Annotated in this window: 386 protein-coding genes, 1 tRNA gene, 2 rRNA genes, 36 pseudogenes and 2 riboswitches (2 of these 427 cut by a window edge); of the genes and pseudogenes, 227 read left to right on the forward strand and 198 right to left on the reverse strand. The window is 58.5% G+C overall.

The features are described from left to right. Together QFW87_RS10890 and rrf are read left to right on the forward strand one after the other, a co-directional pair. A 23S ribosomal RNA gene (locus QFW87_RS10890) occupies positions 1-526 on the forward strand (it extends 2366 nt beyond the left edge of the window). 154 nt (positions 527-680) lie between these two features. Next, positions 681-796: ribosomal RNA gene (gene rrf, locus QFW87_RS10895) — 5S ribosomal RNA — on the forward strand. Positions 797-869: 73 nt separating this feature from the next. Here rrf and QFW87_RS10900 read toward each other — a convergent pair. Further along, positions 870-1263 (reverse strand): annotated as a pseudogene (locus tag QFW87_RS10900) (hypothetical protein). Between the two features lie 506 nt (positions 1264-1769). Here QFW87_RS10900 and QFW87_RS10905 point away from each other — a divergent pair. Further along, positions 1770-2703: pseudogene (locus QFW87_RS10905) on the forward strand (group II intron maturase-specific domain-containing protein); the annotation flags it as partial. Positions 2704-2721: 18 nt separating this feature from the next. Here the strand turns inward: QFW87_RS10905 and QFW87_RS10910 are convergent. From QFW87_RS10910 to QFW87_RS10920, 3 genes are all read right to left on the reverse strand, one after another. After that, entirely contained in the window at positions 2722-3135 is a 414-nt protein-coding gene (locus QFW87_RS10910) for a VOC family protein (protein ID WP_123367371.1), read from the reverse strand. A gap of 199 nt (positions 3136-3334) precedes the next feature. Beyond that, positions 3335-3937, reverse strand: coding sequence for a TetR/AcrR family transcriptional regulator (locus QFW87_RS10915; protein WP_283183891.1), 603 nt, complete (start codon positions 3935-3937; stop codon positions 3335-3337). After that, positions 3924-4775 carry a 3-hydroxybutyryl-CoA dehydrogenase gene (locus QFW87_RS10920; protein ID WP_283183892.1) on the reverse strand — a complete coding sequence of 284 codons (852 nt, stop codon included), beginning with the start codon at positions 4773-4775 and terminating at the stop codon, positions 3924-3926. The genes QFW87_RS10915 and QFW87_RS10920 overlap by 14 nt, the downstream gene beginning before the upstream one ends. Positions 4776-4940: 165 nt before the next feature. On the opposite strand from QFW87_RS10920, the gene QFW87_RS10925 reads away from it, so the two are divergent. The 5 genes and pseudogenes from QFW87_RS10925 (at position 4941) to QFW87_RS10945 (ending at position 10609) form a co-directional block, all read left to right on the forward strand. Further along, complete coding sequence (locus tag QFW87_RS10925) at positions 4941-5960, forward strand: AraC family transcriptional regulator (protein ID WP_283190474.1); 1020 nt, start codon at positions 4941-4943, stop codon at positions 5958-5960. Next, positions 5957-7771, forward strand: coding sequence for an ABC transporter ATP-binding protein (locus tag QFW87_RS10930; protein ID WP_283190475.1), 1815 nt, complete (start codon positions 5957-5959; stop codon positions 7769-7771). Before QFW87_RS10925 ends, QFW87_RS10930 begins: the two co-directional genes overlap by 4 nt. A gap of 255 nt (positions 7772-8026) precedes the next feature. Beyond that, positions 8027-9859 (forward strand): hypothetical protein, encoded by a 1833-nt coding sequence (locus QFW87_RS10935; RefSeq protein WP_283190476.1) that lies wholly within the window; start codon positions 8027-8029, stop codon positions 9857-9859. A gap of 56 nt (positions 9860-9915) precedes the next feature. After that, positions 9916-10035, forward strand: a pseudogene (locus tag QFW87_RS10940) (LysR family transcriptional regulator); the annotation flags it as partial. Beyond that, positions 10028-10609: an antibiotic biosynthesis monooxygenase gene (locus QFW87_RS10945; protein ID WP_283190477.1), complete on the forward strand. Its 582-nt coding sequence runs from the start codon at positions 10028-10030 to the stop codon at positions 10607-10609. The pseudogene QFW87_RS10940 and the gene QFW87_RS10945, both read left to right, overlap by 8 nt. 92 nt (positions 10610-10701) lie before the next feature. Here QFW87_RS10945 and QFW87_RS10950 read toward each other — a convergent pair whose 3' ends face one another. The 3 genes from QFW87_RS10950 to gspG all read right to left on the reverse strand — a co-directional run bounded on the left by QFW87_RS10950 (position 10702) and on the right by gspG (position 12985). Next, positions 10702-11199, reverse strand: coding sequence for a hypothetical protein (locus tag QFW87_RS10950; protein ID WP_283190478.1), 498 nt, complete (start codon positions 11197-11199; stop codon positions 10702-10704). Between the two features lie 149 nt (positions 11200-11348). After that, positions 11349-12536 (reverse strand): type II secretion system F family protein, encoded by a 1188-nt coding sequence (locus QFW87_RS10955; RefSeq protein ID WP_283183897.1) that lies wholly within the window; start codon positions 12534-12536, stop codon positions 11349-11351. A gap of 14 nt (positions 12537-12550) precedes the next feature. Next, positions 12551-12985, reverse strand: a complete 435-nt coding sequence (gene gspG, locus QFW87_RS10960; RefSeq protein WP_283190479.1) for a type II secretion system major pseudopilin GspG — start codon at positions 12983-12985, stop codon at positions 12551-12553. A 194-nt stretch (positions 12986-13179) separates the two neighbouring features. On the opposite strand from gspG, the gene QFW87_RS10965 reads away from it, so the two are divergent. The 20 genes from QFW87_RS10965 to QFW87_RS11060 all read left to right on the forward strand — a co-directional run bounded on the left by QFW87_RS10965 (position 13180) and on the right by QFW87_RS11060 (position 35660). Further along, positions 13180-13788: a lytic transglycosylase domain-containing protein gene (locus tag QFW87_RS10965; RefSeq protein ID WP_283190480.1), complete on the forward strand. Its 609-nt coding sequence runs from the start codon at positions 13180-13182 to the stop codon at positions 13786-13788. Between the two features lie 397 nt (positions 13789-14185). Then, entirely contained in the window at positions 14186-20008 is a 5823-nt protein-coding gene (gene mnxG / locus QFW87_RS10970) for a manganese-oxidizing multicopper oxidase MnxG (RefSeq protein ID WP_283190481.1), read from the forward strand. Between the two features lie 36 nt (positions 20009-20044). Then, on the forward strand, positions 20045-21997 hold the full coding sequence (locus QFW87_RS10975) for a cytochrome D1 domain-containing protein (RefSeq protein WP_283190482.1): 1953 nt from the start codon (positions 20045-20047) through the stop codon (positions 21995-21997). A 13-nt stretch (positions 21998-22010) separates the two neighbouring features. Further along, on the forward strand, positions 22011-22667 hold the full coding sequence (locus QFW87_RS10980; RefSeq protein WP_283183902.1) for an SCO family protein: 657 nt from the start codon (positions 22011-22013) through the stop codon (positions 22665-22667). Continuing rightward, on the forward strand, positions 22664-23302 hold the full coding sequence (locus QFW87_RS10985; RefSeq protein ID WP_283190483.1) for an SCO family protein: 639 nt from the start codon (positions 22664-22666) through the stop codon (positions 23300-23302). The genes QFW87_RS10980 and QFW87_RS10985 overlap by 4 nt, the downstream gene beginning before the upstream one ends. A gap of 9 nt (positions 23303-23311) precedes the next feature. After that, positions 23312-24856 (forward strand): ABC transporter substrate-binding protein, encoded by a 1545-nt coding sequence (locus QFW87_RS10990; RefSeq protein ID WP_283190484.1) that lies wholly within the window; start codon positions 23312-23314, stop codon positions 24854-24856. Between the two features lie 15 nt (positions 24857-24871). After that, a complete protein-coding gene (locus QFW87_RS10995; protein ID WP_283183905.1) occupies positions 24872-25825 on the forward strand; it encodes a peptidylprolyl isomerase in 954 nt (317 codons plus the stop codon). 222 nt (positions 25826-26047) lie between these two features. Beyond that, entirely contained in the window at positions 26048-26581 is a 534-nt protein-coding gene (locus QFW87_RS11000; RefSeq protein WP_283183906.1) for a response regulator, read from the forward strand. Between the two features lie 84 nt (positions 26582-26665). Then, positions 26666-28372, forward strand: coding sequence for a GspE/PulE family protein (locus QFW87_RS11005; RefSeq protein WP_283190485.1), 1707 nt, complete (start codon positions 26666-26668; stop codon positions 28370-28372). Beyond that, positions 28353-29156: a hypothetical protein gene (locus tag QFW87_RS11010; RefSeq protein WP_283190486.1), complete on the forward strand. Its 804-nt coding sequence runs from the start codon at positions 28353-28355 to the stop codon at positions 29154-29156. The genes QFW87_RS11005 and QFW87_RS11010 overlap by 20 nt, the downstream gene beginning before the upstream one ends. Before the next feature lies 1 nt (position 29157). After that, positions 29158-29703, forward strand: a complete 546-nt coding sequence (locus QFW87_RS11015) for a PilN domain-containing protein (protein ID WP_283190487.1) — start codon at positions 29158-29160, stop codon at positions 29701-29703. Further along, positions 29690-30238, forward strand: coding sequence for a GspMb/PilO family protein (locus QFW87_RS11020; RefSeq protein ID WP_283183910.1), 549 nt, complete (start codon positions 29690-29692; stop codon positions 30236-30238). The genes QFW87_RS11015 and QFW87_RS11020 overlap by 14 nt, the downstream gene beginning before the upstream one ends. Further along, entirely contained in the window at positions 30238-30756 is a 519-nt protein-coding gene (locus tag QFW87_RS11025) for a hypothetical protein (protein WP_283190488.1), read from the forward strand. The genes QFW87_RS11020 and QFW87_RS11025 overlap by 1 nt, the downstream gene beginning before the upstream one ends. After that, complete coding sequence (locus QFW87_RS11030; RefSeq protein ID WP_283190489.1) at positions 30753-32582, forward strand: secretin N-terminal domain-containing protein; 1830 nt, start codon at positions 30753-30755, stop codon at positions 32580-32582. The genes QFW87_RS11025 and QFW87_RS11030 overlap by 4 nt, the downstream gene beginning before the upstream one ends. A gap of 2 nt (positions 32583-32584) precedes the next feature. After that, positions 32585-33058 (forward strand): type II secretion system protein, encoded by a 474-nt coding sequence (locus tag QFW87_RS11035; RefSeq protein WP_283190490.1) that lies wholly within the window; start codon positions 32585-32587, stop codon positions 33056-33058. A gap of 4 nt (positions 33059-33062) precedes the next feature. Next, positions 33063-33437 carry a type II secretion system protein gene (locus QFW87_RS11040; RefSeq protein ID WP_056746582.1) on the forward strand — a complete coding sequence of 125 codons (375 nt, stop codon included), beginning with the start codon at positions 33063-33065 and terminating at the stop codon, positions 33435-33437. Beyond that, positions 33412-33957, forward strand: a complete 546-nt coding sequence (locus QFW87_RS11045; RefSeq protein WP_283190491.1) for a type II secretion system protein — start codon at positions 33412-33414, stop codon at positions 33955-33957. Before QFW87_RS11040 ends, QFW87_RS11045 begins: the two co-directional genes overlap by 26 nt. Then, positions 33954-34346, forward strand: coding sequence for a curli production assembly/transport protein CsgE (csgE, locus tag QFW87_RS11050; RefSeq protein WP_282381189.1), 393 nt, complete (start codon positions 33954-33956; stop codon positions 34344-34346). The genes QFW87_RS11045 and csgE overlap by 4 nt, the downstream gene beginning before the upstream one ends. Beyond that, positions 34343-34762: a curli assembly protein CsgF gene (locus QFW87_RS11055; RefSeq protein ID WP_283190492.1), complete on the forward strand. Its 420-nt coding sequence runs from the start codon at positions 34343-34345 to the stop codon at positions 34760-34762. Before csgE ends, QFW87_RS11055 begins: the two co-directional genes overlap by 4 nt. A 31-nt stretch (positions 34763-34793) precedes the next feature. Further along, positions 34794-35660, forward strand: coding sequence for a CsgG/HfaB family protein (locus QFW87_RS11060; protein WP_056746588.1), 867 nt, complete (start codon positions 34794-34796; stop codon positions 35658-35660). A gap of 243 nt (positions 35661-35903) precedes the next feature. Here the strand turns inward: QFW87_RS11060 and QFW87_RS11065 are convergent, their stop codons facing one another. From QFW87_RS11065 to QFW87_RS11075, 3 genes are read right to left on the reverse strand one after another with little or no spacing between them, the layout of a single operon-like run. After that, a complete protein-coding gene (locus QFW87_RS11065; protein ID WP_283190493.1) occupies positions 35904-36701 on the reverse strand; it encodes a hypothetical protein in 798 nt (265 codons plus the stop codon). 45 nt (positions 36702-36746) lie between these two features. Beyond that, the gene (locus QFW87_RS11070; protein ID WP_283190494.1) at positions 36747-37130 is read right to left on the reverse strand and encodes a hypothetical protein; all 384 of its coding nucleotides are present in this window, start codon (positions 37128-37130) and stop codon (positions 36747-36749) included. Then, positions 37130-38455 carry a hypothetical protein gene (locus tag QFW87_RS11075; RefSeq protein ID WP_283190495.1) on the reverse strand — a complete coding sequence of 442 codons (1326 nt, stop codon included), beginning with the start codon at positions 38453-38455 and terminating at the stop codon, positions 37130-37132. The genes QFW87_RS11070 and QFW87_RS11075 overlap by 1 nt, the downstream gene beginning before the upstream one ends. A gap of 573 nt (positions 38456-39028) precedes the next feature. Between QFW87_RS11075 and QFW87_RS11080 the strand changes: the two genes are divergently transcribed. Beyond that, positions 39029-39385 (forward strand): DUF6124 family protein, encoded by a 357-nt coding sequence (locus QFW87_RS11080; RefSeq protein ID WP_283190496.1) that lies wholly within the window; start codon positions 39029-39031, stop codon positions 39383-39385. Positions 39386-39487: 102 nt separating this feature from the next. On the opposite strand, the gene QFW87_RS11085 is transcribed toward QFW87_RS11080, so the two are convergent. Genes QFW87_RS11085 through QFW87_RS11100 form a run of 4 tightly spaced genes read right to left on the reverse strand, consistent with a single transcriptional unit; the run spans position 39488 to position 45045 of the window. After that, on the reverse strand, positions 39488-40867 hold the full coding sequence (locus tag QFW87_RS11085; protein ID WP_283190497.1) for a curlin: 1380 nt from the start codon (positions 40865-40867) through the stop codon (positions 39488-39490). 27 nt (positions 40868-40894) lie between these two features. After that, complete coding sequence (locus QFW87_RS11090) at positions 40895-41356, reverse strand: curlin (RefSeq protein ID WP_283183921.1); 462 nt, start codon at positions 41354-41356, stop codon at positions 40895-40897. A gap of 60 nt (positions 41357-41416) precedes the next feature. Then, positions 41417-43663 (reverse strand): Ig-like domain-containing protein, encoded by a 2247-nt coding sequence (locus QFW87_RS11095; protein ID WP_283190498.1) that lies wholly within the window; start codon positions 43661-43663, stop codon positions 41417-41419. 35 nt (positions 43664-43698) lie between these two features. After that, positions 43699-45045 carry a hypothetical protein gene (locus QFW87_RS11100; RefSeq protein WP_283190499.1) on the reverse strand — a complete coding sequence of 449 codons (1347 nt, stop codon included), beginning with the start codon at positions 45043-45045 and terminating at the stop codon, positions 43699-43701. 283 nt (positions 45046-45328) lie between these two features. Between QFW87_RS11100 and QFW87_RS11105 the strand changes: the two genes are divergently transcribed. From QFW87_RS11105 to QFW87_RS11125, 5 genes are all read left to right on the forward strand, one after another. Then, a complete protein-coding gene (locus QFW87_RS11105; protein ID WP_283190500.1) occupies positions 45329-46777 on the forward strand; it encodes a HAMP domain-containing sensor histidine kinase in 1449 nt (482 codons plus the stop codon). A gap of 189 nt (positions 46778-46966) precedes the next feature. Next, entirely contained in the window at positions 46967-49774 is a 2808-nt protein-coding gene (locus QFW87_RS11110) for a multicopper oxidase domain-containing protein (protein WP_283190501.1), read from the forward strand. A gap of 17 nt (positions 49775-49791) precedes the next feature. Next, on the forward strand, positions 49792-50802 hold the full coding sequence (locus tag QFW87_RS11115) for an SCO family protein (protein ID WP_283190502.1): 1011 nt from the start codon (positions 49792-49794) through the stop codon (positions 50800-50802). Positions 50803-50905: 103 nt separating this feature from the next. Then, positions 50906-52399 carry an ATP-binding protein gene (locus QFW87_RS11120; protein WP_283190503.1) on the forward strand — a complete coding sequence of 498 codons (1494 nt, stop codon included), beginning with the start codon at positions 50906-50908 and terminating at the stop codon, positions 52397-52399. Further along, the gene (locus tag QFW87_RS11125) at positions 52368-53798 is read left to right on the forward strand and encodes a sigma-54 dependent transcriptional regulator (RefSeq protein ID WP_283190504.1); all 1431 of its coding nucleotides are present in this window, start codon (positions 52368-52370) and stop codon (positions 53796-53798) included. The genes QFW87_RS11120 and QFW87_RS11125 overlap by 32 nt, the downstream gene beginning before the upstream one ends. Positions 53799-53801: 3 nt before the next feature. Here the strand turns inward: QFW87_RS11125 and QFW87_RS11130 are convergent, their stop codons facing one another. Continuing rightward, complete coding sequence (locus QFW87_RS11130) at positions 53802-54188, reverse strand: hypothetical protein (protein ID WP_283183929.1); 387 nt, start codon at positions 54186-54188, stop codon at positions 53802-53804. A 179-nt stretch (positions 54189-54367) separates the two neighbouring features. Here QFW87_RS11130 and QFW87_RS11135 point away from each other — a divergent pair, with 179 nt between their 5' ends. Beyond that, entirely contained in the window at positions 54368-55180 is an 813-nt protein-coding gene (locus tag QFW87_RS11135) for a class I SAM-dependent methyltransferase (RefSeq protein ID WP_283190505.1), read from the forward strand. 13 nt (positions 55181-55193) lie between these two features. On the opposite strand, the gene QFW87_RS11140 is transcribed toward QFW87_RS11135, so the two are convergent. Further along, complete coding sequence (locus QFW87_RS11140; RefSeq protein ID WP_008153842.1) at positions 55194-55502, reverse strand: addiction module antidote protein; 309 nt, start codon at positions 55500-55502, stop codon at positions 55194-55196. A gap of 2 nt (positions 55503-55504) precedes the next feature. Further along, a complete protein-coding gene (locus QFW87_RS11145; RefSeq protein ID WP_283190506.1) occupies positions 55505-55798 on the reverse strand; it encodes a type II toxin-antitoxin system RelE/ParE family toxin in 294 nt (97 codons plus the stop codon). Between the two features lie 164 nt (positions 55799-55962). On the opposite strand from QFW87_RS11145, the gene QFW87_RS11150 reads away from it, so the two are divergent. From QFW87_RS11150 to QFW87_RS11185, 8 genes and pseudogenes are all read left to right on the forward strand, one after another. Beyond that, complete coding sequence (locus QFW87_RS11150; protein ID WP_283190507.1) at positions 55963-56631, forward strand: ABC transporter ATP-binding protein; 669 nt, start codon at positions 55963-55965, stop codon at positions 56629-56631. Between the two features lies 1 nt (position 56632). Beyond that, positions 56633-59104: an FtsX-like permease family protein gene (locus QFW87_RS11155; protein WP_283190903.1), complete on the forward strand. Its 2472-nt coding sequence runs from the start codon at positions 56633-56635 to the stop codon at positions 59102-59104. Next, positions 59094-60158 carry a lipocalin-like domain-containing protein gene (locus tag QFW87_RS11160; RefSeq protein WP_283190508.1) on the forward strand — a complete coding sequence of 355 codons (1065 nt, stop codon included), beginning with the start codon at positions 59094-59096 and terminating at the stop codon, positions 60156-60158. The genes QFW87_RS11155 and QFW87_RS11160 overlap by 11 nt, the downstream gene beginning before the upstream one ends. 62 nt (positions 60159-60220) lie before the next feature. Then, complete coding sequence (locus QFW87_RS11165) at positions 60221-60463, forward strand: hypothetical protein (RefSeq protein ID WP_283190509.1); 243 nt, start codon at positions 60221-60223, stop codon at positions 60461-60463. Positions 60464-60474: 11 nt separating this feature from the next. Next, complete coding sequence (locus tag QFW87_RS11170; RefSeq protein ID WP_162842855.1) at positions 60475-60642, forward strand: hypothetical protein; 168 nt, start codon at positions 60475-60477, stop codon at positions 60640-60642. An 87-nt stretch (positions 60643-60729) separates the two neighbouring features. Further along, positions 60730-61308 carry a hypothetical protein gene (locus tag QFW87_RS11175; RefSeq protein ID WP_283190510.1) on the forward strand — a complete coding sequence of 193 codons (579 nt, stop codon included), beginning with the start codon at positions 60730-60732 and terminating at the stop codon, positions 61306-61308. A 282-nt stretch (positions 61309-61590) separates the two neighbouring features. Next, a pseudogene (locus QFW87_RS11180) lies at positions 61591-62280 on the forward strand (VanW family protein); the annotation flags it as partial. A gap of 480 nt (positions 62281-62760) precedes the next feature. Continuing rightward, positions 62761-64146: an IS4 family transposase gene (locus QFW87_RS11185; RefSeq protein WP_283181230.1), complete on the forward strand. Its 1386-nt coding sequence runs from the start codon at positions 62761-62763 to the stop codon at positions 64144-64146. 54 nt (positions 64147-64200) lie between these two features. Here QFW87_RS11185 and QFW87_RS11190 read toward each other — a convergent pair whose 3' ends face one another. After that, positions 64201-64998, reverse strand: coding sequence for a suppressor of fused domain protein (locus tag QFW87_RS11190; RefSeq protein WP_283190512.1), 798 nt, complete (start codon positions 64996-64998; stop codon positions 64201-64203). Positions 64999-65094: 96 nt separating this feature from the next. Further along, a complete protein-coding gene (locus tag QFW87_RS11195; RefSeq protein ID WP_283190513.1) occupies positions 65095-66576 on the reverse strand; it encodes a hypothetical protein in 1482 nt (493 codons plus the stop codon). Positions 66577-66736: 160 nt separating this feature from the next. Between QFW87_RS11195 and QFW87_RS11200 the strand changes: the two genes are divergently transcribed. Continuing rightward, entirely contained in the window at positions 66737-67159 is a 423-nt protein-coding gene (locus tag QFW87_RS11200) for a hypothetical protein (RefSeq protein WP_283190514.1), read from the forward strand. Positions 67160-67212: 53 nt separating this feature from the next. On the opposite strand, the gene QFW87_RS11205 is transcribed toward QFW87_RS11200, so the two are convergent. The 3 genes and pseudogenes from QFW87_RS11205 to QFW87_RS11215 all read right to left on the reverse strand — a co-directional run. Beyond that, entirely contained in the window at positions 67213-67506 is a 294-nt protein-coding gene (locus QFW87_RS11205) for a fructose-bisphosphate aldolase (protein ID WP_283190515.1), read from the reverse strand. A gap of 640 nt (positions 67507-68146) precedes the next feature. Beyond that, positions 68147-68569 (reverse strand): hypothetical protein, encoded by a 423-nt coding sequence (locus QFW87_RS11210; RefSeq protein WP_283190516.1) that lies wholly within the window; start codon positions 68567-68569, stop codon positions 68147-68149. Between the two features lie 153 nt (positions 68570-68722). Beyond that, positions 68723-68983, reverse strand: a pseudogene (locus tag QFW87_RS11215) (cytosine permease); the annotation flags it as partial. A gap of 147 nt (positions 68984-69130) precedes the next feature. Between QFW87_RS11215 and QFW87_RS11220 the strand changes: the two are divergent. Continuing rightward, a complete protein-coding gene (locus QFW87_RS11220; RefSeq protein WP_283190517.1) occupies positions 69131-69625 on the forward strand; it encodes a hypothetical protein in 495 nt (164 codons plus the stop codon). 129 nt (positions 69626-69754) lie between these two features. On the opposite strand, the gene QFW87_RS11225 is transcribed toward QFW87_RS11220, so the two are convergent. From QFW87_RS11225 to QFW87_RS11255, 7 genes are all read right to left on the reverse strand, one after another. Beyond that, positions 69755-69973, reverse strand: a complete 219-nt coding sequence (locus tag QFW87_RS11225; protein WP_283190518.1) for a PLD nuclease N-terminal domain-containing protein — start codon at positions 69971-69973, stop codon at positions 69755-69757. Positions 69974-70166: 193 nt separating this feature from the next. Then, a complete protein-coding gene (locus QFW87_RS11230) occupies positions 70167-71582 on the reverse strand; it encodes a cytosine permease (protein WP_283190519.1) in 1416 nt (471 codons plus the stop codon). A gap of 375 nt (positions 71583-71957) precedes the next feature. Continuing rightward, positions 71958-73106, reverse strand: coding sequence for an acetylornithine deacetylase (gene argE / locus QFW87_RS11235; protein ID WP_283190520.1), 1149 nt, complete (start codon positions 73104-73106; stop codon positions 71958-71960). Next, positions 73103-73780 carry a DUF1028 domain-containing protein gene (locus QFW87_RS11240; protein WP_046049304.1) on the reverse strand — a complete coding sequence of 226 codons (678 nt, stop codon included), beginning with the start codon at positions 73778-73780 and terminating at the stop codon, positions 73103-73105. Before QFW87_RS11240 ends, argE begins: the two co-directional genes overlap by 4 nt. Positions 73781-73928: 148 nt before the next feature. Next, positions 73929-74345, reverse strand: coding sequence for a RidA family protein (locus QFW87_RS11245; protein WP_008027166.1), 417 nt, complete (start codon positions 74343-74345; stop codon positions 73929-73931). A 24-nt stretch (positions 74346-74369) separates the two neighbouring features. Further along, on the reverse strand, positions 74370-75680 hold the full coding sequence (locus tag QFW87_RS11250; RefSeq protein WP_283190521.1) for an NAD(P)/FAD-dependent oxidoreductase: 1311 nt from the start codon (positions 75678-75680) through the stop codon (positions 74370-74372). Between the two features lie 160 nt (positions 75681-75840). Beyond that, positions 75841-77115: a flavohemoglobin expression-modulating QEGLA motif protein gene (locus QFW87_RS11255; RefSeq protein WP_283190522.1), complete on the reverse strand. Its 1275-nt coding sequence runs from the start codon at positions 77113-77115 to the stop codon at positions 75841-75843. Positions 77116-77298: 183 nt separating this feature from the next. Here QFW87_RS11255 and QFW87_RS11260 point away from each other — a divergent pair, with 183 nt between their 5' ends. The 3 genes from QFW87_RS11260 to sulP are packed head-to-tail and all read left to right on the forward strand — an operon-like array spanning position 77299 to position 80141. Beyond that, positions 77299-77442: a hypothetical protein gene (locus QFW87_RS11260; RefSeq protein ID WP_283190523.1), complete on the forward strand. Its 144-nt coding sequence runs from the start codon at positions 77299-77301 to the stop codon at positions 77440-77442. A 58-nt stretch (positions 77443-77500) separates the two neighbouring features. Beyond that, positions 77501-78322 (forward strand): polyphosphate kinase 2, encoded by an 822-nt coding sequence (gene ppk2 / locus QFW87_RS11265; RefSeq protein ID WP_283190524.1) that lies wholly within the window; start codon positions 77501-77503, stop codon positions 78320-78322. 49 nt (positions 78323-78371) lie between these two features. After that, entirely contained in the window at positions 78372-80141 is a 1770-nt protein-coding gene (gene sulP, locus QFW87_RS11270) for a sulfate permease (protein WP_283190525.1), read from the forward strand. 15 nt (positions 80142-80156) lie between these two features. Here sulP and QFW87_RS11275 read toward each other — a convergent pair whose 3' ends face one another. Beyond that, positions 80157-80525 (reverse strand): DUF5064 family protein, encoded by a 369-nt coding sequence (locus tag QFW87_RS11275; protein ID WP_283190526.1) that lies wholly within the window; start codon positions 80523-80525, stop codon positions 80157-80159. 350 nt (positions 80526-80875) lie between these two features. Then, positions 80876-81418 (reverse strand): DinB family protein, encoded by a 543-nt coding sequence (locus QFW87_RS11280; RefSeq protein ID WP_283190527.1) that lies wholly within the window; start codon positions 81416-81418, stop codon positions 80876-80878. 256 nt (positions 81419-81674) lie between these two features. Here QFW87_RS11280 and QFW87_RS11285 point away from each other — a divergent pair, with 256 nt between their 5' ends. Together QFW87_RS11285 and QFW87_RS11290 are read left to right on the forward strand one after the other, a co-directional pair. After that, positions 81675-82154, forward strand: a complete 480-nt coding sequence (locus tag QFW87_RS11285) for a VOC family protein (RefSeq protein WP_283180564.1) — start codon at positions 81675-81677, stop codon at positions 82152-82154. Between the two features lie 315 nt (positions 82155-82469). After that, complete coding sequence (locus QFW87_RS11290) at positions 82470-82943, forward strand: GNAT family N-acetyltransferase (protein ID WP_283190528.1); 474 nt, start codon at positions 82470-82472, stop codon at positions 82941-82943. A 4-nt stretch (positions 82944-82947) separates the two neighbouring features. Here the strand turns inward: QFW87_RS11290 and QFW87_RS11295 are convergent, their stop codons facing one another. Next, the gene (locus tag QFW87_RS11295; protein ID WP_283180562.1) at positions 82948-83373 is read right to left on the reverse strand and encodes a hypothetical protein; all 426 of its coding nucleotides are present in this window, start codon (positions 83371-83373) and stop codon (positions 82948-82950) included. A gap of 198 nt (positions 83374-83571) precedes the next feature. On the opposite strand from QFW87_RS11295, the gene QFW87_RS11300 reads away from it, so the two are divergent. Genes QFW87_RS11300 through QFW87_RS11310 form a run of 3 tightly spaced genes read left to right on the forward strand, consistent with a single transcriptional unit; the run spans position 83572 to position 85108 of the window. Further along, on the forward strand, positions 83572-83943 hold the full coding sequence (locus QFW87_RS11300; RefSeq protein WP_123367934.1) for a PH domain-containing protein: 372 nt from the start codon (positions 83572-83574) through the stop codon (positions 83941-83943). A 36-nt stretch (positions 83944-83979) separates the two neighbouring features. Continuing rightward, the gene (locus QFW87_RS11305) at positions 83980-84660 is read left to right on the forward strand and encodes a DUF2268 domain-containing putative Zn-dependent protease (protein ID WP_283180561.1); all 681 of its coding nucleotides are present in this window, start codon (positions 83980-83982) and stop codon (positions 84658-84660) included. 25 nt (positions 84661-84685) lie between these two features. Further along, positions 84686-85108 carry an HD domain-containing protein gene (locus QFW87_RS11310; protein WP_283190529.1) on the forward strand — a complete coding sequence of 141 codons (423 nt, stop codon included), beginning with the start codon at positions 84686-84688 and terminating at the stop codon, positions 85106-85108. Positions 85109-85235: 127 nt separating this feature from the next. Here QFW87_RS11310 and QFW87_RS11315 read toward each other — a convergent pair whose 3' ends face one another. The 3 genes from QFW87_RS11315 to QFW87_RS11325 all read right to left on the reverse strand — a co-directional run bounded on the left by QFW87_RS11315 (position 85236) and on the right by QFW87_RS11325 (position 90347). Then, positions 85236-86912, reverse strand: a complete 1677-nt coding sequence (locus QFW87_RS11315; protein WP_283180557.1) for an MFS transporter — start codon at positions 86910-86912, stop codon at positions 85236-85238. Between the two features lie 226 nt (positions 86913-87138). Further along, the gene (gene speF / locus QFW87_RS11320; protein WP_283190530.1) at positions 87139-89322 is read right to left on the reverse strand and encodes an ornithine decarboxylase SpeF; all 2184 of its coding nucleotides are present in this window, start codon (positions 89320-89322) and stop codon (positions 87139-87141) included. A gap of 137 nt (positions 89323-89459) precedes the next feature. Continuing rightward, positions 89460-90347 carry a serine hydrolase domain-containing protein gene (locus QFW87_RS11325; protein ID WP_283190904.1) on the reverse strand — a complete coding sequence of 296 codons (888 nt, stop codon included), beginning with the start codon at positions 90345-90347 and terminating at the stop codon, positions 89460-89462. Between the two features lie 297 nt (positions 90348-90644). Here QFW87_RS11325 and QFW87_RS11330 point away from each other — a divergent pair, with 297 nt between their 5' ends. Beyond that, on the forward strand, positions 90645-91433 hold the full coding sequence (locus QFW87_RS11330; protein WP_283190531.1) for a DeoR/GlpR family DNA-binding transcription regulator: 789 nt from the start codon (positions 90645-90647) through the stop codon (positions 91431-91433). A 46-nt stretch (positions 91434-91479) separates the two neighbouring features. Here QFW87_RS11330 and QFW87_RS11335 read toward each other — a convergent pair. Then, a pseudogene (locus tag QFW87_RS11335) lies at positions 91480-91563 on the reverse strand (MoaD/ThiS family protein); the annotation flags it as partial. On the opposite strand from QFW87_RS11335, the pseudogene QFW87_RS11340 reads away from it, so the two are divergent. Next, positions 91559-91636, forward strand: a pseudogene (locus tag QFW87_RS11340) (hypothetical protein); the annotation flags it as partial. The pseudogenes QFW87_RS11335 and QFW87_RS11340 sit on opposite strands and share 5 nt — an antisense overlap. Positions 91637-91760: 124 nt before the next feature. Here QFW87_RS11340 and QFW87_RS11345 read toward each other — a convergent pair. After that, the gene (locus tag QFW87_RS11345) at positions 91761-92612 is read right to left on the reverse strand and encodes a CAP domain-containing protein (protein WP_283180553.1); all 852 of its coding nucleotides are present in this window, start codon (positions 92610-92612) and stop codon (positions 91761-91763) included. 176 nt (positions 92613-92788) lie between these two features. Between QFW87_RS11345 and QFW87_RS11350 the strand changes: the two genes are divergently transcribed. From QFW87_RS11350 to QFW87_RS11365, 4 genes are all read left to right on the forward strand, one after another. Next, the gene (locus QFW87_RS11350) at positions 92789-93409 is read left to right on the forward strand and encodes a cell wall hydrolase (protein WP_283190905.1); all 621 of its coding nucleotides are present in this window, start codon (positions 92789-92791) and stop codon (positions 93407-93409) included. 177 nt (positions 93410-93586) lie between these two features. Continuing rightward, a complete protein-coding gene (locus tag QFW87_RS11355) occupies positions 93587-94486 on the forward strand; it encodes a universal stress protein (RefSeq protein WP_283180552.1) in 900 nt (299 codons plus the stop codon). Between the two features lie 454 nt (positions 94487-94940). Then, complete coding sequence (locus QFW87_RS11360) at positions 94941-95462, forward strand: Chromate resistance protein ChrB (protein ID WP_283180551.1); 522 nt, start codon at positions 94941-94943, stop codon at positions 95460-95462. 67 nt (positions 95463-95529) lie between these two features. Next, entirely contained in the window at positions 95530-96696 is a 1167-nt protein-coding gene (locus QFW87_RS11365) for an MFS transporter (RefSeq protein WP_283190906.1), read from the forward strand. Between the two features lie 359 nt (positions 96697-97055). Here QFW87_RS11365 and QFW87_RS11370 read toward each other — a convergent pair whose 3' ends face one another. The 4 genes and pseudogenes from QFW87_RS11370 to QFW87_RS11385 all read right to left on the reverse strand — a co-directional run bounded on the left by QFW87_RS11370 (position 97056) and on the right by QFW87_RS11385 (position 100344). Continuing rightward, a complete protein-coding gene (locus QFW87_RS11370; protein ID WP_283190532.1) occupies positions 97056-98480 on the reverse strand; it encodes a GGDEF domain-containing protein in 1425 nt (474 codons plus the stop codon). 198 nt (positions 98481-98678) lie between these two features. Then, positions 98679-98969 carry a hypothetical protein gene (locus QFW87_RS11375; RefSeq protein ID WP_283180549.1) on the reverse strand — a complete coding sequence of 97 codons (291 nt, stop codon included), beginning with the start codon at positions 98967-98969 and terminating at the stop codon, positions 98679-98681. 168 nt (positions 98970-99137) lie between these two features. After that, positions 99138-99844 (reverse strand): annotated as a pseudogene (locus tag QFW87_RS11380) (LysR substrate-binding domain-containing protein); the annotation flags it as partial. A 14-nt stretch (positions 99845-99858) separates the two neighbouring features. Next, the gene (locus tag QFW87_RS11385; RefSeq protein WP_283180548.1) at positions 99859-100344 is read right to left on the reverse strand and encodes an adenosine-specific kinase; all 486 of its coding nucleotides are present in this window, start codon (positions 100342-100344) and stop codon (positions 99859-99861) included. A 174-nt stretch (positions 100345-100518) separates the two neighbouring features. On the opposite strand from QFW87_RS11385, the gene QFW87_RS11390 reads away from it, so the two are divergent. Then, positions 100519-100719 (forward strand): CstA-like transporter-associated (seleno)protein, encoded by a 201-nt coding sequence (locus QFW87_RS11390; protein WP_283190533.1) that lies wholly within the window; start codon positions 100519-100521, stop codon positions 100717-100719. Here QFW87_RS11390 and QFW87_RS11395 read toward each other — a convergent pair. After that, positions 100716-100973: pseudogene (locus tag QFW87_RS11395) on the reverse strand (hypothetical protein); the annotation flags it as partial. The gene QFW87_RS11390 and the pseudogene QFW87_RS11395 sit on opposite strands and share 4 nt — an antisense overlap. Between QFW87_RS11395 and QFW87_RS11400 the strand changes: the two are divergent. Further along, positions 100963-101490 (forward strand): annotated as a pseudogene (locus QFW87_RS11400) (nitrilase-related carbon-nitrogen hydrolase); the annotation flags it as partial. The pseudogenes QFW87_RS11395 and QFW87_RS11400 overlap by 11 nt on opposite strands. 52 nt (positions 101491-101542) lie before the next feature. On the opposite strand, the gene QFW87_RS11405 reads toward QFW87_RS11400, so the two are convergent. From QFW87_RS11405 to QFW87_RS11415, 3 genes are all read right to left on the reverse strand, one after another. After that, positions 101543-102241, reverse strand: coding sequence for a dienelactone hydrolase family protein (locus QFW87_RS11405; protein WP_283180546.1), 699 nt, complete (start codon positions 102239-102241; stop codon positions 101543-101545). 93 nt (positions 102242-102334) lie between these two features. Beyond that, positions 102335-102850 (reverse strand): DoxX family protein, encoded by a 516-nt coding sequence (locus QFW87_RS11410; RefSeq protein ID WP_283190534.1) that lies wholly within the window; start codon positions 102848-102850, stop codon positions 102335-102337. A gap of 57 nt (positions 102851-102907) precedes the next feature. Next, positions 102908-103111 (reverse strand): hypothetical protein, encoded by a 204-nt coding sequence (locus QFW87_RS11415; RefSeq protein ID WP_283190535.1) that lies wholly within the window; start codon positions 103109-103111, stop codon positions 102908-102910. Between the two features lie 303 nt (positions 103112-103414). Between QFW87_RS11415 and glsB the strand changes: the two genes are divergently transcribed. The 3 genes from glsB (at position 103415) to QFW87_RS11430 (ending at position 106515) form a co-directional block, all read left to right on the forward strand. Then, positions 103415-104323, forward strand: coding sequence for a glutaminase B (gene glsB / locus QFW87_RS11420; protein WP_283190536.1), 909 nt, complete (start codon positions 103415-103417; stop codon positions 104321-104323). Positions 104324-104494: 171 nt separating this feature from the next. Then, positions 104495-105997 (forward strand): aldehyde dehydrogenase family protein, encoded by a 1503-nt coding sequence (locus QFW87_RS11425; protein WP_283190537.1) that lies wholly within the window; start codon positions 104495-104497, stop codon positions 105995-105997. Positions 105998-106164: 167 nt separating this feature from the next. Continuing rightward, a complete protein-coding gene (locus QFW87_RS11430) occupies positions 106165-106515 on the forward strand; it encodes a BON domain-containing protein (RefSeq protein WP_283180542.1) in 351 nt (116 codons plus the stop codon). An 80-nt stretch (positions 106516-106595) separates the two neighbouring features. Here QFW87_RS11430 and QFW87_RS11435 read toward each other — a convergent pair whose 3' ends face one another. Together QFW87_RS11435 and cynS are read right to left on the reverse strand one after the other, a co-directional pair. Continuing rightward, positions 106596-107258: a carbonic anhydrase gene (locus tag QFW87_RS11435; RefSeq protein ID WP_283190538.1), complete on the reverse strand. Its 663-nt coding sequence runs from the start codon at positions 107256-107258 to the stop codon at positions 106596-106598. Positions 107259-107462: 204 nt separating this feature from the next. After that, positions 107463-107930 carry a cyanase gene (cynS, locus tag QFW87_RS11440; RefSeq protein WP_008043963.1) on the reverse strand — a complete coding sequence of 156 codons (468 nt, stop codon included), beginning with the start codon at positions 107928-107930 and terminating at the stop codon, positions 107463-107465. Between the two features lie 124 nt (positions 107931-108054). Between cynS and cynR the strand changes: the two genes are divergently transcribed. Continuing rightward, positions 108055-108960 carry a transcriptional regulator CynR gene (cynR, locus tag QFW87_RS11445; protein WP_283190539.1) on the forward strand — a complete coding sequence of 302 codons (906 nt, stop codon included), beginning with the start codon at positions 108055-108057 and terminating at the stop codon, positions 108958-108960. Here the strand turns inward: cynR and QFW87_RS11450 are convergent. From QFW87_RS11450 to QFW87_RS11470, 5 genes are all read right to left on the reverse strand, one after another. Continuing rightward, entirely contained in the window at positions 108946-109248 is a 303-nt protein-coding gene (locus tag QFW87_RS11450; RefSeq protein ID WP_283190540.1) for a hypothetical protein, read from the reverse strand. The genes cynR and QFW87_RS11450 overlap by 15 nt on opposite strands. 124 nt (positions 109249-109372) lie before the next feature. Then, positions 109373-109702 carry a hypothetical protein gene (locus tag QFW87_RS11455; protein WP_283180538.1) on the reverse strand — a complete coding sequence of 110 codons (330 nt, stop codon included), beginning with the start codon at positions 109700-109702 and terminating at the stop codon, positions 109373-109375. 520 nt (positions 109703-110222) lie between these two features. Next, on the reverse strand, positions 110223-110726 hold the full coding sequence (locus tag QFW87_RS11460) for a GNAT family N-acetyltransferase (protein ID WP_283190541.1): 504 nt from the start codon (positions 110724-110726) through the stop codon (positions 110223-110225). A gap of 48 nt (positions 110727-110774) precedes the next feature. Then, positions 110775-111404, reverse strand: a complete 630-nt coding sequence (locus tag QFW87_RS11465; RefSeq protein WP_283190542.1) for a glutathione S-transferase — start codon at positions 111402-111404, stop codon at positions 110775-110777. 78 nt (positions 111405-111482) lie between these two features. Then, entirely contained in the window at positions 111483-113432 is a 1950-nt protein-coding gene (locus tag QFW87_RS11470; protein ID WP_283180535.1) for a DNA topoisomerase III, read from the reverse strand. A 326-nt stretch (positions 113433-113758) separates the two neighbouring features. Between QFW87_RS11470 and QFW87_RS11475 the strand changes: the two genes are divergently transcribed. Continuing rightward, positions 113759-114127, forward strand: a complete 369-nt coding sequence (locus tag QFW87_RS11475) for a DUF427 domain-containing protein (protein WP_283190543.1) — start codon at positions 113759-113761, stop codon at positions 114125-114127. A gap of 68 nt (positions 114128-114195) precedes the next feature. Here the strand turns inward: QFW87_RS11475 and lldD are convergent, their stop codons facing one another. From lldD to QFW87_RS11490, 3 genes are all read right to left on the reverse strand, one after another. Next, positions 114196-115338, reverse strand: coding sequence for an FMN-dependent L-lactate dehydrogenase LldD (lldD, locus tag QFW87_RS11480; protein ID WP_283190544.1), 1143 nt, complete (start codon positions 115336-115338; stop codon positions 114196-114198). Between the two features lie 824 nt (positions 115339-116162). Then, positions 116163-117785, reverse strand: a complete 1623-nt coding sequence (locus QFW87_RS11485; RefSeq protein ID WP_283190545.1) for an MFS transporter — start codon at positions 117783-117785, stop codon at positions 116163-116165. Between the two features lie 80 nt (positions 117786-117865). After that, entirely contained in the window at positions 117866-119515 is a 1650-nt protein-coding gene (locus tag QFW87_RS11490) for a GMC family oxidoreductase N-terminal domain-containing protein (protein ID WP_283190546.1), read from the reverse strand. Positions 119516-119632: 117 nt separating this feature from the next. On the opposite strand from QFW87_RS11490, the gene QFW87_RS11495 reads away from it, so the two are divergent. Continuing rightward, positions 119633-120517: a LysR family transcriptional regulator gene (locus QFW87_RS11495; RefSeq protein ID WP_150657463.1), complete on the forward strand. Its 885-nt coding sequence runs from the start codon at positions 119633-119635 to the stop codon at positions 120515-120517. Between the two features lie 87 nt (positions 120518-120604). On the opposite strand, the gene QFW87_RS11500 is transcribed toward QFW87_RS11495, so the two are convergent. Continuing rightward, positions 120605-121009, reverse strand: coding sequence for a carbohydrate-binding module family 20 domain-containing protein (locus tag QFW87_RS11500; protein ID WP_283180532.1), 405 nt, complete (start codon positions 121007-121009; stop codon positions 120605-120607). Positions 121010-121236: 227 nt separating this feature from the next. On the opposite strand from QFW87_RS11500, the gene QFW87_RS11505 reads away from it, so the two are divergent. Together QFW87_RS11505 and QFW87_RS11510 are read left to right on the forward strand one after the other, a co-directional pair. Continuing rightward, positions 121237-121452 (forward strand): DUF4287 domain-containing protein, encoded by a 216-nt coding sequence (locus tag QFW87_RS11505; RefSeq protein WP_283180531.1) that lies wholly within the window; start codon positions 121237-121239, stop codon positions 121450-121452. Between the two features lie 204 nt (positions 121453-121656). Then, positions 121657-121752 (forward strand): annotated as a pseudogene (locus tag QFW87_RS11510) (LysR family transcriptional regulator); the annotation flags it as partial. A gap of 106 nt (positions 121753-121858) precedes the next feature. Here the strand turns inward: QFW87_RS11510 and QFW87_RS11515 are convergent. Next, positions 121859-122956: a DNA alkylation repair protein gene (locus tag QFW87_RS11515; RefSeq protein ID WP_283190547.1), complete on the reverse strand. Its 1098-nt coding sequence runs from the start codon at positions 122954-122956 to the stop codon at positions 121859-121861. Between the two features lie 160 nt (positions 122957-123116). Further along, positions 123117-124925, reverse strand: a complete 1809-nt coding sequence (locus QFW87_RS11520; RefSeq protein WP_283190548.1) for a monovalent cation:proton antiporter-2 (CPA2) family protein — start codon at positions 124923-124925, stop codon at positions 123117-123119. Between the two features lie 158 nt (positions 124926-125083). Here QFW87_RS11520 and QFW87_RS11525 point away from each other — a divergent pair, with 158 nt between their 5' ends. After that, a complete protein-coding gene (locus tag QFW87_RS11525) occupies positions 125084-125392 on the forward strand; it encodes an RcnB family protein (RefSeq protein WP_283180528.1) in 309 nt (102 codons plus the stop codon). 60 nt (positions 125393-125452) lie between these two features. Here the strand turns inward: QFW87_RS11525 and QFW87_RS11530 are convergent, their stop codons facing one another. The 3 genes from QFW87_RS11530 to QFW87_RS11540 all read right to left on the reverse strand — a co-directional run bounded on the left by QFW87_RS11530 (position 125453) and on the right by QFW87_RS11540 (position 128014). Further along, a complete protein-coding gene (locus tag QFW87_RS11530; protein WP_283190549.1) occupies positions 125453-126526 on the reverse strand; it encodes a sensor domain-containing diguanylate cyclase in 1074 nt (357 codons plus the stop codon). A 103-nt stretch (positions 126527-126629) separates the two neighbouring features. Then, positions 126630-126953 carry a protealysin inhibitor emfourin gene (locus QFW87_RS11535; RefSeq protein WP_283190550.1) on the reverse strand — a complete coding sequence of 108 codons (324 nt, stop codon included), beginning with the start codon at positions 126951-126953 and terminating at the stop codon, positions 126630-126632. Continuing rightward, positions 126950-128014 (reverse strand): M4 family metallopeptidase, encoded by a 1065-nt coding sequence (locus tag QFW87_RS11540; RefSeq protein WP_283190551.1) that lies wholly within the window; start codon positions 128012-128014, stop codon positions 126950-126952. The genes QFW87_RS11535 and QFW87_RS11540 overlap by 4 nt, the downstream gene beginning before the upstream one ends. A 146-nt stretch (positions 128015-128160) precedes the next feature. Between QFW87_RS11540 and QFW87_RS11545 the strand changes: the two genes are divergently transcribed. Both QFW87_RS11545 and QFW87_RS11550 read left to right on the forward strand, forming a co-directional pair. After that, the gene (locus QFW87_RS11545) at positions 128161-128499 is read left to right on the forward strand and encodes an FKBP-type peptidyl-prolyl cis-trans isomerase (RefSeq protein WP_074875989.1); all 339 of its coding nucleotides are present in this window, start codon (positions 128161-128163) and stop codon (positions 128497-128499) included. A gap of 183 nt (positions 128500-128682) precedes the next feature. After that, positions 128683-129199: pseudogene (locus QFW87_RS11550) on the forward strand (IS66 family transposase); the annotation flags it as partial. A gap of 16 nt (positions 129200-129215) precedes the next feature. Here QFW87_RS11550 and QFW87_RS11555 read toward each other — a convergent pair. Further along, a complete protein-coding gene (locus QFW87_RS11555; RefSeq protein ID WP_283180524.1) occupies positions 129216-129830 on the reverse strand; it encodes an NAD(P)H-dependent oxidoreductase in 615 nt (204 codons plus the stop codon). Between the two features lie 139 nt (positions 129831-129969). On the opposite strand from QFW87_RS11555, the gene QFW87_RS11560 reads away from it, so the two are divergent. Then, positions 129970-130869: a LysR family transcriptional regulator gene (locus tag QFW87_RS11560; RefSeq protein ID WP_283180523.1), complete on the forward strand. Its 900-nt coding sequence runs from the start codon at positions 129970-129972 to the stop codon at positions 130867-130869. 205 nt (positions 130870-131074) lie between these two features. On the opposite strand, the pseudogene QFW87_RS11565 reads toward QFW87_RS11560, so the two are convergent. Beyond that, positions 131075-131847 (reverse strand): annotated as a pseudogene (locus tag QFW87_RS11565) (pyridoxal-phosphate dependent enzyme); the annotation flags it as partial. Positions 131848-131970: 123 nt separating this feature from the next. Between QFW87_RS11565 and QFW87_RS11570 the strand changes: the two are divergent. After that, the gene (locus QFW87_RS11570; RefSeq protein WP_283180522.1) at positions 131971-132447 is read left to right on the forward strand and encodes an MEKHLA domain-containing protein; all 477 of its coding nucleotides are present in this window, start codon (positions 131971-131973) and stop codon (positions 132445-132447) included. A 30-nt stretch (positions 132448-132477) separates the two neighbouring features. Here QFW87_RS11570 and QFW87_RS11575 read toward each other — a convergent pair whose 3' ends face one another. After that, positions 132478-133599 (reverse strand): cytochrome P450, encoded by a 1122-nt coding sequence (locus QFW87_RS11575; protein WP_283190552.1) that lies wholly within the window; start codon positions 133597-133599, stop codon positions 132478-132480. Positions 133600-133681: 82 nt separating this feature from the next. On the opposite strand from QFW87_RS11575, the gene QFW87_RS11580 reads away from it, so the two are divergent. Then, positions 133682-134446, forward strand: coding sequence for a winged helix-turn-helix domain-containing protein (locus tag QFW87_RS11580; protein ID WP_283190553.1), 765 nt, complete (start codon positions 133682-133684; stop codon positions 134444-134446). Here QFW87_RS11580 and QFW87_RS29840 read toward each other — a convergent pair. Beyond that, positions 134443-134610: pseudogene (locus QFW87_RS29840) on the reverse strand (LysE family translocator); the annotation flags it as partial. The gene QFW87_RS11580 and the pseudogene QFW87_RS29840 sit on opposite strands and share 4 nt — an antisense overlap. Here QFW87_RS29840 and QFW87_RS11585 point away from each other — a divergent pair. Beyond that, a pseudogene (locus QFW87_RS11585) lies at positions 134611-135222 on the forward strand (LysR substrate-binding domain-containing protein); the annotation flags it as partial. On the opposite strand, the gene QFW87_RS11590 reads toward QFW87_RS11585, so the two are convergent. The 6 genes from QFW87_RS11590 to QFW87_RS11615 all read right to left on the reverse strand — a co-directional run bounded on the left by QFW87_RS11590 (position 135212) and on the right by QFW87_RS11615 (position 141977). Beyond that, on the reverse strand, positions 135212-135553 hold the full coding sequence (locus tag QFW87_RS11590) for a hypothetical protein (RefSeq protein WP_283180519.1): 342 nt from the start codon (positions 135551-135553) through the stop codon (positions 135212-135214). The pseudogene QFW87_RS11585 and the gene QFW87_RS11590 overlap by 11 nt on opposite strands. A gap of 135 nt (positions 135554-135688) precedes the next feature. Continuing rightward, positions 135689-136708, reverse strand: a complete 1020-nt coding sequence (locus QFW87_RS11595) for a branched-chain amino acid aminotransferase (protein ID WP_283180518.1) — start codon at positions 136706-136708, stop codon at positions 135689-135691. 301 nt (positions 136709-137009) lie between these two features. Further along, positions 137010-138392, reverse strand: a complete 1383-nt coding sequence (lpdA, locus tag QFW87_RS11600) for a dihydrolipoyl dehydrogenase (protein WP_283190554.1) — start codon at positions 138390-138392, stop codon at positions 137010-137012. Positions 138393-138409: 17 nt separating this feature from the next. Next, positions 138410-139681 (reverse strand): dihydrolipoamide acetyltransferase family protein, encoded by a 1272-nt coding sequence (locus tag QFW87_RS11605; RefSeq protein ID WP_283190555.1) that lies wholly within the window; start codon positions 139679-139681, stop codon positions 138410-138412. Further along, entirely contained in the window at positions 139682-140740 is a 1059-nt protein-coding gene (locus QFW87_RS11610; RefSeq protein WP_033054499.1) for an alpha-ketoacid dehydrogenase subunit beta, read from the reverse strand. Position 140741: 1 nt separating this feature from the next. Continuing rightward, positions 140742-141977 carry a 3-methyl-2-oxobutanoate dehydrogenase (2-methylpropanoyl-transferring) subunit alpha gene (locus tag QFW87_RS11615; protein ID WP_283190556.1) on the reverse strand — a complete coding sequence of 412 codons (1236 nt, stop codon included), beginning with the start codon at positions 141975-141977 and terminating at the stop codon, positions 140742-140744. Between the two features lie 185 nt (positions 141978-142162). Here QFW87_RS11615 and bkdR point away from each other — a divergent pair, with 185 nt between their 5' ends. Next, positions 142163-142651: a Bkd operon transcriptional regulator BkdR gene (gene bkdR / locus QFW87_RS11620; protein WP_033054503.1), complete on the forward strand. Its 489-nt coding sequence runs from the start codon at positions 142163-142165 to the stop codon at positions 142649-142651. 140 nt (positions 142652-142791) lie between these two features. Here the strand turns inward: bkdR and QFW87_RS11625 are convergent, their stop codons facing one another. Next, on the reverse strand, positions 142792-143655 hold the full coding sequence (locus tag QFW87_RS11625) for an MBL fold metallo-hydrolase (protein ID WP_283180514.1): 864 nt from the start codon (positions 143653-143655) through the stop codon (positions 142792-142794). A 161-nt stretch (positions 143656-143816) separates the two neighbouring features. On the opposite strand from QFW87_RS11625, the gene QFW87_RS11630 reads away from it, so the two are divergent. From QFW87_RS11630 to nahK, 4 genes are all read left to right on the forward strand, one after another. Beyond that, positions 143817-144623, forward strand: a complete 807-nt coding sequence (locus QFW87_RS11630; RefSeq protein WP_283180513.1) for a sulfite exporter TauE/SafE family protein — start codon at positions 143817-143819, stop codon at positions 144621-144623. 208 nt (positions 144624-144831) lie between these two features. Then, on the forward strand, positions 144832-146016 hold the full coding sequence (locus tag QFW87_RS11635; protein ID WP_283180512.1) for a porin: 1185 nt from the start codon (positions 144832-144834) through the stop codon (positions 146014-146016). A gap of 155 nt (positions 146017-146171) precedes the next feature. Continuing rightward, on the forward strand, positions 146172-147338 hold the full coding sequence (gene nosP / locus QFW87_RS11640; protein ID WP_283190557.1) for a nitric oxide-sensing protein NosP: 1167 nt from the start codon (positions 146172-146174) through the stop codon (positions 147336-147338). Beyond that, a complete protein-coding gene (gene nahK / locus QFW87_RS11645) occupies positions 147307-149904 on the forward strand; it encodes a hybrid sensor histidine kinase/response regulator NahK/ErcS' (RefSeq protein ID WP_283190907.1) in 2598 nt (865 codons plus the stop codon). The genes nosP and nahK overlap by 32 nt, the downstream gene beginning before the upstream one ends. A 160-nt stretch (positions 149905-150064) precedes the next feature. Here nahK and QFW87_RS11650 read toward each other — a convergent pair whose 3' ends face one another. Both QFW87_RS11650 and QFW87_RS11655 read right to left on the reverse strand, forming a co-directional pair. Then, positions 150065-150727 (reverse strand): response regulator transcription factor, encoded by a 663-nt coding sequence (locus tag QFW87_RS11650; protein ID WP_283180510.1) that lies wholly within the window; start codon positions 150725-150727, stop codon positions 150065-150067. A 55-nt stretch (positions 150728-150782) separates the two neighbouring features. Further along, a complete protein-coding gene (locus tag QFW87_RS11655) occupies positions 150783-151340 on the reverse strand; it encodes a PQQ-dependent catabolism-associated CXXCW motif protein (protein WP_283180509.1) in 558 nt (185 codons plus the stop codon). Between the two features lie 313 nt (positions 151341-151653). Here QFW87_RS11655 and lexA point away from each other — a divergent pair, with 313 nt between their 5' ends. The 7 genes from lexA to QFW87_RS11690 all read left to right on the forward strand — a co-directional run bounded on the left by lexA (position 151654) and on the right by QFW87_RS11690 (position 159359). Beyond that, on the forward strand, positions 151654-152271 hold the full coding sequence (gene lexA / locus QFW87_RS11660; protein WP_282480381.1) for a transcriptional repressor LexA: 618 nt from the start codon (positions 151654-151656) through the stop codon (positions 152269-152271). Further along, positions 152271-152888 (forward strand): translesion DNA synthesis-associated protein ImuA, encoded by a 618-nt coding sequence (gene imuA / locus QFW87_RS11665; protein WP_283180507.1) that lies wholly within the window; start codon positions 152271-152273, stop codon positions 152886-152888. The genes lexA and imuA overlap by 1 nt, the downstream gene beginning before the upstream one ends. A gap of 7 nt (positions 152889-152895) precedes the next feature. Continuing rightward, positions 152896-154311: a DNA polymerase Y family protein gene (locus QFW87_RS11670; RefSeq protein ID WP_283180506.1), complete on the forward strand. Its 1416-nt coding sequence runs from the start codon at positions 152896-152898 to the stop codon at positions 154309-154311. Further along, a complete protein-coding gene (locus QFW87_RS11675; protein ID WP_283190558.1) occupies positions 154287-157385 on the forward strand; it encodes an error-prone DNA polymerase in 3099 nt (1032 codons plus the stop codon). The genes QFW87_RS11670 and QFW87_RS11675 overlap by 25 nt, the downstream gene beginning before the upstream one ends. A 238-nt stretch (positions 157386-157623) precedes the next feature. Beyond that, positions 157624-158298, forward strand: a complete 675-nt coding sequence (locus QFW87_RS11680; RefSeq protein ID WP_283184580.1) for a CsgG/HfaB family protein — start codon at positions 157624-157626, stop codon at positions 158296-158298. Positions 158299-158328: 30 nt separating this feature from the next. After that, positions 158329-158703, forward strand: coding sequence for a DUF4810 domain-containing protein (locus QFW87_RS11685; protein ID WP_283190559.1), 375 nt, complete (start codon positions 158329-158331; stop codon positions 158701-158703). Beyond that, entirely contained in the window at positions 158700-159359 is a 660-nt protein-coding gene (locus tag QFW87_RS11690; RefSeq protein WP_283180503.1) for a DUF799 domain-containing protein, read from the forward strand. The genes QFW87_RS11685 and QFW87_RS11690 overlap by 4 nt, the downstream gene beginning before the upstream one ends. 42 nt (positions 159360-159401) lie before the next feature. Here the strand turns inward: QFW87_RS11690 and QFW87_RS11695 are convergent, their stop codons facing one another. The 7 genes from QFW87_RS11695 to QFW87_RS11725 form a co-directional block, all read right to left on the reverse strand. After that, positions 159402-160064 (reverse strand): flavin reductase family protein, encoded by a 663-nt coding sequence (locus tag QFW87_RS11695; RefSeq protein ID WP_095129640.1) that lies wholly within the window; start codon positions 160062-160064, stop codon positions 159402-159404. 12 nt (positions 160065-160076) lie between these two features. Next, positions 160077-161564 (reverse strand): amidohydrolase family protein, encoded by a 1488-nt coding sequence (locus tag QFW87_RS11700; RefSeq protein WP_283190560.1) that lies wholly within the window; start codon positions 161562-161564, stop codon positions 160077-160079. After that, complete coding sequence (locus QFW87_RS11705) at positions 161561-162757, reverse strand: amidohydrolase family protein (protein ID WP_283190561.1); 1197 nt, start codon at positions 162755-162757, stop codon at positions 161561-161563. The genes QFW87_RS11700 and QFW87_RS11705 overlap by 4 nt, the downstream gene beginning before the upstream one ends. Positions 162758-163021: 264 nt before the next feature. After that, positions 163022-164089, reverse strand: a complete 1068-nt coding sequence (locus QFW87_RS11710) for an extracellular solute-binding protein (RefSeq protein ID WP_283190562.1) — start codon at positions 164087-164089, stop codon at positions 163022-163024. A 36-nt stretch (positions 164090-164125) separates the two neighbouring features. After that, positions 164126-164914: an ABC transporter permease gene (locus tag QFW87_RS11715; protein ID WP_283190563.1), complete on the reverse strand. Its 789-nt coding sequence runs from the start codon at positions 164912-164914 to the stop codon at positions 164126-164128. Then, positions 164911-165828 (reverse strand): ABC transporter permease, encoded by a 918-nt coding sequence (locus tag QFW87_RS11720; RefSeq protein WP_283190564.1) that lies wholly within the window; start codon positions 165826-165828, stop codon positions 164911-164913. Before QFW87_RS11720 ends, QFW87_RS11715 begins: the two co-directional genes overlap by 4 nt. A gap of 1 nt (position 165829) precedes the next feature. Then, positions 165830-166915 carry an ABC transporter ATP-binding protein gene (locus QFW87_RS11725; protein ID WP_283190565.1) on the reverse strand — a complete coding sequence of 362 codons (1086 nt, stop codon included), beginning with the start codon at positions 166913-166915 and terminating at the stop codon, positions 165830-165832. Between the two features lie 140 nt (positions 166916-167055). Here QFW87_RS11725 and QFW87_RS11730 point away from each other — a divergent pair, with 140 nt between their 5' ends. From QFW87_RS11730 to QFW87_RS11740, 3 genes are all read left to right on the forward strand, one after another. Beyond that, positions 167056-167745 carry a GntR family transcriptional regulator gene (locus QFW87_RS11730; protein ID WP_008154995.1) on the forward strand — a complete coding sequence of 230 codons (690 nt, stop codon included), beginning with the start codon at positions 167056-167058 and terminating at the stop codon, positions 167743-167745. A gap of 325 nt (positions 167746-168070) precedes the next feature. Then, positions 168071-170182, forward strand: coding sequence for an ATP-binding protein (locus QFW87_RS11735; RefSeq protein ID WP_283190566.1), 2112 nt, complete (start codon positions 168071-168073; stop codon positions 170180-170182). Between the two features lie 141 nt (positions 170183-170323). Beyond that, a complete protein-coding gene (locus tag QFW87_RS11740) occupies positions 170324-172960 on the forward strand; it encodes an excinuclease ABC subunit UvrA (RefSeq protein WP_283190567.1) in 2637 nt (878 codons plus the stop codon). A 195-nt stretch (positions 172961-173155) separates the two neighbouring features. Here the strand turns inward: QFW87_RS11740 and QFW87_RS11745 are convergent, their stop codons facing one another. Together QFW87_RS11745 and QFW87_RS11750 are read right to left on the reverse strand one after the other, a co-directional pair. Beyond that, positions 173156-174085, reverse strand: a complete 930-nt coding sequence (locus QFW87_RS11745; RefSeq protein ID WP_283189354.1) for a transposase — start codon at positions 174083-174085, stop codon at positions 173156-173158. 237 nt (positions 174086-174322) lie between these two features. Next, entirely contained in the window at positions 174323-176266 is a 1944-nt protein-coding gene (locus QFW87_RS11750) for a response regulator (RefSeq protein WP_283180496.1), read from the reverse strand. 173 nt (positions 176267-176439) lie between these two features. Here QFW87_RS11750 and QFW87_RS11755 point away from each other — a divergent pair, with 173 nt between their 5' ends. Continuing rightward, the gene (locus tag QFW87_RS11755) at positions 176440-176628 is read left to right on the forward strand and encodes a hypothetical protein (protein WP_283180495.1); all 189 of its coding nucleotides are present in this window, start codon (positions 176440-176442) and stop codon (positions 176626-176628) included. 51 nt (positions 176629-176679) lie between these two features. Here the strand turns inward: QFW87_RS11755 and QFW87_RS11760 are convergent, their stop codons facing one another. Further along, positions 176680-177201, reverse strand: coding sequence for a DUF4142 domain-containing protein (locus QFW87_RS11760; protein WP_283180494.1), 522 nt, complete (start codon positions 177199-177201; stop codon positions 176680-176682). Positions 177202-177419: 218 nt separating this feature from the next. On the opposite strand from QFW87_RS11760, the gene QFW87_RS11765 reads away from it, so the two are divergent. Both QFW87_RS11765 and QFW87_RS11770 read left to right on the forward strand, forming a co-directional pair. Continuing rightward, positions 177420-177662: a DUF465 domain-containing protein gene (locus tag QFW87_RS11765; protein ID WP_283180493.1), complete on the forward strand. Its 243-nt coding sequence runs from the start codon at positions 177420-177422 to the stop codon at positions 177660-177662. 110 nt (positions 177663-177772) lie between these two features. Continuing rightward, positions 177773-178012 carry a hypothetical protein gene (locus tag QFW87_RS11770; protein ID WP_283180492.1) on the forward strand — a complete coding sequence of 80 codons (240 nt, stop codon included), beginning with the start codon at positions 177773-177775 and terminating at the stop codon, positions 178010-178012. 11 nt (positions 178013-178023) lie between these two features. Here QFW87_RS11770 and QFW87_RS11775 read toward each other — a convergent pair whose 3' ends face one another. From QFW87_RS11775 to QFW87_RS11800, 6 genes are all read right to left on the reverse strand, one after another. Continuing rightward, positions 178024-179115, reverse strand: coding sequence for an SMP-30/gluconolactonase/LRE family protein (locus QFW87_RS11775; RefSeq protein WP_283180491.1), 1092 nt, complete (start codon positions 179113-179115; stop codon positions 178024-178026). Continuing rightward, positions 179112-180257, reverse strand: a complete 1146-nt coding sequence (locus QFW87_RS11780; RefSeq protein WP_283190568.1) for an SRPBCC family protein — start codon at positions 180255-180257, stop codon at positions 179112-179114. The genes QFW87_RS11775 and QFW87_RS11780 overlap by 4 nt, the downstream gene beginning before the upstream one ends. 107 nt (positions 180258-180364) lie before the next feature. Beyond that, on the reverse strand, positions 180365-181228 hold the full coding sequence (locus QFW87_RS11785; RefSeq protein WP_149629418.1) for a LysR family transcriptional regulator: 864 nt from the start codon (positions 181226-181228) through the stop codon (positions 180365-180367). 239 nt (positions 181229-181467) lie between these two features. Continuing rightward, complete coding sequence (locus QFW87_RS11790) at positions 181468-183315, reverse strand: amidohydrolase (protein ID WP_283184579.1); 1848 nt, start codon at positions 183313-183315, stop codon at positions 181468-181470. Positions 183316-183621: 306 nt separating this feature from the next. After that, a complete protein-coding gene (locus QFW87_RS11795) occupies positions 183622-183936 on the reverse strand; it encodes an SCP2 sterol-binding domain-containing protein (protein WP_008154977.1) in 315 nt (104 codons plus the stop codon). Between the two features lie 64 nt (positions 183937-184000). Further along, a complete protein-coding gene (locus QFW87_RS11800; RefSeq protein ID WP_283190569.1) occupies positions 184001-184711 on the reverse strand; it encodes a histidine phosphatase family protein in 711 nt (236 codons plus the stop codon). Positions 184712-184914: 203 nt separating this feature from the next. Between QFW87_RS11800 and sohB the strand changes: the two genes are divergently transcribed. Together sohB and QFW87_RS11810 are read left to right on the forward strand one after the other, a co-directional pair. Then, positions 184915-185940 (forward strand): protease SohB, encoded by a 1026-nt coding sequence (gene sohB / locus QFW87_RS11805; RefSeq protein WP_283180488.1) that lies wholly within the window; start codon positions 184915-184917, stop codon positions 185938-185940. Positions 185941-186139: 199 nt separating this feature from the next. Further along, positions 186140-189965: pseudogene (locus QFW87_RS11810) on the forward strand (DUF6543 domain-containing protein). 53 nt (positions 189966-190018) lie between these two features. Here the strand turns inward: QFW87_RS11810 and QFW87_RS11815 are convergent. Further along, positions 190019-190513, reverse strand: a complete 495-nt coding sequence (locus tag QFW87_RS11815; RefSeq protein ID WP_283180486.1) for a DUF934 domain-containing protein — start codon at positions 190511-190513, stop codon at positions 190019-190021. After that, positions 190497-192155 (reverse strand): nitrite/sulfite reductase, encoded by a 1659-nt coding sequence (locus QFW87_RS11820; protein WP_283190570.1) that lies wholly within the window; start codon positions 192153-192155, stop codon positions 190497-190499. The genes QFW87_RS11815 and QFW87_RS11820 overlap by 17 nt, the downstream gene beginning before the upstream one ends. A 522-nt stretch (positions 192156-192677) precedes the next feature. On the opposite strand from QFW87_RS11820, the gene QFW87_RS11825 reads away from it, so the two are divergent. Next, a complete protein-coding gene (locus QFW87_RS11825; protein ID WP_283190571.1) occupies positions 192678-193751 on the forward strand; it encodes an ABC transporter substrate-binding protein in 1074 nt (357 codons plus the stop codon). On the opposite strand, the gene QFW87_RS11830 is transcribed toward QFW87_RS11825, so the two are convergent. Further along, entirely contained in the window at positions 193748-193966 is a 219-nt protein-coding gene (locus tag QFW87_RS11830) for a DUF2970 domain-containing protein (RefSeq protein WP_283180484.1), read from the reverse strand. The genes QFW87_RS11825 and QFW87_RS11830 overlap by 4 nt on opposite strands. A gap of 152 nt (positions 193967-194118) precedes the next feature. Here QFW87_RS11830 and QFW87_RS11835 point away from each other — a divergent pair, with 152 nt between their 5' ends. Beyond that, positions 194119-201195: an NEL-type E3 ubiquitin ligase domain-containing protein gene (locus QFW87_RS11835; RefSeq protein WP_283190572.1), complete on the forward strand. Its 7077-nt coding sequence runs from the start codon at positions 194119-194121 to the stop codon at positions 201193-201195. 62 nt (positions 201196-201257) lie between these two features. Here QFW87_RS11835 and metH read toward each other — a convergent pair whose 3' ends face one another. Beyond that, entirely contained in the window at positions 201258-204968 is a 3711-nt protein-coding gene (metH, locus tag QFW87_RS11840; RefSeq protein ID WP_283190573.1) for a methionine synthase, read from the reverse strand. A gap of 154 nt (positions 204969-205122) precedes the next feature. Here metH and QFW87_RS11845 point away from each other — a divergent pair, with 154 nt between their 5' ends. Both QFW87_RS11845 and nfuA read left to right on the forward strand, forming a co-directional pair. Continuing rightward, a complete protein-coding gene (locus QFW87_RS11845; RefSeq protein ID WP_283190574.1) occupies positions 205123-207417 on the forward strand; it encodes a fatty acid cis/trans isomerase in 2295 nt (764 codons plus the stop codon). A 198-nt stretch (positions 207418-207615) separates the two neighbouring features. Further along, positions 207616-208200 carry a Fe-S biogenesis protein NfuA gene (nfuA, locus tag QFW87_RS11850; RefSeq protein ID WP_008150988.1) on the forward strand — a complete coding sequence of 195 codons (585 nt, stop codon included), beginning with the start codon at positions 207616-207618 and terminating at the stop codon, positions 208198-208200. 52 nt (positions 208201-208252) lie between these two features. Here nfuA and cobM read toward each other — a convergent pair whose 3' ends face one another. From cobM to QFW87_RS11870, 4 genes are all read right to left on the reverse strand, one after another. After that, a complete protein-coding gene (gene cobM / locus QFW87_RS11855; protein ID WP_283180480.1) occupies positions 208253-208999 on the reverse strand; it encodes a precorrin-4 C(11)-methyltransferase in 747 nt (248 codons plus the stop codon). A gap of 83 nt (positions 209000-209082) precedes the next feature. After that, positions 209083-209496 carry a cobalamin biosynthesis protein gene (locus QFW87_RS11860; RefSeq protein ID WP_283180479.1) on the reverse strand — a complete coding sequence of 138 codons (414 nt, stop codon included), beginning with the start codon at positions 209494-209496 and terminating at the stop codon, positions 209083-209085. Further along, the gene (locus tag QFW87_RS11865) at positions 209493-210200 is read right to left on the reverse strand and encodes a CbtA family protein (RefSeq protein ID WP_283190575.1); all 708 of its coding nucleotides are present in this window, start codon (positions 210198-210200) and stop codon (positions 209493-209495) included. The genes QFW87_RS11860 and QFW87_RS11865 overlap by 4 nt, the downstream gene beginning before the upstream one ends. Positions 210201-210211: 11 nt before the next feature. Next, entirely contained in the window at positions 210212-210415 is a 204-nt protein-coding gene (locus QFW87_RS11870; RefSeq protein WP_283190576.1) for a CbtB domain-containing protein, read from the reverse strand. 120 nt (positions 210416-210535) lie between these two features. Further along, positions 210536-210765: riboswitch (cobalamin riboswitch) on the reverse strand. A 97-nt stretch (positions 210766-210862) separates the two neighbouring features. After that, positions 210863-211078: riboswitch (cobalamin riboswitch) on the forward strand. A gap of 99 nt (positions 211079-211177) precedes the next feature. On the opposite strand from QFW87_RS11870, the gene cobW reads away from it, so the two are divergent. The 5 genes from cobW (at position 211178) to QFW87_RS11895 (ending at position 219419) form a co-directional block, all read left to right on the forward strand. Continuing rightward, complete coding sequence (cobW, locus tag QFW87_RS11875; RefSeq protein ID WP_283190577.1) at positions 211178-212239, forward strand: cobalamin biosynthesis protein CobW; 1062 nt, start codon at positions 211178-211180, stop codon at positions 212237-212239. Between the two features lie 3 nt (positions 212240-212242). After that, entirely contained in the window at positions 212243-216016 is a 3774-nt protein-coding gene (gene cobN, locus QFW87_RS11880; RefSeq protein WP_283190578.1) for a cobaltochelatase subunit CobN, read from the forward strand. Positions 216017-216089: 73 nt separating this feature from the next. After that, complete coding sequence (locus QFW87_RS11885) at positions 216090-217088, forward strand: AAA family ATPase (protein ID WP_283180475.1); 999 nt, start codon at positions 216090-216092, stop codon at positions 217086-217088. 2 nt (positions 217089-217090) lie between these two features. Further along, entirely contained in the window at positions 217091-217747 is a 657-nt protein-coding gene (locus QFW87_RS11890) for a VWA domain-containing protein (protein ID WP_283190908.1), read from the forward strand. Between the two features lie 25 nt (positions 217748-217772). Then, on the forward strand, positions 217773-219419 hold the full coding sequence (locus QFW87_RS11895) for a phospholipase D-like domain-containing protein (RefSeq protein ID WP_283190579.1): 1647 nt from the start codon (positions 217773-217775) through the stop codon (positions 219417-219419). 136 nt (positions 219420-219555) lie between these two features. Here QFW87_RS11895 and QFW87_RS11900 read toward each other — a convergent pair. Further along, a pseudogene (locus QFW87_RS11900) lies at positions 219556-220632 on the reverse strand (HisA/HisF-related TIM barrel protein). Here QFW87_RS11900 and QFW87_RS11905 point away from each other — a divergent pair. Then, positions 220582-220818 (forward strand): annotated as a pseudogene (locus QFW87_RS11905) (MerR family transcriptional regulator); the annotation flags it as partial. The pseudogenes QFW87_RS11900 and QFW87_RS11905 overlap by 51 nt on opposite strands. Before the next feature lie 5 nt (positions 220819-220823). Here QFW87_RS11905 and QFW87_RS11910 read toward each other — a convergent pair. Beyond that, positions 220824-222374: an MFS transporter gene (locus QFW87_RS11910; RefSeq protein ID WP_283190580.1), complete on the reverse strand. Its 1551-nt coding sequence runs from the start codon at positions 222372-222374 to the stop codon at positions 220824-220826. A 103-nt stretch (positions 222375-222477) separates the two neighbouring features. Between QFW87_RS11910 and QFW87_RS11915 the strand changes: the two genes are divergently transcribed. Further along, positions 222478-223344 (forward strand): LysR substrate-binding domain-containing protein, encoded by an 867-nt coding sequence (locus QFW87_RS11915; RefSeq protein WP_283180470.1) that lies wholly within the window; start codon positions 222478-222480, stop codon positions 223342-223344. Positions 223345-223362: 18 nt separating this feature from the next. Here the strand turns inward: QFW87_RS11915 and QFW87_RS11920 are convergent, their stop codons facing one another. Together QFW87_RS11920 and QFW87_RS11925 are read right to left on the reverse strand one after the other, a co-directional pair. Further along, a complete protein-coding gene (locus tag QFW87_RS11920) occupies positions 223363-223806 on the reverse strand; it encodes a thioredoxin family protein (RefSeq protein ID WP_283190581.1) in 444 nt (147 codons plus the stop codon). An 84-nt stretch (positions 223807-223890) separates the two neighbouring features. Further along, complete coding sequence (locus QFW87_RS11925) at positions 223891-224304, reverse strand: hypothetical protein (RefSeq protein ID WP_283180468.1); 414 nt, start codon at positions 224302-224304, stop codon at positions 223891-223893. Between the two features lie 448 nt (positions 224305-224752). On the opposite strand from QFW87_RS11925, the gene QFW87_RS11930 reads away from it, so the two are divergent. The 8 genes from QFW87_RS11930 to QFW87_RS11965 all read left to right on the forward strand — a co-directional run bounded on the left by QFW87_RS11930 (position 224753) and on the right by QFW87_RS11965 (position 231524). Further along, positions 224753-225601 carry a transporter substrate-binding domain-containing protein gene (locus QFW87_RS11930; protein WP_283190582.1) on the forward strand — a complete coding sequence of 283 codons (849 nt, stop codon included), beginning with the start codon at positions 224753-224755 and terminating at the stop codon, positions 225599-225601. Between the two features lie 51 nt (positions 225602-225652). After that, positions 225653-226315 carry an amino acid ABC transporter permease gene (locus QFW87_RS11935; RefSeq protein WP_283180466.1) on the forward strand — a complete coding sequence of 221 codons (663 nt, stop codon included), beginning with the start codon at positions 225653-225655 and terminating at the stop codon, positions 226313-226315. 9 nt (positions 226316-226324) lie between these two features. Continuing rightward, positions 226325-226987, forward strand: a complete 663-nt coding sequence (locus QFW87_RS11940) for an amino acid ABC transporter permease (RefSeq protein WP_283190583.1) — start codon at positions 226325-226327, stop codon at positions 226985-226987. Further along, positions 226984-227790, forward strand: coding sequence for an amino acid ABC transporter ATP-binding protein (locus tag QFW87_RS11945; protein WP_283190584.1), 807 nt, complete (start codon positions 226984-226986; stop codon positions 227788-227790). The genes QFW87_RS11940 and QFW87_RS11945 overlap by 4 nt, the downstream gene beginning before the upstream one ends. A 30-nt stretch (positions 227791-227820) precedes the next feature. Continuing rightward, positions 227821-228210, forward strand: a complete 390-nt coding sequence (locus QFW87_RS11950) for a RidA family protein (protein ID WP_038982964.1) — start codon at positions 227821-227823, stop codon at positions 228208-228210. Positions 228211-228436: 226 nt separating this feature from the next. Next, positions 228437-229201 carry an IclR family transcriptional regulator gene (locus QFW87_RS11955; protein WP_283180463.1) on the forward strand — a complete coding sequence of 255 codons (765 nt, stop codon included), beginning with the start codon at positions 228437-228439 and terminating at the stop codon, positions 229199-229201. 39 nt (positions 229202-229240) lie between these two features. After that, entirely contained in the window at positions 229241-230458 is a 1218-nt protein-coding gene (locus QFW87_RS11960) for an amino acid deaminase (RefSeq protein ID WP_283190585.1), read from the forward strand. 130 nt (positions 230459-230588) lie between these two features. Continuing rightward, on the forward strand, positions 230589-231524 hold the full coding sequence (locus tag QFW87_RS11965) for a sugar kinase (RefSeq protein WP_283190586.1): 936 nt from the start codon (positions 230589-230591) through the stop codon (positions 231522-231524). Positions 231525-231535: 11 nt separating this feature from the next. Here QFW87_RS11965 and QFW87_RS11970 read toward each other — a convergent pair whose 3' ends face one another. Together QFW87_RS11970 and QFW87_RS11975 are read right to left on the reverse strand one after the other, a co-directional pair. After that, positions 231536-231811: a peptidylprolyl isomerase gene (locus QFW87_RS11970; RefSeq protein WP_007898282.1), complete on the reverse strand. Its 276-nt coding sequence runs from the start codon at positions 231809-231811 to the stop codon at positions 231536-231538. 65 nt (positions 231812-231876) lie between these two features. Next, complete coding sequence (locus QFW87_RS11975) at positions 231877-234414, reverse strand: PAS domain S-box protein (protein WP_283190587.1); 2538 nt, start codon at positions 234412-234414, stop codon at positions 231877-231879. 120 nt (positions 234415-234534) lie between these two features. On the opposite strand from QFW87_RS11975, the gene QFW87_RS11980 reads away from it, so the two are divergent. Then, positions 234535-235644, forward strand: coding sequence for a PilT/PilU family type 4a pilus ATPase (locus QFW87_RS11980; RefSeq protein ID WP_283190588.1), 1110 nt, complete (start codon positions 234535-234537; stop codon positions 235642-235644). A gap of 116 nt (positions 235645-235760) precedes the next feature. Here the strand turns inward: QFW87_RS11980 and QFW87_RS11985 are convergent, their stop codons facing one another. The 4 genes from QFW87_RS11985 to QFW87_RS12000 all read right to left on the reverse strand — a co-directional run bounded on the left by QFW87_RS11985 (position 235761) and on the right by QFW87_RS12000 (position 241673). Continuing rightward, positions 235761-237716 (reverse strand): acetoacetate--CoA ligase, encoded by a 1956-nt coding sequence (locus QFW87_RS11985; protein WP_283190589.1) that lies wholly within the window; start codon positions 237714-237716, stop codon positions 235761-235763. Between the two features lie 81 nt (positions 237717-237797). Then, on the reverse strand, positions 237798-238571 hold the full coding sequence (gene hbdH / locus QFW87_RS11990; protein WP_283190590.1) for a 3-hydroxybutyrate dehydrogenase: 774 nt from the start codon (positions 238569-238571) through the stop codon (positions 237798-237800). A 7-nt stretch (positions 238572-238578) separates the two neighbouring features. After that, the gene (locus tag QFW87_RS11995; RefSeq protein WP_283180456.1) at positions 238579-239970 is read right to left on the reverse strand and encodes a GntP family permease; all 1392 of its coding nucleotides are present in this window, start codon (positions 239968-239970) and stop codon (positions 238579-238581) included. A gap of 287 nt (positions 239971-240257) precedes the next feature. Continuing rightward, entirely contained in the window at positions 240258-241673 is a 1416-nt protein-coding gene (locus QFW87_RS12000; RefSeq protein WP_283190591.1) for a sigma 54-interacting transcriptional regulator, read from the reverse strand. Positions 241674-241942: 269 nt separating this feature from the next. On the opposite strand from QFW87_RS12000, the gene QFW87_RS12005 reads away from it, so the two are divergent. The 4 genes from QFW87_RS12005 to QFW87_RS12020 all read left to right on the forward strand — a co-directional run bounded on the left by QFW87_RS12005 (position 241943) and on the right by QFW87_RS12020 (position 249626). Continuing rightward, on the forward strand, positions 241943-245920 hold the full coding sequence (locus QFW87_RS12005; RefSeq protein ID WP_283190592.1) for a hypothetical protein: 3978 nt from the start codon (positions 241943-241945) through the stop codon (positions 245918-245920). A gap of 73 nt (positions 245921-245993) precedes the next feature. After that, positions 245994-246935: a hypothetical protein gene (locus tag QFW87_RS12010; RefSeq protein WP_283190593.1), complete on the forward strand. Its 942-nt coding sequence runs from the start codon at positions 245994-245996 to the stop codon at positions 246933-246935. 33 nt (positions 246936-246968) lie between these two features. Next, on the forward strand, positions 246969-248249 hold the full coding sequence (locus QFW87_RS12015) for a hypothetical protein (RefSeq protein WP_283190594.1): 1281 nt from the start codon (positions 246969-246971) through the stop codon (positions 248247-248249). Positions 248250-248294: 45 nt separating this feature from the next. Then, positions 248295-249626, forward strand: coding sequence for a hypothetical protein (locus QFW87_RS12020; RefSeq protein WP_283190595.1), 1332 nt, complete (start codon positions 248295-248297; stop codon positions 249624-249626). 2 nt (positions 249627-249628) lie between these two features. On the opposite strand, the gene QFW87_RS12025 is transcribed toward QFW87_RS12020, so the two are convergent. The 8 genes from QFW87_RS12025 to QFW87_RS12060 all read right to left on the reverse strand — a co-directional run bounded on the left by QFW87_RS12025 (position 249629) and on the right by QFW87_RS12060 (position 258420). Beyond that, entirely contained in the window at positions 249629-251203 is a 1575-nt protein-coding gene (locus QFW87_RS12025) for an ABC transporter ATP-binding protein (RefSeq protein ID WP_283190596.1), read from the reverse strand. Positions 251204-251217: 14 nt separating this feature from the next. After that, positions 251218-252240 carry an ABC transporter permease gene (locus tag QFW87_RS12030; RefSeq protein ID WP_283180453.1) on the reverse strand — a complete coding sequence of 341 codons (1023 nt, stop codon included), beginning with the start codon at positions 252238-252240 and terminating at the stop codon, positions 251218-251220. Next, positions 252240-253301, reverse strand: a complete 1062-nt coding sequence (locus tag QFW87_RS12035) for a microcin C ABC transporter permease YejB (RefSeq protein ID WP_283190597.1) — start codon at positions 253299-253301, stop codon at positions 252240-252242. Before QFW87_RS12035 ends, QFW87_RS12030 begins: the two co-directional genes overlap by 1 nt. Then, positions 253301-255169 carry an extracellular solute-binding protein gene (locus QFW87_RS12040; RefSeq protein WP_283190598.1) on the reverse strand — a complete coding sequence of 623 codons (1869 nt, stop codon included), beginning with the start codon at positions 255167-255169 and terminating at the stop codon, positions 253301-253303. The genes QFW87_RS12035 and QFW87_RS12040 overlap by 1 nt, the downstream gene beginning before the upstream one ends. 135 nt (positions 255170-255304) lie before the next feature. Beyond that, a complete protein-coding gene (locus QFW87_RS12045; RefSeq protein ID WP_283190599.1) occupies positions 255305-255586 on the reverse strand; it encodes a peptidylprolyl isomerase in 282 nt (93 codons plus the stop codon). A 108-nt stretch (positions 255587-255694) separates the two neighbouring features. Then, on the reverse strand, positions 255695-256576 hold the full coding sequence (locus QFW87_RS12050; RefSeq protein ID WP_283190600.1) for a triacylglycerol lipase: 882 nt from the start codon (positions 256574-256576) through the stop codon (positions 255695-255697). A gap of 290 nt (positions 256577-256866) precedes the next feature. Further along, positions 256867-257955, reverse strand: coding sequence for a 3-deoxy-7-phosphoheptulonate synthase (locus tag QFW87_RS12055; RefSeq protein ID WP_283190601.1), 1089 nt, complete (start codon positions 257953-257955; stop codon positions 256867-256869). Positions 257956-258291: 336 nt separating this feature from the next. Continuing rightward, on the reverse strand, positions 258292-258420 hold the full coding sequence (locus QFW87_RS12060; RefSeq protein ID WP_283180448.1) for a hypothetical protein: 129 nt from the start codon (positions 258418-258420) through the stop codon (positions 258292-258294). Positions 258421-258580: 160 nt separating this feature from the next. Here QFW87_RS12060 and QFW87_RS12065 point away from each other — a divergent pair, with 160 nt between their 5' ends. From QFW87_RS12065 to QFW87_RS12100, 8 genes are all read left to right on the forward strand, one after another. Further along, positions 258581-259339, forward strand: a complete 759-nt coding sequence (locus tag QFW87_RS12065) for a carbon-nitrogen hydrolase family protein (RefSeq protein ID WP_283190602.1) — start codon at positions 258581-258583, stop codon at positions 259337-259339. Next, positions 259339-259782: a GNAT family N-acetyltransferase gene (locus QFW87_RS12070; RefSeq protein WP_283190603.1), complete on the forward strand. Its 444-nt coding sequence runs from the start codon at positions 259339-259341 to the stop codon at positions 259780-259782. Before QFW87_RS12065 ends, QFW87_RS12070 begins: the two co-directional genes overlap by 1 nt. A gap of 126 nt (positions 259783-259908) precedes the next feature. After that, positions 259909-260550: a UvrY/SirA/GacA family response regulator transcription factor gene (uvrY, locus tag QFW87_RS12075; protein WP_008015884.1), complete on the forward strand. Its 642-nt coding sequence runs from the start codon at positions 259909-259911 to the stop codon at positions 260548-260550. 2 nt (positions 260551-260552) lie between these two features. Further along, positions 260553-262376: an excinuclease ABC subunit UvrC gene (gene uvrC, locus QFW87_RS12080; RefSeq protein ID WP_283180445.1), complete on the forward strand. Its 1824-nt coding sequence runs from the start codon at positions 260553-260555 to the stop codon at positions 262374-262376. A gap of 32 nt (positions 262377-262408) precedes the next feature. Then, positions 262409-262969 (forward strand): CDP-diacylglycerol--glycerol-3-phosphate 3-phosphatidyltransferase, encoded by a 561-nt coding sequence (pgsA, locus tag QFW87_RS12085; RefSeq protein ID WP_008150904.1) that lies wholly within the window; start codon positions 262409-262411, stop codon positions 262967-262969. 62 nt (positions 262970-263031) lie between these two features. Continuing rightward, positions 263032-263107 (forward strand) — tRNA-Gly (locus QFW87_RS12090). Between the two features lie 224 nt (positions 263108-263331). Beyond that, complete coding sequence (locus tag QFW87_RS12095; protein ID WP_349294110.1) at positions 263332-263661, forward strand: Arm DNA-binding domain-containing protein; 330 nt, start codon at positions 263332-263334, stop codon at positions 263659-263661. Positions 263662-264118: 457 nt separating this feature from the next. Next, positions 264119-264826, forward strand: a complete 708-nt coding sequence (locus QFW87_RS12100) for a HAMP domain-containing sensor histidine kinase (RefSeq protein WP_283180444.1) — start codon at positions 264119-264121, stop codon at positions 264824-264826. On the opposite strand, the gene QFW87_RS12105 is transcribed toward QFW87_RS12100, so the two are convergent. Then, complete coding sequence (locus QFW87_RS12105; protein WP_283180443.1) at positions 264792-265919, reverse strand: sensor histidine kinase; 1128 nt, start codon at positions 265917-265919, stop codon at positions 264792-264794. The genes QFW87_RS12100 and QFW87_RS12105 overlap by 35 nt on opposite strands. Positions 265920-266266: 347 nt before the next feature. On the opposite strand from QFW87_RS12105, the gene QFW87_RS12110 reads away from it, so the two are divergent. Genes QFW87_RS12110 through QFW87_RS12120 form a run of 3 tightly spaced genes read left to right on the forward strand, consistent with a single transcriptional unit; the run spans position 266267 to position 268172 of the window. Beyond that, positions 266267-266920, forward strand: coding sequence for a hypothetical protein (locus QFW87_RS12110; protein WP_283180442.1), 654 nt, complete (start codon positions 266267-266269; stop codon positions 266918-266920). Continuing rightward, positions 266920-267351: a phage holin family protein gene (locus QFW87_RS12115; RefSeq protein WP_283190604.1), complete on the forward strand. Its 432-nt coding sequence runs from the start codon at positions 266920-266922 to the stop codon at positions 267349-267351. Before QFW87_RS12110 ends, QFW87_RS12115 begins: the two co-directional genes overlap by 1 nt. Then, complete coding sequence (locus tag QFW87_RS12120) at positions 267348-268172, forward strand: DUF3618 domain-containing protein (RefSeq protein WP_283190605.1); 825 nt, start codon at positions 267348-267350, stop codon at positions 268170-268172. The genes QFW87_RS12115 and QFW87_RS12120 overlap by 4 nt, the downstream gene beginning before the upstream one ends. 74 nt (positions 268173-268246) lie before the next feature. On the opposite strand, the gene QFW87_RS12125 is transcribed toward QFW87_RS12120, so the two are convergent. Further along, the gene (locus QFW87_RS12125; protein WP_283190606.1) at positions 268247-268486 is read right to left on the reverse strand and encodes a hypothetical protein; all 240 of its coding nucleotides are present in this window, start codon (positions 268484-268486) and stop codon (positions 268247-268249) included. Positions 268487-268794: 308 nt separating this feature from the next. Between QFW87_RS12125 and QFW87_RS12130 the strand changes: the two genes are divergently transcribed. Both QFW87_RS12130 and QFW87_RS12135 read left to right on the forward strand, forming a co-directional pair. Beyond that, entirely contained in the window at positions 268795-269043 is a 249-nt protein-coding gene (locus QFW87_RS12130; RefSeq protein WP_283180438.1) for a hypothetical protein, read from the forward strand. 76 nt (positions 269044-269119) lie between these two features. Continuing rightward, positions 269120-270259: a carboxylate-amine ligase gene (locus QFW87_RS12135; RefSeq protein ID WP_283180437.1), complete on the forward strand. Its 1140-nt coding sequence runs from the start codon at positions 269120-269122 to the stop codon at positions 270257-270259. A gap of 635 nt (positions 270260-270894) precedes the next feature. Here QFW87_RS12135 and nhaB read toward each other — a convergent pair. The 3 genes from nhaB to QFW87_RS12150 form a co-directional block, all read right to left on the reverse strand. Next, a complete protein-coding gene (gene nhaB / locus QFW87_RS12140; RefSeq protein WP_283190607.1) occupies positions 270895-272397 on the reverse strand; it encodes a sodium/proton antiporter NhaB in 1503 nt (500 codons plus the stop codon). A 78-nt stretch (positions 272398-272475) separates the two neighbouring features. Beyond that, positions 272476-273765, reverse strand: coding sequence for a hypothetical protein (locus QFW87_RS12145; RefSeq protein WP_283180434.1), 1290 nt, complete (start codon positions 273763-273765; stop codon positions 272476-272478). Positions 273766-274003: 238 nt separating this feature from the next. Beyond that, positions 274004-274273: a hypothetical protein gene (locus tag QFW87_RS12150; protein WP_283180433.1), complete on the reverse strand. Its 270-nt coding sequence runs from the start codon at positions 274271-274273 to the stop codon at positions 274004-274006. A gap of 342 nt (positions 274274-274615) precedes the next feature. On the opposite strand from QFW87_RS12150, the gene QFW87_RS12155 reads away from it, so the two are divergent. Further along, positions 274616-275941, forward strand: a complete 1326-nt coding sequence (locus QFW87_RS12155; RefSeq protein ID WP_283180432.1) for a sigma-54 dependent transcriptional regulator — start codon at positions 274616-274618, stop codon at positions 275939-275941. 68 nt (positions 275942-276009) lie between these two features. Here the strand turns inward: QFW87_RS12155 and QFW87_RS12160 are convergent, their stop codons facing one another. From QFW87_RS12160 to QFW87_RS12200, 9 genes are all read right to left on the reverse strand, one after another. Next, entirely contained in the window at positions 276010-277290 is a 1281-nt protein-coding gene (locus QFW87_RS12160) for a hypothetical protein (protein ID WP_283180431.1), read from the reverse strand. 46 nt (positions 277291-277336) lie between these two features. After that, the gene (locus tag QFW87_RS12165) at positions 277337-278077 is read right to left on the reverse strand and encodes a hypothetical protein (RefSeq protein WP_283180430.1); all 741 of its coding nucleotides are present in this window, start codon (positions 278075-278077) and stop codon (positions 277337-277339) included. 34 nt (positions 278078-278111) lie between these two features. Then, positions 278112-278792, reverse strand: a complete 681-nt coding sequence (locus QFW87_RS12170; RefSeq protein ID WP_283190608.1) for a C39 family peptidase — start codon at positions 278790-278792, stop codon at positions 278112-278114. Between the two features lie 63 nt (positions 278793-278855). Further along, entirely contained in the window at positions 278856-280328 is a 1473-nt protein-coding gene (locus QFW87_RS12175) for a heme utilization protein (protein ID WP_283180428.1), read from the reverse strand. A gap of 51 nt (positions 280329-280379) precedes the next feature. Continuing rightward, on the reverse strand, positions 280380-280952 hold the full coding sequence (locus QFW87_RS12180; protein ID WP_283180427.1) for an adhesin: 573 nt from the start codon (positions 280950-280952) through the stop codon (positions 280380-280382). A gap of 1 nt (position 280953) precedes the next feature. Continuing rightward, positions 280954-281391, reverse strand: coding sequence for a hypothetical protein (locus QFW87_RS12185; protein WP_283180426.1), 438 nt, complete (start codon positions 281389-281391; stop codon positions 280954-280956). 331 nt (positions 281392-281722) lie between these two features. Continuing rightward, positions 281723-282247: an AAA family ATPase gene (locus QFW87_RS12190; RefSeq protein WP_283190609.1), complete on the reverse strand. Its 525-nt coding sequence runs from the start codon at positions 282245-282247 to the stop codon at positions 281723-281725. Next, positions 282244-282807, reverse strand: a complete 564-nt coding sequence (pnuC, locus tag QFW87_RS12195; RefSeq protein ID WP_283180424.1) for a nicotinamide riboside transporter PnuC — start codon at positions 282805-282807, stop codon at positions 282244-282246. Before pnuC ends, QFW87_RS12190 begins: the two co-directional genes overlap by 4 nt. A 233-nt stretch (positions 282808-283040) precedes the next feature. After that, positions 283041-284675, reverse strand: coding sequence for a methyl-accepting chemotaxis protein (locus QFW87_RS12200; RefSeq protein WP_283190610.1), 1635 nt, complete (start codon positions 284673-284675; stop codon positions 283041-283043). Between the two features lie 294 nt (positions 284676-284969). On the opposite strand from QFW87_RS12200, the gene QFW87_RS12205 reads away from it, so the two are divergent. Both QFW87_RS12205 and QFW87_RS12210 read left to right on the forward strand, forming a co-directional pair. Further along, positions 284970-285800 carry an undecaprenyl-diphosphate phosphatase gene (locus QFW87_RS12205; RefSeq protein ID WP_283180422.1) on the forward strand — a complete coding sequence of 277 codons (831 nt, stop codon included), beginning with the start codon at positions 284970-284972 and terminating at the stop codon, positions 285798-285800. Next, positions 285797-286225 (forward strand): DUF1294 domain-containing protein, encoded by a 429-nt coding sequence (locus tag QFW87_RS12210; protein WP_283190611.1) that lies wholly within the window; start codon positions 285797-285799, stop codon positions 286223-286225. The genes QFW87_RS12205 and QFW87_RS12210 overlap by 4 nt, the downstream gene beginning before the upstream one ends. Here the strand turns inward: QFW87_RS12210 and QFW87_RS12215 are convergent. Both QFW87_RS12215 and QFW87_RS12220 read right to left on the reverse strand, forming a co-directional pair. After that, positions 286222-286581 carry an MmcQ/YjbR family DNA-binding protein gene (locus QFW87_RS12215; protein ID WP_008149946.1) on the reverse strand — a complete coding sequence of 120 codons (360 nt, stop codon included), beginning with the start codon at positions 286579-286581 and terminating at the stop codon, positions 286222-286224. The two genes, QFW87_RS12210 and QFW87_RS12215, sit on opposite strands and share 4 nt — an antisense overlap. Next, the gene (locus QFW87_RS12220; protein WP_283180420.1) at positions 286578-287486 is read right to left on the reverse strand and encodes a LysR substrate-binding domain-containing protein; all 909 of its coding nucleotides are present in this window, start codon (positions 287484-287486) and stop codon (positions 286578-286580) included. Before QFW87_RS12220 ends, QFW87_RS12215 begins: the two co-directional genes overlap by 4 nt. A gap of 128 nt (positions 287487-287614) precedes the next feature. Between QFW87_RS12220 and QFW87_RS12225 the strand changes: the two genes are divergently transcribed. Together QFW87_RS12225 and QFW87_RS12230 are read left to right on the forward strand one after the other, a co-directional pair. Continuing rightward, on the forward strand, positions 287615-288226 hold the full coding sequence (locus tag QFW87_RS12225; RefSeq protein WP_283190612.1) for an FMN-dependent NADH-azoreductase: 612 nt from the start codon (positions 287615-287617) through the stop codon (positions 288224-288226). A 179-nt stretch (positions 288227-288405) separates the two neighbouring features. After that, positions 288406-289443 carry a dienelactone hydrolase gene (locus tag QFW87_RS12230; RefSeq protein WP_283180418.1) on the forward strand — a complete coding sequence of 346 codons (1038 nt, stop codon included), beginning with the start codon at positions 288406-288408 and terminating at the stop codon, positions 289441-289443. Here the strand turns inward: QFW87_RS12230 and QFW87_RS12235 are convergent, their stop codons facing one another. Both QFW87_RS12235 and QFW87_RS12240 read right to left on the reverse strand, forming a co-directional pair. Further along, positions 289444-290634: an MFS transporter gene (locus QFW87_RS12235; protein WP_283180417.1), complete on the reverse strand. Its 1191-nt coding sequence runs from the start codon at positions 290632-290634 to the stop codon at positions 289444-289446. It abuts the gene before it with no gap. A 246-nt stretch (positions 290635-290880) separates the two neighbouring features. Further along, positions 290881-292470, reverse strand: coding sequence for an ABC-F family ATPase (locus QFW87_RS12240; RefSeq protein ID WP_008149954.1), 1590 nt, complete (start codon positions 292468-292470; stop codon positions 290881-290883). Positions 292471-292954: 484 nt separating this feature from the next. Here QFW87_RS12240 and lpxO point away from each other — a divergent pair, with 484 nt between their 5' ends. Then, the gene (lpxO, locus tag QFW87_RS12245) at positions 292955-293854 is read left to right on the forward strand and encodes a lipid A hydroxylase LpxO (RefSeq protein ID WP_283190613.1); all 900 of its coding nucleotides are present in this window, start codon (positions 292955-292957) and stop codon (positions 293852-293854) included. A 120-nt stretch (positions 293855-293974) separates the two neighbouring features. Here the strand turns inward: lpxO and QFW87_RS12250 are convergent, their stop codons facing one another. Further along, entirely contained in the window at positions 293975-294835 is an 861-nt protein-coding gene (locus QFW87_RS12250) for a Ku protein (protein ID WP_283190614.1), read from the reverse strand. Between the two features lie 203 nt (positions 294836-295038). Here QFW87_RS12250 and QFW87_RS12255 point away from each other — a divergent pair, with 203 nt between their 5' ends. After that, on the forward strand, positions 295039-295395 hold the full coding sequence (locus QFW87_RS12255) for a hypothetical protein (RefSeq protein ID WP_283180414.1): 357 nt from the start codon (positions 295039-295041) through the stop codon (positions 295393-295395). A 51-nt stretch (positions 295396-295446) separates the two neighbouring features. Continuing rightward, a complete protein-coding gene (locus QFW87_RS12260; RefSeq protein ID WP_283180413.1) occupies positions 295447-296598 on the forward strand; it encodes a PQQ-dependent sugar dehydrogenase in 1152 nt (383 codons plus the stop codon). A 154-nt stretch (positions 296599-296752) separates the two neighbouring features. Here QFW87_RS12260 and rimI read toward each other — a convergent pair whose 3' ends face one another. Beyond that, complete coding sequence (gene rimI, locus QFW87_RS12265; protein WP_283180412.1) at positions 296753-297850, reverse strand: ribosomal protein S18-alanine N-acetyltransferase; 1098 nt, start codon at positions 297848-297850, stop codon at positions 296753-296755. 92 nt (positions 297851-297942) lie between these two features. Between rimI and QFW87_RS12270 the strand changes: the two genes are divergently transcribed. Together QFW87_RS12270 and QFW87_RS12275 are read left to right on the forward strand one after the other, a co-directional pair. Further along, entirely contained in the window at positions 297943-299517 is a 1575-nt protein-coding gene (locus QFW87_RS12270; protein ID WP_283180411.1) for a RimK family protein, read from the forward strand. 7 nt (positions 299518-299524) lie between these two features. Beyond that, entirely contained in the window at positions 299525-300448 is a 924-nt protein-coding gene (locus tag QFW87_RS12275; RefSeq protein WP_283190615.1) for a magnesium transporter CorA family protein, read from the forward strand. Here QFW87_RS12275 and QFW87_RS12280 read toward each other — a convergent pair. After that, on the reverse strand, positions 300429-300761 hold the full coding sequence (locus QFW87_RS12280; RefSeq protein WP_283190616.1) for a DUF2834 domain-containing protein: 333 nt from the start codon (positions 300759-300761) through the stop codon (positions 300429-300431). The two genes, QFW87_RS12275 and QFW87_RS12280, sit on opposite strands and share 20 nt — an antisense overlap. Positions 300762-301009: 248 nt before the next feature. Between QFW87_RS12280 and ilvA the strand changes: the two genes are divergently transcribed. Then, a complete protein-coding gene (gene ilvA, locus QFW87_RS12285; protein ID WP_283190617.1) occupies positions 301010-302023 on the forward strand; it encodes a threonine ammonia-lyase, biosynthetic in 1014 nt (337 codons plus the stop codon). A 6-nt stretch (positions 302024-302029) separates the two neighbouring features. Here ilvA and QFW87_RS12290 read toward each other — a convergent pair whose 3' ends face one another. Both QFW87_RS12290 and eco read right to left on the reverse strand, forming a co-directional pair. After that, positions 302030-302335: an NIPSNAP family protein gene (locus QFW87_RS12290; protein ID WP_283190618.1), complete on the reverse strand. Its 306-nt coding sequence runs from the start codon at positions 302333-302335 to the stop codon at positions 302030-302032. Positions 302336-302364: 29 nt separating this feature from the next. Beyond that, positions 302365-302847 carry a serine protease inhibitor ecotin gene (gene eco, locus QFW87_RS12295; protein WP_283190619.1) on the reverse strand — a complete coding sequence of 161 codons (483 nt, stop codon included), beginning with the start codon at positions 302845-302847 and terminating at the stop codon, positions 302365-302367. Positions 302848-303152: 305 nt separating this feature from the next. Between eco and QFW87_RS12300 the strand changes: the two genes are divergently transcribed. After that, entirely contained in the window at positions 303153-303422 is a 270-nt protein-coding gene (locus tag QFW87_RS12300) for a DUF1652 domain-containing protein (protein WP_283190620.1), read from the forward strand. Here QFW87_RS12300 and QFW87_RS12305 read toward each other — a convergent pair. Next, positions 303419-303814, reverse strand: coding sequence for a hypothetical protein (locus tag QFW87_RS12305; RefSeq protein WP_283190621.1), 396 nt, complete (start codon positions 303812-303814; stop codon positions 303419-303421). The two genes, QFW87_RS12300 and QFW87_RS12305, sit on opposite strands and share 4 nt — an antisense overlap. A 91-nt stretch (positions 303815-303905) precedes the next feature. Continuing rightward, positions 303906-304175, reverse strand: coding sequence for a DUF2790 domain-containing protein (locus QFW87_RS12310; protein WP_283190622.1), 270 nt, complete (start codon positions 304173-304175; stop codon positions 303906-303908). A gap of 508 nt (positions 304176-304683) precedes the next feature. Between QFW87_RS12310 and QFW87_RS12315 the strand changes: the two genes are divergently transcribed. Continuing rightward, positions 304684-304980, forward strand: a complete 297-nt coding sequence (locus QFW87_RS12315) for a hypothetical protein (protein ID WP_129444306.1) — start codon at positions 304684-304686, stop codon at positions 304978-304980. A 74-nt stretch (positions 304981-305054) separates the two neighbouring features. On the opposite strand, the gene QFW87_RS12320 is transcribed toward QFW87_RS12315, so the two are convergent. The 18 genes from QFW87_RS12320 to QFW87_RS12405 all read right to left on the reverse strand — a co-directional run bounded on the left by QFW87_RS12320 (position 305055) and on the right by QFW87_RS12405 (position 327509). Then, entirely contained in the window at positions 305055-307286 is a 2232-nt protein-coding gene (locus QFW87_RS12320; RefSeq protein ID WP_283190623.1) for a lipase family protein, read from the reverse strand. A 14-nt stretch (positions 307287-307300) separates the two neighbouring features. Then, entirely contained in the window at positions 307301-308158 is an 858-nt protein-coding gene (locus QFW87_RS12325) for a hypothetical protein (RefSeq protein ID WP_283190624.1), read from the reverse strand. Further along, on the reverse strand, positions 308151-309011 hold the full coding sequence (locus tag QFW87_RS12330) for a hypothetical protein (protein WP_283190625.1): 861 nt from the start codon (positions 309009-309011) through the stop codon (positions 308151-308153). Before QFW87_RS12330 ends, QFW87_RS12325 begins: the two co-directional genes overlap by 8 nt. Further along, positions 309008-309850, reverse strand: a complete 843-nt coding sequence (locus tag QFW87_RS12335) for a DUF4123 domain-containing protein (protein ID WP_283190626.1) — start codon at positions 309848-309850, stop codon at positions 309008-309010. The genes QFW87_RS12330 and QFW87_RS12335 overlap by 4 nt, the downstream gene beginning before the upstream one ends. Beyond that, complete coding sequence (locus QFW87_RS12340) at positions 309847-311919, reverse strand: type VI secretion system tip protein VgrG (RefSeq protein ID WP_283190627.1); 2073 nt, start codon at positions 311917-311919, stop codon at positions 309847-309849. Before QFW87_RS12340 ends, QFW87_RS12335 begins: the two co-directional genes overlap by 4 nt. A 317-nt stretch (positions 311920-312236) precedes the next feature. After that, positions 312237-313181: a carbohydrate kinase gene (locus tag QFW87_RS12345; protein WP_283190628.1), complete on the reverse strand. Its 945-nt coding sequence runs from the start codon at positions 313179-313181 to the stop codon at positions 312237-312239. Positions 313182-313194: 13 nt separating this feature from the next. Beyond that, positions 313195-314691, reverse strand: a complete 1497-nt coding sequence (xylB, locus tag QFW87_RS12350; RefSeq protein ID WP_283190629.1) for a xylulokinase — start codon at positions 314689-314691, stop codon at positions 313195-313197. A 175-nt stretch (positions 314692-314866) separates the two neighbouring features. Beyond that, complete coding sequence (locus tag QFW87_RS12355; RefSeq protein WP_283190630.1) at positions 314867-316339, reverse strand: mannitol dehydrogenase family protein; 1473 nt, start codon at positions 316337-316339, stop codon at positions 314867-314869. Between the two features lie 16 nt (positions 316340-316355). Beyond that, positions 316356-317459 (reverse strand): sn-glycerol-3-phosphate ABC transporter ATP-binding protein UgpC, encoded by a 1104-nt coding sequence (gene ugpC / locus QFW87_RS12360; protein ID WP_140678725.1) that lies wholly within the window; start codon positions 317457-317459, stop codon positions 316356-316358. Positions 317460-317491: 32 nt separating this feature from the next. Beyond that, complete coding sequence (locus QFW87_RS12365) at positions 317492-318322, reverse strand: carbohydrate ABC transporter permease (protein WP_007936731.1); 831 nt, start codon at positions 318320-318322, stop codon at positions 317492-317494. 10 nt (positions 318323-318332) lie between these two features. Next, entirely contained in the window at positions 318333-319232 is a 900-nt protein-coding gene (locus tag QFW87_RS12370; RefSeq protein WP_223431080.1) for a sugar ABC transporter permease, read from the reverse strand. A gap of 172 nt (positions 319233-319404) precedes the next feature. After that, on the reverse strand, positions 319405-320715 hold the full coding sequence (locus QFW87_RS12375) for a sugar ABC transporter substrate-binding protein (RefSeq protein ID WP_283190631.1): 1311 nt from the start codon (positions 320713-320715) through the stop codon (positions 319405-319407). A gap of 228 nt (positions 320716-320943) precedes the next feature. Continuing rightward, the gene (locus tag QFW87_RS12380) at positions 320944-321849 is read right to left on the reverse strand and encodes an AraC family transcriptional regulator (RefSeq protein ID WP_283180387.1); all 906 of its coding nucleotides are present in this window, start codon (positions 321847-321849) and stop codon (positions 320944-320946) included. 79 nt (positions 321850-321928) lie between these two features. After that, positions 321929-322810 carry a phospholipase gene (locus QFW87_RS12385; protein WP_283190632.1) on the reverse strand — a complete coding sequence of 294 codons (882 nt, stop codon included), beginning with the start codon at positions 322808-322810 and terminating at the stop codon, positions 321929-321931. Between the two features lie 191 nt (positions 322811-323001). Continuing rightward, entirely contained in the window at positions 323002-323868 is an 867-nt protein-coding gene (locus QFW87_RS12390) for a phospholipase (RefSeq protein ID WP_283180385.1), read from the reverse strand. A gap of 149 nt (positions 323869-324017) precedes the next feature. After that, the gene (locus tag QFW87_RS12395; protein ID WP_283180384.1) at positions 324018-325313 is read right to left on the reverse strand and encodes a glycosyltransferase; all 1296 of its coding nucleotides are present in this window, start codon (positions 325311-325313) and stop codon (positions 324018-324020) included. 165 nt (positions 325314-325478) lie between these two features. Next, positions 325479-326984, reverse strand: a complete 1506-nt coding sequence (locus QFW87_RS12400) for a PhoPQ-activated protein PqaA family protein (RefSeq protein WP_283190633.1) — start codon at positions 326982-326984, stop codon at positions 325479-325481. A 165-nt stretch (positions 326985-327149) separates the two neighbouring features. After that, positions 327150-327509: a response regulator gene (locus tag QFW87_RS12405; RefSeq protein ID WP_283190634.1), complete on the reverse strand. Its 360-nt coding sequence runs from the start codon at positions 327507-327509 to the stop codon at positions 327150-327152. 262 nt (positions 327510-327771) lie between these two features. Here QFW87_RS12405 and QFW87_RS12410 point away from each other — a divergent pair, with 262 nt between their 5' ends. The 5 genes from QFW87_RS12410 to QFW87_RS12430 all read left to right on the forward strand — a co-directional run bounded on the left by QFW87_RS12410 (position 327772) and on the right by QFW87_RS12430 (position 334312). Continuing rightward, the gene (locus tag QFW87_RS12410; RefSeq protein ID WP_283180382.1) at positions 327772-331263 is read left to right on the forward strand and encodes a response regulator; all 3492 of its coding nucleotides are present in this window, start codon (positions 327772-327774) and stop codon (positions 331261-331263) included. A gap of 13 nt (positions 331264-331276) precedes the next feature. Continuing rightward, positions 331277-332092, forward strand: a complete 816-nt coding sequence (locus tag QFW87_RS12415) for a protein-glutamate O-methyltransferase CheR (protein WP_283190635.1) — start codon at positions 331277-331279, stop codon at positions 332090-332092. Continuing rightward, positions 332089-332682: a chemotaxis protein CheB gene (locus QFW87_RS12420; protein ID WP_283190636.1), complete on the forward strand. Its 594-nt coding sequence runs from the start codon at positions 332089-332091 to the stop codon at positions 332680-332682. The genes QFW87_RS12415 and QFW87_RS12420 overlap by 4 nt, the downstream gene beginning before the upstream one ends. Beyond that, on the forward strand, positions 332676-333857 hold the full coding sequence (locus QFW87_RS12425) for a hybrid sensor histidine kinase/response regulator (protein ID WP_283180380.1): 1182 nt from the start codon (positions 332676-332678) through the stop codon (positions 333855-333857). The genes QFW87_RS12420 and QFW87_RS12425 overlap by 7 nt, the downstream gene beginning before the upstream one ends. A gap of 77 nt (positions 333858-333934) precedes the next feature. Next, positions 333935-334312: a response regulator gene (locus tag QFW87_RS12430; protein WP_008146959.1), complete on the forward strand. Its 378-nt coding sequence runs from the start codon at positions 333935-333937 to the stop codon at positions 334310-334312. A gap of 6 nt (positions 334313-334318) precedes the next feature. On the opposite strand, the gene QFW87_RS12435 is transcribed toward QFW87_RS12430, so the two are convergent. From QFW87_RS12435 to QFW87_RS12465, 7 genes are all read right to left on the reverse strand, one after another. Next, a complete protein-coding gene (locus QFW87_RS12435; protein ID WP_283190637.1) occupies positions 334319-335989 on the reverse strand; it encodes a response regulator in 1671 nt (556 codons plus the stop codon). Then, on the reverse strand, positions 335986-337488 hold the full coding sequence (locus QFW87_RS12440) for an ATPase domain-containing protein (RefSeq protein ID WP_283180378.1): 1503 nt from the start codon (positions 337486-337488) through the stop codon (positions 335986-335988). Before QFW87_RS12440 ends, QFW87_RS12435 begins: the two co-directional genes overlap by 4 nt. A gap of 116 nt (positions 337489-337604) precedes the next feature. Continuing rightward, positions 337605-338660 (reverse strand): tetratricopeptide repeat protein, encoded by a 1056-nt coding sequence (locus QFW87_RS12445; protein ID WP_283190638.1) that lies wholly within the window; start codon positions 338658-338660, stop codon positions 337605-337607. 412 nt (positions 338661-339072) lie between these two features. Beyond that, positions 339073-340494 carry a TolC family protein gene (locus QFW87_RS12450; RefSeq protein ID WP_283190639.1) on the reverse strand — a complete coding sequence of 474 codons (1422 nt, stop codon included), beginning with the start codon at positions 340492-340494 and terminating at the stop codon, positions 339073-339075. Beyond that, complete coding sequence (locus QFW87_RS12455) at positions 340491-343673, reverse strand: efflux RND transporter permease subunit (RefSeq protein WP_283190640.1); 3183 nt, start codon at positions 343671-343673, stop codon at positions 340491-340493. The genes QFW87_RS12450 and QFW87_RS12455 overlap by 4 nt, the downstream gene beginning before the upstream one ends. Positions 343674-343685: 12 nt before the next feature. Further along, on the reverse strand, positions 343686-344939 hold the full coding sequence (gene mexE / locus QFW87_RS12460) for a multidrug efflux RND transporter periplasmic adaptor subunit MexE (protein WP_008156373.1): 1254 nt from the start codon (positions 344937-344939) through the stop codon (positions 343686-343688). Between the two features lie 320 nt (positions 344940-345259). After that, the gene (locus QFW87_RS12465; RefSeq protein ID WP_283180374.1) at positions 345260-346177 is read right to left on the reverse strand and encodes a LysR family transcriptional regulator; all 918 of its coding nucleotides are present in this window, start codon (positions 346175-346177) and stop codon (positions 345260-345262) included. A 268-nt stretch (positions 346178-346445) separates the two neighbouring features. On the opposite strand from QFW87_RS12465, the gene QFW87_RS12470 reads away from it, so the two are divergent. From QFW87_RS12470 to pgm, 4 genes are all read left to right on the forward strand, one after another. After that, complete coding sequence (locus tag QFW87_RS12470) at positions 346446-347468, forward strand: zinc-dependent alcohol dehydrogenase family protein (RefSeq protein ID WP_056743735.1); 1023 nt, start codon at positions 346446-346448, stop codon at positions 347466-347468. 577 nt (positions 347469-348045) lie between these two features. Then, positions 348046-349536, forward strand: a complete 1491-nt coding sequence (locus QFW87_RS12475) for a hypothetical protein (protein ID WP_283190641.1) — start codon at positions 348046-348048, stop codon at positions 349534-349536. Between the two features lie 67 nt (positions 349537-349603). Continuing rightward, a complete protein-coding gene (locus QFW87_RS12480; RefSeq protein WP_283180372.1) occupies positions 349604-351004 on the forward strand; it encodes a PLP-dependent aminotransferase family protein in 1401 nt (466 codons plus the stop codon). Positions 351005-351115: 111 nt separating this feature from the next. After that, the gene (pgm, locus tag QFW87_RS12485; RefSeq protein WP_283180371.1) at positions 351116-352762 is read left to right on the forward strand and encodes a phosphoglucomutase (alpha-D-glucose-1,6-bisphosphate-dependent); all 1647 of its coding nucleotides are present in this window, start codon (positions 351116-351118) and stop codon (positions 352760-352762) included. Between the two features lie 64 nt (positions 352763-352826). Here pgm and QFW87_RS12490 read toward each other — a convergent pair whose 3' ends face one another. After that, positions 352827-353522 (reverse strand): pirin family protein, encoded by a 696-nt coding sequence (locus QFW87_RS12490; RefSeq protein WP_283190642.1) that lies wholly within the window; start codon positions 353520-353522, stop codon positions 352827-352829. A 281-nt stretch (positions 353523-353803) separates the two neighbouring features. Here QFW87_RS12490 and QFW87_RS12495 point away from each other — a divergent pair, with 281 nt between their 5' ends. Beyond that, complete coding sequence (locus tag QFW87_RS12495; RefSeq protein WP_283190643.1) at positions 353804-356278, forward strand: UvrD-helicase domain-containing protein; 2475 nt, start codon at positions 353804-353806, stop codon at positions 356276-356278. Positions 356279-356346: 68 nt separating this feature from the next. Here the strand turns inward: QFW87_RS12495 and QFW87_RS12500 are convergent, their stop codons facing one another. Then, positions 356347-356619: a DUF1652 domain-containing protein gene (locus tag QFW87_RS12500; RefSeq protein ID WP_008156356.1), complete on the reverse strand. Its 273-nt coding sequence runs from the start codon at positions 356617-356619 to the stop codon at positions 356347-356349. Between the two features lie 264 nt (positions 356620-356883). Between QFW87_RS12500 and QFW87_RS12505 the strand changes: the two genes are divergently transcribed. The 14 genes from QFW87_RS12505 (at position 356884) to QFW87_RS12570 (ending at position 378364) form a co-directional block, all read left to right on the forward strand. Then, entirely contained in the window at positions 356884-357699 is an 816-nt protein-coding gene (locus tag QFW87_RS12505) for a helix-turn-helix domain-containing protein (RefSeq protein WP_283190644.1), read from the forward strand. A gap of 50 nt (positions 357700-357749) precedes the next feature. Continuing rightward, positions 357750-359153 (forward strand): FAD-dependent oxidoreductase, encoded by a 1404-nt coding sequence (locus QFW87_RS12510; protein ID WP_283190645.1) that lies wholly within the window; start codon positions 357750-357752, stop codon positions 359151-359153. A 43-nt stretch (positions 359154-359196) separates the two neighbouring features. After that, positions 359197-359538 (forward strand): cupin domain-containing protein, encoded by a 342-nt coding sequence (locus QFW87_RS12515; protein WP_283180367.1) that lies wholly within the window; start codon positions 359197-359199, stop codon positions 359536-359538. A 60-nt stretch (positions 359539-359598) separates the two neighbouring features. After that, entirely contained in the window at positions 359599-360684 is a 1086-nt protein-coding gene (locus QFW87_RS12520; protein ID WP_283190646.1) for a polyamine ABC transporter substrate-binding protein, read from the forward strand. A 42-nt stretch (positions 360685-360726) separates the two neighbouring features. Continuing rightward, positions 360727-361185, forward strand: coding sequence for a transposase (locus QFW87_RS12525; protein WP_283190647.1), 459 nt, complete (start codon positions 360727-360729; stop codon positions 361183-361185). Positions 361186-361663: 478 nt separating this feature from the next. Further along, positions 361664-363121: a serralysin family metalloprotease gene (locus QFW87_RS12530; protein ID WP_283180364.1), complete on the forward strand. Its 1458-nt coding sequence runs from the start codon at positions 361664-361666 to the stop codon at positions 363119-363121. A 67-nt stretch (positions 363122-363188) separates the two neighbouring features. Next, entirely contained in the window at positions 363189-363614 is a 426-nt protein-coding gene (locus QFW87_RS12535) for an AprI/Inh family metalloprotease inhibitor (protein WP_283180363.1), read from the forward strand. Between the two features lie 187 nt (positions 363615-363801). Next, on the forward strand, positions 363802-365577 hold the full coding sequence (locus QFW87_RS12540) for a type I secretion system permease/ATPase (protein WP_283190648.1): 1776 nt from the start codon (positions 363802-363804) through the stop codon (positions 365575-365577). Beyond that, complete coding sequence (locus QFW87_RS12545) at positions 365574-366908, forward strand: HlyD family type I secretion periplasmic adaptor subunit (protein WP_283190649.1); 1335 nt, start codon at positions 365574-365576, stop codon at positions 366906-366908. The genes QFW87_RS12540 and QFW87_RS12545 overlap by 4 nt, the downstream gene beginning before the upstream one ends. 2 nt (positions 366909-366910) lie before the next feature. Next, positions 366911-368272 carry a TolC family outer membrane protein gene (locus QFW87_RS12550; protein WP_283180360.1) on the forward strand — a complete coding sequence of 454 codons (1362 nt, stop codon included), beginning with the start codon at positions 366911-366913 and terminating at the stop codon, positions 368270-368272. A 205-nt stretch (positions 368273-368477) separates the two neighbouring features. Further along, positions 368478-371435 carry an autotransporter serine protease gene (locus QFW87_RS12555; protein WP_283190909.1) on the forward strand — a complete coding sequence of 986 codons (2958 nt, stop codon included), beginning with the start codon at positions 368478-368480 and terminating at the stop codon, positions 371433-371435. 220 nt (positions 371436-371655) lie between these two features. Continuing rightward, positions 371656-374703 (forward strand): autotransporter serine protease, encoded by a 3048-nt coding sequence (locus QFW87_RS12560; RefSeq protein WP_283190650.1) that lies wholly within the window; start codon positions 371656-371658, stop codon positions 374701-374703. A gap of 23 nt (positions 374704-374726) precedes the next feature. Beyond that, on the forward strand, positions 374727-376415 hold the full coding sequence (locus tag QFW87_RS12565; RefSeq protein ID WP_283190651.1) for a polyurethanase: 1689 nt from the start codon (positions 374727-374729) through the stop codon (positions 376413-376415). 95 nt (positions 376416-376510) lie between these two features. Next, on the forward strand, positions 376511-378364 hold the full coding sequence (locus QFW87_RS12570) for a polyurethanase (protein WP_283190652.1): 1854 nt from the start codon (positions 376511-376513) through the stop codon (positions 378362-378364). 133 nt (positions 378365-378497) lie between these two features. On the opposite strand, the gene QFW87_RS12575 is transcribed toward QFW87_RS12570, so the two are convergent. Beyond that, positions 378498-378722, reverse strand: a complete 225-nt coding sequence (locus QFW87_RS12575; RefSeq protein ID WP_283180356.1) for a YgdI/YgdR family lipoprotein — start codon at positions 378720-378722, stop codon at positions 378498-378500. Positions 378723-378929: 207 nt separating this feature from the next. Between QFW87_RS12575 and QFW87_RS12580 the strand changes: the two genes are divergently transcribed. The 3 genes from QFW87_RS12580 to QFW87_RS12590 all read left to right on the forward strand — a co-directional run bounded on the left by QFW87_RS12580 (position 378930) and on the right by QFW87_RS12590 (position 384913). Next, a complete protein-coding gene (locus QFW87_RS12580; protein WP_283180355.1) occupies positions 378930-380597 on the forward strand; it encodes a VRR-NUC domain-containing protein in 1668 nt (555 codons plus the stop codon). After that, positions 380594-382894: an ATP-dependent DNA helicase gene (locus tag QFW87_RS12585; protein WP_283190653.1), complete on the forward strand. Its 2301-nt coding sequence runs from the start codon at positions 380594-380596 to the stop codon at positions 382892-382894. The genes QFW87_RS12580 and QFW87_RS12585 overlap by 4 nt, the downstream gene beginning before the upstream one ends. A gap of 99 nt (positions 382895-382993) precedes the next feature. Beyond that, positions 382994-384913, forward strand: coding sequence for a PAS domain-containing sensor histidine kinase (locus QFW87_RS12590; protein WP_283180353.1), 1920 nt, complete (start codon positions 382994-382996; stop codon positions 384911-384913). A 9-nt stretch (positions 384914-384922) separates the two neighbouring features. Here the strand turns inward: QFW87_RS12590 and QFW87_RS12595 are convergent, their stop codons facing one another. Further along, the gene (locus tag QFW87_RS12595; protein WP_283180352.1) at positions 384923-385168 is read right to left on the reverse strand and encodes a hypothetical protein; all 246 of its coding nucleotides are present in this window, start codon (positions 385166-385168) and stop codon (positions 384923-384925) included. A 138-nt stretch (positions 385169-385306) separates the two neighbouring features. Between QFW87_RS12595 and QFW87_RS12600 the strand changes: the two are divergent. Then, positions 385307-385688: pseudogene (locus QFW87_RS12600) on the forward strand (hypothetical protein). 76 nt (positions 385689-385764) lie between these two features. Further along, positions 385765-386301 (forward strand): hypothetical protein, encoded by a 537-nt coding sequence (locus tag QFW87_RS12605; protein WP_283180351.1) that lies wholly within the window; start codon positions 385765-385767, stop codon positions 386299-386301. 56 nt (positions 386302-386357) lie between these two features. On the opposite strand, the gene QFW87_RS12610 is transcribed toward QFW87_RS12605, so the two are convergent. The 3 genes from QFW87_RS12610 to QFW87_RS12620 all read right to left on the reverse strand — a co-directional run bounded on the left by QFW87_RS12610 (position 386358) and on the right by QFW87_RS12620 (position 388917). After that, complete coding sequence (locus QFW87_RS12610) at positions 386358-386834, reverse strand: hemerythrin domain-containing protein (protein ID WP_046055244.1); 477 nt, start codon at positions 386832-386834, stop codon at positions 386358-386360. Positions 386835-387088: 254 nt separating this feature from the next. Continuing rightward, positions 387089-387385 (reverse strand): hypothetical protein, encoded by a 297-nt coding sequence (locus QFW87_RS12615; RefSeq protein WP_283190654.1) that lies wholly within the window; start codon positions 387383-387385, stop codon positions 387089-387091. A gap of 188 nt (positions 387386-387573) precedes the next feature. Then, a complete protein-coding gene (locus QFW87_RS12620) occupies positions 387574-388917 on the reverse strand; it encodes a sodium:proton antiporter (RefSeq protein WP_283190655.1) in 1344 nt (447 codons plus the stop codon). Between the two features lie 405 nt (positions 388918-389322). Between QFW87_RS12620 and QFW87_RS12625 the strand changes: the two are divergent. Further along, positions 389323-390284, forward strand: a pseudogene (locus QFW87_RS12625) (IS110 family transposase). A 78-nt stretch (positions 390285-390362) separates the two neighbouring features. Here the strand turns inward: QFW87_RS12625 and mapR are convergent. From mapR to QFW87_RS12640, 3 genes are all read right to left on the reverse strand, one after another. Beyond that, the gene (mapR, locus tag QFW87_RS12630; RefSeq protein WP_283190656.1) at positions 390363-391772 is read right to left on the reverse strand and encodes a GntR family transcriptional regulator MpaR; all 1410 of its coding nucleotides are present in this window, start codon (positions 391770-391772) and stop codon (positions 390363-390365) included. 128 nt (positions 391773-391900) lie between these two features. Continuing rightward, positions 391901-393331, reverse strand: a complete 1431-nt coding sequence (gene ccoG / locus QFW87_RS12635; protein ID WP_283190657.1) for a cytochrome c oxidase accessory protein CcoG — start codon at positions 393329-393331, stop codon at positions 391901-391903. 195 nt (positions 393332-393526) lie between these two features. After that, positions 393527-393760: a DUF3203 family protein gene (locus tag QFW87_RS12640; RefSeq protein ID WP_283184377.1), complete on the reverse strand. Its 234-nt coding sequence runs from the start codon at positions 393758-393760 to the stop codon at positions 393527-393529. Positions 393761-393897: 137 nt separating this feature from the next. Here QFW87_RS12640 and QFW87_RS12645 point away from each other — a divergent pair, with 137 nt between their 5' ends. The 4 genes from QFW87_RS12645 (at position 393898) to glgB (ending at position 402558) form a co-directional block, all read left to right on the forward strand. Beyond that, positions 393898-394404: an MgtC/SapB family protein gene (locus QFW87_RS12645; RefSeq protein WP_283184378.1), complete on the forward strand. Its 507-nt coding sequence runs from the start codon at positions 393898-393900 to the stop codon at positions 394402-394404. Between the two features lie 402 nt (positions 394405-394806). Next, positions 394807-396804, forward strand: a complete 1998-nt coding sequence (locus tag QFW87_RS12650; RefSeq protein ID WP_283190658.1) for an alpha-1,4-glucan--maltose-1-phosphate maltosyltransferase — start codon at positions 394807-394809, stop codon at positions 396802-396804. Positions 396805-396982: 178 nt separating this feature from the next. Beyond that, complete coding sequence (gene treS / locus QFW87_RS12655; RefSeq protein ID WP_283190659.1) at positions 396983-400324, forward strand: maltose alpha-D-glucosyltransferase; 3342 nt, start codon at positions 396983-396985, stop codon at positions 400322-400324. 2 nt (positions 400325-400326) lie between these two features. After that, positions 400327-402558, forward strand: coding sequence for a 1,4-alpha-glucan branching protein GlgB (glgB, locus tag QFW87_RS12660; protein ID WP_283190660.1), 2232 nt, complete (start codon positions 400327-400329; stop codon positions 402556-402558). Positions 402559-402691: 133 nt separating this feature from the next. Here glgB and QFW87_RS12665 read toward each other — a convergent pair whose 3' ends face one another. After that, positions 402692-403765: an autotransporter outer membrane beta-barrel domain-containing protein gene (locus QFW87_RS12665; protein WP_283190661.1), complete on the reverse strand. Its 1074-nt coding sequence runs from the start codon at positions 403763-403765 to the stop codon at positions 402692-402694. Positions 403766-404089: 324 nt separating this feature from the next. Then, positions 404090-405283: pseudogene (locus QFW87_RS12670) on the reverse strand (autotransporter outer membrane beta-barrel domain-containing protein); the annotation flags it as partial. 173 nt (positions 405284-405456) lie between these two features. Here QFW87_RS12670 and QFW87_RS12675 point away from each other — a divergent pair. After that, on the forward strand, positions 405457-405651 hold the full coding sequence (locus QFW87_RS12675; RefSeq protein ID WP_283190662.1) for a hypothetical protein: 195 nt from the start codon (positions 405457-405459) through the stop codon (positions 405649-405651). 77 nt (positions 405652-405728) lie between these two features. Here QFW87_RS12675 and QFW87_RS12680 read toward each other — a convergent pair whose 3' ends face one another. Then, a complete protein-coding gene (locus tag QFW87_RS12680) occupies positions 405729-406019 on the reverse strand; it encodes a DUF6124 family protein (RefSeq protein ID WP_283190663.1) in 291 nt (96 codons plus the stop codon). Between the two features lie 647 nt (positions 406020-406666). Here QFW87_RS12680 and QFW87_RS12685 point away from each other — a divergent pair. From QFW87_RS12685 to QFW87_RS12700, 4 genes and pseudogenes are all read left to right on the forward strand, one after another. Beyond that, positions 406667-406858, forward strand: a complete 192-nt coding sequence (locus QFW87_RS12685; RefSeq protein WP_283190664.1) for an antitoxin — start codon at positions 406667-406669, stop codon at positions 406856-406858. Continuing rightward, a pseudogene (locus tag QFW87_RS12690) lies at positions 406848-407073 on the forward strand (type II toxin-antitoxin system RelE/ParE family toxin). Before QFW87_RS12685 ends, QFW87_RS12690 begins: the two are co-directional and overlap by 11 nt. Before the next feature lie 236 nt (positions 407074-407309). Further along, positions 407310-407660, forward strand: coding sequence for a metalloregulator ArsR/SmtB family transcription factor (locus QFW87_RS12695; RefSeq protein WP_283184387.1), 351 nt, complete (start codon positions 407310-407312; stop codon positions 407658-407660). A 38-nt stretch (positions 407661-407698) separates the two neighbouring features. Then, a complete protein-coding gene (locus tag QFW87_RS12700; protein WP_283190665.1) occupies positions 407699-408769 on the forward strand; it encodes an NAD(P)/FAD-dependent oxidoreductase in 1071 nt (356 codons plus the stop codon). Positions 408770-408822: 53 nt separating this feature from the next. Here the strand turns inward: QFW87_RS12700 and QFW87_RS12705 are convergent, their stop codons facing one another. Further along, complete coding sequence (locus tag QFW87_RS12705) at positions 408823-410040, reverse strand: MFS transporter (RefSeq protein ID WP_283190666.1); 1218 nt, start codon at positions 410038-410040, stop codon at positions 408823-408825. A gap of 121 nt (positions 410041-410161) precedes the next feature. Between QFW87_RS12705 and QFW87_RS12710 the strand changes: the two genes are divergently transcribed. The 11 genes from QFW87_RS12710 (at position 410162) to arsJ (ending at position 418790) form a co-directional block, all read left to right on the forward strand. Continuing rightward, a complete protein-coding gene (locus QFW87_RS12710) occupies positions 410162-410659 on the forward strand; it encodes a MarR family transcriptional regulator (protein WP_283184390.1) in 498 nt (165 codons plus the stop codon). A gap of 63 nt (positions 410660-410722) precedes the next feature. Further along, complete coding sequence (locus QFW87_RS12715) at positions 410723-411226, forward strand: arsinothricin resistance N-acetyltransferase ArsN1 family A (protein WP_283190667.1); 504 nt, start codon at positions 410723-410725, stop codon at positions 411224-411226. Between the two features lie 11 nt (positions 411227-411237). Continuing rightward, on the forward strand, positions 411238-412593 hold the full coding sequence (locus QFW87_RS12720; RefSeq protein WP_283190668.1) for an NAD(P)-binding domain-containing protein: 1356 nt from the start codon (positions 411238-411240) through the stop codon (positions 412591-412593). A gap of 321 nt (positions 412594-412914) precedes the next feature. Continuing rightward, positions 412915-413328 (forward strand): arsenate reductase ArsC, encoded by a 414-nt coding sequence (locus QFW87_RS12725; RefSeq protein ID WP_283184393.1) that lies wholly within the window; start codon positions 412915-412917, stop codon positions 413326-413328. 9 nt (positions 413329-413337) lie between these two features. Continuing rightward, positions 413338-413709 carry a metalloregulator ArsR/SmtB family transcription factor gene (locus QFW87_RS12730; RefSeq protein WP_010455862.1) on the forward strand — a complete coding sequence of 124 codons (372 nt, stop codon included), beginning with the start codon at positions 413338-413340 and terminating at the stop codon, positions 413707-413709. A 27-nt stretch (positions 413710-413736) separates the two neighbouring features. After that, positions 413737-414207: an arsenate reductase ArsC gene (locus tag QFW87_RS12735; protein WP_283184394.1), complete on the forward strand. Its 471-nt coding sequence runs from the start codon at positions 413737-413739 to the stop codon at positions 414205-414207. 17 nt (positions 414208-414224) lie between these two features. After that, a complete protein-coding gene (arsB, locus tag QFW87_RS12740) occupies positions 414225-415298 on the forward strand; it encodes an ACR3 family arsenite efflux transporter (protein ID WP_283184395.1) in 1074 nt (357 codons plus the stop codon). Next, positions 415291-416007, forward strand: coding sequence for an arsenical resistance protein ArsH (gene arsH / locus QFW87_RS12745; protein ID WP_283184396.1), 717 nt, complete (start codon positions 415291-415293; stop codon positions 416005-416007). The genes arsB and arsH overlap by 8 nt, the downstream gene beginning before the upstream one ends. Before the next feature lie 12 nt (positions 416008-416019). Continuing rightward, positions 416020-416532 (forward strand): tyrosine-protein phosphatase, encoded by a 513-nt coding sequence (locus tag QFW87_RS12750; protein ID WP_283184397.1) that lies wholly within the window; start codon positions 416020-416022, stop codon positions 416530-416532. A gap of 23 nt (positions 416533-416555) precedes the next feature. Further along, positions 416556-417560 carry an ArsJ-associated glyceraldehyde-3-phosphate dehydrogenase gene (locus tag QFW87_RS12755; RefSeq protein ID WP_283184398.1) on the forward strand — a complete coding sequence of 335 codons (1005 nt, stop codon included), beginning with the start codon at positions 416556-416558 and terminating at the stop codon, positions 417558-417560. 9 nt (positions 417561-417569) lie between these two features. Next, positions 417570-418790 carry an organoarsenical effux MFS transporter ArsJ gene (gene arsJ / locus QFW87_RS12760; RefSeq protein WP_283184399.1) on the forward strand — a complete coding sequence of 407 codons (1221 nt, stop codon included), beginning with the start codon at positions 417570-417572 and terminating at the stop codon, positions 418788-418790. A 61-nt stretch (positions 418791-418851) separates the two neighbouring features. Here arsJ and QFW87_RS12765 read toward each other — a convergent pair. Beyond that, a pseudogene (locus QFW87_RS12765) lies at positions 418852-419055 on the reverse strand (hypothetical protein); the annotation flags it as partial. 105 nt (positions 419056-419160) lie between these two features. Here QFW87_RS12765 and QFW87_RS12770 point away from each other — a divergent pair. Continuing rightward, a pseudogene (locus QFW87_RS12770) lies at positions 419161-419329 on the forward strand (DUF2986 domain-containing protein). Positions 419330-419534: 205 nt separating this feature from the next. Here QFW87_RS12770 and QFW87_RS12775 read toward each other — a convergent pair. Together QFW87_RS12775 and QFW87_RS12780 are read right to left on the reverse strand one after the other, a co-directional pair. Further along, positions 419535-420155, reverse strand: coding sequence for a tyrosine-type recombinase/integrase (locus QFW87_RS12775; protein ID WP_283184400.1), 621 nt, complete (start codon positions 420153-420155; stop codon positions 419535-419537). Positions 420156-420370: 215 nt separating this feature from the next. Continuing rightward, positions 420371-420787 carry an SRPBCC domain-containing protein gene (locus QFW87_RS12780; protein WP_283190669.1) on the reverse strand — a complete coding sequence of 139 codons (417 nt, stop codon included), beginning with the start codon at positions 420785-420787 and terminating at the stop codon, positions 420371-420373. 352 nt (positions 420788-421139) lie between these two features. Here QFW87_RS12780 and QFW87_RS12785 point away from each other — a divergent pair, with 352 nt between their 5' ends. Continuing rightward, entirely contained in the window at positions 421140-421919 is a 780-nt protein-coding gene (locus QFW87_RS12785; RefSeq protein WP_283190670.1) for a tetratricopeptide repeat protein, read from the forward strand. A gap of 182 nt (positions 421920-422101) precedes the next feature. Here the strand turns inward: QFW87_RS12785 and QFW87_RS12790 are convergent. Beyond that, positions 422102-422293, reverse strand: a pseudogene (locus tag QFW87_RS12790) (transposase); the annotation flags it as partial. A gap of 222 nt (positions 422294-422515) precedes the next feature. Between QFW87_RS12790 and QFW87_RS12795 the strand changes: the two are divergent. From QFW87_RS12795 to QFW87_RS12810, 4 genes and pseudogenes are all read left to right on the forward strand, one after another. Continuing rightward, positions 422516-423067: a chalcone isomerase family protein gene (locus tag QFW87_RS12795; RefSeq protein WP_283184308.1), complete on the forward strand. Its 552-nt coding sequence runs from the start codon at positions 422516-422518 to the stop codon at positions 423065-423067. A 19-nt stretch (positions 423068-423086) separates the two neighbouring features. Further along, a pseudogene (locus tag QFW87_RS12800) lies at positions 423087-423422 on the forward strand (DUF3833 family protein); the annotation flags it as partial. Next, positions 423422-423607 (forward strand): annotated as a pseudogene (locus QFW87_RS12805) (histone-like nucleoid-structuring protein, MvaT/MvaU family); the annotation flags it as partial. The pseudogenes QFW87_RS12800 and QFW87_RS12805, both read left to right, overlap by 1 nt. 119 nt (positions 423608-423726) lie before the next feature. Then, a pseudogene (locus tag QFW87_RS12810) lies at positions 423727-425057 on the forward strand (IS4 family transposase). A 39-nt stretch (positions 425058-425096) separates the two neighbouring features. Here the strand turns inward: QFW87_RS12810 and QFW87_RS12815 are convergent. Further along, positions 425097-425975, reverse strand: a complete 879-nt coding sequence (locus tag QFW87_RS12815) for a LysR substrate-binding domain-containing protein (protein WP_283190671.1) — start codon at positions 425973-425975, stop codon at positions 425097-425099. A 101-nt stretch (positions 425976-426076) separates the two neighbouring features. On the opposite strand from QFW87_RS12815, the gene QFW87_RS12820 reads away from it, so the two are divergent. The 11 genes and pseudogenes from QFW87_RS12820 to QFW87_RS12870 all read left to right on the forward strand — a co-directional run bounded on the left by QFW87_RS12820 (position 426077) and on the right by QFW87_RS12870 (position 437402). Then, complete coding sequence (locus QFW87_RS12820) at positions 426077-427279, forward strand: pyridoxal phosphate-dependent aminotransferase (RefSeq protein ID WP_283190910.1); 1203 nt, start codon at positions 426077-426079, stop codon at positions 427277-427279. 118 nt (positions 427280-427397) lie between these two features. Next, complete coding sequence (locus QFW87_RS12825) at positions 427398-427823, forward strand: VOC family protein (RefSeq protein ID WP_123364336.1); 426 nt, start codon at positions 427398-427400, stop codon at positions 427821-427823. Positions 427824-427936: 113 nt separating this feature from the next. After that, entirely contained in the window at positions 427937-429196 is a 1260-nt protein-coding gene (locus QFW87_RS12830; RefSeq protein ID WP_283190672.1) for a cation:dicarboxylase symporter family transporter, read from the forward strand. A gap of 186 nt (positions 429197-429382) precedes the next feature. After that, positions 429383-431128 carry a gamma-glutamyltransferase gene (ggt, locus tag QFW87_RS12835; protein ID WP_283190673.1) on the forward strand — a complete coding sequence of 582 codons (1746 nt, stop codon included), beginning with the start codon at positions 429383-429385 and terminating at the stop codon, positions 431126-431128. A 157-nt stretch (positions 431129-431285) separates the two neighbouring features. Continuing rightward, on the forward strand, positions 431286-431867 hold the full coding sequence (locus QFW87_RS12840) for a TetR/AcrR family transcriptional regulator (RefSeq protein WP_283190674.1): 582 nt from the start codon (positions 431286-431288) through the stop codon (positions 431865-431867). 57 nt (positions 431868-431924) lie between these two features. Then, positions 431925-433028, forward strand: coding sequence for an alkene reductase (locus tag QFW87_RS12845; protein ID WP_283190675.1), 1104 nt, complete (start codon positions 431925-431927; stop codon positions 433026-433028). Positions 433029-433100: 72 nt separating this feature from the next. After that, complete coding sequence (locus tag QFW87_RS12850) at positions 433101-433844, forward strand: SDR family oxidoreductase (protein WP_283190676.1); 744 nt, start codon at positions 433101-433103, stop codon at positions 433842-433844. 72 nt (positions 433845-433916) lie between these two features. Then, entirely contained in the window at positions 433917-434297 is a 381-nt protein-coding gene (locus QFW87_RS12855) for a nuclear transport factor 2 family protein (protein WP_283190677.1), read from the forward strand. Positions 434298-434356: 59 nt separating this feature from the next. Further along, positions 434357-434743: a nuclear transport factor 2 family protein gene (locus QFW87_RS12860; RefSeq protein WP_283190678.1), complete on the forward strand. Its 387-nt coding sequence runs from the start codon at positions 434357-434359 to the stop codon at positions 434741-434743. 231 nt (positions 434744-434974) lie between these two features. Beyond that, positions 434975-435415, forward strand: coding sequence for an SRPBCC family protein (locus QFW87_RS12865; RefSeq protein WP_283190679.1), 441 nt, complete (start codon positions 434975-434977; stop codon positions 435413-435415). 530 nt (positions 435416-435945) lie between these two features. Continuing rightward, positions 435946-437402, forward strand: a pseudogene (locus QFW87_RS12870) (aldehyde dehydrogenase family protein). 173 nt (positions 437403-437575) lie between these two features. On the opposite strand, the pseudogene QFW87_RS12875 reads toward QFW87_RS12870, so the two are convergent. The 6 genes and pseudogenes from QFW87_RS12875 to QFW87_RS12900 all read right to left on the reverse strand — a co-directional run. After that, positions 437576-438097, reverse strand: a pseudogene (locus QFW87_RS12875) (IS5/IS1182 family transposase); the annotation flags it as partial. A 30-nt stretch (positions 438098-438127) separates the two neighbouring features. Further along, positions 438128-438251: pseudogene (locus QFW87_RS12880) on the reverse strand (flavin reductase); the annotation flags it as partial. Positions 438252-438337: 86 nt separating this feature from the next. Beyond that, positions 438338-438997, reverse strand: a complete 660-nt coding sequence (locus QFW87_RS12885) for an NAD-dependent dehydratase (protein WP_283190680.1) — start codon at positions 438995-438997, stop codon at positions 438338-438340. Further along, positions 438994-439653: an SDR family oxidoreductase gene (locus tag QFW87_RS12890; RefSeq protein WP_283190681.1), complete on the reverse strand. Its 660-nt coding sequence runs from the start codon at positions 439651-439653 to the stop codon at positions 438994-438996. Before QFW87_RS12890 ends, QFW87_RS12885 begins: the two co-directional genes overlap by 4 nt. Positions 439654-439779: 126 nt before the next feature. Further along, the gene (locus QFW87_RS12895) at positions 439780-440166 is read right to left on the reverse strand and encodes a nuclear transport factor 2 family protein (protein WP_283190682.1); all 387 of its coding nucleotides are present in this window, start codon (positions 440164-440166) and stop codon (positions 439780-439782) included. Between the two features lie 105 nt (positions 440167-440271). Then, positions 440272-440913 (reverse strand): TVP38/TMEM64 family protein, encoded by a 642-nt coding sequence (locus tag QFW87_RS12900; RefSeq protein WP_283190911.1) that lies wholly within the window; start codon positions 440911-440913, stop codon positions 440272-440274. 150 nt (positions 440914-441063) lie between these two features. Here QFW87_RS12900 and QFW87_RS12905 point away from each other — a divergent pair, with 150 nt between their 5' ends. Together QFW87_RS12905 and QFW87_RS12910 are read left to right on the forward strand one after the other, a co-directional pair. Then, positions 441064-441765 (forward strand): TetR/AcrR family transcriptional regulator, encoded by a 702-nt coding sequence (locus QFW87_RS12905; RefSeq protein WP_349294111.1) that lies wholly within the window; start codon positions 441064-441066, stop codon positions 441763-441765. A gap of 35 nt (positions 441766-441800) precedes the next feature. Further along, positions 441801-441923, forward strand: a pseudogene (locus tag QFW87_RS12910) (TetR/AcrR family transcriptional regulator); the annotation flags it as partial. On the opposite strand, the gene QFW87_RS12915 reads toward QFW87_RS12910, so the two are convergent. Beyond that, positions 441872-442072, reverse strand: a complete 201-nt coding sequence (locus QFW87_RS12915) for an SDR family oxidoreductase (protein WP_349294115.1) — start codon at positions 442070-442072, stop codon at positions 441872-441874. The pseudogene QFW87_RS12910 and the gene QFW87_RS12915 sit on opposite strands and share 52 nt — an antisense overlap. Positions 442073-442313: 241 nt before the next feature. Here QFW87_RS12915 and QFW87_RS12920 point away from each other — a divergent pair. Next, positions 442314-442385 (forward strand): annotated as a pseudogene (locus QFW87_RS12920) (hypothetical protein); the annotation flags it as partial. A 50-nt stretch (positions 442386-442435) separates the two neighbouring features. Here the strand turns inward: QFW87_RS12920 and QFW87_RS12925 are convergent. After that, positions 442436-442825, reverse strand: a complete 390-nt coding sequence (locus QFW87_RS12925) for a winged helix-turn-helix transcriptional regulator (protein WP_283190683.1) — start codon at positions 442823-442825, stop codon at positions 442436-442438. Between the two features lie 112 nt (positions 442826-442937). Between QFW87_RS12925 and namA the strand changes: the two genes are divergently transcribed. The 4 genes from namA (at position 442938) to QFW87_RS12945 (ending at position 446327) form a co-directional block, all read left to right on the forward strand. Continuing rightward, positions 442938-443978: an NADPH dehydrogenase NamA gene (namA, locus tag QFW87_RS12930; protein ID WP_283190684.1), complete on the forward strand. Its 1041-nt coding sequence runs from the start codon at positions 442938-442940 to the stop codon at positions 443976-443978. Positions 443979-444040: 62 nt separating this feature from the next. Further along, positions 444041-444424, forward strand: a complete 384-nt coding sequence (locus tag QFW87_RS12935) for a nuclear transport factor 2 family protein (RefSeq protein ID WP_283190685.1) — start codon at positions 444041-444043, stop codon at positions 444422-444424. Between the two features lie 210 nt (positions 444425-444634). Beyond that, positions 444635-445654, forward strand: coding sequence for an alpha/beta hydrolase (locus QFW87_RS12940; protein ID WP_283190686.1), 1020 nt, complete (start codon positions 444635-444637; stop codon positions 445652-445654). Positions 445655-445943: 289 nt separating this feature from the next. Then, entirely contained in the window at positions 445944-446327 is a 384-nt protein-coding gene (locus QFW87_RS12945; protein WP_283190914.1) for a nuclear transport factor 2 family protein, read from the forward strand. A gap of 132 nt (positions 446328-446459) precedes the next feature. Here QFW87_RS12945 and QFW87_RS12950 read toward each other — a convergent pair whose 3' ends face one another. Beyond that, positions 446460-447470: an NAD(P)-dependent alcohol dehydrogenase gene (locus QFW87_RS12950; protein ID WP_283190687.1), complete on the reverse strand. Its 1011-nt coding sequence runs from the start codon at positions 447468-447470 to the stop codon at positions 446460-446462. A gap of 184 nt (positions 447471-447654) precedes the next feature. Between QFW87_RS12950 and QFW87_RS12955 the strand changes: the two genes are divergently transcribed. Beyond that, positions 447655-448554 (forward strand): LysR family transcriptional regulator, encoded by a 900-nt coding sequence (locus QFW87_RS12955; protein WP_283190915.1) that lies wholly within the window; start codon positions 447655-447657, stop codon positions 448552-448554. Positions 448555-448801: 247 nt separating this feature from the next. On the opposite strand, the pseudogene QFW87_RS12960 reads toward QFW87_RS12955, so the two are convergent. Continuing rightward, positions 448802-450133 (reverse strand): annotated as a pseudogene (locus tag QFW87_RS12960) (IS4 family transposase). A 212-nt stretch (positions 450134-450345) separates the two neighbouring features. Between QFW87_RS12960 and QFW87_RS12965 the strand changes: the two are divergent. From QFW87_RS12965 to QFW87_RS12975, 3 genes and pseudogenes are all read left to right on the forward strand, one after another. After that, positions 450346-451122, forward strand: a complete 777-nt coding sequence (locus QFW87_RS12965) for an SDR family NAD(P)-dependent oxidoreductase (protein WP_283190916.1) — start codon at positions 450346-450348, stop codon at positions 451120-451122. Positions 451123-451318: 196 nt separating this feature from the next. Next, positions 451319-451534, forward strand: a complete 216-nt coding sequence (locus tag QFW87_RS12970) for a hypothetical protein (RefSeq protein ID WP_283190688.1) — start codon at positions 451319-451321, stop codon at positions 451532-451534. Continuing rightward, positions 451535-451693 (forward strand): annotated as a pseudogene (locus tag QFW87_RS12975) (LysE family translocator); the annotation flags it as partial. 46 nt (positions 451694-451739) lie between these two features. Here the strand turns inward: QFW87_RS12975 and QFW87_RS12980 are convergent. After that, positions 451740-452051: a hypothetical protein gene (locus tag QFW87_RS12980; RefSeq protein ID WP_283190689.1), complete on the reverse strand. Its 312-nt coding sequence runs from the start codon at positions 452049-452051 to the stop codon at positions 451740-451742. A gap of 317 nt (positions 452052-452368) precedes the next feature. Between QFW87_RS12980 and QFW87_RS12985 the strand changes: the two genes are divergently transcribed. Then, positions 452369-453406 carry a GGDEF domain-containing protein gene (locus QFW87_RS12985; protein ID WP_283190690.1) on the forward strand — a complete coding sequence of 346 codons (1038 nt, stop codon included), beginning with the start codon at positions 452369-452371 and terminating at the stop codon, positions 453404-453406. A gap of 112 nt (positions 453407-453518) precedes the next feature. Here QFW87_RS12985 and QFW87_RS12990 read toward each other — a convergent pair. Continuing rightward, a pseudogene (locus QFW87_RS12990) lies at positions 453519-455051 on the reverse strand (IS66 family transposase); the annotation flags it as partial. An 81-nt stretch (positions 455052-455132) separates the two neighbouring features. Next, positions 455133-455783 carry an IS66 family insertion sequence element accessory protein TnpB gene (gene tnpB / locus QFW87_RS12995; RefSeq protein WP_283190691.1) on the reverse strand — a complete coding sequence of 217 codons (651 nt, stop codon included), beginning with the start codon at positions 455781-455783 and terminating at the stop codon, positions 455133-455135. 1470 nt (positions 455784-457253) lie between these two features. On the opposite strand from tnpB, the gene QFW87_RS13000 reads away from it, so the two are divergent. Together QFW87_RS13000 and QFW87_RS13005 are read left to right on the forward strand one after the other, a co-directional pair. Then, positions 457254-460796, forward strand: a complete 3543-nt coding sequence (locus QFW87_RS13000; protein WP_283190692.1) for a hypothetical protein — start codon at positions 457254-457256, stop codon at positions 460794-460796. Between the two features lie 98 nt (positions 460797-460894). Next, on the forward strand, positions 460895-461373 hold the 5' portion of the coding sequence (locus QFW87_RS13005) for a hypothetical protein (RefSeq protein WP_283190693.1). Its footprint extends 340 nt past the window's final position; only the first 479 of its 819 coding nucleotides appear in the window; the start codon lies at positions 460895-460897; its stop codon lies off the right edge, out of view.

Consider the following 461373-nt stretch of genomic DNA (forward strand, 5'->3'; position numbering starts at 1 on the left):
GTAGGTCTTAGTGATCCGGTGGTTCTGTATGGAAGGGCCATCGCTCAACGGATAAAAGGTACTCCGGGGATAACAGGCTGATACCGCCCAAGAGTTCATATCGACGGCGGTGTTTGGCACCTCGATGTCGGCTCATCACATCCTGGGGCTGAAGCCGGTCCCAAGGGTATGGCTGTTCGCCATTTAAAGTGGTACGCGAGCTGGGTTTAGAACGTCGTGAGACAGTTCGGTCCCTATCTGCCGTGGACGTTTGAGATTTGAGAGGGGCTGCTCCTAGTACGAGAGGACCGGAGTGGACGAACCTCTGGTGTTCCGGTTGTCACGCCAGTGGCATTGCCGGGTAGCTATGTTCGGAATAGATAACCGCTGAAAGCATCTAAGCGGGAAACTAGCCTCAAGATGAGATCTCACTGGGACCTTGAGTCCCCTGAAGGGCCGTCGAAGACTACGACGTTGATAGGTTGGGTGTGTAAGCGCTGTGAGGCGTTGAGCTAACCAATACTAATTGCCCGTGAGGCTTGACCATATAACACCCAAGCAATTTGCTGACCTGAAGAGGCACCAGATTGCGGTGTGTGAAGACGACACAAGTCGAAAATTTGCAACGCAACACACAAATCTATCACCTGCCCATTCGCTGGAGCGTGATCCGCAAGGAGAACGACCTGGCTACTGAATTTCTTGACGACCATAGAGCATTGGAACCACCTGATCCCATCCCGAACTCAGCAGTGAAACGATGCATCGCCGATGGTAGTGTGGGGTTTCCCCATGTGAGAGTAGGTCATCGTCAAGATTGAATTCCGAAACCCCTATCTGCGTATGCAGGTAGGGGTTTTGTTTTGTCTGCAGGAAAGTGCGAACGGACATTACCGGTACTTGATCACAATCCCTTTGAGTTTCCGACCTTCGATGGTTTTTACGTCGCGAGCCAACAGTGGACCGGTGACATAGGCGCCCACCGGTTGGATATGGTCGTAGACCACCACCACGGCATCGCCGCCGAGCTTGGCGGACTCTTCGCGTAGTTTTTCTTCTACCTGAGTGATGGGAGCAGCAGGCTCGACGCTCGCGTCGATGACCACCTCACCCAATCGGACGTGAGGGCTAAGAGGCTCGGTGCAGGATGCTCCACGCCCACATAGGCGGTGGTCTGGGCGTCGACGGTGCGCACCCACTCAGCGCCAGCAGAGTGGCGGTGAGCCCTGCAGCCAGCAGTGACAGTTTGAAACGAGTGGACCAAGGCACGTCATGGGCAGGCATAGTGGGGTTCCTCCGAACAATCTGCTGCTGTACGAGATAGTGTGTTGACGGTCAGACCGTTCGGCAGTTGCCAGAAGCCCAACCTTTTCAGGTTGGGCTTTTTCATGGTGCGCCAGGCATGGCGCGTTGCGCGCAAGCGCAACCAGCTTGGCTGGGTGGCCACGCTGGTGACTTGGAGGTGCAAGTCCTCTACACACCCGGCAAGGGGAAGTGTTAGCCAAAGGCAAGGGTGTCGCGAGGCAAAATGCTGGCCTGACGAACAGGAAGCGGATGAGGCGGCGTAGCGGGGGTAAGACGGCCATAATCGTCAAAGCCCAATACTTGCACGGAACGCTACGACGTATATCCGACAGGCATAAGCAGGAAGGTCGCGCGAATTACCCTGGGAGATCTGCACGTTTGCCACTGTGCTACCGAGCGTCGAGAGGCGACGGGATGAGCGTGCAGAAGTCAGCCGAGGCCGTAGTAAGTGGCAAATAACCCTGCCACCAAGGGCCGAACAGGTTATGCCGCCAGTAGGCGTCAGAGTCTCGTCGAATGTCGAAAAGCAGAAATTTCTCCGAGGGAGAACTGTGACCCCTAGTTCCGGACAGAATTCGCGGATGACGGCTGGCAGTGCGCAGGCATCGGCGACGTCTGTGGCGTGGACGAACGCGGAGCCGGGCACGCTGATGGCGCGGGTGCTTGCACCGGCCAACCTCAAGCGTGCGTATCAGCGCGTGGTCAGCAACAAGGGTGCGCCGGGGGCCGATGGCATGACGGTCGACGAGTTGGCGGGCTACGTGGAACAGTATTGGCCAACCCTCAAGGCCAGGTTGCTGGCCGGCGAGTATCACCCGCAAGGTGTACGCGCCGTCGAAATCCCCAAACCCAAAGGCGGCACAAGACAGCTGGGTATCCCCAGCGTCGTGGATCGCCTGATCCAACAGGCATTGCTGCAACAGCTCACGCCGATCTTCGACCCGCTATTCTCGGACAATAGCTACGGCTTCCGACCGGGCATAAGCGCCCACCAAGCCATCGAGAAACCCCGCGCCCATGTGGTGGCGGGTCACTGCTGGTGCGTGGAACTCGATCTGGAGAAGTTCTTCGATCGGGTCAACACACGATGTATTGATGGCCCATGTGGCACGGCCTTGGGTCTGCGACTATCTGGGTTATGGGATGAGCTGGCATCAACAGCCAAGGCTGAGAGTAGCGACAATGAGTCTGGGTCGCTTACGCGACCGACTCAGAGACCTGCTGCACGGAGCAGGGGGCCACAAGATGGCGAACGTCATCGAGCGGATTAACCCTGTACTGCGCGGCTGGGCTGGCTACTTCAAACTCAGTCAGAGCAAGCGACCGATTGAGGAACTGGACGGGTGGGTGCGGCATAAACTTCGCTGCGTCATCTGGCGCCAATGGAAGCAGCCCTCGACGAGGGCACGCAACCTGATGCCTTGAGAAAGTTGAGTTTCATTGATCCTTTTCGCAATTCACCATCCACGAAACACCAAACCGATCAACCAACATGCCGAAGCGAGCCGCCCAGAACGTGGTTTCCAGTGGCATTTCAACCTTGCCGCCGTCCGACAACGCAGAAAACACCCGTTCAGCCTCCGCAATGCTGTCGACATTCAGTGAAACCGAACAGCCGCTCATTTCGTCAGTAGGGCGATCAGGTGTTGTGTCCGAGCCCATGATCGCCTGATCGCCCACCAGCAGGCGGGTGTGGATGATCAGGTTGTGGTAGTCCGCCGGAAAGTGCTCGCGCGCGGGGCTTTCGCCGAAGGTCATCATGACTTCGATCTGGCCTGGCAGGCTTTGGGCATAGAAGGTGAAGGCGGCTTTGCAATCGCCGTTGAAGATCAGGTAGGGATTGATTTTCATGCTTTGCTCCCGGTTACGAAGAGGCGAAGAGAGGCCGAATTCACCTCAGGCTCCGCAGTGATTGGGCTCCCTTTAGCAAAGCGTTAGATGTCGTGATTGGCGGGAATTGTTTAGATGTTTTTTCTATTGAAGCGGCGCGGCTTATGGCTTCCGGCGCCTAGGTGTCGATCCACGGTCACGGGGATATCGTCCTGGGTCCTCAAGCTGCTGCGCGTGGAACCGAGGGGCGCAGCAAACGTTCGATGGCTCCACTCACCAGACTCTCCAACAGCTCAACGCGCTCCCGCTCATCCAGCGAATGTTGCACCAACCAGCCGGGTGCGCTGTTGAGTAAGTTTGCGATTGCATGTCCGGCGGCCAGCAAACCCTGTTCACTGAAGCGGGATCGAGCCCCGAGCATCAGCAGCAATTTGCGCTCGTATTGCTCGCGCAGCTGCCTAACCCGTTCCTGTTGCTCTTCATTCAGGCAGCCGCTGTCACGCTCTGCCAGACGGAAATGCCAAGGCATTTCCTGATGCAGGTTCAAATGCGCTCGGATAAGGGCATGGAGTTTGTCACGTTTTGCCGACGCCTTTTGCTCGATCCGCCCCAAGGTTGCCAACAGCTCTTCGTAGAACTCTTCGATCAGGTCGAGCAGCAAGTGCTGTTTGCTGGGGTAATGGTGATACAACGAGCCGGGGGCGAGGCCCAGACAGGTCGCGAGCTCACGCATGCCGACCTGTCCGAAACCTTTGCAGGCGAACAGCTCCAGCACCTTGTCCCGGTACTCGGCAAAGCGCGAGCAGCGCTCAGGCATAGGCATGGAAGCCACGCCCCGTTTTGCGCCCCAGGTAACCGGCGGCGACCATTTCCTTGAGCAGTGGAGCAGGGCGGTATTTGCTGTCGTTGAAGCCGTCGTAGAAGGCTTCGAGAATGGCCAGCACGGTGTCCAAACCGATCAGGTCCGCCAACGCCAGCGGCCCGATCGGCTGATTGCAGCCCAGGCGCATGCCGGCGTCGATGTCTTCGGCGCTGGCCAGGCCTTCCTGAAACACCAGGATCGCTTCGTTGATCATCGGCACTAGAATCCGGTTGACCACGAAGCCCGGACGGTTGCCGGCGGTGATCGCGGTTTTGCCGAGAGTGGTCGCCATGTCCAGCGCCAGGGCGTGGGTGGCGTCGCTGGTTTGCAAACCGCGAATCACCTCGATCAGGCCCATCACCGGCACCGGGTTGAAGAAGTGCAGGCCGATGAAGCGCTCAGGCTGGCTCACGCTGGCAGCGAGTTGGGTGATGGACAGCGAAGACGTGTTGGAGGCAATCACGCAATCGTCGCTGACCTGCGCGGCGATCTGTTGCAGCACGCGCAGTTTCAGCTCGAGGTTTTCGGTCGCGGCTTCGATCACCAGTTGCACGTTCTGCAGGTTGCTGTAGTCGGTGCTGGTGCGGATCTTGTCGAGGGCGGCGAGCTTTTGCTCTTGCGTCAGCGTTTCCTTGGCAACCTGTCGATCGAGGTTTTTACTGACGGTTGCGAGGGCCTTTTGCAGAGCGCTCTCGGAGATGTCGAGCAAGGTCACGTTAAAACCGGCCAAGGCGCAGACTTGCGCAATGCCATTGCCCATGGTGCCTGCGCCGATCACGCCAATGTTTTGCAGATTCATGTTCTGTCCTTCCGATCAAATCCCGCGATACCTTGGCCGCCGTAGTGGCCGAAGGCGTACTATTGGCCGCGAGTCTAGAGCCGGCAGGGCGGTTGTCCTATGCCGAAACTGTTCAACGGCACTGGTGTTTTTTGCCATTCGGGTGATGGGGAGAGAAGCGTTCACATGCGGGAAAAGGACTCGGTTTCTGCCTACTTCGTGCAGGCAATGATCCATGGGCTGGGAAACAATCCGCAACGTCAGAGGGCTGCGCTTGAAGAGGCCGGCATCGATCCTGCGTTGATTGAGCAGCCTACTGCGCGTGTACCGGCGAGTGCGTTTGCCGCGTTGTGGTTGATTCAGATCCGCGAGCTCAACGATGAGTTCTTCGGACTCGATTCTCATGGCATGCCGCCGGGCGGTTTCGCCCTGATCTGCCGGGCATTGATTCAGGAACCTGACCTGCACAAAGCCATGCGCCAGTGCCTGGCCAATTTCGCGCTATTCCTCCACGACTTTCGCGGCACGCTGACGGTGCGCGGAAAACGTGCGGTGATCAGCCTGCAGAACCACTCGCCAAACAGCGACGTCAGTCGTTTGGGCGAGGAGACGTTTCTGGTGTTGATGATCAGTCTGCTCTGCTGGCTGGGTGGGCGGCGCATCCCTATCGACCGCGCAGATTTTCGCCACGAACGTGTGTCGCTCAGCGATGACCGTTTGCTCTGGGGACCGAACCTGACCTTTGGCGCGGAGCGCACCGAAATCGAATTCGCCAGCCACTATCTGCGTCTGCCGGTGGTTCAGGATCTGGCATCACTGAAAGTGTTTTTGCGCACCGCACCGCAATGGCTGGTGATCCGTTTTCGCAATCAACACGGCCTGGCGTCGCAGGTCCACCAGCGCCTGCGTAACAGCCATTACAGCCAATGGCCCACCTTGCAGGCCTTCGCCCTGGAACAGCACCTGAGCCCCAGCACTTTCCGCCGAAAGCTGGAGCGTGAAGGGTGTTCGTATCAGGAGATCAAGGACGAGGTGCGGCGTGGTGTTGCCTTCGAACAGCTGCGCCAGAGCCGAGCGAGCATCAGTGACATTGCCGAGCAGCTTGGCTTTCAGGAGCCGAGTGCGTTCCATCGGGCTTTCAAAAAGTGGACGGGAGAAAGTCCGGGGCGATATCGGGCGAGGTATCAGGGGGAGCTCACGGAGTGAACCCTGTTCTTGATCGTTTCACCTCGTTACTCGACCAGGCGAGACGCGCCTTGCTGCTGGTCTGGGCAACGTCTCGCGGACTGTTTCTGGGATTGGTGCTGGCTACCCTGATCGCCGGCGTACTTCCAGCACTGGCGGCGTGGTTAGGCCAACGCATCGTCGATGCGGTCGTCACCGCCATGCAGTTGCACGCGCAACAGGGCAGTGCGCCGTTGTGGCCGGTCGTGCGTTATGTGCTGTTTGAAGCGGGCGTGCTCGCATTGCTGTCCGGAGCTCAGCGGGCGCTGTCGGTCCAGCAATCGCTGCTGCGGGTGCAGTTGGGGCAGAAGGTCAATACGATGATTCTGGAGAAGGCCCAGACGTTATCGCTGGTGCAGTTCGAGAATTCGGAGTTCTACGACAAACTGGTTCGGGTGCGCCGCGAGGCTTCGACCCGGCCGTTGGCGCTGGTGATGAAGTCGTTGGGGTTGATCCAGAACCTGATCGTGTTGATCAGCTTCGGTGTGTTGCTGGTGCATTTTTCGCCTTGGGCGCTGGTGCTGCTGGTGGTCGGTGCACTACCGGTATTCTTCGCCGAAGCGCATTTTTCCGGTGATGCTTTCAGACTGTTCACTCGCCGCGCGCCGGAGAGTCGGCAACAGAGTTACATCGAAACGCTCCTCTCTCACGAGGGCTACATCAAAGAGGTCAAACTGTTCGGTTTCGCGCCGCTGCTGTTGAAGCGTTATCGCGAGACGTTCGCGCGGCTCTATGCCGAAGACCGGCGCCTGACGCTACGTCGAGATGGCTGGGGATTTGTCCTCGGTCTACTGGGCACCGGCGCGTTTTATCTGGCCTATGCCTGGGTGGTGGTCGATACCGTCCACGGCAACATCAGCCTCGGTCAGATGACCATGTACCTGGTGTTGTTCAAGCAAGGGCAGACGGCGGTGAGCAGCAGCCTGAGTGCCATCAGCGGTCTCTACGAAGATGGCCTGTACCTCTCCAGCCTTTATGAATACCTGGCCGAGCCTGTTGTCGCCGATACCGGCAGCCTTACCGTGGGTGCGGTCCCCGGCGATGGCCTGCGTTTCGAGAACGTCGGTTTCCGCTATCCGGGCGCCAGTCGCGCCGCGCTGGAAGGCATCGATCTTCACCTTGTGCCCGGCCACAGTGTGGCGCTGGTGGGGGAGAACGGTTCGGGCAAGACCACGCTGATCAAATTACTGACGCGGCTGTACCGTCCTGATCAGGGCCGTATCCTGCTGGACGGCAGTGATCTGCACGCGTGGGAAGAAGACGCGCTGCGGCGGCGCATCGGGGTGATTTTTCAGGATTACATCCGCTACCAATTCTCCGTCGGCGAGAACATCGGCGTCGGTGACACGCTGGCGTTCAACGATGAACAGCGCTGGCAGGAGGCTGCCGCCGAGGGCATGGCCGCCCCCTTTATCGAGGGGCTGGATCGAGGGTATGCCACGCAATTGGGACGGTGGTTCGCCGGGGGGCAGGAACTGTCCGGCGGGCAATGGCAGAAGATCGCGTTGTCGCGCGCCTACATGCGGCGCAACGCCGATATTCTGATTCTGGATGAGCCGACCTCGGCACTCGACCCTGCGGCGGAAGCTGCGGTGTTCGAGCACTTCAGTGAGCACACTGAAGGCCGGATGACGTTGCTGATCTCTCACCGGTTTTCCAGCGTGCGCAATGCGGACCACATCATCGTGCTGGACCAGGGCGCGATCCTTGAACGGGGTGATCACGACAGTCTGGTGGCCGCGGGCGGGCGCTATGCAAAGTTGTTTGATTTGCAGGCCCGCGGTTACCGATAGCGCTCAAGACTCCTGAGAAGCCCGCGTCACTTTCGTTTAGCAGCGATGTGTCGCGGCTTCACAACTTTAGGAGCTTCATAGGTTCAAGATCACCCCCGACCCATCAGAAACCGACGACATTCCCTCGACTCCAAAAAACTCCACGAAGCCGCCGACCGCGCCCTCGATCATTACCTGTAACTTCCTACCATTCGTCCGTTATAGCCGTTGACCTGTTATTTCTGACAGTAGCGCATGTTGCGAATCCGGAGTGTGATGAGCCTGCGTCCCAAGGGGGCAAGTTCAATCACGCTCAAGGAAAGAATGATGAACATCCCGTCTGCCGTAGAAAGTGTCATCGACCTGCTGCCACCGTCCATCAAGGAAAATCCCGACAACACCAACCTGAACCCGATTGCGGTCAAAGACACCCTTACAGTCATCGTGGATTACGTCATGGAACCCGATGACAGAATCAGCGTGACCTGGACAGGCGCGGCGGGCACCCCGGCCGAGGGTTCCTACACCACGGGTTTCGTCGAGGCTGGCAGTACCGGTCCCAGAGAAATACCGCTGCCCAATTCGATGGTGGCCTTCAACCTGGACAAAACCATGACGCTGACCTACACCGTCATCCGTGGGTCCTCGGCGCCTATGCCCTCGCTACCGCTGACGTTGAATGTGTTGCCGCTTGCGCAAGGCGCGCTGCCCAGGCCGTTTATTGCACAAGCGCCCGGCAATGGCACAGGTCAGGTGCTGGACGTGAGTAACCTGACTGAATTCACCCTGCGCATGAATGGATGGCCACTGATCGCTTTCGGTCAGTACGTATGGTTGCGCCTGAAAGGGACCAACGCCGACGGTAGCTTTTTAAACCTTACGTACTGGAAGGCGCCCACCAACAACGTCAGTCAGCCATGGATCATCTACGGCTTCCATGCGCAAAACTTTTCGGCCAACCCGTTGAAGAGGCTCAAGGATGGCAGCACGCTGGCCCTGGAGTTTAAAGCGGCACTGGACAGAAATCTGGATGAGGCTCGGGCGGTGAGGTTTGCGTTGCGGACCTACATCATCAGAACGCGTGCCGAGACAACGCCGGTGATTGAGTCGGTGAAAGACTCAAGCGATCAGGAGATTCCCAATGGGGGTAATACCGATCAAACCAATGTGACGGTAACCGGCACCGTGATGGCGGGTGAAGAAGTGGAAGTCTTTGACGGGGAAATTTCCCGAGGCATGGTCAGGGCCGATTCCGGTGATCGCTGGGAACTCCCGGTGACGGGGCTGGCCAATGGAAGCCACATGTTCACGGCCAAAGCCTTGTATGGCAGTGGTGAAGTGTCCAACAAATGGACGATCAACATAGCGTCGCTATTGCTGCAGCCGCCGTCCATCAAAGAGGCTCCCGACAACACCAACCTGAACCCGATTGCGGCCAGGGATCGCCTGACCGCCGTCGTGGATTACGCCATGGAACCCGAGGACAGCATCAGCGTGACCTGGACAGGCGCGCCGGGCACTCCGGATGGGGGGTCGCGAACCACGCCCCCCGTCGCGGCCGGTAGCACAAGGCCGAGGGAAATACCGCTGCCCATTTCACTGGTGCGTTTCAATCTGAAAAAACCGGTGACAGTGTCTTTCACCTACACCCGTGGGGCATCGACTCCGCAGACCTCACTACCGCGTCTCCTGAATGTGCTGACAATCCCGGCAGATGAGTTAATTGCGCCGGTGATTACCCAGGCGAACGGTACGTCGGTGCTGGACCTCAAAGACGTGTTCAATGGTGGGACCCTTCGACTTGGCAGCTGGCCGCATATTGCCGTCGCCCAGCGGATATGGCTGAACCTGGAAGGCCAAAATGCAGGGGGGAACGCTCATAATCTTACGATCTGGACGGGGGGGCGCAACGCGGTCACTCGAGGATGGGTCTCGACTGGCAGCTTCGACGCCCATGTTCTTTACGATTACCTGAAGGAACTCGGGGATGGCAGTAAATTGTCCATCCTCTTTCGGGTGAATATGGACGGGGTGGCGAATCTGGCGACGGCGGTGAGTTTTCCGGCGCGTATCTATACCGTCGTGGGAAAGAAGAACGGTCTCTTATGAAGCCGTTTTTTTTTGCCTGGAAGAAAGCTGATGGTCAGGGGAAGCTGCTTAACGTCAGCGTGGCCAAAGGGCTGTTCGGCTTGCTGCTGTTGATTCTGTTCAGCAGCCTCTTCATCGCCGGTCCGAAACGGCCGGCGCTTGATGTCCGTTTCACCGGAGCCTTGCGTGATGCCTGAATCCAATCGTTTAGAGGAAGTCGTGACCCTGATCGTCAAACACCGGGTCAAGGCCGGATTTGAAGTGCCTTACGAAGCCTGGCTTCGACACATCGTGGGTGTGGCGGGGCAGAGCGAAGGGCATCTGGGCGTGGACGTGATTCACGGCAAGAGCAGCGGCCTGGATATGTTCACCTGCGTGCTGCGTTTTTGCTCCACCGAGGCGATGCAGCGCTGGCTCGATTCGCCGCAACGGCAAGCACTGGTCGACGAAGCCACGCCGATGCTGGCGGACGGTGATCAGACTGAGGTCAACCCGGTTAATGAATTCTGGTTCGCCCCGCAGACCGAAGCGGGATCGCCACCGCCGCGCTGGAAGCAGGCTGTGGTGACGTTGTTGGTGATTCCGCCGCACACTTTGCTGGTGCCGCTGATCTGGGGACCGTTGTTGCAGCTCAACACTTTCCTCTCCAATTACATCATTGCCACCTTCCTGATCACCCTGACCATCGTGCTGTCGGTGGTGTACTTGTTCATGCCGATGGCGACGCGATTGTTCGCGCCTTGGCTGTCCCATTCCGGCCCGAGCCGCTGACGTTATCGGCGGTTAACACGATCCACTGTGGGAGCCGAGCTTGCTCCGGGCGGCTCCTACAGGGAGCTGTGTTGTTTGGGCATCAGCAGTTGTCAGGACCTTTTGTCATCGCCTGGCTCACCGCCGACATGCACACCGTGGTCATCGCCGACTTCACCCGAGCGATGCACACCGTGGTCATCACCGACTTCACCGGAGCGATGAACGCCGTGATCATCCCCAGGTTCGGCGTGAGTGCCGCTACGCCCGGAAGAGGACGAGGCCGAGTTGCCGGAATGGCCCGAGCCATGGTCGCTGCCACTGTGACCGCTGCCGCTATTGCCGCCACTACCGCTTCCCCCGTGACCGCCGCTATTGCCTCCGCTGCCGCTTCCACCGTGACCACCGCCAGAGCCCCCGCCACCCCCGGAGCCGCCACCCCCACCGCCAGAGCCTCCACCGCCCCCGCCACCAGAGCCGCCCCCTCCGCCACTTCCACCCTCCTTGGCCTGTGCGCTCGATACACCGGACAGGCTGTCCGGAATCAATACGGTAGACGCCGACAGAACTGCGCCAATCGCTACTGCCAGTAAAAGCTTGTTGATGTGCATGTCGTTCTCCGTCTTCTTAATTCGGGTTGGAACGTTGATGAACAATGCAACGTGCTGCTTGATTCAGTTGATAAACACTTCAACGCACCGATTTATTCATTTGTAAGTCGATAAACAATGCAACGTGCCGTTCGACCCTGTTCCAGGGCTCAGTGAATACTCGAGGCCAGCTCGAAAATCGGGATGTACATCAGGATCACGATCACCCCGATCAGCAGGCCGATGAAGGTCATGAGCAAGGGTTCGAACAGCCGCACGAACCATTCGATCCAGCGGCTGATTTCTTCGTCGTAGAAGTCGGCGCTGCGCTCCATCATTTGCCCGAGGTTGCCGGACTGCTCGCCGGCGCGCAGCAAGCGCAGGGACACTGGAGTCACGAGGTGATTGAGTTCCAGGGCGGTCGACAGCGACTGGCCCTCGCGCACCCGTTCGCAGGCCTGGTCCAGGCGCGCGCGGGAGGCGACGGTGAGCAGGCCGCGAACCATGCCCATGGCGGTGACGAGGGGAATGCCGCCTTGCAGCAGAATCCCCAGCGAGCGGTAGAAGCGCGCCAGTTCGTACATGAAAATGCGTTGATGGACCGCCGGGAGTTTTTCAACCACGCGGTCCAGGCCCCGACGAAAGGCCGGTTGGCGCTGGAGGAAGGTGAGGGCGACGATGATCGCCAGCAATGCGCCGAAGAATTCGCCCTGATGGGCGTGCAGGAACATCCCGCTGCTCATCAGGATCTGCGACAGCCACGGCAGGTTCGAGCCCAGCCCTTCGAACACCAGGCTGAAGCGCGGCACCACGTAGCCCATCAGAAACAACACCACGCCACCGCCCACCACCAGCAACAGCAGGGGGTAGATCGAAGCGCTGACGATTTTTTGCCGAACCTCGTCCATGCGCTGGCGATAGCTGACATAGCGGCCCAGGGCATCGCCCACGGCGCCGGTCTTCTCGCTGGACTGTACTAGCGCAACATAGAGAGGGGGAAAAACCGCTGACAACTGGCCAAGTGCCTGGGAGAACGATTTGCCTTCATAAAGCAGGCGCACCAGTTCGCTCAAGGTCTTGCGGGCCTGGGGCGCGTTCTCTTTTTCCGCGAGGCTTTCCAGCGCATCGATCAGCGGCAGGCCCGCATTGAGCAACGTGGTTAGTTCCTGGCTGAACAGCACCAGGTTGAAGGTCTCTCGCTGTCGTAAGCGCAGCGCACGCCAGTGACGCTCGGCGTACAGGCTGATCACCCGGTAGCCCTGGTCTTCAACGATACGCCGGGCTTCGCTGTGGCCGAGCGCCTCGACGGTCATCGAGACGACGCCGGCCTTGCCAACGGCTTTGAGATGAAATCGCATAGTCGCCACTCCCGTTATTGCCAGCTGGTGACTTCGGCGTTTTCGCCTTCGCCGCCGGGTTGTCCGTCCTTGCCCATGGACAACAAGTCGTATTCGCCGTTTTCGCCGGGGTGGCGATAGGTGTAGTTACGGCCCCACGGATCCTGCGGGAGTTTTTTCTGCAAGTAAGGGCCGGTCCAGCGGGTTTCATCGCTGGGCGCGGTGACCAGCGCCTGCAAACCCTGTTCGGTCGACGGGTAATGACCGACCTCCAGACGGTACAGGTCCAGTGCTTTGCCCAGACCTTCTATTTGCGCCTTGGCCACCTTCACTTCGGAGCGGCCCAGTTGGGCGAAATACTTCGGCGCGACGATGCCAGCCAACAGCCCCAGCACCACCAGCACCACCAACAGTTCGAGCAGGGTGAACCCGCGTTGAGTACGCGGGGCGGAACGCAAACGCTGATTCATGATGACCTCACACAGTCGGCAGAAGGGTCGCCGTGAAGGCTTATGCAATTGCCATGCACATGCCCGGGCATTCTTCTGCAACCCCTGAATTACGGGCCTTTTCGCATCCGGCGCAGTGCTTGCATATGGCTGGTTTACTACCGGCCATTGGGGCATTAGCCCCATTTTTCGGGGCCGGCAGGGGAGGCTGAAAAATGAAAACACTCACCACAGGACTGCTCGGTCTGCTGGTGCTGACCGGCGTCGTACAGGCCGATGTGTTCGTTTCCGTCGACGCCAAGGGCAGCTACGTTCTGTCCAATGTCCACCGTCCCGGCCGCACCTATGAACGGGTGATTCACGAACCAGAATCCGCCCGGGTCAGCATGGATCAGCAACCCCAGATGATTGCTCGGCAGCCCTATGCCGAGCTGGTGTCGGCGGCCGCCACGGCCAATGAATTACCGGCAGCGCTGTTGCATGCGGTGATCCAGGCCGAGTCCGCGTATGACTCCCGTGCGCGGTCACCCAAGGGCGCGGGCGGGTTGATGCAATTGATGCCTGACACCGCCCGGGAGTTGGGGGTGAAGAATGTCTACGACCCGAAAGCCAACATTCAGGGTGGCGCCAAGTACCTGAAGCACCTGATGACCCTGTTCGATAACGACATCAGCCTCGCCGTGGCGGCCTACAACGCCGGGCCGCAAGCGGTGCTCAGCCGTGGCGGGGTGATCCCGCCGTTCGCCGAAACCCAGCGTTACGTGCCCAGTGTCTTGCGCCAATACCGACGCTTGCAGGGCCTGGCCGTGGATGCGCCGCTGTGATCGGGGGTTTCCCCCCATTTGTGGGGCACCCGATCCGTACCGCCGACCGAAGACCGCAATCGTCCTGTAGCAGCTGTCGAGCTTGCGAGGCTGCGTTCGGCGGCGCAGCCGTCGTGAGATCCGGCAACGCGGTGTTTCAGGAAAACCTCACGTTCAGGTTTTACGACGGCTGCGTCCGAACGCAGCCTCGCAGGCTCGGCAGCTGCTACGGGATGTGCATTTGAGGGAAGTTTCTTCAGCCCGAAAAGTGGGGGGGATGGGTGGGGAATATCCCCCGAGTTGTTAAGTCGTTTATCTAACCGATTGAAAAATAACTAAATTATTTATGGCATGCGGATTGCTCAAGGGGATTTGTCGAGAATTGTTCCCTGGAGCATCCACAGCGAGGCCCGTGATCATGACCGGCATACCCTACGCTCCGTCCTTGTTTAATCTGCTGTTGGTGGCGTCGATGCTGAGCATCGAGCTGGCCGAAGCGGCCGTGCGTTGCGAGCGCAATCTGGTGGCCAACGTGGTGGCGCTGGATCAGCCGCTGATGTTCAACCGCCTCGGTGCACAGAACGTCAACGGCATGATGTTCGCCCTGCGCCGCGATGTGGTCGATGACCACGAGATGTCCCTGGCCCAGGGCGGTGCAGCGGTGCCGGGCAAAGTCTCGCTGCGGCCCGACAAGCGTCCGCGTCCACTGGTACTGCGCGTCGCTGCCGGTGACTGCCTGACCATCAACCTGCAGAACCTGCTCGCTTACCAGGCCAACCCCGGCAGCCACGAAAACGGGGAGGAGGGTGAGATTGAGGGCGAAGTCGCCATCGGCAACGAAGACGAATTCAAGGTCGATGAACAGGTCGCCGACCGCCACGTCGGCTTCCAGGTCAATGGCATGCAAGCGGTCAACAGCATCGACGACATTGCGTCCTATACCGGGCGCAACGCCAATACCTTGATTGCCCCCGGCGCCACCCGTTCCTACACCTTGTACGCCGAGCGCGAAGGAGCGTTTGCCGCCAGCAGCCGCGGCGCGACCTTCGGCGGTGAAGGGGATGCAGGCAACGTGGCCAACGGACTGTTCGGCCAAGTGGTCGTGGTGCCCAAGGGCGGCCGCACCTATCGCAACACCGTGACCGAAGAAGAAATGCGCCTGGCCAGCGTCGGCCGCACCCCGGCCGGTCAACCGATTGTCGATTACCAGGCGCGCTATCCGCAGCGTGAACCGTGGATACGTGAAGGCAAGGCCGGCACGCCGATCATCAACATGGTCGACGGCAATGAAATCATTTCCAGCGAGGCCGACGCGATCGTGATGGGCAGCAACGCCGACGGCAGCTTCCCGCCGTCGACCTATCCGCTGGAAGCCATCGGCAAACGCAACCCGGCGATCCCGAATCGTCTGGAGCCGTTCCGCGATTTCGCCTCGCAGTTCCAGGATGAAACCGCCGCGACTCAGGCGTTCCCCGCTTACTGGGCAGACCCGGTGATGGCTCACGTGCTGGAGCCGACGCGCGACTCGTTCATGATCAACTATGGCTCCGGCGGCATGGGCGCCGAAGTGGTTGCCAACCGTTTGGGCGTCGGGCCGATGCACGATTGCCTGTCCTGCGCCTATGAAGAATTCTTCCTCAGCTCGCACACCGTCGGCGATGTGGCGATGCTGGTGGACGTGCCGGCCAACGCAGGCCTGGAAAATATTCGTCCCGGTGAAACGCCGAGCGCCGATCAGATCGGGGTCAAGGCGACCATGGCGCTGTATCCGTCCGAGCCGTCCAACGTCAACCACAGCTACATCGGTGACTTCATCAAATTTCGCAACACCCACAACGGCCACGAGCAGCACATTTTCCACCTGCACGGGCACCAGTGGTTGTTCAACCCCAACGACGACAACTCCGACTATGTGGACGCCCAAGGCATCGGTCCGGGCGCCGGTTACACCTACGAAATCGCCAACGGGGGTTCGGGCAACCGCAACCGGGTCGCGGGCGATGCGATCTATCACTGCCACTTCTATCCGCACTTTGCCCAAGGCATGTGGAGCATGTGGCGGGTGCATGACGTATTCGAAGAGGGCACCAAACTCGAGGTTTCCCAGCAGGGCACCGACGGTTATCACAGCGAACCTTATGCGCTGCGCAGCGGTAAACCGGCTGCTGGCGCCCGGGCCTTGCCCGATGGCGAGATCGTCGCCGGTACGCCGATTCCAGCCGTCGTGCCGCTGCCAGGCAAAGCCATGGCGCCGATGCCGGGCAAAGTCGCGGTCGTGCCGAAAATCGGCGAAACCCTGGTGGCCGGTGGTGATGACGATGACGAAGAGGATGACGACGGCGAACGTGACGGCGGTAACGGCGGCGCTCAAGCCATCGGTTCGCTGGCCCTGGTGGATCGCAGTGAAGCCAACCGCAATGCCGACGGCAGCCTGAAAAACCCTGGCTATCCGTTCTGGATCGGCGGCATGGAAAGCTCGGTCGGTCAGCGCCCACCGACCCCACCGCTGGACATGCTCGACGCTGCCAAGGCGCAGTCCTTGAAAACCAGCGGCAACGCCTTGTGGGCCAACCTCGACCCGGCTCAGTCCGGTGGCTGGGACGGCGGTCTGGGGCGCCATACTCTGGACGGCTTCTCCTCCGGTGGCCAGGCGCAAACCATTACCACGTCCCTGGATTTCTCCAAGAAAGTGACCCGCGCCAAACCCATTTACATGCCGGAAGAGGGCACTGAAGTCGAACAGGCGGCCATGGCGTTCCACGCAAAAAAAGACCATCCGAGCTTCGCCGTGCTACCCGGCAATCAAGTCGTGGCGCGCAACTTTCGCACCAACGGTGCCTTGCCGATAGCGGGCGCACCGTATTACGAACCGTGCATGGATGATCGGCAAAAACGCCTGACCAGCAGCGCCGGCACCGGCGAGTTTGCCAGTGGCGAACGGATCGACGGCATGTCCTTCACCGGTACGTCGACGTTCACCGCCGACCGTCCACGCGTCTACAAAGCCGCAAACATCCAGTTCGATGCGGTCTACAACAAAGTTGGTTACCACTTCCCGCAAGCGCGCATTCTCGCGCTGTGGGAAGACGCCTGGCCGGTGATTACCAAGCAGCGTCCGCCAGAGCCTTTGGTGATGCGCATGAACACCTTCGACTGCGTGCAATACCAGCAAACCAACCTGGTGCCAGCCACCTATGAAATGGACGACTATCAGGTGCGCACGCCAACCGACGTGATCGGTCAGCACATTCACCTGCCGAAATGGGACCTGACGGCCGCCGATGGTTCGGCCAACGGCTGGAACTATGAAGACGGCGTCCTTTCCCCGGGGGCAGTGCAAGAACGCGTCCGCGCGATTCGCGAGTTTAACCAGTGCGAAGGCACCGACCCGCGTGACGGCACGCCGGCCTGTCCGAAAGCCAAAAATCACCCGTACTTCGGTCAATTTGGCCGTGCTGACTGGGTCGGCGCGCGCACGGCGATGCAGCGCTGGTTTGTCGATCCGGTGGTGAACGCCAAAGGTGTCGATCGTGGGCTGGGGACCATTTTTACCCACGACCACTTAGGCCCATCGACTCACCAACAGGTCGGTCTGTACGCCACTGTGCTGGCGGAACCGGCTGGTTCCACCTGGTTCCACGCCGAAACCGGCGAGCCGTTGTACAGCGGCGCGCGGCAGGATGGCGGGCCGACTTCATGGCAAGCGGTGATTTCCACCGGTGACATCGATGGTGATGGCAAGAACGACAGCTTCCGTGAGTTCTTCCTTGAGTACAGCGACTTCCAGCACGCCTATGAAGCGGGTGTGTATGTAGGCGCCGGCCCCAATGGCGTGCCCGATCCGCAAGCCTTCCCGGCCACCGCCGACAGCTTCCGCTACGCGATCAACCCACCGGTGCGCAATAACGCCAGCAACCTGCTGGAAGGGATCGTCGAAGTGCAAGGCGGGCAAGTGCCCGGTTGCCCAAGCCGGCCATGCCCACAAGCGATCTCGGTCGATGATCCAGGCATGTTCGTGGTCAATTACCGCAACGAACCGCTGGCCCTGCGGGTGTACGACCCGAACAAGGTCGGCCCGGACGGCAAGCGCGGCATGCAGGCCGACGGCCTCGGCGGCGACCTGGCGTACGCCATGCAAAGCCGCACCGACCGCGCCATCCCGGCGATGAACCTGGCGCCGAACCTGGTGACCGCGGCCACCGGTCCAACCGGCGGCACTACGCTGTTCCCGCCGCACATCAACCGTGGCGGCGCAGAACCGGGTGACCCGTTCACCCCGATGCTGCGTACCTATACCGGTGACAACGTGCGGCTGCGGGTGCATGCCGGCGGTCACGAAGAAGAGCACAACGTGACCCTGCATGGCGTGAAATGGCTGCAAAGCGGTTCCGGGTTCGGCAACAGCTCCAACTCGGGCTGGCGTTCGTCGCAGATGGTCGGGATCTCCGAGCAATTGGGCTTCAATGCACCGGTGTCGATGGTCTCCAGCTCGGCCGCGACCACGGGTGACTACCTGTACTCGATGGACGCCTCCCTGGAAGGATACTGGAGCGGGATCTGGGGCGTGATGCGCAACTACACGGCCCAACGCAGCGACCTGTTCGCGCTGCCGAACAACGCGAAACCGATGGGGATGCGCAACACTGTGGCGTTCGATGGCATCTGTCCACGGATCGGCGCCAACCCCAATGGCATCGGTACCCGACCGACCGTGCAACGCAACTATGAAGTGGTCGCGGCACTGGCCAACGACATCCTCGGCAACCCGTTGAACCTGTCCATCGGTGATCCGGCGGGGATGGGTCATCATGTCGGCGGGTCATTGAATCCGGCGGGCGGGACCCTGGTGTTCAACTCGCGCCCCGTGAGCATTGCGCAGGTCACCGTGACTGATCCCGAAGACGGTGAGACCTTCACCATCGGCGGGCAAAGCGGGCCGCTGCATGACCCGACGGCGATCCTTTATGTGCGCAAGGGCGATCTCGACCCAATCACCGGCAAGCTCAAACCCGGTGTGCCTGTCGAACCGCTGGTGCTGCGCGCGGCGGCCGGTGATTGCATCAAAATCACCCTGGAAAACCGTCTGCCCATGATCATGCCGGACCTGACCCAGACAGCGGTGATGCAGGGCATGGTCAAACGTGATCGCAACAGCGGCCTGGGGGCGACCACCTTCAGCAATAACCTGATGCGGCCGTCCAGCCATGTGGGCCTGCACGCGCAACTGCTGGCGTATGACATCACCAAATCCGATGGCACCAACGTCGGCGCCAACCCGATCCAGACCGTGCCGCCACGTGTTGGCACCGTCGGCGCGTACCCGACGCGTACCTATCAGTACTACGCCGGGCACCTGGAGCGTGAAGGCAAACCGGTCACGCAACTGGGCCGCAGTGTCGACAACATCAACGCCACGGCGGTGGAGTTCGGCGGGTTGAATTTCACCCCGGCGGACGTCATCAAACAGCCGCAGAAAGGCCTGGGCGGGGCGATGAGCATCCTGCCGATCGGGGCGACCTGGGTTGACGATGCGCGCAAAGTGACGGCGACTGTCACCGCTGCGGGGCAAACCACCTACCGCGACTTTGCGATGGTCTGGCAAAAAGCCCTGAACATCCGCTGGGCCAACGGCCGGCCGGTCGAAGGCATTGCCGCCGAAGGCCTGGGTGTGCCGACCGATCCGCAGGACAACTCGAGCATGGCCATCAACTACAGGGCCGAGCCGCTGTGGTTCCGCTTCGGGCTGGCACCGGATGCGCCGTTCGGCCGTGCCGACGGCCATGGTTATGGTGACGTACCCAATGCGCACATGGCTTACAGCAACGCGCTGGTGGGAGGCGATCCGCAAACACCGGTGCTGTATGTGAAGCCGGGGCAACCGTTCCGCACCCACATCATGATGCCCACCGGTGGCAGCCGCGGTACGACCTTCCAGCTTGACGGTCACGTCTGGTCGGTCAACCCGTTCCAGTCGGAGAAGAGCGATACCGGCGGTTATCCGACGAATACACCAGGGGTGGGTTCGGTGCGGTTCGGCTACAACCCGATGTCGATGTACATCGGTGCCCGCGAAAGCATCCTGCCTGCGGCGCACTTCAGCTTCATGCACCCGAGCGCCGGGGGCAGCAACGCGATACCGGGCGACTACCTGTTCCGTGACTACGGCGCGTACGGCAACACCGCCGGGCTTTGGGGATTGTTGCGGGTGACCAACGAACCTGAACCGGCTCCGGCACCTTGAGCCATAGCAGACACAGATCTGAAGGGGAGAAGCATTATGAACAGGACCATCAAAATCGCCGTATGTGCGCTGGTTGTAGGGTTGGCGCTGATCTGGCTGGGAGTGTGGCGCACGACGCCCCCGGCCATGCTGAGCGAGGTCGCGCTGCCGAACACCTGGGGCGGCCAGACGCTTGAGCGTGACGGGGTGTCGGTGGCGATCGAGGTACGGCCGCTGGCGCAGGACGGCGTGCTGCGCGAGGGCGAGTTCGCCGACGTGCGCTTTCGGGTCACTGACAGCGCTTCGGGCCAGCCACTGTCGGGTGTCGCACCCGGTGCCTGGCTCGATCCGGAAACCGTCGCCGCCGACCAGGCCCAGGGCCGCGAACACAGCTGCAAATCCCGGGTCGGGGTGTTTCTGAAATCGAGCATCGGCGCGCGGCCGATGCTCGATCTGAACAGCTACTTCCTGCTGGTGATGAACCGCGATGCCAGCGTCTCGGTGGTCGATCCGTCGGTGTCGGTCGGCGGGATCACCAGCACGATGGCGCGGATCGACATCAAGCAGCCGCCGATGGATTGGGTGACGCCCCGTGACAACAAGCGGGTGTTCGTCTCCATGCCGACCAGCGATGAAATTGCGGTGATCGACAGCGAGCAATTCAAGTTGATCGACTCGGTGGCTGCCGGCAGCAATCCGGTTCGGCTGGCATTACAACCGGATGAGCGTCTGCTGTGGGTCGGCAACAACGCGAAATCGGCCGAGGCGTCCGGGGTGACGGTGATCGACACGCGCAGCCTCAAGACGCTCAAATACCTGGCCACCGGTGCCGGGCATCACGAAATCGCCTTCAGCAAGGACAGTCGTTTTGCCTTCGTCACCAACCGCGATGACGGGACGGTGAGCCTCATCGACATCGCCAGCCTGACCATCAGCAAGCAACTCAAGACCGGCTCGCACCCGTTGTCCGTGGCGTACTCGTCGCTGTCCCAGGCGGTGTATGTCGCCGATGGCAAGGACGGCACGGTGACCGTGGTCGACACCGCCAGCCTCGCAGTCCGGCGGGTGATCAAGATGAAACAGGGCCTGGGCCCGATGGGTTTCAGCGCTGACGGTCGTTTCGGCATCGTGCTCAACACCCTGGAGAACCAGGCCTCGGTGATCGACGCGGCCACCGACTCGTTGATCCATGAACTGAACGTGTCCACCGAACCCTATCAAGTGGTGTTCACCAAGGCCTATGCCTACATTCGCGGACTGGCCTCGGCCAAGGTCACGATGATCAACCTGTCATCCCTCGGCGAGGGCCGCACGCCCATCAGCCAGGGTTTTGAAGCCGGGCCTCAGGCGCCACGGTTGGCGGGTGATTTGCCGTTGGCATCGAGTCTGGCGGTGTCGCGGGATGACAACGCGGTGTTTGTGGTCAACCCGGTGGACAACACCACCTACTTCTACGCCGAAGGCATGAACGCGCCGATGTCCGGCTACCCCAATCGCGGGCAGGTGGCGCGGGCGGCGATGGTCATCGACCGCAGCCTGCGCGAAGTCGAGCCAGGGCTGTACAGCGCCCGGATCAAACTGCCCGCCGCCGGACGCTTCGACGTGGCCTTCCTGCTGAACCAGCCGAACATCATCCATTGCTTCTCGGCTTTGGTTGAGCCGGATAAAACCCTCGCCCGGCACCCGGGTGTGCCGAAGGTGGAGTTCATGCGCGACACGTCCACGGCCGCCCTCGGCAGTCCTTACGTGGTGCGTTTTCGCATCGTTCAGGGCAAGCAGAAGGCACAGCGCAGCGGGATCAAGGACGTTCAGGTGCGCTACTTCCGGGCCCCGACGTCCCGGGTCCAGCAAGTCGCCGCGCTGGAAGTGGGCGACGGTGTTTATGAAGCCCCGGTGACCCTCGACCAGCACGGCGCCTGGTACCTGCACGTACGCGCGGCGTCGCTGGGCGCGAGTTTCGATGACAAGACTTTTGCCAGCGTTCGGGTCCTGCCCGGCGATGCCCACTAAAAGGAGTTTCGACATGAACCGATTCGCACACCGTGGACTGCTGACGTTCTGCCTGCTGGCCGCCGGTATCGGCCAGGCCTTGGCCCACTCGGCGGATGAACACGCCGGTCACGAAATGCCGGCCAAAAGCGCCCGTTCGGAAAGCGCTCAGGTCAAGTTCGCCGACGTGGCGCTGGTGGACCAGAACGGTAAAGCGGTGCGCCTGGAAAAAGACCTGGTGACCAACAAGATTGTGCTCATGAGCTTCATCTACACCAGTTGCACCACGGTTTGCCCGGTGGTGTCGTCGATCATGGGCAAGGTGCAAAAACAGCTGGGTGCCCGGGTCGGCGGCGAGGTGCAACTGGTGTCGATCAGCATCGACCCGCAGCGCGACGACGCCAAACGCCTGAACGACTACGCCCGCAACTTCCAGAACGGTCCCGGCTGGAGCTGGCTGACCGGCAGCTCGCAGTCGATCAACGAAACCCTCAAGGGACTGGGCACCTTTAGCGGGGACTTCAAAAGCCATCAGCCATTGATTCTGGTGGGGGATGGCAACAGCCGCCACTGGACCCGCTACTACGGCTTCACCGACCCGACGGTGCTGGCCCGTGAAGTGGAGAAACTCAGCGGTCAGCGCAACGTTCACGCCAAGCACACGGCCATCGCGATGGAGCAGAAGCCATGAGAGCCCTCGACTGGATCACCCTGACGGTTTGCTTTTGCTTGTTCAGTTCGCTGACGTCCGCCCACGAAGGGCACGAAGAGCCGGCACCGGCGGTGGCCGCCGTTGCCGCACCGCCCGGCTTGGTTACGGGCACTGGCACCCGCGATGCGAGAACCTGGTTCACCGACACACCGTTGCAGGACCAGAACGGCGAGACCCTGCGGTTCTACAGCGACGCGCTGCAGAACCGCGTGGTGCTGCTCAATGTGATTTTCACCCGCTGCAACGATGCCTGCCCGCTGATCACCCGCAAGCTCAAGGAAGTGCGTGAGTTGCTGGGCGACAAGGCGGACGGCATCACTTTTATCTCCCTTACCAGTGATCCGCTGCGGGACACGCCAGCGGTACTCAAGGCTTACACCTTGAAGCAGGGCGTCGATGGCCCCCACTGGCTTTTTCTTACCGGCGACAAGGCACAGATGGACCTTGTATTGGGGCGCATCGGCCAGATCGTGCCGACCCCCGAGCAGCATTCAACACAACTGATCGTGGGTGACGTGGCCAACAAACGCTGGAGCAAAATCCGTCCCGATGCCCCGGCCGCCGCCATTGCCCAGCGCTTGCAGTTGCTGACAATGCCCGTGGCCGGCCGTTGAGCCCGCGCCATGAGAACTTCACTCGCTCTCGGCCTGCTACTGCTTGGCGGCCTGCATCTCGCCGCTGATGCGTTGCCGCTGAACCCTAACGAAAGCGCCGGTAAACGGCTGTATCGCGAGGGTGTGTCCGGGAGTGGCGAGCCGATTATGGCGCGGGTCGGGGCGGCGGACATACTGTTGCCGGCCACCAGCCTGCCGTGCGCCAACTGCCACGGCGCCGATGGCCTCGGGCGGCCCGAAGGCGGGGTGCGACCGCCGGATCTCAGCTGGTCGCGGCTCACCAGCACCTACGGCCAGCAGCACATCAATGGCCGTGATTACCCGGCGTATACCGAAGGCACGTTGGCGCGTGCCATTCAGGAAGGGCGTGATCCGGGCAACAATCGGCTCGACCCGGCGATGCCGCGCTTCGTCCTGTCGATGAATGATCAGCGCAACCTCACGGCTTACCTCAAACGCGTGGCCGAGGACCGCGACCCCGGCCTGAGCCCCGACAGTCTGCACCTGGGCACCTTGTTGCCACGCCACGGACCGTTGAGCGAGGAGGGCGCCACGGTGGCGGCGGTGCTCCAGGGCAGCGTGGCGCGAATCAACGAAGCGGGCGGGATTCATGGCCGGCAGTTGCGCCTGACCATCGTCGATCCGGGGCCGGACCGCGCCAGTGCCGAGCAGGCGCTGGATCGATTGATCGAGCAGGAACAGGTGTTCACCCTGATCGCGCCGCTGGCACCGGCACTGGACCTGGCCGCGCGCCTGGAACGGGCCGGCATTCCGCTGATCGGACCGCTGTCGTTGTTGGGTACGGCGCAGGCCAGTCGACAGATTTTCGAACCACTGCCGGGGTTGCGCGAGCAACTGATCGCCCTGGCCGATTACGCCACCCGCAATTTGCGGGTGCTCGAGGGACCGACGCTGATCCTCTATCCGGACGAGCCCAGTCAACGGCTGGCGGCGCAGAGCCTCGGCCAGTACTTGCAGGATCACGCCTGGCAAAAGGTCAGTCTGAAAGTCTACGACTTGGCGCAAGACGAACTGCCACTGGGCTCGCGGTCGTTGTTTTACCTGGGCAGCGGCGGCGGTTTCAGTCGCCTCGCCGAGCGCTTGCAGGCGGCGGGGCAGGTGCCTTATCTGTTCGCTGCGTCGAACCAGGTGGCGGGTGATCTGTTGCAGGTGCCCAGTGATTTTTCCCGGCGGGTGTTTCTGGCTTATCCGTTCGTGCCCAGTGACTGGACGCTGGCCGGACGCCTGGCCCTGACCCAACTGCGCGAACGCCAGGGGCTCGGCGGTCAGCATGCGATGCTTCAAGTCGGCGCGTTCAGTTCGATGTTGCTACTCAGCGAAGGCATGAAACAGGCCGGGCGCGACGCCAGCCGCGAGAAACTCATCAGTGCGCTGGAAGGCCTGCATGACTTCGATACCGGGCTGACCCCGCTGATCAGCTTCGGTCCTCGCCGCCGCCTCGGCTTGCGTGGCGCGCATATCGTCACCGTGGACCTGCCCGATCAGCGCTTTTATCTGGTAGCGCCCTATAAACCCATTGCCGCTACGCCCTGACTGGAGGTCTCGATCATGCCGCTCAAGACTCTGTTGCTCCTGCTCACGCTGTGGGTTCCCGTGGCGTTCTGCAGCAATGGCCCGGCCGCCGCGCGGGTCAATGGTGAGGAAATTTCCGAATTTCGCCTGGAGCGCTATTTCGCCGAGTACCTGGAGGATCAGGGCCGGGCGCTGGGCAGCATTCGCAACCCCAAGGCCTACAAACAATTACGTCAGGCGGCACTGACAGCCTTGATTGACAAAGAATTGCTGTGGCAAGAAGCCGTCAAGCGCGGGGTGCTGGTCAGTGACGCGGTGGTGCAACGCCAGGTCGATCAGACCCGGCAGGCCATGGGCGGTGCCGACGTGTTCGCCCGGCGCCTGGAAGACGCCGGTTTCAACGAAGTCGGTTACACCGAGTACACCCGCCGTGAGCTCGCGGCCCAGCAAGTGTTTGCCGACCTCACGCAGGTCGCCGGGCCTGACGAAAAACAGGTCCGTGCGTTCTATGAAGAGCATCGCGCCGAAATGAGCCGGCCGGAACACATCCAGGCACGGCACATCCTGATCAAAGTGCCTGAAGGCGCGGATGCCGCCACAGTTGAAGCAGCCCGGCTACGCTTAGAGGAGATGCAGGTGAAAATCAGTCAGGGTGAGGATTTTGCCAGCGTGGCCCGGGCTGGTTCCGAAGACGTTTCCGCCAGCGAGGGCGGTGATCTGGGCTATTTTCCTCGTGGGCGGATGATGCCTGAATTCGAAGCGGCGGCTTTTGCCCTGGCACCGGGGGCTGTCAGTACACCGGTGCGTACACCGCTGGGCTGGCATTTGATCTACCTGCAGAACCACTTGGAGGCGACCGATGTCTCAGAGGTGCAAGGGCTTGAAATGGTCCGGGCTTACCTTGCCCGACAGCAACAAGCTCAGGCTCGTCTACAGGTTCTCGCGCAACTGCGATCAAGCAATCGAATCGAACGGGTTGACGATGATTGAAGGTTCCCCCCCCAATAGTGGGGAAATGCTTCAAGGTACATTCGAGTGCTTCCCCGCCATTGGGGGATGGAGTTTCTGGACGAAATGGTTTTTTCATGAAAATCAAAGACGTGCAACGGTAAAAAACCGACGCTCAGCCTGGCATGAAGTGTGCGTTAGCCTCAGTGAAGGCGCGTACTCCCAGGGCTGGAACATCGGACCTGCGGCTTCAAGGAGTCGACCTTGTTAAACAAAATACTGGTTGTCGAAGACGAACAGCTGCTTGCCGAAAACCTCAAGGATTACCTTCAGGCGCAAGCGCTGGACGTCCGGATAGCTCACGACGGTGCGATGGCAATCGGCGAGGCCGAGCGTTTTTCACCCGATGTGATGGTGTTCGATTACCGCTTGCCCGACATGGAAGGCTTTGAGGTGCTCGATGCCGTCCGCCAGAACAGGAAGTGCCATTTTGTGCTGATTACCGGGCACCCAACCGCTGAAGTCTGTGAGCGGGCCCGGCAACTGGGAGTCAGCCATATCCTGTTCAAACCGTTTCCATTGGCGGAATTGGCCCGAGCAGTCTGCGACCTTCTGGGGATGGAGCGCGAACCCAAAGCAGGCATGAGCAATTCGCAAGGTTTTGTCGAACGACGCCAGAGCAGGTCCGAGAGTTTCCCGCTGCAGTTGTACGACGGCAGTTGGGTGCTGGTAGATCGTCGACGAAACACATCGACCTCCAAGGCACCAGACGACGAACAATTGCTCACCGGGGAGTAGTGGCGCGACAAGACGTTCCGGCATCCGCCGCAATGGCCTGCCGCGTCGACAGGGCTCAAAGCCCCCGGCGTTGGAGAGCATGCCATGGACCGTCTATCCCTTGTCGTCGAACCGGCGCTGTCGGACTGTGTACCGTCTCGCTTTTCCAGTGAGCAACTGGCCCAGGCACGCTCCCTGGCCGCCAGTTCCGGCGAGCGGGTACTGGAATCCCTCGGGGGGTTGTGCGAACTGGCCCCCATGCCTTTCATCCAGTGCCTCGGCGCGACCCTGCATTATCCGGTGCTCGACACCGACAGCCTGTTCAAAGCCACTCCGGTGTTCGACCGGGTCACCCTGGCCCAATGCCTCAAACGTGAATTCATCCTGCTGCGTCACGACGATGCGGTTATCGGTGTGTTTGCCGACCCCTTCGATACCTCACGCCTGGCCTGGATCGACGACTGCCTGCACGGCGCGCCGCTGTACCTGGTGCATGCCGACGACCTGAAAGCCTACCTGGCACGCCACGAAGAGAGCTTCCACGCCGTGGAATCGCTCAACGCCCAGGCCGACGCCAATGTCGAAATCGATACCCTGCAAAGCCTGTCCCTGACCAGCATCAGCGAAGACGCCAGCGTCGTCGTCAAACTGGTCAACTCGACCCTCTACGACGCGCTGAAAATGCACGCCAGCGATATCCATCTGGGCACTACCGGCAGCGGCCTGGTGATCAAGTACCGGATCGATGGCGTGTTGAACAACATCAGCAAAATCCAGGGCAGCGAATTCGCCGAGCAAGTGATTTCCCGGGTCAAGGTCATGGCCGAACTGGACATCGGCGAAAAACGCGTGCCCCAGGACGGTCGCTTCAAGATCGGCATCAGCGGCCGGCAGATCGACTTTCGGGTGTCGATCATGCCGAGCATTTTCGGCGAAGACGCGGTGCTGCGGGTCCTCGACAAACAGGACCTGGCCGACAAGGTCTGCGGCGTGCAGTTGCAAGCCTTGGGCTTCGAAGAAGAAACCCTGCGTCATCTGCGTCGGCTGGCGGCCGAACCTTACGGCATGGTGCTGGTGACCGGCCCCACCGGTAGCGGCAAAACCACCACGCTGTACGCGATGATCACCGAGATCAACCACGGCGTGGAAAAGATCATCACCATTGAAGACCCGGTGGAATACCAACTGCCGGGCGTGCTGCAAATCCCGGTCAACGAAAAGAAAGGCCTGACCTTCGCCCGTGGTTTGCGCTCGATCCTGCGCCATGACCCGGACAAGATCATGGTCGGTGAAATCCGCGACCCCGACACCGCGCAGATCGCCGTGCAATCGGCGCTCACCGGGCACCTGGTGTTCACCACCATTCACGCCAACAACGTGTTCGACGTGATCGGACGGTTCACGCAGATGGAAATCGACCCTTACAGCCTCGTGTCGGCACTCAATGCCGTGCTGGCCCAGCGCTTGATCCGACTGGTCTGCGCCAGTTGCAGCGCGCCGGCCTACCCGACCGATGAAGAATTGCGCCTCTCGGGCCTCGATCCGCAACAAGTCGATCACTACCACTTCGTCCACGGCAAGGGCTGCGGTCATTGCCGGGGCACCGGTTACCGCGGGCGTACGGCGATTGCCGAACTGCTGCACCTGGACGACGAGCTGCGGCAGATGATCGTTGAGCGCCAACCCATTTCGAAAATCAAGGCCCTGGCGTGCAGCCGTGGCTTGCGCCTGTTGCGCGAGTCGGCACTGGAGCTGGTTGCAGAGGGGCGGACCACGCTCGAGGAGATCAATCGTGTCACTTTTATCTCGTGATCGTTTTGTCGCCGTGCTCGGCGCCAGTGGTGTCGGTCTGGGCCAGCGCCGTGGCAGTGAAACCTTGTGGCTGGGCAGCGTCGGCTTTATCGACGAAGGTTTCCATGCCTGGGCCGTGGCGTTGGAAACCCTCGACCGTCTGCTGGGCGAACACACCCGTCCCGGTGCCGAATTGAGTGTGGTGATCTCCGGGCACTTCAGCCGTTTCTGTCTGGTGCCCTGGAGCGAACAGATCAGCAGCCCTGCCGAATTGCTCGGGTTTGCCCAACTGTGTTTCGAAGACCTTTACGGTGTGCCGACGCAACCCTGGAGCATGGTGTTGTCGGCTGAACCGGCGGGTTATGACCGGGTCGCCACCGCGCTGCCGCAGGACTTGCTGACGCATCTGCGCACGCTGGTCACGGGTCGTGGCCTGCGCCTGCGTTCGGTGCAGCCGTACCTGATGGCGGCGTTCAATCACTTCGATAAAAGCTTCGACGCCGGCGACTTCCTGTTCGTCGTCGCCGAACCGGTGCGCAGTGTGTTGCTGCTGGCGCGGGAAGGGCGCTGGGCGGCGGTACGTTCGGTCGGCAGCAGCGACAGCGACGTCGCGCTGACCGCGTTGATCGGTCGTGAAAGCCAATTGCAGGCGTCCACCAGCGAGCGGCCGCTGAACGTTTACCTGCACGCGCCGGCACGCATTGACTCGCATCCCGAGGTGCCCGGCGTGCACCTGCGAACCCTCGAAGAACACCGCACATCCGTACGCGATGGCTTGTACGTCATGTCCCGGGCGGTGGCCTGACATGCGCGCCCTGATGCTCGATTTCCAGCCGCCTCGCCGCTCGGGCCCTTTGGGCTGGAGCCTGCTGGCCGGTGGCGTGGTGCTGACGCTGACCTGCTTGCTGGTTCAGCAACACCTCAGTGAACAGGCCGCGCAACAACAAGGCCATTTGCAAACCGCCCAGCGCGGACTCACCGGCGACACCGGCGGCAAAGTCAGCCTGACCCCGGCCGAAACCCGCGAACAGGCACACAACCTGGCCGAGATGCGCAAGGTGTCCCAGCAATTGCGCCGGCCATGGGAGCGTCTGTTCGCCATGCTCGAAGCCATGCCCCGGGACGACATTGCCTTGCTGACCCTGACCCCGGATGCCCGCAAAGGCCAGGTGCGAATCAGCGCCGAAGCGCGAGATCTGGAAGCCATGCTCGACTTCCACCGCAGCCTCGAAGCCAGCGACGAGCTGTCCGATGTGTCGCTGCTCAGCCACGAAATCGTCGCGAACGTGCCGGAACACCCGGTGCAATTCAACCTGTCGGCTAGCTGGGAGATTGGCGATGCAAATCCCTAGATTGATCGTCCACGAATACTTGCAAGACTTGGGCACTCCCGGCCTGGCAGGGCTGGCGATGTTGCTGCTGGCGCTTGGGTATGGCCTGGTCGGCCTGATGCCTGACTGGCAGTCGCTGCAAACGCTCAGCCAGCAGACGCGCGAAGCCGGCGAGTACCTGGCCAAAGTCGAAGACGGCAGTGTTGCCGCGCCGGTGGTGCCGCAACGTCAGCTCGACGATTTCCGCAGCAAGTTGCCGTCCCAGCCGCAGGCCACCGTGGCCATCGACAAGATTTACGCACTGGCGGCTCAGGAGCACATCACCCTGGCCCGTGGCGAATATTCCCTGGGCATCGACCCCAAGACTCACCTGGCCCGTTATCAGATTCTGCTGCCGGTGCGCGGCAGCTACCCGCAACTGCGGCGCTTCCTGCATGCCTTGCTCGGCCAGTTGCCGGCGGTGGTGGTGGAGGACGTGGAGTTCCAGCGTAAAAAAATCGCCGACACCGACCTGACCGGGCGGATCCGCATGACCCTTTACCTGTCGAGGTCATGATGAATACCAAACGCGCAGTGGGTTGGGCGGCGTTCTTCGGTGTGGCGGCGGCGCTGACCTGGTTGCCTGAATATTTCACGTCGTCAGAGGAGGGCGATGCGTCGGTTACCGTCGTGACCACCCCGACCAACAGCAAAACCCGTGGTGTGCTGCCCGCCGCATCCGCCGGCAAAACATCGGCAGCGGTCAAGGACCTGAGCCCGGCTGGCGACCTGTTCGCCGCCCGCAGCTGGAAGGCTGCGCCGCAGCTCGCCACCGTCACCGAACAACCCGTCAACCTGACCCCGGAGGTGCAAGTCCCCACGGCACCACCGATGCCTTTCCAGTTCATTGGCAAGCTGAATGACCGTTCCGACCTGCAAGTGTTTTTGCAGAGCGGCGAAAAAATATACGTCGTGCGCAAGGGGGATGTGATCGACGACACCTGGCGGATCGAGGGGATTTCCGATGTGGAACTCAGCTTTGTCTACCTGCCTCTGCATTTGTCTCAGACTTTGTCTGTGGGGAGCACGCAATGAACAGATCCCGTTTGCTGATGAACCTTTGCCTTTGTGCAGGACTGGCCGCGTGCAGTTCGGCGCAGGTTGCCAAGCAAGAGGCGACCGACCTGATGGAGTCGGGACAATATGAAGCCGGCCTGGCCCGCATCGAAGAAGGGCTGAAGGAAAACCCTCGCAACACCGAGCTGCACCTGGCCCTGAACAGCAGCCGTGCTCGTGCAGTGACGGCGCTGTTGACCCAGGGCGACATGGATCGCGCCCAGCGTGATTTCGCGTCTGCCCGCCAGGCTTACAGCCGGGTGTTGACCATCGAACCGAACAACCGCCGTGCCCAGGACTCGCTGCGCCAGCTCGATCACATGCGCAGCCTGGATGAAAAACTCGAACTGGCCCGTGGTGACCTGCGTCGTGGCGACATCTACGGCGCCGACCGCCAGGTGAAACAGATCCTCGAACTGGACCCGAAGAATGAAGGGGCGCTGGAGCTGCAAAGCAACGTCCGCCTGGTGCAAAGCCGTAACGTGATTGCGTATCCACAACTGCGGACCCGTCTCGACCGTCCGGTGACCCTGGAATTTCGCGACGCCAACTTGAAAACCATCTTCGAAGTGCTGTCGCAGGTCGCCGGTTTGAACTTCATCTTCGACAAAGACCTGCGCCCGGACATGAAAGCCACCATCTTCGTGCGTGACGTGCGCATCGAAGACGCGGTGGAACTGCTGCTGCAACAGAACCAGCTGCACCAGAAAGTGGTGAACGAAAACACCTTGCTGATCTACCCGGACTCACCACAGAAGCTCAAGGATTACCAAGAGTTGGTGATGCGTACTTTCTACCTGACCAGCATCGATGCCAACACCGCGCTGAACATGATCAAAACCATGCTCAAGACCCGCGACGTGTTCGTCGACGAACGCCTCAATACCCTGACCATGCGCGACTCTGAAGACGCTGTCCGCATGGCTGAAAAACTCCTGCAATCGCAGGACCAGTCCAACCCTGAAGTGGTGCTGGAAGTGGAGGTGATGGAAGTCGCCACTCAGCGGATTCTCGACCTTGGCCTGCAATGGCCGAACACCTTCGGCGTGGTCAACAGCGACGGCTCGGCCGTGACCCTGCTCGATCAACTCAAAGGCATCAACTCCAGCCGGATCTCCATCTCGCCGTCGCCGCAGGCCAAGATCAACGCCCAGGACAACGACATCAACACCCTGGCCAGCCCGGTGATTCGCGTCAGCAACCGCGAACAGGCGCGCATCCACATTGGTCAGCGCGTGCCAATCATCAGCGCCACCTCGGTGCCCTCGACTCAAGGCCCGGTGATCACTGAAAGCGTCACCTACCTGGACGTCGGTCTGAAACTCGAAGTGCAGCCCACCGTGCACCTGAACAACGAAGTGGCGATCAAAATCGCCCTGGAAGTGAGTAACGCCACGCCACTGGAGCCGACCCGCCAGGGCACGATTCCGGTTCAGGTCGATACCCGCAACGCCCAGACCACCCTACGTCTGCATGACGGCGAAACCCAGATCCTCGCCGGCCTGATGCGCAACGACCATGGCGCCACCGGCAACAAAATCCCCGGCCTTGGCGACATTCCAGGTCTTGGCCGCTTGTTCGGCAGCAACAAGGACACGGTCGGCAAGTCGGAGTTGGTGCTGTCGATCACGCCGCGGATCGTGCGCAACCTGCCGTACCAGAGCCCGTCGGACATGGAGTTCACCACCGGTACCGAAACCAGCATGCATATTCAGGCACCGGACCGTGGGATGGACTCGGCGATTCGCACAGAGGCCCTGAGCGCTCCGGTTGCTTCCACCCGCGTTGTCGTCGAGAAGCCTTGATCATGAACGCCTCGCAACGCGGTTTTACCCTGATCGAAGTCGTGGTGACGCTGGCCCTGATCGGCCTGTTGGCCGGCATGGCCGCGCCGCTGACCGAGACCGTGGTGCGCCGGGGCAAGGAGCAGGAGCTGCGCACGGCGCTGTATCAGATTCGTGATGCCATCGACGCCTACAAACGTGCGTTCGACGCCGGCTACATCGAGAAATCCCTGAACAGCAGCGGCTACCCGCCGAACCTGCAAGTGCTGGTGGACGGTGTGCGCGATGTGCGCAGCGCCAAGGGCGCCAAGTTCTTCTTTTTGCGGCGCGTGCCCCATGACCCGCTGGCGCCGGTCAAGCGTGACGACGAAGGCGGCTGGGGCGTGCGCTCCTACGACAGCACGGCTCAAAACCCGCGCGAAGGCGAGGACGTTTTTGACGTTTACTCCAAGGCGCGCGGCAAGGGTCTCAACGGCATCGCCTACCGGGAGTGGTGAGATTATGCGTCGGGAAAAGGGTTTTACCCTGCTGGAACTGATGGTGGTCATGGCAATCATCGCCACCTTGATGACCATCGCCTTGCCACGCTATTTCAACAGCCTCGAGGTCTCGAAAGAGACCACGCTGCGCCAGAGCCTGTCGGCCATGCGCGAAGCACTGGATCACTACTACGGCGACACCGGGCGTTATCCCGACTCCATCGAACAGCTGGTCGAGCAGCGTTACCTGCGCAACCCGCCGATGGACCCGATTGCCGAACGCAAAGATCTTTGGGTGCTGGTGGCGCCGCCTGACGGCGTCCCGGGCGGGGTCGCCGATATCAAAAGCGGGGCCACAGGGAGGGCGCGTGATGGCAGCCTGTATTCCGAGTGGTAAGCCCTCTAACGAGGCGGGTTTCACTTACCTGGGCGTGCTGTTTCTGATCATGTTGATGGGCCTGGGCCTGGCCAGCGCCGGTGAGTTGTGGTCCACCGCGTCGCGCCGTGATCGTGAACGCCAGTTGCTCTGGGTCGGCACTCAATACGCCCAGGCATTACGCAGTTATTACCGCAGTTCGCCTGGCCTGGCCCAGTACCCGAAAGAGTTGGCGGACCTGTTGCAGGACGAGCGTTTTCCGTCGCCCAAACACCACTTGCGCAACCTGTACCCGGACCCGATTGGTGGCGGCGAATGGACGTTGATGCGCGGGTTCGACGGGCGCATCACCGGCCTCAGCAGCCCCTCCACGGACACGCCGCTCAAGCAGGCGGATTTTCCCACTCAATGGTCGGACTTCACCGGCATGGCGAGCTACAAGGACTGGCAGTTCGTGGCCGAGAAAGCCTTCCTCGATGGCGCGTCCGCGCCCAAAGGCCAATCCAAAAACGACTCGGGTGTTGGGGCGGTGATGCCATGAACAGACACTGGCTACCGGCCCTGGTCCTGATGCTGATGACGTCCTTCGTGTCGGCTGCCGAAGAAGACGAAATGCTGGGTTTTATCGTCGACGACACGATCTCGCACATCGGCCACGACTTTTACTACTCGTTCAGTGAACGCCTGCGTGCCACCAGTCCGATGGACTTCAACCTGGTAGTGCGTGAACGACCTTCGGCACGCTGGGGCAGCCTGGTGACCGTGGAATATCAGCAACGATTGGTTTATCGGCGTTTCCTGCCGCCGAACACCGTGGAGTTGAAGGACGAGGCCTATGAGGCTGCCGATCTGGTCCGCGTGCAGATCGTCCAGCGCAAGCTGGAAGCCTTGTTGCAGGACACCACCGACCTTGAGAGGGACGAACTATGAACACTGGAACTTTCTCGCAACGCACGGGCATGTGGTTATTAGGGGTGGGCAGCTGCGGGCTGGTCCAGGCCACGGAGCTGGTCTACACGCCGATCAACCCGTCGTTTGGCGGCAACCCGTTGAACGGGACCTGGTTGCTCAACAACGCCCAGGCGCAGAACGATTACGACGACCCTGACTTGAAAAACCGTACGAGCGCGGCCGGCACGTCGGCCCTGGAGCGCTTCACCAGTCAGCTGCAATCACGGCTGCTAGGGCAGTTGATGGACAACATCTCCGCGGGCAATGCCGGGAGCCTGACCACTGACGCTTTTGTTGTGAACGTCATCGACGACTCCGGTGCACTGACTATTGAAGTGACCGACCGAGCGACCGGTGAAGTTTCCGAAATCCAGGTGAATGGCCTGGCCCCTTGACGGGGACTTGGATCGATGGGGAGTTAAGGACATGAAAAAAATAATAGCGCTAGGGCTGATGTTGGCGGCATTACAAGGGTGCAGTTTGCGCGAGCCGATGGGGGCCGAGCAGGACACCGAATCACCGACCCTGACACCTCGGGCGTCGACCTATTACGACTTGCTGAACATGCCACGACCCAAGGGCCGTTTGATGGCGGTGGTGTATGGCTTCCGGGATCAGACCGGGCAGTACAAACCGACCCCGGCCAGTTCCTTTTCCACCAGCGTGACCCAGGGCGCGGCGAGCATGTTGATGGATGCGTTGCAGGCCAGTGGCTGGTTTGTGGTGCTGGAACGTGAGGGGCTGCAGAACCTGTTGACCGAGCGCAAGATCATTCGCGCCTCGCAGAAAAAGCCGAATACGCCGGTGAATATCCAGGGTGAGTTGCCACCGTTGCAGGCGGCCAATTTGATGCTTGAGGGCGGGATTATTGCCTATGACACCAACGTGCGCAGTGGCGGGGAAGGGGCGCGGTATTTGGGGATCGATATTTCCCGGGAGTATCGTGTGGATCAGGTGTCGGTGAACCTTCGTGCTGTCGATGTGCGCAGTGGGCAGGTGTTGGCTAATGTGATGACCAGCAAGACGATTTACTCTGTCGGGCGCAGTGCCGGGGTGTTCAAGTTTATCGAGTTCAAGAAGTTGCTGGAGGCTGAGGTCGGGTACACCACGAACGAGCCGGCTCAGTTGTGTGTGTTGTCGGCGATCGAGGCGGCCGTTGGGCATTTGCTGGCGCAGGGGATTGAGCGGCGGTTGTGGCAGGTGGCCGGGGATAATTCTTCGCCTGACAACAATGCGACGCTCGACCGCTATTTGACTCAGAACAAGGTTGTTCCTGAAGGTGAGGAAGAGTGAGCCGAGGCGGCCTTCGGGCCGACCTGGCTTTTTCAGATGTACCCCGATCAACTGTAGGAGCCGAGCTTGCTCGCGAAGGCGGCCTGATAGCCGACCTATTTCTTTCAGGCGTACATATCCATTCCTGCGGCAACGGCCACTTAGGTTTTCACCCTTGCGGCTAGTCCTTTCAAGGACTTCGCGTTTTAGCGGCCTTTAGTATCTGGATGCAAAAATCTAGATCTGCGTCTAAGCGGTTGAGTGTTAGCCCAGTAATCCAGTGACCTTCCCCAGCCCCCAAAGCGCTACCAATCCGAAGAATGAACAGGCAGTAAATCTCTGCGAGATTTCGATCCATCGTCGAAGATGGCCAGGAAACGTCTTAATGGCTTTTATCACCTGCGCATCATTGCCAAAAACAAAATCGCTATCTGGCGCCAGCATCAAAGAAATGTGAGTCAAGCGGCGGAGGCGTCCGAGCACCCCGTCACCCAACACCCGGCGGTTGCGGCCGATGAAGTATGAACTCTCAAGATAGGATTCGAATTCCTCAAGCTTGAAAAAAGAGAGTCCGGCGCGCAATGACATAGCCATTAAAAAGACGATCACGGAAGCAACCCAAGCAGCAGTGAAGGCTAACGCCATTTCACCCATAGGATTGGAGATGGTCCAAATTAAGTTCAAATATCCGTCGCCTACCCACAAAAACAAGATGATTCCAAATGCGATCAATATTAAAGTTCTCGGGATGACGACCCATCGCTTCAGCTGCGTTGGCAAAAGTTCCGCCTCTCGAAAGGACTCATGATCAAACATGCAAAGATGATTGGGTGTGCCCATTAATTCACCAATTTCCCTAAGTCGCCTCATTCGATCAATCGGGCCATTTCGAACATTTGATCGGGCGCGCCTCCAATCATAAGAACTGAAGTGTTTTTCAATGTGATTGAGCTTGAAATAGGCGGCGTACAAAAGAATCCCTTGGCTGATAAAAATTAATAAAAACATACCCATACCCATACTCATACCTAAGATAAGAGAAATGTCTTTGGCTTCATTCATGAATGTAGGGACTCGTATTGGGTCGTAGAATTAGCTGCTGGTTCTTCATTTGAGTAGGCCGGTGTATTTCCCATAGAACCAAAGAACCACCACCGCCCCTGTAACGAAATAGGCAATATGAAATGGATACGCTGCCCAGCGCTTAAGCCTTTTAGGCAACCGTTTCACTTCTTCAACTGATAAGGGTTCCTGGCGCTGAATTTTTTTAGACGAGATTAAAGCGCTGATTGCGGCCAGACGAAAAATTCTTCCATGATGCCCTTTGCCCCACGTGAGGCGGTTGATGCATATGGAATCCAGTTGTTTGAAATGCTTTTCCAGCGCTTCGAGTTTTGTGTGAGCAGCATAAAAAATGATAGCTACGTCGAAAAGGCTCAGCAGGATAAGCGCTCCCCAAACCCAGGCGAGTGTTGTTCTAGTGAGTTCCATTATTCAGAATGCTCATAGAGTTCTTGCCCAATCAGTTCGCTGCCGTCGGTCATCAGCGTTCCGGTTCCGGTGGCGCCTACCGCGCCGGCAACGAGTACACAAACGAGTTTTCCGAGTCCTTTTACTTTTGCACACACAGCGGTGCCTATTTTCGAGCCTGCTGCACCCCCGGCGACAGCTCCGGCTGTACCGCCCACCATTTTTGCGCCCTCAACAAATTTCATTTGCTTGCATTCATCCTCGCGACCAGTAGTGCATACCTCATGAATTTTTAAACTGGATGCGCCTAGCTGCAGACCAATCCCGACATAACCACCGGCTTTCATATATTTTGCCGCTCGTGAGACACCCTCAATGTTCGTTGCGTACCCAGGCAACTGTGTTGGTGCCCCAGCCTTGTCCCAACGATGAATCGTTCTGCGAGTTGATAACCCCAAGGCTCGCTTGAGTTTCGGGTGATCCGCAATGCCGGTGCCTTTGCGTACGAGTGACCCAAGGCTCGCATCAAGCTTCGCCATAAGTCGTTTACGCTTGGAAAAAAACTCTGGCGAATGCAGATTGCGGTACTGGCGATATTGTTGCTGATGCAGCTCCTCCAGTTCTTTGAGGGCATTTTTCAAGCCCTCCAGATGCTGCCCAATCATGAACGACGCCACACCCAACGATCCCGCCGACACCTCCAGAAACGGCTCAATCACTTCATGGTGTTCAACCATAAACGAAGCCTCTTCATCACTCAGATCCTTGAGCGCCTCGTTGACCTTCTCGGCAGCAATCATCATCTGCGCCTCTTCACGCCGGCACATGTAGTGCCGTGAATCGCTGAAGATCACCATTTGCCCCGGTTTCACGTGTTCACCCAGATGGCGATTGAGCGAACGAAATTCGCGACGTAATGCATCGCTTGGCGAACTCTCGTATAGCGAGCGTTCCAGTGCCTCAAGGCTCATGGGCTTTCCAATTATGTGAAATCCGGACTCCGCCGGTTTGGGCTGCGTGAAGGCGTGATCTTCGACCAGGTGTTGCGCCGGTGGTGGTTCGGGTTTGGGCTTGAAACCATTCCATGAACCGCCACTGTTATCCAGATTGACGCGAGGCGTGACCATCACCCAATCGCCGTTGCTCACGGCCTGAATCAGTTTTTGCTGGTGGACGGTTTGCATGTAGTTGGAGCGGTTGGCGCCCACGGCATTCAGCAGGTCGTCGAAGCCTTGTAAGTCGTATGGGTAGTTCAGGGCCTGACGAAGAGCATCGGCAGCTTGATGGCTGTCGAGTACTTGGCCGCTCTGGCCGGCGAGTTGGTGTTGGGAGATGAGTTTGGTCACGCTTTGTGCCCGGTCCTTGGAAACGGGGCACTTTGGCGATAGGGCTCAATGGTGGATGCCGGGGGATTCGGTTTGGCTTGTAGGGGAAGTCCGAATTTTTCTCGGTGTTTGGGGGAGGGTGGTTTGTCAGTAGGTTATTGGCTTGCCTGCGATTGCGGCCTGACAGCCGACCAGTCTCTTGCAGATGTACCCATTCCCACAGGGAATATGTGCTGATTCGAGGGGCGTGTTTAATGGCGTTTAGCGTTACTTCCTGAAAGCTACAGATCCTTGCGCCGTTGCCTACGACTGCGCCAGAATCCGCCGGCTTGTGCGCTTTGTACCTGGTCTTTATCGTTTCCGGGCCGTTGAATTCAGCGGCCGGGTTTAGCGACCCGGGCTATCCAAAGTGCATCAGTGCTCCAGACTTTCTTGCAGACTTTTGATGTCTGCATTTACGTTATGGTGGCTGTATGCGGGAGATCTTCGGGTCTACCGGGTGCCTTTGACCGGTTCGCTAACCTGCATACAGTCGCCACCCTTACTTGTTTAGCGACAGGTTCTGGTGGCGCTATTTTCCAAAGGAGCTTCACCATGTTCAAAGCCACACCCAATCCCCCAGAAACCGACACCGTTTCCCCTTACGAGTCACCCGATTCAAAAAAACTCCACGAAGCCGCCGACCGCGCCTTCGACCATTACCTCAATTCCCAAAAAGACACGCCCGAACGCAAGGTCAGGACGATGTTCGTCATCGCCCCGGACATCGACACCGAAAGCCTGTTGGCCCACGCCTGTGAATCGCTGGCTTCCGCCAGTGTCATGGCCACTGATTTCGCGGTGTTTCTGGAGGGGCCGCAGCGCAGCATGTTATTGGGCATCCAGCAGGTCATCATGCTGGCCGACCTGGCGGTAAATCGGGCGCTGGATAATATCGATCCGCAGGCGTAAGCCGTACCATCGATCGTTCCCACGCAGAGCGTGAGAACGATTGACCGGGACAGACAAAAAAAACGCGACCCTCCACGGGTCGCGTTTTTTTATGCCGCGCGATTATTGCTGAAGCACGGTTGCCCGGTTGTCGCTGCCCAACTGCTGCACGGTCGCAGTCTGGGTCATGCCACTCTGAGTGACGCTGGCAATGTTTCCGTTGCCGCCCTGAGTGACGTAGGCCACGTTCATGGTGCCGGACTGGTCGAAGTTGGTGGTGTTGCCGATACCGGTGCTGCTGCCCTGGGCCAGGTTGGTGGTGCCGCGCTGGTCGGCGATGAGGATGTTGTCGCTGCCGTTCTGGTCGAAGTACAGCTCGTTGTAGTTTTCAGCCTGTTTAACGGTGGTTTTGTTGCCGGCACCGGTCTGGCTGGTGGTCATGAGGTGGCCGATGCCGTTCTGGGTGAAGTTGGCGGTGTTGTTGGTGCCGTTCTGGTTGACGGTTGCACGTTGGTTGCTGCCGAACTGGCCACCCTTTTCCGGGCCTTTCCAGTCGCTGGCGTAGACCTTGTTTTCAGTGCCCACGGAGGTGGCGTTCAGCACATGGCTATCGCCCTTCTGGTAGGTGAAGTGCACGTTGCCGGTACCTTGTTGGTACAGCGCCAGGGTCGAGCCGACGGATTCGAACTGGTCGGTGTAGATCGCGTTGAGGTCGCCGACTTGCAGCACCTGGGCGACGTTGTTTTCGCCGAAGCTCTGGTCGACCACAGTCTCGTTGGTTTTCCCGTACTGGTTGACGGTGGCCTCGCTGGCGGTTTGCCCGCCTTGCCAGACTTCGGCGCCGTTGAAGTCGCCGAACTGGTTGATGGTCACGGTGCCGCCGTTGCCATCGCGCTGGTCGCCATAGGCGTAGTTGCCTTCGCCCGCCTGGTTGAGATTGATCTGGCCGCCCATGTGGGCGATTTGTTCGGCGGTGGCGTAGTTGGCGGTGCCGTACTGGATGATCACTGCGTTGTTGGCAGTGCCCAGTTGGATCTGTTCGATATTGGCCTCGTTGCCGTCACCAAACTGGAAGGTTTGAGCTTGGGTGCCTTCCTGAGTGTCCTGATAAATGAACGAGAAGTTGCCGGTGCCTTGCTGTTGTTGCAGCGCTTCGTTGCCGCCCACGCCTATCGACTGGCTGGCGTGGCTGGTGTTGGAGCTGCCGACCTGTTGCTGGGTGATGGTGCTGCCGTTTTCGAACAGTTGCTCGGCGTAACCGGCGTTGTAGTCGCCGAGTTGATCCTGGGTGATGGTGCTGGTGGCGTTGTCTTGCACCGCTGCGGCATCGTTGCCCTCGCCGAGTTGTTGTTGGGTGGCGGTACTGAACGGGGCCGCGGTCTGTTTCACGTCGGCGATGTTGGCGGTACCAACCTGGTCCTGGGTGGAAACGCTGTCGTCGGCCATCGCCTGGGCACTGACTAGGACCAGGATGGCGGCGGTGAGGGGCGTCAGTTTGAACATGATGAAACCTCCAAGTGTTGCAGTGCTTTAGCGGTATTGTTTGACCGAAACGCTCATGCCGTTTCCCGACTGGGTCACGGCGCTTGAAAGCCCCGTGCCGGCCTGGTCGATGCTGGCGTCGTTGTTGTTGCCGTTCTGGGAAATCTGCGCGCGGTTGTGGCTGCCGTTTTGTGTGATTGAGGCGGCGTTGCCACTGCCTTGCTGAGTGATCATTGCCATCAGGTCGCTGCCTTGTTGCAGGATGTAGGCTTCCTGATGACTGCCCGACTGGACGATGCGACCGAGCAGCGACTGGCCGTTCTGTTGCAGCAGCGCCACGTTGGCCTGTCCGTTCTGATCGATCAGTGCTTGCTGGCCAATCGGTGGTGGTAACTCGCCGAGGTCGGCGCCGGGGGCCAGGTCGTCGTTCTCCATCAAATCGTCGGCGCGCGCGCCCGCACTGCTGCAAAGCAGAAGCAGGCAGAGCAGGGCGGCGGTCGAGGTTTTCATGGCTGCGTCCTTTGTGAAGAGGCCGGCCCCACCCACCGAATCGGCGGGTGGGGCGAGGGCTCAGTTGGAGATCACCGACACCGTGCGCACGGTGCCTTGGGACGAGGTGATGGTCGCAGTCGGGTTAGCCGACGGGATCACCGTGGTGCTGTTGCTCACCGTCAACCGCCAGCGACCGGTCACCGGCACCGTGGTGGTGCCCAGGGTTACGAGCCCTGTCGGGGTGCTGACCTGCACGGTGATGGTGTTGCCAGTAATCACCGATGAGGTGCCCGCAAAGTCCCAGGTGAAGCGGTTGTTGGAGCGAGCCGACACCGTAGCCGTGGTCACCGTGAAGGTTTCCGCAGCAGGCCGTGGCGAGACTTGCACCGTTACCGTGGCCGGTGTCGACAGGGCGCCGAAGCTGTCCCGGGCAATGTAGGTGAAGGTCGTGGTGAAGGCCGTCGTGACCGTGGCCGGTGGGGTGTAGGTGATCACCGTGCCGTTGCTGCTGACCGTGCCACGGCCGGCTGCAGGTTGGGTCAGGCTGGCGACAGCCAAAGGCACGTTGCCTTCCGGATCGGTGTCGTTGGCCAACACGTTGATCGGAACCGCCACGCCCAGGGTCGCGATGCTGTCGGCGACCGCCACCGGTGGCCGGTTAGGCGCAACGGTGATGGTCACGGTCGCCGCAGCGGTCGAGGCCAGGCCTTTGATGTCTTGAGCCTTGTAGGTGAAGGTCGTGGTCAACGGTGCATTGACCACGGCTGGCGGGGTGTACACCACCGCAGTCGTGCCACTCAACGCCACGGTGCCTTGGCCTGCGGCCGGTTGGGTCAGTGCGGTGATGCTCAGCGGCGTGTTGTCGTCCGGGTCACTGTCGTTGGCCAGTAGGTTGAGGGTGATCGGCACGCCGAAGCTGGTGCTGCCGGTGTCGGCAACGCTCAGCGGCGCCTGGTTCTCGCCGGTATCTGGCGCGGAGCCCACTACGACGACAAGCTCGGTGTCACTGCCGCCCGCGGCGGATTTGACCGTAACGGTTGCCGGCGGCTGAGTCAGGTCGGCGACGGTCAGGCGTTGCAAGGTGCCGGTTTTCGACAGACGTCCGTAACCCTGCGCGACCATGTCTGGCACCGCCACTTCGTCAGTGGACGTGGCCTCGATCAGCAGGCTGTGATTGCTCCAGTTGTAGCGAGCAGTCTGGATTTTCACCAGGTCAACGAGCTTGCTCGACACTGCCGTCGGCCGGGTGGTGGCACTCGGGTCGGTAGCGGTGACCACCACCACCGCAGGCACGGTGGCACCCGTCAGTCGATGGCCGAAGAACTGACCATTGTTGTCGCCAAGCATGTTGGTCAGGCATGGCGTCTGCGGTGGTCCGGGCACAAGGGCCACGGTTTCGCGGAAGCACACGCTCGAACCGTTGGCCGATTTGCCAAACACTTCTACCCGCGTACTGCTGTTGCCCGGGCCTGAAGAGGTGCGGCGGTAAGTGGCGCGGCCAATTTCCACCGGGGTTTGCGCACGGTTGTCGAGGACTTTGCCAGACACGGTAAAGAGGGTGGTCTGGAGGGTCCCGGCAGGCCCCTGCACACGCAGAAAGTTGTTATTGAACGGGCTGCCGGTGACCGCTTCGGTGAGGTTCGGATCGCCGACGTAAGTCTCGATGGAACCGGTGTCCGGGTTCACCTCGGTGTACGGCCCATTGACGCTGCGCAGGAATGGCCCGACCTGCCCGTTGAGGGCGCCGGAGAAGTTGCCCGGCGCGCCGATGCCGATGTCGCGGGTGATGTTGATCGCCCGACGGCCCGGAGTAGTGACGTTGACCGTTTCTTCGCCGTACGGGTGGGTGATGGTGTAGGTCCCGGCGACAGGCACGTTCACCCGCAGACGAATCCGCGCGAAGCTTGCCTGATCGCCGTCGACAGGGTTTTCCGCAGCGAAAGCTGCTTCGATCCCGGCCACGTAGGCATCCACGCCATAGCCTGCGACATCATTGATGCTGGTCTCGGCGAGGAACCAGAACGCTTCCGGTGGCCAGTTATCCGGAAACACCATCGGCTGGGTGTCGTCGAAAACCCCAGGTTCCGGATTCAGGATGCACATGTAGGAGGGCGCGCCAGGTGCGCCAGGCGACCGCGAGCTGGTAGCCCGCGACTGGCACAGTTCCAGCGACAGCAGAGTGTTGTCCTGATACCACATCGGGAATTTCCCGGTGGCAAAGGTGTAGGGGCCGGGGTCGACGGCAGCGAGTTGCGCGAAAGCACTGCCGGACAGCGATAGAGTCAGTCCCAGTGCGTTGAGTGCCAGGCGTGGCCAATTGTTCATGATGCCTCCTGATGAGGATCTGGGCATGTGAGCGTTCATTGCACGATGACCACTTCTTCGGTGTCGCTGCCGCCATTGGATGACGTCACGCGAACGTTGGCCGGTGGAATCGGCGAGATGCCGGTCGCCAGGGATTTCACTGCGCCATCGCCACTCAGGGCTCCTATGGCGATACCGGTGCCGGTGGTGGCGGTGAGTACCGGCGGCGAGGTTTCATCGCTGGTCGAAGCCACTACCGTGATTTGCGCGGTGCTCAAGCTGTATTGGGCGGTCTGGATCACCACCAGGTCTGTCAGTGGCATCGACAGCGTGGTCGGCGTGCTGCTGGGAATGGCCAGGTGGTTGTCGGCGGTCACCACCAGGTTGCTTGGCAACGTCGGGTTGGTTGCGGACTGGGCATACCAGTGGCCAGAGGTATCAGCCTCGGTCAGGTTCAGCACCGGGCTGTTGCTGTCCAGGGTCACGGTGGCCGGTGGCGGTGGGGCCATGACGAACACATCCTGCTGCGCCACCGGTGCGCTTTCACCGGCCTTACGCGAGTAAGTGCTGCGGTTGGTGATCATCGGGGTGGGACGGACCACGGTCGCCAACTTGCCGGAAATGGCCATTGCCGTCGTGCGCAAGTCCAGACCGTTAGGCCCTTCGATGCGGATGTAGTTGGTATTGAAAGGGCTGCCGGTGAAGGCTTCTTCCAGATTCGGATCGCCAACGAATTGCTCGGCCGAACCGGTGACCGGATTGGTTTCGGTATAGGGGCCGTTGACGCTGCGCAGGAACGGGCCGATGTCACTCTTGAGTGCGCCGTCATAGTTTTTCGGCGAGCCGATGCCGATGTCGCGGGTCATGTTGATGGCGCGGCGTCCACCTGCGGGAACGTCAAATATGTCGACGCCGTAGGGGTGGGTGATGGTGTAGACGCCGGCGGTGGGCACGTCCACCCGAATGCGGATGCGGCCAAAACTGACCTGGTCGCCTTCTACCGGTTCTTCAGCGGCGAAGGCTGCTTCCACGGCGCTGACATAGGTCAGGTCGATGCCCCGTGCGGCATCGACGATTGAGCCGTCGCCGGTGAACCAGAATGCCTCATCGGGAAAGTTGCTCGGGAAAACGACGGGCTGCGTGTCGTCGAAAACGCCGGGGGTCGGATTCAACAGGCACATGTAGGCCGGCGCACCGGGTGCACTGGCAACCCTGGAGCTGACAGCCTTGGACAGGCAAAGCTCAAGGGTCCGACCGTGAGTGTCCTGATACCAGGCAGCGAACGAGCCGTTGGCTGGCACGTAGGGGCCGGGGTCGACGGCAAACAGCGCCGCCTGGGCGACGCCTTGGGCCAGTGCGCTAACGACCAGGGCGGCCGCGGTTTTGGACAGTAAAGGGTGCATGAGTTAAGCCCTCTATATATCGGAATGCCTGCCCCATGGAGACGGGCCAGTTGAGAGGGGTTCGGCAACTTCCATACCAACCGGCGAAAACGGTCGGCAGAGGCCCGAGTCACGGGCGTGTCACTCACAAACGGCATCGGAGTGCGGTTTTTGGGCGCGGGCCACTGTCCCCATGATTGGGGGTAGATGGGCATAAGGAAGAAGTGGGGGGACGAGACCCAACGTCGGGCAATCGGCCATGAGTGGGCTATAACCCTATAGGGGAATCGTCGGGAACACGTTCATGGACATGCCTACTCAAACGCTCCAGGCCGAGGGGGGTGATATTCGCCTGAGCTCGCGCAAGCAGCCGTTCAATCTACTGCGCTGGTTTTCGCTCATCAGCATGGCGGTGATTGGCACGGTGGCGGTGGCGTTGGGGGCGGTGTCCACCCGGTTCGTGATTACCGAAAGCGTGCAACGCGATGCGTTGTTGACATCCCAGTTCATTCAGGCGATTGCCTTGGTCGAGGTGCGCCACGTATCGATTCCCAACGTGCGGACCATGGGCGAACTGCTCGATCCGCGTAACGACAAAGACTTCTCCGACGTCGACCCGCTGGCCCGCGCCATTGCCCGGGGCGAATTCCTCGACCATATCGGGCACTTGCCGGACGTGATTCTGGCCAACATCTATGCCCCCGACCGCATGGTGATCTGGTCGACCAACCCGGCCTTAATGGGCACCACGATCCACGCCGACGAAGACCTGGAGCAAGCCTTTACTTCCAGAATTCCTGTGTCGGCCAGCTATCACGATGTGGACAAGAGCCGCATGGAACAGAAGTTCGTGACGCCCCCGGAATACATCTTCATCGAGAACTACATTCCGCTGTTCGATGCCGACGGCGACAAAGTCACGGCGATGGTCGAGATCTACAAGGAACCCAAGGACCTGATCAGCCGCATGGAGCGCGGCCTGGTGCTGATCTGGCTGGCCACTGCGCTGGGCGGTGGGCTGATTTACCTGGGGCTGTACTGGATCGTGCGCCGGGCGGCGATTTTGCTGGCCGCGCAACAAAAGCAACTGATCACCAACGAAACCTTTGTCGTCCTGGGCGAGATGTCGTCGGCGGTCGCCCACAGTTTGCGTAATCCGCTGGCGACCATCCGTTCAAGCGCCGAACTGTCGCTGGAATTCGACAGCGGCCCGGCCCACAAGAACATCAATGACATCATCGGCCAAGTGGATCGCATGTCGAAGTGGGTGAGGGAGCTGCTGCAATCCTTGCGTCCGCTCAACGATGACGCCGAGCCTGTCAATCTGGTGGCGGCGCTGCATGACAGCCTGATGGCCTTCGAGCATCAAATCACCAAAGCCTCGGTCCACGTGGTGTTCGACCCGAAGCTGACGCCCATGGTCCTGAGCCAGCAGGTGCAGTTGACGCAGATCCTCAACAGTTTGCTGGCCAATGCACTGGAAGCCATGGACAAGAGCGGCACGTTAACCATCACGTTGGAGCCGACCGATTCCCGTGGCCTCAGCGTGGTGGTGAGCGACACCGGCAAAGGCATGAGCGAAGAACAGCGCAGCATGGCCTTCCGGCCGTTTTTCACCACCAAACAAGGTGGGCTGGGTGTCGGGCTGGTGCTGGTCAAGCGGATCATGGAACGGTTTGGCGGTGCGGTGACCCTGGAAAGCCGTGAAGGCGAGGGCACGAGTGTCCGTCTGTCGTTCAAATTAGTCCCCTGAAAACGGGTGTGAACTTTCCCCGTTAGCGGGTGTCATTCCCCAGTCATCCCCCAGAAATGGCGCATTGATGTTGATAAGCCATTGTTTTGATGGCTATTAATGCTTTCGTAAAAAACGGTTGCAGCTGGCGAGGTCCTTGCACAACCCCCATTACCCCCTTCATGACTCATGACTTCGAGGCGGCTGGTGATGGACAGAAAAGCGCGGTACTCCTTCAAATGGTTCGGCCTCCTGACGCCTCTGAGTGTTCTTCTGACAATGACGCTGGGCACAACGACTCTGCGCGCCAGCCCCATCGACGACGAGCGGCAGCCCGAACCTTCCGACCCCTCGGCTTACCACGATGAAGCGGCTGACAAAGCGGCGGCGTTGAACGCCATTTTGACCATGCCCCCGGCCAATAAAGATTCCTTCGATTTACCCGGTGGCGTGAAAGGCAGCAAAGACACCACGCGGGTGGAAAACATCCTGCCGCCAGCGCTGCAGACCAGTTTCAATTACCCTTCCAACGGAAAGCCCAGCCCACTGTACGGTGCACTGCCGTTCACTCAGCCACTGGCGCTGTTCGAAGAGTTCGGTCTGGAAAAACTCGACCCCACTACCCCGGCGGCGCAGTTGCCCTTTCCACCCGCCACCATCGGCCCGCTGCCGCAACAAGATCCCACCAGCGTCGCACGCAGCGCCCCGCCGAGTGCGGCGCTCGACGCGTTCTTGCGTCAACCGGGCTTGACGCCGTTCCCCAGCCATTATTCCAACGTGGTCGACCGCAACCCTTGGCAGAAGCAGATTGAATTTTTCCTCAACCGCCGTATCGGCTCGTCGGCTGAAGGCCGTCCGCCAGGAAAAGGCTGGTCGCACCAGCGCTGGAACGAGTTTTACCCGCAAGTCGCCTACAAGACCGTGCAAACCGGCGCACGGTTGAATACCGGCTTGCGTGACAGTCGCCAGATGCACCGCTATGCCGTGGGCGAGTTTGGCCCCAGTGGCCTCTATTACAATGTGGCTGGCGTGCCGGCGACCGCAGGTACCTCCAAAGGCTTTGAACCGCGGTTTCACCCGAAAATGCCGGTGCAGAAACATAACTCGGTGTGGACCTTCGACGGCACCTTTCCGCCCAAATTGCTCATGGTGCGTTACGGGCAACCCGTGTTGATGCGCCATTACAACGGCTTGCCGATCGACCCGTCGGCGAACATGGGTTTTGGTCTGCACACCATCACTACCCACGAACACAACGGTCACGTACCGGCGGAAAGCGACGGTTTTGCCAGCGCGTTTTTCTTCCCCGGGCAGTTTTACGACTATCGCTGGCCGATCCAGTTGGCCGGCTACGACAGCATCAACACCAAGGCTGAAGACCCGCGTGCGGCGTTTCCTTGCTCGCCGGGCGAAACCCTGTGGACCAACGACCTCACCCCCAGCCGCAAAACCTGCGACAACGGCATGATCAAGATCCGCGGCGACTGGCGCGAAACCATGAGCACTCACTGGTTCCACGACCACATGCTCGATTTCACCGCGCAGAACGTCTACAAGGGCAACGCGGCGATGATGAACTACTACAGTGCCCTCGACCGCGGCAATGAATCGGTGAATGACGGCGTCAACCTGCGCCTCCCCAGCGGCAGCGCCTTGCCCTGGGGTAACCGCGACTACGACGTCAACCTGATGTTTGCCGACAAGGCGTGGGATAAGAACGGTCAACTGTGGTTCAACCCCTTCAACACTAACGGCTTCCTCGGTGACCAGGTGTTGGTCAACTGGAAGTGGAAACCGACCCTGGACGTGCGCGCCCGCAGCTATCGCTTGCGCATGCTCAATGGCTCAGTGTCGCGCTACTTCAAAATGGCGCTGGTGCGCGAGATCAAGGGCACCAGCGGCGAGTTCCAAGGGCCTGCCGGGTCGGGTGTGTCGTATGCCCGGGTGCCGTTCCACATGATTGCCAACGACGGCAATATCATGGAACACAGCGTGCCGTTCGACGGCAGCATGGACCTGGATGCCGACGGTGATAAACAGAACCACAACGCGATTCTGCCAACCCTGGGCATCGCCGAGCGTCACGACATCATCGTTAACTTCTCGAAAAACGGGATCAAACCAGGCGACAAGCTGTTCTTCGTCAACCTGCTGGTGCACGAAGACGGCAAGGGTCCGGCAGAACCCGTCGCCCTGGCTGACGTGCTGTCCGAGAAATACCGGGCGATCCTCAAGCAAACCAGCAAGGGGCCAAAGTGGGAGGACGGTGATCCGGCGGTAGGCAAGGTGTTGCAACTCAACGTCAAGGCTTACACCGGTCAGGACCTGGCCATGGACCCGGCCGCTTATGAACCGGCCAAACCGGGCAAGGCTGAAGGCCTGTTTATGATCCCGCTGAAGATTCACTACGACAATGCTGCTGACAAGGCGCTGCTGGCCAAAGCCCGTCACCGCACCTACACCTTCGGCCGTTCCGACGGCACCGATGAAGCGCCCTGGACGATCAAGACCGACGGAGGCTACGGGTTTCGCATGGACCCGCGCCGGCTGAACACCGCGATCAAACTGGCCAGCGGTCCGACCGACGCCGGCGTCACGGGTTTCGGCACGCTGGAAGTGTGGCTCATCAAGGGCAATGACACGGGCTGGGGCCACCCGGTGCACGTGCACTTCGAGGAAGGGATCATCCTCAGTCGTGGCGGCAAGCCACCACCGGAATGGGAAAAATGGGCACGCAAGGACGTGTATCGCGTCGGTTCGGAAAAGGATGGTACGGACAATGTCGAGATTGCGATCCAGTTTCGCGAATTCGCCGGCACCTACATGGAGCACTGCCACAACACGCAACATGAGGACAACTCCATGTTGCTGCGGTGGGACCTTGAGAAACCGGGGCAAGTGAAGTTGATGCCGACTCCGTTGCCGAGCTGGGATGGCGTGCGCTACGTGAACTCCGCCGCGCTGCCAACCTTCCGCACTGGCGACGGCCACGGCACCAAAGCAGAGGTCACACCATGATCCGCAGGGGAGCCGACATGACATCACGTACGCCGCGCTCCCGCGCCCTGGGCATGCACCTGATTTTGCTGCTGGTCACCTGTGTGCTGGCCGCTTGGGTGCTGCTCGCTCATGAAAGTACACCGTCGCCGACGGAGTCGGCGACACCCTGGGGCGGCGATTACTTCCCCAACACCTTGCTGACCGATCAGGACGGTCGGCAGGTGCGTTTCTTCGATGATTTGATCAAGGACAAAGTGGTGGTGATCAATTTCATCTTCACTACGTGCAGCGACTCCTGCCCGCTGGAAACCGCGCGCCTGCGCCAGGTGCAACAGTTGCTGGGGGACCGGGTCGGCCACGACATCTTTTTCTACTCGATCAGCATCGACCCGTTGAGCGATACACCGCAAGTGCTCAAAGCCTATGCGCAGCGTTTCAAAGTCGGGCCGGGCTGGCAATTTCTCACCGGGGAATTTGAGGCCGTCACTGACCTGCGCAAAAAACTCGGGCTGTTCATCGAAGGCGTCGACAACGGCCGCAGCAAGGACCATAACCTGAGCCTGATCGTCGGCAACCAGACGACAGGCCGGTGGATGAAAGCTTCACCTTTCGAAAACCCGTGGATCCTGGCCGATCAGTTGGCCAACACGCTGCAGAACTGGAAGCAGCCCAGCGTTGAAGAAAACTACGCGAATGCGCCCGAGATTCGCCCGCCGAGCAACGGCGAAGAACTGTTTCGCACCCGTTGCGCGTCGTGCCACAGCCTGGGTCCGATGGACGGGCAGGGCATCGGCATGCGCAGCATCGGCCCGGACCTGATCGGCGTCACTCGCCTGCGTGATCCGGCCTGGCTGAGTCGCTGGATTCGCGAGCCGGACCGCATGCTGGCGGAAAAAGACCCGATCGCGCTGGAGCTGTTTGAGCGTTTCGACAAAATCCCCATGCCCAACCTGCGCCTGGATGAGAGCGCGGCGCAGTCCATCGTGGGTTTTTTGCAGGAAGAAACCGATCGTCAGCAACCGCTACAGGCGGCGCAAACGCAATAGCGGCTAAATACTATCAGTGGGGCCGTCAGTCTCGATCAATGCCACCTACACTGATCCGAAACGCGGCTGAAAAGGCTGGATGCAAGGCATCCGGGAAGGTCCTATGCAGATACCAGAACAACAAAAAATACCTGCGCCGGCTATGTCGGCAGCAGAAAGCAAGGGCTGGCGAGGACAGTTCAACTTGCTGCGCTGGTTTTCCCTGGGCAGCTTTTTCATCATCGCCGCCGTGGCGCTGGGGTTGGGCTACGTGTCCACGCGTTTCGTCGTCGATGAGAGCATCGAGCGTGATTCCATGCTGACTGCGCAGTTCATTCAGGCCATTGGTGATGCAGAAATTCGCCATGCCGGCATCACCCTGCAAAGAACCATGGGTGAAATGCTCGATCCGCGCGATGACATTGCCTATCCCGACGTAGATCCGGCGGCCCGTGCCGCTGCCCGCATAGAGTTTCTCGATCATGTCGCACACCTGCCGGACACGCTGTTGGCGGTGGTGTACGCCCTGGATCGCACCGTGGTCTGGTCGACCAATGCGCAAATGATTGGCATGCGCGTCGAAGGTGATGAGGAACTGGACGAGTCTTTCGAAATGAAGGAGCCCGTGTCCACCAGCTACCACGAAATCGATGAGGAACGTCCCGAGCAGCAACTGCTGCGCGAGCCTGAATATCTGTTCATCGAGAACTACATCCCGATGTTCAATGCCGACAAAAGCAAAGTGATCGCCATGGTGGAGATCTACAAGGAACCTGTGGACCTGGTGGAACGCATCCAGCGCGGCTTCAAGTCGATCTGGCTGGCAACCCTGCTCGGCGGCCTGGCCATCTACCTCGGACTGTTCTGGATTGTGCGGCATGCGGCCATGCTGCTGCAGAGCCAGCAGAAACAACTGATCAGCAACGAGACCTTCGTCGCGCTGGGGGAAATGTCCTCGGCAGTGGCCCACAGCTTGCGCAATCCGTTGGCCAACATTCGTTCCAGCGCCGAACTGGCTCAGGAAATCGCCAGCCAGAACGCGCAGAAGAACATCGGCGACATCATCAGTCAGGTCGACCGCATGTCGCGCTGGGTTCGGGAGTTGCTGGTGTCATTGCGACCCATGAACGACGACTACGAAACGGTAGACCTGGTGCTGGTCATCGACGACACGTTGAGTGCGTTTGACGCGCTGATTAAACGCTCCAGCATCGACGTGCGTTTCATCCCTCAGAGTTGTCCGCCGGTCGTCAGCCAACAGGTGTTGCTCACGCAAATTCTTAATAGCCTGTTTGCCAATGCCCTGGAAGCCATGCCCAAGGGCGGCGTGCTGAGTATCGATATCGAAACGCCGCAGCCCGGACTCGTGCGCATGACCCTGAGCGATACCGGCAAGGGCATGACCACACAGCAAGAACAAATGGCCTTCAAGCCGTTTTTCACCACCAAACAAGGAGGGTTGGGCGTGGGCCTGGCCCTGGTCAAAAGAATAATGGAGCGTTTCCAAGGCTCGGTCGAATTGACCAGCCGAGAGCAGGAAGGAACCCGCGTTTGTCTCAATTTTAAAGTGGCAACGGGAGGGGTATATGGAGCACAGCATTCTGCTGGTCGAGGATGATGAACTCCTCGCCGAGAATATTCAGACCTACCTGGAGCGCAAGGACTTCGAGGTGACGGTCTGCCACTCGGCTGAGGACGCGCTGGACCAATTGGGCACTTTCGTCCCGGACGTGGTGCTGACCGATAACTCGCTGCCGGGCATGAGTGGTCACGACCTGATCCAGAAGCTGCGCATCAGCGCGCCGGATCTGAAAGTGATCATGATGACCGGCTATGGCAACGTTGAAGACGCCGTGGTGGCGATGAAAGAGGGCGCTTTCCATTACGTCACCAAACCGGTGGCGCTGCCGGAGCTCAAGCTGCTGCTGGACAAGGCCCTGGCTACCGATCGAATGGAACGCACACTGTCGTTCTATCAGGAGCGCGAAGCGCAGAAGTCAGGGGTGCAGGCATTGATCGGCGTATCGGCACCGATGCAGTACTTGAAAAGCACCATTGGCCAGTTAATCGACGCCGAGCGGCGCATGGCCAATACCGATCTGCCACCGGTGTTGGTGGAAGGCGAGACCGGCACCGGCAAGGAACTGGTGGCCCGTGCGTTGCACTTCGACGGCCCGCGCAGCAAAGGTCCGTTCATTGAATTCAACTGTGCCTCGATTCCTTCCAACCTGGTGGAGTCAGAGCTGTTCGGTCACGAGAAGGGCGCCTTCACCGACGCCAAGGACCGCCGCGTCGGGCTGGTGGAAGCGGCCGACGGCGGGACGCTGTTTCTCGATGAGGTCGGCGAGATGGACCTGTTGCTGCAAGCCAAACTGCTGAAGCTGCTGGAGGACCGGACGATCCGCCGGGTCGGCTCGGTGAAGGAGCGCAAGGTCGATTTGCGGGTGATCAGCGCCACCAACTGCAACCTTGAACAAATGGTCCAGCAGGGCAAGTTCCGCCGCGACCTGTTCTTCCGTTTGCGGATTATCTCGATCAAGGTGCCGCGCCTGTATGCCCGTGGCGCAGACATCCTGCTGCTGGCTCGGCACTTCCTGGCGGTCCACGGCAAACGCTATGGCAAACCGAACCTGTATTTCAGCGATCAGGCCGAGGAACTGCTCCTCAGCTACAGCTGGCCGGGCAACGTGCGCGAGTTGCGAAACATGCTTGAGCAAACCGTGTTGTTGGCCCAGAGCGACACCATCGCCGCCCATCAATTGAACGTGTGCCTGAGCCTGGTGGATGAGCCGCTGTTGTTCCAGCACGAGCCGCAACACTGCGAGCCACGTCCGGTCTACAACGGCACCGAGTCCATGAACCTGCCGGAAGTGGAGCGCGACATGGTGCGCAAGATGCTCGACAAGACCGACTGGAACGTCACCAAATCCGCACGGCTGCTTGGCCTGAGCCGCGACATGCTGCGTTACCGGATCGAAAAACTCGGCCTCGCGCGCCCGGACAAACGCCAGTGGTAGGCCTTATTGCATCAATGGCCCCTGACGGCTGAGGCACGCGAGCAGGCACGTGGGGTCGAGGGCTTCTTCGTTCACGTAGACACCGCGTTGCTGATCGTAGGAGCGGATGAACACTCGAACCGTGGCATCCGCTACCGTCGGCAATCTTGAGTCGTAGAACTCATGCTGGCTCGAAATGGGGATGAAGTCCTGAGGCGCTGTCGGGATGTACGACCCTGGCGGCACCGTGCTCAGTGACGGTGGCACGGGGTGAGCGAAGGGTTGGTCGGCCCCGTAATAGTTGAACTCACTGCTGTAATCGCTAGTGGGTGTCAGGCTGTCGTCCGCGTGAGCACCGGTTGTGGTGATCAGGCAGAGGGCGAGCAGTAGCCTCAGATCGGTTGTTTTCATGGCAGCACCTGCGAAATCGGTTTTTCCCGCATTTCCCCAAGGTCATTAACTATAGCTCCCGTACGAGCGCGTGTTCGCGATGCCCGGATTACAAGATTTGAACAAAGACTGAATGGGGTTTTTCGAAACCCTGATCTAGACTCGTGCCGGTCAATCAAGACCCCCGTCTGGAGCGCGCAATGGAAATGCCGACAAAAGAAAAAGCCATCGCCAGCAACCGCGATGCCTGGAATGACTCCGCCCGACACCACAAAGACACCCCCGAATGGCAGGCCCGTTTGACGGCTGTTGGTAATAGGGATTTTTGCTGCATGGACGACACCCTCCGAGGTTTGCTGGAGCAGGTCGGTGTCGACGGCAAAGACGTGGTGCAACTGGGCTGCAACAACGGCCGCGAAAGCCTTTCGTTGTTTGCGCTGGGTGCCCGCAGCGTCGTAGGCGTCGATCAGTCCGAGGCTTTCCTCGATCAGGCGCGGGAACTGGCGTCACGCTCGCCCCATGCGCCTGAGTTCATCGAGGCAGACATCCATCACTTGCCGACTGAACTTCATGGCCGCTTCGACGTGGCCCTGATCACCATCGGCGTGTTGAACTGGATGCCGGACATCGCCGAATTCTTCCGCCATGTCGCACAAACCCTCAAGCCCGGTGGCAGCCTGGTGGTGTACGAAACCCATCCCTACCTGGAAATGTTCGACCCCGAGTCCGCCGATCCGTATCGGCCGGACAGCTCGTACTTTCGCAGCGAACCTTTCGTGCAGGACCAACCGATCGTCTACGAAGGCAAAGTCGACCAGCAGGCAGCTTCGTCCTACTGGTTCGTCCACACCCTGGGCGCCATCTTCACCGGCGCCATCGACGCCGGATTGCAGATCAGCCACTTCAAGGAGTACCCGCATTCCAACCGCGAGGAACTCTATGATCGGTATGAGCAGCAAACGGTGCAGCTGCCGTTGTGTTTTACGTGGGTGGCGGTGAAGCGAGCAGTCTAGTCAGAAGAGTCTCTCAGAGAGTCGAGTGATTGACCGAATGACCCGGCTGCGCGCAGAGATCAATGCCAAGGGCGTGAATGACCTTTAAAACCGTATCGAAACGTGGTTTTGCACCTGGTGCGAAGGCCTTGTACAGGCTTTCGCGGCCCATACCCGAATCCTTGGCTATCTGTGTCATTCCACGCGCTTTCACCACATAGCCGATAGCGCGAAGAAATTCTTCGTTGTCGCCGTCTGCGAGCACTTGCGAAAGATACTCGCTGATGGCTTCGTCACTGTCCAGCAGAGCCGCCATATCGAAAGTAGTCAAAGTCTGGCTCATGTTTACACCTCCTTCGCCAATTTTTTCGCCCGCCTGATGTCGGCGGTTTGCGAAGATTTGTCACCACCCGCCAACAGCACAATGACGACGCTATTTCGCATAGTGAAGTAGACCCGATAGCCTGCACCGACGTCCACGCGCATTTCGGAAACACCATCACCCACCGGTTTGATATCGCCCAGATTACCCGCAGAGGCACGATCAATGCGACGAGCGATGGCTAACTTCGCCCGCAAGTCACGAACTGAGGCATGCCATGTCGCGAAGATCATAGTTTGTTGAATAAGATAATTCATGGCTCAAATGTATCCATGTGGATACGAATGAGCAGTCAGGCAATTCCTTGGTTGTGTATGTTTTTTCCCTGAAGTGTGTGGGCTATGGGCTGTCTGAGCGGACCTATTCGCGGTGCCGCTGCCGTCCGCTATCCTTGCTCCACGTACATCGAACGGTTTCCCCCATGCTTTCGGTCCAAGGCGTCTTCAAAAGCTACGCCACTCCCCAGGGCCCACTGCCGGTTCTGCAAGGTGTCGACCTCATATTGAAACCCGGCAGCAGCCTGGCGTTGATGGGGGAGTCGGGCAGTGGCAAGAGCACTTTGCTGCACCTGATTGCCGGGCTGGACAAGGTCGATCGCGGCAGCATCCGCAGCGGTGAGCATCGGCTGGAGCAGATGAGCGAAGGGCAACTGGCAAACTGGCGGCGGACCGAAATCGGCCTGGTGTTTCAGCAGTTCAACCTGATCGGCAGTTTGCGCGTGGAGGACAATCTGGCATTCCAGGCGCGATTGGCGGGGCGCCACGATCCGCGCTGGCAGGCGCATCTGGTGCAACGTCTGGGCTTGGCTGATTTGCTGCAGCGTTATCCGGAACAGTTGTCCGGCGGCCAGCAGCAACGGGTCGCGTTGGGCCGTGCCCTGGCGTCGCAGCCGAAACTGCTGCTGGCCGACGAGCCCACCGGCAGCCTCGATGAAGCCGCCAGCGATGAGGTCTTGAAGTTGTTGCTGGAGTTGCTCGACGACAGTCCCACCACCTTGTTGATGGTCACCCACAGCCCGCGGGTTGCCGCGCGGTTGGCAGAGAAAGTGGTGCTCCACGGTGGTCGTCTGGCTGGCGCGGACGAGCGCTGAAGTGCGGGTCTTTCGCGAGACACTGCGGGCGCTGCTCAGTCATTGGCGGCAACATCCGGTGCAGTTTTTCAGTGTACTGACCGGGCTCTGGCTCGCCACCAGCCTGCTGACCGGCGTGCAGGCGCTGAATAGCCAGGCGCGTGAAAGCTATGCCCGGGCCAGTCAGTTGATTGGCGGCGAACCCCAGGCCAGCCTCAGTTCACCCAGTGGCGCAACCTTCTCCCAACACGTGTTTGTCGACCTGCGCCGTTTGGGTTGGCCGGTGTCGCCGGTCCTGCAAGGCCGGGTGACGCGCAAGGGCCATGAAGACCAGCGCTTGCAGCTGATGGGGATCGAGCCGGTGTCGCTGCCCGCCGGTTCCTCTGTGGCCGGGCAGGCGTTGGCGATTGAGCAGGTTGTCGAGTTTTTCAGCCCGCCGGGCAGTACCTGGATTTCGCCGCAGACGTTGCAGGCTCTGGGTCTGCACGAGGGCGAACGCCCGGTGACTTTGAGTGGTCAGGCATTGCCGCCGCTGCATGCCCAACCCGATATGGCCCCCGGTATGTTGTTGGTGGACATCGGCTTCGCCCAGCAGATTCTCGGCCTGCCGGATCAGCTCTCACGCCTGCTGCTGCCGAAGGATTTCACCGCGACCCTGCCTGAGCAATTCAAGGGGCAACTGCAGCTCAAAACCAGCGGTGAAGAGAACAATTTGTCGCGCCTGACCGAAAGCTTTCACCTGAACCTCGATGCGCTGGGTTTTCTGTCATTCGTGGTCGGCCTGTTCATCGTCCACGCCGCGATCGGCCTGGCGCTGGAACAACGCCGTGGCTTGCTCAGAACCCTGCGCGCCTGCGGTGTTAGTGCACGGATGTTGATTGCCTGTCTGGCGGTTGAGCTGGGCGGTCTGGCGTTGATCGGCGGACTGGTCGGCGTCGCCAGCGGCTACCTGCTGGCCAGCGTGCTGTTGCCCGACGTCGCCGCCAGCCTGCGCGGGTTGTACGGCGCCGAAGTGGCGGGGCAGTTGAGCCTTAGTCCGTGGTGGTGGCTCAGCGGCGTCGGCCTGAGTCTGTTGGGCGCGTTGTTGGCGGGGGCCAACAGTTTATTGCGGGCCGCGCGCCTGCCTTTGCTGGCTCTGGCCGACCCGCAAGCCTGGCATCAGGCTCACGCGCGCTGGTTGCGGCGCCAGGGTTGGGTCGCCGCGATCGCCGCGGTGATCGCACTGCTGGCGTTGATCTTTGGCGACAGCCTGAGCAGTGGCTTCGTGCTGATGGCGGCACTGTTGATCGGCGCTGCGCTGGCGTTGCCGGTGGTGCTCAACTGGGTGTTGAACCGGGTGCTGCATCGCAGTCGTTCGGTGCTCGGGCAATGGTTTCTCGCCGACTGCCGCCAGCAACTGCCGGCCCTGAGCCTGGCGTTGATGGCGCTGTTGTTGGCACTGGCGGCGAACATTGGAGCGGGCAGCATGACGGCCGGTTTTCGTCAGACCTTCAGCGATTGGCTCGAACAACGCCTGACCGCCGAGCTGTACGTTAATCCGCGAAATCCGGACCAGGCCAGAGAGCTGCAAACCTGGCTCAAGCAGCAACCCGGACTCACGGCGGTGCTGCCCAACTGGCAAGTGTCAATCCAGTTGCAAGGCTGGCCAGCGGACGTCTTCGGCGTGATCGATCACCCGACGTATCGCCAGCATTGGCCGCTGCTGGAAGCCTTGGGCGACGACCCTTGGGACCGACTGGCCAAGGACGACGCACTGATGCTCAGCGAACAACTGGCCCGTCGGCTGAAGGTGCGCCTTGGCGATCACTTGACGATTTCCACACCCAATGGCACATGGTCTCCACGGATAGTCGGCATCTACGCCGACTACGGCAATCCCAAGGGCCACATTCTGGTCAACGTCAACCATCTGCTGCGCGGCTGGCCGCAACTGACACCCAGCCGTTTCAACCTGCGCATCGACCCGACATTGATCCCTGCCTTCCAGACCGCGCTGCAAACCCGCTTCACGCTGGAGGACAGCCGCATCGTCGACCAGGCCCGGCTCAAGGGTTGGTCCACGCAAGTGTTCGAACGCACCTTTGCCGCGACCGCCGCGCTCAACAGCCTGACCCTCTGTGTGGCGGGCGTGGCGCTGTTCATCAGCCTGTTGACCCAAAGTCAGAGCCGCCTCGGGCAACTCGCACCGCTGTGGGCGCTCGGCGTGACTCGCCGGCAACTGATGCTGCTCAATCTCGGGCAGACCTGGTTGTTGGCGGTGCTGACCCTGGTGCTGGCGTTGCCGTTGGGGATCGCGCTGGCGTGGTGCCTGGACACGGTGATCAACGTTCAGGCCTTCGGCTGGCGCTTGCCGCTGCGGGTGTTTCCGCTGCAACTGTTGCAGTTGATGGGGTTGGCGCTGTTGGCGACTTTGTTGGCGTCGGCGTGGCCGCTGTACTCGCTGTACCGCACGCAACCGGCGGATCTGCTGAGGACGTTTGCTCATGAAGATTAAGGTTGGCGTGTTGCTATTGGCGTTATTGAGCGGGTGCGATAACTCGGCGCCTGTTGAGAAAGGCTTCGCGGGGCTGGGTCATCAGGCCGCCGCGTTTACGCCGGTGGTGCCCGGTCGGGTGTTCAGCTTTCCGGCGGATCACGGTCCTCATGACGGTTTTCGCATCGAATGGTGGTACGTCACCGCCAACCTCAAGGACGATCAGGGACGCGAGTTCGGCGCGCAGTGGACGTTGTTTCGCAGCGCCTTGAAAGCGACGCCCGAAGTAGCTGGCTGGGGTAATCAAGTTATCTGGCTTGGCCACGCGGCCGTGACGTCGGCGACGGTGCATCACGCTGCCGAGCGTTATGCCCGTGGTGGCGTTGGTCAGGCTGGCGTGAGTCTCACGCCGTTCAACGCGTGGATCGATGATTGGCGTTTCAGCAGTCAGGGTTCCGACCCTATGGCGGAGCTTCAACTCAGCGCCCGGGACAAGGATTTTGGCTATCAACTGCGGCTGACCTCCACACGTCCTTTGGTGCTTCAGGGCGACAAAGGCTTCAGTCAGAAATCCGAACAAGGGCAGGCGTCGTACTACTACAGTCAGCCGTTTTTTCAGGCCAGCGGCACGCTGGAAATCGACGGTAAAACATATCAAGTCAGCGGTCCGGCCTGGCTCGACCGGGAATGGAGCAGCCAACCCCTGACCGCCAACCAGACTGGCTGGGATTGGTTTTCTCTGCACCTGGACAGCGGCGAACAGGTGATGCTCTACCGCATGCGGCAGAAGGACGGCGCGCCATACCTCACCGGCACCTGGATCGACGCTCAAGGCCAGACGCAGTTGCTGCACGCCGCCGACATCAGCCTCACACCGCAAGACAACGTCAACGTCGCCGGACGTTCGATGCCGGTGCGCTGGTCGATCAAAATCCCCGACAAACACCTCGACATCACGATCAGCGCGCTCAATCCCAATGCGTGGATGGCTTTGCGCATTCCCTATTGGGAAGGACCGGTGCAATTGAGCGGCAGCCATGGTGGGCAGGGTTATCTGGAAATGACCGGGTATTAAGTCGGAACTCTCGGCAGAGCGATGGCCTCCTAATTTTAGAAGCCCATTCACAGGAGCCCGCCATGAGTGAAGACCTGAAACCGCCCGACCTTGCCTCGTGGCAGCGCCTGTTCGAAGACAAGGCCTACTGGCAACAATCCCCCGACGCCCATTACACCGAATTGCTGCGAGTGGCCGACGACTTGCTGGGGCAGGGCGCCATTGACCTGGAACAGTGGCAAGCCTTGAAGGCCAAGGCCGATCAATCCCATAAAGATTCGCCTGCCGTGAACGTCGCCCAAGAGGTCGACGATCCCGAGGCTTGAGGAGAACCCACATGAAACCGACGACCCCCACTGAACACCCTGACGAACCGCGGCCACCGGGAGAAGTCGAGCGCGACAACGACGCTCTGCGCCCGACCGATCCGACCCGGCGTAAGGAAAGCGGCAAGGGTACAGAAAGCGGTGAATCCACCGCACAAGAAACTGCGAACACTCCCTGATCAGCGTCTATGCTCATCTGCGCAGAGGGCGCTGGACGGTGGTTCAGCGCTCGTTGCTGCCTCCAATTCACAGGGAATGTACCGCTTATGAAACTTCACGCACTGACCAAAGCCATCACCCTTGCGACCCTGCTGTCTGCCGCCAGTCTTAGCGCCATGGCTGCGGACATCCCGCTGTCTGCCGTTGTGGAGGCGGATCAGGTCACCACCAAAGTTGTCTCGGTCGATGCTGCCAAACATCAGGTCGTACTGGAGGGGCCGGAAGGTCGTCAGGTCCATGTGCAATTGACCGACAAGGCCAAAAACCTCGGCAACTTGAAAGTCGGCGACCAAGTCGAAGTCACAGTTACTAGCGCTGTCGCCGCCTACCTCGACACCGATGTCGACAAAGGCCTGCCAGGCACCGTCGAACGCACTGGCGAAGTCCGCGCAGCTCCCGGCAGCGACAACCCGGGCGGCGAAGCCTACCGTCAGGTGCAGGTCCAACTGAAAATCACCAAAATCGACGTGAAGAAAAACCAGGTAACCTTCGAAAACCCCGCCGGCCAGTCCAAGACCGTTGACGTCGTAAGACCCGAAGTTCAAGCGAAATTGAAAGATCTGAAAGTTGGACAGAGTGTCGTTGTGACCTATACCGACATATTGACAGTGACCAGCAAGCACTGAAGTTGAGTATTAGCTCTATATGTTGCTTGTACAATTTTTATGTATAAGAGCAATCAGTTTTAATGGTCTAACTGGTGAGTTTTGGTGGTCTGCAAAATAGTATTTTGGCCGACATTTAATCGAAAGTTGTTTCGGTAAATTTCATGTTCATATACGCGGACATATTCGAAAACTTCAATTAAAATACTTCCCGTTCGCCCAGTGTCAGGGCTCTTTACCGGTGCATGGATTGCCAGGCCATTACACTGGGCGAACACCTTATCGACGTGCGATACACACTTGCAGCAATACGTTGTCCCCCTGAACACCGCCTCCCGTTTGCCATTCCGCTACCTCAAGCACACCTCCAAACTGATCCGCAAACTCGGCAACTCCGATCTCGCCCTGCAACACAACAAAGTCATCAACCTGAAACTGACCGTCGCTTCGATGGACGGCGTCGTCATCGGCCCTGGCGATTATTCTTGCAAACGCGGTTATGTCGAAGGCATGGAGCTGTCATTTGGTGAAGCCCGCAGCGGCATTGGTGGCGGGATCTGCCAACTGAGCAACCTGATTCACTGGATGGCGATTCACTCGCCATTGGTCGTGGTTGAGCGGTCGAACCACAGCTTCGATCCCTTTCCTGACGAGGGGCGGGTACTGCCATTCGGCTCGGGTGCAGCGATCTTTTACAACTACATTGACCTGGTGCTGCATAACCCTACCGATCGTTATTTTCAGTTGAAGCTCAATGTCGTCGAGCAACAGTTGGAAGGGGAGTTGTTATGCGATCAGGCGAGAGGGTTTCGGTATCACGTTTATCAACTTGGGTATCGGTTTGTGCGAGACGGTGGACGGGTTTTTCGGGAGAACGAGATATGGCGGGAGGTCAGGAGCAAGGGGCAGGAGAGTCAGGTGCTGAAGAGTGAGCGGCTTTATAAGAATCGGGTGGTGGTTAAGTATGAGGTTGAGGAAAGTGTGCTGACTTGAAATGCATAAAACGGGCGATCATTAGATCGCCCGTTTTTTTGGGGGCGTCGGGTGGAAAGTTTTTCATGGTGAAGCTCTTGAATCAACGGAACCGCAAGGCGGCATTTGCATGCCTTGATCGTGCTCGGTCTGTCAAAACTGATCGCTGAGATTGCAGCGGCAGTATTGCAACAATATTGACGGTTCAATTCCTGAAATAAAGTTCATCCAGTTGTCGTCTCCGAATCAGCAGGTATTCCTCCCAGACCTTGGGGAAATCCTCATCCTTGGTGAATGGGAACGTCAGATAAATATGCTTGCCTGTCACGATTTTCCCTCAGAAGTAGATCTGCCCCCTTTAAAGCAAAAAGGGGACAGATTTGAATGGCACTTACTTAGCTGCTAACCACTTGAGCTGAAAGCAAAAAATGAAGAAGGGCTGGTCTTGGTCTACGGTGATAGTTGCGAACACACCCCGACGAACCAAGGACACAGCCCCAAATGAATCGTAGACGTGAAATTCTCCAGCATCAACAGCAACGTTTTCATCGACACGCTTCGGACTGTGATGCCTATGCGTTTTTCAATCTCCTCACGTCTCCCGAGCTCTTACAGCGCGTCGAGTCTGCACTGCCGGAATATCGGGAGCGTCTGTTTCCGCCGACTGAAACGCTGTCCATGTTTCTGGCTCAAGCAATGAGTGCCGACCGTTCCTGCCAGAACGCCGTCAACGACTTGTCGATTAAACGGTCATGTGGCGGCATGAAGCCCAGTAGCACTCGCACGGGCGCCTACTGCAAAGCCAGAAAACGCCTACCTGTGGAAATGGTTTCTACGCTGGTCAGGCACACCGGTGCTTCGATAAGTGATAACGCACCCTCGTCGTGGCGCTGGATGGGACGGCCTGTACGGTTGGTGGACGGCACGACGGTCAGCATGCCCGACACTGCGGCCAATCAGGGTGCCTATCCGCAGTCACGCGGCCAGAAAGTCGGTCTTGGTTTTCCCCTGTGTCGCGTGGTTGGCATCGTTTGCCTTTCCAGCGGCGCCGTCTTGGATGCCGCCCTTGGGCGCTTCCGAGGCAAAGGCGGCGATGAGCAAACGCTGCTCAGATCAATGCTCGACACGCTGAAAACAGGCGACATTTTATTGGGCGACGCTTACTACGCTACCTACTTCTTGCTGTGTGAGTTGCAACGAAGAGGTGTCGATGGCGTGTTCGAACAATACGGTGCTCGACGGCGCAGCACGGACTTTCGCCTAGGGCAAAGTCTGGGTTCGGAAGATCACCTGATCGAATTGAAAAAGCCTGCAAGAAGACCGCCGTGGATGAGTCAAACGCATTACGAACAGGCGCCTGAAAGACTGACAGTGCGAGAGCTGAAGGCGGGTGGAAAGACTTTGGTCACCACGTTGCATTGCCCGAAGCAGACACCCAAAACAGCTCTCAAATCGCTGTACAAGGGTCGATGGCATGTCGAGTTGGATCTGCGCAATCTCAAAGCTACGCTAGGACTTGGAAAGTTAAGCTGCAAAACCCCAGGCATGGCAGTCAAGGAGTTATGGGTCTATCTGTTGGCACACAATCTGATCCGAATGCTCATGGCGCAATCGGCTCTGTTAGCGGATTGCTTGCCTCGCGAACTGAGCTTCAAACACAGCCTTCAGCTATGGCTGGCTTTGCGACAATATGGCAGCCCCGAAGACGAGGATGGCCTGTCGAATTTATTGATGTTGATTGCTCAGAGGCGCGTCGGGAATCGGCCTGGTCGTATCGAGCCGCGAGCCATAAAACGAAGACCTCAAGCCTACCCCTTACTGACCAAACCGCGTCGGTCAGCAAGGGCAGATGTCAGGAAAAATGGGCACGCAAAACATGTTAAGTAAGTGCCATTCAGATCTGTCACCTTTTTCGTGCGCATGAAAGCGACCGCTCGGTTTTCACACAACGCTAGCACGATTCAGATTGCTCATATGTCCGATGCCGGCGGCCTTCAAACGGCTGACCAGATCTTCGCGTGCTGCTCGCCCACCCGATCGGACATATTCAAGTTCCGATGCGGTGATCAATACCATCGAAACCAACCTGACCGGAGATAACGGCATGTCATCCAGTCGGGTCTGGAAATCCGGTTCCAGGGCTCCCAGCAGGACGCCGGTGCTGTCGTCCTCGGTCACGAAGATTTTGGGGAGTTGATCGCTCATGTGGTGCGACAGGCTGAACCCGGGAATTTCGAGAGATAGCGTACCGTACTGATCGAGTCGTTCGGTGACTCCTCCAGCGTCAGCCACCGTTTTGGCAACGTGCTCCAACAGTTCGAATGCCCAGCTGTTTTTTAATGGATCGACGTCACCAAGTGAACCACGTGCGTGCTCGGGTATTTCAGCTGTTTCCATGAACAACTCCATCTCGAAACCATTGCCCATTCCTTCAACTCCATCGAATGGGTCCGACAGGCCGTCGGTGGCAAGGAGTATCGAGTCACCACGGCGAACCACCCGGTAGGCCTGACGAGTCGAGGGCCAGTCAGGGCCACCTCTGAAACTCGGACTGATCATATAGGCAATGACGTCCCGCTCGACCGTGCCGACAGAGCGCCAATGACGATCCAGGCACGCTTCGCCGGCGAGTCGCGCCGCCAGATTGGCCGCTTCAGCCTCGTTGATTTGCGGTTCGGCCCGGAGGTCTTGGGTGACAGGGCTTCTCAGTAAGTCGAGAAGCTTCTTAAAGAAATTCATGTGCGTTCCTTGCCGGGTGTTGGCATTGATGTGAAAACGCGGAAGCAGTGTGTGCTTCCACTTCAACGGTTTTTTTGGGGCTAATGGCCAGGCAACTCAAAATTCCACCGCCTCAATCGTCCATTCGCCCAGCACGTTCTTCGTGACGTATTGAGTCTGCACAAACACGCCATACGCTTCGAGGTAGACGTAAAGGTTGGTGGCGTATTGATAAGTATCTTTCGTGCAACTGAGTACCTTGGCCGTCCCGGTCAAACTTGGGTGATACGTGCTGGCCGGCTTCTGCGACTCCACCTCGCAACTGTATCTGTTGTCGACCGGCACCAAGGCTCTGGGACCTTTCCCGCCGTTGCCGTAACGGAACTGCATATCTTGCGCCGTGTATCGCAGCAGTGCGCCGACTGGCATGTTCACCCAATCACCCTCGAAGCTGAGGTTCGTGATCGCGTTATCCTCGATCGTTATCTCACCTGCACGAGTGCTGAATTCACTTTCAGCCAGGTCAATCAGGCCCCGGAAAGTGACTTTGGCCCACTGACTTCCTCTGCCTTTAAAACGCTCCGTCAGTTGTTTACTCGTCTCGTCAGAAAGGTATTTCGAGTCGCGCCCGTTAAGCCGTACACCTTCATCTGAATACTGCCTTGGCTCGGACTTATCCGTGAACACGCGGCGCAAGTGTTGAATGCTTTTCTCCGGTTTGGGCATATTCAATGCCTCAATGGCTCTCAACACCGGGACGGCAACGGCGGGGACCGGCAATTCGAAGGGAGACTGCTCGCGTCCTTCAAAGTGTTTGTATTGATCCAGCGATTGCGGCTTGCCACAGGCCACCTGAAAAAGCTGACGCTCATCGGCGCTGAGGCTTTGCAAGCCGATGGCTTCAACTTCCGTTTGAACCGCTCCATTGATCACGCGGCTGCGCGCATCAAGATAGAAATGGCTTAACGCGGTCAGTTGTTGCAGGGTGCAGTTGGCCATCCAGCGCTGGCGCGCCTGACCATACAAGACGTTTTTTGAGCCGGGCAGCAACAGTTCGGCGGGAAGTACCCGAGCAGTCCAGAAAGTCACCTCATCACCTTTTACTTTCAGGCTGCTGCGGTTGATCATCTGCCAGTCCTGATGTTCGGGGGCCGAGAACACGCGCCATTGAGGCGGTGTTGTCTGGGCGCACACCTGCTTCAACTGCACGCTTTGCAGGTACTGGCTCTTTTGTTCCGCAGGCAATTGCCAGGATTCCTCTGAACGCCCCCGCGGTTTAACGGCGAATAGAGACATCCGCGCTTTGCTGCGGTAAGCCATTTGCGCATCGGGTTGGCTGCAGTTGGCGTCGAAACGTGCCAGATAGTGGAGTTCCGGGCTGGGGGACGAAGTCACTAAATAGGTGATCCTGTCTCCCTCTCGCACAATCGAACTCGGCTCGGGGGTCTCGAGCATCACACTGTTGAAGACCTCAAGGCCTGGCAGGGCCTCAGGTGTTGTGATTTGAGCGGGCAGGGGCTTTGTCGCTTGGCATCCAGAAAGGATCAAGGCAGCAGTAAGCAGTGAAAAAAAGCTGAAAGGGTGGGACGTGGCATCCATGCAGGTGTACTTCATTGAAAGAGTGATGGCATATCAGCATGAGTGTTGGCTGCCAAATAGGACGCCGCTTGTAGCGACGATAGGGTGTTCGTGCAGCGCGCCCCGGACAAAACAGGCATCTGGATTTCAGGGCTGCTACGCAAATTATGGAGAGGCAAAGATGACTGGACAGGTTTTGAAGTCGAAGTTGGTCAATTTTCTGGTGGCCGATGCCGAGGTGAATTACGACAACGTGGGCGATTTATATTCCATGGCTGAGGCTGGCAATGTGGACGCGTTGGGCGATGTGCTGGAGGTCTTCAAGGAAGCATACGGAGGACTTTGGGTTGGCGGGAAGATGGTGCTGACCCAAACAATGGTTCGTCTGAGTGCCAATGCCATGAACCGACTCGTTCAGGACGGGACGCTGGATATTGAACTCCCACTGGCATTAATCCGAAAGGTCACGATTGAAGGCGGGTTCATGACGAAGATCATCCGTCTGGATACCGGTGCGGGCAGCGTTAAATTCCGGTGCTTTGGTGCGAAGGACGTCGCTGCGCTGATAGAGAAGACAATCCTCTCGCCAACTCGACAGGCCTGAACAAAACAAAAAACCCGCAATTCATCGCGGGCTTTTTTACGACTCAACTCTGATCACTGACTCTTTGGTACATCAAACCCACGCTGCTCAATCACCCGAAACACATCGCTCACATCCTGGATCATGATCCGGGCGATGTTGGTGACGGTGTTTATGTCGTTTTCGGCGTAGTCGGGGAGGCTGGTGCAGGCCATGAGGTTGAGGTACTTGAGGACGGCGCTGAGGCGTTCGCTGACGCAGTTGTGGAGTTCGCGGAGTGGGGCGTCGCTGTCGATGAGGAGGACGGGGTACTCGGTTGCGAATTGGGACATGGGGGTGAAGCGGCGAGGTGGGTTTTGGATTGTCATGGTTCTAGACCTAGAAAGATGAATCACATCCGTCATAACCAATTCACAGTCGGAAATCGGCTGTGTTGTGGCTGACGGTACTTGGTGTCTTCTTTTTAGGGCTGCGAAACCCTGCCGCTGACTGCGTGTTGCTGTCAGCGACGGGGCGAACTATATGCTGCGGTTTTTCCGTCTGCAAACGGGTGTGTAGGACGCCAGGCCGGTTTTGCGGTGATGATGGAGACTGCGATTGGCTGCTTAGCAGTTGTGGTGTCAGAAGTTGTTTAGTGTCAGATCGATCTTGCTTGCTTGCTGGATTTACGGCTGCTGCGCAGCCGAACGCAGGCTTCGCCAGCTGCTACAGGTTTAGGTTGATGTTTAAAAGTTGGGGAGGGTTTGAGGCTGTTTCGCAGCCTAGCGGGGAGCAAGCTCCCTCTCCAAAGATGGTGAATTCCTACGAGATTTTCGGAGCGGAAGATCAAAAGATCGCAGCCTTCGGCAGCTCCTACGCGGGACGGGGAGCCGAAATGACAAAGCCCCGAATCAACGGAGCTTTGGCCTTAAAAAATGTCGCCGTTTACGGTCGCTATCCCGAGCCGTCCGGTTTGGTTTTTTGGTTTTCGGAATGCGAGCCAAGGGAACAACCCCGTCTCCTGCCGACTCAGGGTTCCTGAAACGAGGCATCAGAGTTTTTGTTGGCCGCTGCGAGGACTGTCGTCATGTGAGGCACGGCGTAGGCCTTGTACCAATGATTCATCCCTTCAATGGCTTTCTTGGCGGGGGCAGTGTCGTAGGCTCCGACCAACTCAGCGCTCGCCTGAGCCATCGCAACAAGTATCCGGGCGAGTTCGGGTACGTAGGGAAGATCGCTTCCAGCTTCATGGCGCTGACGAATAATCTGGTAGCGAATGTTCTCTGGCAGTGTCCAGGCACTGATTAGAAATTCCTGAACAGAGTAGTCGACGCCGTTTATTTCCACCGTGGCAGAGCGATGTTCTTCACTAAAACCTGCCGCTTCGATCTGCTCACAGCTGTCGATGACCGTGTTCATCATTTCTCGAATTTGCTGCCAATCAGTTTTCACGCGAATTCCTTTTCAGTTGGGTCTTCAGGTTCTATCGAGCGTGCGAAGCATACATCTGCGCCTCGATCTTTTCCTGCCAAACGCATGAAGGACGGTCCACGATTTCTCCGTAAAACGGTTTCTGAAATCGTGGGCCGCCCCGGTATTTCACGCTTACATGCTGTTAGCCAGTTTCCCACTCGACAACCGACGCTTGTAGGCGCTGTCGCGGTTGGCCAGCCAGAAATACAGCGGTGAGGTGATCAGCAGTCCCACCAACCACGACAAATCAGCCCCATTGATGTGCTCGGAAATCGGCCCGACATACAGCGGCGTGTTCATGAACGGAATCTGCACCACAATCCCGATCGCATACGCCAGCAACGCCTGCGGGTTGTACCGCCCATAAATCTCGCCATCGACCTGGAAGATTGAATCTATAGCTGAGAGTGATAAAGGCTGTAGCAGATATAGCGAATCGATATGGTTAACTGTCATATTTTACAGGTTCGCTTTCGACCTAATTTCATTAGTTTTAAAAAGGACTTGTTAAAGCTTTATTACTAAATATGGATATCTGTCATGACGAATGTTAAATCGATTGGAATAAACGATGTTGTCCCGACTGAATCTTCTAATGATAACTGGAAGGCAAAATTTGAAGTCGAATTGACTGATAGTGAATTTTCTGAAGTCATCAGAAAAGTGAAAATTGAAGGCCATTTTACCGCTACCGGACAACGATATTTTTGGGGGTTTAACCCGGAAGAAGCCCCCAATCATTGGGTGTTTCGCTTGGATTTTACTCACTTCAATTTTCAGCCAGGTATTGATTACAAGGTCGGCTCGGGAGGTTTTGGTGCGCTGTTGATCCAAGGTGGCAATGAGATGATAAGTGGAGGCCTGATCGTCGAAGGCACAATGCGAATCAAAGAAATGGATCCCGATAAAGGCATAGTAAAAGGGCAGTTTTTTAACGTGAGAACCGAGGGAGGGCGGCCTGACGGCACTGAGATGGATCCCGCGTATGCGAGAACTATCAATTTTGGAACCCTGGACGAGAGAGTAGGAGAGTAGAAACGTTGATGGGTACGGGTGACGGCTGATCTCAGGCGTTCCAGCCAGAAACGACAAAGCCCCGAATCATAGGGGCTTTGTCGTTTGAAATTGCGCAGATCTCAAATTGGTACCGCATGTCCTCCTACGCTACTGCTGGGCCTGCACTGAATGCGGATTCTGAGCAACATGCTTCAGCCCCGCCAATGCCCACAGCACCAGCCCAATCAGCGGTACAAACACGATCACCACTATCCATAAGAGCTTGTTGCTCGATTTGCCTTCGGCTTTGCGCACTCTGTTGATTGCCCATAACTCGACCAGCAAAAGAACTGCTGTCAGTACGATCCAGATTGTTTCGAATTGCATTAGTCACCTCCTGATAGTCATTCAGTTAGGTGAGTCGGTGTGGGCGGGGTTCATTAAATTTCGGGGTTTTGTAGCGAGAGCGGGTAAAGCGAAAATGGGTTTGCTCGCGATGGGGGTTTGTCAGCTAAATCAATATTGGCTGTCATGGCCTCATCGCGAACAAGCTCGCTCCCACAGGGGATTGGGGGTTTAGTTAGATCGAGTTGGCGAGTTTTCCGGTTGAGAGGTGGCGTTTGTAGGCTGTGTCGCGGTTGGCTAGCCAGTAATAGAGCGGCGAGGTGATCAGCAGGCCTACTAGCCAGGACAAGTCAGCCCCATTGATATGCTCCGAGATCGGCCCGACATACAGCGGCGTGTTCATAAACGGAATCTGCACGACAATCCCGATCGCATACGCCAACAACGCCTGCGGGTTGTACCGGCCATAGATCCCGCCATCCACCTTGAAGATCGAGCCGATGTCGTACTGACCTTTGTGAATGGCGTAGAAGTCGATCAGGTTGATCGCGGTCCACGGCACCAGCACCACGAGCAGCACCAGCACCATGTCGACGAAGTGGCCGATGAAGTTGGCGGAGGCGCCGACGGCGGCGAAGCAGCAGGCGGCGAGGACGATGATTGAGAGGACGGCGCGGCTCTTGGCGGTCGGGATCCAGCGGTAGGCGAAGGTTTGGACCAGGGTGATCAGCGACAGTACGGCGCCGTAGAGGTTGAGGGCGTTGTGGCTGATGACGCTGAGCAAAAACAGCACGAGCATCAGTGGGCCGATGGAGCCGGTGGCGAGTTTGACGGCGTCCATGGTGTCCATGCCCACGGGTGTGGCGAGGACGGCGACGGCGCCAAAGATGAATGAGAGGCTGGAGCCGAGCACGGTGCCGAGATAAGTGGTCCAGAACGTTGCGGCCACGGGCACGTTGGCGGGCAGGTAGCGCGAGTAGTCGGAGACGTAGGGCGCGAAGGCGATTTGCCAGAGCGCGGCAAGGGAGACGGTGGCGAGCCAGCCGGAGATGTTGAAGCTGCCGCGGGTGAGGAAGTCGGCGGTCTGCACGTGGGTGAAGATGTAGCCGAAGCCCAGCACGATGCCGGCGCCGAGCACCCAGGTGCCGATGCGGTTGAGCACGTGGATGAAGCGGTAGCCGATGATGCCGATGATGCCCGAACCGAGGGCGCCGATGACGATGCCCACCGGCACGGGCACGCTGTCGACCACGCCGTGCAGGGATTTGCCGGCGAGGACGATGTTGGAGGCGAAGAAGCCGATGTACATGATGCCGGCGATCAACACCACCAGCAGTGCGCCGAGCGAGCCGAACTGGGCGCGGCTCTGGATCATTTGCGGAATGCCCATCTGCGGGCCTTGCGCCGAGTGCAGCGCCATCAGCACGCCGCCGACCAGGTGGCCAACGAGGATGGCGACGATGCCCCACACCAGGTTCAGGTGGAACATTTGCACGCCGAGGGCGCCGGTGACGATGGGCAACGGCGCGATGTTGCCGCCGAACCAGAGGGTGAACAGGTCTCTGGTTTTTCCGTGGCGATCTTCGGGCGGCACGTAGCCGATGGTGTGTTTTTCGATGAGCGGGGCGGAGGTTGTTGCTGCGGTAACCATGACGGACTCCAAGGCAATTTGAGTACGTGGACGTACTTCGGTGAGCGCTGCACGGGGGCGACGCTTTTCTTGTTGGAGTTGATGATGTGCGGTGGGGAGTGAGAGATAAATTAGTAAGTTTGTGGGTATAGACGTTAAAAAATGTATGTCGGGTGGGGTGGCTGTAGAGGCTGGTATTACGGCGCCCACGCGCGAACGCAAGCCCGCCGGATGGGGCTTGCCGGTCGCAAACTTGTAGCAGCTGGCGAAGCCTGCGTTCGGCTGCGCAGCAGTCGCAAAATCCGACGACGCGGTGCATCAGGAAAACCGCGGGCGCAGGGTTTACGACTGCTGCGCAGCCGAACGCAGGCTTCGCCAGCTGCTACAGGGATTGGGTTAACAGATCGATTGCAGCATTCGATGGAGCATGGCGTCGCAACCGTTCATTTGCGCCAGGCTGACGAATTCGTCGGGTTTGTGGCCTTGATCCATGCTGCCGGGGCCGCAGACGACGGTGGGAATGCCTGCCGCGTCGAATAGTCCGCCCTCGGTTCCGAAGGCTACGGTGCCGAACTCTCGAGAGCCTGAGAACGCAGCAATCAACTCAGCCGCTTCACTGTGTGCATCGGTCGCTAAACCGGGGTACGCCGACAACTCGCTGAAGCGAATCTCACTCTGTTCACTCACCGCACGCATGCGCGGCAAAACCTGCTGTTCGGCATAGGCCTTCAGCTCCTGCGCAACCTCACTCGGATCATGCGAGGGCAGGGCGCGGATTTCGAAGTCGAAGCGGCAATCGGCGGGGACGATGTTCAAGGCCTTGCCGCCGGAAATGACGCCGGTTTGCACGGTGCTGAACGGCGGATCGAAACGCGCGTCGTGATGCTCGGGTGCTTTGAGCCGGTTTCCGATCCGTCCCAGTTCACCGATCAGTTCAGCGGCGTATTCAATGGCGTTGACCCCGAGCGGGGCGTAGGCCGAATGGCACGCTTCACCGTGAATATCGCAACGCATCGCCAGTTTGCCCTTGTGGCCAAGCACCGGTTTGAGCTCGGTCGGCTCACCAATAATGCAGAGCATCGGTTTGACCGGGCGCTTTTCCAATTCCGACAGCAACGAACGCACACCGAGGCAGCCGACTTCCTCATCGTAGGACAGCGCGATATGCACCGGCACCCGCAGCGTGGCGTTCACCAGCGACGGAACCAACGCGAGCACGCAGGCGATGTAGCCTTTCATGTCCGCCGTGCCGCGACCGTACAGTTTGCCGTCGCGCTCGGTGAGTTCGAACGGCGCAACGGTCCACGGCTGGCCGTCGACGGGCACCACGTCGGTGTGCCCCGACAGGACGATGCCCGGCCGATCCGCCGGGCCAATGGTTGCGAACAGATTGGCCTTGCTGCGTTGCTCGTTGTAGACCAGCTCGCAAGGCACGTCGAAGCGTTCGAGGTAGTCGCGGACGAACTCGATGAGGTGCAGGTTTGATTCGCGGCTCGTGGTGTCGAACGCCACCAACGTTTTCAGCAAATCGAGGCTGTTGCTCATCGGTCGTCTCCGGCGACACCGTAGCCAGGGGATTTGTCAGGGGCCAGGGCGCGGTCGATGTAGTCCTGAACCTGTGGGCGATAGGCGTCCCAGAGTTTCTCCAATTGACCGATTGGATCGTGGTCCGCCCAATCCACCCGCAGGTTGATGATCGGCCAGGTCAACTCGCCGACCACCACCACCGCTGCCGAATGCACTGGTCCGGCTTCGCCGCCCGCCGCGATGGCTGCTTTCATGGCCGCGAGCAGGCGGTCGGTCAGTTGGCCCTCGCCATGTTCAAACGCTTCGACCATCGCTTCGATCACTGCACGGTCCGCCAGCATGTTGCCGGCAGCGACGCATTGATCGCCGGACACGGCATTGTGGTTGCCCAGGGTTTGCGCGCCGCTGAAGTGCGCGGTTTGGCCCAGGTGGTCAATCGCCGTGATCTGGCGATATTGGCTGTAGCCATTGCGGGTCAGGACCTTGTCCAAAGCCTCGGCTGGCGCTAGGCCTTGTTCCATGAGGGCGAGGACTTCCGGGCCGAGCGACGGCAGGGTGATGTTTTGTGTGGAGACGGCGCCGACACCCGGCAGCAGCCAGGGGCAGCGGGCGCCGACGGCGATGCTGGAGGAACTGATCGCAATGCCGAACTGACCGGTTTCGGGGCAACGTGCTGCGATGGAGAAGGTCATGGTTTTGCTCCTTGTATTGCCTTGGCTGAGGTGGTGTCTGAGCTGGCCTCATCGCGAGCAAGCTCTGCTCCTACGGGACAGTCGTCGCACTGAAGATCCGCTGTAGGAGCAAAGCTTGCTCGCGATGGCCGCGATGCGGTGTCCCTGCTTACTCAGGAATCACCGCAATCACATCAATTTCCATCAACCACTGCGGCTGCCCCAGCGCTGAAACCACCAACCCGGTCGAGATCGGAAACACCCCTTTAAGCCACTTGCCCACTTCCTGATACACCGGCTCGCGGTAACGCGGATCGATCAGGTAAGTGGTGGTTTTTACGATATGGCTCAGGTCGCTGCCGGCTTCTTCCAGCAGCTGTTTGACGTTGCGCATGGCTTGCTCGGTTTGCGCTCGTGGGTCACCGAGGCCTACCAGGTTGCCTTCGAAATCGGTGCCGACCTGACCGCGAACATAAACGGTGTTGCCGGCCCGGACGGCCTGGCACAGGTCGTTGTCCAGACTCTGGTTCGGGTAGGTTTCCTTGGTGTTGAACATGCGAATGCGGGTATGGGTTGGCGTGGACATTTGAAGCTCCTAAAGAAAAATGGCTCAAGCGCTGACAGTTGCTTTATGGGCGGCCGGGACGGTTTCAGCCTCGCGCTGCGCGGCGTCGTGGTAGTCGAGGTATGAACGCTGGATGGCGATGTGATCAGCCACGTACTTGGCGTCGTGCCAAACGCCCCAGATGAACGAAGACCCGCGACGGGACTGCCACGGCAGGCCGAGGAAATACACGCCAGCTTCGCTCGACACGCCGCGTTGATGCTGCGGTTTGCCGTTGTCGTCGAAGGCATCAACCTTGAGCCAGCTGTAATCCGTGGCAAAACCGGTGGCCCAGATGATCGAGGTCACGCCGGCCTTGGCCAGGTCGAGTTCAAGAATCGGGTTAGTCACACAGTCTGGATCGGAAAAGGTAATGCGCGCTTCAGGCTCTTCCGGCAGGTCCAGGCCGTTGCGCTCGATGTAGGCGTCAGCCGCGTTGAGCAGCGCCAGATAGTTCTCATCGCCGCGTGCCAGGTTCTCGGCAAGGTTCGATTGAAAAGCCGCTACGCCGCCATTGAACGATTGGGTCAAACCCACCAGCGTCATGCCGCGATGAGCCAGACCACGGAAGTCCACCGTGCGGCCGCCATGTGCACCGCTCACCGCGATGGTCACGTGTTCCCGGCCCGGTTTCATGGCCGCCTGATCCCATTCGCCGAGCACACCCAACCACCAGCAGAAATCACGGTTGCGATAGGCGCGAGGAGGGCGATCATGTGCGCCGACCGAGAGGTAAACCTTCTTGCCGGCACGCTGCAACTCATCGGCGATTTGCACGCCCGACGAGCCGGCGCCGACCACCAGAACAGCGCCTTCGGGCAGCTGCGCTGGATTACGGTATTCAGCCGAGTGGATCTGCAAAAATGGTTGATCTTTCGGCGCGATTGGCGGGATGACAGGGCGCTGGAAAGGCCCGGTGGCAGCCACCACGCGGTTGGCCTCGATCACGCCCTCTGAGGTTTCAATGGTGAAGCCCGGGCGACCGACATTGCGCTCAACCTTCAGCACGTCCACGCCGGTGCGGATCGGGGCGTTGAATTTCTTGGCATAGGCTTCGAAGTAGTCGGCAACCCGCTCTTTCGGGGCAAAGTCGTCGGGGCTGAGGTCGTCGAAATCGAGACCGGGAAAACGGTCGTGCCAGGCCGGACCGTTGGCCACCAGTGAATCCCAGCGCCCGGTGCGCCAGCGTTCGGCGATACGGTTGCGCTCCAGCACCAGGTGCGGCACGCCGAGTTTGCTCAAGTGTTCACTCATGGCCACACCAGCCTGACCGGCGCCCACAATCAGCGTATCTGTTTTTACTTTTTCAGTGGTCATCTCAATACCCTTCGAAGTTGGATTTAGGTCGGTAACGGCCTGCCATTTCTTGGGGTCAAGACTAGGGATCACCCTGGTATCGGTAAAATATTATTAAGCTGGCATTTGAGTATAAATAACTGATGCAGAGCGTTTGGTTCGGTGGCTCTCCCTTTAAACGCTAGGCGCTGGCATCGGCTTCATGCTCGTCGGCGAAGGCCATGAGCACTTCCAGATCGAGTACATCCAGCTTGATTCGGGAAATAAAAGCGGAGAACGCCAGGTTGGCGGCGAGCAGACGCAGATCGGAGGCCCAGGCCGGGACATGGACCGGTCCCTGGAGCCAGCCGGACTCGAAAAGCGGCGCCAGGCGAACGGTATCCCCCAGACTGAGGCGCCCGGCGAACAAATGGCCCACCAGTTCCGGCCGGTTGTCGCGGATCGCGATGCGCAACAGGGTATGCACGCCGAGCAAACCGGTCAGGTAGGCGGCATCCTTGGTGAACGCCGAACCGCCGCGCAGGTCAGCGCCGCGGAACACCCGCTGGGTCGAGCGGAAGGATTCTTCCTGTGACTGACCGGCGGCGAGAAAACCTTCGAATACCTGGATGAAATCGGCGCCATCCAGCGCCTGCTGGACCGCGAGCACACGCAGGGCGAGGCGGCGCAGGCGGTTGATGTCCATGCTGCCGGTGAACAGCTCGGCCAGGGTGGCGATGCCCTCCTGAGTCTGGGTCGTGCGTGGCGCCCCCAGGCCCAGGCTTTTCAGGTTGGGTTGCAGCGCACCGTTTTGTGCTGTGGCGACATGCACGAAGGCCTCATGCTGCAACAGCTGCTTCTTGTCCAGTTCTGAGAACAGGGCGCTGGCACGCAGGCGGATGCGACTGGCCCCGGCGATGGCCTTGGCGGCCAGGGTCGGATCGAGCACGACGGTGATCCGGCCCGGGCCGAAGAAGCGGTCCAGTTCCGGCTGCATCCAGGCGGCGAAGACTTCGGCCGGGATCTCGGCCGGGCACGGTGGAATCCGGGCCCCGCCCAGAAGGGCGTCGGTGGTCTTGAGGAAGAATTGGGCCGCGTCCAGCATGCTCAGTTTCAGGCGCGAGTAGTAGAAGTCCGGGCGTCGGTACAGCGCTGACGAATACTGCGTAAAGGCGGGTGTGCCAATGGCACCGAGCATGCGCCCCGCCGTGGCATAGCTGCGCGCCGTCATGGCGAGGTGGCGCCCGGCCGGATGGCCCTCATCGCAGCGGCCGATAAAGGCTTCGAAGGCGGCGATGTCGGCGCTGTGGTCGCGCGGGCGCAGTTCGACCTTGGGCAGTTCTGCCTGCCCGGCGCGCCAACGTGTCAGGAATGCTTCTTCGACCCCATCCGGCCAGGCCAGGGCCTCCAGCACGCGGATCTTGCGGGCCAGTCCGGGTAGAGCGGCATCGAGTTCGGACAGGGGAGCGGCGCTCATGGAGATATCTTTGGGAAACAAGGTTCAATCGCAAAAGTTTAGTCGTTGTCGATGCATCCCGTTGTTAGAGGTCAGGTCTGAACTAAGCTGTTCGGTGTGCTTGCGGATGCCGGGTCTTGGCCATCCTGGCACGGCTGAAAACCAGGACCACGCTGACGCAGCCGCCGTGGCGAGGATGAGCGCATGCAAAGCGCTGGAGAGCGAAAGCGGGCCCGTGTACTTGATCCGGTCGATCGTGTCACGGAGGTCATCTTCGGCCTGCTCAGTCTTGCGACGGCCGTCACCGGCGCTGTGCTAATCACCGCGATCATCGCGCTCGGCGGGTGAGCAGATCGCAACCTACGCTGTTTACCTATCGGCGACTGGCATCTATGAGGTCTTGGTCATGGCAAAGGACAAGAAGAAAGCCCCTAGGCGCAATGCTGTTGAAAACCCGAAGCTGAAGAACAAGGATTACCTTGAGCAACTGCGCGGCTTGCACGTGGAACTGGTCAAGTTACAGGAGTGGGTAAAAGCCAAGGGCATCAAGATCTGTATCGTTTTCGAAGGGCGCGATGGCGCTGGCAAGGGCGGGACGATCAAGGCGATCACCGAACGCGTCAGTCCGCGCGTCTTTCGGGTGGTGGCGCTAACGGCGCCGAGTGATCGAGAGAAAAGCCAAATGTATGTCCAGCGTTACCTGCCGTACCTGCCCGCGGCTGGCGAAGTGGTGATCTTCGATCGCAGTTGGTACAACCGGGCGGGTGTCGAGCGCGTGATGGGGTTCTGCACCAAAGCGCAGGTTGCCAGTTTCCTGAAGACAACGCCTCAGGTGGAGCGTGCAATCGTCGACTCGGGCGTGATCCTGCTCAAGTATTGGCTGGAAGTCAGCGAAGACGAGCAGACCCGCCGGCTTCAGGCGCGCATCAAGGACGGACGAAAAATCTGGAAACTGACCCCCATGGATCTCAAGTCATACAGCCGTTGGTATGACTATTCACGCGCGCGTGACGACATGTTCAAGGCAACCGACACCGAACATGCCCCATGGCTGGTGGCCAATTCCAACGACAAACGGCGGGCGCGCCTTAACATCATCACCGATTTGCTCAGCCGTATTCCGTACAAGGATGTCGCACGCGAGGAGGTGATATTGCCCAAACGGCAGAAGCCAGGCGGCTATCGCGACCCGGATTATCCGCACCGGCGAGTGCCCGGAAAATTCTGACGGGCACGTTTAAGCGAATCGGCGCTGTACACCTAAAGGCCACAGTTCTATGAGCGATTCGGACTCTTCGCCTCCCGTCCCGGAACCGGGCCGTATTGCACGCCGGGATGCCGGCGACGAAACCGGCTGGGGCCGCTGGCTTCCTGGACTTCGCACGCTGCGCGGGTACCAGATTGCCTGGTTGCGTCACGACATCATGGCCGGGCTGGTGCTCACCACGATGTTGGTGCCTGTCGGCATCGCCTACGCCGTGGCATCGGGCGTACCCGGCATCTATGGCCTCTACGCGACCATCGTTCCGCTACTCGCTTACGCCTTGTTCGGGCCTAGCCGGATTTTGGTGCTGGGCCCGGATTCCTCACTGGCCGCCGTGATCCTTGCAGTCGTCCTGCCCCTGTCGGGCGGCGACCCGCATCGCGCCGTCGCCCTGGCGGGCATGATGGCAATCGTTTCAGGCGCCGTGTGCATCCTGGCGGGCATCATGCGTTTGGGCTTCATTACGGAGTTGCTGTCCAAGCCGATCCGCTACGGGTACATGAACGGCATCGCGCTGACCGTATTGATCAGCCAACTGCCCAAGTTTTTCGGTTTTTCGATTGAGTCCGACGGCCCGCTGAGAAACATTTGGGCTATCGCCACCGCGGTGATGGAAGGAAAGACCAACTGGACCGCGTTCATGATCGGCGCAGCCACCTTGCTCGTGATCCTGCTGCTCAAGGGCTTCAAGCGCGTGCCGGGCATCTTGATCGCAGTGGCAGGCGCGACCGTCGCCGTCGGTGTGCTGGACCTTGCCGCGCGTGCGGGGGTGTCGGTCCTCGGTGCTCTTCCACAAGGTTTACCTGCGTTCGCCATCCCCTGGATCACCCGCGCCGATATTGTCCCCGTGCTCATCGGCGGTTGCGCCGTCGCCCTGGTGTCGTTCGCCGACACCAGCGTGCTCTCGCGTGTCTATGCGGCGCGGACCCGTACCTATGTCGATCCGAACCAGGAGATGGCAGGGCTCGGTTTTGCCAATCTGGCGGCGGGATTTTTCCAGGGCTTTGCGATCAGTAGTAGTTCTTCACGCACCCCCGTGGCCGAAGCCGCAGGCGCCAAAACCCAGTTGACCGGGGTTGTCGGCGCGTTGGCCGTTGCCCTGCTGCTGGTAGTGGCGCCGAACCTGTTGCAGAGTTTGCCCAGCAGTGCACTGGCAGCGGTCGTGATCGCGTCGGCCATCGGCCTGATTGAGGTCGCCGACCTGCGACGCATTTATCGCATCCAGCGCTGGGAGTTCTGGTTGTCGATCGTCTGCACCGTCGGTGTGGCCGTGTTCGGTGCGATCGAGGGCATCGGGCTGGCCATCGTGATCGCCGTCATCGAATTCCTGTGGGATGGCTGGCGGCCGTATTCCGCGGTGCTGGGGCGAGTCGATGGCGTTAAGGGCTACCACGACATCCAGCGCTATCCCGACGCGCACCTTACACCCGGCCTGGTGCTGTTTCGCTGGGATGCGCCGTTGTTCTTTGCCAACGCCGAACTGTTCAATGAGCGAGTGCTCGACGCAGTGGCGGCATCGCCTACGCCCGTGCGCTGGTTGGTCGTTGCGGCGGAACCCGTCACCAGTGTGGACGTGACCTCTGCCGACATGCTGGCTGAGCTGGACGATACCTTGCACGCGGTAGGCATCAAGTTGTGCGTGGCCGAGATGAAGGACCCGGTCAAGGACAAGCTGAAGCGATTCGGGCTTTTCGCGCGACTTGGCGAAACGGCGTTCTTTCCAACCATAGGCAATGCCGTCGACAGCTACCTCGTGATCCATCCGGTGGATGGGGCGCACTGAGTGATACTGCGTCACTCAGCGACGGTCGTTCTCAGCGTTATCCAGATTGACTGGATCGCCTGGCTGGACGCCGAGTTTGTCGCGAATATCCTCGAACATCGCGTCGTATTCCTTGTGCCCGCGCATGATGAGACTGGCATTGGCCGGCACACCATGCTTGACCGCGGCCTTTGCCACGCGGCTGGCAAAGTTGAAGGCCGTGTCGCGGTGCATATCGAATTCTTCAGTGAAGCTTTTACCGGATACCGCTCCGTCCATCTTGAAGTGCATCAGCATGCATTCCTTGGGGTCGCGGCGGACTTCATAGAAGACATCAATGTTGTATTCCGGGACTCCGGGAGTGCCAGGAGTATTAGTACGGTTCAGGTGCCCGGGTGTGAACATGAGAGGCTCCTTTCGGGTGGATGGCTACCTTCTTGGCATCGGCTGGATTCGAGGTTCGATTGAGGCCAAATGACCTGGATTTCAGTCCATGGAAATCGCATTAACGGAGCGTGTTCCATAGTGTGGTGCTATCAATTTGCAGCAGCGCAAAATCTCCCCTTAGAGCTTAGGTGATCGCTTGGGGTTTTCTACCTTCAAGGTGCACGAAAAGAGTTCCCAGACTGAAGGGGCAGTACCGGACAACGACTGTCAGGAGCAACCGGAGCCGACGTATCTACTGGATTGAAAAGGCTCTCTTGTCAGGTATTGAAGTCTGCCCAATGATCGGGTGCCCAATGATGAGCTTTCTTTTATACGCAGGATTTGGATGGAATGAGAAAGACTAAATCTGTATCAACTATGTCAATACCCGCCTGTGAAAGCAGCGTAGTAACCTGGCCACGATGATGGGTTTGATGGTTGAAAAAATGCATGACCAGACTGTAGAAATCCTTATCGGACACTACACCTTTCATGCTGGCGTAATGGAGAGTGTGGTCCAGATCTGACTCTGTAATAGAGTGAGCCCATTCGACGATTATCTGATCGAGTCTCTCTCGATGCACTGAGAGCTCTGGAACAGTAAAGAACAACAATTGGTCGAGGCTTTCCGGATCGCAAAGTTGCCTCACCGGCTCCAGTGCCGAGTGGTCCGCTGGATGCTTGGCGAATCGCTTTAGCCACACAGTGTCTCCGATTGCCAAGTGGTTTAGCGTCCCGAGAATAGACTTGAAGAACGCTTTCCTATCGGCTGAGAGCTCATCATCGGACAAGCACCTGGTTGCCTCATAGATCTTTGCGTTCATCCATTGGTTATAGGTCGCCATCAGGCAGATGTGGTCGGTGCGGCTCATGTGTTCATCCTTTGAATATGTGTTCGCATACCCCATGCGAGGCCGGGATGTTATCGCCTCCAATGCGGAGCAGCTACTGAAGTTGGCAGACCAGGGACTCGGGCGCTGATGCACCCACTGGCTGCATTTGAGCGGTGGCTGCCATTGGCAATCGATCGCGCAAGCGCGCCATCCCAGGGTGACGCTAGTTGCCAAAGCCGACCCGCTGAATGCGCTGCTAAAATGCACGCACCCGTTCCGATTCTGGAGAACCAAGATGATCAGCAAAAACACGATTTGTCTGTGGTACGACGGCACCGCGTTGGACGCTGCGACGTTCTACGCCGAAACCTTCCCGGACAGCGAGGTGGGAGCGGTCCTTCGCGCGCCTGGCGACTATCCGGCGGGCAAGCAGGGCGATGTCTTGACGGTCGAGTTCACGGTGATGGGCATCCCTTGCCTCGGACTGAACGGAGGTTCGGCGATCAAACACAACGAGGCTTTTTCGTTCCAGGTTGCAACCGACGACCAAGCCGAAACGGATCGCTTGTGGAATGCGATTGTCGGAAATGGCGGCCAGGAAAATGTATGCGGCTGGTGCCAGGACAAGTGGGGGTTGTCATGGCAGATCACACCACACGTTTTGACGGCCGCGATAGCCAATCCTGATCAAGCAGCGGCCAAGCGTGCGTTCGACGCCATGATGGAGATGGGAAAGATCGACATCGCTGCGATTGAAGCGGCTGTTAAGGGTTAACCAGCGCTGCTGGGGGCCGGGCGCTTGGACAGGTCGAATGCTGGCCTGTGCTGAAGCTTGGCACTGGACCGGGTAACTGTAACCGGCAGCATTTGACCCAAAGACGACCCTAACCTCATTGCGCAACCCACTTCTCCAGCAACACTATCTGCCCATGACCTACACACCCCGCACGTACATGATGTATTCCTACATGACCGCTTCTGGCGGGCCATGAGGTCATGCGTGCTAGAACCTGACGTATTAGCCAAGGCCCCGCCAGAAATGGACGGGGCTTTTTAGTTCTCCGTCCGCCGATGGCTAACGGAGATTGAAATGTTAGAGATCAAACGAGCCCATCAAGGCGATTGCCGGACGGCATTCGACATTCGCCGTCAAGCGATACGGCATCAATGCATCGGCGCCTATACCCCTCAGCAACTGGACGTCTGGACGGCAGGGGCCGCTGAGGACGGATATTGCGACCTGATGGGAAAACACTTTTATCTGGGGTGTATTCAGGGAGAGCCTGTGGCGACAGGCATGCTTGATCTGGAGAGGCGTGAAATCGGCGCGATCTTTGTCCTGCCTGGCTTTATGCAGCGGGGCATTGGCAAGCGCATTCTGGATTACCTTGAGTGCCTGGCGCGGGATTTGGGGCTGGAGGAAGTTCAACTGGACGCTACGTTGAACGCCGCTCACTTCTACCGGCGATGCGGTTTCGTCGGTGAGCAGACGGCTATTTACCATTCGCCCTCCGGCCTGCAACTCGCTTGCATTCCGATGGTGAAGGCGCTTTTGCGTTCTTGAGCGGCTACTTCGCTTTCCAGTGTCCACCACCCGACTCGCAATCAATCTTCGCCTGATTCAAATACTCAGCGTCGTAGTAGTACGTAGTCACTTGAGCATTGGCGGGAATGTTCAGCGATTTGCTGTTCTTGTCCTTGCTGGTGGAGTGAGGGTTGGCCAGCGATTCTTGCGTCAACGTCGCGATACACGTGGCCTGAGAATGATCGGCGCACTGTTCGACTTTTTTCTTGGTGCTGGCCAGCATGTCTTTACTCTCGTTGCTGCATGACCAATCGATGGCGTTCACCGGCATGCCTTCGTACTCATAGCAGCTATGAGATTCCACCACTGGAACGGAAGGGCTTTGAGAGCGGGTCAGCACGTCACAGCCTTCAGCCATGACCAGGGTGGGACTCAGGCTGGCAAGCAAAAACAGCAGTCTACTGTTCATCGGGATTTCCTCTCCAATGGCGCCTTGTTTGATCAAAGATCAGCGCTGATAGGGTTTCGAAAGCGCGATGAGGCGCAGGGTTCCATTGGATTTTCAGATCCGCTGTGGAGGGGGCGCAAAAAGCGCAGGCCCGATGGTATGCTCGCCGCGCCACGCGCTGGCAATCCAGGGAACACTCTTTAAGGAAGGGAATGGCGGATGATCGATTTCAACAACAAAGGCTTTTTCAAACTCAAGCAAAACAACGAGTACGCGGAGCGAGTCACCGCGCTGCTGCTGGACGGCGAGCAGGTCATTGATGCCTATAAATCCATGCGCGACGGCGTGGTGTTTACCAACAAACGAATCATCGCGGTCAACGTCCAAGGCATCACCGGCAGCAAAAAAGACTTCACTTCGTTGCCTTACAAAAACATCGTCGCTTACTCCGTGGAAACCTCGGGCACCTTCGACCTGGATTCTGAGCTGGAGATCTACTTCTCGGCGCTGGGCAAAGTGAAGTTTGAATTCACTGGGAGGACGTCGATGGTCGAGATTTCCAAACTCATCTCACAGCATCTGTTGGGCTGAGTTTTTAGGCTTCGTGACAGTTTTTCAGAGGTAAGAATGGACGCATGGACACTGCATTGGCTGGAAGCCTCGGGGAGTCTTGCTGAACTTCGCTCCGATCTGATCGGCGAGTTTGACGCCGCTTACAAGACGGTCTCCCGTCTGATGACGCCTCCGCGACTTGATGTGTTGATCCAGCGGCTCCCTGGCGAGACCATTCCTGAGATGGGCCTCGTGGGGCGGGCTTATCGAAGCACCATGTTCACGATGACCATCGACCCGGACAACCCGAATTTTCTGCCAAGTCTGCGCACTGGCGCGCTGCATCGACAGATTGTCCATGAAGTCCATCATTGCTTGCGCATGGCGGGCCCTGGCTACGGTTGGACGTTAGGAGAAGCCTTGGTCAGCGAGGGACTTGCCGGACAGTTTGTCCGGCACTTGCTCGGTAATGACCCAGAGCCTTGGGAGTGTGCCGTCACCTGCGCCGATCTGCTTCGCTCACCTGTAGGCCTGAAGACCCTTGAGTCCACGAACTACAATCACGCAGAGTGGTTCTTCGGTTTTGGTGCTCACCCAAAATGGCTTGGCTATACGCTCGGTTATCAGATGGTTGGGCGCTGGCTTGCGTCAATGGGCGAAATCGATGCTTCAACCTGGATCAACGTACCCGCACAAAATATTGTCGCCTCAGCGCTTGAGGAAGGCCTTGTGTTGCTCAAGCCCGACGACCGTTAAGACATTCAAGCCTGGGAGCTGCGAGATGACTCAAACACTGGAACGCGCCATTGCCATCGCCGCCACCGCGCATGAGGGGCAGGTCGACAAGGGCGCAAACCCTTACATTCTGCATCCGCTGAAAGTCATGTTGCGGGTTACGACGCTGGAAGAACGCATCGTCGCAGTGCTGCATGACGTGGTCGAGGACTGCGGCATCAGCCTTGATGACCTGCGCAAGGAAGGGTTCAGCGAAGTCGTTCTGACAGCCATCGAATCGGTCACTAAAGTGCCAGGTGAATCCTATGAGGCCTTCGTCGAGCGCGCGGCGCAGAATCCCATTGGCCGGGTAGTCAAACTGGCGGACCTTGAAGAGAACAGCGATCTGTCACGGATTGCGCAGCCGTCGTGGGAAGACCTGGAGCGCATTGAAAAGTATCGACGGGCGATCGGCGTGCTGCGCTCGTAACGAGCCGAACAAATAGATCCGTCCCCATTTCCCCGTCCCCATTTCCCGTCCATTTCTTCCTTTTCCCTACAACACACTAAATACAGAAGGATTGCCCTCTCCCTTGCGAGAGAGGGCAGATGCCAGCCTAGGTGTGATGAATTTCCCGATCCTTGGTTTCCGGCAGGAAGAAGATGCCAAGAATCGCCGTCATCACCGCGATGACGATGGGGTACCACAGCCCGTAGTAGATATCACCCGTGGCCGCGACCATGGCAAACGCCACCGTGGGCAGAAAGCCGCCGAACCATCCGTTGCCGATGTGGTAGGGCAGCGACATCGAGGTGTAGCGGATGCGCGCCGGGAACAGTTCCACCAGCCAGGCGGCGATCGGGCCATAGACCATGGTCACGTAGATCACCAGGATGGTCAGGAGCAGCAGGACCATTGGGTAGTTGGTCTTGGCCGGGTCGGCCTTCTCGGGGTAGCCGGCGTCCTTGAGCGCGGTGCCGAGGGTGGCGGCGAAGGTGTCGTTCTTGGCCTTGAAGTCGGCGGCCGGCATGCCGGTGCCCTCGAAGCTCGGGATCACTTTGTTGCCGATGCGGACCTGCGCGACGGCGCCAGGCTCAGCCTTCTCGTTCTTGTAGGGGATGGCCCTCTTCGCCAGAACAGTCTTGGCGAGGTCGCAGGAGCTGGTGAATTTGGCCTTGCCCACCGGGTCGAACTGGAACGAGCACTGGTCAGGATCGGCGACCACCGTGACCGGGTTCTTCTCCTGCGCGATGAACACGTCGGGGTTTCCGTATTGGGTCAACGCATGGAAGATCGGGAAGTAAGTCAGCGCCGCGATAATGCAGCCGGCCATGATGATCCCTTTGCGGCCGATACGGTCGGACAGACTGCCGAATATGACGAAGAACGGCGTGCCGATCAGCAGCGAGCCGGCAATCAGCAAGTTGGCGGTCTGCGGTTCTATCTTCAGCGTCTGCAGCAGGAAGAACAGCGCATAGAACTGCCCGGTGTACCAGACGACGGCCTGGCCGGCAGTGCCGCCGAGCAGGGCCATGATCACGATCTTGAGATTGTCCCAGCGGGCGAAGGATTCGGTCAGCGGCGCCTTGGAGGACTTGCCTTCGGCTTTCATCTTCAAGAACACCGGCGACTCGCTGAGTTGCAGGCGGATGTACACCGAGACAATCAGCAGCAGGATCGACAGCAGGAATGGAATCCGCCAGCCCCAGGCCTCGAAAGCTTCTGTGCCGAGGACCGTGCGGCAAGCGAGGATCACCAGCAGCGAGAGGAACAGCCCAAGGGTTGCAGTGGTTTGAATCCACGAGGTGAAGTAGCCGCGTTTGCCTTTCGGCGCATGTTCCGCCACGTAGGTCGCAGCGCCGCCGTACTCACCGCCCAGGGCCAGGCCTTGCAGCAGACGCAAGGTGATCAGGATGATCGGTGCCGCCACGCCAATGGTCGCGTAGCCGGGCAAAAAGCCCACGATGGCGGTGGAGATACCCATGATCACAATGGTGATGAGAAAGGTGTGTTTGCGCCCGATCATGTCACCCAGTCGGCCGAACACGATGGCGCCGAAGGGGCGTACCGCGAAGCCCGCAGCGAACGCGAGCAGCGCGAAGATGAAGGACGTTGTCTCATTGACGCCGGCGAAGAAGTGCTTGGCAATGATCGCAGCGAGAGACCCATAAAGGTAGAAGTCGTACCACTCGAACACGGTGCCCAGGGACGAGGCAAAAATGACCTTGCGCTCCTCCTTGGTGATCCCGTGGTGGGGCGCGCTGCCCGTGGAAGTGTTGTCGATTGCGGCCATGAGTCTTCTCCGTCGTTCTTGTTATAGGCCGGAGTACCTCGTTACCTTTTTGCCGCACCCAGGCCCTGGGGCTGATGTCGTCGGAATACGGATTGCGCGAAGCATGCACACAGGCTGACGGCCTCGCATCGCTGCAAGGTTTCCTGAAGCATAATCGGCTTCGCGCAGATATCCACTCGCCATCACGCTCAACCCCGGGCTGACACACCGCTGGAGGCGTGAAGACTCAAGTCTTGATCACGTACCCATAGGCTCGAATGCGACCCCCTTCCTGTTTCAAGTACACGCCCTGCAGTTCCGGCGTGAATCCAGGAAGAGAGTTGATACCTTCCTCCAGCGCCAGGAAGTATTTGAGCACCGCACCTCCCCATATTTCCCCGGGCACCACGCAGAGCACGCCGGGTGGATAGGGCAGCGCACCTTCGGCAGCGATGCGACCCTCCGCGTCTGCCAGTGCCACCAGTTCGACGTTGCCACGGATGAACTCGAATTGTGCTGCCTGCGGATTCATCGCCTTTTTCGGGAAGTGTTCCTTGCGGAACATTGCTTTCTGCAATTGCTGGACGTTGTGGTCGCGGTAGAGGTCGTGCATCTCCTGGCAGAGTTGGCGAATGGTGTAGTTGCGATAGCGCTCCTGGTGCTGCGCATAGATGGCCGGCAACACCCGGCTCATCGGCGCGTCATCACTGATGAAGCGTTCAAAGCGCGCGATCTGTGCGGCGAGATGGGTCATCTTCGCCCAGTCTTCGGCCGGGGTGAGCAAGAACAGAATCGAGTTCAGGTCGCACTTTTCCGGAACGATGCCATTCTCGCGCAGGAAGTTGGCGAGGATGCCGGCATGGATGCCGAAGTCGGTGTAACTGCCATCGATCGGGTCGATGCCGGGTGTTGTGAACAGCAACTTGCAGGGGTCGATGAAGTATTGCTTGTCGGCGTAACCGCTGAAGGCATGCCAGCGATCCTTCGGATGGAATTCGAAAAACCGGATGTCGTTGGCGATGTCCTCAGTCGGATGGTCCTGCCAGGGGCGACCGTCAATGGTGTCCGGCACGAAGGGGCGAACCATGGTGCACGCTTCCAGAATCAACTTGCGTGCGTCGATGCCGAACTTCACACAGTCTTCCCACAGGCGCAGGCCACTGCGGCCGGAATGAATGCGCGCGTTCACATCCAGTGAGGCGAACAGCGGGTAAAACGGGCTGGTAGAGGCTTGGGCCATGAAGGCGTTGTTCACCCGTGCATGGTTGCAATAACGGGCCTGGCCTTTGATATGGCGATCTTTCTTGTGGATCTGCGACGCCTGGGAAAACCCCGCCTGCTGTTTGTGCACCGATTGAGTGACAAAGATCCCGGGGTCGTATTCATGCAGATCCAGCAGCAACGGCGAGCAATCCTTCATCATCGGGATGAACTGTTCGTAGCCCACCCACGCCGAGTCAAACAGGATGTAGTCGCACAGTTTGCCGATGCGATCGACGACTTGTCTGGCGTTGTAGATGGTGCCGTCATAGGTGCCCAGCTGAATGATCGCCAGGCGAAACGGCCGTGGCAGCTGGGCCTTGTCCGGTGCGACTTCGCTGATGAGTTCGCGCAGGTAATCTTCTTCGAAACAATGCGCGTCAATCCCGCCGATGAACCCATAAGGGTTGCGCGCGGTTTCCAGGTAAACCGGGGTCGCCCCCGCCTGGATCAACGCACCTTGGTGATTGGATTTGTGGTTGTTGCGGTCGAACAGCACCAGATCGCCAGGCGTGAGCAACGCGTTGGTAACCACCTTGTTGGAGGCCGATGTGCCATTGAGCACGAAGTAGGTCTTGTCGGCGTTGAACACCTGCGCCGCGTGTTTTTGCGCCAGAAGTGCCGGGCCTTCGTGGATCAGCAAATCGCCGAGTTTGACGTCGGCGTTGCACATGTCGGCGCGAAACAGGGTCTCGCCGAAGAAGTCGAAAAACTGTCGGCCAGCCGGGTGTTTGCGGAAAAACTGGCCGCCCTGGTGGCCAGGGCAGGCGAACGTCGCGTTGGCCGATTCGGTGTAGTGCTTGAGCGCGTCGAAGAAGGGTGGCAGGAGACTTTCTTCATAGGCTTTTGCCGCGGTCTCCAATTGGTTGCCATGGTATTCGGCGTTGTTGCGCGAGGGGTCAAAAATACCATTCACCTGAAGCAGAACGTCTTGCAGGTGCTTGTAGACGTCCCGGGCGCGGTTGCCGGAACCGGGGGAGGCGACGAGAAAAATGGGGATATCGAAACCGGTACGTTGCAGGGCGTCCAGGGCGCCCGCCACCACATCCTCCACAGAGAACACTGCAACCGCGACATCGGTGTAGTCAGTTTGATTGAGCGGAATCACTTCTCGGGAGGTCTGGAAGCAATCGAACGCGGAATCACTGGCGGCTATTTTCAGGGCTTTCATGCGAGGAATCTCCTAGCGGACAGTCACTTGTCGGCTTTTTTTCAAGAGATCAATTTAGCGAGGGAGCCTTCAACGTTCCCTGATCCAAATCATGTCGCCACTGGTTATAGACCATGTTGGGAAGGGTTACGGCTTTTCTACCGGCTTCTCCCAAGGGCTGCCGACAGGCGCTCGACCACTTCTGCTTCGGCAACCCCTTCGTTGGCGCCTTCATGGAAGACAGCACAACTCGCCGCGTTTTCGCCATCAACGCAGCGATAGACCGCCACTACGCTGCCCGGACCGGCGCCGGTGTGTCCGCTCAACGTCAGATCGCCCATGACCAAACCCTGCATCAGGCCGAGAGCGTAGCCCGGGGAAGTCCACGGGCGACCGGGAAGCGGGCCGCCGAGGACGCGTGCCGTTTGCATCGCGTGCAGCAGCGAGTTTGGCAGAAGGTGCCCGGCCAGCAGGCCGTCCAGACAAAGGGCGGCTTCCTCAAGCGGGCCGACAAGTAAACCGTGATAGACCCAACCGGGGTCGTAGGTTGGCGCGCTCCCCATGTTCACGCCCTCTAGATCGGCTTGCGTTTTGGCGAGGCGTATGCGGGATAAACCGAGGTGGGCGAACACACGCTCCGTGAGCGCTGCTTCAAGCGTGCGCCCAGTCACGCGTTCAATCAGTCGCACGACAAACAGATAGCCGACGTTTGAATAGCGCCAACCGTCCCCGGGTGCGTAGCGCAACCGGCTGGCATCAAGGCGTTGCAGCATGTCATCGGCCGACCAGGGCGTCTCATGGCGGGCCACGGCGTTGTGGTAGTCGGCGAGTTCGCCATAATCCGCCAGCCCGGCCTCATGCCGCAGCAGCTGGCGCAGCGTGAAGGGGCCTTCAGCAACGGTGTCGTCCAGGGTGATCAACCCGTCACGCACCAGTGACAGCGCGGCAGCAGCGAGCACAGTTTTGGTAAAGCTCCACCAGGGCACCGTTGTATCCGGCCTTTCAGGCGTGACGAGAGCGCCGTTCGATACAAGGGAAAATAGTATGAGTCGACTCTGGATGGAGGAGGGAGCGAATGGCCCTCGGCTTCTGCTGATCAGGTGTGCCCCAACGCAATCGCGAACGAGACCACGATCATGCAGGCAAAGGCAAAATTCAGGTTCATGAAGTTTTCATCCAAAGCATTTGTGATGGCGCCATCTTGAACAAGTCACAAACAAATAAAAAATTCGGCTTTATGTTTTGAATCATCGAAAGAATTGATGTCCGGGTGGTTTGTGTTTACCCCGCGCTTTAGCTAGTCTCGCACAAACACGCAATTACGCGCAAAAACGGGCAAAAACATGCACGACTCACACTCAGCCGTCGAGCTCCCTTATCTGCGTCGGCAAAAAATCCTATTGATTCTCGAACGTGATGGCAAGGTCATGGCTAGTGAACTGAGCCAGCATTTCGCGGTGTCCGAAGACACCATTCGCCGTGATCTGGCGGAGCTGGCCACCGCCGGGCTGGTGCTGCGGGTGCACGGCGGGGCGCTGCCGCGGCCCAAGGACACCGGCAAGGATTATTTCACCCGCGTCAGTGAAACCGATGAGGTGAAAACACACCTGGCGCAACTCGCCGCTCGCCAGGTACACAACGGCCAGATTGTCATTTTCGATTCGGGGAGCACGACGCTGCAGATCGCCCGGTCGCTGCCTTCGGATATTTCCATCACGGCCGTCACCGCCTCGCCGATGATCGCGATCACCCTGGCTGAATACAAAGGCATCACGGTGATTCTGGCCGGCGGGCAACTCAATCCTGCAACCATGTCGGCCAGCGGACATGAAACCCTGCGGCTGATCGAGGGCATCAAGGCTGATCTGCTGTTCACCGGGGTCTGCGCGATTCACCCGGAAGTCGGCATCAGCTCCCTGCATTTCGACGAGGTGCCGGTCAAACAGGCGATGCTCGCCAGCGCCTCCCATGTCGTTGCCGTTACCACCGCCGACAAACTGGGGGCGGTGGAGCCGTTCGTTGTCGCGCCGTGTCAGCGCATTCATACCCTGATCACCGAGCGTCATGTGGCGTCGGGCAATGTCGAGGACTATCAGAAGCTAGGGATCGAGGTGGTGCAGGTGGAGGCGTGAAACGCGTTGGGTTTTCACCCGTTGGCCGATGTCGAACCGTCATGCTTCAGCCCCCGGTCACCGGCGGGAAAAAGGCGATCTCGTCAAAGTCCTCGATCGCCTGATCCGGATGGCACAGCTCCTGGCCGATAATCCTGATGTACACCTGCTGGAGCTACTACGTGTTCCGCGGAAAAGTGAGGATCGGTGATGGCTACCATTAGTGGCGGGGGCATTGCGATTGTTGATGCAGGCGGCCGGGATGAGTACCCACTGACGATCGCCACAAAAAGAAACCCGGAGCCCCATGACAGGGCTCCGGGTTTTTTTCTATCAATCGTCCCGAACTCACTGCGCCCCGAACATCGCCGTCCAGTAAATCCCCGGATCACTCTTCGGATCAACCGCATAGGCCGCGCCCAACTCCCGGTACTGCGGGTTCATCAGGTTCGCGCAGTGACCGGCGCTGGACACCCAGCCATCTACCACCTTGCGCACGGTGTCTTGTCCGGCAGCGATGGTCTCGCCGACCTGCCCGCCGCCATAACCTGCCAATTCAGCCCGGTCACCCGGCATGCGGCCATCGCGGTCCTTGTGATCGAAGTAATTGTTGTTGGCCATCGACCGTGCGTGCTCCTCGGCCGCCGTCGCCAGCGTGGCGTTCCAGGCCAGTGGCGTGGTGGCGGCAAAGGATTGCGTGCCGCACTGGCGCGGCTGACTGCGTGCGATGTTGAGTTCGGCCAACAGCTTCTGACCTTCCGCCTGCCAGTCGCCCAGGCGAGCGCTCAGCAGTGGCCGAGCCAGCACGATGCGCCACTCGTGGTCCTGGTGGCTGACGCCGACATCGACGAATTGCGGGTCCAGCACGATCTGGCAAAAGCTTTCCTGAATGGCTTTCATCGCCGACGGCGCATCGCGCGGCCCGGACAGGCTGATCGCCTGTACATTCTTCATCGGATAACCCGCGCTGGCCATTGCCTGCTGCAGATTGCCGACGCTGTTGGCGTTCAGCGCCAAACGTGGGTCGCCGGCCAGCGGTGGCAGTTCCTGCGATACCTGACCCGCGCAGCGCTGCACCTGGCTGCGGTAGAGGTTGATCGAATCAATCAGTTGTTTTTCGTCGGCCGCCAACGCATTCACGGCGAACAACATCCCCAGTGACAACGTGGCAAGACGCATAGCAGATGATTTGAAGCGCATGGAAATCCCCTTGAGCTGACTGCGCCCATGATGCGCGATTTCACCCCCGCGAGTGCAATGACTTTTCACGCCCCAAGACTGTTTTTTTTGTTCGTCTGTTGGAATGAATTTTGGCAACTACAATCAAGCAAAGTCGCCAGCGCGGCGTGCTCCCGATTCCGCCAGAAGGGTCGATCATGCGAGTTATCTGGATAGCCACCTGCTTGGCAATAACTCTTCTCGCTGGCCAGGCCACTGCGTCTGAGCAAGAGCAAAAAAAGGAAGTGGCTGAGGACAAGGCCGAGGTCCTTGAGCATAAAGCTGCGGAGATGGGCTCCGATGTACCGGTGCCCAGGTCAGAAGCCATCACCACCTCCGAAGTTCAGGCAGTCGATCCCGCCGGTGCGTCGCCGCTGGACGATGCAACCACCTGTCTGGCCCGCTCCATCTATTGGGAAGCCAAAGGCAAATCGTCCGCCGACATGGAAGCCGTCGCCAGCGTCGTCATGAACCGCCTGGGCCATGGGGGCTTTCCGGACACGGTATGCGCCGTGGTCAAGCAGGGTTCTGAAACCAGGAATTGTCAGTTTTCGTGGTGGTGTGATGGACGCTCGGATCAGGTCCAGGAAGAAACCCAATACGCGATGGCCAAGGAAATCGCGCGCAAGGCGCTCAACAAGCAACTGAACGACCGAACCCGCGGCGCGATGTATTTCCACGACCGGAATGTGAAACCCGTTTGGGCCAGGAAATACATCAAGACCACAGAGACCTTGATGTTTCTTTTTTATAAGCCGCGTGGTGGGTCGGCGAAGTAGGGACGATCGCATGAGCGAGGTCTACGCCATCCTTAAAGCCTATGGCTCCAAACTCGGGAATCCAGGCGTATATTGATAGTGTCGATCCAGATAGTTGAGGCGATAGTAAATCGTCGGTGGTGTGACAGGCGAGAGCGCTGGGGGAGCTAGATATCCCGGAACGTTTGGAGGTGTTACATGAGCCAATATCAACGACTCTTTCTGATAGCCGGTCCAGGCATGCGTCACACACCGGCGTTGGAGCGAGCGGTCGCCATTGCCGAAGCCACTGGCGCAGCGCTGCACATCACGGTGTTTATCGAAGACTACAACCTCTTGGGTTTGAGCGCTGGTGCACGTTTTCGTGAGGCCTGTCAGCAAGAGAACGAAAAATGGTTGAAGGATGAGGCCGATCTAATACGCGAGCGCGGGGTCATGGTGAGTACCGAAGTGCTTGTTACGCGAACCGCGCTGCAAGAAATACTTCGGCATGTGGCAGAAATGCAGCCGGATCTGGTTATCAAGGACGTGCAACACGAGTCAGCGCTCAAACGCGTTTTCATTACGCCTCTGGATTGGCACCTGTTGCGTGAATGTCCGGTGGCTGTGCATCTGGTCAGCGAAATCAGGTGTCCACTTCCGCGGGTGGTAGTGGCGGCAGTCGATCCGTCACAACCTGAGACTCAGATCGCTGGCATCAACGACCGCATCATCCAGGCGGCGAACGGATTGTCAATGCAATGCAGCGCGGAACTGCATCTGCTGCATGCCTACGATCTATCGCAGACACATATATCCGACGCAGGCGCTGGTGCAGTGACGATGCCAGGTTTCAGCAGCGAAGTGCGCAAGTCACTGCAAAAGTCATTTATCGCATTGGCTGACCACTATGGTGTGCCCACTGAGCGACAACACTTCGTTGAAGGGCCACCTGGCAAAGCGCTGGCCGACTTTGCAGCGCATCACCGGGCCGATGTGATCGTCATGGGAAACGCGCATCGCAAGGGACTGGGCAAATGGGTGGGCAGTACGACGGAGCATGTTCTGTATCAAGTGCCCTGCAACATTTTCGCCGTTACGGGGTCTGCGGATCAGTGAATGGATTCGCTATTAAATGACTCGTAAAGAGCGCCTCAGCGACTGGGGCGGATTGTTTGAGGGCGCGCGTTGAGGTATCCCGGTAGGTATCGCCATCGGTTGCCGCCAAAAGCTCAAATCAAACAGCGTATGCCGACATGCCAGCGGCTTGTCTGCCGGTCGCTCCTCGCCGACTCCGGCCATCCGCGACCGGTTGCAATCGGCCCAATTGCAGGCGTTGGCGAATGGTTGAGATGTGTAGATTCGGTCAAGAAAACGGCCAACCGCGAACGGCCCTAACCTTCTCCACTGCGACTCATGCAACCATCCCGGATGTTCGATCAGTAGAACTGATGACCAGGGTGTGTACCTCTGACGCCTCAGTTGATCACTGTTTGGTTTTCTAGATTCAGTTCGGCTAGGATGTAACCATCGTTACATTTTATGAGTCTCTATGAGCGCAACAAACTGGCTATTGATCACCTACAAAGTCCCCGCAGAGCCGACCACCAAACGCATAGCCTTATGGCGCCGCCTAAAAGCCATGGGGGCCGTGTACTTGCAAAGCGGGGTGTGCCTGTTGCCCAAGACCGATGACCATATTCGCCGACTGAAGATGATTGAAAACGACATCGCCGGCATGGCTGGCGATTGTGTGATCCTGGAGACTGTGGCGCTGGACCGTGCTCAGGAAGATAAAGTCATCGCTCGTTTCAAAGCTGATCGGGACGACCAGTATCGTGAGTTCCTCGGCCGCTGCGCGGACTTCGAGGCCGAGATCGCCCACGAAGTGGCGATCCAGAAGTTCACTTACGCGGAACTGGAGGAAGAGGATTCCGACCTAAAGAAATTGCAACGCTGGCTCGAAAAGATCCGCAAGCTCGATTTCTATGGAGCGCAACTGGCCGAGGTAGCGGCGACGCGGTTGCAGGAGTGCGAGGCGATTTTGGATGCCTATGCCAAACAGGTTTTCGAGGCTCATGATGAAAACCACTGACAAGCCGGGCGATGTTTCAACTACTGCGCCAATCCAGAAGACCTCAACCGGGAATGCCTGGCGCACCATGCCTGGCGGTATCTGGGCGCTAGGCTTCGTCTCGATGCTGATGGACATCTCCTCAGAGATGATCCATGCATTGCTGCCGCTCTACATGGTGACAGTACTGGGTACCTCCGTCCTGGCGGTGGGGCTCATCGAAGGGATAGCCGAGGCTACGGCCTCGATCACCAAGGTATTCTCCGGGGCGCTCAGTGATCGATTGGGCAAGCGCAAACTGCTCGCGGCGCTGGGTTATGGACTGGGGGCACTGTCCAAGCCGATCTTTCCTTTGGCGGGCTCGCTGGACTGGCTGATCGGGGCTCGCTTTATCGACCGCATTGGCAAAGGTATTCGCGGCGCCCCGCGCGATGCGTTGGTAGCCGACATCACGCCGCCCGAGATACGGGGGGCAGCTTTCGGCCTGCGGCAAACTCTGGATACCGTGGGTGCGTTCCTGGGACCGTTGCTGGCGATCGGATTGATGTGGCTAACCGCGAACCACTTCCAGACTGTGTTCTGGGTGGCCGTCATCCCGGCCTTCCTCGCCGTCGCGGTGCTGCTGGTGTTCGTTCATGAGCCCAAACAAGTGGAAGGGACGCACCGGGTGCGTGCGCCTTTGAGCCGGCGGGAATTAGCCCGACTGGGCGCTGGTTACTGGTGGGTGGTGGGTGTCGCTGCGGTGTTCACCCTGGCGCGCTTCAGTGAAGCCTTTCTGATCCTGCGCGGCCAGACCGTTGGGCTGGCGCCGATGTGGGCACCCGCGGTGCTTGTCCTGATGGGAGTGGCGTACTCGCTGTCAGCCTATCCCGCCGGGGCATTGTCGGATCGTGTCAGCCGCGTGACGGTGCTCGGTGCAGGTCTGATATTGCTGATTGCTGCCGATCTGACGCTGGCGTTCGCGCCGGGCATCGGTGGCCTGGTCGCAGGCGTCGTTCTATGGGGGCTGCACATGGGGTTTACCCAAGGGATATTCGCCGCCCTGATCGCCGATTGCGCGCCGGCTGAACTGCGTGGGACGGCATTTGGCATGTTCAATTTGTTGACTGGGTTGGCCTTGCTGATGGCTAGTGTCATCGCGGGGGCGCTGTGGGATACGGTAGGCTACCAGGCTACCTTCTTGATGGGAGGGGGCTTCGCTGTGCTGGCTTTTCTGGGGTTGTGGGTGATCCAGGCAAAAATTCAGGTTCGATAGCAACTCAGTTACTACCGATATGACGGCAGGTCCGTTTACGTGGTCGATTGCAGGCCCTCACGACAGGCAGCTTTTGGCCGATTGCTGCCTGTCGCGATGGGCAACAATCGATCAACACCCCTTGCCCAAAGTGGCCCTTTTATTAGCCCAGGCACCCGATATGCGTGCCCTGGTGCCGGACAGCTAAATAACCACCATTGCGCCTGACTTGCTCACAATGTGCCGGGTTGATGCTCAGCAGATCGCATAGTCGGTCGAAGCCAGGCGCAGCCTGTACGTCGTGAAAGGAACGCTCCGAATGCGGAGATCGAATAACGCCCAATGCTGTGGCGCAAAGCCGGGTATCGGTGCCGACGCTTTCACAGCGATTGGAGGCTGGTCTTGATGGTAGTGACCACACGGTTACGGCCTTCGTGTTTAGCGTGATACAGGCGTTGATCAGCTGTACGCAGAATGGCCTCGATGGTGTCGCCGTCGCGGCCGGATTGCGATACGCCGATGCTCACTGTGACCACGGTTAACCGCTGCAGGCCATGAAAAGAATTACTTGCAACGGTGTTTCGCAGACGCTCGGCGATTACGTGCGCGCCTTCAAGTGAAGTCTGAGGTAGCAGAATCATGAACTCTTCCCCGCCCACTCGGGCTACGCCGTCATACGGCCGGATCGAATCGAGGCATTTCTCCACGAAATCTTTCAGGATGTCGTCGCCAACCTGATGCCCGAAGCGATCGTTGATGGACTTGAAATTATCCAGATCGAGTGCCAACACGGAGAACGGCTCACCGCCGCGCTTGGTCCGGCCCATTTCGACTTCGACCCGCTCCATGAACCGACGCCGATTATCAGCGCCAGTCAGTGGATCGGTCGCCGCAAGGTGCCCGAGCTCTTGATTGGTGCGCTGGAGTTCCTGCAGGGCGCTCTCGGTATACGCCATCGCTTCGGCAAGACGCACCATCAACTCCTCTTGGCTGTAAATCTTCGAGAACGACCGCGTGGTGAGAAACGCTTGCACGACTCCATAGCTCAACATGAAGAATCCACCGGCGAAGATCGCATGAGCGAGCCACCACATGTGGTTCCACGGACGTGCAAGGATGAAGGCAAGCGATGACAGCGCGAACGCGGTGACCGAGATGACAAAAATCATCATCAACGGCGAACGGATACGGCGCAGCAGGAGTATTGCCACGGTCAATGTGGAAAGAATGAGGGCACCACTTTCCATCGAGAGGCGCACCGCGAGATTGCCGGCGATCGGTGAATTCGCGACGTACGCCACTGCCACGTCAACCAACAGGAACAGTCCTATCCAGGTCAACCACGGGCGGGCCTTCATTCGTTGGTCCGCTGCATCGGGTGGGCGGTGGTACGACAGCATTCCGACTAACAGCAGAATCGACATGACCAGTCGGGAGGCCGGTCCATAAAGCAGGAAGAGCCAGATATTGTGGTGCGCTTGCCCGGTGAACGCGCCATGCAACGCGTAGATCAGTACAAAACCGAGAAAACCAAGCGTCATCCATCGCAGCAGCGGATCTCCCGATGACTGATAGCAGCGCCACGTTACGTAAGTAACAAACAGGCCCGCCAAGGTGGCTGCCGTGATCGCAATGATATGGAACAGGTGATTCTCGAATATAAGGGTGGGGTCTTGAAAGACGTACAAGTAGCCAATCAGATAGGCCGGAACAAACGCAAATCCTGCGAGCAGCAAGTAGGCATAAACCTTGACCATGAGGCGGACGGCTTCAGGTGGCTCGCCGCTGGCGATGAGATTGCTCATGGCTCCCTCCAAGTTGAAATCTATTTAGCCAGCACCGGTCCGATATTGGCTCCAAAGCCGCCTGCCTGCCTGCCAACGGTCCCTCGCATCATTTCGCAGATAGGGGGTGGACCGATCTATGGCATTTCAATATTAGACTCCTTCCCAATTCCTGCTGCACAAGCAGGTAAAAATGTTCACGCGAACGCAAGGGGCGCGCTAATTGATCTGCACAATGACCGGGCCTTCCGTGACGACTGGCGGGTTCGCGTGGATGTGCGAGGCGTTTTTCTGAATCCAGTCGCGAGCGACTTTCATGCTCTCATCGGTGCCGGCCTTGTCCGTGCAAACAGTCACCGACATACCGCCATCACTGAGAGGTAGCAGTGTGTAGCTTGCCAGGCCAGCCACTTTCCGGAGGGCAGCTTCGACGTCGGCCTTTTGCTTTTCTAAAACATCGAAAAGCTGCTTTGCACCAGGACCTGAGTAGGTTCGTATGACCGCATACATAGTCGTCTCCTTTGTGATTTACCGTCTTGATACCCACCCAGATCCGCTGATGGCCGCTATCACTTGGGTTTCAGTTCGTACCGATTTGTTCAGCTTAGTCAAACGCCGGTGACAAGCGAAATGCAACGACCACCGGCAGCTCCGTGAGCTGACGCCCACCAACCCTGTTCAGTCGTGCGTAGATTCCGGTTCCTCCAGATGATCGATGTGCTTGAAGCGCTCGACCAGAAAATCGATCAGGCTGCGTACCCGCGCCGACAGGTGCAACTGTTGCGGATACACGGCGTAGACATCGGCGCGGGTGGGGGTCTGATCCTCCAGCACCAGGCGCAAGCGACCAATGCGCACGTAACGAGCGATGTCCCATTCGGCCCGCAGCAAAATGCCGTATCCTTCCAGCGCCCAGTTCAGGGCCACTTCACCGTCGTTGCAGCCTAACGCGCCGCGCACTTTGATGTTTTGCGTGCGCCCACCGTTGGTGAAACGCCACACGCCGTTGGGCGTTTCGTTTTGCCGCAGGAAGATGTAGTTGTGTTGCTGTAAATCCGCCAGGTGTTGGGCACGCCATGTTGTTCCAGGTACAGCGACGAGGCGCATAACAGACGGCGATTGGAGGCGATCTTTCGGGCATGTAAGGCGGCGTCCGGCAGCGTGCCGAAACGAATACCCAGGTCAAACCCGTGAGTCGTCAGGTCGAGCGGGTGGTCGCTGATTTCCAGCTGTATTTCCACCTCCGGGTATTGCGCGAAGAACGCGCCCAGGGCGGGGCCGATATAGCGCCGACCGAATCCCAGCGAAGCGTTGACGCGAATCAGGCCTTTAGGGGTTGCCCGACTGCTGCTGATCAGCTGCTCGACCTCGTCGATCTGCGTCAGATAACGGAAGGTGCTCAAAGTTTGTAGCCGATCTGCCGCAACAGGTTCTTGCGCCACAGGATGTCTTCCTCGCCTTCAATGCCACGGGCACAGTAGCCATCCACCACGCCCAGAATCGCTCGCCCTTGGTCCGTCTCGGCGAGAATCACTTCAGTCGGATTGGCCGTTGCACAAAAAATTCGGCACACCTCTGGAACCATTTTGACGGCGTTCAACACGTTTACGGGATAGAAGCCATCGTCGAGGAAAATGATGAAGCTATGGCCTGCGCCGATGGCTTGGGCATTGCTCCGGGCCAGTTCGATCATGGCGGTATCGGTGCCGGACCAGCGCACCAGGCATTTGCCGGAAGCTTCGCAAAAGGCCACGCCAAAGCGGATACCTGGCACGGCATTGACCAACGCTTCGTGGATGTCCTCGACGGACTTGATGAAGTGGGTCTGACCCAAAATGAAGTTCGTCGCTTCCGGTTTATCGATTTTCAACGTGATGAGTTGCATCTCAAACGCCTCCTTTCACGATGTCGTTACTCTTCAGCCTAGCGTGAGAACGAGCCGGGCGTTGAGCATCGATGCGTTTGATACTTGAACATACAAAGCGCCCCGGTGCTGACACATTGCAGATACATCAGTGCGGTTTCATGGGCCAGCCCCACACTCATAGAGAGAATTGCCATGTACCGCAAACTGCAGCATGTCGCGAAGTTCCTCAGCCAGAGCGCGCGTTTGATGGTCGGCGTGCCCGATTACGATAACTACGTTGCGCAAATGGCGCTCAATCGTCCCGGCGAACCGGTCATGAGCTATTCGGCGTTTTTCCGTGAGCGTCAGGAGGCCCGTTTCGGCCGTGGGAAATGTAATACCCGTTGCTGCTAGAACTTCGCATAGTTCAACGCATCGACAATGGCCGAGCCGCCGATACCGGTCAGCGACAGCAGTAGCGCCCGGATCAGCGGGTCTTCCGCGTAGTGTGAGAACGAGCCGGTATTGAACGTCGCGGCCCGCTCGCGGATCATCTTGAACTTGGTGTAGCAAGGCGTCGTTTCGGGTGTTTGCAGCAGATAGGCGTCGAGCCGTTGCAGTGCAAGCGTGCGGGACTTTTCCGCTGCGCGTCGCAGCGACAGCGCGGTAGGGCGCATCGGCCAACTGGCGTGCTGGGAACATTACAACCCGCTGGCCCGTTACGCCTTGATGGCCGACGGCGAACAGATCCTCGCCTCGATGTACCCAGGGTCGTTTGCTGGCCCGCTGTTTACCTCGCAAATGGAAGTCAACATTCGTCAACACGCGCTGGAATCGGCGTGCTTCGTGGTCAACTCCACGGCCTGGCTGAACCCTGAGCAACAGGCGCAAATCATGGCCGATACCGGCTGCCCCATTTTCGGTGGTTGCTTTACCGCGATCATCAGCCCGGACGGCGTAGTGCTGGGCTCGCTGACCGAAGGCGAAGGCGAAGGCGAGGTGATCGTCGACCTCGACATGGGCCTGATCGACAAGCGCAAACGCATGATGGATTCGCGCGGTCACTACAGCCGTCCAGAACTGTTGAGCCTGCTGATCGACCGCACACCGACAGCCCATGTGCATGAGCGCAGTGCGCATCCGAAACTGGCGGTGACCGATACTGTGGAAGAAATCAGTCGTTAAACGGCAGATACAAAAAAGGGGACTCTGGAAGTCCCCTTTTGCTCGCCTGGCCTTACAGTTCCATACCCAAAAAGATCAGCGTGTTGCCATGTGCCTCAACCGCTGCGCGCTGGTTGTAGCTGTCGCGATGCGAGCAGTTGAAGCCATGTTCGGCTTCCGGATACACGACAATTTCGACGTTATCGTTGGTATCGAAACGCTCAGCGATTTTCTCCACGGCTTCCAGTGGGATGTGGCTGTCCTGTTCACCGAAGTGCATCAGCAGCGGCACTTCGATTTCATCGGCCCGGTCCAGCTGATTCTGGATTCCGCCGCCGTAATAGGCGATGGCCACGTCCACCAGTCCATTGGCGGCGGTGTGGTACGAGAGCAAACCACCGAAGCAGTAACCAATCGAGGCGATGCCGCCGTCCAGACCCGGCTGGGCTTTCAAGGCGTCGATGGCCAGTTCGATGTCGGTCTGTGCCTTGCTGATGTCGGTGGTGTTCATCAACTCGACGGCGCGTTTCCAACCGGCCTCGTCGTAGGTCAGTTCGATGCGGTGGCCGCTGCGCCAGAACAGGTCCGGTGCAATCACCAGGTAACCGTCGGCAGCGTATTGTTCGGCGACCGAGCGGATGTGTTCATTCACGCCAAAGATTTCCTGGATCAACACGATCCCCGGGCCTTTGCGGGTGTGCGGAATGGCCAGGTAAGCGCCGAATTTTCCGTCGGCGCTGTCGATCTCGATCCATTGGGTGGTCACGCTCATGGTGGCTCCTTTCTTCGCATGTGAGTGGGGTGAAGCTTGTTGGGGCTGTAAGTCGTCGATGCTGGGTTCTTGACGTATCGAGTCCCTGGCGTTTCAGCGGTTATCGCGGCGCCAGAAGACTCGAGCCAGCAGCGCATCGAGGCTGAGCTTGCCGGCACCCGAGAGCAACAGCGGCATAAAGGCCGCGAGGTAGATCAGCGGCAGTTTGAAGTTGCCGTGACCCTTGTTGCTGATGGCGTAACCCTGGGCAAGCTCACTCAATGTAGACCAATCGGCCGGCCAGTGAACGACGGCGGTCGCGACGACCGTGACCACGATCAAAATGATTGCCGAGATCCGCGTTCCCAGGCCGACCAGTATGGCCAGGGCGCAGATCAGTTCGGCCCACATCGACAGGTCCCAGTTCAGCGTGGCCGGCACGTGGTTGAAGGGGAACGGGAAGCTGTCCTGAATATCGGCAAACCAGTTTTCGCCATTGAATTTTTCCAGGCCTGATTCGAAGAACTCCCAGGCAAGGAACACCCGCAGGGTCAGCGGCGCAATCCAGCTACCGGCACGGTCGAGGTTCAGGTGCAGGCCTTTCACAGCCGAAGAGAGTGAGGTGGACATGGGCTTGATCTCCGTTCAGTGAGGGAGGAGGGGCACCGCGGTGCCCCACACATTGGGTTACTCGCCGGCGCCGCACTTGCCTTCGCCACATTTGCCTTCCGCCGGTTTTTCTGCCGAGTCGGCCTGGACCTGGCTGTAGCCGTGGGCCAGTTGTTTCATGCTGAACGCCTCGGACTCAGAGGCTGAAGCCGCGTTGGACAGGGCCAGGCCGCCAGCGATGATCAGGCCGAGGGTCAAAGAAGAAGTCGAGAGTTTGAACATGGTGATACTCCGTAGCATTGAGTGAGTTGAGCGCTCTGATCGGCGTGGCCAATCGACAGGCACAGTTCATCAAGCAGGTGTATCTGCGATGTGTCTTTGGCGTGGGGTTTTAGAGGCGGGGTGTGTCGGGGGCGGGGCTGTACACACTGTGATACGTAACCCTGAAATTGCTCAGCTAGAACGCAGCCTCGCTGGGGCTCGACAGCTGCTACAGAGAGCCGGTGGCATGTGATCCGGCCTCGACCGCTGGCGTCTAGCGTCTGTGTCCCCACAATCCCATGGGGCGAGACTTCGGAACCCGGCATGCAAGCGCTGTTGAACGAGATCCTTGACGCAGTACGTCCCCTGATCGGCCAGGGCAAGGTGGCTGACTACATTCCCGCCCTCGGTTCGGTGCCGGCCGATCAGTTGGGCATCGCGGTGTATGGCAATGACGGCGAACTGTATTGCGCCGGCGATGCCCATACGCTGTTCTCGGTGCAGAGTATTTCCAAGGTGTTCAGCCTGGTGCAGGCCATCGGACACTCCGGCGAAGCCATTTGGAAACGCCTGGGTCACGAGCCTTCCGGCCAGCCGTTCAATTCGCTGGTGCAACTGGAGTTTGAGCGCGGACGCCCGCGCAATCCCTTCATCAATGCCGGTGCGCTGGTGATCTGCGACATCAACCAGTCACGCTTTGCCGCGCCGGCCCTGTCCATGCGCGATTTTGTCCGTCGGCTGTCCGGCAACCCGCAAGTCATGGTGGACGGCAAGGTCGCCGAGTCCGAATACCAGCATCGTGCGCGCAACGCGGCGATGGCTTATCTGATGCAGTCTTTCGGCAATTTCCACAACGACGTCGAAGCGGTACTGCGCAGTTACTTCAGCCATTGTGCCCTGCGCATGAGCTGCGTGGATCTGGCGCGGGCGTTCTGTTTTCTGGCCAATGACGGTTTCTGCAAGCACAGCGGTGAACAGATTCTAACCGCCCGCCAGACCCAGCAAGTCAACTCGATCATGGCCACCAGCGGCCTCTACGATGAAGCCGGCAATTTTGCCTATCGCGTCGGTTTGCCCGGCAAGAGCGGCGTGGGCGGGGGGATTGTCGCGGTGGTGCCGGGGCAATTCACGGTGTGCGTCTGGTCGCCGGAGTTGAACACCGCCGGCAACTCCCTCGCGGGCATGGCCGCGCTGGAGTTGCTGAGTCAGCGGATTGGCTGGTCGGTGTTCTAGACCGGGTCAGCGCGGCAACGCTTCGACCCGGCTGCGTGTACCTCTTTTAGCGTAGGAGGGCCGTGTGCCGGGCCGCCGGGTTTTCGATCACCGGTCAGGCGTGCGGTTAATGACGCTCCAGGGATTTTCCTATACATTTTCCGGCCGCCCACAGCATGGTGAAACCGCTTCATGTCTCTTGCGCTCGAACGTCTAGTCGCTGGCACGCCTATCCCTTTCGCCGGGAATCGTGTCTCTGTGGTCAGCCCCGAATTGGCCGCGCGTTTTCAGCCCGGGGACCATTTGCTGGTGGAGCAGGTCAGCGGCGAATTGTTGCTGATTCCGGTGGCTGACCAGCAAGCGGCGGCCATTGCAATCGAGCGTGCCGAAGCGGCGTTCAGCGCAATGGCCGCGGTCTCCGATCAAGCCATCAGCGAGTTCTTTGATCGCTTCGCCCAACGCCTGGAAAACCCTGACTGCTGGGCCTTGATCGAAGCCGCCAACCTGGCCGACATCGAGCGGGCCAAGGCCCGTGGACGTTCCACCACGCGGCTTCTGGCGGATGAACGCATGCGCCGCGACATGATCGCCGGCCTCAGGGCCTGGCGCGATGCGTCGGCCACGCGCGGCAAAGTGGTCAGTTGCATCGAGCATGACGGTTGGAAAGTCGAGCAAGTGGTCTCGCCGCTCGGCATCGTCGCGTTCGTCTTCGAAGGGCGACCGAACGTCTTCGCCGACGCCGCCGGTGTGTTGCGTACGGGTAACACGGCGGTGTTGCGCATTGGTAGCGATGCGTTGGGCACGGCGCAAGCCATCGTCACCCACGCGCTGAATCCGGCACTGAGCGACGCCGGGTTGCCGACCGGCGCGGTGTCGCTGGTGGAAAGCGTCAATCACGCGGCCGGTTGGGCGATGTTCGCCGACCGGCGTCTGTCGCTGGCGGTGGCCCGTGGTTCGGGTCGCGCTGTCAGTCAATTGGGCAGCATCGCCCAGCAGGCCGGCACCGCCGTCAGCCTGCACGGCACCGGTGGCGCCTGGTTGATCGCCGACAAGGACGCCAATGCCAAGCGCTTTGCCGCGGTAGTGCGCAACTCGCTGGATCGCAAAGTCTGCAACACGATGAACGTCTGCCTGATTCACCGTGACCGTGTTGCGCAATTGCTGCCGCTGTTCCTCGACGCGCTGCAACAGGCTGGCACCGCACGCGGGCAGGGCTGCAAATTGCACATCGTCGAAGGCAGCGAGCCGTACTTGCCGACCGATTGGCAGACTGCCAGCGTTGAGGTGTACCGCGCCGAAGGCTATCGAACCGAAGCGTTGGCCGAACCGCTGCCCGAGGATCAGTTGGGCCGCGAGTGGGAATGGGAAGAAACCCCGGAAGTCAGCCTGAAGATTGTCGATGACCTGGACAGCGCCATCGCGTTGTTCAATCGCTATAGCCCGCAATTCACCGTGTCGTTGATCAGTGAAGATGCCGCGGCTCAGGAACGCTTCTACAACGCGGTCAACGCACCTTTTGTCGGCAACGGGATTACCCGCTGGGTCGACGGACAGTACGCGCTGAACAAGCCGGAACTGGGGCTTTCGAACTGGGAGAGCGGTCGTCTGTTTGCTCGCAGTGCGATTCTCTCGGGAGATGGGGTGTTCACGATCCGCAGTCGCATGACCCAGACGGATCTGTCGGTCAAACGCTGATCCAGCACCACGACCCCAGTCAACGGCCGCACTATACTTAATGTGCGTCTGTATGGGCGTGGCGAGCACTCCAAAACGTATCAGATGTCCATAACGCTCGCCTGAGAGTCAAGGCTGCACAGCCAATGGACGGGCAGTGCATCCGATGACGGAGAGAGGGTTACACCATGAAACTTCATTCCTTTCAACAATACTCTCATGATCTGGAAAGGGGCGTTCACGACACGTGGATTACCGCGAGGGTGAAGTCAGCCCTGGCAATGGCTGAACCCAGCCTTGGACTGCAAATCCATGTCAAAACCCACGGGGGCACGGTGGCATTGAGCGGTCGCGTCAACACCCATAAACAGTGTGAGCAGGCTGTTGCTCTGGCCCGTTCGGTTCAGGGGGTCGTCGAAGTCGATGCCAAAGACTTGCTGACTCACGTGTTCACGCCAGGCAGCATTCCAGAACCACCCAACGCTGAAGAGGCCCCTGAGAATCGGCCACAATCGTCAACAAAGATCGACGATAAATAACCCAGTCGATCGTGTCAGTGCAGCGCTCCCGTGAGCCGGGAGCGCTGCGTCGATCGTCTCGATGCCAATGGATACACGCTTCAGGCTGCTGCTTCTATGGATCGTGCTTGAAGGGCGCAGGTGTCCGGATACTCGGCGAGCGCCACAAAACGGTGGCTGTCGGCATCCAGGGCGTCGACCGAACCGGTCCCGATGTCATAAACCCAACCATGCAAATTCAACAGGCCTTTCTCCTGAGCCAGGCGTACGCTCGGATGCGTCTGGATATTGGCCAGTTGCGCGATGACATTCTCCCGAACCATTGAGCTCACCTTCGCCGCGTCATTGGCGTGAGGGCGGGATTCGTTGATGACTTTCGCTGACTCGGCGTGCTGCAACCAGCCGCTGACGGCGGGCAGGTGGTCCATGCATTTGCACTTGGCGACGGCGGTCATGGCGCCGCAGTCCGAGTGCCCGCAGATCACAATATCGGTGACGCCGAGCACTGCGACCGCATATTCGACCGTGGCCGACACACCGCCGGGGTGAGGGCTGTAGGAGGGCACGATGTTGCCGGCATTGCGGATCACAAACAGTTCACCGGGTTCTTGTTGGGTCAGCAGTTCCGGCACGACACGGCTGTCGGAACAGGTGATGAACAGCGTGCCCGGATGCTGGGTGGTGGCCAGGTGCTTGAACAGGTCGGTCCGTTGCGGAAAGGCTTCTTTCTGAAACTTTAAAAAACCTTCGATGAGCGCTTTCATGGCGACTTCCTCGTGTGTGAATCGAATGATTATTTTGTAGCAGCTGCCGAGCCCGCGAGGCTGCGTTCGGCTGCGCAGCAGTCGCCTGGGTCTGCGAGGACTTCGGTCGAGCGCGACCCCGGCTCGAACGCAGCCTCGCGAGCTCGGCAGCTGCTACAGGGGATCGCGTGTCACAGGCGGAAATTCGACTCGCCTGTCATCCACTTAGAAAGGACGCAGCGGCAGGAACTTGCCGTCGAGGGTAATCACTGCGCGGGAGCCGCCTTCCGGGTCTTCGACTTTCTTCATGTCGAGCTTGAAGTTGATCGCACTGATGATGCCGTCGCCGAATTGCTCATGAACCAGGGCTTTCAAGGTGGTGCCGTAAATCTGGATCATTTCGTAGAAGCGGTAGATGGTCGGATCGGTTGGGACACCCGAGAGGCTGCCGCGCAACGGGATGATCTGCAGGCGGGCCACGGTGTCGGCGTCCAGGTCCAGTTTCTCGCCAATCACTTTGGCGGCGCTTTCCGGCAGCGGGTGCTGACCGAGCAGGGCGGCAGTGACGTAGGCCAGGCCGAGACCGGTGCCGTCGGTCAGGTCCTGCCAGGACAGGTTTTTGCGCGCTTTTGCATCGAGGATCGACGTGGTCAGGGCCAGGCTTGGGTCGTTGTAAGCGTGGGATTGTTGCATGGTGTTTCTCCTGTCGGGAGTGATGTTGCTTGGGTGTGGAGCAATCTTCTGCTGATCGATCCATAGCGTCCAAGACCGATGTACAATGCAGTGCATAAGCACAGCCTATAGATGGTGATTACTCATGTTGCTCCGACATTTGCGCTATTTGCTGGCGGTTGCCGACCACGGCGGTTTCACCCGCGCCGCCGAGGCGCTTCACGTTTCGCAGCCGACCCTGTCCCAACAGATCCGGCAACTGGAAGAAACCCTGGGTGTCAGTCTGTTCGACCGAACCTCGCGCACGGTGAAACCCACCGATGCGGGAGAGGCCTACATCGAGTGTGCTCGTCGGGTGCTGGTGGAACTGGAGGCAGGCAAACGTGCGCTGCATGACGTGAAGGATTTATCCCGCGGCACCTTGCGACTGGCCATGACCCCAACGTTCATGGCGTACCTGGTGGGGCCGCTGGTGCGCGATTACGTGGCGCGGTATCCGAACATCCATCTACAGATTTTCGAGCTGTCGATGGATGACATCGAGGCCGGGCTGGTGGATGACTCACTGGATATCGCCATCGCGTTTACCCAGGTCAGAAATGCCGACATCGAGTCGATCCCGGCGTTTACCGAGACCTTGGGCGTCATGGTGGGGCGCGATCACCCGTTATACGAAAGCCAGGTCGGGTTGTCCGCGCAAGAGGTCGCGCAGCTGGAGTTTGCGCTGCTGGCACCGGACTTCGTTACCCGCACCCGCATTGATGAGTACTTTGCTCAGGAGCAGATCACGCCGAAGGTGGTGATCGAGGTCAACTCGGTGAGCACCTTGCTGGAAGTCATTCGGCACACGGCCATCGCCACCATCCTTCCGGAGCCCATTGCCACCGAAGACCGGGCGTTGCGCAAAATCCCGTTGTTGGGGGAGGCGCCCAAACGAGGGGCCGCGCTGCTCCGACGCAAAAACAACTATCACAGTGCCGCGTCGAAGGCTTTTATGGAACTGGTGTTGGGTGCGGCTGCAGGTGAGTCGACGGCATCAGTCTTCTATTAATTGGCACACACCATTGGGTGCCTTGCCCGTAGAGGACACCGTGACCGAATCGTCATCGGCGAGGAGGATCGAGATGACGACGCCCGAACCCCTGGCTTCGAAACGGCGATCGTCAAGGGCTCTGGTCTCGGCTTCCTTGCTGTTGATCAACACCGGTCCGTCCTGATCCGCGTGGACGATGATTTTGCCGGGGCAGTCCGCATCGAACAACGGAACGCCGGTGATGCTGTTTGCATGGGCAGCACTGGCCATTACGAGCAACAGCAAGCCTGTCAGATGTATGTTCATCACAAACCTCCAATGATCCAGTGCACACGGTTAACGATAGCGTTGTTTGGTGCGCACGAGACAAACAAAAAGGCCCCGCTCGATATGACGAGCGGGGCCTTTTTATGGATGGGGTGTGGAGGTATCAGTAGAACCGATCAATCACCCGAACTTCGCTCTGATTCTGCATCGAGGCCCATGCCTGTTTCAGCGTTTGCAGAACATTACCGATGAAGTCCTTGTCAGCCGCGGCTTTCTTGCCGACATAGCCTTGGCCGCGACGGTACATCTTCAGTCGGGCGAGCAGGTTCTGGTTGTTCTTGTCGAACTCCGCTTCATGGGCATGAGGCGACAGGCAGTCGATATGCACCTGGCCCGACTTGCTGATCCACAGAATATGGCTGTCATGGCTGTCTTTTTGCGCAGCGAACAGGTGAGCCAGTTCATCGAAAGTGGGTTGATTGTTCAGATTCATAGTAAGCCCCTTGACCATTTGGTGATCTTTCAAAGTTGATTCGCTAATACAGGTAGCCCATCGGTTAGTTGATCCCTGGCACCGAAACCAGGACGTCAGCGGTCAGCCGCCAAAATGACGGGGTCCCGCGTCTGTTGCATGTAGTCGTGTTGAATAACTGCTACGCAATAGCGTCACAACGAGGAGAAACGGCGAAAACCTTCTGGCCACTGCCGACGTTTTCAGGGTCGGCCACAAGCTTCATGAGGATTGATCGCCAGCGCTTCTCGTCCTTGTACTGGACGTTCAGGCCAGGTCAGCTTCTTCAATCTGCCTTGTGGGCAGCGTGTATCCGGGAAAAACAGCTCGGCGGTCAGACGAGCTTGCTCAAACGTGTTGCCTGTTCTCCCGATCGGGGAGACGTCTGCATCATGCAAGGGCAAATCGGAGGCGTCAACGGTTTTGTAGTGATTATTTTTGGTCACTACATATTGTCGGACAAAGTCGTTTGGAATTAAAAAGCGGAATCGGAAAGCGCCAGTCAGGACGATGGCAACGATGTCTGGAATCGGTAAACGGTGCAGGGATAACCGTCTATCGGCAGCTGATGCGGGGTGAACTCGCCATGGGTGAGATCGGCCAGGACCCGGGCCCAGAACCGCCGCGCAGGCTGATTCGCGTCGAGATGGAAAATTTGCCATTGACCGGGGAACCGGCTCAAGAGGGTGGAAACGACAAACTTCGCCACACCTTGGCCACGAAAGCGTCGACTGACAAAGAAGTAGCCGATGTTGTACTCGGCGCCGTGAAGATGGGTTTCGTCATCCACCGTCACGAAACCGGCCAATTCTCCGTCGACCTTGATCAGAAACGGCCTGGTTGCGGGGTTGCGCCAGTAACCCGGTTTGGGCTGGGCATTGAAGAAGCCATGCTCACCGAGCTTCAGCGGCAGCCACTCGCTGAAGTCATACATGTAGAACTGCATTAGGTTTTCAATCGTTTCCAGTTCGTCGCGGTGGGCGGCGTGCAGTTCGATCAAGGGCATGTTGATAGCTCCTGAGGTGCAGGCCATCCCTGGCCCAGGCGTGATCACTCAGTGGGGGGCGAAATCGTATTTCCCACCTTTTTGCAGAGCAGCTTGATAGGCAGGGCGAGCCTGAAAGCGTTCAATCCAGACCGCTATATGAGGATAGTTGCCGAGCTTGCCTTGGGCTCTGGCGATCTCACCGATAAAACTCATCTGGATGTCGGCGGCGCTGAACTCATCGCCCAGCAGGTAATCGGATTGGCTCAGAGCCGTGTCGAGGTAACCCAGGTAGTTGGCCACCTCCGAATTGATCCGCGGATGCAACGGCGTGCCGGCTTCACCGAGGCGTCCCACGTACAGGTTCAACATCAGCGGCAACATCGCCGAGCCTTCGGCGAAATGCAGCCACTGCACGTATTCGTCATAGGCGGGGGTGGACGGATCGGGTTGCAGGTGACCGTCGCCATGACGGCGGATCAGGTAGTCGATGATCGCGGCGGACTCGATCAGCTTCTGCGCGCCGTCTTCGATGACCGGTGATTTACCCAGGGCATTGATCGCTTTCAATTCGGGCGGTGCCAGGTTGGTCTTCGGGTCGCGCTGATAGCGTTTCAGCTCGTAAGGGATGGCCAGTTCTTCCAGCAACCAGAGAATCCGCTGGGAACGGGAGTTGTTCAGGTGATGCACGATAATCATGGTCGATGCCTTCTCAGAAAATGGGGTTGTCGCTGGACTTGAAGAACACTAGACCCTTTTGGCTCGCTCGAAGTGCCCTCAAGCCTTGCTCGCCGGTTTTGCCGCGCGTTTGGTGCCCGTCAAGGGCTTTCGTTTGGCTGGCTTGCGTTTGTTTTTCCACGGTGTGGCACCGCCCCCTGCGGGGCTTGCCGGTCCGCTGATGGTCAGGCTCAGGCCGGCGCATCGGGCGACCTGTTTGCTCATCCACGCGGCCTGCTTGGTGACGAATTCTTCCAGGCTCATCTCGCCGCTCTGCACCATGTCCAGCGCCTGCTCCCAAATCGCTGTGGTCCCGGGGTCGGCGATGGCACGCGGCACCGCGTCGATCAGGCTGAACGCAGCCGGGGTGGCGGCCAGGGCCTTGCTGTTCTTGATCAGATAACCACGGTCGAGCAGGCCCTGGATGATCGAGGCGCGGGTGGCTTCAGTGCCGATGCCGGTGGTGTCCTTGAGTTTTTGCTTGAGCAGCGGATCTTCCACCAGTTTGGCGACGTTCTTCATCGCCTTGATCAGATCGCCTTCGGTGAACGGTTTGGGCGGTTGGGTCCAGAGGTCCTTGAGCTTGACGTCGGCCACCGCGCAGTCACGTCCTTCGGCCAAAGCCGGCAGCGTTTGTGGCGCTGGTGCTTCGCGGCCCTTGGCCGGGGCGAGGGCCTCGGGCAGGGCGCGCTTCCAGCCGGGTTCGACGATCTGCTTGCCGACGGCACGCAAGGCTTCACCGGCGCAGTCGAAGTCGGCCTGGGTCCGGTCGTATTCATGGTTGGGCAGAAACTGCGCCAGATAACGCGCGCGGATCAGGGTGTAGACCGCCCGCTGCTTGCCCGCCAGCCGCTCGAGGTTTTTCGCCGCAGCGGTGGGGATGATGCCGTGGTGAGCGCTGACCTTGGCGTCGTTCCAGGCCCGTGAGCGGCGCTGAGGCTGCAGGAAATCGTTCAAGGCGTTCAGTGCCGGATCAGCCTGCCTCAGCGCGGCCAGAATGCCCGGTGCTTCGCTGTGCTGACTCACGGGCAGGTAACCGCAGTCGCTGCGTGGATAGGTGATGACCTTGTGGGTTTCGTACAGGGCCTGGGCGATGTCGAGGGTTTCCTGGGCGCCGAGCCCGAGCTTCCTCGAACAGACTTCCTGCAAGGTGCCCAGATCGAAGGGCAGGGGGGCGATTTCGCGCATCCGCTCGGTGCGCAGTTTGATCACCCGGGCACTCGCCGCACTGCCAATTGCTGCCGCTGCATTTTGCGCCAACGCCTGATTCAGGCAGCGATCCTGATCGTCGCAAACCTCGGAGGCCGCACGCCACTGGGCGGTGAACGCGGTGCCGTCATGCAGCAGTTGCACATCGATGGCCCAATAGGCGACCGGCACGAAATCGGCGATGCTGCGGTCGCGATCCACCACCAGGCGCAGGGTCGGCGTTTGCACCCGACCGACCGGCAAAACGCCCTGATAACCGGACTGACGCCCCAGCAGTGTGAACAGCCGACTCATGTTCATCCCGATCAACCAGTCGGCCCGCGAGCGCCCGAGTGCCGAATGGTAAAGGCTAAAGGTCTCGGCCCCCGGTTTCAGGGCTGCCAACGCCTTGCGGATCGACGCATCGTCCAGGGCCGACAGCCATAGCCGCTGGATCGGTCCGCGATAACGGCAATGCTCGACCAGTTCCCGGGCGATCATCTCGCCTTCACGGTCGGCGTCGGTGGCGATCACCAATTCATCGGCCTCGCCGAGCAGCCGCTTGACCGCTTTGTACTGGCTGGCCGTACGCGGTTTGACGGTCATCTTCCACTTCTCTGGAATGATCGGCAGATCCGCCAGCACCCAGCGCTTGTAACGCGCGTCATAGGCGTCCGGCGGCGCGGTTTCCAGCAGATGGCCGATGCACCAGGTCACCGTGACGTCCGTTCCCAGCCAGCAGCCGTCGCCACGACGCCTGGCGCCGAGGACGGCCGCAATGTCTTTGGCCTGGGAAGGTTTTTCACAGAGGTACAGCCGCATAACCACCATCGCTCATCAACTGTCGAGAGGCGGACAGAATGGCGGCTGACGAGCGATGGGGCAATCTTTATCTGTATGGATGTACAGTCGGTGCATTGCGATTCATTGCACAGGGAAGCCTATGCGGCTGACGCGCTTACACCGGGCCCGGCGGGCGAAGGGCTCGTCGGAACGCCGCATCGTCCCGTTCGGCTGCGAAGCCGTCGTGAGTGCAAAATCTGGGTTATACCTGAAAGTCGTGGTCTCAGGTTTTGGGGCTGCTGCGCCGCCCACCGCGGGCAACCCTCGCTCTCACAGGTTCATCACCGTCATGAGGAACGTATTTCATGAAAAGCACCGGTCCTAGTCCTGTCATCACCATTGCAGAGCAGCCAGGCTGCCTGCTTGTAAAGTTTCACGGTATTCAGGTGGCCGCTTCCGCACGGGCGCTGGTGTTGCTCGAGGCCAACTATCCTCCGGTGTATTACGTACCGCGGGAGGACATCGATGAAAAATACTTTGCCCGCACCGATCACACGAGTTATTGCCCCTACAAGGGCGATGCCAGCTATTTCAGTCTGCAAATCCCGGGGCATGAAGGCGCTAACGCGGTGTGGAGCTATGAAGACCCCAAAGTGTCGGTCGATCAGATTCGCGGCTACATGGCGTTCTATCCCGATCAAGTCACGTTTGAGGTGCTCAAAGACGTCGAGTGAGGGTCGCTTTCCAGGCATCAACGAAAACGCCGCGCATGGGCGCGGCGTTTTAAGGTCAGGTGTTCAGCTCATCGAACAGCATCCACCAGCGTGGATTCATCAATCTGGCCAATCGAGGTCACCCCGGTCAAGGTCATGGCGACGCGCATTTCCTTGGCGAAGATATCCAGCATGTTCTCCACCCCGCGTTGACCATCGGCGGCCAGTGCATAGGCCATGGAGCGCCCCAGCAATACGCCTTTTGCGCCCAGTGCCAACATCCGTACAACGTCAAGCCCCGAGCGGATTCCCGAGTCGACCAGCACCGTCAGATCATTGCCGATGGCTTGCATGATGGGCGGCAACGCCCGGGTGGTGGAGAGCACGCCGTCCAGCTGTCTCCCGCCGTGGTTCGACACGACAATGCCATCCGCGCCAAAGCTGACCGCGTCTCTGGCATCCTGAGGATCGAGAATGCCTTTGATGATCATCGGGCCTTTCCAGAACTCACGAATCCACTCCAGGTCACTCCAGCTGATCGAAGGGTCGAAGTTGTTGGCCAACCAACCCATGTAGTCTTCGAGCGTGACGGCTTTGCCAAGGTACTTCGAGATATTGCCCAGGTCGTGTGGACGCCCCATGACGCCGACGTTGAATGCCCAGTCGGGTTTAGTCATGGCCTGAAGCATTCGCCGCGATGATGCAAAAGGGCCTGACATGCCCGAGTGGGCGTCCCTGTATCGGGCGCCGGGCGTGGGCATGTCAACGGTAAACACCAGGTTTTTCACACCGGCGGCCTTCGCCCGTTCCAGTGCATTTTTCATGAAGCCTCTGTCCTTCAACACATACAGCTGAAACCAGATGGACTGCTGGCTTTGCGCCGAGACTTCCTCGATCGAGCACACCGAAACCGTTGATAGGCACAGTGGGATGCCTTTATTTTCCGCCGCTTTTACAGCCTGCACTTCACCACGACGGGCGAACATTCCCGTCAGCCCTACCGGCGCCAATATGATCGGCATTGAAAGTGGTTGATCGAAGAGGGTGGTTTCAAGGCTCAGGGTTTCGACGTTTTTCAGAATGCGCTGACGCAGGCTGATGCCGGTCAGATCAGCGCTATTGGCCCTCAGCGTGTGCTCTGCATAGGCCCCGCCATCAATGTAATCAAACAAAAAACGCGGGAGTTTGCGGCGTGCTGCCTCGCGATAGTCAGATGCGGATGAAATGATCATGGTGCCTCGGTCTGGTGAGTGGCGGGGCGATGGTTGCGTCGAGCGTCGGGTCAGATTAACGAAAACGCCCCGCATTGCGGTAATGCTGTTCACTTAAGAAAAGTTTGGGATGGGATGGGGTACATATCCATTGCTGCGGTAGCGGCTGCTAGCGGTTTCGCTTTTACAGCAAGTCACTTTCGAAAAGCGCGAAAGCAACCAAAGCGCTTTTGCCCCTCCATTCGGTGCCTCGCCTAGGCTCGGCATGCCCTCACTCCGGCATTGCTCCGGGGGCCCGCCGCCATCGGCCATCCATGGCCGGGGGCGGCTACCGCGGCATCCTTGCCGCGGTGCCCCCTGCGCAACGCCTGCGTTCGGCCTCTGGGAAAGGGGCGGCAGATCTGAAGCCAAAGCAACGGCAACGGCAAGATCAAAAGATCGCAGCCTCGCTTCGCTCGACAGCTCCTACAGGGAAATGCGTTCACTTGAAGCCAGGTCGGCCGGTAGGCCGCCTCGCTTTGGCTTTCGCGGTGCACGCCCCCTCGAGAGGCCGAGTGGAGGTTCTGCGTAGTGGGCAACCCGGCATGGATGCCGGGTTAGCCGCCCCCGGCCATGGATGGCCGATGGCGGCGGGCCCACGGAGCAGGACCGGAGCGAGGGCATGCCGAGCCTGGGCGAGGCACCGAACGAAAGGGGCAAGAGCCCTTTGGTTACTTTGGGGCTTTTCCAAAGTGACCCGCCGTAAGGGCGGAACCCTAAGACGCCGTTACCGCAGAAACGGATATGTCCCCCAACCTTAACTGACCAGCATTCCCCGCATTATCGGGCGTTTTTTACACGTGCTGTCAGTTGGTATCCAGATCCACGTTCTTGGTCTCACGCAAACAGATCATCCCGACGACCAGGCTCACCCCGGTAATCAGCACCGGGTACCACAGCCCGTAGAAGATGTCCCCGGTGTACACCACCAAGGCAAACGACACCGTTGGCAGGAAACCGCCGAACCAGCCATTACCGATGTGGTACGGCAGGGACATCGAGGTGTAGCGAATGCGGGTCGGGAACAGTTCGACCATCAGCGCTGCCAGCGGGCCGTAGCACATGGCCGAAATGATGATCAGCGCCACCATCAGCGCCACGATCATGGACTTGTTGACCTGTTGCGTATCGGCTTGGGACGGATATCCGGCCAGGATCACGGCGCCACGCAGGGCCGCTTCATCGTAGCCTTCGAGTTTCACTTCACCGACGCTCACCTGCACGGCGCTGCCGGCCGGTGCGGCTTCGCTTTTGTAAGGAAGGCCCTGTTTCACCAGGAAGGTTTTGACCTTGTCGCACGGGCTATCAAATTTCGCCTTGCCCACCGGGTCGAACTGGAAGGTGCAGGTGGCCGGGTCAGCCAGCACGGTGATCGGTGCCTGACGGCTCGCCTGGTCGATGGCCGGGTTGGCGTAGTGGGCGATGGACTTGAAGATCGGGAAGTACAGTGCAGTCGCCAGCAGCAGGCCGATCATCAGCACCGGTTTGCGCCCGACTTTATCCGACAGCCAGCCGAAGAAAATAAAGAACGGTGCACCGATGATCACGCTGACGATCAGCAGGCTGTTGGCCAAGGCCGGGTCCATTTTCAGGAACTGGGTGAGGAAGAACAGTACGTAGAACTGCGCCGCGTAGAAAGTCACGGCTTGCCCGGCGTTGATGCTGAACAGGGCGATCAGGACGACTTTAAGGTTTTCCCATTTGCCGAAGGAATCGCGCAGCGGCGACTTGCAGAGCTTGCCTTCCTCTTTCATTTTCACGAACGCAGGCGACTCGTGCAGGCTCATGCGAATCCAGGTCGAGATGCCCAGCAGAATGATCGAAAACAGGAACGGAATCCGCCAGCCCCAGACCTCGAACTGGTCACCGGTGAAGTAGCGGCAACCGAGCACCACCAACAGCGACAGCAGCAACCCGAGGGTCGCGGTAGACTGAATCCAGCTGGTGTGGAAACCGCGTTTACCCATCGGTGCGTGTTCCGCGACATACGTGGCAGCGCCGCCGTATTCACCGCCCAGGGCCAGGCCCTGAAGCATGCGCAGCACCACAAGAATGATCGGCGCGGCGATGCCGATGCTCGCGTAGGTCGGGAGCAATCCGACGCAGAAAGTCGCCACCCCCATGAGGATGATGGTGGCGAGGAAGGTGTACTTACGCCCGATCATGTCCCCCAGCCGTCCGAACACCAGTGCGCCGAACGGTCGCACGATGAAGCCCGCGGCGAACGCCATCAGCGCAAAGATGAACGCCGTGGTGTCGTTGACCCCGGCAAAGAACTGTTTGCTGATCACCGCCGCGAGTGCGCCGTAGAGGAAAAAGTCGTACCACTCGAAGACTGTCCCGAGCGACGAGGCGAAGATGACTTTCTGGGTTTCCTTGCTGGTGCCCGCGCTGCGCACGGCTTCCAGAGGCTGAACATGTTCTGACATATCGGTATCCCTCACAGTGATTGTTCTTTTTGTTCCACTGTCGGCGCCGGGCTTATGGACTGGCGCCGCTATTCCTTTGCTCAAGAGACTGCGGTCAGTGCTTTTTCGTCGGGTGCAAAACTCCTTGTAGGTGTTTCCAGGATCAGTTGTGCAGCTTTTTCGGCAATCATCAGCGTAGGCGAACAGGTGTTGCCCGAGGTGATGCGCGGCATGATCGAGGCGTCGGCGATGCGCAGGCCCGGGATGCCATGGACTTTGAGTTGCGCATCGACCACTGCGTCCGGGTTGTTGCCCATGCGGCAGGTGCCGACCGGATGGAAGATGGTGGTGCCGATGCGGGCGGCGGCTTCGTGCAATTGTTCTTCGCTCTGCAAGCTGTCGCCGGGCAAGTACTCCACTGGTTTGAACGCTTGCAGGGCCGGCGCGCCGACGATGCGCCGGGTCAGGCGAATGGCATCCGCTGCCACCCGCAAGTCCTCCGGATGGCTCAAGTAATTGGGCTGAATCAGCGGCGCTTCCTGCGGATCGGTGGAGCGAATCTCGACGCAACCACGGCTTTGCGGGCGTAGATCGCACACCGACGCCGTGAAGGCGGGGAACGCATGCAACGGCTCGCCGAAACGCTCCAGCGACAGCGGCTGAACGTGGTACTCGAGATTCGCCGATGTCTGCTCCGGTCCCGAGCGGGCGAAGGCCCCGAGTTGGCTCGGCGCCATGGACAGCGGGCCGCTGCGGTCATACAGGTAACGCAGGCCCATGCCCATCTTGCCCCACAGGCTACCGGCGATCTTGTTAAGGGTGCGGGCGTTTTCCAGTTTGTAGATCAGGCGCAGTTGCAGGTGATCCTGCAGATTGCCCCCCACGCCAGGCAGTTCATGGGCGACACCGATCCCCAATCGTTGCAGCAGCGGGCGAGGGCCGATGCCGGAACGTTGCAGGATGCTCGGTGAGCCGACGGAACCGGCGCACAGCACGATTTCCTTGCGCGCCTTGAAGGTTTTCGCCTGACCCTGCCAACGCGCACTGACCGATGACGCACGGCCGTTTTCCAGCAGCACGCGATCCACTTCGACGTCGGTCAGCACGGTGAGATTAGGCCGGTTGCGGACCGGTTTGAGAAACGCCTTGGCCGCGTTCCAGCGAATCCCGGCCTTCTGGTTGACCTGGAAGTAGCCGCAGCCTTCGTTGTCGCCCTGGTTGAAGTCATCGATGCTGGCGATGCCGTTTTGCTCGGCGGCGCTGCGGAAGGCATCGAGAATCGGCCACGACAGTCGCTGACGTTCGATCCGCCATTCACCGGCGGCGCCGTGAAATTCCGAGTCGCCGGCAAAGTGGTTTTCGCTCTTTTTGAACAATGGCAGGACGTCTTGCCAGCTCCAGCCGGGATTGCCCTGAGCGGCCCAGCCGTCGTAGTCGCCGGCCTGCCCGCGCATGTAGATCATGCCGTTGATCGAGGAACAGCCGCCGAGCACCTTGCCACGGGGATAACTCAGGGCGCGACCTTGCAGGCCGGGTTGCGCTTCGGTCTTGAAGCACCAGTCGGTGCGCGGGTTGCCGATGCAGAACAGGTAACCCACGGGGATGTGAATCCACGCATAGTTATCGCGGCCGCCGGCTTCGAGCAGCAACACGCGATGTTGCGGGTCGGCCGACAACCGATTGGCCAGCAAACAACCGGCCGGGCCGGCACCGACCACGATGTAGTCGTATTCATCCAGGGAAGTCTGCATCCGTGACCTCATGTTGTTCTTGTTGTCGGTATCCTAGTTGTTAGCTTTCGTCAAAAGAATGTTAGTTTTTGCGCAGCCGCTGTGCGTTTTTAAACAGCCCCACCTCAAGGACGGTTCATGTTCGACTGGAATGACCTGCGGTTTTTTCTCGAGTTGCAGCGTAGCGGGCGTCTGCTCACCGCTGCCCGCCGTTTGAACACCACCCACGCCACCGTGGCCCGGCACATCGAGGCCATCGAAAAGAGCCTCGGCACGGCATTGTTTGTTCAGCATGCCCAGGGTTATGAGCTGACCCCGGCCGGTGAAGCGCTGCTCAAGCACGCCGAAGCGATGGAAAACGTCGCGCTGCTGGCTCAGGAAGAAATCACTCAGTCCACGGCGCCGCTGGGCAAGATCCGCGTTGGCGTGACCGAAGGGTTGGGCATCATGTTCCTCGCCAGCCGCATGAACGGCCTGTTCGAACGTTATCCGGGGCTGGAAGTGGAACTGGTGGCCGTGCCGCGCTTTGTCAGCATCCTCAATCGTGAGGCCGAAATCAGCATCCACCTGGAGCGCCCGGCCGCCGACATGCTGGTCACCCGCAAACTGACTGACTATCGATTGGCGCTGTACGCCAGCCAGGAGTATCTCGACCGTTCGCCACCGCTGCGCAGCCGCGAAGACCTCGGTCGCCACGCCTGGATCGGCTATGTCGATGACTTGCTGTTCAGCCAGGAACTGATGTTCCTCAACAGCTTCTGCCGCAATCCGCAGGTGGTGTTCCACAGCACCAGCGTCATCGCCCAACAACAGGCCGCGCGTTCCGGGTTGGGGATCGCCGTGCTGCCTTGTTACATGGCCAGCGCCGATCCCGGCCTGGTGCCATTGTTGCCGGATGAGAGTATTCAGCGCAGCTACTGGATCAGCACGCGGCGTGAGCTGCACAAATCCGTGCGGTTGCGTGTGTTGTGGGATTACGTGGTGGGGTTGTGTGAGGCGGAACAGGGGTTGTTGCTGGGATAACAAACATCAACAGATCGTCCGAACGCGGCCCGATCTTTTGATCTTGGGGAAGTGTCAGATTCACTTTCCCATAAGTTCACTCACGCCTCAGAACGTGCCGATACTCTTTGTGCGGAAAACCAACTTCACCGTGTTGTTTTTGGCAAGCTGCCACTTCACGTCGGTCGGGTCGTTCTCTTTGCGCACGATACACTTCCATTCCACATCTTTGCCGTCGTCCGTGCCCGGAAAAAGTACCTTGCCGGTCCATGTAGAGTTGTTAGGGGCGGGTTTAGGGTCGAGCTTTACGGCCTTGGCTGGATCCCAATTCCCTAGCTCCGGATGGTTGCCGACAACATACACACTGTAGCCCGGCACCGTGTTGCCGTTTTCGCATTGAAATTCCACTTCGTCTTTTAAGGGCACCCACGTGACACCTAGGGCATCGCGGAACACGGGCAGCATTGCCAACAAGCAAACGCCCAGCGGCAATAGGTAACGATTGCGAGACATGATGAACACCTCAATTCATTCCAGTGGGCGCAGCATAGCCCCGGCGAAACTGAAAGTGACCTGTTAGAAATGACAGTTCTTTAGAGCGCTTCGCGATAGCTTCAATGGTTGCTTATTAACTGCGAGCTTGTTTGCGCTGGACTGCGCGATCGTCCTGGACTTCAATTTGTGGGGTAAAGACTAGGAGCGTCGACCGACACTCCGCCGCGAACAAGGGAGCTTGCAGCATGACCGACGACACAAAAATAAAAGGCCCGGCGTCGTACTTCCCGTCAATCGAGAAAAAATATGGCCAGCCCATCAGCCACTGGCTGGATGTGCTCGTAACCGTCAGCGACAAAAAGCACATGGAAATGGTGGCCTGGCTGAAGACTGAGCATGGTATGGGGCATGGCCATGCCAATGCTTTGGTTGCGCATTATTTGGCGAGCGCTAAAACGTGAGCCACCTGTAAACGGCTCGCGACGTGGCAGGCAATTACACGGATGCTGGATGTGCGGCCGTCTTCGTCGGAACGCCGCCCGGAGCAAGATCGCTCCCACATTTGTTCGGTGTCGTTCGCGAGAGTTGTGGTCCCTTGATGGGTGACTTAATAAGCCTTAGCCCTGAAGACGATTCGGCCCTCTGGACCTGTATCCGCCAACTGAATCAGCAACCGGCGCGAGCAGCACAAATCGGTGTGGCTCAGATTGCTATGGGATTACGCGGTGGAGTTGTGTGAGCACGAACAGAGGCTACTGTTGGACCCAATCCCCTGTAGGAGCAAAGCTTGCTCGCGATGGCGTCAGGTCTGGCATACCGCGTCTTCGTTCATCGCGAGCAAGCTTTGCTCCTAAAGGGGTTCGTGTTTCAAGGGAGGATTTCGAATGAGGTGCTAGCCAGGCGCTCCCCATTCACCAGCACGTGCACGGCGTGTTTGCCCACGTAGTGTTTGCGGGTGGTGAGTTCCTTGATCTGCTGGCTACGGGCGATGGATTCGGTCGCCTTGCCGGGAAGCGTCAGCGCCTTGAGCTTGAACACCTTCGCCGACGTGCTGCCGTTGGCTTTTACGTAATCGATGGCGTAGTCGATCACCAGTCGCTGACTGTCCTGGACCGTGGATTTCACGGCGAAGGACAGGGTGATTTTTTCACCCAGACGAATCACTGCCGGTTCCACCTTCACATCGATGATCTCGACCTCAGGCTTGCCGCTTGCGCCAATGATCGCCAACGCTCGTTGGTTGCCCTGTTTGATCAGGCTGCGCAGGGCGTGTTTGGCGATCCACGCGGTGTGTTTGTTGTTCAGCGACCAGCCTTCGATCAGGTCCAGCACCCACTCGGGATGATCCTTGGTGATGTCGTTGAGGTGGTTGGCCACGGACTTGCGCACGTAAAGGCTGTTGTCGGCCTTGAGGTTGTCGAGGATCGCCGCCGCCAATGTTGGGTCAGCCTGAATCTGTTCCAGACGGAACGACCATGGCAGGCGCGGTCGGCTGCCTTCACTGGCCAGGCGGCGGACATGTTCGTTTTCGTCCAGGGACCAATCGTGCATGACCGCCAGGGAGCCTTCGATATTGCTGCGCAGGAAATGGCGGATCGCGAACTCCGAGGAGCCGAAGGCAGTGAAATATTTCAGCGCGTCCATGGATTGTTCGAAGGCATGTCCGCCGTACGTCGCGACGTAATGCGGTAATGAAATGCTGACGAAACCGCTGTTCAGCCGCGGAGCGAGGGCGCGCAGCACTTCAAGCGTCTCTTCATAGCTCAACGGCAGGACCGCGTGCAGGCACTCGCTGACCCGGGCCATGCGCTGCATGATTGATAAATCGGCAAGCCCGTCGTTGGCCAGTTTCAGGAAGGCCTTGGCGTTGAACGCTGGGTAGACGGCGGTCATCTCGGTGGCGATGTGCTTGAGGCGGTCGGCGTTGAAGATTTCTTTTAGGGCAGGGGCGGGTTGGTCAGCCATAGTGAGTTCCTTGGAAATTCTGGTTTGCCTGAGGTACCGCGTTATCGTTCTTCGCGAGCATGCCCGCTCCACATGGGTTCTTTGGTGAACACGGGATTTGTGTACGACGTAAATCAAGTGTGGGAGCGGGCTTGCTCGCGAAAAGGCCCTCACAGTCGCCTCAACGCTTACCCGCTTCCTCTTCTAGTTGATCCGACTCAAACAACCTCGCCAGTTCCACCCGGGCTTCCTGCGCCGTCTGCATTACCTTCGCCGCATCGTCATAAATCGCATGCTGGGCTTCCAGCACCTGCTCGTCGTGATGCTTGAAGCGCTTGATCCGCGCATCGGCCTGGGCCTGGGTCAGCCCTAGGCCGACCAGCGTGCGCCGGCTCATTTCCAGACTCGAATAATAGGTTTCCCGAATGGCCTCGGCGCCAAGGTCCACCAAGCGATGCACATGCTGACGGTTACGGGCCCGGGCGATGATTTTGATGTGCGGATAGAGTTTGTGCACCAACTCGGCGGTCTTGATGTTGGTGTCCGGGTCGTCGGTGGCGATGACAAAGTATTCCGCCTGCTCGACCTTGGCCGCACTGAGGATCTCCGGGCGCATCGGGTCGCCGTAGAACACCGGGACGCCGCCGAAGCTGCGCGACAGTTCGATGGTTTCCACCGAGGTGTCGAGGGCGACGAACTTGATGTTCTGCGCGCGCAAAATCCGCGCAACGATCTGCCCCATACGGCCCATGCCGGCGATCACCACGCGTGGCGTGTCGGTATCGATCGCGCGGAATTTCTCCGGCACCACCACGGGTTGAACCTTGGGGCTGACCAGTCGCGCGCACACCAGCAACAGCAGCGGCGTCACCGCCATGGACAAGGTGATGGTCAGCACCAGCAAGTCGTACAGGCGCGGCTCGAACAGTCCCTGGTCGCGGCCGATCTTGAACACCACAAACGCAAACTCACCACCGGCCGCCAGCACGATGCCGAGGCGAATCGCACTGACCTTGCCCAGACCACCCGCCAGCCGACCGACTACAAACAGCAGCGGCAGTTTGATTGCGATCAGCAATAGAGTCAGGCCCAGCACCGTGATCGGCGCGCTCAGGAGAAGACTCAGGTTGGCGCTCATGCCGACGCTGATGAAAAACAGACCCAGCAGCAATCCCTTGAACGGTTCGATTTGCGCTTCCAGTTCGTGACGGTATTCGGAGTCCGCCAGCAGCAACCCGGCGAGGAACGCCCCCAGCGCCATGGACACGCCGACCAAGTCCATCAGCCACGCCGTGCCTATCACTACCAGCAACGCAGTGGCGGTCGAGACTTCCGGCAAACCGGTCTTGGCCACCACCCGGAACACTGGGCGCAGCAGATACCGCCCACCGATCACCACCACCGCGATGCTGCCCAGCACGCGCAAGCCGTGATTGAGGCCTTCGCCAGCGCTGCTGGTGTGATCGCCGCCCGCCAGCAACGGCACCATGGCGATCAAAGGGATAGCGGCGATGTCCTGGAACAGCAGAATCGCGAATGCCAAGCGCCCGTGGGGACTGGTCAGTTCCTTGCGCTCGGCCAAGCTTTGCAAACCGAACGCGGTGGACGACAGCGCCAGGCCCAAGCCCAACACGATCGCGCTGTTCAACGGCTGGCCGAACACGAATAACGCCAGTACACCAATCACTGAGCCCGTCAGCAGCACTTGCGCCAGGCCTACGCCGAACACCGATTTGCGCATCACCCACAAACGTCGCGGCGACAGTTCAAGGCCAATGATGAACAGCAGCAACACCACCCCGAGTTCGGAAATGTGGCTGACGCTTTGCGGATTGCCAATCAAGCCCAGCACCGACGGGCCGATGATCACGCCGGCAAACAGATAACCCAGCACCGCCCCCAGTTGCAGGCGCTTGGCCAAGGGAACGGTGAGCACGGCCGCGAACAGAAACACGACAGCGGCTTGCAACAGGTTGCCTTCATGGGGCATAGCGAAACTCCAGGGACTCGGTACGGCGGGGCGGTAAGGATAAAGGCTTGAGAAGAATGCGTCATGCCAATGCAATCGTAATAATCACAGCAATAAGGAATGATTCAGCGCCAGCGCAGTCGGATTCCAGGTGCCAAGACATCAATGGAGATTCACCGATGAACAACAAAACCCTTATCGCCAGCCTCGCCCTTGTCGCAGGCATTGCCGGTATTAGCCCGATCGTTCAAGCGGATGACCCACCGCAAAAAACCGTTCAGCCGGGAGTCAACAACACCCGGGAGTTAGTGGTCGGCGACCGCGCCCCAGACGTTTACCAGCGCAGCGAAAAAGCCCTGGCCAACTGGAAGCAGAAAGGCCTGAAAACCCCGAAGGCTCAGGCGCAGTGGGTGCAGATCAATGACAAGTACATGATGGTGATGATTACCAACGGGACGATTATTGATATCACGCCAGTGGAGCGTTAGGCCGCAAGCAACATTCACCTTCAATGATGTTCCTTTCGGCCAACGCAAGGACTGAGCGGGTCAATCAACCCGACTATGGCTCATCGTTTGCTCGCCCAATCGATACTGATTATTCCCACTGCGCTTCGCCTCATACATCGCCAGATCCGCAATATGAATCAACCGGTCCATGCTCGGCGCATGGTCCGGGAACACCGCGACCCCCAGGCTGGTGCCGATGTGTCGTTGGTCATTGCCGATGGTCACCGGAGGCGACAGTTCGACGAAGATTTTCTGGCAGATGCTGCGGGCTTCGTCTTGTAGGCTGTTGCCCTGGGACAGGCCTTGAAGGATGACCACAAACTCGTCGCCACCGATCCGGGCGACGGTATCGGTTGAACGCAGGATTTTCTTCAGTCGGGTGGCGGTGGTGATCAGTACCCGGTCACCGGCGGCATGGCCGTAATGGTCGTTGATTGCCTTGAAACCATTGAGGTCGACAAATACCAGCGCAACCCTCGTAGCGCTGATGCGCGCCTGTTCCAGCGCTTCGGACAGACGCTGCTCGAGCACCAGACGATTGGGCAGACCGGTCAGCGGGTCGAAGTGGGCCAAGTGTTGCAGGTAGCTGGCGGAGGCTTTTTCCTCGGTGATGTCGCGTACCACACCCATCATCTTGATCGTTGCATCGTGGTCGTTCTTGACCACATTGCCGGTTTCCCGAAGCCAGCGGATCGTGCCGTCGGGCCAGACGACCCGGTATTCCTCGTCATGGTTGTCGCCGGTTTCCAGGCAGCGCAATTCCCCGGCCCGGACCTTGGCCCGATCATCGGGGTGAACACATGAGCAAAATAGGGCGTAGGAGGGCGTTACTTCGTCGATCTTGAAGCCAAACATGCCGTAGATCGCGTCCGACCAGTAGAGCTTGTCGGTGTCGACATCCCAGTCCCACGTGCCGATGCGGGCGAAATACTGGCTACGCTTGAAGCGTTCGACGTCGCCGTCCTGGCGGATGTTTTGTCCGTCAGTCAGGCTGGTGATCAGCACGCGATACTCGGCCAGCTGCTTTTGCAGCGAGCGCTCGCGACAGATCAACGCGACGATCAGGGCTAGCATCAGTGAGCCGATGGCGGCGCTGGTCCAATCCACATTCATTCAGGTTTCGCCATCGTGGCGTATCAGCCGTATCGGGAGAGATGCGCCTATGTTAGTTCACACGGCCCTCGATCATCAGCCTCTATTACGAGGGGCGCCAAACTTATAGCAGTTCACCTTTGTCCCACAGATGCACCAATTCCCCAGGCGCCTGATCTTCAGGCACCTTCATCACCATCCGGTCGTCCTGTTCGCCGTTGCGGTAGCGCACTTCGATTTGATAGAAGCGCTGATCGCCCCGACCGGCGGATGAACTCGTCATAAGCAGGCAACCCTCAAGCAACGAGCAGATGCGGGTGCGTTGGTCGGCATTGCATTGGGCGAATTCGATCTCTCGGGGGCGGGTCAAGGTGTGGATCGCCGCCACGCCGCCCTGGCGGGAGACACAGACCACCGCGTTATCGTCCAGTGTTGGCAAGGTTTTCATTGTTCCTCCGGCGTCAGGTCGACGCCCACTTCAGACCAGCCGTGTCGCACCGCCTCGACTGCCTTCGCACCAAATCCTTGCCGGGCATGCTCGACGGTCAGTTGCGCGAAGGCACTGAATGTCGCTTCGCTACTCAGGCGTTTGTCGCACAGCGCGTCGTACCAGATGCGGCCGGTTCTTTCCCAGGCAAAGCCGCCCAGCTCCATCGCGGCCAGATAAAAAGCCCGATTGGGGATGCCCGAATTGATGTGCACCCCACCATTGTCTTCTTGGGTGATGACGAACTTGCGCATGTGGTCCGGTTGCGGGTCCTTGCCAAGCAACGGGTCGTCATAGGCCGTGCCCGGAAGGGCCATCGAGCGTAAACCGATGCCTTTGATGCGCGGTGCCAGCAGGTCCGCACCGATCAGCCAGTCAGCCTCTTCGGCGGTCTGGCCCAGTACATGTTGTTTGATCAGTACCCCGAAAACGTCCGAAATCGATTCATTCAATGCCCCGGACTGGCTGGCATAGACCAGACCGGCTTCGCTTTCGATCACGCCGTGCGTCAACTCGTGACCGATCACATCCAGAGAGCGGGTAAAGCGTTCGAAGATTTCGCCATCGCCGTCACCGAACACCATTTGCGCGCCATTCCAGAACGCGTTTTCGTAATCCAGGCCGTAATGCACGCTGCCGATCAGGGCAAAACCCATGTTGTCGATGGAGTCCCGACCCAGCACCTTCCAGAAGAAATCATAGCTGGCACCCATTGCGTCGTAGGCCTCGTCGACCGCCGGATCGCCGGTTGCCGCCTGGCCTTCAAGCCGCACAGGCATACCCGGCAGAAGCATTTTGCCTTGCGCGTCATAAATGCTGCGCTGTGCCAGGCCGGGTTGGCCGGGCTGCGACAGGATCGCTTCGGCGGGTGGTCGCGATGGCGGGCCGGGATTGTGCCGCAGACGGCGGACATGGATCAGCGTGGTCTGGGCGCTGGAGCGCTGACGGTCGGAACCGTGGGCGATGATTTGGTTGAGGATGTAGGGCGGGATGAAACTGTACAGCGGTGATGAGTCGGTCATCAGAGCATCCTTTCCTGAATACGAAGTCGTTATTCATGTGAGCCGGATGACGGTCTTTCGGTTCCGTGGATTGCCTTGCGCGCCGGTTTCTGCGAAAACCTCCGTCCGCGCCCCAATCACTGGGCGACAGTGAACGAGTAGGAATCATGAACGACGAGTTGCAAATCATTGACCTTGAGCCGGGCGACGGCAAAGCCGCCGTCAAAGGCGCGCTGATTACCACCCAATACCGCGGCTGGCTGGAAGACGGGACTGAATTCGATTCCTCCTACAGCCGGGGTAAACCTTTCCAGTGCGTGATTGGCACGGGTCGGGTGATCAAGGGGTGGGATCAGGGGATCATGGGGATGCAGGTCGGCGGTAAGCGCAAGTTGCTGGTGCCTGCGCATCTGGCCTACGGTGAACGGACCATGGGCAAGATCACGCCGAACTCGAACCTGATTTTCGAGATTGAATTGCTGGAAGTGCTGACGCGCGATGATTGATTGGCGTATGAGCTGAAATGACAAAAACCGCACTATCTGCACACAGAAAGGGCGGTTTTTTTTGGAACATTGATCAAGCCACCTCGTCACCATTTTTTCGCCAGCGCCTTCTGTTTGGTGATTCAGGTGAATGCGTCAATGTCGTCAAGGATATCCGTCACAACTCCTTCCAAGGAGGGGGACGTCCCCACAGCAGGCCTGCTGGCCCAGGTGATGATCGCCAAGTACAGTGATCATTTACCGCTGTATCGTCAGGAAAAGGTCTTTGCCAGGGCCTGTCTGGCCATCGCGCGCTCACCCTGGCGCAGTGGGTCGGCACTTGCGGTGCGCAGTTGCAGCCGCTGGTCGATGCGCTGCGCGAGGTCGTGCTTGGACACAACGTGGTGCACGCCGACGAAACGCCGGTCCAGATGCTCACGCCGGGCGCGAAGAAAACCCTCCGTGCCTACGTCTGGGCCTATGTCACGAACCAGTTTGCCAACGTAAAGGCTGTTGTTTACGACTTCAGCCCCAATCGCTCGGCGAACACGCCCGGGCCTTCCTGCAAGACTGGAATGGCCAACTAGTCTGCGATGATTTTGGCGGCTACAAGGTCAGTTTTGCACTCGGTGTGACCGAGATCGGCTGCATGGCTCATGCGCGACGCAAATTCTTCGAGCTGCACATTACGAACAAAAGCCAGCTTGCCGAACAGGCCTTGCGCTACATCTAGTTGTCTAAACCAGCGACTTTTGAATCTGATGATCAAATGTATCTAGAAAATCGTGCATGCTGATTTCTCCGAGATCTACAGCTTTAGCGCCGCCGGCCGCAATAAAGGTGACATCAGTGATACCTAGGACGTTCAGGATCAGTTTCAAATATTGGGTCGCAATGTCACGGTCTCTAATCGGGGAGTCGTTGGTGTATACACCTCCCGAGGCGAGCAGCACCGTTGCCTTTTTACCGGTCACCAGCCCTTTACCATCAAAGCCCAAGGTCAGGCCTTTACGTACCACGTGATCCACCCACGCCTTGAGCGCCGCAGGGACGTTGTAGTTGTAGACCGGCGTTGAAATAACCACGTGATCGGTTTCCAGCAACTCGGCCACAAGCTCATCGGATAGCTGCAACACGGCTTTCATTTCAGGCGAATGCTGGGTTTCTGGGGTGAAGTAAGCCTGTAACCAGGGGGCCGTCACGAACGTAAGCGGAGTGTCCGTTAGATCCCGTACTTTGATGGCGCCCCTAGGGTGTGCAGCTTCCCACGTGGCCACAAATCGGCGAGTGAGCTGCCGGGAGATTGAAGCATCCCCACGTGGGCTGGTTTCAATGGTGAGAAGCCTGGACATGAAAGTAACTCCTGCGCGGTGACGCGGCGGTATGTTTTGCGTTGTCGCTTTAGGCGATGTGCGACACACTCTACCCAATGCGATCTCTACGCAGGAGTGATGTAAATATGATTGAGTCCATCTGTTTCAGTGATGGGTCATGATCGGAAATCTCAGCTTGGACCAGTTGCGGATCCTTGTAACCATTGCTGATACAGGCAGCTTCTCGGCAACGGGACGTCACCTGCGGCGTGCTCAATCTGCCATTAGCCAGTCGATTGCCACACTTGAGTCAGTTCAAGGTGTGAGGCTGTTTGATCGGAGCGGCCATCGTCCAACTCTCACAGAGGTAGGTAGAGTGCTAGTGGTTCAAGCGCGCGTAGTGCTGGCAAGCGCTGCCCAGTTTGAAGCAATGGCCGCAAGTACGGCAGCAGGGGTTGAGCCGGAGTTGGCTCTCGCCATAGACCCTTTAGTCCCTAGCGCACCGCTCATCGAAAGCCTCCGCGCTATCCGTGAGGCTTTTCCGCATCTGGCAGTGAGTTTTTCTACAGAAGGCTTAGGCGGCGCAGAGCGTCGATTGCGCAACGGCGATGCGGCACTGGCGCTATGCACATTGATTCCGACAGTGCCCGACGATGTCAACGCACTGCCGCTGCTCAGCGTCGACTTGAGGCCCGTAGTAGCCAGCGGACATCCCCTGGCTATGTTAGGCCGTCGGGCAACAAGTGCAGACCTCAAGCCTTATGTGCAACTGGTACTTTCCGATCCGGTTTCTCCCGACGGCCCTAGCTATGGGGTGACGGGCAGTCACCAGTGGCGGTTTGTAGATTTGGCACGGCGGCTGGATTTTTTGCTCGCCGGGTTCGGTTGGTGTCGAATGCCAGAGCATCTGATTGCGGATCATCTGGCTTCAGGACGCCTAATACCGCTTGAGTTAACCGCCGAACTTCAGCGCACACCAGACACACTTACGATCTACGCAGCGCACATGCAAAATCGCTCTTTAGGGAAAGCAGGCCGATGGCTTTTGAATGATCTGACCCGTCGTCTGTGCATGTGATGATACGAAGACGACTAACGTCAGCGGTTTGGTTATCCCGTTGGCCAAAGGGCTGATGCGGTTATTCGAACCGGTTGTGCAGGGACTGCCCGGGCCGTGATCGTCTGTGCGTATTTCGCAAGCCAAGGTGTGATGCCTGCCCGCTTACGGAAAATCAATCGAGAGAAGTGAGTTACTGGAAGTGCTGACGCGCGATGATTAACCACTAGGACTGCAAGGTGTCCCGGTAGGCATAAAGGCCCGGTATTCCGCCGGTCATCACGAACAGCACGTCGTCCCCGGAGCGGTAGCGTCCTTGTCTGATATCGGCCAACAGCCCTGCAATCGCTTTGCCGGAGTAAACCGGGTCGATCAACAGGCCTTCGGCGCGAGTCATCAGGCGCACTGCTTCCTGCATGGCTGGCGTTGGCAGACCGTAACCGTCGCCCAACTGACTGCCGTCGATGGCGATCTCTTCAGCCTGAACGACGGCGCTGCTGCCCAACAGCGCCAATGCGTCCTGGGTCAATTTCCGGGTTCTGGCCGCTGACGTGTCTCGATCGGACAACACCGAATAGGATTTTATGATCGAGGTGCCGCGGCCCAGCAACTAGAAACCCGCCGCGAGCCCGGCGTGGGTGCCGGTGCTGCCGTTGGGCACCACGACTTGATTGAAGGTGAGGTCGAGTTCCGGACCCTGTTGCGCGAACTCCGCCGCGCAGCGCGCATAACCGAGACTGCCCCGCGGCGTTGAACCACCCGTGGGAATCACCAGCACGTTGCGCCCCGAATCCCGAAGTAGCGTGGCCCGTGTTTCGTCCATGGCGAGTAAGTTGCTGCCCCCGGCAAGCACCTGTAGCTGTGCGCCGAACAACTGGTCGAGCAGAACGTTGCCGTTAGTTCGTAATCTACATCGGTTTTGGGTACCGCGCGGGTCAGGATCAGTACACAGTCAAGGCCCAGGCGAGCACACACCGAGGCGGTCAGGCGCGCATGATTGAACGGCATATCCAGAGAGCCTGGAGAAAACCCTCAACACCCAGCTCATTCAACGCACCACCCGACGGCAATCCATCACCGGGGAAGGGCATCAAAAACCAACGCCTTTGCGTGGGAGGACGCGTGTCGTCAATCAACGAATATGTAGCTGCTGTTCAACTGCTGGACGAAGCTTACCGGCGCTGGACCGGGCAAAGCCTGCCAGCCCCTGAGTCGCTGAGCGGAACTGAGCGCTTGCACTGGTTGCACGCGCAAGCGCCTTACAGCCTGTTGGCTCATGGCACCGAAGCCGATCCGTGCTTCTTCTACGCCAACGAACAAACGCTGGCCTGTTTCAAATACCCTCGCTCGCAATTCCTTGGCATGCCGTCACGGTTCAGCGCTTCGCCACTGGACCGAGCCATGCGCCAGACGTTGCTGGAGCAGGTCACGGCCAATGGGATTGCTCATGGCTACAGCGGTTATCGGGTGGATCGGGATGGCCATGCCTTCATGATTCACGAAGGCAAAGTCTGGACACTGATTGATCAGCACGGTGAGCATCGGGGGCAGGCGGCACTATTCTGGCCGGATGCGGAGCGTGTTGGTCGGGTTGATTGATTGTTCCCACGCGCGTGGGAACAATCGGTCTTAGGGCAAATCGCTAAACAGCGGAATACGTCCGTTCAGCGAAGGCCGGTAATGCCAGGTCAGGCGATCCAAAGCAGGCTTTATCGTCAGAATCTCCTTCAACGTAGCGCTGGCAATGCTTAGGGCCAATGTCTGTCCCGGACATTGATGCCGCACCGCACCAAAGGTGAAGCTGCGCCGGTCTGGACGATCAAGAAGAAAGACGTCGGGATGGTCATTGAGCTGTGGATCGCGATTGGCCGAAGCCAGCAGCACCAGAACCACATCGCCTGAATTGAGGCTTACCCCGTCGATTTCACAAGGCGCAGCGACAAACCGGCGGGTGTTCTGCACCGACGGGTCGAAGCGCTGAACTTCAGCGATAAAGTCGTCAACGGGTGTCAGTTCGCTGTGCACCGACGGGTTTCGAATCAACGCCAACAGCGCATTGCCGATCAGCCCGGCGGTGGCTTCATAGGTCTGGGAAAACAGCCCGATCAGGTTGGCGATCAACATTTCAGCGTCACTAGAGGTTGCCGCGAAACGCTGGCGGATCCCGGCGAGCAGAGTGCTCTGATTGTTCGGGTCATCCAGCAACTCAACGAAATAGCCGCTCAAGTGTTCCGCCGCAACGTGCGCTGCATCCCGTTGCGCCTGATCGCCAAGGGGCGACAGGCATGCGATGAAGTCCCCGGTCAGCTCGCTGATAGCCCGGCCCTGAGCCGGAGAGAACCCCAGCAATGCAGCCACCACGCACACCGGCCCGCGGAACATCGCCTTGTACAACCCATCGGCGCCCGGAGTGATCAGGCGAGCGCCGACCAGCGTATTGACTTCATCTGCATCAATCGACGCCAACGCTGGTTGAATCGCCGACCTCGGGCAACGCTGCCGTTCGCCCTCATTCATCCGCATCAACTGACCAAAGACCTTGCCGGCCATCCCGCCAACAATCGCCTTGGGCACCGGCTCGTATGACGGCCGGACATGACAGTCAGGATGCGCCAGCACGGCCCCAACGGCTCGGGCGCTACTTGTCACCCACACTTTCAGTCCTTGGTGAAAAACCAGCCCGCCGTCCGCGCGCAGTTGCGCGTAATAGGGATAAGGATCGGCGTGAGTCGCAGCGATGATCGGGTCCATGGGGTGCAGCCTTGTTCGTGGTTGGAAAAGTGTTGCTACTATCTCCAGTCCGAAAAGGCCTTGATTCGTCCGGGAGCGAAATATGAACGTAGAACAGCACGACATCGGCGTCTCTCAGGTGGCCGCGGCCATCGCGGAACCGGCCCGGACGAAAATCCTCTGTTCGCTGATGGACGGCCACGCCCGCACCAGCACCGAGCTGGCAGCGATTGCCGAGGTCAGCGCCTCCACCGCCAGCGCGCACCTGGCCAAACTCAAGGAATTGGCGCTGGTGCGGCTGCACGTGCAGGGCCGACATCGCTATTACAGCCTGACGGACAAGCGCGTCGCCCAAGCGCTGGAAGCGTTGATGGTGATCGGCCAGAACGCCGCGCCAACCTTCAATCCGCGCACCCCGGATCGCCTGCAATTTGCCCGCACTTGCTACGACCACATGGCCGGCACGTTGGCGGTGCTGCTGCATGACCGGATGATCGAAGCGGGGTGGCTGCTGGAAACCGATGAACAGGACTATCAGCTCAGCGACAGCGGTGAGGTGTTGTTTGAAGGGTTGGGTATCGAGGTCAAGTACCTGAGTACGCTGCGCCGCCGCTTCGCCTGCCCATGCCTGGACTGGAGCATGCGCCGGCCGCATCTGGGTGGTTCGTTGGGGACGGCGTTGTTGCAAACGGCGATCAAGCGCAAATGGGTGACTCAGGACCTGGACAGCCGTGCGCTGGCGTTGACGGCGACGGGGCGAAAGGAACTCAGCAGCCGGTTTGCCGTTGAACTGCCGGTTCAGGTATCGACAGCACAATCCGAGTTCACCGAGCCCCGGCGTCGCGCGAACGCCAGCTCTGCACCTTAGCGACTGGCCGAGACTTTCGCCGCCAGCCAGGAACCCTTTGGGCTGGACAACCAGCCTTTGGCGGCATTGGCGAGCAAGGCGTAGCTGCCATGTACCAGAATTACCAGTACGCCGTAGGACGCGACCAGCTTGAAAAACTGGGTGGAGAAGTGCGCCGAGGTGTCATGCTTTGGCTAACGCCCCGGCTGGTGGATTTCATTGCGCAGCACCCGGACATCAAGCCGCAGGTGATCACCCAAACCCAGGCTCCCGATCATACGCACGACGCGTTCGACATCGTCATTCGCCGTGGTCGTGACGACTGGGCACCGGCAATTGAGGCGCGATCCCTCTTCGAAGACGAACTGTTGCTGGTCGCGGCACCCTCGCTTATCGAACGCCTGGCGCTTCAAGACCTCGCGTCCCTGAGCCGGCACACGTTACTGACCGCCTAGGCGCGTCGCGAAGATTGGCACAACCGGGCCCTGCATTTTGGTCAAACCCAGTCAGCCACTCAGGTCACCCGGCAGTTTGACCGCATGCACCTGGTGCTTGAAGCCGCCGTGGATGGACAGGGCATTGCCCTGTGTCCGACCTCTTTGCTGGGCACCCATCTCTCGAGCGGACGGCTGATTTGCCCGTTGCCCGAGTTGCGCATGCCGTTGCCGCGTTATTACTACGGTGTTGCGCCGGACGTGACGGTGCAGACACGGGTGTTTGTGGAGTGGTTGTTTGCCCGCATTGCTGAGGATGTGCTGCATTGGCAAACACCTCGTGCTGTAACTGCTACGCCCTGAAATTCCAGACAATCTCCACCACCCGCACCGCCAGCACCAGGTAGATTAGAAAAAGAATGATCTGAAACGCCGTGTGATACGGCAACCTGGACAGTCGACGCAGGCCGTCGCTGACATTAAGCAGCATCAGCACCGCTGACAGCAGGATCAATCCCCAGCCGGCGAGGCTTGAGGTGAGAAACCCCATAAACAAGTACTGATCGCTGTGCAGCGCGTTGGTGCCCGCCGCGAACAGCAGGGCACACACCAGCAGGTTCTTGATGTTGTCGAACACTTGCGTGGTGAAGTCGGTGTCCAGCAAAGTCAGATACTTTCGCCAGAGTTTGCTCATGGTTGAGGTGGCACCTGTTAATGGCTATTGAACGTGGCTAGTCTAATGACGTTTTCCGCGATACGCGGACGAAAAAAAGCCCGGCCTTCAACGTGATGGCCGGGCTTTTGTGTTCAAACGGACAGTTGCGTCAAATCAAACCTTGACGATCCAACCCGCTGGCGCCTCGATGTCGCCAGTCTGTACGCCCGTCAGCTCTTTGTAGAGCTTCTGGGTGACCGGGCCGACTTCGGTTTCGCTGTGGAACACGTGCAGTTTGTCGTTATAGCTGATGCCGCCGATTGGGGTGATCACCGCAGCAGTACCGCAAGCGCCGGCTTCCTTGAAGTCGGACAGCTTGTCGATGAACACGTCGCCTTCGACCACTTCAAGACCCAGACGCGATTTTGCCAGCTCGATCAACGACAGACGGGTGATACCCGGCAGGACCGACGGCGAGTTCGGGGTCACGAACTTGTTGTCGTGGGTGATCCCGAAGAAGTTGGCCGAGCCGACTTCTTCGATTTTCGTGTGGGTCATCGGGTCCAGGTAGATGCAGTCGGCGAAGTGGGCTTTCTTGGCCTGGGAACCTGGCATCAGGCTGGCCGCGTAGTTGCCACCGACTTTGGCCGCACCGGTGCCTTGTGGGGCGGCGCGGTCGTAGCTGGAAATCAGGAAGTTGTGCGGGGTCAGGCCGCCCTTGAAGTAGGCACCAACCGGAATGGCGAAGATCGAGAAGATGAACTCGGGGGCGGTACGCACACCGATGTTGTCACCCACGCCGATCACGAACGGACGCAGGTACAGCGCGCCGCCGGTGCCGTAAGGCGGGATGAAACGCTCGTTGGCGCGGACTACTTCTTTACAGGCTTCGATGAACTGCTCGGTTTCCACGAACGGCATCAGCAGGCGCGCGCAGCTGCGTTGCATGCGTGCGGCGTTCTGGTCCGGGCGGAACAGGTTGATCGAACCGTCCTTGCAACGATAGGCCTTCAAGCCCTCGAAGCATTGCTGGCCATAGTGAAGGGCTGTGGAACCTTCGCTGATGTGCAGCACATTGTCTTCGGTCAGGGTGCCTTTGTCCCACTCGCCATTACGCCAGTGCGACAGATAGCGCTTGTCTGTCTTGATGTAGTCAAAACCCAACTTGTCCCAATTGATGCTTTCGTTACCCATGACACCCTCTATCACTTAACAACCGCCGAAACGGTTCAAGGCTTCTGACGTTTTTCTGGATGGGGACAACAATACTTCATTCCTGGCCCATTTCGCAGCCTGGAATTCGATCTCTACGACCATCGATGCACCCCGACGTAGCAGCTGTCGAGCAACGCGAGGCAGCGTTCGGCGACGAAGTCGTCGCAAAACCTGCCACCGAGTGCTTTCAGGCGGACCGAGTCAGCCGAAATACGACGGCTTCGCCGCCGGACGCTGCCTCGCGTTGCTCGACAGCTGCTACAGGGTTTTGTGTGCGTCTTTACAGATGCAGCGCGTGGCCAAGGGCTCGCAACGCCGCTTCCTGCACAGCCTCGCCCAAGGTCGGATGCGCGTGGACCGTGCCGGCAATGTCTTCCAGCCGGGCGCCCATTTCCAGGCTCTGACCGAACGCCGTCGACAATTCCGACACGCCCACACCGACCGCCTGCCAGCCGACAATCACATGATTGTCACGCCGCGCCACGACCCGCACAAAGCCGCTTTTCGATTCCAACGTCATCGCCCGACCATTGGCCGCAAACGGGAAGCTGGAAACGATGCAGTCCAGGCCAGCAGCCTTGACGTCGTCCGGTGTCTTGCCAACGACCACCAGTTCCGGGTCGGTAAAGCACACGGCGGCGATGGCGGTCGGGTTGAACTCACGGGATTTACCGCTGATCAGCTCGGCAACCATCTCGCCCTGAGCCATGGCCCTGTGCGCGAGCATCGGTTCGCCGCTCACGTCGCCAATGGCATACACGTTGCGCATGCTGGTCTGGCAGCGGTTGTCGATCTTGATCGCCGAGCCGTTCATGTCCAGGTTCAAACCTTCGAGGTTCCAGCCTTGAGTGTTCGGTTTGCGGCCAACGGCCACCAGTACCTGGTCGGTTTCCAGGTTCAGGGTGTCGCCATTCGGGTCAAGTACTTGCAGTGTTTTGCTAACAGAATCAAAGCCTTGGACGCTGTGCTTCAAGTAAAGCTTTATGCCGAGTTTTTTCAGTTCGTCATGCACAGGCTGCGTCAGTTCAGCGTCGTAGGCCGGCAGGATACGATCCTGAGCCTCGACCACGCTGACCTCGGCACCGAGCTTGCGATAGGCAATCCCCAGCTCCAGACCGATGTAACCGCCACCGACCACGATCAGCCGTTTCGGCACGGACGTCGGCGCCAGGGCTTCGGTAGAGGAGATGATCGGGCCGCCAATCGGCAGCATCGGCAGGTTCACGCTTTTCGAGCCGGTGGCCAGCACCAGGTGCTCGCACTGAATGCGCGTGTCGCCGACGTCGACAGTTTTACCGTCAATGACTTTGGCCCAGCCTTGAATGACCTGGACTTTGTTCTTTTTCAGCAGTGCCGACACGCCGGTGGTCAGGCGATCAACGATGCCGTCCTTCCACTCGACACTCTTGCTGATATCGAGCGTCGGCGCCGACACGCTGATGCCCAACGCCGAGTGCTGGCTGTGGTGCTGCGTCTGGTGAAATTGTTCGGCGACGTGGATCAACGCCTTCGACGGAATGCAGCCGATGTTCAGGCAAGTGCCGCCCAGGGATTCGCCTTCCACCAGAATGGTCGAGATGCCCAACTGACCGGCACGAATCGCCGTCACATAACCGCCAGGGCCGCCGCCGATGATCAGCAGCGTGGTGTTTAAAGTTTGCATGCCTGCTCCACTCATAATCAGTCCACAAACAGGGTGGCGGGTTGTTCGAGCAAGCCACGGATGGCCTGGATGAATTGCGCCGCGTCCATGCCATCGACCACGCGGTGATCGAAGGAGCTGGAGAGGTTCATCATCTTGCGAATCACGATCTGGCCTTTGACGACCATCGGGCGTTCGACGATTTTGTTGACGCCGACGATCGCCACTTCCGGCAGGTTCAGCACCGGGGTGCTGACGATACCGCCCAAGGCGCCGAGGCTGGTCAGGGTGATGCTCGAGCCGGACAGCTCATCGCGGCTGGCCTTGCCATTACGGGCAGCGGTAGCGAGGCGAGAAATTTCCTGAGCGCTGTCCCACAGGCTGCGGGTTTCGGCGTGACGGACCACTGGCACCATCAAACCGATGTCGGCTTGTGTGGCGACGCCGACATGCACCGCGCCGAGGCGGGTGATGACCTGGGCTTCGTCGTCGTAACGGGCGTTGATCTGCGGGAAGTCGCGCAGGGCAACGACCAATGCGCGGACCAGGAACGGTAGCAAGGTCAGCTTGCCGCGGGTCGCGCTGTGTTTTTCGTTCAGATGAGCGCGCAGTTCTTCCACGGCGGTGACGTCGATTTCTTCGACGTAACTGAAGTGAGCGGCGCGCTGAGTGGCGTCCTGCATACGCTGGGCGATCTTGCGGCGCATGCCGATGACCGGGATTTGTTCTTCGTCGTTACGCTGGGCGTAAGCGGCGGCAATGGTGGATTGCGGCTGTTGACCCTGGGTCAGATAGGTGTCGAGGTCTTCGTGCAGCACCCGACCGGCGGGGCCGGTGCCACGCACCAGACGCAACTGGATGCCGAGGTCCAGCGCATGTTTACGCACGGCCGGGGAAGCCAGCGGACGCTCATCAGCTTCGCGAGCGACCATTGGGCCTTGGCATACGGCCGCTCGCGGCGCTGCAGCGGCGACCGGTTTGCTTTCAACAACGGCTGCAACTTTCGGCGCCGCAACCGGCGCTTCTTTAACAGGTGCAGGCTGAGCCGACTCTTTAACGTTGCCAGCGCCTTCGACTTCAATGCTGATCAGGATGCTGCCAACCGCCATGACTTCGCCCGGCACACCGCCCAGCGCAATCACCTTGCCGTTCACCGGCGACGGGATGTCGACCATCGCCTTGTCAGTCATGACATCGGCCAGCACCTGATCTTCGACGACCATGTCGCCGACTTTGACGTGCCATACCGACAATTCAACTTCTGCAATGCCTTCACCAATGTCCGGCATTTTAATAACGTGCGTGCCCATTCAGACCTCCATAACCCGATGCAAAGCCGCGCCCACCCGGGACGGACCAGGGAAATACGCCCACTCTTGTGCGTGCGGGTAGGGGGTGTCCCAACCGGTGACGCGCTCGATAGGCGCTTCCAGGTAGTGGAAGCAATGCTCTTGCACCAGCGCGACCAGTTCGGCGCCGAAACCGCAGGTGCGGGTCGCTTCGTGAACGATCACGCAACGGCCGGTTTTTTTCACCGACTTGACGATGGTGTCCAGGTCCAGCGGCCACAGGCTGCGCAGGTCGATGACTTCAGCGTCGATGCCGGTTTCTTCAGCCGCGACTTGCGACACATAAACCGTGGTGCCGTACGTCAGGATGGTCACGTCCTTGCCCGGGCGGGTGATGGCGGCGACGTCCAGCGGCACGGTGTAGTAACCGTCCGGCACTTGCGCGGCCGGGTGTTTCGACCACGGGGTTACCGGGCGTTCGTGGTGACCGTCGAACGGACCGTTGTACAGGCGTTTTGGCTCGAGGAAGATCACCGGGTCATCGTTTTCGATGGAGGCGATCAATAAGCCTTTGGCGTCGTAAGGGTTGGACGGCATCACCGTGCGCAAACCGCAGACCTGGGTGAACATCGCCTCAATACTTTGGCTGTGCGTCTGGCCGCCGTAGATGCCGCCGCCGCAAGGCATGCGCAGGGTCATCGGTGCGGTGAACTCGCCGGCCGAGCGATAACGCAGGCGGGCGGCTTCGGAAATGATCTGGTCCGACGCCGGGTAAACGTAATCGGCGAACTGGATCTCGGCAACCGGCCGCAGACCATAAGCGCCCATACCGACGGCGACGCCGACGATGCCGCTTTCGGAGATCGGCGCGTCGAACACCCGGGAGGTGCCGTACTTGTTCTGCAGGCCTTCGGTGCAACGGAACACGCCGCCGAAGTAGCCGACGTCCTGGCCGAACACCACGACGTTGTCGTCACGCTCAAGCATCACATCCATAGCCGAGCGCAGGGCCTGGATCATGGTCATGGTGGTCGTGGTCATGGCGGTTTCCAACTCGATTTTGTTGTTGTGATCGTTCATGTCAGATCCCCAACTCTTGACGCTGGCGCTTCAAGTGCTCCGGCATCTCTTTATAGACGTCTTCGAACATGGTCGCGGCGCTCGGAATCTGGCCACCGGCGAGGGTGCCGTACTGCTCGGCTTCTTTCTGCGCGGCAATCACTTCGGCTTCGAGTTCGGCGCTGACGGCGACGTGCTCCTCTTCGGACCACTGACCGATCTTGATCAGGTGCTGCTTCAGGCGCGCAATCGGGTCGCCCAACGGGAAGTAGCTCCAGTCGTCGGCAGGACGGTATTTGGACGGATCATCAGACGTGGAGTGCGGACCGGCGCGGTAGGTGACCCATTCGATCATGGTCGGGCCGAGGTTGCGGCGGGCGCGTTCGGCGGCCCAGGCAGAGGCGGCGTAGACCGCGACGAAATCGTTGCCGTCGACCCGCAGGGAGGCAATGCCGCAACCGACGCCACGACCGGCGAAGGTCGTGGCTTCACCACCGGCAATCGCCTGGAAGGTCGAGATTGCCCACTGGTTGTTGACCACGTTGAGGATCACCGGCGCACGGTAAACGTGGGCGAAGGTGAGGGCGGTGTGGAAGTCGGATTCAGCGGTAGCGCCGTCGCCGATCCAGGCCGAGGCGATTTTGGTGTCGCCCTTGATCGCCGACGCCATGCCCCAGCCCACACCCTGTACGAATTGGGTGGCGAGGTTGCCGGAAATGGTGAAGAAGCCGAAGTCTTTGACCGAATACATGATCGGCAGTTGACGTCCCTTGAGCGGATCACGCTCGTTGGACAGCAGTTGGCAGATCAGGTCCACCAGCGGCACTTCGCGCGCCATCAGGATGCTTTGCTGGCGGTACGTCGGGAAGCACATGTCATCGACGTTCAGCGCCAGGGCCTGGCCGCTGCCGATGGCTTCTTCGCCAAGGCTCTGCATGTAGAACGACATCTTCTTCTGACGCTGGGCGACCACCATACGGTTGTCATAGATCCGCGTCTTGAGCATGGCGCGCATGCCTTTGCGCAGGATCTCGGATGGTACGCCTTCAGCCCATGGACCGAGGGCGTTGCCCTGGTCGTCGAGCACACGGATCAGGCCCTTGGCCAGGTCGGCGGTGTCGGCCGGTTCAACGTCGATTGGGGGTTTGCGCACCGTGCCAGCATCGGTCAGACGCAGGTAGGAGAAGTCGGTTTTGCAGCCAGGACGGCCCGAAGGTTCGGGTACGTGCAGTTGCAGCGGTTCGTACGCTTGGTTCATGGCTTCTACGCTCGATCTTGTGAATTTCTTGTAGTGAGCTGACCGTCATTCTTCGATAAAAGAAATCTTGTCCTACAACAATCATAGGCCCGGCACAGAAGAATATTTATCTCTGTTTCGTTGCGTTGGCGATCATTTGAGGATAAAAAATCTGCATAAACATAAAAAACAGGTGGTTTTGTCTCATGCGCAAACTGGACCGTACCGATATCGGCATTTTGAACAGCCTTCAGGAGAACGCCCGTATCACCAACGCCGACCTCGCACGCTCGGTCAACCTGTCGCCAACCCCGTGCTTCAACCGGGTCAAGGCGATGGAAGAATTGGGCCTGATTCGTGAGCAAGTGACCCTGCTGGATGCCGAGCTGCTGGGGCTGCATGTGAACGTGTTCATTCACGTCAGCCTGGAAAAACAGGTGGAGGAGGCGTTGCAGCATTTCGAGGAGGCGATCTCGGATCGCCCGGAAGTGATGGAGTGCTATTTGATGGCCGGCGACCCGGACTATTTGATCCGGGTGTTGGTGCCGACCATTCAGTCGCTGGAACGCTTCATGATGGACTTCCTCACCAAAGTCCCCGGCGTCGCCAACATCCGTTCGAGCTTTGCGCTCAAACAGGTGCGCTATAAAACCGCGCTGCCGTTGCCGGCTAACGGCCTGACCCTCAACAACTAAACGCAAATCCCCTGTAGCAGCTGTCGAGCACCGCGAGGCAGCGTTCGGCTGCGAAGCAGTCGCAGACCCTACAACCGAGTTCCTTCAGGTAAGCCGCGGACGCAGCCTCGCGGTGCTCGACAGCTGCTACGAGGGGAAACTCAGAGTTTGTTGATCGGGATTTTCAGGTAGGTCACGCCATTGCCCTCGGCCGGCGGCAAATTCCCCGCCCGCACATTCACCTGAATCGCCGGCAGCAACAGCGTCGGCATGCCCAACCCCGCATCGCGCTGGGTGCGCATGGCGACGAACGCGGTTTCGTCGATGCCGTCATGAATGTGAATGTTGCTTTTGCGCTGCTCGCCCACCGTGCTCATGCACTGCGGTTCGCGACCCTCAGGCGGGTAATCGTGGCAGACATACAGTCGAACGCCGGCAGGGAAGGCCAGCAGTTTGCGAATCGAGGCGAACATCTGGTTGGCGTTGCCGCCGGGGAAGTCGCAACGAGCAGTGCCCACGTCCGGCATGAACAGTGTATCGCCCACCAAAATCACATCGCTGTCGATCAGATAGGCCATGTCCGCCGGCGTGTGGCCGGGCACATGCAGCGCCGTGGCCTTTAGGTTGCCGATCCTGAACGATTCATCCGGCGCGAACAGATGGTCGAACTGCGAACCGTCACTGCGAAATTCCGGCTCAAGGTTGAATAGGGTCTTGAACACGCCCTGAACCTTGCTGATCGACTGACCAATCGCAATCTTCCCGCCCAGTTCCCGACGCAGATACGGTGCGGCGGACAGGTGATCGGCATGGGCGTGGGTTTCCAGCAGCCATTGCACTTGCAATTGTTGTTGGCGAACGAAGGCGATGATCTTGTCGGCCTGGGTGTTGGCGGTTCGCCCGGCGGCGGGGTCGTAGTCGAGCACCGGGTCGACAATGGCGCATTGACTGCCAGCACCTTCGTAAATCACGTAGCTGAAGGTCGACGAGGCAGGGTCTAAAAAAGCTTCAATCAAGGCAGGCATGGTGGCCGTTTCTTTCTGGACAAGTCACGAGGGTAGTTTCATTTTCCCTGCGCTGACCAGCCCGCATCAATTCAATTAATGAAAAAAGCTGTGCGGGCTCTATCCTGTCAGTCATCGATACCGGGCGCTCCCGGCTTTTTTTTGCAGATCACGAGTGTTTTATGTTGCTGGCAAGTTTCTTTGGCGTGGTGATGGGGTTGGTACTTGGTTTGACCGGCGCCGGTGGCGGCATTCTTGCGGTGCCGGCCTTGGTGCTGGGGCTGGGTTTGACCATGACCCAGGCTGCACCGGTCGCACTGTTTGCGGTGGGCAGTGCGGCGGCTGTCGGCGCCATTGACGGGTTGCGCCATGGTCTGGTGCGCTATCGCGCAGCGTTGCTGATCGCCCTGCTGGGGGCGATCTTTTCGCCGGTCGGCATCTACTTCGCCCATCAGTTGCCGGAAAAAATCCTGATGATCCTGTTCAGTCTGCTGATGGTCATGGTGGCCTGGCGGATGCTGCGTCGTGAGCGCCAGGACGAGGGTCCAAGCGACCACGGGCACGCCAACTGGGGCCAGAAGAACTGCATGCTCGATCAGCAGACCGGGCGCTTTTCCTGGACCGCCAAATGCACCGCAACCCTCGCGGCACTGGGCGCGGTGACCGGTGTGGTCTCCGGGCTGCTCGGGGTGGGCGGCGGCTTCCTGATCGTCCCGGCGTTCAAGCAGCTTACCGATGTGCAGATGCGCGGAATCGTCGCCACTTCCTTGATGGTCATCAGCCTGATTTCCGCCATCGGCGTGATCGGCGCGTTTCAGGCCGGGGTGCGAATCGACGGTTTGGGCGTGGCGTTTATCGTCGCGAGCATCGTCGGCATGATCATAGGCCGAAGACTTTGCGCGCGAGTACCGGCCCGGGGATTGCAGATTGGCTTCGCCAGCATCTGTGTCGTGGTCGCCGCTTACATGCTGTTTAGAGCGGGCGTCTAGCAAGTACCGGTTCCTGTGGATGCCAGTCCGCTCCACAGGCGTACACCTTAAGTTCCGGGCCTCGTCGACGGACGGTCTTACACCGAACTTGCCGCGCATGACCTGCCACTCCAAAGCACTTCAATACCGCCTCCAAGGCAGCGTATGACGCCGCCGGTCAGCTTTCGATAATCGCCTCCGACATCCAGTCCCCGCTGCGGAGCGCGTCATGCACAACAACAAGAACATCAAGCATCGTTTCTTGCCTGCCTTCATCGCCAGCCTGTCGACCCTCGGTTTGAGCTCAATGGCCGAAGCCGAGATCGTGCTGTACGACAAGGACCAGACCACGTTTTCCACCGACGGCTACATCAACGCCTTCTATGTGAACAGCGATGTGGACCGTGCCGGCGACCAATTCGACCGGAAACAGGCGCGGGTCAAAATGGGTTTTCTGCCTAACTACCTGGGATTCAACATGGGCAAGCAGGTCGATGACCTCAAGCTCGGCGCCCGGTCCTCCTTCTGGGTGACCATCAACGACAGTGAAACCAACGGCACCGACACCGCCATCGACGTGCGGCAGTTCTACGGCACCGTGGCCAACCCGGAGTGGGGCGAAGTGCTGATCGGCAAGGACTTCGGCCTGTTCGCCCGCTCCAACATCCTGCTGGATGAAATGCTCGCCGGTTACGGCCAGGTCAGCGATTCCCTGGGCCTGGTGGACGGTGGCGGGGTGTCGTTCGGCAACATCGGCACGGGTTATCCGTACCCGTTCCCGACATCGCAGATTACCTATCGCACGCCGGTGATGGAGGGCTTGCGGGTGGCCGTGGGGATCATGGACCCGGTGGACACCAACGACAGCAGTCCATTGGGCAAGGCCTATCAGGAGAACCCACGCACCGAGAGCGAGATCACCTATCAGTTCGACGTTGCCGGAGCGAAGATCTACAGCTGGGTCAACGGCAGCTACCAGACGTCGGACAATACCGATTCCACCGTCGAGTCCGTCACCTCCAAAGGCGTCGGCTATGGCGTGCAGGCGAAAATGGGCGGTTTGTCCCTCACCGGCTCCGGCTTCCAGGCCAAGGGCATCAACCCGTTCTTCACCAACAACGCCGGCGAACCGACCCTGCGCAACGTCGACAGCGACGGTTACCTGTTGCAGGGCTCCTACAAACTGGGCAAGAACCGGTTGGCTTTGTCTTACGGCAAGACCAACGACGACGGCAACGGCGTGGTCGGCAGCGGCGCGGACTACGAAACACGCGGCGTCGCGCTGTTCCATGACGTCAACGACAACCTCAAGCTGGTGGCCGAGTACAACCAGTTCGCAATCAACGGCCACGACACCAGCGACCAGAACGAAGACACCGACACCTTTGCGGTGGGGGCTGTGCTGACCTGGTAAGCCATTGGTGGCGACCTTCGCTGCGCGCATCGCGGCGAGGGTCGACACCGTTCTCATCCCATCGAAGCGGCTACCCGCTACCCAAGTAGCATACGTCGCAGCTCACAGGCTTCGTACACTCGAACCTCATACATGCGCACCTGCGGGAGGCGACGATGCAGCAGGTCCAGAGTGATGAAGGTGTGGTCAGTGCAATGTCCCAGGCCACCGATGCCCAACAGGTGGCCCAGGAGCTGGCGCGACAACTGTTGCACCCGCACTTGGGCTTCGTGCTGTTCTTCTGTTCCGCCGAGTACGACTTGCAGGCGCTGGGCCATGCCTTGCAACAAAGCTTCGGCGGCATTCGCCTGGTGGGTTGCACCAGCGCCGGGGAAATCACGCCCTTGGGCTACGGTCGCAACTGCGTGACCGCGGTGGGCTTCGACCATCGGCATTTTTCCATCGACGCCGAACTGATCTCCGAGATGGAGCGTTTCAGCCTGATCGACGCCCAGCAAATGGTCGAGCGACTGGTCGGTGGCTGTCGCAGCAACACCCTGGCGCCGATCAAGGGCAACAGCTTTGCCCTGACCCTGCTCGATGGCTTGTCCAGTCGTGAAGAAATGGTCCTTGCCGCCCTGAGTGCGGCGCTGGGCGACATCCCGCATTTCGGCGGTTCGGCCGGCGACGACAATTACCTGACCCACACCCACGTCTATTTTAATGGCGCGTTTCACAGCGGCGCGGCGGTGGTGGTGCTGGTCAATACCTGGCTGGATTTCGAGGTGTTCACTACTCACCACATCCTGCCGAGAGCGGAAAAACTGGTGGTCACCGGGGCCGACAGTGCCTCGCGCCGGGTCTTTGAACTGAATGCCGAGCCGGCCGCCGAGGAATACGCCCGGCACATCGGTGTGCCGGTGGCGGAGCTCGATCATCGAATCTTCGCCGCGCACCCCTTGGCCGTGCGGATCAACGATCAGTATTACGTGCGGGCGATCCAGCAGGTTCACCCGGACCTGAGCCTGAGTTTCTACTGCGCGGTGGAAAACGGCATCGTCCTCACCGTCATGACGCCCGGCCCAATGCTGCCGAATCTGCAAACCCTGTTCGAAGGCTTGCAGGAGCGCCTCGGCGACCTGTTGCTGACCATCGGCTGCGACTGCTTTCTCAGGCGTCTGGAACTCGAAGATGGCGGCAGTCTGGAGCAGATCGGAACGTTTTTGCGTGACCAGCGGGTGATGGGTTTCAACACCTACGGAGAACAGTTCAATGGCATGCACATCAACCAGACCTTCACCGGGGTTGCCATTGCCCGGGGCCGGTCCCCTGGACACCGTTGAGCTTCAGGCGCAGATCGCCAGCCTGCAGCGCGACAATCACAAACTGCAGCGCATCAATGGTGCGCTGATCGAGCGGATCGAGTCCGGTATCACCCGCGGCAATGATCCCTACGCGGCGTTCCAGCATTCGGTGGTGCTGGCCGAGCAGGTGCGTGAGCGCACCGACGCCTTGAACCAGGCCATGGCTGAACTCAAGTCGGGCAATCACCTGCTCAGCGAGGCACGGCTGCGCGCGGAAACCGCGCATCAGCATTTGATCGATGCGATCGAGAGCATTTCCGATGCGTTTGTGCTGTTCGATGCGGACCAGCGAATCGTCTTGTTCAATAGCCGTTTCAAGGCGTTCTGGGGCAACAGCCGGGTGCGGATCAACGCCGGCATGCGCCTGGCCGAGGTCAAGCGGCTGATGTCCGCCACTGGGCTGTTCACTGAAGAACCGCGCGGGCATGCCGACGAAAACCTGCTCTATCGCCTGCAGGACGGTCGCTGGTTGCAAGTCAGCGAACGACCTACCCAAGAAGGTGGGCGGGTGATCCTGTTTACCGACATTACCGACGTCAAACTCAGCGAAACCGTGCGCCGTGAGCAGGCGGTGGCGCAGAAATCGCATTTGTTGCAACGAGCGGTCGACAACCTGTCCCAAGGCGTGGCCATGGTCAACGCCGAGGGCATTCTGGAGCTATGGAACCGGCGTTTCCTTGAGTTAAGCGGGCTGGCACCGGTGGCGGCCCATCGTCCGTTTGCCGAAGTGATCGCCGACAGCGAGTTGAACCTGCTGACCCCGGCCAGTCGCGATGCAAACGGGCGGCCGGTGCAGGAACGCGAGCAGCGTCTCTACGATGGCCGGGTGCTGGAAATCCGCACCCATCCGTTGCCCACCGGCGGTTTTGTCAACACCTTCACCGACATCACCGAACGCTACCAACACGCCGAAGCGCTGAGCGAAAGCGAGCGCTGGATTCGCCTGATCACCGACCATGTGCCGGCGCTGATTGCCTACCTGAATGCCGATCTGGTCTACGAGTTCACCAACAAGGTGTATGAAGAATGGTACTGCTGGCCTCGGGGCGTGATGCTTGGGCAGAGCCTGCGCGAAGTCCACAGCGAACAGCATTACCAACGCCTGGAAGCCTACGTGGCCCGGGCCCTGGCCGGTGAGAGCGTGACGTTCGAGTTCGCCGAAACCAACATCAACAACCAGGAACGCTACATGCTGCGCTCCTACGTACCCAATCGCCTGGCCACCGGGGAAGTGGTGGGGATTTTCGTGTTGATCCGCGACATCACCGAACGCCGCCGCACCGCTGAAGCGCTGCACCAGGCTTATCAGAATCTTGAGTTACGTGTGCGCGAACGCACGGCGGAACTGACCACGCTCAACGACCAATTGCTGCGCGAGATCGACGAGCGTCGGCGAGCGGAATCTCGTCTGCGCGAAGCCAAACTCGAGGCCGAGCAGGCCAACCTGTCCAAGACCAAGTTTCTTGCCGCCGTCAGCCATGACCTGCTGCAACCGCTCAATGCCGCGCGGCTGTTTACCAGCGCGTTGCTCGAACGGCGGGAGCCGGTGGCCAATGCGATTTTGGTACGAAATGTCAGCAACTCCCTGGAAGATGTGGAGAACCTGCTGGGTACGCTGGTGGACATTTCAAAACTGGATGCCGGGGTGATCAAGGCCGACATTGCGCCGTTCGCCTTGAGCGAATTGTTGGAGAACCTCGCGGCCGAGTACACCCAGGTGGCTCGCAGTGAAGGCCTGGAGCTGCATTTCATCCCGTGTTCGGCTCTTGTGCGCAGCGACATTCAGTTGCTGGCGCGGATTCTTCGAAATCTGTTGAGCAACGCCATTCGCTACACCTACAGCGGTCGTGTTGTTCTCGGTTGCCGGCGTCATCACCAGCGTCTGTCGATTGAGGTCTGGGACAGCGGCATGGGCATCGCCGAAAACCGCCTCGAGGAAGTTTTTCAGGAATTCAAACGCGGTGATGTACAGCGTCCTGATCAGGATCGCGGTTTGGGCCTGGGCCTGGCGATCGTGGAAAAGATCGCCGGGATTCTTGGTCACCGCATTCACGTGCGTTCGTGGCCGGGCAAGGGCTCGATGTTCTCGGTCGAAGTGCCGCTCAGCGCCACGGCACCCAAGGCGCTACCGAGCCTGCTGATGAGTGAACCGATGCTTGAACGTCTGCGTGGCGCGCGGGTGTGGGTGCTGGACAACGACGCGGCCATTTGCGCCGGCATGCGCACGTTGCTCGAAGGGTGGGGGTGTCTGGTGGTCACGGCACTGTCGGAGCAGGACCTGGCGCGGCAAGTGGACAACTATCACGAAGAAGCAGACTTGCTGATCGCCGACTATCACCTGAATGACGATCAGAACGGCGTCGATGCCGTGGCCCGGATCAACGCCCGTCGCGGCTCGGCCATTCCGGCGATGATGATCACTGCCAACTACAGCAATGAACTCAAACAGCAGATCCGCGAACTGGGCCACACCCTGATGCACAAACCGGTGCGGCCGATGAAGCTCAAGACCGCGATGAGTCACTTGCTCGGTCAATCCCGATAACCTGAGCCAATCCTGAACCTGTAGCAGCTGGCGAAGCCTGCGTTCGGCTGCGCAGCAGTCGTAAATACAGGCGGCGCGGTCTTCCTGACAAACCGCGGGGTCTGAATTCACGACTGCTGCGCAGCCGAACGCAGGCTTAGCCAGCTGCAGAAGGTGCGTTTCAGCGCCGCAAATACGATCCGAAATCAATATCACCGGCACTCAAAATCGCCTGCACCCGGTTGTGCACATTGAGTTTGCGCAGGATGGCCGAGACGTGGGCCTTGACCGTGGTTTCGGCGATTTCCAGGGTGTAGGCGATCTGTTTGTTCGACTCGCCCTTGGTCATGCGTTCGAGTACCAGCAACTGCTTGCGGGTCAAGGCCTGGAGCAGTTCAGGTGGAAAGCTCGGGGCATCGTTCATGCGCCTTGTACCGCATTTTTGTGTGCGGATGATGTCCGGCGGCAAGTAGACATTGCCGTTGAGAATCTGCTGGATGGCCTCGGTCATCTGCAACCGTGGCGAGGATTTGGTGATGAAACCCACCGCGCCGTAAGTGATGGCTTGCAGCACGACTTGTTTGTCCTGTTCGGCCGAGACGATCACCACCGGAATGGTCGGCGCCTCGTTGCGCAAGTTGATCAGGCCATTGAGGCCGTGCATGCCGGGCATGTTCAGGTCGAGCAGGATCAGGTCCAGGTCGTCGTGTTCCTGCGTCAGCACCAGGGCGCTGTCCAGGTCGGCGGTTTCCATCACTTCGCTGCCGGGGAAACCGTCGCTGATGACGTTATGAATGGCTTCGCGAAACAGCGGGTGATCGTCGGCAATCAGAATTTTGTACATAGCCTTTCACCTCATTATTTTGATTAGGGTGTGGCAACAACTCGCACGCGTAAGGTCAGGGGAAGGGCTCGGGCTGGGCGGGCGTTACGGGCAGGTTGGCGGCCTGCCAGGCGTCCAGGCCGTCGCGATACCAATAGAGCGTCTTATAGCCCATGGCGGCGGCGCGCTTCACGGCGTTCCAGCTCAGCCAGCAATCGGAGCGGCAGTAGAAGACCAGCGGTTGCGCGAGATCACCTGCGGTCAATGTGTCCAGCTTACGCGCAAAATAGTCCTGCCAGTCGGGCGTCAGGTCACCGTCGCCGGTATTGGCCAGCCAATGGCTGCCGGGGAGGTTTTCGTGGGGCTGGTCCTCGATGAAACGTCCTTGCAACCACTGGCGGCGGTAGACGTCGATCAGCACCGGACGCGGTGTTTGCGCCAGCAGGATTTGCAGGGCCGCGGTATCGATGATGCCGGCGCCCTGTATTTGATTCGGGGTCGGGCTGCGGTACAGACCGATGCGATAGCCGTCGGCGGAGAACAGCGGTGTTTCGGCCTGCGCGACGCCCAGCAACAGGCTCAGCGATAGCGCAGCGAGAGAAGGGCGCAGCAGACGACGTCGGGCACGCGGCATGGGGTTCAATCCTTATAGTTATGAACCTATTACATGCCAGTCTCGGTGCGATTGGAATGCGACGATAGACAGGGAAACCAGTACTAAAGTAGTAATTTCACCTGTTTCGTGCACCTGTCCTGTAGTCAACGGAGATCAAATGTGGGAGCGGGCTTGCTCGCGATATAGGCGGTGTGTCAGTCAACGTAAATGTTGAATGTTGAACCGCATTCGCGAGCCCGCTCCCACATTTAATCGGTGTTTACCTCAGGTTGTGTGGTCGACCAGTCAGCTGACTGGCGGTCCTTGCCAGAAAAAAGCCAAAAGAGTACAAATGTACTCCATGACGACTTTAACTCCCCGCCGTACCGCCATCCTGACCTTTATCCGCGATCGAATCGCCGAGCATGGCCAGTCCCCGAGCCTCGCTGAAATCAGTGAGGCGTTCGGTTTCGCCTCCCGTAGCGTGGCGCGCAAGCATGTGCTGGCGCTGACCGAGGCCGGTTTCATCGAGGTCAATGCGCATCAGGCCCGGGGCATTCGTTTGCTCGGGCAGCCGGCGCGGCCTGAGTTGCTGGACATTCCGGTACTCGGCCGGGTGGCGGCGGGTGCGCCGATCGGTGCCGATGCCGAGGTTCACAGCCGCTTGCTGCTCGACCCGTCGATCTTCTCGCGGGTGCCGGATTACATGCTGCGGGTCCAGGGCGACTCGATGATCGAGGACGGCATTCTCGACGGCGATCTGGTGGGCGTGCACCGCAATCCCGAGGCGGTCAACGGCCAGATCGTCGTCGCGCGACTCGACGGCGAAGTCACCATCAAACGTTTCGAGCGAGTCGGCGAGGTTGTCCGATTGCTGCCACGGAATCCGGCCTATAAGCCGATCATCGTCGAAGCCAATCAGGACCTGGCCATCGAAGGGGTGTTCTGCGGTCTGGTGAGGCAAGGGTGATGGGCGCCGTCGTTGCGCTGGATACGCTGTTCAATGGCGGCCAGGTCTGGAAGGGCCGGCCTGCGCCACCGGCCGTCAGCCCCCAACCCACCGGGCATGCCGCGCTGGATGCGGCGTTACCGACGGGCGGTTGGCCGGAAGCGGCGCTGACCGAAATCCTTTTGGCCGGGCAGGGCGTCGGTGAATTGCAACTGGTGTGGCCGGTGCTGGCGCGGTTGTCCGCCGCGGGCGAGCGCATCGTGCTGGTGGCGCCGCCTTACGTGCCCTATCCCCAGGCCTGGCAGAACGCCGGGGTCGATCTGCGCCAGTTGTCGATCATCCAGGCCAGCGAGCGCGATGCCTTGTGGGCAGCGGAACAATGCCTGCGTTCGGGCAGTTGCGGCGCAGTGCTGTGCTGGCCGCACAAGGCCGATGACCGGGCGTTGCGGCGCTTGCAGGTGGCGGCGGAAACCGGCTCCACCCTGGCGTTTGCCTACCGCTCGATCAATGAGGCGATCAACCCTTCGCCAGCGGCGCTGCGCATCGCCATCGATGCCAGACCTGCGCAATTGCGCGTGCTCAAGTGCCGGGGTGGGTTGGCGCGTTCGGCGCCGATTGCCTTCCCCGTGGGACATTGAGGTTGCCATGCGCTGGGTCTGCATTCTCTTTCCGCAATTGGCGCTGGACGCGGTACTGCGTCAGCGCGCCGATCCCGATGAGCCGCTGGCGCTGCTGACCGGTCCGGCCCTGCGTCGGGTGTTGCAAGCGGTCAACGCTTCGGCGCGGGCGCTGGGCTTGCGCCCGGGCCAGTCGATGACCGCCGCCCAGGCCTTGAGCAAAGGGTTTGTCACGGCCGAATACGACGCTGCCGAGATCGAGCACTGGCAGCAGTTTCTGGCCGCCTGGGCTTATCGATTCAGTTCACAAGTCAGCGTGCATTACCCGCGTGCGGTGGTGTTTGAAATCGAGTCCAGCCTGGGATTGTTCGGCGCCTGGCCGCAATTCGAGGCGCGGTTGCGGGCCGAGCTCGGCGAGTTGGGGTTTCGCCATCGGATTGTTGCCGCGCCCAACCCGGTGGCAGCGCGGGTGTTGGCCAACGCGTATGACGGTCTGGTGGTGCCCGACGACCAAGCCTTGCAACATTATCTTGGGCAGTTGCCCATCGACCGGATCGGGCTGGAAACCAGCGTCGCCACGGCGTTGTCGCGCATGGGGCTGCGCACTTTGAGTCAGGTTCAGGCGTTGCCTCGCCATAGTCTGGCCCGGCGTTTCGAGGCTCAGGTGCTCAAGCATCTGGACGCCTTGCTCGGGTTACGGCCGCTGGCGCTGACGTTCTACCTGCCGCCGGACCGCTTCGATGTGCGCATCGAACTCAACTTCGATGTCCAGTCCCATCAGGCGCTGCTGTTTCCGTTACGCCGATTGACCGGTGACCTGTCGGCGTTTCTTTGCGGTCGGGACAGCGGCGTGCAGCGTTTTGACCTGCACCTGGAGCACGCCGGGTTGCCGGACACCGTCATCAAGGTCGGCCTGCTCAGCGCCGAACGTGATCCGGCGATGCTCTTTGAACTGGCCCGGGGCCGGTTGGAGCACGTCCAGGTCGAGGCCCCGGTGCGCGGTTTTCGCCTGCGCGCCGAAGACTTGCCGGCCTTCGTTCCCCAGTATCAGGAGCTGTTCGACGACCGCCCGCAGCAATCCTTGCCGTGGGAGCAACTGCGCGAACGCTTGCGCGCGCGGCTGGGGGATGACGCGGTGCAGGCCTTGCGGTTCCAGGCCGATCACCGGCCGGAATGCGCGTGGCAGGCCAGTGTCGACAGTCAGCGCTGTGCAGGGCTGCCTGCCGTGCAACGTCCGGGCTGGCTGCTGACTGAACCGCTGGCGGTGCACGAAGGTTCGACGCGTATCCTGATGGGGCCGGAACGCATCGAGTCCGGTTGGTGGGACGGCGCCGATGTGCGTCGCGATTACTTCCTGATCGAAACCCGTTCCGGCCAGCAGGGCTGGGCCTATCGTGCGGTCGGTGAGGACGGCCCGTTGTGGCTGCAGGGGTGGTTCGCATGAGCATCGATTACGCCGAACTGCACTGCCTGTCGAACTTCAGTTTCCAGCGCGGTGCTTCCAGTGCCCTCGAACTGTTTCAACGGGCGAAAAAACACGGCTATCAGGCCTTGGCAATCACCGATGAATGCACCCTGGCCGGTATTGTCCGCGCCTGGCAAGCAGCCAAATCCGTGGAGCTGCCGCTGATTATCGGCAGCGAAGTGCGGATCGAGAACGGCCCGAAACTGGTGCTGCTGGTGGAAAATATCGAGGGCTACCAGACCCTGTGCCGACTGATTACCCGAGCCCGACGCCGCACGCAGAAAGGCCAGTATCAAGTGCTGCGGGAAGACTTCAGTGAGCCCTTGCCGGGGCTGTTGGCGTTGTGGGTGCCGGACGCGGTCGATGACTTCGAACAGGGCCACTGGCTGAAACAGACCTTCGCCGAACGCCTGTGGCTGGCCGTCCAGCTGCATCGCGGCCAGGACGATACCCGACGGTTGAACGAGCTGTTGATGTTGGCGAGAGAGCTGCGAATCCCGGCAGTGGCCAGCGGCGATGTGCACATGCACGCTCGTGGGCGGCGCGCCTTGCAGGACACCATGACCGCGATCCGTCATCACGTGCCGGTAGCGGAGGCCGGGCTGCGTCTTCATCCCAATGGCGAGCGGCATGTGCGCAGTCTCGATGCTCTGCAATCGATCTATCCGCAAACACTGCTCGACGAAACGCTGAACATCGCCCGGCGCTGCACCTTCGACCTCGGTCAGTTGCGTTATCAATATCCCCGGGAGTTGGCGCCAGAAGGCGAGACCGCCACGTCCTGGCTGCGTCATCTGACCGAGGAGGGCATCGCGTGGCGCTGGCCAAAAGGCCCGCAGGCCCAGGTGCTGACGCAGATCGACAAGGAATTGGAGCTGATCGCCGAGCTGGGCTACGAAAGCTATTTCCTGACGGTTCACGACATTGTGCGATTCGCCCGTGAGCAAAAAATCCTGTGTCAGGGCCGTGGTTCGGCGGCCAACTCCGCAGTGTGCTTTGCCTTGGGCATCACGGAAATCGATCCGGATCGCACCACGCTGTTGTTCGAGCGCTTTCTTTCCAAAGAGCGCAACGAACCGCCGGACATCGACGTCGATTTCGAACACGAACGTCGTGAAGAAGTCTTGCAGTACGTGTTCCAGCGTTATGGCCGGACCCGCGCGGCGCTCACAGCGGTGGTCAGTACGTATCACGCGGCCGGCGCGGTGCGTGATGTGGCCAAGGCCTTGGGTTTACCGCCGGATCAGATCAACGCCCTGGCCGATTGCTGTGGCCACTGGAGTGATGAAACACCGCCCGTGGAGCGCCTGCTTGAAGGCGGGTTCGATCCCGAGAGCCCGGTGCTGCGCCGGGTGCTCAGCCTGACGGGGCAGCTGATCGGTTTCCCCCGACACCTGTCCCAGCACCCCGGCGGTTTCGTGATTTCCGAGCAGCCTCTGGACAGCCTGGTCCCGGTGGAAAACGCCGCCATGGCCGAGCGCACCATCATCCAGTGGGACAAGGACGACCTCGATGCCGTCGGGCTGCTCAAGGTGGATATTCTGGCGTTGGGCATGCTCAGTGCGATCCGCCGTTGTTTCGATCTGTTGCGTCGTCATCGCAATCGGGACCTGAGCCTGGCGACGATCCCGGCCGAAGACTCGCAGACCTACGACATGATCGGCCGTGCCGACACCATTGGCGTGTTCCAGATCGAGTCCCGGGCGCAGATGTCGATGCTGCCGAGACTCAAGCCCCGGACCTTCTATGACCTGGTGATCGAGGTGGCGATCGTCCGTCCGGGGCCGATTCAGGGCGGGATGGTGCATCCGTACCTGCGACGCCGAAACAAGGAAGAACCCGAGATCTATCCGTCCCCGGCACTGGAAACCGTGCTCAAGCGCACCCTGGGCGTGCCGTTGTTTCAGGAACAAGTGATGCAGATCGCGATTGTCGCCGCCGACTACAGCCCCGGCGAGGCCGATCAGTTGCGCCGCTCCATGGCTGCCTGGAAACGCCACGGCGGACTAGAACCGCACAAGGATCGTCTGGCCGCCGGGATGAAGAAAAACGGCTACACGGCCGAGTTTGCCGCGCAGATTTTCGAGCAGATCAAAGGCTTCGGCAGTTATGGTTTCCCCGAGTCCCACGCCGCCAGTTTCGCCTTGCTGACCTACGCCAGTTGCTGGTTGAAATGCCACGAGCCGGCGGCCTTCGCCTGTGCGCTGATCAACAGCTGGCCCATGGGTTTCTATAGCCCGGACCAGATTCTGCAGGACGCGCGCCGGCATCATTTGCAAATTCGCCCGGTGGACGTGCGCGCCAGCGACTGGGATTGCAGCCTCGAACCGATCACCGGTGCCCAGCCAGCGATTCGCATGGGTTTACGGATGATCAAGGGCTTTCGTGAGGACGATGCCCGGCGCATCGAAACGGCGAGGTCGAAGGGGGCGTTTATCGACATTGCCGACCTCGGCGAACGGGCGCGACTCGACGCCCGCGCCCAGGAACAACTGGCCGATGCCGGTGCGCTACGTGGCCTGGCGGGTGACCGTCATCGGGCGCGCTGGGAAGTGGCGGGTGTGCAGAAACAGCTCGGCTTGTTTGCCGGTCTGCCGAGTCAGGAGGAGGGTGCGGTGTGTTTGCCCAAACCCACCGTCGGCGAGGACCTGCTAGCCGATTACAACAGTGTCGGCACCACGCTCGGTCCGCATCCGCTGGCGTTGTTGCGGGGTGAATTGAAAGCCCGGCGCTGCCGCAGTTCGAAGGAACTGCTGGAGGTCGAGCATGGGCGACCGGTCAGCGTCGCCGGTCTGGTGACCGGTCGACAACGCCCGGGCACCGCCAGTGGTGTGACCTTTGTCACCCTTGAAGATGAGTTCGGCAACGTCAACGTCATTGTCTGGCGCGACCTGGCCGACCGGCAGCGCCAGGTGTTGGTTGGCTCGCAATTGCTCAAGGTCGACGGGCGCTGGGAAAAGGAAGGCGAAGTGCGGCATTTGATTGCCGGACGGTTGAGCGATTTGAGCCCGTTGCTCGACGGCATCAGTGTGCGCAGCCGGGATTTCCGCTGACCTGTGGCGAGGGGCTTGCCCCCATAGAGTTAATTTGATGCGCCAGCCAATGCGTTGACGTCAAAAGTAAAATAAGCACTGTCCTCAGTGATGGCACTTTGGCATAATGCCGGCCGCCGACGTCCCGCACGTCGATTGTCGATTTGAATCCCCCTCGCTTTTTTGCCGCTGCAACCCGCAGTGGCTGGCTATTGCCGTGCCGGGATAAACCGTTTTTCAAAAGGAATGCACAGTGAGAATGATCTCTCGGATGTTGGTATCGACGGCAGCGATTGCCCTCTTCGGCGCGATAGCCGGGTGTGCGACCGAAAGCTCGCGCGCCTTGCCGGTAGAAAAGGTCGAAAGCGCCAGCCTCGCTTATGCCGGCGTTCGCGTACCCATGGCGGTCGGCAAGTTCGACAACCGTTCGAGCTACATGCGCGGGATCTTTTCCGACGGTGTGGATCGCCTCGGCGGTCAGGCCAAGACCATCCTGATCACTCACTTGCAGCAAACCAACCGCTTCAGCGTGCTGGATCGCGACAACATGGGCGAGATCCAGCAGGAGGCCGCGATCAAGGGCCAATCCCAGCGCCTCAAGGGTGCTGACTTTGTGGTCACCGGTGATGTCACCGAGTTCGGCCGCAAAGAGACTGGCGATCACCAGTTGTTCGGCATTCTCGGTCGCGGCAAGACCCAGGTGGCCTACGCCAAGGTCAATTTGAACATCGTCAATATCAGCACGTCCGAAGTGGTTTATTCGACTCAGGGCGCGGGCGAATACGCCTTGTCCAACCGTGAAGTCATCGGCTTTGGCGGCACCGCTGCCTACGATTCGACCCTGAACGGCAAAGTGCTCGACCTGGCCATGCGCGAGGCGATCAATCGTCTGGTGGACGGCATGAATGCCGGTGCATGGAAACCGGGCAACTGATCAAGGTCGATGACAAGGAGCGGTACAAGCATGTTCAAGATGTATGCGAAATGGGCGCTGATGGCGTCGACCGTGCTGGTCAGTGGCCTGTTGGCCGGCTGCAACAGCGGCCCGAAAACCCTTTACCAGTGGGAAAGCTACCAGCCGGAAGTCTACGAGTACTTCAAGGGTGAAGAGCCCAAGGAAGCTCAGGCCGAAGCCCTTGAGCGCGATTTGCAGAAAATCAGGTCCACCGGCAGGACACCGCCGCCTGGCTACCACGCTCACTTGGGGCTGTTATACCTGAGCATGGGCAAGGACGATCAGATGGTGCAGCAATTCAGAACCGAGAAGACGTTGTTCCCCGAGTCGACGCCGTACATGGACTTTCTGCTTAAAAACGCCAAGACCGGAGACACCCAATGATCGCACGCTCATTGAAACTGATGGCCGGGCTGCTGGCGCTGGCCGTGCTCGGTGGCTGCGTCAGCCCCAAGACCGTGGACTATTCGGCGTACAAGCAAAGTCGTCCAAAAACCATTCTGGTGCTGCCGCCGCTGAACAACTCGCCGGACGTCAAGGCGTCCTACAGCCTGTTGTCGCAGGTCACGTACCCGTTGGCTGAAGCCGGTTACTACGTGCTGCCGATCACCCTGGTCGATGAGACGTTCCGCCAGAATGGCTTGACCACGCCGGCGGATATCCATCAGGCACCGGCCAACAAACTGCAAGAAATCTTCGGTGCCGATGCTGCGCTGTACATCACTGTGACGGACTACGGCACTCGCTACATGATCATCAGCAGCGAAACCGTGGTTACGGCCAGCGCGAAACTGGTGGACCTCAAGAGCGGCACCACCCTGTGGACCGGCTCGGCTCGGGCTTCGAGCGAGGAGGGCGGTAACAACGGTGGCGGCGGTTTGATTGGCATGCTGATTACGGCGGCGGTGAAGCAGATCATCAACAGTTCCACCGACGCCGGTCACCCGATTGCCGGCGTGACCAGCGCTCGGCTGCTGTCGGCAGGACAACCGGCGGGGTTGCTGTACGGGCCGCGTTCGCCGAAATACGGCACTGACTGAACCCTCTGTGCAGGATCGTTCCCACGCAGAGCGCGGGAACGATCATTTACCTGACGGCCAAAACCGCTCCCCACCCCCCGGCGTCTCCGTCCACGCCTGCAACGACCGTGTTGGCAAATCAAAATAATCGCGTGTGCGCGCATACCCATGCCCACCCATCCGGCCAATCGCATCGAGCCCGAGTTGATCGATATACAAGGTTTTCGGGTCGATCAATTCATCCCGCACATGCGCCATCAGCACTTCGCCAAAGATAATCTCCCGGGACTGTCCGATGGACAGCGCCATCATCCGTCGACATTCCAACGCCACCGGGGCTTCGCCAATCCGTGGGCATTTGACCGTGGTGCCGGGAATGGCAGTGAGGCCGGCGGCCGTCAGCTCGTCGAAACCGGGGGCGAACGGCACGGCGCAGACGTTCATGGCTTCCACCAGGGCATCGCTGACGATGTTGACGGTGAATTCCTGGTTGAGCTGGATATTGCGCGTGGTGTCCTTGGGACTTTGGTCGCCGTAGTTTTCCACGCCCAACGCGAGGATCGGCGGGTCGGCCGAGAGGGCGTTGAAGAAGCTGAACGGCGCGGCGTTGATCCGGCCTTCGCCGTCGATGGTGGTGACCAGAGCAATCGGCCGTGGCACCACGCTGCCGATCAGAATCTTGTACTTGTCTCGCGGGCTCAATTGGCTGAAGTCGAAGCTTTGCATGGGCAGAACTCTCTAAAGAAGGGGATCAATCGCGCTCAGCGGCGCGTGTGCGCTGTAGTCGTCAGCGAACGGGATGGCCGGTTTGAACAGGCCTTTCCAGTCCGGTTGGCCGAAGGCCCGGTCGCTGTGGCTGCGCATCAGTTTTTCGAATTGTTGTTGGGCCTGGCGTTGCAGGGCGGGGTAGTCGACGCCTTGAACCTGACCGTCCTGCATCACGCAGCAGCCGTTGATGTAGCTGGCGATGCAGTCGTCACCGCGCCCGGCCAATACCAGGTTTTTCAGTGGGTCGAACAGTGGCCCCAGGTGCAGACCGCGAAGGTTGAACACCGTGATATCAGCCTTGGCGCCCGGCGCCAAACGGCCGAGATCATCGCGGCCCAAAGCCTTGGCGCCGCCGAGAGTGGCGGCGTTGTACAGGTCCAGCGTGGTGGTGAGCGAGTTGCCGCCCTCCATCAATCGCGCGATGTTCAGACCCTGGCGCATGTTTTCCAGCAAATCCGCCGGCCAGGTGTCGGTGCCCAAGGCGAAGTTGATGCCCTTGGCCCGATAGCGACCGAAGGAGTTCAGCGCCTCGCCGTCACGGGCAAACACCACCGGACAATGCACCAGACTCGCGCCGCTATCCGCCACGCGTTGCAGATCGTCTTCGCCGGAGGTGTAGATGCCGTGGGGCAGCAGACTGCGCGGGGTCAGCAGATCCAGTTGCTGCAACCAACCCAGCGGCGAAGTACCGCGCAGTTGCTCGACCATCGCCACCTCGCCGAGCCCCTGGCAGCAATGCAAACGCATCGGCGCGTTCAGTTCCCGGCTGAGCGCGGCAGTGCGTTGCAGCAGAGCCGGGGTGCAGGTCTGGATACGGTCCGGCAGCAGCGCGCCACGAATCAAACCCTCGTGTGCGCCGTCGAAATCATTGAAAAACCGAGCAGCCGCGTCGAGCCCCGCCATGCCTCGCGCTTCATCCCAGTGATGCCCGAGGGTTCCATCGGCGCGCCAGAAACTCATGCCGCTCATGTAGCAGGGGCCGAGGTAAGTCCGCAGCCCCAACTCGGCCGCCACACCGGCCACCGCAGAAAATTCGTCGTAGGTTTCGGCCCACTCGCGGTAATACATCGAGGTGATCGGCATGGCGGTGGTGATGCCGTTGCGGATCAGCTGAGTGAAGGCGTAGCGGTATTTGAAGACTTCTTCATCTGCGCTGTAACTCTCTCGCGGACCTGCCGTCAGGTAGTCCTCGGACCACATCCGGCCCATGTCGCGTTCATCGCCGTTGTCCAGCGTCAGCACCGTCGAATCAAGATCCCCGAGTGCATCCAGATCGATGAAGCCCGGACCGATCAACGCTTTGCCGTAATCAATCCATTGGTCCACCGGCCCCGGATAATCCCGCCCGACAAACACGATGCGCGAACCTTCGAACACCACTTGGCCGTCGCGCCACAGCACATGCTGTGTGCCGTCGAACCCGACCACGCAACTGGCTTTCAATCCAATCCTTTTCACAAGCGGCTTTCCAGCAGACGGCCACCGGAGGCGATCAACTCACCGCCGCGATAAACCTGCCGCGCCGGCCGCGACACCACCGCCTCACCCAGCGTCTGCACCGGCATCAGCAAAAAGTCCGCCGGTTGGCCGATCTCCAGCCCATAACCTTCACAGCCCAACGCCCGAGCGCCATTCACCGTCGCGGCTTCGAACGCCGCCGTCAGTTCATCGTCCTTGTTCAAGTCGAAACGAAAGGCCAGCAGCATCGCCCGTTCCAGCATGTCGCCGTTGCCCATGGGCGACCAGGCATCACGAATGCCGTCCGAACCCAGGCACACGTTCACCCCGACCTCGCGCAGGGCGAGGAACGGCGGCACCGCGCAATCGGCCGGTGCCGAACTCATCAGCGAAATGTTCAGCGCCGCCAGGCGTTCGGCCACCGGTTTGACCTGGCTCCACGGCAACATCCCAAGGCAGTAAGCGTGGCTGATCATCACCCGACCCTGACGCCCGAAGCGTTCGGTGTAGTCGGCGATCAGTGCGATCTGCCACAGGCCCAGTTCGCCCTTGTCGTGCAGGTGAATGTCGACGCCACGCTCGAATTCGCAGGCCAGCTTAAACACGAAGTCGAGCTGTGCTATCGGGTCATTGTCGATGCCGCACGGGTCGAGGCCGCCGACGTTTTCCACGCCCAGGGCCATGGCTTCGCGCATCAGTTCGGCGGTGCCGGGGCGGCTGATCAGGCCGGTTTGCGGGAACACCACCAGTTGCAGGTCGATCAGGTCGCGGTAGCCTTCGCGCAGCTGTTGCATGGCCTCGACATGGCGCAGGCCGAATTCCGGGTCGATGTCGACGTGACAACGCATCGTCAGCGAGCCACGGGCGATGCAGTTTTCCAGCAGGGCGCCGGCGCGTTGGGCGATGGGTGCCTGGACTTCACGCAGCACGCGGCGCTCGTTGGCAATGTAATCCTTGAGCGTCGGGCCGGCGCTGTTCGGGCGCCAGGGTTGGCCCCAGAGGGTTTTGTCGAGGTGGACGTGGCTTTCCACCAGGGCAGGGGTGAGGAGCTGGTTTTGGCCGTCGATGTCGGTGGTGGTCAGGGCAGCGGTCGATGCCGGGCGGCGTTGCTTGAACAGGCCGTTTTCGATCAACAGGTCTTCGGCGGTGGAACCGTAGGGGCGCACGTTGCGTAGCCAGCGGGGTTGGGACATAGGAGCCTCATTTGTTCTTTAAATTCGGTTGGAATGCGGTGCTTCCTGACCTTTTGTTCCTTGCGTGAAATCTTTCCCTCACCCTAACCCTCTCCCGGAGGGAGAGGGGACTGACCGAGTTAATTCCGAGGAATTCGGTGACCTGAAAGATCGAGTCAATTTCGGATTCAGAGAAGGATTTTCAGGTCGCAGCAATCCTTAAATATTACCCGGTCAGTCCCCTCTCCCTCCGGGAGAGGGTTAGGGTGAGGGGGCGGTCTAGGATCAGCCCTTGAGCTTCGACCAGATCCGGTCCTGCAGCTCACGCGCCTTGTTGCTGCACTCTTTTTCCGGGCGCAGGCGCGAGGCGAACTCGTCGGGCATGTTGATCGCGTCCATCACCCGCCATTTGGCGTCGATCAGTTTGTCGCTCTGGATGCCGTTGGCGTAGGCGATGGCGTTGGACACGGCGGCGGCGTTTTCCGGCTTCATCATCCAGTCGATGAAGATCTTCGCGTTGCCAGGGTGCGGGGCGCTTTTCGGTACGGCGAAGTTGTCCTGGAACATCGCCAGGCCTTCGCGCGGGTACACGTATTTGATGGTGCTTTTTTGCAACGTGGCCCGGGCGGTGGAGCCGTTCCAGTTCTGCATCATGATCACTTCACCGGAGGCCATGCGGTCGACGGTGTTGTCCGAGCTGTACATCTTCAAGTGCGGTTTCTGTTTTTTCAGCAGCTCCAGAATGCGCTTGGCGTCCTGCGGGTTTTCGCTGCATTCGTCGACGTTCAGGTAATGGCTGGCGGCGTTGATCACACTGCTGGAGGTGTCGAGGGCGGCGAGTTGGCCTTCGAGTTCCTTGCGCGGTTCGAAGAACTCTTTCCATGAATCGTCCAGTTTGCCGCCGGGCACCCGCGCGCTGTCATAGGAAAACCCGGTGGTGCCCCACAGGTACGGGGCGGAGAACTTGCGACCGGGGTCGAAACTCGGGTCGCGGAACGCCGGTTTGACGTACTGGAAGTTGGGCAAGGTCGACGCGTCGATTTGCAGTAGCAGGTTCTGGTTGATCAACGTGCGCATGATCGATTGCGACGGCACGATCACGTCATACGCTGCCCCACCGGCCTGCAACTTGGCCAGCAAGGTTTCGTTGCTGTCGTAGCCGTCCATGGTGACCTTGATCCCGGTCTCCTTTTCGAACTTGGCCAGCAGTTCCACCGGGTAGTAGTCGGTCCAGTTGTAGAAGAACAATTCCTTGGGTTCGGCGGCCTGGGCGGTGAAAACGCTGAAGCAACTGAGGGCCAGACCGGCGACGCCGTAACGCATGCTTTTGAAGATCGTGTTTTTCAACATCATGGTTTTACGCTCCGAAAGTACCGCGAAGGAAAGGGCTCATTGGTTTTTGCCGCGCTGTCCCAGCCAGAAGGCCAGCACCACCAGCACGATGGAAATCACCAGCATCAGGGTCGAAATCGCGTTGATCTCCGGCGTGACACCGGATTTGATCGCCGAGAAGATGTACACCGGCAACGTCGTCGAACCGGGGCCGGCAACGAAGAAGGTCATGATGAAATCGTCGAGGCTGACCACGAACGCCAACACCGAACCGGACAACACCGCCGGCCACAGCAGCGGCAGCGTCACCCGACGAAAAACCTGCCACGGGTTGGCGTACAAATCGTTCGCCGCCTCCAGCAAGCTCTTGTCGAGGTCATTGAGCCGCGCACGGATCGGCAGGTACGCGAAAGGAATGCAGAAGCCGATGTGCGCAACAATCACCGTCAGCAAACCGAGCTTGATCCCCAGCGCCATGAACAGCAGCAGGGTGGCCACGGCAGTGACAATCTCCGGCAGGATCAGCGGCAGGTTGATCCCGCCCTCGACCATCTTCTGTCCATAGAACGGGCGGTAAGTCGCCAGCGCCGCGAGCAACGCAATCGCCGTGGCAAAAACCGTGGCGATGCCGGCGACGATGATCGAGTTCAGCGCTGCGGTCTGGATCGACGGGTTAGCCAGAATCCTTCCGTACCAGGCGAAGGAGAACTCGGTCCACACCGTGGCCGAACGGTTGGCGTTGAAGCTGTAGGCGATCAGCACAAAGATCGGCACGTACAGATAGGCCAGGATCAGCAGGCTGACTTCGCGGGTCAGCGGTAGTTTTTTCAGGTGCAGGGCGATCATGCGGTGGCTCCCCGACGAAGGGTTTTGGCGGTGCTGCGGCTATAAAGGGCGTAAAGCACCAGGGACAGCAGCAGAATCCCCAGCAGCAGGAACGACAACGAACTGCCCAGCGGCCAGTTGCGCGCGGTGCCGAACTGTTGCTGGATCAGGTTGCCGATCATCAGTGTCTTGCCGCCGCCGAGAATCGCCGGGGTGATGAAGGCACCGAGACTCGGCACAAACACCAGCAGCGCGCCGGCAATCACGCCGGGCATCGACAGCGGCAGGATGATCCGCCGCAACGCATGCCAGCGATTGGCGCCGAGGTCGTAAGCGGCTTCCACCAGACGCCAGTCGAGTTTTTCCAGGGTCGAGTAGATCGGCAGAATCATGAACGGCAAGAAGCTGTAGACCAGCCCGACGCTGACGGCGAAGTCGTTGTAGAGCAGGGTGATGCCACCGGCCTGGGGGAACAGTGCGTTGAGGCTCTGAGCAACCCAGCCATGCTCGCGCAGAATGATCAGCCACGCGTAGTTGCGGATCAGCAGGTTGGTCCAGAACGGGATGGTGATCAGCAACACCATGAGGTTGCGCCGACGCGGTGTCAGGCTCGACATCCACAACGCCACCGGGAAGCCGAACAGGAAACACAGCAGGGTGGTGCCGCCGGCCTGGAACACCGAGCGCAACAGCGCCTGGGCGTAGACCCAGTTCAGTTCCAGTTCACCGTCGAAACCTTCCTGGAAAAACAATTGCACGTAGCTTTGCAATTGCCAGTCGGCCTGCCAGTCGACGCCGCCATACACGTTGCGCGGCAACAGGCTGATGTAGCCCATGATGCCGAGCGGAATGGCGATCAACGCCAGCAAAGTCAGAACCACCGGGCTGAGCAACAGCGCACGGTTGAGGGCGGGAGAAGTGCTGCTGACGCTCATCTCAGGCCTCCATCAACAGGCAGGCGTGGGGCGGCAGGTTGACCGCGACGCGATCACCGACCACCCGGCTGCGGTTCAGGCCTTCGTTGTTCTCGCGCAACATGACCTTGATGTCGTTGTTCAACCGGCACTGGTAAAGGGTCGCGGTGCCGACATACAGCACCGCTTCAATGACGCCGCGCAGGTGGTGCGGTTGCGCCGGGTCGACCAATTGCGAGCGTTCCGGGCGGAACGCCAGTTGCACTTTGGTGCCGTCGAAGCCTTGAGCCGGGCAAGGGATCTCCACCGGCATGCCGCTCGGCACGAACAGTTTTTCGTTCTGCTGGCCGCGCTTGATGTGGCCGGGGAGGAAGTTGATGTCGCCGATGAATTGAGCAACGAAACGGTGCTGCGGCCGTTCGTAGATATCGTTCGGTGTGCCGATTTGCAGGATCTTGCCGGCGGACATCACGGCGATGCGGTCGGACAGGGTCAGCGCTTCTTCCTGGTCGTGGGTGACGAAAATGAAGGTGATCCCGGCTTCCTTCTGTACGCGCTTGAGTTCGACCTGCATTTCCTTGCGCAGCTTCAAGTCCAGCGCCGACAGCGGTTCGTCGAGCAACAGCACTTTGGGTTTCGGCGCCAAGGCCCGGGCCAGGGCCACGCGCTGCTGCTGGCCGCCGGACAACTCGGCCGGTTTGCGCTGGGCCAAGTGTTGCATTTGCACCAGCGTCAGCATCTCTTCGACACGTTGCGGGATGAGCTTGCGATCAAGACCCTGCATCTCGAGGCCGAAGGCGATATTCTGCGCGACGCTCATGTGCGGAAACAGCGCGTAGCTCTGGAATACGGTGTTGACCCGGCGCTTGAACGGTGGCAAATCATTGACCGGCTCGCCCGCCAGACGGATCTCGCCCTCGCTGACCTGTTCGAAGCCGGCGATGGTCCGCAACAAAGTGGTCTTGCCGCAGCCGGAAGGGCCGAGCAGGGTGAAGAATTCATTGTCGGCAATGTCGACTGAAACGTTGTCGAGGGCTGGAGCCAGCCCCGGATCGTCGGAATACCGCTTGGAGACGTTACGCACTTCAATCGCTGTTGGATGACCCATATTGGTGCATTCCTCTAATTATTGTATGCAATATCTGGATGCAATCTAGAAATAACCGGATTAATCTGCTCGTGCAACCCCCTTTTGAAAGGGCTGATCGTCGGCAGGGGCTGGTTGCTTAGCGCTAAAGGAGTGTTCAGATGACCGAGAAAAAACTCGAGACCACGGTCGACCGCGTCTACCAAGGGGTTTACGAGGCGATCAGCAAGCGTTCATTGCGTCCCGGGATGAAGCTCGGCGAAGCGTCATTGGCCGAACTTTTTAATGTCAGCCGGACGTCGGTTCGTGCCGCGCTCAAGCAGTTGGAGGCCGATGGTCTGGTCACCACCGAGCCCAACAAAGGGGCGTCGGTGTCGTTGCCCAGTGATGAGGAGATCCGCTCGCTGTTTGAAACGAGGCGTCTGATCGAGATCGGCATCGTCACTGAGCTCTGTCGTCGTCGTGATACTGCCGTGACCCAGGACCTGCGTGATCACCTGTTACTGGAGGATGAAGCGCACCGCAGTGGCGACCATGAACGGCTGATTCATCTGCTTGGCGAGTTCCACATCAAGCTCGCGCAAAGCCTGAACAACCCGGTGTTGCTGGACTGGTTCCGCAAGCTGATTTCCCGCGCCTCGCTGTACGCCGCCGCGCTGGATGACGACAGTCACGAAGCTTGCCGCGACGATGAACACCTGCGGCTGATCGAGTACATCGAAGCCGGCAACCAGAGCGCTGCGATCGAACTGACCTGCATGCATTTGAATGGCATCGAGAAGGCCATTCTCGACGTCGCCGCCACGCTGAAAACCGGCTACCACCCGCTCAAGCACCTGATCGAGGTTTAGCCACGCTGAAACCTTGTAGCAGCTGCCGAGCCTGCGAGGCTGCGTTCGGCGGCGAAGCCGTCGTGAAATCAAACATCTCGGTGTGACAGGACAAACTCGGATGCAGGGTTTACGACTGCTTCGCAGCCGAACGCAGGCTTCGCCAGCTGCTACAAGGTTCACCCCCAGGGCACACTCCCATTGCCACAAAAGCCTGGATGATGTGAATCAGCTAACCTCTATGAAACCATTAGCGACGGCGATGCTCGAAACAGACGGGCTCGCACCGTCCTCATGCCGTTGCGATCCCTTAAGCCAGTCATCTACAGGGACACGGAATCAGTCGATGCAGTTTCTAGACGATAGCCACGGGTGTGCCGGCTGGAACGGTGAAATGGCCGGGCGCATCCGCGCGTTCGACTGGAGCGTGACTGAGCTGGGAAACATGGACACCTGGCCCGCAAGCCTGTGCAGCGCGGTGCAGTTGATGCTCGCGTCCCCACTGCCGATGGTGATGCTGTGGGGCCGACCGGGTTACATGATCTATAACGATGCGTACTCGACGTTTGCCGGTGGCCGCCATCCTTACCTGTTGGGCTCCCCGGTGGAACTGGGCTGGCCCGAAGTCGCCGACTTCAATCGGCATGTGGTCGACACCTGCCTGGCCGGCGGCACCTTGTCCTATCGCAACAAAGTCCTGGAGCTGCTGCGCGACGGGATACCCGAAGACGTCTGGCTGGACCTCTATTACAGCCCGGTGGCGGATGATGACGGGAAACCGGCCGGGGTCATGGCGATGGTGGTCGAGACCACCGAGCATGTTATTTCCGAGCGCCGCCGTCAGGCCGCCGAGGACGCCTATCACGCTGATAACGAACGGGTGCGCCTGGCGCTCAATGCCGGGGCTTTGCTCGGCTCGTTCGTCTGGGACATCAAGGGCAATGCGCTCTCCGGTGACGAGCGTTTCGCCCGCACCTTTTCCTACCCGCCGGAGCAAAACCTGGCCGACCTGCCAACGGACATCGCCGAAGCACGGATCCATCCCGATGACCGCAGCTGGGTACAGGAGCAGATCAATCAATCAGTGGAAACCGGCGAACCCTTTAACGCCGAGTATCGGGTCCTGCGTCCGGATGGCAGTTATCTGTGGGTGCAGGCGAGTGGTGGCTGCGAGTTCAATGAACAGGGCGAACCGTTCCGTTTTCCCGGGGTGTTGATCGATATCCACGAGCGCAAGACCGCCGAAGAATCCCTGCTCAAGTTCACCCGCAATCTGGAGCAACGCGTTGCCGACGAAGTCGAAGCGCGGCTGGCCGCTGAAGAACAACTGCGTCAATCGCAGAAACTCGAAGCCATCGGCGGTCTCACCGGCGGCGTGGCCCATGACTTCAACAACCTGTTGCAGGTGATCGCCGGCAACCTACACTTGCTGGCGCGGCATGAACCGGACAACGCCAATGTGCAGCGCCGGGTCAGTGCGTCGATTGCCGCGGTCGAGCGCGGCGCCAAACTGTCTTCGCAATTGCTCGCGTTCGCCCGTCGTCAGCCCTTGTCGCCAGCGGTCTGCGACCTGCGCCAGGTCTTCGATGGACTTGGGGAATTGTTGCAGCGGGCGCTGGGGGAAACCATTCAGATCGATGTCACCGCTGCCGAAGCTCTTTGGCACGTCTACGTGGACCGCAATCAACTGGAAAACGCCGTCCTCAATCTGGCAATCAATGCCCGTGACGCCATGAAAGGCGAGGGGACCATTGACCTGAGCGCCGAGAACATTGCCCTTGATAGCAAGTTTTGTGCAGGCAAGGGCATCGTCGCCGGCGATTATGTCTGCGTGGCGGTGGCTGACAGAGGGGTTGGCATGTCGCCGCAGGTACTCGCACAGGCTTTCGAACCGTTTTTTACCACCAAGCCCGATGGCCAGGGCACGGGTCTGGGCCTGAGCATGGTGTTCGGTTTCGTCAAGCAGAGTGGCGGGCATATCGAGATTTCCAGCGTGGTCGGGCAGGGCACTCGGGTGCAGCTGTATTTCCCTCGCAGCCTGCGCCCGATACTCAGCGAAACGACACGTCATGATCCGCAACAGCGAGGCGGACACGAAACCATTCTGGTGGTCGAGGACAACGAGGCGGTTCGCAGCTCAGCAGTGGAGCTACTGCGCGAAGAAGGTTATCAAGTCCTGACGGCGGCCAACGGTGACGTCGCGATGCAGATGTTGCTGGAGGGCGCGGTGGTGGACCTGATTTTCACCGACGTGGTCATGCCTGGTCTGATCAAAAGTTCGGACCTGGCCGCCTGGGCCAAGATGCAGACGCCGCCGCTGGCTGTGCTGTTCACCTCGGGCCACACCCGTGACATTATTTCGCGCAATCACCAACTCAGCCCCGGCACTTACTTGCTGAGCAAACCTTATGGTCCCGAGGCGCTTACCCAAATGGTTCGCACCGTCCTCAACGGCTAAACAGATCCAATGTGGGAGCGAGCCTGCTCGCGAAAGCGTCGTGTCAGTCGATATTAACGTTGAATGATAAATTGCATTCGCGAGCAGGCTCGCTCCCACATTGGTTTTGTGTTTTTCCTGCAATTTCATTAAGGCCACCTGATGACATCCACACGCACCTCCAACCCTCCTTCCGGCATGGTCAGGGTGCGCGGCGCCCGGGAACACAACCTCAAGAACATCGATGTCGACATCCCCCGGGACGCCCTGGTGGTGTTCACTGGCGTGTCCGGTTCGGGGAAGTCGTCGTTGGCGTTCTCGACCCTCTACGCCGAAGCGCAACGCCGCTATTTCGAATCCGTGGCGCCTTATGCGCGGCGTCTGATCGATCAGGTCGGGGTGCCGGACGTCGACTCCATCGAAGGCTTGCCGCCGGCGGTGGCCTTGCAACAACAACGGGGTACACCGAGCACTCGCTCTTCGGTGGGCAGCGTGACGACGTTGTCGAGCCTGATCCGCATGCTGTACTCCCGGGCCGGCAGTTATCCGCCGGGGCAGCCAATGCTGTATGCCGAAGATTTTTCGCCCAACACGCCCCAGGGCGCGTGCCCCGAATGTCATGGATTGGGGCGGGTGTATGAAGTCACCGAAGCATTGATGGTCCCGGACCCGAGCCTGACCATTCGCCAGCGCGCGGTCGCCTCCTGGCCCACCGCCTGGCAGGGACAGAACCTGCGCGACATCCTGGTGACGATGGGTTACGACGTCGACAAACCCTGGCGTGATCTGCCGAAAAAACTGCGCGACTGGATTCTCTTCACCGAAGAAACACCCACGGTGCCGGTGTATGCCGGGCTCACTCCCGAAGAAACCAAAATCGCGCTTAAACGCAAAATGGAACCGAGTTACCAGGGCACGTTCACCGGCGCCCGGCGCTATATCCTGCACACCTTCAGCCATTCCCAAAGCGCGCTGATGAAGAAGCGCGTCTCGCAATTCATGCTCGGCAGCCCGTGCCCGTTGTGCGATGGCAAACGGCTCAAACTCGAGGCATTGTCGGTGACCTTTGCCGGTTACGACATCGGCGAACTGTCGCAGATGCCGTTGCTGCAAGTGGCCGAAGTCTTGAAACCAGTGGCCGCTCACAGCTACCTCGAACAGACCGAGGCGGCGGGTGAGGTATTGACGCACGACCAGACCCGCGAGGCCCGCGAGCAACGAGTGGCCCACGGTGCCAGTGGTCACGCCAACGCGCCGGATGTACGCCACACGCCGAACCTGTCAGTGGAGAAACGCCTGGCCGCGCAGCGGATCGCTCAGGACTTGCTGGAACGGGTCAGCACGTTGACCGATCTGGGGCTCGGTTACCTGGCGCTGGAACGCAGCACGCCGACGCTGTCGTCCGGTGAGTTGCAGCGTCTGCGCCTGGCGACGCAATTGGGTTCGCAGTTGTTCGGCGTGATCTACGTGCTGGATGAACCGTCGGCCGGTCTGCACCCGGCGGATGGTGAAGCGCTGTTCGAAGCCCTGCAACGCTTGAAAGCCGCGGGCAACACCTTGTTCGTGGTTGAGCATGACCTGGAAACCATGCGTCGCGCTGACTGGTTGATCGACGTAGGCCCGGCGGCCGGCGAGCATGGCGGCCAAGTCCTGTACAGCGGACCGCCGCCAGGGTTGGCGCAGGTGGCGAGCTCGCAGACGCGCGCTTATCTGTTCGCCGAGCAGGTCACTCAGCCCCAAACCAGCCGTAAGGCAAACGATTGGCTACGGCTGGAAGGCATCACTCGCAATAACCTGAACAACCTCAGCGTCGAATTCCCGCTGGGCTGTTTTACCGCGGTGACCGGCGTCTCCGGTTCCGGTAAATCGAGCCTGGTCAGTCAGGCGTTGCTGGAACTGGTGGGCGCGCATCTCGGGCGCACGGCAAGTGACAGCGAGCCGCAGGAGTTGAGCCTTGAGGACGACGCACCGCAAGTCAGCGGCGGTCAGGTCTCGGCGGGACTGGAATCGATCAAGCGCCTGGTGCAAGTCGATCAGAAACCCATCGGCCGCACACCGCGCTCGAACCTGGCGACCTACACCGGGCTCTTCGACAACGTGCGCAAACTGTACGCCGCCACCCCCCAGGCACAGGCCGCGGGTTACGACGCCGGTCAGTTCTCCTTCAATGTTGCCAAGGGCCGTTGCCCGACGTGCGAAGGTGAAGGCTTTGTCAGCGTCGAGTTGCTGTTCATGCCCAGCGTCTATGCACCGTGCTCGACCTGTCACGGCGCGCGTTACAACCCCGAGACGCTGGCAATCATCTGGCAAGGGTTGAACATCGCTCAGGTGTTGCAGCTGACGGTGGATGAGGCGGTCACGGTGTTCGCTGAACAACCGGGCATTCGTCGCTCGCTGGAGGTGCTGCGCGATATCGGCCTGGGTTACCTGCGCCTCGGCCAGCCGGCGACCGAGCTGTCGGGCGGCGAAGCCCAGCGGATCAAACTGGCCACCGAGCTGCAACGCAACCAGCGCGGGGCAACGTTGTATGTACTCGACGAGCCCACCACGGGTTTGCACCCAAGGGATGTCGATCGCTTGCTCGAACAGTTGAATACGCTGGTAACGGCGGGGCATACGGTGATCGTCGTCGAACATGAAATGCGCGTGGTTGCACAGAGTGACTGGGTGATCGACATCGGCCCGGGGGCGGGGGATCAGGGCGGGAAGATTGTTATTGCAGGCACACCGCAGAAGGTCGCCAAGAGTAAAAAGAGCCGGACGGCGCCCTTTTTGGCCAGAACCCTCGGCATGGCTTGAGTCGGTGGTGTTTTTGCTGACGCCTTCGCGAGCAAGCCCTACATTAGTCCGATGTCGTTCACGAAAGTGAGGGCAACTCGATCAAGTGTGGGAGCAACTGTCTTGATGATCTTTATTTTGAAGGCATATTGATAGACAGCTGAATTCCCACAGCTTTACGCCATGCGATGCCCTACAGGAACACCGCGACCCGTTTTAGGCCAAGGGTTGTTTCCACTCAGTTCGGTCTCGGATCATGGCGTTCAGTCGTATCAGCAGCACGCGCATACAGGCGATGAGCGCTACTTTTGCGCATTTACCCTTATGACGCAGTGCGTCATACCGCGCTTTGAACTCAGGCTGTCGCTGAATCACCACCCAGCACGCCATGTACATCGCGCGACGCGCAGCAAACCTGCCGCCGCTAATATGGCGCGGACCTTCATGCTTGCCGCTGTCATCGTTGTAGGGGGCTATGCCTGCCAGCGCTGCAATCTCGTGCCGTCCAACCTCGCCCAGCTCAGGCAAATAGGCCATTAAGCTGGCTGCCGTCACGAGCCCTATTCCCTTGACCGAGCACAAACGGGCTATTTTATCACTGTCCAGGTCTTGGGCACTTTGACGGATCAACTTCTCTATCGACTTTATTGCTTGGCATAAATAGTCGATATGCCTCTGCAGACAGGGTTTTACCCGGTCTACAGAGGCTGTTTTGAGGCGCCGAATATCATCGCTTTGCTGCTGAACAAAGTTTTCACGTTGCTGTACCAGCGCACGCAAATTGTCCTGTTCAGGGCTGGTGATGCGGTTGCTTGGCGACTTTATGACTTCTGCAAACTGCGCGAGAAGTCGCGCATCTATCGGGTCGGTTTTAGCGTGCTGCCCCATCGCCTTGGCAAAGTTCTTGGCGCGACGAGGGTTGATCCGCAAGACTTCGAAGCCCGCGGCCTGAAGCGCTTTCATGGCCTCTCGCTCATAGCCGCCGGTGGCTTCCAGCAATACGCGGTTGACCTGGTAGCGCTTTAACCAATCAATCAGCGCAAGGAAGTCACTGGCGGTATTGAGGTAACTTGCGCCAACGTCTTGCGGGTTAATCCGAACCTCAAGAGTATCTTTGGCAACGTCGATGCCTGCGCAGGAAAACATAGCTGAATCCTCTTACACTCAAAGGTGAGAGCACTCTGGCTGGGCACCACGCTTGTAAATGTTCGAGGTAGGCTCGTTCAACTGTTCGGGCTCAATAACCAGAGTGGAGAGGTGAATGGCAGCATGGGCTCCCACACGTGCTTTAAGCACTCCGGGCATTCAGCTTGCCATTCACCGCTCTCATCCTCAGTCTAATTCCTGCGCAAGACACAAGCGGGCTTGCTCGCGAATGGTCTATCAGGCGCCGTCTAAAGTGCGTCGAACTTTGTCCAGCAGTTCATTGATCTGGAACGGCTTGATCAGCATCTCCATGCCATCGCTGAGGAACACCTGACGGTTGATCGCGGTTTCGGCGTAACCGGTCATGAACAGGATCGGCAGCTTTTCGCGCCAGCCCCGTGCCACATCGGCCAGCTCGCGGCCGCTCATGCGCGGTAGTCCGACGTCTGTCAGCAGCAGGTCGATGGACTCATCGTTTTGCAGGCGCTCGAGGGCACCTTCGATGTCGCCCACCTGCGTGCAACGGTAACCGGCATCCACCAACACTTCGGCCACGAACATGCGCACCGACGGCGTGTCCTCGACGATCAACACATGTTCGCCGGCACCCTGATGATCGATGGTGGCTGACTCGGCTTCGCCGGCCATGGAGCCGGAGCTGGCCGGCAGCATGATGGTGACTTCGGTGCCGCGCCGGGCGACGCTGCGGATGTGTGCATCGCCACCCGATTGCCGGGCGAAACCGTAGAGGGTCGACAACCCCAGCCCGGTGCCCTGGCCCAGTGGCTTGGTGGTGAAAAACGGGTCGAACACCTTGTCGATCACGCCGTGTTCGATACCGGTACCGTCATCGCGCACCGACAACGCGACATACGCACCATCGGCCAGATTGGGATCGCCATGGGAATAGGCGGCATAGGTGCTGACCCAAATGTTGCCGCCCTGGGGCAAGGCATCGCGAGCGTTGATCACCAGGTTGAGCATCGCGCTTTCGAGCTGAATGGGGTCGACCAGGGCAATGGCGGCTTTAGAGGTCAATTCGAGTTTCAGCGCGATGCGCTCGCCGATGGTGCGCACCAGCAATTCTTCAAGGGAGCGCACGTGTTCGTTGATGTCCACGGGCCGGGTATCGAGTGGCTGTTGGCGCGCGAAGGCGAGCAGGCGATGGGTCAGGGACGCAGCACTCATGGCCGAGTTCAAGGCGGCTTCGGCGTAAAACTGAACCTTGTCGGTGCGTGAGGCGGCGATCCGTTTCAGAATCAGTTCCAGGCTGGTGATGATGCCGGTCAGCAAGTTATTGAAGTCGTGGGCGATGCCCCCGGTCAGCTTGCCCAGTGCATCCATTTTCTGCACTTGCAGCAGCTGAGCTTCGGTTCGCGCTCGCTCGGCGACTTCTTTGGCCAACTGGGTGGTGGCGTCGTCAAGCCGAGCCAGGTGCGAGCGTTCGCGGTGACGGTTTTCAGTGACATACTCGATAAACACCAGGCTCAGTTCCGGCGTGCGGTACGGCGAAATCTGCCACTCGGTTTCGCGAACCTCGCCGTGGACCCGCATGCTCAGGGTGCCTTTCCAGCGCTCGCCGTAGGCCAGACGCAGGCGCAGTTCTTCGATGACGACATCCTGATCCTCGGCAAAGCACTCGCGCAGGGTGTCCGGGTTGAGGTTGTTCTGAATCAGCTGCGCGAAGGCATGGTTGCATTCATGCACCTTCAACTCGGCATCCAGCACCGCGATGGGCACCGATACATTGACAAAGATTTCCCGAAACCGCGCCTCGCTTTCGCGCAGGGCATTTTCGGTTTCACGCACCCGCAGCAAGGTGCGCAAGGTTGCGAGCAGGACATCCGGGTCCACCGGGTGGATCAGGTAGGCATCGGCACCCGCGTCCAGGCCGGTAATGATGTCGCCGGTCTGGATCGAGGCCGCCGAGACGTGAATCACCGGCAGCAGGGCGGTGGCGGGTTCGGCGCGCAGTTTGCGCACGATGTCGAAGCCGCTCATGTCCGGCAGATTGACGTCGAGGATCAGCGCATCGATCGTCACGCTGTCGATCAGCTCCAAGCCCTCGGTGCCGGTGCCGGCTTCGAGCACTTCATAGCCGTGGCGCTCCAGGCGCCGGCGCAGGGCGTAGCGCGTGGCGACGTTGTCGTCGACGATCAGCAAACGGATGTCACGCTTCATCGACGGGCTCCAGGGTGAATGATCAGTCAGTGTCCGTCACTTGAGCATAGTCAAAGGGTTGCGGCTTTTGACCATGAATTTCCCTTGCGATGGAACCCTGTCCCCGGGGAGGCTTCGAATCTACAAAGCGTGACTGTTTCAGCCGCGCTCTTGCAGTGACGAATGAGGTACTTATGAACGATGACAGTGGTCTTGAAGAAGACGCAAAAACCGGCGAACCCGAAAGCGCAGACAAAGCGGTTGACCAGAAGAATATCCACACGGATAACGACAACGAGTTCAGCCCGGGTTTCAAGCCGAATCCCGACCGACCAAAACCTGGGGATGACACCGATGCCGACATCGACACCGATGGCGGCTAGTCAGGCATTGAAGACGGCCGCATCAAACGGTGCGGCCTTTTTGTGGGAGGGTTATTTGCCCGGATGGGCAGCCTGGAGTTTTTTCGCCATACCCAGATGCTTCTCCAGCGCCGGCAGCATCTTTTGCGCGAAACCTTTCAGCTCCGTGGCGCCTTTGACTTTGTCGTCTGTCACCGTATTGGCTTCTTTCTTGAACAGCTCGATGGTGTCTTCGTGAGCCTTCACCTGATTGTTGGCGTACGCCGCATCGAAGGATTCATCGCGCATGTCAAGGATTTTCTCTTTCGCCTGCTTGATCAGCGTGGTGTTGTCCGGCACCTCGATGTCATTTTTTTTCGCCAGCGCCGCCAGTTCATCGTTGGCCTTGGAATGGTCGGTGATCATCATATTGGCGAATTTCTTGATGTCCGCCGATGAACTTTTTTCCAGGGCCAATCGGCTTGTTTCGATTTCCGCGATATTGCTCGCGGCCGCGCTGTCGACAAAGTCATTGGAAGTGGCAGCGAAAGCCGTGCCCATGCTGGTACTCAAGGCAACGGCCAACGTGAGGTGGCGCAGGGTAAGTCCGTCCATTGGTTATTCTCCACACAGGTTTTCATGGGTGATCGAGTGATCGTTAATCTGTGGAGGCCGACGAGTGGGCAAAGGTTTTATTACGTTTGCGGCAGGGCGACGAACGGGCACCGCTGGTCTGATAGGCGGTCGACAGAACCCGCTAACCAAGGCCATTCTGATAGTTGGTGAACGCCATTGATCGCGTTTGCCTCCGATCAACAAACGGAGGTGTTCCCATGCCGGTGCCACACGACCTTTATCAGGATCTCAAACTTTCAAAGGAAGATATCCAGCAAAAACGCACCAAGGATCCGTTACTGGATTCACTGATCAACAAGTATTCGCAGGCGGACGCCGAGGTCGTAAAGGCTGAATCCGCAAGATCGGATGCGCCCAGCGATGACGCATTAAAGAAACTCAAGGCGAAGCGCGTGGAGGTTAAGCAAAAGATCGTTGATCGACTCCAGACGCCGTCCTGACGCGCCCTGTCTGGTCACCGACGATCGGTGACTGAAAAATTGGAACGGCGATAAATACCGGCACCTCGAATGTTCAGAGTCCGAATTTACGGCTCCATGCGAGGTGCCTCATGAATCCAAAATTCCCCAGCGAAGAGCAGGGTGGCTACGACCCCATCCCGACACATCCCGAACCCCTGAGTCCAGGACGCACCACCCTCAATCCCGAAGACGAGCCGGGCATCGACGAACTGCCGAACAACGAAGGTGCCATCCCGATGGACGAGGATGACTCCACCGCCATGGACCCGGAAAGGGTGCATGATGAAACGGATAACGCGGTGCGCGATGGTGAGGTGGATCCGCGTTGAGTCAGGCACGTTTACTGTTGCAATGCCTTGCTCAACGGCAATCGCGCCATGTTTTTCGCCTTCAACGACCCGAAGTACAACCAATCTCCATATTCGCGAACGGTAGTGATCGGCGAGTAGTTGTCGCGGCTACCGTCCTGCAAGTTGGCGATCACTTTACCGTCCAGATCCAGCCCCAGCGCAAAGGCGCGATTCTCCACCGGTTTAGGCAGGACAGTCATGGCTCGCACGATCATCTTGCGCACGAATGGATGCGGCGCGGTGGCATCGAGCAATGCGTTGCGCGGTGCATAGAGCGCCACCCAGAAGCGGTCGCGACCATTGAACGCGAGGTTGTCCGGCAACCCTGGCAAGTTGTCGATGAATAGATCACGGGTGCCCGCTTTCGGCCCGCTCAGCCAGTAACGACTGATGCGATAGGCGCCCGTTTCGTTGACCAATACAAAGGCATCGTCCGGGCCCAGGGTCACGCCGTTGGCGAATTCCAGCTTATCCAACAGGACCGCGGTCTTGCCGGTCTGGAAGTCATAACGCAGCAAGCGGCCATCGCCGCCGTGCTCGATGATCGCTTCGCCGTCACTGCCGTAGCCAAAACGACTGGAGGCATCACTGAAATAGGCGTAGTGCCCGGATTTGTCGATCGCCACGTCGTCGGTGAAACCGAAGGGCACGCCACTGGCCGCAGTGGTCAATGGGATCAATCGGCCTTGGGCATCCAGTGACAGCAAGCCCTTGACCCCGTCGGCAATCACCAGCAGACCGTTGGGATGACGGGCCAGGCCCAAGGGTCTGCCGCCCGTATCGGCCAGTACCTTGGTGACCTTGCCGTCGAGGCTGGTACGGATCAGTCGGCCGTCATGCAAACCCGTGATGAGAACGTCTTCCTCCAGTAGCAACGCTTCCGGCCCGTCGATATCCGTGGCGCCGACGCGCTCCATGCCTTTGAGGCGCTGATTGTCGGCGTAGATTCCGCTGGTGAGGGAGGGTGCCGGCGGCGGTGTCCAGGCCACCGGTTGCACCTTGGTTGGCATCAGCAGCAGAAAGGCGCCGATGGTGACGATTATCAGCAACAACAGATGGCGAAACTTGACGGTTCGACTCATGCGCTGACTCCCGCCGAGGCCAATTGTTTTTGCGCCATCTCGCGCAATGCCAACATCGAAGCTGCCGACTCACGATCGATGCGGCGCTTGAGCAGCAGTCGATTGGCAATGCGCATCGCCAGGCCGCTGAACTGATACTCCAGGGTGCGGACAAAGTGTGTTCCATCGCCCAGGATCTCGCACTCGTAAGTCACCACTAAAGACAACCCGTGATCGTCATGGGCCCAGGCACTCCAGCGGCGTCCTGGCAGGTATTCGTTAACCTCCCAGCGCAAGTGTCCCTCACGCCCGCCCGCCTTGATGTCTTCCTCGAACCGCCCTCCGGCATGCAGCGGACCGCTCTGGCCATCGACCTTGAGGGACGAGGGATGCCACTCCGGCCAACGGGTCACGGTGCTGGCATAGGCGAGCACGTCAATCGGGTCTCCAGCAATGTCGATTTGATGCTGCATGCGGGTCATGGTTGTTCTCGTCGAGTGCAGGTCAGTCGGCTCCGGTTCCCAATAGAGGGTGCCGAACAGGTAGTCCATCAGCGGAAAAACGATATTGAAATTGCGTACCTGCATCAGCTCACGACGGTGATGCAGTTCATGCAGGCGGCGCATCTGGCGGATCCACGGCAACCGTGTGACGGGGTTCTCGGGTGGCAGGTGCTCGCAGGCATGGAACACTTCATAGGTCAGGTAGCCGAGGACCAGACAGCCGCCGAACAACCCGGCAACGTTGGCATCGAACTGCTCAAGCAGCCACCAGACGGGCAGGGTGATGACGACCGTGTGCAGCACGATCAGCCAGGCTGGAAACAGAATCACCCGCCAGTCCCGGGCACTGTCGTAGGTCATGTGGCCGGGGGCGAAAAAGCTGTGATGGTCGCAGGCATGGCGGGCATAGAACATTCGCGCGAAGCTCTTTTTGTGATGCCCCAAGTGCCGATGGACCATGTACACGCCGAAGTTGAAGAACAACAACGTCAACGGCACCGCCAGCCATTCCAGTGGCTGTACCTGGTGCACGGTGCTCCAGAATCCGCCGATGGCCAGCACCCCGAACAGCAGCACAAAAGTGCCGTGCAGCCATGGGTTGTAGAGCGGATGAATATTAGCGCGGTAGCGGGCGCGGAATGCTTCGGTGGTCTGCCTCACTGCAATCACCTGTGGTTATTGTTATCTCCAGCAGATTAGACGATCCCGGCGTTTCAGGCGGGCCGAACCGTGAGGTCACAAATGCCATGATCCGGTGCAAACGGGACTCAGGTCAGCGGGTTCCAGCGTTGCGACCAGTCATCGTCGGATTTGATCACTTCGCGCAGCAGGTCGAAGGCTCGTTGCAACGTCGCGGAGTCGCGGTCGCGGGAGTAAACCAGATAAGTCGGGTAGCTGAATTCCGGGGCTTTGGGCACTTGCTCCAGCACACCGCTTTGCAGATAACTCTGGACCACCCGGGTGCGGAAGTAACCGCTGCCGCCGTTTTCCAGAATGTACTGCAAGCCCAGTGGGCCGAGGTTGAAGCTCAATGCGGCTTTGGCTTTTTCCGGCAGGGCCGCATCGTGCTGACGGCGGAAGTCCGGGCCCCAGTCGATGTACACGTAGGGATCGGGTCTTGCGGCCAGGCGGATGAGGACCAGTTTTTCTTCCAGCACCTGCTCGACTTGCAGGCGTGGCCAATACTCGGGCTGGTAAACCAGCGCCGCATCCAGAACCCCCAGCTCCAGTTGGCGCAGCAGGTTTTCACCGTCACGGATTTCCATGCGCAGGGCGTGGCTGGGGATCTTCTCGCGCAGTGCGCCGGCCCAGCTGAGCATCAGCGGGTTGCACAGACTGACCTCGCCACCGATGTGCAGCACGTCGCGGTAACCCTCGGGCAGCGGCAAGTCCCGCCGCGCCGCTTCCCAGGTTTCGACCAGTTGATTGGCGTAGACCACGAAGGCTTCACCGTTAGGCGTCAGGCGCGCACCGGCGCGGTTGCGCACGAACAACGTACTGCCTAGCTGGCTTTCGAGTTTCTGTACCCGCGCCGTGATCGCGGTCTGGGTAACGTGGAGTTTTTCGGCGGCGGCGGCAAGGCTGCCGTGGCGGACGATTTCCAGAAAGGTGCGGGCGAGATCGATATCCATGGGGCGGCCGGAGGGGAAAGTGCAGGCATTGTAAACAGATACCGCCGGATCAGTTCATGTAGCAGCTGGCGAAGCCTGCGTTCGGCTGCGCAGCAGTCGTGAATCATATGCACGCGGTTTATCTGAGACACCCGCAGCGTATGGTTTAGCGACTGCTGCGCAGCCGAACGCAGCCTTCGGCAGCTGCTACAGGGATCAAGTAGGAGCTGCCGCTGACTGCGATTTTTTAGCGGCTCATTTCAAAACGCAAAACACGAGCAACCCAAGGCCCCCCAGAAACCAGCGAAATCACTGACAGGCGCCGAGGACAGCCGCGCCCGTTCATGGCGATGGGCATGCACCGCGCAAGCTCCGACGCATTGATGAACCTGCGCGGTCAGCGGCGCGAGGGGTTTCCAATGGCCCGGTACTTTGGCAACGGGCGACCATTCAGGCACCACCGGGACGGGCGGCGGCCCGAGTTTTTCAAACTCGACGCTGCCGTAGACAATCTTGCCGTCGACGATGGTCAGTACCGATTCGATCCATTTGACCGCTTCATCCTCGATGTGGAAATAGTCCGCCGACAACGCAATCAAGTCGGCCAGTTGCCCGACCTTGATCTGGCCTTTTTTGCCTTGCTCGGAGGAAAACCAGGCGCTGCCGTGGGTGAAGAGTTCCAGCGCGGTATCGCGGCTCAAGCCTTGCGGGTACAGCGCCAGACCACCGACGGTGCGACCGCTGACCAGCCAGTACAGCGAAGTCCAGGGGTTGTAGCTGGACACGCGCGTGGCATCGGTGCCGGCGCCGACAGGAATGCCTTCGGCCAACATACGAGTGATGGGCGGCGTGGCTTCGGCAGCCTTGGCGCCGTAACGGTCGACGAAGTATTCGCCCTGGAATGCCATGCGGTCCTGGATCGCGATGCCGCCGCCGAGGGCTTTGACCCGTTCGATGTTCTGCGGGGTGATGGTTTCCGCGTGGTCGAAGAACCACGGCAAACCGTCGAACGGAATGTCGCGATTGACCTTCTCGAACACGTCGAGCATGCGGCTGATGGATTCGTTGTACGTGGCGTGCAAACGGAACGGCCAGCGCTGCTCCACCAGATGGCGGACCACCGGTTCCAGTTCCTGCTCCATGGTTTGCGGCAGGTCTGGGCGGGGTTCGAGGAAGGCCTCGAAGTCTGCCGCCGAGAACACCAGCATTTCCCCGGCACCGTTGTGCCGTAGAAAGTCATCGCCCTGACCATAGTGGGAGGTGCTGGTCCAGTTCTTGAAGTCGGTCAGCTCTTCCTTGGGTTTCTGCGTGAACAGGTTGTAAGCAATGCGCACCGTGAGCTGCTGGTCTTTGGCCAGTTGCTGGATGACTTGATAGTCGTCCGGATAATTCTGATAACCGCCGCCGGCGTCGATGGCGCTGGTGACACCCAGGCGATTGAGTTCACGCATGAATTGGCGGGTGGAGTTGACCTGGTATTCCAGCGGCAGTTTCGGCCCTTTGGCCAGGGTCGAGTAGAGAATCATCGCGTTGGGGCGGGCGATCAGCATGCCCGTCGGGTCGCCATTGGCATCACGCTGGATTTCGCCACCCGGCGGGTTCGGCGTGTCGCGGGTATAACCGACCACCTTCAACGCGGCTCGGTTAAGCAGGGCGCGGTCGTAGAGGTGCAGGACGAACACCGGGGTATCCGGCGCGGCCTTGTTCAATTCATCAATCGTCGGCAGGCGTTTTTCGGCGAACTGGAACTCGTTCCAGCCACCGACCACCCGCACCCATTGCGGCGTGGGTGTGCGGTCCGCCTGATCCTTGAGCATGCGCAGCGCGTCGACCAGTGAGGGGACGCCTTCCCAGCGCAGTTCGAGGTTGTAGTTGAGGCCACCACGGATCAGGTGCAGGTGCGAGTCGTTGAGACCGGGAATCACCGTGCGACCGTGCAGGTCGATAATCTGGCTGCCGGGGCCTTGCAGGGCCATGGCCTGGGCATCGCTGCCGACCACCACGAAGCGTCCGTCCTTGATCGCGACGGCGCTGGCTTGAGGTTTTTTGCGATCGACGGTGTGCAGGCGTCCGTTGTACAGGATGAGGTCGGCGGGGGCGTCGGGCATGGTTTTACTCCCTGCGAGTAGCGGGCTGATCCAGGCACCGACGGCGCCTGCCGAAAGGCCTTGCAGTACACGGCGGCGGTTAAAACCGTCGTGGTCGTCAGGTGGGCTCATGGCAATGCTCCACGCAAAGGCTCTTCATAAAAAAAGCGAGGGCAAACAGCCGATGTCTGACGCATGCGGCCAGAAGGAATATAGACGGCAAATCCACAGGTAGCCGTTTCCAATGGCGAAAAACGACGAATCCCGCCACGAGGGGCGGGATTCGTTTGCAGCCAGGCGTGCTCCCGAAGGTCGGGAGCGGCGCGCTTAGGCCGGGAACAGCTCGGACAGTTTCATGGCCAGCATCATGTCGCCTTCAGCGCGCAGTTTGCCGCCCATGAAGGCTTGCATGCCGTCGGTTTCGCCGCTGACGATGCCTTCCAGGGTTTCGCCGTCCATGACCAGAGTCACCTGGGCGTCCGGATTTTCGCCTTCCTGGAGCTCGCAGGTGCTGTCCTTGACGATCAGCGAGAAGTTCTTGGTGTCGTCGATGCGGAAACCGAATACCAGGTCCAGACCGGCAGCAGCGGCTGGGTTGAACTTTGCTTTCATTGCTTGTACGGCATCAGCTACGGAGGTCATGGTTCGATCCTTTCTTGGGTAATTAGAGCTGGGTGAATACAGCCAGGGTCACAATAGTCCGGACTCAGCGAAACGTGATGAGTTCCGGGGTCTTCAACAGTTGCAGGTGCGCGTGACTGTTGAAAGAAGACAGAGCCACCTCGCGACCACGAAACTTCAGCAGGTTGAGCGAGGTGTTGACGATTTGCCAGTTCAGTTCAAACGCCTGCCTGGCAGGCATTTGCGTAATGAGATGGAGCAGGGCCGTGATAGTGCCGCCGGAGGTGAACACGGCGATTTTCTGAGTGTTGTCGGCGCTTTCGAGGATCCGCTGCAGACCGGCTTGCACCCGTTCGACAAACCTCAGCCAGCTTTCCAGGCCCGGTGTGTCATAAGTGCCGGCGAGCCAGCGCTCGATGATCAGGGCGAAGATCCGCTGGAATTCGCTACGGTTTTGCGCGGCGTTACGCAGGATCTCCAGGGCTTGCGGCTCGTCCTGCAACATGGCCGGCAGCAGCGCGCGGATCACCGCGTCGGCGTCGAACTCGTTAAAGGCGGAATCAATTTCCAGGGTCGGCACTGGCTGGCCCACGGCAGAGAACTGTTCCAGCGCGCTGGTGGCTGTATGCTGCTGACGACGAAGGTCGCCCGAAAGGCAGCGATCGAAGCTAATACCCAGCTCGGCGAGGTGCTGACCGAGGACTTCTGCCTGGCGAATACCGGTCGGCGACAGGACGTCATAGTCGTCTGCACCAAAGGAGGCCTGGCCATGTCGAATCAAATAGATACTGCCCACGTCCGCGTCATCCCGGTACGTTGAAGGTTCGGCGAGGTTATGAGGATGACGGTGACCTGTCAATGAAAAAACATACGCTTGTTTGAAATGCCCGTTACAGGGCTGTTGCCAGAGGTTTCACGGCTGGCCGCCGAGCCGGTGCATGGGTATGCTGGAGGTATCCCGCGCGCGTTTTTGCAGCGCATCGTATTAAAGGAGTCCCTGTGGAGTTTTTTGCCGAGTACGCAGTTTTTCTGGCTAAGACCGTGACACTGGTGATCGCCATTCTGGTGGTCCTGGCCAGTTTCGCGGCGTTGCGCAGCAAAGGCCGGCGCAAGTCGGTCGGCCAGTTGCAAGTCAGCAAACTCAATGATTTCTACAAAGGGCTGCGCGAACGCCTGGAGCAAACCTTGCTCGACAAGGACCAGCTCAAGGCCTTGCGCAAGGTCGAAGCTAAAACCGAGAAAAAGCAAAAGAAAAAACCTGAGGCAGCCAAACCTCGGGTGTTCGTGCTGGATTTCGACGGCGACATCAAGGCGTCGGCCACCGAAAGCCTGCGCCATGAAATCACCGCGCTGCTGACCCTCGCCACGCCCAAGGATGAAGTGGTGCTGCGTCTGGAAAGCGGCGGCGGCATGGTTCACAGCTACGGCCTGGCGTCCTCGCAACTGGCGCGGATCCGTGATGCCGGTGTGCCGTTGACCGTGTGCATCGACAAGGTCGCGGCCAGCGGCGGCTACATGATGGCGTGCATCGGCGAGAAGATCATCAGTGCGCCGTTCGCGATTCTCGGCTCGATCGGCGTTGTGGCGCAGTTGCCTAACGTCAACCGTCTGCTGAAAAAACACGACATCGACTTCGAAGTGCTGACCGCCGGCGAGTACAAGCGCACCCTGACGGTGTTTGGCGAAAACACCGAGAAAGGCCGGGAGAAGTTCCAGGAAGACCTGGACATCACTCACCAGTTGTTCAAGAACTTCGTTTCCCGCTATCGCCCGCAACTGGCCATCGACGAAGTGGCTACCGGTGAGATCTGGCTCGGCATCGCGGCGCTGGATAAACAACTGGTGGACGAACTCAAGACCAGCGATGAATACCTCGCCGAACGTGCCAAAAAGTCCGAGCTGTACCACTTGCACTACGCCGAACGTAAAAGTCTGCAGGAACGCATCGGCATGGCGGCCAGCGGCTCGGTCGATCGTGTGTTGCTGAGCTGGTGGAGCCGGCTGACCCAGCAACGCTTCTGGTAGTACTCAAAAAGCATCATCGTTCAAAAAAATGAAACCGTGGATACCTCCCCGGTTTCATTTTTTTTTGCGGGTTTTAAGTCCATGCGTTTTCCTTCCGGTATTTGAGAATTTTCCTGAGGTCATTGTCGATCGCTCCCGCATCCGGTTGATCCGTGGTCAGTTAGGGTGGTGTTCCTGAAATGCTGCAATGGAATGCACCATGATTGACCACCCTCACAGAGACGACAATGCACCGGCCTCTCCCGGCATGCGCGAGGAGCTGAGATCCGCTGTGGATGCCGCTCTGCCGCAGACACCTAGTCAGTTTGGCGAACACCTGATCAAAGAAAAGTGGGGTCATGACATTGATCCGACAACCGCACAGCTGGTGACCCTCGATTACAAGGGACGTCCTGCGCAGAACGGCATCCATCAGGGGCGGGTAGCGAGTTCCATGTCCCTGGTGCAGGTGCTGATTGGCAACTATCAAACCGTGGGCGACGGGCGTTTCGGCGAAACAGTGTTTGGCTTGTACACGCCACCCGATGTCGGGCCGTCCATCGTTGTTACGGAACACGTCGATGATTTGACCGAGCCCGGCAACGACTATTACTACACCTATGAAGGCATTTATCGCCGAACCGTTCCGCAGCGCTACGGACCGCTAACCCAGATCGCCGTGAGGCCTGCTGACTTCAAGAAATGGGTCTGGGAACTGGACCTCCAGGACCGATATCAGGCCTATCTTGTTCAAGCCTGGCCCTCGGACGAAGTGATCATCGCACCCAGACCACACGCACTGAAAACGTCGGCCAAAGCCGCTTTCGTCATGGCCGCTTTGCTGCAGCGGCATGAGAACAGTCTGACCGCAAAGGGATTCGAATTGGCCATGCACGCGGCAGGGCTACCGTCTGATCAGGCATGGGCAACGCTGACAATCGAACAATTGCAGGCGCCGACCAGGGTGCCCGGGATACTCAAGACGGGACGCCTGAAGCTTTATCGCTACACCTCGAAAGATATCTGGGGCTACCGTGGACCTGACGGCAGGATTCTGTTGTACATCCCCGGCAACTCTTCACCCCTGCACGCGTTTGACGATTCCGGGCAATTGCACCAATGGGTTGTCAACCAGGGCCGGCGTGACGATACAAAACGGGCTCTGGCCGCCCACTTTGCCGAGGATGATCGCAAGGACGGCACTTTCCATGCCGGTGTGCTGACGGCGCTGGATGGCATGGCGGTCTATCCGAAGGAACACCGGCTTACCAAAGAGGCGGGGTTCTTCAACAATGACGGCTTTTGGGAGCCTGGGCGATACATCGATTTCGATGACTCGCCATCCGGCACCGATCCGTTTGCCAAGCTGGTCCTGACCATGAAGGAGGCCTCTCGGGCCAGTGTCCAGACCATTCGTGACGATGCGCAGGTCAACCGGGATAACTTGAGTGCAGTCGTTGAACCGGTCGTGCAGTGGATCAATCGATTTGGGCCTTTGGCGTTGTTTGTGCCCGGTGGTGAAGGGTTACTGGTGCTGGCAGGCATCATCGACGCCGGGTATGGCCTGGATCAGACCATCAACGGTGAAAGTCCAAGTGATCGATCGGCGGGCGTGACTCGCACGGTGTTTGGCATTGCTCAATGCGCTGCCGCTGGCAGGCGCAGGAGCGGCCCTCAGGAGTGAAACTGCCGAGGCCCGCGTCATTGCCGAAAGAGTGCGTGAACCTGGCGCAGCGCCGAGGGAGGCGGTTGCCAGGCCGACACCGGATCAGGTTGTTGCCGCGACTTCCGGACCATCGAACCTGGCACTGCCGAGTCGCGTGGAGCTTCTCCGGGGAATCGGCCCGTCGGTGGCGTCTTTCAGCGATGACGTGCTGGCGCAAATCGGCAAGGTCAGTGCCGTCGATGATGACATGCTGCGGTTAATGCAGGCCGGACGCCCGCCGACGCCTTTGCTGGCCGATACCATCAGCCGCTTTAGGATTGATCAGGAATTCGGGCAAGCCAGCATGTTGCAAGGCCAGCGAGCCGAGCTGTTCGAAAGCCGTTACGAAGCGCTTCAGCACTCGGAGTATGAATGGGTCCGGTTGTTTCAGCGGCAATACCCAGGCCTGCCGAAAAGCGCCATCGAGCAAATGCTCGACCGCTATGGCGTGGACATCCAGAGTCCGCCCGACGCGATCCAGGTCCGGCAAGTCTTGAGGCGTCTGGACAGTAAGGCCCGCCAGTATCAACAACATGCACGGCTCAATCGCGCGTATGAGGGGCTGTTCCTTCCCTCGGTGATCAACCCGGAGTCCGACACGCTGGCCCTGCATTCCCTCAAAAATCTCCCCGGATGGCCAAAAAGCCTTCGAATTGAGGTCCACGACAGTTCCCTCGCAGGCCGGGTTCTGGACCGTAGCGGTGCGTTTGACGCCGCCAGTGTTCGACGGTTGATCAAGGTGGGAAACCGTTACCAGAGTCGCGATATGCCAACGGGCTTTTATGAAGCGGTCCTTGAAATCTTGTCCGGGGACGAACGTGAGACGCTGCAACTTTCATCGCTTGATCCGGCCCGCGAGTTGCAGCTGAAAGCCGGCGATCGGGCAATGCCGCGCTTCGAACTCGTGCTCGGTCTGGGCAGGATGGATTTCGGTCTGCCCTTTGAGGCGCAAGGGCTACGCGGCGGCGGCTTCCCCGGTACGCCGCAGGCCGAAGGGTTGACGCACGAGATGATGAGGTTGCAGCTCAAGGAGATCTATCCGGATTTCTCGAACGCTGAAGCCGATGAACTGTTACAGCGTGCTGGTGGCAATGCTCAGGTACACATCGATCAGCTGAAGCAACAGTTTCAGCAGCTCAACATTGACTTGAGTGGCTGGATCGATCAGGTGCAGGAAGACATTGAGGACATGGATGTTCACTTTCTGATCGATACCGACGACGAGGCAGAGGGGCTGAATGATGATCAAATCAACGAGCATAACGCCGAGTTGGTCGAGAGCATCATGGCGTACGAGCGTAAAACCAGGACCGAGCTGGCTGACGAGCTGATCGCCCTCTGGCAAAAGCGGGCATCGCAAGATCAGCGCGTCTATTCAGGCGAGCAGCTTGTGGGGTTCAAGCTCGACATGGCGGGCGAGGACTATCATCGATTGCCGGTCATGAACATCCGGTTCAACGAGGTCGTCGAGTTGTCGATGCCGCACTTCCATGTGACCGAGCGTGAAACCTTGAATGGGTTCCTCGAGTGTTTTCCGAATCTGCAGACCTTGAATCTTGAGTGCGCCGAGCTGACTCAATTCGACGCCGAGGGTAGGGCGCAGACCGTTCTGCCGACGGCCATGTTCAGCCTGACTCATCTCACGTCGTTGAATCTTAGAGCCACGGGCCTGGTGTTCACCCAAGAGACGGCGTCGCAGTTGACCGGGTTGGTCAGGCTTCACACGCTGGACCTGAGTGAAAACCCATTGAGCGTACCCCCCGTGCTGCTCGGGATGAATGACTTGCGTCAGCTGAACCTGAGCGACACCCAGATTACCCGGTGCCCGATCGGCATCAGGGATGAGCCCTACATGATCTCTCTGGATTTGTGTGATAACCGCATTACCCGGGTTCCGCCCGCGGTGATGAATCAGGCCGTCTCGGTGGATCGTGTGCTGCTGTGGGGTAATCCGCTGACGGACGAGGACACGCTGCGCCGACTGATCAGTCATCGTGAGCACACGGGAATCAATTTATGGCTGAGCGCGCCAAGCGCTGACTATGGACAGCCGATTGTGTGGCTACGAGACTGCGACGAACCGCTGCAACAGTCCCGACAAGCCCTTTGGCAGCGGCTGGCAGGCAAACCCTCCGGTACGCGGTTTTTAAGCGCAATCGACAGGCTGAGCCTGACCGCCGACTTTCAGGTCAGTTATCTGTCGCTTCAGGCGCGGGTCTGGCGACTCTTGGAGGAGGCCGATGCTTCAGGCGAAGTATGGAGTCGATTGGGCACGGTGCGTGGTCGACTTGAAAACCCATTGGTGGCTTTCAGGGCGCTGGAACAGCGCGCAGGTCTTTAATTCAGTACAAGGAGGGAGCCTTGAACCCCGCGAAGGGGTTCAAGGTTTGACGATCAGCGGCGACGGAACAGCGGCAGCGGTTCGTCGGTAGCAGCCTGATAGGTCACCGAGAAGTCCTTGAGACCTTCCAGGGCTTCGTACGGGTCTTTATCGGCGCGGATCGCAAAGGCGTCGAAACCGCAGCGGTGCAGGTAGAATAGCTGGTCGCGCAGCACATCGCCAATTGCCCGCAATTCGCCTTTGAAACCATAACGGTCACGCAGCAGGCGCGCATTGGAGTAGTTGCGGCCATCGGTGAAGGCCGGGAAGTTCAAGGCGATGACCTGGAAATCCGCCACGTCTTCACCAATCTCTTCGGCTTCTTCATCGGCATCCAGCCACACGCCCAGGCCGCCATCGCGGGCCTTGAGCATGCGGCTGTGTTCGCGCCACAGCTGCAACGGGACGATCAGGTCGTCGCAGTTGCTGATCTCGTCGATGTTGAAGTCCTTGGGCAGCAAGTGCCAGGTTTCGTCGACGACTTCGTTGTTCTTAATTATTCGCTGCATAGACGCGTTCCTTGAAGAGGTCGATGCCAATACGCTGATAGGTGTCGATGAAACGCTCGTCTTCGGTACGTTGTTCGATGTACACGTCGATCAGCTTTTCAATCACATCAGGCATGGCTTCCTGGGCGAAGGACGGGCCGAGGATTTTGCCCAGGCTCGCATCGCGACTGGCGCTGCCACCCAGGGACACCTGGTAGAACTCTTCGCCTTTTTTGTCCACCCCGAGGATGCCGATGTGGCCGACGTGGTGGTGACCACAGGCGTTCATGCAGCCGGAGATGTTCAGGTCCAGTTCGCCGATATCGAACAGGTAATCCATGTCTTCGAAGCGACGCTGGATCGACTCGGCGATCGGGATCGACTTGGCGTTGGCCAAGGAGCAGAAGTCGCCGCCCGGGCAGCAGATGATGTCGGTCAGCAAGCCGATGTTCGGCGTGGCGAAACCCTGCTCGCGCAACTCGCCCCACATCGCGAACAGTTGGGTCTGCTCAACGTCGGCCAGAATGATGTTCTGCTCGTGGGAGGTGCGCAACTGACCGAAGCTGTAACGCTCGGCCAGGTCGGCAACGGCATCGAGCTGTTTGTCGGTGATGTCGCCCGGTGCAACACCGGTCGGCTTCAGGGACAGGGTCACGGCTACATAACCGGGCTTCTTGTGGGCCAGGGTATTGCGGGTGCGCCAGCGCGCGAAGCCCGGGTGTTCTTTATCGAGTTCGGCCAACGCCAAGGTCTGGTTGTCCAGAGCCTTGTACTCGGGGTCGACGAAGTGTTTGGCGACGCGATGCACTTCGGCATCGGTCAATGTGGTCTGGCCACCGCGAAGGTGCTCCATTTCCGCATCGACTTTTTGCGCGAAGACTTCAGGTGTCAGGGCCTTGACCAGAATCTTGATCCGCGCCTTGTACTTGTTGTCACGACGGCCGTAGCGGTTGTAGACCCGCAGGATGGCGTCGAGGTAGCTCAACAGGTCTTGCCACGGCAGGAATTCATTGATGAACGCGCCCACCACCGGGGTGCGGCCGAGACCGCCACCCACCAGCACACGGAAGCCCAACTCGCCAGCGGCGTTGTGCACCGGCTCAAGGCCGATGTCATGGACTTCGATGGCCGCACGGTCGGAAGTCGAACCGTTGATGGCGATCTTGAACTTGCGCGGCAAGTAAGCGAATTCAGGGTGGAACGTGGTCCATTGGCGGACGATCTCGCACCACGGGCGCGGATCGATCAGCTCGTCGGCAGCGACACCGGCGAACTGGTCGGTGGTGACGTTGCGCAAGCAGTTGCCGCTGGTCTGGATCGCGTGCATCTGAACGGTGGCCAGTTCGGCAAGGATGTCCGGGATGTCTTCCAGCGCCGGCCAGTTGAACTGTACGTTCTGCCGGGTGCTGATGTGGGCGTAGCCTTTGTCATAGTCGCGGGCAATCCTGGCCATCATTCGCGTCTGGCGCGAAGTCAGTTGGCCGTAAGGCACCGCCACCCGCAACATCGGCGCGAAGCGCTGGATATATAGGCCATTTTGCAGGCGCAGGGGGCGGAATTCTTCTTCGCTCAGCTCGCCTGCCAGATAGCGTCGGGTCTGATCACGGAACTGCTTGACGCGGTCCTCGATGATCCGCTGATCGTACTCGTCGTATACGTACATATAAGTCCTGTTCTCAGGCTTGGGCCGGTCGGATCCAGTTGCGTTTTTCGCCTAGAAGTCTCCGATGCTGCCTCGGCAATTCTGCGCGCACGGCCGCGCACTCCCAACGGAGCCGGGGCAAGATACCAGTTTGCAGTTATGCGCAAAAGTGATGTTTGAGTATATGTAAAGAACCAAAACGACTAATGAAGACCAATGAGGTAAAAGCCACATTTGTGGTGCGGGCAATCATCGTCTTAACTGTGCTCGAGTCTTTATGCAATCACCGATAAAACCGACAAGAGGCGATGCAATGAGCAACCCTACCAAAACGTCAAAACCCGATAGCACGGTCGATGCTTGGGCCATTCTGTTCCTGATCATCCTGGTCGTGGGCACAGCGGTATTTTGGGTCAGCCATCAATAACCGACCCCGTCCGGGCCCCATCCCGACGATTGTCGGACAATAACCGGAATAAACGCCGTTTTCCGGGACTTCGCTGGCTATAATGCGCGGCGAATTGCCGGGGGCTCGGACGATCAATGTTGAAGTTTTTCTACTCATTCCTGCTGATGCTTGGCGCGGTTTACTGCCCTGTTGCGCGCGCGGAATCGGTATTGTTCCTGAACCCCGGAAAGACTGACGAAGCCTTCTGGATCAGCTACTCGCAATTCATGTACGCGGCAGCCACGGATCTGGGCATTGATCTGCGAATTCTCTATTCCCGACGCATGCCGGAGCTCACGTTGGCGCAAGCGCGTCAGGCGCTGCAAGGCCCCGATCGTCCGGACTATCTGGTGTTCGCCAACGAACAGTACGTCGCCCCGCAGATCATTCGCCTGGCCCAGGGCAGCGGGGTAAAGCTGTTTATGGTCAACGCGTCCCTGACGGCCAACCAAACGAGCCTGCTGGGTGAGCGCCCTGAGCGCTTGGGCAGCCTGGTGCCCAACGACGAGGAGGGTGGCTACCTGATGCTCAAGGAACTGATTCGCCAGCATCCGCCCGCGGCGCCCGGTCAGGTCATCGAGTTGCTGGCGTTTTCCGGCCTGAAGATCACCCCTTCGGCGCAATTGCGTGAGCAAGGCATGATGCGGGCCTTGGCCGAACACTCGGAAGTGCGCTTGCGACAGCTGGTTTACAGCGGCTGGACCCGGGAACGGGCGTATGAACAGGCCAAACTGCTGTTCCGGCGTTACCCCAAGGTCTCGCTGGTGTGGTCAGCCAATGACGAAATGGCGTTTGGCGCCATGCAGGCGTATTCGGAGGCGGGTGGGATACCCGGCAAGGATGCGTTGTTCAGTGCGGTCAACACCTCGCCGGCGGCGTTGCAGGCGACGGTCGACGGACGCATCAGCGTGCTGTTGGGCGGGCACTTCACATTGGGCGGCTGGGCGCTGGTGGAGTTGCATGATCTTGAGCAGGGCGTGGATCTCACCCATTACGGCGGCCGAGACCGACAAATCCCGTTGCTGCAACTGATCGACAAGGCACAGGCCAAGCGACTGCTGGCCATGGGGGAATCACCGGATTACGGTGTGAACTTCCGCCGTCTTTCAGCCAAGGGCCAGCCGACGTCGTATCGCTATCCGTTCAGCCTGCAAACCTTGATGCGCTAAACCCCGGCCAGATGCACCACCAGTTGCACGATGCCATACAGCGTCAATGCGAACACCGCGGTGAACAAAATCCCCAGCATCACGAAATGACTGGGCTTGCCGTGAGTGAAGTCCCGGGCCCGGTTCTTCCCACTCTGCACCCCGAACGCCGCCGCCATGACGCTGTGCAGTATTTGCCAGAAAGTGGGCGGCTTGTTGTCGGCTGGATCGTCCATAAACCCCTCGTCTCCCGTTTGAGTAAGACAAGCATAGACAACCCACGGAAAGAAAATCGCCCCCGGCGCTACCCGGTATAACTATGTACCGCCCTGGACGACAAACCTGCTGATTGACTGGTGCTTCATTTAACAGCATCAGGTGTTGCCACATGAGTGGAATCCCATCGACCCAGGAAAAGGGCCTTCACAACCATTTCATCAAAAAAAAGCTGCACGATCGGATACGCCACCTGACCCCGGCAAACATCCGGGCTCTGGATCGGGCGAGAACACCGGGAGGCCTGGCCGAAAATGCCATGCCGGACTGGTTTCAGAAGGCCTCCAGTGACCAACGACACACTGTACGGGACGACCAGAAGCGCAGTCGAACCTCCAACGAAACCCTGGCAAAAACACTCGCCGGGCTCAAAGGGGTCACCGAATTCGCACAACCGTTGCTCGAAGCGGCGTTGCAAAAAAAGTTCGGGTTGAAAGTTGATGTTGCGCAGACCTGGCTCTACGAGCCCTTTGCAGGCTCGCTGATCACTCACCAGACACTGCTGCAATTGGCACTGCGCAATTTTGAAGAAGACCAGGCGTTTGATGGGCGTGACGTCATTGCTGAACGAGGTAAACGGGCTGCCTATCTGGAAACTCAAGGAGGACCTTACGGTTGGGACTACCCGGAAAAGGGGCCTTCAACGCGCTACAGGATCAAGAAGCTACCGATAAAGCCCGCCGATTTCGCCTCGCTATGCCGTGAACTGGATATCGGCAAGCAGTATCAGGAACACCTGACGGCGATGTTTGACGCCGCGGACAGGGCGGCCACCGTGCGCACCCAAACGGTCGGCGCGTGGACGGACAGTCTGCGGGTGCATGCCCATATCGCCCACCTCAAATCGCTGATCACGCCATCGGCCTACAGCACATTGCTGGCCGTGCTCAACGGCGACAAATGGCCAACACTGGACGGTGAGCGCGTCACTTGCAGTCAGTTGCATGTGCTGGGGTCGTCTGTCAGTGAGCTGTTTGTCATTGGCGCAAGCCGGCGAAAAGGTAAAAAGGTCAACTTCAGCTGGACCAATCCCGGTGTAAACCTGTTTGACGTACTGGGTTACCAGGACTCGAGGATCATCGTCTGTATTCCGGGTGATCCAGTGGCGCCGGTCATGGAATATGCCTCGCTCAAGTCCTTTGAAAATGACCTGAGTTACAGGCTGCGCGATGTGAACTACCAGCGCTCTTTCCTCAGGCTCATCCGTCACGGTGATGCGGGCAAGTTCCTCGGCAAGATCAAGACTGCTCTGCAAACACTCCAATGGAACCCGGATTTCCCTTACCGTAAACAGACACTCTTAGGGCACCTGGACGGAATCTACGAACACGTTTACCGGGACGAACCGACTCTTGATATCAGTGAAGAATTTTTTGATACGGAGCTGTTCGGCGAGCTGTACACGCGGCACCTGACGCACCTCAAGGAGACTGCCGAGCAACTGGCGGTGCCGACGGCCAAGGTCGATCATGACGCCTGGTATGAACGACTCGCCCGCTATGCCGAGTGGGGGCTGAACATACTCAACGTGGCAGCATTTTTTGTGCCCGGCCTGGGCGAGGTAATGATGGCCGTGATGGCTGTGCAACTGACCACAGACATTTATCACGGGGTTGAAGCCTGGAGCATCGGGGACACGGATCAGGCCTGGAGTTATTTGAAGTCAGTGGCCGTGAACGTGGCATTCATGGCGGCTGTAGGCGCGGTTGCCAGTAAAGCGCCAAAAGTGCTCTCCACACCCATCGTCGATGGCCTGGTGAAGGTCAAATTGCCGTTTGGCAGCGAACAGTTGTGGCGTCCTCGCTTGACGCCTTACCTGAGCGACAGGGTCTTGCCGGCGGGGCTCAGGCCCGACAAGCTTGGGCAGTATGAAGTGGACGGCAAGACCTGTATCAGGCTCGACGGTAACGTCTACGAAAAAATTTTCGACCCCTCGCTGAACAAATGGCGTCTCAAACACCCGACGGACCCGAACGCTTACTCCCCCGTTCTTGAACACAACGGTGAGGGCGCGTGGCACCATCGTTTCGAACGCCCGCTGGGGTGGGATCGTGCCACCTTGTTACGACGTCTTGGCCCGGTCACCGACGGTATTGACGCGGCGACGCTGGAGAAAATCGCCGATATCAGCGGCGTTAACGACGACGCGTTGCGCAAGATCCATACGGATAACCTGCGCTTGCCATCAGCGTTATCCGACACGTTGCGGCAGTTTCAGATCAACCGTCAGCTCAATGAAATGATTGAACAGATTCGTCTCGATCAGCCGGTGCCGGACAGCCGCTACAACGACGTCTTGCCGCAAGTGATCAATATGCCGCGTTGGCCGCAGGGGCGGGTGATCGACGTGTTCGACAATGCAAGCCTGAGCGGTGCTTCGTCCCGCTACGGTGAGGCGTCGACACCCGTGAAGCCGGGCATCAAGATTTTCCGTGAGGATGTGTCTGCCGGGAAATTGCCCGAACGAGTGCTTGCGGCATTGGATAAGGAAGAAATCGTTCGCTTGCTGGGGGGTGAAGGTGCGCGGGTCGAGGCAGAGCGTGAAACGGTTTTTCGACAACAGCTTGGCGACCAGCTTTCGGGCAACAAAACCTCATTGTTCGACAAACTCAGCCAGGATTCCAAGGCAACAACGCGTGAACTTCAGGCGCTGCAACGTACTTTCCCCGGTCTATCGACGGACGCGGCGCAAGAAGTCCTGGCCAACGCCACAGCCAAGGAACGGCTGCACATCAAACAAGCCGGCCGACTCCCCACCAGTCTGTTGCTCAAGGGACGTGCGCGCGCCCGGGTGACTCGGCTGAACAAGGCCCTGGCCGGATTGCAGCTGGAGAGCATGGCGTCATCCGACAGCCAGCGCCTGGCACTGCACAGCCTGGAAAAACTCCCCGGCTGGTCGAAAAACCTGCGCCTGGAAGTTCGTCAGGGCGATTGCGGTGGAAAACTGCTCGACAGCATCGGTAGCGAGACGGCCGAGCAAGTCAAATACCTGGTCAAGGACGGCTATCAACATCATCAAACCAACCAGTTCCAGGCCTTCGACCAGCAAAAAAACTCATTGAACAGCGTGCCGAAAGAAGGCGACAACTTTTTCTCTTCGGTCATGCATGCGTTGCCGGGCGACGTCCGCACTCAGTTGGGCATGCCCAATGTGACGCAGGGTGCCAAGTTACAAAAGACATTGGCCACCTACGCCATGGGCCACCGTGATCAGATGATGGAAACCCTCGTGCCCAACGCCGCCACGCCACGATTCCGTTCGCCGGTGCGACTGGCCGACGGCAGGGTCGGCTACCCATTGAGCGGGCGAGGTGCCGGAGCAACGGTGAATCCCTCATTGGTCTCCAGGTTGCGGGATGTCTATCCGATCTTCTCCGATGAGTTGGCGGAATTGATGGTCATCAAGCTTGCGCTTGATGGCATGACCGAAACGCAGATCGCCAATTTTCTGAACATGCGGGGCCGGGAATACGAGGCACTGACGGCGCAGCTCGAACAATGGATAACCAGCGGCGGCCAGAATACTGTGCGCCATCAAGTCGCACGAAACATTCAATACGTCTGGCAGCAGAGGGGTATTTACGATGGCGATGCCAGTGTTTCTCTGGACGTGGGCGCTGCAGACAGCCTGCCGGAACTGGCCGCCAACTTTCCTCACGTAAGTCGTCTGAACATGAGCGTTGGTGGAGTATTGAGTCAGACACCGGAAACCTTTGTGCGTCAGTTCCCCAACGCCCGGTGGCTAACGTTGGGGATCCACGATGGCGTCGATAGGGTTCAACTGGCCGAGAGGCTAAAGGCACTGCCGAGTATTTGTGAACTGCGGATGGCAGGGCCGCTGGGTCCGGAATTCACTGAAGCTGCCCAATCGGTGATAGACGCCATGCCACAACTGCAACGATTGGACGTGATCGGCATGGCGGACGAGCTGGATGTCAGTCGCCTGACTCAACTGCATTCGTTGAGTGTGTACGGAACGACAGAGGCCTGGCCGAAGGGCGCTCTGCAATTGCCGCAGCTCAGGTCGCTGGATCTCACTCACTCAAGCGTCAAGACACTTCCCCCTGAATGGCTATCCGGGCATGAATCACTGTGGCCTGGCATGAAACTCAACTGGGCCAGGCTGAGCACTGAGGACTTCGTGAAGGCATACGAGTATGTGCACGACAATCCTGCGCATTTGCTGGATAGCGAGCAAATGCTGGATCGTTATTGCCAAGGCACGCTACACAACGCCCTGGAGACAAGCGCCGAGCTTTCGAAGATTGCCCTTGGGCGAATGAAGGCTGAGGGGTTGGCAGGGCGGGCGTTGCTGGCACGGATCAATGCACTGCGCCAGGATGGACAGGCATTGCGACAGCAACTGGAGGCGTGGCAGCAGCGAACAGCAAGCGCCAATGGCCGGCAAGTCAACATTCGGGAACGAGAATCCGTTGCCCGGCGAATCCGTGAGTGCTGGCGTGATGGTCTGCGTAAACGCTATGGCGGTACGGAGGAGGCACAGTCTTCGCAACCTCAGGCCGGACCTTCAACGGTGCGGCCATGGCCTGTCATGCCGCGACAAATCATTTCATCGAATCTTGATTTGTCCGGCTGGGCGCTGGGCGATCTGCCTGAACTGCCAGCGCTGTCAGCAACGAATTTTGCCCATGTGCAAACCCTGCAAATGTCGGGTGTGGTGGCCTCATCCGAGGATTTCAGTCGTTTTTTGAGCAGCTTCACCGACATTCGCGGGTTGGATCTGAGTGGCAATCAACTGCTGGATCTTCCGTCGGCATTGGACAACCTCGGAAAACTCAGTGATCTGGAGCTGAGCCGAAATCACCTGACAATTACCCCGAGTATGCAGCGACGCTTGAACCGGTTGTCTGCCCTTGAAAGCCTGGACTTGCGCTATAACCGGCTCGATTCGCTGGATGTCAGCGCCATGACCCGCTTGAAGACCCTGCGTGTGGGTCATACCGCTATTAAAGACTGGCCAAAAGGTACGTTGGGCTTGTCCGGCCTCGGCAGGCTCGAGTTGAACAACAGCGCGATCACGGCGATTCCCGAGGCTGCCCTGACCGGCCATGATGCTCTAAGGATCGATATGACTGGCTGTCGGTTGACGGCAAAGGCCCGCACCGATTTGCTGGCGAGTACTTCTTCCGAAACACCCATGGGTATCTCCAGAGCCAGCTTGCAGACGGGCATTACCATGGGTGAACCAGAGTACTTTCCGGTTCTGGTCGCGCAAAATCCGGACTTGTTATTGCCGCTGCCCGTTGCACCTGGCAACGACCTGACACGCTTGACCCCGCAAGCCCGCTTGCGAAGGCTTGACCCGGATCTGCCAGGCGCCGAGGCGATACAGATGATTGATGAACTGACGTTACGCCATGGCGGCGCTGGCCCCCTGTATGAGCAATTGGCCAAATGGGACAGACAACATCAGGCATTGACGAAGACCCTGAACACATGGATCGAAACCCCACCACAGCAGATGGGTGAATCCTCTCCTCCTGTGTGGATTGCAGCCACCGAGCGTCGTCAGGCGGCTGACCGGATAATGGCGTGCTGGAGGCAGAACCTCCGCGGGGCGCAGGCCGTGGAGAGCGCATCGGGAGGTTATATCCTTGATCTGTCCGATAACCCCTTGGGCAATCTCCCGGCTCTACCCGCCGACTTCGCTCATGTCGGTGCGTTGAACCTGAACAACGTGTATCTGAGAGAAGAGGGGCTGAGCGATTTCCTTGGTGCGTTTACTCATGTTCATACCCTGGCGCTGAATGCCAACGCAATGTATGCCTTGCCAGAGTCCGTGATCTCATTGAACAGCCTCAAGCGACTTTCGGCAGTCAATAACCGTTTTTCCAATGCGCCTCAGCTCCAGCGTCAGCTTGCAGGATTGAGCAACCTGGAGTCATTGAACCTGGCGGAAAACTGGCTTGAGTCGCTGGATGTCAGCCCTCTTACCCGTTTGCAGGCCCTCGATCTGAGTGGCAATCGCCTGGTCATCTGGCCGCAGGGAGCGCTTCAGCTCCCCTCGCTCAGCGCACTGGATTTGCGCGACAACATGATCGAGTCCATTCCGCCGTTCCTGATGGCCGACGAGCACAGGGTATTGCGTGCGGGCACGGATCTGGCCAGCAACGATCTGGATGGCGCGAGCCTGCTAATGCTGCGTAATCAGGTGCGGGAGGGCGAGCAGATAGTGGGATGGACGCCGTCAACGATTGACGAGGCGTTGGAGCGGTTTGATAGCAGTAGCGACAGCGGCAGATTTAACGACAGCGATAGCGATGACTTGATCGCAAGTGACGTAGAAGTGGATATGGATGAGGTGACAGGTACCGACGCCCGTGAGCGATGGATCGCTCCGTCAGCAGCTGACTCAGAGGAATTGATACGGATATGGAATGACTTCGAGCAAGCGCAAAACAATCAGTTCTTCTTCAATCTGCTGACCAAAATGGAAGGTACGACAGACTTCCTGACGGGACGCTCTGATCTTGTGCGGCGGGTCCATACCGTACTGAGGGTGGCCGATAGCGACGCAGGTCTGAGGGATACGATATTCGAAATGGCGAGGTCTGGCGCAACCTGCGTTGATGGTCAAATCCTGTTGTTCAGCGACATAGAAGTTAAGGCTTTCGAATTTGAGACCACGAAGTCAATTTCTCCGGGCCAACAAGGTAACGTCTTGTTCAGACTTGGCAGGAGCCTGTTTCGCCTTGGGAAAGTCGAGGAAATCGCTAACCGCGACATTGTCCAGCGACAGGCAAAGCGCCGTTCAACTGATCCGGCGGAGGTGCGGTTAGCCTATCGGATCGGCCTTGCCGAGCGACTTGAGTTGCCAGGGCAACCAAGAGGCATGCGCTACAGCGGCAACGTTACGCCTGCCATGCTGGATGCGGCCCATGCTGAAGTGATCGCGGCAGAACAATCATCGGCATTTATTGATGATTTGGTCGGCCGCAAGTACTGGAGCGACTATTTGAAGGGCAAATCCCCTGAACGGTTCGCACAGGTGCGAGAGGGTTTTGCAGGCAGAGAGCATGATGTAGACGAGGCGTATCCAAATTACGGCGAAGGAGTGGAGGAGCAGTACAAAACCGCCATGCAGGCGATAGAGGCAGACCTTCTCTTCGAGCAAGGAAAGTTGGTGCGCGAATTGTCTGAAAAAGAACGGACGCTGGTGGGGCTGTAACGTTTACCTGCAGCTTTCACAAGAACCCCGGGAGTCGCACCAGTCGACTCCCGGGACCATCATCAGTTGTCGTAACCCAGGTTCGGCGCCAGCCACCGCTCGGTCACGCTCAACTCCTGACCCTTGCGCGACGTGTAGCTCTGCACCTGATCCTTGTCGATCTTGCCCACGGCAAAATACTGCGCTTGCGGGTGAGCGAAGTACCAACCACTGACCGCTGCCGCCGGGAACATGGCGTAGTGCTCGGTGAGGAACACGCCGCTGCGGCCGGCTTTCATTTCCGAGGCCTCAGGGTCCAGCAATTTGAACAGCGTGGATTTCTCGGTGTGATCCGGACAGGCCGGGTAGCCCGGGGCAGGGCGTATACCGGTGTATTGCTCTTTGATCAGCGCCTCGTTGTCGAGCGTCTCGTCCTTGGCGTAACCCCAGTAGTCTTTACGGACCTGCTGGTGCAGCCACTCGGCGCAAGCCTCGGCCAGGCGGTCGGCCAGTGCCTTGACCATGATCGAGTTGTAATCGTCGCCGGCATCCTGATAGGCCTTGGCCACTTCTTCGGCACCGATCCCGGCGGTGGTGATGAAACCACCCACATAGTCGGTTACCTCGCTGTCCTTCGGTGCAACGAAGTCAGCCAGGGAGAAGTTCGGTTTGCCGTCGGTCTTGATGATCTGCTGACGCAAGTGATGCAGCTTGGCAATCGGCTTGCCGTCATCGCCATAGACTTCAATGTCATCCTCACGCACCTGGTTGGCCGGCCAGAAGCCGAACACCGCACGGGCGCTGATGAGTTTCTCGTCAATCAGCTTGGCGAGCATTTCCTGGGCATCGGCGAACAGCGCAGTGGCGGCTTCACCGACCACTTCATCCGTGAGGATGCGCGGGAATTTGCCGGCCAGGTCCCAGGAGATAAAGAACGGTGTCCAGTCGATGTATTCGGCCAGGACTTTCAAGTCGATGTTGTCCAGCACCTTGGCACCGGTAAACGTCGGTTTGACCGGCTCGTAAGTGGTCCAGTCAAACTGCGGCTTTTTGGCAATGGCCGCCGGATAGCTCAGGCGTTCGGTACGGGCGCTGCGGTTGGCGGTGCGCTCGCGGACTTCGATGTATTCCAGGCGAGTCTTCTCGATGAACGCCGGCTTCAATTCCTTGGACAGCAACTGCGTCGCCACGCCCACGGCTCGGGAGGCGTCGGTGACGTAGATCACAGCGTCGTTGCTGTATTTCGGCTCGATCTTCACCGCCGTGTGCGCTTTCGAGGTGGTCGCGCCACCGATCATCAGCGGCAGATGGAAGTCCTGACGCTGCATTTCGCGGGCCACGTGGACCATTTCATCCAGGGAAGGGGTGATCAGGCCGGACAGGCCGATGATGTCGCACTTCTGCTCCTTGGCCACCTGCAGGATTTTCTCCGCCGGCACCATCACGCCGAGGTCGACGATGTCGTAGCCGTTACAACCCAGCACTACGCCAACGATGTTCTTGCCGATGTCGTGCACGTCGCCTTTTACCGTGGCCATGAGGATTTTGCCCTTGGCTTCCGGTTTATCGCCTTTTTCCAGTTCGATGAACGGGATCAAGTGGGCCACGGCCTGCTTCATCACGCGGGCGGATTTCACCACCTGCGGCAGGAACATTTTGCCGGCGCCGAACAGGTCGCCGACGATGTTCATGCCGGACATCAGCGGGCCTTCGATCACTTCGATCGGGCGAGCGAAGGACTGACGGGATTCTTCGGTGTCTTCAACGATATGCGTGGTGATGCCTTTGACCAGTGCATGCTCCAGACGCTTGTTGACGGGCCAGCCGCGCCATTCTTCGGTCTCGGCTTCCTTGACGCTGCCGTCACCCTTGTACTTGTCGGCAATGGCGAGGAGGGCGTCGGTGCCTTCCGGGGTGCGGTTGAGCACCACGTCTTCCACGGCGTCACGCAGCTCGGCCGGGATCTGGTCGTAGATCTCCAGCTGGCCGGCGTTGACGATACCCATGGTCAGGCCGTTGCGGATCGCATACAGCAGGAACACCGAGTGAATCGCCTCGCGCACCGGGTTGTTGCCACGGAACGAGAACGACACGTTGGACACGCCGCCCGAGGTCAGCGCGTACGGCAGTTCGTCACGGATGTAGGCACAGGCGTTGATGAAGTCCACAGCGTAGTTGTTGTGTTCTTCGATGCCGGTGGCGATGGCGAAGATGTTCGGGTCGAAGATGATGTCTTCCGGCGGGAAGCCGACTTCGTTGACCAGAATGTCGTAGGAGCGCTTGCAGATCTCTTTTTTGCGCGCTTCGGTGTCGGCCTGTCCTGCTTCGTCGAAGGCCATCACCACCACGGCGGCGCCATAGCGCTTGCACAGTTTGGCGTGGTGAATGAACTGCTCGACGCCTTCCTTCATGCTGATCGAGTTGACGATGCCCTTGCCCTGAATGCATTTGAGGCCGGCTTCGATCACTTCCCATTTGGAGGAATCGATCATGATCGGCACGCGGGAGATGTCCGGCTCACCGGCAATCAGATTGAGGAAGGTCACCATGGCCTTCTTCGAATCGAGCATCCCTTCGTCCATGTTGATGTCGATCACCTGGGCACCGGCTTCGACCTGCTGCAGGGCGACTTCCAGGGCTTCGGTGTAGTTATCTTCACGGATCAGCCGCGCAAACTTGGCCGAACCGGTGATGTTAGTGCGCTCGCCGACGTTGATGAACAACGAGTTGCGATCGATGGTGAACGGCTCCAGACCCGAGAGGCGGCAGGCCTTGGGAATCTCCGGAATCTCGCGCGGCGCATAACCGGCCACGGCGTTGGCGATGGCTTCGATGTGGCCCGGCGTGGTGCCGCAGCAACCGCCGACGATGTTGAGGAAGCCGCTTTGGGCGAACTCTTCAATGACCTTGGCGGTTTCCGACGGCAGTTCGTCGTACTCGCCGAATTCGTTCGGCAGGCCGGCGTTCGGGTGCGCCGACACGTGGGTGCTCGCCTTGTTCGACAGCTCTTCCAGGTACGGGCGCAACTCGCTGGCGCCGAGGGCGCAGTTCAGGCCGACCGAGATCGGCTTGGCGTGGGCCACGGAGTTCCAGAAGGCTTCGGTGGTCTGGCCGGAGAGCGTACGGCCGGAGGCATCGGTAATGGTGCCGGAGATCATGATCGGCAACTCGACGCCGAGTTCTTCGTACACACCTTGCACGGCGAAAATCGCCGCTTTGGCGTTCAGGGTGTCGAAAATGGTTTCGATCAGGATCAGGTCGGCGCCGCCTTCGATCAGGCCTTTGGTGGCCTCGGTGTAGTTTTCCACCAGTTCATCGAAGGTCACGTTGCGGTAACCGGGGTTGTTCACATCAGGCGACAGCGAGCAGGTGCGGCTTGTAGGACCGAGCACGCCCGCGACGAAGCGCGGCTTGTTCGGTGTTTCCAGGGTCTTGGCGTCTGCAACCTTGCGCGCCAGGCGTGCGCCTTCTACGTTTAGCTCGTACGCCAGGCTTTGCATGCCGTAGTCAGCCTGGGACACCTGGGTGGCATTGAAGGTGTTGGTTTCCAGAATGTCGGCGCCGGCATCCAGGTAGGCTTTCTCGATGGCGCCAATCACGTCCGGGCGCGTCAGGATCAACAGGTCGTTGTTGCCCTTGACGTCACTTGGCCAGTCGGCGAAGCGTTTGCCGCGGTAATCCTGCTCTTCAAGCTTGTAGCTCTGGATCATCGTGCCCATGCCGCCATCGAGAATCAGGATGCGCTCTTTGAGGGCGTGCTTGAGAGCTTGAAGGCGAACACTGCGATCGGACATTTGGACTACTCGGAAAGACCATGACGAAGGGGCGGGATAATAGCAAACCTGTGCGGTTTTAGAGCATGTCCCGGTTTTGCATGAATATCGCTCATGTTGGTACAGGGATCAGACCGGTAGAATCGCGGCGTTTTTCAAGATTGGGACCAGGGATATGTCTTATCGCGTCATCAGCATGGTTTTGCTGTTTTTAAGCTGGGGCGCCGCCGCGCAGGATCCGGCCATTTCCTCTGCCATTTCCTACAGTCGCGACATTCAACCGATCTTCACCGAAAAGTGTGTGGCCTGCCATGCCTGCTATGACTCCGCCTGTCAGCTCAACCTGGGCAGTGGCGAAGGGGCTGCCCGTGGCGCGACCAAGATCCCGGTCTACGACGGCGAGCGCCGCCAGGCTGCCGCGCCGACCCGGCTGTTTTATGACGCCTTCGGTAAAGGCGCCTGGCAGCAAAAGGACTTCTATTCGGTGCTCGATGCTCAGGGCAGTCAGGCCGCGTTGATGGCGCGGATGCTTGAGCAGGGCCACAAAACCCCCTTGCAACCCAACGCCAGGTTGCCGGAGGACATCGTCCTTGGACTGAACCGGGACAACATGTGCGCCCTGCCGGCCGAGTTTGACGGCTACGCCAAATCACATCCCAAAGAGGGCATGCCGCTGGCGGTCACCGGCCTGACCGACCAGCAATACCAGACGCTCCAGCGCTGGCTCGCGTCCGGCGCGCCGATTGACGAGCAAGGTCTTGTACCGAGCGCCAAAGAGGCGTTGCAGGTGGTGCAGTGGGAAAACCTGCTCAACGCACCGGGCGCACGGCAAAGCCTGGTGGGGCGTTGGTTGTTCGAGCATTGGTTTCTCGCTCATCTGTATTTCAAGGACGGCGAGCCGGGGCATTTCTTTCAGTGGGTGCGTTCGCGCACGCCGACCGGCCAGCCTATCGATCTGATCAGTACACGCCGCCCGAATGACGATCCGGGCACTCAGGTGTATTACCGCTTGTGGCCGGTGCAAGGCGTGATTGTGCAGAAGACCCACATCACCTACCCGTTGAGCGCGGCGAAGATGGCTCGGATCAAAAGTCTCTTCTATAACGGCAACTGGCAGGTCAACGCCTTGCCGGGCTACGGGCCGGAGCGTCGGGCCAATCCGTTCACCACGTTCGAGGCGATCCCGGCCCAGGCGCGTTATCAATTCATGCTCGATAACGCCGAATACTTCGTCCGTACGTTTATTCGCGGCCCGGTGTGCCGCGGCCAGATCGCCACCGACGTGATCCGCGATAACTTCTGGGCACTGTTCCAGGCGCCTGAACACGACCTCTACATCATCGATCCGAACTACCGCGGCCAGGCCACGCCGTTGTTGGCGATGCCGGGGCAGAACGACGATGTCGGCAGCGTCCTGAGCCTGTGGCATGACTACCGCGACAAGCGTAACGAGTACGAGGCGTTGCGCCGTGACAGTTACGCCGATGCGCCGGCGCCGAGCTGGTCGACCTTATGGGCCGGTAACGATAACGCCTTGCTGACGATCTTCCGGCATTTTGACAGTGCCTCAGTGAACAAAGGCCTGATCGGTGACGTGCCGCAAACGATGTGGTTGTTCGACTTCCCGCTGCTGGAGCGCACCTATTATCAGTTGGCGGTCAACTTCGACGTGTTCGGCAACGTCTCCCATCAGGCGCAAACGCGCCTGTACTTCGACCTGATCCGCAACGGCGCCGAGCAGAACTTCCTTCGCCTGATGCCAGCCGACTCGCGGGACGACTACCTCGACGACTGGTATCAGAGCGGCGGCAAATTCAAGATGTGGCTGGACTACGAGGCCATCGACAACGACAAACCGACGGCACTGGTACTGGACGAAAAGGACCCGAAACGCGACTTCGCCCTGCAGTTGCTGGCCCGTTACGGCGACCTCAACGCCAAGCCGGATCCGATCAACCGTTGTGACGGTGCTTATTGCTCGCGGCCGAACATAGATCCGGCCTTGCAGAGCGCCGAACAGGCGTTGAGTCGCCTGACTTCGCGTCCGGCGGCCGGACTGAAGGTTATCGATCAGTTGCCGGAAGCGACCCTGCTGCGCATCGAAACCGCGGGCGGAAAGCGTGAGGTTTACAGCCTGCTGCGTAACCGGGCGCACAGTAACGTCGCGTTCCTGCTCGGTGAATCCCTGCGGTATCAGCCAGGGCTCGACACATTGACTATTTATCCGGGCGTGCTCAGCAGCTATCCGAACTTCATGTTCAACATTCCAGCCGAGCAAGTGCCTGAGTTCGTGGACGAGATGGATAACGCCAAGGACGCCAATCGGTTTGAAAAAATCGTCGAGCGCTGGGGGATTCGCCGCAGCCATCCGCAGTTCTGGTTCTACTTCCATGACCTGAGCCGGTACGTCCATGAGACCGAACCGGTGGAAGAGGGCGTGCTGGACATGAACCGGTACGAGAATCTTTGAGTCCGACCGCTTCCTCCTGTAGGAGTGAGCCTGCTCGCGATAGCATCCTTACAGTCAGCATCGATTTTGCTGCACTGACGCCATCGCGAGCAGGCTCACTCCTACAGGGGATCTCCGTTTCTTTCCCGACAAAAATACTAGGACTTTGTACGGCGCGATGATTGGCGTAAACTGCGCCCAAGCCTGCGAGGAGTTTCCATGACCGCTATTACCATTACCGACGCCGCCCACGATTATCTGGCTGATCTGCTCTCCAAGCAGAACACCCCAGGCATCGGCATCCGCGTCTTTATCACCCAGCCTGGCACCCAGTACGCCGAAACCTGTATTGCTTATTGCAAGCCGGGCGAAGAAAAACCCGAAGACACGGCGCTGGGGCTCAAAAGCTTCACCGCTTACATCGACTCGTTCAGCGAAGCGTTCCTGGACGATGCGGTAGTCGACTACGCCACCGACCGTATGGGCGGCCAGCTCACCATCAAGGCGCCAAACGCCAAAGTACCGATGGTCAGCGCCGACAGTCCGGTCAATGAGCGTATCAATTATTACCTGCAAACCGAGATCAACCCGGGGCTGGCCAGCCACGGCGGTCAGGTCAGCCTGATCGATGTGGTCGAAGACGGCATCGCCGTGCTGAAGTTCGGCGGCGGTTGCCAGGGCTGCGGTCAGGCAGACGTTACCTTGCGCGAAGGCATCGAGCGCACCTTGCTCGAGCGCATTCCCGAGCTCAAGGGTGTTCGTGACGTCACCGACCACACGCAGAAAGAAAACGCCTACTACTAAGTAAGGTGTTCGCTGCAGACAAAAAAAACGGCGCCCCGTGAACGCCGTTTTTTTATGGGCGATACAAATGCGCATGCCCCGCGCGGTACAACGACGACTCACTGAAGTGATCACTGCCCAAAACCCGGCCCACCAAAATCAACGCCGTGCGCCGAAACCCCTTGGCTTCAACCTTCGCGGCAATGTCTTCAAGCGTCCCCACCACCCAATCCTGATCCGGCCAGGTCGCCCGGTGAATCACCGCGATCGGGCAATCCGCGCCGTAATGCGGCAGCAATTCGGCCAGGATTTTCTCCAGATGATTGACCCCCAGATGGATCGCCATGGTCGCCCTGTGCTGCGCCAGGCTGCCGAGCTCTTCGCCGGCGGGCATCGCGGTCTTGTCGGCATAGCGGGTCAGGATCACGCTTTGCGACACGTCCGGTAACGTTAGTTCCGCGCCCAACAGTGCCGCGCAGGCCGCCGTGGCCGTGACGCCGGGAATGATTTCAAACGGGATGTCGAGTTCGCGCAGGTAGCGGATCTGCTCGCCAATCGCACCATAAAGACTCGGGTCGCCAGAGTGCACCCTGGCCACGTCCTGGCCATTGGCATGGGCGGATTTGATCAGCTCGATGATTTGTTCCAGGTGCAATTCGGCGCTGTTGACCACCTGTTCGGCGCGATGGCCTTCCAGCACGGCGGCGGGCACCAGGGAGCCGGCATAGATGATCACCGGGCAGCTGCGAATAAGCCGTTGGCCTTTGACGGTGATCAGTTCCGGGTCTCCGGGACCTGCGCCAATGAAGTAGACGGTCATCGTCGGTTCCTGTGAGAAAAAGGGGCTGGGCAAGACTTCAGATGAAGATTGCTCATGATCAAAGACGGGGATTATCGGGGATTTTATGCAGCGCCGGCCAATGCCAAGGTGGCTTGGGCATATTTTTGTCGTGAAATCAGCAATTTTGCCGGTGCCTGGGCCAGGTGTTCGGCCAGGGCCAGGGCGGCACTTTCCGCGACGCCGTAGCAGCCGGTGCGTTCGAACGCGATGTCCGAGCGGTGGCTGAGTTGCGGTTGATAACCGGCCAATTGTTCGCTGCTGAAGTACATCAACGGTAACTCAAGCTGTTTGGCCAGTTCGATCAAGCCAGGCTCTTCGCGCTTCAGGTCGATGCTGGCTAGGGCCTTGATCTGGTGAAGTTCGATTTTATGAGCCTGTAACGCCTGATCGAGAAGCGCCCGCAGCGTGCTGACAGGGCAGCCGCGCTGGCAGCCCAGGCCGACCACTAACGTCGGCGCTGTGCTGATCTCAGTCATGCGTGGTATTGACCATCGCTTTTGCGGCGGAACAACCAGGCACTGATCAGGCCCAGGGCCAGCCAAAATGCCACGTTGGTCACCTGCGAAGCGATTTTGAACTGAGCTTCCAGGGCTTGCGGAGCCAGCATCGAGTGGACTTCCGGTTGTGGTGCGCCGATCACGTGAGGAACGGCCAGGATTGCCACGCCGAGCACTTTCATCAGCCAGTGACGGCTGAACACGATCAATGCGATGCCGACCGCGGTGGAGGCGGCCGTGCCGATCCACCAGATCTGCCGCTGCGCCAAATCAGCCGCGGCAGTGCCCGGCAGCTCAGGCGGCAGACCGAGGGTCGGTGCCAGCACGAACGTCGCGTAACCGGCCAAACCCCAAAGCAGGCCTTGGGAGGTTTTGGTCGGTGCGCGCACGGTGTAGAGACCGGCGAGCATCAGGGCGAAACCGACAGCGACCACGAGGTTGCCACCTGTAGTGGACAGCACGCGCTGCCAGCCGTCTTCCGGTTCCCAGGCTTCAGCATCGTGGGTGTGAGCGGCGACAGCACCTGCGGCGTGTTCGTGAACTTCAACAGCGGCGGGCTCGGATTTTTCGTAAGCCTCGGCTTGCAAAATCAGTGGAGCCACCCAGAAGCTTTGCAGCAGGGTCAGCAACAGGGCGGCCAGCAGCCCGGTGAACCCTGCGGTTTGCGCAATACGCTTGATCATGTCGGCAGGTCTCAATGGCACGGGAATGCGGAGCTGTGGCGGGTATCGTGAGCGGCGTTGTGCACCGCTTCGATGTGCGAGAAACCGGCGAAATACACAAGGCTAGCACCCAGGATCGACGCGCACAGGGCGACGGTCAGGCGTTGAGTCAGGGTATTGGTGCTGCTGGCGGTGCTCTTATCGGTGTTGCTGCCGGTACTGCTGATGATCGACATGGCGCTTCCCTCTGGTCTGTCAGCGGGTGATATAGAGCGCATGGAAGATCCCTGCGAGTCGGGCACGCAGAGGTTCAAACAGCGCCCGCCCACCGCGGGTTTGTTATTCAGTGAGCGTAATGGTCACTTTGTGTTGCGGGCCGGTCTCCGGGCTCACGAGGGGCACTGGCTTTCGCCTTGACCTGCAAGCATCACCTTCCCATGCCGAACTGCTGGCACAGTGGATCTGACGCTTCGCTCGCTTACCGTTGCGGGGGCAGCACCGGACTGACATGACTTTAGAGTAAAGCACATGATTCACCGGTTTCCCGTTTCACCCTGTGAAGGGCACCCGTAACAAGGCGTGTAGGAGAGCATGGGCGGGGGTTGGGCGTCAATTGGCAAGGGTTCTCGTTTGAGTTGATCGCGGGCGGCATGCTCAGTGATTGACCCGCCCCCACACGATGCGTAGCCTTGCGCTTTCGAGGTTCTTCGGCGTCTGCCGAAGCTAAGAAGGGAACGCGGTCGATGCCGCGGCTGCCCCCGCAACTGTGAACGGTGATGTTCGCTGCCACGCCACTGCAAACCCTGTGCAACGGGTTCGCGGGAAGGCGCAGTGAATGCCAGGCCCACAAGCCCGGCACACCGTCAGCCAGGAGACCTGCCTCGACACAGATTCTCACTACAACCGGGCGGGGTGATCCGGTGGCGAACTCTTCCGCGCGCGCATCCGTCGCAGCGATTGTCGTCCCGTATGCCCGCCACCTTGCCAAAGGGCATCCGATGAAAACACTGGCCAAACTCCCCGTCACCATCGTTACCGGCTTCCTCGGCTCGGGCAAAACCACCTTGCTGCGGCACATGCTCGACAACGCTCAGGGCCGTCGCATTGCGGTGATCGTCAACGAGTTCGGCGAGCTGGGCATCGACGGCGAAATCCTCAAGCAGTGCTCCATCGGTTGCACTGAAGAAGAAGCCAACGGCCGCGTCTACGAACTGGCCAACGGCTGCCTGTGCTGCACCGTTCAAGAAGAATTCTTCCCGGTGATGCGCGAGTTGGTCGCCCGTCGCGGCGACCTCGACCACATCCTCATCGAAACCTCAGGCCTGGCCCTGCCAAAACCGCTGGTGCAAGCCTTCCAGTGGCCGGAAATCCGCAGCGCCTGCACCGTTGACGCGGTCATCACCGTGGTCGACAGCCCAGCGGTCGCCGCCGGCACCTTCGCGGCGTTCCCGGACCAGGTCGATGCCCAGCGCAAACTCGATCCGAACCTGGACCACGAATCGCCGCTGCACGAGCTGTTCGCCGACCAACTGGCCAGCGCCGACCTGGTGATCCTCAACAAGGCCGACCTGATCAGCCCTGAAGACCTGGCCCGTGTACGCCTGGAAGTCGCTGAAGAACTGCCGCCAGCGGTGAAAGTCATCGAAGCCAGCAGCGGTCGTCTGCCACTGGACGTGCTGATCGGCCTCGGTGCCGGTTCTGAAGAACACATCGACAGCCGTCACAGCCATCACGATCACCACCACGAAGGTGAAGACGATCACGACCACGATGCCTTCGACTCCATCTCCATCGAACTGCCTCAAGCCGACGAAAGCCTGCTGCTGGATGCGCTGACCCAATTGGTGGTCCAGCACGGCATTCTGCGCGTCAAAGGTTTTGCGGCGATCCCGAACAAACCGATGCGCCTGCTGATCCAGGGCGTGGGCACACGTTTCGACAAGCATTTCGACCGTCAGTGGGGCACCGATGAAGCGCGCACCACGCGTTTGGTTTTGATCGGTCAGGAGCTGGACGCCACTCTGCTTGAAGCGCAATTGCGCGCTGCGCTCAGCGTTTAAGCCATGCACCTGCTCAGGACCCAGCCCGGCGGTTTCGTGTCGGATGACAACATTGCCGACCTTGGGCAAACCCCCGCCGAGCTGGTGATCCTGTGCAGCGGCGACTCCAGCCTCGCGCTGCTCGCCGAAGCCGCACAGCAGTTGCCCGACGATTACCCGAGCGTGCGCCTGGCTAACCCGATGCAGGTGCAGAACCACGCGTCGGTCGACTTGTATGTCGACGAAGTGCTGCGCCATGCCAAGGTGATTCTGATTTCGCTGCACGGCGGCATCGCCTATTGGCGTTACGGCGTCGAGCAACTGGTGCAACTGTCGGAGCGCGGCGTGCAACTGATTCTGGTGCCCGGCGATGACCGCCCGGACCCCGAACTCGGCGAGCTGAGCACGGTGGCTGCCTGCGACCGCGATCGACTCTGGCAGTTTCTGCGTCAGGGCGGTATGAGCAATGCCCTGGATTTCTTCCGCTGCCTCGCCAGTCGTTGGCTGGGCCGCGACTACGCCTGGGCCGAGCCACAAACCCTGCCACGCACGGCGATTTACCACCCGAAAAAAAGCCCCGCGGAGCTGAAGGATTGGCAAGCCGAATGGCAGGCCGGTCAACCGGTTGCGGCGGTGCTGTTTTACCGCTCGCACTTGCAGGCGGCCAACACCGGCTTCATCGATATTTTCTGCCAGCGTTTGCAGGCGGCAGGGTTAAACCCTTTGCCGATTGCCGTGGCCAGTTTGAAAGAACCCGGCTGCCTGACGGTGGTCGAGGACCTGTTGGACGAAGTCGAAGCCGGCGTGATTCTCAACACCACCGGTTTCGCTCAATCCAGCCCCGAAGCGCCGCACTTGCGACCGTTTCGTCGCAACATTCCAGTGATCCAGGCGATCTGTGCCCAGGACAACGAACCCGGTTGGCGCGCCAGCGAACAAGGCCTCGGTCCGCGTGATCTGGCGATGCACATCGCGCTGCCGGAACTGGACGGGCGGATCATCAGCCGACCGATCAGCTTCAAAGACCTGGCCTGGCGCAGCGAGCGCAGTCAATCCGATGTGGTCTGCTATCGGCCACAACCGGAGCGCATGGATTTTGTCGCCGAACTGGCGCGGCGCTGGATTGATCTGGCGCGGGTGCCCAACGCTGAAAAACGCATCGCGCTGATCCTCGCCAACTACCCGACCCGCGACGGTCGCATCGGCAATGGCGTGGGCCTCGACACCCCGGCGGCGGCGCTGAACATCCTGCGTGCGCTGCATAAAGAAGGTTATCCGCTGCCGGCCGAATTGCCTGATAGCGGCACCGCGTTGATCCAGCAGTTGCTCGGTGGCGTCAGCAACGACCTCGACACCCTCGACCAACGTCCGTGTCATCAAAGCCTGTCGATGGACGACTACAACCTGATGTTCAACGCCTTGCCCGAGGCCAACCGCCAGGCCGTGCTGGAACGTTGGGGTACGCCGCAAAGCGATCCGATGTGCCGTGGCGGGCGAATGATGATCGCCGGGCTGCGCTTTGGCCTGACCTTCGTCGGCATTCAACCGGCGCGGGGTTATCAGGTAGACCCGAGCGCGGTGTATCACGACCCCGACCTGGTGCCGCCTCACGGTTACTTGGCGTTCTATTTCTGGTTGCGTAACACCTACGGCGCCCACGGTGTGATCCATGTCGGCAAGCACGGCAACCTCGAATGGTTGCCGGGCAAGGGCGTCGGGCTTTCTGAGAATTGCTGGCCGGATGCGCTGCTCGGGCCGTTGCCGAACATCTATCCGTTCATCGTCAACGATCCGGGCGAGGGCGCCCAGGCCAAGCGCCGTACGCAGGCGGTGATCATCGATCACCTGATGCCGCCGCTGACTCGCGCCGAAACTTACGGCCCGTTGCGCAACCTCGAATTACTCGCCGACGAGTATTACGAAGCGCAATTGCTCGATCCGCGCCGTGCCCGGGAATTGCAGCGCGACATCCTGCAACTGGTGCGCGATACACACATCGACCGCGAACTGCAACTGGACAAAAAACTCGACAGTGATGCCGATGCGGCGATCTGGTTGCCGCGTCTGGACACGTATTTGTGCGACTTGAAAGAGTCACAGATCCGCGACGGCCTGCATGTGTTTGGCGAGTCGCCGACCGGGCGCTTGCGCATCGACACCTTGCTGGCGTTGTTGCGTATTCCGCGTGGAGATGGACGTGGGGCGCAATCGAGTCTGCTGCGAGCCTTGGCCAAGGCGTTCACGTTGGGCTTCGATCCGCTGGATTGTGCGCTTGCTGAGCCTTGGATCGGGCCGCGTCCGATTGAACTGCAAACCCTCACCGATGAAGCCTGGCGCACGGCAGGTGATACCCGCGAACGTCTGGAACTGTTCGCCACGCACCTGATCGAGCAAGCCTTGGTTACTGAGGTTGAGCAGCTGAACGCGCCAGGATGGTCAGAGGTGAAAGCCATCATCGATAGCCTGCGTGAAGTCGTCGCTCCAGGACTGGACGCCTGCGGCCCGGCGGAAATGCGCGGTCTGCTCGACGCCCTCAGCGGCCGCTTCGTGCCGGCCGGCCCCAGCGGTGCGCCGAGTCGCGGTCGACTCGACGTGCTACCGACCGGTCGCAACTTCTACTCGGTGGACGTGCGTAACCTGCCGACCACCACCGCATGGCGTATCGGTTTCCAGTCGGCCAACCTGATTCTTGAACGACACCTGCAAGACCACGGCGATCACCTGCGTCAGCTTGGCCTGTCGGTGTGGGGCACCGCGACCATGCGCACCGGCGGCGACGACATCGCCCAGGCCATGGCGCTGATGGGCGTGCGCCCGGTCTGGGCCACGGGCAGTCAGCGAGTCGACGACTTCGAGATTCTGCCGCTGAGTCTGCTGGACCGTCCGCGGGTGGACGTGACCTTGCGCGTCTCCGGATTCTTCCGCGATGCCTTTGCCAATCTGATCCGCCTGTTCGACGCCGCCGTGCAAGCGGTCGCCGCCCTCGACGAGCCGGACGACCTCAACCCCTTGGCTGCCAAGGTGCGTGCCGAGCGCGAAGCGTTGGTGCAATCGGGGCTGGATGAAGAGGCGGCCAAGCGTCAGGCCGGTTGGCGCATCTTTGGCGCCAAACCCGGTGCTTACGGCGCGGGCGTGCAGGGCGCCATCGACGGTCGTCTGTGGCAAAGCCGCGAAGACCTGGCCGAGGTCTATCTGAACTGGGGTGGCTACGCTTACGGCGGCTCTGACGAAGGCACCGCAGCGCGAGAGCAGTTCGCTCAGCGCCTGAGCCAGGTTCAGGCAGTGCTGCAAAACCAGGACAACCGTGAACACGACTTGCTCGATTCCAACGACTATTACCAGTTCCAGGGCGGCATGCTCGCGGCGGTGGAAAGCCTCAGTGGTGAAGCCGCGGCCAGTTACCATGGCGATCACAGTCAGCCGGACTTGCCGAAGATCCGCACGTTGAAGGAAGAGCTGAACCGGGTGATTCGCTCACGGGCAGCCAACCCGAAGTGGATCGACGGCGTGAAGCGCCACGGCTATAAAGGCGCGTTTGAACTGGCGGCGACGGTTGATAACCTGTTCGCTTTCGACGCTACAACGCAGCTGATCGACGATCACCAGTATGCGTTGCTGGCGGATGCGTATTTGCTGGATCCGGCGACCCGGGATTTTGTCCGTGAGCATAATCCGCATGCGTTGCGCGACATGACTGAGCGGATGCTTGAGGCGCAGCAGCGGGGGATGTGGAAGGAGCCGGGTGAGTACCGAGACGCATTGGAAAATTTGTTGCTCGATATAGAAGAAGACAGTTAGTGCGCTCCCACAGGTATGAGGTTTGCCTGTGAATTGCACTGATGTAACTACCGACCATGACCGAGATTTAAAAATGACCGAGACCCCCCATTTTCCCCTCTCCGCCGTGGTCGGCGCCGACGATCTCAAACTCGCCCTCTACCTGACCGCCATCGACCCGAAAATCGGCGGCGTTCTCATCGAAGGCCCCCGCGGCATGGCCAAGTCGACCCTGGCCCGGGGCCTGGCGGATCTGCTGGCCAGCGGCCAATTCGTGACATTGCCGTTGGGCGCCACCGAAGAGCGACTGGTCGGCACCCTCGACCTGGACGCCGCCCTGAGCGAGGGTCGCGCACAGTTTTCCCCCGGTGTGCTGGCCAAGGCCGACGGCGGCGTGCTCTACGTCGATGAGGTCAATTTATTGCCCGATCACCTGGTGGACCTGCTGCTGGATGTGGCCGCTAGCGGCACCAACCTGATCGAACGCGACGGTATTTCCCATCGGCATTCGGCGAAGTTCGTGCTGATCGGCACCATGAACCCGGAAGAGGGTGAGCTGCGTCCGCAATTGCTCGACCGCTTTGGCCTGAACGTCGCCCTCAGTGGCCACACAGCACCGACCGAGCGCGGCCAAATCATCCGGCGACGGCTGGATTTCGACAGCGATCCCCAGCGCTTCTGCGCCGAATGGGAAAGCCAACAGCAGTCTCTGCGCGAACGTTGCCAGAAGGCGCGCAGCGCGCTGGCAAGCATCCCGCTCGACGATCATGCGCTGGCGCAGATTACCGAGCGCTGCTTTGCCGCCGGTGTCGATGGCTTGCGGGCCGACCTGGTCTGGTTGCGCGCGGCGCGTGCCCACGCTGCGTGGCGTGGGGCGAGCACCATCGCCGAGGAAGATATCGACGCCGTCGCCGAGTTTGCCTTGCGCCATCGCCGCCGCGAGCCATCGCCACCGGCACCGCAACAAAGTCAGCCTCCCTCTACGCAACATTCGAACCCGAGCGAAGGCGAGGGCCAATGGGGTGAAATGCCCGCTCAGGCGCTCCCGGTCGGCGCACGCCGTGACGTGCCGAGCTGGCCAAAAAAGCCCTAGGCATTCGCCCTCGATCTGATGCGGGGGCGAATGCCAGACCCCGCGCCGGACGACTGGACAATGGCAAACAGGGTAAACGTCACGCGGCGCGCAGCGGCTCGATCAATTGGCCCGGCACCTTGTTAAATGGCCGCCCGCGTCAACGCGCCGATGTCTTGTTTCACCTGCGCACCCGTTCGCCCCACGAACTGTGGTTGGTGATCGTCGACGCCTCGGCTTCGACTCGTCGCCAACAGGCGTTGAGCGATGCCAAGGGCTTGCTCGCGCAACTGTTCGACGATGCCTATCGCCAGCGTGCGCGCCTGGCGTTGCTCACGGCCAGTGGTCATGTGCCGAAATGGCAAGTGCAAGGGTTGAAAGCCTCCGCCGGGTTACGCAATTGGTTAGATGGGCTGGGAGCGGGCGGTGGTACGCCGTTGCTGGCAGCGCTGGGTGAGGCGGGGCGCTGGCTGGCGGTCAGGCAGAAGCGTTTTCCGGCGGAACATCAGCGTATGTTGCTGGTGACCGATGGCCGATTGAAGGACTGGTCGATGTTGCCGGGGCTTGATTGTCCGGGGTTACTGATCGACATCGAACGCGGGCCGATTCGGCTTGGACGGGCTAAGGTGATCGCTACCGAGTTGCAGGCCGAATATCGACATATCGATGATATGGAGTGAGCCGAAAAAATCACAGGAGTGAGTCATGCGCGTTCTAGCCGTCAACGATCAGGATGATTTCCGCGTCAAGGCCTACGCCGGCACCAATGGCGTGCTGTTGGCCATGGACCTGGCCGAACCCCGCCGCAAAGGCCTCTTGGGTTTCGCCATCGAAAAACAGCAAGGCCCCAAGCCTTGGCTGTTCCTGTTCAACAGACTGACCTTCCCCGGCAAGGTGCATACGTTTCCCCAGTTTCATGCCACCCCCAGCGATATCGCGCCATTACAGAAATTTCGCTGGGCCGATTACGCGGTCAATCCGGGGATGACGATCCATTACCGAATCCACCTGGCCTACGGCAGCGTTGATACACCGCAACTGGGTGAATTCCTGGAAGTGACGGTCACCTCCGACAATGGTCAGCCGAATAACCAAAGTGTGATCTTCAATCGCGCAGTGGCCGCCAGCCAGGCGTTCCAGCGCAAGTTTCCCGAGCTCGACGCGCTGATCAGCGCCAACAAGAACCTGCCCATCGAAGCCTGGCCGGATGCCCCGCGGCAATGGCTGGAAAACGGTTTGCTCGGGCGTTTGCTGGGGTTTATCGAGCGTGCGGTGGATGGCCAGTGGGCGCTGGACATTGCCATCTACGAGTATGAATTGCAGGCCATTGTCGATGCGGTCAATGCCGCGTTCGAGCGTGGGGTAAACGTTCGCGTGCTCTATCACGCCCAACCGGGCGATGAGGACACCGCCATGAACGAGGCCAGCCTGGAAAAAATCCCGGCAGAGAACAAGCGTGGGCGGGTCACCCACAACATCTTCCATAACAAATTCATGGTGCTGAGCCGGCTCGACACGGCGGGGCAGCGTCAACCCGAAGCGGTGCTTTGCGGCAGCACCAATTTCACGCCCAACGGCGTTTACCGCCAGGCCAACGTGGTGCATGTGCTGGACGACACACGCGTCAGCGTCAGCTATCTGCACACCTTCGAGCAGGTCTGGGCTAACCCGGCGGATGTCGGTGCCACCCGAAACTGGATCACGCAAAATAACCCGATGGATTCGCTGCAGCCGATGTTCGCCGGTTTCTCTCCGCGCTCGGGCAGAGGGGATCTGCATGCGTTCGTCGAGATAATCAACGCGGCGAAAAAGGACGTGCTGTTCGTCACCGCGTTCGCCTTGCCCGACGACATCCTGAACGCCTTGCTCGGCCTGCCCCACGACGACATTTTGCGTTACGGGCTGCAAAACACCGCCAGCCGTATCACCGGTTTCCACGCCGACCGCTCCGCCGAATTCGCCGCCACCGCGCTGCTCAACACCGGGCTGGAAGGCTGGCTCCGAGAGAACATGAAAGGCCAGAAGGGCAACCTGCTGGTGCACACCAAAGCCGTGGTAACAGATTTCACCAGCGATGCGCCGACAATCATCAGCGGCAGCCATAACCTCAGCGCCGCGGCCAGCAATGGCAATGACGAGAACTACCTGATCATTCGCGGTGATACCGATCTGGCAGACCGTTATGGTCTGGAACTGCTGCGGTTCTACGAGCTTTACCGCTTTCGCTACTTCGCCAAAAAACTCGCGCTCAAGCAGGTCCATCCGTTGGCAGCGGATGACAGCTGGACCGATGACTATTACCTCGATGGAGATTTGCGTCAGCTATCCAGATTGCGTTTTTCCGGACGGTAAACACACTCGCGGGGCAGACGCCCCAATGTGGGAGCGAGCCTGCTCGCGAAGGCCGCCTTCCAGTCAACAATGATGTTGTCTGACACTCCGCCTTCGCGAGCAGGCTCGCTCCCACATTGGATCTTCGACTACTGGATTACTTCATTCCCATCGCCTGCCGGTACTGACGAGTACGCCGGGCGATGTACACGCGGTCGAGGATCAACGCCCATAGCGCCGAAACATCGGGACGGGTCTTGCGCCCACGGCTCAGGCGATTGAGCTGGAACTTCACGACGGCCATGCTTGCCAGTGCCGCCAGGGGTTTGCGCTGCCAGCGAATCGGCGGCAGTTGCGGATGACTGTTCTGACCTTCGCGCCAGCGTTTGACCAGTTGAGGTTCAATCGCCAGTGCTGTGCCGATCCCGGCCATGGCGATGCCGCTGTCGAGCACTTGTTCGACGATCGCCAGGCGTCGAATTCCGCCTGTCACCATCCCCGGCATGTTCGCCACACGGGCCAATTCCCCGGCCATCTCCAGAAAGTACGCTTCACGCGCCAGGGTCCGGCCATCCCGGGCTTCGCCTTGCATGGCCGGGGCTTCGTAGCTGCCGCCGGAGAGCTCCAGCAGATTGATCGATTGATCGTTGAGCCACTGGATGACTTGCCGGGCACCGTCGGCATCGAAACCGCCGCGCTGGAAATCCGCCGAGTTGAGCTTCACCGCCACGCAAAACTGCGGCGACACAGACTTGCGCACGGCGCTGACTACTGCCAACAACAAGCGCGCGCGATTTTCCAGAGAACCACCCCAGCGGTCGGTCCGGCGGTTGGTCAAGGGCGAGAGGAATTGGCTGATCAGATAGCCGTGCGCGGCATGGGTTCGGGCTCGGCAAACATCTTCGAGAACCCACCCAGATCCAGCGCCACTGCGGATGGCGCCCAAGCTTGCTGGCCGAGGTTGGCCATGGTCTGACGGCCGGGATGATTGAGCTGCATCCAGCACCACACCGCCGGGGCCGGTCATGGCGCGGCGGTCGATCATCACGTTGCCCGTCAGCAACAGGCCGGCCTCGCCTTCGGCCCACGCCTGATACAGCCGGAACAAGGCCTCTGCAGGTGCCTGCCCGCTGTCAGCGAGGTTCTCTTCCATCGCGGCTTTGGCGATGCGGTTGCCGATGGTCTGGCCGTGGGCAAATTCAACGCGTCGCGCATTCGGTTTTACGAGGCTCAGGGTTTGATTCGGCAGGTGGAGCTCCGGGTCAACGGTTACCGGCATTATCCCGACCAAGCGTTGCAAGCCCTGAAGATCATCCTTTGCGCCCAGCAGGCCGGGTTCAGCCTGGAAGAGGTGAAGCAGTTGTTGCCGGACAGCGCGACCGGTGCGTTCAAGCAAGACGAACTGCTGGCGGGTATTGGCGAGGTTCAAGCCTTAGCGCCGATAGCTGCGGTCGACGGAGCGGGGATCGGATTGCGCATCAGCGTGCCCACCACCAGCGCACCCAACAATGCCAGCAAACCTGCAACCCAAAGCAGCAGACTAAAGCCACCGACGAAGGCTTGCCGGGCCAACGGTTCGACCACGGTGCGCGCGGTTTCCGGCAACAGGCCCATCGCCGCCGTCATGTCACCGGCCACCACCCGCGAGGCGATGCCCTGGGTTTGGCCGAGCCATTGCGCACCTTGTGCCGTCAGGCTCGTACGCAACAGCAGCTCGGTATGACTGGACAGCAACGCACCGAACACGCCGATGGCCAGCACGATTGCGCTGAAGCGCATGGTGGTGCTCATGCCTGAGGCCATGCCAGTGCGCTCCCGTGGCACGCAGGCCATGATGTTCTTTTGCGTATCGCCGTTGAGCAGCCCGGCACCGGCGCCCGTCACGGCAATCGCCAGGGCGAAGGGCAGGTAACCGCCGCTGCTGACCGCCCAGGCACTGAGCAGATTGCCGCTGCCGACCAGGGTCAAACCGGCGGCCATCAATGTGGCGGGGGCAAATCGACGCGCCAGACGTACGCCGATGCGCGGGCAAATCAGCATGGTCAGGGCAAACGGCAACATCCCCAGACCTGAAGCGATGGCCGAGAAACCCAGGCCGTTTTGCAGGTAGAACGGCAGCAGGGTCATCATCACCTGGGCGCAGCCGGCGTAGGCAAACATGCCCAATAGCGCGCCGATGAAACGCGGATGCTTGAACAGTTGCAGGTCAACCATCGGCCGCCGCTGCATCCGTTCAATCACCACGAACAGCCCCAGCAACAGGGCGCCGCCGATCAGCCGAGCGTAGGTCAGCGGGTTGCTCCAGCCGATCCGGTTCGCCTCGATCAGGCCCCAGATCAGGCACAGCAAACTCGCACTGAACGCCAGGCTGCCCCAGGGGTCGAGGCGTGCGGACTGAGTGTCGCGGGACTCCGGCACGGCGCGCCAGACCATCACCATCAGGAACACTCCGACGGGCAGGTTAAGGTAGAAAATCCAGCGCCAGCCCATGTATTCGGTGATCAGCCCGCCGACTGTCGGCGCGGCGGTCATCGCCACCCCCATGCATGCCCCCCAGAACGCCCAGGCCTTGGCCCGCTCCACTTCATCGTGAAAGGAGTGGCCGATGGAGGCGAGGGCCGAGGTCAGCAGCAAGGCCGCGCCGACACCCTTGATCGCCCGGGCGATGTCGAGGAACAGCGCATTGGGCGCGGCACCGCAACCGATGGACGCGAGGATGAAAATGGCCAGCCCACAGAGCAGGGTTTTCTGTCGACCGAAGCGGTCGGCGATGCTGCCAGCCGGCAACAAAAGGGCGGCGAAGGCCAGCATGTAAGCGCTGACCACCCATTCGATGTCGGCAAAGTTTGCGCCCAGGTCGCGGGCGATCGTAGGCAGGGTGACGGCGACAATGTTGGTGTCGAGGACAATCAGCGAGCAAACGCCTGAGGCTGTGAGTAATGTCAGGCGCGGGCTCACCTTGGGTTTGACGGGCATAGCAACGTTTCTCTACTGTGAAAGTCAGTGCAGCTTATCGTCTGTTGACGCTTCCCTTGTTAGGCGTGCCTTGTCACTTCATTACCTTTGAGCTAACGCACCCATGGACATACGGCATTTCCGCTATTTTCTGGCCGTTGCCCGGCAAGGCAACTTCACCCGCGCCGCCGAACAACTCGGTATCGCACCGCCGACTTTGACTCGACAGATTCAGGACATGGAGAACGAACTCGGCACGAGGTTGTTCGTGCGCCAGACACGTGAAGTCAGCCTGACCGAGGCCGGCGCCGCGCTGGTGATCGAAGCCGAGGCGACGGTGCGGCAATTCGAATACGCTCAGTACAACGCCCAGCGTGCCGGGCGCGGGGATATTGGCCATATCGAACTGGGTTACGTGGCTTCGGCGGTGTATTCGGGCTTGCTGCAGAAACAGGTGCAAGCCTTCAGCCGCGAGTGTCCTGACGTCAGCCTGAACGTACGGGAAAGTCCCATGGCGTCATTGCCGATGATGGTGGTCGAGGGGCGTTTCGATATTGGCTATGTCCGCTCACCCATGACCCTGCCTGAAGGCCTGGAAGCCATTCGCCTGGACGCAGAAGGCTTTGTGCTGGCACTGCCGACCGAGTCCTGGCTGTGCCGTCTGCCAGAAATTGGTCCGGAACATTTGCAGAACGAGACGTTCATCCTGCCGGAGCAAATCAGCGGCACCTTGCAAGTCGCCGCCGAAGGCGGATTTGCGCCGAAACTGGGGGCGCAACCGGGTGGGCTGGTGGCAGTCATTGCGTTGGTGTCGTTGGGGCAGGGTGTTGCCGTCGTGCCCGAATCAGTGGTTGGCCACGTGGGTTTGCCCGGTGTGTTGTACCGGGCAATCAAAGGTTGCGAGGCGAGTTCGTGGTTGTCGTTGATTTATCGTCGGTTCGAGAAGTCCGCGGCGGTCGCCAGGTATATAGATCAGGTCAAAAATCGCTAAGCGCAAAAGCTTCGCGAGCTAACAGCAAACCCGCCGATTCAACTGCCGGGTTGCGCGAGGCACAGTGCGCAACCTTCGCAGGGTCTGGCGCAACCACGCCAGATCGTGAACCTGTTTACGGTTCACCGTTGCCGGTTTCACCTTGCCGATATGCCTGGCGAAGTCTTCCTGCAAGGTTTGCTCAGTGCCAATTCCCTTGAGCTTCTTCAGCAGCTTCCCATCCTTGTAAAACAGCACGGTCGGAGTGCCGGTGACGTTCGGGTGGCGGGGGGATTCGCTGGTATTGAGCATGTAAATCTGCGCGTGATGCCGATACGGCTCGGCGATCTGGCGAAAGATCGGTCCAGCCATTTCGCAGGCTGGACAGTGCTGACTGCCGAAGTACAGGATCACCGGGCGCCAGGTTTTCAGGGCCTTGCGGTAGACCGGGGCTAGCGGTGCAGGGGTGGTTATCGAGCTCATTGAAATCTCCGTCTTCAAAATGGGCACGTGTTGTAGCGGTGAAGGGGCTGGTTGCCAGATGGCTGGCTACCAGTTGGTCAGCCTTCAACGTTGCTCGAGTCGCACATCATCGAAATACGATCCAAAAGTGTCGAATGGACCATCGTTTGCTTCCAGCTTGATCGACACTTTGTTGGTGCCTGCCGGTACAGTGAAGTCTACGAAGTGCGCGCTCCAGGGGGTGCCACCGCCGATAGCGAGGCGTCGCATCTCCCATGATGGATGCAGCAAAACTTGTGCTGTGCAGGCGCAGCCTCGCTCTGTTTTCATTTTCACGGAAAAACGGAACTCGCCCTCGCTGGCGATCGTAACGTCCTGAGTGATCAGGCTTGGTGCCTGCAAGACACAACAACCGTCTTCATAGCGGGCTTTCTCCGGTGGATTCGGTGTCCAGTGCTGGCCTTCTTCTGTGAAATCACCATTGAGCAGCAAATTAGCGGTAGAGGATTGTTGAGACATGTGAAAACTCCTGTAAGTGGTTTGTCAAAAACCGCAAGCCCAGCCAATCGCGTGTGAGGGAAGGTTTGAGCGGTTGCACGGATTGAGCGCTCATAACCCGCGGTCCACAACTGTCATATCTGACAGGTCAACTCTGAAAACCGATGAACGGTCATCAATTGGTAGCCTGGCGCATTAGTGCGAACGGGCAGGCATGCGCCGTTTCTTTATGGTGCGCCACGCACCTTTTGTGGCCTTGCTACTCATGGGCGTAGCCCGCGGTAGCAGCCTCGCCGCGGTCGATGGCGCGCAGTATTCAGGTCAGATTTTTCTATCCTCTTGAATTAATAGCCTTTTCGGATCCACGAAGATTTTCCGTCAATCCTGTGGCACACTTTCTGCTGTGTATTCCGTTGTTACATACCAATATCCGGTATAGCGGAATAAACATCACCCTGGAGTGCTTGCCATGCATCGCCGACCTTCCTTGTTTAAAGCGTGTGTTTTTGTTCTCGCGGCTTCGGCTGCTGTCATGGGTGTGGCCCAGGCGGCGGACAGCAAGCTCGATAGCGTGCTGGCCCGCGGGAAACTGATTGTGGGCACGGGCAGTACCAACGCGCCGTGGCACTTCCAGGCAGCGGACGGCAAGTTGCAGGGTTTTGATATCGATATCGCGCGGATGGTGGCCAAGGGGTTGTTCAACGATCCGAGCAAAGTCGAGTTCGTGGTGCAGTCGTCCGATGCGCGGATTCCCAACCTGCTGACCGACAAGGTCGACATGAGCTGTCAGTTCATCACCGTGACGGCCAGCCGTGCCCAGCAGGTGGCATTCACGCTGCCGTACTACCGCGAAGGCGTCGGCCTGCTGTTGCCGGCCAACAGCAAGTACAAGGAAATCGAAGACCTCAAAGCCGCCAACGACAGCGTGACTGTGGCGGTGCTGCAGAACGTGTACGCCGAAGAACTGGTGCATCAGGCCTTGCCCAAGGCCAAGGTCGATCAGTACGACAGCGTGGACCTGATGTATCAGGCGGTGAACTCCGGCCGTGCCGACGCCGCGGCCACCGATCAGTCCTCGGTGAAATACCTGAAGGTGCAGAACCAGGGGCGCTATCGCAGCCCGGCTTATGCCTGGAGCCCGCAAACCTACGCATGCGCGGTCAAGCGCGGCGACCAGGACTGGCTGAACTTCGTCAACACCGCATTGCATGAAGCCATGACCGGCGTTGAATTCCCGACCTACGCCGCCTCCTTCAAGCAGTGGTTCGGTGTCGATCTGCCGTCGCCAGCCATCGGTTTTCCCGTCGAATTCAAATGATCCCGTGAGAGCGGGGCGGTTCCGATCGCCCCGTTCAAGGTACTGCTGACCATGAACTATCAGTTGAATTTTGCCGCCGTGTGGCGCGATTTTGACAACTTGCTGGCGGGGCTCGGTCTGGGTCTTGAGCTGGCGCTGGTGTCGATCGCCATCGGCTGCGTGATCGGCCTGCTGATGGCGTTTGCTTTGTTGTCGAAGCACCGCGCGTTGCGGGTGCTGGCGTCGGTGTATGTGACGGTGATCCGTAACACGCCGATTCTGGTGTTGATTCTGTTGATCTACTTTGCCTTGCCCAGTCTTGGGATCCGTCTGGACAAGATCCCGTCGTTCATCATCACCCTGTCGCTGTATGCCGGGGCCTATCTGACCGAAGTGTTCCGCGGCGGGCTGTTGAGCATTCCCAAAGGCCAGCGCGAAGCGGGGTTGGCGATCGGTTTGGGCGAGTGGCAGGTCAAGGCGTACGTCACCGTGCCGGTGATGCTGCGCAATGTACTGCCGGCCTTGTCGAACAACTTCATTTCGCTGTTCAAGGACACCTCTCTGGCCGCGGCGATTGCCGTGCCGGAGCTGACCTATTACGCGCGCAAGATCAATGTCGAGAGCTACCGGGTGATTGAAACCTGGATGGTGACCACCGCACTCTATGTGGCGGCCTGTTACCTCATTGCCATGATGCTGCGTTACCTCGAGCAGCGTCTGGCGATTCGCCGATAGGAGGCCCACATGTACGAATCCCCCAGTTGGTTACATGAGTTATGGGTGGCACGGGAAGTCCTGTGGCAAGGCTTTATGACCAGTGTGCAGGTCTCGGCCCTGGCGATTTTGTTGGGCACGATGCTCGGCATCGTCGCGGGTCTGGTGCTGACCTACGGCAAGTTCTGGATGCGCGCACCGTTTCGGTTTTACGTCGACATCATTCGCGGCACGCCCGTGTTTGTATTGGTGCTGGCCTGCTTCTATATGGCGCCGGCGCTGGGCTGGCAGATCAGTGCCTTTCAGGCTGGTGCATTGGGGCTGACGCTGTTTTGCGGCTCCCACGTCGCCGAGATTGTGCGCGGCGCGTTGCAAGCACTGCCCAGTGGTCAGATGGAAGCGAGCAAGGCCATCGGCCTGACGTTTTATCAAGCACTCGGTTACGTGCTGTTGCCTCAGGCGTTGCGGCAGATCTTGCCGACCTGGGTCAACTCGTCCACCGAGATCGTCAAGGCCTCCACGCTGCTGTCGGTGATCGGTGTCGCCGAGTTGCTGCTCAGTACGCAGCAGATCATCGCCCGGACCTTCATGACCCTCGAGTTTTACCTGTTCGCCGGATTTCTGTTTTTCGTCATCAACTACGCCATCGAATTACTCGGCCGGCACATTGAAAAGCGGGTGGCCTTGCCATGACTCAACCTTCGCTCTCTAACGTAAAAGATGCTCAAAACGATCAGGCCCTGCTGGACATCCGCGGCCTGCAAAAACAATACGGCCAGCTCGAAGTGCTCAAGGGCGTCGACCTGACGATGCAGCGCGGCAACGTCGTGACGCTGATCGGTTCCAGCGGCTCGGGCAAGACCACGCTGCTGCGTTGCGTGAACATGCTCGAAGAGTTCCAGGGCGGGCAGATCATGCTCGATGGCGAGTCCATCGGTTATGACGAGATCAACGGCAAGCGCGTGCGTCACCCGGAAAAAGTTATCGCCCGGCATCGGGCCATGACGGGCATGGCGTTCCAGCAGTTCAACCTGTTTCCGCACCTCACGGCGTTGCAGAACGTCACCCTCGGTCTGCTCAAGGTCAAAAAGCTGCACAAGGATGAAGCAGTGGCCCTGGCGGAAAAATGGCTGGAGCGGGTTGGCTTGCTGGAACGCCGCGATCACTTCCCCGGTCAGTTGTCCGGTGGTCAGCAGCAGCGTGTGGCGATTGCCCGTGCGATTGCGATGAACCCGAGCCTGATGCTGTTCGACGAAGTCACTTCGGCCCTCGATCCGGAACTGGTAGGCGAAGTACTGAGTGTGATCAAAGGCCTGGCCGAGGACGGCATGACCATGCTGCTGGTGACCCACGAAATGCGCTTTGCGTTTGAAGTCTCGGACAAGATCGTCTTCATGAATCAGGGGCGGATCGAAGAGCAGGGGCCACCCAAGGAACTGTTCGAACGCCCGCAATCACCGCGTCTGGCGGAATTTCTCAAGAACACGCGCTTTTGACCTATCACTTTTCAATCAGGAGAAACACTCATGAGCATTACTCGTTACGGCACCGGCAGCACCGCCGGTGGCGGCCAGCCCCGTCCTTTCGCCCGCGCCGTTGAAGCCGATGGCTGGCTGCATGTGTCCGGACAAGTACCGGCGCTGGATGGCGAAATCATTGTGGGTGGCATCGTCGAACAGACTCACCAGACCATGAAGAACCTGATCGCGATTCTCGAAGAGGCCGGTTATGGCCTGGAAGATGTGGTGCGCACCGGTGTGTGGCTGGAAGACCCGCGGGATTTCTGGAGTTTCAACAAAGTGTTTTCCGAATACTTCAAAAGTGAACACGCACCGGCCCGGGCCTGTGTGCAGGCGAACATGATGGTCGATTGCAAGGTCGAGATTGACTGCGTCGCGTACAAGAAAAAGGCCTGAGATTTGCGGTGGTTTTGATGGCCATCCCTCACCCTAACCCTCTCCCGGAGGGAGAGGGGACTGATATGTATCGATGCAGGTAAAGGGGTTTAACACATACTTCTGTATCGACACGGTCAGGCGCCCTCTCCCCTCTGGGGAGAGGGCGGGGGGTGAGGGGTGGATCTGACTGACACCACCATCTCGGCCAGTTAATATCCCGGCGACTTTGAATGGGAACACAGACATGACCGAAGACACCATCAAGCGCCGGGCTCGCGGTCTGGACCGGGCGTTCGATATCCTCGATTTTCTCAAGGAAGTCGGCAAGCCCCTGCGCCCGAACGAAATTGCCAGCGGCATTGGCAGCCCGAAATCCACGGTCTACGAATTGGTTGCCTCCCTGCTGGAGCGACGGATTCTGGAGGCCGTGGGCAAGGACGGTCACGTCTACCTCGGCCGTCAGCTGTACTTCCTCGGGCAAGCGCATTTACGCCATTTCGACCTGACCCGCGAGGCCGATCATGCCTTGCAGGAGATCGTCAGCCAGACCCGCGAAACCGCGCAGATGTGCCTGCTCAACGGACGAAAATACACCGTGGCCTTGATGAAAGAGGGCGAGCGGCATTTCCGCATTTCCTCGGACATCGGCGAGAACGCGCCGATCCCCTGGACCGCTTCCGGGCGCCTGCTGCTGGCGCACTTGAGCGACCAGGAAATCGTCGATCTGATTGATCACGACGACTTCATCCTGCCCAACGGTGAATGCCTGCCGCTTGAACAGTTTCTCGGTGAAATCCGTCAGGCCGCTATCGATGGCTTTTTCTCCTTCGATAGCGTCGCGGACACCTTTACCCATTGCTTCGCCGCCCCGGTCAAAGACCCGAACGGTGTGGCCATTGCAACCCTGTGCATCGTCGCCCCAAGGGCCGATGCCAAGAACAATTACAACGACTACCGCCGGGTGCTGATCGACAGTGCCAACAGCCTGGCCCGTCGCATCAGTGAATAACAGCGGCTGCCTGCGGCCGCGAATGTGAGGAGTTCGACCATGTCTTCTGCCAAAAATACTGCCGCCGTGGAAAAGGGCTTTGCCCACACTGGCGCCAACCTGGTGCGCGACGTCAGCCTGCCGGCGCTGGTGCTGCACCGCGAAGCACTGGAACACAACATTCGCTGGATGCAGGCGTTTGTCAGCAACAGCGGAGCCGAGCTCGCGCCCCACGGTAAAACCAGCATGACCCCAGCGCTGTTTCAGCGCCAACTGGACGCCGGTGCCTGGGGCATCACCCTGGCCAGCGCCACGCAAACCCGCGCGGCTTACTCCCATGGCGTGCATCGGGTGCTGATGGCCAACCAATTGGTCGGTACGCCGAACATGGCGTTGATCGCCGATCTGATGGCTGATCCGGCTTTCGACTTCCATTGCATGGTCGATCACCCGGACAACGTCGCTGACCTCGGCGCGTATTTCGCCTCGCGCGGTGTGCGCTTGAACGTGATGATCGAGTACGGCGTGGTCGGTGGTCGTTGCGGTTGCCGCACGGAAGACGAAGTGGTCGCGCTGGCCAAGGCCATCGCGGCGCAACCGGCGTTGGCGCTGACCGGGATCGAAGGATACGAAGGGGTGATTCACGGCGATCACGCTGTGAGCGGCATCCGTGCGTTCGCTGATTCTTTGGTGCGTCTGGCCGTGCAATTGCAGGACAGCGGCGCGTTCGCCATTCCCAAGCCGATCATCACGGCGTCGGGTTCGGCCTGGTATGACCTGATCGCCGAGTCCTTCGAAGCGCAGAACGCCGGTGGGCGTTTCCTCAGTGTGCTGCGTCCCGGTAGCTATGTGGCTCACGACCATGGCATCTATAAAGAAGCGCAATGCTGCGTGCTCGACCGCCGCAGCGACTTGCACGAAGGCCTGCGCCCGGCGCTGGAAGTCTGGGCTCACGTGCAGTCGTTGCCGGAACCGGGTTTTGCGGTGATCGCCCTGGGTAAACGCGACGTGGCCTACGACGCCGGGTTGCCGGTGCCGCTGATGCGCTACAAGGCCGGTGTAGTGCCGGCGATGGGCGATGACGTCAGCGCCTGCAAGGTGACGGCGGTGATGGACCAGCATGCGTTCATGACCGTGGCGCCGGGGGTTGAGTTGCGGGTGGGGGACATTGTTTCCTTTGGTACCTCGCATCCGTGCCTGACGTTCGACAAGTGGCGTATCGGGTGTCTGGTGGATGAGCAACTGAACGTCATCGAAACCATGGAAACCTGTTTCTAAGGCTTGAGACCGCAGCGCGGCCTTCGCGAGCAGGCTCGCTCCCACAGGGGACGCATTCCATTGTGGGAGCGAGCCTGTTCGCGAAAGGGCCCTACCAGACAACACAGAAACACCAGAGAGCCCAAGAACAATGAACACCATCAGCACCCTTGGCCCCAACACCCCGCGCATTGCCCTGATCGGCGAATGCATGATCGAGTTGCAGCAACGCGCCGACGGCAGCCTGCAACAGAGTTTCGGTGGCGATACCTTGAACACGGCGGTCTACCTGTCCCGGGAGTTGGGCGAGGGCGGCACGGTGGATTACGTCACTGCCCTGGGCGACGACAGTTTCAGCGATGCCATGTGCCAGAGTTGGGCCGACGAAAACATCGGGCTCGGTATGGTCCAGCGCTTGCCCGGCCGATTGCCCGGTTTGTATTGCATCCAGACTGACGCTGCCGGTGAGCGACGTTTTCTTTACTGGCGCAACGAGGCGGCAGTCCGCGATTGTTTCACCACCCCGGCCGCCGCGCCGATCCTGGCGGCACTGCCGGATTACGATGTGCTGTATTTCAGTGGCATCACCCTGGCGGTACTGGGTGTGCAAGGTCGGGAGAAGTTACTGGAAACCCTGGTCGAAGCCCGGCAGCGGGATGCGCGGATCGTGTTCGACAACAACTACCGGCCACGTTTGTGGGCGTCGATCGAGGACGCACGGGCGGCCTATCGCAGCGTTCTGCCCTATGTCGATCTGGCATTGCTGACTGTCGATGACGAACAGGCGCTGTTTCATTTTTCCGATTGCGAGGCGGTGTTTGCCGCTTACGAGCAGATTGGCACGCCTGAAGTGGTACTCAAGCGTGGCGCCGAGGCGTGTCTGATTCGTTGTGATGGAGAGTCGTTTGAAGTGCCGGCGCAGGTGGTCGAGCGGGTGGTGGACACCACGGCGGCGGGGGATTCATTTAGCGCGGCGTATTTAGCCAGTCGCCTGAAAGGAGGCAGCCCGGTTGAGGCTGCCGAAGCGGGGCATCAATTGGCGAGTCGGGTGATTCAGGTGCCTGGAGCCCTCATTCCCCGAACCTGAAACACGATCCATTAATCCCGGTAAAACACCTGCACCAGGTGATAGCCGAACTTGCTCTTGATCGGTCCGTGCACCACGCGCAAAGGTTTTTTGAAAATCACGGCATCGATAACTCCAACCATCTGCCCGGGCCGCACTTCACCCAAGTCGCCGCCGCGCTTGCCGGACGGGCAGGTGGAATACTTCTTGGCCAGCACATCGAAGGCTTCGCCCTTGGCGATGCGTTGTTTGAGCTGTTCGGCTTCTTCCGAGGTTTTCACCAGAATATGGCGGGCTTGAGCTTTCATGGGCAGTACCTTGCAACGGTGGTGGCTATGTTGGTGCCAGCGGGGGCGCGCGATTATGCCTTAACTCAGTCCGGTTGACCGATCATCGCGCGAATCTTGTTGGCCAACAGGTCAATGGAAAAGGGCTTGGCCACCATGTCCATGCCTTCCTCCAGGAAGCCCTGGCGCTCGGCGGCTTTTTCCGCGTAACCGGTCATGAACAGCACTTTGAGCTCGGGGCGGTGCTGGCGCGCAATCTCCGCCAGTTGCCGACCGTTCATCCCCGGCAGCCCGACATCGGTGACCAGCAAATCGACCCGCAGGTCGGATTCCAGCAGGGGCAGGGCGGTCTTCGCGTCTTCGGCTTCATGGGCGTGGTAACCCAGCTCGTGGAGCAGGTCGAGCACCAGCATGCGCACCGCCGGGTCGTCCTCCACCAACATCACGGTTTCACCGGCGATCGCGGCCGGCGCCTCGCTGGTGACCGGCATCAGGATGTTTTCGGGCTCTGCGGCGTGCAGCCGCGGCAGGTACAGACGAACGCTGGTGCCCTGGCCCGGCAAGCTGAACAGGCTGACGTGACCGCCCGACTGCTGGGCAAAACCATAGATCATCGACAGCCCAAGACCGGTGCCCTGGCCGATGGGTTTGGTGGTGAAGAACGGGTCGAAAGCTTTGGCCAGCACCGACGGTGTCATGCCGGTACCGTTGTCGCTGACGGCAATCATCAGATAATCCCCGGCCTTGACCGGTTCCAGGGTGTTGATGTCACTGCTGTCGAGATAAACGTTGGCGGTTTCGATCCGCAACTCGCCGCCATCGGGCATGGCGTCCCGGGCGTTGATCACCAGATTGAGCAGGGCGTTTTCCAGCTGGCTGACGTCGGTGCTGACCGGCCAGACGTCATCGGCCAATTGCAGTTTGAGCTCGATGTGGTCGCCCTTGGTCCGGCTGAGCAGATCTTCCAGGGAATGGATCAGATCATTGGCGTTCAGCGGCTTGCGGTCCAGTGACTGACGCCGGGAAAACGCCAGCAGGCGATGGGTCAGGGCGGCGGCGCGGTTGGCCGAGGACACTGCCGCCTCGGTGAAACGGCCCACCTCGGCGGCGCGCCCGTCGGCGATATAGCGCTGCATCAAATCGAGGCTGCCAATGATCCCGGTGAGCATATTGTTGAAGTCATGGGCGATGCCGCCGGTGAGCTGGCCGAGCGCTTCCATCTTCTGCGCATGCCGCAACGCCTCTTCGGCGCGCTCGCGTTCGAACATCTCGTTCTGCAGTCGCTGGTTGGCTTCAGCCAATTGCTGGGTGCGGGCGGCGACTCGTTCCTCAAGCGTTTCGTTGAGATTGCGCAGGGCTTCTTCGGTCTGTTTGCGCTCGGTTTCGTCAATCACAAAGATGTAGAAACCATTGACCGCACCATCCGCGCCGTGGCGCGGCAAGTAGTTCATCAGGGCATGGCGGATGCTGCCGTCACGGTGCGGGGTGCGGATGCTGAAACAACAAGGCTTGCCGGACAGCGCCTGGGCGATGTATTCGGCGCGCAAGGCATAGGCTTCTTCACCCAGTACTTCACGGATGGTTTTGCCAAAGAGCTCCTGAGGCGTCAGCCCGTACCAATCGAGGTAGGCCGCATTGTTCAGGCGAAAGCGTTCCTCGCTGTCCACGTAGCTGATCAGGATCGGCATGGCGTTGATGATCAGTTGCAGCTCGGTCTGACTTTGCCGCAAGGCCTGCTCGGTGTGCTTACGTTCGGTCAGGTCCAGGGCGGCGCCGAGGAAGCGGATTGGCCGACCATGGTGGTCCTTGTAGCAACGACCCCGGGCAAACACCCAGCGCAGCTGACCGTCGGCTTGCAGAAGGCGATATTCCTCGGCGTACTCGGTGCCGTGGGTGATGGAGTGCTTGATGCTGCGGGCGACCATGGCGCGGTCTTCCGGATGCACGCCCTGAAGGTAGGCGCTGATGGGCAACTGATTGGCGAGCAGCGGGTCGATGCCGTGTAACTGGGCGAAGTGGGTGTCGGCAATGAAGCGGTCTTCGTTTATGTCCCAGTCCCAGGTGCCGACGGCGTCGGTGGCCGCGAGGGCCAGTTGCAGGCGCTCCTCGGTTTCGTGCTGGGCCTTGAGGCTGGCGGCCGAGCGCTGTTCGAGTTCGAGGGCGATGCGTCGGCGTTCGTTGGTTTCGATGGCGGTGACCAGAATCCCGGCGACCTGGGCGCTTTCATCGCGGATGGGGCTGTAGGTCAGGTCCAGCCAGAAGTCAGAATCATGGCCATTACGCTGCAAGGTGAAGCGCTGTTCACTGTAGGTCCGTACCTGTCCTTGTAGGACGGCGCTGTAAATGGGGTCGGTAAAGTCTTTTAACTCTGGCCAGATCAGGTGTGTCGGCTGTCCGAATGCGTGTGGATGCTTGCTGCCGGCCAGCAGGGCGAAGCCGTCGTTGTAGATCTGCGTGAGCTGCGGCCCCCACAGCAACAGCATGGGCATCGGCGAATGAATCACGATATCCACGGCGGTTCTCAGGCTTTGCGGCCAGGTACTGGCAGCGCCCAGCGGGCTGCGTCTCCAGTCCAGTCGGGCAATCAAGGCCTGGGCATCGCTGCCGGTCGGTGATGCGTTCATCAAGATGTCCTGCACTTAAGTCGGTGTGGCGGCGTCAACTATCCTTGTACCGCAGTAGACGCTGGATGACCCGTTTTGGGTCATTTTTATTCATTGAATGCTTCGCGGGTGCTTTTTGCCATGGAAATCGATGCACTGTTAAGGCTCCTGGCCAGCCAGAATGGCTCCGATCTTTATCTGTCTACCGGTGCGCCACCCAGCGCACGGTTCGAGGGTGTGCTTAGACCCTTGGCCGATCAGCCATTCAAGCCGGGAGAAGTCGCGGCCATTGCCGCGTCCATCATGGACGCCGAACAGCGTCTGGAGTTCGATCGGGAGCTGGAGATGAACCTGGCGATTTCTTTGACCGGTATCGGGCGCTTTCGGGTCAATATCTTTAAACAACGCAACGATGTGTCAGTCGTGGCGCGCAACATCAAGCTCGACATTCCGCGTTTCGAAGACCTCAAACTGCCGCCGGTGCTGCTCGAGACTGTGATGCTCAAACAAGGATTGATGCTGTTCGTCGGCGCTACCGACTCGGGTAAGTCAACCTCGCTGGCAGCATTGATCGACTACCGCAATCGCCACAGCAGTGGCCACATCATCACCATTGAAGACCCGGTCGAGTACATCCATCGGCACAAGAAGTCGATCATCAACCAGCGTGAGGTCGGCGTCGATACCCGCAGTTTTCACGCCGCATTGAAAAATACCTTGCGCCAGGCACCGGACGTGGTGTTGATCGGCGAAATTCGTGACCGCGAGACGATGGAGCACGCGCTGGCGTTTGCCGATACCGGTCATCTGGTTATCTCCACCCTGCATGCCCACAACGCCAATCAGGCGCTGGACCGGATCATCAACTTCTTTCCCGAGGAGCGCCGGACGCAGCTGCTTCATGATCTGGGCAACAACCTCAAGGCATTCGTTTCCCAGCGGTTGGTGCATACCCGTGACGGTCAGCGACGGGCGGCGGTGGAAGTGATGCTCGGGACGCCAACCGTCGGCGACCTGATTCGGCGCAATGAGTTATCCGAGCTCAAGGGGATTATGGAGAAGTCTGTAGAACTGGGGATGCAGACGTTCGACGGAGCGCTTTACGCGTTGGTCGTCGATGGGGCGATCAATGAGGAGGAAGCGTTGAAGCATGCGGATTCGGTGAACAACTTGCGCTTGCGGCTGAAGCTGCACGCCGAAGCGTCACCGGGTCCCCATGCGCCGCCGGGCGAATGGGGACTCATGGACTGACAAAGATCGAATGTGGGAGCGAGCCTGCTCGCGATGGCGCCGGGTCAGTCAATATTGATGTCGACTGACACACCGCTTTCGCGAGCAGGCTCGCTCCCACAGTAGATTCCCGGCGTTCAGTCGTTGAGTTCGGGGCGGTTTCGGAATTGCTCAAGCGCCTCGGGATTGGCCAGTGCATCGGTGTTCTTGACCTTCTGCCCATGCACCACATTCCTCACCGCCAGTTCAACGACCTTGCCGCTGATGGTGCGCGGTATATCAGTCACCGCGACAATCTTCGCCGGCACATGCCGCGGTGTGGTGTTGGCGCGGATAACCTGGCGGATCTGTTGTTGTAGCGCTTCGTCCAGTTCGATGCCCTCGCGCAATCGCACGAATAGCACCACCCGCACGTCATCCTGCCATTGCTGACCGATCGCCACGCTGTCCAGAACCTGTGGGACTTTCTCCACCTGACGGTAGATTTCCGCAGTGCCGATGCGCACGCCGCCGGGATTGAGCACGGCGTCGGAGCGTCCGTGGATCATCATCGCGCCATGGGGCAATTGTTCCGCGTAATCGCCTTGGGCCCAGACGCCGGGGAACTGACTGAAATACGAGGCACGAAGCTTTTCCTGCTGAGGGTCATTCCAAAACCCGATGGGGATTGCCGGGAAGTGCCGGGTGCACACCAGCTCACCTTTTTCGCCGATCACCGGCTGGCCGTTGTCGTTCCAGACTTCCACCGCCATGCCCAGGCTTTTGCCTTGTATCTCGCCACTGCGTACCGGCTGCAGCGGATTGCTGTTCACAAAACACGAAACGATGTCGGTGCCGCCGGACATCGAGGCCAGGCAAAGGTCAGGCTTGAGGTCGCGGTAGACGTAGTCGTAACTCTGCGGCGACAACGCGGAACCGGTGCAGAGCAGGGTTTTGAGGCTGCTCAGGTCATGGCTTTCGCGAGGTTTGACGCCGTTGCTTTCCAGGGTCGCAAGGTACTTGGGGCTGGTGCCGAAGACACTGATGCATTCGTCGTCGATCAGGTCGATCAGACGCTCGGGGGCGGGATGAAATGGCGAGCCGTCGTACAGCACCACCGTGCTGTCCACGGCCAGCGCCGAGACCAGCCAGTTCCACATCATCCAGCCGCAGGTGGTGTAGTAGAACAACCGGTCGCCGGGACCGAGATCGCAATGCAGGCCATGTTCCTTGACGTGTTGCAGCAACACACCACCCGTGCTGTGAATGATGCATTTCGGTACGCCGGTGGTGCCGCTGGAATAGAGGATGTACAGCGGATGAGCGAAGGGCACGGCAACGAAATCCGGCTCGCCGCCAGCGTCGTAGAAATCATCCCAGAGCGTCACGTTGGCCCGGGTGTGGAAATGTTCGATGCGCGCTTGCGGTCGGGCGTAAGGCACGACAATCAACTGCTGCAAGGACGGCAAGCGCTCGAGGATTTCATTGACCTTGGCGGTCTGGTCGATGTCCTTGCCGGCATAGCGGTAACCGGCGCAGGTGATCAGCACTGTCGGCTCGATCTGGCCGAAACGGTCGATTACGCCCTGGGTGCCGAAGTCCGGTGAGGAGCAGGACCAGATCGCTCCCAAACTGGTGGTGCCGAGCATCGCCACGAGGGTTTGCCAGGTATTGGGCATGCACGCCGCGACGCGGTCACCGAGGCTGACACCGGCGGCTTTCAAGCTGTTCTGAAACCCGGCGACATGCTCGCCCAGTTCTGCCCAGGTCAGGTGTTCACGCTGGCCGTTCTCGCCGATGGCAATGACCGCCACGGCATCGTCGCGACGGCGCATCAGGTGTTCGGCGAAGTTCAGGGTGGCGCCGGGAAACCATTGGGCGCTGGGCATTTGCGCGCCCTCAACCAGCACAGCGTCCGGTTGATCGTGGAAACGGATGTCGAAGAAATCGACGATGGCCTGCCAGAACGCTTCACGCTGATCGATGGACCATTGATGCAGGGCAGGGTAGTCGTCGACGTGGAGGTTGTGTCGCTGATTGATGAAGCGCCGGAAGGCCTCCATGCGGGTCTTGCCGATGCGCTTGGCGCTGGGTTGCCAGAGGATGTCGGACATGGCTTGCCTCTTCTTGTTGTTCAGATCGTTCCCACGCGGACGGTTCGACGCCTCGACGTAGGAACTATCAGTGCAAGGGGGTTACTGCGCCAACCACCCACCATCAATATTCCACGCCGCGCCACGCACCTGGCTACCGGCCTCACTGCACAAAAACAGCACCAGTTCGCCCAATTGTGGCGGCGTCACAAACTCCAGCGAAGGCTGCTTCTCGGCCAGCAAATCATGCTGCGCCTGCTGCGGGTCGATCCCTTTGGCGATGCGGTCATCAATCTGCTTCTGCACCAGTGGCGTCAGCACCCAACCTGGGCAGATGGCGTTGCAGGTGACATTGGTGGTGGCCGTTTCCAGCCCTACCACCTTGGTCAAACCGATGACGCCATGCTTGGCCGCCACGTAAGCCGCCTTGCCCACCGACCCGACCTGGCCATGCACCGAAGCGATATTGATGATCCGTCCCCAACCCTTGGCGCGCATGCCTGGCAGGCTCAAACGGGTGCTGTGGAATACCGACGACAGGTTGATCGCAATGATCGAATCCCAGCGCTCCACCGGGAACTCTTCCACCGGCGCCACATGCTGAATACCGGCGTTGTTGACCAGGATGTCCACGCCGCCGAACTCACGCTCGGCGTAGGCAATCATGTCGGCGATCTGCGCCGGGTCGCTGACATCGGCCGGGTGATGGCCGACCTTGCTACCGAATTGCTCGACCTCGGCAATCACTTTGGACGCATCACCGAAACCGTTGAGGATCAGATTGGCGCCAGCCTTGGCCAGGCTGAGGGCAATGCCCAGGCCGATGCCGCTGGTGGAACCGGTGACCAGTGCAGTCTTGCCCGAAAGAGTCGTCATGAATACCTCACACAATGCCAGTGGCGTAGAAAGTACCGATCACCACAAAAACCGCCAGGGTCTTGATCAGCGTAATACAGAAAATGTCTTTGTAGGCTTCGCGGTGGGTCAGGCCGGTGACCGCCAGCAAGGTAATCACCGCGCCGTTGTGCGGCAGGGTGTCCATGCCGCCACTGGCCATCGCGGCCACCCGGTGCAGCACTTCCAGCGGGATGTTGGCGGCGTGGGCCGCTGCGATGAAGTCATTGGCCATGGCCGCCAGAGCAATGCTCATACCGCCCGATGCAGAACCGGTGATACCGGCCAGCAAGGTCACGGTAATCGCTTCGTTGACCAGCGGATTGGGAATGCTCTTGAGCCAGTCGGCCAATACCAGGAAGCCCGGCAAGGAGGCGATCACCGCACCAAAGCCGTACTCCGATGCGGTGTTCATCGCCGCCAGCAACGAACCGCTGACCGCACTTCTACTGCCCTCGGCGAGTTTGCCGCGAATCGCCTGGAAGCCGAATACCAGCACCATAATGATGCCGACCAGCAAGGCTGCCTGAACTGCCCAGATCGCCGTGAGTTTGGCGATTTCAGTGGTCACCGGCGCGGCCATGCCCGGCAGCGCAAGGCTGTGGGTCTTGCCGTACCACTGCGGAATCCACTGAGTGAACAGCAGGTTCATGATGCCGACGGCCAGCAGCGGCGACACGGCGATCCATGGGTTGGGCAGTTTGATGTCGGCAGCGGTTTGCGGCTCGTTGCGCAGATCGGTGCCATACCCTTCACCGGCGTGCTGCGCTTTGTTGCGCTGGCGCTGCAGAAACAGCATGCCGGCGCAGACCACGAAGATCGCGCCGATCAGGCCCAGCCAGGGCGCGGCCCAGGCGGTGGTGTTGAAGAAGGTGCTGGGGATGATGTTCTGGATTTGCGGGGTACCGGGCAGGGCGTCCATGGTGAACGAGAATGCGCCGAGGGCAATGGTCGCCGGAATCAGTCGCTTGGGAATATTGCTCTGGCGGAACATTTCAGCGGCAAACGGGTAGACCGCGAACACCACCACGAACAGCGACACGCCGCCGTAGGTCAGCAGGGCGCAGACCAGTACGATCACCAGCATCGCCTGACTCGTGCCGAGGAGACGAATCGCCGCTGCGACGATGGAGCGCGAAAAGCCCGACAGCTCGATCAGCTTGCCGAACACCGCACCGAGCAGGAACACCGGGAAATACAGTTTGATGAAGCCGACCATTTTCTCCATGAACACCCCGGTGAACGCGGGGGCGACGGCGGAAGGGTCGGTGAGCAGTACGGCGCCGAGGGCGGCAATCGGGGCAAAGAGGATAACGCTGTAGCCACGGTAAGCCGCGAGCATTAGCAGCGTGAGAGCTGCCAAGGCAATGATCACACTCATGGTGTGTCTCCTGGATTGTTATTTTTTTTAGGGTGGATCTTGGTGGGAGAGGGCTTTAGCGAGTTTCGTGCCAGAAGGTTAAGGCATTGAAATGTATGGATATTTTTCAGATTTTCATGGCGTGCTTGAGGTTTTCGTCTCTATTTTGAGATATATGTCAATTTTGAAGGCCTTTTCGCGAGCAGGCTCGCTCCCACAGGTTGAGTGTCCACCCTGTAGAAATGCGATCAGGAGTGGGAGCGAGCCTGCTCGCGAAGGTCTGTCTATCGATGGAGATTCGTGTCTCATTACGGAGACTCTACAATCCCCAACGCCACCATCTTCTTATACAAAGTTGACCGCCCCAAGCCCAACCGCGCCGCCGCTTCAACAACCTTCCCGCCACATTGCGCGAGGGCAGCTTCAATCAACTGTCGATCAAACCGCTCCCGAGCCTCACTGAAAGTCTCATGCGCAACCGGCTCAATCGTTACAGGCGCCGCACGCGCTACCGGTGTGAGCGTACCAATCGCCGCGCGGATATCTGCGGCATTCAGCATCAAGTCATCACTGAGCAATGCTGCCCGCTCCAGCACGTTGCGCAGTTCACGAATATTCCCCGGCCAGGCATGTTGACCCAGCAGGTCCAAGGCTTCGCGGTTCAATTCGTGTTGACTGCGCAGTTCTTCCAGAATGGCTTCACTGAGAGCCGGGAGATCGTCGAGTCGATCACGCAGCGGTGGGACCTGGATCGGCAGCACGTTGAGGCGGTAATACAGATCGGCGCGAAATTCACCGCGTTTGATCGCGGCATCCAAATCCGTGGAGGTCGCGGCAATCACCCGCACATCGCTCTGGATCACTTCGTTGGAACCCACCGGCTCGAATTCTTTCTCCTGCAGTACCCGCAGCAGTTTGCTTTGCAGTGGCAACGGCATGTCGCCGATTTCATCGAGAAACAGGGTGCCGCCCTGGGCAATTTGCAACTTGCCGGCGCGGCCCTTGCGATCGGCGCCGGTAAACGCGCCGGGCGCGGTGCCGAAGAATTCCGCTTCCAGCAACGATTCGGGAATCGCCGCGCTGTTGATGCTGACAAAGGCCTTGTGTGCGCGCGGCGAAGCGCTGTGGATCGCCTGAGCCAGCAGCTCTTTGCCGGTGCCGGTTTCACCGAGCAGCAACACCGGGGACTCGGCGCTGGCACTGCGTCGAGCGCGGCGTTTGACTTCGAGGCTGGCGGCGCTGGTGCCGATAAAGTGTGCGAAGTTGTACTTGGTCTGCCGCGCTCGCAGCAGCGAGCGGGTGGAGGCCAGTTCTTCCTGCATGCTCATGTAGCGCTTGAGCATCGGCGAGAGGCTGCGTAATTCATCGAACAGCGCAAACCCGATGGCGCCGATCACCACGCCGGCGTCGTCATGAATCGGCAGGCGCATCACCACCAATGGTTCTTTGGGGGTGTCCTGCATATCGAGCAAAATCGGCCGACCAGTGCGCACCACCTCGCGCAACAGACTGCCGGGGATCACGCTTTCGCAGGCCTTGCCGATCGCCACTTCCGCCGATTCCAGGCCAAAGCGCCGTGCGTAGCGCTCGTTCATCCAGACGATGTTGGCATCGCGGTCGACAATCACCGTGCCTTCGCTGGACTGCTCGATGATCTCGAACAACGAACGGATGGCCAGCAGGCGAACGCGCTGGTAGTCCTTGAGGCTTTCGGTGGTGTTCATCTTTTGTTCCCAAATGGATGAGCTGTGCCGGCATTTTCGGATGCCTCGGATGCCGGCGGCCATTATGCCGGTGGATCGTTATATCGGCATCTGCCGAAGGTCATTGCTGAGATGCAACGGTGAAAAATGGTGTGTAGCCGTTCGTCGGATATGGCGCCTACCTGTAATTTCTGACAGTTGTGCCCGATTCATTCGCGCTGCCAAATGGGTGCACCCGGCGCCGATACGTACGCTCGATCCAGCGCCATACCGCACGAAGGAGACTTCATATGACTACGGAAGAGTTATTGCCGGACGAGATTCTGGTAAAGGCCGGGAACATTCTGGCGCTGTCGCCGTTGTACATTCCGGGGCAGATTCCGCAAATCCATGATGCTGACGGAACGCCCAACGAGAATCGGGTTGGCGTCAACCGTAGCATGTGCACCTCCAATGCCGAGGGCTTACTGGTTGATGTACTGCCGTATCTGGGGGCTACAGAGGGAGACAACATCCGCATTTACTCCAGTCTGGATCCGATCGCATTGCTGTCATTCAATCTGGCGGCGGGTCAGGAAAGTAAAACCTCCCACGTATTCTTGCCGGGGCACCGGCTCAAACAGGGCTTCCAGTTTTTCCGGCATGAGGTGATGCGCAACAGCCAGAACGTTGGGGACTCCACACCGCTTGAAGTTTTCGTCCGTTTTTTGATGCCGGGCGGCACGGATCCGGAGCCGGATCGTCCCGGGCACTACCGGTTGCTGGCGCCAAAGTTGCTCAATGTGCCTGCCGGGGGAATCACCAGAGAACTGGCGGAGTCGGCTGAAGGGGTGCAATTCGCCATTCCTGCTTATCTGAACATGCGTCAATTTGACGTAATTAGCGTGAGTTACGGTGGGGTCTTCTTTTACACCACCGTGCTGCCCGAGCAGGTTGGCAAGGAAATCCGGGGCAAAATACTGCCGGAAGTCATCATGAAAGCCGGCAACGGCGATCACATCTTTATTTATCGCCCACGCGATCAAGTGCATAACCTTACCAGTGACTGGTCATTGCGTATTTCGGTGTATGCCGAGGTGACTCCGGATCTGTTGCGTCCGGTGATTCTGGATGCGGTGCAAGTCGATCCGGATACAGGCGAATTGTTTTATGACCTCGCCACGCTGGGCAGCAAGAATATTCAGGTGGACGTGGTCACGCGCCCGGTTACCTTCGACCTGGGAGATACTGTCAAGCTGTCGGTCTCCAGCATCAAGAGTGGCGTTGAGACTGTGGTGTTCACCGAGTCCAAACCCGTTACCCAGATCAACAGCACCGTGCGCTTTTTCATGCCCAACGTCACGGTTGTGCAGTTGGCCAGAGAGCACATTTATTTCCGCTATGAACTGACCGAAAAAAGCACGGGCGATACCCGGCGCTCGAGCCGAACCACCGTGTGGCTGAAGGGCCGCGCGGTGAACCTGCCGGCACCGAAAATCCTTCCGATCAATGGTGTTGTGGTCGATCCTGCCAAAGCTGCGACCGGCATCGTTTCACCCCATGCCGGGATAGTCGCGCAAACGTGGTTGCACTTTTACGCGATGGGCATTGCGCCGGGTGGAGTAGTGCACCTGTTCGATAGCGGACGGCGTATCAGCAGTTCGCAGGCCACCCGCGACATGACGTTTCCGCTGTCCGTGGCATTCCTGTCGAAGATCGATGGCGGGCCGCTCGAGGTGCATCACAAGGTGGGCACCAGCAAGGACGATCCATTGGCGGCCGAATCCTTGCGCCACTCGGTACGGGTCGGCGAACCCAGGCCCGACTTGCAGGCTGCCATCGTGGTGGATGAGCTGGACGGGGTACTGGATCCCGAACAACTGCCTCCCTTCTCGGACGCGGAGGTTCAGGTTCTACCGTTCCAGGACATGAAGGGTCACACCGTTTACCTGTGGTATCAGTCGGATAATCCGCTGGATTCACAGCGCAACGACGACTCCATTGACATCGATGATCGCGATCTCGATATCCCGGTGTCGTTTTACCTGCCCCTGGACTTCCTCAAGGCAAACGTGGGTTACAAACTGACGATCGGTTACTCGGTCGAACCTACCAATGGATCCGGCACGGAGCGCTTCGGGGCCAATACGTTAGTGGCGATTGGCGCAAGTGCGAAGCAGCCATTGCCTGTACCGAAGGTATTGGAGGCCAATGATGCAGGTGTTCTGAATCCGGGGGACACGGCCAGCAAAGGGGCGTCGGTGGTCATTGATGACGCCGACCTTAAATTTGGCGATTACATCAAGTTGAAGTGGGATGGCGACGCACAGGACGGAGACTATCAGTGGGGGGAGTCCATTTCGTTCAATGGTGAAGGAAAGCCCTTCACCCATCAGGTCCCTCAAAAGTATGTGCTGGCCAATCAGGACCTGGGTATCCGGGTGTCTTATTCGGTGGAGCGCGACGCCGGGGGCGAGCAGCCTTCCGATGTGCTGGTATTGAGCGTGCAGCGCGCGGTACTGCCACTGCCTGCGATCAGCGAAGCGACGGGCCCCAACCGCGATCAGATCAACCCTGACGACGTGCCTGCCGATGGGGCCAACGCCCGGATCGGGATTACCGCGCAACTCAAGGAAGGTGACGTTGTTACGCTGATGCCCAGCGGTGCACCCGCAATCATCAGGACGGTTTTCAAGACTGATGAAGGGCGGGAGCTGATCATGAAAATTCCGCGCTCTTTCATCGAACGGCAAAATGGCGCAAATTTTACTCTGAGTTACACCATCAAACGCAAGGCAAACGGTGCGGATGAACCATCAGGCTTCAAGAACTTCGATGTTCGTCGCGTGATCGGTTCCGGCAAATTGAAGGTCATGGGGGCGCGGCATAACTCCAATACCTATCGTTCCTCCAGTGCGCCGTGCCTGATGTGGGCATTGAATGCCCAGACCCTCCAGCCGATGTTGTCGGAGTGGCGATATGTTGGCGATGCGGCCTGGATTGCCGGCACCCAGTTCATCGATACCGACTCCTCCCGGTCACTACAAGTACGCTCCTCCACCGAGCAAGTGACCCTCAATCCAGTCAATGTGTGTGGCAACGGCGTAGACGCCAACGTCAGCGGCGCCGCAGCAGTTGTCGTGCTGCGCGACGCTCGAGTGTCAGGCGGGGGCGGCTTGGGTGGACGTGATCTCGCCGGATTCGGCAATGCCTCCTACGGTGGCAACATTCCTCCGGTGTATCTGATCCTGGAGAATTTGCAGGGCGTATTTTGTTCCGGCGGTGCGTTTGTAGCACTTAGCAGAGAGGGTGTTGCGCTGCCGTTCGGCGAAGCGGGCAGTGGCGGCAATATGGGCGCGGTCAACCCTAACGGATTCAAAACCCTCGCCAGCAACAGTTACGCATTTTTCGGGCTGACCACTACCGGTGAGGTGCGGTGCTGGGGCAATGCATCGTACGGTGGCACGCTGCCCGCGGGCGGACTGAGTAATATCAAGCGTGTGTTCAACGGTGGCCTGGCGTTCTGTGCCGAGCGGATGGATGGCAGCATCACAGCTTGGGGCCATGGCGTTGTGGCCAGTCCGGTTCCTGGCGTCAATAACGTAGAGCGAATCATCTGTTCCTATCAGGCATTCGCGGGTATCACCCAGACGAAACGGCTGTTCGCGTTCGGCGTTGCAGGCTTCGGCGGCACGCTTCCTGCCGAAATCGCCAACCGCACCGATATCCAAAGGCTTTGCTGCGCCAATGCACGTGCCTTTGTGGCACTCACCAGCGCAAAGAATGTCGTTGCCTGGGGTGAGGCCGGCTACGGGGGCAATCTCAATGCCTTTCCCGGAATCGCCGCACTGCGTTTTGTCGATGTTGCCTCCACTTGGCATGCGTTCGCAGGAATCACTGAAAACAACCGCGTGGCTGCCTGGGGAACAGCGCCAGCGGGTGACGTGCCAGCGCAGATCGCTGCGCTCACCAACGCCATCCAGGTAGTCGGAACCTCTCATGCCTTTGCGGTGCTATGTGCTGACGGACGTGTCTTTGCGTGGGGCAACGCAACGCTCGGCGGTGATACCTCACCGGTCGCCGCACAACTGGTTAACGTCGTCGCCATTTACACCAACTCGCACGGGTTCATCGCGCTGACATCCGACAAGCGCGTGGTCACGTGGGGGCAAGCGACCGGCATCGGTGGCGCTGCCGGCCTTAACGGCTTCGTCTCCTATATCGACGGCACTGCTTCGGCAATGGATGCAGTAAACGTCGAAGCGAACGAGACAGCCGAGTCTCAATAAAACCATTCGAACTGCTCGACACTCGACGCCTCGTGAGGGCGCCGAGTGTCTGATCGACTCTGAGGTGACTGAAATGCTCGAAGAAAACACTGGTGTTCTGGCAACGCTTCCCGAACCGACAGTTGACGGTGTACTTGATGGCACCCTCGATCCGCAGGCGCTGGAGCCGAGAACAGCCGTACGCCTGCGCGTGTATGCCGGGATGAAGTCCAACGATGAAATTCATCTGTACATCACCCCGCAGGGCACCCCGCAAAAGCTGATCGACAAGATCAAAATCAGGGCGAATCAGGGTGCCAACCCGCCTTTCTTCCTTGTCGACTCGAGCGTGTTTGCGCAATACCTGGGCGGCTTCATAGGGGTGAGATACGAGGTCTGGTTCGGTAATCAACGGCTGCACACGTCCCAGGAGCTGCACCTGGAAATCAAGGCCGGTTTTGAAGGCGAGCACACGCTGGATCTGAGTACCTCCAATTACGTGGTGATGACCGGCAAGCCGCCCGTGGATCCGCCGGCCTTCAGCCGGTTTACCCGGGAGGCGACATGGGGCGTCGGCCCATATGACTACAGCACCAGCGATGCCAAGGTTGCCAGGGTGGTGGATCAGCAGGCAGAAGTTACGGCCACTGGCAATGGTACTTGCCTGATCAGCGCTACCGATAGCGTGGGTCAGACCAAAAAATATCAGCTGAATGTCAGAGGCATTGGTCAGTTGCATTTCCTGACGGCTACCGCCAACTGGACGGGTATGCGCGATGCCTGTTCGGTTGCCGGGTTGCAACCGCCTTCCTTGGCTCAACTGCGACAGTTGCTGAACATTTACAGCGCCAATGCCGGTTCGCGGACTGATTACTTCGGACGTTTGCCTTATCCGTTCTGGACCGGTGAAACCAACGGCGCCAATACCGCCTGGATCGTTGATCTGGACAAACCGGTGAACGACCCACTGGACCCTAATCCCACCTCCGCCGACCTGAGTGAGTTTCATCAGGTATTGGGTGTTTCGATGAGTTGAGTTTGCGCCGGGCGTAGCTCCGGGAGGGATTCCATGAACGTTTATCGTCTGCTGGTCAACAGCACGCTATTGCTTTGCCTGCAATTTGGCGGGTTGGCCTGGGCCGTCACCGGCCCGGAAGTCGCGCAGATCCTTAACAGTCGTTATGCAATCGACAACCCAAGGTGTTCGGGCGACACCGATCCCTACCACTGCAGTGGCGTGATGGTGCGGGGTTCACAAACAAGACCGGGACGTCCGTTCTGGATGCTCAGCTCCGAAGCGATTGGTGCCGGGTTCGAGCGATTTGCCTATCTGCGCAAAGACATCGCTCGGGATCCATCCTTGTTGCAAAACGGCTATGTGTTCACCGATAAATTTACGGCGCTGGGGCTGGGTAAAACACTGGAGGTCTCGCAGCCGGACTTGAGCGCGGAAGTGCGGGTCAGAAACTGGAGCGAGCAGGCGCCGCAATCGATACCGGTCGAGGGGTTGTTTTACGACCGCAGCTGGCCCACGAGCTTGCTGGCGGCACAGCGCGATCAACGTGATTTTTTTCAGTCGACGGGTACGTGGTTGCCCATCCTACGCCTGGACCTCAGAGACGCAAGTCAACAGGTTTTCGGCTTTAACCAGCAGGATCAACTGTATGCGGGCTATCAAGTGGCAGCCCGCTTGAACGCGCGGTATCGCGATACTGCCGTTACGTGTCGAGATGGGCGTGCAGCCTTTTACTGCAACGGTGTGTTGATTCGCGGTACGGCCGCGTCGACGCAGTTTCATGCCTGGAATCCCAGCCCCAACTCGGTAGGCCGCAATGGGGTGTCGTTTTCTTGGGCAAGAGCTGATGTCGGGATGGTGCAGATCGCCGGTAATCAGGGATTGATCTTCAAGGAGTCGTCGGCACCGACGCCCTATGACGCCGCATTGCGTTGCATTTACCCCACCAATGCCGGTACCAGCGGGATTCCCAACAGCTGCCGCATCTATTGCGACGTGCTCGGTGTGACCACGGTGGCCGCCTATCGAGCGCAGGGCGGCACGTGTGCCTTCAACGTCACACCCCCACAGGTTCAGTTGAGCATCGACGTGCGCAACCGCAATCCGGCCTGGAACGAAATCATCATCGCCGCCTGGCCGCAGAACATTCCTGGGCAGTTGCCGCTCGAAGCGATTTTTGTGGTGGCCGGCACTGCGGGGCTGCAGGACGCCCAGTTCATCCAGCGTGATTTCTATCAACAAACGACTCGCACGGTCCCGGTTGTCCGTGTCGCGCTCAATGCAGCCAATGGCATTCCTTTTTCGTACGAGCCTTCGGATCAGGGTGCGCCGTAGGCCCGGAGCATCATCCTCAACGAGTATTTCCAGGGAGGGACCGTCATGAGTTTCAGACAAGGGATCGCAATGCGTTTCGCCTGGCTGTTAATGATTCTGTTCACTGCTCAGAGTGCGTGGGCGGTCACCGGGCCGGAAGTCGCACAACTGCTCAATGCCCGTTATCGGCTGACATCTGATGTCTGTGCTGGTGCCACACCCGTGTACTTTTGTAGCGGAGTGCTGGTTCGTCGTTCGCAGAATCCAGCGAGCGTAGCCTTCTGGAAACTGAGTGCCGAGGCCGTCTCCTCTGGTGTGGAGCGATTTGATTACTTGCGGCTGGATCGGGTTTCGGTCGAGACAGGTCTGCCCAACGGATTTGTGCTGGAGGATGTGTTCACGGCCATTGGCATAGGCAAAGAACTTGAGGTCAACGCCGCAGCCCCGGATGCGCAAGCATTGGTCAAGATTTGGGATGAAGCGGCACCGACTCGAATACCGTTGAAGGCGCTGTTCTACAACTTGGGTGTCACAGGTACGCTTCGCGCAGCTCAAAAAGACCAATTGGCCTACTTTCAGGCCGCGGGAGAGTGGCTACCGATCCTGCGACTGCAGCGTGATGATGTGCAACAAACCCTGTTCGGGTTCAACCAGGCAGATCAACTGTATGTCGGTTATCAAGTGGCTGCGCGATTGAACGCGCGGTATGCCGATACAGCGCCGGTCTGTCGGGATGGGCGTGCGGCGTATTATTGCAATGGTGTACTGATCCGGACGACGGATCAGTCGACGGCGTTTCATTCGTGGAATCCGAGTCCGGGATCGGTACGCGGCAATGGTGCATCGTTCAGCTATCTACGAGCCGACGCCGGTGTAAGCAGATTCTACAAATCCCAGGGGTTTGTCATTCGTGAGCAGGCTGCTCCCACCGGAAATCCCATGCGTTTACGCTGTGCCTACCCCTATGACGCCGGCACCGGTGGCAGTGCAGATGTTTGCAGGACGCACGGCGGACTTTGCAGTGAGTTGGGGGTGACAAGTGTCCAGGCGTGGGTGGCTAGGTACAGTGCTCGCGTCAACGGTTCGTGTGCATTTGATCTGGATCCACAGCAATTTCAACTGAGTATCGATGTGCGCCAGAATCGCGGGGACTTTTACGGCTGGAACGAATTCATGGTCGCTGCGTGGCCGCAGAATAATCCGACGCAACTGCCCATTGAAGCCTTCTTCTGGAACGTGCAGGCGCTTGTTCCGGGAGGTGGTTTGAGTGGCGCTCAATATGATCAGAAGGACTATTTTCAGGTGACCGGTCGCTATATACCGATCCTGCGCGCGACGCTCGGTGCCGCCGCAGGGCAGGTGTTTGTCTTCAACCCTCTGGAGCAGGGCGTGCAGTAGGCCTACCGTGGATGCGCCGCCGCCAACAGCTCCTTGGTATACGGATGCTGCGGCGAATCGAACACGTCGTGGCTGGCACCGCTTTCCACGACTTTTCCGTCCTTGATCACGATCATGTCGTGAGCCAGGGCGCGGACCACCGCCAGGTCGTGGCTGATGAACAGGTAGGTCAGGCCATGTTTTTCCTGAAGCTGGCGGAGCAGGGCGACCACTTGTTTTTGCACCGTGCGATCCAGTGCCGAGGTCGGTTCGTCCAGCAGGATCAGCGCCGGTTTCAGCACCAGCGCCCGGGCGATGGCGATGCGTTGGCGTTGGCCGCCAGAAAACTCGTGCGGGTAGCGATGGCGACTTTGCGGGTCGAGGCCGACTTCCTCCAGCGCCCGAATTACCTCGGCTTTGCATTCGTCAGCCGTCAACTGGCTATGCACCTCAAGGCCTTCACTGATGATCTGCGCCACGGACATCCGCGGGCTGAGGCTGCCGAACGGGTCCTGGAACACCACCTGCATTTTCTTGCGCCACGGCCGCAGCTGTTTTTGCGTCAGGCCGTCCAGCGCTGCACCCTGAAAGCGAATGCTGCCTTCGGAATCGAGCAGGCGCAGGATTGCCTGACCCAGCGTCGACTTGCCTGAACCGGATTCGCCCACAATGCCCAGCGTCTTGCCGCGCTGAATGTTGAGGCTGATGCCGTCCACGGCCTTCAGGTAGGTCTTGCGCTGAAACAGCCCGCCACTGAGGGCGAACTGCACCCGCAAGTCATTTACCTCAAGCACGTTCTCGCGCTCGTCCCGGGGCAGCGCTTCACCTTCCGGTTCGGCATTCAGCAAGACGCAGCTGTAAGGATGTTTCGGTTCGGTAAACAGCGTTTCGCAAGGTGCCTGCTCGACGATTTCCCCGGCCTTCATCACGCAGACTCGTTGGGCAATGCTGCGCACCAGATTGAGGTCGTGGCTGATCAGCAGCAGCGACATGCCGAGACGCTGTTGCAGGGATTTGAGCAGCAGCAGGATCTTGCGCTGCACTGTCACGTCCAGCGCGGTGGTCGGTTCGTCGGCGATCAGCAACTCCGGTTCGCAGGCCAGGGCCATGGCGATCATCACCCGTTGCCGCTGGCCGCCGGACAATTGATGGGGATAGGCCTTAAGCCGCTCTTTGGGTTTCTGAATGCCGACCAGATGCAGCAACTCGAGTATCCGCGCTTGCGCCGCTTTACCGGCCAGGCCCTTATGCAGCAGCAGGGTTTCGCCGATCTGCTTTTCAATGCTGTGCAATGGGTTGAGCGAGGTCATGGGCTCCTGGAAGATCATCGCGATGCGGTTACCCCGCAGTTCTCGCAACACCTTGGCCGGGGCGCCGACCAGCTCCCGGCCACGGTAGCGAATACTGCCCGTGGTTTCGGTGCCGGTCTCGGGCAGCAGTTGCAGGATCGAGTGAGCGGTCACCGATTTGCCGCAGCCCGACTCGCCCACCAGCGCCAGGCATTCGCCAGGGCGGATGTCCAGGCACAGATTGCGCACCACGGTCTGGCCACTGAAGGCGACGCGCAGGTCACGGATTTCGATCAGGTTGTTACTCATATCAGTAGTCCGCATCACGATCGGGGATCAAAGGCATCACGCAACGCCTCCCCGATAAACACCAGTAAAGAAAGAATCAGCGCCAGGGTGAAAAACGCCGTCAATCCCAGCCACGGCGCTTGCAGGTTTTGTTTACCCTGACCGATCAACTCGCCCAACGATGCACTGCCGGCGGGCATGCCGAAACCGAGAAAGTCCAACGCTGTGAGGGTGGAGATCGCTCCGGTCAGAATGAACGGCAGGTAGCTCAGGGTCGCGTTCATCGCGTTGGGCAGAATGTGCCGGACGATGACTTTTCGGTCGGTCAAGCCCAGCGCCCGGGCTGCTTTGACGTATTCCAGGTTGCGTCCGCGCAGGAATTCGGCGCGCACCACGTCCACCAGGGCCAACCAGGAAAACAGCGCCATGATCCCCAGCAGCCACCAGAAATTAGGCTCAACGAAACCCGACAGGATGATCAGCAGGTACAGCACCGGCAGCCCCGACCAAACCTCCAGCAACCGTTGACCGATCAGGTCGACCCAGCCGCCGTAGTAGCCTTGCAGGGCGCCGGCAGCGATGCCGATCAGTGCACTGACAAACGTCAGCATCAAGGCAAACAGGATCGACACCCGCGCACCGAAAATCACTCGGGCCAACACGTCCCGCGCCTGGTCGTCGGTGCCCAGCCAGTTAACCTTCGTCGGAGGACTTGGCGTCGGTTGATTGAGGTCATAGTTCGGTGTGTCGTCGCTGAAGGGGATCGGCGGGAACAGCATCCAGCCACCGTCCTGGTGAATCAGCTTCTGCACATAATCGCTGCGGTAGTCGGCCTGGAACGGCAGCTGGCCGCCAAATTCCTGCTCGGTATGACGCTTCAGTGCCGGGAAGTAGAGTGAGCCCTGATAGCTGACGATCAGCGGCTTGTCGTTGGCAATCAGTTCGCCACCGAGGGTCAACAGGAACAGGCCAACAAACAACCACAGCGACCACCAGCCACGACGGTTTTTCTTGAAACGCTCGAAACGACGACGACCTAACGGCGAGAGCTTGAACATCAGGCGTTCCTCGCGGCGAAGTCGATACGCGGGTCGACGAGGGTGTAGCAGAGGTCGCCGACCAGTTTTATCAAGAGACCGAACAGCGTGAAGATGAACAGCGAACCGAATACCACCGGGTAGTCCCGGGAAACCGCGGCTTCGTAACTCATGCGACCCAGGCCGTCGAGGGAGAAGATCACTTCGATCAGCAGGGAACCGGCGAAAAATACGCTGATAAACGCCTGGGGAATCCCCGAGACCACCAGCAGCATGGCATTGCGAAACACGTGACCGTAGAGCACTCGGCGTTCGCTCAGGCCCTTGGCGCGGGCGGTGACCACGTACTGGCGTGTGATTTCATTGAGGAAGGAGTTCTTGGTCAGAATGGTCAGCGTGGCGAACCCGCCGATCACCAGCGACGTTACAGGCAATACCAAGTGCCAGAAGTAATCGGCGATTTTGCCCACGGTCGACAGCGATTCGAAGTTGTCCGAGACCAGCCCCCGCACCGGGAACCAGTTCAGCGAGGTACCGCCGGCGAAGACCACGATCAGGAACATCGCGAACAGGAACGCCGGCATGGCGTAACCGATGACGATCGCGGTACTGCTCCAGATATCGAAATGGCTGCCGTGGTGCACGGCCTTGCGGATGCCCAAGGGAATCGACACCAGGTAGGTGATCAGCGTCGCCCAGAGACCAAGGGAAATGGTCACCGGCATTTTTTCCAGGATCAGATCGGTGACGGTCGCGCCGCGGAAAAAGCTCTTGCCGAAGTCCAGGCGCGCGTAACTGGTGAGCATCAGCCACAGGCGTTCGTGCGCCGGCTTATCGAAGCCGTATTGCTTTTCGATGTCCTTGATCAGTTGCGGGTCGAGGCCGCGACTGGATCTGGAGGTGTCGGACATGCGTTCGCCGGAACCGCCGCCGACACTCGCGCCGCCGATGCCTTGCAATTGCGCGATGGCCTGTTCCACCGGGCCGCCCGGCGCGGCCTGGACGATGATGAAGTTGACCAGAAGAATAATCACCAGCGTCGGAATGATCAGCAACAGTCGCCGCAGTATGTAAGCCCACATCAGTGCGGCCCTCCGGGTTTGCCACGGCTGATTTGCTCAGCGGTCATCTGTTGGTTGGTCAGCGGCGTGGTGCTGATTTCCCACCAGCTCTCGATGGCTTCGTCATTGCTCGCTTGCTCGTTGGGCCTGCCGAAACGATTCCACCACACGGTGGAGCTGCCCGGCGGGTAATAGTTGGGAATCCAGTAGTAGTTCCATTGCAGTACCCGGTCCAGCGCGTGGGCGTAGTGCAGCATTTCGGGTTGGGTGGTGGCGCGAATCAGTCCGGCGATCAGTGTGTCGACCGCCGGATTTTTCAACACCATGTAGTTATTGGCACCAGGGTCGTTGGCCGAGACCGAGCCGAAGTAATTGAGCAATTCACCCCCGGGCGATGTCGTGACCGGGTAGCCGGTGACGATCATGTCGTAGTCGCGGCTCATCAGGCGATTCACGTATTGGGACGAGTCGATGCGGCGGATGTTCATGTCGATGCCGATCTGCTTCAGGGTGCGCTTATAAGGCAGCAGCAATCGGTCCATGCCGTTCTGGCTGACCAGGAAAGTGAAACTCAATGACTTGCCTTCGGCGTTGATCAGTTGATCGCCATCGGGTTTCCAGCCGGCCTGTTCGAGCAAATCGAGTGCCTGCAACTGTTTGTCGCGTATCACGCCACTGCCATCGGTTTTCGGTGCCTGGAAAACCTGGGTGAAAACATCGTCGGGGATCTGCCCGCGCAGCGGTTCTAGAATCGCCAGTTCGCCGGCGTCCGGCAGTTGTCGGGCGGCGAGGTCGGTGTTGGAAAAGTAGCTCTGCTGGCGGATGTACATATCGCGCATCATCTGCCGGTTGCTCCACTCGAAATCCCAGAGCATGGCCAGTGCCTGACGCACTCGACGGTCCTGGAACAGTGGGTTTTGCAGGTTGAACACAAAGCCCTGAGCCGTTTGGGGAGCTTGCGTTGCCAAATGCGCCTTTTGCAGGCGCCCGTCGCTCAGGGCCGGGCTGTCGTAGCCAATGGAGTAACCGGTGGCGGAGAATTCTCGGTTGTAGTCGTAGGCACCGCCACGCAGGACCTGGCGGGCGACGTCGGTATCCCCGAAGTACTCAATGCTGAAACGATCGAAGTTGTAGAGGCCGCGGCTGACCGGTAGATCCTTGCCCCACCAATCGGCATTGCGCTCGAAGGTGATGCTGCGACCGGAGTCGACTTTGCTCACCCTGTAGGGGCCGCTGCCCAACGGTGGCTCGTAACCGCCACCATTGGCGAAGTCGCGAGTCTTCCACCAATGCTCGGGAAACACCGGCAAGGTCGCGATATCGAGGGGCAGGGTACGGTTTTCATTGCTTTTCAAGTCGAACCGAACCGTCAGGGGTGATTCCACTTCGACGCCTTTGACGTCGGCAAACTGGGTCCGATAACGCAGGCTGCCCTGGGTCATCAACAGGTCGAAGGTGTAGCGCACGTCTTCGGCGGTGATCGGTTTGCCGTCCGCGAAACGGGCCTTGGGGTTCAGGTAGAAGCGCAGGAACAAACCGTCGTCCGAGCGCTCCATCTTCTGTGCCACCAGACCGTACACGGTGTAAGGCTCGTCCAGCGAACGCTGGGCGAGGGGTGAGTAAAGCAGGCCATCGATCTGTGTGACGCCAATGCCTTTGTCGATGTAAGGCAACATATGATCGAAATGACCGATTTCGATCGCCGAGCGGCGCATTGTGCCGCCCTTGGGGGCTTGCGGGTTTGTGTAGGCAAAATGACTAAAGCCGGCAGGATACTTCGCCGGTTCACCGTACACGGTCAACGCATGTTGCGGTGCTGCAGTCACACCGGTGACGCTCAACAACAGGGCCAAAGCCGTGAACAATAAAGTAGGGAACGCCAGTCGCATTGTCAGCCTTAGAGCCGGGTGGTCAATAACCGCAATTTGTACGCTAGCGGCGCGTCCCTCGCCACTCGTATCACGCATCCGAAACACAACGGCCCACCAAAAGGCGGGCCGTTGTGCAGAAAACTTAAGGCTTGATCAGTCCTGACGGCTGGTCACTTCCAGCAGGTGGTAACCGAACTGGGTCTTGACCGGGCCTTGCACCACGTTGATTGGTGCGCTGAAGACCACGGCGTCGAATTCCTTGACCATCTGGCCTGGACCGAACGAACCCAGATCACCGCCCTGGCGGCTGGACGGGCAAGTGGAGTTGGCTTTGGCGACTTCGGCGAAATCAGCGCCGCCTTCGATTTGGGCTTTCAATTCGTTGCACTTGTCTTCGCTGGCAACGAGGATGTGACGGGCAGTGGCTTTAGCCATGGTGAAATACTCCTTTCAATGTTCAGTAAAGTGCGGAGCCTACCGGATTCAGTGGTCTATTTCTTCTCAAAGTTCCGTACAGACTATGCAGACCGGTACGGTATTCCTTTATAGGCCGGCATTTCTCAGGCGCTCCGCATGCTGCACATACAGGGCAATCGGGTCGATGCCCTTGCGCAGCGGACCGGCGGTCTGGCTAAGGCTGTCCAGATGATCCATCGGGTAGTCGGACCGGATGACTTTGCCCAAATGGGAGCTGTAGCGGCCAACCAGGCCGTCGTTCTGCTCGGGCTCGGTGGTGAAGTATAGGGAAAAGGCGCGGAGGAACCCGTGCAGCGGACTCAGAGCATCAAGCCCTTTATTGAGGATGTCGCCCTGCAGGGTGCCGCTCCAGGAGTAATAACGTACGCCGTCGACCAGTTCGCGACCCTTGCCACCCCAGGTTTTCGGCAAGCCCTGAGGGTACTTGTCATTGAACGCGCCTACACCTTCGGTGGTCAGGGCATTCAGAGCGGCGATGGCGTTCTGCGGCAGGTGACGGTGGCCGCTGAGCAACGATAGAAAGTCTGCAAACAACGTTGCAACTGTCGAGGCGACGTGTTCCGGCAGGCGCCCGGGCGTCAGCGCCTTGCGCAAGAAGTCGGCCAGCTCCGAGCCGTGATTCGGGCCGCTGACGGACGTCACCGATGCGATGACCTCCGGCGCTGTCGCTGCCGCGTAACGTACAGCGAGTGCGCCTTGGCTGTGGCCGATCAGGTTGACTTTGTTCGCACCGGTTCCTTCCAGTACGCGTTCGATCTGCGCCCGAAGCTGGTCGCCGCGGACTTCATTGCTATGGGTCGCCGACACGTGCGGGATAAACACTCTTGCGCCTGCACTCCTGAGGGCCTGCTTGACGTCATGAAAGAGTTCGACCTTGCCGATGCGGTCGAAGCCGAAGAGCCCGTGGACCAACAGGATCGGATACTGAGTAGTTGCATTCCGTAGCATGTTCTTTCCTTTTTCACAGTCGTTCAGAGGTGTGTTGATGGGCTCACTCTAAAGCACACCCGCTGTTCGACGTTGTATGAAAAAGCCGCTGTATCTTGATGAAAACGGAATAGAAAATGTACGAAAGTTCGAAAGTAGATGAGGCCTTGGTCGGAATATTTGGACATCTTTTTATCTGTAACAGAGCGTTTTACCGCGATGGCCTACTTCGGGAACACCCTTTGCCTGTTGATAGTGTCTCGATTCCGACGTCCAGTCCTCGATGGGAGGACTGGACGATGGGTTTACCCTCACGCCGATTGCTGATCCCTGCTCTGCGCTCTGAGCCGGTCGGCTGCCTGGCGCAACAATAATTCCGTCCCGCTCCAGCCAAGGCAGCCGTCCGTGACTGACACGCCGTAACGCATTGAATGGCCCAGCGGTTGGCAGCCTTCGAACAGGTGACTCTCGATCATCATGCCGATCAGTGATCGATCACCTTGCAAGCGCTGTTCAAGCACATCGTTAAACACCGCTGGCTGACGCAGCGGGTCTTTGCCGCTGTTGGCATGGCTGCAGTCGACCATGATCCGGGCCGGGATCTTCAGTTTGGTCAAATCGCTGTTCACCCGGGCGACGCTGTCGCGGTCGTAGTTCGGCCCGCGGTGTCCGCCACGCAGCACCAGGTGGGTGTCGGGATTGCCCGGTGTCTGAATGATTGCCGGATGACCCTGGCTGTCGACCCCGAAATGGCGATGCGGATGGGCGGCAGAGCGCATGGCGTCGCTGGCCACACCGACACCACCGTCGGTGCCGTTCTTAAAGCCGACCGGCATGCTCAGGCCGCTGGCCATTTCACGGTGGATCTGCGATTCGGTGGTGCGAGCGCCAATGGCGACCCAGCTCAGCAGGTCGTCGAAGTAGCCGGCAGCCATCGGTTGCAGCAGTTCGGTGGCAATCGGCAATCCCAGGCGGAGCATTTCGCGCATCAACTCGCGGGACAACGTCAAACCGCCCGCCATGTCATCGCTGCCATCCAGGTGGGGATCGTAGGCCAGGCCTTTCCAGCCGATGGTGGTGCGGGGTTTTTCGACGTAGGCGCGCATCACCAGCAGCATTTCATCGCTGACGTCGGCGGCGAGGCGGGCGAGGTTGCTGGCGTATTCGAGGGCGGACTGAGGATCGTGAATCGAGCAGGGGCCGACGATGACCAGCAGACGGGAGTCTTCACCGTTGAGGATCGCGCGAACCGCTTGGCGGTGGGCGGCGACTTGCTGGCTCAGGACGTTGCTGAGTGGCAATTGCTGTTTGAGTTGCAATGAGCTGGGCAGACGCTGGGTCAGCGCTTCATTGGCAGGGCTCAAGGTGGACAGCGGCAGAGCGGAGACGGACGAGTTCATATTCGGGCTTCCTGGGCTGGCGGCGGGTTCGTTCCCGCGCGCTCGGCCCTACTGGGGTGTTCGACAATTGGCCGGATTGGCCGCGTGTGTGTGCTTGCCACCTGTGGGGGACCGATCGGAGGTGGCAGGCTGTCCCGAGCGGAGGCTGCTAAATCGCCAGGCGGTAAAACTGTCGTAACGGTAATAAGTGGCGTAGTTCATTTTTGAATCCTCTGGTTGTCTGGTGTGTCGCTAAAAATGTGCGGGGCTGAAAAAACAAAACCCCCGGTCGGGAAGCCGACCGGGGGTTGAGAATTCTCTGGTGGCGACCCGTTTAAAGTGGGCGCCGTGTGGGTATCAGGCGCGCCAGTGGCTAAACCAATACCCAAAATAAAAGCTGACCGGAGCACAAACGTCATTCACCCGGGCAGCCGACACCGAGCGCAAGGCGCTGACGGTATGAAGCTGTGAGAGGGCGTTGAGCATGATTTGTCTCCGATGAGTGCACCGAGCTTACTCGAGGCCGGTACGTGGATTCAATCAGAAAATGCTATCGATCACCGGAGGCGTTTTCTATCGCTTGAGTGCGTCGCCGGTTGTGACACACTTTGTGCTTTGCATATATGCAACGTCACAAGGACGAATCATGACGCCACTGATCATCGCCGCTGCTCAATCGATCTCCATCGCCGGTGACCTTGCCGCAAACATTGTGTGGCATCAGCGCTTCATGCAAGTTGCCGCTGAGCAGGGTGTGCAATTGCTGGTGTTCCAGGAGTTATCGCTGACCGGGTACGAGCGTGGACTTGCGGCTGAATTGGCCATTGCGCCAGACGCCGAGGTTCTGCAACCGCTACGGGATTTCGCGCGGGAAGTCGGTGTGACGACAGTCGTCGGGATGCCGATTCGCCTGTCGCAGGATTCGCCCGTATTGATTGGGGCGCTGGCGTTGGGCGCTGATGGATCGCTCGGGATCTACAGCAAGCAATATCTGCATCCAGGCGAGGAAGTGGCATTTGCACCGGGAACCGGCGGTTCGACCCTGACGATCGGTGGCGATACGGTCGCGTTGGCAGTGTGCGCAGATTTCTCTCACGCCAGTCATGCCGCCGCGGCGGCGCAGCAAGGCGCCGATCTCTATGCGGCGGGCGTGCTGATCACGGAAAACGGCTACGCCCCGGATACCGCGTTGCTGCAAGGCTACGCCAGCGCTCATTCGATGACGGTCCTGATGGCCAACCATGGCGGTGCAACGGGTGGCTGGGAATCGGCAGGACGCAGCGCGATCTGGGCGTCGGACGGCTCGCTGGTTGCAGCCGCACCGGGTACAGGCAGCCTGATGGTCGTGGCTCGCCGCGATGCAGATGGCTGGAACGGGCAAATAGTGGCTGTTGCGGAGGCTTGATGGCATTTGAATTACGCCCGGCGGCGCTTCGGGACCTCGACTTCGCTCGTGATCTGACCCGCAAAAACATGCTGCGCTATTACATTCAGCACGATCTGCTGTGGCAGGACGAAGGTTTCGATGTTGGCTGGGCAGGGCGCGAGAACTGGTTGATTGTGCGCGGTGAGGCATTGGTGGGCTACGTCAGTCTGAGTCGTGATGCCAAAGCCCTGTACATTCGCGAGTTGCACGTCATCGAAGCGTTTCGAGGGCAGGGCGCCGGTTCCTGGACGATTGATCAGGTATTCGCCATGGCGTGCAAGGAACGGCGTCCGGCATTGCGTTTGACGGTTTTTGAAAATAATCCCGCGCAAGCGTTGTATGAGAGAAAGGGCCTGAAGGTGGTCGGCACGGACGAGTGTTTCCTGAGAATGCAGCGTGATATCGATGCCTCGCCTGGCTGAAACACGCATACGACAAGCCTTTCAAGATGTATTGAAACTTTTTATATGACGCTTGCCGCTAGGTCTGCCAGTTGCTTTTTGCTAAGGTGTCGGCAACCCAATAAGACCATATCGCGAGGTGTCTGCTTGATTAGGGTGCTAGTAGTCGATGATCATGATCTCGTTCGTACAGGCATTACACGAATGCTGGCTGACATCGATGGCCTGCAAGTAGTCGGCCAGGCTGAGTCAGGCGAAGAATCCTTGCTCAAGGCGCGTGAGTTGAAACCCGATGTGGTACTGATGGACGTCAAGATGCCAGGCATCGGCGGTCTTGAAGCCACACGCAAATTGTTGCGCAGTCATCCGGATATCAAAGTCGTCGCGGTCACCGTGTGCGAAGAAGATCCGTTTCCGACTCGGTTGTTGCAGGCCGGTGCCGCGGGTTATCTGACCAAGGGTGCCGGGCTGCCGGAAATGGTCCAGGCCATCCGCCTGGTGTTTGCCGGGCAGCGCTACATCAGCCCGCAAATTGCACAGCAACTGGCGATCAAATCCTTCCAGCCGACCAATGATTCGCCTTTCGACGCCTTGTCGGAGCGGGAAATCCAGATCGCGCTGATGATTGTCGGCTGTCAGAAGGTCCAGATCATTTCCGACAAACTGTGTCTGTCGCCAAAAACCGTGAACACTTACCGTTACCGCATTTTCGAAAAGCTTTCGATCAGCAGCGATGTCGAGTTGACGCTGTTGGCGGTTCGTCACGGCATGGTCGATGCCAGCCTCTGAAAATGACTGAAGTCTTCGATCCAAGCGCCTTTCTGTCGACGGTCAGTGGGCGTCCCGGTGTGTATCGCATGTTCGACAGCGAGGCACGCCTGCTCTACGTCGGCAAGGCCAAGAACCTCAAAAATCGCCTGTCGAGTTACTTCCGCAAATCCGGTCTTGCGCCCAAGACCGCGGCGCTGGTCGCGCGTATCGCCCAGGTCGAAACGACGATTACGGCCAATGAAACCGAAGCCTTGTTGCTTGAGCAGACGCTGATCAAGGAGTGGCGTCCGCCCTACAACATCCTGCTGCGCGACGATAAATCCTACCCCTACGTCTTTCTCTCGGATGGTCAGTTTCCACGCTTGAGCATCCATCGCGGTGCAAAAAAGGCCAAGGGCAAATATTTCGGCCCTTATCCCAGCGCCGGCGCCATTCGTGAAAGCCTGAGCCTGCTGCAGAAGACGTTTTTTGTTCGTCAGTGCGAAGAGAGCTATTACAAGAACCGCACGCGTCCTTGCCTGCAATACCAGATCAAACGCTGCAAGGCGCCCTGTGTCGGGCTGGTGGAGCCCGAGGTATACGCTGAAGACGTACGGCACTCGGTGATGTTCCTCGAGGGGCGCAGCAATGCGCTGACGGATGAGTTGTCCGCAGGAATGGAAGAGGCGGCGATCAATCTCGAGTTCGAACGGGCGGCCGAGTTGCGGGATCAGATTTCATTACTGCGCCGGGTCCAGGATCAGCAGAGCATGGAAGGCGGGACAGGCGATGTCGACGTGATCGCCGCGTTTGTCAATCCGGGTGGTGCCTGCGTTCATTTGATCAGTGTGCGCGGCGGGCGGGTGCTGGGGAGCAAGAACTTCTTTCCTCAGGTGGGTATTGAAGAGGACGTTTCTGAAGTCATGGCGGCGTTTCTCGGCCAGTACTTCATCAGCAGTCCCGAGCGCGACTTGCCGAGCGAACTGATCGTCAACGTGGTTCACGAAGACTTCCCGACACTGATCGCGGCCATCGATGAGCTGCGCGGTCGCGAATTGACCATCAGTTATCGGGTTCGTGGTACGCGAGCACGCTGGCAACAGTTGGCGGTCACGAATGCCGAGCAGGCACTGGGAGCGCGACTGGCTAACCGTCAACACGTTGCTGCACGTTTCGATGCCCTGGCGGAAGTGTTGAACCTGGATGAGCCACCACAGCGCCTGGAGTGTTACGACATCAGTCACTCCAGTGGTGAAGCAACCGTGGCGTCCTGCGTGGTGTTCGGTCCCGAAGGTCCGATCAAGTCCGACTATCGTCGCTACAACATTGAAGGCGTCACCCCGGGCGATGACTACGCCGCGATGCACCAGGCCCTGACCCGACGCTTCAGCAAACTGAAGGACGGGGAGGGCAAGCTACCGGACATTTTGCTGGTGGACGGTGGCAAGGGGCAGCTGTCCATGGCACGTGATGTGCTCAATGAACTGGCCGTGCCTGATTTGATTCTGCTGGGCGTAGCCAAGGGCGCCACGCGAAAGGCCGGTTTCGAAACCTTGTACCTGAACGATGCCGCCCACGAATTCACCTTGCGCGGCGATTCCCCCGCGCTGCATTTGATTCAGCAGATACGCGACGAAGCTCACCGTTTCGCAATTACCGGGCACCGCGCACGCCGTGGGAAAACTCGCCGCACGTCTACCCTGGAGGGCGTTGCCGGTGTCGGACCGACCCGTCGCCGCGATTTGTTGAAACATTTTGGTGGATTGCAGGAGCTGTCTCGTGCCAGCATCGAAGAGATCGCCAAAGCACCCGGGATCAGTAAAAAGCTCGCAGAGTTGATTTATGCCAATCTGCACAGCGAGTAGAATGCCCCCTCACCTCGTAGCCAGTTGTGCCGATGAATATCCCTAATCTGATTACCGTACTACGCGTCCTGCTCATTCCGATCTTCATTTTACTGTTCTACCTGCCGTATCAATGGAGCTACCTGGCGTCCGCCTCGGTGTTCGCATTTGCCGCCGCCACAGACTGGCTGGATGGGTATCTTGCCCGCCGGCTGGAACAAAGCACACCGTTCGGGGCTTTCCTCGATCCCGTGGCTGACAAGCTGATGGTCGCTGTTGCGCTGGTATTGCTGGTGCAAGAACATGGCAACCTGTGGCTCACGCTGCCGGCCGCCGTGATCATCGGTCGCGAGATTGTCGTCTCGGCACTACGCGAATGGATGGCCGAACTCGGCGCCCGCGCTCACGTCGCCGTGTCGAACCTGGGCAAATGGAAAACCGCCGCGCAAATGCTGGCGCTGGTGATCCTGCTGGCCAATCCGTCGGATTTCACGTTCTGGGTGCTGCTGGGTTACGCCTTGCTGCTGATATCTGCGGGGCTGACGTTGTGGTCCATGGTCCAATATTTGCGGGCTGCCTGGCCGCATCTGAAGACCGACGTGGAAAAGAAATAAACTTTTTTGAATCAAGGGGTTGACGGGGCATTTGGATTCTATAGAATGCGCCTCACCAAGACGCGGGAATAGCTCAGTTGGTAGAGCACGACCTTGCCAAGGTCGGGGTCGCGAGTTCGAGTCTCGTTTCCCGCTCCAAGCATTAAAAAATGGATCTCTGAAAAGAGGTCCATTTTTTTCGGCCAAAGAAAAGTCTTTCTTTGGCTTTTGCCGCGCCGCCCCAGAAAACACTCAGATCCAGCCCCAATGGGCACATTTTCCAGTACATCAATCCGGTGCTCGGCAGATCGGTTTTCTCGTGGCACCAGTCTCACCGCAAACCGTACAAATCTCCTCCATTCATACGAGACGGAGATTGTACGTTGGCTCTCACCAATACGGCAGTCCGGCACGCCAAACCCCGTGCCAAGGACTACACCCTCCCTGACTACAACGGCCTCGCCCTTTTCGTGAATACGAAAGGCGCAAAGTGCTGGCACTTCCGCTTTTCCTGGGCGGATAAGCAACCCCGTATTTCTCTCGGTACCTATCCTGAAATTAGCTTAGGAGATGCTCGTGCTCTGCGTGATGTTGCGAGGGCATTGGTCGCTGTGGGCATCGATCTGCGTGTCCATCGGCAGCTGGAGCGTAATGTTAGGGGCCTGCCTGACCAGGCCCTGTCTGATGTGCCCGCGTTTTCACTGATCGTGTGAAGCGCGCCGCCGACATTATCGCTAGTATCCGTCGAGCCTTGGCTCTCAACCCTCAAGGTCAACTCTAAGGCGAGCTGATTTTGGTACAGGCGTTCAAGGGCATCAGGTAGCGAATGTTCGGTGGGCACCGTTTCTACTTCGATCGAGTAATCGAAAGAGTCGCAACGGGGAGGGCGTACAACAAAAGGCCCGCAGGCGTTGGGTCAGGCTGTGTTTTCATTGGTGATGAATGATTGAATCAGTAGAGTTTGCTTGAACTCCAGATAGTCAGTGCGGGTTCCACACCATCCGGACAGGCAGTTGGAGCGTAACCTGTAAAACTTGCCCGGAGAATCCAAGACCTACCACGTGGTGCTGGTAGTGGTGAGCCGTTTTAAGGCAGCCCCCCCTGCAACTGAACGACCCGCACTTTTCAATCACGCGTGGGGTGGCCAGGACCGTTATACAAGAAGCGGCAATGGCGTGCCCTCTCTCGGTGATATCAATGGCCACCGAAATGCTTGAGCGCCAAGGACTGACACCGAAGCAGCAAAAATTTGTTCGTCACGCTCACGATGCGGCTCAAAGAGCGCGCTGGCTCATTATCGATTTGTTGGATTTCACGCAGGTGCGAATAGGGCGTGGTATCGGGGTTACAAAAGCGACCACCAATCTGCATCTGCTCATTGCAGGGGCTGTCGAGCAACTCAGAATCGTTTATCCCAAACGAGAGCTTGTCCATTCAACACATGGCCAAGGTTTATGCATTGCGGACGGCGATAGGCTTGCGCAACTTGCAGGCAACTTAATCTCAAACGCAGTTGCTTACGGTGCGGGAGATCGTCCCGTGACAGTCACATCCTCCATTACGGAACTGGGTTTCGAATTGATGGCGCACAACTGGGGTACACCGATTCCTCCAGACGTTCTTGCCACTGTCTTCAGTCCGATGACTCGAGGCGTCAATCTCCCTCAAGACACCCGCAGCGTAGGTCTAGGGCTTTTCATCGTCAGCAAAATCGTGAAGGCACACGGCGGCACGGTTTCAGTTACCTCAACATTTAAGGCTATTTTCCATGATGAAGGCAGGAATTCACAGAGCTACGGCATCGAATCTCTCAATCCAGGGACTGTCGGATCATCTCATTCTTTCAAGTTCTTTTCGGAACCTTCACGAAAAATGTAGTGCCACGTTCCGTTTCCGAGTCTACGGTGATTACGCCAGCGTGTGAGGCCACGATTTCCGAGGCAATGAACAGGCCCAATCCCAATCCTGCTGTAGGCCCGTGGTCGATAATCGACCGTTGAGAAAAACGCCCCAATGGATTGAAAATGAACGGTAAAACGTCCTCAGGTATCGGTTCGCCGCCGTTGTGGACGGTGAAAACTACATGTTCTTCCGTGGCCTCTAATTTCACCCTTATCGGAAATTGAAGATTACCGTGTTGCACAGCGTTACTGATGATATTGGAAAATACTTGTTCCATTCGAGCGCCATCAAATTCCCCAGAGGCGGGAGTTTGCGATTCGAACAGCACGTTCGCTGTTGGATGAAACGCACGAATTTCTTCTACGATGTGTTCACATAACGGCGACAGATCTACGACCGCTTTCTTAACAGGAATCCCTGGGCCCATCTGACAGCGAGTCAAATCCAGCAGGTCTCCAACGATTTGGCTGGCGCGCCGGACGCTAGTGTAAATCTGAGTGGCAACTTTCGTTGCACGCGTACCGATTCCCTCTGAACGCCTCAGCATGTCGGCGCCAAGTAATATCGCGCCAAGTGGAGTGCGCAAATCATGACCAAGAATACCAAGGAAAACGTTGCGCGATGCCTCCACGGCCCGCGAGTAGCTAGCGATAGATTCAGCGAGCGCTTGGTCAATGGCTTCATGGAAGCGGGTCATATCGTCCATATCTAATGGCGCGCCAGACTTTACTTGTTTCATCCACTGACTGAGAACACTCGTTCTCAAAGCACGATACTCCGACACCATTTGATCAATAGTGAATCCTGACATTAACCGTGTGACGGCATGTGTTTCGGCGGCGGTTTCTTGTTCGTCTAGTGGCCCGTTTCCTCGGGCCTTGTCAATTTGTTCCTGCACAGATTGAGTTGTCCGCAGATCAAGAGCGATAGCTCGCAGCATTTGTTCGGCATGATCCCGGAGAGCCTCGCTATCAAGCGCAACTCCAGGTGTTTCTATGGTTCGCGCAAAATCTTCCCAAGCCTGCAGAATCGGCTCAAGGTTTTCAAGGATGAAATCAGCTAGGCGCATGCCGGTAATCCAGAGGGAGCGTAATTGAGGCCGGGACAGTGGCCAGGCTACCCGGTATGGAGTTGAACACAGATTGCAGCGTAGCGCGTGGAATGAGCTGGAACATGTTCGATTTCTCAAAAGCCGTATTCATTTTTCTGGTAAAGCAACGCATTGGATCCGGGCTTAGCAGGACTATATGCACGGTTAGCGCGCTGTAGAGCGGGGGCATGCGTCGGACGTAGCATTTCATTCATCATTCCATTGGAACTCCCCTAAAACTGCTCCGTCATCTGGAATGAGGGGGGCTGCGGGCATTTCGTGGCGAACCCTGATTACGCTTTTTCATTCAGAAGGCGAGGGACGACATGAATACTTCAGACAGCAGCACCACCGGGAATCAGTCAGTAAAACCCGACTCCGAAGGGCCAGAGCAGAACTTCGAACACTTGAAAGAAAACGTTACTGAGGCGCTTGGCGGCGCCAGGCAGCAGGCTGATGCGCAGTTTGGTCAATATCGCGACACGGCAGCAGACCAGATTGAGGCATTGGCAAAGGGAGCGAAATCCGTCGTCTCCGAACTGGAAAGCAAGGACACGCTCGGCATGTCCGCTTACCTCGCGGACATGGCGGAGTCCATGAGCGGCTTAGCCGGGAGTCTGCGTGGAAAGAGTGCCGAACAATTGCTTCATGACGGGGCTGAGCTTGCTCGTAACAACCCGGCATTGTTCGTCGCCGGCAGTATTGCGTTGGGATTTGGCCTGTCGCGCTTTCTCAAGGCCGGTAGTTCGCCTGCGGCGACATTTACCGATTCCAGCGACCCGGCAGCAGGCAACTCAATGCCTCCATCTGGGGGTTTCGGCGCGCAAAGACCCTATGAAACTTCAGTTCCGTCACGCGCCGATCAAGACCCGGGCCTGGCCACTGGCATTACGCCGGCTTCGCCAAATGAACAAGACCATCCTTCGGACTTCGCGACGAACTCTACACCCGGTTCAACATCGTTCAAAGGAGCACTGTGATGAATAGAGAAGATCCAGGTTTGCCGGGCTCAAGACCAGTTCCCGTACCTGACCCTGACGTTTCTGTCGTCGGACTGATACGGCAGCTATCCCGAGAAGTGCCTGCGCTGTTCACAAAAGAACTTGCCTTGGCCAAGGCTGAGTTTCAGGCCAGCCTCACGACGCTGAAAGCGGGCATCGCGGGTGTTGCCGGCGGGGCAATTGTGCTGCTAGCGGGGTTCATCATCTTGTTGATGTCCGCTGTTTACGGCCTGAGTACCGTCGTGGCACCGTGGCTAGCAGCCCTGATTGTTGGCGTTGTTGTGATGATCATCGGGTTCGTCATGCTGCAGTCCGGGAAGAAACAATTTGATTCGTCCCACTTCAAGCCTGATCGCACGCTGGATGCCTTGAACAAAGACCAGGAAGCGCTGCGGAGGAAAGTCTCATGAATAGTGAATTCGAAACCGAGTCGCAGAAGAGCCCTGAAGCCATCGAGCGTGAAATCAACGCGCAGCGAGCGAGCATTGGCAATATTGTCGATGCGCTGGAAAGCAAATTCACGCCTGGACAGGTGTTCGATCAGGCGTTGTCTTTCATGCAGAGCAATGGAACGACATTCCTGACCAACCTAGGAACCAGCGTGCGTAATAACCCCGTTCCGGCAGTGCTGACTTCGGTTGGTTTGCTGTGGTTGATGATGAGTCAGAACCGTCCGCCGACTGCTCGCCCAAGTTATCGCGTCGGCCCGGATCAGGATAAAGCAGGGGAGTGGGCCGATGGCCTCGCTGATGGCTTGGACAGTGCCCGTGATCATTTGCACCAGACAGCGGACACGCTTAAGGAGGGTTACCAGACGGTCAAAGACAAGGCAGCGCATTTAGGTGATAGTTTGGGTGATGCTACTGAAAACATCAGCCACGCCGTTCACGACGCAGGTGACCGATTGGTGCGCAGTTCCCAAGTGATCAGCAATCAGCTCAGCCAGTTGCTGAAGGAGCAACCCTTGATGGTAGCCGCTGCGGGCATCGCGTTAGGCGCCATGCTGGGGGCGGCATTGCCTTCGACGGCAACCGAGCAACGGTATCTTGGCAAGACCAGCGCGGGACTGGCCGACAAGGTCAAGCAGCAGGCGCGGGAGGGCTTTGAGGCGGTGCGCGATACGGTGACAAAAACGACCGAACATTCGGAGGTGGATGCGAAACCGGAAGGGGATCACCGCACACCATCCGATGCACCAGCCGATCTATCAAGAGGATTAGGTACTCCGTAACAGGTTGAATGAAAGACGGGAGGTCTGACACTGACCTCCCTCTTTTCATCCGGATTAATGAATTAAGTCCTCTTCTAGTTGCCATCCGCGATCTTGCGCTCTATCTCTGCTGTTTTTCGATTGCGCTCCTCAGTGTCCTGCTCTTTGGTTTGGGTTGAAGAGGGCGTAATGGTTTCATCGACGCCTTTGGTGTCGCTGTCCGCATCCTGTAAATCTCTTTCGACCACATTCACGGGTTTGCCCAATGTATCGGTGGGCGGGGCGTTTGACGTTGCTTGCGATCCGGCGTCGTTATTACTGTCATCGTTGTTCATTTCGCTTACCTCTATTGACTTTTAAATTGGACGCAGCGGTGTGGTTGGAGTTCGAGGAGTCAATGACGAAAAGATCAGGGCGGCTCATGAGGCCCTCCTTATGCTCATAGACAAAGAAGTGAGCGCGCCCAAAAAAATTCAAAACGTTTGTCGGACAATCGTAGGCGTCTGAATCTGCGGATGTTGCAGTGAAAGTAGCATTAAAAAAAACGGCCCACGTGTAGCAAATGAACACCTCTTGTCGGCCCTCATGAACCTGAGCCGAAGTGTCCCGATCCATAAGGAAATACTTTTGGATTCCTATAGCCATGAACTCATTTAGAAACCTGCTGACGCCGGCGCAAGAAAGGCGACTCTGCGCGATGGACTCTTGGCACTGTGCGCTCGAAAACTACACCCTCCGAAGGGATTGTCCTGATGCCTATCATGAGGAATTGCTTCGGCAGGCTGATGAAATGGATCGTCTGGGAATAGTTAATTGGTTGGAATGGCGAGACCTTCGAGTTGAGGCGGATCAAGCATATTTGCTTGCGGTCGCGGGAGCGGATTATCACTGAGTGTGGTCGCTTAATGGGGCTATAAATTTCGGATGAGGTCGTCGATAAAAGCGACAGTCAAGCACGGGGAGGGACGATGATCAGATGCCTTAAGTTTGGTATTGAGGAAGAGTATTTCATTACCGACCTTGCCACTCGACAGATGCCTGGCAATATCCCCTTCGCAGCGGTTGAACGGTGCAAGGCACTTTTGGGTGATTTTTTCGCCTATGAGATGTTCCAGGGACAAATCGAAGTAGCTTCGCCGGTTTTCAATACGCTACCGGAAGCAGGGGATTATTTAGCTCACGCACGTCTTACGTTAAACCACGCACTCGAACCTTTCGGCTTGGGCTTGCTCAGTGCAGGCAGCCATCCCTTGGCTGATTGGCGCATACAACACGCCACAGCCCACGACCATTTTCTTAAGTTATTCGAAGATTACCAACGTGTCGCCCAGCGCAGCCTGCTATCGGGTTTGCACGTGCACGTGGAGGTTGCGGAACACTTGGATCGTATTCAAGTGATGAACGAGGTGTTGCCTTGGACGCCTTTATTACTGGCCCTAAGCAGTTCATCACCTTTTTGGGATGGAGCTGACACCGGCTTTATGAGCTATCGCCAAGCCGCGTGCGATGAGTGGCCTCGGATGGGTGTTCCTGAATTTTTTGGAGATCAGATTTCCTACGACGCCTACATCTCCTTTTTGATGTCAACTGGCTCGATTAAGCATCCAAGCGAATGCTGGTGGGGCGTTCGACCCTCTACCAATTATCCGACCTTGGAGCTGCGAATGACGGATGCGTGCCCACGTGTAGAAGATACGTTGTGCATCGCCTCTTTGTTTCGCTTGATGATCGCTCACGCCATCATCCAACCTCATCCAGGATCAACTTACTCACAGAGATCTCTATGGATCCTCAAGGAGAATCGCTGGCGTGCCAAACGGTATGGAACACATGCTGCGTTTCTAATCGAGAATTACGACCGACCGTTTACGATTGAGCAATGGTTGTTCCTGGCAGAACAGATCTTAGGTGACACCGCCCAAAAAATGGGAGTGGAGGGCGTATTTTCCCAGGCTCGTCGAATTGTGCATAACGGCTCCAGCGCAGAGCGGCAGCGCAATGCTTACGAATCCGCCTCACGCAACGGAAGGAGTGTTGATGGCGCGCTCTCACGAGTCGTTGATCTATTGCTGATGGAAACGGCGCAGGTGCAAAGCGTCCCGCGTTGATTAAAGCGCAGCACTTTTTCAGCCTAGTGAGCCAAGTACCTGCTAGTTAGCGCGGTTTTATACGATAAAACGGGGGGGGGTATTGTCAGGCTGTAATCAACCTTTTGCCGGTACCCGACTCGGAGAACCTGCCACAGCGCAGCTTTGCTAGAAAAGGAGATGGTGGGCAGAACCGAAAATTTCGGTATAGCCCTCGATAATTGCTGGATTTAGAGTTTCGGCCATTCCGACAACAAAGAACGCTGGGTCGGTCTTCATAAACATCAGCTTCCAGGCTGCGGCCTAGGCGCCGTTCTCGCAAAACTCCAACGCGTGGGGATGGCCAGGTTCGCCCAAGGCATGGCAGACGCAGGCGAAGCCATCAGGTTTGTTCTTTCAAAAGCGCACCAGGGACTTGGCAAACTCCTGTGCCCGCCAAAGTATTTTCATAACCTGGTTCGCTGAGCCCCAGCCGCCGCTCGCATGGGTGGACGGAGAACAGGTGATCGGCAGGCTGTCACTGTCTTGACCAAAAATTCGGCCCCCGATCACTTGAGGCGTTGAGCTTGCTCGCGATAGCGGTCTGTCATTCAACAATGATGTTGGCTGACACGACCTCATCGCGAGCAAGCTCGCTCCCACATTTTGTTCTGGGTTTACAGCCAGAAACTCACTGCATACCAGCCAAGAACACCCATCACCACGGTGTACGGCAACGCCATCCACACCATCCGTCCGTACGACAGTCGAATCAGCGGTGCAATCGCCGAGGTCAGCAGGAACAGAAACGCAGCCTGACCATTGGGCGTCGCCACGCTCGGCAGGTTGGTGCCGGTGTTGATCGCAATCGCCAGCGTCTCGAAATGCTCACGGCTCATGTGGCCAGAGATGAAAGCCTGTTTGACTTCGGTGATGTAAATGGTCGCGACGAACACGTTATCGCTGATGGCTGACAGCAAGCCGTTGGCAATAAACAGCATGCCCGGTTGTTGATCCGCTGGCAGCGCCAGCACCCACTGGATCAAAGGCGTGAACAGTTGCTGATCGTGAATCACCGCCACTACCGCGAAAAACACCACCAGCAGTGCTGTGAACGGCATGGCGTCCTTGAACGCGTTGCCGATACGGTGCTCGTCGGTGATGCCAGTGAATGCGGTGATCAGCACGATCACCATCAAGCCGATCAGGCCGACCTCAGCAATATGGAACGCCAACCCCGCAATCAGAATCAGCGCTGCCAATCCCTGCACGACGAGCGCTGCACGTTGGCGCGAGGTGCGTTCGGCATTGTCTTCTGCCGCGTGATTGGCCAGAACTGCACGCACGTTCTCCGGTAACAGCGTGCCGTAACCGAACCAGCGAAGTTTCTCCAGCAGGACGCAGGTCACCAGGCCTGCCACCAGGACCGGCAATGAAACCGGGGCGACTTTCAGAAAGAACTCAGAGAAGTGCCAGCCCATCTCGTGGCCGATCAGCAGGTTCTGCGGCTCACCGACCAATGTGCAAACACCGCCCAGTGCGGTACCCACGGCACCGTGCATCAGCAGACTGCGCAGAAAGGCGCGGAATTGTTCGAGGTCGGCGTGATGGAGTGTGGGCAGGTGCTGGTCATCGCCAAACTCGCTGTCCTGACGCGGATCATTGCCGGATGCGACGCGGTGATACACCGAGTAAAACCCGACGGTTGCACTGATGATCACGGCGGTCACGGTCAAGGCATCGAGAAACGCTGACAGAAACGCCGACAGGAAGCAGAACATCAACGCCAGCAGCGCCTTGGAGCGAACCCCGAGCAGGAGTCGTGAGAACAGAAACAGCAGCAGGTCTTTCATGAAGTAGATGCCGGCCACCATGAACATCAGCAGCAGGATCACCGGGAAGTTGTGCACCAGCTCGTCGTAGAGTGCCTGGGGCGTGGTCATCTTCAGCAACAGTGCTTCGATCAACAGCAGGCCGCCGGGCATTAACGGATAACACTTGAGCGCCATGGCCAGGGTGAAGATGAACTCCAGCACCAGCAGCCAGCCAGCCACCACCGGGCCGACAGTCCACAACACCAGTGCGTTGAGAATCAGGAAACCGACAATGCTTGCCTTGTACCAGCGGGGTGAATGCCCGAGAAAATTGTGCGCGAACGCCTGAGCCATTGAACCGGGCATCGGCTACTCCTTGTATTAAGAAGCGCGCAACTTGCCGTAAGCGGAAGGGAAGATCAAGTGTAGGAAAACTGTGCAGGCCTACCCCAGATAGCGTGCGACGATCGCTCGATAGTTGCCGTCCAGTGAATAGCCTCCGACTACGATGTTTCCATCGGCCTGCATGGCCACTGAAGTCGCGGTATCCAGGCTGCGGCCCAGGCGGGTGCGAATCCAGCCGGTGCCATTGCCGAAGCTGCGATCAAGTTGCCCGTCGGGCAGATGCCGCGCCAGAATGAAATCCGCCTCGACGCCGCCGATCGTGGCCCCGACCGTCACCACGCAGCCGTCCGGCAGTGCCTGTGCGTCGGTCCACTGGCAGCCGCTGTGACCGATCTCCAGCAGTTGGGCCTGGCCTCCATTGCAATGAATGTCCGGGCGGCCGTTGCTGTGTACTTTCAGTGCCAGGCAATGCATCGGGTCGCGGCTGCTGCCAAAGCACTGCACATCGCCATTTTCCTGTTGGATGATCCGGCTGACCTGAGCGCTATACCCACATGCCTTGAAGGTCATGAAACCATCCACGGCGAAACAATCGTCGAGCCTGCCGTCGGTTTGATAGCGGGCCAGCAGACCTTCTTCAGGGAAGTTGATCGACCCGCCCACCAGGATCCGGCCGTCTCGTTGCACCATCAGGCTGCTGAGCCAGGTATTCATCAGCAAGTGCCTGACAATCACGAAGCCACGACCGTTGAAGGTGTCGTCCAGCGAGCCGTCGGTGTTGAGTCGTATCAGAATGCCGACATGATTGGACAGTTCGAAGTGATGATTGGCCTGCAGCAGGACTCGACCGTCCTCCTGCACGCAGATATCACAACCTTCTGTGCCCGATACGCCGGGGGGTAGCCAGGTGTCACGCACGCCTTGGGAAAGACCGCCCGGCAGACGCACGACGCAGCGGCCATTGTCGCCAAAACATTGAACAGGCCGACCATGCTGATCGAAAAGGGCGAGGGCGGGCAGTGTCCGGTGAGCATTTTCGTAGTGCAGGCCGGCTACCAGAATGTGCCCATCGGGCAATACGTGGACTTTGCCGGCCATGGCCTCGAAGCCGTGTTCAAATTGCCCGATGACGCTGCCTTGATTGCCGAACGCCAGATCCGCCGAGCCGTCCTCGAGCAAGCGAGCCAGGCCGAAGCGGCTGCCGCCTGGCGTTCCGACCTTCGCCGCGACTAACAACCTGCCGCGTGAATCAATCGCGACCCCGTTGGCCATGCTTGAGAGGCTGCCAGCGAAATACACCTGGGTTTTGCCAGACGAGGCAAAGGTTGTATCAAGTTTGCCGGCGTTGTTCAGGGTTGCCCGTAATGCAAACGCGGTCTGGATTGACATGCACGCAGCTCCTTGCGAGTCGTCCTGAACCGGGAGTTTGGGTGGCGACTGTATAAGGAAACATTCAATCCCTGAACGCCTGGATGCACAACTGTCATAACTAACAGACGGAGGGTCGCTGTGTGCCAGAACAGTGTCTTTTCGACCCACTGACAAGCCTGCCAAGTAGTTGGGCGCGTGCAAGTTCGAAGAATAATCGGGGAGGGTGCGGGTTACCGTTTAGCAACCCGCAAAACACTTAGTGTGGCATCGACCACGATTGGAGTTTGTAACCCTCCTCTCTCAATTCCGCACGTGCCGCTTCAAGCAGGCATTCAAGTTGCGCAGGATCGGTATAGGCACTGCTTGGGATCTGCTTGCGGCCGATGCTGCGGGTGTTGGTGCGATCGATAACGGTCAGGCTGAGTTCGCCATTGCCGTCTTGTGGGGCCCAGGCCACGCATTGGAACGGTTGGAATGCGCGGTCGGCAATCAAAAGAGCTTCGTTGATGCGGAGCGGGGCGTTCATGGGGTTTTCTCTCTGTATGCCCAATCAAGTGATGTGCCGTCGGTTGGGCTTACCGTTCGGCTGGTTACTTGTACTGATGCCCGCAACCGGGGGGCGGGTCACATACAATTAAAAGAAATATCAACTTTCTTTCATTGGCTCAAGGTGTGGACAGGCTTTGAAAGCTGAATGAAAGGCAGGACTCGTTAGGTAACTAACTAAGTCGCTTCTTATAACTAATAACGCAACCGCTCTATAGTCAAACGGTACAAGGTCATGTCAAATTATTGCTAACGTTACAGCCAGGTCCGCCAAACGATTGTTTTTAATAATATTTCATAACTTTGGCGCCAAGGAACAGTCATGATCGAAGCGCCTGCCTTACGACGTCTGTTAGTAGTGGACCCTTGCGACGACTGTCATCGTCTGCTGCCGGTTTTGCGCGCTGGGGGTTGGGACGTTGACAGCTGCACCCTGGAAAACGTTGCCGACAAAACCTGCGATGTCGGCCTGTTGCGTTTGCAGCCTTTTCACCTCGAACGCCCGGAAGCCGTCAAAGAGCTGATCAGCCGTAGCGGTACCGAGTGGATCGCCGTACTCAACCAGGAAGTCCTGCGATTGCAGAATGTCGGGGACTTTGTCTGCGAATGGTTTTTCGATTTCCATACCTTGCCATTCGATGTGTCCCGGGTTCAGGTGACGCTGGGCCGGGCATTCGGGATGGCACGCCTGCGTGGGCAGGGCACGGTTCACATTGATCAGCCTGAACACGAGCTGCTTGGCGACAGCAAACCCATTCGCGAACTGCGCAAGTTGCTGAGCAAGCTGGCGCCCACCGAGTCTCCGGTGTTGATCCGTGGTGAAAGCGGTACCGGTAAAGAACTGGTCGCTCGCACGCTCCATCGACAATCCCAACGTCACAGCAAACCTTTTGTCGCGATCAATTGCGGAGCAATTCCTGAACACTTGATCCAGTCCGAACTGTTTGGCCACGAGAAGGGGGCTTTTACTGGCGCCCATCAACGCAAGGTCGGGCGGATCGAAGCGGCTAACGGCGGCACGCTGTTTCTCGACGAAATCGGTGATCTGCCCCTGGAGCTGCAGGCGAACCTGTTGCGTTTCCTCCAGGAAAAGCACATCGAGCGGGTGGGCGGCAGTCAGCCGATTTCCGTGGATGTGCGGGTGTTGGCCGCGACCCATGTCGATCTTGAGGCAGCGATCGAGAAGAAACGCTTTCGCGAAGATCTGTATTATCGCCTGAACGTGTTGCAGGTCGCGACCGCGCCCCTGCGTGAGCGCAATGGCGATCTGTCGATGCTGGCCAACCACTTTTCCCATTTCTACAGCCATGAAACCGGTCGCCGTCCGCGCAGCTTCAGTGAAGACGCCTTGATTGCCATGGGCAAGCATGACTGGCCGGGCAATGTGCGCGAGCTGGCCAACCGGGTACGTCGCGGGTTGGTACTGGCCGAAGGTCGGCAGATCGAAGCGCGAGACCTGGGGCTGATCAGCCAGCAGGCTGTTGCTGCGCCGATGGGCACGCTGGAAAACTACAAGCACCGGGCAGAACGCCAGGCCTTGTGCGATGTACTTAACCGCCACAGCGATAATTTGAGCATCGCCGCCAAGGTGCTGGGGATATCCAGGCCTACCTTCTACCGTTTGCTGCACAAGCATCAGATACGTTAGACGCAAGATCTAAAGACAAAAAAAGCCTCGCTGGGATTGAAGTCGCAGCGGGGCTTTGTTGTTGTGTTTTAGAAGTAGTACGGGAATTTCAGGCTGAAGGAAAAGTCTGGCGAGTCGTCGGTCAGGCCGATGGACAGGTTGGGAACGATCGTCAGGTTATCGGTTGCTGCCAGGGTCATGCCGATGTTGAAGTTGGCTGAGTTGTAATCGCTGTTGGTAATTGACTGCCAATCACCACCGTCCGGCTTGATCTTGCTCTTGCGGGCGAACTGATCGGTGAACGAGAACGACATACTCATCTTCTCGTTCAAGGCGAATGCAATACCGGCGCCGACCTGCCAGGAGTTGCCCAGTTTCACATCCCCGGGCACCTTGGAGTTGATCTGAGGGCTGATGTCGCTGAAAGAGTCTTCAATGTTATAGGTGTAGGACAGGCTGCCGAACAGCACGGCCGGGTCGAAGGTCTTGACCAACGAGATACCCGGGGTGATCGACCAGACACCATTGCCGGTAGGCAAGTCCTCGGGTACCGAGAGGTTATCGTTGGCTGGGTCATTGATCAGCTTGATGCCGTAAGGGTCATCACCGGTCGGCGCCTTGACGCGCAGGGTAACGACTGCATCGGGTAGATTGGCCGACTCATCCAGAAACTTGTAAGCAACGCCAACGTTCACATCGCCAATGGTCGGGTCGCGGGTAACGGTGGCGTCCGACGTCACCGGGCCTGCGCCTCCGGCGCCACCGGAGGAATACGTTGATTCGCGATAAACCACGGGGACGTTAATGTCGAACTGCCAGCGTTGTCCCGTGTTGTAGCGGGCGGTCAGGTCCAGGGTCCAGTTATCCGCCTTGATACGGTCGATGTTGATGTTGCCGAGGAAAATCGAGTCCAGTGCCAGGAAGCCGTTGAGTACCAACGCACGGGTATCGTAGTGCGTGTAGGTCACGCCCGTTTCGAGGCTGAACTTGCCGCCACCGAAGAAGCCGCTGGCTTCGTCATACAGGTTGGAAACGCTTTGCGCAGGCTCCGAATCATCTTTGAGCGATTGGCCGTATGAGCTGCCTGTGGTTCCCGGCGCACCGGCGGCCACCGTTTGGCCACCCCTGGTCGTTTCGGCAGGGGATTTGGTCAGGCGTTTGGGAGCCGGTGTCGCAGGTGTTTCTTCAACTTGGCGAACGCGTTGCTCGAGTACCATCAGCGCGTTCTGTTGTGCTTCGTAACGCTGTTTCAACTCCATGAGTTCTTGTTTTAGCATCTCGACCTGGGGGTCCGGTGCTGCGTATAGCAGTGTTGCCGGGGCCAGGCTACTCAAACAAACGATAGCTTTGAACGTTAACGATCGGTGCATGGATTAGCCGTCCCTTCTGACTTCATCTGATGAGACTGAGCGTAGATCAGAATCCTTGAGTGCGAAGACCTTTGAGCTGGTCCAGGTTGCCGTTCAGCGACCCGGCTGTCGCCACGTTGTCACGCAGCACGACATTAAGGGACGTGAGGTTGCGGACCTGGTTGCCACCGCCGAGCAAAGTCGTGTTCTGCATCAGCCCACCCTGGGCCAGGCGTTGTACGGTACTGCCCTGGTTGTTGTTGGCCACGATGTTGAGTTGCACACCCGTACCGGTCGAGGAAATGCTCAGCGAGCCCGCGCCATTGGCGTCCACCAACGTCGAGCCTGCGGCCAATGCCTGGCCCTGCTGTTGCGTTGTTGGCGCTTGGTTAGCCCTTGTGACGTTGATATCAACGTTGTTGTAGGCAGTGTTATGGTCGCCGGCAGCACGCACGACTTGAGTGACGCCTTCGGTGCTGTTGAGGCCGCTGCCGCCAATGACGGTACCGGTGCCTTGCGAAATTGCGGAGCCATTACCTTTTTCGTTGATTATCGACACATAGAACTGTGGCGTGATGGTCGATTGTTGAATTTGCATCGAGGAAGTTGCCCCGATCACTTCACCGTTGGCATTTTGCCAAGTGCTGGTCATGACAATGCCGAAACTGACGATCCGTCCCGGCATGACATAGCGGCCTCGCAGGCTCGCCAATTCGTGATCGTTCAGTTCAATGGGTTTGAATATCTGTGCCTGGGTCGGCAGGCTGGCGGCCAGGCAAACCACGGCCAGCCAGATTGGAGTCTTCATTGGAATGCTCCCGGAGCGTCGTGCTCCCTTGTTATTAGAAGAAGTCGCTTTGGATGAATCCGAAATCCATCAACTCTGCGTCTTGCACCGGGCTGAAGGTGTTGATGCGGTTCTTGGCGGTCAGTGGCAGGGGTGGGTCGAGCAACGCATTGGTTTTGTCGTAGCCCTGGCCGATGATGGCAAAGATGATGCCGTTCCAGCCTTTTACAAAGTCTTCGACTTTGTAACGTTTATGACCGAGTACCGGATCTCCGATATAGACCCAGCCCTTATGAACTCTTTGCATGACCACAAAATGTTTGTAGCCACGGATATCCATGAGTACCACAACCGGAATTTTGATCTCGCTCAACGTTTCCTGCGCTACCCGGTAACCACGGGCCCGCATGCCGATACTTTCCACGTAGCGCTTCATGTCGAGCATGGAAAAGCCCTGGACGCGGACAAGATCCTGATCGGAGTGTGCCAGCATGCCTTCGATGATTTGTTCTTCGTCCACGTCAAGCCAATACGCCTGACGCAATACCGTTGCCAGCGCAGCTGCGCCGCAACTGAAGTCGGTTTTCTGTTGGACCAGGTCGGCAAACTTGCGCTCGCGCACGCTTTGGATCGGCTTGAACACCACCGCGCCGCCCGGCAGGACGGAAAGCGGTATTTGTGCAGCCTCGCTCACACTGGTCACGCAAAGCAAAAATGCCAAGGCGATAATGCGCATAGTGGGATGCCTTCTGGTTGTGTTGAAAAAAGGCCCCCATAAGGGGGCCTCCAGAGACAGCAATTAGAACGACTGATTGGAAATGGCCAGCGAGTTGCTTTGTTGGTTACCCACACCGGCAGCTACGTTGACGCCCAGGTTGCCACTGCCACCATTCACCGAACCGCTCAGGGTTGCAGTGTTGGTCACAGGGTTTGCCCAGCCAGTTGGAGTCAGCACTTGATAGGAGTAGGTGTTGCTCAAATCAAATGAACTGCTCTCACTGAAGCTTCCCGCTTTTGCGAACTCGGATTCGGACGATTGACTGGCCGATTTTTCGAACGAGGAGGCGTTCGATTTCTCGAACGACTTATCGAACGATTTTTCGAACGAGGAATCGCGCGATTGGTCGTACGAGGATTCGTGAGATCTGTCGTACGAGGAGTCGCGAGATCTGTCGAACGAGGATTCGCGCGATTTGTCGAACGATTTGTTCACCGCTACGTCAAGCGTTGCGTCAAGCGATGCGTTAAGCGATGCCTCGGAACTCCTGCTGCGGGTGCGATCTCCAAAGCCATTGTTGACGGTAGTGGAGCTGGAAGCCGCCGTATCAATGTCCAAAGTAGCGCCCAGGGAAGCGTTCAAGGATGCACTCGAAGAACCGCTTGCACTGCTGCTGTTGGAACCGCTTGCAGAACTGCTGTTAGAACCGCTCGCAGAACTGCTGTTGGAACCGCTCGCATTGCTGCTCTTCGAACCGCTTATATCAACGCTAAGGGAACCGCTGGAATTAGAGCTATTGGCACCGGCCGCGGCCCAGCTCGAAGAAGCGCTTTCACTGCCGCTAACCTCGAATGACTTATCTTTAGAGAAACTACCGCTGGCCGTGTTGGTAACGGTAATCGTATCCACGCGGTAGGTCCGATCAGCGGTGTTATTCACTATCAGGCCAGGACCGTTTTGATTGGCAGAGGCAGTGGCTCTTGCGTTACCCAGGGGAGCATTGGAGTTGGCAATTGCCATGGTGTTTTTCTGTTGGTTGAGGTCGCCGCCAGCAATGTTGATACCCATATTGCCGCTGCTGCCATCGCCAGATCCGCTCATCACGGCAGAGTTTGTGACGCCGTAGTTGTTGACCTTGTTATTGTTGCTGTATTGCGAGACTCGAGCGCTGGCTTCGGAAGTGCCGAACACGAAGCTGTTATCGAGGCTGGAGGTGGAGCCAGCGTTTGCGATGGCGGCCGCGTTGTCTTGTTGGTTGCCGGCGCCTGCTGCCACGTTGACGCCGACGTTGCCGCTCGCGCCTGAGGCAGAGCTGCTCATCTCGGCTGAGTTCTGAGTCCCTTCGTTGTGGATGCGGTTGCCGGTACTGGTCTGCCTATCGTTCGCGTTGGCGGTCGCGTCGGTATGGATCCATGTTGGAGGAGGAGTGTGGTGGCCACCGTTATGATGACCATTATGGTTACCACGTCGATCGTTCTGACCCGCTTGTGCAGCAACAGCCAAGACCGCAGCAATTGCAAAAACCAGAGGCTTTATTGCCATCGAAGGTTTCATGGTGATTCTCCGTACTTATTTTAGGTTAAGTGTTGTTCTTACCTGTTTGGGTCAATCCATGACCCGTACGCTCAGGGTATTGGCCGTTCGGTTTCCCACCCCGGCGCTCTGATTCAACTGGATCACCCCACGGCTGCCGGTGAAGGCCTGATCGCTGGTAGCGACCTGGCGATAGCCTGGTGCAGAGTCAGTTGGATCGGAGTTAGTGATCAGCGCCACGTTCTGTTGCCTGAGGACGCTGTCGTCGATACTTTGCGGCTGCGTGCTGATGCTTATCCGCAGGGCATTGGCTTGCTGGTTGCTGGCGCCCGCGCTCTGGTTGACGCCCAGTACGCCGTTGCCGTGGCTGAAGGAGTCGCCTTGAATGCTGGATCGAGCATCGATCCTGGGGTCGACCACCGTACGCAACCGTTGGCGAATCTGTGTGGTCGCGCTGGCTCCATGGCCAACGGCGATGGCCCGTGCGTTAGCCTGTTGCTGTAAATCGCCGGCAGCCTGGTTGACCCCGAGGTTGCCGTTGTACTGCGTGCCCGAACCGTCGATTTCGGCGTTGTTGATGACGGGAGGTTGGGCAAAGGTCGATGCACTGCAAAACATGGCGATAATCAGCAGCGTACGATTCATCTTAACGGTCTCCCGGTATGACTTTCAGAGCACCCAGGCCTTGCTGGACGCTTGAATTGACCATGTTGGCAATACCGTTGCCGGCATTTCCCGAACGCCCGGCGGGGAGGTTGGAAAGCTGGGTCTGGTTGCTGATGTTGCCGCCCAGGTTGTTGGTGTTTTGAGTGACCAGGCGGGAGATGCCTGCACCACTGGCGACACCGGCAAAGTCGCCGTCGCTCAACTCGTTCGTTTGACTGATGATGTGTTTGGACGGGTTGGCATTGGCGGTCGTGGGGCTAGGGTCGGGAATCAGCGGCGCACGCGTTGCCATGCGCGGCTGGACATCACGCTTGATAATGATGATGCCGTTGTCAGCTTGTACAGGCAGGCAGAGACTTGAGCCCAGTGCGCATCCGATCAGCAGGAGGCTATAAATTTTGTTATCAAATTTCCCCACGGCGGCAATTCCTTCTGTAAATGGACGCTGGCCCTGATCAGCGTTTCGAGGAAGAGAGCAGAAGGTGTGCCGGTTTTTGTTTTTCTTTTAAAAACAGTTGGTTGGCTTTAATTGTCGAGGTTGTCAAAAAAAAATTGTAACGCCACTGAGACAGAGCCACGCAAAAGTGCCATCCATGCTGGCGGCATTGCTCGCTAAAGGGCGCTGAAGGTAGGTTGTATCAGTGGCTTAACATTTTCTTGCTGGAGTGCTTGAGCCGCTTTAGTTCGCGGGTTCGCGCAGGGGGGGGTGTTTCAGGAATGGACATTTGCGGCAGGGCGGGGTACCCCGGTCAGGGCTTGAGCAAGCGGGTCACAGCCTCGAATGCCGCGTCCTTGCGCTGTTGCCAATCACCATGCAGCACCTGGCAAGGCTGGTGGTGCAGGTCAAGCCATTGGCGGCTGGCGTGGAAAAACGCCTGGCGTTCTGCCAGTTGCGGTTGGCAACGCTGACCGTCGTCATGCCAGGCCACGGTTTCAGGGCTCAGCAGCAAATGCAGGTCGTAGTGCCGTGCCAGCAATGCTTGCTCGATCCACGTCGGGCAATCACCAAACAAGGTCTGGCTCCAGAGGATGTTGCTCAGCAAGTGAGTGTCGAGAATCAGCAAATGCGGCTGCCGGGCGCGTGCCTCGTCCTCCCATTTCAGCTGTCCGCGGGCGATTTCCGGAATGTCGGCCAGGCAGGTGTCTCGAGGATTCTGTTCGATGAACCAGCGTACATATTCGTCTACCAGGACCCCGCCGAAATGCTGCTGTAACTCGGCTGCCAGCCAACTCTTGCCGCTGGATTCTGGGCCTGTGAGTACCAGAACTTTCATGTGCGCAACGCCGGATCGGCCCGCCATTCCCGCCAGCCTTGGACGGCAATCAGGGCGAACAGCGCGTAGAGCCCGGCGGTCAGGTACAGGTCTTTGTAGATAAACAGCCCGACGAAGATCACATCCAGGATGAACCACAGCGGCCAGCATTGAATGCGTTTTTGCGCCATCCATAACTGCGCCACCAGGCTGAAGCCAGTCAGTGCCGCATCGAGCCAGGGTTGTGCGGCATCGGTCCAGTTCGCCATTGCAGCGCCCAGCAACAGACTGCCGACCGCTCCAATGACCAGACTGATAGCGACCGATTTACCGTCGAGCAGGCTGACCTGCCGACCATGGCGCGCGCCCCCCGCATGCGTCCACTGCCACCAGCCATAGAGCTGCAATGCGGCGTAGATCACCTGCAGGAGCATGTCCGAGTAGAGCTTCACCTCAAAAAAGATCCAGCTATAAAGCAGCACCATGACCAGACCGATCGGCCAGCACCAAGGGTTCTGTTTGACCGTCAACCAGACGGCAATGACACCGAGGGTGGCGGCAAACAGTTCAAGCCCGGACATGGAGGTTCCTTGGGGGAAGTCGAAGAGGAGCGGATTGTAACGGCAGGCGCTGCCAAGTAGAACAGCGTGCGCCGCCCTAAGTAGCAGCTGCCGAGCCTGCGAGGCTGCGTTCGGCTGCGCAGCAGTCGTGAATCCGGCATGCAGGATCGTCCTGATACACCGCGGTGCCCAGGTTTACGACTGCTCCGTAGCCGAACGCAGCCTCGCAGGCTCGGCAGCTGCTACAAAGGTGGTTACACCCGGAACTGCTTGAGCAGCCCGTTCAATTGCTCACTCAATTCCTTCAGGTGAACGCTGGCCGCGCTCGACTGTTCGGCCGCCAGCGCCGTGCTGTGGGACAAACCGGCCGCCTGGGTGACGTTCTGGTTGATGTCCTCGACCACATGCGCCTGTTGCAAGGTCGCGCTGGCGATGGAGGCGTTCAACCCGTTGAGGTTGCGCAGCGCCTGGGCAATGGCATTCAGGCTTGCACCGGCCAGGCCGGCCTGCTCGATGGTCAACTGCGATGCACGGCTGCTGTCGCCGATCACTTTGACCGCCGCTTCGGAGTGGCTTTGCAGGCGTTCGATCATCGACTGGATCTCGGCCGTGGACTTCTGGGTACGCTGGGCCAGCAGTCGCACTTCATCGGCCACCACCGCAAAACCGCGACCTTGCTCGCCGGCCCGGGCGGCTTCGATGGCCGCGTTGAGGGCCAGCAAGTTGGTTTGCTCGGCGATGGAGCGGATCACTTCAAGGACGCTGCCGATCTGCGTGCTTTCGGCGGCCAGGGTGCGAATCACTTCTACCGCCTGATCGATGGTCGAAGACAGCTTGTCGATCTGTTGCAGGCTGCCATCGATGTTGACCTGGCCTTGCTGCGCCTGAGACTCGGCATCGCGCATTTCGCTGGCGGCGTGCTCGGCGTTTTTCGCGACGTCGTGCACGCCATACGTCACTTCATTGATGGCAGTGGCCACCAGTTCCATTTGCTGGGACTGTTGCTGACTGCGTTGCTGGGCCTGGGCGGCGTCGTTGCCCAGTTCGCTGGAAGACTGGCCCAGGGCACTGGCGGACACTTGCAGTTCCCTGATCACCAGTCGCAGCTTGGCGGTGAAGGCGTTGAAGTGGCGTGCCAGTTGCGTGACTTCATCCTGGCCATGTGTGTCGAGGCTGTGGGTCAGGTCGCTCTCGCCGCTGGCGATGTTGGCCATGGCGTTCACGGTTTCCTGCAGTGGACGCACGATGCTGCGGGCAATCAGGATGACCAGCAGCGCCATGATCAGGGCAATCACCAGCCCCACGAACGAGGCCTTCCAGACCTGACCATAGAACTCGGCCTGCATGTCATCGATATACACGCCCGAACCGATTACCCAACCCCAGGGCTCGAAGAGTTTGATGTAGGAAGTTTTTTCTACCGGCGCGCTGGCGCCCGGTTTCGGCCAGCGATAGTCGACGGTGCCGGCACCCTTGGTCTTGGCGACGGCGACCATTTCGTTAAACAGGGCAAAACCGTCGGGGTCGCGGATCGCCGATAGGTTCTGGCCATCGAGTTTCGGGTTGGCCGGGTGCATGATCATCACCGGCGTCAGGTCATTGATCCAGAAGTAGTCATTCTGGTCATAACGCAGACCACGAACGGCGCTCAGAGCCTGCTTCTGCGCAGCATCGCGGGTGAGCGTGCCGGCGGTTTCGAGGTCGTGGTAATAGGTCAGAATACCGCTGGCGGTTTGCACCACATGCTGGGTTTTCTGAGCCTTGGCGTGGTACAGGTCATCGTGAATCTGCTTGAGCATCAAGACGCCCAACGTCATTAGCATCAGGACGGCCACGATCAAGATAAGCCACAAGCGTCGGCTGATCGACATACTGCGCAAGCTGTTCATAACGCTGTCACTCCGGTTTCTTTTTCTTGTAATAAATGATCGCCAGCATCCAACCACACTTTGCCAATCGGTCATATCCGACCCAAGTCCAATAACGCGCAGCGTTAATCAGACTTGTCTGATAGGATTTCGGCCCCGCACGGAAAAACCTGAATCCAAGTTGATTTTTCACGGAATTTTTATGATTTCGTCTGGATTCTATGCGCGCGGTGCAGCAGCGACGCTGACCGCAGTCAACGTTCTGAAAAAAAATACTTACGGGCATGCCGTGGCGCATCGCTTCTTGGGGGATTGATGGATCTTTGGACTGCCTTTTCGGCATTGATTCTTGGGGTTGTAGAAGGGCTGACGGAGTTTTTGCCGATTTCCAGTACCGGCCACCAGATCATCGTGGCTGACCTGCTCGACTTCGGTGGCGAGCGGGCCATGGCCTTCAACATCATTATCCAGTTGGGCGCGATTCTGGCGGTGGTGTGGGAGTTTCGTCGCAAGATATTTGATGTGGTCATCGGTTTGCCGACGCAGCCGAGCGCTCGACGCTTTACCGCGAACCTGCTGATCGCCTTCCTGCCGGCCGTGGTATTGGGGGTGATTTTCGCTGATCTGATCCACGAGTATCTGTTCAACCCGATCACCGTGGCCACGGCGTTGGTCGTGGGCGGTATCGTCATGCTGTGGGCTGAGCAGCGTCAGCATGAAGTGCATGCCCACACCGTCGACGAAATCACCTGGAAAGACGCGCTGAAAGTTGGCTTTGCCCAGTGCCTGGCAATGATTCCCGGGACCTCGCGTTCCGGCTCGACGATCATTGGCGGTTTGCTGTTCGGCTTGTCGCGCAAGACCGCCACCGAGTTTTCTTTCTTCCTGGCGATGCCGACCATGGTCGGCGCGGCGGTGTACTCGGGCTACAAGTATCGCGACCTGTTCGTTCCGTCTGATTTTCCGGTGTTCGCGATCGGTTTCGTCACGGCGTTCATCTTCGCGATGATTGCCGTCAGAGCCTTGCTCGTGTTCATCGGCAGCCACAGCTATGCGGCGTTTGCCTGGTATCGCATCGCATTCGGCCTGGTCATCCTGGCCACCTGGCAGTTTGGCTGGGTTGACTGGGCCGCGGTCAAGCCATGAATGATGGCAGCTCGCGCAACAACCTTGGACGCAAACCCGCAGGAGAGATTCGCAATCTTCAGCTGAAATTGTTGGTGTTTGCGGTCCTGTGCGCGCTGCCGCTGTACGGCTCGATGTCGTTGTGGCTGCGCGGGGGTTCCGTGATTCCCCTGGCAGCGTACGGGGGCATCAGCCTGCTGGCGTTCTTGCTGTACTGGAGCGACAAGCGCAAGGCGCGCGCCGACCATTGGCGCACCCCGGAGAACGTGTTGCATGCGGTGGAACTCGCCGGGGGCTGGCCGGGCGCCTTACTGGCGCAGCAGCTGTTTCGGCACAAGACGCGCAAGCTCTCGTTTCAGTTGGTGTTCTGGATCATTGTGCTGCTGCACCAAGTGTTCTGGATCGACCAGCTGTTTCTCGGCGCCCATCTGTTCGCGTTGCTTTAAAGCAGCAGTCCGACCTGAGTGCGCTTGGGCAACTTGCTCACCACCAATTGATGGGAACGCTGCAACAAGCCTTGCAGCTCTTCAGGGCCCAACGGGTAGGGCGTTTCCATGATGATCCACTGAGCCCGCGCCAGATAAGGCGCCGGGCGGATTCCCGGGCGGTCGCAATGGCCAAGAAACAAGTCCTTGTCGACCTTGAAGGCCAGGGATTCGCCCCTCAGATTCTGCAAGGCAAACATCTTGTTCCCTGCAATCGAAAACACCCGTACGCCACCCCACTTGTAGTCTTCCCGCGCACCCGGCAGCGCGAGACAGAATTGCGCGACATCCTCTTCGCTCATACGTCCAGCCTTCATATCAGTCGGTCCCCACAGGCATTGAATGATTCGATCAAATGGTCGAGCCAGGCGCGCACGGCCGGCATCACCCCGCGCCGATGAGGGTAGACCGCTTGCAGCCAGCCACCAGGCAACGACCAGTCGGGCAGCAACTGTATCAGCGAGCCGTTTTCCAGTTCCTGCTCGCAATACATCATCGGCAGCATCGTAAAACCCTGGCCAGCGAGGGTGCAGGCCTTGCGCACGATAAAGTCATCAATGCCCAATCGCGCTTCGAGGGTGAGATCGCAGCTTTTACCCTGCTGGTCGAGCATGCGGATATGCACCAGGCGGTCGGCTTCCAGGGCGCCGAGCACGGGCAGGTGTTTCAAGTCTTCGGGGTGGTTGATTTCAAGTCCGTGCAAAAAACCGGGGCTGGCGACCATCGCCATCTGCGCCTGGCGCAAACGTCGGGTGACCAACAGTGGGTCTTCGTCGCCCAACTCACGCACCCGCAGCGCGACATCGATGCCCTCAGTCACCAGGTCAACGCGGCGGTTGAGCAACATGACTTCCAGTTGTACCTGAGGAAACTTTTCAAGAAAGTCGCTAATCACTGTCGGCAGAATTTCGTGGGCCAGCCCGACGGGGCAGGACACCCGCAAACGTCCGCGAGGTTCGCTGGACATGCTGGCGACGGCTTCATCCGCCATCTCGGCTTCCAGCAGCATCGCCTGACAGTGCCGCAGATAACGTTCACCCACGGCAGTCAGCTTCAGTTGTCGGGTAGTGCGTTGCAGCAAGCGCGCGCCGAGGCGCTCTTCCAGCTCGGCAATGCGCCGCGACAACCGCGACTTGGGAATCCCGAGCAAACGCCCGGCCGCCGCGAAGCCACCGGCTTCAACCACCTTGGCGAAGTAGTAAAGATCATTGAGGTCTTGCATGGTTGGGCTCGATTGTTCTATCAGTGGGACGAACTATCGCATTGTTGCAGTCTAATCAGCTATTGGTTTCGCCTGTAGGATTCTCCCCATCAGATCGCCTCGTAGCGATCCTCACCTGGAGATCCCACATGAAACTGCTGCATATCGATTCGAGCATTCTTGGTGACAACTCGGCTTCCCGTCAGCTGAGCAGCGAAGTCGTTAAAGCCTGGCAAACCGCCGAGCCGACTGCGGTGGTGACCTACCGCGACCTGGCCGCCGATGCCATCAGCCATTTCTCTGCCACGACTCTGGTTGCCGCCGGCACCACCGCTGAACTGCGTAACGCCGCGCAGCAACACGAAGCCGATCTGAGTACCACCACCCTGGCCGAATTCCTCGCCGCCGATGCCGTGGTGATTGCAGCTCCGATGTACAACTTCACCATTCCGACCCAACTCAAGGCCTGGATCGATCGCATCGCCGTTGCCGGTCAGACCTTCCGTTACACCGAAGCCGGCCCTGAAGGCCTCTGCGGTGGCAAGAAAGTCGTGATCGTATCGACTTCCGGCGGTCTGCATGCCGGTCAGGCCACAGGTGCGGCTCACGAAGAGTACTTGAAGGTGCTGTTCGGCTTCATCGGTATCACCGACCTTGAGTTCGTCCGTGCCCATGGCCTTGCCTACGGTGACGACGTCCGTACCAAAGCCATGAGCGACGCTCACACGCAAATCAGCGAGCAGTTGTTCGCCGCCGCGTAAGGCGTGTGTAAAGAAAATCAAACAGCTCGAGCAACATCCCAAAAACTCTGTATTCTGATCACGCAAGTGCCAGATGCGGAGTTTTTTGTTTCTGGCTGTTTCGGAATTTCATTAAATAGTGGCCCGAGTTATGCCGTCGAGGGTTAACGTCCCCGGTCAATAGCCAAGTGGAGCCTCCCATGGTGCGTCTTTGTGCAACTTTACTGATTTGCCTGCTCAGCAGCCTGAACTCAGTGCACGCCGCGCCTGCGCCGCCTCCTCACTGGAGCGTCGGCTTCCATGAGATGAGCTTTCTTGACCCTCTGGACTTGCAGCCGATGCGCGCCATCGCCTTCTATCCCTCCAGCGACAAGGAACACTCCAGCATCCTCGAGGGCTACACGGTCGAAGCGGGCGAAGACACCCGAGTCGCCATCGGTAGTTTCCCGATGCTGATGCTGTCCCACGGCAACACCGGAACCCCCCTGGCCTTGCACGACCTCGCCACGTCGCTGGCACGCAAAGGGTTTGTGGTGGTGGCGGTGATCCACCCCGGTGACAACTCCAAAGACCACAGCCGCCTCGGTACGTTGAGTAACCTTTACGGTCGGCCCATCCAGATTTCCGAAGCCATTACCGCGACGCTTGGCGATCGAATGCTCGCGCCTTTCGTCAATGCCGATCAGGTGGGTGTGATCGGTTATTCGGCGGGCGGAGAGACGGCGCTGATTCTGTCCGGCGCGACACCAGACCTGGACCGTCTGCGCCGCTATTGTCAGGAACGCCCGGACGACCGCGATGCCTGCAACACCCAAGGCGAATTGATTGCTGACCGTGATGACTTGCAACCGGTGGCTGACCCTCGGGTTCGCGCCTTGTTGCTCATGGCGCCGCTGAGCCTGAAGTTTGGCCGCCATACCCTGGCCGACGTGCATGTGCCGGTGCTGCTCTACAGTGGCGACGGCGACAAACTGGTGGCATTCGACAAGAATGCCGCCGCCCTGGCGCGCAAACTGCCGATCGCACCGGACTTCAAGTTGCTGGCCGGGGCAGGGCACTTCGTGTTCATGGCGCCTTGCAACGAAGAGCAGATCATCGCCATGCCGGCGCTGTGCACCGATGCCGATGGCGTCGATCGCAAAGACATCCACCGCACCCTGGTGTCCGAAGCCGGGCATTTCTTCTCTCATGCGCTTGGCAAATCGACCCGGGCCGGGATGCAGACCGCCGATCAGTAATCAGGCGTTCATCGCACGACGTTTCAACAACAGCGTCAGGCCCAATCCTGTTATCGACAACAACGCCGCGCTGAAGAAAATCCACGTGTACCCCAGGTTCAACGCCACCGCGCCCATCAATGGCCCGGCAATCGCCAGCGCCAGATCGAAAAACACCGCGTAAGCACTCAATCCCGCCCCGCGGCTGGCGTTGGGCACTTGCTTGATCGCTTCGACCCCCAGCGCCGGATACACCAGCGACAAACCGAACCCGGTCAGGCCTGCGCCGATCAGCGCATAACCGGTCGAAGGTGCAAGCCATAGCAATGCAAGGCCCACCGTTTCAATGCTCATACAGGCAATGGCCGAGGTGAACCCACCGAAACGGCTGATGCTGGAGATGAACAACAGTCGCGCCAGAATGAAACACACGCCGAACACCGTCAGGCAGTAAGCCGCGCCGGCCCAGCCACGGCTGACGTAATACAGGGTAATAAAAGTGGTCAGGGTGCCGTAACCGATGGAGGCGAGGCTCAGGCTCACACCGAACGGCGCAATGCGCCCAAACACCGCCCAGAACGGCAGGCGCTCGCCGCGAATCACCGGCACCGAGGGTTTGCTTCGGATCAGCAACAACGCTGCCAGCGCAAGCACCGACAGCGCGATCCCAAGACTGGCGAACCCCAGCTCGCCGACCATCACCACGCCCAGCGGCGCACCAATGGCGATGGCGCCGTAGGAGGCGATGCCGTTCCAGGAGATCGATCGCGCGGTATGTTCAGCGCCCACCTGACCCATGCACCAACTGATCGTCCCAACCCCGATCAAGCCTTGGGCGATCCCCAGCAACAAGCGGCCGGCGATCAGGATCAACAGGCTCAGCAACGGAAAACTTTGCAGCAGCGTTGAAATCCACGTCAGCGCACCGCTCAACACAATCCCCGATAACCCGTAAACAATCGCCCGTTTGGTGCCGATGCTGTCCGACAGGCGTCCGGCCATCGGGCGGCTGAGCAGGGTGGCCAGGTACTGCGAGCCGATGGTCAGCCCCGCGATGATCGCGCTGAAACCCAGCTGTTCGTGGACGTAGCCCGGCAATACCGCAATCGGCAGGCCAATGCAGAGGAAGGCAATAAAGGTATAAAAGACGATGGAGACGATCTGCAGAGTGATCGCCATGGAGCTTTGCGGTGGCAGTTGCTGCACAGACATGAGGGCTCGTTCGCGGGCGGCGGTAGGAGAACTGCATCATGGCGCGGGCATGAAATAAAAGAAAGCAGGCTAACTATATTCGTAGAGTTTGAGGGCCTCTTCGCGAGCAGGCTCGCTCCCACAGTAGACCGCAATCTAATGTGGGAGCGAGCCTGCTCGCGAAGGTTTCAGCACCAACGCATTCCTTGGCCATGAAATGCAAAAAGCCCCGTCGCAAGGACAGGGCTTTTCAGTTTCAGCCGCTATTTAGAACACAACACCCTGGCTACGCAGGTAGTCATCATAAGTACCGCTGAAGTCGATCACGCCGCTAGGGCTGAGTTCGATAATGCGGGTGGCCAACGACGATACGAACTCACGGTCGTGGCTGACGAAGATCAGCGTGCCCGGGTAGTTCTCCAGCGCCAGGTTCAGCGCCTCGATGGATTCCATGTCCAAGTGGTTGGTCGGTTCGTCCATGATCAGCACGTTCGGCTTTTGCAGGATCAGCTTGCCGAACAGCATGCGACCTTGCTCACCACCGGAGATGACCTTGACCGACTTGAGGATCTCGTCGTTGGAGAACAGCATACGGCCGAGGGTGCCGCGAACGATTTGCTCGCCGCCCTGGGTCCATTGGCCCATCCAGTCGAACAGGTTGCAGTCGTCTTCGAAGTCGTGCGCGTGGTCCTGGGCGTAGTAGCCCAGTTCTGCGGCGTCGGTCCACTTCACGGTGCCGGCATCTGGGGTCAGTTCATTGACCAGGGTGCGCAGCAGGGTGGTTTTGCCGATGCCGTTCGGGCCGATGATCGCCACGCGCTCGCCAGCTTCAACCTGGAAGCTGAAGTCCTTGAACAGTGTCTTGCCGTCGAAGCCTTTGGCCATGCGCTCGACGATGACCGCCTGACGGTGCAGCTTCTTGGTTTGTTCGAAACGGATGAACGGGCTCACACGGCTCGAAGGCTTGACCTCGGCCAGCTGGATCTTGTCGATCGCCTTGGCGCGGGAGGTCGCTTGCTTGGCTTTCGAGGCGTTGGCCGAGAAGCGGCTGACGAACGATTGCAGTTCTGAGATCTGCGCCTTCTTCTTGGCGTTGTCCGACAGCAGTTGCTCGCGGGACTGGGTCGCCACGGTCATGTACTCGTCGTAGTTGCCCGGGAACAGGCGCAACTCGCCGTAGTCCAGGTCAGCCATGTGGGTGCACACGCTGTTCAGGAAGTGACGGTCGTGGGAGATGATGATCATCAGGCTGGAGCGCTGGGTCAGAATGTTTTCCAGCCAGCGGATGGTGTTGATGTCCAGGTGGTTGGTCGGTTCGTCGAGCAACAACACTTCAGGATCGGAGAACAGCGCCTGAGCCAGCAATACGCGCAGTTTCCAGCCTGGGGAAACCTCGCTCATCGGGCCAAAGTGTTGCTCGATGCCGATACCCAGGCCCAGCAGCAGTTCGCCGGCGCGGGATTCGGCGGTGTAGCCGTCCATTTCGGCGAACTCGGTTTCCAGTTCCGCAACGGCCATGCCGTCTTCTTCGGTCATTTCCGGCAGCGAGTAGATGCGGTCGCGCTCGGCCTTGACCTTCCACAGTTCTTCGTGACCCATGATCACGGTATCGATCACGGTGAATTCTTCGTAAGCGAACTGGTCCTGGCGCAGTTTACCCAGACGCACGTTCGGCTCGAGCATGACCTGGCCGCCGGATGGCTCGAGGTCGTCGCCGAGGATTTTCATGAAAGTCGACTTGCCGCAACCGTTGGCGCCGATCAGGCCGTAGCGGTTGCCCGCGGCGAATTTGACCGAAACGTTTTCGAATAGCGGCTTGGCGCCGAACTGCATCGTGATGTTAGCTGTAGAGATCAAAGGTTTTTCCTGCGAAGCATTCAGAGTAGCTAGGGTTGCGGCAGTACCGATTCAGTACCTGTTTCCGGTATTCGAACCACAGGAAATGCATCCCGGTCAGAAGCGGAAGGTCCATCTGGCAATAAGTGGACAGCAGCATATGGAGCGCTTGGCCCGAGTCGAAGTGCGCTGAGACGGGGTTCATTCCCGTCATCAACCAAGGGGGGCGCGTAATGTTTGGCGGCGATTGTACTGGTCTGGCTCTTTAAACGATAGGGCGTTAAGGCCGCACGGCCACTTTGGCAGCATCAGTGGACAGATTTTCACAGTTGAAGGTTAACTATTGGTTACAAACTGTGGCTAAAATGCCATCTGTCACCTGATGCCGACAGGCGGCATAGGCTCAAGGACGCGCTGTTTCGTCTTCAGACGCTGCACAAGACCCTCGGGCCGATCGATCGGCAAGGGACGCAGTTTGTTCACTTCTGACGTGTGACGATTTTTTGTGAAATTGATCATTGCCGCTATTTACGTTGTATCCATTGCGTACGTCCACTTGCGCGGACGCGTGCGCCACAAGCTGGGCCGCCAACTGAGCGACCACTCGACGTTTCTGGCGCCGATCAATTGCTTCCTTTATCTGTTCTCGAAAATCCCCAACAAGCCTTATCTCAACCCGGCCGACTTTCCTGATCTGAGTCCGTTGCAGGACCATTGGGAAGAAATTCGCGCCGAGGGCCAGAACCTGCTCAGGGCCGGGGAGATCAAACGCTCGAATCAATACGACGACGTCGGCTTCAACTCGTTCTTCAAGACGGGCTGGAAACGTTTCTACCTGAAGTGGTATGGCGACAGCCATCCTTCGGCCATGAAACTCTGCCCGCGCACCACCGAACTGGTGCAAAGCATCGGCTCGATCAAGGCAGCGATGTTCGCGGAGCTGCCACCGGGTTCGAAACTGGTCCGTCACCGCGATCCGTATGCCGGTTCCTACCGCTATCACCTGGGCCTGGAAACACCGAACGATGCCGGTTGCTACATCAACGTCGATGGCGAGAACTACCACTGGCGTGACGGTGAAGCGGTCATGTTCGACGAGACCTTCATTCATTACGCCGAAAACACCACCGAGCAGAACCGCATCATTCTGTTCTGCGACGTTGAGCGACCGATGAAGTATCGCTGGGCGGCGGCGTTCAATGGCTGGTTCAGCCGTAGTGTGATGTCGGCGGCGGGCGCACCGAACGATGCGGGTGACAAGACCGGCGGCATCAACCGCTTGTTCGCCAAAATCTACACGATTCGCCTTCGCGGCAAAGCGCTCAAGAAGCGCAACCGCAAGCTCTATTACCTGGAGAAGTGGGCGATTTTTGGTGGGCTGCTGGCGATTTTCTTTCTGATCTAAAAATTGTGTCGCGCCATATCGCCCCTTCGCGAGCAGGCTCGCTCCCACAGATGACCGCGATCACCTGTGGGAGCGAGCCTGATCGCGAAGAGGCCCTGAAATTCACCGCACAACCCTCAATCAGCCACGAGAAGTCTTCGTGGCTTTTTTATTTGCGGCGGGTTTCGCGACCGACTTTGTTTTGCCCGTACTCTTGCCGCCGAGGCTGCGTTTAAGCAGCTCAGTCAAATCAATGACATCTGCGGTTTTACGCTCCTCTTCACCCGTCGCCGTTTCCACATCCTCGATCTTGCCTTCATTAGCCTTCTTCTCAACCAACGCCATGATCTTGTCTTCAAAACTGTCGTGATAATCCTCGGGTTTCCAGTCTGCGCTCATGTCCTGAACCAGTCGTTTGGCCATATCGAGTTCACCTTTGGCCAGTTCGGGCTTGGTGACTTCACTACCCAACTCAAGCGTATCCAGACTTCGCACTTCGGCGGGCCAGCGCAGCATCACCAATACCATCGCCGATTCCAGCGGCATCAGCGCAGCGAGGTGCTGGCGCGTGTGCAGCACAACAAGAGCCAGGGCGACTTTATTGGTTTTGCTTAACGTTTCGCGCAACAGCGCATAGACCTTGCCTCCGCGTTTATCCGGCGCGAGGTAGTAGGGCGTATCAATGTTTTGCAGGGGAATCTGCTCGCTGTCGACAAAGGAAAAGATGTCGATGGTCTGAGTGGACAGCGGGTGCGCCGACTTGATTTCCTCGTCGCTGAGGACCACATACCGACCCTTTTCATACTGCACACCTTTAACGATGTGTTCCTTGGTCACTTCCTTGCCGGTGACCTTGTTGACGCGCTTGTAGCCCACCGGGTCCATGCTGCGGCTGTCGAGCCAGTCGAAATCCACCCCTTGCGAGGACGTCGCCGAGACCAGCGCAACAGGGATATGCACCAGACCGAAACTGATCGCGCCTTTCCAGATTGCCCGTGCCATGGTCGTCTTCTCGCGAGTGATGTTCAGGTGACCTGCGGCCTGGCGCAAAAGTTTCAGCGGGCTGCGACCCGGTCCTGCGGGTGTATCGGTGGTCGGGTCAACTCGTGTTACATCTTGTGAAGGAGGTTTTAGTTAACAAATCCGAACCCCGGGCGTAGCGTGATATCGAAGTTCCTATCCACGCTGATGTCGAGAGGCTCCCCATGAACAGATTTGTGCTCGGCTGCACCGCGTTGGCGTTGAGTGGCGTGCTGAGCAATCTGGCCCAGGCTGACACCGCATCGCCAACTTCTTCATTGCTGTTGGCCCAGAGCCCGACGGGCCACACCAGCAATCCTTACAACAGCCCGATTCGCCGGGCCAATCCCAACAGCATGCAAGGCACGCAACCCAGCGCGCCGGCCATTCGTGGGCCGAACACAGTGCCCGTGCCGCGCCCTCCGACGCTTGACAATGGTGGTGTCGGCAACCGCTATCCCCAGGATCGCTCGCCTCCCGCTACCCCACCGAAATTCATTCCCAATCCACCTCATCGAGACGCAGACACCAGCAACCGTTGAACGGCACGACAGCGTTCTTGCCAGCCATTCGAACGACAAAAGGAATCGTGCATGTTGCGTAAAACCCTTCTGGCCACACTGTGTGCCAGCGCACTGATCACCGTCACGGCGCCCGTTTTCGCAGCGCCAACCCAGAATTTTAAAAGCGAACAGGGCACCCTTGAGGTGACGACAATGACCAAGGGGCTCGAACATCCCTGGGCCTTGGCGTTTCTTCCCGATCGTCAAGGGATGCTGGTGACCGAACGGCCCGGCAACCTGCGAGTGGTCAGCGCCGACGGTAAACTTTCCGCTCCGCTCAGTGGCGTGCCAAAGGTCTGGTCCAAGGGACAGGGCGGCTTGCTGGATGTGGTGTTATCGCCCGACTTCAAGCAAGACCGCACGGTCTATCTGTCGTATGCCGAAGGCGGTGGTGAGGGCGGCAAGGCCGGGACCGCGGTCGGTCGTGGACGTCTGTCTGACGACCTGACGGCCCTCAAGGATTTCAAAGTGATCTTTCGCCAGGAGCCCAAGCTTTCGGTCGGTAACCACTTTGGTTCGCGCCTGGTGTTCGACCGCGACGGCTATCTGTTCATCACCCTTGGCGAGAACAACGACCGGCCGACCGCCCAAGACCTCGACAAACTGCAAGGCAAGGTCGTGCGGATCTACCCGGACGGCAAGGTGCCGGATGACAACCCTTTTGTCGGTCAGGCCGGCGTACGCCCGGAAATCTGGTCCTACGGCCAGCGCAATCCGCAAGGCGCGGCGCTCAACCCCTGGACCGGCACTCTCTGGGAAAACGAGCACGGTCCTCTGGGTGGCGATGAAATCAACATCATCGAGCGTGGCAAGAACTATGGCTGGCCGATGGCAACTCATGGCATCAACTATTCCGGCCAGCCGATTCCGGAAGCCAAGGGCAAGACCACCGAAGGCACCATCGCCCCGCGCCACGTCTGGGAAAAGTCCCCCGGCCTCAGCGGCATGGCGTTCTACGACGCTGACCGCTTCAAGGCCTGGCAGCACAACGTGTTTATCGGCGCGTTAGTGAGCCAGGAGTTGATCCGCTTGCAGTTCGAGGGCGACAAGGTCGTTCACGAAGAGCGATTGCTGGGCGAACTCAACAAGCGCATTCGCGATGTGCGGCAAGGCCCGGACGGGTACTTGTATGTGCTGACCGATGAGGACGATGGTGCCCTGTACAAGATTGGACTGAAGTAACCGGTACCTGTAGCAGCTGCCGAAGCCTGCGTTCGGCTGCGCAGCAGTCGTAAAATCATCCGCCGCGGCAGCTCAGTTAGACCGAGGGGCCTGGATTTACGACTGCTGCGCAGCCGAACGCAGCCTTCGGCAGCTGCTACAGGGATTGTGAAACTCACGTTCGGGCGTACAGGATCACTGCCGCCCGAAGCTTGCCTCGACCGAAACTGCACATCTTTTCAAATTCCCCATGACTGACCGGCAAATGCTGGCAGTCCATGGGTTGGCGATGCTGGCTGTGATCGACATCCGGGTCATGCAGGTAGACGAACTCTTCATCGCAATCGGTGACGATCACCCAATGCGGCGATTTGGAACGGGTCAGTCGATAGCAACTGATGAGCACCAGCGGTTGTCCGCCATCATCCAGTAACCGTGGAAGGTTCAGTGGTCCGCCGATCACTCGCTCCACATCAGTCTCTTGTAGCTGCGTGGTGAACTCTTCGTGTACTAACCGCATTACCTCTTTTTTATGCGCATCGCGTACGCCATCGAGAAACAGTGGCCCAGCCATGCTCAGTTGCAGTCGCACCCGAAACCCTCGTCGCCATGCCGCCAGCGCCAGGCCTTGAGGGCTGCAGCCACCATGGCCCGAGGTCATGAACACGGTGGTCGCCTCCCGCCAGATCTGCAGTTCTTCGCGACGCTCCAGCACGCGACCCGCTTGCAGCGCGCCCATGGCCATCAGCAGACAGGCCGGGCCGCAGGTGAAATCGGTGGTCTGCGGATACCAGGGCACCTTGATGTTGCGCGAGTCGCGGTGCTGGAGGATGCGCTTCTCTAGCCGCAGCGCATCGGCATGGTCCTGGTAATAGTCGTGAATCAGGGCAAAGCGTCGGTAACCGTTGCGCTCATACAGGGCAATCGCCGTCGGGTTGTCGATGCGAACTTCCAGCCGCAGGTAGGCGCAGTCGTGCTCAAGGGCGCAGGCCTCAATCCGTTCGAGCAACTGCCTGCCCAGTCCGCTGCCGCGTGCTTCGCTGGCGATCGCAATCGAGTAAAGGCGCGCCAGCGAAGTACCCCGGTGAAACAGCACCACGGCGTAACCAACGAGGTGCTCGCCACGCTGGGCCACCAGCAGTTGCCCGTGGGCCCGAGTGATCATCCATTGAAAGCTGCGACGGTTAAGCCGATCCGTGGTGAAACAGTGTTGTTCGAGTTCCAGCAGTGCCGGCAAGTCTTCAACCACCGCCAGGCGAAAAACCAGATTCATATGACCACCGTAAAAGTTGCGTAACGAAACGGGACTTTCTAAAAAGTTCGTGCTTAATAGGAAAGGTCTTGTTCTCCAACGGATCAATCACTATGTCAGCGGTACAGGGTCATTGGCGCGAAGTATCCGAGCAAACTTTGCCGGCAGCAACTTATTTAAATGACGGTGTTAAAACTTCTAGCCAGTTGATTATCATCGTCGAACGCAAGGAAGACTGGGCCTCCTACTTTCCCAGTGAAGACATCGTCAGCGCCCAGGAATACCTCGAGAAACCCCGGGCCAACGAGCAGGGCAAGCGGGTGCAGGTGATCAACCTGTGCCGCAGCTACAAGTATCTGGGGCACGGTTACTACTGCTCGCTGCTGGCCGAGGCCCGCGGGCACAAGGTGATTCCGTCGGTGCGGACCATCAGCGAACTGACTCGAAAATCCTTGTACGGCCTGGCCCTGGATGATCTGGATAAAACCCTGGAAAAAGCCCTCAGTCATCATCTTTACAGCGATACCGAAGGCTTTACCCTGACACTGTACTTTGGCAAGACTCATATCGAGCCGTTGCAGGATCTGGCGCGACAGTTGTTTGAAGTCTTTCCGTGCCCGATATTGTTAGTTGAGTTTCGTCGAACTAACGGCTGGCACATTGAAGGGATAAAGTCCGGCGCCTTACATAAGTTGCGCGAAGACCAGGAAGACCAGTTCGCCCACTCACTCGACAGTTTCAGTCGCAAGATCTGGCGCGTACCACGTTCCCGGCGTTTGGCCCGGTATGACCTGGCCATCCTGCACGATCCCCAGGAAGCGTTGCCGCCGTCTAATGCCAAGGCGCTGGACAACTTCGTTAGGGTTGGTAAGACGTTGGGCATCGACGTCGAGCTGATCGAGCGCAAGGACTACGCACGCATCGCCGAATACGACGGACTGCTGATCCGCGAGACGACCAGTGTCGATAACCACACCTACCGTTTTGCCAAGAAAGCCGAGAGCGAAGGGCTGGTGGTGATGGACGACCCGGCGTCGATCCTGCGTTGCACCAACAAGGTCTATCTGACCGACCTGCTCAAGAGCCATCAACTGGGCATGCCCGCCACCGAGATTCTCTATAAGGAGCGACCGGAAGATTTTGAGCGGGTCGGCGAGCGCCTCGGTTTCCCGTTGGTGTTGAAGATCCCCGACGGCTGTTTCTCTCGGGGCGTGATCAAGGTCGAAAGCCAGCAAGCCTTGCTCGAAGCCACGGCCGAACTGTTCGAGCATTCGGTGCTGTTGCTGGCTCAGGAATTCTTCTACACCGAATACGACTGGCGTATCGGCGTGCTCAACCGCAAACCCATCTTTGCTTGCCAGTACTTCATGTCCAAGGGCCATTGGCAGATCTACAACCACAAGGCCAAGGGCCAGGACATCAACGGCGAATGCCGTACCCTGGCGGTTCACGAAGCACCGCGAGCGGTGGTGGAGCTGGCGGTGAAGACTGCGAACCTGATCGGCGATGGCCTCTACGGTGTCGACCTCAAACAGTCCGGCGATAAAGTGGTCGTGATTGAGGTCAACGACAACCCGAACATGGACGCCGGCATCGAAGACGCTTACTTGCAGGACGATTTGTATTCACTGGTGCTGGAAGAGTTCGTCCGTCGCCTGGAACTCAAGCGCCGCGGCCAGGCCTGGTGAGCGGCGGATGATCAAGAGCTTTCAACTGAGCCAAGGCGCCCTGCAAGCGGTCGAACGGCTGGACGCCGAAGTGATGTTGTTCAGCAATCCCGATGCGGCCGAACGGGATCTGCTGCACAGCCATTTCAAAGTTGATGAACACGCGCTGGCCTCGGCCCTGGACCCCGACGAGGTGTCACGCATCGAGTTTCACCCTGATAACCTGTTCCTGATCTGGAAACGCCCGGAAAACTATTCCGGTGCCGGCAGCCTGGCCTTCGAAGTGTCGTCCTGCGGTTTGCTGTTTTCCGAGCATCGTTTGCTGGTGATCGCCACCGACGACTCGCCGCTCAGTGGCCTCGGCATGCGCCAGCGACTGAACACGCCGCTGGATGTGTTGCTCGACCTGCTGTTCAACAACATCCATCACTACTTGGGCCACCTCAAAGTGATCAAGCTGGTAGCCCGGGAGTTGCAGCAGAAATTCAACGCGTCGATGCAGAATCAGCACCTGATCCAGATGTTCAACCTCAGCGAAAGCCTGATCTATTACATCAACGCGATTCACAGCAACGGCGCAGTCCTGACCCGGTTGCGCAATCACGCCGCAAAGGAACATTTCAGCGCCGAAGCCATTGGCCTGATCGACGACCTGATCATCGAAAACAACCAGTGCTACAAACAGGCGGAAATCTACTCCACGGTGTTCTCCGGGCTGATGGACGCCCGGGGCAACCTGATGAACAACAGCATGAACAACCTGCTGCGCAAACTGACGTTGATCAACGTGGTGTTTCTGCCGCTGAACCTGATTGCAAGTATCGGCGGCATGTCCGAGTTCAGCATGATGACGGCGGGCGTGCCGTGGTGGGTTTCGTATCCGCTGTTTCTGACCGCGATGATAATGGGGGCTGGAGTGATGGTGCTCGGGCTCAGGCGGTTGGCGAAGTGACGGACTTTCTCCGATCTTGCAGGCCACGAACCACGAGGTACAACAGCGGCCCGATGGAGACGAAAATAGCGGTGATCAAAAGGTAGGGAACCACCGACCATCCCGACTGCCCACGCTTGCGCGCATCCGTGTACATCCAGATGCCCGCGAGCGTCGCCAGCAGGTACAAATCAATCACCACCTGCGCGGTGTCGGGGCGCGACATCAGGCTGATGCCGAAGTCGATCAATGACTGTTCGGCCTGAAGCATCACCGAAACGGTGTAGCCGGCGAACGCGATCAGGGCAATGAGGGGCAGGACGACAGACTTCATGGTTTCCTTCCTTGGGACGATGAGCAGAGTCGCCAGCCTACAGAGGCCGAGTAAAATTGGCCATTGACTTGCCATCAGCGCCCGGCTAATTTCCGGGCATGACTTCCACTGTATTGCGCTGCCAGCCAAGCATTATTACCGCCATTCCTTATTTGGCGGGCTAGCTCACGACTGCAGCACCCAACCCGCCCTAGAGGCGGGTTTTTACTTTCTGCCTCCTGGGTTCCGATCAACGTCAGGAGACGACCATGAGCAGCACCACCGCCCAGCAGACCTTGCTTGAGCACTACGTGAAAAAGATCCTCGCCGCGCCCGTGTATGAGCTCGCGGTGCGTACGCCGCTGCAACCGGCGCCAGCGTTGTCCGAGACGCTCGAGAATCAGATCCTGCTCAAGCGCGAAGACTTGCAACCGACCTTTTCCTTCAAGATCCGCGGCGCCTACAACAAATTGGTGCAGTTGAGCGATGAGCAAAAGGTTCGAGGCGTGATCACCGCTTCGGCGGGCAATCATGCCCAGGGCGTGGCGCTGGCGGCGCGTGAACTGGGGATCGCCGCGACCATTGTGATGCCGTGCACGACGCCGGAACTGAAGGTGCTGGGTGTGCGCAGTCGGGGCGCCGATGCCGTGCTGCATGGCGAGAGTTTTCCGTTTGCGCTGGACTATGCACTGAACCTGGCGCGGCAAACCGGTCGCACCTTTGTCTCGCCCTTCGACGACCCGGACGTGATCGCGGGGCAGGGCACGGTGGCGATGGAAATCCTGCGTCAGCATCAAGGTCCACTGGACGCGATCTTCGTCCCGGTGGGAGGTGGCGGCCTGATCGCCGGTATCGCGGCGTACGTCAAATACCTGCGACCAGAAGTTCGTATCATCGGCGTCGAGTCGGAGCATTCCGCCTGTTTATATGCGGCATTGCGGGCCAGCGAGCGAGTTGTCCTGCCGAACGTAGGCACTTTCGCCGACGGTGTCGCCGTCGCCCAGATCGGTGCTTATGGTTTCGAGGTTTGCCGGTTTTGCGTCGATGAGGTGCTGACCGTCAGCAACGACGAACTCTGCGCCGCCATCAAGAATATCTACGACGATACCCGCTCGATCACCGAACCTTCCGGTGCCTTGGCCGTGGCCGGAATCAAAAAATACGTGGCGCAAACCGGTGCCCGTGGTCAGACACTGGTAGCGATCGGCTCGGGCGCCAACATCAATTTCGACAGTTTGCGCCATGTGGCCGAGCGCGCCGCATTGAGCGGCGCCCCGGCGTGAGCGGTGTCAGGCCAGCAGCGGGCGCAGGAAGGTCCGCTCATAACTGACGATAAACTTCTTCTCGACCAGCGAAGCTACGAGCGCGGTGCTTTCGGCATCAGTCATCGCGATATGGCGGTAGCTTTCGTAGTCCGCCAGCGAAGGAAAGCTGAACAGGCAGTAGGCGATATTGCTCGCGCCCTCGGAAGGCAGGAAGTACCCGTGGTGCGTACCACCCAAACGCTCGACGATGCCGAGCCAGGCTTTGGCGTAGGCTTCGAATTCGCTGAGTTGATACGGATCGATCACATATCTGACGTGGCAGGTAATCAAAATGGCGCTCCTGTAACGGGATAGAACGGTTACTCCTGGACGGCTTTCTCGATCTTGCTCGACGCCGACCAGATCCGGTAGCGGACTTCGATATCTTTGGGCACGTAGAGCACGATCGGCAGTTTGCTGTTGTAGCGCAGCATGAAACCGTCACCGACCACCGGCACGAAGTCCTTTTTGCTTTTGCCGTCCGGGCAGGCCATCAGCGTACTCATCGGGCCGATGACTTTTTCCAGTCGGTAGAACGGGTAGCCCCAGCCTTCGAGGTTTTTCTCCTCGAGAATGCCGCCCAGGCGTTGGCGATTGCAGTCGACGGTCAGGGTTTTGCCGGCGAGGATTTCGACTTGGTAGCCGTCTTCCTGAGTCTGTGGGACAAGGTGAATGACCTGGCGGGTGAAACCGCTCTCAGCTTTGGGGAACGGCGCGACTTCTTCGAGTTTCGCGGCGTGAGCGATGGTCGACAGCCCGGCAAGAATCAGCCCGACGGTAGTGATACAGGTCAAAGAACCCATGATGCCTCCTTGCGTGCGAGTGGGGTCAGCGGATACTGAATTGATTGGCCGCATTCTTACTGGCGTCGTCGGCCAATGCAAACCTGTCGCTGGATGTATGCAAATTGCAGGGGCACCACAACGCCTTTCTTGCATATTGCATGGGCTATTTACGCGCGGTTTCGCTAAATCGTTGATTTACCGATGAGCTGCAGTGCGAAATCCAAGGCATGTTTTATGCTTTAGCTGGTCTTAAGCTGACCGGGGATTTCATTGCGTCAGTATCGATCGTTGATTGGCAGTCTCACATTAAGGAGAGGGTCGCCATGTTTCTTTCTGCCTTGGAACTTCGCAATATCATTGAAAGCAGTTTTTTGCCGAAACGTTGTCAATGCACGCTGTCGCCGGACCTGTCGATGACCGTCAAGGTGTATTCCGACCGTGAAACCGATCACCTCGATCTAATGAAAACAGGAATAAATGCCAAACAGCTAAATGGTTGCCGAGAAATCAACAACCTGATCGCTGGACTGCGCTCTGACATGCAGCACCAAACCATTGCCCGGACCCTGCATCCAGACAGAAAAGCGCTTTAACCCACGGTTTCGAGTTCCATCGACACGCGCTTGGTCTGGAGAAATGCCAGACCCAGCGCCAGTTCGACCACCACCGCCAGCAAAATGCCCGGACCGGCATGGCCATTGAGCCATTCGCCGAAGCCCAGTGCTGCCAGCCCCCAGCAGCCGACCATGAAGCCATTGCTCAGCGCATGGCGGGTGATCGAAGGCGCCTCGTTTCGAACCAGATAAAACATCACGCCCAATGCCGCGAACAGCATTGCACTGCGCCTCGCGACAACGCCCACTGCCAACGAGTATTCGAGGCTCCAGATCGACAGCAACCAGTCGGGCATCAAACCCCAGACCAGGGCCAACAGAAAACACAGCGCGGCGGTAAAAGTCGACAAGGCACGAAACGATAACTGCATGGCGAATCCTTGCGGCAGTGGGGGGAGGCGCAGAGCATAGCGCCAGAACCCCTCACAGGAATACCGCAAAGTGTTGAATCAGACCTTTCAGTCAGTTCTGGTAACTGCAAGCGTCGGAAAGTTTACGGTAGGAAATTTCCGCAGGCTTGCCCGAGGTGCTCTCGATGTATTTCATGTTGGCTGTGACCACTTTACAGTCCAGCGTCGACGGTTCGGTCAAGGTAATGACCTTGCCCACGTGCAGCGGCATACCGTAGTGGTATGGCACCGCCTGAGAGCTCGAAGTGTCATTGGCCTGGGCCAGACCGGCAAACGCGGTGCAGGCGAGGGCGGTGGTGATCAGCAAGGTGCGCATGTTCATGAACGTTCTCCGATGCAGGCTTAAAGTCAGCTCGACGTTTAGGCGTCGAACCTGCCGCACTGGGCGTCAGAGAACTCTAAGGGCGTGCGGTCCAGTAAAGTTTTGGACCGCGGGGTTAAGCGATGGTTAACCCGACTCAATGCCGCCTGTCGTGAGGAGGTTTCTGTCAGAGGTTTCATGTAGGTAAAAAAACTGAGAGAGGTTCGGCCCGTTCCTACACGGTCGGACTCTTTGTCGTCTTTCGCCGGCAAGGTACCAGCGTTTACTGTTTGACCTCGCTGCAAAATCAGCGAACAGGTTTGGTCACCTGATGCCATCACACTTATGTGTGCCATCATTCGCGCTGCGGACATCTATGTCCTCGTAGTGCGTTGCAATGGCGGCTGTGTGCTGGACGCCTCCGGGCGAGCCGATTTGATGGTATCGGTTGACCAAGCCTGTACACAGTCCGCCTCCCATCGTTTGGTCACGGTACTGGCGGTTATTTACTAATCATCGAGTAATTACTATGCCAACGCTAAATCCATTCCCCGATCGCTATCGCTCAATCAAAAGCAGCGTTACCGAGACAAGCCCAATGGTCATCGACACCGAGGCCAATCCCCAAGACATACTCGAAGCCGCTTTACAGCGTGTCCGAGCCGCCAGCCAGTTGCTTGAAACGCTCCATTGCCAGTGTTTCAAGAACGGTGATGTCCAGGATATTCCGCACATTACTCACGCGCTTTATCTGCTGACGCAGGATGGGTCCGATTTGCTGCTGGTTGCGCAGCAGCAGATGATGGGGTGGAAGGCGCCGGTCTGACGGCGCACAGATAAAATATCCAGCCCTTTAGAGGCTGGATTTTTTATTGAGATTGCAAATAGGGGAATACCTGATCAGGCCATGCTCACTGAAGTTGACGGCGGAATCTGCGCAATTCGCACCGACGCTTGGTTTTCCGTATGTGCGGCCCACCGGTCGATGTGCGTTTTCAGCTCTGGCAATTCAGTGCAATCGCCATATACGTCAGCGATAGTCAGCTTGGTGCTGCTCAAAGACGTCAGCCGTTGCATGGTGAGTTCGATGGCTTGCAGCTCTTTTTTATTGTGTCGCACTGCCTGATTGACCGCCGTTTGACGCTCCTGAAGATCAGACATCGTGGATCGACGCTGCAACGGCGTGGCGCGCTCTTGAGGACGGCCTTCGATAGTCCCTCCGGGGAACTCCGAATCGGCGTTGCGCTGCCATTTCTGAAGTTCGGTACGGTAGGTTTCCACTTCGAGTTTCAGACGATTCGATTCCGTCGAGCTGATGACGTAGCCGCCAGTCGTTTGTGTTTCCTGCCAGCGTCGAAGTGATGCCCAGCAAGACGGAATATAGCCATCGAGCATCTTGTGATCTGCGGCGCTGAACACCTGTGCCATGAATTGGCTGCGATCAGGCATGTCGTTCTTTTTCATTTGGGCCACGCAGCGAGCCATCGCGGCTTCTTCATAGCCTTCACATCCAGGTTTCCACAACACAGAGGAAACAACCTGCCCCGGTAGCTGCAATGGCATGAAGTGGCGCTGTTCTCCGTGGTGCCAATAGGGCTTCCCGCCAAACCTAGCCATGCCGGCTGCGAATACCAAACCGCCAGCTGCCGGCGTCAGAACGCCCGAGACGGTTGCGGCGAGGCCGGTGATCCAGATCGGTTTCTTGGTATCCATCCATCCTGCGGGAACGCTAGGAACCGGATCGTTATGGTTGACGATGCGGTGATGAATCAATGCTTTGGCCCCGTCGACGAAATCGGCATCGCCGGCACGTGGTGAGCCGAAGGTGTAGAGAATTACGTCATCTGTGATGTTCTGGCGAAGCCATTCGGCCAACAACAATGCGATTGCACCGCCGAGGCTGTGGCCACAGACAAGAATTTTTTGGTCTCGTCGAAAACGACGAACGTAGTCTGCTATGAAAGGGCGAAGTGCCATAAAGGCTTCATAAAAACCTTGGTGCGCTTTCCCCGTCCCGCCTTCAATTGGCACTTGCTGAGCATCGGCATCTCGCCAGCCATCCCAACCTTCGGCTGTTCCCCTGACTCCGATCAATACAACTCGATCATCGTGCGTGGCATAAGCTTGCGTATCAGTATTCGTCCAGTCAGTTGTTCCCTGTCGAGCGTCGTTGAAAAAATGCACTGACGACGGTGTTTCTTGGTTTTCCCCGGATGAGGGATCATTTTGAGGATAACGGTCCGGGTCAAAGGGAACGATTTCCAGACGTTTTGAATAGGGTACGTCTTCCACCAGCGGGAACGCCGGTTTCTTCGAGTCCGCGTAACGCATCGGCTCTTCGTAACACGCAAGGCATGTGTTTAAAACATGCCCAACGGTTCCAATCTTCGGGTATGTGAAGGCAAAATCTTTCTTAGGTTTCTCAGCGTTTTCCAGCGTTTCGGGGACTTGGCCGAATGCGCCATAGCTCAGTGTCGCCAGCAGTGACAACTGATACAGGTTAAGAGCACTGAACTCAGGGGCTAACGACAGCAGAGGTCGGAATGCGCGAAGCGCACGTACTTCAAGAACGTAATGTTTTTCCGGAAGCAGACCTACACCAAAGCTCGGCACTTTATCACCCGCGAAATCACGAGCCAGTTTGGCGCAACCAGGTGAAACGGGGTTGGACAACTTTGCTGCCGGTGGTAAGTGTTTTGTGAACTCAACAAATTCACGAACTTCTACGTTATGGAACTCGCCTTTTTCCGCGGCTGCTCGGTAGGCCCCTGTTTTGCCGGTGCTACCAATAGGGCGGCGGCGGGTTTGTTCGGCGGCTACTTGTAATTCTGTTAGCGGAATATCATAACTGTCACGTTCCGTTAGAAAATTATAGAAATCATCATCGCCGCTATACGATTTCGCTAGCGTAAGTATCGCGGGGCCAGCGTAGTTTCCTTCGACTCGCGCGAAACCCTCGCCATCCAATACCCCAGTTTTTTTACCACCTTCGGTGTCACTCAGTTCGTATGCAAGCCCCGCATAAGGCTCACCGTCACCAAGTTCATCTACAAGACGAAAGCTGATCCATTCACCTCGCAATGGGCAGGAACGACGTTGATCATTCAGCGATGAAGTTTGCAGATTGTCCATTAGCTAAATCCTTTTTAGTTGCAGCTCGGATAAACCGTGCATTCGCGTCCGTTCAGCTTGAAAGTTCTAAAGTCTTTAGTGTTGCCTCGACAGAATCCGTATGGATCATTCACACCTTTACCAAGACAAGGTTTCCATCCTTCAGGTAGCTTCAGCCAGGTATCGCCGATGGCAGGTCGCTCCTCGGATGATTGGCGCAGCTCAAGCTTTATGACTTTCCCGGGAAGGGCGCTTCTTTCGGCCACACCGCCAGGCTTACGGCGCTCACGTTTATTCTCCGGAACCTGCCATTTTTCATCAGCGGCGTTGCACGACAGAATCTTTTCAATTCCACCTTTTTTTGCCTTAGCGGTGCTTAATTGGAAAAGCCATGTGCACAGACCTCGTTGTCCGGTCTCACTCGAGGTCTTTGTGGATGTTTTTCCTACAATTGCCAATCCACCTGCGTGGTCTAACCCATCATCCCAGATACCGTTGCCATAGGTAGCATCGACCTCATAGTTCACTCTAGTGAGCTCCATCGAGCAACCAGCAATGTGGTACTCCAACGGTATTTCTGTAGAGATTGTCTGCTCCGTGCTTTTTGCCAGAGTTTTATTGGATTTCTGTTGCTGGCGAGTGACCGAACCACCAAGGCCTGGGCTATAGACCTCACAGTCCTGACCCTCTTTCGGTGAGTATTGCGCTTTGGAGGTAAAACCGAAGTTTGGAGGAACAATGGCAACGAGAGTGAAATGTTCGCTTCCGTAATTGCTGGTCACTCCCTCGACGCTATCTTTGACCATCTGCCCAGCCCAGCTACAAGCGCCCATTAACGGAAGAGCAAGAAAAAAAACCGACCTGACGCTGTATGAAAAAAAATGCCTATTCATTAAATATTCCCTGCTCAGTGCAATTTGGATAAACCGTGCACTGGCGTCCATTCATTTCAAAAGTTTTGAAGGTTGGGTGAGATCCACAACGGTCTGACGTTGCTGTGCCTTGACAAGGCTTCCACCCGCTGGCGGTTTTAATCCATCGATTATCTATAGAGGGCTCCTCATCTTCAGCTAAGCGAAAGGTGATATTTGCCGTTTTTTGGTTCAGCAATTCTCTGTTAACTACGCTGCCAGGCTTTCGTCGTTCAATATAGTTACTTGATACTCTCCACTGTTCGTCGGCAGCACTGCAAGACAAGATTTTTTCAATACCGTCTTTCTTCGCCTTTGCAGTACTGATTTGGAAAAACCATGTGCAGATCCCACGTTGTTCTTGAATGATCGAAGAAGGATTTGACTTGTCGTTCGTCGATGAGGGTCTTATGGATAGCCCGCCTGCATGATCGAGGCCATGATCCCAGGCGTCAGCACCGTAAGTGGCATTAACCTCATAATCCACTCTCGTGAGTACCATCGAGCAACCACCAATGTGGTACTCCAACGGGATATCAGTAGAGACTCTCTGCTCTGCGCTTTTTGCCGGAAATTTATCGAATTTCTGTTGTTGTCGAGTAACCAAACCGCCTAAGCCAGGGCTATAAACTTCACAGTCCTGACCCTCTTTCGGTGAATACTGCGCTTTAGAGGTAAAGCCGAAATTCGGGGGAACACTGACGACAAGCGTGAAATGCTCGCGCCCATAACCACTGGCTACATCCTCAACGCTGTTTCGGGCAGCAGATCCCACCCAACTACACGCGCCGAGAAGCAGCACCAATCCCGGCAGTAACCATAAACTGATTTTCAAACGGCAACGCCTGGCTCAACGAACACCCGCTGACACCGCGCAAAATGCACTTCCGGCGTTTCCCCCGGCAAAGGCTCCCACGCGACATCTTCCATGCACTTGGCATTCAACCGTCGACTCAGCGTCAACTCGCGCTGTTCCGGCGTTTTCCATCGCCACAAATCCAGCAAGTCCATCTGCTCCTCAAGCCACTCACTGACGACGCGTGTTTCCGCGAGTTCAGCGGCTGCTTCGACGTGGTAGGTCAGGAGCCAGCGCTTGAGGTTGTCGCGCAGGATGCTGCGGGCCTGTTCGCCGGACTCAGGGTTTCGTAACCAGGGCGCCGGATCAGGAGCCGGGTAAACCCCAGGCCGGACGTTGTCGGCGCTCTTCCACCGATCTTCATCCCAAAACATTACGCTAGCGATCGGGCCGAGAAGCAGCGGATATTCGGTTGCTTTGAGGTTGGCCAGGCAGCGGGCGATCACGCGGTTGTCCTGGAAGCGGAACAGCGAGCGCTCGCCGTCTTCGTCGATGATCATCCGCGCTCGCCAGTGTTGGGTCAGGCTGTCGAGGTCGGCCTTGTCCATGCTGCCGATCCAGCCCCAGTTGCGCTGTGGGTCGTCCAGCAGTTTGCGGAAGGCGTCGGCGCTGGGGTTGTGCAGTTCGGTCAGCCATGGGCTGATGGGGGCGAATTCGGCGTACTGGGTGCCTCGATAGAGTTGCACCGAGCGCTGCATCAGGCCGGCGCTGTACAGCGAGGTGACCGGGTTCGGTTCGGCGAGGCTGTCGAGGGCGAGGATCAGGACTCGGTTGAGCCGGGTTTGTTCGCCGAGCCAGTTGTTCAGTGCGTCGCTCATGCTGCCGTCCCCAAATCACACTTGCCTTCACGGCAGGCTTCGCAGATCGGGCAGCGGATGTCGCCAGCCGCACGGGCGGCTTTGGCCATGGCCATTTGCACGGCGGCCGGGACGAGCAGAGCGCCTGCTTTGTCCTGGGCGGCGGCCCATGGAATAACAGGAGGGAGAATCTGAATCCCCGTCCCCGCGCCGGGACCACCGCCGGAGTTGACCTTGACCTGCGCGCCACTAATCGTCACGCCCCCCGCATCAACTTTCACAAAGCTCCCGCCAGCCTTGGCCGTCAGCTCCATGCCGCCCTCAACCACAACCTTTTCCCCAGCGTTGTAGTGAATCTCCTGACCCGCCTCAACAAACTGCGCGGTCCCCACCTTTACATGCTGAGTCACGGCAACCGTCAGGTGATCATTAGCCCGGGTCTCAGTCTTGCGATCCAGATGAGTAATCCGATGTTCTTCAACCTTGAACTCACTGAAAACATTCGCTTCAACGGTGTCATGTCGCTCGTTGCCGATGCGAATCTTCTGGTCATGCTCAATGTTTTCATCCCAATCCCGCTGGGCGTGCAGGTAGATCTGTTCCGCACCTTTCTTGTCTTCAATCCGAAACTCGTTGTAACCATTACCACCCGGAGAGCTCAGGGTCTTGAAGGTGCTGCGGGTTTTGTTCGCCGGCAGGTCGTACGGGACGACGTTTTCCTTGTGGTACAGGCATCCGGTGATCAGTGGTTGGTCGGGGTCGCCTTCCATAAACGACACCAGCACTTCCATGCCGATGCGCGGGATGGCGATGCCGCCGTAGGCGCTTCCGGCCCAGCCGGTGGCGACGCGCAGCCAGCAGCTGGTCTTGTCGTCAGCCTGGCCTTCGCGATCCCAGTGGAACTGGACTTTGACGCGGCCGTATTCGTCGCAGTGGATTTCTTCACCCGCAGGGCCGGTGACAATGGCGGTCTGACTGCCGAGGACTTTGGGTTTCGGGTGTTCGAGGGCAGGGCGGAAGTGCGCGTCCCACGGGGTGGCGAGGAAGCGGTTGCGGTAGCCCTGGTGGAAATCGTCTTTGTTCTGGGTGACGTCGCTGGTGACGTTTGCGCCGAGCACTTGCGGCTGTTTGCCTTCGTGCACCACTTCCAGCAGCAGCCAGAGGTCGTTCCACTCGGCGCGCGGGTGTTCGCTCAGGGCCATGAAGTGGCCGCTGACCAGGGTCGGCTCGTCGCCTTTGCCTTCGGCAAGTTTGTAGTCGCTGCGGTGGCGTTCCAGGGTGCGGGTCGCCAGTTGCTTGCCGCGTTCGCGGTCGGTGAAGCGGCCGGGGTAGTCGTAGTCTTCCAGGTCCGGGGCGAATTCGCTTTTGGCGGCGCCTTCGGGAAGGATGCGCGGTTTCTCGAAGTCGTAATCGCGACGGCTGACGCGGGTGGTGCGGGTTTCCAGGCGCAGGTTGAAGCGCTTGATCACCGGTTTCTCGGCAGCCATGCCGGAGTCTTGCTGGTAGGCCACGGGCGCGAGTTTACGGAACACCGTCTGGTCATCGCCGAACACCAGTTTGTGGCCGCTCGCACTGTGCTGGAAGTGGAAGTGAATGCCTTCTTCTTCGCACAGGCGCTGGATGAAATGCAGGTCGGATTCGTCGTACTGCACGCAGTAATCGCGTTCCGGGTAGATCGCGCCGAGCTGGAAGCTGTAGGCGTCGGCCAGGATGCCGCGCGCTTCGAGGACCTGAGCGATGATCTTCGGCACACTTGAATGCTGGAAAATCTGCTGGTCATGGTTGTGGCGCAGGTAGGCGAGTTGCGGCACCAGGCTGATGCTGTAACGGGTCAGGCTTTTGCCGGAGTCGCCTTGCTCGATGCGATACACCAAGCCGTGGATGATGCCTTTGCCGGTGGCGCCGAAGGTCAGGCAGCCGGGCTTGTGCAGCAACTCTTCGAGTTTCAGGTCGGGGCGCGCGCTGACCAGTTCGATGTCGAAACAGAACGGCTGATTGAGGGTTTCGCGACCGACGAAGCTGAGTACCTGAAGGTCAACGGAAACGCCTTCCAGCGTCAGGGAAATATGGGTTGCGTTCGCGTCCAGCATGCCTTTAATTCCGTCCTTTGAATAAGCTGGGGCGGATGGTGCAGGATTAAAGCGCCTCGTTCAAGGAAACGAACCGTCATTTACCGACTAAAGTCGTCTGTAGCACGTAACAGCCCTCTACTCTTATTGCCGCTCACCCCCGTGTTCTAATCCCCGTTCTCCAGTCACACGACTCCAGCGTCGGAAGATTAGCGGTGTAAGTGACACCGCCTTCGCGAGCAGGCTCGCTCCCACATTGGATCGTTGCCGAACACAAAACCTGTGTCCACTGAAGATCTACTGTGGGAGCGAGCCTGCTCGCGAAGAGGCCTTCAGCCTCAGCGAAGATCCAACTGCTGGCGATACGGCAAGTCCGGCCCGGTCTTGCTGCACGTCAGCGCCGCAGCTTGCACCGCAAACTTCAACATCCCGTCGATCTGCTCGCGGTCGAGCGATTGCACGCCCTCAACCGAATCCAGCTGCTGCTCGGTCAGCGAGGTAATCAGCGCTGCCTGGAACGTATCGCCAGCGCCCACGGTGTCGGCGATTTTCACTGAGCTCGCCGGCACCGACCATGAACCATGGGCACGGCTGAACACAGTCGCCCCCTCGCCACCACGGGTCAGAAACACTAACTGACAGCGATGCTGCAGCCAGCCTTCGATCACCCGTTGCGGATCCTGCTCGGGGTACAGCAGGCTCAAATCCTCATCGCTGACTTTGATCAGGTCGGCCAGCTCAACCAAGGTGGCAATCCGCGAGCGCCACAGGTCGATATTCGGCTCAGGATTGAGCCGCACGTTGGGATCAAGGCTGATCAAGCGTTTGCCGCTTTCCCGCTGCACCAATGCCAACAGCGTGTCGGCAATCGGTTGCACCACCAGCGAAAACGAACCGACGTGCAAGCCGCGCACTTCAGGTCCCAGTTCCGGCAGATGCTCGGTTTTCAGCTGACGATCCGCGCAGCCTTCGCCCCGGAAGCTGTAATGCGGTGAACCATTGGCACCGACGGCCACCATCGCCAGGGTCGTAGGCGCAGCGAAATCCACCAGGTAATCCGAGCGCACGCCTTCATCCTGCAGCACCTGCTGCAAGCGCCGGCCGAGGTAGTCGGTCGACAACCCGGCAAACAGCGCCGCGTCCACGCCCAAACGGCGCAAACCCACCGCGACGTTGAACGGCGAGCCGCCGGCAATCGCCTTGAAATTCACTTTTGGAGCCAGGCCGCTGGCATCGTCTTCACTGAAGAAATCGAACAGCGCTTCGCCACACACCAGGTACATAGTTATTCACTCTTTAAAGGGTTGCGACATGCTGTTGATAGCGTTCGTAGGCCTGCTGACAGGCCGCCACATTGTCTGCGATCGGCAAGGTTTCGCTGGCCGAGTCTAGCTTCACGCAACGCTCGCAAAGGTCCGCGAGGCTGTCTTCATGCCCGTTTTCCCAGGACTTGCACCACGCCGCCTGAATAGCGGCGCCAAGGGCCGCGGCTTCGCTTTGTTCGGTGCAGATTACCGGCGTGTTCATGATGTCAGCGACGATCTGCCGCCACACCGGGCTTTTCGAGCCGCCGCCGATCAGGCAAATGCTGCGGCTTTGTAAGCCATTCTGGCGCAGCAGGTCCAGTCCATAACGCAAACCGAAGGTCGTGCCTTCGACCACCGCGCGGCACAGGTTGGCCTGGGTCAGGTTGCTCATCGTCAACCCCAGCAGACTGCCGGTGGCATGGGGCAGGGCGGGGACGCGCTCGCCGTTGAGGAACGGCAGCATGCACACACCTTCGGCACCGATGGGTGCTTGCGCGATGAGTTCGTTGAACTGTTCGATATCCAGCTCGAACAGCTCGCGAATCACCCCGGTCGCGTTGGTCAGGTTCATGGTGCAGATCAGCGGCAGCCAGCCACCACTGGAGGAGCAGAACGTTGCGACTGAAGAGTCCGGACTGACTTTCGGCTGGTCGGCATAGGCGCACACCGTCCCCGATGAACCGAGACTCATGGTGATAGCGCCGGGCTTGATGTTGCCGGTGCCGATGGCGCCCATCATGTTGTCGCCACCGCCGCTGGAGACCAGCGCCTGCGGGTTGATGCCCAGGTGTTCGGCGATGCTCGGCAGGATCGTGCCGACGGCTTGATGAGCGTCGATCAGCTCCGGCAGCGCGGCTTGCAGTCGTCCGGTGGGATCGATGTCACGCAGCAGCTGCAAGTCCCATTGGCGGGTGCGCACGTTGAAATACCCGGTGCCCGAGGCGTCGCCGTACTCGCTGCAACTGCGGCCGGTGAGCCAATAATTGAGGTAGTCATGGGGCAGCAGGATGCGCGCGATGCGAGCGAAAATCTGCGGATGGTGTTCTTTGGTCCAGAGCAGTTTGGAGACGGTGTAGCCCGGCGCGATCACGACACCGAGACGTTCCAGGGAGCCTTTTTCGCCGCCCAGATGGGCAAGCAGACTACCGTTTTCCGGGGTGGATTCGGTGTCACACCAGAGTTTGGCCGGACGCAGCACCTGGCCCTGATCGTCGAGCAGCACTAACCCATGTTGCTGGCCGGAAACGCCGATGCCGAGAATGTCCTGGCCGTCGACCTTCGCCGCGAGCAATGCGCGGCGGGTGGCCAGCGCGAAGGCGTCCAGCCATTGGGAGGTGTCTTGCTCGCGGCGGCCATTGGCCCCACTGATCAAGGTGTGGGCGGCGGCACCCTGGCCCAGCACCTGACCGCTGACGGCGTCGAGGATGATGGCTTTGGTGCCTTGGGTGCCGCAGTCGATGCCGAGGAATAGTTGTTGGTTTGCCATGGAAGATCCTTGGTGTGTCAGGTCGATCTCGGTGAAGCCATTCGCGAGCAGGCTCGCTCCCACAGGAGATTTTCAGAGGACACGGATTTTGTGTCCGACACCGATCCCATGTGGGAGCGACGGTGCGACGATTCGACCTGCTCGCGAAGACGGAGGCAGATTCACCGCCGTGTGCTTAAGCCAACACCCGCTCCAACGTCCGCGACACGCCGACGTCACGCAAACTGTTACAGCACCACTCAAACGCCGCCACGAATTCTGGCGAATGCGGAATCGCCGTACCAAAAATCTCCTCAACCTCCAGCAACCGCTGGGTGATCAACGCATCATCCGCCACCAGTGCCTGACAGAACGCCGCCCGCGGATCAGGAATGCTGTAGGTATCGCCATTCTCGTCCACGCCCTTCAAATACAACGCCCAAGCGGCCACCACCAATGCCGCACGCGTCATCTCTCGTCCATCAGCAATCAATCGATTGATCGTCGGCACAGTGAACTTCGGAAACTTCGACGAACCGTCCGAACACACACGCTCCAGCTGATCGGCAATCGCCTGGTTGGAGAAGCGCGCCTCCAGCGTGTTCTTGTACTCGGTCAGGTCAATCCCCGGCACGGGTGACAGTTGCGGGGTCACGTCCAGGTCCATGTAGGCACGCATGTAGCATACGAACAGCGGGTCGTTCATGGTTTCGTGAACGAAGCGGTAACCCTTCAAAAAACCCAGATATGTGAGTGCCAGGTGGCTGCCGTTGAGCAGTTTGATCTTCATCTCTTCATAAGGCGTGACGTCGTCGGTGAACTGCACGCCGACCTTTTCCCAGGCTGGACGACCGTTGACGAACTTGTCCTCCAGCACCCATTGCACAAAAGGTTCGCAGACCACCGGCCAGGCATCGTCGATAGCGTGTTTATCGTGCAGTTGCAGCTTGTGTTCGGTGCTGGTCATCGGCGTGATGCGGTCGACCATCGCGTTGGGGAAACTCACGTGGGTGGCGATCCAGTCCCGCAGATCGGCATCGCGCAGGGCGGCGAAAGCCAGTAACGCTTTGCGAGTGACCGCGCCGTTGTGCGGCAGGTTATCGCAGGACATCAAGGTGAACGCGGGCGTGCCGGCTGCACGACGTTTGGCCAACGCGGCGCAGAGAAAACCGAACACGGTTTTCGGTGCGCTCGGGTGTGCCAGGTCGTGCTGGATTTGCGGCAGCTGGGCCATGAACTCGCCGGTGCTGTCGTCGATGCAGTAACCGCCTTCGGTAATGGTCAGCGAAACGATACGGATCGCGGGGCTGGCGAGTTTGTCGATCAGCGCTTGTGCGCCATCTTCGGCCAGCAGCATCTCGCGAATCGCGCCGATCACCCGAACTTCGGTGTCGTCGGTATCGCCCAACTCGAACAGGGTGAAGAGGTAATCCTGCTCTTTGAGATCGTCACGGGCGCGGCGGTCATCGGCGCGCAGGCCGACGCCGCAAATGGCCCAGTCCAGTGCTTCACCGGTATTCATCAACGCGTCGGTGTAATAGGCCTGGTGAGCGCGGTGGAAACCGCCGACGCCGATGTGCGCGATGCCTTGACGGGTGTCGCTCAGGGCGTAGGCGGGCAGGACCACCTCGGAGGCGAGGCGATTGAGGTTCTGTTTATTGAGTTTCATCACGTGCTCTCTAAAATCAGGCCGCAGCGCGCAACGGGCGGGTCAGCGCCACACCGTCGGCATCGAATAAATGGCAGTGCTCGGCGTCCAGATGCAGGCTCAGCGACTCGCCATAACGGCTGGCCAGGTCGCCGCGAACGCGCATGGTCAAGGCTTCGCCGGACGAGGTCACCACGTGGCAGAAGGTGTCGCTGCCCAGGCGTTCGCTGACGTCGGCCGTGACCTGCAAAGTGCAGTCACCGGTTTGCGCGAGATTCAGATGCTCCGGGCGAATGCCCAGGGTCACCGCACCACCGACGCTCAGGTTGGCGCCGCTCAGCGGCAACGTGATGCGGGTGCCGGCGTCCAGCAGCACTTCGCAGCTCTGGCTCTCGACGCGGGTAACTTTGCCCTTGAGGAAGCCCATTTTCGGCGTGCCCAGGAACCCGGCGACAAACAGATTGGCCGGCTGGTGATACAGATCCAGGGGCGAGCCGACTTGTTCGACTTTGCCGCCATTGAGTACGACCACCTTGTCGGCCATGGTCATGGCTTCGACCTGATCGTGGGTCACGTAGATCATCGTGGCTTTGAGTTCTTTGTGCAGGCGCAACAGTTCCAGGCGCATCTGCACCCGCAGGGCGGCGTCGAGGTTGGACAGCGGCTCGTCGAACAGAAAGATTTTCGGATTGCGCACGATAGCCCGGCCGATGGCCACGCGCTGACGCTGACCGCCGGACAACTGTTTCGGTTTACGTTCGAGCATCGGCCCGAGTTCAAGGATGCGCGCCGCTTCGCCGACTTTCTTCTCGACTTCGGCTTTCGGTACGCCAGCCAGATCGAGGGCAAACGACATGTTTTTGCGCACGCTCATGTGCGGGTACAAGGCGTAGGTCTGGAACACCATCGCCAGGTCGCGCTTGGCCGGGCTGACTTCGGTGATGTCGCGGCCATCCAGTTCGATGGTGCCGCCGCTGACTTCTTCCAGGCCGGCAATCAGGCGCAGCAACGTGGATTTGCCGCAGCCCGACGGGCCGACGAACACCACGAACTCGCGGTCGTTCACTTCCAGGTCGATGCCTTTGATGATGGAAAAGCCTTCGAAGCCTTTTTGCAGATTCTTGATTTTCAGGTTGGCCATGGTGGCGCTCCTTTTGTCTAATTCTTTAAGGACTATTTCACGGCGCCGAACGACAGGCCGCGGACCAATTGTTTCTGGCTGATCCAGCCGAAGATCAGGATTGGCGCACAGGCCAGCGTCGACACCGCTGACAACTTGGCCCAGAACAGACCTTCGGGACTAGAGTACGAAGCGATCAATGCGGTCAACGGCGCGGCTTTCGACGAAGTCAGGTTCAAGGACCAGAACGCCTCGTTCCAGCACAGAATCAGCGACAGCAACACCGTGGACGCCAGGCCACCCTTGGCAATCGGCAGCAGCACCCGGACCATTTCCTGCCACAGCGTGGCACCGTCGAGGCGCGCGGCTTCGAGGATGTCCTTGGGGATGTCTTTGAAGTAGGTGTAAATCATCCAGACCACGATCGGCAGGTTGATCAGCGTGTAGATCACGATCAGCGCGATGCGCGTATCGAGCAGGCCGAAACTCTTGGCCAGCAAGTAGATCGGCATCAGCACGCCCACCGGCGGCAGCATCTTGGTAGAGAGCATCCACAGCAATGTGCCCTTGGTGCGCTGGGTTTCGTAGAACGCCATCGAGTACGCCGCCGGCACCGCGATCAGCAGGCACAGCGCTGTAGCGCTGAAGGAAATCACCACCGAGTTCCAGGCGAAGCTGAAGTAATCGCTGCGCTCGTTGATGTGCAGGTAGTTCTCCAGCGTCGGGGTGAAGATGAACTGCGGCGGCGTGGCGAACGCGTCGATTTCGGTTTTGAAACTGGTCAGCACCATCCAGAAGATCGGGAAGAAGATCAGGATCGCGATGGCCCAGGCCAGGGTGCCGAGCAGCAGGCTTTGCAGACGGCGGGATTGTTGAAGGGTCATGGCGCAGGCCTCAGGCTTTGTCTGTCAGGTTTTTGCCGATCATGCGCACCAGCACGATGGCCGCGATGTTGGCGATCACCACCGCGATCAAACCACCGGCGGACGCCATGCCGACGTCGAACTGCACCAGCGCCTGGTTGTAGATCAGGTAGGCGAGGTTGGTCGAGGCGTAGCCGGGGCCGCCGTTGGTGGTGGTGAAGATTTCGGCGAACACCGAGAGCAGGAAGATGGTTTCGATCATCACCACCACCGCAATCGGCCGTGCCAGGTGCGGCAAGGTCAGGTGCCAGAAAATCGCGATCGGCCCGGCACCGTCGAGGCGCGCAGCTTCCTTCTGTTCCTGGTCGAGGGACTGCATGGCGGTCATCAAGATCAGGATCGCAAACGGCAGCCATTGCCAGGACACAATGATGATGATCGACAGCAGCGGGTAGTGCGCCAGCCAGTCCACCGGCTGCGCGCCGAACAGCTTCCAGACGTAGGCGAGAATCCCCGACACCGGATGGAATATCAGGTTCTTCCAGATCAGCGCACCGACGGTGGGCATGATGAAAAACGGCGAGATCAGCATCACCCGGACGATGCCGCGACCGAGAAACTCACTGGCCTCCAGCAGTGCACTGATCAACACGCCGAACACCACGCTGATCAACAGCACGCTGCCGACCAGCAACAAGGTGTTGGTGGCGCCGGGCAGAAAACCCGAATCGCTGAGGAAGTAGCTGAAGTTCTCAAGCCCGACGAACTCGTTCTCGCCGGGGTAGAGCAGGTTGTAGCGGATCAGCGAGAAGTAAACGGTCATGCCCAGCGGCACGATCATCCACAGCAGCAACAACGCCACCGAGGGGCTGACCAGGAACCAGCCGGGGTTGGCCAACCGGCTTTTACGCACCGGTTGGGGAATGTCCATGTGAGCTTTGGCAGTTGAAATATTCATGGCGATAGAACCGATAAGGAACAGACATATGAAGATCAACTGTGGGAGCGAGCCTGCTCGCGAAAGCGGTGTTCCAGTCGCCAGAGATGCATCGGATGTACCGACCTCTTCGCGAGCAGGCTCGCTCCCACATTGAAATGGCGGGTTACTTGGGGTAACCGGCGCGCTTCATTTCACGTTCGGTGGTTGACTGGGCGGCGGTCAGGGCCTGGTCGACTGTGGTCTGGCCGATCAGCGCTGCCGAGAACAATTTGCCGACCTGGGTGCCCACGGCCTGGAATTCAGGAATGGTCACCAACTGGATGCCGATATACGGCACGGGTTTGAGGGTCGGATTGCTCGGGTCCGCGGCTTTCAGCGATTCAAGGGTCACCTTGGCGAACGGCGCAGCCTTCATGTACTCGTCGCTATACGTCGAAGCGCGGGTACCTGGTGGTACGTTGGCAATGCCGTCTTTCTCGGCAACCAAAGCGCCATACTCCTTGGAGGTTGCCCAGGCGCTGAAGGTTTTCGCGGCGTCCTTGGCCTTGGAACTGGTCGGTATCGCCAGCGCCCAGGAATACAACCAGGCCGAGCCCTTGTTGGTGGTTTCGTGCGGTGCGTAGGTGAAGCCGACGTGGTCGCTGACCTTGCTTTGGGTCTTATCGGTGACGAAGGAGCCGGCGACGCTGGCATCGACCCAGATCGCGCATTTACCGCTGTTGAACAGCGCCAGGTTTTCATTGAAACCATTGCTCGATGCACCCGGAGGGCCGGATTTCTTCATGGTGTCGACGTAGAAGTTCAGCGCGTTTTTCCACTCGGGGCCGGTGAATTCAGGCTTCCACTGCTCATCGAACCAGCGCGCACCATAGGCATTGGCGACGGTGGTGATCAGCGCCATGTTCTCGCCCCAGCCGGCCTTGCCGCGCAGGCAGATGCCGTACTGTTCTTTATCCTTATTGGTGAGTTTGCTGGCGAACTCGCTGATCTGGGTCCAGGTCGGGTGCTCGGGCATGGTCAGCCCGGCCTCCTTGAACAGATCGGTTCGGTAATAGGTGATGGAGCTTTCGGCGTAGAACGGCAACGCATACAGCGAACCCTTGACCGACAGGCCTTCACGCACCGATGGGAAAACGTCGTCGAGGGCGTAACTGGCCGGCAAGTCCTTCATCGGCTCCAGCCAACCCTTGGCGCCCCAGAGTGCGGCTTCGTACATGCCAATGGTCAGTACATCGAACTGTCCGCCCTGAGTGGCGATGTCGGTGGTCAGGCGTTGGCGCAGGACATTTTCTTCCAGCACCACCCAATTGAGCTTGATGTCCGGATGCTCGGCCTCGAAGGTTTTCGAGAGTTTTTGCATGCGGATCATGTCGCTGTTGTTGACGGTGGCGATGGTCAGGGTCTGGGCGCCGAGGCTGACGCTGCTAAGGGTCATGCAGGTGAGGGCAAGCAGAGCTTTTACAGAAGGTTGCATCGTGCACTCCTTTTCTGCACCCGGCGGGTTACAGAAGGACAGTTATTGTTTTTGTGTCTTCCTGCGGAGGGAAGAATGTGCACTGATTACAGCCTTCTATTGATGACGTGACAAATCATCCATCGCACTTGAATCGATACTATTTTGCACTGGTGTTTGGAGGGAGAGGTGCAGGGGACGGCTTTTCAGCGGTTAGGCTCTGTGGAATCCGTATAGGTTTTCAGGCGTTTAACCCAGGTTCTGCTCAGTCAGCCGCTGCACGGCCAATCGCCGGTAATGCGACGGCGTCATGCCCTTGAGCTGCTGAAAACGCCGATTGAAGTTGGAAATATTGTTGAAGCCCGACTCGAAACACACATCGGTTACCGGTTTGTTGCCATCGGCCAGCAGCTCGCAGGATTTGCTGATGCGCAGTCGATTGACGAATTCGATGAAACAGCGGCCAGTGGCTTGCTTGAACACTCGACTGAAATAAGTCGGCTTCATGCCAAGGTGCTCGGCGACTTCCTCCAGCGGCAGGTCCCGGGCGTAATGCGCGAAGATGTAATCCACCGCCCGATTGGTGCGATCGATGTTGTGCTCGTCGGCCAATTGCGGCGTCGTGGCCCCGGATAGCAGCTGATAGTCATCAGAGGCCGCCAGCAACTCCAGCAGAATGAAAAAGTGCCCGAGGCGTGTCACGCCTTTGCTGTCGGCGATGCGCTGCATCAAAGTCATGGCCTGGCGAATGGTGCGCTTGCAGCGAAACTCGATGCCGTACTGGGCGCGCTCCAACAGCGGCGCCAGCGTTTTGAGCTCGGCAAACACCAAGTGACCGCTGTCGAATAACTCATCCGTGAAGTTGACCAGCATGTCGCGCTTGGGCACCACTTCGTCTTCGGCCACCTGGCTGATCCAGTTGTGGGGCAGGTTGGGGCCGGTGAGGAATAGCGATTCTGGATAGAAGTTACCGATGTAGTCACCGATGAACACTTTGCCGGAGCTGGCGACGATCAGGTGCAGTTCGTATTCCTTGTGAAAATGCCAACGCACCAACGGGCAAGGAAAACCGTGCTGGCGGTAGATGATGGACAACCCGTTGTGGTCGTCCATCAGTTCGTAGGAGGGGTCTGTCACGCGGGCGGTTCGGGTCATGTCAGGGCGCTTTTCTTGTTATCGCTATCCGATCATGCCTCTTTTGGCGCCCGCTGTGCCAGCGTGCCACGACTTTCGCTTAGGCCGACTTGTGCAACCTGTCTCCGTAAACCGCTTTCATGCTGGTGGCGCTCCAGCAGTAGCGGACAATATCCGCCTCGTCAAAGAAATCGGTGCTGATGATGCTGCACCGGGTGACCCAGTCGCGGGTGGTGTGGAACCAGTCGTTGATTTGGTTTTTGATGTGCTGCGGCCCCCCCAGCAGCGAATAGCACGTCGCCGGCAAAGACCAGAGAAATCTATCGTAAGGCGCCCCCACAAGGGTGGTCTGGATATGCGATTGCAGATCGCTGGTGTCGGTGAATACCTTGCCGTTCCACTTGTGAGGTATCTGCGGCCAGAAATACTCACGGTCCAGCCCGGGCTTCGCCTGCGCTGCCATGACAATGCGGCGCTGTGAGCTGGCGCGCTTGAGTTGTTCCACGGTACTGAATGCATCCAAGGAGCGGATAAGGCGCGAACCCAGGCGGCGCATCAGAAAATCATTGAGTTGTTGGTAGTCGAAAGGCTTCGCTGCATCCCCTAACTGGTGGAAGTCGAGGACGATGAATTCGTCCGGGTTTCGGTCGAGGAATGACGTCACCGCATCGATCAGTTCATCAAGAATGCGGTGGGACTGATAGCCGCTGTGATGGAAGTAGAACACCGGTACTACCGGGCCGGCGGTACAGCCAAGCCGGATATCGAACGCCCGTGCGCCGTTGGCCAGTTGCCAGGCAAATGAGTCGTTTTGGCACGTTGTCCAGTTGCCGACCACCACCTCATAGTTGGGCGCTTCTTTGTCCATGCCGGCGTTGTGCGTGCCGGGCCAGACGATGTCGGTCAGCCTCAGCTGGCCGATATCCAGGACGTTGCTCATCCATTTCTGTTTGTCGGGTGCGGTTGCTGTATTGCGGGTCATGACAGTTCCTTGTCGTTGATTCGCCCCATCCGTGGGGAGAAGAAGTTCATGTGTCGGATGTGGCTGGGTGCCACATCCGTATTACTCGCCTGAGACAAAAGGCTTTCATGACCCAGCATAGAAGTGTGTGGCAGTATTGCCAGCGTCGGAAACACTTACACAAGAATAGCTATTTGATGGCGCGAAATTTGTTAATTTCGCTTGCTCGCTTTCGTCAGGTTTACAGTTCGGCAATAAGAGACAATGTTGGACTCTTCAATAAAATCGACATTGATGATGTTGCACTTTGACGCCCAGTCGCTGGCCTTCGGGTGGAACCAGAAATTAAGCTCATCATGAATATCCACGGGGCCGCCAAGAGCGCTGTAACTGGTGGCGGAAAGCGACCACGGTGCCTCTGTGCCTGGCGGGTTTCTCATCACATTCATAATGTGCACCGCCAAATCAGTGGCACTGGCGATACCGCTGCCAGACCATTTGTGCTCGATCTGCTCGTGAAATACGTTTCGATCAAGAGCACTGTGCCATGGGGCGGCGACTAAAATTCTTTGTATAGAGCTGATTTGTTTGAGCTGATGCAGGCTCAGAGACAGGTTTTTGGTGGGGATTATGCGATTGCCAAGATACTGTTTCACCATGCTATTGAAGTTAGTGAAATCAAACCTATCACCCTGCAGTTGATGGAAGTCTAGAATAATGAATTCATTCGGGCTCTCCTTAAGAAATTGTTCCACGTCGGTCACAAGATTCTTCAAGGTGCGAGAGTTGCGGTGGCCGTTGTGATGAATGCCGAACTTGTCGAGTCCTTTTGCGCTATCGTCCTGCAATAAACGGATGTCGAGAGCCCGAGAGCCGTGACACAGCTGGCTGTAGAACGATTCATGCTGACATGCCACCCAATGGGCGGGAGGGCCGAAAAACGGCCAGGACGCTTTCCAGTCGCTGCCTGCGTTGTGTGTTCCCGGCAGTGTCAATTCACAGAGTGACAATGTATCAATTGCCGGCGTGGCTAGCATCCAGTTTTTATGCGTACTTTTGTTCTGAACAAAGTTATCCATTTAATGCATCCTTGCATTGTTTTTAAAAAGAGAAGTTGGTTGTGTCTAACTTAACTAGCGAAGCTTAAGCTCGGCAGATGTTTATAGGGTGTGGAGTTGGTGTGGTCAACAAGGGTGGTGATGCAAAATATTTATTATTAGTGTGAGCTCTATAGCGGATTTCGATTCTTCGCTTCAATCCATTGCGCCATGTATTGCGTACTTTTATGGTGGTGATGACGCAACATGCTTCCCGTAAAGTTATCGCTTCTAAGTTGTGCCAAGTGTTGTTGGCAATACAACAACTTTTCGATCAGCGCCGGGCCATGTTCGGACTGTCGATAACGACCGGCCAGCAAGGTCGTCCCTTGGGATTGGGCGTTCGTCCACAGAGCCTCGTCCTTGTACAGTTGAACCGCGCAATCGGCGAACGCCTGTGCTGTTCGGGTCACGGCACCCGGCCAAGGATGTTCGCCATGCATCGCTTCTGCGCCGATTGGCGTTGTGATCGTGGGCGTGCCACACAACATGGCGTCGACAATTTTGCCTTTGATTCCGGCACCGAAGCGTAAGGGGGCCAGGCAAATCCGTGCGCCAGACATGACTTTTAATGCATCTTCCGCCCAGTTCATTACATGAAAACCCTGGCCGGGGTTGTGCAACGCAGTCGCTTTGGGCGGTGTGTAAGCACCGTAAATGTGCAATTGAGCCGTTGGCAGTTGTTGGCGGATCAGCGGCCAGATAGTGGTTTTCATCCAGAGCACCGCATCCCAGTTAGGGGCATGACGGAAGTTGCCGATGCTGAGAAAGTGCGCGCGGTCTTCAAAAGAAGCCGGTGGCACGCTCGGTAGATCGACCATCAGCGGGCACCAGTGCAGCAGTTGGCGCGGCAGCTTGAATTGCTCGACCAGCAACTCGATCTCTACTTCTGAAATCATCAGATTCAAGTCGCAACGATAAATCGCTGCGATCTCCCGTTTGGCCAGATCGGTCTCGGCCATGAGCTCAAACTCTTCACGTAACGCCGGCGCGAACAGTTCATTGAAGTCATTGGCGTCGTCACTGGCCTTCAAACGCTCCTTGAGGCGTTGATGGCGGGCATCTCGCAGGCTTTGCAGGTCGGAGGTCTCAAGCACGCGCAAGGCATCGGGGCAGTGTTTTTCAACTCGCCAGCCGAACTGTTCTTCCATCATGAACCGATCGAACAGGACAATGTCCGGGGCCAGTTCGCTGATGAACGTGTCGAAACTGCTGTTGTTCAATTCGATCGGGACTTCGCGAATGCCCAAGACCGTCAGGTCTGCCCGGTGTTCACCGGTGCCGGCCGGGCTACTGAAAGTAATGTCCCAGCCTTGCTGCAAGAAGGTCTCGAGAATTTGCATCATGTGCCCGCCGGCCGCCGAAGAGCGGGGCTCGGGCCAGACGTAACCAATGACCAGGACTTTGGTTGCGCGGGGCTGGGTCATCGGTATTCCTTGAGACGGGTCATCGGGTAGGGCGCAATTAAACCACAGCAAGCGTGGCATTGAACTGAACGCTCCGGCGTCAGGCAAGAAAATGAATGACCGAGAACAGTCAAGGAAACACGACAACCCCACAGAGCAAAAGGGTTGAGATTGTCGTGTCGTGATTTACTGACCCGGGGTGGCGGGTAGCGTTCTGCAAAATGCCTGATCGGCGGGTGGCGGCTGATTCGGATATGTTTGCGGAAGCACCTTGACCATCGTCGTTTCGACAACGCCGTCCGCATACTCAGTTTCGATGAACTGGGCGCTCCAACCCTCCTCGGGAGCACGGAGAGTCGCCTGGACGTCCATTGCGACCGGCAATGGTTTTGCGGTGTAGCGCACGCCGCAGTTGTACCGAAAGTCCCGGGCCTTCGGGTTGAGCGCTGTCCACTGAGTCGTCCTGATCGGCATTTCGGACAAGGTCAGGTGCAACTTGGTCAATGTGGCGTCCAGGCGCTGTTCCTGTGCCTTTAACCTCGGTGCGGTATTGCCAGTCTGCCGCCGCTTGATATAAGGAATCAGGTTCGCTTCAACAAACGCCCGAACATCGTGGGCGGCATTGGGAATGACCCGAAGTGTATTGTCACCCGGCAGGTCCGGAAAATACTCGCGTGAAGCATCCGGGATGAAGAAGTCATCGCCACTGGCGTTGACGACATATTTCGGGATCTTCAAGCGGCCGGTGTAACCGGACAGATTCCTATAGGTCATCGGATCTTCGACCTGCATCAGCTTCTTGAACGGCTCGGTCTTGCGTTGGGCAATCACGCCTTGCAAGTAGTAGTCGATGTACGCCAGTGGCCAGTTACCGCCGTAGGCCAGAAACGTCTGGTCGAACACTTTGTCCGTGTTCAAGACGTCGATGACAAACGGCACGATGCTATCGACGCGTGAGTCCGCAAGGGCGGACAGCCATACCGCCCAACCGCGTTTCGACGCACCGGTGGCAAGAAAACTCACCACCTGGCCTGGCTGCGTTTCCTTTTGCGCCAGGTCCATGGCCTTGACCAGCGCTTCCATCATCGGCACATGCAGCGACATAAAGGGCTGTTGTTCCGGGGCCTGCATGAAGAGTTTCCAGCTGTGGGCAACGCTGCCATCTTCTGTGCGCGGCACGCCGTCATCGCTGTAGGTCAAATACTGGTTAGGGACATTGCTGACAGCCACTACGATCAAACCGGTTTGCCGGGCAATGTTGAGCAGCGTTTGCTGCGAAAAGTTGTTGGGTGCTCCCGGAGACTCACCGGGCAAAGGCTTGTTGACGCCGTCGTTGGCGACCAGCACGGCACGCGTACCCTTGACGTTGTCGGGAATGTACAGGTCGACTCCATGGGTCCAGTCTGCCGGTGCGACTTGACCGCCCTGGCCCCAGGTCTGTGACGTCAGTTCGAAGCGCCGGATGTTGACGCCGGGCTGTTGCTCTTGTCCCTTACTGATGTAGCGCAGCGGTTGCGTCGCTTCGGCTTTGCGATAGCAGCTCAATACTTCGCTGAACGCCTGTCCGCTCTGTTCAAAGCAGTGCTGGGGATTGTCGGAAGAGGCTGACTGGCAACCATATCCGGCGATGAGCATCAGCAATAATCCGCTGATTTTCAAATGACGTGCGTAGCGTTCGGTTCGACTCGGCATGGACTCGGTTCCTTATGAGTGGGATCGCCGGTCCAATCAAACGCCAGGCGGGCGGCCTTTTCTACTGTCAAACTTGACAGGTCAGAGCCCAAAAACGCCGAAAAATGCAGCCTTACGTCGGTTTATGCAGAAAAGTGGTGGGGCCAAGATGCCCAGTCAACTGTCTCAGGTCAGCATGCCTTTGACCTTGACGCGCAACTGATCAATGGAAAACGGTTTACCAATCACGTGCATACCTTCGGGCACATCAATACTTTCGGCATAACCGCTAGCAAACAGGATGGGCAGCTCGGGGCGCAGCATCCGGGCCTGGGTGGCCAATTCACGGCCGTCCATCACCGGCAAACCAACGTCTGTCATCATCAAATCGATGTACTGATCTTCGTCGTTGAGAAACTCCAGCGCCTGTTCGCTGCCATCGGCCTCGAGCACCTTGAACTCGAGTTCCTCCAGCACATCGACAATCAGCATGCGCACGATGGCGTCGTCTTCGACTACAAGGATGATGGACGCGGTGGCGGACATAGTGGGTTCTCAGAGGTTGAATTCGCGGTTGTCGGTCGATCTAAATCGCCGGGTTCTTGCTTGAGTAAGTGAGGCAACCCGACAAGTTCCCGCGCGGTAGAAAAAAGAATAGCCGCACAAGTGCTGGCAAGGATAACCGCTCCTTTGCGCTAGAGCAGTGGAATGTAGGATTTTGCGCGAAAAGGTGTCAGAAAATTGGATCAAACCGGGGCTTTTGGGGCAAACTCCTTGGTTTTCAACAGTTCGACAAGGTTTCCCCCCCATGACATCCGCGTCTTCGGTTGATGAGCAACGATTCCGTAAACTCCTGAGCCGCAACGTCAGCCTGCCGTTGGGTGTCGGCGTGCTCAGTGCAGTGTTCTTTGTTTCGCTGATCACTTACCTGCTGTCGGTGACCCAGTGGGTCGAGCACACCGACCGGGTGATCAATAACGCCAATGAATCGGTCAAGCTGACCGTCGATCTGGAAACCGGTATGCGCGGCTTCCTGCTCACTGGCGACGAACACTTCCTTGAACCCTACGAAACGGCCAAGCCACGAATCGCTGTCGCCCTCAATACCTTGCTCGAACTGACCGCGGACAACCCGGTGCAGACCGACCGTCTGAACCGGCTCCAGGCCTTGCAGAATGAGTGGGCCACTTACGCGCAGGCACTCATTGAATTGCAGCGATCCAGCGGCGATTACCGCAGCGTGGTCAAGGCCGGGCGCGGCAAGCGGCTGACCGATGAGATCCGCAAGCAATTCGAAGACGTGATCGACATGGAGCAGCAGTTACGCACCACGCGCAACGAGGAAGTGCGCCGCACCACGATCTGGAGCATCAGCCTTTACCTGTTGTTCATCGCCGGGATCAGCGCATTGCTGGCCTACATTGGCCGTCGGGACTTGCTCAACCTTTCACAAAGTTACAGCGCCAACCTCGCCGCGCAACAGGCCAGCGCCCAGCGTCTGGAACAGCAGGCCTGGCTGCGCAATGGCCAGACCGAACTGGCCGAACAAGTGTTGGGGCAACTGTCGCTTAATCTGCTGGGCCGCAACATACTGCAGTTCTGCGCGCAGTACCTGGGCACGGCCGTGGCGGCTATTTATGTTCGTGAAGAGCACGGTGGACTCAAGCGCATTGCCTCTTACGGTTTCTCCCGCGAGCAGGAAGCGCGCGAACAGCAGATTTACAGCGATGAAGGCATTGTCGGCCAGGTAGCGAACCAGGCTCGCTTGATTCGTCTCGATGACGTACCGAGCGATTACTTCAAGGTCAGCTCCGGCCTGGGCGAAGGTCTGCCGCACAGCGTGCTGGTCGTGCCGACCAATGACGACGATCGGGTCAACGGTGTGATCGAACTGGGCTTCCTGCGCCCGCTGACGGACCGTGACGTCGAATTGCTTGAACTGATTGCTGGCAACATCGGCACGTCCATCGAGGCCGCTCGCTATCGCCAGCGCTTGCAGGAAGTGCTGGCCGAAACCCAGCAGCTCAATGAAGAACTGCAAGTCCAGCAGGAAGAACTCAAGACCGCCAACGAAGAGCTGGAAGAGCAGTCGCGGATTCTCAAGGAGTCCCAGGCGCATCTGGAGACCCAGCAAGTCGAGCTTGAACAAACGAATGAGCAGCTCGCCGAGCAGGCGGGGATACTGGCGTCTCAGCGCGACGCCATGGACCTGAAGAACAGCGAGCTCAATCAGGCCCAGACCCAGCTCGAAGAACGCGCCGAAGAGTTGCAGCGCTCGAGCAAGTACAAGTCTGAATTCCTCGCCAACATGTCCCACGAGTTGCGCACGCCGCTGAACAGCTCGTTGATCCTGGCCAAGTTGCTGGCGGAAAACCCCCAGGAAAACCTCAGCGCCGAGCAGGTCAAGTTCGCCGAGTCGATCTACTCCGCCGGCAATGATTTGCTCAACTTGATCAACGACATTCTCGACATTTCCAAGGTCGAGGCCGGCAAGCTTGAGATGCGACCGGAGAACACCAGTGTCGCGCGGCTGGTGGATGGCTTGCGCGGGATGTTCCAGCCCTTGGCGACCGACAAGAAACTGGATTTCCAGGTCGAGGTGCAGGCCGGTGCGCCGATGATGATCTTTACCGACCGCCAACGTCTGGAGCAGGTCATCAAGAACCTGCTGTCCAACGCGGTAAAATTCACCGAAAGAGGCACGGTCAGCCTGACGGTTGCCAGCCAGCCAGGCGACGGTATCGCCTTTATCATTCGCGATTCGGGGATTGGCATTGCCGCGGATCAGCAGGACAGCATTTTCGAAGCTTTCCGCCAGGCCGATGGCACCACCAATCGACGTTACGGCGGCACCGGCCTGGGCTTGTCGATTTCCCGTGACCTGGCCGCCTTGCTCGGTGGTTCCATCAGTGTCACCAGCGAGCCGGGGCAGGGCAGTGTGTTTACGCTGGTTTTGCCGCAGCAATACGTTGAACCGGGCGAGGATCCTGTCGAGCCGATGAGAGCCACGCCGGTTGCCTTTACACCGAGAGTGACGCCCGCCGCGCTGGTGCCGTTGATTGCCGAAGTCGATATCCCGCGTTTCGACGACGATCGCACCAAGGCGCCATTCGCCACTCGTTGCATTCTGGTGGTGGAAGACGAGCCGAACTTCGCCAATATCCTTTACGACCTGGCGCATGAGCTGGGTTATCAGTGCCTGGTGGCGCACGGCGCGGACGAGGGTTACGACCTGGCGAGGGAATTCATCCCGGACGCCATTCTGCTGGACATGCGCTTGCCGGATCATTCCGGGTTGACCGTGCTACAACGCCTGAAGGAACACGCTGAAACCCGGCACATTCCGGTGCATGTGATTTCCGTGGAAGACCGGGTCGAAGCCGCGATGCACATGGGCGCCATTGGTTACGCGGTCAAGCCGACCACCCGCGAGGAGCTCAAGGACGTGTTTGCCCGCCTTGAGGCCAAGCTGACCCAGAAAGTCAAACGCGTCCTGCTGGTCGAAGACGATGATCTGCAGCGCGATAGCATTGCCCGGCTGATCGGCGACGAAGACATCGAGATCACTGCTGTTGGCCTGGCACAGGATGCCCTGGACCATCTGCGCACGACGATTTTCGACTGCATGATCATCGACCTGAAGCTGCCGGACATGCTCGGCAACGACTTGCTCAAGCGCATGTCCACGGAAGATATCTGCTCGTTCCCGCCGGTGATCGTCTACACCGGGCGCAACCTGACGCGGGACGAAGAGGCCGACCTGCGCAAGTATTCGCGCTCGATCATCATCAAGGGGGCGCGCTCGCCAGAGCGTTTGCTGGATGAGGTCACACTCTTTCTGCACAAAGTCGAATCCAGGTTGTCCCATGAACGCCAGAGGATGCTCAAGACCGCGCGCAGTCGCGACAAGGTTTTCGAGGGTCGCAAGGTGCTGCTGGTGGACGACGATGTACGCAATATCTTCGCCCTCACCAGTGCTCTGGAGCAAAAGGGTGCAGTCGTGGTCATTGGCCGTAACGGTCGTGAAGCGATTGAAAGACTGAATGAAGTCGAGGACATCGATCTGGTGCTGATGGACGTGATGATGCCAGAGATGGATGGCTACGAAGCCACCATCGAGATCCGCAAGGACCCGCGCTGGCGCAAGCTGCCGATCATTGCGGTGACGGCCAAGGCCATGAAGGACGATCAGGAGCGCTGCTTGCAAGCGGGCTCCAATGATTACCTGGCTAAGCCCATCGACCTGGATCGCCTGTTCTCGCTGATTCGCGTGTGGTTACCGAAGATGGAACGCATTTAGTGGAAAGCTTTTAGTGGAAAAGAATACCGAAATCGAATTGCGCTTGTTGATCGAGGCGATCTATCTCAAATACAGCTATGACTTTCGCGACTACTCCGGCGCTTCGATCAAGCGTCGGGTCAATCACGCGTTGAGCCAGTTCGAGTGCACGACCATTTCAGCGTTGCAGGAAAAGGTCCTGCACGACCCGACGGCGTTCATGCAGTTGTTGCAACTGCTGACGATCCCGGTCAGTGAAATGTTCCGTGACCCTTTGCATTTCCTGGCGATCCGCAAGGAAGTGGTGCCGTTGCTCAAGACTTACCCCTCGATCAAGATCTGGATCGCCGGTTGCAGCACGGGTGAAGAGGTCTATTCGATGGCCATCCTGCTGCGCGAAGAAGGCTTGCTCGATCGCACCATCATCTACGCCACGGACATCAACCCGCGCTCGCTGGATAAAGCCAAGCAGGGGATTTTCTCCATGGAGAATGTCCGCGCCTACACTCATAACTACCAGCAGGCAGGTGGCCAGCGTTCGTTCGCCGACTACTACACGGCGGCTTACGGTTACGCCATTTTCGACAAGACGCTGTGTGAGAACGTGACCTTCGCCGATCACAGCCTGGCGACTGACAGTGTCTTTTCAGAAACTCAATTAATTTCGTGTCGTAATGTTTTGATTTACTTCAATAAAAAGCTTCAGGATCGTGCGTTCGGTTTGTTCCATGAATCCCTTTGCCATCGAGGATTTTTGGTGCTGGGTAGTAAGGAAACCCTGGATTTTTCGGCCTACGGCAACCAGTTCGAACCGTTGGTCAAACAAGAACGGATTTACCGCAAATCATGAACAGTGCAGCGAATCTGCCTTCTATAGAGGCTGTCGTGATCGGCGCCTCGGCCGGCGGTGTAGAGGCGCTGCTGAATATCCTCAGCCCACTGCGAAAAGGCTTCACGCTGCCGATCATTGTGGTTCTTCACCTCCCTGACGAACGTCGCAGCCAGCTGGCCGAGGTGTTCGCCCGGCGAGTCTCCATGCCTGTACTGGAAGCCTGCGACAAGACGCTGGTGAAAGCTGGAACGCTCTATTTCGCGTCTCCGGGTTATCACTTGTCGGTGGAGCAGGACCGCAGTCTTTCCTTGAGTCTGGAAGCCCGTGTGCATTATTCGCGACCGGCCATCGATTACCTGTTCGAGTCGGCCGCCGATGCCTACGGCTCAGCCCTGGCCGCGGTGTTGTTGACTGGTGCCAACCGCGATGGCGCCAGCGGTCTGGCCCAGGTCAAATACCGTGGTGGCATGACCATCGTCCAGGACCCGGACGAAGCTCAGGTTGCAACCATGCCCCAAGCTGCACTGGATATGCACCAGCCAGACCACATCCTCCCTATACGCGGCATCGGCCGTCTGCTTGTCGAGCTGGAACGAATCGCATGCTAAGTACTATCCAAGCCAAACTGCTGATCGTCGACGATCTGCCGGAGAACCTGTTGGCGCTCGAAGCGCTGATCAGGCGCGAAGACCGTATCGTCTACAAAGCCTTGTCCGCCGATGAAGCCTTGTCGTTGTTGCTGCAACACGAGTTCGCCATGGCCATTCTCGACGTGCAGATGCCCGGCATGAACGGCTTCGAGTTGGCCGAGCTGATGCGCGGCACGGAAAAGACCAAGAACATCCCGATCGTGTTCGTCAGTGCGGCCGGTCGTGAGCTGAACTACGCGTTCAAGGGCTACGAAAGCGGCGCCGTGGATTTCCTCTACAAGCCGCTGGATATCCACGCGGTCAAGAGCAAGGTCAACGTGTTCGTCGAACTGTTTCGCCAAAGCAAGGCGATGAAACAGCAGGTCGAGGAGCTGGAGCAAAGCCGCCGTGAGCAGGAAGCGCTGCTCAAGCAGTTACAGAGTACTCAGCTGGAACTGGAGCAAGCGGTGCGCATGCGCGATGACTTCATGTCCATCGTCGCCCATGAAGTCCGCACGCCGCTCAATGGCCTGATCCTCGAAACCCAGTTGCGCAAGATGCACCTTGCCCGGGATAACGCTGCGGCGTTTACCCTGGACAAGATGCACGCGATGGTCGATCGCGACGAGCGGCAGATCAAAAGCCTGATCCGCTTGATCGAAGACATGCTCGATGTGTCGCGCATTCGCACCGGCAAGTTGTCGATCCGACCGACGCGCTTCGATCTGTCGGCGCTGGTTCGCGGCTTGCTGCAGAACTTCGCACCGCAGATCGATGCTGCCGAGTCCTCGGTCACCTTGGAGGCCGAGCAACCGGTGGTGGGCAGTTGGGACGAATTTCGCATTGAACAGGTGATTTCCAATCTGCTGACCAATGCTTTGCGCTACGGCGCCAAGAGTCCGATCACCGTTAAGGTGTACAGTGAGGGCGGTCAGGCTCGGGTGGAAGTGCGCGATCTCGGGATCGGCATCGGCGAAGAGAATCAGAAGCGTATTTTCCAGCAATTCGAACGCGTCACGGCCAAACACGCTGTCGCGGGGTTGGGCCTGGGCTTATTTATTTCCGAGCAGATTGTGGCCGCCCATGGCGGTTCCATTACCGTCGAAAGCCGGATTGGCGAAGGCGCCTTGTTTCGCGTTTGTCTGCCGCAGTAGGAAAACAGCCAGATAAACGCAACCTCTGATCGACCCCACGGTCGTATCAGCAGCTATTGACCGAACAAAGGCTTCCCATGAGTGAAGATGCACAAGACGTCGTATTGATCGTCGAAGATGACCCCTCGATTTTGATGGTGCTGTCAGCCTACCTGTCGGGTGAGGGCTACCGGGTATTGCAGGCCGAAAACGGCGAGCAGGCCTTCGAGATTCTGTCGAGCAAACCACACCTGGACATGATGATCACCGACTTCCGCCTGCCGGGCGGAATCTCTGGCGTGCAGATTGCTGAACCTGCCGTGAAGCTGCGACCGGAACTCAAGGTGATTTTTATCAGCGGTTATCCGCAGGAGATCCGCGAGACGGACAGCCCGATCACCCGTAAAGCACCGATCCTGGCCAAACCGTTCGATCTGGATGTACTGCAGGAGCTTATGCAGGAAATGCTCTCGTAAGCACCTTCAGACGCGGATCATCTCCCGCACCTTCGCCGTCAATAGGTCGAAGGTGAACGGCTTGGTGATCATCTGCATGCCAGGATCAAGGAAACCACCACGCACTGCCGCATGCTCGGCGTAGCCTGTGATGAACAAAACCTTCAGATCCGGCCGGTATTGCCGACCGATTTCCGCCAGTTGCCGTCCATTCATGCCGGGCAACCCAACGTCGCTGATCAACAAATCGATACGCTGCCTGGAGTCGAGAATCGGCACCGCGCTGTCGGCATTACCAGCCTCGACGAAGGCATAGCCCAGGTCACTCAACACCGTACTGATCAACACCCGTACCGCCGGATCGTCCTCGACGATCAGCACCGTTTCGCCATTCTGTGCGAACGGAGCGTGCTGGACGTCCACCGGGCTGTCCTGAGGCACGTCACCGCCGAATCGCGGGAGAAACAGGCTCACCGTGGTGCCTTCGCCCACTTCACTGTGAATGGCGACGTGGCCACGCGATTGTTTGCTGAAACCATAAATCATCGACAGCCCGAGGCCTGTGCCCTGACCGATGGGCTTGGTGGTAAAGAACGGATCAAAGGCTCGGTTGATGGTGCTTTGCGGCATGCCACACCCAGTGTCTGTGACGCTCAGCACCACGTAATCACCCGGTTGAAGGTTGCTCTGGGCTTCGGTGAAGCCAATGTCCAGATGCTGATTGCTGGTTTTTACCACCAGTTTGCCGCCATCGGGCATCGCATCCCGAGCATTGAGCACCAGATTGAGCAGGGCGCTTTCTAGTTGATTGGGATCGGCCTCGGCCACCCAGAGTTGCTCGTTCAGCTGCATGTCCAGCTGAATGGTTTCGTTGATGCTGCGCTGAAGCAGCTCGCCCATGGACACCACCAGGGTGTTCATCTCCACGGGTTTGGAGTCCAGCGACTGACGCCGGGAGAATGCCAGCAGACGGTGGGTCAGGCCTGCCGCGCGGTTGGCTGACGTCACACCCAGGTCGATAAGACTGTCCAGATCGTCGGTGCGCCCACGGGCGACACGTCGGCGCAGCAGCTCCAGGCTGCCGATGATGCCGGTCAGCATGTTGTTAAAGTCGTGGGCAATGCCGCCGGTGAGCTGGCCGACCGCTTCCATCTTCTGCGATTGGCGCAGGGCTTCCTCATTGTGTCGCAGCTGGGCGGTGCGTTCCTCGACCTGCTGTTCGAGGGTTTCGAGGGTGTTTTGCAACCGCAGTTCGCTTTGACTCAGATCGATCAGCCGGTCCCTGGCGTCGTACTGTCGTCGACGGCCGCGCAACGCGGTGGTCACCAGACTGATTAACGTCACGGGATGAAAAGGACGCTCAAGAAAGGTCACGTTCCCCAGCTGTGGACCGTAGCGCGACGCCGGGTTTTGCTCCGGGCCGCCATGGTGGGTCATCAATACAATCGGAAGGTCGGACCAGGCAGGCTGTTGTTCGATCAGACTGAACAGCGGTTCAAGATTACCGCCCAACAAGGCCTCGGAAGAGATCAACAGCAATCCTGCCCCTTGCACCAGCTCGCTGCATAACGCCACAAGGTCCCGAGTAATCACCCCGTCGTAACCCGCTTCATTGAGCATCATCAGCGCAATCTGGCTGTCGCGACCCAGCGGCGCGAGAATGATCGCGCGCTCGGACATCGCTTCCCGGGCAATCACGGGCTTTGTTCCTCAAGCAAAGGATTGCTGGCACCCAGATAGGTCGGGACACCCCGCAATACCCCCTGAAATGCATCCAGCGGTTCACCAATGGTCATGCCCTGAGCGCTGATTCGGTATTCCCGAATGGTTGACTCATGACTGCCCGTGCGTTTCTTGATGATCGAGATCGCCCGGCGAACCTTGCCTAATGCCTCGAAGTAGCGCAGCAGGATGACCGTGTCGGCCAGATAGGTGATGTCCACGGGGGCCTGCATGTCACCGACCAGTCCATGCTGGGCGACGGTCATGTAGGTCGCGGCACCCTGGCGATTGAGGTACAGCAGCAACTCGTGCATGTGCAGTACCAGCGCGTTTTCCTCGGGCATCGCCGCCTGATAGCCATTGATGCTGTCGATCACCACGGTCTTGATACTGCCCTCATCGACGCAGCGACGAACCCGGTAGGAAAACTCTCCTGGGGACAACTCAGCCGCGTCCACTTGCTCGATCAGCAGGTTGCCAGTGTCTTGCAGCGCCTTGAGGTCGATGCCGATGTTCTTCATGCGTTCGAACAGCAACCCGAGCTCTTCATCGAAAATAAACAGTGCGGCTTTTTCGCCTCGGGCCACGGCGGCGGCGGCGAAGATCATCGAGATCAGCGATTTGCCAGTACCGGCCGGACCAAGGATCAGCGTGCTGGAACCGGTCTCGATCCCGCCGCCGAGCAGGGCGTCCATGGCCTTGATGCCGCTGGACAATTGCTGGCGGACATAGCGACCGCGGTGCTCGGCGGCCACCAGGCGCGGAAAAACATGCACGCCATCGCCCATGATGGTGAAGTCGTGAAACCCGCCTCGGTACTTCTGGCCACGGTATTTCACCACACGGATCCGCCGACGCTCGGCGCCATAGTTGGGGGTCAGTTCCTCAAGGCGAATGACGCCGTGGGCCACACTGTGCACGGTTTTGTCGAGGGATTCGGTGGTCAGGTCGTCCAGCAACACCACCGTGGCGTCATAGCGCACGAAGTAATGTTTGATCGCGAGGATCTGGCGACGGTAGCGCAATGAGCTTTGGGCCAGCAGACGGATCTCGGAAAGACTGTCGAGCACCACACGGGTCGGCTTGACCCGTTCGACCACTTCGAAAATCTGCTTGGTGGCTTCGCCCAGTTCAAGGTCCGAGGAATACAACAAGCTCTGCTGATGCTCGGCATTGAGCAGGCTTTCCGGGGGCGTCAGCTCGAAGATGTGGATGTTCTCATCCAGTTCCCAGCCGTGGGACAAGGCCCCTTGGCGCAATTCGCGTTCGGTCTCGGACAGGGTGATGTACAACGAGCGTTCGCCGGCACGAGCACCGGCCAACAGGAAATGCAAAGCGACGGTGGTTTTGCCGGTACCGGGTTCACCCTCCAGTAAAAACACATGCCCGCGGGACAAACCGCCGGCCAGGATGTCATCCAGACCTTCGATGCCGGTGGCGGCTTTTGCACTGATCAACTCGTTTGATGTAGACAAAAAATACCCTCTCATGACTAGGGGAAGCGAGGCAGCAGGCCGTAAGTGCCTGAATGGACTGCCTGTTCTCTTGACCCTTGGCCGAGACGACGAGTTCAACGAAATTTTTGCTGTTGTTAAAGCCCTTGCTGCAAGGCAGGGTCGTCGGGATTGAGTTGTTCAAGTTGCGCCAGCAGAATCTGCACGTTCTGTAGCTGGCCGCTTTCTTTCCAGTAGTTGATCAACAATACCCGGGCTCTCCGGTCGGCCGGGTGCCGCTGGACGATCTCCTGCAACTGTTTCTGCGCCGCTTCCAGCTCCTGTTCATCGTGAAGTGTGGTGGCCAGGTCGTAGCGGTAATCCTTGTTGTCCGGCTCCAGCTCCACGGCTTTGGAAAGGCCGAGCAGGGCGAATTCACTTTGCCCGTGATGCAACAGCCAGAGCCCCAGGGCATGTTGCAGGTAGGCTGAATCGGGCTGAGCCTTCAGCTGCTTGGCCAACAGTTGCCGGGCAGCATCGTTTTGGCCCAGGCGATCCAGCACGTCGATTTGCATCACCAGCGCGGGCAGGTTGCCGGGCGCAAGACGCAAGGTGTTCTCCAGCGCCCGCTGCGCCTCTTTCAATTCGGCATTGTGCAGATGCAGCCGAGCCAGTTGATATTGGTTGTCGGCGCTTTCCGGTTGACTCTTCAGGTCCTGTTCCCAGGCATCGATGGCTTGCTCCAACGGCCCGAAGTACAAACCGAGATCGTCCGGCGATAGCCCCAGCAAGGCGTTTACGGCGGCATAGCGGACGCGCTGTTCGCCGTCATCGAGTAACGGGGCCAGCAGCAGGCTGCGCTGACCGCTGGGCACCAGACCGCTGATGCTTTTGATCGCTGCAATGCGCACGTCTGGTGATTCATGCTGCAAGTCCGAATCCGCCAGTTTCAGGGCCACGGAGCTGGGGTAGTTGGGCAGTTCGGCATGCAACCAGACGCGGCGTTTGACCGATATATCAGGGCGGCCCAATTGCTGGTAGAGGACCCGCGCTGCGCCCGGTTGGCCTGCGCGCGCCTGATTCAGCGCCTCGCTGTAGCCACGCTTGATCGCCTCCGGCACAGCGGGGGTCGTGCTGCGCAGGGAAAACCAGGCAACGCCGATGGCAAACAGGACGCAGAGGCTGATGAGCAGGTAGCGGCGGGACTGGGGCATGCAGGAATCCGGGAGCTGGCAAGCTGTTGCAAAGGTGCCAGCTTCGGTCAGGCAAGGCTGTGAGTCAAACACAGACTCAGTTGAATACGTGGGTCAGTCGATTCAAGGCAGTCTGGCTTTTCAATGATTTTGCCTACAGGTTGCGTCGACATTGAAACCCTTCGAGGCGCCTTGGCAGTGACTACGCTTGCTGGAGATGACTCGATGAGCGCTCCCATGCAACCGCTGCTTCAGTACTTCAACGCGATATTCAACCCCGGACCCGGAGTGGCGTTGTTCGCCCTGCAACATAGAATCTCCCACAGGGATATGCGTTGAATTCGGGATCGGCAAAAAAAAGCCCCGCGACCGAATGAGGCGCAGGGCAAAGGAATTGGTTGGTTGCGGCCAACCAAAGGAGCTCGTTAAAACATTACTTGCTGGCGACCGTCTCTGGTTGCCAGCCACCGCCCAGGGCTTTGTAAATCGCGACAATGCCGCGATACAGATCGACTTCGGCCTGAGCCTGGGTGTCTTCAGCCGCCAGCCGCTCACGTTGAGCGTCGAGCAGGACGAGGAAGTCCGCTGTGCCTTCGCGGTAGCGAATTTGCGCGAGGTCGGCCGCGGCGCGGCTGGATTCGCTCTGACGAATCAGCGAGATCAAGCGCTGTTGACGTTTGCCGTAGTCGCTAAAGGCGTTTTCCGATTCTTCCAACGCCAACAGGACTTGCTGCTCGTAGGTCGCCAGGGCGCCTTCGGCATCAGCATCGGCACCACGTAGACGGGCACGCACGCTGCCAAGGTCGAACGCCGCCCAGGTAATGCTTGGGCCCAGTGCCCAGGCGTTGGCCGCCGAGGAACCAATCTGCGAACCGCGCCCGGCGGTGAAACCGAGGAAACCGCTGAGGCTGACCCGTGGGAACAAATCAGCCTTGGCCACGCCGATACGGGCGGTGGCAGAGGCCAGTTTGCGCTCGGCGCTGAGAATGTCCGGGCGACGTTGCAGCAGTTCACCCGGATCACCGATCGGGAGGGCCTTGGCAATCGCCGGCAAGTCTTTTGGACTCAAGTCGACGGTCAGCTTGTCCGGCCGTTCACCCAACAGGGTAGCGATGCGGTTTTTCTGCCGAACCTGTTCAGCCTGCAATTGCGGCACGCTGGCTTCGACGGACGCCAGGCGTGCATCGGCGCGGACCACATCGAGCTGATCGCCGACGCCGGCATCACGCAGGCTGACGGTGATCTTGCTCGATTCTTGCTGGTTGTTCAGGTTGGCCAGGGCGATCTTTTCCCGCAGCTGCGCACCGCGCAGTTGACCGTAGGCGTCCACTAGTTCGGCAATCATCGAGACTTGCAGTTGGTACAGATCGGCTTCGAGCGCCTGCTGTTCGGCGTCGGCAGATTCCAGGTTGCGCTGGATACGGCCAAACAGGTCGATCTCCCACGCCATGTCCAGGCCCAGGTCGTAGCGTTCGCTATTGACCCGCTTAGTGGTCTGGCCCGGAATCTGACCCTTGCCCAGATCACTGCTGGCACGGCTGGTGATGGTCGGCATGGCGTCATTGCTGACGTCATCGCGAATCGCTCGCGCCGCTTTCCAGCGGGCAAAGGCCACGCGCAAATCACGGTTGCCTTGCAGCGATTGAGTCACCAACTGGTTGAGGGTCGGGTCTTCGAACTGCTGCCACCAGATGCCTTCGAAACGCGAGCGGTCGAAGTTCTTCTGACCGGCGCTGCCATCGGTGGCGGTAGTGATGTTGGCCGGTTCAGTGGCTGGGGTCTTGTAGTCCGGGCCGACGGCACAGGCACTCAGGGCAAGTACCAGAAGGCTCAGCAGGAAGGCTTTCAGGCTCATTGTTGCGCCTCCAGTTTCAGGGCCTTGGCGGCTTTGCGCTTTTCACCGCGCTCCACAAAGTTACGAATCAATACGTAGAACACTGGCGTCAGCAACAGACCGAAGAAGGTCACCCCGAGCATCCCGGAGAACACCGCCACACCCATGGCGTGACGCATTTCGGCACCGGCACCGCTGGAGAAGACCAGAGGCACAACACCCATGATGAACGCGAAGGAAGTCATCAGGATCGGCCGCAGACGCAGACGGCAGGCTTCCAGTACCGCGGCGAGCGGGCTGAGGCCTTCGTCCTCCTGTTTGTCCTTGGCAAACTCGACGATCAGAATCGCGTTCTTACAGGCAAGTCCCACCAGTACGATCAAGCCGATCTGGGTGAAGATGTTGTTGTCGCCTCCCGAAGCAATCACACCGGTGATGGCCGACAGCAGGGTCATCGGTACGATCAGGATCACCGCCAGTGGCAGGCTCCAGCTTTCGTATTGAGCCGCGAGTACCAGGAACGCCAGCAGTACGCAGAGCGGGAACACGAACAGCGCGGTGTTACCGGACAGAATCTGCTGGTAGGTCAGGTCGGTCCATTCGTAGGTCATGCCGTTCGGAAGTTCTTCCTTGAGCAGTTTCTCGATGGCTTTTTCGGCCTGGCCGGAGCTGTAGCCGGGGGCTGCCGCACCGTTGATTTCAGCGGTGATGAAGCCGTTGTAGTGCATCACGCGGTCCGGGCCCGAGGTGTCGCTGACCTTGATGAAGGTCGCCAGCGGGATCATCTCGCCTTTGTTGTTACGCACTTTCAGCTGACCGATCTGGTCTGGTTCGAGACGGAACTGCTGTTCAGCCTGAACGTTGACCTGATAAGTACGACCAAAGCGGTTGAAGTCGTTGGCATACAGCGAACCCAGATAGATCTGCAGGGTGTCGAAGATGTCGCTGACGGCCACGCCGTGGGTCTTGGCTTTTTCGCGGTCGATAGCCGCATCGACCTGTGGCACGTTCACGGTGTAGCTGGTGAACAGGGCGGCCAGTTCCGGCACGTTGTGGCTTTTGTTGATGATGTTCATCGTTTCTTTGTACAGCTCGTCATAACCCAGGTTGCCCCGGTCTTCGATCTGCAGGCGGAAACCACCGATGGTGCCCAGGCCTTGTACGGGCGGCGGCGGGAAGATCGCCATGTAGGCTTCTTGAATCCCGGCGAACTGGCCGTTCAACGCACCGGCAATCGCACCGGCGGACATGCTCGGATCTTTACGCTCATCGAACGGTTTCAGGGTCACGAACACGATGCCGGCGTTAGGGCTGTTGGTGAAACCGTTGATCGACAGGCCCGGGAAGGCCACGGCACTTTCCACGCCAGGCTGTTTCAGGGCGAGGTCGGACATGCGTTTGATCACGTCTTCGGTGCGGTCCAGGCTCGAGGCGTCCGGCAGTTGCGCGAAGGCCACCAGGTATTGCTTGTCCTGGCCGGGTACGAAACCGGTCGGGGTGCTGGAGAAACCGAAGAAGGTCAACACCATCAGGCCTGCGTACAACAGCAGGGCAATGCCGCTGCTGCGGATAACCCGGCCCACGGTGCCGACATAACCGTGGCTGGCCTTGTCGAAGAAGCGGTTGAACGGACGGAACAGCCAGCCACCGAAGATCTTGTCGAGGACCTTGGAGAAACCGTCCTTCGGCGCGTCGTGGCTCTTGAGCAAAACTGCAGCCAGTGCAGGCGACAGGGTCAGCGAGTTGAACGCCGAGATCACAGTCGAGATCGCAATGGTCAGGGCGAACTGTTTATAGAACTGCCCGGTCAACCCGGAGATGAAGGCCGCCGGGATAAACACCGCACACAGCACCAGTGCCGTCGCGATGATCGGACCGGTCACTTCACGCATGGCCCGTTTGGTTGCTTCGACCGGCGTTAGTCCCAGTCCGATGTTTCGCTCGACGTTCTCCACCACCACGATGGCGTCGTCCACCACGATACCGATGGCCAGTACCAATCCGAAGAGTGACAGGGCGTTCAGCGAGAAACCGAACAGGTGCATCACTGCAAACGTACCGATCAGCGAAACCGGCACCGCCACCAACGGAATGATCGAGGCGCGCCAGGTTTGCAGGAACAGGATCACCACCAGCACCACGAGGATCAGCGCTTCGAAGAGGGTGTGAACCACCGCCTCGATGGAGCCGCGCACGAAGATCGTCGGGTCATAGACGATGCTGAAGTCCATGCCTTCCGGGAAGTTCTTCTTCAGCTCGGCCATTTTCTCCCGAACGTCGTTGGAGATCTGGATCGCGTTGGAGCCAGGGCGCTGGAAGATCGGGATCGCTACTGCCGGCTGGTTGTTCAGCAAGGAACGCAGGGCGTATTGGCTGGAGCCGAGTTCGACGCGAGCAATGTCTTTCAGGCGAGTGATTTCACCGTTCTCGCCGGAGCGAATGATGATGTTCTCGAACTCTTCTTCAGAAACCAGACGACCTTGCGTGTTGACCGACAGCTGGAACGCAGTGGCATTCGGTGCAGGAGGTGCACCCAACGCACCGGCAGCCACTTGACGGTTCTGTTCACGGATTGCGGTCACGACGTCGGTGGCGGTCAGGTTACGCGAAGCGGTCTTGTTCGGATCGAGCCAGACCCGCAGCGAGTAATCGCCCATACCGAACAGCTGCACATCACCTACACCACCCAGACGCGCCAGCTCATCCTTGATGTTGAGCAAGGCGTAGTTGGACAGGTAGAGCATGTCGTAGCGTTTGTCCGGCGAGGTCAAGTGCACAACCATGGTCAGGTCGGGCGATGCCTTGTCCACGGTGATACCGATGCGGGTCACTTCCTCGGGAAGTTTTGGCTCGGTCCGGGTCACGCGGTTCTGCACTTGTACCTGTGCGTTATCTAGGTCAGTGCCCAGCGCAAAGGTGATGGTCAGGGTGATCTTGCCGTCAGCGGTGGACTGCGAGGACATGTACAGCATGTTCTCGACGCCGGTGATGGCTTGCTCCAACGGAGCTGCCACGGTTTCACCGATAACTTTAGGGTTGGCACCCGGGAAGTTCGCACGAACCACAACGGTCGGCGGAACCACTTCCGGGTATTCGCTGATCGGCAACTGGAATAGCGAGATGGCGCCGGCGATCAGGATCAGCAGCGAAAGTACCGCTGCAAAGATCGGCCGTGAAATGAAGAATTGGGAAAAATTCATCGTAGTGATCCCTTAACCGCGTGGTGTCGCGGCAGCCAGTTTCACAACCGAACCCGGCGCGACCTTGGCAGGTGCGACTTGGGGCAGGTTGCTGGCTTCCAGCGCTTGTCGTTGTTGTGCGAGTGCCGCGAGGGTTTGTTCACTGGCCATCGGGATCACTTCTGGCGTGACCGGCGAACCAGGGCGAACCCGTTGCAGGCCCTTGACGATGACGGTGTCGTCCTTGTTCAGGCCGCTGCGCACGATGCGCAAACCTTCGATCTTCGGACCGAGCTCGACCGAGCGGTAAACCGTTTTGTTGTCGGCATCCATCACCAGCACGAACTTTTTACCCAGATCGGTACCGACCGCTTCGTCGTTGATCAGCACGGCGGAATAGGTGCCGCTGCCGACCAGTTTCAAGCGTGCATACAGGCCTGGGGTGTAGGCGCCGTCGCTGTTGTCGAACACGGCACGACCGCGGATGGTGCCGGTTTTCGGGTTGACCTGGTTGTCGACGAAGTTCATCACGCCCTGGTGTGGGTTGCCGTCTTCGTTGGAGAGGCCGAGGTACACCGGCGTGGTAGCACCGCGTTTGCCCTGGCGAGCGAGCTGGGTGTATTTGAGGAACACACGCTCGTCGGCGTCGAAGTAGGCGTAGACCTTGTCGGTGGACACCACACTGGTCAGCGCGGTGGTATCGGCGGTCACGAGGTTGCCGGCGGTGATTTCCGCGCGGCTGACGCGACCACTGATCGGCGCGGTGACACGGGTGAAGCTCAGGTTCAGTTTGGCCAGATCCAATTGTGCCTGGAGGGCTCCGACGGCGGCGCGGGCTTCTTGAGCCGCACTGGTGCGCGAGTCAGCCAGCTCGGCGGAGATCGCGTTGCTGGTGCGCAGACGCTCACCGCGTTGGGATTCGTTTTCGCTGCGGGTGGCGTTGGCACGGGACTGGGCAACCAGGGCTTCGAGGCGGCGGACCTCGGCCTGGAATGGACGCGGGTCGATCTGGAACAGCAAGTCGCCTTTCTTGACCAATGCGCCTTCAGTGAACGCTACTTCATCGATCTGACCAGAGACCCGTGGACGAATTTCTACGGTTTCCGGCGCTTCGAGGCGCCCGGTGAACTCGTCCCACTCGTTAACCGGTTGTTCCAGCACCTTGGCCACGCTGACCTTGGCTGCGGGCATAGTGGCGGCTGTGTCCGGAGTCTTGCCGCAGGCGCTCATCACCAGTACGGCCAACAGGGCCAACGGGAAGCGCAAATGTTTGAGTGATTGTTCCATGGATGCATCCGCCAATGTATTGAGAATGGACGGATGATGCTCGGCGAGGTTGTATCGCACGAATCGAATGAGACAAAGGTAACTATCATTCGGAATGATATAAGCGCCAGCCAAGCTCTCTAGCGTGCACCTTTCGTTAGGCGGCTATCAATTGGATTGATGACAATTCAGTGTTGCGGGGAATGCAAAGGTTCAGCTTGAGACCGGGTTGCGGCCTTCGCGAGCAGGCTCGCTTCCACAGGGATTTGTGAACACCGCAAACCAATGTGGGAGCGAGCCTGCTCGCGAAGAGGCCATCAGTACCGATACAACAATCAGGGTCAAGCGAGGCTATCAGGATCCCCGAAAAACATCTGAATCCTTGAGCGCAACCAACGCTCGCCCGGATCATTATCCTGCGACCCACGCCAGGCCATGTGCAATTCAAAACTGCGCACCGGCAACGGTGGATCTTCAGCCCGCACACCGCCGGCCGCCGTCAACGCTTCAGCCGTGTAATCCGGCACTGTTGCGACAATATCGGTCCCGCTGATGAGTGTGCTGAGTCCGTTGAACTGTGGCACTGCGAGCACCACATGTCGTTTGCGTCCGAGCTTTTCCAGCTCTTCATCTATAAAGCCGCTCAGGTCACCGGCGAACGACACCAGTGCATGAGGCCGTGCGCAGAAATCATCCAGGCTCAACGGCCCCGGCACCGTGTCGGCCCGCAACAGCTTAGGCATGCTGCGACGCAGTATTTTGCGCTTGGCGTTGGCCGGCAGGTCGGCGGTGTAGCTGACGCCGATAGAAATTTCGCCCGAGGCCAGCAGGCTCGGCATCAGGATGTAGTTGGCCCGGCGCACCACCAGCACGATCCCCGGTGATTCGGCGCGCAGGCGCTTGAGCAGCATCGGCAGCAGGGCGAACTCGACATCGTCCGACAGACCGATGCGAAACACCGCGGTGCTGGTCGCCGGGTCGAATTCCGCCGCACGACTTACCGCGGTGGAAATCGAATCCAGTGCAGGCGAGAGCAGGGCGAAGATTTCCACCGCCCGGGCGGACGGTTCCATGCTGCGGCCGGTACGCACGAACAACGGATCATCGAACAGCCCGCGCAGGCGCGAGAGCGCCGCACTGATGGCCGGCTGCCCGAGGAACAATTTCTCCGCAGCGCGGGTCACACTGCGTTCGTGCATCAATGTTTCGAAAACGATCAACAGGTTCAGGTCGACACGACGCAGGTCATTACGATTCATCTGGAGTCCTGGCAGAGTCATCAAGCTTGACGAGAGCGGCCATATGAGAACAATGGCCGGCGTGAATATTAAGGGGAAAGGCTGCTACTCTGCACCGAGTAATTCAGTTTTCCTGAAAAGGCTGCTTCGGTTTTCACGGCATTTGACGATGTCGCCGGCGCTGCGGAATCAATGACAGGCATGTCGACTATTAATAGCCACTGATAGTCTTGGGTAGAAAGCCCAGATAGAGTTCAGGGCATTAGAGGTTTCTTTGACGAGGTTTGCGATGTCCCGCACGATCCGTTTTCACAAGTTTGGTCCAGCCGAGGTGCTCAAATGCGAAGAGCATGCGGCCGCTCTCCCTGCACCGGGCGAAGTGCAGGTGCGCGTCGAGGCGATTGGCATCAGCTGGTACGACATTCTTTGGCGCCAGAACCTGGCCTCGTCCCACGCTCGTCTGCCTTCAGGCCTCGGCCATGAAATGTCCGGCGTCGTGACGGCGGTTGGCGAGGGCGTCGATGACCTGGCTGTCGGTGACAAGGTCGCCAGCTTCCCGGCTGAAAGCCCCAACGATTATCCGGTCTACGGCGAGCAGATCGTTCTGCCGCGCTCGGCACTCACCCGTTACCCGGACGTGCTCAGCCCGATCGAAGCCAGCGTGCATTACACGCCGCTGCTGATCGCTTACTTCGCTTATGTCGATCTGGCACGGGTCAAGCCCGGGCAATTCGCCCTGGTGACCGACGCCAGTCACTGTGCCGGTCCGTCCTTTGTACAACTGGGCAAGGCTCTGGGTATCCGGGTCATTGCCGCGACCAAGACAGCGGAAGAGCGTGAGAATCTGCTGTCCCTGGGTGCCGAGAAAGTCATCGTCACCGAAGAGCAGGATCTGCTGATGCAGATCAACAAGATCACCGACAACCGTGGCGTGGACGTTGTGTTCGACGGTCTCGGCGGTCCACAGATGTCGTTGCTTGGCGATGTGCTTGCACCTCGCGGCAGCCTGGTGCTGTATGGCCTGCAAGGCGGCAACCAGACGCCGTTCCCGGCCTGCGCAGCGTTCCAGAAGAACATCCAGTTCTTTGTGCACTGCATCGGCAACTTCACCGGCAAGCCTGAACTGGGCATCATCCAGGACCAGGTCGCACTGCAACGCGCCTTGCGCGACATCAACCAGATGACCGCCGACCGCGTGCTGCTGCCGCTCAAGACTCGGGTCTTCCCGTTTGCCGAGTTTGTCGAAGCACACCGCTACATGGACGAATGCCCATGCCGCGAACGGGTCGCCCTTCAGGTCGAACCTGCATAAGCCCTTCATGTAAGCCCCTCTGCATGAGTCCGTGCCCCCACGGACTCTCCTGTTTTCAGCTCCTGCCAAAATGAGACGTCCCATTGCCCCGTCAATGGGTCAGTTCAGCAACTGAACTGGTTTTTGCTCTCAATCTGTATCTTCTAATCATCATATAAGCCTTGATAATTGAATGATTACTTTTATCTCAAGGAATGAGTCATGGCTGGGTATCAGGTTGATACTTTTCAATACACACTGTTAATACATATCCGACCAATAGTTCGTCGTTGCGCAGTTGCCAAAAAAACATGGGTGACTTCTTTCTCTATTTCTTGTGCTAATTGTCTGTGGGACGCTGTCGGACATTTCCTAGGATGTCGCTCGCAGCCGTTAGAGGCCGGTTCTACAGGGGGTCGCGGCCACCTGTCTCTGGACGGAGCAGGGGAGACCTCCAGTTATTTCAAATAATTACTAAAAGCTTAAGTGCTAGCATTTGGCAATAACGTCCAGTACTTCAATCGTGGCAAGCAACCCATTGCGCAATGCGTGTCGTTGTTGGCGCGATATCGAACTTACAAGCATCAGGTAAATAAAGATGACCAATATCCATGACCAAGCGATGAACTATGTCTATCAGCAAGTATTGCAGCGATTGCTGAGTTTCTTCTCGCGCGCCGAACGCACGGCATTGCAGCTGATGATTCAGCGACTGGTGGTGGCCGCCGGGGGTATGGAGCGTATTGGCGATTACAAGGTACTGGCGATTCAGTCCGGCTCCCGCGACAGTTGTTACACCCTGGCGCTGCTGCGCGCTGCACAGCTGAGTATCGCAGGCCGGGCGCCAGCGACATTCCAGTTGCGAGTGGCATCCTTGCGCTTGAACGGCGCAAGCCCGACGGCCCTGGAAAACATCCATCGCAGCTACAGCGCCTTGTTCCTCTACGACGATCCTCGGGTCGAAGTGTTGATGGTCGATAACCGGGAAGTCCTGCCGTTCAACCACCTGACGCCGATTTCCGAAGGCGGCCGTGAGTCGAATCGGCTCAATCTTTTGATGGTGGGCCATTGCCGCGCCTGGAACGGGCCGCTTGATCTGTGGGACGACGGGTATCTGGCCACCGGCGAGTTCTATGGGCAAATAGCTCGTTGGGACAGCGGTGTCGATGCGTTGATCAGCAGCGACTCACCTCGTCAGCAGAAGCAGTTTCTCGACGGGTTGAAACGTGCTGCCGCCAAGGCCGGGCTCAAGACCTCGAATCACCACGAAACCGGCTACGAGGTGCTTTTCGCGCTGCTCGATGAACTGGGCTGCGACTGCTACCGCGCTTTTTATGCTGAGCATGACCAGGTTGCGTGGCGTCCGGCCGAACGATTTGAGGCCTGTCGTCGCACCACGTACATCGACATTCACGACATGCTGGTCAGCAACCTGGAAGAGCGTTGGCCGCTGCTCACAGAGTTTCTCGGTTTTCAACCTGACGAACTGGGGGCTCAGCTCAGCGACAACGAGTACGTCAGCCTTTCTATCTCTGCACACATGCGGGGTTTGCAGTCGTGTTTCGTGCTCGACCGCGGCTACGAGACGGGTGTCGCCGAATACCTGCAACGAGCCTTGGTGATGATGCGGCGCAAACAACTGGCGGAACGGTTGTGCGAGCAAGCGGTAGAGGTGTTCGGTAATCCGGCAACGTTGGCCGAGCAGCGCATGCTGGCAGCGGCCGAGGCTCAAAAAAACCTTGGCCTGAGCGAGGCCCAACTGGTGTGCCTGCTCTTTTCACCTTTCGTCGAGAATGGCGCGGCGCTTGAGCGTTTTCTGCGTCAGTGCCACCCCGGCATGCTCGTGGCGATGCCTGATTTGCACCGGGCAATGCAGGGCAATCCGGTGCCGGAGCAGGTTCTGCAATGGATGACCGACGTCAGCGGGTTGCCGGTCAGCTTGATCGGCAAGCTTTACCGCATGGGCCCGGTGTCTGCGGATGAGGGTAGGGCAGGCGCCCCGGAACTCGGCGACGCGGGTTTGCAAGCCGAAGCATCCGACTTTGACGACGACACGGCGGTGGCGGATGAATGGTCAGCGGGGCGCTGAAAGTGCGTGGCTTGACAGATTTCCTGACGATGCATGAAGACGTTCACACGGCATTCGGCCCTCGCCCATGAAAGGGCCACGAGAAACTGACTTCGCGTATCAGGCGGTGTACCGATATCTGACTAACCTGATCAACGAACCGGTCAGTGACACGCGAGTCCGTCTGCCTTCCTTGCGACAGTTGGCGGAGCGTCTGAGCGTATCGATCTCGACCATTCAGTACGCTTATTCGCTTCTGGAGAAGGAAGGGCGCGTTTATTCGGTCGCCAAGTCCGGATATTACGCGTTACCGGTGTCCTCCATCAGCACGCTCAGCAGTGGCAACGACCTGCTCGAAACCGTTTATGTCAACGCCAGGCGTCCCGGTATGCTGGTCTTGAGCGCCGATGAACCGGCGTTGTTGCAACCCCTCGACAGTCCGTTGTTACTGCTGGAACGAGAACTGCTGCGCCAGTATCCGCGTCAGCCGCAACCGACATCGCAACCTTGCGGCGAGCTGGAGTTGCGCATTGCCCTGGCAGCGCGCTACACCTCCTCGCCGCTGCGCTGCTGGCACGCCGACGATGTCTATATTGGCGCCGACCTGCGTGGCGTGCTGGAAATACTGATCGCTGTGTTGAATCTCAAGGACGCCACGGTGTTGGTCGAGTCGCCGTGCGACTGGGCGATTCTGCGGTTGCTCCAGGCTGCGCAGGTGCGAGTGATCGAGCTGGCGGTGCAATCCAGCGGTGGCCTGGACGTCGAATGGCTCAAGGAGCTGCTGGAGACCGAGCCGGTGCGGCTGGTGATGGTTTCATCGGGGCTGAACATGCCGCGGGGCAGCCTGGCACCCGACGACAACCGACAAGTCGTCGCGCAGTTGCTGGAACGACATGGCAGTTGGGTGTTGGAAAACGACTGCTACGGCGAACTCGGATTCGAACCGGACGGCCAGCGGTTTCGCGACTTGCTGGACCCCGATCGGCTGATCGTGTTTTCCACGTTCGAGAAAATCATCGGACCGGAGGCGCCATACGGCTATCTGCTGTCGCGGCATTTCAGTGCTGAACTGCAACGGTACTTTCTGCTGCGTTCGTTCCGCTTGTCACCGATTCGCCAGAAAGCCATCGCTCGCTTGTATGGCAATGGACGTGTCGATCAGCATCTTCAGGTATTACGGCGGATGCTCAAGGACCGCAAGGTGCAGATGACTCAGCTGTTGCAGGAGCGTCTGGGAGATGCCTTGCACTTTGTCGAACCCCAGGGCGGCGCAACCATCTGGGTTCGTTCGCTGCGCCAGGTCGATGTACGTCGGGTGTTCCAGCGCCTGCTCAAGCACCAGGTGGTGATCGCACCGGGAGAGCTGTTCAGTCTCCAGGGCTTGCATGCGCAACACTTGCGCCTGAGTCACACCTTCGGCGGTGATCACGACCTTGCCGCGGCAATGGGCTTGTTAGGGGACGCCTTGCGTCTGGAGTCGATCGACTGAACGGGGCCACACACCCTCCGTGACACTCATGGATCGATCCCATCGCGTTGCGGTCGAACTGCCAGTAAACTGCGTTCCTATTCCTGAACCACTCGACTTCAGAGGTTTTGCATGACACTCAGTCCTTTTGCGGGCAAACCGGCACCGGTAGAACTGTTGGTCGACATCCCGCGACTGGTTACGGCCTATTACACCGGCCAGCCCGATGCCGCCATTTCGACCCAGCGCGTAGCTTTTGGCACGTCCGGGCACCGAGGCAGCTCGTTCGACTTGAGTTTCAACGAATGGCACGTCCTCGCGATCAGCCAGGCGATCTGCCTGTACCGCGAAGCCCAAGGCATCGACGGCCCGCTGTTCGTCGGCATCGACACCCACGCGTTGTCCACCCCGGCCGGCGCCAGTGCCCTTGAAGTGCTGGCCGCCAACGGCGTGACGGTAATGATCGCCGAAGGTGACGAATACACCCCGACACCGGCCATTTCCCACGCCATTCTCTGCTACAACCGCGGGCGTACGTCGGGCCTGGCGGACGGCATCGTCATCACGCCGTCGCACAATCCGCCGCAAAGCGGTGGCTACAAATACAACCCTACCAATGGTGGCCCGGCCGATACCCACATCACCAAGTGGATCGAAGCCAAGGCCAACGAACTGCTGAGCAACAAGCTCGCCGGCGTCAAACGCATCAGCTACGAGCAGGCGCTGAAGGCCAGCACGACCCATCGTCACGATTACCTCAATACCTACGTCGCCGACCTGATCAACGTGATCGACTTCGACGCCATCCGTGATGCCAAGCTGCGTCTGGGTGTCGATCCGCTGGGCGGAGCAGGGGTGCGCTACTGGTCGGCGATTGCCGAGCATTACCGTCTGGACCTGGAGGTGGTCAACAAACAGGTCGATCCGACCTTCCGCTTCATGACGGTCGACTGGGATGGTCAGATCCGCATGGACCCATCGTCCACTCACGCCATGCAGGGCCTTATCGGTCTGAAAGAGCGTTTCGACGTAGCATTCGCGTGCGACCCGGACCACGATCGTCATGGCATCGTGACCCCGTCCGGTGGTTTGCTCGCGCCGAACAACTACCTCGCCGTATCGATCGACTACCTGTTCCAGAACCGTCCGCAATGGCGCGCCGATGCGGCCGTGGGTAAAACCGTGGTCAGCAGCGGCTTGATCGATCGCGTGGCAAAACGTCTGGGTCGTCGCCTGTACGAAGTGCCGGTCGGCTTCAAGTGGTTTGCTGACGGCCTGTTCGACGGCTCTCTGGGCTTCGGCGGTGAAGAAAGTGCCGGTGCGTCGTTCCTTCGCAAGGATGGCAGCGTCTGGTGCACCGACAAGGACGGTTTGATCCCGGCACTGCTGGCCGCAGAAATGACCGCCCGCACCGGTCGCGACCCAAGTCAGGCCTATCGCGCCTTGACCGATGAGCTGGGCGAACCGTTCTCGGTGCGCGTCGATGCCAAAGCCAATCCTGAGCAGAAGGCCCTGCTGAGCAAATTGTCGCCGGACCAGGTCACCTCGACCCAACTGGCGGGCGAAGCGATCCAGAGCATCCTCAGTCATGCACCGGGTAACGACCAGGCGATCGGTGGTCTGAAAGTCATGACCGAGAACGGCTGGTTCGCGGCGCGTCCGTCGGGCACTGAAGACATTTACAAGATCTACGCTGAAAGCTTCGTCAGTGACGAACACCTCAAGCAATTGGTAGCAGAAGCGCAAACACTGGTGGACGGCGCGATCTCTGCGAAGTAATCCAGAATGTAAAAAGGGGCGGCCATGACGGTCGCCCCTTTTTTTTTGTCCCGCATTTACAAGATCAAGCCAGGTCCACCAGGACGATTTCACTGTCTTCGATGGCGGTCACCCGCAACACTTGCTCATCGGCAACTGCAATACCGTCTCGAGCTTGTGCACGCAAGCCATTGACTTCAATGACACCGGTAGCCGGTACCAGATAGGCGCGACGGCCATTGTCCAGGCGATACTCGGCGGATTCACCGGCCTTGAGGTTCGCGGCCACTAATCGCGCATCGGCTCGAATCCGCAGGCTTTGATCGTCGCCGGCCTTGCCGCTTGCCAGTGTCACGAAACCTTCGCGCTGACCTTTCGGAAAGGGCTTGGCGCCCCAGGACGGTGCCAAACCGGATTCGTTCGGGATGATCCAGATCTGGAATATCCTGGTCTCGGTCGCTTCCAGGTTGTATTCACTGTGGGCGATCCCGGTGCCGGCGCTCATGACCTGAACGTCGCCCGCTTGGGTACGGCCCTTGTTGCCCAGGTTGTCTTCGTGAGTGATTGCGCCTTCACGGACGTAAGTGATGATTTCCATGTCCCGGTGCGGGTGTTTCGGGAACCCGGTGCCAGAGGCAATCACGTCGTCGTTCCACACCCTCAGGTTGCCCCAGTTCATGCGTTTTGGGTCATGGTACTCGGCGAACGAAAAGTGGTGATGAGCATCCAACCAGCCATGGTTGGCGCCGCCCAGGGAGTTGAAGGGTCTGAGTTCAAGCATGATCGTCTCCTGAAAAGGTTCGTCATGGGGCAGGAGCGCCTGAGCCACGAAACGCGAACCGGTGGTTGATGGCGAGCATCATCTATCAGGCACTGATCGATAAAAAGTGTAAAAAATGCCTCAATACAATCGAATAATTTGATATCAAATCACCTCGAAAGATTCTCACCCAACCTTCACTTCATCGCATAAGCCAATGACCTGTAAGCATTTCACTAGAACTGAACGGCAAATGCAGACACCATAGCCCTCAACAGCCTCACACCCTGGAGTCAGCCCGCGTGCCGCAACACACCCCCGATCTTCCTCCTGAACTTCGTCCCCTGGCCGAGATGCCGCTGCTCAAGCGTCTGGCCGCCCGGTTCTTTGGTCACGGCCTGACGCGTCTGCGCGCACAACACCGAGCATCCTGGCTGCACGGCCAGGCCGACGGCTTTCGCAGTGGGCACAGTGCCGGGGTGGATTACGGCTATAAGGAAGGCAAACTTGAAGGGTTGGAGGAAGGCCGGCAGGTATTGTTGATTCGTGACTCGCGTTCGACCGAACACCGGCCGCCCAACGTTGACGAGAATCTGTTCGACGATTGGCGTCTGCCGTTGAGCGCTGAGTTGAAGAAGCGCATGAAGACGGATGTCGCTCGACTGCTGCCACCGCACGCCCAGCCCAGCGCTGCGCAGTGGAAAATGATCTTCAGCTACACACCCTCGACCTCGGTGATTGCCGGCGCGGGTGCGGGCAAGTCGACCACGTTGGTGTTGCGTATTTTGCTGCTGACCCATTATCTGGGGTTCGAGCTTAGTTCGATGACGGTGGTGACCTTTACCCGTGAATCGCGCAAAGACTTCATCAATAAACTGATCGAGCTGTTTGCACTCTGGGGCTGGTCGCTCAGTTTCAAAGAGGCGCGTGATCTGGTGCGCACCTTCCATTCGCGAATCCTGCCAATGGTTCGCAGCCTGCCAGGCTTCGAGCGGCTGCAAGCCTTTGAAAACCTCAGTCACCGTGCGCAAAACGGCGATGAGGAGGTCGACAGCAATCCTTTCGACCTGCGCATCAACGACGCCCAGCGCCAGCAACTCAACGCTTGCTATTACAGCCTGCACACGCGCAATGAGCGCTTTCGCGAATTGATCAAGCCATTGTCCCGTCACGCGCTGCAACTCAGGGAGCTGGAGCGCGATCACCCGGACGTGCAAAAGCGCATGGCCGTGACCGAACTGGCCGCCAAGCGTGATGAAGAGCTCTGCGACGCTATCGAAGACTTGTGGTTTCGCGCGGGTGCCTGGCCAATCAAAGGCATCGAGCCGAAGCGCCAGACATTCGATATCAACGGTTCAACATTTCATTGTCATGGCTATATTCCGAGCCTGGACGCTTGGGTGGTGCTGGGATTCGATCCCCGGGAGAACCCGCAGGTCAGCCGCCCTAATGCCAAATTGAGCGTGCGCGCGGAATGGGCGGTCAAGCGAACCCTGTTTCAAGCTTTCTGTCGTAAACCATTGATATGGCTTGATAGTTACGAGTCATCAAAGCGTGTATTGGCGTCCCTTGGAGGCGATGCCAGTGCCGGGCCGGGCTTCGATTACAAGGTCAAGGGCGAGCTCAGCTCTGCGCCGTTACTGGACTGTTTTGTCGCTGCGGCGGGGTTTATCGAGAACCTCGGCCTGGATGTACCCACTGCCGTGGGCCAGATGAGTTTTGCCAAGGACGACCCGGACCGGTTTTTCTTCGAGGCCTTGAGCCTGTACTGGCGAGCGCTGGAAGATCATCTGATTGATCAGAAACCACCGGTGATGACCTACAACCGGATGTTCGCCTTGTTCAGCGAACATTCGCCGGAAAACCTGAAACTGCTGAGCGACGAGCTGCTCAGGCCGATGTCGCACTTGATGATCGACGAATTTCAGGACGTATCGCCGCAGATCGTTTCCTGGATCCGCGCCAGCCTGACGGAAATCCGCAGTCGCGGGCCCGCCATGCACGTGGGGCGCGGTGCACAACGTTCGTCCTTGCTCTGTGTCGGCGATGATTGGCAGTCCATCTATGGCTGGCGGGGCAGTTCGCCGACGTATTTCATGGAATTCAACAAGGAATTTCCGTCGCCGAGCACGACCAAAGTCATGCTGAGCGACAACTACCGTAGTCACCAGCACATCATCGATGCCGCCGAACATATCGTTCGTGCGGCGCCGGCGATCGCAGGCAAGAAGGCCAAGGCCAGTGGCGAACCGAAGGCATTGCTGCCGGTTAACGTTCTCGATCGTGACGATCAAGGCATGGCCAAACGCTTGATGGAGCACTACAGAAAGGGCGATTCGATCTTGATGCTTTATCGAAAAAGCAGTGATAAGTCATTGATAGAAGAGCATATTCAGTCTGTAGTTAATGTGGATTCTAGCTTGCCGTACGAAACGCGGCGGCTGAAGCAGCTGACTTATCACAGCGCCAAGGGACTTCAGGCTGACGCCGTGTTCCTGCTGGGTGATTGTCAGCACCTGACCAGTTCACCGTACAAGAACCAGGTCTACCGCATGGCGGGTCTTGGCAAGACAGGCGACAGCGAAGCATATGACAGCGCACAAAAAGACGAGATCCTGCGACTGGCTTACGTCGGCATCACTCGGGCGGTGAGTCATTGCTATTGGTATGTCGATGGGCAAGACACCCAGGCAGCCAACCTGCCTAAAGCTTCCGATCGGATCGACAAGGGCAAGGCGTTCTTTGCCGATCACCGACAGGGCAAGACATCGGCGTGAACCGTAAAAGATCTTCGCGCGCACAAAAAAGCCCACTTAACGTGGGCTTGTTGTTGAAGGTTCAGCCTTCAGGCATAGCTCCTGAGGGCAGCTGGCGGAATGAAAGCCTCAAGCTCGTCTTCCACCGCTTCGATTATCCGTTCTACATCCGCAGCATTCATTACCGTCGCGCAAGGAATGCCGGCGATGGCGATCATGGTCTCGCCACTGGCACGGTCAAATAGACGGGCAATCATGCTGCCCGGCGCATCCATGCTCGCCTCGAAACCCATGGGATGAAAATGCCAGCGCATCAGCTGGCAGGCGTTTGGAAAGGTGACTTTACTGAACCCTTTATTCATGTGTAGCCCGCCTTATTCATCGAGCGCTTCCTTTAGCTCATGTTAGGAGGGAAGAGCCTTCAATGGCTCAACCGGTGACTGCCTTTAAAAGTAGCATCCGGATGTGAAACTAATGTGGATTTTTCAGGCCGTTTAGCGATTGGTTCAGTTTTTTTTGATGCAGGTCACGTGGATGGCGGTTCTTAGGCAGTTGGCCACCATCGGTTGGCCATTGAAGCTGAGACGGAATTTCGGCAAGCTCGGCTTTTTCTCGCCGAGTCCTTTATGCACGCCGATGATGATGGTCCGCTGCAAACCCAGGCCACGGGCGACACGGTGATGCGTTATCACTTGCGCTGGAAACACCGGGACCTGGACGGGGTGATGGCGCTCTATCACCCAGAGATTCAGTACAGCGATTTTTTCCAGAACCGTGTGATGGGGCTGTCCGAACTACGTGAATACGTGCGCAGCAGCATGCCCCGCGATCCCGATGAGGCCCTGGAGCATTCGGACCGTATCCGTCTGGACGGCAACACGGCGTTCATTCAGTACCGCATAACCCTTCGCGGCGGTGAAGGCCTGGTGTCATTCCGGGCCAGCGAGGCGATTACCGTACGTGACGGACTGATCTGGCGGGTCAACGAATATGCCTCGCTGGTGCATGAACAGCTCGTCAGCAAAGCCGCCAGCAGCCAACGCCCTGCGGTCAGTCGACTCGGGCTATCTGCACGCCAGCTGAGCTTCATGGCTGAAGATTTGCAGCAGTACTTTCAGCGCCAACAACCTTACCTCGATCCCGAACTCGACCTGCAACGGGTGGCGAAGGAATGCGGGTACAGCCGCAATCAGATTTCCTATCTGCTGAATCAGGTGCTTGGCCAGAGCTTCTACCGATACGTCAACCAGGCGCGCCTGCAGCATTTGCTCGCGGCACTGGATAACGCCACGCCGCCACTGCGTATCGACGAACTGGCGTTTGCCGCCGGGTTCAATTCGCTGTCGGCGTTTTATAGCTGCTTCCGCCAGCACACCGGCCAGTCGCCCAAGGCCTACGTAAAACAAATTTCTTTGCGTGCACGCGCGCAAGACAGCCTCTAAGTCCACGCACTAGGATCGACGCCATCGAAGTTTGAGTGGCGGAGTCTTGCATGTCGGCGTGGCGCACTATCAGTTTGTGGATGGATCAACTCGACGAGCCATTATTGGCGCGTCCGGCGCTGGAACAGGATCTGGATGTCGACGTCGCAATCATTGGCGCGGGGTACACCGGGCTCTGGACCGCGTACTACCTCAAGCGCCTGGCGCCTGACCTGAATATTGCCATTGTTGAAGCGCAAACCGCCGGTTTTGGCGCCTCGGGGCGTAACGGCGGTTGGCTGATGGGCAATGTGCTGGGCGAAGACCGCTTGCTCGCCGACTTGCCGCCCGAACAGCGCCGGGCTTCGTTCGATTTGCTGCACGGCATTCCGGATGAAGTCGGGGTCGTCATCGAACGTGAAGGCATCGCCTGCGATTACCGCAAAGGCGGGGCGCTGTATTGCGCTGCCCGCTATCCGGAACAAGAAGCCAGCCTTCGGCACTATCTCGACACGCTCTACAGCCAGGGATTGACCGAAAGCGATTACCGCTGGCTCAGCCCCGAGCAGTTGGCGCAACAGATCAGAGTCGCCAAACCTTATGGCGGTATCTATGCACCGCACGTCGCGACCATTCACCCGGCAAAGTTGGTACGAGGTCTGGCTCGGACGGTGGAGAAAATGGGCGTCAGGATCTACGAGAACAGCCCGGTCACCCAATGGCAATCGGGTGGCCTGCGTACGGCGAAAGCCTCGGTTCGCAGCCGTTGGATCGTGCCGGCGGTCGAGGGTTACTCGGTCACCTTGCCACCGTTGGGGCGTTATCAGCTGCCGGTGCAAAGCTTGATAGTGGCCACCGAGCCGCTATCCGCTGCCACGTGGGATGAAATCGGCCTGAGTCGCGGCCAGGCCTTCAGCGAAAACAGTCGCCAGGTCACTTACGGCCAGCGCACGGCTGACAACCGGTTGGTGTTCGGCGCGCGGGGCGGTTATCAGTTCGCTGCCAAGTTGCGCCATGACTTCGACTTGACCACCAGCGAAGTGGAGCTGCGGCGTTATCTGTTTGGCGAACTCTTCCCGCAGCTCAAGAACTCGCGGATTACCCATGCCTGGGGCGGCAATCTGGGAATGTCCCGGCGTTTCAAACCGCACATGCTGTGCGATCAGGCCAGCGGCATCGCCTTGTCGGGTGGCTATGGCGGGGAGGGCGTCGGTGCCAGCAACCTGGGCGGCCGGACCCTGGCCGACCTGATTCTGCAGCGCGACACCGAGCTGGTCCGCCAGCCGTGGGTCATCCAGGGAGGGCTCGACACGCTCCGGGCCTGGGAGCCGGAGCCCTGCCGCTGGCTTGGTTACAACGCGATCATCCGCAGCTTCGCCCACGAAGACCAGACCCTGGCCAACCCGGCCACCGCACCCTGGCGTCGCAAACTGGCCACCGGTATTGCCGGCTTTATGGAAGGCTTCATGCAGTAAACGGCACGCTCTTCATCCATAGGCTCAATCGACAGGTACTCCCATGAGCATCACGCAATTCAAGAACACCGCAACCCTGGAGCTGGAAGAGTCGAATCCGGTCGCCGTCCCACTGGGCATGCCTGTGGCGGTGGCCTCGACCACCAGCGTTGAACGCGACGATGGCGTCGAAACCGGCGTCTGGGAATGCACGCCCGGCCGCTGGCGGCGGCAGATCGTCGCCCAGGAGTTCTGTCACTTCATCCAGGGGCGCTGCACGTTTACCCCGGATGACGGTGAAACCCTGCACATAGAAGCCGGCGATGCACTGATGTTGCCAGCCAACAGCCTCGGCATCTGGGATATCCAGGAAACCGTGCGCAAGACCTACGTTTTGATTTTTTGATCCTCTGATTGCCTGCCAGCCCTCCAATAAAAAGAAGACAAACCAAACAGGAATCGACTCATGATCCGAAAGACACTGACTCTGGCTCCACTTGCGCTCTTCGCGACCCTCGGCCACGCAGCCGAGACCGTCAAGATCTACAACTGGTCGGAATACATCGCCCCGGACACGACCAAAAACTTCCAGAAAGAAACCGGCATCGCGTTCAGTTACGACGTCTTCGACAGCAATGAAACCCTCGACGGCAAATTGATGACCGGCAAATCCGGCTACGATGTGGTCTTCCCGTCCAACCACTTCATGGCGCGGCAGATTCAAGGTGTGGCGCTGAAGAAGCTCGACAAGAGCCAACTGCCGAACTGGAAAAACCTTAACCCGGTGTTGCTCAAGGCCTTGCAAACCAACGATCCGGGCAACGAACACGGCTTCCCGTACCTCTGGGGCAGCACCGGCATCGGTTACAACATCGCCAAGGTCAAGGCCGTGTTGGGTGATGACGCGCCAGTGGACTCCTGGGACCTGATTTTCAAGCCCGAGAACATGCAAAAGCTGCAGAAGTGCGGCGTGGCCATCCTCGACAACGGCCCCGAACTGTTGCCGGCGGCACTGAACTACCTGGGCCTGCCGCATCACAGCAAGATCCCGGAAGACTACAAGAAGGCTGAAGCGCTGCTGATGAAAGTCCGCCCGTATATCAGCTATTTCCACTCGTCCAAGTACACCAGCGATCTGGCCAATGGCGACATCTGCGTGGCCGTCGGCTTCTCCGGTGACATTCTGCAAGCCGAAAACCGCGCGAAAGAAGCCAAGAACGGCGTCGACATTGGCTATTCGATTCCCAAGGAAGGCGCCGCGATCTGGTTCGACATGGTCGCCATGCCGGTAGACGCCCCGGACGAAAAGGCCGGCTACGCCTTCATGAACTACCTGCTGCGCCCGGACGTCATGGCCAGCATCAGCAACTACGTGCACTACGCCAATGGCAACGAACAGGCCGACAGCCTGATCGACCCGGCGATCAAGAATGACACCAAGGTCTACCCGAGCCCGGACATGATGGGGAAATTGTTTGCGCTGGAGGCGATGCCGCTGAACATTGACCGGGTTCGTACTCGGGTGTGGAACAAGATTCGTACCGGGAGTTGAGGTAGATTCCTGGCCTCTTTTCAATGGTTAGGAGGCAATGGAATGCCTGTCTGCTTGAATGCTGGTCATCTGCGTATCGGTCGCTTCTCTGAGCCAGGGCGTATTTATTTGATAACGGCTGTCGTTGACCAACGGCAGCCGTTTTTTGTTGATTGGCGATTGGGGAGGTTGGTTGTTCAGGAGTTGCGTCAGGCACAGGAGGAGGGCTGGGCGGACTTTTTGACGTGGGTTGTCATGCCGGATCACATGCACTGTTTAGTGCAGCTGCGCGAGAAAACGTTGGCGGAGCTGATGTGCCGAATCAAATCCCGGAGTAGCTTGGCGGTCAATCAGGCGTTAGGGCGGCGAGGGCGGTTGTGGCAGAAGGGTTACCACGATCGTGCCGTTCGGCGAGAGGAAGATGTGAAGGCGCTTGCCCGGTATGTCGTGGCCAACCCAATACGCGCTGGACTGGTGACGCGGGTTCATGACTACCCACTTTGGGATGCGTGTTGGTTGTGATGATTTGGCGACTGCTTCGCAGCCGAACGCAGCCTTCGGCAGCTGCTACAAGGATTGCGGTGTACGCGAAACCTGTAGCAGCTGGCGCAGCCTGCGTTCGGCTGCGCAGCAGTCGTCAAAAACTCTAATTCAATAAAAATTCAACTGATATCAATGCGCTTGCACTCATAATTAATAACTCACAAAAAGTGAGACCCCATCGACAAAAAGCAACTTACCTCTATTTAATAATTAAATAACCAATCGTCAGACAATTTGCGCAAATCGCCATCTAACAAACAATATTTCGACAGCGCAGCCATTGTTTCCGGGTACTTGCAGGAACAACTCAATTTGACGTCAAAAAAAATGTAGACGGTTGATTTCAAATTGTGTCAGTTTTCTTTCGCCTTCATTGGGCGAGTGATAGGACGATCTCGCCAGAGATTGTCGCTGTCTGACAAAAAACTGTTCCATAGCTAAACAAGGAAGTGTGTTTATGTCGAAAGTAAAAGACAACGCTATTGATACCGCCGAACAGGCGTTCCAGCCACTGCAAGCATTGGCTGCATCCAGTTCTGCGTTCAACCAGATCAATAGCTTCAGCCATCAGTATGATCGGGGCGGTAACCTCATGGTCAATGGCAAACCCTCCTTCTCCGTCGACCAGGCAGCGACCCAGTTGCTGCGCGATGGCGCTGCCTACCAGGACAAGGACGGCAGCGGCAAAATCGAACTCACCTACACGTTCCTGACCTCGGCGTCGTCGAGCACCATGAACAAACACGGGATCACCGGGTTCAGCCAGTTCAGCGCTCAGCAGAAAGCCCAGGCCGTGCTGGCCATGCAATCCTGGGCTGATGTGGCCAAAATCACGTTCACCGACAAGGCCACGGGCGGCGACGCTCACATGACCTTCGGCAACTACAGCGGTGGCCAGGATGGCGCAGCGGCATTCGCTTATCTGCCGGGCACCGGCGCGGGTTATGACGGTACTTCGTGGTATCTGACGGGCAGTGGCTATAACGTAAACAAGACACCGGACCTGAACAACTACGGCCGTCAGACCCTGACCCACGAAATCGGTCACTCCCTGGGCCTTGCCCATCCTGGCGACTACAACGCCGGCGAGGGCGCGCCGACCTACAACGACGCGTCCTACGGGCAAGACACCCGCGGTTACAGCGTCATGAGCTACTGGAGTGAAAGCAATACCAGCCAGGACTTCAGCAAGGGCGGCGTCGAAGCCTATTCGTCCGGTCCGCTGATGGACGATATCGCGGCCATCCAAAAGCTCTACGGCGCCAACACCACCACCCGTACCGGTGACACCACTTATGGTTTCAACTCCAACGCCGGGCGCGACTTCCTGAGCGCGACTTCGTCGTCGGACAAGGTTGTATTTTCGGTTTGGGATGCGGGCGGCAAGGACACCCTGGACTTCTCCGGTTTCACCCAAAACCAGAAGATCAACCTCAATGAGGCCTCGTTCTCCGACGTTGGCGGCCTGGTGGGTAACGTGTCCATCGCCAAGGGCGTCACCGTCGAGAACGCTATCGGCGGTTCGGGTAGCGACCTGCTGATCGGCAACAGCGTGTCCAACGAACTGAAGGGCGGTGCCGGCAACGACATCCTCTTCGGCGCGGGCGGTGCGGACAAATTGTGGGGCGGTTCAGGTTCGGACACTTTCGTGTTCGCCGCCAGCAGCGACTCCAAACCCGGTGCTATAGACCAGATCCTCGATTTTGTCAGCGGCCTGGACAAGATCGACCTGACCGGCATCACCAAGGGCGCGGGCCTGCATTTCGTGAACTCGTTCACCGGTGCGGCAGGCGATGCGGTGTTGACCTCTTCGGGCGGCAACAGCCTGTTGTCGGTGGACTTCTCCGGGCATGGCGTGGCTGATTTCCTGGTCAGCACCGTGGGCCAGGCGGCTTACTCCGACATCGCTGCGTGATGTGAGGTGAAAAGGAGGGCGGCGCAGACGCGCTGCTCTCTGCCCCTTGAAATGAGTAAAGCGCCTTATGATCCATAACGGCTTCACCTACAGAACAACCGCGTGGCTATTGGCGACGTTCATGATGTTTTTTGGAGATTTAGCCATGGCGAGCAGCCTGAAATTAGCAGACCCCTCGGAACTGGCAGGCAAATGGCAGGCGACCCTGATCGCCAAAGATGACTCGCCAGAGTCCCAGGCGTTGCAGGACAAACCGTCCAACGTCTGCGTCATCGACTTTCAACCGAAACAGACGCTGGGTGAGGGCGCCGATTGTCTCAGCGCCTGGCTGGACGGCGAATCTGCGATTGGCTGGTTCCCGGAGCCGGATGGCCTGGCGATCACCGGCAAAGAAGGTTCGAAGATTCTATTTCTCAGCCGCCAACGCGATGGTTCGTATAAAGCCACATTGAAATCCGATCTGGTCATAACACTTGTGCGCCAGGTGCAATAACACGATTCGACTATAGCGTTCGTCATTGCCGACATAAGCACAACACAACTAATCGAAGCGCCCTGTCGCCCACGAAAAGTTGTTATTAGTTTGTAAACGTTCCCGCAAAGCCTATATCCGCCCCTGCGCGGACAGTTAATGGAAACTTCGCCAGCTAGGGCGAGGAATAACACCTCAGGAATAACCCATGAAGATGGTAAAGAGCCCGGCCACCGCACCCTTGTTCAAAGCGCTGGGCGACTACAAGAGCATCCTGATCAGCGTCGGTTGTTTTACCGCGTTAATTAACGTGCTGATGCTGGTCCCGTCGATTTACATGCTCCAGGTCTACGACCGCGTGCTGTCTTCGCAAAATGAAACCACCCTGGCGATGCTGTCGTTGATGGTGGTCGGGTTCTTTGCCTTCATCGGTTTGCTTGAGATCGTGCGCAGCTTCATCGTTATCCGCATCGGCAGCCAACTGGAGCGCCGCTTTAACCTGCGGGTTTATCAGGCCGCATTCGAGCGCAACCTGTTTCGGGGCGAGGGCAACGCCGGGCAAGCCTTGGGGGACCTGACGCAAATTCGCCAATTCGTCACCGGTCCTGCGCTGTTTGCCTTCTTCGATGCGCCGTGGTTTCCGGTCTATCTGTTCGTGATCTACCTGTTCAATGTCTGGCTCGGCGTGTTTGCGACGGCGGGCACGGTGCTGTTGATCGGCCTTGCTTGCCTCAACGAGACAATGACCAAAAAGCCCCTGGGCGAAGCCGCAGGGTTTTCCCAGAAATCCAGCCAACTGGCCACCAGTCACCTGCACAACGCCGAAACCATTCAGGCCATGGGCATGCTCGGGGCGTTGCGTAAACGCTGGTTCCAGGTGCACTCGCGTTTTCTCGGCTTGCAGAACCAGGCCAGCGACACCGGTGCCGTCATCAGCTCTCTGAGCAAAGCCCTGCGCCTGTGCCTGCAATCGTTGGTGCTGGGTCTGGGTGCATTGCTGGTGATCAAAGGTGATATGACGGCCGGAATGATGATCGCCGGTTCCATTCTGATGGGGCGGGTCCTGAGCCCCATCGATCAGTTGATCGCTGTGTGGAAGCAGTGGAGCGGCGCCAAGCTCGCTTACCGTCGTCTTGATTCGTTGCTGCAAGCCTTTCCACCGAGTGAAGAGGCCATGGCGCTGCCGTCGCCGAAGGGTCAGATCACGTTCGAGCAGGTCAGCGCCGCGCCGCCGGGGCAACGGGCCGCCACGCTGCATCTGGTCAATTTCAGCCTCGGTGCCGGGGAAGTGCTAGGCGTGCTTGGGGCCTCCGGTTCCGGCAAATCGACCCTGGCCCGGGTGCTGGTCGGCGTCTGGCCGACGCTGGGCGGTACGGTGCGGCTCGACGGCGCGGACATTCATCGCTGGAACCGCGACGATCTTGGCCCCTACATCGGTTATCTGCCTCAGGACATCGAATTGTTCAGTGGCAGCATCGCCGAAAACATCGCCCGGTTCAGCGAGGCGGACCCGCAAAAAGTCGTTGAAGCCGCGCAGCAGGCCGGTGTTCACGAACTGATTCTGCGCATGCCGCAAGGCTACGACACCGTGCTCGGCGAGGACGGTAGCGGCTTGTCCGGGGGCCAGAAGCAGCGCGTGGCCCTGGCGCGCGCGTTGTACGGCAACCCGCGCCTGGTGGTGCTGGATGAACCCAATTCCAACCTCGATACCGTGGGCGAAGCAGCATTGGCCAGCGCCATTGCGCAAATGAAAGCCCAAGGCACCAGCGTGATTCTGGTGACCCATCGCTCCTCGGCACTGGCCCAGGCCGACAAGCTACTGGTGCTCAACGAAGGACGCCTGCAAGCATTCGGTGCAAGCCAGGACGTGCTTAAGGCACTCGCAGCCAATCAGGAGCAGCCGCGGGAGAAAACCGCGCAAGCACCGGGCGGGCTCAGCATGAGCCGGCAGTATCAGCCCTCGACAAGGAATTCGGGCGTATGAGCAACATCAGCGAAGCCACCATGGAACACGACTACATCGCAGAACGCCCTGAGCGCGACGCACGTTTCTTCGTCCGCATGGGCTGGATTCTGGCGATCGTCGGCGCCGGCAGTTTCTTCACCTGGGCCAGTCTCGCGCCGCTTGACCAAGGCATTCCCGTGCAAGGCACGGTCGTGGTGTCGGGCAAACGCAAAGCCGTGCAATCGATGAGCAGTGGCGTGGTCAGCCAGATTTTGGTGCGCGAGGGCCAAGTGGTGAAGCAGGGCCAGCCATTGTTCCAACTCGACCAGACGCAAGTCGCCGCTGACGTGCAATCGCTGCAAGCGCAATACCGCATGGCCTGGGCCAGTCTGGCGCGGTGGCAGAGTGAACGGGACAACCTCAAACAGGTGAGTTTCCCCGCTGAACTGAGCAACAATCCTGACCCGCGTCTGGCCTTGGTGCTGGAAGGTCAACGGCAGTTGTTCAGCAGCCGCCGTGAAGCGTTTTCCCGCGAGCAGGCTGCCTTGCGCGCCAGCATCGAAGGCGCCAGCGCGCAACTGGCCGGCATGCGCCGCGCCCGCACCGACTTGACTGCCCAGGCCAGCTCTCTGCAACAACAGCTGAGCAACCTTCAGCCCCTGGCGGATAACGGCTACATCCCGCGCAATCGGTTAATGGAGTACCAGCGTCAGCTGTCGCAGGTTCAGCAACAATTGGCAGAAAACACCGGAGACAGCGGTCGTGTGGAGCAGGGCATCCTCGAATCGCGGCTGAAACTGCAACAGCACATCGAGGAATATCAGAAAGAGGTCCGCACCCAACTGGCCGATGCGCAATTGAAAAGCGTGACGCTGGAAGAGCAGCTGACTTCCGCCGGGTTCGATCTGCAACACAGCGAGATCATCGCCACGGCCGATGGCATTGCAGTCAACCTCGGGGTTCACACCGTGGGCGCGGTGGTGCGTCAGGGCGAAACCCTGCTGGAGATCGTGCCTCAGGGGACGAGTCTGGAGGTGGAAGGGCACCTGCCTGTCAACCTGGTCGACAAGGTCGGCACGCACTTGCCGGTGGACATTCTGTTCACGGCGTTCAACCAGAGCCGCACGCCCCGCGTGCCCGGCGAAGTCAGCCTGATCTCTGCCGACCAGATGATCGACGAGAAAACCGGTGCGCCCTATTACGTACTGCGCAGCAGCGTCAGCGATCAGGCCATGGAAAAACTCAACGGTCTGGTGATCAAGCCAGGCATGCCGGCGGAAATGTTCGTGCGCACCGGTGAACGTTCACTCCTCAACTATTTGTTCAAACCGCTGCTCGACCGGGCAGGTTCCGCGTTGACTGAGGAATAAGGATGTTCCGCTGTATGAATAAGCTTTCCATGCTCGCAGCGACCCTGGCGTTGCTGACCTGCAACAGTGTGCTGGCGATGGGACCGTTCGACATCTACGAACAAGCATTGCGCAATGATCCGGTGTTTCTCGGCGCCATCAAGGAACGCGATGCCGGCCTCGAAAACCGCGTCATTGGCCGCGCCGGGCTGTTGCCCAGGATCGGTTACAACTACAACAAGGGGCGCAACTCCTCCAAGGCCACGGCCCTCAATGAGCGCGGGCAGAACCGGACCGATGATCGCAACTACAGCAGTTACGGCTCGACCCTGACCCTGCAACAACCGCTGCTCGACTACGAGGCTTACGCGTCGTACCGCAAAGGCGTGGCGCAATCGCTGTTTGCCGACGAAGCCTTTCGCGGCAAGAGCCAGGAATTACTGGTTCGGGTGCTGGAGAGTTACACCCAGGCGCTGTTCGCTCAGGATCAGATCGACATCGCGCAAGCCAAGAAAAAGGCTTTCGAGCAACAGTTCCAGCAGAACGAACACATGTTCCGACAGGGCGAGGGCACGCGCACCGACATCCTTGAGGCCGAGTCCCGCTATGAACTGGCCACGGCCGAGGAAATCGAAGCCCGTGATGAGCAGGACGCGTCGTTACGAGAGCTGGGCGCGCTGGTTGGCGTGCCGGCGATCGACATCGGGGATTTGGCGCCGCTGGATCAGAGTTTCCAGACGTTCACCCTGCAGCCGGCCAATTACGATACCTGGCACGAGATGGCCGTGGCCAACAACCCGAATCTGGCTTCGCAGCGCCATGCCGTGGAAGTCGCGCGTTATGAAGTCGAACGCAACCGCGCCGGACACCTGCCCAAAGTCAGTGCCTACGCCTCGGTGCGCCAGAACGAGTCGGAAAGCGGCAACACCTACAACCAGCGTTACGACACCAACACCATCGGCATCGAAGTCAGCGTGCCGCTGTACGCCGGCGGCGGGGTTTCGGCCTCGACGCGTCAGGCCAGCCGCACCATGGAGCAGGCCGAGTACGAACTGGACGGCAAGACCCGGGAAACGTTGATTGAACTGCGTCGCCAGTTCAGCGCCTGCCTGTCCGGTGTGAACAAGCTGCGGGCTTATCAGAAAGCCCTGAAGTCTGCCGAAGCGCTGGTGGTCTCGACCAAGCAAAGCATTTTGGGCGGTGAGCGCGTCAACCTCGATGCGCTGAACGCCGAACAACAACTATTTACCACCCGCCGCGATCTGGCACAGGCACGCTACGACTACTTGATGGCCTGGACCAAGTTGCATTACTACGCCGGGACGTTGAATGAGCAGGATTTGGCCAGGGTTGACGAGGCGTTCGGCCAAGGCCCGAGGAGTTAATGAGTTAAAACTGTAGCAGCTGGCGAAGCCTGCGTTCGGCTGCGAAGCAGTCGTAAAACCTGACAATACGGTTTGTCAGATAGACCGGATGGCGACTGCTACGCAGCCGAACGCAGGCTGCGCCAGCTGCTGCAGGGAGATGCGTTGCTGCCCGTTTTGGGCAACCAGAATTCTAAAAACGCCAAAAAAGCGAGTAGTCATGAACATGGACGTACAGATCAAGCCGATGTCGGTCGGCACGCTATTACTCCTGGTGTCAGCAATGCCCGTCTCGGTGCAAGCCGCTTACCTGGAAACCGGCGTGCCTGGAGATGCCGCCAGTTGGCGCTCGGCGGAGTTCCAGCGCGACTGGGGACTCGCCCGCATGCAAGCCGATCAAGCCTACGCCGCCGGCATCACTGGCAAAGGCGTGAAAATCGGCGAGCTCGATTCAGGATTCGATGCTGCCCATCCCGAATTCGCCACCGACCGTTACCACGCGGTGACCGCCAGCGGCCGTTACGTTGACGGCTCCCAGTTCAATGTCGATGGCACACTCAACGTCAACAACGACTCCCATGGCACGCACGTCGCCGGCACCATCGGCGCTTCCCGCGATGGCTCGGGCATGCACGGCGTGGCCTACAACGCGCAGGTCTACGTTGGCAACACCAACAAGAACGACAGCTTCCTGTTCGGCCCCAACCCTGATCCACGCTACTTCAAAGCGGTCTATAACGCGTTGGCGGATGCCGGTGTGCGAGCGATCAACAACAGCTGGGGCAGCCAACCACCGGGTGTCAGCTATCGGACCCTCGACGATCTGCATGCGGCCTACGCCCAGCACTGGAACAAAGGCACCTGGCTCGATGAGGCTGCAGACGTTTCCCGACGCGGCGTGATCAACGTGTTCAGCGCCGGTAACAGCGGTTACCCCAACGCCAGCGTGCGTTCTGCCTTGCCGTATTTTGAGCCGGACCTGGAAGGCCACTGGCTGGCGGTGTCGGGGCTGGATCAAGGCAACCAGCAGAAATACAACCAGTGCGGGATCGCCAAGTATTGGTGCATCACCACGCCCGGCGCGAAGATCGACAGCACCATTCCCGGCGCTGGCTATGCGATCAAGTCCGGCACCTCCATGTCCGCGCCGCATGCCACCGGTGCCTTGGCGCTGGTGATGGAACGCTATCCGTACATGAACAACCAGCAGGCGCTGGAAACCCTGCTGACCACTGCCACCCAACTCGACGGTTCGATCACCGAGGCGCCGAATACCCGTGTTGGCTGGGGCGTCGCCAACCTAGAACGGGCGATGCACGGGCCGGGGCAATTACTCGGACGTTTCGACGCAAACCTGGGGGCAGGGCAGAGCGATGTCTGGAGCAACAACATCACCGACAAGGCGCTGATTCAGCGTCAGAGCGAAGACGCGGCGGAACACAGTGCCTGGAAACAGACACTGAAGAGCAAAGGTTGGGAGAACGGTGTACCGGTTGGTGCCAGTCAGCAGGATCAGACCGACTATGCGATCGGCACGGCCCGCGATCTCGCAGCCTCCAGTCGGGTCTACGAAGGCAACCTGATCAAGTCCGGTGTCGGACGCCTGATGCTGACCGGCAACAGCACTTATCGCGGGCCGACCACGGTGAATGGCGGTCTGTTGTCGGTCAACGGTTCGCTGGCATCAAATGTGACCGTCAATGACAGCGGCACGCTGGGTGGGTCGGGACGCGTCGGTGCACTGACCGCCAACCGCGGCGCTACGGTGGCACCCGGCAATTCCATTGGCACCTTGCAGGTCAGCGGCGACGTCACGTTTGCGCCGGGTTCGACCTACGAGGTGGAGCTGTCGCCGACCGAGAGTGACCGGATCGTCGCGGGCGGCACGGCCACGGTCAGCGGCGCGACCGTCAGCCTGTCACTGGAAAACAGCCCGACCTTGCTCAGCACTCAACAAGTGCAAAGCCTGCTCGGTCATCAGTACAACATCCTGCAAGCGGCCGGCGGTATTCAAGGTCAGTTCGGCGCGGTGCTGCCCAACTATCTGTTCATTGGTGGCAGCCTCGATTACGCCGCCACCGGCATTCAATTGAGTATCGAGCGCAACGACACGACCTTCGCCAGCCTCGGCCAAACGCCGAACCAGCGCGCCGTAGCCTCCGCCGTTGAAGGGCTTGGGGCGGGCAATCCGGTTTACGAAAGCCTGCTGCTGTCGCCCACCGCGACGTCCGCCCAACAGGCGTTTCAGCAGTTGTCGGGGGAAATCTATCCGGCGCTGGGTTCGGTACTGATCAACGACAGCCGCTACCTGCGTGATGCTGTCGGCGAGCGACTGGTTGACGCCCAAGGCACTCAAAGCAATGGCTGGATCAAGGCGCTGGGCGCCTGGGGCAAGACCGATGAGCGCCATGACACCGCCGGTTACACCACCTCGATTGGCGGCTTGCTCGCCGGTGTCGACGGGGCGCTCGATGAGCAAACCCGGATCGGCCTGGTCACCGGCTATAGCGACAGCTCGGTGAGCATGGGCTCGGGCACTCACTCATCGGCCAAGGTCGACAGCTATCACCTGGGTGCTTATGCCGGCCGCGAGTCAGGTGCCTGGCGTCTGAGTGCCGGCGGTGCCTACAGCTGGCATCGGGCCGACGTCAAACGTGACCTGCAATACGGCGACGTCAGCGCCAAACAGAAAGCCAAGGTCGATGCCGGGACCACCCAAGTGTTCGGTGAAGCGGCGTATCGCCTGAACCTGCAACCTCTGGCGCTCGAACCCTTCGCGAATCTGGCTTACGTGCACCTCGACACCGAAGGTTTCACCGAGAAAGGTGATGCTGCCGCACTGAAAAGCAGTGGTGACCAGCGTGACGCGGTGCTCAGCACGTTGGGCGTGCGCGCATTGAAAACCGTGAACCTGTCCGGCCGGCAGAAACTGGACCTGAGCGGCAGCCTCGGCTGGCAGCACAACCTGAGCCATACCGATTCTGAAGAGCACCTGGCGTTCGCCAGCGGCAGCACGCCGTTCTCGGTGGAAAGTTCGCCAATGGTGCGCGATGCAGCACTGGTGGGCGCCCATGCCAGCCTGGCCCTGAGCCGGGACATCCGCTTGAACCTCGATTACACCGGCCAACTGGCCAGTCGCGAGAAAAGCCATGGCGTAGGGCTCAGCCTCAACTGGCAGTTTTAACGCAGAACCCTTGTAGCAGTTGGCGAAGCCTGCGTTCGGCTGCGAAGCAGTCGCAAAATCAGACGCTGCGGTCCATCAGTTACACCGTGCATTCAGGGTTTACGACTGCTTCGCAGCCGGACGCAGGCTTCGCCAGCTACAGGGGGGCGTGTTTCACAAATAAAAATGGGTGCTTTCTAGGCACAGGGATTTTGGCAACACAACTAAGGACGGTAGCTGGATGAATAACAAGTACAACAACCTTGCCATGCTCTGCGCATTGGCCAGCCTCGGTACCGCGCAAGCGGCGCCTTACGTGGAAAACGGTAGAGCGGGCGATCCCAACAGTTGGCGCAGCACTGAATTCAATGCCGATTGGGGGCTGGGAGCGGTCAACGCACAAGAGGCCTACGCCGCCGGTTACACCGGCAAAGGCGTGAAGCTGGGGATCTTCGACCAACCGGTCTACGCCGCGCATCCGGAATTCTCCGGCCCGAACAAAGTAATCACTCTGGTCACCAGCGGCATTCGCGAATACACCGACCCGTACATCCCGGTCAAAGCCGGCGATGCGTTTCGCTACGACGGTTCGCCCTCGATCGGTTCCGACGGCAAGCTGGGTGCCCACGGCACCCACGTTGGCGGGATCGCTGCCGGCAGTCGCGATGGCGGCCCGATGCATGGCGTGGCGTTTGGCTCTCAGATCATCAGTGCGGACAACGGAGATCCGGGTCCGGAGGACGGCATCATTCGCGGCAACGACGGCGCAGTCTACAAGGCCGGTTGGGATGCCTTGATCGCCAGCGGCGCGCGGATCATCAACAACAGTTGGGGCATCGGCATCACCGATCGCTTCGACCTCGGCGGACGCAACCCCGCATACCCGCATTTCACCGTGCAAGACGCGCAATTGCAGTTCAACGAGATCCGTCCGTTGCTCGGGACCAAACCGGGCGGAGCCTACGATGGCGCCATCGCGGCGGCCCGCAGCGGTATCGTGACGATCTTCGCGGCCGGCAACGACTACAACCTCAACAACCCGGACGCTATCGCAGGTCTGGGCTATTTCGTCCCGGACATCGCGCCGAACTGGGTGACCGTGGCGGCGTTGCAGAAAAACCCGGACCTCAACAGCCCGGACCTCTACAACATCAGCACCTTCTCTTCACGCTGCGGCTACACCGCCAGCTTTTGCGTGTCCGCACCGGGCAGCAAGATCTACAGCTCGATCATCAGCGGTACCAACGCCGACAACCTGACCACCGGCTACAAGAATTACAACGGCACCTCGATGGCGGCGCCGCATGTCGCCGGTTCCATGGCCGTGTTGATGGAACGCTTCCCGTACATGACCGGCGCCCAGGTCGCCAGCGTGTTGCGCACCACGGCCACCGACCTCGGTGCGCCAGGTGTCGATTCGCTGTACGGCTGGGGCATGATCAACCTGCGAAAAGGCATCGATGGCCCGGCGATGTTGGTCACCGAGCAGGACATTCCCGAGGAGTTCCGCATTCAGGGTGCCTATGGTTCCAGCCAGTTTGTGGCGGATTTGCCAGGCATCGGCGCGATTATCGACGCGGGCAAACCAACCGAACGCGTGTGCAATGACGTGCACTGCGGCCTCGACACGTGGCGCAACGACATTTCCGGCCATGGTGGCCTGACCAAGCAGGGCATCGGCACGTTGGTGCTGACCGGCGCCAACACCTACGCCGGTCCGACGCTGGTCAATCAGGGCCGATTGGCAATCAACGGCTCGCTGCTCTCGGCGGTCACCGTCAACGACAGCGGGATCCTCGGCGGTAATGGCCGCATCGGCGTATTGACCGCTAAAAGCGGTGGCACCGTAGCGCCAGGCAATTCCATCGGCACCTTGCAAGTGGCGGGCGACGTCACCTTCGAGCCTGGCTCGACCTACGCCGTGGAGTTATCGCCGACCAGCAGCGATCGGATCGTGGCGGGCGGCAAAGCCGTGATCGACGGCGCTACCGTCAGCCTGTCCCTGGAAAATAGCCCGACCTTGCTGACCACCAGCGAAGTGAAATCCTTGCTCGGTAACCAGTACAACATTCTGCAAGCGGCCGGCGGGATCGAAGGGCGTTTCGGCGCCGTGCTCCCGGATTATCTGTTCATCGGAGGCACACTCGGCTACTCGGCCAATGGCATCCAACTGGCGGTAGAGCGCACCGCAGCGTCCTTCGCCAGCGTCGGCCAAACCCCGAATCAACGCGCCGTTGCCGCTGCTGCCGAGCAATTGGGTGCGGGCAATCCGCTCTATGAAACCTTGCTGTTGTCGCCGACTGCGGCCGTCGCGCAACAAGCCTTCCAGCAACTGTCCGGTGAAATTCATCCGGCGATCGGCACGCTGCTGATTAACGACAGCCGTTACCTGCGCGATGCCGTCGGCGAACGCCTGCGTGAACGTGATCTGTTCAACGCTGCGGCACCCACCGATGACCGCAGCAACGCCTGGGTCAAAGTCCTCGGCGCCTGGGGCAAGAGCGATGGCGGGCATGACAACGCCAGTTCCAACAGCTCCATCGGCGGCTTGCTGGCCGGTGTCGACGGTCTGATCACTGAAGATACACGGCTGGGTTTCGTGACCGGTTACAGCGACAGTTCGTTGAGCATGGGCGATGGGACGCATTCGTCAGCCTCCGTCGATAGCTACCACTTGGGCGCCTATCTGGGCCATGAAATGGATGCACTGCGTCTGAGCGTCGGCGGCGCTTACAGCTGGCACCGCATCGATGTGAAACGTGACCTGCAATTCGGCGACGTCAGCGGTAAACAGAAATCCAAACGCGATGCGACAACCGCACAACTGTTTACCGAAGCGGCGTATCGCCTGGACCTGCAACCGCTGGCGCTGGAACCGTTCGCCAAACTGGCTTACGTGCACCTGAACAGCGACAGCTTCACCGAGAAAGGTGATGCCGCGGCGCTCAAGGGTGGCGAAGACAACCGCGACGCCGTGCTCTCGACCCTCGGTCTGCGGGCGAGCAAAGCGATTGCCCTGTCGGACCAACAGCAGCTGGAACTGTCCGGCACGCTGGGCTGGCAGCACAACCTGAGCAACACCCGTTCCGAAGATCATCTGGCCTTCGCCAACGGCAACACCGCGTTCAGCGTGCAGAGCGTTTCCCTGGACCGCAACGCCGCCGTTGTGGGTGCGCGGGCCGGTTTGGCGGTGGCGCAGGATGTGCGTGTGAGCCTGGATTACAACGGACTGCTCGGCTCCCGCGAGAAAGACCACGGTGTGGGTCTGACGCTCGACTGGCAGTTCTGATTTGACGCAAAGGAAGCAAACCTATGGGACTGTTTGATTACAAAAATGCTGACGGCAAGGCGTTGTACTCCGATGCCATCGCGCTGACGCTGTATGCGTACACGCCAACCGGTCAGCCACTGCCGGCGACCGGTTGGGTGCCGATTGGCGCCACGCAGCTGGGTTATCAAGGCAAGGTCGGTGCACAAGGCACCTTCTATGGCGAGAAGGACGGCTTCACCAGCGCCGAAGCCGAAGTGCTCGGCAAGTACGATGCGGCGGGCAAGCTGATCGGTATCGGCATTGCCTTCCGAGGCACCGGCGGCCTGGGTTACAGCGACACCTTCGGCGACATGAAAAACAACCTGCTGGCTGCTGTCGGCCCGGTGGATTACGCGACGAACTACGCGAAAAACGCCTTCGACAGTTTGCTCAAGGACGTCGCCGCGTTTGCGCTCGCCCATGGCCTGAACGCCAGGGACGTGCTGGTCAGCGGTCACAGTCTTGGCGGCTTAGGGGTCAATAGCCTCGCCGAACTGAGTGGCAACAACTGGGGCGGTTTCTTCAAGGAGGCCAACTACATCGCGTTCGCCTCGCCGACCCAAAGCGCCACCGGCAACAACGTGCTGAACATCGGCTACGAAAACGATCCGGTGTTTCGGGCACTCGACGGCACCACGTTTAGCAGCGGCTCCCTGGGTAAGCACGACGGACACCAGGACTCGGCGACCAACAACATCGTCAACTTCAATGACCAGTACGCGTCCACCTCGCAGAACCTGGTGCCGTTCAGCATCCTCAACCCGCTGAACTGGTCGGCTCACGGCTCGCTGGGGTATGCCGACGGGTTGAACCGGGTGATCGACTCGCGTTTCTACGACCTCACGGACAAGGACTCGACGCTGATCGTGTCCAACCTGGCGCAAGCGTCCCGGGGCAAAACCTGGGTCGAGGACCTCGGTCGCAGCGGCGAACCTCACACCGGCAGCACATTCATAATCGGCACCGACAGCAACGACCTGCTCAAGGGCGGTGCCGGCAATGACTTCATCGAAGGCCGCGATGGCAATGACCGGTTCCGCGATGACGGTGGCTACAACCTCCTGCTGGGCGGCAAGGGCAGCAACACCTTCGAATTGCAGAAGCCGTTGCAGAACTTCAGCGTTGCCAACGACGGCGACGGCACGCTGTACGTGCGTGATGCCTATGGCGGCATCAGCATGACCCGCGACATCGGCGCGCTGGTTAGTCAGGAGTCGGGCTCATGGTGGGGGAGCAAGGAGGTGACTTACAGCGTGACCGCCAACGGTTTGCTTAACGGCAGCGAACTGACCCAGTACAACCACTCGCTTCACGGTGATGCCTACGGCAACACACTGGCAGCCAGCGTCGACGGCGACTGGTTGTTCGGCAATGCCGGCGACGACCTGCTGCGCAGCGACAAAAGCCAGGTGACGTTTGTCGGTGGAGCGGGCAATGACGTGATGCAAGCCTCGGGTGGCAACAACACGTTCCTGTTCAGCGGCGCCTTCGGTTTCGACGTGGTCAATGGCTACCAGAGCAACGACAAATTGCTGTTCATGGGCGTGCAGGGCGCGGGGCAGGGGTATGACTACACGCAACACGCTTCGCAGTCGGGCCACGACACGGTGCTGAAGATTGGCGACTTTGCCGTGACCCTGGTGGGGGTGGGACTGGATAACCTGTCGGCTTCAGGCATTACGTTTGCCTGAGGCTGCATGCACTAAATGCTCCGGGGCGCCTCGTGATCGGGCGTCCTGGTTGTGAGCTATCTCTGACAATTCCAACAACGAGAGAGGCAATACCAATGGGTGTGTACGACTACAAAAACTTCGGTACAGCAGATTCCAAAGCGTTATTTACCGACGCAATGGCGATCACGCTGTATTCCTATCACAACCTGGATAACGGCTTTGCCACCGGCTATCAGCACAACGGCTTCGGCCTTGGCTTGCCGGCCACACTGGTGACAGCACTGATCGGTGGTACCGACTCCCAGGGCGTCATTCCCGGAATCCCATGGAACCCCGATTCGGAAAAAGCCGCACTGGACGCGGTGCAGAAAGCCGGCTGGACGCCGATCACCGCCACGCAACTGGGCTATGACGGCAAGGTCGATGCACGGGGAACGTTCTTCGGCGAGAAGGCCGGGTACACCAGCGCTCAGGTGGAAATCCTTGGCAAGTACGACGCGCAAGGTCATCTCAGCGAAATCGGTATCGCTTTTCGCGGCACCAGTGGCCCACGAGAAAGCCAGATCAGCGACTCCATCGGCGATGTGATCAATGATCTGCTGGCGGCGTTGGGGCCAAAGGATTATGCGAAAAACTACGTCGGCGAAGCCTTCGGTAATCTGCTCAGCGACGTGGCGGCCTTTGCCCTGGCCAAAGGCCTGTCGGGCAAGGACGTGCTGGTCAGCGGTCACAGCCTCGGCGGGCTGGCGGTCAATAGCCTGGCAGACTTGAGCAACGACAAGTGGGCCGGATTCTACAAGGATTCCAACTACATCGCCTACGCCTCGCCGACCCAAAGCAGCACCGACAAAGTGCTGAACGTCGGTTACGAGAACGACCCGGTGTTCCGTGCCCTCGACGGCTCATCGTTCAACCTGTCGTCGGTGGGCGTGCACGATGCCGCCAAGGTCTCGGCGACCGATAACATCGTCAGCTTTAACGACCACTACGCTTCGACAGCGTGGAATGTGCTGCCGTTTTCCATCCTCAACATCCCGACCTGGATCTCGCACTTACCCACCGCCTATGGCGACGGCATGAACCGGGTAATCGAGTCGAAGTTCTACGACCTCACCAGTAAAGACTCGACGATCATCGTTGCCAATCTGTCGGCCCCGGCGCGCGCCAACACTTGGGTTCAGGATCTGAATCGCAACGCTGAAACCCACAAGGGCAGCACCTTCATCATCGGCAGTGACGGCAACGATCTGATCCAGGGTGGCCGGGGCAACGACTATCTGGAAGGTCGCGATGGCAATGATACCTTCCGCGACGGTGGCGGTTACAACATCCTGTTGGGCGGCAAGGGCAACAACGTGCTGGATGTGCAGCAGTCGGTGAAAAACTTCGACTTCGCCAATGACGGCGCCGGCAACCTGTACATCCGCGACGCCAATGGCGGCATCAGCATGACCCGCGACATCGGCAGCATTGTGACCAAGGAACCGGGGTTTCTGTGGGGCCAGTTCAAGGATGACGTGACCCACAGCGTCACTGCCGATGGCCTGAAAGTAGGCAACAACCTGACTCAGTACGCATCAACGGTAAAGGGCGGCGCCGGCGCCGATACGCTCAAGGCTCACGCTGGCGGCGATTGGTTGTTTGGACTGGACGCCAACGATCATTTGATCGGCAGCAAGGGTAACGACGTGTTTGTCGGGGGGGCGGGCAATGACTTGATGGAGTCGGGGGGCGGGATCGATACGTTCCTGTTTAGCGGCGCGTTTGGTCAGGACCGGGTGATTGGCTACCAGGCCAACGACAAACTGGTGTTTCTCGGGGTTCAGGGGGTGACGCCGAACGACGACTACCGGGCGCATGCCACGACGGTAGGGCACGACACGGTGCTGACGTTTGGGGGGGATTCGGTGACATTGGTTGGGGTTGGGCTGGATAGTTTGTCCAGTGGAGGGGTTGTTATCGCCTGAGGGTGATGCGCCGTCTGTGAGGGACTCTTCGCGAGCAGGCTCGCTCCCACAGGGGATTTGTGAACGCCACAGATCCAATGTGGGAGCGAGCCGGCTCCGGGCGGCGTTCCGACGATGAACGATGACTCGGTATTCAGTCTTCCTGTCGAATCGTGGTCACTTCATCGGCCTTGACCTTCACTTTCGCCCCGGAAATATCTTCGAATTCAAAGAAGCCGTCCTGGGTCTTGGTTTTCGGCATGTCCTTGGTCAAATACTGGGTGCCGTTCTGCAGCGTCACAACCGTTGGCGTCGAGCAACCGGCCAGGGCCAGAAAGGCCGCTACCGCCAAGGGCAAGCCCAGAGTCTTGATATTCATAACCACCTCTCATCCTTCAAAAAAACAGCGCGACTGCCATGAACGAAATCAATCGTCACTGTACCTCTAACGCGGTTGGTGCGATGGATTGGCAGAAAGTTCATAGGCACCCGAAAAATTACCGAATTAGGCCGCCGCTTATCCTTTTTCGTTTGCGCCGGGCAGGGTGCAGCTGGTATCTGTACGCATAACCAGTACTCGCTCGCCATGGCCCTTTTTCCTGTGACTGCAAACCCGCTCGACGATCCGTTCTACTACTTGAACAACTTCATGCAAGTGCTTGATTGGCTTGAGCTTCGCTATGCCGATGTGCTGAGTGTCGAAGAGCAACACTTCATCCGCGAGTTCAAGCGGTTGCCCCGTGAGTCCAGGGCGCTGCTGGTCAGGATGGTGATGCGCAAGGGGAATCACTTCCGGGCGAGCAAGCTGCATTACGTCGAAATCGGCGACATCGCCATCGCCGCCGGCCCACTGCTGGCGCTGGGCTGGATCGATGAGCAATCGCCGCTGTCGATCGAAGCGCTGTTCGAGGTGTTGCTCAAGGCGGAAATTTTCCAGTGTTTTGGCGCCACCATCGATCAACCCAAGGGAAAAAAGACCGATTGGCTGCCCGCACTGAGCGAACAGTTTCCCCAGGCCCAAAGTTTCGGCCAGTGGTGCACGTCGCTGGATGATCGATTGTTCAGCCTGACCACCATGCGTCTGTGCGACCGGCTGCGCTTGATGTTTTTCGGCAATCTTTACCAGGACTGGTCCGAGTTCGTGCTGGCTGACCTGGGCATCTTTACCTATGAAAAAGTCGAGTTCTGTGCCGACTCCCGAGGCCTGCGCAGCCGTGACGACGTGGACGCCTGTCTCTTCCTTCATGAGTGTCAGCAGCATTTCGAGGCCGGCGAAGCAGTAGACGGCATTGTCGAGCAGATCAAAGGGCTGGCGCTGAGCAATCCCTGGCTGCAACGACGTCGCGGCAAACTGTTGTTCCAGATCGGTCAGCACTGCGAGCGCGTGGCGGATTTCTCTACTGCACTGACGATCTACCGCGAGTGTGTCTATCCCGGCGCGCGCCTGCGGTTGATTCGGGTGTTGGAGCGCTGTGGTGAATACCAACTGGCCATGGACCTGGCCGCCGCGGTGGAGCAATCGCCGGAAAGTGCCGCCGAGCATCAACAATTGCTGCGTGTGCTGCCCAGGCTTCGGCGCAAATTGGGCGGTCCGGTGATAAAGCGCTCGTCCCCACGGGAGATGCTGCGCCTGGACCTGCAACTGCCCAGAACCGACCCGGCGTTGTCGGTGGAGTCTTACGTTCAGGCGCATTTGGCGCAAGAGTCGGCGCCGGTGCATTACGTCGAAAACAGCCTGATCAACTCGCTGTTCGGTCTGCTGTGCTGGCCGGCGATTTTCGCGCCATTGCCAGGGGCGTTTTTCCACCCGTTCCAGCGTGGGCCGGTGGATTTGCTCAATGAGGACTTTCACGCACGCCGCGTGGAGCTGTTCCAGGGTTGCCTGTCTGAACTCGATGACGGGCGTTACCTGCAGACGATTCGTGAACGCTATGCCAGCAAGTGGGGCGTGCAGTCGCCCTTCGTGTTCTGGGGTGTGCTGAGCGATGAATTGCTCGATCAGGCACTCGATTGCCTGCCGGCCGAACACCTCAAGCGCTGGTTCAATCGACTGCTGTTGGACATCAAGGCCAATCGCGCCGGTATGCCAGACCTGATCCAGTTTTGGCCGCAGGACAAAACCTACCGGATGATCGAAGTCAAAGGCCCCGGTGATCGCCTGCAAGACAATCAATTGCGCTGGCTCGAGTTCTGCCATGAGCACCAGATGCCGATTGCCGTCTGCTACGTGCAATGGGCGGAGCAGAGCGCTTGAGTTACAGCATCGCGGTGCGGGCGCTGTGTGAATTCACCGCCAAGGTCGGTGACCTCGACCTGCGTTTTACGCCTTCGCCGACGGCGCTGGAAGGGATTGTCGGGCACCGTACGGTGGCGTCCCGGCGCAGCGAGGGCTACCAGAGTGAAGTCGCGCTTGAAGGTCTGTATCAAACGTTGAAGGTAAAGGGCCGGGCCGACGGCTACGACCCCGCGCAAAATTGCCTGGAAGAAGTCAAAACCTATCGCGGCGACTTGAGCAAGCAACCGGCCAACCACCGTCAGCTGCACTGGGCGCAGGCGAAGATTTACGGCTGGTTGATGTGCCAGAAACTGGAGCTGGCGCAGATCAATCTGGCCCTGGTGTATTTCGACATCGTCAGCGAAAAGGAAACCTGCCTGGTCGTGGCTTTCAGCGCCGAGCAACTGCGGCTGTTCTTCGAACAACATTGCGCCTTGTTCCTGCACTGGGCCGAACAGGAAATGGCTCATCGCGAAGGGCGAAATCAGGCGGCGCAACAACTGGCGTTTCCCCACGCCGACTTTCGACCGGGGCAGCGTCATCTGGCGGAGTCAGTGTTCAAGGCGATCAGCACTGGTCGTTGCTTGATGGCCCAGGCGCCCACGGGGATCGGCAAGACCGTCGGCACGCTGTTCCCGATGCTCAAAGCCCTGGCGCCGCAGCAACTGGACAAGGTGTTCTTCCTCACGGCGAAAACCCCGGGGCGCAAACTGGCGCTGGACGCCGCGCAAGTGATCCTCGACAGTGCCGACGCGCCGCCCTTGCGGGTGCTCGAAATGATCGCCCGGGACAAGGCCTGCGAGCATCCGGACAAAGCCTGTCACGGCGAATCCTGCCCGCTGGCCCAGGGTTTCTATGATCGCTTGCCCGCCGCTCGCGAGGCGGCCAGCAAATTGTCCCTGCTGAACCAGAGCGCTTTGCGCGAGGTTGCCCTGCAACACGACGTCTGTCCCTACTACCTGAGCCAGGAAATGGCCCGCTGGGCAGACGTGGTGGTCGCCGACTACAACTACTATTTCGATTTCAGCGCGCTGCTGTTCGGGCTGGCCCAGGCCAATAACTGGAAAGTCGCGGTGCTGGTGGACGAAGCGCACAACCTGGTGGAGCGCGGCCGGCAGATGTACAGCGCCAGCCTCGACCAATCGACCCTCAACGGCGTACGAAAAACCGCGCCCGAGGGGTTGAAAAAATCCTTGCAGCGGGTCAATCGTGAGTGGAATGCCCTGCATAACCAGCAACTCGGCGCCTATCAGGCCTATGACAAGGCGCCGGAAAAACTGCTTCAGGCGTTGTCCTCGTGCAGCGCGAGCATCGGCGATTACCTGAACGATCATCCGCAAGGCCTGGACGGGGCATTACAGAACTTCTATTTCGACATCCTGCAATTTTGCCGGGTGGCCGAACTCTTCGATGAACAGTTTCTGTTCGACATCAGCAAGCGCGACCTCGATCGCCAACGCAACCTGTCGCAGCTGTGCCTGCGCAACGTGGTGCCCGCCGGCTTCATCCGCCCACGCCTGACGGCCGCACGCAGCAGCGTGCTGTTTTCCGCGACCCTGAGCCCTCGCCACTACTATGCCGACCTGCTGGGTACGCCGGCGAACACGGTGTGGATAGACGTTGAATCGCCATTTCATGCCGATCAGCTGCAAGTACACATCGTCAGCCAGATCTCTACGCGGTTCGTCCATCGCCAGTCATCCCTTGCGCCAATCGTCGAGCTGATTGCCCGGCAGTTCAGCCAACGTCCCGGCAACTACCTGGCGTTTTTCAGCAGCTTCGATTATTTGCAGCAAGTAGCGCAGTTGCTGGCCGAGAAACATCCACACATCAATCTGTGGTCGCAGTCCCGGGGCATGGGGGAAGGGCAGCGACAGGACTTTCTCGATCAGTTCACCGCCGAAAGTCAGGGCGTCGGTTTCGCGGTGCTGGGCGGGGCGTTTGGCGAAGGCATCGACTTGCCGGGCGCGCGACTGATCGGAGCGTTTATCGCCACCCTCGGACTGGCGCAACTCAACCCGGTCAACGAGCAGTTGAAACAGCGCATGGCAGCGATTTTCGGTGCCGGTTATGACTACACTTACCTGTTTCCCGGTGTGCAGAAAGTGGTGCAGGCGGCGGGGAGGGTGATCCGCACCCAGCAGGATCAGGGGGTGGTGATGTTGATCGATGACCGGTTTGGCGATAGCAAGGTCAAGCAGTTACTGCCGCGTTGGTGGTCGATTGCGCCAGCCTCTTTTGCAACTCCGCGAACGTATGACCACCAGGTAATCTGAGGCATACGTTCCAGACCCGCCACCCAGCGTTGTTTTCGAGCTTTCCAAATTTTCGGTTTGTCGCATACTCCAAAAAAAAGACAGTGACGTGAGGGATCAATGAGCGAGGATCGGACCAAAGCCAACGCCATCGACAACAGTCGTTTTCGCCTGTTGATCGATGCTGTGATTGACTACGCGATCTACATGATTGATCCCGAAGGCATCATCACCAGCTGGAACACCGGCGCCAGGCGTTTCAAGGGGTATGAAGAGGCCGAGATTCTCGGTCAGCACTTTTCGCGGTTCTATACCGAAGAGGATCGCCGTGCCGGTTTGCCCCAGCGAGCGCTCGACACGGCGATCAGAGAAGGGCGTTTCGAGGGGGAAGGCTGGCGGGTTCGCAAGGACGGCACGCATTTCTGGTGCCACGTCGTCATTGATCCGATTCTTGACCCGTCGGGTAAGTTGCTAGGGTTTGCCAAGATTACCCGCGACCTGACCGACCGCAAGATGGCTGAAGAAACCCTCAAGCAAAGCGAGCAGCAATTCCGCCTATTGGTTCAAAGTGTCACTGACTACGCCATCTACATGCTCACCCCGGATGGCCGCATGACCAACTGGAACCTTGGGGCTCAGCGCATCAAGGGCTACTTGCCCGAAGAAGTCATCGGCCAGCATTTTTCGATGTTTTACACCCCGGAAGACCGCGAGGCCGGCGAACCACAACGGACCCTGGACATTGCAATCCGTGAAGGGCGATTCGAAAACAAAGGCTGGCGCGTGCGCAAGGACGGTACGCGGTTCCTGGCCAATGTCGTGGTCGATCCGATTTGGGGCGAAACCGGCACGCTGCTCGGTTTCGCCAAGATCACCCGTGATATCACCGAAGCCACACAAGCCCAGCAGGCGCTGGAGCAAACCCGCGAAGCGCTGTTTCAGGCGCAGAAAATGCAGGCCATCGGCCAACTCAGCGGCGGCGTTGCCCACGACTTCAACAATTTGCTGACCGTCATCCTCGGCAATCTGGAAATCGTCCGCAAACGCGTGGGGGGCGATCCGAATATTACCCGATTGGTGGACAACGCCACTCAGGGGGCCTTGCGGGGCGTAACCCTGACCCAGCGCATGCTGGCGTTTGCCAGACGTCAGGAGCTCAAAGCCGAACCCGTCGAGATCCCGGCGCTGGTGCAAGGGATCAGCGGGCTGTTGCGCAGTTCGCTCGGGCCTTCCGTGGTACTCGAAACCCGCTTTTCGCAAGAACTCGAGCCGGTCCTGGCCGACGTCAATCAGCTTGAACTGGCGGTACTGAACCTGGTGACCAACGCCCGCGATGCAATGCCGCATGGCGGAAAAATCGTTATCAGTGCCAAGACTGAAGAAACCTGGGATCAACCGCAGTTATCCCTGCTGTCAGGCCGGTATGTCTGCCTGAGTGTCAGCGACACGGGGGAGGGTATGGATGACGCCACGCTCGGTTTGGCAATGGACCCGTTCTTCACCACAAAAGGCGTTGGCAAAGGCACGGGGCTGGGACTGTCGATGGTGCATGGTTACATCGAGCAACTGGGCGGACGATTCGTCCTCAAAAGCCAGAAGGACATAGGCACGATCGCCGAACTGTGGATACCCATCGCCACGACCGGTTCGGTTGCCAAGCCCGTTACCGAGGCGGCCGCACCGCCGGTGCACCGTCTATGCGTGTTGGTCGTGGATGATGACAGCCTGGTGTTGACCAGTACCTGCCTGTTACTCGAAGACCTGGGGCATCGGGTGATCAGTGCGACGTCCGGGGCGCAAGCGCTGAAAGTATTCGACACTGAATCAGCGATTGACCTGGTCATCACCGACATGGCCATGCCACAGATGAATGGCGCGGAACTGGCGCAGGCTATCCGGACCATGAAGCCGGACCTGCCGATCATCCTTGCCACCGGTTATGCCGAGCGCCTGGAAGGGTTCGCAACCAGACTTCCGCGCCTGTCCAAACCGTTTACTCAACTCAATCTGGTGGAAATCATCGCCTCGACCATGAAATGACCAGCGAGCTCAACGTTCGGCCGCGGCTCCCGCGTTCTTCTTGAAACCACGCACGTTCATGGCGCACAGGCAAAACTGCAACACGATCAGTGCATAGGCCTGGGTGTGGTAACCCCACGTCACCCATAAAACATTGCTGACGATAAAACAGACAAAGCCCGAGACCCTGCGCCTGGGGCTTTGCGAACCGATCAACCACGCCGCCAGCACCGTGACCAGCATCGCTGGCCATTGCACCCAATCGAGATAGTCCATCCCCATTCCTTAACGTCAGACCCTTATCTGAGGGACCACAGTGGCGAGGCACCGTTCGGTGCTTTGCCTCACGACGCCTTTGAATTTTTGGCCATTGAGCGGCTCAGAGTCTTTATAGCGCCTTCGAGCACTCCCGCCATGAGCCATTCGATTGAGCACCCGCCGACCCACCTGTTTTTCGACGATGACGGGCAGACACCCAACAGTCGCCTGCCGGTGCTGCTTTATCGAAATGTCGCGCTGAAATCGGCGGACAAGGCCCGCGCGTTCGAAGCGTTGTTCAACGCCAATCACTGGCCGGCTCAATGGCGGGCGCTGGTGTTCGATTATCACCATTACCACTCGACCGCGCATGAGGTGTTGGGTGTATCCAAAAGGCCAGGAAAAGTATGACATTCAGCGTCCGGAACCAACGACTCACGACCAGTCCGTTGCTCGAATCGCCAAGGTCCCACTTCCCTTGGCCGATCCGGTGTACGGCGGCGGGGGTGCATTGATGGGCGCCTGGAGGGCGCGTTGAAATCCAGCTGAACTTGTCAGTAAACGTTTCTTCTAAACGTTTCTTCTAAACGTTTCCCATCCCGTGCGTGACACTTGTGCCAAGAATACTGACCGAAGCCCCCGCCAAAGAAGCCCTGACCGAACACAACGCGAAGATGTTCGGTTCACCCAAGGAACGCCTGGATTTCTACCGCCGGGAAATCCAGTACGAAACCAGCATTCTGGCCAATCGAACGGATGCCTACCTGGCGGCGCAATCGTTTCTGGTGATTGCCTTTGCTTCCTGCATGTCCAACCTCAACCCCGAGTGGGGGAAACTCTTCACGCTGGTGGTGCCACCCTTTTTGGCTTTGTTGGGGCTGCTCAGTTCACTCAACGCCTGGCCGGGCATTCGCGCGGCCTACGACATCATTGATCACTGGCATTTCAAGCAAAGTGAATTGTTGCGCAGCGAACCCTTGATGGGCCTCGCCTACGATGAATCGCCGCTGTTCAGTGAGATGGAGTCGTCCCATAAGGGTTATCGCAAGTCGTTGCTGTTTTCGGTGCGTACGCCGTGGATTTTCGCCACGTTCTGGGTGCTACTGGGCAGCTATGCGTTTTACATTCAGGTGACCAACCCCGGCGCGTGAACCAGACAACAAAAGGCCCGGTGCAAGCCAGGTCTTTTGTTGCCTCGCCACGTGCATCAAGCCGCCAGATTGGCTGCGCTCATTTCTTTCTTGTACTGAGCTTTCAAACTTTCCATTTGCGCGCCCAGCTCTTCAAGTGTGGCTTTGCCCAACAGTTTTTTCGCCTGAGGGAACATTTCCGTTTCCTCTTCTTCAATGTGATGTTCCAGCAGTTCCTTGACCACTTTCACGCGACCGGCGAATTCCGGGGTGGACGGGTCGGTGACTTTCAAGTCCGGCAGCACCAGGGAATCAACGGTGCGATGTTCTTCCTTGGCTTCGTAATACATGACGTCTTGCTCCTTACCCCCGGCTTTCTTGTACGCCGGGTACAAGACTTCCTCTTCGAGACGGGTGTGGATGGCGATCTCCATTTCCAGTTTGGCCAGCAACTCGCCGCGCTTTTTAACACCACGTTCGGTGGATTCGCTTAGCTGGGTCAGGATGCCTTTTACGCGTTCATGGTCGGCTTTCAACAAGTCTATGGCGTTCATGGTCGAGTCTCTCCAACGAGTCAGGGGTGAGCGCGAACGGTCTCAAGGCCGAAAGTCGCTCATTGTCCTTGAGCATTTGTCGTGCCGGTTTGCCGGTGCGATAACTGCCTTATAAAACAATAAGTTGAAGTGACTGATGGCGAACTGCGGTCATGCAGCCTGCATGAGTCCGGAAATCGGCTCATGCAGTTCGCAGTGGAGCATTGATGTTCCAGACAATAAAAAGCCCGGCGACTGTGCCGGGCTTTTCAAGTTCAGGCTCTGGATTCGGGCTGCTGGAGCAAACGATTAGCGTTTTGCGTGGACATCGAGACAGGCGGGAAATCTTCGTTGAGCAGCCGCAAGTGCTCGATCGCTTCCTCGAATTTCAAGTCGGCCTTTCTGCGCATCGCCTGATAACGATCAAACAGTTCCATATCCATGTCGCTGACCTCGAGTAACGCCCAGGCGCAGCGGCTCAGTGCCTGGGCGTCTTCAAACATTTGATGATTACGTTCCAGGGCGAAGGCCCGGCAGGCTTTGATTTCTTCGGAGGTGGAATAGTGAATCATGACCAGCACCTGATTTTCTCGAGGTCTCTTTTGATAGGCATCGACGCCACAGGGGAACCGAGCCTGGCAAGTCCCGCCGTGCAAAAGCCGGGCAGGATTAAGGTTGTGACCTGCTGGATTGCAAAAGAATTTCAAATTTATGAACGTGAAAATTCGATAATTCGGACCCTGAACGCACAGACATCAAATCAAATATCCCGTTTCTTATGCTGTTCATATCGAGCCAGCATCGGTTGGGTGCTGATCCCGTGGATGAGGATGCTTAGCGCGACCACGCACAAGGTCAGATCCATGCAGAGCGTTGCAATCGACGGGTCCAGCCCGTGGTTCAGGGCATAAAACAGGTAATACAGACTGCCGATACCGCGTATGCCGAACCAGCCAATCAACATTCGCTGGTGGCCGTTGAGCAAACGGCCCCAAGGCATAGCGACGACGCTCAGGGGTCGTATCAGGCAAAACAACACGCCAGCGATCGGCAACGCACGCCAGTCCCAGTGCGCCATCAGCACCACGCCGAGCAGCGTTACCAGAAAAACTTCCATGGCCCGTTCCACCAGGCTGCCGAAGGCGAGCATGTCGCCCATCATGATGCCCGCGGCGACTTGAGTGTCTTCAAGTCTTGCGGTATCACCGTGAACCGCATGTTGCGGTTCGACGTTCTGATGTCCCACGACAGGCTGAACCAGATGCTCGGCGGGAAGTTCGTCGTCGCCCGTGGATTTGACTTCTTCGTGGCGTAAACCCAGGCCGGCAGCGAACACCGACAGAAAGCCGTAGCCGTGAATCGACTCGGCCCCGACATACGCCAGGGCAATCAAGGCGAGGGCGAGGTAATCATTCGGAGAAAGGGTGCTGTCGTCATTTTTGATGCGCATTAACAAGGTCAGGCGACCAATGCCGCGTCCCATCCAGTAGCCGGTGAGCAAACCGGCCGGGACTGCCCACAATAAGCTGCGCAGCACCCAGTCGCTCAGCCAGCCGGGGTTGCCGTCGTGTTGCACCAGGAGCAGGCCGAGGATGACAAACGGGAAGGCGATCCCGTCATTGAGCCCGGCTTCACCCGACAGCCCGAAGCGCACGCTGTCATCATCCCGGGCGTCGTTGACTTGCACCAGGGCGGCGAGCACCGGGTCGGTGGGCGCCAGAATCGAGCCGATCAACACGGACGCGCCCCAGGACAATTCGAAACCGTAATGCAGCAACAGACTCACGCCGGCAATGGTCAACACCATGACCGGGCCGGCCAGGCCGTAGGCAATGCGCCAGGTTTTGTCCCTGAGCGGCAAGCGCAACTTCAAACCACAGACAAACAACGAAAACAGCACTGCGACTTCCGTCAGATGCTCCATCCAGGTGGACGCATCTTCGGTGTCCAGTTTCAACAACCCGAACCCCGCGGGCCCGATGGTTACACCCAACACCAGGCACACCGCCGACGTGGTCACCGGCATCCAGCGCAGGTACGACGAGGTCAGCGCCAGCGTCAGCAGCACCGCACCCAACACCGCCACCCACAAAATGAAACTCATGCTCGGTACTCGTCGGGTGCGTGCTGCGATGTAGAGCCTTTGGCGATCAACCGACGGTCGCGCGCAGGTATTCAGGTGTAATACGTTGAACCATAGCAGGATCATTGAGACCAGGAGGGTGACCAGCACCAGCAATCCGACGCCTCAGACGCAACGACACTCTGGAAAACACACAACCCGCCTGTGGGAGCGAGCAAGCTCGCTTGTATGTTTAGACTTGAAGGGGTGGGCGGGACTAAAAGCTCGATTCTGACTCTGACCAGTACAGACCGTGGGAGACTTCTCATCCCGCCCCTTCTACCCAAAGCGCCGATAAGGAATTCATCGGTAAAACCGACGATAGAGGCAAGCCAGCGCAACGGTAGACCCCGACAAGCTCTTAAACCCTAGCTCCGAGGATTCGTCATGACAATCCTTACTTCGCAGACGGTGGTTGGCGTCGATATCGCCAAGGCCGAAATAGTTGTCTATCGCTCCGACCGGCTAACCACTGACACCATCAAGAACGATCGAACAGCCCTCAAACGCTGGCTTAAAACATTGCCCGCCCAAAGCGCTATCGCCGTTGAAGCCACCAACATCTACCACCTGGACACCGTCGAGCTGGCCCATGCGATGGGGCACCAGGTCTATGTCGTGGATGCTTATCGGGTGAGCAACTATCGCCGCGGCATCGGCCAACGAGCCAAGAACGATCCCTGCGATGCCCGTCTGCTGGCGCGTTATTTGACGAACGAACAAGACGGACTGCGGATCTGGAGCCCACCACCCAAGGCCTACACCTCGCTGAAAAGCCTGCTCCACAGACGTGCAACGCTGATCCAGAACCATGCCGGTCTGATGCTGAGCTGGGCCAATGAACCCTTGTTGAAGAAAGTACAGAGCGCCCAGCAAAAGGCCTTCAAGCAAGCGGATCAGGCCATTCAGAAACTGCTGCGCAAGGTCAGCAAAGAGGCGGGTATTGAAGAGAATATCGACCGCTGCAAAGCCATCGAAGGGGTTGGCGAACTGACTGCAACCGGGTTGGCGACGACCTTTATGCGCGGTGATTTTGCCAATAGTGATGCGTTCATCGCGTTTCTAGGGATGGACCTTACGGTCGATGACTCCGGGAAGAAGAACGGCCCCCGGCACCTGACAAAAAAAGGGGATCCGGAAGTCCGCCGGTTGGCTTACAACGCCGCAATGGCAGCCTGTCGCTCAGCTAAATGGAAACCGTTTTACGAGTCGTATTTGGCAAGAGGCTTCTCGAAAACCCAGGCCTTGGTGGCCCTTGCCCGGAAACTCTGCCGGGTGGCATTTGCCCTGATGAAAAATCAGAGCGAATACCACCCGGCCTGAGGTTGCGGGGTTGCCCTGCAACATAGAATCTCCCACAGTTGATCGCATTCCCCTGTGGGAGCGAGCCTGCTCGCGAAGGCGGTAGACCCGACGCCATCAAACTCTCAGAACGACCGCACAATTCGGCCCAACGTCTCCATCGCCTTCTCGGCAGTCTCATCCCAGGGGCTGCCGTAATTCAGTCGAATACAATTCCTGAAGCGTTGGGTCGGTGAAAAGATCGGCCCGGGGGCAATGCTGATTCCTTGCGCCAACGCCATCTGAAACAACTTCAGCGAATCCATCTGCGGTGGCAATTCCAGCCACAAAAAGTAGCCGCCGGCCGGTTGACTGACACGGGTTTGCGCCGGGAAGTAGCGCGCGATAGCGGCGAGCATGGCGCTTTGCTGTTCTTCGAGGGCGTAACGCAGTTTTCGCAGGTGCCGGTCGTAGCCGCCGTGTTGCAGGTAATCGGCGATGGCCGCCTGGGCCGGCATCGACGCGCACAGCGACGTCATGAGTTTCAGCCGTTCGATCTTCTGCGCATAACGCCCGGCGGCGACCCAGCCGATCCGGTAGCCGGGGGCCAGGCTTTTGGCGAACGAACCGCAGTGCATCACCAGCCCTTCGGTATCAAAAGCCTTGGCCGGTTTCGGCGCCTGTTGGCCGTAATACAGCTCTGCGTAGACATCGTCCTCGATCAACGGCACTTGATGGCTGCGCAAAAGCTCAACCAGTTCCTGTTTCTTCGCCTCGGGCATCGTCGCGCCCATCGGGTTCTGGAAACTGGTCATGCACCAGACAGCCTTGATCGGGTGCCGTGCCAGGGTTTGCGCGAGTACGCCAAGGTCGATGCCATCGCGCGGATGCACAGGGATTTCCACGGCTTTGAGCTTCAGCCGCTCCAGGATTTGCAGGCACGCGTAGAACGCCGGGGCTTCGATGGCCACCAGATCGCCGGGCTCGGTGACCGCTTGCAGGCACAGGTTCAGCGCTTCCAGCGCGCCGTTGGTGATCAGCAGTTCTTCCATGGGCAGCATCAGCCCGCCGACCATGTAGCGCAGGGCGATTTGTCGACGCAGTTGCGGGTTGCCCGGCGACATGTCGGTGACGACCATGCGCGGGTCCATCTCGCGGGCGGCGCTGGCCAGGGAACGGGACAACCGTTGCAGGGGGAACAGGGTCGGGCTGGGGAAAGCCGAGCCGAAGGGCACGGTGTTCGGGTCCTTGATCGAATCGAGGACGGAGAACACCAGTTCGCTGACGTCGACTTCGGTGGACTCGTTGACCTGGCTGCTGATTACCGGCTCCGAGAACGGGCTCGGCGCGTGTGCGTTGACGAAGTAGCCGGAACGCGGGCGAGCGCGGATCAAGCCGCGGCGTTCGAGCAGGTAGTAGGCCTGGAACACCGTGGACGGGCTGACCCCGTAAGTCTGGCTGGCGTAGCGCACCGATGGCACGCGCTGGCCGGGGCCGAGAACGCCGCAGCGGATCAGTTCAGCGATGTCATCGGCGAATTTTTCGTAGCGTTTCATCGAGTGCCCGGTTGGTGTCATTCAGTAAAATCGAGGTGACTTCTTCGCGGGCAAGCCTCGCTCCTACGGTAGGTATTGACTGTAGGAGCGAAGCTTGCTCGCGAATGGCAGCACCGCAGTCTAAGGGATCAACGGTTCATCGGCGCAACAAACCGGCTCTTCGCCACGCTATAAATGCCCGGATCATCGCTGTCGGCGATCTTGAACGTAATCGTCTGCGAACTGCTGCTCGGCCGTTCCGTGGTCATCGCCACCGACACCGGCACATCCACAATCTCACCCGGTGCCAGGCTCAGTTCGGTCTTGCCTTGCAGCAGGAAACCGTCGCTATCGACCAAGGTCAGACGATAGTCCTGACGTTGCTGAGTCTTGTTGATGACTTTGAGGCTGTAGATGTTTTCGATCTGCCCCTGACTGTTCTCGCGGAACAGGCCACGGTCCTTGCTCACGTCCAGCGACACCATTGGCCGCTCCACCAGCGCCAGGGCAAGCGCACCGATCATCACCAGCAGGACCACGGTGTAGCCGATCAATCGTGGCCGCAGCAAATGAGTCTTGCCGCCCTGCAACTGATGCTCCGAGGTGTAGCTGATCAGCCCGCGGGCGTAGCCCATTTTGTCCATGATCGAATCACAGGCGTCGATACACGCGGCGCAGCCGATGCATTCCATCTGCAAGCCGTCGCGGATGTCGATGCCGGTCGGGCAGACCTGCACGCACACCTGGCAGTCGATGCAATCACCGAGGCCGACCTCAGCCGGTGCCACGTCACGTTTGCGCGGGCCACGGTTTTCGCCACGGGCCACGTCGTAGGAGATGGTCAGGGTGTCTTTGTCGAACATTACGCTCTGGAACCGCGCATACGGACACATGTGCATGCACACCGCTTCACGCAGCCAACCGGCGTTGATGTAAGTCGCGCCGGTAAAGAACAGCACCCAGAACAGGCTGACGCCGCCCATCTGCAAGGTCAGCAGTTCTTCGGCCAGCGGCCGGATCGGGGTGAAATAGCCGACAAAGGTCAGCCCGGTCAACAGGCTGATGGCCAGCCACAAGGTGTGCTTGGCCGAGCGGCGGATCAGTTTGTTCAGGCCCCAGGGCGCGGCTTGCAGCTTGATCCTCTGGTTGCGTTCGCCTTCGGTGAGTTTCTCGCACCACATGAAGATCCAGGTCCAGGAGCTCTGTGGGCAGGTGTAACCGCACCAGACTCGCCCGGCGAACACGGTGATCGCAAACAGGCCGAACGCGGCAATGATCAGCAGCGCCGACAGCAGGATGAAATCCTGCGGCCAGAAGGTTGCGCCGAAGATGTGGAATTTGCTTTCGGAAAGGTCCCAGAGCACGGCTTGGCGGCCGCCCCAGTTCAACCACACCGTGCCGAAGAACAGCAAAAACAGAAACCCCGCGCCGCTCAAGCGCAGGGTGCGGAATAAACCGGTGAAGCTGCGGGTGTGGATCAGGTTGTCGCTGGACTTGGCCTTCATCTTTGGACGCGAAGGCTCGTAGCTTTGCACTAGCGGTGCACTTTCAACAATTCGGACGGGGATTCTATCGCTCATGGTCTTTCGCTCATCAGCCTCCATCAGGCCTGAGCACTATGAGCGGCGATCTGATTGCATAACAGACTCACCTATTGCAATAAAAAGCGGATCAGATGGGCATTGATCCGCTGCCTGCGACAAGTTGATGCACCCGCTACAGCGGGACGCAGACACCTGTATCAAGCGTCTGCGGGTGTTATTGATCCGGGTCAGTCAAATCACCGAATCACTGTCGGTGGCCTTCAAATGCTTACGCCCGTCGACTGCGCCTGCTACGGTCAATGCGTCGGCTTCTGCTTCGGTAATGTAGATGCGCTGGCCGTCGAGCTCCACCGCCGACATGGCTTTTTCCGAGTCGGTAATGATGGTGACGTCGGGACACAAACGAATTTCTTCGCCGTTCTCGGTGATGAAGAAGCAGGTCTGGTTTTCGATGCGCACAGTCATGGAGGTGTCCTTTTTTCTGCGGGTTCTAAAGTGTTAGGGCACAGCCGAGGATCATCGTTCTGTGCAACCGATTAATGGTCGACGCGGTCCATCCTCAATAGAGCAACTTTCTGTTCAGTTATCACAAGGACAACACCATGAACGCTTGGTGGCATGAGGTTTGGGTGACCCTGCAAGCGGAGTTCGCCGACATCGGCGACGCTTCACAACTGACGCGCATTACTGTGCGCTTGGTGATGGCGGCGTTGTTGGGCGGAATTCTCGGCTTCGAACGCGAGCACAAAGGCAAGGCCGCCGGGGTCCGCACCCACATGCTAGTGGCGCTCGGTGCCGCGCTGTTTGTGCTGGTGCCGCAGATGTCCGGCTCACAGGCAGATGCCATGAGCCGGGTGGTGCAGGGCGTGATCGCCGGGATCGGCTTTCTTTGCGCGGGGACTATTCTTAAAAACACCGAGGGCGACGAAGGGCACGTCAAAGGCCTGACCACCGCCGCCGGGTTGTGGATGACCGCCGCCATTGGCGTCTCGGCCGGGTTGGGGCGAGAGGCGACGGCGGTGCTCAGCACGTTGCTGGCGTTGGCGATTCTCAGTGTGATGCCCGTCGTTGTGCGAATGATCGACAAGGACAAGGATCAAAATCCGTGAACTGATGATCGGGTGTGCCAACCACCGGCGGCATGGTGCTCGGCGGGTCTTCCCGGGGAGGCGGTGTGGTGCCGGGCGGGTCTTGCTCAGGCACAGGTTCAGGCTCGGTCGGCGGAATGGTCGGGCTGTCGATGTTTGGATCAGGCGTTTCGGCAGGGATCGGAATGCTCATGAATTCAACCTCCAGTGGCACATCGCGTAAGTCGTGCTTAAGTGTGTTGACCACTGTGTAAAGGAATTGATTCCACCGAAGCCCCAGGCAAATCCTCGTGAACTTTTACCGGCGCCTGTCGCTCGGAACCTAAGTGAGTTCATTCCGGGGCGGACGATCCTGCGGGATGGCTACCCTGTTACAAGCCACAGACACAAGAGCGTCCATGGGGCGTAAAGGAGAGATGCTCGATGACTGCTGAAAAACCGACAGAGCTGAACTACAACCCTCATATGCCGCTGTCCCAGGCTTTACTGCTACCGCGCATCGCCATCGAAAACACCATGCCGACCCTCGATGGCGGGCAGTTCGCCGTCAAAGCCGTGGTGGGTCAGGACGTGTTGGTGACCAGCAAAGTGTTCGCCGACGGTCACGACACGTTGGCCGTGCGATTGCGCTGGCACGCCGAGGGTGAGGAAACCTGGCAAAGCGAAGTCATGACCGACCTGGGCAATAACGGTTGGCAGGGCCAGTTCCGGGTCGCTCGCCAGGGCCGTTATGTGTTTTGCATCGAAACCTGGATCGATCAGTTCGCCAGCTTCTGTTATGAGCTGGAGAAAAAACACGCAGCCAGGGTGCCGATCAGCCTGGAGTTGCAGGAGGGGCGAACGCTGGTCCAGCAAGCCGCCGAACGCACCGAAGGGCAACTGAGTGAACAACTGGCGGCGCTGCACCATGAATTGTCGGGTCTGCTCGAAATCGAGCAGGTCGAGTTGTTTCTGCACCAGCGTAGCGCCGAGCTGATGACGCAGGCCGATCATCGTGCCTATTTGAGCATCAGCCCTGAGTACCCGCTCGACGTCGAGCGGGACCTGGCGCAGTTCGCCAGTTGGTATGAATTGTTTCCGCGTTCGATCACTGACGATCCGGCCCGTCATGGCACTTTCAACGATGTGCATGCGCGGCTGCCGATGATCCAGGACATGGGCTTCGATGTGCTGTACTTCCCGCCGATCCACCCGATCGGCCGCAGTTACCGCAAAGGCCCGAACAATTCCCTGACCGCCGGGCCGGACGATCCGGGCAGTCCGTATGCCATTGGCAGCGAAGAGGGCGGGCATGAAGCCATTCATTCGGAGCTGGGCACTCGCGAAGACTTCCGGCGCCTTGTCGCAGCCGCCGCTGACCATGGACTGGAAATCGCCCTGGACTTCGCAATTCAGTGTTCCCAGGATCACCCGTGGCTGCAGCAGCATCCGGGTTGGTTCAACTGGCGGCCGGACGGCACGATCAAATACGCCGAGAACCCGCCGAAGAAATACCAGGACATCGTCAACGTCGATTTTTATGCCGCCGATGCGATTCCCAGTCTGTGGGTCGAGTTGCGCGACATCGTGGTGGGTTGGGTCGAGGAGGGCGTAAAGCTGTTTCGCGTCGACAACCCTCACACCAAACCGCTGCCGTTCTGGCAGTGGCTGATTGCTGATGTGCGGGCGCTGTACCCCGAGGTGATCTTCCTGGCCGAAGCCTTCACCACCCCGGCAATGATGGCGCGGTTGGGCAAGGTCGGTTATTCCCAGAGTTACACCTATTTCACCTGGCGCAACAACAAGTCCGAGCTGGCCACCTATTTCACCGAACTCAATGAGTCACCGTGGCGCGAATGCTTCCGGCCGAACTTCTTCGTCAACACACCCGACATCAACCCGGCGTTTTTGCATGAGTCGGGGCGTGCCGGATTTCTGATCCGCGCGGCGCTGGCGACCATGGGCTCCGGTCTGTGGGGCATGTATTCAGGCTTCGAACTGTGCGAAGCGGCACCGGTGCCGGGCAAGGAGGAGTACCTCAATTCCGAGAAGTACGAAATCCGCCCGCGGGACTTCAACGCGTCGGGCAACATCATTGCCGAGATCGCCCAGCTCAACCGCATCCGCCGGCAGAACCCGGCGCTGCAGACGCATCTGGGCTTGAAGGTCTACAACGCCTGGAACGACAACATTTTGTATTTCGGCAAACGCAGCGCCGATGGCAGCAATTTCATTCTGGTGGCGGTCAGCCTTGATCCGCTTAACGTCCAGGAAGCGAATTTCGAGTTGCCGCTGTGGGAGATGGGCTTGCCCGACGACGCCAGCACCCAGGGCGAAGACTTGATGAGCGGTCATCGCTGGACCTGGCACGGCAAGTACCAATTCATGCGGATAGACCCGGCGAATCAACCGTTCGGGATCTGGCGGATCAGCATTTCCTGAGCCGGGCGAAGATCAAATGTGGGAGCGGGCTTGCTCGCGAAAGCGGTGTGTCAGGCGACATCAATGCTGACTGTTATGGCCCCTTCGCGAGCAAGTCGAATCGTCGCACCGCCGCTCCCACACTGACCGTATTTCTTCAGGCAGATACTGTTTTCCCAGAATTTTTCAGGAGTTTCAAATGGCGAAGAAACCCAAGGCTGCCACCTTTATCAAGGACCCGCTCTGGTACAAGGATGCGGTCATTTACCAAGTTCACGTTAAGTCTTTTTTCGATTCCAACAATGACGGAATCGGCGACTTTCCCGGTCTTATCGCCAAACTCGATTACATTGCCGATCTGGGCGTCAACACCATTTGGTTGTTGCCGTTCTATCCCTCGCCTCGGCGCGACGACGGTTACGACATTGCCGAATACCGTGGCGTGCATCCCGATTACGGCACCATGGCCGACGCCAAGCGGTTCATCTCGGAAGCCCACAAACGTGGCCTGCGGGTGATTACCGAACTGGTCATCAACCACACCTCTGACCAGCACGCCTGGTTTCAGCGTGCGCGCAAAGCCAAACCCGGTTCGGCGGCGCGGGACTTTTACGTCTGGTCCGATGACGATCAAAAGTACGACGGCACTCGTATCATCTTTCTCGACACCGAAAAGTCCAACTGGACCTGGGACCCGGTGGCCGGTCAGTACTTCTGGCACCGCTTCTATTCCCACCAGCCAGACTTGAATTTCGATAACCCGCAAGTCATGAAAGCCGTGCTGTCGGTGATGCGCTACTGGTTGGACATGGGCATCGATGGCCTGCGCCTGGACGCGATTCCGTACCTGATCGAACGCGACGGCACCAACAACGAAAACCTGCCCGAGACCCATGACGTCCTCAAGCAAATCCGTGCCGAAATCGACGCCAATTACCCGGACCGCATGCTGCTGGCCGAGGCCAACCAATGGCCGGAAGACACGCAACTGTACTTCGGCGACACCGACGCCAAAGGCCTGAACGGCGACGAATGCCACATGGCGTTCCACTTCCCGCTGATGCCGCGCATGTACATGGCGCTGGCCCAGGAGGATCGTTTCCCGATCACCGACATCCTGCGCCAGACCCCGGAGATCCCGGCCAACTGTCAGTGGGCGATTTTCCTGCGCAACCACGATGAGCTGACCCTGGAAATGGTCACCGACAAGGAGCGCGATTACCTCTGGAATTACTACGCGGCCGACCGTCGGGCGCGGATCAACCTGGGCATTCGCCGCCGCTTGGCGCCGTTGATGGAGCGCGATCGTCGCCGCGTCGAACTGCTCAACAGTCTGCTGCTGTCGATGCCCGGCACGCCGACTCTGTATTACGGCGATGAAATCGGCATGGGTGACAACATCTACCTCGGCGACCGTGACGGCGTGCGGACGCCGATGCAGTGGTCGATTGACCGTAACGGCGGTTTCTCCCGTGCCGACCCGGCCAGCCTGGTGCTGCCACCGATCATGGACCCGCAATACGGTTACCTGTCGGTCAACGTTGAAACCCAGGCCGGCGACCCGCATTCACTGCTGAACTGGACCCGGCGCATGCTCGCCGTGCGCAAGCAGTCCAAGGCCTTCGGTCGCGGCACACTGAAAATGCTCTCGCCGAGCAACCGGCGGATCCTGGCCTACACCCGGGAATTCACCGGACCGGACGGCAAGCACGAAATCATCTTGTGCGTGGCCAACGTGTCCCGTAGCGCGCAAGCGGCGGAGCTGGACCTGTCGGCTTACGTCGGCATGGTGCCGGTAGAGATGCTCGGCGGTAACGCCTTCCCGCCGATCGGCCAGTTGAATTTCCTGCTGACCCTGGCGCCTTACGGCTTCTATTGGTTTGTGCTCGCGGCGGAAAACCAGATGCCGAGCTGGCACGTGGAACCGGCGCAAAGCCTGCCGGACTTCACCACGCTGGTGCTGAAGAAACGCATGGAAGAACTGCTCGAAGCGCCGTCCCGCGGCACGCTGGAGCAGGGCATCTTGCCGAGCTGGCTGCAGAATCGCCGCTGGTTTGCCGGCAAGGACGCGGCCATTGAACAGGTCAACATCGCTTACGGCGTGCGCTTCGGCGATCCGCTGCACCCCGTGTTGTTGAGTGAAATCGACGTCACCAGCGGCGGCCAGACCAGTCGCTATCAGTTGCCGTTCGGCTTTATCTCCGAAGATCAGGTCGGTGCCGCGTTGCCTCAGCAACTGGCCTTGTCTCGAGTCCGGCGCGTGCGTCAGGTCGGTTTGATCACCGACGCCTTCAGCCTCGACACCTTTGTGCATGCAGTATTGCAGGACATTCAACGTAATACCGTATTGCCATCCAGTGCGGGCGAGATCTGCTTCGAGCCGACGGCGGAACTGGCGAAACTCGGTCTGAGCGGGGAATCGGAAGTGCGTTACCTGTCCGCGGAGCAGTCCAACAGTTCGGTGGTGATCGGCAACAGCCTGGTGCTGAAACTGATCCGCAAGGTCGCGTCTGGCGTGCACCCGGAACTGGAAATGAGCGCGTTTCTGACCCACGCCGGTTTCCGCAATATCTCGCCGCTGCTCGGTTCGGTGGTTCGCCGTGATCCGTCGGGCGAGGACAATCTTTTAATGATCGCCCAAGGCTACTTGAGCAATCAGGGCGACGCCTGGGAATGGACCCAGAACAACCTCGAACGGGCGCTGCGCGACGAACTGGCCGACGCCATGTCCGAGCAAGAGCAACACTACAACGCCTTGGGTGAATTGAGAGACTTCGCCGGCATGCTCGGCCAGCGTCTGGGCGAAATGCACCAGCTGCTGGCAGCGCCCAGCGACAACCCGGACTTCGCCCCGCAGGTCACCACCCAGAAAGATGCCCAGGCCTCGGCCAAGGACGTGGCGGCGCAACTGGAGTACGCGCTGAAGTTGCTCAAGCAGCATCAAAGCGAATTGAACCCGGCAGACAACGCATTGGTCACTCGTTTACTGGACAACAAAAAAGCCATCCTCAGCCATGTTCAGGAGCTGGGAAAAAAAGCCGTTGGTGGTCTGCGGATTCGCGTCCACGGCGATTTGCACTTGGGCCAGGTGCTGGTGATCAAGGGCGACGCCTACTTGATCGACTTCGAAGGCGAACCGGCGCGGCCGCTGCATGAGCGACGGGGCAAACACAGCCCGTACAAAGATGTCAGTGGCGTATTGCGTTCTTTTGACTACGCTGCGGCGATGGCGATTAATGTGCATAACGTCGATAACACGGCCGATGCCCAAGCCGCTCGTCAACGTGTCGCCGATCGCTATTTAAATGAAGCAAGACAAGCATTTGTCGACGCTTATCGGCTGGCGGCAGCTAGTCTTGCTCATGCATGGCAAGATCCGGAAGGCGAGGACGCCGCGCTGGCGTTGTTCGGCCTGGAGAAGGCAGCGTATGAAGTGGCCTATGAGGCAGAAAATCGCCCCACCTGGTTGCCCGTGCCGTTGCACGGTTTGTATGGGTTATTGAGTGGGCTTAAACCCTTTTCCGATCTTGGTGGAGAGTAGTCATGAGTTTCTCGAACAAGGAACAGGGGCACGCTAAAGAAGCGTTGCTGCCCAGATCGCGGGACATCGACGCGCTGGTACGCGCCGAACATCAGGACCCCTTTGCAATTCTCGGTCCCCACGGCGATGGTGCCGGCGGGCAATTCATTCGGGCCTATTTGCCGGACGCCTTGAGCGTGCAGGTACTGGCCAAGGATTCCGGGGAGGAACTCGGCAACCTTGAGGCCACCCAGACGCCGGGCTTGTTCGTCGGGCACTTCGATCGGGCGCAGCCGTATTTGCTGCGAACCCGGTGGGCCGGCGGCGAACAGGTTTCCGAGGACCCTTACAGCTTTGGCCCGTTGCTCGGCGAGATGGACTTGTACCTGTTCGCCGAAGGCAATCACCGCGATCTCAGCGCTTGCCTGGGCGCGCAGTTGAAGACGGTCGACGGTGTCGATGGCGTGCGTTTCGCCGTGTGGGCGCCGAACGCCAAAAGGGTGTCGGTGGTGGGTGACTTCAACAACTGGGACGGTCGCCGGCACCCGATGCGCCTGCGTCATCCGACCGGCGTTTGGGAAATCTTCGTCCCGCGCATGCAAGCGGGGGAAACGTACAAGTACGAAATCCTCGGTACCCACGGCATTCTGCCGCTCAAGGCCGATCCGATGGCGCTGGCCACCTCGCTGCCGCCGGACACCGCGTCAAAAGTCGCTTCGCTGCTGAACATCGAGTGGCAGGATCAGGAGTGGATGCAATCGCGGGGTGACCGTCATCGGGTGAGTGCGCCGCTGTCGATCTACGAATTGCATGCTGGCTCGTGGCAATGTGAGCTGGATGATCTGGGCGAGGTCGCCCGCCAGTACACCTGGCATGAGTTGGCCGAGCGGCTGATTCCTTACGTGAAGGATCTGGGTTTTACCCACATCGAGCTGATGCCGATCATGGAACATCCGTTCGGCGGTTCCTGGGGCTATCAGCTGCTGTCGCAGTTCGCCCCGAGCGCCCGCTACGGTACGCCGGATGATTTCGCCGCGTTCGTCAATGCCTGCCACCAGGCCGACATCGGCGTGATTCTCGACTGGGTGCCGGCACATTTTCCGACCGATACCCACGGCCTGGCGCAATTCGATGGCACCGCGCTGTACGAATACGGCAACCCGCAGGAAGGCTTCCATCAGGACTGGGACACGCTGATCTACAACCTGGGTCGCACCGAAGTGCACGGCTACATGCTGGCCTCGGCGCTGCACTGGCTGAAGCATTTCCACGTCGACGGTCTGCGCGTCGATGCCGTGGCTTCGATGCTGTATCGCGATTACTCGCGCAAGGCCGGCGAATGGGTGCCAAACCGCCACGGCGGTCGGGAGAACCTCGAAGCCATCGACTTCCTGCGCCATCTCAATGACGTGGTCGACCTCGAAGCCCCTGGCGCGCTGGTGATTGCCGAAGAGTCCACCGCCTGGCCGGGTGTCAGCCAGGGCACGCAACAGGGCGGACTGGGCTTCGACTACAAGTGGAACATGGGCTGGATGCACGATTCGCTGCACTACATCCAGCAGGACCCGGTGTACCGCGCCCATCACCACAACGAACTGAGTTTCGGCCTGGTGTATGCCTGGTCCGAGCGCTTTATCCTGCCGATCTCCCACGACGAGGTGGTACACGGCAAGCACTCGTTGATAGACAAGATGCCCGGCGACCGCTGGCAGAAATTCGCCAACCTGCGCGCCTACCTCAGTTTCATGTGGGCGCATCCGGGCAAGAAGCTGTTGTTCATGGGTTGCGAGTTTGGTCAGTGGCGTGAGTGGAACCACGACCAGCAACTCGACTGGTACTTGCTGCAGTACTCGGAGCACAAAGGTGTGCAGAAACTCGTCGGCGATCTCAATCGGCTGTATCGCGAAGAGCCGGCGCTGCATGATCAGGACGACGCGCCGCAAGGCTTCCAGTGGTTGATTGGTGATGATGCAATCAACAGCGTCTACGCCTTCATGCGCTGGAGCAGGGATGGGCGGCCGGTGTTGGTGGTGGCTAACTTCACGCCGGTGCCGCGTGAGGGTTATCGCGTCGGCGTACCGTTTGCCGGGCGTTGGACCGAGGTGATCAACAGCGATGCGGCCACTTACGCCGGTTCGAACTATGGCAACAGCGGCGGGGCGTTTACCGAGGATGAGCCGAGCCATGGGCAGGAACTCTCGTTGGTATTGAACCTGCCGCCGCTGGCGGTGTTGATGCTGCGTCCGGAGGGTTGATCTAACACCGAGTCGCTCCTTTCGCGAGCAGGCTCGCTCCCACAGTGGTTTTGTGTACGACATCAATCCACTGTGGGAGCGAGCCTGCTCGCGATGGGGTCAGCCCTGACAAAACATTTCTTTAAGCCTGATTTCACCACCGCATCCGCACACCCAAACTCCCGATCAACCCATTCAAATCATTGTCATCCACATCACTGCTGTAATCGGCGCTGACGTAAAAACTCACGGCGGGTGTCACTCTGGCCACCAAGCCCAAACCCACTTCGACAGTCGATGAATAGCGGCTGCTGCTGATCTTCTCAACCTGATCGAGGTTCACGGTATTGCCGGTGTACACCGTGTGCCACACGTTGGTTCGCACATAGGGTTCAACTCCCAGGCCGTTGATGTCGTAACTACCTTTCAACCGTGCACCGACCCGGCCGCTCCAGGACGTCAGGTCGCTGGATGAGGCATTGCCTGACCCGGCATACGGGGTGTCCAGGGTAATGCGTTGATTGATCAACTGCGCCTGGGGTTCGACCACCCAGTTATCGCTCAGACCAATGGGGAAACCACCTTCCACCGACAGTGTCACCGCGCTGCCCTCGGTCGCCAGTCGGGCGCCCTGGTCATTGCGGGTATAGCCGTTGAGCCGGCCGCCGCTGGCCGTCAAGTCCACGTGCCAGCCTTGTGGCCCGGTCAAACTCCAGTAAGCTCCGAGGCTTTGGCCTTCGAGGTTGAGGGTGTCGTGGCTGGGGTCAGCAAGGGCGCGGCCGGTCAGCAGCCCGTTGCTGTTGCCTTGTAACTGAGTCATGCCGCCGACCAGTCCGACCCGCTGGGTATGACCGCTACCGCTTTGCAGAGTCAGGATCGCCGGACCTTTGAATTCGCTACTGCCAGGGACAGCAAATCCCTGAGCCAGAACATCGGTTTGCGCCTGCCGCGAGGCCTGTCCATACACCTGATCCCAGGCCGAAGGCGCAGCGTCCTCGATGGTCAGACGTGAACTACGTGTATCGGAGGCGGCGCTGAAGCGGCCGGAGTAGGGGGCGGTGAAAGTGACGACGGGTAAGGTCATGACCGGAACATCCTGACGGTACCAAGGCGTGGTTGCATCCTCTGCCGGCCCTGCCTGTACTTCCATGGACGAGCACAGAAGGAGTGAACTCGAGACAGTGCAAAAAGTGACTTTGATCTCTTGTTGGGTGAATGAATTTTTCATGGAGGTCTACCTTGCAATCGCATGCGGTATCTCGCTCTGGCGTCTCTCTCCTACCCCGAATGAGGGGCGACCGAATGTAGTGGGGCAAGCCTCTGGCCGCCCGATTTTGCGGGAGTCTGGGGGTTGCCCCTGGTGTATTTCCGGGGGTAGTAACGTGTAGCTAAGAAGACCGTTGACATCGCGTCAAGAAAGTGGCCGATAAATGGTATGTGTATTTTAGGACTCGCAAGTGACTGATTTACGCCACACATCTAAGTTCTTGTTTGTTCGAAAAATCGTCAAAGAATCCGCGTTCCAGAGCGTTTTTGATAGTGGGCTACCGGTCTACCAACTCACCCTGACACCGACATTTGCGGCCGTTCCGCGAAGCTGATTACTGTCGATATTGCTGGTGTAGTCGACTCCGCCATACACGCCCACGGTTTTCGCGAGGCTAAGCACAACGCCGACACCGAGGTCGGCCGATGATGATTTTTGCTCGGTATCGATCCGGTCCGCGCCGTCGAAGGTTACCGAGTCGGTACCGGAAAGGGTGTGCCACAGATTGGCTCGTATGTAAGGTTCCAGTGGTCGTCCACTGACTTGGTAGCGGCCTTTGAGTCGAGCGCCGAGGCGACCGGTCCAGGCACCGTCGGAGTCGAATGAGACGTGGGAAATGCCGTCGTCCTGGCTGTCCAGCGAGACTTTTTGATGGATGACCTGCGCCTGGGGTTCAACCACCCAGTTGCCCGTCACTTGAATCGGATAGCCGGTTTCCGCCGAAACAGTCAAGGCGTGGCCTCGGTTATCCAGTTTGAGGCCGCGTTCGGAGTGGCTGTCACCGTCGAGCCGGGTGCCCATGATGACGGTGTCGACGTACCAGCCCTTGGGATCAGTCAACGTCCAGTACACGCCATAACTGTCGCCTTCAAGTTCTATTTTGCCCGCGCGCTTGTCTTCGAAGCCTTGGTTGAAACCGTCGACATCGCCCTGCAAACGCGTATGCCCGACAAAAAAAACAGTGCGCTGGGCCTGTCCATTGGAAGTCTGTGAGCTGTACACATCATTACCCACCTGGAAACCGCTGAGCGAACCGTCGAGCCTTGGCGTTACGGTGCCGGCCCAGGTCTGATCGACGTTCTTGCCGTAGACCCGGCCCCAGCCAGCGCCAAAGGCCCCGGTTTCGTTGAGCAGGTGCTGATCGCCTTGGCGATCATGGAAAGTGCCGAGTGCATTCAGGGTCAGTTGCGCGGCAGCGGTTGGCAGTACCGACCAGGTCGGGACCTCGGGGCGGTACAGCGGAATCGGTGACGCGCCCGGTACGGCTGCCGGTAAAGCCGGGAGCGGTGGACTGCCGGCGGGAGCGAGTGCGGCCACCGGCGTTGTGACGACCGGGACGACAATCGGTGGCAAGGCCGGATCCAGGTTTGGGAGGGTGACGGTCGCGGGGGCCACAACGGCAGAGCGCAAATACCAACTGTTTTCGCTGTCCGCGGTAACGCCACCCTTGAACAGGTAGTAATCGAAGGCACCCGCATTTGAGGGTGAAGCTGAGTGCGTCGGCCATTGTGGGAGCTCCAGGTTGAGAGCCCTGATGATGGCGCTGGGCGCAGACGCTGGCTTTTAATCGGGTTTAAGGAGAGGATTTCGCGGCTCGATCGAGGATCGTTATCGGGCAGCAATCACTCCATAGAAAGGACAAGGTGTTGTAGATGGAAGACGAAGTCACAATCGAGCATGAAGGTACGCAGTACGCCGCCCCTTACTGGGTGCAGGGCGATACGTTGACGGTGTTTTTACCGAATGGAAAGCAGCGGTCAACAGAGCTGCGTGGCCTGAGCCCAGAGAGCGCCGCGCGCCAACATCTGCGGTTTTACGTCGGTAGCATTACCGCAAAAAAACAATAAGGAAGCGCGTCGCGGTTGCGACCTTTGAATGCTGCTAAACAGTGAGGGCGCAAGCGCCCTCGCTATCCGCCTGGCGACTACCCAGGCTTGTGGTTATCCAGTACTCGATTGACCGCTAACTCACCCAACATGATGACCCGTTGCAGCACCAGCATCGTTTGGCGTCGTGGGCCGTCCGTCAAGTCGGTGAGATCGTTGACCATGGCGCTGGCGGATGCCAACGATTCGCAGGCCTCGACGAGCAACGTTTCGTCATCCACCGCTGCGTCGATGGTGAAAATAGTGCTGGGCTTGCGGGGCGGTATCTGCGTTTTTGACGCCCCGGGGTTGAGGTAAAAGCTGAGTGCGCGGTCGGCCGCCTCTTTCATTTTCTTGGGGTCAAGATCACGAAAGACGTCGTAGGGTACCGGACCGGTATTCGGGGGGGTTGGGCGTAACTTTGAACATAGATGAAGCTCCCATTTTCAATATTGAGATTGAGGAGCCATCACCCTCGCTACCAAACGAAGGGTGGCGGCCATACGTGGGTTGGTAGACCGGTCGAAAACGGGAAACCCGGCGCTCACAAGGAGCCCCACGCATGACCACCATATAAAGCCGAGTCTCAAAAAGAGACTGCATAAGATGTCGCCATGCGGATGTTTTCAAAACGGGCTACCAAACCCGATCACTGTTTTTCAGTGACAGGGAAACGATATAGCCCGCCCCACAGCCGCACAAGCCAGCGGATTCTGGCGCACGCGTAGGCAACGACGCAAGGCGTTGTAGCCGTTAGGACGTAACAGCGGGTGTCCTTAAACGCGTACGTTAAACGCGTGAAAGCGTTCAAAAAATTGAGGAGGCGTCCGACATTTTTTAGGGGTTGGCTGTCGCAAGCGAGAGGTTTAGTGTGGTTGCGCCCATCAGGTAGAGAAATGAGGCCGCGTGGCGCTTGGCAGGGTGCACTTCATCTTGACACCCACGGCAGTGAGCCACCTACCGATTAGACTGCTAGGTATTGATCCCGGAGGTCACTATGAGCGCCGAACTTTCCCCCATCGTTTCAAAGTTTGAAACCGAAGAGCAGGCCGCCAGCTACGACCGTTGGTTCCGTGCCAAAGTGCAGGCGTCGCTCGATGATCAACGCCCGAATGTCCCGCACGATCAGGTAATGGCTGATGTGCGATCCCTTCTCGAAGCCAAGCGCACTAAGCGCGATGCTGGTTGAGTGGCGGCGCGGAAGCGCGGGCTGCACTGTGGCAAATCATTGATTGTATTGGCGAACGTCACCTTGTAGCGGCGAGCGAGCTGTACCAAGCCATTGAGGCTGCTACCTCAGCCCTTCCGCAACATCCCTACCTTTATCGATTTGGTCGTGTACCCGGTACGCGGGAAATTGTTGTGCATCCCAATTACTGGGTGGTCTACCGGGTGACGGATTGAATCGAGATCGTGACCGTTTTGCATGACAGGCAGGAATACCCCTGACTCGACCAGTCATTTGCATCGGATTTGACCAGCACGCTTCGTGGATATAACCGGCAGAGAACGACCCAAAGCTGACGGTCGAATTCATCATTCTGGAGCTTGTAGGCATTGATCAGGCGCTATTGATATCTGCTGTTGACGTTCATTCGGACAATTGACGCGTGCATGGATATGCACATATAGTCATCCGCATGACAAACCGAACCTCTACACGTTCCCGTGCAATTGATGCCGCAATCGACTCTCTCGATGGAGCCTTCTTCAAAGCTCTATGCGAGCCGTCGCGGGTAGCTGTGCTCAAGCGAGTCATGCAACTGGGGCGAGCAGATATCGGTGAGATTGCCGAAGGGCTACCTCAAGAGCGTTCAGTGGTGTCCCGTCATCTGCAAGTGCTATTAGAGGCCGGCATTGTCCGCGCTACCAAGGTCAGCAGGCAGATGTTCTACGAGGTGGATGGGCCGGCAGTGGTGACACGGCTCGAAGCCATTCTCCAACAAATGAAGAGTCTGGCCCCGTTTTGCTGCCCTGGTATGCCAGAGTAGTTTTTTTATTATCTCTATATATGCATGAGTGCGCATACATGAACATAATTAATGAGCCCAAGGATGTCATCGTTATTGGTGCGGGCCAAGCTGGGCTTGCGTGCGGTTGGCATCTGCGGCAGCAGAATCTCAGTTTTCTCATCCTGGAAGCCGAGAGCCAGTCAGGTGGAAACTGGCGCAATTACTACGACAGCCTGAGACTTTTTTCCCCTGCTGCTTACTCATCGTTACCTGGGATGCCCTTTCCAGCTGAAGCCAAGCATTATCCGCTACGCGATGAAGTTGTACGTTATTTGGAGCAGTACGCGGACGCTTTCCAGCTACCCATTCGGCAGAACATACGAGTCCAGAAAGTGCGTAGGGAGGACGGACTATTTTTGCTTCAGGCATCTGATGGTCAGCGTTTCTGCTCAAAAGCATTGATCGTTTGCACTGGCGGATTCAATCAGCCGTTCATCCCTGACATTCAGGGGCTGGGGAGTTTTCGCGGGCAACGTTTACACGGTGCTGATTACCGAAATGTCGACGGATTCAGTGATCAACGAGTAGTGGTCATAGGTGCTGCCAACTCAGCTGTACAAATTGCCCATGAGTTGGCTCAAGTCAGCAGCGTCGTATTGGCGACAAGGGAATCGATTCGGTTTTTTCCGCAAAAGATCCTCGGTGTGGATTTTCATGCTTGGCTCAAGTGGACAGGGATGGAGAAGACTCGTTGGCTGAATGATCAAAGTACCCCAGTACTGGATGATGGCACCTATCGTCGAGCCATGAAGCAGGGACTTTTTGAGCGCAAGCCGATGTTCACGGAGGTAACGTCAACGGGCGTGATCTGGGCTGATGGGCAGCACACTGACGTGGACAGTTTGGTTTTCGCGACCGGGTTTCGTCCGAACCTTGGTTTTTTGGCAGGTCTGCACGTGGCGGGCAATGAAAGCCTGACCCAACGCAACGGGAAGGCGGAGCACGTGCCGGGTTTGTATTTTGTGGGATTACCGAAGCAGCGTAACTTTGCTTCAGCAACCCTTAGAGGCGTTGGACCAGATGCTTCTCACATCATCCCTAGCTTGATGCGCTTCATTCACAATGCATCGTATCCAGTGTTCGCTTGATGCTGGGTATCGACTTTTTTCTGCTCAACACTGCGTCTACCGGAACATCATAATTACCTGCCTTTTTGCGTAATTGGCAGACGCCAAGTGGCGATGAAGCACAGCAACAGAAACCCGCACATCACGCTAAGCAGTACCGATGCTCCGAAGCTGTCCAGAACGTAAGCGGCGGCGATAGGGCCGCAGGCTTGGGCGACAAGGACGGGCCTTGCGAGCAGTCCCATTCGTGCGCCATATCCTTGAGGCCCGAACAGCGCCAATGGAAGAGTACCGCGAGCGATGGTGAGGATGCCGTTACCGGCTCCGTAAAGTGCTATCGCCACGAAGGCCAGCCAAGGCAGGCCTAAGATCAGCAGTCCAAGCCCGATCAAACAAAGCAACACACCGGCTCGTGCGGACCAGGTTGGATGGAGGTTCCTGCCTATGGAAAACTCAGTCACCCGTGCCAGGACTTGCGAAGGACCAATCACCATGCCGATGGCCAAGGCCACGGCAGTCGCGATTCCCAATTGCTTGAGGACGTTGAGCAGGTGTACTGAGATACCTGATACGACCAACGCCAGAACCGTCAGCATGGCGGCAATCAACAAGAACAGCTGGTTGGTGGCCGTAGGGCGAAGCTCGGATGCATTGGGTGATTCTACTATTACGGGATGGGGCGGTTGCTTTGTGCTTCCAGGAATCAACAGCGCATGAATGGGCAATCCGATTAGCAGATGAGCTGCGGCGATGGTAAAGCAGGCGTTTCTCCAGCCGATCCAACTCTCCAGTCCCGCTATCACCGGCCAACCTATGGTGCTGGCGAAGCCACCCAACAAGGTCAGCCCGGTGATTGACGTTCGAGCTTCCTCTCCGAAAAGACGTCCTAGGGTTGAGAAGGCTGCGTCGTATAAACCCGCTGCCATGGCAACGCCGATCAGGGTCCAGGCGAGATAGTAAATGGCAGTGTTGTCCGCCAGTCCCATCAGTAGCATGCCGAGAGCCAGCAACAGTGAACTGGCGGCTAGGACAGAGCGTCCGCCATGACGATCAATCTGACGACCAACTGCCGGCGAGGAAGCTCCGGCGACCAGCAATCCCCAGGACAGGCCGCCCACTACGCTGGTAATGGACCACCCGGTTTCTTTGGCTATTGGAGCCGCAAGCACTGCCGGCAGGTAATAGGTCGTACCCCAAGCAAGAATCTGGGTGAAACCCATCGCCCATACGAGCCTGGAGCGACTGATCGGAGGATGAATCTGCTCTGGAAGTGTCAAGACCGGCGCGCTCATTTTTAGTTGTCAGTAACAACAAGCTAGCGCCTTCCTTTGGCTACCGTCAACCGAAGATCAGTGTTGACGATTCTGAGATTCCAGGATTACTGTTGCAGCTAACAACTAATTTGTGACGGTTATGACGAAGCGTAAAAACGATCAGCTGACTCAGGATTCTGAGGACTTGTACAAAGCGTTGAACCAGCTGGTTCGCGTCCATCAGTTCCGTGATCGAGATCGGATCTGCTGTTACGACGTGTCTGTAACCCAGTGCTATGCCGTCGAAACGCTGGTCAAAAGGGGCGCATTGCGCCTTCAGGTCTTGGCGGAAGAAATGTTCTTGGACAAGAGTACGGCGAGTCGAGTGATCGATACCTTGGAACGCAAAGGGTATGTGTCCCGCGTTGAGGATGATGAAGATCGGCGTGCTGTGCGAATTCAGGCAACGGATGCTGGACGTGAGCTATACGAGAAAATCAGAGCTGATCTGATTGCTGAGGAGCGAGCGATGATTGAGAACCTGTCAGTTGAAGCCAGGCAGGGAGCGCTGAGTTTGCTGAGGCAGATTACGCGGGCCACGGAGATTCGCTGCGGGCTCGTGAGTGAGTGCTGCCCAGCCGTGAAGAGCAAGGATTGAAAGGGCAAATTTTCCTTTTTTTGCCAATAATGTTGTTACTACCAACGTAATGGGGCTCCAACAATGCGAGTTCGTTTAGCTGAACCCAAGGACACCGTTTCAATAGCAGCAATCTACAACCAGGGGATCGAGGAACGTAGCTCTACGTTTGAAACTGCCCCTCGAAGCCCGGCAGACATGCTTGATCGCATCAACTCAATGGATCGTTATCCAGTGTTGGTCATGGTCGATGCGGCGGAACAGGTTGTTGGCTGGGCTGGACTTAGTAGTTATCGCGCCCGCGCCTGTTACGACGGTATCGCGGATTTTTCCATTTACCTGGATCGCAGTGTTCGCGGCCAGGGGCTCGGCAAGCAGTTACTACAGTCACTGCTGGAAGAAGCCGAAGTTCGCGGATTCTGGAAAGTCCTTTCACGCATTTTCACCTTCAATCACGCCAGTCTCGCTTTGTGCGAAGCCTGCGGTTTCCGCCAGGTGGGGGTGTATGAAAAACACGCCTGCCTGGAAGGACGCTGGCTCGACTGCGCAATTGTCGAGCGCCTGTTTCCGAACAATCAGCCAACCTGAAGGAGTCGGTCATGGATAACACTCACCTTCCCGTCGCCATCATTGGAGCAGGTCCAGTGGGCCTCGCCGCCGCAGCGCATCTGCTGGCCAGAGGTATCACTCCGCTGATTCTGGAAGCTGGGCCGAAAGCTGGGGCCAGCATTGAAGAATGGGCGCATGTGAAGATGTTCTCTTCGTGGCAGTTCAATGTGGACAAGGAGGCGGCCAAACTTCTGCTGGCCGATGGTTGGACTCCACCACCGGAGAACGAGTATCCAACGGGTCGTGAACTGCTGGACCGGTTTGTTCGACCTCTCGCGGACCTCGAACAGATCAAGCGTCACTTGCAACTCAATACCCGTGTTCTGGCAGCCACTCGCGTCGGTCAGGATGTGATGAAGACCCAGGGCAGATCGGCAGCTCCTTTTTTGCTGCGTGTCGCAGGGCCAACGGGTGAACAGGATGTGCGGGCCAGTGCTGTCATTGATGCCTCGGGCACCTACCTGACACCAAACTGGATGGGCGCCCATGGCATCCCTGCATTGGGCGAGATCGAGCATGCAGCGCACATTGCGTACGGCATTCCGGAGGTGCTGGGTCGTGCGCGGAATCGCTATGCCAACAAAAGAGTGCTGGTGGTGGGTGGTGGTCACTCCGCGTTTAACGCCCTACAGGATCTGGTGCGTCTGATTCAGGAGGCACCGCAAACCAAAGTGCTATGGGCGATCCGGGGTAATTCTCTTGAGCGCATTCTGGGTGGTGGTGCGAATGATCAATTGGAAGAGCGCGGAAAGCTCGGCCTGAAGATTCGCCAATTGCTGAATGACGGCGTGATCGGGCTGTTCAAAAACGTCGCTATCGATCAGGTTGTAGGCAATGGCCAAGGGTTGGTTGTGAAGGCGGGAGACCAGATACTTCCACCTGTGGACCAAATCATTGTGGCGACTGGATTCCGACCTGATATGAGCCTGCTCGCCGAGTTGCGTATCGCACTTGATCCCGCAACTCAAAGCGCAGTGTTGCTCGCTCCAATGATCGATCCCAACGAGCACAGCTGCGGTACGGTCAGACCTCATGGCGCGATAGAACTTGCGCATCCTGAGGAAGGTTTGTTCATTGTTGGGATGAAGAGCTATGGTCGGGCGCCTACGTTCTTGTTGATGACTGGGTATGAGCAAGTTCGCTCTGTCGTCGCGGCGCTGGCGGGTGATTGGGATGCGGCCAAAAGGGTTGAGCTGATCCTCCCGGAAACGGGCATTTGCAACTCGGATTTCGATGAAGTCGATGATCGCTTGAAGGCTTCGGCAAGTCAGACGTCTTGTTGTGGCACCGGAGAGACAATCCTTGAGGCCGCGCCTCGTACCTCGCCGGGTTGTTGCAAAGCCTAGTGCGCAGCAACCGAACCCGCCCTCGATGACCGGGGCGGGTTAGGGGCGACCTTCTTATTTTCTTTTGCACGTCCAGGTAGTCCTTGAACCAAGGAGCGACCTATTTCTGCGTGAGTGACAGATTCATTACAGAAACCATATATACACCACCGCAGATATTTGAAGAGACACGGAAGGCTGGCTAGCGTCTTAATACACAGTTTTCATTGAAGGTGCTGGGAGGAGTCCAATCGTTTTGATGGATTAATGGGTCGTTTGCTCTTTACCTTGCATGCGGAAAAACATATATTCGTTAAACCGCATATGAGCTGAGGCTTCACAATGACCAGCAAAGCCCGTGTCCTGTTCGTCTGTACTGCCAACGCTGCGCGCTCCCAGTTGGCCCAAGCGTTGCTGAGGCATACCGATTCGGAGCATTTCGAGGCGTTTAGCGCCGGCACAACTCCGACTCAGGTAGATCCGCGCACCTTCGAGGCGCTATCACACATCGGTGTGAGCACCGAAGGATTACGTAGCAAGTCGATAGACGAGTTCCGTGATGAGCGTTTCGATTACGTCATCACCTTGTGTGATAAAGCCGCAGCGGAATGCCTGTCTTTACCTGGAGCCGGTGAAGCATTGGCCTGGAGTTTTGAGGACCCGGTCACCAGCACCAAACCCGATGCCTTCCGTCACACCCTTCACGAAATTCATGAGCGCATCAAGATGTTCGTCTTGGTCAAAAACAAACACTGAGAAAACGATATGGCTGACCATCTGACACCGACCACTGTTTTCAAATGCCTGGCTGACGACACTCGGGTCCGCACGATGATGCTCATCACCCGTGAAGGAGAGCTTTGTGTTTGCGAGTTGACCTGCGCGTTGAACGAGAGTCAGCCAAAAATCTCCAGGCACCTGGCGCAACTGCGTACTTGCGGCCTATTGTCGGACCGTCGGCAAGGCCAATGGGTGTATTACCGACTGCACCCGAATCTCCCTGATTGGGTTCATCAAGTGCTGACCACCGTGCTGGAAAGCAACAAGCACTGGTTGAGCCCTGATGCCAAACGCCTTGATGAAATGGGTGACCGTCCTGAACGGGCAGCCGTGTGCTGTGAAAGCAAAATCGCCTGATTCCGCCTTCGACCACGAGATCACTCGATGAAAATCCTGTTCCTCTGCACTGCCAATAGCTGTCGCAGCATCCTCTGTGAAGCGGTCTTCAATCACTTGGCACCGGAAGGCATGAAAGCCTACAGCGCGGGCAGTCAGCCCAAAGGCGAAGTGCATCCGCTGAGTCTCAAGACTCTGGAAAACGCTGGTGTGTCGACGCTCGGGCTGTTCAGTAAGTCCAGCGATGTCCACGTGAACTTGGCACCTGATTTCGTCATCACGGTGTGCGACAAGGCTGCCGGTGAGGCCTGTCCGGTATTTTTCGGGCCGGCCACCAAGGCCCACTGGGGGCTGGCCGACCCCTCGGAATACCACGGAACTCAAGAAGAGATCGAGGCGGCTTTTGAAGCCACTTTGGAGCAGATCAAAACCCGTATTGAAGCCTTCCTGGCTATACCGCTTGCCCAGCTGAGTGCCGAACAGCTCAAGGCAGAGCTGGCCCTGATTGGCACGCTGTAACTACCGGAGCAAGGATCATGAGTAAAAGCCGCCTTTCTTTCCTGGACCGATACCTGACCCTGTGGATTTTTCTTGCCATGGCCTTGGGCATCGGTTTGGGGAGCCTGTTCGAAGGCTGGCCGCAGTGGCTCAACAGTCTTTCTGTGGGCACAACCAACATCCCCATCGCTATCGGCTTGATCGTGATGATGTATCCGCCTCTGGCCAAGGTTCGTTATGAGGAACTGCCGGAGGTCTTCAAGGACAAGCGCATCCTCGTTTTGTCTTTGGTCCAGAACTGGGTGATAGGACCGGTGTTGATGTTCGCGCTGGCGATCATCTTCCTGCGGGACCAGCCGGAATACATGACCGGACTGATCCTGATCGGTCTGGCTCGTTGCATCGCGATGGTGCTGGTCTGGAACCAGATCGCGGGTGGCAACAATCAGTACGTCGCCGGGTTGGTGGCGTTCAACAGCATCTTCCAGATCCTGTTTTTCAGTGTGTATGCCTGGGTCTTCCTTGGGTTGTTGCCGCCGCTGTTCGGGCTGGAAGGCAGTGTGATTGAGACCAGCTTTGTCAGCATTGCCGAGTCGGTCCTGATCTACCTGGGTGTGCCGTTCCTGGCAGGCTTCCTGACCCGCAGGATCCTCATCGCCCGTAAAGGCGAAGCTTGGTTCCAGGAACGCTTCATTCCGAAGATCAGCCCGCTGACGCTGGTGGCACTGCTGTTGACCATCGTGGCCATGTTCAGCCTCAAGGGTGACGTAGTGCTGCAATTGCCGCTGGATGTGTTGCGCATTGCGATCCCCCTGACGATCTACTTCGTGGTGATGTTCTTCATCAGCTTCTGGATGGGCAAGCTGCTCAAGGCTGATTATCCACGCACCACTGCACTGGCTTTCACAGCCGCGAGCAACAACTTCGAACTGGCGATTGCCGTGGCCATTGCCACCTTCGGCCTGGCTTCCCCGGTCGCCTTCGCCACGGTGATTGGTCCGCTGGTGGAAGTGCCGGTACTGATTTCTCTGGTCGGTGTTGCTCTCTGGTTGAAACGCCGTTGGTTCGATGAATCCAAGAGCGCCATTGCGCAGGACAAAGACTATGTTTGATGACGATATCCCCCAACTCGATACCGAACTGGTTGATCTCCCATCGGCTGACAAACTCGGTATCGAAAAGACCTCCATCCACAAGCCGCGCATTTTGCTGCTGTACGGGTCGACCCGTGAGCGCTCCTTCAGCCGCCTGTTGGTAGAGGAAGCCGCTCGACTGCTGGAGCACTTCGGCGCCGAGGCGCGGGTTTTCAATCCGTCAGGTTTGCCGCTGCCAGATGACGCCCCCGATAATCATCCTCGGGTTCAGGAACTGCGCGAGCTGATGCTGTGGTCCGAGGGGCAGGTCTGGTGCTCTCCAGAACGTCACGGTTCCATGAGCGCGGTCTTCAAAGCGCAGATCGACTGGGTCCCGCTGGCGATGGGCGCGGTACGCCCAACCCAGGGCAAAACCCTAGCCGTCATGCAGGTGTGCGGCGGCTCGCAGTCGTTCAACGTGGTCAATCAGCTGCGTGTGCTGGGACGTTGGATGCGCATGTTCACCATCCCCAACCAATCCTCCGTACCGAAGGCCTATATGGAATTCGACGACAACGGCCGGATGAAACCTTCTCCGTTCTACGACCGTGTCGTTGATGTGATGGAAGAGTTGGTGAAATTCACTCTGCTGCTTCGTGACCGCCAGGGCTATCTGGTTGATCGTTATTCCGAGCGCAAAGAGTCAGCGGAAGAACTCATGAAACGTGTCAATCAGCGCTCCATCTGAGGATTTTTCAACGTGCAACAACACCCATATTCCGTACTGCCCCTGGCACAGTTCAAAGGCCAGTTGATCTTCACCCCGTGCCCAGGCACGAAGGGCACCAAGCCTTTCGAGGCGTTACAAACCCTTAAGGACGCGGGGGCATCGGCGCTGCTGACGCTGATGCCGACTGAGGAGTTGCTTCAGAACGAGATCGACGTACTGCCCGAAGAGTGCCAAATGCTTGGCATCGAGTGGTTTCACCTGCCAGTAGAAGACGACCAGGCTCCTGGCGAAGCATTTAAAGCCGCGTGGGAACAGCACCATCCGCGACTCAAGCAACTGTTGGCCGAAGGAAAAACCATTGCCGTCCATTGCAAGGGCGGTTCGGGCCGTACCGGTTTGGTCGCCGCTCAACTGTTGATCGAGAGCGGTGTGCCATTCAGCGTTGCCATCCGCGATGTTCAGTCGTTGCGTCCGCGTGCCATTCAACATCCTGCCCATATCGAATACATCGGCCAGTTCGACACCCAGTCGAACTCCCACTGACAACAGATACGGAGCACAACAACATGACTATCAAAGTTGGCATCAATGGTTTTGGTCGGATCGGTCGCCTCGCTCTGCGAGCGGCCTGGAGCTGGCCAGAGTTCGAGTTCGTGCAGATCAATGATCCGGCAGGCGATGCAGTAACCCATGCACACCTGATCAACTTCGACTCTGTGCATGGTCGTTGGCACAACGAAGCCAGCGCAGAGGGCGATCATGTGGTGATTGGCGGCAAGCGCATCAAGGTCACCGCCAACAAGGCGATTGCCGACACCGATTGGTCGGGCTGCGATCTGGTGATCGAAGCCAGCGGCAAGATGAAAACCGTGGAGGTGTTGCAGGCCTATCTGGATCAGGGCGTTAAGCGTGTGGTGGTCTGCGCTCCGGTGAAGGAAAAAGGCGCGTTGAACGTCGTCATGGGCGTCAACCATCAGCTGTTCAAACCGGCGGAACATCGCATCGTCACCGCTGCGTCGTGCACCACCAACTGCCTGGCGCCCGTGGTGAAAGTCATCCACGAAAAACTGGGTATTCGTCACGGTTCGATCACCACCATCCACGACCTGACCAATACCCAAAGCATCCTCGATCAGCCGCACAAGGATCTGCGGCGGGCGCGTGCTTCGGGCATGAGCCTGATTCCGACCAGTACCGGCTCGGCCACTGCAATTGCCGAAATCTTCCCAGAGCTGCGTGGGCGTCTGAATGGTCACGCGGTACGCGTACCGCTGGCCAACGCTTCGCTGACCGATTGTGTCTTCGAGGTCGAGCGTGCCACCACTGTCGAGGAGGTGAATCAACTTCTCAAGGACGCTTCCGAGAACGAGCTAAAAGACATCCTCGGTTTCGAGGAGCGTCCGCTGGTGTCCATCGACTACCGTACCGACCCGCGTTCGTCGATCATCGATGCGCTGTCGACCATGGTTATCAATGGCACCCAGGTCAAACTTTACGCTTGGTACGACAACGAGTGGGGCTATGCCAACCGCACCGTCGAACTGGCCAAAATGGTTGGTCTGGCAGTCTGAGGAGCGGTCATGAAAGCGTTGTCTGCCCTCGCTCCGGAAGTGCGGCAGTACCTGCTCGTGACGGGCAATTACTGGGCCTTCACCCTCACCGATGGCGCTCTGCGCATGTTGGTGGTGCTGCACTTTCACGCGTTGGGCTACAGCCCACTGCAAATCGCGGCGTTGTTTCTGTTCTACGAACTCTTTGGTGTGATCACCAACCTGGTGGGTGGCTACCTCGGCGCCCGGCTGGGCCTGAACCGAACCATGAACATTGGGTTGGGCATCCAGGTCGCGGCGCTGTTGATGCTGACGGTACCGGTAGCCTGGCTAACCATCCCGTGGGTGATGGGCGCTCAGGCGCTGTCGGGGATTGCCAAAGACCTGAACAAGATGAGTGCCAAAAGCTCCATCAAGCTTCTGGTTCCTGATGGGCAGCAGGGCAAGCTCTACCAGTGGGTGGCGATCCTCACCGGCTCGAAGAACGCACTCAAGGGCGTCGGCTTCTTTCTTGGTGGAGCCTTGCTGGCCTTCATCGGCTTCAAGGGCGCGTTGCTGGCCATGGCGGGTGTCCTGGGGCTGATCTGGATCAGCAGCTTGCTCTTGTTGAAGAAGGACCTGGGCAAAGCGAAAGCCAAGCCCAAATTTCGCGACATCCTATCCAAGAGCCGGGCGATCAATATCCTCTCAGCGGCGCGGATGTTTCTGTTCGGTGCCCGCGATGTCTGGTTTGTGGTGGCCTTGCCGGTCTACCTGAGCAGCGTGTTCGGCTGGGATTTCTGGAAGGTCGGTGGATTCCTCGCAGCCTGGGTGATCGGCTACGGCATCGTGCAATCGTTCGCGCCGCGAATCACCGGCAAGAAACGGGGGCATGTTCCTGACGGCCGCGCTGCGCTTCTGTGGGCGCTTGCTCTGGCAGGCCTGCCCGCAGCAATTGCTTTGGGACTGAACACCGGGTTGTCGCAACAGGGGGGGCTCTTAGGCGGATTGATGGTCTTTGGTGCGCTGTTTGCGGTGAACTCCTCGCTGCACAGCTACCTGATTGTGTCCTACGCCAAGGAAGACGGCGTATCGCTGGATGTGGGGTTTTATTACATGTCGAACGCTATGGGACGGTTGATAGGCACGGTGCTTTCCGGCTGGGTTTATCAAGTGTATGGGCTGGGGGCGTGCTTATGGATATCGAGTGCATTCGTGCTGTTCGCAGCTTTGATTTCGATTGCATTGCCTCGTCACGCGTTTAGTGAATGACTGCTTTTGGCCGATTTCGGCCCGTCATGACTGATGGAAATCCACGACTCATAGCGGTCAAGAGTTTGCTGTCGATTGCTAGATTACACACAGCCACGCCCCGGGTTTTGTATGCTAGCTCAAGCTTCACTCGAGTCGCCCAGGTATCCCTGAGCCGGAGTGGCGCTTTTTGCCCCACGAGCTTTCCTTTGTTCCAGGGCGCCCGGCTCGAATCTTGGTTACGGTCATGGTTCGTCCTCCGTCTGAATGAAGGACTAGAGTGCATGTCCAACGGAACTGACCGCTGACCGCCCTAAGTGAGCATTCACCGGGATCTGGCCCAATATTTAAGCCGATATCATTCAAGAACTTACAAACCTCGTAGAAAAACATGAATCGTCGTAAAAAAATAAATCAGTTATTAAAGGCTCACGCCAAAAAGGCTAGTGCCAAATTGGCACCGGGGGCCGCCAAGCAAGTCTAAATACATTAGTAAAGCTGACCGATTGAAGCTGGCTGCTGAATCCAGTCACGACTCAATCATTTCCTCAGAGAGCTGATCTATGTAGCTTAAGCACCACCGGAATTTACAAATTTGATTGGGCTATTCAATCCGATGGCACGTACCGCGAGGACGCGGCCTAACAATTCATTTATGCCGAAACCCCTTCGCGGCTCTGAATCGAACCAGATTCCCTCGGTACATTCGACTGCCTGCTTTTGGCCGGATAGCGACGGTCAAGCATCGACCGTCACTATGGATGGTCAGACTTCCGTTTGTTCCGCCATTTCCAGGGCATCATCTACCTCGATTCCCAGGTATCTGATGGTGCTTTCAAGCTTCGTATGACCAAGCAGAAGCTGGACCGCTCTCAGGTTCTTCGTCCTGCGATAGATCAGCGATGCCTTGGTTCGCCGTAGTGTGTGAGTACCGTACATGGTTGGGTCAAGACCAATGGCTGTCACCCACGCTTTGACTATTCGAGCGTACTGCCTGGTGGAAAGATGGTCTGAAGCGTGCAATCGGGTCGGAAACAAGAAGTCCTCGCTGCGGAGGTGCGCCTGATGCATCCACGCCTCCAAAACCGTTCGGGTTTGCTCAGTGATTTCAAATTGCACGGGGTGCTGAGTTTTCTGCTGCATCACGATGGCCCGTGAGGAAACATGCTCCCCATGGGCGATGTCTCGGACTCGCAGCTTGGTTAAGTCACAGGCACGTAGCTTGCTGTCGATGGCCAAGTTGAAGAGTGCTAAATCACGTGTCTTCTCCGCGAGCTGGAGTCTGACCCGGATGGCCCAGATATCTCTGACTCGGAGGGGGGCTTTCTGCCCGACAAGCTTTCCCTTGTTCCAAGGCTGATGGCTGTATTTTGCAATAATGTTCATGGCTCGTCCTCCACGTTGAGGGAGGACAAGGGTGGATCAGTCACAACGAGTGGTGGTCGCTATTCGACCCTATGCAGACATTCGCTAAGTTGCAGGGTGGCTAAGGATTTTAGCGACCATTCCAACCCGCTGCCGGAAGCGGGGAGACTACTGCGAGGCATGAGCGAGTACGCGAAGTTTTAAGTGATCGGGTGCGGCCTCTATGGACTTCGCTGTTACTCCGTGGTGAATTGCCGCTCGACGTATCGAGCGAAGCGGTTAAGGACGATTTGCCATTCCTCGCGCTGCTGATCTTCCGGTTGTGTTGATTCGGCGTCGAAGGTCTGACGAATCGTGACGCCCTTGTCAGATTCGACAAAATCTAATCGAACCACGCGGCCGTCGTTGTCTCGAAATTCAATCAGTCGGTTTAGCTCTATGTGCGTGTAGGTGGCAGCGAAGTCGAATCCCAGACCGCCGTCATTGGCTTCAATGCGCAACAACAGCTTCCCGCCAACCTTCAGATCATTCGATGCCCTAGTGGTGTGCCAATCGTCAGAGGCGTCCCATTGCACGATGTCCTCGGGATTGTTGAAAGCTTGCCAAGTGTCAGCGATGGGAGCGGCAACGCTCGTTTCGATGTTGATTTTCATAATGTAATGACCATTTCTTTAGTTCAGCGAATGGAAGCACTGAATGACGATTGAATCCATCGGTGAAGCACAACATTAATGCGTTGCCCTTGCTGGGTCAGCACTGAGCGGTGTTAGATAGCGCCTCCCGAAATGGCGGCTATTGGCCGTTTTCTGCCCCAGCGTGAAGTGCAGCAACGGATCACGCTTGGATGTTGTTGCATAAAAAAAATGATACTGGTTACGACGGCTGTTGCAGCGGGAACTTCAGGGTGCCAGTCAGGTCAATTGGGGCCCTGTATAGGAAATGCCGAGCAGCGCTGTGGTCTGTTTTACGGCAGTTCCGTCCGAGATCAGTCGAGTCCGCCCTCTGATGCCATCCAAGAGTTTTCTGCCGGGTCTCATCCTGGTGTTCTGCGCTGTCGTGTCGATTTGTTCGGTTGCTGCCGAGCGAAGAGCGCCAACGCAAAGTAACAGCGCATCAACCACCCTGATCGAAACCGCCTCGCGGCAGTATGAAAGTGGACAGTTGGATCAGGCCGCTGCCACGCTGGAGCGTGCCCTGCATATCCAGCCGAACAATCCCGCGACGCTGCATTACCTCGGTGTGTTGCGTCTTCAGCAGGGGCAGTACCAGCAGGCTAAAACGTTGGCGGCGCGCTCGAACATGCGGGTTGGGCGCAACGTCGAGCTACGCAACCGCAACTTCCAATTGATCCAGGCGGCGCAGCAGGCCCAGTCTTCGAGTACTCCACCCATAGCCAAAGAGAATCTGGTCGCAGTACAGAAGGGGCTGGAAGAGGAATCCCAAAAAGAGGAATCCCAAAGGCGCCGCGAAGCAGAAACGGCCGTTGCCGAACAATCCACTCCGGGCAATGGGCGCGACGCTGGCAACTCCGCCCGCACAAAGGCAGATTGGGTATCGGATTCACCGACGGCTGGCAGACCTGGGCCCGAAGGAAAATTGCAAATGGCTTCCGTCGAGCCAGAGCCCGCATACGATGAAGTTGAGATTCCCCGCGGTCATATGCCGCCTCCGGGGAAATGCCGAATCTGGTTTCCTGGTCGCCCGCCAGGGCATCAGCCCGCACCCGGCAAATGCAAGAAGTTGCGATATCGGGTTCCGTCAGGGGCCTATTTGGTGCGGGGTTGAGTTTCCGAGTGTCTACTTGTGGCCTATTTAGTTGAAAAGGTGGGATTTTAGCTGGCCTGAACTCAGGCACGACCACCATCGTAGAACCTACTCACTACATTGAAAGGTTTCTCAGCTCTTCATTGACCTTTGCTGCTCTATTATTGGGTTGGTTTGAGGTTTTTTGCTTAGTGCAGGCGCGCCTATCCTGTGACCGGTGGCCCTTGAGATGTAAATTTGGCCAGCCGTCGCAGGTTCTGCACCGCGGCGGCCAGCTTGAACTCATCGGTCGCTCGACTCATGTCACGTAGTCTCAGGCTATCCAATTTCAGGATGCGCTTGAGGTGGGCAAACAACATTTCGACCTTTTTACGTTCGTGGCTAGAGCGCACGTACACAGGTGTCGCTGCGATTCGAAGACTACAAGGAGCAGCGTCTGCACAACGCTTTCAATTGTCGCTTGCCGAGGGAGTTCAGGCGCTTGGCAATAGCATTATTTGAACAAGGCGTTGGCGTCCGTTTTTGTGGGGGCAAGCCCAGTTTGAGACGTTAGCTGTACAAAATAATAATTTGGTATAACTTTTAAAGGCGCCCATTGAGTTTTACTGAGGTCTTGCATGACTATGCAGACGGATCGCTTAATCCGCCGCGTTATCTGTCTTGTTCTGATGCTCCAGAGTGCAGAACTATTTGCTGATTGGCGTGAGGCTTTACCCGATGCTCGTCTGTTGGGTAGCGGGGATATGCGAGTATTTGGTTTCTCCATCTACAGCGCGCATTTCTGGAGCCCACGCCTGATTGCCGGTGAACCGCTGGGTGCAGATGTGCCTTTTGCGCTGGAGCTGACCTACAGTCGCGCTATTAGTCGCGATGATCTGGTCGAGGCCAGCATCAAGGAAATCCGTCGCCTGTCACCCAACTCCCTGAATTCAGAGCTGATGGCTCGCTGGGAGTGGGAAATGCAGCAAGCGTTTGTCGATGTGGGCGCAGGTGACCGCATCACCGGAGTCTATATGCCTGGAGAGGGCGCACGTTTTTACGTCGGCGAGAACCTACAGCATGTGGTGAGGGATGATGCGTTCGCCAAAGCCTTTTTTGCGATCTGGCTTGACCCCCGAACACGTAACCCGGAGCTGCGCGCCCAATTGCTGGGCGCAGCTAAACCCTGAGGTCGTTGAGCAAATGCACATGTTGAAGATATGGATAATGCTGCTATGCATTGGCCTTGCGAGTTGCAGCCGGGTAGATGTGCATACCTACAGCCAGGAGACGCCCAAGCTTGAGTTGCGCGAATTCTTCGAGGGCCGGGTCGAAGCTTGGGGTATGTTTCAAAAGCGTTCAGGCGAGGTCACCAAGCGCTTCCACGTGGAGATCAATGGCCACTCCGAAGGTAGCAGACTGATACTCGACGAATCATTTACTTACAGCGATGGTACTAAGCAAAAACGAGTGTGGACGCTAACCCCTGTTGGCCCTAGCCACGGCCAATGGCGCGGAACCGCTGGCGACGTGGTGGGCGAGGCGCTGGTCGTCGTGCTCCAGCTGTCCAGTCGCAATTGGGTACGCGCACGCCACGCCAGGTGAAGGTCTACAAAAATCCAGAGTACGGCGAAGTCGTCGAAACCAAAGGCGGCAACCACAAAACGCTGAAGGAATGGAAAGCGAAATACGGCTCTGACTCTGTCGAGTCCTCCTGGCTGACCAAGTGAGTTTGGTTTGAGTACAAAAAAGGCCCAAGAAGGGTAATGCCGATCAGTTAAGCCCTCTTGCTTGACCTTTGGCCGCAAGAAATCAAAATCCGATGCCTGTACTGGCATCGGATTTTTTTATGCGTCTCGCTTGGGCCCTGGAACTGACCCACAATATCGCCTCCACCCCTAACTCAATCGAGGGACTGGATTCTTTACTCGATCCATCTTTGGTCGAGCAGGCACTTGAACAGGCCGGCGTAGCGACCCTGCGCAAGCGGCGTTTGCCGCTGGAAATGATGCTTTGGTGCGTGATCTCCATGGCGTTCTTTCGCCGCATGTCGGCCTGGGATGTGGTCAGCCGCATGATCATCATGCTGCCGGGACAACGTCCGCTGGTGGCGCCCAGCGCCGTAGTCCAGGCCCGTCAGCGATTAGGCAGCGAAGCTGTACGACAGGTCTTCGATCTGACTCAGAAAAGTTGGCATGAGGCGGTCGGTCATCCGACTTGGGCCGGTTTGCGCTTACTGGGTGTCGACGGCGTCGTCTGGCGAACACCCGATACCCCCGAAAACCGTGCGCGTTACGACTCCGCCAGCAACCAGCATGGCGACACTGGTTTTCCTCAGGTGCGCATGGTCTGCCAAATGGAGTGACCAGCCACTTGCTGATCGGCAGTGCGTTTGACGGCTACCGCAGCAGCGAAATGAAGCTGGCGGAACAACTGATCGAAACCACGCCCGATCACTCGTTGACCCTGTTCGATCGCGGCTTTTATTCCCTGGGTTTGCTGCACCAGTGGCAGCAAGCCGGCACCGAGCGCCATTGGCTGATGCCACTGCGCAAAGGTGCGCAGTACGAAGTGACTCAGCGCTTGGGGCGCCAGGACGCTGTGGTCTCGTTGAGCACTTCGCCGCAGGCCCGCACGCAATGGCCGGGGCTGCCGGAGCGCCTGACCGCGCGATTGCTGAGCAAAACCGTCAAGGGCAAGGTTTGTCAGATCCTGACGTCGATGGCCGATCCGCTACGCTTCCCGTCCGACGAAATCGTCGACCTGTACAGCCAGCGATGGGAGATCGAATTAGGGTTTCGCGAGATGAAACAGACGCTGCTCAACAGCAGCTATACATTGCGTAGCAAGACGCCCGAGATGATCGAGCAGGAACTGTGGGGTGTGTTGCTGGGCTACAACCTGCTGCGCTACCAGATGGTGGAAATGAGCCGCCACTGTCCAGGTATTTACCCGTGCGAAATGAGCTTTACCGCGTGTACTTGGGCAATTTTAGGGTTTATCAACAGCGTTTCGGCCGACCGTTCCGGGAACATCCCCAAATATCTGGCCGAGCTGCACGCCTCTGCCCCGCATTATGTTCTGCCGCATCGACGGGAAGAGCGCATTTATCCCCGCGCCATAAGGCTCAAATCACCGAAATATCCGATCAGAAAGAAAAATGCCAGTCAGCTTAACTGACTGGCATTACCCAAGAAGGGTCTTTTTTTCTGTGTGGATTTATTCAGAGTCGGTCTTAACTTGCTCACTAATAAGTTGGGCCAGTATCCGCACCGGTTCGGTAAAGCTCTGCCGAGACCTATGTACTAGCCCGATATCACGATGGAAGGTGTGCTGTCCTAGGTCGAGTGCTCTTACACCCGCGGGCCATTCCTGATGGGTTGCTGTCTGCGGCACTAGAGCTACACCGACACCATTTTCAACCAGCTTGATAATGGCCTCCAGTTCATCCAGCTCGCAAACTTCACGCAAGGTGAAATGCATCTGCCGCAGGAAGCGATCTACCTGTCTGCCTCCGAATGATGATCGGTCATACCGAATGAACGGTTGGCTGGAAAGTAGTTCTGACCAATCTTCTCCCGGCAGCTCACGCGGCACGATCAGACGGTAGGGCTCAAGCGCCAAGGTCGTCCAACGCAGATCGCTTTGAAGCGAGAAGGGTGGGCGGATGATTGCGGCCATGTCGATTTCGCCGGCATCCACGAGGTTGACCAACTCCATCGATAGCCCCGGGATTACACGTGTGCGGCATTGCGGGCATTGCTGGTGAAACTTGGCGAGTGCGTCCGGTAAAAAGGATCGCTGCACGGAAGCGATAGCACCGATGTTCACCAAGACGCTCGCAGGAAGTCCGACCGTGGTGGAACCCAGATTGTCGTAAAGGCGAAGCAGCTCTTGCGCTTGCAGGAGTGTCTGGTGGCCCATTCTATTGAGGTGGGCCGAGCGTCCCTTTCTGTCGAATATCTCGAAGCCGAGCTCAGCCTCCAGACGCTGAATCTGGGCACTTACTGCAGCCTGGGTGAGACCGATCTTGTTCCCGGCGGCGGCGAAAGTGCCTTCCCGTGCTACGGCAATGAGTGTCTTGAGTTCTTTGATCATTCACAAATAATAATTGTGTTTCTAAGAAATATATATTGATTTTTTTACTCGGCTTGCAGTTCTACGATGGACCCAACCTCAAAAACAATAAGGGTCAGGGTATGCAACTGCTGGGGAATCTTCTGCAAGCTGTAAAGCCTTCACCGACGCTTGCCATCACTCGAAAAGCGGCAGATCTGAAGCGCCAAGGCGTGGATATCATCGGCCTGTCGCAAGGCGAACCAGACTTCCCAACGCCCGATCATATCAACGCGGCTGCCAAGCTTGCCATCGACAAAGGCCTGACCCGATACACTGATGTCGATGGTACGCCGGAACTGAAAGCCGCCATTGTGCGTAAGTTCGAACGCGAGAATGGTCTTGATTATGACTCGTCGGAAATCAGTGTTGGCACGGGTGCCAAACAGATCATCTTCAATGCTTTGCTGGCGACTTTAAATCATGGCGATGAGGTGATCATTCCGGCGCCTTACTGGGTCTCCTATCCGGACATGGTACGGCTAGCCGGTGGCATTCCAGTGGAAGTGAGTTGCCCGGAAAACCAGAGCTTCAAGATCACAGCCGCTCAGCTTAAACGCGCAATAACCCCCCGCACGAAATGGGTCATTTTGAACTCTCCGAGCAACCCGACCGGTGCCGGCTACTCGGCCATGGAACTGAAGCAGTTAGGCGCCGTGCTGTTGGGGCATCCGCAGGTGTATGTGCTTTCGGACGACATCTATGAGCACTTGCGGTACGACGGCTGGGAGTTCAACACCATTGCGGCTCAGGTGCCTGCACTGCGCAACCGAACACTGACCGTCAACGGTGTTTCAAAGGCGTATTCCATGACGGGCTGGCGTATCGGTTTCGCCGGAGGCCCGAAAAATCTTATTGCCGCGATGTCCACTCTGCAGTCGCAAAGCACGAGCAACCCCTGCTCCATTGCACAAGCGGCGGCGCAGGCTGCACTGGACGGGCCTTTAGATTTTTTAGAGAGCCGAAATCAAATATTCCGGCAAAGGCGAGATCTCTGCCTGGATGCTCTGGAAACCACTCCAGGTTTGACCTGTCGTCGACCGGAGGGTGCGTTCTACCTGTTTCCTTCCTGTGAGGAGCTAATCAATCGCCAAACACCTGCCAAGCGGTTGCTAAGCGATGACACGGATGTTTGCCGCTATTTGCTTGAGCAGGCGCGAGTTGCGGTAGTGCCTGGCAGCGCATTTGGTCTTGAAGGATATTTTCGGATGTCGTTTGCGACATCCACTGAACAACTTGAGCAGGCGTGTGTGCGCATACGTTTGGCCTGCGAGCAACTGAGCTAATTATTGAATTCACTTCCGCCCAAAACGCTAAAGGTTGTGGGCGGTGCGCAGAACCGTCGGGCGGCATTAATACGCTGTTCCGTTTTTCACAAACAAAAATACTGTAATTGGAGTTCTGATGAGCCTCTCGCCTTTCCACCTCGCAATCCCTGTTTACAACCTCGCTGGCGCACGCACCTTTTATGGTGAAGTATTTGGACTGGAAGAAGGTCGTTCCAGCACACAGTGGGTCGACTTCAACTTTTACGGCCACCAGTTGGTTATTCATGAACATCCAAAGACTGCTTCGCAAGAGAGTGTCCATAGCAACCCGGTAGACGGCCACGACGTGCCAGTTCCGCACTTCGGCATCATCCTGGGCTGGGAGCAATGGGAGGCACTGGCAGAACGCTTGAAGTCCTTCGGCACTGAGTTTGTGATCGAACCGTACATTCGTTTCAAAGGGCAGGTTGGCGAGCAAGCTACGATGTTCCTGTTCGACCCATGCGGTAACGCACTTGAATTCAAGGCCTTCAAGGACATGAGCCAACTCTTCGCAAAATAATAAAGGTACTTGGCACAACATTGTTGTGCCATTTGATTTCAAGTGAGCTGGAAGCTCATGACTCTAGCAACTGCCATGTACGCAGTCCTTTCATTCCAACAAGAAGGCTAGACATGAAACGTATTCCCTTGGTGTGGCAAATAGTTGCCGGGCTTTTGCTTGGCGTGCTCGTCGGTTGGTATTTCAATACCCATCCGCAATATCAATCGTGGGTCAGTGCTGAAATTCTGAAACCACTTGGCGATATCTTCATCAAGATGATGAAGATGGTTGTTGTTCCGATTGTGTTCTGTTGCATGATTCTCGGCATCGCAGGAGGCGGAGATAACAAGTCTTTTGGCCGTATGGGCGTAAAGTCGTTGACTTACTTCTTTGCGATTACGGGGCTGGCCATTGTTATGGGGTTGTGTTTCGCGAATATTTTCGAGCCCGGAACGGGCACTGATATTTCGGGCATTACGCATAGCGCTGCATCGATCAACATGGAGCCTTCTAAGGGGGCCCTCGTTATCTTGCAGAACATCGTCCCTGACAACGTCTTTGTAGCGATGTCAGAGGCGAAGCTGTTGTCGGTATTGTTCTTCGCTGTGTTGTTCGGCATGGCCTTGAACTCGCTACCTAGAGAGAAAAGCGCGCCAGTGGTCGCAGTCGTCCAGGGTTTTTCTGATGCGATGTTCAAAGTCGTCTCAATCGTCATGGCTTACGCGCCAATAGGCGTATTTGGCATGATCGGCGCTACCGTTGCGACCTTTGGCTTTTCCTCGCTATTGCCCTTGCTCAAGCTGATTGGTGTGGTCTACTTGGCGCTGATTGTCTTTGCATTGGTGGTACTCGGCGGTATTTGCTATCTGATCGGCGAGAACATTTTCAAGCTGATCAAGTATTTCCGAAATGAGCTGATCCTTGCGTTCTCGAGTGCCGCATCGGCAGCGGTTATGCCGCAGTTGATGAGCAAATTGGAGAGTTATGGTGTTCCGCGCCGCATCGTCAGTTTTGTGGTTCCGGTCGGTTATGCATTCAATCTGGATGGCGCATCGATTTTCCTTGGGGTAGCTACGATTTTTGTCGCTCAACTCTATGGTATCGACCTGTCGCTTTCTCAGCAGATTCTGCTGGTGGTCACAATGGTGTTGACCTCCAAAGGTGCTGCCGGGGTACCTGGATTTGCCATCATTATTCTTTCTGCAACGTTGGCGTCTGCCGGTCTTCCATTGGAAGGGGTAGCGCTTATTGCAGGGATCTTCAGGATTATTGATAGCGGCACAACCACGCTGAACGTGCTGGGTAATGCAATTGCACCATTGGTAATCGCTAAATGGGAAAAAGCAGCTCTTGAGCCTTCAAGAGCTGAGTTGGTAGCAGAGAAAGCATAGCTAGTCAGAGAGGAGCCAACGGCCATAAAAAGCCTTTGGCTCTTCTTGTTTTCGTCGTTCAATAATAAGTTTTCATGTGTGTTCACTTTGCCGGGTTCTGAGCTGTGCAGTTAGATTTTTCTTAACTACATCAATTCGGATTTCCGCGTTTTGCTGCCTATTAAGAATAAAAAAATCAGGTGCTTTATGCGTAAAGAATATTTTTCCGATTCACATCGTAAGTTTGCTTTGTTGTGTGCGGTTTTACTTGCCAGCTTCCTGTCCGTGGGAAATGCTCAGGCCACTTCAGGCAACACTGTTAAATCGCATCTGTTGACCCATTCTGCGGTGGCAGTACCTGATCGTTATGCGGCTGAAACAGCTAGAGCCATCTTTGCCAAAGGTGGCAATGCCATCGATGCGGCGGTGGCCATTGCATTCACTTTAGCCGTTACATATCCGGAAGCTGGCAACATTGGCGGTGGTGGGTTCATGACGATCTATCACGAGGGTAAGCCTTATTTCCTTGATTACCGCGAGCGGGCACCGCTCAAGGCGACTAAGGACATGTTCGTCGCCGGCAATGGACGAGTGATCCCGGCTGATAGCACCCAGAGCAGCGTGCTTGGCCACAAGGCCGTGGGCGTGCCAGGTACGGTCGCCGGTCTGTGGGAAGCCCATCAGCGTCTTGGCAAACTCAGCTGGCAGGCGCTGGTCGCGCCGGCAATCCGCTATGCAGACGCGGGCTTTCAAGTTGATGAAATGCTAGCCGGTTTGGCGGCAACGGAAAACAAACAGCGATTCGCTGGAAAAACCAATTTCTCTGAGCATTTTGGTACGTTGCAGTCGGGCAAGATCTTTAAGCAGCCTGAACTGGCAGCGGTATTGAAACGAATCGCGAAGCGCGGTGCTGCAGGTTTTTATTCCGGCAAGACAGCCGAACTAATCGTTGCTGATATGGCGGAGCATGGCGGACTTATCAGCGAAGCCGACCTGCGGAACTACAAGGCAATTTGGCGAGAGCCGATACAGGCAAACTGGAATGGTTTCCAGGTGGTGACCGCGCCACCGCCCAGTTCCGGTGGTATCGCTCTGGTTCAGTTATTGAAGATGAAAGAAGCGCGCAACGCAGATTTTAGTGGCGTGCCGTTGAACTCGCCAGAGTACATTCATCTGGTCGCAGAAATCGAAAAGCGAGTGTTTGCCGACCGAGCGCAGTACCTGGGCGATCCCGACTTCTACAAGGTTCCGGTAAGACAGTTGCTGGATGAGAATTATCTATTGCGGCGTGCGGCGGAAGTGAGTGTTGCGGCTCCCTCAGACACCAGCAAAGTAGTCGCAGGTTTGAAGATTACCTTCCCGGAAAAACCGGAAACGACGCATTTTTCAATTGTCGACAAATGGGGGAACGCGGTATCCAACACCTACACATTGAATGGCTTCTTCGGGTCTGGAGTGGTTGCCAATAAAACCGGAATACTGCTCAACGATGAGATGGATGACTTCTCAGCCCTTGCCGGAGTGCCCAATCAGTTGGGGGTTGTCGGTAATGACACCAACGCGATTGAGCCCGGAAAGAGACCACTTTCCTCAATGTCGCCGACCATCTTCCTGAAGGACGGAAAAGTCGCATTGGTCATTGGCACGCCGGGTGGCCCTAGAATTTTTACGTCGATCTTCCAGGTGGTGAGCAATATCTACGACTTCAAGTTGCCGCTGAAAAATGCCGTTAGCGCGATGCGCTTTCATCATCAATTGCTGCCGGCAAATACCATTTTTTGGGAGCCTTACTCTCCGATCACGGGGCAGTTAGCCAGGGATCTCGGCGCCAAGGGTTACAACCTAGTCAACCAGGGCTTCAATGGTGATATTCAGGCGATCAAGGTGAATGGCGGTATCCCGGAACCGGTGACAGATCCGAGGGGCAGGGGGGTAACGATGCTGGTCAAATAATTCGTCCTTTCCAAACAAATAACTCGATCTGAGCAACGGTTTCCGTTTCCATCGTCGGGCACTGAGGTGAGACTTGGCGATTTGAGGGATAGCAGAATTCTAGATTGGGAAAACCTCACTAGACGACCGGTCTAGTTTTCTGTAGGCTTCCTATCCTATGAAGAAACCTATCCAAGACATGCGGCAGCACATCATCGATGTAGCGAAGTCGCTGATGACCAACAAGGGCTACACCGCCGTGGGGCTGTCGGAAGTTCTGACAACCGCTGGCGTACCCAAAGGGTCGTTCTATCACTACTTCCGTTCGAAAGAGGAATTCGGCCAGGCGCTGCTTGAAGAATATTTTCAGGAGTACATTGGGCGCGTCGATATCGTGATGGCCGCAGAAGGAACCGGAGCCGAGCGGCTGCTGGGCTATCTGCACTACTGGGCAAAGACGCAAGCGTTCGATCACCCCGAGGAGAAATGCCTGGTGGTGAAACTCGGCGCTGAGGTCTGCGACTTGTCGGAAGACATGCGCACAGTGCTGGAAGAAGGCACCACTCTGATCATCCAGCGGATCACGCGTTGTGTTGAGCAGGGCATGGCCGATGGTTCCATCTCGCAGACCTTGGACGCGGTGACATTAGCCGAATCGCTGTATCAGCTATGGCTTGGCGCCTCGCTGCTGGTCAAGGTCAAGCAGACCACGGCCCCTTTTGAAACCGCACTGATCACGAGTAAACGTCTGCTTACATAGGGGCGTTTTTTTTAACCGGTAAGCTAGACGACCGGTCTAATATTAGAGGTATTTAGAATGCTTGATAGCAGACGTAACACTGACCTTTTTTCGCCCGTGCAGATGGGCGCCATTGAGATGGCAAACCGTATTGTCATGGCCCCTGTTACACGCAGCCGCATGGGAGATGACGGCGTACCCAATGAGCTTCATGCCACTTACTACGCCCAGCGTGCCAGCGCAGGCCTGATCATCGCCGAGGCCACGAACATTTCTGCTCAGGGCCGCGGCTATGCGATGACGCCTGGTATCTGGTCGGAAGAACAGGTGGCAGGCTGGAAAAAAGTCACTGACGCGGTACACGCGGCAGGCGGCAAGATCGTCAGTCAGCTATGGCACGTAGGCCGCTTCTCCAGCGTCGAGTTACAGCCAAACGGCGAGGCGCCGGTAGCTCCCTCGGCAATCAAGGCCGAAGGTACCACCTACACCAACAATGGCATGGTCGAAGTGTCCATGCCTCGGGCGCTTGAGACTTCAGAGATCCCGGGGATCATCGAGCAGTACAGGCATGCGGCAGAAAATGCAAAGCGAGCCGGTTTTGATGGTGTGGAAGTCCATTCTGCCAACAGCTATCTGCTCGACCAGTTTCTGCGTGATTCCACCAACCAGCGCACTGACCAGTACGGCGGCTCCATCGAGAACCGGACTCGGCTGACGCTCGAAGTCACCAAAGCAGTGGTTGCGATCTGGGGCAGTGACCGGGTTGGCATCCGCCTCTCGCCAGTGACTCCTGACGCAGGCAATACCCCTCCTGACAGCAACGTCATGGAGACCTATGGCTACCTGATTCAGCAGCTCAACAAGTTCAACTTGGCCTATCTGCACTTCGTTGAAGGCGCCACCGCCACCTCTCGCACCGTTCCCGAAGGTGTGGATCTGGACGCGCTGAGTGCGCAGTTCGAAGGGCCGTTCATTGGCAACAACAACTATGACCTGGAGATGGCGCTGGAGCGGCGGGCGCAAGGGCGGATTGATGCCGTGGCGTTTGGCCGCTTATTCATTGCCAACCCAGACCTCGTAGAGCGCTTGCGTCGTGGTGCCGAGCTCACTATCGCTCCGCGCGAGAGTTACTACGGCGGAGGTGCCAAGGGCTACACCGATTGGCCAACGGCAAGCTACTGAGTCGTGCCCTTGCGCCAGCCAGGCGCGGGAGAAGTCCGTCGCAACAGCATTCACCGTAATGAGGTACTGAGCATGAATTATCTGCAAAACAAAGTAGCAATCGTCACTGGCGCGTCTTCCGGCATTGGTGCTGCCACCACCCGCGCATTGGCCGCACAGGGCGTCCGCGTCGTGGCAGCAGCGCTTGATCAGGAAGGGCTTGAGTCGTTCGTTGCCGAGCTGCGTGTGGCAGGGAGCGACGTGGTCGCTTTCACTACCGATGTCACCCATCTGGATCAAACCAAAGCTCTCGCGAAGTTTGCACAAGATACCTATGGTGCCGTGGACATCCTGGTCAACAACGCCGGTCTCATGCTTTTTTCCAACTGGGTCGATCTGGCCGTGCAGGATTGGGAAAAGATGATCGATGTGAACATCAAGGGCTACCTCAACGCTACTGCTGCGGTACTGCCATTCATGCTGGAACAGAAGTCCGGGCAGATTCTCAACATGGACTCTGTCGCAGGTCACCAGGTTGGGCCGGCGGCGGGTGTTTACAGCGCTACCAAGTTTTTCGTCCAGGCCATGACCGAGTCCATGCGAAAGGAGTTGGGCGTGCAGCATGGCATCCGCGTCAACACCGTCAGTCCCGGCGTCATCAATACCGGCTGGGCGGACAAGGTTAGTGATCCCGAAGGGCGCAAGGCGGCTCAGGAACTGAATCGGATTGCCATTGCGCCCGACGATATCGCCCGTGCCGTGATTTATGCGCTCAATCAGCCGGAAAACGTCACCGTCAACGATCTGATTATCTCGCCGACTCGCCAGGATTGGTGATCGTTGGTTGGCCATGCTGCGCCCATCCAGACCTGATGGGTAATCGGAAAATCTTTCAATCAGGAGTCCATCATGAGCAATCCAACTTACGTCCAGGAATACAACGCGATCGTCGACGTACTTAGACAGTACAACGAAGGTGGTGCAAAGGCTGACAGCACTTTGATGAAGCCCGCGTTCAACGAGCAGGCCACCATGTTTGGGGTCGACGGCGACAAGCTCGTCGGCGGCGCGATCCAGAATTTGTACGACGTCATCGACAACTCTTTCCGTCCATCTCCCGAAGCCAAAGCCGCGATTGTTCGCATCGACATCGTGGGCACTGCGGCCAGTGCTCGCGTCGATACCGACAACGTTTCGGGATTTCGCTTCACCGACTTCTTCAACCTGCTGAAGGTAGAAGGCAAGTGGACGATCGTCAGCAAGATTTACCACACCCACCCGAGCGCTTGATCGCTCGAGCGCTTCTCGCGAGGTGTGCTGCACCTCGTCCCCAATGAAAGGTGAGAACCATGTCAAAGAACATCAAGGCAGTACCAACCTCCGAGTACAACGCTGTCATCGCTACCGCCAATCAGTACGTTGAAGGTCTGCGTGTGGGCAGCGCAGAAGGCGTTGCGCAAGCTTTCCATAAAGACGCCGTGATGTACGGTTTCACTAATGGTGAGCTGCTTGGCGGCCCGATCAAGAATCTGTTTGATTTCGTTCAGAAGAACGGTGATGCCCCCGAAATCACTACCCGAGTCGACGTGCTGGCGATCACATCCACGACTGCCGTGGTACGTGTCGACATGGAGAAGGATGCGATCGGCGCTGATTACAACGACTACCTGACTTTGATCAAAATTGACGGCACCTGGAAGGTGATCGCCAAGGTTTATCACCAGTTCGAGGGGTGAGCATCGCGCGACGAACTGCGGTTGGGTGGGCGAGCACTGGTCGTTTTTCTGGGCCTGGCCGGAAGATTGTTACCCGTTCGCTGGCAACTTAATCCCGCGTCGCGGATCGCCCTGGTGCTGCTTGAGTCAGCCCTTGAGCAGAAACCGGGTGTTCACATCATCACCTCCGTGCGCTGTATTTGAGCCGAGGTTAGCTGTTTCCAAAGTAGATAATTTGAAAGGAGATACACGATGTCGATTGTTGAGTTTTCTGCTGTCTTAGACGGCGATGCAGCACATGTTTGGAGCGTGTTGAAGAAATTTGGCGAGATTCATAAATGGCATCCATCGATTGTCGAAAGCAGTATTGAGGACAACCAACCTGACGGATTGGTTGGTTGTATTCGTAAACTCACACTGGCCGATGGCGCAGTTGTCAGGGAGCGTTTGTTATCGGTCGATGATCGCAATTTAACGTTGTGCTACCGCTTCGAGGAAGCCCCTTTACCGCTTGATAACTATGTCGCCACTGTGAAATTGGCCTCACTTACAGGGCAGTCCAAGACGTTCATCAATTGGTCTGCAAGCTTCGATCTACAAGACCTAAATACCGCTGAAGTCTATCAAGAGTTAATGCTAGGTCTGATCGTCGATGGTCATAATAGTCTTCAGTTATTTCTAATCCGGCATTGAACATTTCACGGCACTAACAACGTCGAGTCTTGGCTAACCGAGCTATCTAAATTTGAATGCAAAAGGGCCCTTGGAAGCTAATGCCAGTCAGCTTAGCTGACTAAGCATTAGCCGAAGCGGGGTGTTGCATTAAGGACGATGCTGTCCGCATATTTTTAAGCGGACGCGATAGCCCTCAACGCCAGGATTTCCATGCGCCGACGTAGCTATTAGTCGAGTGCTCGTCCTCCAGCGTGCAGTTGCTTGATAGTCGTATGGCACAGATCAGTAATATCACCGGTATGATCGTAAGCGTCCGGGCAAGTCACCTACCAGAGCCTCGCGCCACAAGCGATAAGAGCAATCGTGTCCTCGGCTTTTTTAAGCGGACGCAATTACCCTTAACGCTAGGATCACCATGCGCCAACGAAACACTTATTCAAAATCCTTCAAAGCCCAAGTCATACAAGAATGCCAGTGAGTGTCGATCCAGGCACTTCGTGGTCTTGATGGTAGGCATCGTATAAAGACAACATGCGAAGAAGGCAGTCATGATCACGAATCAGCAAGCTGTAACATTGAAAGACCTGGGTTTGCCCGAGAATTATTACTTGTCTGTGAACGGCCAATTGGTCGGCTCAGAAAAGACCTTCGATGTTTTTAACCCAGCAACGGGTCAGGTCATATACAAAGCACCTGATGCTTCGGCAGAGCAATTGGAGGATGCGATTAATGCGGCGGCAGCTGCGTTCAAGCGCTGGTCAATTACCCCGTGGGAGCAGCGTGCTGAGCTAATTGAGGCGTTCGCAGATGCGTTGGAGAAGCGTAAAGAGCAATTGACCACATTGCTCACCTTCGAGCAGGGTAAGCCACTTCACAGTCAAGCTCGTTTTGAGGTGGACTATTCCATCAGTTGGGTGCGGGAGATCGCGAAACGACAGCTCCCAGCTCGTGTTGTAGAGGATACGCCTGAGCATACAGTCGAAGTTCACAACACCCCTTTGGGGATCGTTGGTGCAATTACTCCTTGGAACTACCCGGTACTGCTCGCGCTTTGGAAGATTGCGCCTTGCTTACTGACCGGTAATACGATGGTTGTTAAGCCCTCTCCATATACACCGCTGACCTCGCTGCTCATTGGTGAGATCGCGCAGGACGTGTTCCCCAAGGGGTTTTAAACATTGTTTCAGGCGGTAATCATCTTGGCCAGATCATGACTGAACACCCTGCGATCGCAAAGATCAGTTTCACAGGATCTTCCGCGACCGGGCAAAAAGTGATGGCAAGTGGTGCGAGTAACCTGAAACGGCTGACGCTAGAGCTGGGAGGTAACGATGCTGCGATCGTACTTCCGGATGCAGACTGGCGGCCGCTTGTTAAAACGCTGTTCTGGGCAGCTTTTGGAAACTCGGGGCAGTGGTGTGTGGCCGTTAAACGGCTATATGTGCACTCAAGCATCCACGCCGAATTTACTGCGGCGCTGGTCGACTACGCGAAATCGGTGAAGGTTGGTGATGGCATGAGCCCTGACACGGAGCTGGGCCCGGTTCAGAACCGAATGCAGTATGAAAAGCTGCAGGATCTGCTTCAGGACACTCGTGCGAAAGGATACAAGATCGCAGTAGGCGGTACCGTGGATGCGAGTGCGTCAGGGTACTTTGTTCCCGTGACGATCGTGGACAACCCGCCTGAGTCCAGCCGAATCGTCCAGGAAGAACCTTTCGGCCCGGTGCTCCCCGTCATTGCTTATGACGATGTCGATGAAGTCATCGATCGCGTCAATGCCTCACCCTATGGTTTGGGCGGCTCGGTCTGGGGTAAAGATCGAGATGCCGCAGTTGCTGTCGCCAAGCGAATGGAGACCGGAACTGTTTGGGTTAACGAGATTCATGTCCATGGCGTCGACATGCCTTTCGGTGGGCACAAGCTGTCCGGCCTTGGAGTAGAGAACGGTGTTGAAGGCTTAGCTGGATTTACCAATACGAAAACTTACATGTTCAAAAAGTAAAAAGGATGAACGACTCTGAGCCCCTGGATTTGGCCAGGGGCTTATGGGGCGATATTCACGATCCACCTGTGGCAAGTGCTCGTTATCCGCTTTTAGAGGGGAGCAGGGACATAGATACCGATGCAATTCTTTCTAGTTCTGCCCGTGTGTCTCCACTCAGAGCTTGCATGGCCATGCCTTCTAGTATCGACCGCTGCCTGCACGTTGTAGCCGACGATTCCCGCCGCGCGCCATAATGGCGCTGGCATCTGGATCGGTCAGTGAGACCTGTTTACCCGGCGATTCGTTCAGCTGGATTTCAATCGCCTGAAGCTCCTTTATTTGCGTCTTCAGCTTGGCGATTTTCTCCTCCAGCCGCACGGCTTTTGGCTCCGAAGACGTGGTCTCTTGCCGATCGGCAGCATCGAGTGCTGCCAGGTAACGATTGATGCTCGATTCAATTTCCTCCATTCCCCCGCTTCAGTTTGGCGCTGGTGAAATTACGGTCGCGATTGTTGACTGCTTTGAATTTACTGCCGTCGATGGCGAACAGATTTTCTCCGAATAATCCTAATTGCTGACACAGCGCAACGAACTGGCGTCATATGTCTCGAATGGCCTTTGCTGTTGTCTTTTCGGAAGTTGGCAATGGTCTTGAAGTCTGGCATCTAACGCCCGGTTAGCCACATCAGCTTGACGTCGCGCTGGGCTTCTCGCGTTCTAGGCGTCAGGCGGTGGGACATTGCTCCCGTCGCCTCTATCGCCTTACCGATAGCGTAGAATTTGCCCGCCCGCTATGTAATGCAGCCTTCGACAGGCTGAATCGGCGGTCTCGAAATGCCAGTGGCCATCGCTGAACACCCAGGTGTCGATCAGGGTGTTTTAGTGAACTGAAGGCATTGCTGGACACCTGACAGGCCGTAGCCGGCGTGACTTCAGTGCAAAGGGTTAAAAACTCAGACCATCCGCTCGGCGGGCACGATATGCACGCCGGGCTGGGGCACTAGGGCCGCGTCAAGGAGTGCCCGGGCTATGTTGGCCGCTGGGTTGAGCCGCCAACGTTTGGGCAGCAGCGGCCCCGCTAGCCTCAACATAGCTACCAACAGCCGCTCGCCGAGACGGAATTCGTTGCGATGGCCTCCGATCACGCCAGGGCGCACTAAGGCCAGGCTGTCGAAGCCTAGATCGCGCAAGTCCTGCTCCAGCTCGCCCTTGACCCGGTTGTAGAAAAAGCGTGAGCCGGCGTCGGCGCCGATCGCCGAGTTAAGCACATAGGTCGGCGTGCCCTGGGCGCAGGCAAGCCGCGCCACGGCCAGCGGATAGTCATGGTCGACTTGGCGGAACGCCTCCTGCGAGCCAGCAGTACGAATAGTGGTACCCAGAGTGCAAATCACCGCGTCGGCGCGCCACCAAGGCGCATCTTCATCGAGATGCTGGTAATCGATGCGCGGTGTCGATAGTTTGGCATGGGGCTGCAAGCTGCGCCGCGTCGGCGCCACCACCGCAGCGATCCGCGGGTCGGTCAGCGCCAGTTGGAGCACGTGACGCCCGACCAGGCCAGTGGCACCCACCAGGAGCAGCGTCGTCCCCTCCAGACGTGGATTAGCCTCGCTCATGGACGCGCGAGCCGTTGCACGGACTCGCCCACCGGGGTGTCGCCCTGGGTCAGTTCGATAATCACCCGGTTCACGGCTGGGCGCTCAATGATCTCCAGTAGCGTGGCCGCTACATCCTCGCGCGGCACTTCGTCGTAGGGGATCGCCAAGCCGGTGCGCACCCTGCCGGTGCCGGGGCTTTCGAGCAGCGTGCCTGGCCGCAGAATCACCCAGTCCAAATCGCTTTCGGCCAAGTGCACGTCGGCCAGCTTTTTGACCGCCATATAGTTCTCGAAGGTCTCCGAAACTTGCTTGCCGCGGAACGATTCGGGAAAGGCCGAGACCAGCAAGAAACGCCGGATGCCGGCTTTCTGCGCCGCCATTACCGCTAGCTCCAGGCCAAGGCCATCGATGGCGTTGGTCATCTCCGGGCCGCCCTTGCCGCCGGCACCAGCAGAAAAGACCACCACGTCGCTGCCGGCCATAAGTGCTGCCAGGCCCTCTACATCGAATTCGAGCAGGCTGCCAAGCACCGGGGTAGCGCCCAACGCCTTTAGTTCTTCCGTCTGATCCGGGTTCCGATACAGCGCTAAGGCCCGATGCCCGCGCTTATTCAAATGCTGAGACAGGAGGCGACCGACCTTACCGGCACCGCCCACAATAAATACCTGGGTCATCGTCGATTCCTTTGCTTAGGGTGGGCTTTCGGGGTAGTGCTCACCACTCCGGTCTTAGACGTCGTGGATATAGACCAGGAGGCGCCCGGCATCCAACGATGCGGGCGCGGGCTACCCAAGAGCCGGTTACGGAGCCACGTGGGTGTGGTAGATCTTGCTGACGACAGTCCACTGACCTTCGACCTTCAACAGGTTGAAGAAATCGGTGAAGCAAAAGCCCGAGACGTCATTGGTGTCAATGCGAGCGCTAGCTGCGGTACCCACTATATCGATCCTGACGATTGCGCCGCGGGCTTCAGGCGAGGGGCGGAATGGCGGATTATCGATGGCATCGAACAGCTCTTGAATCGGGCCACCAACCAGCTTGGTGTCTGCGTCAACACCGAAGATTGTTGCTTGCTCGCTGAAAGCGGGCTTCATGATGCTGCTCTTGGCCTGCTTGCAGCCTTCGTTGTACTTATTCAGTACGTCAACGATGGCCTGATATTCCTGCACATAGTTGGGCTTGTTCATGGTGTTGCTCCTGGTTGGTTGAGAGTAGCTTTGAAAAAAGGTGGGGGTATCCGCGGGTGTCGGGGTCAAATCCCGCGATCGCCCTTGGTGTGCAGAGTTAGGGATTCAAACAGCTTGCTCATCGTTCGAACCTTCAACAGTTGATTGACGGATTGCCTGTCGTGCGAAGCGGGCAATGATCCACAGCGCCAACAATGCTGCTACCAGACCGCCCCAGGACAACCAATGCGAATAGGAACTCACAGGCACCTCGCCGCGAATTAGTTGCGCGACATCGGAAACCAGAGACCCAAGATAGGCATAAAGAAAGGTGCCAGGCAGTAGTCCCAACAGGGACGCCAGCGCGAAACTGTGGCCCCTCATACTGCTAGCGCCGAGCGTATAGCTCAGCGGAGCGAACGGCACGATAGAGGACAGCCGAAGCAGGAGTACGATGCGAAAGCCATCTCGGGCTACTGCCTGATCAACTGCCGCTAGTCGAGGTTTCCGGTCGAGATAGCGTCGTGCCCAAGGCCCCGCCATGTAACGCGTAATGAAGAAAGCCAATGTGGCCGACACTACGGCTACTGGTAATACCAGCAATGTGCCCCACAGTGGCCCATACAAAAAACCGGCGATAGCTGTCAGTGGCGAGGCAGGCATGAAGGCCAGCGTGGCCAATAGGTATAGGGTTGCGAACAAAATGGCTCCGTAAGAACCATACGCGCGCAGCACGTCTATCAGTGATGCGACCTGATTCATGACCATATCGATCAAGGCTCCGCCCCTACGGACAGCCCGTGGATACAAGCACCTTTCTTTTGTCGCATACGATTCACTCCTGACCGCTCTCCGTTGCGCACTTGGTACCTGAAGCCATATATACGTAGTGGTCGCTACAGATATCACTATTGTATAGTGACCGCTATAGATGAAGTCAAGCTGGTTGTTAAACACGAGGCTCAACAAACCATGTCGGATATCGGATTTACCCCCCCCTCTACGCGTAACAAAGGGCGTCCTCGTGGCTTTGATCGCGACCAGGCGCTGACCCAGGCCCTCGACGTTTTCTGGCGGCGAGGCTATGAGCTGGCATCGGTGGCCGAGCTATGCACTGCAATGGGAATAAACCCGCCCAGCCTCTATGCGGCCTTCGGCAACAAAGCCAAGCTGTTTCTAGAGGCAGTGGATTTCTACGAGCACCAGTACTGGCATTCGACTTGGCAAGCCCTGGAAGCTGAGCGCGACGTGCATAGCGCAATCGCGAACTTCTTCGATGCGTCGGCTCGCATTCTGCTGTCGCCACAAGCACCTTGCGGCTGCTTGGTGGCAACGGCCGCAGTCAGCGTGTCAGAGGACTCTATCGAAGTTCGAGGGGCTATCGAAGCGCTGCGCCAAGAAGGAAAAGAGTTGTTCGTCAAACGCCTAAAGCGCGCCATCTCGGATGGCCAGCTGCCCGCGCGTACGGAGGTGAAATCATTGGCCGGTGCGCTAAACACCATGCTTGAAGGAATGTCGATTCAGGCACGGGATGGCTTGACGGTCACGCAAATGCGCCGCCTCGCGGCGCATGCCGTGCGCCTACTGCCACCACTGGTGTCTGATGCCGCTGCTATCTAGACGACTGGTCGGGTTCTATGTGTTCTGAACGCACTATGAAGAAACCTGCCGAAGAGATGCGTCAAAACATCATTGACGTTGCTAAAAGGCTAATGACCAACAAAGGCTATACCGCCGTAGGGCTGGCAGAAGTGCTTTGCATCGCTGGCGTACCTAAAAATGTCACGGCGTTACCGACATCTTCGGGCTCACCGAAATCGCGCACAGCGATTTCACGCTGATCAAATTTTTGCGGCTCTTCGCTAGGGTACAGAAGACGGATCTGAGCAGTATTAATAAGGCCAGGCTGGACGCAGTTTACGGTGATGCCGTGCTAACCCAACTGCTCAGACAGACCTTAGTCCATAGGGCCGCAAATTAGGGAAGTGCTTCGTTGACGCAAACCGTTCAAAATCCAGGTCGTTGTGGAGTAGCTGCAACCCGGGGTGACCCTCGTCAGCGTTGCCATCACTCGTGTTCAACGCCAACATCATTCGCAAATTGCTGCTTCTTTATCGGGATCAGTTAGCGCCGGCGCTGCCTGAGTTTGTTCCTTTGAAGGCTTCGCCTATCTCAAAGATTTGCTGACGCGGCTGCCGACGCAGCAAGCGAATGAGATCGTCCAACTGCTGCCTCATTAATGTGAGCCAGCCCATCCAAAACAAAGTCATTAAGGCAATAGAATCTAAAACTAGGCCAGAGATTCAAACTGATCGTCATCGACCGCAGAGCGCCTGAACTCTAAGATCGTACTCTCATGAGCCGCTCCCCATTCCCGCATTGCACTGACCAAAGGCGCAAGTGTGTTGCCTAATTCTGTGAGCGAATACTCGACCTTGGGCGGAACCTCACGATAGATTTCGCGATGGATAATCCTGTCAGTCTCCAGCTCCCTCAGTTGGAGCGTGAGCATCCTCTGAGTTACATCTGGCATTAGCCGTCGCAACTCGTTGAACCGCTTCGTTCCGGACATCAGATGGAACAATATGAGAGATTTCCATTTCCCGCCGATGACATTGACTGTGAACGCAACGGGGCAAGCAAACGCTTCAACCTCACCCTGAGGAATGCATTTCTTCACTGATATCTCCCTAGTATAAAAAATGTGCCTACAGCACAAAAATGTGCGTACTTACGTAATTATTGTGCTTACGCTAGCATAATTCTGTATCGACCACTACGGAATATGCCAGATGAGCTTGTTGCTATCCCCCCATGAAATCAAAGGCCTGAAACTGAAAAACCGGGTCGCCATGTCGCCTATGTGCATGCACATGGCCGCTGATGATGGCTTTGTCACTGACTGGCACCGAGTTCATTACGGTGCTCGGGCTTTAGGTCAGGCGGGGCTGATTTTTCCCGAAACGCTGGCCGTCCACGCCGATGGCCGTATCGGGGCCGGTGACCTCGGCATCTGGAGCGATGAGCACGTTACTGGCTTGAAGGCGCTGACTGAACTGCTTCACAGCTTTGGTGCAAAAGCCGGCGCTCAGATTGGCCATGCGGGGCGCAATGCTGACCTGCCCAATCTCATTCACATCGCACCATCGGCGATTCCGTTCACGGAAACCAGCCCTGTTCCTCGCGAACTCGCGTCTGATGAAATTCCGGGTTTGGTAAAGCTCTATGGCGATGCCGCAAGGCGTGCCAGCGACGCCGGATTCGATGTACTTGAGATCCATGCCGCGCATGGTTACTTGTTGAATGAGTTTCTCTCGCCGCTGGCCAATACGCGCGAGGACGAATATGGCGGTGATGCCAAGCGTCGCTATCGCTTCCTTCGCGAAGTATTGGAGGAAGTCAAAACCCATTGGGGTGATCGTCCGTTATTCGTTCGGATCTCCAGCTCCGATTACACCGAAGGCGGAAACACGCCTGAGTCGTTCCTTGAATATGGTCGCTGGATGAAAGAGCAGGGTGTTGACCTGATCGACTGCAGCTCCGGCGGAATCAAGATGGTCAAGGTACAGACCTACCCGGGGTACCAGGTACCGGCCGCTGAATTACTGCGTAAGGAGTTGCATATTGCTACAGGTGCTGTGGGTGTGATTCAGAGTGGGCGTCAGGCCGAAGAAATCTTGCAAAACGGCCGCGCTGATCTGGTGTTTGTAGGGCGACAAATGCTGCGAGATCCATTCTGGGTTCGCACTGCTGCAGATGATCTGAGGGAAGTCATCAAGATTCCTGAGGCCTACACGCGTTATGGATCTGTCTGGCTTGATACCAAAGCCTGAAGCTTTTTTTGCATAAATCAAATCAGTGATCAATAGCAACCCAATGAAGCAGGAGTAAAAACATGAGCAAACCGACTTACGTACAAGAATACCAAGCCATCACCGAGGTGCTGAACAAGTACATTGAGGGCTGCAAGCAGGCCAAAAGCAGCATCATGAAGCCAGCTTTCAGTGAGCAAGCGACCATGTTTAGCGTCGATGGCGACGGTAAGCTGGCCGGCGGCGCGATTCCAATCCTCTTCGATGGCATCGACACGGGTTTCCGCCCATCTCCTGACGCACCGGCCGCTATAGTCCGCATCGAGGTCGTCGGTACGGCGGCTAGCGCTCGCATCGACGCCAACGACATGTCAGGCATCTCCTTCACCGACTTTTTCCATCTTTTGAAAGTCGATGGCAAGTGGACGGTAGTCAGCAAGATCTTCCACACCCACGTCGCGCCTTGAACCTCTGTCCTCCTTGGGGACGCGGGGGGATGAGGCTTCCCAGCATGCCTGCTGTGTTTTTGTTTGCAGACGAGCGGCGCTGGAACTGTGCGTCCGACACACGACCTGGAAGACGTTGTCTTCCACTGCCTGAGTGAGGACGCAACAAAAATATGAAGTAGCTCGCTATTTGAAACGATGCACACACTCAGGTAATACAAAGGAAAGATCATGAAAACCCTCACCTCCGCTCTCGCCCTCACCGCCGCGACCCTGTCCCTTGGTAGTGCTTTTGCAGCCAGCCAGCCCGGCGTTGAACACAACACCGCAAAATTCTTGCAATCCCTTGAAGGCGGTAAGACGCTCGACTCCATGACGCCGGCCGATGCCCGCGCCGCGCTGGTAGCTGCCCAGGCTGCTCCCCAAGTGGCCTTGCCGGCAGCTGATGTCAGCGAGATGACGATCCGCGTCAACGGTAGCGACCTGAAGCTGACCATCGTTCGCCCTGTCGGCAGCAAACAGAAAACACTACCCGCGTTCATGTACTTCCACGGCGGCGGCTGGGTGTTGGGCGACTTCCAGACCCACGAACGGCTGGTGCGTGACCTGGTCGTAGGCTCGGGCGCGGTGGCGGTCTTCGTCAACTACACCCTCTCGCCTGAGGCGGGATACGGCGTCGCCATCGAGCAAGCCTATGCTGCGACAAAATGGGTGGCCGAACATGGCAAGGAGATCAACGTAGACGGCAAACGCCTCGCCGTAGCTGGCAACAGCGCAGGCGGGAACATTGCCGCCGTGGTTGCCTTGATGGCCAACGAGAAGGGTGAACCAACACTGAGTTCGCAAGTGTTGCTGTGTCCGGTGACAGATGCCAACTTCGACACTGCGTCGTACAAGGAGTTTGCCAACGGCTATTTCCTGACGAAGGACATGATGGTGTGGTTCTGGGACAATTACACACCCGACGCAGAGGCACGCAAACAGATTTACGCTTCTCCACTGCAGGCCACGGGCGAACAGTTGAAGGGCCTGCCGCCTACGCTGATCCAAACTGCCGAATTCGATGTCCTGCGCGATGAAGCTGAAGCTTACGGCCGCAAGCTCGACGCTGCAGGTGTACCAGTGAAGACGGTTCGCTACAACGGCATGATTCACGATTTCGGGCTGTCGAACGCGTTCAGCCATCTGCCGACGCCGCGCAGCGCGATTGCGCAGGCATCTCAGGAACTCAAGACCAACCTGAGCAAGTAATTTCAAAAACAAAGAGTCCGCAGGTCTCGGTGAAACTGCGGAATTCTTTATTGAAAAAACATCGTTAATTTCATTGCGAAGCTACAGTAGCACCAAAGTTTTTCGGAACACCTGCTGCGCTTTTTGCAATTGAGCATAAATCAATAATCGCAATCCTTATTAAATTAAGAGTGAATAAATGAAAATTACTTCTATCAAGAGTTTGTTTTTTGTGGCCCTAATTTCGAGCTTGGGCGCGATTGCTCAAGCAGCTAACCTATCGAGTGACCAACAAGTCAGTAGTAAAACAGTGAGCAAACCTACGTACGTAGAAGAATACCAAGCTATCACTGAGGTGCTTAGCAAGTATATTGAGGGTTGCAAGCAGGCTAAGAGCAGTATCATGAAGCCCGCTTTCAACGAACATGCAACGATGTACAGCGTCGGCGCCGATGGCAAGCTGGCAGGCGGCGCGATTCCAATCCTGTTCGATGGGATCGACAAGGGTTTCCGTCCATCTCCTGACGCACAGGCCGCTATAGTCCGCATCGAGATCGTCGGTACCGCGGCTAGCGCTCGCATCGACGCTAACGACATGTCAGGTATCTCTTTCACTGACTTCTTCCATCTGCTGAAAGTCGAAGGTAAGTGGACTGTGGTTAGCAAGATTTTCCAAACGCATATAGCGCCTTAATTACTTGAGCCGTCCGGCGGCTTTGTGCTCGACTATCTAGGGCTTCTGCGCTGGAACCCTTCGATCACAGCCATCGACTTTAGTTAGTGGAGTCGGTATTCAACCGCCGGATGACCCAGTCCTTTCTTGACCTTACGAAATTTTGATTACTACTTTACCAAAGGCGCCTCTGGCCAAGTGCTCATACGCTTGGCGTGCTTGATCAAATGGATACACGTGGTCGATTACCGGGCGAATCTTGTGCTCATTCAAGAATTCGTTCATGCGATCAAATGAGGAGCGAGGAGCAACGGCGATGCCACGAATCGTTGTTTGCCGGAAGATCAAAGGCATCAGGTTCAGCGCAGAGGTTTGGCCGGTCAGGAAGCCGATCTGTGCGATACGTCCACCTGCCTTTGTCGCTGCAACCGATTGATTGATGCCATCCCCGCCTGCCACATCCAGCAGGAGATCGACCCCCTTGCCGTCAGTGAGCTTTAGTACTTCCTCTGCCCACTCAGGGCTAGTGCGATAATTTACACCCGCAACAGCACCCAGTTTTTTCACTGCTTGCAGATTGTCATCTCGACTGGAGGTGACGATAACTTTGGCGCCAAGTGCCGTTGCAATTTGTGCTGCGAAAACAGAAACACCCCCTGAGCCCTGAACCAAAACGGTTTGGCCTGCCTCGATCTGGCCGAAATCAACGAGCGCATACCATGCCGTCAGAGCAGCAATTGGAAGGGTCGCAGCCTCCTCATCTGACATGTTGTCGGGAGCACGTACCGCGCTGTCTTCATGGATAATCATGTACTCCGCCAGCCCGCCCGGCAATGGCGAGCCAAAGCAGTAGTTAGGCTCATCTGGCCCTGGCATGCCATCCAACCAACGTGAGTAAAGGTGTGAGTTAACTCGATCTCCGATAGAGAAGCGGCTGACGCCATCACCGACTGCTACGACAGTACCTGCTGCGTCGCTTACAGGGATTAGCGGCTTGGGCACCATATGAGGCTCATAGATGCCGTCAACGATAGCCTTATCTCGGAAGTTGAGCGATACAGCCCCCACTTTTACCAGCAGTTCTCCAGCTTTGGGCACGGGTGTCTCAGCTTCCCCCTGCACAAGATTGTCCAATCCGAAATCTTTCAGAAGCCACGCTTTCATTTTCAGTCTCCAGCAATTTTGAATGTGCAGGGGAGGAAAGCTCCTCCCTTACGCTGAGGACATTGTTGAGATTTCGCGGCACTAGATAAATGTGCAGAAACCAACAGGATTGTTATCCTGATCAGCAACAATCATCCAGTTATCATGTTTCCCGAGAAAGAGACTTATGGAGCTTCTACAGTCGATGCAGGTATTCGCCAAGCTGGCTGAGTTGGGAAGCTTCACCAAAGTCGCGGAGGCAATGCAGGCAGGACGCCCGCACGTCACACGCACCATTCAGGATCTGGAAGCTTCGCTGGGTGTCCGCCTGTTCCAACGCACTACCCGTAAAGTGAAACTGACTGCTGAGGGCGAGCGATTTTATGAGCGTGTCAAAGAGATTTTGGCAACAATCGCAGAAGCCACTTCCATGTTCGACCGTAGTGGATCGACGTTGCGGGGACGGCTTCGCATTGACATCCCCACTGCATTTTCCCAGCACAGCTTCATGGAAAACCTGAGAAAGTTTACGGAGACATTTCCCGAAATCGAGCTTTCATTGGGCGTGACCGACCGTGCGGTAGATCTCGTAGCCGAGGGCATCGACTGTGCATTGCGAATCGGTGACCTCCCGGACTCAAGCATGGTAGCTAGAGAAATTGGTACCGCCACCATGGTGACCTGTGCGTCTCCAGGTTATCTCCAAGCTTGCGGGCCACTAAGAACCCTAAACGATCTATCAGACCACCGATGTGTCAGCTTCCTTTCTGGTCAGAATAACAGACCGCTGCCTTGGCATTTTTCGGTAGACGGTGAAGATCGTCCACATACGCCTCATGGTGGTATCACTGTGAATGAGTCGAATGCCTACGTTCAATGCGGTGTTGCAGGTTTCGGCATTGTTCAAGCCCCGGGAATTACCGTTGAGACTTTCCTCGCAAGCGGAGAACTGGTTGAAGTGCTCAGGGCATTTCGTCCAAAGCCTCGCCTGGTTTCCGTGCTGTACCCAAGCAGAACGCATCTTGCACCTCAGGTGGATGCGTTTGTGGATTGGTTAAAGGATCATTTTCCAGTGCTACACCCTAGCTGGTTCAAATCTCACTAAGCTGCAGTCGTATGCCGACTCGGCATAGAGATAGGTTTTTGCCGTAAAATGTGTTGGGCGTACGATCATCAACTACCGTGTACCGGGCAGCAATCGACCCAATCGTTTCCTCACAGTCTTGAGAAATACATTGGCAATACAAATGCGGAAGTAATGGAAAGCAGAACACGGCTCTGCGACCGTCGAGTCCTGGCTGACCAAGTGATTTTTTGTTGAGTACAAAGGGCCCTTCGAAGGCTAATGCCAGTCAGTTAAGCTGACTGGCATTTTTCTTTCTGATCGGATATTTCGGTGATTTGAGCCTTATGGCGCGGGGATAAATGCGCTCTTCCCGTCGATGCGGCAGAACATAATGCGGGGCAGAGGCGTGCAGCTCGGCCAGATATTTGGGGATGTTCCCGGAACGGTCGGCCGAAACGCTGTTGATAAACCCTAAAATTGCCCAAGTACACGCGGTAAAGCTCATTTCGCACGGGTTAATACCCGGACAATGACGGCTCCTTTCCACCATCTGCTAGCGCAACAAGTTGTAGCCCAGCAACACGCCCCACAACTCTTGCTCGATCATCTCGGGCGTCTTGCTGCGCAGCGTATAACTGCTGTTGAGCAGCGTCTGTTTCATCTCCCGAAACCCTAGTTCGATCTCCCATCGCTGGCTGTACAGCTCGACGATCTCGTCGGATGGAAAGCGCAGCGGGTCGGCCATCGACGTCAGGATCTGACACACCTTGCCTTTGACGGTTTTGCTCAGGAGTCGCGCGGTCAGGCGCTCCGGCAGCCCCGGCCATTGCTTGCGGGCCTGCGGCGAAGTGCTCAACGAGACCACAGCGTCCTGGCGCCCCAAGCGCTGAGTCACTTCGTACTGCGCACCTTTGCGCAGTGGCATCAGCCAATGGCGCTCGGTGCCGGCTTGCTGCCACTGGTGCAGCAAACCCAGGGAATAAAAGCCGCGATCGAACAGGGTCAACGAGTGATCGGGCGTGGTTTCGATCAGTTGTTCCGCCAGCTTCATTTCGCTGCTGCGGTAGCCGCCAAACGCACTGCCGATCAGCAAGTGGCGGGTCAACTCCCTTTGGCAGACCATGCGCACCTGAGGAAAACCAGTGTCGCCATGCTGGTTGCTGGCGGAGTCGTAACGCGCACGGTTTTCGGGGGTATCGGGTGTTCGCCAGACGACGCCGTCGACACCCAGTAAGCGCAAACCGGCCCAAGTCGGATGACCGGCCGCCTCATGCCAACTTTTCTGAATCAGATCGAAGACCTGTCGTACAGCTTCGCTGCCTAATCGCTGACAGGCCTGGACTACGGCGCTGGGCGCCACCAGCGGACGTTGTCCCGGCAGCATGATGATCATGCGGCTGACCACATCCCAGGCCGACATGCGGCGAAAGAACGCCATGGAGATCACGCACCAAAGCATCATTTCCAGCGGCAAACGCCGCTTGCGCAGGGTCGCCACGCCGGCCTGTTCAAGTGCCTGCTCGACCAAAGATGGATCGAGTAAAGAATCCAGTCCCTCGATTGAGTTAGGGGTGGAGGCGATATTGTGGGTCAGTTCCAGGGCCCGAGCGAGACGCATAAAAAAATCCGATGCCAGTACAGGCATCGGATTTTGATTTCTTGCGGCCAAAGGTCAAGCAAGAGGGCTTAACTGATCGGCATTACCCTTCGAAGGCCCTTTTTATTTGCAGTTTATCGACGTCAGCGACCAAATCCTCAACCGGCGTTTCCGGCTATCTGCTACACCTCCATTCGTGTGCTTCTCGCAAACCTTCAACAGAGGCAAGGATGATGAATTCAAGCTGGGCAGATCAGGTGGCGCTTGTGAGTGGAGCGGGCAGTGAGCTTGGAATCGGTATGGCTATTGCCCATCGTCTTGGGGCTCAAGGGGCCAAGCTGATCGTCACGGCAAGCAGCGCACGCATCAATGAGCGGGTTGCGGAGTTACGCGCCGCCGGCTTCGAAGCAGAGGGTCGACCGGTAGACTTAACTCAGGAAACTCAGGTTAGAGAGTTCGTCGCTTGGGCTGAGGCCGTCTGGGGCCGCATCGATATTCTTGTAAATAATGCCGGTATGGCGATGCAAGGGAGTCCAGAACCGTTCGCCGAGTTCACGAGTACGAGCCTCGAAACTTGGAATCTTTCCATCGCTAGAAATCTGACAACTGCGTTCCTGTTAACTCAAGGGGTGTTGCCTGGGATGCGGGCTAGAGGATATGGCCGCATAGTGAACATCAGCTCAACCACAGGCACACGAGCCAGTAATCCAGGAGAGGCTGCTTATAGTGCGGCAAAGGCGGGAATGGTAGGCATGAACATGAGCCTTGCCCTTGAGGTTGCTCAACTTGGTATCACGGTGAATTCAGTTGCCCCAGGTTGGATTACTACAGGATCGAGCACTTCCGATGAATCCCGAGCAGCACGCTCTACACCTATTGGAAGGGCGGGGCGGCCAGAGGAAGTGGCCGCTGCGGTTGCGTTCTTGGCTTCACCTGAAGCGAGTTACGTCACAGGAGAATTACTCGTAGTGGACGGTGGTAATTGTTTGGTTGAGAACAAGTCAAAATAAGATCCTCACGAAAATTTTCTCAACTAAACACGATGCACTAAGCCCGAAATGAGCTCTTAAATGCTTTGGCTACCTGAGTCGAGCCTTCAACAGGGGCCAATTTCAGCAGAAATACAAAAACAGTTCGTGCTATTGAAACACCGACGCAACATTCCGACTTTATGATTCGCGTCACCGATAACTGTAGAGGTGATAGATGAATCGGTCATCAAGAAGCATGCGCAAACTGCTCGACTCCGTCGCCACTAACAATGAGGTAGCGGCGCTCGATATGATGCGTGCTGCTGAGCAGCTCCAAGATGAGGTGCTGCGCCAGCGGTTGCTCAATATGATCCATCGGCTCAACCAAGACGCCAATGACTTGCGAATGGCGCGGGACGATATCCAGGGCGGAGCCATAAAGCTCGCGTGATCGGTCTCGGTAACGTTTCTTAGTCTGTATGCCGCACTGGTCTCTTGGGCCAAGGGCGTGTTGGCCCGTCCCGAGCTATCCCGGTGGGTTAGCCGGGTAGTTGGGTCGACGTTCATCTGCTTCGGAGCAGCCATCCTGACCATGCGACAGGCTGCATAAGAGGAGGGCGGCTAGATACCATTCCCGCAGCACAGGCGCCAAAACATCACCACTGATTTGATGCAGAGCCTGCCTCTTTCAAGCCAGGGTAATCATCGAGCGCAAGGCTAGACTCACCATCGTCCATTGGCTCGCGCACTGATTTATGTATCACTCCGGCTTCAGCATCTGCACGCATCTGATCGAGCTCCCTGTGAAATGCCTTGTCCTGAACCGTGGGCTTACTGGTGTATGGCTTTCGTTCGGGGTCAGGCTGTGCTGCATAAGTCGTTACCGCGTCAGGGTCATGCTGTAGCTTTTCTTGAACTTGCGATTCCAGCATCGCACGTAGCGCGTCTTTGTCGGGCCGAGTCAGCAATTTGTTACTCCTATTAGGAAACCAGGCACCCAGTAATCGACTGAGCCAGTGGCCAGTTGGGGAACATCCAATCGATCGTGTCGAAAATCTGGGCTGCAGATACAGCCACAGGATTTCAGGTCGAAGAGAAGAGGCGGATCATCAATTTCTTCCAACACGGCGATCGTGTCAAATTGGGCACATGCCTGGGATGATTTCGTAATCGACAGGAACGCTGGACGTCTTACTCATGGACTTATGTATGGCTGCTTGGTGTACGTAAGGATATGCTGCCCCCGACTTCATATATGCCAATAAAACCAACTCACAGTGACGTTATGAGCCAATCAGAGACGCGTGCGACTGCCCTAACGCTGTATCCAGAGGACTCCCGCGAGGCGGCGGCTCTGCTGAAGCAGGCCGTACCACTGATGGTGCGTCACAACATTCCACCAAATCCCGTGCACTATGCTCTCTGGTACACCTACAGCAAAGGTCAGGAGCCAGAGCTTAATCGCCATCTGGACAGGGTGGTCAAAGACTTCGACTGTTTCCCTCCAGAATCCGCTACGAAGCTTTTTCGCGACTACATCATTCGTGACGAATTGGAGGAGGCGCGCGTAGGGCAACAACAAGCGATCAATCTGGTTGACGACATGGAGCGTAATGTCTCGCGTAGCGTGAATGGCAGTTCCAACTTTCAAGCCAGTCTTGGCCATTGCATGGAAATGCTCGCGGAGCCGGTCGACCAAAGGTTGCCCGCCATTCTGAGCGAGCTGCAACAGAGCACCCAGGTCATGCAGGATCAGCAAGAGCTTTTCCTCTCCCAGCTGCACTCAGCGCAAAATGAAATCAAGAGTCTGAGAGACAAGCTCGAGCGAGCCCAGCTGGCTGCATCTTTGGATGGTCTGACTAAGGTGTTGAACCGAGCTACCTTCACTCGCTTGCTGGAGCATGCATTGATCAACGCTCCTCATGGGGTGGCATTGGTCATGTTGGATATCGATCATTTCAAGCAGTTCAATGACCGGTATGGCCATCCTTTGGGCGACCGCGTACTTGAGCATGTTGGTCAGGTGTTGCGGAACTCAATCCCGCCTCAGGCCCTGGCGGCACGCTATGGCGGTGAAGAGTTCTGTGTAGTCCTGCAAGAGTGTTTTGATCTCACCAGTGCTCATACTTTTGCTGAGCAACTGCGCCTAAAAATTCAGGCGCTGCGGATCAAGGTTCGTGGCACGGATGAGGTGCTAGACACTGTAACTGCGTCCTTTGGTGTCACCCTCGCCAAAGCTGGTGACGATGTGGAAAGCCTTCTGACTCGTGCCGATGATGCGCTCTATCGAGCCAAGCGTAGCGGGCGCAACCGAGTGAACTGAAACTGGTGTTCGGACTCTTGCTGCAACCACATAGCCCCACAGGATATGGTGGAACGGGACGTCGCGGCTGCGATGGAGTGGATGAGCTCGCCGGTTCGTGGGCTTGGCTCGATTTATGCGGAAGCAACCGATCGATTTCACTCGCCCGCTGCGTCGGCAGGCGCGTGAGGACGTCCTTCAAATAAGCATACGGATCATGCCCGTTGAGCCGCGCCGACTGGATCAAGCTCATGATCGCCGCCGCCCGTTTGCCGCTGCGTAGCGAACCTGCAAAGAGCCAGTTTTTGCGACCCAACGCCCATGGTCGGATTTGGTTTTCGCACCAATTATTGTCAATGGGTACGGCCCCGTCATCGAGGTAGCGCGACAGCGCCGTCCAGCGTTTGAGGCTGTAATCCAGAGCTTTGCTTATCGCCGAGCCGTCGTGCACGATCTGGCGCTGGGCGATCATCCAGGCATGCAGAGCATCCATCACCGGTACAGCTTTTTCTTGCCGTATTCGGCGGCGTAAATCCGGTTCAAGGTTGCGGGCTTCGCTCTCGATTTCGTAAAGCAACTGGATGTAGCGCAAGGCCTGTTCGGCGAGCTGGCTCTTGTTGGTGGCGTGCAGTTCGAAGAACTTGCGCCGTGCATGGGCCATGCAGCCGATCTCGGTGACGCCGAGTTCAAAGCTGGCCTTGTAGCCGCCAAAATCATCACAGACCAGCTTGCCTTTCCAGTTTCGCAGGAAGCTGCGTGCATGCTCTCCGGCGCGGCTCGGGCTGAAGTCGTAAACGACCGCCGCCAAGTCCGAGAACTGGCTGGTGGCGTAGGCCCAGACATACGCGCGATGGGTTTTCTTTGCGCCCGGCGTAAGCATCTGCACCGGTGTTTCATCGGCATGGATTACGCCATGTTCGAGAACAGCATCGCGCAGGGCATCGAGCAGCGGCTGCAACTGCACACCACAGTTGCCGACCCATTGCGCCAAGGTCGAGCGGGCGATGACCAGACCGGCCCGACCAAAAATCGACTACTGACGATAGAGCGGTAAATGGTCGGCGAACTTTGCGATCATCACGTGGGCTAGCAGGCCGGCGGTCGGGATGCCCTTGTCGATGACCTGCGCCGGAACCGGTGCCTGGATCAGCGTTTCGCACTGGCCGCAGACCCACTTGCCACGGATATGACGCTCGACGGTGAACACGCCTGGCGTGTAGTCGAGTTTCTCGCTGACATCCTCGCCGATACGCTTGAGGGCGCAGCCGCACTGGCAGTGGCTGTTGTCGGGTTCGTGGTGGATCAGGGTGCGCGGAAACTGCGGCGGCAAGGCGGTACGCTTGGGTTTTTGCCGAGCCTCGGTCGAAACGGGAGCGGGTTGTAGCGCTTCAAGTTCGGCTTCGATGGCTGCGATGTCAGTGTCGATCAGGTCGTCAAGCAGGCTGGCCTGATCCGGGCTCAGTTGCTCGCTGCGCTTGGCAAACTTGAAGCGCTTGAGCTGCGCGATCTCGTGGGCCAGTTTCTCGTTGACCGTTTTGTGATGGTGGATTTGCTTACCCATCGTCTCGACTTTCTGATCGAGATTCTCGACACGCCGCATCAACTGCGCCGCCAGAGCGCGCAGTTGTTCAGGGGTTAGTTGGTCGAGGTTTGGAAGCGAAGTCATGCCGCCGATTTTGCCAGAGCAAGGCTACACCAGCGATAGACTCATCGGACAATTGCACGGCCAGGCTGGCCATGGCAAGCGTCACACGATGGAAATCGCGCCGCTTGGCCCAACTCTTTGCCAAGGCAAACCCAGCACCAGGGCATGCAGTTGTTCGGCACCTAATTCCATCTGAGAGCCGTGTCGAGAACCCGGCCAGAAGAACTTGCCTTGATGCAGGCGGCGCGCCGCCAGCCAAATACCCAACCCGTCGTGCACCAGCACTTTCATGCGATTGGCGCGGCGGTTGGCAAACAAATAAGCACAGTGCGGCTGCGCCGCACCGAACACGGCGACCACACGCGCCAGCGCGGTTTCGGTGCCGGCGCGCATGTCCATGGGCTCGGTGGCGAGCCAGATGGCGTCGATGCGGATCATCGCAACAGGTCTCGAAGAACGGTCGCACAGGCAGCCGCGCTGTCGGTCGGCCAGTTCACTTTGACGTGGGATTTCGAGGCAGATCATGGCCGGGGTGAAATCCGATCGTGACGCTGGCGACGGTAATGCCACCGGGATAAAGGCAGGTTGCAGGGCGACACTTTTCTGCGACTGTAGCCGAATCCACTTATGGACGAGGTTCGCGTTGAGACTGTGGCTCAGCGCGACGCTGGCGATCGAAGCGCCGGGCTGGGCACACTCTTGAATGACCTGGGCTTTGAAGGATTTGGAGTAGGAACGGCGTTGTGGCTGCATGAAATACCCGCTTAAAAGGCTAGAACTGGTGCCCACTTAAATTTAAGTGCACACCATGTCTTGGCTTTGCGGGGCTGGGTAGATGACTTGGCCGGACGCATACTTCTAATACCCGTAGTAGAAATGTAATACGCGAAGAACTCTCGCACAATTTGTGCAGACCTCTGTAAATCGCTGCGGCTTTGGAATCTAACAGTCGTGCCGTCAATAGAACGACAGAACAGTCGCCACTTTTCGTTGAATTTCCATTCTGAAAACGGGGCTAGGGGAGTTGATACAAATTTACTGTGACGTGTTTGTGAACACCACGCATCTGGCGGCTGCTTCAGAAAATTGATGAAATTACAAAACTCCGAGTGATCCCAGTCCAGAAGTGAGATGCCATTCAGGTATCTCCAGTTGAGCATTTTCTCCGCGACTCTGGTCACCAAATCGTAAAGTTCCCTCGCACGGGAAGGCGGCCAATTGTGAGCGGCCGCCTCCAAAAATCTTGTGCAGTACCACAGGCTGAGGGAAGGCAGCTTGACGGGATCGAGCTCTTCTAGCCGACAACAAATATTGTGATTCTCAGGACTATCAGCGTGCCAATGTTTGTACGGCGGAAACAAAGGGATAGGGACAAACGGAGCAGTGATAAATTCTCTCCGCGAGCTAGACGCTAACAGCGTGGTTTTGTGCTCGCCAATTGCTTACGAATCGCACGCTATGATTTCTATCGGCGCAACGTGATCATCGAAAAATTGGCTGAACACCGGTTTGTGAACCTATAGCTAAGACTTTAGATCAGGGAAGGCCGCCATATTCATGATTTCGCTAGGGTTCGGTGGTTTGCGAAATTCCGTTCGTAGGTAAGTGGAAACAGACATTTGGTAAAAGTTCCGTCCTGACACATTATTATACAGAGCAGGTCGTTTCGCTGGGTGTTGCGTTTCAGTTCATACCTTTGACACCCGCTTTTCCTAGGCCTGTGAGTTTAATTCGTCGCCTCCAATGAAAAAGCTATGTTGCTCGTCTTAGTCCGCACCCTGTTGCAAATAATTTGTTACACATTGAGCGATCCAATCAAGCCGGAGATCTGTTTTTCACCTTTGAAGCAAACTCAATTAAGCTCAGCAGCAAAATTGAAAGAGACGCCAAAAAATGGAATTTCCTGGGTTAACTCGGCAGTTGCTAATTGACCCTGAGCTTTGGAGTATGACTCGATCAGGTGCACGGGCTGGTCGGGGTTTTCGGTATCAAGACGCAGTAACCGCTTGGCTTGCCTCATTGGCGTGGAGTGGCGAAGCCACTTGGACGCGGCTCATTCCGGAAGGGGTCGACGACCTTACCTTGCACGGACCTGAGCTTGAGTTTAGAGCCCAGCTCAAGGCCAGGCATGATCCTCAGGGTGTCTTCTCCCAATCTGAGACGGCAAAACACCTTGCCAAAAGCGCTAAGGATCTCCCGCTCGACTGGCGTGAATCCAATCGGGTGAGACTAGCACTGGTGCTAGAGCGACCGCTTGAGGGTATTCAACCTACAGGTTGGATCGTAACGCTTGCGGAAAGTGGCCAAGATCTGACGAAATTCGAAAAGCTTTTGGCAGAGGCATTAGGGCAACCCGAGAGTGGTATCGTCGAGGCTTTACTAGCACGCACCCACTTGGTGATTGAGCCCGACCCGCTAGATCGTGGCTGCACTGCTCTCTCCAGTACATCACTACCGCCTGCGGGTGTGCGGCTAGTTCTCCAACAACTTCGCGAACAGGCTGGGAAAGCATCTGATTCCAACTACTTAGCATCGAGCGACAAGCCAGAGACGTTGGGTCGCAGCGATGTACAGATGCGTATCGATGGAGTTCAAGGGATTATTGATCCTATCGGCTACGTTGCTTTGACTGCTGGCCTAGCTGAGATCGCAAACTTCAGCGAACCGATGCCATCTGGTGCCTTCTATCGAGGTGTCAACGTAGTTCCGGGGCACGTTGGTGCTGGTCTAGTATTCGCTCGACCGGAGTTGATGGCAGACATTTTAACCGGCCTTGAGGCAAAGCGATTTGCTTTGATCGCGGGACCTTCTGGTGCTGGAAAATCAGCTCTTGCCTGGTTGTCCGCTCACCATACGCGTCATGCAGTGCGTTGGTATCGCATTCGGGAGTTGCAGGTTGCCGACGTAGCAAAACTCATTCAGCTCGCCAAACTATTAGAAGCGAGTCCTGCGCGCCCCGTAGGCTTCGTTGTTGACGATGTGGGCCGGCAGGAGACGTCGGGTTGGGACTCGCTCGTTCGGGAGGTAGAGGCTCAGGCAGGTCTGCTTGCCATTGGAACGGTGAGAGAGGAGGACATCTTTCTTTTGTCATCCGCGGCTCGTACTCCGACGATCCGGCCCAAGCTGGATGAGAGTCTGGCATTCGGAATATGGAAAGCTCTGCAAACGTCCGGCTCAGTGGTTTTCAGTCACTGGCAAGAGCCATTTGAGCTAAGTAACGGTTTGCTTCTCGAGTACACCCACTTACTAACTGCCGGGGAGCGGCTAGAGGAGACGATTCGTGAGCAGGTGCGTCGTCGTCTTGCTGAAGACCGGGGCGATGAGCTGATGATTCTAAGGACCATTTCCTTCGCTGCTGCTCAAGGGGCAGCTGTAGACCCAGTTCGGCTTCGAATACTTTCTGGAATGGATGAGCCTCGCTTTGCAAAGTTGCTTCAGCGACTGGTCGATGAGCATGCGGTGCGGGCCAGGCCTGATGGTGCACTCATGGGGCTGCACGAGATCCGCTCGACATATCTTGACGTAGCCATCCGTGAGCTTCTCGGTGAAGCTAGAAGTCGGGCAGTCACAGCGGCAGCTGAAACCCTTGCGAGCGATACTTTCGCGGCGTTCATCGTTCGGGTGCTGCGACGATGGCCTGAAGAGGAAAAAGCCATTTTGGAGGGGCTCGTCGCTCGGCTAAAGACAGAAGACGGGCGGTGCTGGACGCCAGTTCTTCATGGCCTCGGACTCGCAACCGCGGATCGAGTTGCAGAAAAATGGTTGGAAATTTCTCGTTCAGTAGATATTGATGACCGCTTAAGCGGGTTCACTTTTATGTTTACTCTCGCGAGCGTGGATTTCGGCGACGAACCGTTGTTCGCCAAACCGAAGATAGCGCATGCCTCCTTCTCGAAAGTCGATGTCGTAGATCTTCGTAATACTTTGATCAAGATGGCAGCAAGCGCTTGGCCTGCCCAATTAAGTGTTAGCGAGGCAGCCGAGCTGGCAGCGACCTTATTACCAATTGTCGGTTGCAAATCACCGCCGTCTATCAAGTGCATTCCAAGTGGAGACTTGACTAATACCTCCTTGGAAGACCTTCTAGCTCTTCTAATCACTTTAAGAGAAGTAGATTTAGATGCTGCACGAGCTGTCATTGAGATGTGCGGAGGCACGTCCGCTCTAATAAATCGCTTGTACCGTGAGACACCTTGGGTAACTTGCCCTGAAATCGGGGAGTCTGATGGCAAGCTCAGTGTGACTGGGTACGTTCGTTTCGTTCATTCTGAGGTTCAGTCAGACCTGAATGAGGAGGTCGTACGTTTATGCACGGCCATGAGCGCTGTGGTACCTGATGCCGAGCTCCTTATTTCAGACGCGATCTTCTGCGACGGCCATCCCGTTGGGTATGGAGCGCACTCTCAGAACACCAAACGAATGCCTCGCCATGCCGTCATAGCTCCGATACGAATTGCCTGGAACCAGGCTCAAATTCGAGCGATCAACCGATTGGTAGCTGCTCCCACCGAGACCCAGCGCACAACAGACTTAGCCGTTGCAATCAATGAACTTGGAGTAAAGCTGAGGGAGGCGGGGGATTTCTACTGTCGGATGGAAATCCCAGGAGCGAAGTGGAAAATGCTTCTGCAGATTCGAGATTGGCTAACAACGTTCATTCAACCTCCGAGTATTAGTGAGTCAATCTCCGGGCCTCTAGCACCAGGTAAGTCGAATGATGGTGACAAACTTCATGACTTTGTTACAGGTCTGCAACGACTGATGACTGAACTGACTGATGGAGTTTCGGAAAAGCCCAACCTAATGGCTGCTCGGACAGCTAGCTTGGTGCGCGACGCGGAGTTATTGCATCGCCCAGAGTTATGGCGCATGACCAGCGAGCCCCCCCTGGAAATGTTGGTTCAAATAGCCGAGACGCTTCGGCAGATACGCGCGGTACTTGCCGACGCTGCTATGAATCCGGATCAGCGCCGCGTTTCTGCAAGCCGCTTTCGTACCATGAGTCGTCGGCACTCAGTTCTACATCGCGCTGCGAATGATGCGTTTCAAAGGGCTGACTCATTGACATCCGCTCGCCGAGAACAGATACGGCTCGCTATGGCGGACAAAGGGTTAGACGTCGAAGTGTATTCGCGTAGACAATCTAAAAGCAGTGGCGCTCAATGGCCTGATGCTGAGTTTGCTGTTCTCTTGAAGGTAGAGACGCTTTTTGATTGGTTAACCACGGAAGAAGCTTTCTCCGCAGTGGCAGCTGCACTATCAAACAACGCAACGATTAGCTATGGAGCGGTAATCAATGGGTGCTTATCTCCTATTGGCATGACTTTCATACTTTCGCTATTCCCTGACGCCACGTTCGCTGACAAATGGAAAGACAGCTTGCCGTACCCCCCGATAATTGATGATGATTTGAAGTCTTATGATGAGGCGCTGGATGCCATCAGTGCTATGTCGGCAGCTTGCGCAGAATCAGGGCGTGAGATGAATGCCAAAGAACTTGAATTTGTAACGAGCCTGATGGAGCGATACCGACACAGTATGGAGTGCATCGCGACGAAGCTAGAAGATACTGCAGATGATGTGCTTATCGACGCAGCAGGTTCTCTTAGTCGTATATTCAGTCGCTTTCAGAATGAACTGGAAAATGAAGTGGACGTAAGATTGGCTTCTGATTTATCAGCCGGTCTACGCGGAACCATAACGGATCTGACGTGGGAAGTTTTACATATTCGCTTAGCCCTTATGGAACGTGCTGCCTTTCGATAAGGTAGCGTGAAAAGGCTAATCGCGCGCTCTTGTGAATGGACTGTGGATTAGTATCACCGAGCAATCGTTATTAATTTTACTGTTAAGCAGGTTGTCTAATGGATATAGTTTCTATTTTATCAGGATCTGTCAAGTCTGTATTGATTCGAGCTTTTAAGCCTGCATTTGAGCTTGTCGAGAGAATTCTATTTGAAGAGGCATATAAAGCTTCAACCGAGCACCACATCTATCGAGCGCTAAAAGTAGACAAGCCTGAGAAATTCGGATGCGGAATTAGCTGCGATGTGATTTGGCAAACATATTTTTTAAGGCGAAAACTTACGAATCCAGTGCTAAGAGTGTCCGCACATGATGGAGCTGAATTCAAAAAGATTGTGTTGTGTGTAACAGCGTTCGCTGATGTCATGCGGTATCAGGATGTTGTGACACTGTATGATGTAGGTGAAGTCGTGGTTCAAACCGCGCTACCGAGCATTCCTCTTCGAGATTTGAAATTGGTTGATGATGGTCGTAGTGTTCGCCTGCCTTATAATACTTATCAAGTAAGAATACTTTACGCGGAGAGGGCTGATGGGGC

The sequence above is a fragment of the Pseudomonas sp. PMCC200344 genome, from assembly GCF_030053095.1.
GTDB lineage: Bacteria > Pseudomonadota > Gammaproteobacteria > Pseudomonadales > Pseudomonadaceae > Aquipseudomonas > Aquipseudomonas svalbardensis.

Bases quoted from the DNA above. Each gene is read 5' to 3' on its own strand.
- QFW87_RS10910 (WP_123367371.1), bottom strand. From the start codon at position 3,135: ATGAAAATCAATCCCTACCTGATCTTCAACGGCGATTGCAAAGCCGCC.
- QFW87_RS10915 (WP_283183891.1), bottom strand. From the start codon at position 3,937: ATGCCTATGCCTGAGCGCTGCTCGCGCTTTGCCGAGTACCGGGACAAG.
- QFW87_RS10920 (WP_283183892.1), bottom strand. From the start codon at position 4,775: ATGAATCTGCAAAACATTGGCGTGATCGGCGCAGGCACCATGGGCAAT.
- QFW87_RS10925 (WP_283190474.1), top strand. From the start codon at position 4,941: ATGCGGGAAAAGGACTCGGTTTCTGCCTACTTCGTGCAGGCAATGATC.
- QFW87_RS10935 (WP_283190476.1), top strand. From the start codon at position 8,027: ATGAGCCTGCGTCCCAAGGGGGCAAGTTCAATCACGCTCAAGGAAAGA.
- QFW87_RS10945 (WP_283190477.1), top strand. From the start codon at position 10,028: ATGCCTGAATCCAATCGTTTAGAGGAAGTCGTGACCCTGATCGTCAAA.
- QFW87_RS10950 (WP_283190478.1), bottom strand. From the start codon at position 11,199: ATGCACATCAACAAGCTTTTACTGGCAGTAGCGATTGGCGCAGTTCTG.
- QFW87_RS10955 (WP_283183897.1), bottom strand. From the start codon at position 12,536: ATGCGATTTCATCTCAAAGCCGTTGGCAAGGCCGGCGTCGTCTCGATG.
- gspG (WP_283190479.1), bottom strand. From the start codon at position 12,985: ATGAATCAGCGTTTGCGTTCCGCCCCGCGTACTCAACGCGGGTTCACC.
- QFW87_RS10965 (WP_283190480.1), top strand. From the start codon at position 13,180: ATGAAAACACTCACCACAGGACTGCTCGGTCTGCTGGTGCTGACCGGC.
- mnxG (WP_283190481.1), top strand. From the start codon at position 14,186: ATGACCGGCATACCCTACGCTCCGTCCTTGTTTAATCTGCTGTTGGTG.
- QFW87_RS10975 (WP_283190482.1), top strand. From the start codon at position 20,045: ATGAACAGGACCATCAAAATCGCCGTATGTGCGCTGGTTGTAGGGTTG.
- QFW87_RS10980 (WP_283183902.1), top strand. From the start codon at position 22,011: ATGAACCGATTCGCACACCGTGGACTGCTGACGTTCTGCCTGCTGGCC.
- QFW87_RS10985 (WP_283190483.1), top strand. From the start codon at position 22,664: ATGAGAGCCCTCGACTGGATCACCCTGACGGTTTGCTTTTGCTTGTTC.
- QFW87_RS10990 (WP_283190484.1), top strand. From the start codon at position 23,312: ATGAGAACTTCACTCGCTCTCGGCCTGCTACTGCTTGGCGGCCTGCAT.
- QFW87_RS10995 (WP_283183905.1), top strand. From the start codon at position 24,872: ATGCCGCTCAAGACTCTGTTGCTCCTGCTCACGCTGTGGGTTCCCGTG.
- QFW87_RS11005 (WP_283190485.1), top strand. From the start codon at position 26,666: ATGGACCGTCTATCCCTTGTCGTCGAACCGGCGCTGTCGGACTGTGTA.
- QFW87_RS11015 (WP_283190487.1), top strand. From the start codon at position 29,158: ATGCGCGCCCTGATGCTCGATTTCCAGCCGCCTCGCCGCTCGGGCCCT.
- QFW87_RS11020 (WP_283183910.1), top strand. From the start codon at position 29,690: ATGCAAATCCCTAGATTGATCGTCCACGAATACTTGCAAGACTTGGGC.
- QFW87_RS11025 (WP_283190488.1), top strand. From the start codon at position 30,238: ATGAATACCAAACGCGCAGTGGGTTGGGCGGCGTTCTTCGGTGTGGCG.
- QFW87_RS11030 (WP_283190489.1), top strand. From the start codon at position 30,753: ATGAACAGATCCCGTTTGCTGATGAACCTTTGCCTTTGTGCAGGACTG.
- QFW87_RS11035 (WP_283190490.1), top strand. From the start codon at position 32,585: ATGAACGCCTCGCAACGCGGTTTTACCCTGATCGAAGTCGTGGTGACG.
- QFW87_RS11040 (WP_056746582.1), top strand. From the start codon at position 33,063: ATGCGTCGGGAAAAGGGTTTTACCCTGCTGGAACTGATGGTGGTCATG.
- QFW87_RS11045 (WP_283190491.1), top strand. From the start codon at position 33,412: ATGGCAGCCTGTATTCCGAGTGGTAAGCCCTCTAACGAGGCGGGTTTC.
- csgE (WP_282381189.1), top strand. From the start codon at position 33,954: ATGAACAGACACTGGCTACCGGCCCTGGTCCTGATGCTGATGACGTCC.
- QFW87_RS11055 (WP_283190492.1), top strand. From the start codon at position 34,343: ATGAACACTGGAACTTTCTCGCAACGCACGGGCATGTGGTTATTAGGG.
- QFW87_RS11060 (WP_056746588.1), top strand. From the start codon at position 34,794: ATGAAAAAAATAATAGCGCTAGGGCTGATGTTGGCGGCATTACAAGGG.
- QFW87_RS11065 (WP_283190493.1), bottom strand. From the start codon at position 36,701: ATGAATGAAGCCAAAGACATTTCTCTTATCTTAGGTATGAGTATGGGT.
- QFW87_RS11070 (WP_283190494.1), bottom strand. From the start codon at position 37,130: ATGGAACTCACTAGAACAACACTCGCCTGGGTTTGGGGAGCGCTTATC.
- QFW87_RS11080 (WP_283190496.1), top strand. From the start codon at position 39,029: ATGTTCAAAGCCACACCCAATCCCCCAGAAACCGACACCGTTTCCCCT.
- QFW87_RS11085 (WP_283190497.1), bottom strand. From the start codon at position 40,867: ATGTTCAAACTGACGCCCCTCACCGCCGCCATCCTGGTCCTAGTCAGT.
- QFW87_RS11090 (WP_283183921.1), bottom strand. From the start codon at position 41,356: ATGAAAACCTCGACCGCCGCCCTGCTCTGCCTGCTTCTGCTTTGCAGC.
- QFW87_RS11095 (WP_283190498.1), bottom strand. From the start codon at position 43,663: ATGAACAATTGGCCACGCCTGGCACTCAACGCACTGGGACTGACTCTA.
- QFW87_RS11100 (WP_283190499.1), bottom strand. From the start codon at position 45,045: ATGCACCCTTTACTGTCCAAAACCGCGGCCGCCCTGGTCGTTAGCGCA.
- QFW87_RS11105 (WP_283190500.1), top strand. From the start codon at position 45,329: ATGGACATGCCTACTCAAACGCTCCAGGCCGAGGGGGGTGATATTCGC.
- QFW87_RS11110 (WP_283190501.1), top strand. From the start codon at position 46,967: ATGGACAGAAAAGCGCGGTACTCCTTCAAATGGTTCGGCCTCCTGACG.
- QFW87_RS11115 (WP_283190502.1), top strand. From the start codon at position 49,792: ATGACATCACGTACGCCGCGCTCCCGCGCCCTGGGCATGCACCTGATT.
- QFW87_RS11120 (WP_283190503.1), top strand. From the start codon at position 50,906: ATGCAGATACCAGAACAACAAAAAATACCTGCGCCGGCTATGTCGGCA.
- QFW87_RS11125 (WP_283190504.1), top strand. From the start codon at position 52,368: ATGGAGCACAGCATTCTGCTGGTCGAGGATGATGAACTCCTCGCCGAG.
- QFW87_RS11130 (WP_283183929.1), bottom strand. From the start codon at position 54,188: ATGAAAACAACCGATCTGAGGCTACTGCTCGCCCTCTGCCTGATCACC.
- QFW87_RS11135 (WP_283190505.1), top strand. From the start codon at position 54,368: ATGGAAATGCCGACAAAAGAAAAAGCCATCGCCAGCAACCGCGATGCC.
- QFW87_RS11140 (WP_008153842.1), bottom strand. From the start codon at position 55,502: ATGAGCCAGACTTTGACTACTTTCGATATGGCGGCTCTGCTGGACAGT.
- QFW87_RS11145 (WP_283190506.1), bottom strand. From the start codon at position 55,798: ATGAATTATCTTATTCAACAAACTATGATCTTCGCGACATGGCATGCC.
- QFW87_RS11150 (WP_283190507.1), top strand. From the start codon at position 55,963: ATGCTTTCGGTCCAAGGCGTCTTCAAAAGCTACGCCACTCCCCAGGGC.
- QFW87_RS11160 (WP_283190508.1), top strand. From the start codon at position 59,094: ATGAAGATTAAGGTTGGCGTGTTGCTATTGGCGTTATTGAGCGGGTGC.
- QFW87_RS11165 (WP_283190509.1), top strand. From the start codon at position 60,221: ATGAGTGAAGACCTGAAACCGCCCGACCTTGCCTCGTGGCAGCGCCTG.
- QFW87_RS11170 (WP_162842855.1), top strand. From the start codon at position 60,475: ATGAAACCGACGACCCCCACTGAACACCCTGACGAACCGCGGCCACCG.
- QFW87_RS11175 (WP_283190510.1), top strand. From the start codon at position 60,730: ATGAAACTTCACGCACTGACCAAAGCCATCACCCTTGCGACCCTGCTG.
- QFW87_RS11185 (WP_283181230.1), top strand. From the start codon at position 62,761: ATGAATCGTAGACGTGAAATTCTCCAGCATCAACAGCAACGTTTTCAT.
- QFW87_RS11190 (WP_283190512.1), bottom strand. From the start codon at position 64,998: ATGAATTTCTTTAAGAAGCTTCTCGACTTACTGAGAAGCCCTGTCACC.
- QFW87_RS11195 (WP_283190513.1), bottom strand. From the start codon at position 66,576: ATGGATGCCACGTCCCACCCTTTCAGCTTTTTTTCACTGCTTACTGCT.
- QFW87_RS11200 (WP_283190514.1), top strand. From the start codon at position 66,737: ATGACTGGACAGGTTTTGAAGTCGAAGTTGGTCAATTTTCTGGTGGCC.
- QFW87_RS11205 (WP_283190515.1), bottom strand. From the start codon at position 67,506: ATGACAATCCAAAACCCACCTCGCCGCTTCACCCCCATGTCCCAATTC.
- QFW87_RS11220 (WP_283190517.1), top strand. From the start codon at position 69,131: ATGACGAATGTTAAATCGATTGGAATAAACGATGTTGTCCCGACTGAA.
- QFW87_RS11225 (WP_283190518.1), bottom strand. From the start codon at position 69,973: ATGCAATTCGAAACAATCTGGATCGTACTGACAGCAGTTCTTTTGCTG.
- QFW87_RS11230 (WP_283190519.1), bottom strand. From the start codon at position 71,582: ATGGTTACCGCAGCAACAACCTCCGCCCCGCTCATCGAAAAACACACC.
- argE (WP_283190520.1), bottom strand. From the start codon at position 73,106: ATGAGCAACAGCCTCGATTTGCTGAAAACGTTGGTGGCGTTCGACACC.
- QFW87_RS11240 (WP_046049304.1), bottom strand. From the start codon at position 73,780: ATGACCTTCTCCATCGCAGCACGTTGCCCCGAAACCGGTCAGTTCGGC.
- QFW87_RS11245 (WP_008027166.1), bottom strand. From the start codon at position 74,345: ATGTCCACGCCAACCCATACCCGCATTCGCATGTTCAACACCAAGGAA.
- QFW87_RS11250 (WP_283190521.1), bottom strand. From the start codon at position 75,680: ATGACCACTGAAAAAGTAAAAACAGATACGCTGATTGTGGGCGCCGGT.
- QFW87_RS11255 (WP_283190522.1), bottom strand. From the start codon at position 77,115: ATGAGCGCCGCTCCCCTGTCCGAACTCGATGCCGCTCTACCCGGACTG.
- QFW87_RS11260 (WP_283190523.1), top strand. From the start codon at position 77,299: ATGCAAAGCGCTGGAGAGCGAAAGCGGGCCCGTGTACTTGATCCGGTC.
- ppk2 (WP_283190524.1), top strand. From the start codon at position 77,501: ATGGCAAAGGACAAGAAGAAAGCCCCTAGGCGCAATGCTGTTGAAAAC.
- sulP (WP_283190525.1), top strand. From the start codon at position 78,372: ATGAGCGATTCGGACTCTTCGCCTCCCGTCCCGGAACCGGGCCGTATT.
- QFW87_RS11275 (WP_283190526.1), bottom strand. From the start codon at position 80,525: ATGTTCACACCCGGGCACCTGAACCGTACTAATACTCCTGGCACTCCC.
- QFW87_RS11280 (WP_283190527.1), bottom strand. From the start codon at position 81,418: ATGAGCCGCACCGACCACATCTGCCTGATGGCGACCTATAACCAATGG.
- QFW87_RS11285 (WP_283180564.1), top strand. From the start codon at position 81,675: ATGATCAGCAAAAACACGATTTGTCTGTGGTACGACGGCACCGCGTTG.
- QFW87_RS11290 (WP_283190528.1), top strand. From the start codon at position 82,470: ATGTTAGAGATCAAACGAGCCCATCAAGGCGATTGCCGGACGGCATTC.
- QFW87_RS11295 (WP_283180562.1), bottom strand. From the start codon at position 83,373: ATGAACAGTAGACTGCTGTTTTTGCTTGCCAGCCTGAGTCCCACCCTG.
- QFW87_RS11300 (WP_123367934.1), top strand. From the start codon at position 83,572: ATGATCGATTTCAACAACAAAGGCTTTTTCAAACTCAAGCAAAACAAC.
- QFW87_RS11305 (WP_283180561.1), top strand. From the start codon at position 83,980: ATGGACGCATGGACACTGCATTGGCTGGAAGCCTCGGGGAGTCTTGCT.
- QFW87_RS11310 (WP_283190529.1), top strand. From the start codon at position 84,686: ATGACTCAAACACTGGAACGCGCCATTGCCATCGCCGCCACCGCGCAT.
- QFW87_RS11315 (WP_283180557.1), bottom strand. From the start codon at position 86,912: ATGGCCGCAATCGACAACACTTCCACGGGCAGCGCGCCCCACCACGGG.
- speF (WP_283190530.1), bottom strand. From the start codon at position 89,322: ATGAAAGCCCTGAAAATAGCCGCCAGTGATTCCGCGTTCGATTGCTTC.
- QFW87_RS11330 (WP_283190531.1), top strand. From the start codon at position 90,645: ATGCACGACTCACACTCAGCCGTCGAGCTCCCTTATCTGCGTCGGCAA.
- QFW87_RS11345 (WP_283180553.1), bottom strand. From the start codon at position 92,612: ATGCGCTTCAAATCATCTGCTATGCGTCTTGCCACGTTGTCACTGGGG.
- QFW87_RS11350 (WP_283190905.1), top strand. From the start codon at position 92,789: ATGCGAGTTATCTGGATAGCCACCTGCTTGGCAATAACTCTTCTCGCT.
- QFW87_RS11355 (WP_283180552.1), top strand. From the start codon at position 93,587: ATGAGCCAATATCAACGACTCTTTCTGATAGCCGGTCCAGGCATGCGT.
- QFW87_RS11365 (WP_283190906.1), top strand. From the start codon at position 95,530: ATGCCTGGCGGTATCTGGGCGCTAGGCTTCGTCTCGATGCTGATGGAC.
- QFW87_RS11370 (WP_283190532.1), bottom strand. From the start codon at position 98,480: ATGAGCAATCTCATCGCCAGCGGCGAGCCACCTGAAGCCGTCCGCCTC.
- QFW87_RS11375 (WP_283180549.1), bottom strand. From the start codon at position 98,969: ATGTATGCGGTCATACGAACCTACTCAGGTCCTGGTGCAAAGCAGCTT.
- QFW87_RS11385 (WP_283180548.1), bottom strand. From the start codon at position 100,344: ATGCAACTCATCACGTTGAAAATCGATAAACCGGAAGCGACGAACTTC.
- QFW87_RS11390 (WP_283190533.1), top strand. From the start codon at position 100,519: ATGTACCGCAAACTGCAGCATGTCGCGAAGTTCCTCAGCCAGAGCGCG.
- QFW87_RS11405 (WP_283180546.1), bottom strand. From the start codon at position 102,241: ATGAGCGTGACCACCCAATGGATCGAGATCGACAGCGCCGACGGAAAA.
- QFW87_RS11410 (WP_283190534.1), bottom strand. From the start codon at position 102,850: ATGTCCACCTCACTCTCTTCGGCTGTGAAAGGCCTGCACCTGAACCTC.
- QFW87_RS11415 (WP_283190535.1), bottom strand. From the start codon at position 103,111: ATGTTCAAACTCTCGACTTCTTCTTTGACCCTCGGCCTGATCATCGCT.
- glsB (WP_283190536.1), top strand. From the start codon at position 103,415: ATGCAAGCGCTGTTGAACGAGATCCTTGACGCAGTACGTCCCCTGATC.
- QFW87_RS11425 (WP_283190537.1), top strand. From the start codon at position 104,495: ATGTCTCTTGCGCTCGAACGTCTAGTCGCTGGCACGCCTATCCCTTTC.
- QFW87_RS11430 (WP_283180542.1), top strand. From the start codon at position 106,165: ATGAAACTTCATTCCTTTCAACAATACTCTCATGATCTGGAAAGGGGC.
- QFW87_RS11435 (WP_283190538.1), bottom strand. From the start codon at position 107,258: ATGAAAGCGCTCATCGAAGGTTTTTTAAAGTTTCAGAAAGAAGCCTTT.
- cynS (WP_008043963.1), bottom strand. From the start codon at position 107,930: ATGCAACAATCCCACGCTTACAACGACCCAAGCCTGGCCCTGACCACG.
- cynR (WP_283190539.1), top strand. From the start codon at position 108,055: ATGTTGCTCCGACATTTGCGCTATTTGCTGGCGGTTGCCGACCACGGC.
- QFW87_RS11450 (WP_283190540.1), bottom strand. From the start codon at position 109,248: ATGAACATACATCTGACAGGCTTGCTGTTGCTCGTAATGGCCAGTGCT.
- QFW87_RS11455 (WP_283180538.1), bottom strand. From the start codon at position 109,702: ATGAATCTGAACAATCAACCCACTTTCGATGAACTGGCTCACCTGTTC.
- QFW87_RS11460 (WP_283190541.1), bottom strand. From the start codon at position 110,726: ATGCCCTTGATCGAACTGCACGCCGCCCACCGCGACGAACTGGAAACG.
- QFW87_RS11465 (WP_283190542.1), bottom strand. From the start codon at position 111,404: ATGATTATCGTGCATCACCTGAACAACTCCCGTTCCCAGCGGATTCTC.
- QFW87_RS11470 (WP_283180535.1), bottom strand. From the start codon at position 113,432: ATGCGGCTGTACCTCTGTGAAAAACCTTCCCAGGCCAAAGACATTGCG.
- QFW87_RS11475 (WP_283190543.1), top strand. From the start codon at position 113,759: ATGAAAAGCACCGGTCCTAGTCCTGTCATCACCATTGCAGAGCAGCCA.
- lldD (WP_283190544.1), bottom strand. From the start codon at position 115,338: ATGATCATTTCATCCGCATCTGACTATCGCGAGGCAGCACGCCGCAAA.
- QFW87_RS11485 (WP_283190545.1), bottom strand. From the start codon at position 117,785: ATGTCAGAACATGTTCAGCCTCTGGAAGCCGTGCGCAGCGCGGGCACC.
- QFW87_RS11490 (WP_283190546.1), bottom strand. From the start codon at position 119,515: ATGCAGACTTCCCTGGATGAATACGACTACATCGTGGTCGGTGCCGGC.
- QFW87_RS11495 (WP_150657463.1), top strand. From the start codon at position 119,633: ATGTTCGACTGGAATGACCTGCGGTTTTTTCTCGAGTTGCAGCGTAGC.
- QFW87_RS11500 (WP_283180532.1), bottom strand. From the start codon at position 121,009: ATGTCTCGCAATCGTTACCTATTGCCGCTGGGCGTTTGCTTGTTGGCA.
- QFW87_RS11505 (WP_283180531.1), top strand. From the start codon at position 121,237: ATGACCGACGACACAAAAATAAAAGGCCCGGCGTCGTACTTCCCGTCA.
- QFW87_RS11515 (WP_283190547.1), bottom strand. From the start codon at position 122,956: ATGGCTGACCAACCCGCCCCTGCCCTAAAAGAAATCTTCAACGCCGAC.
- QFW87_RS11520 (WP_283190548.1), bottom strand. From the start codon at position 124,925: ATGCCCCATGAAGGCAACCTGTTGCAAGCCGCTGTCGTGTTTCTGTTC.
- QFW87_RS11525 (WP_283180528.1), top strand. From the start codon at position 125,084: ATGAACAACAAAACCCTTATCGCCAGCCTCGCCCTTGTCGCAGGCATT.
- QFW87_RS11530 (WP_283190549.1), bottom strand. From the start codon at position 126,526: ATGAATGTGGATTGGACCAGCGCCGCCATCGGCTCACTGATGCTAGCC.
- QFW87_RS11535 (WP_283190550.1), bottom strand. From the start codon at position 126,953: ATGAAAACCTTGCCAACACTGGACGATAACGCGGTGGTCTGTGTCTCC.
- QFW87_RS11540 (WP_283190551.1), bottom strand. From the start codon at position 128,014: ATGACCGACTCATCACCGCTGTACAGTTTCATCCCGCCCTACATCCTC.
- QFW87_RS11545 (WP_074875989.1), top strand. From the start codon at position 128,161: ATGAACGACGAGTTGCAAATCATTGACCTTGAGCCGGGCGACGGCAAA.
- QFW87_RS11555 (WP_283180524.1), bottom strand. From the start codon at position 129,830: ATGTCCAGGCTTCTCACCATTGAAACCAGCCCACGTGGGGATGCTTCA.
- QFW87_RS11560 (WP_283180523.1), top strand. From the start codon at position 129,970: ATGATCGGAAATCTCAGCTTGGACCAGTTGCGGATCCTTGTAACCATT.
- QFW87_RS11575 (WP_283190552.1), bottom strand. From the start codon at position 133,599: ATGGACCCGATCATCGCTGCGACTCACGCCGATCCTTATCCCTATTAC.
- QFW87_RS11580 (WP_283190553.1), top strand. From the start codon at position 133,682: ATGAACGTAGAACAGCACGACATCGGCGTCTCTCAGGTGGCCGCGGCC.
- QFW87_RS11590 (WP_283180519.1), bottom strand. From the start codon at position 135,553: ATGAGCAAACTCTGGCGAAAGTATCTGACTTTGCTGGACACCGACTTC.
- QFW87_RS11595 (WP_283180518.1), bottom strand. From the start codon at position 136,708: ATGGGTAACGAAAGCATCAATTGGGACAAGTTGGGTTTTGACTACATC.
- lpdA (WP_283190554.1), bottom strand. From the start codon at position 138,392: ATGCAAACTTTAAACACCACGCTGCTGATCATCGGCGGCGGCCCTGGC.
- QFW87_RS11605 (WP_283190555.1), bottom strand. From the start codon at position 139,681: ATGGGCACGCACGTTATTAAAATGCCGGACATTGGTGAAGGCATTGCA.
- QFW87_RS11610 (WP_033054499.1), bottom strand. From the start codon at position 140,740: ATGAACGATCACAACAACAAAATCGAGTTGGAAACCGCCATGACCACG.
- QFW87_RS11615 (WP_283190556.1), bottom strand. From the start codon at position 141,977: ATGAACCAAGCGTACGAACCGCTGCAACTGCACGTACCCGAACCTTCG.
- bkdR (WP_033054503.1), top strand. From the start codon at position 142,163: ATGCGCAAACTGGACCGTACCGATATCGGCATTTTGAACAGCCTTCAG.
- QFW87_RS11625 (WP_283180514.1), bottom strand. From the start codon at position 143,655: ATGCCTGCCTTGATTGAAGCTTTTTTAGACCCTGCCTCGTCGACCTTC.
- QFW87_RS11630 (WP_283180513.1), top strand. From the start codon at position 143,817: ATGTTGCTGGCAAGTTTCTTTGGCGTGGTGATGGGGTTGGTACTTGGT.
- QFW87_RS11635 (WP_283180512.1), top strand. From the start codon at position 144,832: ATGCACAACAACAAGAACATCAAGCATCGTTTCTTGCCTGCCTTCATC.
- nosP (WP_283190557.1), top strand. From the start codon at position 146,172: ATGCAGCAGGTCCAGAGTGATGAAGGTGTGGTCAGTGCAATGTCCCAG.
- QFW87_RS11650 (WP_283180510.1), bottom strand. From the start codon at position 150,727: ATGTACAAAATTCTGATTGCCGACGATCACCCGCTGTTTCGCGAAGCC.
- QFW87_RS11655 (WP_283180509.1), bottom strand. From the start codon at position 151,340: ATGCCGCGTGCCCGACGTCGTCTGCTGCGCCCTTCTCTCGCTGCGCTA.
- lexA (WP_282480381.1), top strand. From the start codon at position 151,654: ATGTACTCCATGACGACTTTAACTCCCCGCCGTACCGCCATCCTGACC.
- imuA (WP_283180507.1), top strand. From the start codon at position 152,271: ATGGGCGCCGTCGTTGCGCTGGATACGCTGTTCAATGGCGGCCAGGTC.
- QFW87_RS11670 (WP_283180506.1), top strand. From the start codon at position 152,896: ATGCGCTGGGTCTGCATTCTCTTTCCGCAATTGGCGCTGGACGCGGTA.
- QFW87_RS11680 (WP_283184580.1), top strand. From the start codon at position 157,624: ATGATCTCTCGGATGTTGGTATCGACGGCAGCGATTGCCCTCTTCGGC.
- QFW87_RS11685 (WP_283190559.1), top strand. From the start codon at position 158,329: ATGTTCAAGATGTATGCGAAATGGGCGCTGATGGCGTCGACCGTGCTG.
- QFW87_RS11690 (WP_283180503.1), top strand. From the start codon at position 158,700: ATGATCGCACGCTCATTGAAACTGATGGCCGGGCTGCTGGCGCTGGCC.
- QFW87_RS11695 (WP_095129640.1), bottom strand. From the start codon at position 160,064: ATGCAAAGCTTCGACTTCAGCCAATTGAGCCCGCGAGACAAGTACAAG.
- QFW87_RS11705 (WP_283190561.1), bottom strand. From the start codon at position 162,757: ATGTCCCAACCCCGCTGGCTACGCAACGTGCGCCCCTACGGTTCCACC.
- QFW87_RS11710 (WP_283190562.1), bottom strand. From the start codon at position 164,089: ATGATGTTGAAAAACACGATCTTCAAAAGCATGCGTTACGGCGTCGCC.
- QFW87_RS11715 (WP_283190563.1), bottom strand. From the start codon at position 164,914: ATGATCGCCCTGCACCTGAAAAAACTACCGCTGACCCGCGAAGTCAGC.
- QFW87_RS11720 (WP_283190564.1), bottom strand. From the start codon at position 165,828: ATGAGCGTCAGCAGCACTTCTCCCGCCCTCAACCGTGCGCTGTTGCTC.
- QFW87_RS11725 (WP_283190565.1), bottom strand. From the start codon at position 166,915: ATGGGTCATCCAACAGCGATTGAAGTGCGTAACGTCTCCAAGCGGTAT.
- QFW87_RS11730 (WP_008154995.1), top strand. From the start codon at position 167,056: ATGACCGAGAAAAAACTCGAGACCACGGTCGACCGCGTCTACCAAGGG.
- QFW87_RS11735 (WP_283190566.1), top strand. From the start codon at position 168,071: ATGCAGTTTCTAGACGATAGCCACGGGTGTGCCGGCTGGAACGGTGAA.
- QFW87_RS11740 (WP_283190567.1), top strand. From the start codon at position 170,324: ATGACATCCACACGCACCTCCAACCCTCCTTCCGGCATGGTCAGGGTG.
- QFW87_RS11745 (WP_283189354.1), bottom strand. From the start codon at position 174,085: ATGTTTTCCTGCGCAGGCATCGACGTTGCCAAAGATACTCTTGAGGTT.
- QFW87_RS11750 (WP_283180496.1), bottom strand. From the start codon at position 176,266: ATGAAGCGTGACATCCGTTTGCTGATCGTCGACGACAACGTCGCCACG.
- QFW87_RS11755 (WP_283180495.1), top strand. From the start codon at position 176,440: ATGAACGATGACAGTGGTCTTGAAGAAGACGCAAAAACCGGCGAACCC.
- QFW87_RS11760 (WP_283180494.1), bottom strand. From the start codon at position 177,201: ATGGACGGACTTACCCTGCGCCACCTCACGTTGGCCGTTGCCTTGAGT.
- QFW87_RS11765 (WP_283180493.1), top strand. From the start codon at position 177,420: ATGCCGGTGCCACACGACCTTTATCAGGATCTCAAACTTTCAAAGGAA.
- QFW87_RS11770 (WP_283180492.1), top strand. From the start codon at position 177,773: ATGAATCCAAAATTCCCCAGCGAAGAGCAGGGTGGCTACGACCCCATC.
- QFW87_RS11775 (WP_283180491.1), bottom strand. From the start codon at position 179,115: ATGAGTCGAACCGTCAAGTTTCGCCATCTGTTGTTGCTGATAATCGTC.
- QFW87_RS11785 (WP_149629418.1), bottom strand. From the start codon at position 181,228: ATGGATATCGATCTCGCCCGCACCTTTCTGGAAATCGTCCGCCACGGC.
- QFW87_RS11790 (WP_283184579.1), bottom strand. From the start codon at position 183,315: ATGCCCGACGCCCCCGCCGACCTCATCCTGTACAACGGACGCCTGCAC.
- QFW87_RS11795 (WP_008154977.1), bottom strand. From the start codon at position 183,936: ATGACCTCCGTAGCTGATGCCGTACAAGCAATGAAAGCAAAGTTCAAC.
- QFW87_RS11815 (WP_283180486.1), bottom strand. From the start codon at position 190,513: ATGCAGCGAATAATTAAGAACAACGAAGTCGTCGACGAAACCTGGCAC.
- QFW87_RS11820 (WP_283190570.1), bottom strand. From the start codon at position 192,155: ATGTACGTATACGACGAGTACGATCAGCGGATCATCGAGGACCGCGTC.
- QFW87_RS11825 (WP_283190571.1), top strand. From the start codon at position 192,678: ATGTTGAAGTTTTTCTACTCATTCCTGCTGATGCTTGGCGCGGTTTAC.
- QFW87_RS11830 (WP_283180484.1), bottom strand. From the start codon at position 193,966: ATGGACGATCCAGCCGACAACAAGCCGCCCACTTTCTGGCAAATACTG.
- QFW87_RS11835 (WP_283190572.1), top strand. From the start codon at position 194,119: ATGAGTGGAATCCCATCGACCCAGGAAAAGGGCCTTCACAACCATTTC.
- metH (WP_283190573.1), bottom strand. From the start codon at position 204,968: ATGTCCGATCGCAGTGTTCGCCTTCAAGCTCTCAAGCACGCCCTCAAA.
- QFW87_RS11845 (WP_283190574.1), top strand. From the start codon at position 205,123: ATGTCTTATCGCGTCATCAGCATGGTTTTGCTGTTTTTAAGCTGGGGC.
- nfuA (WP_008150988.1), top strand. From the start codon at position 207,616: ATGACCGCTATTACCATTACCGACGCCGCCCACGATTATCTGGCTGAT.
- cobM (WP_283180480.1), bottom strand. From the start codon at position 208,999: ATGACCGTCTACTTCATTGGCGCAGGTCCCGGAGACCCGGAACTGATC.
- QFW87_RS11860 (WP_283180479.1), bottom strand. From the start codon at position 209,496: ATGACTGAGATCAGCACAGCGCCGACGTTAGTGGTCGGCCTGGGCTGC.
- QFW87_RS11865 (WP_283190575.1), bottom strand. From the start codon at position 210,200: ATGATCAAGCGTATTGCGCAAACCGCAGGGTTCACCGGGCTGCTGGCC.
- QFW87_RS11870 (WP_283190576.1), bottom strand. From the start codon at position 210,415: ATGTCGATCATCAGCAGTACCGGCAGCAACACCGATAAGAGCACCGCC.
- cobW (WP_283190577.1), top strand. From the start codon at position 211,178: ATGAAAACACTGGCCAAACTCCCCGTCACCATCGTTACCGGCTTCCTC.
- cobN (WP_283190578.1), top strand. From the start codon at position 212,243: ATGCACCTGCTCAGGACCCAGCCCGGCGGTTTCGTGTCGGATGACAAC.
- QFW87_RS11885 (WP_283180475.1), top strand. From the start codon at position 216,090: ATGACCGAGACCCCCCATTTTCCCCTCTCCGCCGTGGTCGGCGCCGAC.
- QFW87_RS11895 (WP_283190579.1), top strand. From the start codon at position 217,773: ATGCGCGTTCTAGCCGTCAACGATCAGGATGATTTCCGCGTCAAGGCC.
- QFW87_RS11910 (WP_283190580.1), bottom strand. From the start codon at position 222,374: ATGCCCGTCAAACCCAAGGTGAGCCCGCGCCTGACATTACTCACAGCC.
- QFW87_RS11915 (WP_283180470.1), top strand. From the start codon at position 222,478: ATGGACATACGGCATTTCCGCTATTTTCTGGCCGTTGCCCGGCAAGGC.
- QFW87_RS11920 (WP_283190581.1), bottom strand. From the start codon at position 223,806: ATGAGCTCGATAACCACCCCTGCACCGCTAGCCCCGGTCTACCGCAAG.
- QFW87_RS11925 (WP_283180468.1), bottom strand. From the start codon at position 224,304: ATGTCTCAACAATCCTCTACCGCTAATTTGCTGCTCAATGGTGATTTC.
- QFW87_RS11930 (WP_283190582.1), top strand. From the start codon at position 224,753: ATGCATCGCCGACCTTCCTTGTTTAAAGCGTGTGTTTTTGTTCTCGCG.
- QFW87_RS11935 (WP_283180466.1), top strand. From the start codon at position 225,653: ATGAACTATCAGTTGAATTTTGCCGCCGTGTGGCGCGATTTTGACAAC.
- QFW87_RS11940 (WP_283190583.1), top strand. From the start codon at position 226,325: ATGTACGAATCCCCCAGTTGGTTACATGAGTTATGGGTGGCACGGGAA.
- QFW87_RS11945 (WP_283190584.1), top strand. From the start codon at position 226,984: ATGACTCAACCTTCGCTCTCTAACGTAAAAGATGCTCAAAACGATCAG.
- QFW87_RS11950 (WP_038982964.1), top strand. From the start codon at position 227,821: ATGAGCATTACTCGTTACGGCACCGGCAGCACCGCCGGTGGCGGCCAG.
- QFW87_RS11955 (WP_283180463.1), top strand. From the start codon at position 228,437: ATGACCGAAGACACCATCAAGCGCCGGGCTCGCGGTCTGGACCGGGCG.
- QFW87_RS11960 (WP_283190585.1), top strand. From the start codon at position 229,241: ATGTCTTCTGCCAAAAATACTGCCGCCGTGGAAAAGGGCTTTGCCCAC.
- QFW87_RS11965 (WP_283190586.1), top strand. From the start codon at position 230,589: ATGAACACCATCAGCACCCTTGGCCCCAACACCCCGCGCATTGCCCTG.
- QFW87_RS11970 (WP_007898282.1), bottom strand. From the start codon at position 231,811: ATGAAAGCTCAAGCCCGCCATATTCTGGTGAAAACCTCGGAAGAAGCC.
- QFW87_RS11975 (WP_283190587.1), bottom strand. From the start codon at position 234,414: ATGAACGCATCACCGACCGGCAGCGATGCCCAGGCCTTGATTGCCCGA.
- QFW87_RS11980 (WP_283190588.1), top strand. From the start codon at position 234,535: ATGGAAATCGATGCACTGTTAAGGCTCCTGGCCAGCCAGAATGGCTCC.
- QFW87_RS11985 (WP_283190589.1), bottom strand. From the start codon at position 237,716: ATGTCCGACATCCTCTGGCAACCCAGCGCCAAGCGCATCGGCAAGACC.
- hbdH (WP_283190590.1), bottom strand. From the start codon at position 238,571: ATGACGACTCTTTCGGGCAAGACTGCACTGGTCACCGGTTCCACCAGC.
- QFW87_RS11995 (WP_283180456.1), bottom strand. From the start codon at position 239,970: ATGAGTGTGATCATTGCCTTGGCAGCTCTCACGCTGCTAATGCTCGCG.
- QFW87_RS12000 (WP_283190591.1), bottom strand. From the start codon at position 241,673: ATGAACACCACCGAAAGCCTCAAGGACTACCAGCGCGTTCGCCTGCTG.
- QFW87_RS12005 (WP_283190592.1), top strand. From the start codon at position 241,943: ATGACTACGGAAGAGTTATTGCCGGACGAGATTCTGGTAAAGGCCGGG.
- QFW87_RS12010 (WP_283190593.1), top strand. From the start codon at position 245,994: ATGCTCGAAGAAAACACTGGTGTTCTGGCAACGCTTCCCGAACCGACA.
- QFW87_RS12015 (WP_283190594.1), top strand. From the start codon at position 246,969: ATGAACGTTTATCGTCTGCTGGTCAACAGCACGCTATTGCTTTGCCTG.
- QFW87_RS12020 (WP_283190595.1), top strand. From the start codon at position 248,295: ATGAGTTTCAGACAAGGGATCGCAATGCGTTTCGCCTGGCTGTTAATG.
- QFW87_RS12025 (WP_283190596.1), bottom strand. From the start codon at position 251,203: ATGAGTAACAACCTGATCGAAATCCGTGACCTGCGCGTCGCCTTCAGT.
- QFW87_RS12030 (WP_283180453.1), bottom strand. From the start codon at position 252,240: ATGTTCAAGCTCTCGCCGTTAGGTCGTCGTCGTTTCGAGCGTTTCAAG.
- QFW87_RS12035 (WP_283190597.1), bottom strand. From the start codon at position 253,301: ATGTGGGCTTACATACTGCGGCGACTGTTGCTGATCATTCCGACGCTG.
- QFW87_RS12040 (WP_283190598.1), bottom strand. From the start codon at position 255,169: ATGCGACTGGCGTTCCCTACTTTATTGTTCACGGCTTTGGCCCTGTTG.
- QFW87_RS12045 (WP_283190599.1), bottom strand. From the start codon at position 255,586: ATGGCTAAAGCCACTGCCCGTCACATCCTCGTTGCCAGCGAAGACAAG.
- QFW87_RS12050 (WP_283190600.1), bottom strand. From the start codon at position 256,576: ATGCTACGGAATGCAACTACTCAGTATCCGATCCTGTTGGTCCACGGG.
- QFW87_RS12055 (WP_283190601.1), bottom strand. From the start codon at position 257,955: ATGAACTCGTCCGTCTCCGCTCTGCCGCTGTCCACCTTGAGCCCTGCC.
- QFW87_RS12060 (WP_283180448.1), bottom strand. From the start codon at position 258,420: ATGCTCAACGCCCTCTCACAGCTTCATACCGTCAGCGCCTTGCGCTCG.
- QFW87_RS12065 (WP_283190602.1), top strand. From the start codon at position 258,581: ATGACGCCACTGATCATCGCCGCTGCTCAATCGATCTCCATCGCCGGT.
- QFW87_RS12070 (WP_283190603.1), top strand. From the start codon at position 259,339: ATGGCATTTGAATTACGCCCGGCGGCGCTTCGGGACCTCGACTTCGCT.
- uvrC (WP_283180445.1), top strand. From the start codon at position 260,553: ATGACTGAAGTCTTCGATCCAAGCGCCTTTCTGTCGACGGTCAGTGGG.
- pgsA (WP_008150904.1), top strand. From the start codon at position 262,409: ATGAATATCCCTAATCTGATTACCGTACTACGCGTCCTGCTCATTCCG.
- QFW87_RS12100 (WP_283180444.1), top strand. From the start codon at position 264,119: ATGGCGTGCCCTCTCTCGGTGATATCAATGGCCACCGAAATGCTTGAG.
- QFW87_RS12105 (WP_283180443.1), bottom strand. From the start codon at position 265,919: ATGCGCCTAGCTGATTTCATCCTTGAAAACCTTGAGCCGATTCTGCAG.
- QFW87_RS12110 (WP_283180442.1), top strand. From the start codon at position 266,267: ATGAATACTTCAGACAGCAGCACCACCGGGAATCAGTCAGTAAAACCC.
- QFW87_RS12115 (WP_283190604.1), top strand. From the start codon at position 266,920: ATGAATAGAGAAGATCCAGGTTTGCCGGGCTCAAGACCAGTTCCCGTA.
- QFW87_RS12120 (WP_283190605.1), top strand. From the start codon at position 267,348: ATGAATAGTGAATTCGAAACCGAGTCGCAGAAGAGCCCTGAAGCCATC.
- QFW87_RS12125 (WP_283190606.1), bottom strand. From the start codon at position 268,486: ATGAACAACGATGACAGTAATAACGACGCCGGATCGCAAGCAACGTCA.
- QFW87_RS12130 (WP_283180438.1), top strand. From the start codon at position 268,795: ATGAACTCATTTAGAAACCTGCTGACGCCGGCGCAAGAAAGGCGACTC.
- QFW87_RS12135 (WP_283180437.1), top strand. From the start codon at position 269,120: ATGATCAGATGCCTTAAGTTTGGTATTGAGGAAGAGTATTTCATTACC.
- nhaB (WP_283190607.1), bottom strand. From the start codon at position 272,397: ATGCCCGGTTCAATGGCTCAGGCGTTCGCGCACAATTTTCTCGGGCAT.
- QFW87_RS12145 (WP_283180434.1), bottom strand. From the start codon at position 273,765: ATGTCAATCCAGACCGCGTTTGCATTACGGGCAACCCTGAACAACGCC.
- QFW87_RS12150 (WP_283180433.1), bottom strand. From the start codon at position 274,273: ATGAACGCCCCGCTCCGCATCAACGAAGCTCTTTTGATTGCCGACCGC.
- QFW87_RS12155 (WP_283180432.1), top strand. From the start codon at position 274,616: ATGATCGAAGCGCCTGCCTTACGACGTCTGTTAGTAGTGGACCCTTGC.
- QFW87_RS12160 (WP_283180431.1), bottom strand. From the start codon at position 277,290: ATGCACCGATCGTTAACGTTCAAAGCTATCGTTTGTTTGAGTAGCCTG.
- QFW87_RS12165 (WP_283180430.1), bottom strand. From the start codon at position 278,077: ATGAAGACTCCAATCTGGCTGGCCGTGGTTTGCCTGGCCGCCAGCCTG.
- QFW87_RS12170 (WP_283190608.1), bottom strand. From the start codon at position 278,792: ATGCGCATTATCGCCTTGGCATTTTTGCTTTGCGTGACCAGTGTGAGC.
- QFW87_RS12175 (WP_283180428.1), bottom strand. From the start codon at position 280,328: ATGAAACCTTCGATGGCAATAAAGCCTCTGGTTTTTGCAATTGCTGCG.
- QFW87_RS12180 (WP_283180427.1), bottom strand. From the start codon at position 280,952: ATGAATCGTACGCTGCTGATTATCGCCATGTTTTGCAGTGCATCGACC.
- QFW87_RS12190 (WP_283190609.1), bottom strand. From the start codon at position 282,247: ATGAAAGTTCTGGTACTCACAGGCCCAGAATCCAGCGGCAAGAGTTGG.
- pnuC (WP_283180424.1), bottom strand. From the start codon at position 282,807: ATGTCCGGGCTTGAACTGTTTGCCGCCACCCTCGGTGTCATTGCCGTC.
- QFW87_RS12200 (WP_283190610.1), bottom strand. From the start codon at position 284,675: ATGAACAGCTTGCGCAGTATGTCGATCAGCCGACGCTTGTGGCTTATC.
- QFW87_RS12205 (WP_283180422.1), top strand. From the start codon at position 284,970: ATGGATCTTTGGACTGCCTTTTCGGCATTGATTCTTGGGGTTGTAGAA.
- QFW87_RS12210 (WP_283190611.1), top strand. From the start codon at position 285,797: ATGAATGATGGCAGCTCGCGCAACAACCTTGGACGCAAACCCGCAGGA.
- QFW87_RS12215 (WP_008149946.1), bottom strand. From the start codon at position 286,581: ATGAAGGCTGGACGTATGAGCGAAGAGGATGTCGCGCAATTCTGTCTC.
- QFW87_RS12220 (WP_283180420.1), bottom strand. From the start codon at position 287,486: ATGCAAGACCTCAATGATCTTTACTACTTCGCCAAGGTGGTTGAAGCC.
- QFW87_RS12225 (WP_283190612.1), top strand. From the start codon at position 287,615: ATGAAACTGCTGCATATCGATTCGAGCATTCTTGGTGACAACTCGGCT.
- QFW87_RS12230 (WP_283180418.1), top strand. From the start codon at position 288,406: ATGGTGCGTCTTTGTGCAACTTTACTGATTTGCCTGCTCAGCAGCCTG.
- QFW87_RS12235 (WP_283180417.1), bottom strand. From the start codon at position 290,634: ATGTCTGTGCAGCAACTGCCACCGCAAAGCTCCATGGCGATCACTCTG.
- QFW87_RS12250 (WP_283190614.1), bottom strand. From the start codon at position 294,835: ATGGCACGGGCAATCTGGAAAGGCGCGATCAGTTTCGGTCTGGTGCAT.
- QFW87_RS12255 (WP_283180414.1), top strand. From the start codon at position 295,039: ATGAACAGATTTGTGCTCGGCTGCACCGCGTTGGCGTTGAGTGGCGTG.
- QFW87_RS12260 (WP_283180413.1), top strand. From the start codon at position 295,447: ATGTTGCGTAAAACCCTTCTGGCCACACTGTGTGCCAGCGCACTGATC.
- rimI (WP_283180412.1), bottom strand. From the start codon at position 297,850: ATGAATCTGGTTTTTCGCCTGGCGGTGGTTGAAGACTTGCCGGCACTG.
- QFW87_RS12270 (WP_283180411.1), top strand. From the start codon at position 297,943: ATGTCAGCGGTACAGGGTCATTGGCGCGAAGTATCCGAGCAAACTTTG.
- QFW87_RS12275 (WP_283190615.1), top strand. From the start codon at position 299,525: ATGATCAAGAGCTTTCAACTGAGCCAAGGCGCCCTGCAAGCGGTCGAA.
- QFW87_RS12280 (WP_283190616.1), bottom strand. From the start codon at position 300,761: ATGAAGTCTGTCGTCCTGCCCCTCATTGCCCTGATCGCGTTCGCCGGC.
- ilvA (WP_283190617.1), top strand. From the start codon at position 301,010: ATGAGCAGCACCACCGCCCAGCAGACCTTGCTTGAGCACTACGTGAAA.
- eco (WP_283190619.1), bottom strand. From the start codon at position 302,847: ATGGGTTCTTTGACCTGTATCACTACCGTCGGGCTGATTCTTGCCGGG.
- QFW87_RS12300 (WP_283190620.1), top strand. From the start codon at position 303,153: ATGTTTCTTTCTGCCTTGGAACTTCGCAATATCATTGAAAGCAGTTTT.
- QFW87_RS12305 (WP_283190621.1), bottom strand. From the start codon at position 303,814: ATGCAGTTATCGTTTCGTGCCTTGTCGACTTTTACCGCCGCGCTGTGT.
- QFW87_RS12310 (WP_283190622.1), bottom strand. From the start codon at position 304,175: ATGAACATGCGCACCTTGCTGATCACCACCGCCCTCGCCTGCACCGCG.
- QFW87_RS12315 (WP_129444306.1), top strand. From the start codon at position 304,684: ATGCCAACGCTAAATCCATTCCCCGATCGCTATCGCTCAATCAAAAGC.
- QFW87_RS12320 (WP_283190623.1), bottom strand. From the start codon at position 307,286: ATGGACAATCTGCAAACTTCATCGCTGAATGATCAACGTCGTTCCTGC.
- QFW87_RS12325 (WP_283190624.1), bottom strand. From the start codon at position 308,158: ATGAATAGGCATTTTTTTTCATACAGCGTCAGGTCGGTTTTTTTTCTT.
- QFW87_RS12335 (WP_283190626.1), bottom strand. From the start codon at position 309,850: ATGAGCGACGCACTGAACAACTGGCTCGGCGAACAAACCCGGCTCAAC.
- QFW87_RS12340 (WP_283190627.1), bottom strand. From the start codon at position 311,919: ATGCTGGACGCGAACGCAACCCATATTTCCCTGACGCTGGAAGGCGTT.
- QFW87_RS12345 (WP_283190628.1), bottom strand. From the start codon at position 313,181: ATGTACCTGGTGTGTGGCGAAGCGCTGTTCGATTTCTTCAGTGAAGAC.
- xylB (WP_283190629.1), bottom strand. From the start codon at position 314,691: ATGGCAAACCAACAACTATTCCTCGGCATCGACTGCGGCACCCAAGGC.
- QFW87_RS12355 (WP_283190630.1), bottom strand. From the start codon at position 316,339: ATGAAACTCAATAAACAGAACCTCAATCGCCTCGCCTCCGAGGTGGTC.
- ugpC (WP_140678725.1), bottom strand. From the start codon at position 317,459: ATGGCCAACCTGAAAATCAAGAATCTGCAAAAAGGCTTCGAAGGCTTT.
- QFW87_RS12365 (WP_007936731.1), bottom strand. From the start codon at position 318,322: ATGACCCTTCAACAATCCCGCCGTCTGCAAAGCCTGCTGCTCGGCACC.
- QFW87_RS12370 (WP_223431080.1), bottom strand. From the start codon at position 319,232: ATGGACATTCCCCAACCGGTGCGTAAAAGCCGGTTGGCCAACCCCGGC.
- QFW87_RS12375 (WP_283190631.1), bottom strand. From the start codon at position 320,715: ATGCAACCTTCTGTAAAAGCTCTGCTTGCCCTCACCTGCATGACCCTT.
- QFW87_RS12380 (WP_283180387.1), bottom strand. From the start codon at position 321,849: ATGACCCGAACCGCCCGCGTGACAGACCCCTCCTACGAACTGATGGAC.
- QFW87_RS12385 (WP_283190632.1), bottom strand. From the start codon at position 322,810: ATGACCCGCAATACAGCAACCGCACCCGACAAACAGAAATGGATGAGC.
- QFW87_RS12390 (WP_283180385.1), bottom strand. From the start codon at position 323,868: ATGGATAACTTTGTTCAGAACAAAAGTACGCATAAAAACTGGATGCTA.
- QFW87_RS12395 (WP_283180384.1), bottom strand. From the start codon at position 325,313: ATGACCCAGCCCCGCGCAACCAAAGTCCTGGTCATTGGTTACGTCTGG.
- QFW87_RS12400 (WP_283190633.1), bottom strand. From the start codon at position 326,984: ATGCCGAGTCGAACCGAACGCTACGCACGTCATTTGAAAATCAGCGGA.
- QFW87_RS12405 (WP_283190634.1), bottom strand. From the start codon at position 327,509: ATGTCCGCCACCGCGTCCATCATCCTTGTAGTCGAAGACGACGCCATC.
- QFW87_RS12410 (WP_283180382.1), top strand. From the start codon at position 327,772: ATGACATCCGCGTCTTCGGTTGATGAGCAACGATTCCGTAAACTCCTG.
- QFW87_RS12420 (WP_283190636.1), top strand. From the start codon at position 332,089: ATGAACAGTGCAGCGAATCTGCCTTCTATAGAGGCTGTCGTGATCGGC.
- QFW87_RS12425 (WP_283180380.1), top strand. From the start codon at position 332,676: ATGCTAAGTACTATCCAAGCCAAACTGCTGATCGTCGACGATCTGCCG.
- QFW87_RS12430 (WP_008146959.1), top strand. From the start codon at position 333,935: ATGAGTGAAGATGCACAAGACGTCGTATTGATCGTCGAAGATGACCCC.
- QFW87_RS12445 (WP_283190638.1), bottom strand. From the start codon at position 338,660: ATGCCCCAGTCCCGCCGCTACCTGCTCATCAGCCTCTGCGTCCTGTTT.
- QFW87_RS12450 (WP_283190639.1), bottom strand. From the start codon at position 340,494: ATGAGCCTGAAAGCCTTCCTGCTGAGCCTTCTGGTACTTGCCCTGAGT.
- QFW87_RS12455 (WP_283190640.1), bottom strand. From the start codon at position 343,673: ATGAATTTTTCCCAATTCTTCATTTCACGGCCGATCTTTGCAGCGGTA.
- mexE (WP_008156373.1), bottom strand. From the start codon at position 344,939: ATGGAACAATCACTCAAACATTTGCGCTTCCCGTTGGCCCTGTTGGCC.
- QFW87_RS12465 (WP_283180374.1), bottom strand. From the start codon at position 346,177: ATGAATCGTAATGACCTGCGTCGTGTCGACCTGAACCTGTTGATCGTT.
- QFW87_RS12470 (WP_056743735.1), top strand. From the start codon at position 346,446: ATGTCCCGCACGATCCGTTTTCACAAGTTTGGTCCAGCCGAGGTGCTC.
- QFW87_RS12475 (WP_283190641.1), top strand. From the start codon at position 348,046: ATGACCAATATCCATGACCAAGCGATGAACTATGTCTATCAGCAAGTA.
- QFW87_RS12480 (WP_283180372.1), top strand. From the start codon at position 349,604: ATGAAAGGGCCACGAGAAACTGACTTCGCGTATCAGGCGGTGTACCGA.
- pgm (WP_283180371.1), top strand. From the start codon at position 351,116: ATGACACTCAGTCCTTTTGCGGGCAAACCGGCACCGGTAGAACTGTTG.
- QFW87_RS12490 (WP_283190642.1), bottom strand. From the start codon at position 353,522: ATGCTTGAACTCAGACCCTTCAACTCCCTGGGCGGCGCCAACCATGGC.
- QFW87_RS12500 (WP_008156356.1), bottom strand. From the start codon at position 356,619: ATGAATAAAGGGTTCAGTAAAGTCACCTTTCCAAACGCCTGCCAGCTG.
- QFW87_RS12505 (WP_283190644.1), top strand. From the start codon at position 356,884: ATGCACGCCGATGATGATGGTCCGCTGCAAACCCAGGCCACGGGCGAC.
- QFW87_RS12510 (WP_283190645.1), top strand. From the start codon at position 357,750: ATGTCGGCGTGGCGCACTATCAGTTTGTGGATGGATCAACTCGACGAG.
- QFW87_RS12515 (WP_283180367.1), top strand. From the start codon at position 359,197: ATGAGCATCACGCAATTCAAGAACACCGCAACCCTGGAGCTGGAAGAG.
- QFW87_RS12520 (WP_283190646.1), top strand. From the start codon at position 359,599: ATGATCCGAAAGACACTGACTCTGGCTCCACTTGCGCTCTTCGCGACC.
- QFW87_RS12525 (WP_283190647.1), top strand. From the start codon at position 360,727: ATGCCTGTCTGCTTGAATGCTGGTCATCTGCGTATCGGTCGCTTCTCT.
- QFW87_RS12530 (WP_283180364.1), top strand. From the start codon at position 361,664: ATGTCGAAAGTAAAAGACAACGCTATTGATACCGCCGAACAGGCGTTC.
- QFW87_RS12535 (WP_283180363.1), top strand. From the start codon at position 363,189: ATGATCCATAACGGCTTCACCTACAGAACAACCGCGTGGCTATTGGCG.
- QFW87_RS12540 (WP_283190648.1), top strand. From the start codon at position 363,802: ATGAAGATGGTAAAGAGCCCGGCCACCGCACCCTTGTTCAAAGCGCTG.
- QFW87_RS12545 (WP_283190649.1), top strand. From the start codon at position 365,574: ATGAGCAACATCAGCGAAGCCACCATGGAACACGACTACATCGCAGAA.
- QFW87_RS12550 (WP_283180360.1), top strand. From the start codon at position 366,911: ATGTTCCGCTGTATGAATAAGCTTTCCATGCTCGCAGCGACCCTGGCG.
- QFW87_RS12555 (WP_283190909.1), top strand. From the start codon at position 368,478: ATGGACGTACAGATCAAGCCGATGTCGGTCGGCACGCTATTACTCCTG.
- QFW87_RS12560 (WP_283190650.1), top strand. From the start codon at position 371,656: ATGAATAACAAGTACAACAACCTTGCCATGCTCTGCGCATTGGCCAGC.
- QFW87_RS12565 (WP_283190651.1), top strand. From the start codon at position 374,727: ATGGGACTGTTTGATTACAAAAATGCTGACGGCAAGGCGTTGTACTCC.
- QFW87_RS12570 (WP_283190652.1), top strand. From the start codon at position 376,511: ATGGGTGTGTACGACTACAAAAACTTCGGTACAGCAGATTCCAAAGCG.
- QFW87_RS12575 (WP_283180356.1), bottom strand. From the start codon at position 378,722: ATGAATATCAAGACTCTGGGCTTGCCCTTGGCGGTAGCGGCCTTTCTG.
- QFW87_RS12580 (WP_283180355.1), top strand. From the start codon at position 378,930: ATGGCCCTTTTTCCTGTGACTGCAAACCCGCTCGACGATCCGTTCTAC.
- QFW87_RS12590 (WP_283180353.1), top strand. From the start codon at position 382,994: ATGAGCGAGGATCGGACCAAAGCCAACGCCATCGACAACAGTCGTTTT.
- QFW87_RS12595 (WP_283180352.1), bottom strand. From the start codon at position 385,168: ATGGACTATCTCGATTGGGTGCAATGGCCAGCGATGCTGGTCACGGTG.
- QFW87_RS12610 (WP_046055244.1), bottom strand. From the start codon at position 386,834: ATGAACGCCATAGACTTGTTGAAAGCCGACCATGAACGCGTAAAAGGC.
- QFW87_RS12615 (WP_283190654.1), bottom strand. From the start codon at position 387,385: ATGATTCACTATTCCACCTCCGAAGAAATCAAAGCCTGCCGGGCCTTC.
- QFW87_RS12620 (WP_283190655.1), bottom strand. From the start codon at position 388,917: ATGAGTTTCATTTTGTGGGTGGCGGTGTTGGGTGCGGTGCTGCTGACG.
- mapR (WP_283190656.1), bottom strand. From the start codon at position 391,772: ATGAAACGCTACGAAAAATTCGCCGATGACATCGCTGAACTGATCCGC.
- ccoG (WP_283190657.1), bottom strand. From the start codon at position 393,331: ATGAGCGATAGAATCCCCGTCCGAATTGTTGAAAGTGCACCGCTAGTG.
- QFW87_RS12640 (WP_283184377.1), bottom strand. From the start codon at position 393,760: ATGACTGTGCGCATCGAAAACCAGACCTGCTTCTTCATCACCGAGAAC.
- QFW87_RS12645 (WP_283184378.1), top strand. From the start codon at position 393,898: ATGAACGCTTGGTGGCATGAGGTTTGGGTGACCCTGCAAGCGGAGTTC.
- QFW87_RS12650 (WP_283190658.1), top strand. From the start codon at position 394,807: ATGACTGCTGAAAAACCGACAGAGCTGAACTACAACCCTCATATGCCG.
- treS (WP_283190659.1), top strand. From the start codon at position 396,983: ATGGCGAAGAAACCCAAGGCTGCCACCTTTATCAAGGACCCGCTCTGG.
- glgB (WP_283190660.1), top strand. From the start codon at position 400,327: ATGAGTTTCTCGAACAAGGAACAGGGGCACGCTAAAGAAGCGTTGCTG.
- QFW87_RS12665 (WP_283190661.1), bottom strand. From the start codon at position 403,765: ATGAAAAATTCATTCACCCAACAAGAGATCAAAGTCACTTTTTGCACT.
- QFW87_RS12675 (WP_283190662.1), top strand. From the start codon at position 405,457: ATGGAAGACGAAGTCACAATCGAGCATGAAGGTACGCAGTACGCCGCC.
- QFW87_RS12680 (WP_283190663.1), bottom strand. From the start codon at position 406,019: ATGAAAGAGGCGGCCGACCGCGCACTCAGCTTTTACCTCAACCCCGGG.
- QFW87_RS12685 (WP_283190664.1), top strand. From the start codon at position 406,667: ATGAGCGCCGAACTTTCCCCCATCGTTTCAAAGTTTGAAACCGAAGAG.
- QFW87_RS12695 (WP_283184387.1), top strand. From the start codon at position 407,310: ATGACAAACCGAACCTCTACACGTTCCCGTGCAATTGATGCCGCAATC.
- QFW87_RS12700 (WP_283190665.1), top strand. From the start codon at position 407,699: ATGAACATAATTAATGAGCCCAAGGATGTCATCGTTATTGGTGCGGGC.
- QFW87_RS12705 (WP_283190666.1), bottom strand. From the start codon at position 410,040: ATGAGCGCGCCGGTCTTGACACTTCCAGAGCAGATTCATCCTCCGATC.
- QFW87_RS12710 (WP_283184390.1), top strand. From the start codon at position 410,162: ATGACGAAGCGTAAAAACGATCAGCTGACTCAGGATTCTGAGGACTTG.
- QFW87_RS12715 (WP_283190667.1), top strand. From the start codon at position 410,723: ATGCGAGTTCGTTTAGCTGAACCCAAGGACACCGTTTCAATAGCAGCA.
- QFW87_RS12720 (WP_283190668.1), top strand. From the start codon at position 411,238: ATGGATAACACTCACCTTCCCGTCGCCATCATTGGAGCAGGTCCAGTG.
- QFW87_RS12725 (WP_283184393.1), top strand. From the start codon at position 412,915: ATGACCAGCAAAGCCCGTGTCCTGTTCGTCTGTACTGCCAACGCTGCG.
- QFW87_RS12730 (WP_010455862.1), top strand. From the start codon at position 413,338: ATGGCTGACCATCTGACACCGACCACTGTTTTCAAATGCCTGGCTGAC.
- QFW87_RS12735 (WP_283184394.1), top strand. From the start codon at position 413,737: ATGAAAATCCTGTTCCTCTGCACTGCCAATAGCTGTCGCAGCATCCTC.
- arsB (WP_283184395.1), top strand. From the start codon at position 414,225: ATGAGTAAAAGCCGCCTTTCTTTCCTGGACCGATACCTGACCCTGTGG.
- arsH (WP_283184396.1), top strand. From the start codon at position 415,291: ATGTTTGATGACGATATCCCCCAACTCGATACCGAACTGGTTGATCTC.
- QFW87_RS12755 (WP_283184398.1), top strand. From the start codon at position 416,556: ATGACTATCAAAGTTGGCATCAATGGTTTTGGTCGGATCGGTCGCCTC.
- arsJ (WP_283184399.1), top strand. From the start codon at position 417,570: ATGAAAGCGTTGTCTGCCCTCGCTCCGGAAGTGCGGCAGTACCTGCTC.
- QFW87_RS12775 (WP_283184400.1), bottom strand. From the start codon at position 420,155: ATGAACATTATTGCAAAATACAGCCATCAGCCTTGGAACAAGGGAAAG.
- QFW87_RS12780 (WP_283190669.1), bottom strand. From the start codon at position 420,787: ATGAAAATCAACATCGAAACGAGCGTTGCCGCTCCCATCGCTGACACT.
- QFW87_RS12785 (WP_283190670.1), top strand. From the start codon at position 421,140: ATGCCATCCAAGAGTTTTCTGCCGGGTCTCATCCTGGTGTTCTGCGCT.
- QFW87_RS12795 (WP_283184308.1), top strand. From the start codon at position 422,516: ATGACTATGCAGACGGATCGCTTAATCCGCCGCGTTATCTGTCTTGTT.
- QFW87_RS12815 (WP_283190671.1), bottom strand. From the start codon at position 425,975: ATGATCAAAGAACTCAAGACACTCATTGCCGTAGCACGGGAAGGCACT.
- QFW87_RS12820 (WP_283190910.1), top strand. From the start codon at position 426,077: ATGCAACTGCTGGGGAATCTTCTGCAAGCTGTAAAGCCTTCACCGACG.
- QFW87_RS12825 (WP_123364336.1), top strand. From the start codon at position 427,398: ATGAGCCTCTCGCCTTTCCACCTCGCAATCCCTGTTTACAACCTCGCT.
- QFW87_RS12830 (WP_283190672.1), top strand. From the start codon at position 427,937: ATGAAACGTATTCCCTTGGTGTGGCAAATAGTTGCCGGGCTTTTGCTT.
- ggt (WP_283190673.1), top strand. From the start codon at position 429,383: ATGCGTAAAGAATATTTTTCCGATTCACATCGTAAGTTTGCTTTGTTG.
- QFW87_RS12840 (WP_283190674.1), top strand. From the start codon at position 431,286: ATGAAGAAACCTATCCAAGACATGCGGCAGCACATCATCGATGTAGCG.
- QFW87_RS12845 (WP_283190675.1), top strand. From the start codon at position 431,925: ATGCTTGATAGCAGACGTAACACTGACCTTTTTTCGCCCGTGCAGATG.
- QFW87_RS12850 (WP_283190676.1), top strand. From the start codon at position 433,101: ATGAATTATCTGCAAAACAAAGTAGCAATCGTCACTGGCGCGTCTTCC.
- QFW87_RS12855 (WP_283190677.1), top strand. From the start codon at position 433,917: ATGAGCAATCCAACTTACGTCCAGGAATACAACGCGATCGTCGACGTA.
- QFW87_RS12860 (WP_283190678.1), top strand. From the start codon at position 434,357: ATGTCAAAGAACATCAAGGCAGTACCAACCTCCGAGTACAACGCTGTC.
- QFW87_RS12865 (WP_283190679.1), top strand. From the start codon at position 434,975: ATGTCGATTGTTGAGTTTTCTGCTGTCTTAGACGGCGATGCAGCACAT.
- QFW87_RS12885 (WP_283190680.1), bottom strand. From the start codon at position 438,997: ATGAGCGAGGCTAATCCACGTCTGGAGGGGACGACGCTGCTCCTGGTG.
- QFW87_RS12890 (WP_283190681.1), bottom strand. From the start codon at position 439,653: ATGACCCAGGTATTTATTGTGGGCGGTGCCGGTAAGGTCGGTCGCCTC.
- QFW87_RS12895 (WP_283190682.1), bottom strand. From the start codon at position 440,166: ATGAACAAGCCCAACTATGTGCAGGAATATCAGGCCATCGTTGACGTA.
- QFW87_RS12900 (WP_283190911.1), bottom strand. From the start codon at position 440,913: ATGGTCATGAATCAGGTCGCATCACTGATAGACGTGCTGCGCGCGTAT.
- namA (WP_283190684.1), top strand. From the start codon at position 442,938: ATGAGCTTGTTGCTATCCCCCCATGAAATCAAAGGCCTGAAACTGAAA.
- QFW87_RS12935 (WP_283190685.1), top strand. From the start codon at position 444,041: ATGAGCAAACCGACTTACGTACAAGAATACCAAGCCATCACCGAGGTG.
- QFW87_RS12940 (WP_283190686.1), top strand. From the start codon at position 444,635: ATGAAAACCCTCACCTCCGCTCTCGCCCTCACCGCCGCGACCCTGTCC.
- QFW87_RS12950 (WP_283190687.1), bottom strand. From the start codon at position 447,470: ATGAAAGCGTGGCTTCTGAAAGATTTCGGATTGGACAATCTTGTGCAG.
- QFW87_RS12955 (WP_283190915.1), top strand. From the start codon at position 447,655: ATGCAGGTATTCGCCAAGCTGGCTGAGTTGGGAAGCTTCACCAAAGTC.
- QFW87_RS12965 (WP_283190916.1), top strand. From the start codon at position 450,346: ATGAATTCAAGCTGGGCAGATCAGGTGGCGCTTGTGAGTGGAGCGGGC.
- QFW87_RS12970 (WP_283190688.1), top strand. From the start codon at position 451,319: ATGAATCGGTCATCAAGAAGCATGCGCAAACTGCTCGACTCCGTCGCC.
- QFW87_RS12985 (WP_283190690.1), top strand. From the start codon at position 452,369: ATGAGCCAATCAGAGACGCGTGCGACTGCCCTAACGCTGTATCCAGAG.
- tnpB (WP_283190691.1), bottom strand. From the start codon at position 455,783: ATGCAGCCACAACGCCGTTCCTACTCCAAATCCTTCAAAGCCCAGGTC.